Annotated in this window: 318 protein-coding genes, 8 tRNA genes, 1 other RNA gene, 1 pseudogene and 2 riboswitches (1 of these 330 only partly in view); of the genes and pseudogenes, 210 read left to right on the forward strand and 118 right to left on the reverse strand. The window is 62.8% G+C overall.

Annotation, left to right across the window (positions count from 1 at the left end; translation table 11 throughout):
* Nucleotides 1-123 precede the first annotated feature (123 nt).
* The gene (locus tag AB1792_00495; protein MEW5700699.1) at nucleotides 124-2,511 is read right to left on the reverse strand and encodes a hypothetical protein; all 2,388 of its coding nucleotides are present in this window, start codon (nucleotides 2,509-2,511) and stop codon (nucleotides 124-126) included.
* 764 nt (nucleotides 2,512-3,275) lie between these two features.
* On the opposite strand from AB1792_00495, the gene AB1792_00500 reads away from it, so the two are divergent.
* Nucleotides 3,276-3,590 carry a hypothetical protein gene (locus AB1792_00500; protein MEW5700700.1) on the forward strand — a complete coding sequence of 105 codons (315 nt, stop codon included), beginning with the start codon at nucleotides 3,276-3,278 and terminating at the stop codon, nucleotides 3,588-3,590.
* Nucleotides 3,591-4,190: 600 nt separating this feature from the next.
* Here AB1792_00500 and AB1792_00505 read toward each other — a convergent pair.
* The 8 genes from AB1792_00505 to AB1792_00540 form a co-directional block, all read right to left on the reverse strand.
* Nucleotides 4,191-5,621, reverse strand: a complete 1,431-nt coding sequence (locus AB1792_00505; GenBank protein ID MEW5700701.1) for a sigma-54 dependent transcriptional regulator — start codon at nucleotides 5,619-5,621, stop codon at nucleotides 4,191-4,193.
* 242 nt (nucleotides 5,622-5,863) lie between these two features.
* Nucleotides 5,864-8,023 (reverse strand): GAF domain-containing protein, encoded by a 2,160-nt coding sequence (locus AB1792_00510; GenBank protein ID MEW5700702.1) that lies wholly within the window; start codon nucleotides 8,021-8,023, stop codon nucleotides 5,864-5,866.
* A complete protein-coding gene (locus AB1792_00515; protein MEW5700703.1) occupies nucleotides 8,020-9,399 on the reverse strand; it encodes an ATP-binding protein in 1,380 nt (459 codons plus the stop codon). Before AB1792_00515 ends, AB1792_00510 begins: the two co-directional genes overlap by 4 nt.
* A gap of 199 nt (nucleotides 9,400-9,598) precedes the next feature.
* Nucleotides 9,599-10,012, reverse strand: coding sequence for a cytochrome c maturation protein CcmE (locus tag AB1792_00520; protein ID MEW5700704.1), 414 nt, complete (start codon nucleotides 10,010-10,012; stop codon nucleotides 9,599-9,601).
* On the reverse strand, nucleotides 10,009-10,119 hold the full coding sequence (locus AB1792_00525) for a CcmD family protein (GenBank protein ID MEW5700705.1): 111 nt from the start codon (nucleotides 10,117-10,119) through the stop codon (nucleotides 10,009-10,011). Before AB1792_00525 ends, AB1792_00520 begins: the two co-directional genes overlap by 4 nt.
* Nucleotides 10,116-10,796, reverse strand: a complete 681-nt coding sequence (gene ccsA / locus AB1792_00530) for a cytochrome c biogenesis protein CcsA (protein ID MEW5700706.1) — start codon at nucleotides 10,794-10,796, stop codon at nucleotides 10,116-10,118. Before ccsA ends, AB1792_00525 begins: the two co-directional genes overlap by 4 nt.
* A 65-nt stretch (nucleotides 10,797-10,861) precedes the next feature.
* Complete coding sequence (locus AB1792_00535) at nucleotides 10,862-11,521, reverse strand: heme exporter protein CcmB (protein MEW5700707.1); 660 nt, start codon at nucleotides 11,519-11,521, stop codon at nucleotides 10,862-10,864.
* Nucleotides 11,522-11,713: 192 nt separating this feature from the next.
* On the reverse strand, nucleotides 11,714-12,370 hold the full coding sequence (locus AB1792_00540) for an ABC transporter ATP-binding protein (protein ID MEW5700708.1): 657 nt from the start codon (nucleotides 12,368-12,370) through the stop codon (nucleotides 11,714-11,716).
* Nucleotides 12,371-12,599: 229 nt separating this feature from the next.
* Here AB1792_00540 and AB1792_00545 point away from each other — a divergent pair, with 229 nt between their 5' ends.
* Entirely contained in the window at nucleotides 12,600-15,500 is a 2,901-nt protein-coding gene (locus tag AB1792_00545) for a protein kinase (protein MEW5700709.1), read from the forward strand.
* 474 nt (nucleotides 15,501-15,974) lie between these two features.
* On the opposite strand, the gene dmeF is transcribed toward AB1792_00545, so the two are convergent.
* The 4 genes from dmeF to nifJ form a co-directional block, all read right to left on the reverse strand.
* On the reverse strand, nucleotides 15,975-16,892 hold the full coding sequence (gene dmeF / locus AB1792_00550; protein ID MEW5700710.1) for a CDF family Co(II)/Ni(II) efflux transporter DmeF: 918 nt from the start codon (nucleotides 16,890-16,892) through the stop codon (nucleotides 15,975-15,977).
* 198 nt (nucleotides 16,893-17,090) lie between these two features.
* Nucleotides 17,091-17,165 (reverse strand) — tRNA-Glu (locus AB1792_00555).
* Between the two features lie 123 nt (nucleotides 17,166-17,288).
* Nucleotides 17,289-18,287 carry a dihydroorotate dehydrogenase-like protein gene (locus tag AB1792_00560; protein MEW5700711.1) on the reverse strand — a complete coding sequence of 333 codons (999 nt, stop codon included), beginning with the start codon at nucleotides 18,285-18,287 and terminating at the stop codon, nucleotides 17,289-17,291.
* A 204-nt stretch (nucleotides 18,288-18,491) separates the two neighbouring features.
* A complete protein-coding gene (nifJ, locus tag AB1792_00565; GenBank protein MEW5700712.1) occupies nucleotides 18,492-22,109 on the reverse strand; it encodes a pyruvate:ferredoxin (flavodoxin) oxidoreductase in 3,618 nt (1,205 codons plus the stop codon).
* 328 nt (nucleotides 22,110-22,437) lie between these two features.
* Between nifJ and def (AB1792_00570) the strand changes: the two genes are divergently transcribed.
* The 4 genes from def (AB1792_00570) to miaB all read left to right on the forward strand — a co-directional run bounded on the left by def (AB1792_00570) (nucleotide 22,438) and on the right by miaB (nucleotide 28,971).
* Nucleotides 22,438-22,989: a peptide deformylase gene (gene def, locus AB1792_00570; GenBank protein MEW5700713.1), complete on the forward strand. Its 552-nt coding sequence runs from the start codon at nucleotides 22,438-22,440 to the stop codon at nucleotides 22,987-22,989.
* A gap of 287 nt (nucleotides 22,990-23,276) precedes the next feature.
* Nucleotides 23,277-26,072: a TIGR03960 family B12-binding radical SAM protein gene (locus tag AB1792_00575; GenBank protein MEW5700714.1), complete on the forward strand. Its 2,796-nt coding sequence runs from the start codon at nucleotides 23,277-23,279 to the stop codon at nucleotides 26,070-26,072.
* 47 nt (nucleotides 26,073-26,119) lie between these two features.
* Complete coding sequence (gene mtaB / locus AB1792_00580; GenBank protein ID MEW5700715.1) at nucleotides 26,120-27,628, forward strand: tRNA (N(6)-L-threonylcarbamoyladenosine(37)-C(2))-methylthiotransferase MtaB; 1,509 nt, start codon at nucleotides 26,120-26,122, stop codon at nucleotides 27,626-27,628.
* A 5-nt stretch (nucleotides 27,629-27,633) separates the two neighbouring features.
* The gene (gene miaB / locus AB1792_00585; GenBank protein MEW5700716.1) at nucleotides 27,634-28,971 is read left to right on the forward strand and encodes a tRNA (N6-isopentenyl adenosine(37)-C2)-methylthiotransferase MiaB; all 1,338 of its coding nucleotides are present in this window, start codon (nucleotides 27,634-27,636) and stop codon (nucleotides 28,969-28,971) included.
* Between the two features lie 302 nt (nucleotides 28,972-29,273).
* On the opposite strand, the gene AB1792_00590 is transcribed toward miaB, so the two are convergent.
* The 5 genes from AB1792_00590 to smpB all read right to left on the reverse strand — a co-directional run bounded on the left by AB1792_00590 (nucleotide 29,274) and on the right by smpB (nucleotide 32,053).
* Nucleotides 29,274-29,349 (reverse strand) — tRNA-Arg (locus AB1792_00590).
* Between the two features lie 237 nt (nucleotides 29,350-29,586).
* Nucleotides 29,587-29,660: transfer RNA gene (locus AB1792_00595), tRNA-Pro, on the reverse strand.
* 152 nt (nucleotides 29,661-29,812) lie between these two features.
* Nucleotides 29,813-30,448, reverse strand: coding sequence for an RdgB/HAM1 family non-canonical purine NTP pyrophosphatase (gene rdgB / locus AB1792_00600; GenBank protein ID MEW5700717.1), 636 nt, complete (start codon nucleotides 30,446-30,448; stop codon nucleotides 29,813-29,815).
* A 180-nt stretch (nucleotides 30,449-30,628) separates the two neighbouring features.
* On the reverse strand, nucleotides 30,629-31,465 hold the full coding sequence (gene murI / locus AB1792_00605) for a glutamate racemase (protein ID MEW5700718.1): 837 nt from the start codon (nucleotides 31,463-31,465) through the stop codon (nucleotides 30,629-30,631).
* 117 nt (nucleotides 31,466-31,582) lie between these two features.
* Entirely contained in the window at nucleotides 31,583-32,053 is a 471-nt protein-coding gene (smpB, locus tag AB1792_00610; GenBank protein MEW5700719.1) for an SsrA-binding protein SmpB, read from the reverse strand.
* Between the two features lie 213 nt (nucleotides 32,054-32,266).
* Here smpB and AB1792_00615 point away from each other — a divergent pair, with 213 nt between their 5' ends.
* The 4 genes from AB1792_00615 (at nucleotide 32,267) to AB1792_00630 (ending at nucleotide 38,168) form a co-directional block, all read left to right on the forward strand.
* The gene (locus AB1792_00615) at nucleotides 32,267-35,074 is read left to right on the forward strand and encodes a TonB-dependent receptor (GenBank protein ID MEW5700720.1); all 2,808 of its coding nucleotides are present in this window, start codon (nucleotides 32,267-32,269) and stop codon (nucleotides 35,072-35,074) included.
* Nucleotides 35,075-35,257: 183 nt separating this feature from the next.
* A complete protein-coding gene (locus tag AB1792_00620) occupies nucleotides 35,258-36,295 on the forward strand; it encodes an NHL repeat-containing protein (GenBank protein MEW5700721.1) in 1,038 nt (345 codons plus the stop codon).
* A 158-nt stretch (nucleotides 36,296-36,453) separates the two neighbouring features.
* Nucleotides 36,454-36,540, forward strand: a tRNA-Leu gene (locus AB1792_00625).
* A 128-nt stretch (nucleotides 36,541-36,668) separates the two neighbouring features.
* The gene (locus AB1792_00630) at nucleotides 36,669-38,168 is read left to right on the forward strand and encodes a GWxTD domain-containing protein (protein ID MEW5700722.1); all 1,500 of its coding nucleotides are present in this window, start codon (nucleotides 36,669-36,671) and stop codon (nucleotides 38,166-38,168) included.
* Between the two features lie 364 nt (nucleotides 38,169-38,532).
* On the opposite strand, the gene AB1792_00635 is transcribed toward AB1792_00630, so the two are convergent.
* The 3 genes from AB1792_00635 to AB1792_00645 all read right to left on the reverse strand — a co-directional run bounded on the left by AB1792_00635 (nucleotide 38,533) and on the right by AB1792_00645 (nucleotide 42,639).
* Complete coding sequence (locus tag AB1792_00635; protein MEW5700723.1) at nucleotides 38,533-39,600, reverse strand: hypothetical protein; 1,068 nt, start codon at nucleotides 39,598-39,600, stop codon at nucleotides 38,533-38,535.
* A 237-nt stretch (nucleotides 39,601-39,837) separates the two neighbouring features.
* Nucleotides 39,838-41,205: a sigma-54 dependent transcriptional regulator gene (locus tag AB1792_00640; protein ID MEW5700724.1), complete on the reverse strand. Its 1,368-nt coding sequence runs from the start codon at nucleotides 41,203-41,205 to the stop codon at nucleotides 39,838-39,840.
* Between the two features lie 117 nt (nucleotides 41,206-41,322).
* Nucleotides 41,323-42,639, reverse strand: coding sequence for an ATP-binding protein (locus tag AB1792_00645; GenBank protein ID MEW5700725.1), 1,317 nt, complete (start codon nucleotides 42,637-42,639; stop codon nucleotides 41,323-41,325).
* A 284-nt stretch (nucleotides 42,640-42,923) separates the two neighbouring features.
* Between AB1792_00645 and AB1792_00650 the strand changes: the two genes are divergently transcribed.
* From AB1792_00650 to AB1792_00675, 6 genes are all read left to right on the forward strand, one after another.
* Nucleotides 42,924-44,048 (forward strand): hypothetical protein, encoded by a 1,125-nt coding sequence (locus AB1792_00650; protein ID MEW5700726.1) that lies wholly within the window; start codon nucleotides 42,924-42,926, stop codon nucleotides 44,046-44,048.
* 320 nt (nucleotides 44,049-44,368) lie between these two features.
* A complete protein-coding gene (locus AB1792_00655; GenBank protein MEW5700727.1) occupies nucleotides 44,369-44,881 on the forward strand; it encodes a DUF2889 domain-containing protein in 513 nt (170 codons plus the stop codon).
* Nucleotides 44,878-45,921 carry a tRNA epoxyqueuosine(34) reductase QueG gene (gene queG, locus AB1792_00660; protein ID MEW5700728.1) on the forward strand — a complete coding sequence of 348 codons (1,044 nt, stop codon included), beginning with the start codon at nucleotides 44,878-44,880 and terminating at the stop codon, nucleotides 45,919-45,921. Before AB1792_00655 ends, queG begins: the two co-directional genes overlap by 4 nt.
* 96 nt (nucleotides 45,922-46,017) lie before the next feature.
* Nucleotides 46,018-46,962: a fructose-bisphosphate aldolase gene (locus AB1792_00665; protein ID MEW5700729.1), complete on the forward strand. Its 945-nt coding sequence runs from the start codon at nucleotides 46,018-46,020 to the stop codon at nucleotides 46,960-46,962.
* 37 nt (nucleotides 46,963-46,999) lie between these two features.
* Nucleotides 47,000-48,982: a 1-deoxy-D-xylulose-5-phosphate synthase gene (dxs, locus tag AB1792_00670; GenBank protein ID MEW5700730.1), complete on the forward strand. Its 1,983-nt coding sequence runs from the start codon at nucleotides 47,000-47,002 to the stop codon at nucleotides 48,980-48,982.
* A gap of 57 nt (nucleotides 48,983-49,039) precedes the next feature.
* On the forward strand, nucleotides 49,040-49,906 hold the full coding sequence (locus AB1792_00675) for a 4-hydroxy-3-methylbut-2-enyl diphosphate reductase (protein ID MEW5700731.1): 867 nt from the start codon (nucleotides 49,040-49,042) through the stop codon (nucleotides 49,904-49,906).
* Nucleotides 49,907-50,516: 610 nt separating this feature from the next.
* Here AB1792_00675 and gltA read toward each other — a convergent pair.
* Nucleotides 50,517-51,998, reverse strand: coding sequence for an NADPH-dependent glutamate synthase (gltA, locus tag AB1792_00680; protein ID MEW5700732.1), 1,482 nt, complete (start codon nucleotides 51,996-51,998; stop codon nucleotides 50,517-50,519).
* Nucleotides 51,999-52,018: 20 nt separating this feature from the next.
* Nucleotides 52,019-52,864: a sulfide/dihydroorotate dehydrogenase-like FAD/NAD-binding protein gene (locus AB1792_00685; GenBank protein MEW5700733.1), complete on the reverse strand. Its 846-nt coding sequence runs from the start codon at nucleotides 52,862-52,864 to the stop codon at nucleotides 52,019-52,021.
* A 305-nt stretch (nucleotides 52,865-53,169) separates the two neighbouring features.
* Here AB1792_00685 and AB1792_00690 point away from each other — a divergent pair, with 305 nt between their 5' ends.
* Both AB1792_00690 and AB1792_00695 read left to right on the forward strand, forming a co-directional pair.
* Nucleotides 53,170-53,727: a peroxiredoxin gene (locus tag AB1792_00690; GenBank protein ID MEW5700734.1), complete on the forward strand. Its 558-nt coding sequence runs from the start codon at nucleotides 53,170-53,172 to the stop codon at nucleotides 53,725-53,727.
* Between the two features lie 243 nt (nucleotides 53,728-53,970).
* Nucleotides 53,971-54,043: transfer RNA gene (locus AB1792_00695), tRNA-Ala, on the forward strand.
* 107 nt (nucleotides 54,044-54,150) lie between these two features.
* On the opposite strand, the gene AB1792_00700 is transcribed toward AB1792_00695, so the two are convergent.
* On the reverse strand, nucleotides 54,151-54,558 hold the full coding sequence (locus tag AB1792_00700; protein MEW5700735.1) for a hypothetical protein: 408 nt from the start codon (nucleotides 54,556-54,558) through the stop codon (nucleotides 54,151-54,153).
* A gap of 801 nt (nucleotides 54,559-55,359) precedes the next feature.
* Between AB1792_00700 and ffs the strand changes: the two genes are divergently transcribed.
* The 10 genes from ffs (at nucleotide 55,360) to AB1792_00750 (ending at nucleotide 64,754) form a co-directional block, all read left to right on the forward strand.
* Nucleotides 55,360-55,624: signal recognition particle sRNA large type (gene ffs, locus AB1792_00705), an RNA gene on the forward strand.
* A 123-nt stretch (nucleotides 55,625-55,747) separates the two neighbouring features.
* A complete protein-coding gene (gene dnaX / locus AB1792_00710) occupies nucleotides 55,748-57,427 on the forward strand; it encodes a DNA polymerase III subunit gamma/tau (protein MEW5700736.1) in 1,680 nt (559 codons plus the stop codon).
* Between the two features lie 53 nt (nucleotides 57,428-57,480).
* Nucleotides 57,481-57,795 carry a YbaB/EbfC family nucleoid-associated protein gene (locus AB1792_00715; protein ID MEW5700737.1) on the forward strand — a complete coding sequence of 105 codons (315 nt, stop codon included), beginning with the start codon at nucleotides 57,481-57,483 and terminating at the stop codon, nucleotides 57,793-57,795.
* Nucleotides 57,796-57,891: 96 nt separating this feature from the next.
* Entirely contained in the window at nucleotides 57,892-58,491 is a 600-nt protein-coding gene (gene recR / locus AB1792_00720; GenBank protein MEW5700738.1) for a recombination mediator RecR, read from the forward strand.
* Nucleotides 58,492-58,581: 90 nt separating this feature from the next.
* Nucleotides 58,582-61,599 carry a preprotein translocase subunit SecA gene (gene secA / locus AB1792_00725; protein ID MEW5700739.1) on the forward strand — a complete coding sequence of 1,006 codons (3,018 nt, stop codon included), beginning with the start codon at nucleotides 58,582-58,584 and terminating at the stop codon, nucleotides 61,597-61,599.
* A 250-nt stretch (nucleotides 61,600-61,849) separates the two neighbouring features.
* Nucleotides 61,850-62,203, forward strand: a complete 354-nt coding sequence (locus tag AB1792_00730) for a metalloregulator ArsR/SmtB family transcription factor (GenBank protein MEW5700740.1) — start codon at nucleotides 61,850-61,852, stop codon at nucleotides 62,201-62,203.
* 55 nt (nucleotides 62,204-62,258) lie between these two features.
* Nucleotides 62,259-62,507, forward strand: a complete 249-nt coding sequence (locus tag AB1792_00735) for a thioredoxin family protein (GenBank protein MEW5700741.1) — start codon at nucleotides 62,259-62,261, stop codon at nucleotides 62,505-62,507.
* Nucleotides 62,508-62,590: 83 nt separating this feature from the next.
* Entirely contained in the window at nucleotides 62,591-63,583 is a 993-nt protein-coding gene (locus AB1792_00740) for a permease (protein MEW5700742.1), read from the forward strand.
* Nucleotides 63,584-63,603: 20 nt separating this feature from the next.
* Nucleotides 63,604-64,065: a nitrophenyl compound nitroreductase subunit ArsF family protein gene (locus AB1792_00745; protein MEW5700743.1), complete on the forward strand. Its 462-nt coding sequence runs from the start codon at nucleotides 63,604-63,606 to the stop codon at nucleotides 64,063-64,065.
* Complete coding sequence (locus tag AB1792_00750; GenBank protein MEW5700744.1) at nucleotides 64,062-64,754, forward strand: aromatic aminobenezylarsenical efflux permease ArsG family transporter; 693 nt, start codon at nucleotides 64,062-64,064, stop codon at nucleotides 64,752-64,754. Before AB1792_00745 ends, AB1792_00750 begins: the two co-directional genes overlap by 4 nt.
* A 159-nt stretch (nucleotides 64,755-64,913) precedes the next feature.
* Here AB1792_00750 and AB1792_00755 read toward each other — a convergent pair whose 3' ends face one another.
* Entirely contained in the window at nucleotides 64,914-65,999 is a 1,086-nt protein-coding gene (locus tag AB1792_00755; protein ID MEW5700745.1) for a hypothetical protein, read from the reverse strand.
* Between the two features lie 192 nt (nucleotides 66,000-66,191).
* Nucleotides 66,192-67,340, reverse strand: a complete 1,149-nt coding sequence (locus AB1792_00760; GenBank protein MEW5700746.1) for a polymer-forming cytoskeletal protein — start codon at nucleotides 67,338-67,340, stop codon at nucleotides 66,192-66,194.
* 267 nt (nucleotides 67,341-67,607) lie between these two features.
* Between AB1792_00760 and AB1792_00765 the strand changes: the two genes are divergently transcribed.
* From AB1792_00765 to AB1792_00785, 5 genes are all read left to right on the forward strand, one after another.
* Complete coding sequence (locus AB1792_00765; protein ID MEW5700747.1) at nucleotides 67,608-69,347, forward strand: sensor domain-containing diguanylate cyclase; 1,740 nt, start codon at nucleotides 67,608-67,610, stop codon at nucleotides 69,345-69,347.
* A 339-nt stretch (nucleotides 69,348-69,686) separates the two neighbouring features.
* A complete protein-coding gene (locus AB1792_00770; GenBank protein ID MEW5700748.1) occupies nucleotides 69,687-70,571 on the forward strand; it encodes a glycoside hydrolase family 3 N-terminal domain-containing protein in 885 nt (294 codons plus the stop codon).
* A gap of 28 nt (nucleotides 70,572-70,599) precedes the next feature.
* On the forward strand, nucleotides 70,600-71,796 hold the full coding sequence (locus AB1792_00775) for an anhydro-N-acetylmuramic acid kinase (GenBank protein ID MEW5700749.1): 1,197 nt from the start codon (nucleotides 70,600-70,602) through the stop codon (nucleotides 71,794-71,796).
* 2 nt (nucleotides 71,797-71,798) lie between these two features.
* Complete coding sequence (locus AB1792_00780; protein ID MEW5700750.1) at nucleotides 71,799-73,094, forward strand: SpoIID/LytB domain-containing protein; 1,296 nt, start codon at nucleotides 71,799-71,801, stop codon at nucleotides 73,092-73,094.
* A gap of 394 nt (nucleotides 73,095-73,488) precedes the next feature.
* Nucleotides 73,489-75,054: an OmpA family protein gene (locus AB1792_00785; protein ID MEW5700751.1), complete on the forward strand. Its 1,566-nt coding sequence runs from the start codon at nucleotides 73,489-73,491 to the stop codon at nucleotides 75,052-75,054.
* Between the two features lie 36 nt (nucleotides 75,055-75,090).
* Here the strand turns inward: AB1792_00785 and AB1792_00790 are convergent.
* The 4 genes and pseudogenes from AB1792_00790 to AB1792_00805 form a co-directional block, all read right to left on the reverse strand.
* Nucleotides 75,091-75,411 (reverse strand): annotated as a pseudogene (locus AB1792_00790) (GNAT family N-acetyltransferase).
* A gap of 12 nt (nucleotides 75,412-75,423) precedes the next feature.
* Nucleotides 75,424-75,573: a hypothetical protein gene (locus AB1792_00795; protein MEW5700752.1), complete on the reverse strand. Its 150-nt coding sequence runs from the start codon at nucleotides 75,571-75,573 to the stop codon at nucleotides 75,424-75,426.
* 185 nt (nucleotides 75,574-75,758) lie between these two features.
* The gene (locus AB1792_00800; protein ID MEW5700753.1) at nucleotides 75,759-76,226 is read right to left on the reverse strand and encodes a hypothetical protein; all 468 of its coding nucleotides are present in this window, start codon (nucleotides 76,224-76,226) and stop codon (nucleotides 75,759-75,761) included.
* Between the two features lie 17 nt (nucleotides 76,227-76,243).
* Nucleotides 76,244-77,176 carry a hypothetical protein gene (locus tag AB1792_00805; GenBank protein ID MEW5700754.1) on the reverse strand — a complete coding sequence of 311 codons (933 nt, stop codon included), beginning with the start codon at nucleotides 77,174-77,176 and terminating at the stop codon, nucleotides 76,244-76,246.
* A gap of 379 nt (nucleotides 77,177-77,555) precedes the next feature.
* On the opposite strand from AB1792_00805, the gene AB1792_00810 reads away from it, so the two are divergent.
* The 4 genes from AB1792_00810 (at nucleotide 77,556) to AB1792_00825 (ending at nucleotide 81,653) form a co-directional block, all read left to right on the forward strand.
* A complete protein-coding gene (locus AB1792_00810) occupies nucleotides 77,556-78,149 on the forward strand; it encodes an RNA polymerase sigma factor (protein MEW5700755.1) in 594 nt (197 codons plus the stop codon).
* Nucleotides 78,146-78,901 (forward strand): hypothetical protein, encoded by a 756-nt coding sequence (locus AB1792_00815; GenBank protein ID MEW5700756.1) that lies wholly within the window; start codon nucleotides 78,146-78,148, stop codon nucleotides 78,899-78,901. Before AB1792_00810 ends, AB1792_00815 begins: the two co-directional genes overlap by 4 nt.
* A 177-nt stretch (nucleotides 78,902-79,078) precedes the next feature.
* On the forward strand, nucleotides 79,079-80,569 hold the full coding sequence (locus tag AB1792_00820; protein MEW5700757.1) for a HEAT repeat domain-containing protein: 1,491 nt from the start codon (nucleotides 79,079-79,081) through the stop codon (nucleotides 80,567-80,569).
* A gap of 13 nt (nucleotides 80,570-80,582) precedes the next feature.
* On the forward strand, nucleotides 80,583-81,653 hold the full coding sequence (locus AB1792_00825) for a HEAT repeat domain-containing protein (protein ID MEW5700758.1): 1,071 nt from the start codon (nucleotides 80,583-80,585) through the stop codon (nucleotides 81,651-81,653).
* A 131-nt stretch (nucleotides 81,654-81,784) separates the two neighbouring features.
* Here AB1792_00825 and AB1792_00830 read toward each other — a convergent pair whose 3' ends face one another.
* From AB1792_00830 to mazG, 10 genes are all read right to left on the reverse strand, one after another.
* Nucleotides 81,785-82,438: a TusE/DsrC/DsvC family sulfur relay protein gene (locus AB1792_00830; protein MEW5700759.1), complete on the reverse strand. Its 654-nt coding sequence runs from the start codon at nucleotides 82,436-82,438 to the stop codon at nucleotides 81,785-81,787.
* A 71-nt stretch (nucleotides 82,439-82,509) separates the two neighbouring features.
* A complete protein-coding gene (locus AB1792_00835; protein MEW5700760.1) occupies nucleotides 82,510-83,826 on the reverse strand; it encodes a (Fe-S)-binding protein in 1,317 nt (438 codons plus the stop codon).
* A gap of 13 nt (nucleotides 83,827-83,839) precedes the next feature.
* Nucleotides 83,840-84,538: a respiratory nitrate reductase subunit gamma gene (locus AB1792_00840; GenBank protein ID MEW5700761.1), complete on the reverse strand. Its 699-nt coding sequence runs from the start codon at nucleotides 84,536-84,538 to the stop codon at nucleotides 83,840-83,842.
* 89 nt (nucleotides 84,539-84,627) lie between these two features.
* A complete protein-coding gene (locus AB1792_00845; GenBank protein ID MEW5700762.1) occupies nucleotides 84,628-84,822 on the reverse strand; it encodes a TusE/DsrC/DsvC family sulfur relay protein in 195 nt (64 codons plus the stop codon).
* A 136-nt stretch (nucleotides 84,823-84,958) separates the two neighbouring features.
* Nucleotides 84,959-85,798 (reverse strand): helix-turn-helix domain-containing protein, encoded by an 840-nt coding sequence (locus AB1792_00850; protein MEW5700763.1) that lies wholly within the window; start codon nucleotides 85,796-85,798, stop codon nucleotides 84,959-84,961.
* 289 nt (nucleotides 85,799-86,087) lie between these two features.
* The gene (locus AB1792_00855; GenBank protein ID MEW5700764.1) at nucleotides 86,088-87,239 is read right to left on the reverse strand and encodes a cytochrome c3 family protein; all 1,152 of its coding nucleotides are present in this window, start codon (nucleotides 87,237-87,239) and stop codon (nucleotides 86,088-86,090) included.
* Nucleotides 87,240-87,663: 424 nt separating this feature from the next.
* Nucleotides 87,664-88,740: a cytochrome bc complex cytochrome b subunit gene (locus tag AB1792_00860; GenBank protein MEW5700765.1), complete on the reverse strand. Its 1,077-nt coding sequence runs from the start codon at nucleotides 88,738-88,740 to the stop codon at nucleotides 87,664-87,666.
* A complete protein-coding gene (locus AB1792_00865; protein ID MEW5700766.1) occupies nucleotides 88,737-89,198 on the reverse strand; it encodes a Rieske 2Fe-2S domain-containing protein in 462 nt (153 codons plus the stop codon). Before AB1792_00865 ends, AB1792_00860 begins: the two co-directional genes overlap by 4 nt.
* A gap of 18 nt (nucleotides 89,199-89,216) precedes the next feature.
* Complete coding sequence (locus tag AB1792_00870; protein ID MEW5700767.1) at nucleotides 89,217-89,750, reverse strand: multiheme c-type cytochrome; 534 nt, start codon at nucleotides 89,748-89,750, stop codon at nucleotides 89,217-89,219.
* 216 nt (nucleotides 89,751-89,966) lie between these two features.
* Nucleotides 89,967-90,800: a nucleoside triphosphate pyrophosphohydrolase gene (gene mazG, locus AB1792_00875; GenBank protein ID MEW5700768.1), complete on the reverse strand. Its 834-nt coding sequence runs from the start codon at nucleotides 90,798-90,800 to the stop codon at nucleotides 89,967-89,969.
* A 349-nt stretch (nucleotides 90,801-91,149) separates the two neighbouring features.
* On the opposite strand from mazG, the gene AB1792_00880 reads away from it, so the two are divergent.
* The 6 genes from AB1792_00880 (at nucleotide 91,150) to priA (ending at nucleotide 102,113) form a co-directional block, all read left to right on the forward strand.
* Nucleotides 91,150-91,752 carry a helix-turn-helix domain-containing protein gene (locus AB1792_00880; protein ID MEW5700769.1) on the forward strand — a complete coding sequence of 201 codons (603 nt, stop codon included), beginning with the start codon at nucleotides 91,150-91,152 and terminating at the stop codon, nucleotides 91,750-91,752.
* Between the two features lie 171 nt (nucleotides 91,753-91,923).
* Entirely contained in the window at nucleotides 91,924-93,066 is a 1,143-nt protein-coding gene (locus AB1792_00885; GenBank protein MEW5700770.1) for a hypothetical protein, read from the forward strand.
* Between the two features lie 243 nt (nucleotides 93,067-93,309).
* Nucleotides 93,310-95,964: a valine--tRNA ligase gene (locus tag AB1792_00890; protein ID MEW5700771.1), complete on the forward strand. Its 2,655-nt coding sequence runs from the start codon at nucleotides 93,310-93,312 to the stop codon at nucleotides 95,962-95,964.
* Nucleotides 95,965-96,254: 290 nt separating this feature from the next.
* Nucleotides 96,255-97,604: a DUF4139 domain-containing protein gene (locus AB1792_00895; GenBank protein MEW5700772.1), complete on the forward strand. Its 1,350-nt coding sequence runs from the start codon at nucleotides 96,255-96,257 to the stop codon at nucleotides 97,602-97,604.
* Between the two features lie 290 nt (nucleotides 97,605-97,894).
* Complete coding sequence (locus AB1792_00900; protein MEW5700773.1) at nucleotides 97,895-99,358, forward strand: tetratricopeptide repeat protein; 1,464 nt, start codon at nucleotides 97,895-97,897, stop codon at nucleotides 99,356-99,358.
* 292 nt (nucleotides 99,359-99,650) lie between these two features.
* Nucleotides 99,651-102,113, forward strand: coding sequence for a primosomal protein N' (priA, locus tag AB1792_00905; protein MEW5700774.1), 2,463 nt, complete (start codon nucleotides 99,651-99,653; stop codon nucleotides 102,111-102,113).
* Between the two features lie 79 nt (nucleotides 102,114-102,192).
* On the opposite strand, the gene AB1792_00910 is transcribed toward priA, so the two are convergent.
* Together AB1792_00910 and AB1792_00915 are read right to left on the reverse strand one after the other, a co-directional pair.
* Nucleotides 102,193-103,614, reverse strand: a complete 1,422-nt coding sequence (locus AB1792_00910) for a M64 family metallopeptidase (GenBank protein ID MEW5700775.1) — start codon at nucleotides 103,612-103,614, stop codon at nucleotides 102,193-102,195.
* Complete coding sequence (locus AB1792_00915; protein ID MEW5700776.1) at nucleotides 103,611-104,108, reverse strand: hypothetical protein; 498 nt, start codon at nucleotides 104,106-104,108, stop codon at nucleotides 103,611-103,613. The genes AB1792_00910 and AB1792_00915 overlap by 4 nt, the downstream gene beginning before the upstream one ends.
* A gap of 282 nt (nucleotides 104,109-104,390) precedes the next feature.
* Here AB1792_00915 and purM point away from each other — a divergent pair, with 282 nt between their 5' ends.
* From purM to AB1792_00950, 7 genes are all read left to right on the forward strand, one after another.
* A complete protein-coding gene (gene purM, locus AB1792_00920) occupies nucleotides 104,391-105,434 on the forward strand; it encodes a phosphoribosylformylglycinamidine cyclo-ligase (GenBank protein ID MEW5700777.1) in 1,044 nt (347 codons plus the stop codon).
* 126 nt (nucleotides 105,435-105,560) lie between these two features.
* Nucleotides 105,561-107,090 (forward strand): apolipoprotein N-acyltransferase, encoded by a 1,530-nt coding sequence (lnt, locus tag AB1792_00925; GenBank protein ID MEW5700778.1) that lies wholly within the window; start codon nucleotides 105,561-105,563, stop codon nucleotides 107,088-107,090.
* Nucleotides 107,091-107,153: 63 nt separating this feature from the next.
* The gene (locus AB1792_00930) at nucleotides 107,154-109,421 is read left to right on the forward strand and encodes a hypothetical protein (protein ID MEW5700779.1); all 2,268 of its coding nucleotides are present in this window, start codon (nucleotides 107,154-107,156) and stop codon (nucleotides 109,419-109,421) included.
* A 14-nt stretch (nucleotides 109,422-109,435) separates the two neighbouring features.
* Complete coding sequence (locus AB1792_00935; GenBank protein MEW5700780.1) at nucleotides 109,436-110,410, forward strand: GNAT family N-acetyltransferase; 975 nt, start codon at nucleotides 109,436-109,438, stop codon at nucleotides 110,408-110,410.
* 160 nt (nucleotides 110,411-110,570) lie between these two features.
* Nucleotides 110,571-111,671 (forward strand): glycosyltransferase family 4 protein, encoded by a 1,101-nt coding sequence (locus tag AB1792_00940; GenBank protein MEW5700781.1) that lies wholly within the window; start codon nucleotides 110,571-110,573, stop codon nucleotides 111,669-111,671.
* Nucleotides 111,668-112,981 carry a glycosyltransferase gene (locus tag AB1792_00945; protein ID MEW5700782.1) on the forward strand — a complete coding sequence of 438 codons (1,314 nt, stop codon included), beginning with the start codon at nucleotides 111,668-111,670 and terminating at the stop codon, nucleotides 112,979-112,981. Before AB1792_00940 ends, AB1792_00945 begins: the two co-directional genes overlap by 4 nt.
* Nucleotides 112,978-113,883, forward strand: a complete 906-nt coding sequence (locus AB1792_00950) for a glycosyltransferase family 2 protein (GenBank protein ID MEW5700783.1) — start codon at nucleotides 112,978-112,980, stop codon at nucleotides 113,881-113,883. Before AB1792_00945 ends, AB1792_00950 begins: the two co-directional genes overlap by 4 nt.
* Before the next feature lie 173 nt (nucleotides 113,884-114,056).
* Here the strand turns inward: AB1792_00950 and AB1792_00955 are convergent, their stop codons facing one another.
* Nucleotides 114,057-116,492 carry a C25 family cysteine peptidase gene (locus AB1792_00955; protein MEW5700784.1) on the reverse strand — a complete coding sequence of 812 codons (2,436 nt, stop codon included), beginning with the start codon at nucleotides 116,490-116,492 and terminating at the stop codon, nucleotides 114,057-114,059.
* Between the two features lie 559 nt (nucleotides 116,493-117,051).
* Between AB1792_00955 and AB1792_00960 the strand changes: the two genes are divergently transcribed.
* From AB1792_00960 to AB1792_01125, 34 genes are all read left to right on the forward strand, one after another.
* A complete protein-coding gene (locus AB1792_00960) occupies nucleotides 117,052-117,498 on the forward strand; it encodes a hypothetical protein (GenBank protein MEW5700785.1) in 447 nt (148 codons plus the stop codon).
* Nucleotides 117,499-117,539: 41 nt separating this feature from the next.
* On the forward strand, nucleotides 117,540-118,487 hold the full coding sequence (rsmH, locus tag AB1792_00965) for a 16S rRNA (cytosine(1402)-N(4))-methyltransferase RsmH (GenBank protein MEW5700786.1): 948 nt from the start codon (nucleotides 117,540-117,542) through the stop codon (nucleotides 118,485-118,487).
* 15 nt (nucleotides 118,488-118,502) lie between these two features.
* A complete protein-coding gene (locus tag AB1792_00970; protein MEW5700787.1) occupies nucleotides 118,503-118,844 on the forward strand; it encodes a cell division protein FtsL in 342 nt (113 codons plus the stop codon).
* A gap of 40 nt (nucleotides 118,845-118,884) precedes the next feature.
* A complete protein-coding gene (locus tag AB1792_00975; GenBank protein ID MEW5700788.1) occupies nucleotides 118,885-121,020 on the forward strand; it encodes a penicillin-binding transpeptidase domain-containing protein in 2,136 nt (711 codons plus the stop codon).
* The gene (locus AB1792_00980) at nucleotides 120,999-122,531 is read left to right on the forward strand and encodes a UDP-N-acetylmuramoyl-L-alanyl-D-glutamate--2,6-diaminopimelate ligase (GenBank protein ID MEW5700789.1); all 1,533 of its coding nucleotides are present in this window, start codon (nucleotides 120,999-121,001) and stop codon (nucleotides 122,529-122,531) included. The genes AB1792_00975 and AB1792_00980 overlap by 22 nt, the downstream gene beginning before the upstream one ends.
* Nucleotides 122,532-122,628: 97 nt before the next feature.
* Nucleotides 122,629-124,020 carry a UDP-N-acetylmuramoyl-tripeptide--D-alanyl-D-alanine ligase gene (gene murF / locus AB1792_00985; GenBank protein ID MEW5700790.1) on the forward strand — a complete coding sequence of 464 codons (1,392 nt, stop codon included), beginning with the start codon at nucleotides 122,629-122,631 and terminating at the stop codon, nucleotides 124,018-124,020.
* A 20-nt stretch (nucleotides 124,021-124,040) separates the two neighbouring features.
* Nucleotides 124,041-125,129 (forward strand): phospho-N-acetylmuramoyl-pentapeptide-transferase, encoded by a 1,089-nt coding sequence (gene mraY / locus AB1792_00990; protein ID MEW5700791.1) that lies wholly within the window; start codon nucleotides 124,041-124,043, stop codon nucleotides 125,127-125,129.
* A 117-nt stretch (nucleotides 125,130-125,246) separates the two neighbouring features.
* Entirely contained in the window at nucleotides 125,247-126,677 is a 1,431-nt protein-coding gene (murD, locus tag AB1792_00995; protein MEW5700792.1) for a UDP-N-acetylmuramoyl-L-alanine--D-glutamate ligase, read from the forward strand.
* Nucleotides 126,674-127,840 carry an FtsW/RodA/SpoVE family cell cycle protein gene (locus AB1792_01000; GenBank protein ID MEW5700793.1) on the forward strand — a complete coding sequence of 389 codons (1,167 nt, stop codon included), beginning with the start codon at nucleotides 126,674-126,676 and terminating at the stop codon, nucleotides 127,838-127,840. Before murD ends, AB1792_01000 begins: the two co-directional genes overlap by 4 nt.
* 69 nt (nucleotides 127,841-127,909) lie before the next feature.
* Complete coding sequence (locus tag AB1792_01005; protein MEW5700794.1) at nucleotides 127,910-129,010, forward strand: UDP-N-acetylglucosamine--N-acetylmuramyl-(pentapeptide) pyrophosphoryl-undecaprenol N-acetylglucosamine transferase; 1,101 nt, start codon at nucleotides 127,910-127,912, stop codon at nucleotides 129,008-129,010.
* Between the two features lie 5 nt (nucleotides 129,011-129,015).
* Complete coding sequence (murC, locus tag AB1792_01010) at nucleotides 129,016-130,413, forward strand: UDP-N-acetylmuramate--L-alanine ligase (GenBank protein MEW5700795.1); 1,398 nt, start codon at nucleotides 129,016-129,018, stop codon at nucleotides 130,411-130,413.
* Between the two features lie 17 nt (nucleotides 130,414-130,430).
* Nucleotides 130,431-131,345, forward strand: coding sequence for a hypothetical protein (locus tag AB1792_01015; protein MEW5700796.1), 915 nt, complete (start codon nucleotides 130,431-130,433; stop codon nucleotides 131,343-131,345).
* Complete coding sequence (ftsA, locus tag AB1792_01020) at nucleotides 131,342-132,568, forward strand: cell division protein FtsA (GenBank protein ID MEW5700797.1); 1,227 nt, start codon at nucleotides 131,342-131,344, stop codon at nucleotides 132,566-132,568. The genes AB1792_01015 and ftsA overlap by 4 nt, the downstream gene beginning before the upstream one ends.
* 109 nt (nucleotides 132,569-132,677) lie before the next feature.
* Nucleotides 132,678-133,919 (forward strand): cell division protein FtsZ, encoded by a 1,242-nt coding sequence (gene ftsZ / locus AB1792_01025; GenBank protein MEW5700798.1) that lies wholly within the window; start codon nucleotides 132,678-132,680, stop codon nucleotides 133,917-133,919.
* Between the two features lie 443 nt (nucleotides 133,920-134,362).
* Nucleotides 134,363-136,483 (forward strand): ATP-dependent DNA helicase RecG, encoded by a 2,121-nt coding sequence (gene recG / locus AB1792_01030; protein MEW5700799.1) that lies wholly within the window; start codon nucleotides 134,363-134,365, stop codon nucleotides 136,481-136,483.
* A gap of 275 nt (nucleotides 136,484-136,758) precedes the next feature.
* Entirely contained in the window at nucleotides 136,759-137,103 is a 345-nt protein-coding gene (locus AB1792_01035) for a DUF1844 domain-containing protein (GenBank protein MEW5700800.1), read from the forward strand.
* The gene (murB, locus tag AB1792_01040) at nucleotides 137,100-138,050 is read left to right on the forward strand and encodes a UDP-N-acetylmuramate dehydrogenase (protein MEW5700801.1); all 951 of its coding nucleotides are present in this window, start codon (nucleotides 137,100-137,102) and stop codon (nucleotides 138,048-138,050) included. Before AB1792_01035 ends, murB begins: the two co-directional genes overlap by 4 nt.
* Before the next feature lie 188 nt (nucleotides 138,051-138,238).
* Nucleotides 138,239-144,343: a cell surface protein SprA gene (gene sprA / locus AB1792_01045; GenBank protein MEW5700802.1), complete on the forward strand. Its 6,105-nt coding sequence runs from the start codon at nucleotides 138,239-138,241 to the stop codon at nucleotides 144,341-144,343.
* Between the two features lie 150 nt (nucleotides 144,344-144,493).
* Nucleotides 144,494-145,369 carry a M28 family peptidase gene (locus AB1792_01050; GenBank protein MEW5700803.1) on the forward strand — a complete coding sequence of 292 codons (876 nt, stop codon included), beginning with the start codon at nucleotides 144,494-144,496 and terminating at the stop codon, nucleotides 145,367-145,369.
* Between the two features lie 20 nt (nucleotides 145,370-145,389).
* Nucleotides 145,390-145,908, forward strand: coding sequence for a helix-hairpin-helix domain-containing protein (locus AB1792_01055; protein ID MEW5700804.1), 519 nt, complete (start codon nucleotides 145,390-145,392; stop codon nucleotides 145,906-145,908).
* Nucleotides 145,905-146,507, forward strand: coding sequence for a 16S rRNA (guanine(966)-N(2))-methyltransferase RsmD (rsmD, locus tag AB1792_01060; GenBank protein ID MEW5700805.1), 603 nt, complete (start codon nucleotides 145,905-145,907; stop codon nucleotides 146,505-146,507). The genes AB1792_01055 and rsmD overlap by 4 nt, the downstream gene beginning before the upstream one ends.
* On the forward strand, nucleotides 146,504-147,046 hold the full coding sequence (gene coaD, locus AB1792_01065) for a pantetheine-phosphate adenylyltransferase (protein ID MEW5700806.1): 543 nt from the start codon (nucleotides 146,504-146,506) through the stop codon (nucleotides 147,044-147,046). The genes rsmD and coaD overlap by 4 nt, the downstream gene beginning before the upstream one ends.
* Nucleotides 147,047-147,397: 351 nt before the next feature.
* Nucleotides 147,398-148,519, forward strand: a complete 1,122-nt coding sequence (locus AB1792_01070; protein ID MEW5700807.1) for a glycosyltransferase family 9 protein — start codon at nucleotides 147,398-147,400, stop codon at nucleotides 148,517-148,519.
* Entirely contained in the window at nucleotides 148,516-150,444 is a 1,929-nt protein-coding gene (locus AB1792_01075) for an ABC transporter ATP-binding protein (protein MEW5700808.1), read from the forward strand. Before AB1792_01070 ends, AB1792_01075 begins: the two co-directional genes overlap by 4 nt.
* Entirely contained in the window at nucleotides 150,419-151,522 is a 1,104-nt protein-coding gene (locus AB1792_01080) for a glycosyltransferase (protein MEW5700809.1), read from the forward strand. The genes AB1792_01075 and AB1792_01080 overlap by 26 nt, the downstream gene beginning before the upstream one ends.
* 199 nt (nucleotides 151,523-151,721) lie before the next feature.
* A complete protein-coding gene (locus tag AB1792_01085; protein ID MEW5700810.1) occupies nucleotides 151,722-152,831 on the forward strand; it encodes a glycosyltransferase family 4 protein in 1,110 nt (369 codons plus the stop codon).
* 1 nt (nucleotide 152,832) lies between these two features.
* Complete coding sequence (locus tag AB1792_01090; protein MEW5700811.1) at nucleotides 152,833-153,978, forward strand: glycosyltransferase family 4 protein; 1,146 nt, start codon at nucleotides 152,833-152,835, stop codon at nucleotides 153,976-153,978.
* A 135-nt stretch (nucleotides 153,979-154,113) separates the two neighbouring features.
* Nucleotides 154,114-156,312: a bifunctional (p)ppGpp synthetase/guanosine-3',5'-bis(diphosphate) 3'-pyrophosphohydrolase gene (locus tag AB1792_01095; protein MEW5700812.1), complete on the forward strand. Its 2,199-nt coding sequence runs from the start codon at nucleotides 154,114-154,116 to the stop codon at nucleotides 156,310-156,312.
* 325 nt (nucleotides 156,313-156,637) lie between these two features.
* Entirely contained in the window at nucleotides 156,638-159,463 is a 2,826-nt protein-coding gene (locus tag AB1792_01100; protein ID MEW5700813.1) for a BamA/TamA family outer membrane protein, read from the forward strand.
* A gap of 40 nt (nucleotides 159,464-159,503) precedes the next feature.
* A complete protein-coding gene (locus tag AB1792_01105; protein ID MEW5700814.1) occupies nucleotides 159,504-160,670 on the forward strand; it encodes a PQQ-binding-like beta-propeller repeat protein in 1,167 nt (388 codons plus the stop codon).
* Nucleotides 160,671-160,957: 287 nt separating this feature from the next.
* Nucleotides 160,958-161,407 carry an Hsp20/alpha crystallin family protein gene (locus AB1792_01110; GenBank protein ID MEW5700815.1) on the forward strand — a complete coding sequence of 150 codons (450 nt, stop codon included), beginning with the start codon at nucleotides 160,958-160,960 and terminating at the stop codon, nucleotides 161,405-161,407.
* A gap of 129 nt (nucleotides 161,408-161,536) precedes the next feature.
* Nucleotides 161,537-161,902: a zinc ribbon domain-containing protein gene (locus AB1792_01115; protein ID MEW5700816.1), complete on the forward strand. Its 366-nt coding sequence runs from the start codon at nucleotides 161,537-161,539 to the stop codon at nucleotides 161,900-161,902.
* 178 nt (nucleotides 161,903-162,080) lie between these two features.
* Nucleotides 162,081-164,705: an AAA family ATPase gene (locus AB1792_01120; protein MEW5700817.1), complete on the forward strand. Its 2,625-nt coding sequence runs from the start codon at nucleotides 162,081-162,083 to the stop codon at nucleotides 164,703-164,705.
* 573 nt (nucleotides 164,706-165,278) lie between these two features.
* The gene (locus AB1792_01125; protein ID MEW5700818.1) at nucleotides 165,279-167,393 is read left to right on the forward strand and encodes a hypothetical protein; all 2,115 of its coding nucleotides are present in this window, start codon (nucleotides 165,279-165,281) and stop codon (nucleotides 167,391-167,393) included.
* A 308-nt stretch (nucleotides 167,394-167,701) separates the two neighbouring features.
* On the opposite strand, the gene AB1792_01130 is transcribed toward AB1792_01125, so the two are convergent.
* Complete coding sequence (locus AB1792_01130) at nucleotides 167,702-170,536, reverse strand: dockerin type I domain-containing protein (protein ID MEW5700819.1); 2,835 nt, start codon at nucleotides 170,534-170,536, stop codon at nucleotides 167,702-167,704.
* 614 nt (nucleotides 170,537-171,150) lie between these two features.
* Between AB1792_01130 and AB1792_01135 the strand changes: the two genes are divergently transcribed.
* Nucleotides 171,151-172,374 (forward strand): PD-(D/E)XK nuclease family protein, encoded by a 1,224-nt coding sequence (locus AB1792_01135; protein MEW5700820.1) that lies wholly within the window; start codon nucleotides 171,151-171,153, stop codon nucleotides 172,372-172,374.
* Nucleotides 172,375-172,442: 68 nt separating this feature from the next.
* Here the strand turns inward: AB1792_01135 and AB1792_01140 are convergent, their stop codons facing one another.
* Nucleotides 172,443-172,733: a hypothetical protein gene (locus tag AB1792_01140; protein MEW5700821.1), complete on the reverse strand. Its 291-nt coding sequence runs from the start codon at nucleotides 172,731-172,733 to the stop codon at nucleotides 172,443-172,445.
* Between the two features lie 1,214 nt (nucleotides 172,734-173,947).
* On the opposite strand from AB1792_01140, the gene AB1792_01145 reads away from it, so the two are divergent.
* A complete protein-coding gene (locus tag AB1792_01145) occupies nucleotides 173,948-176,167 on the forward strand; it encodes a hypothetical protein (protein ID MEW5700822.1) in 2,220 nt (739 codons plus the stop codon).
* 388 nt (nucleotides 176,168-176,555) lie between these two features.
* On the opposite strand, the gene AB1792_01150 is transcribed toward AB1792_01145, so the two are convergent.
* From AB1792_01150 to AB1792_01165, 4 genes are all read right to left on the reverse strand, one after another.
* Nucleotides 176,556-178,331, reverse strand: coding sequence for a S41 family peptidase (locus tag AB1792_01150; GenBank protein MEW5700823.1), 1,776 nt, complete (start codon nucleotides 178,329-178,331; stop codon nucleotides 176,556-176,558).
* A 469-nt stretch (nucleotides 178,332-178,800) separates the two neighbouring features.
* Complete coding sequence (locus AB1792_01155; protein ID MEW5700824.1) at nucleotides 178,801-181,119, reverse strand: tetratricopeptide repeat protein; 2,319 nt, start codon at nucleotides 181,117-181,119, stop codon at nucleotides 178,801-178,803.
* A gap of 207 nt (nucleotides 181,120-181,326) precedes the next feature.
* Nucleotides 181,327-183,702, reverse strand: coding sequence for a S8 family serine peptidase (locus AB1792_01160; GenBank protein MEW5700825.1), 2,376 nt, complete (start codon nucleotides 183,700-183,702; stop codon nucleotides 181,327-181,329).
* Between the two features lie 53 nt (nucleotides 183,703-183,755).
* Nucleotides 183,756-184,253 (reverse strand): thioredoxin fold domain-containing protein, encoded by a 498-nt coding sequence (locus tag AB1792_01165; GenBank protein ID MEW5700826.1) that lies wholly within the window; start codon nucleotides 184,251-184,253, stop codon nucleotides 183,756-183,758.
* A gap of 1,173 nt (nucleotides 184,254-185,426) precedes the next feature.
* Here AB1792_01165 and porU point away from each other — a divergent pair.
* From porU to AB1792_01295, 26 genes are all read left to right on the forward strand, one after another.
* Nucleotides 185,427-189,143, forward strand: a complete 3,717-nt coding sequence (gene porU / locus AB1792_01170; protein MEW5700827.1) for a type IX secretion system sortase PorU — start codon at nucleotides 185,427-185,429, stop codon at nucleotides 189,141-189,143.
* Nucleotides 189,144-189,188: 45 nt separating this feature from the next.
* Nucleotides 189,189-191,918 (forward strand): PorV/PorQ family protein, encoded by a 2,730-nt coding sequence (locus tag AB1792_01175; GenBank protein MEW5700828.1) that lies wholly within the window; start codon nucleotides 189,189-189,191, stop codon nucleotides 191,916-191,918.
* A gap of 191 nt (nucleotides 191,919-192,109) precedes the next feature.
* Nucleotides 192,110-195,448, forward strand: coding sequence for a T9SS type A sorting domain-containing protein (locus tag AB1792_01180; protein ID MEW5700829.1), 3,339 nt, complete (start codon nucleotides 192,110-192,112; stop codon nucleotides 195,446-195,448).
* A gap of 82 nt (nucleotides 195,449-195,530) precedes the next feature.
* Nucleotides 195,531-196,112, forward strand: coding sequence for a transposase (locus AB1792_01185; protein MEW5700830.1), 582 nt, complete (start codon nucleotides 195,531-195,533; stop codon nucleotides 196,110-196,112).
* A gap of 10 nt (nucleotides 196,113-196,122) precedes the next feature.
* Nucleotides 196,123-197,127: a hypothetical protein gene (locus AB1792_01190; protein MEW5700831.1), complete on the forward strand. Its 1,005-nt coding sequence runs from the start codon at nucleotides 196,123-196,125 to the stop codon at nucleotides 197,125-197,127.
* Between the two features lie 329 nt (nucleotides 197,128-197,456).
* On the forward strand, nucleotides 197,457-198,122 hold the full coding sequence (locus AB1792_01195; GenBank protein ID MEW5700832.1) for a hypothetical protein: 666 nt from the start codon (nucleotides 197,457-197,459) through the stop codon (nucleotides 198,120-198,122).
* Nucleotides 198,123-198,211: 89 nt separating this feature from the next.
* Complete coding sequence (locus tag AB1792_01200; protein MEW5700833.1) at nucleotides 198,212-199,159, forward strand: NHL repeat-containing protein; 948 nt, start codon at nucleotides 198,212-198,214, stop codon at nucleotides 199,157-199,159.
* A gap of 214 nt (nucleotides 199,160-199,373) precedes the next feature.
* Nucleotides 199,374-202,697 carry a hypothetical protein gene (locus tag AB1792_01205; protein ID MEW5700834.1) on the forward strand — a complete coding sequence of 1,108 codons (3,324 nt, stop codon included), beginning with the start codon at nucleotides 199,374-199,376 and terminating at the stop codon, nucleotides 202,695-202,697.
* A gap of 37 nt (nucleotides 202,698-202,734) precedes the next feature.
* Nucleotides 202,735-204,297: a hypothetical protein gene (locus AB1792_01210; protein ID MEW5700835.1), complete on the forward strand. Its 1,563-nt coding sequence runs from the start codon at nucleotides 202,735-202,737 to the stop codon at nucleotides 204,295-204,297.
* A gap of 208 nt (nucleotides 204,298-204,505) precedes the next feature.
* Nucleotides 204,506-205,387, forward strand: coding sequence for a geranylgeranylglycerol-phosphate geranylgeranyltransferase (locus tag AB1792_01215; protein MEW5700836.1), 882 nt, complete (start codon nucleotides 204,506-204,508; stop codon nucleotides 205,385-205,387).
* A gap of 82 nt (nucleotides 205,388-205,469) precedes the next feature.
* A complete protein-coding gene (locus AB1792_01220; protein ID MEW5700837.1) occupies nucleotides 205,470-206,390 on the forward strand; it encodes a hypothetical protein in 921 nt (306 codons plus the stop codon).
* Between the two features lie 35 nt (nucleotides 206,391-206,425).
* Nucleotides 206,426-207,412 carry a MoxR family ATPase gene (locus tag AB1792_01225; protein ID MEW5700838.1) on the forward strand — a complete coding sequence of 329 codons (987 nt, stop codon included), beginning with the start codon at nucleotides 206,426-206,428 and terminating at the stop codon, nucleotides 207,410-207,412.
* A gap of 115 nt (nucleotides 207,413-207,527) precedes the next feature.
* The gene (locus tag AB1792_01230; protein MEW5700839.1) at nucleotides 207,528-208,403 is read left to right on the forward strand and encodes a DUF58 domain-containing protein; all 876 of its coding nucleotides are present in this window, start codon (nucleotides 207,528-207,530) and stop codon (nucleotides 208,401-208,403) included.
* Nucleotides 208,404-208,660: 257 nt separating this feature from the next.
* Nucleotides 208,661-209,626, forward strand: a complete 966-nt coding sequence (locus AB1792_01235) for a DUF4381 family protein (protein ID MEW5700840.1) — start codon at nucleotides 208,661-208,663, stop codon at nucleotides 209,624-209,626.
* Between the two features lie 173 nt (nucleotides 209,627-209,799).
* Entirely contained in the window at nucleotides 209,800-210,792 is a 993-nt protein-coding gene (locus tag AB1792_01240; protein ID MEW5700841.1) for a VWA domain-containing protein, read from the forward strand.
* A gap of 176 nt (nucleotides 210,793-210,968) precedes the next feature.
* Nucleotides 210,969-212,000, forward strand: a complete 1,032-nt coding sequence (locus AB1792_01245) for a VWA domain-containing protein (protein ID MEW5700842.1) — start codon at nucleotides 210,969-210,971, stop codon at nucleotides 211,998-212,000.
* Nucleotides 212,001-212,130: 130 nt separating this feature from the next.
* On the forward strand, nucleotides 212,131-212,916 hold the full coding sequence (locus AB1792_01250; protein MEW5700843.1) for a tetratricopeptide repeat protein: 786 nt from the start codon (nucleotides 212,131-212,133) through the stop codon (nucleotides 212,914-212,916).
* A 367-nt stretch (nucleotides 212,917-213,283) separates the two neighbouring features.
* The gene (locus AB1792_01255; protein MEW5700844.1) at nucleotides 213,284-215,152 is read left to right on the forward strand and encodes a BatD family protein; all 1,869 of its coding nucleotides are present in this window, start codon (nucleotides 213,284-213,286) and stop codon (nucleotides 215,150-215,152) included.
* Nucleotides 215,149-215,949 (forward strand): hypothetical protein, encoded by an 801-nt coding sequence (locus AB1792_01260; protein ID MEW5700845.1) that lies wholly within the window; start codon nucleotides 215,149-215,151, stop codon nucleotides 215,947-215,949. Before AB1792_01255 ends, AB1792_01260 begins: the two co-directional genes overlap by 4 nt.
* A gap of 309 nt (nucleotides 215,950-216,258) precedes the next feature.
* Nucleotides 216,259-217,506, forward strand: a complete 1,248-nt coding sequence (locus tag AB1792_01265) for a lysylphosphatidylglycerol synthase transmembrane domain-containing protein (GenBank protein ID MEW5700846.1) — start codon at nucleotides 216,259-216,261, stop codon at nucleotides 217,504-217,506.
* A gap of 96 nt (nucleotides 217,507-217,602) precedes the next feature.
* A complete protein-coding gene (locus AB1792_01270; protein MEW5700847.1) occupies nucleotides 217,603-217,917 on the forward strand; it encodes a muconolactone Delta-isomerase family protein in 315 nt (104 codons plus the stop codon).
* A gap of 117 nt (nucleotides 217,918-218,034) precedes the next feature.
* Nucleotides 218,035-218,970 (forward strand): ribosome small subunit-dependent GTPase A, encoded by a 936-nt coding sequence (gene rsgA, locus AB1792_01275; protein MEW5700848.1) that lies wholly within the window; start codon nucleotides 218,035-218,037, stop codon nucleotides 218,968-218,970.
* Nucleotides 218,971-219,021: 51 nt separating this feature from the next.
* A complete protein-coding gene (locus AB1792_01280) occupies nucleotides 219,022-219,507 on the forward strand; it encodes a hypothetical protein (protein ID MEW5700849.1) in 486 nt (161 codons plus the stop codon).
* A gap of 106 nt (nucleotides 219,508-219,613) precedes the next feature.
* A complete protein-coding gene (locus tag AB1792_01285; protein ID MEW5700850.1) occupies nucleotides 219,614-220,141 on the forward strand; it encodes a rhodanese-like domain-containing protein in 528 nt (175 codons plus the stop codon).
* Nucleotides 220,142-220,155: 14 nt separating this feature from the next.
* Nucleotides 220,156-220,626 carry a MauE/DoxX family redox-associated membrane protein gene (locus AB1792_01290; protein MEW5700851.1) on the forward strand — a complete coding sequence of 157 codons (471 nt, stop codon included), beginning with the start codon at nucleotides 220,156-220,158 and terminating at the stop codon, nucleotides 220,624-220,626.
* Nucleotides 220,627-220,630: 4 nt separating this feature from the next.
* A complete protein-coding gene (locus tag AB1792_01295) occupies nucleotides 220,631-221,398 on the forward strand; it encodes a class I SAM-dependent methyltransferase (protein ID MEW5700852.1) in 768 nt (255 codons plus the stop codon).
* A gap of 477 nt (nucleotides 221,399-221,875) precedes the next feature.
* Here the strand turns inward: AB1792_01295 and AB1792_01300 are convergent, their stop codons facing one another.
* The gene (locus tag AB1792_01300; protein MEW5700853.1) at nucleotides 221,876-222,910 is read right to left on the reverse strand and encodes a site-2 protease family protein; all 1,035 of its coding nucleotides are present in this window, start codon (nucleotides 222,908-222,910) and stop codon (nucleotides 221,876-221,878) included.
* Nucleotides 222,911-223,368: 458 nt separating this feature from the next.
* Nucleotides 223,369-227,949 carry a hypothetical protein gene (locus tag AB1792_01305; GenBank protein MEW5700854.1) on the reverse strand — a complete coding sequence of 1,527 codons (4,581 nt, stop codon included), beginning with the start codon at nucleotides 227,947-227,949 and terminating at the stop codon, nucleotides 223,369-223,371.
* An 886-nt stretch (nucleotides 227,950-228,835) separates the two neighbouring features.
* On the opposite strand from AB1792_01305, the gene AB1792_01310 reads away from it, so the two are divergent.
* The 4 genes from AB1792_01310 (at nucleotide 228,836) to AB1792_01325 (ending at nucleotide 233,045) form a co-directional block, all read left to right on the forward strand.
* Nucleotides 228,836-230,383: a hypothetical protein gene (locus AB1792_01310; protein ID MEW5700855.1), complete on the forward strand. Its 1,548-nt coding sequence runs from the start codon at nucleotides 228,836-228,838 to the stop codon at nucleotides 230,381-230,383.
* A 108-nt stretch (nucleotides 230,384-230,491) separates the two neighbouring features.
* Nucleotides 230,492-231,142: a DUF1573 domain-containing protein gene (locus AB1792_01315; protein MEW5700856.1), complete on the forward strand. Its 651-nt coding sequence runs from the start codon at nucleotides 230,492-230,494 to the stop codon at nucleotides 231,140-231,142.
* Between the two features lie 13 nt (nucleotides 231,143-231,155).
* Nucleotides 231,156-231,587, forward strand: a complete 432-nt coding sequence (locus AB1792_01320) for an archease (GenBank protein ID MEW5700857.1) — start codon at nucleotides 231,156-231,158, stop codon at nucleotides 231,585-231,587.
* 6 nt (nucleotides 231,588-231,593) lie between these two features.
* The gene (locus AB1792_01325) at nucleotides 231,594-233,045 is read left to right on the forward strand and encodes an RtcB family protein (protein MEW5700858.1); all 1,452 of its coding nucleotides are present in this window, start codon (nucleotides 231,594-231,596) and stop codon (nucleotides 233,043-233,045) included.
* Between the two features lie 268 nt (nucleotides 233,046-233,313).
* Here the strand turns inward: AB1792_01325 and AB1792_01330 are convergent, their stop codons facing one another.
* A complete protein-coding gene (locus AB1792_01330; GenBank protein ID MEW5700859.1) occupies nucleotides 233,314-236,427 on the reverse strand; it encodes a T9SS type A sorting domain-containing protein in 3,114 nt (1,037 codons plus the stop codon).
* Between the two features lie 370 nt (nucleotides 236,428-236,797).
* Complete coding sequence (locus AB1792_01335; GenBank protein MEW5700860.1) at nucleotides 236,798-237,802, reverse strand: cysteine synthase family protein; 1,005 nt, start codon at nucleotides 237,800-237,802, stop codon at nucleotides 236,798-236,800.
* 602 nt (nucleotides 237,803-238,404) lie between these two features.
* Here AB1792_01335 and purD point away from each other — a divergent pair.
* The 9 genes from purD to greA all read left to right on the forward strand — a co-directional run bounded on the left by purD (nucleotide 238,405) and on the right by greA (nucleotide 247,320).
* Nucleotides 238,405-239,724 carry a phosphoribosylamine--glycine ligase gene (gene purD / locus AB1792_01340; GenBank protein MEW5700861.1) on the forward strand — a complete coding sequence of 440 codons (1,320 nt, stop codon included), beginning with the start codon at nucleotides 238,405-238,407 and terminating at the stop codon, nucleotides 239,722-239,724.
* Between the two features lie 66 nt (nucleotides 239,725-239,790).
* Nucleotides 239,791-240,270 (forward strand): 5-(carboxyamino)imidazole ribonucleotide mutase, encoded by a 480-nt coding sequence (gene purE / locus AB1792_01345; protein ID MEW5700862.1) that lies wholly within the window; start codon nucleotides 239,791-239,793, stop codon nucleotides 240,268-240,270.
* A gap of 94 nt (nucleotides 240,271-240,364) precedes the next feature.
* Entirely contained in the window at nucleotides 240,365-241,171 is an 807-nt protein-coding gene (locus AB1792_01350) for a tetratricopeptide repeat protein (protein ID MEW5700863.1), read from the forward strand.
* 164 nt (nucleotides 241,172-241,335) lie between these two features.
* Nucleotides 241,336-241,749 carry a DoxX family protein gene (locus tag AB1792_01355; GenBank protein MEW5700864.1) on the forward strand — a complete coding sequence of 138 codons (414 nt, stop codon included), beginning with the start codon at nucleotides 241,336-241,338 and terminating at the stop codon, nucleotides 241,747-241,749.
* Nucleotides 241,750-241,951: 202 nt separating this feature from the next.
* Complete coding sequence (locus AB1792_01360; protein ID MEW5700865.1) at nucleotides 241,952-242,893, forward strand: cation diffusion facilitator family transporter; 942 nt, start codon at nucleotides 241,952-241,954, stop codon at nucleotides 242,891-242,893.
* Nucleotides 242,890-244,239, forward strand: a complete 1,350-nt coding sequence (locus AB1792_01365) for a hypothetical protein (protein MEW5700866.1) — start codon at nucleotides 242,890-242,892, stop codon at nucleotides 244,237-244,239. Before AB1792_01360 ends, AB1792_01365 begins: the two co-directional genes overlap by 4 nt.
* Before the next feature lie 11 nt (nucleotides 244,240-244,250).
* The gene (galT, locus tag AB1792_01370; GenBank protein MEW5700867.1) at nucleotides 244,251-245,312 is read left to right on the forward strand and encodes a galactose-1-phosphate uridylyltransferase; all 1,062 of its coding nucleotides are present in this window, start codon (nucleotides 244,251-244,253) and stop codon (nucleotides 245,310-245,312) included.
* Entirely contained in the window at nucleotides 245,309-246,838 is a 1,530-nt protein-coding gene (gene glgA / locus AB1792_01375; GenBank protein ID MEW5700868.1) for a glycogen synthase GlgA, read from the forward strand. Before galT ends, glgA begins: the two co-directional genes overlap by 4 nt.
* The gene (gene greA / locus AB1792_01380) at nucleotides 246,835-247,320 is read left to right on the forward strand and encodes a transcription elongation factor GreA (protein MEW5700869.1); all 486 of its coding nucleotides are present in this window, start codon (nucleotides 246,835-246,837) and stop codon (nucleotides 247,318-247,320) included. Before glgA ends, greA begins: the two co-directional genes overlap by 4 nt.
* Before the next feature lie 270 nt (nucleotides 247,321-247,590).
* Here the strand turns inward: greA and AB1792_01385 are convergent, their stop codons facing one another.
* Nucleotides 247,591-255,639, reverse strand: a complete 8,049-nt coding sequence (locus AB1792_01385; protein MEW5700870.1) for a T9SS type A sorting domain-containing protein — start codon at nucleotides 255,637-255,639, stop codon at nucleotides 247,591-247,593.
* Between the two features lie 1,568 nt (nucleotides 255,640-257,207).
* Between AB1792_01385 and AB1792_01390 the strand changes: the two genes are divergently transcribed.
* The 4 genes from AB1792_01390 to AB1792_01405 all read left to right on the forward strand — a co-directional run bounded on the left by AB1792_01390 (nucleotide 257,208) and on the right by AB1792_01405 (nucleotide 260,571).
* Nucleotides 257,208-257,387: a hypothetical protein gene (locus tag AB1792_01390; protein ID MEW5700871.1), complete on the forward strand. Its 180-nt coding sequence runs from the start codon at nucleotides 257,208-257,210 to the stop codon at nucleotides 257,385-257,387.
* A gap of 183 nt (nucleotides 257,388-257,570) precedes the next feature.
* Entirely contained in the window at nucleotides 257,571-258,524 is a 954-nt protein-coding gene (locus AB1792_01395) for an ATP-binding protein (GenBank protein ID MEW5700872.1), read from the forward strand.
* Entirely contained in the window at nucleotides 258,511-259,953 is a 1,443-nt protein-coding gene (locus AB1792_01400; GenBank protein ID MEW5700873.1) for a sigma-54 dependent transcriptional regulator, read from the forward strand. Before AB1792_01395 ends, AB1792_01400 begins: the two co-directional genes overlap by 14 nt.
* A gap of 105 nt (nucleotides 259,954-260,058) precedes the next feature.
* Nucleotides 260,059-260,571, forward strand: coding sequence for a thioredoxin family protein (locus tag AB1792_01405; GenBank protein ID MEW5700874.1), 513 nt, complete (start codon nucleotides 260,059-260,061; stop codon nucleotides 260,569-260,571).
* Between the two features lie 136 nt (nucleotides 260,572-260,707).
* Here the strand turns inward: AB1792_01405 and AB1792_01410 are convergent, their stop codons facing one another.
* Nucleotides 260,708-274,948, reverse strand: coding sequence for a VWA domain-containing protein (locus AB1792_01410; GenBank protein MEW5700875.1), 14,241 nt, complete (start codon nucleotides 274,946-274,948; stop codon nucleotides 260,708-260,710).
* A 962-nt stretch (nucleotides 274,949-275,910) separates the two neighbouring features.
* On the opposite strand from AB1792_01410, the gene AB1792_01415 reads away from it, so the two are divergent.
* Entirely contained in the window at nucleotides 275,911-276,306 is a 396-nt protein-coding gene (locus AB1792_01415) for a DUF2784 family protein (protein ID MEW5700876.1), read from the forward strand.
* Nucleotides 276,307-276,631: 325 nt separating this feature from the next.
* Here the strand turns inward: AB1792_01415 and AB1792_01420 are convergent, their stop codons facing one another.
* On the reverse strand, nucleotides 276,632-278,140 hold the full coding sequence (locus AB1792_01420; protein ID MEW5700877.1) for a DUF6798 domain-containing protein: 1,509 nt from the start codon (nucleotides 278,138-278,140) through the stop codon (nucleotides 276,632-276,634).
* 424 nt (nucleotides 278,141-278,564) lie between these two features.
* On the opposite strand from AB1792_01420, the gene AB1792_01425 reads away from it, so the two are divergent.
* Complete coding sequence (locus AB1792_01425; GenBank protein MEW5700878.1) at nucleotides 278,565-280,400, forward strand: Ig-like domain-containing protein; 1,836 nt, start codon at nucleotides 278,565-278,567, stop codon at nucleotides 280,398-280,400.
* Between the two features lie 126 nt (nucleotides 280,401-280,526).
* On the opposite strand, the gene AB1792_01430 is transcribed toward AB1792_01425, so the two are convergent.
* On the reverse strand, nucleotides 280,527-284,873 hold the full coding sequence (locus tag AB1792_01430; protein MEW5700879.1) for a PAS domain S-box protein: 4,347 nt from the start codon (nucleotides 284,871-284,873) through the stop codon (nucleotides 280,527-280,529).
* Nucleotides 284,874-285,378: 505 nt separating this feature from the next.
* Here AB1792_01430 and cyoE point away from each other — a divergent pair.
* The gene (gene cyoE / locus AB1792_01435; protein MEW5700880.1) at nucleotides 285,379-286,320 is read left to right on the forward strand and encodes a heme o synthase; all 942 of its coding nucleotides are present in this window, start codon (nucleotides 285,379-285,381) and stop codon (nucleotides 286,318-286,320) included.
* Nucleotides 286,317-286,742: a DUF420 domain-containing protein gene (locus AB1792_01440; protein ID MEW5700881.1), complete on the forward strand. Its 426-nt coding sequence runs from the start codon at nucleotides 286,317-286,319 to the stop codon at nucleotides 286,740-286,742. Before cyoE ends, AB1792_01440 begins: the two co-directional genes overlap by 4 nt.
* 275 nt (nucleotides 286,743-287,017) lie before the next feature.
* Here the strand turns inward: AB1792_01440 and AB1792_01445 are convergent, their stop codons facing one another.
* The 6 genes from AB1792_01445 to AB1792_01470 form a co-directional block, all read right to left on the reverse strand.
* Nucleotides 287,018-287,398: a PilZ domain-containing protein gene (locus AB1792_01445; protein ID MEW5700882.1), complete on the reverse strand. Its 381-nt coding sequence runs from the start codon at nucleotides 287,396-287,398 to the stop codon at nucleotides 287,018-287,020.
* Nucleotides 287,399-287,426: 28 nt separating this feature from the next.
* Nucleotides 287,427-288,281: a CheR family methyltransferase gene (locus AB1792_01450; protein MEW5700883.1), complete on the reverse strand. Its 855-nt coding sequence runs from the start codon at nucleotides 288,279-288,281 to the stop codon at nucleotides 287,427-287,429.
* Nucleotides 288,282-288,509: 228 nt separating this feature from the next.
* Nucleotides 288,510-290,063 (reverse strand): PQQ-dependent sugar dehydrogenase, encoded by a 1,554-nt coding sequence (locus AB1792_01455; GenBank protein ID MEW5700884.1) that lies wholly within the window; start codon nucleotides 290,061-290,063, stop codon nucleotides 288,510-288,512.
* 118 nt (nucleotides 290,064-290,181) lie between these two features.
* Nucleotides 290,182-291,672 (reverse strand): hypothetical protein, encoded by a 1,491-nt coding sequence (locus AB1792_01460; protein ID MEW5700885.1) that lies wholly within the window; start codon nucleotides 291,670-291,672, stop codon nucleotides 290,182-290,184.
* A 105-nt stretch (nucleotides 291,673-291,777) separates the two neighbouring features.
* A complete protein-coding gene (locus AB1792_01465) occupies nucleotides 291,778-293,163 on the reverse strand; it encodes an MBL fold metallo-hydrolase (GenBank protein MEW5700886.1) in 1,386 nt (461 codons plus the stop codon).
* A 15-nt stretch (nucleotides 293,164-293,178) separates the two neighbouring features.
* On the reverse strand, nucleotides 293,179-293,340 hold the full coding sequence (locus AB1792_01470) for a hypothetical protein (protein ID MEW5700887.1): 162 nt from the start codon (nucleotides 293,338-293,340) through the stop codon (nucleotides 293,179-293,181).
* Between the two features lie 380 nt (nucleotides 293,341-293,720).
* Between AB1792_01470 and AB1792_01475 the strand changes: the two genes are divergently transcribed.
* A complete protein-coding gene (locus AB1792_01475; protein ID MEW5700888.1) occupies nucleotides 293,721-294,413 on the forward strand; it encodes a cytidylate kinase-like family protein in 693 nt (230 codons plus the stop codon).
* Nucleotides 294,414-294,657: 244 nt separating this feature from the next.
* On the opposite strand, the gene AB1792_01480 is transcribed toward AB1792_01475, so the two are convergent.
* Both AB1792_01480 and AB1792_01485 read right to left on the reverse strand, forming a co-directional pair.
* Nucleotides 294,658-296,715, reverse strand: coding sequence for a DUF4388 domain-containing protein (locus AB1792_01480; GenBank protein MEW5700889.1), 2,058 nt, complete (start codon nucleotides 296,713-296,715; stop codon nucleotides 294,658-294,660).
* Nucleotides 296,712-297,791, reverse strand: coding sequence for a type IV pilus twitching motility protein PilT (locus AB1792_01485; GenBank protein ID MEW5700890.1), 1,080 nt, complete (start codon nucleotides 297,789-297,791; stop codon nucleotides 296,712-296,714). The genes AB1792_01480 and AB1792_01485 overlap by 4 nt, the downstream gene beginning before the upstream one ends.
* A gap of 483 nt (nucleotides 297,792-298,274) precedes the next feature.
* Here AB1792_01485 and AB1792_01490 point away from each other — a divergent pair, with 483 nt between their 5' ends.
* Together AB1792_01490 and AB1792_01495 are read left to right on the forward strand one after the other, a co-directional pair.
* Nucleotides 298,275-298,844 carry a LemA family protein gene (locus AB1792_01490; protein ID MEW5700891.1) on the forward strand — a complete coding sequence of 190 codons (570 nt, stop codon included), beginning with the start codon at nucleotides 298,275-298,277 and terminating at the stop codon, nucleotides 298,842-298,844.
* A gap of 140 nt (nucleotides 298,845-298,984) precedes the next feature.
* Nucleotides 298,985-300,712, forward strand: coding sequence for a DUF2207 domain-containing protein (locus AB1792_01495; protein ID MEW5700892.1), 1,728 nt, complete (start codon nucleotides 298,985-298,987; stop codon nucleotides 300,710-300,712).
* A 219-nt stretch (nucleotides 300,713-300,931) separates the two neighbouring features.
* Here the strand turns inward: AB1792_01495 and glnA are convergent, their stop codons facing one another.
* From glnA to AB1792_01515, 4 genes are all read right to left on the reverse strand, one after another.
* Nucleotides 300,932-302,344 (reverse strand): type I glutamate--ammonia ligase, encoded by a 1,413-nt coding sequence (glnA, locus tag AB1792_01500; GenBank protein ID MEW5700893.1) that lies wholly within the window; start codon nucleotides 302,342-302,344, stop codon nucleotides 300,932-300,934.
* Nucleotides 302,345-302,861: 517 nt separating this feature from the next.
* Nucleotides 302,862-303,488 carry a hypothetical protein gene (locus tag AB1792_01505; GenBank protein MEW5700894.1) on the reverse strand — a complete coding sequence of 209 codons (627 nt, stop codon included), beginning with the start codon at nucleotides 303,486-303,488 and terminating at the stop codon, nucleotides 302,862-302,864.
* An 840-nt stretch (nucleotides 303,489-304,328) separates the two neighbouring features.
* Nucleotides 304,329-304,517 carry a hypothetical protein gene (locus tag AB1792_01510; protein MEW5700895.1) on the reverse strand — a complete coding sequence of 63 codons (189 nt, stop codon included), beginning with the start codon at nucleotides 304,515-304,517 and terminating at the stop codon, nucleotides 304,329-304,331.
* 51 nt (nucleotides 304,518-304,568) lie between these two features.
* The gene (locus tag AB1792_01515) at nucleotides 304,569-305,195 is read right to left on the reverse strand and encodes a hypothetical protein (protein MEW5700896.1); all 627 of its coding nucleotides are present in this window, start codon (nucleotides 305,193-305,195) and stop codon (nucleotides 304,569-304,571) included.
* Between the two features lie 385 nt (nucleotides 305,196-305,580).
* Here AB1792_01515 and AB1792_01520 point away from each other — a divergent pair, with 385 nt between their 5' ends.
* On the forward strand, nucleotides 305,581-306,324 hold the full coding sequence (locus tag AB1792_01520) for a hypothetical protein (protein ID MEW5700897.1): 744 nt from the start codon (nucleotides 305,581-305,583) through the stop codon (nucleotides 306,322-306,324).
* 331 nt (nucleotides 306,325-306,655) lie between these two features.
* On the opposite strand, the gene AB1792_01525 is transcribed toward AB1792_01520, so the two are convergent.
* Nucleotides 306,656-308,830: a S46 family peptidase gene (locus tag AB1792_01525; protein MEW5700898.1), complete on the reverse strand. Its 2,175-nt coding sequence runs from the start codon at nucleotides 308,828-308,830 to the stop codon at nucleotides 306,656-306,658.
* Nucleotides 308,831-309,023: 193 nt separating this feature from the next.
* On the opposite strand from AB1792_01525, the gene bfr reads away from it, so the two are divergent.
* Both bfr and AB1792_01535 read left to right on the forward strand, forming a co-directional pair.
* The gene (bfr, locus tag AB1792_01530) at nucleotides 309,024-309,494 is read left to right on the forward strand and encodes a bacterioferritin (GenBank protein MEW5700899.1); all 471 of its coding nucleotides are present in this window, start codon (nucleotides 309,024-309,026) and stop codon (nucleotides 309,492-309,494) included.
* 244 nt (nucleotides 309,495-309,738) lie between these two features.
* Complete coding sequence (locus tag AB1792_01535) at nucleotides 309,739-310,530, forward strand: SDR family oxidoreductase (GenBank protein MEW5700900.1); 792 nt, start codon at nucleotides 309,739-309,741, stop codon at nucleotides 310,528-310,530.
* Between the two features lie 151 nt (nucleotides 310,531-310,681).
* Here AB1792_01535 and AB1792_01540 read toward each other — a convergent pair whose 3' ends face one another.
* The 4 genes from AB1792_01540 to AB1792_01555 form a co-directional block, all read right to left on the reverse strand.
* Nucleotides 310,682-310,858, reverse strand: a complete 177-nt coding sequence (locus tag AB1792_01540) for a hypothetical protein (GenBank protein ID MEW5700901.1) — start codon at nucleotides 310,856-310,858, stop codon at nucleotides 310,682-310,684.
* 31 nt (nucleotides 310,859-310,889) lie between these two features.
* A complete protein-coding gene (locus tag AB1792_01545) occupies nucleotides 310,890-311,906 on the reverse strand; it encodes a VCBS repeat-containing protein (GenBank protein MEW5700902.1) in 1,017 nt (338 codons plus the stop codon).
* Between the two features lie 184 nt (nucleotides 311,907-312,090).
* Complete coding sequence (hisS, locus tag AB1792_01550; GenBank protein MEW5700903.1) at nucleotides 312,091-313,518, reverse strand: histidine--tRNA ligase; 1,428 nt, start codon at nucleotides 313,516-313,518, stop codon at nucleotides 312,091-312,093.
* A 31-nt stretch (nucleotides 313,519-313,549) separates the two neighbouring features.
* Nucleotides 313,550-313,623, reverse strand: a tRNA-His gene (locus AB1792_01555).
* A 222-nt stretch (nucleotides 313,624-313,845) separates the two neighbouring features.
* Here AB1792_01555 and AB1792_01560 point away from each other — a divergent pair.
* The gene (locus AB1792_01560; protein ID MEW5700904.1) at nucleotides 313,846-315,993 is read left to right on the forward strand and encodes a prolyl oligopeptidase family serine peptidase; all 2,148 of its coding nucleotides are present in this window, start codon (nucleotides 313,846-313,848) and stop codon (nucleotides 315,991-315,993) included.
* A gap of 159 nt (nucleotides 315,994-316,152) precedes the next feature.
* On the opposite strand, the gene AB1792_01565 is transcribed toward AB1792_01560, so the two are convergent.
* The 6 genes from AB1792_01565 to AB1792_01590 form a co-directional block, all read right to left on the reverse strand.
* On the reverse strand, nucleotides 316,153-316,686 hold the full coding sequence (locus AB1792_01565) for a hypothetical protein (GenBank protein ID MEW5700905.1): 534 nt from the start codon (nucleotides 316,684-316,686) through the stop codon (nucleotides 316,153-316,155).
* A 1-nt stretch (nucleotide 316,687) separates the two neighbouring features.
* Entirely contained in the window at nucleotides 316,688-318,187 is a 1,500-nt protein-coding gene (locus tag AB1792_01570) for a hypothetical protein (GenBank protein ID MEW5700906.1), read from the reverse strand.
* Nucleotides 318,188-318,814: 627 nt separating this feature from the next.
* Nucleotides 318,815-319,249, reverse strand: coding sequence for a hypothetical protein (locus AB1792_01575; GenBank protein ID MEW5700907.1), 435 nt, complete (start codon nucleotides 319,247-319,249; stop codon nucleotides 318,815-318,817).
* A gap of 621 nt (nucleotides 319,250-319,870) precedes the next feature.
* A complete protein-coding gene (locus AB1792_01580; protein ID MEW5700908.1) occupies nucleotides 319,871-321,907 on the reverse strand; it encodes a S9 family peptidase in 2,037 nt (678 codons plus the stop codon).
* 37 nt (nucleotides 321,908-321,944) lie between these two features.
* Nucleotides 321,945-322,033: transfer RNA gene (locus AB1792_01585), tRNA-Leu, on the reverse strand.
* Between the two features lie 124 nt (nucleotides 322,034-322,157).
* Entirely contained in the window at nucleotides 322,158-324,026 is a 1,869-nt protein-coding gene (locus AB1792_01590; protein MEW5700909.1) for an ATP-binding protein, read from the reverse strand.
* Nucleotides 324,027-324,085: 59 nt separating this feature from the next.
* Here AB1792_01590 and AB1792_01595 point away from each other — a divergent pair, with 59 nt between their 5' ends.
* A complete protein-coding gene (locus AB1792_01595; protein ID MEW5700910.1) occupies nucleotides 324,086-324,736 on the forward strand; it encodes a thermonuclease family protein in 651 nt (216 codons plus the stop codon).
* Nucleotides 324,737-324,867: 131 nt separating this feature from the next.
* Here AB1792_01595 and AB1792_01600 read toward each other — a convergent pair whose 3' ends face one another.
* Nucleotides 324,868-325,638: a hypothetical protein gene (locus AB1792_01600; GenBank protein ID MEW5700911.1), complete on the reverse strand. Its 771-nt coding sequence runs from the start codon at nucleotides 325,636-325,638 to the stop codon at nucleotides 324,868-324,870.
* A 173-nt stretch (nucleotides 325,639-325,811) separates the two neighbouring features.
* Nucleotides 325,812-325,944, forward strand: a riboswitch (FMN riboswitch).
* A 176-nt stretch (nucleotides 325,945-326,120) separates the two neighbouring features.
* Between AB1792_01600 and ribD the strand changes: the two genes are divergently transcribed.
* The 22 genes from ribD (at nucleotide 326,121) to AB1792_01710 (ending at nucleotide 351,062) form a co-directional block, all read left to right on the forward strand.
* Nucleotides 326,121-327,329 carry a bifunctional diaminohydroxyphosphoribosylaminopyrimidine deaminase/5-amino-6-(5-phosphoribosylamino)uracil reductase RibD gene (ribD, locus tag AB1792_01605; GenBank protein MEW5700912.1) on the forward strand — a complete coding sequence of 403 codons (1,209 nt, stop codon included), beginning with the start codon at nucleotides 326,121-326,123 and terminating at the stop codon, nucleotides 327,327-327,329.
* 48 nt (nucleotides 327,330-327,377) lie between these two features.
* A complete protein-coding gene (locus tag AB1792_01610) occupies nucleotides 327,378-328,004 on the forward strand; it encodes a riboflavin synthase (protein ID MEW5700913.1) in 627 nt (208 codons plus the stop codon).
* A 34-nt stretch (nucleotides 328,005-328,038) separates the two neighbouring features.
* Complete coding sequence (locus AB1792_01615) at nucleotides 328,039-329,295, forward strand: bifunctional 3,4-dihydroxy-2-butanone-4-phosphate synthase/GTP cyclohydrolase II (GenBank protein MEW5700914.1); 1,257 nt, start codon at nucleotides 328,039-328,041, stop codon at nucleotides 329,293-329,295.
* A 125-nt stretch (nucleotides 329,296-329,420) separates the two neighbouring features.
* Entirely contained in the window at nucleotides 329,421-329,885 is a 465-nt protein-coding gene (ribE, locus tag AB1792_01620; GenBank protein MEW5700915.1) for a 6,7-dimethyl-8-ribityllumazine synthase, read from the forward strand.
* Between the two features lie 266 nt (nucleotides 329,886-330,151).
* Nucleotides 330,152-330,598 carry a transcription antitermination factor NusB gene (gene nusB, locus AB1792_01625; protein ID MEW5700916.1) on the forward strand — a complete coding sequence of 149 codons (447 nt, stop codon included), beginning with the start codon at nucleotides 330,152-330,154 and terminating at the stop codon, nucleotides 330,596-330,598.
* Nucleotides 330,599-330,606: 8 nt separating this feature from the next.
* A complete protein-coding gene (locus AB1792_01630; GenBank protein ID MEW5700917.1) occupies nucleotides 330,607-333,279 on the forward strand; it encodes a DUF2723 domain-containing protein in 2,673 nt (890 codons plus the stop codon).
* A 35-nt stretch (nucleotides 333,280-333,314) separates the two neighbouring features.
* Nucleotides 333,315-334,529, forward strand: coding sequence for a glycosyltransferase family 4 protein (locus tag AB1792_01635; protein ID MEW5700918.1), 1,215 nt, complete (start codon nucleotides 333,315-333,317; stop codon nucleotides 334,527-334,529).
* Nucleotides 334,519-335,547, forward strand: coding sequence for a lysylphosphatidylglycerol synthase transmembrane domain-containing protein (locus AB1792_01640; GenBank protein MEW5700919.1), 1,029 nt, complete (start codon nucleotides 334,519-334,521; stop codon nucleotides 335,545-335,547). The genes AB1792_01635 and AB1792_01640 overlap by 11 nt, the downstream gene beginning before the upstream one ends.
* Before the next feature lie 87 nt (nucleotides 335,548-335,634).
* Complete coding sequence (locus tag AB1792_01645; protein MEW5700920.1) at nucleotides 335,635-337,839, forward strand: glycosyltransferase family 39 protein; 2,205 nt, start codon at nucleotides 335,635-335,637, stop codon at nucleotides 337,837-337,839.
* A 22-nt stretch (nucleotides 337,840-337,861) separates the two neighbouring features.
* Nucleotides 337,862-338,884 (forward strand): Gfo/Idh/MocA family oxidoreductase, encoded by a 1,023-nt coding sequence (locus AB1792_01650; GenBank protein ID MEW5700921.1) that lies wholly within the window; start codon nucleotides 337,862-337,864, stop codon nucleotides 338,882-338,884.
* A gap of 216 nt (nucleotides 338,885-339,100) precedes the next feature.
* A complete protein-coding gene (dnaB, locus tag AB1792_01655; GenBank protein ID MEW5700922.1) occupies nucleotides 339,101-340,531 on the forward strand; it encodes a replicative DNA helicase in 1,431 nt (476 codons plus the stop codon).
* A 312-nt stretch (nucleotides 340,532-340,843) separates the two neighbouring features.
* A complete protein-coding gene (locus AB1792_01660; GenBank protein MEW5700923.1) occupies nucleotides 340,844-341,620 on the forward strand; it encodes an ABC transporter permease in 777 nt (258 codons plus the stop codon).
* A 166-nt stretch (nucleotides 341,621-341,786) separates the two neighbouring features.
* Nucleotides 341,787-342,533 carry an ABC transporter ATP-binding protein gene (locus AB1792_01665; protein ID MEW5700924.1) on the forward strand — a complete coding sequence of 249 codons (747 nt, stop codon included), beginning with the start codon at nucleotides 341,787-341,789 and terminating at the stop codon, nucleotides 342,531-342,533.
* A gap of 64 nt (nucleotides 342,534-342,597) precedes the next feature.
* Nucleotides 342,598-343,974, forward strand: coding sequence for a DNA repair protein RadA (gene radA / locus AB1792_01670; GenBank protein ID MEW5700925.1), 1,377 nt, complete (start codon nucleotides 342,598-342,600; stop codon nucleotides 343,972-343,974).
* A 122-nt stretch (nucleotides 343,975-344,096) separates the two neighbouring features.
* Nucleotides 344,097-345,311 (forward strand): tRNA guanosine(34) transglycosylase Tgt, encoded by a 1,215-nt coding sequence (gene tgt, locus AB1792_01675; protein MEW5700926.1) that lies wholly within the window; start codon nucleotides 344,097-344,099, stop codon nucleotides 345,309-345,311.
* 55 nt (nucleotides 345,312-345,366) lie between these two features.
* Complete coding sequence (gene yajC / locus AB1792_01680) at nucleotides 345,367-345,690, forward strand: preprotein translocase subunit YajC (GenBank protein MEW5700927.1); 324 nt, start codon at nucleotides 345,367-345,369, stop codon at nucleotides 345,688-345,690.
* A 25-nt stretch (nucleotides 345,691-345,715) separates the two neighbouring features.
* On the forward strand, nucleotides 345,716-346,252 hold the full coding sequence (gene def, locus AB1792_01685; protein ID MEW5700928.1) for a peptide deformylase: 537 nt from the start codon (nucleotides 345,716-345,718) through the stop codon (nucleotides 346,250-346,252).
* 141 nt (nucleotides 346,253-346,393) lie between these two features.
* The gene (gene fmt / locus AB1792_01690; GenBank protein ID MEW5700929.1) at nucleotides 346,394-347,383 is read left to right on the forward strand and encodes a methionyl-tRNA formyltransferase; all 990 of its coding nucleotides are present in this window, start codon (nucleotides 346,394-346,396) and stop codon (nucleotides 347,381-347,383) included.
* Between the two features lie 32 nt (nucleotides 347,384-347,415).
* On the forward strand, nucleotides 347,416-349,089 hold the full coding sequence (locus AB1792_01695) for an Rne/Rng family ribonuclease (GenBank protein MEW5700930.1): 1,674 nt from the start codon (nucleotides 347,416-347,418) through the stop codon (nucleotides 349,087-349,089).
* Nucleotides 349,086-349,691, forward strand: coding sequence for a hypothetical protein (locus tag AB1792_01700; GenBank protein MEW5700931.1), 606 nt, complete (start codon nucleotides 349,086-349,088; stop codon nucleotides 349,689-349,691). The genes AB1792_01695 and AB1792_01700 overlap by 4 nt, the downstream gene beginning before the upstream one ends.
* Entirely contained in the window at nucleotides 349,684-350,628 is a 945-nt protein-coding gene (locus AB1792_01705; GenBank protein MEW5700932.1) for an ATP-grasp domain-containing protein, read from the forward strand. Before AB1792_01700 ends, AB1792_01705 begins: the two co-directional genes overlap by 8 nt.
* On the forward strand, nucleotides 350,625-351,062 hold the full coding sequence (locus AB1792_01710; protein MEW5700933.1) for a GNAT family N-acetyltransferase: 438 nt from the start codon (nucleotides 350,625-350,627) through the stop codon (nucleotides 351,060-351,062). The genes AB1792_01705 and AB1792_01710 overlap by 4 nt, the downstream gene beginning before the upstream one ends.
* A 238-nt stretch (nucleotides 351,063-351,300) precedes the next feature.
* On the opposite strand, the gene AB1792_01715 is transcribed toward AB1792_01710, so the two are convergent.
* Nucleotides 351,301-353,100 (reverse strand): peptidylprolyl isomerase, encoded by a 1,800-nt coding sequence (locus AB1792_01715; GenBank protein MEW5700934.1) that lies wholly within the window; start codon nucleotides 353,098-353,100, stop codon nucleotides 351,301-351,303.
* Between the two features lie 237 nt (nucleotides 353,101-353,337).
* Here AB1792_01715 and AB1792_01720 point away from each other — a divergent pair, with 237 nt between their 5' ends.
* The 14 genes from AB1792_01720 (at nucleotide 353,338) to efp (ending at nucleotide 370,279) form a co-directional block, all read left to right on the forward strand.
* The gene (locus AB1792_01720; GenBank protein ID MEW5700935.1) at nucleotides 353,338-355,329 is read left to right on the forward strand and encodes a M23 family metallopeptidase; all 1,992 of its coding nucleotides are present in this window, start codon (nucleotides 353,338-353,340) and stop codon (nucleotides 355,327-355,329) included.
* Nucleotides 355,326-356,018 (forward strand): rhomboid family intramembrane serine protease, encoded by a 693-nt coding sequence (locus AB1792_01725; protein ID MEW5700936.1) that lies wholly within the window; start codon nucleotides 355,326-355,328, stop codon nucleotides 356,016-356,018. Before AB1792_01720 ends, AB1792_01725 begins: the two co-directional genes overlap by 4 nt.
* 132 nt (nucleotides 356,019-356,150) lie before the next feature.
* Entirely contained in the window at nucleotides 356,151-357,104 is a 954-nt protein-coding gene (arcC, locus tag AB1792_01730; protein ID MEW5700937.1) for a carbamate kinase, read from the forward strand.
* 154 nt (nucleotides 357,105-357,258) lie between these two features.
* A complete protein-coding gene (locus AB1792_01735) occupies nucleotides 357,259-358,641 on the forward strand; it encodes an HD domain-containing protein (protein MEW5700938.1) in 1,383 nt (460 codons plus the stop codon).
* A gap of 157 nt (nucleotides 358,642-358,798) precedes the next feature.
* Nucleotides 358,799-359,938, forward strand: a complete 1,140-nt coding sequence (sucC, locus tag AB1792_01740; GenBank protein ID MEW5700939.1) for an ADP-forming succinate--CoA ligase subunit beta — start codon at nucleotides 358,799-358,801, stop codon at nucleotides 359,936-359,938.
* A 53-nt stretch (nucleotides 359,939-359,991) separates the two neighbouring features.
* Nucleotides 359,992-361,050, forward strand: coding sequence for a succinate--CoA ligase subunit alpha (sucD, locus tag AB1792_01745; GenBank protein ID MEW5700940.1), 1,059 nt, complete (start codon nucleotides 359,992-359,994; stop codon nucleotides 361,048-361,050).
* A 127-nt stretch (nucleotides 361,051-361,177) separates the two neighbouring features.
* Nucleotides 361,178-361,597 carry a nucleoside-diphosphate kinase gene (gene ndk / locus AB1792_01750; GenBank protein MEW5700941.1) on the forward strand — a complete coding sequence of 140 codons (420 nt, stop codon included), beginning with the start codon at nucleotides 361,178-361,180 and terminating at the stop codon, nucleotides 361,595-361,597.
* Nucleotides 361,598-361,648: 51 nt separating this feature from the next.
* Entirely contained in the window at nucleotides 361,649-362,536 is an 888-nt protein-coding gene (locus AB1792_01755; GenBank protein ID MEW5700942.1) for an ATP-dependent Clp protease proteolytic subunit, read from the forward strand.
* Nucleotides 362,537-362,930: 394 nt separating this feature from the next.
* A complete protein-coding gene (locus AB1792_01760) occupies nucleotides 362,931-364,331 on the forward strand; it encodes a hypothetical protein (GenBank protein ID MEW5700943.1) in 1,401 nt (466 codons plus the stop codon).
* A gap of 177 nt (nucleotides 364,332-364,508) precedes the next feature.
* The gene (gene larA / locus AB1792_01765; GenBank protein MEW5700944.1) at nucleotides 364,509-365,753 is read left to right on the forward strand and encodes a nickel-dependent lactate racemase; all 1,245 of its coding nucleotides are present in this window, start codon (nucleotides 364,509-364,511) and stop codon (nucleotides 365,751-365,753) included.
* Between the two features lie 100 nt (nucleotides 365,754-365,853).
* Complete coding sequence (mdh, locus tag AB1792_01770) at nucleotides 365,854-366,780, forward strand: malate dehydrogenase (GenBank protein ID MEW5700945.1); 927 nt, start codon at nucleotides 365,854-365,856, stop codon at nucleotides 366,778-366,780.
* Between the two features lie 96 nt (nucleotides 366,781-366,876).
* Nucleotides 366,877-368,139, forward strand: coding sequence for an isocitrate dehydrogenase (NADP(+)) (gene icd / locus AB1792_01775; protein ID MEW5700946.1), 1,263 nt, complete (start codon nucleotides 366,877-366,879; stop codon nucleotides 368,137-368,139).
* Between the two features lie 381 nt (nucleotides 368,140-368,520).
* Nucleotides 368,521-369,534, forward strand: a complete 1,014-nt coding sequence (locus tag AB1792_01780; GenBank protein MEW5700947.1) for an IS110 family transposase — start codon at nucleotides 368,521-368,523, stop codon at nucleotides 369,532-369,534.
* Between the two features lie 181 nt (nucleotides 369,535-369,715).
* The gene (efp, locus tag AB1792_01785) at nucleotides 369,716-370,279 is read left to right on the forward strand and encodes an elongation factor P (GenBank protein ID MEW5700948.1); all 564 of its coding nucleotides are present in this window, start codon (nucleotides 369,716-369,718) and stop codon (nucleotides 370,277-370,279) included.
* 94 nt (nucleotides 370,280-370,373) lie between these two features.
* Here the strand turns inward: efp and AB1792_01790 are convergent, their stop codons facing one another.
* The 6 genes from AB1792_01790 to miaA all read right to left on the reverse strand — a co-directional run bounded on the left by AB1792_01790 (nucleotide 370,374) and on the right by miaA (nucleotide 377,692).
* The gene (locus AB1792_01790) at nucleotides 370,374-371,657 is read right to left on the reverse strand and encodes a hypothetical protein (protein MEW5700949.1); all 1,284 of its coding nucleotides are present in this window, start codon (nucleotides 371,655-371,657) and stop codon (nucleotides 370,374-370,376) included.
* Between the two features lie 210 nt (nucleotides 371,658-371,867).
* Nucleotides 371,868-372,851, reverse strand: a complete 984-nt coding sequence (locus AB1792_01795) for a hypothetical protein (GenBank protein ID MEW5700950.1) — start codon at nucleotides 372,849-372,851, stop codon at nucleotides 371,868-371,870.
* A 414-nt stretch (nucleotides 372,852-373,265) separates the two neighbouring features.
* Nucleotides 373,266-373,550, reverse strand: a complete 285-nt coding sequence (locus AB1792_01800) for an HU family DNA-binding protein (GenBank protein MEW5700951.1) — start codon at nucleotides 373,548-373,550, stop codon at nucleotides 373,266-373,268.
* Nucleotides 373,551-373,608: 58 nt separating this feature from the next.
* Nucleotides 373,609-374,511: a signal peptide peptidase SppA gene (gene sppA, locus AB1792_01805; protein ID MEW5700952.1), complete on the reverse strand. Its 903-nt coding sequence runs from the start codon at nucleotides 374,509-374,511 to the stop codon at nucleotides 373,609-373,611.
* A gap of 27 nt (nucleotides 374,512-374,538) precedes the next feature.
* Nucleotides 374,539-376,422, reverse strand: coding sequence for a LysM peptidoglycan-binding domain-containing protein (locus AB1792_01810; GenBank protein ID MEW5700953.1), 1,884 nt, complete (start codon nucleotides 376,420-376,422; stop codon nucleotides 374,539-374,541).
* A gap of 298 nt (nucleotides 376,423-376,720) precedes the next feature.
* Nucleotides 376,721-377,692, reverse strand: a complete 972-nt coding sequence (miaA, locus tag AB1792_01815; protein ID MEW5700954.1) for a tRNA (adenosine(37)-N6)-dimethylallyltransferase MiaA — start codon at nucleotides 377,690-377,692, stop codon at nucleotides 376,721-376,723.
* A 275-nt stretch (nucleotides 377,693-377,967) separates the two neighbouring features.
* Between miaA and mutS the strand changes: the two genes are divergently transcribed.
* Nucleotides 377,968-380,613, forward strand: a complete 2,646-nt coding sequence (gene mutS / locus AB1792_01820) for a DNA mismatch repair protein MutS (GenBank protein ID MEW5700955.1) — start codon at nucleotides 377,968-377,970, stop codon at nucleotides 380,611-380,613.
* A 60-nt stretch (nucleotides 380,614-380,673) separates the two neighbouring features.
* On the forward strand, nucleotides 380,674-382,473 hold the full coding sequence (gene mutL / locus AB1792_01825; protein MEW5700956.1) for a DNA mismatch repair endonuclease MutL: 1,800 nt from the start codon (nucleotides 380,674-380,676) through the stop codon (nucleotides 382,471-382,473).
* Nucleotides 382,474-382,655: 182 nt separating this feature from the next.
* On the opposite strand, the gene AB1792_01830 is transcribed toward mutL, so the two are convergent.
* The 3 genes from AB1792_01830 to AB1792_01840 form a co-directional block, all read right to left on the reverse strand.
* Complete coding sequence (locus AB1792_01830) at nucleotides 382,656-383,216, reverse strand: hypothetical protein (protein MEW5700957.1); 561 nt, start codon at nucleotides 383,214-383,216, stop codon at nucleotides 382,656-382,658.
* Nucleotides 383,217-383,262: 46 nt separating this feature from the next.
* Nucleotides 383,263-384,444 carry a tetratricopeptide repeat protein gene (locus AB1792_01835; GenBank protein ID MEW5700958.1) on the reverse strand — a complete coding sequence of 394 codons (1,182 nt, stop codon included), beginning with the start codon at nucleotides 384,442-384,444 and terminating at the stop codon, nucleotides 383,263-383,265.
* Nucleotides 384,445-384,562: 118 nt separating this feature from the next.
* A complete protein-coding gene (locus AB1792_01840) occupies nucleotides 384,563-384,868 on the reverse strand; it encodes a hypothetical protein (protein ID MEW5700959.1) in 306 nt (101 codons plus the stop codon).
* Nucleotides 384,869-385,077: 209 nt separating this feature from the next.
* Here AB1792_01840 and AB1792_01845 point away from each other — a divergent pair.
* Nucleotides 385,078-385,152: transfer RNA gene (locus tag AB1792_01845), tRNA-Arg, on the forward strand.
* A gap of 27 nt (nucleotides 385,153-385,179) precedes the next feature.
* On the opposite strand, the gene AB1792_01850 is transcribed toward AB1792_01845, so the two are convergent.
* Complete coding sequence (locus AB1792_01850) at nucleotides 385,180-386,400, reverse strand: glycosyltransferase family 4 protein (protein MEW5700960.1); 1,221 nt, start codon at nucleotides 386,398-386,400, stop codon at nucleotides 385,180-385,182.
* Nucleotides 386,401-386,553: 153 nt separating this feature from the next.
* Between AB1792_01850 and AB1792_01855 the strand changes: the two genes are divergently transcribed.
* The gene (locus AB1792_01855) at nucleotides 386,554-388,068 is read left to right on the forward strand and encodes a leucyl aminopeptidase (GenBank protein MEW5700961.1); all 1,515 of its coding nucleotides are present in this window, start codon (nucleotides 386,554-386,556) and stop codon (nucleotides 388,066-388,068) included.
* Between the two features lie 148 nt (nucleotides 388,069-388,216).
* Entirely contained in the window at nucleotides 388,217-388,750 is a 534-nt protein-coding gene (locus AB1792_01860) for a hypothetical protein (protein ID MEW5700962.1), read from the forward strand.
* Here the strand turns inward: AB1792_01860 and AB1792_01865 are convergent.
* The 3 genes from AB1792_01865 to AB1792_01875 all read right to left on the reverse strand — a co-directional run bounded on the left by AB1792_01865 (nucleotide 388,692) and on the right by AB1792_01875 (nucleotide 391,647).
* Complete coding sequence (locus AB1792_01865) at nucleotides 388,692-390,341, reverse strand: hypothetical protein (protein MEW5700963.1); 1,650 nt, start codon at nucleotides 390,339-390,341, stop codon at nucleotides 388,692-388,694. The two genes, AB1792_01860 and AB1792_01865, sit on opposite strands and share 59 nt — an antisense overlap.
* Before the next feature lie 47 nt (nucleotides 390,342-390,388).
* Nucleotides 390,389-391,165, reverse strand: coding sequence for a hypothetical protein (locus tag AB1792_01870; GenBank protein ID MEW5700964.1), 777 nt, complete (start codon nucleotides 391,163-391,165; stop codon nucleotides 390,389-390,391).
* A gap of 86 nt (nucleotides 391,166-391,251) precedes the next feature.
* On the reverse strand, nucleotides 391,252-391,647 hold the full coding sequence (locus tag AB1792_01875; protein ID MEW5700965.1) for a hypothetical protein: 396 nt from the start codon (nucleotides 391,645-391,647) through the stop codon (nucleotides 391,252-391,254).
* 595 nt (nucleotides 391,648-392,242) lie between these two features.
* Between AB1792_01875 and AB1792_01880 the strand changes: the two genes are divergently transcribed.
* Nucleotides 392,243-392,650 carry an Rrf2 family transcriptional regulator gene (locus AB1792_01880; protein MEW5700966.1) on the forward strand — a complete coding sequence of 136 codons (408 nt, stop codon included), beginning with the start codon at nucleotides 392,243-392,245 and terminating at the stop codon, nucleotides 392,648-392,650.
* Between the two features lie 320 nt (nucleotides 392,651-392,970).
* Here the strand turns inward: AB1792_01880 and purF are convergent, their stop codons facing one another.
* Complete coding sequence (gene purF, locus AB1792_01885) at nucleotides 392,971-394,404, reverse strand: amidophosphoribosyltransferase (GenBank protein ID MEW5700967.1); 1,434 nt, start codon at nucleotides 394,402-394,404, stop codon at nucleotides 392,971-392,973.
* A 111-nt stretch (nucleotides 394,405-394,515) separates the two neighbouring features.
* Nucleotides 394,516-394,968: a DUF2231 domain-containing protein gene (locus AB1792_01890; protein ID MEW5700968.1), complete on the reverse strand. Its 453-nt coding sequence runs from the start codon at nucleotides 394,966-394,968 to the stop codon at nucleotides 394,516-394,518.
* A 340-nt stretch (nucleotides 394,969-395,308) separates the two neighbouring features.
* Here AB1792_01890 and AB1792_01895 point away from each other — a divergent pair, with 340 nt between their 5' ends.
* Nucleotides 395,309-396,100, forward strand: a complete 792-nt coding sequence (locus AB1792_01895; GenBank protein MEW5700969.1) for a histidine kinase dimerization/phospho-acceptor domain-containing protein — start codon at nucleotides 395,309-395,311, stop codon at nucleotides 396,098-396,100.
* Between the two features lie 4 nt (nucleotides 396,101-396,104).
* On the opposite strand, the gene AB1792_01900 is transcribed toward AB1792_01895, so the two are convergent.
* Together AB1792_01900 and AB1792_01905 are read right to left on the reverse strand one after the other, a co-directional pair.
* Nucleotides 396,105-396,656, reverse strand: coding sequence for a hypothetical protein (locus tag AB1792_01900; protein MEW5700970.1), 552 nt, complete (start codon nucleotides 396,654-396,656; stop codon nucleotides 396,105-396,107).
* A gap of 165 nt (nucleotides 396,657-396,821) precedes the next feature.
* On the reverse strand, nucleotides 396,822-397,691 hold the full coding sequence (locus AB1792_01905) for an HAD-IIB family hydrolase (protein MEW5700971.1): 870 nt from the start codon (nucleotides 397,689-397,691) through the stop codon (nucleotides 396,822-396,824).
* 153 nt (nucleotides 397,692-397,844) lie between these two features.
* Nucleotides 397,845-398,055: riboswitch (cobalamin riboswitch) on the forward strand.
* Nucleotides 398,056-398,250: 195 nt separating this feature from the next.
* Between AB1792_01905 and AB1792_01910 the strand changes: the two genes are divergently transcribed.
* From AB1792_01910 to AB1792_01925, 4 genes are all read left to right on the forward strand, one after another.
* Nucleotides 398,251-400,527 (forward strand): TonB-dependent receptor, encoded by a 2,277-nt coding sequence (locus AB1792_01910; protein MEW5700972.1) that lies wholly within the window; start codon nucleotides 398,251-398,253, stop codon nucleotides 400,525-400,527.
* Nucleotides 400,528-400,666: 139 nt separating this feature from the next.
* Entirely contained in the window at nucleotides 400,667-401,896 is a 1,230-nt protein-coding gene (locus AB1792_01915) for a hypothetical protein (protein MEW5700973.1), read from the forward strand.
* The gene (locus AB1792_01920) at nucleotides 401,896-402,315 is read left to right on the forward strand and encodes a DUF4430 domain-containing protein (GenBank protein MEW5700974.1); all 420 of its coding nucleotides are present in this window, start codon (nucleotides 401,896-401,898) and stop codon (nucleotides 402,313-402,315) included. The genes AB1792_01915 and AB1792_01920 overlap by 1 nt, the downstream gene beginning before the upstream one ends.
* Nucleotides 402,316-402,367: 52 nt before the next feature.
* Nucleotides 402,368-402,895, forward strand: coding sequence for a CDP-alcohol phosphatidyltransferase family protein (locus AB1792_01925; GenBank protein MEW5700975.1), 528 nt, complete (start codon nucleotides 402,368-402,370; stop codon nucleotides 402,893-402,895).
* 197 nt (nucleotides 402,896-403,092) lie between these two features.
* Here the strand turns inward: AB1792_01925 and mtnA are convergent, their stop codons facing one another.
* From mtnA to AB1792_01975, 10 genes are all read right to left on the reverse strand, one after another.
* Nucleotides 403,093-404,076, reverse strand: coding sequence for an S-methyl-5-thioribose-1-phosphate isomerase (gene mtnA / locus AB1792_01930; GenBank protein ID MEW5700976.1), 984 nt, complete (start codon nucleotides 404,074-404,076; stop codon nucleotides 403,093-403,095).
* A 12-nt stretch (nucleotides 404,077-404,088) separates the two neighbouring features.
* Nucleotides 404,089-405,294: an ATP-binding protein gene (locus AB1792_01935; protein ID MEW5700977.1), complete on the reverse strand. Its 1,206-nt coding sequence runs from the start codon at nucleotides 405,292-405,294 to the stop codon at nucleotides 404,089-404,091.
* A gap of 116 nt (nucleotides 405,295-405,410) precedes the next feature.
* Nucleotides 405,411-406,184 (reverse strand): succinate dehydrogenase/fumarate reductase iron-sulfur subunit, encoded by a 774-nt coding sequence (locus AB1792_01940; GenBank protein MEW5700978.1) that lies wholly within the window; start codon nucleotides 406,182-406,184, stop codon nucleotides 405,411-405,413.
* Nucleotides 406,184-408,097, reverse strand: coding sequence for a fumarate reductase/succinate dehydrogenase flavoprotein subunit (locus tag AB1792_01945; protein MEW5700979.1), 1,914 nt, complete (start codon nucleotides 408,095-408,097; stop codon nucleotides 406,184-406,186). Before AB1792_01945 ends, AB1792_01940 begins: the two co-directional genes overlap by 1 nt.
* Nucleotides 408,098-408,100: 3 nt before the next feature.
* Nucleotides 408,101-408,778 (reverse strand): succinate dehydrogenase cytochrome b subunit, encoded by a 678-nt coding sequence (locus tag AB1792_01950; protein ID MEW5700980.1) that lies wholly within the window; start codon nucleotides 408,776-408,778, stop codon nucleotides 408,101-408,103.
* A gap of 402 nt (nucleotides 408,779-409,180) precedes the next feature.
* Nucleotides 409,181-409,558 (reverse strand): hypothetical protein, encoded by a 378-nt coding sequence (locus AB1792_01955; protein ID MEW5700981.1) that lies wholly within the window; start codon nucleotides 409,556-409,558, stop codon nucleotides 409,181-409,183.
* A 496-nt stretch (nucleotides 409,559-410,054) separates the two neighbouring features.
* Nucleotides 410,055-412,355: a M1 family aminopeptidase gene (locus AB1792_01960; protein ID MEW5700982.1), complete on the reverse strand. Its 2,301-nt coding sequence runs from the start codon at nucleotides 412,353-412,355 to the stop codon at nucleotides 410,055-410,057.
* Nucleotides 412,356-412,857: 502 nt separating this feature from the next.
* Nucleotides 412,858-415,137, reverse strand: a complete 2,280-nt coding sequence (locus tag AB1792_01965) for a M14 family zinc carboxypeptidase (protein MEW5700983.1) — start codon at nucleotides 415,135-415,137, stop codon at nucleotides 412,858-412,860.
* Nucleotides 415,138-415,362: 225 nt separating this feature from the next.
* Nucleotides 415,363-415,908 (reverse strand): hypothetical protein, encoded by a 546-nt coding sequence (locus AB1792_01970; GenBank protein ID MEW5700984.1) that lies wholly within the window; start codon nucleotides 415,906-415,908, stop codon nucleotides 415,363-415,365.
* A gap of 58 nt (nucleotides 415,909-415,966) precedes the next feature.
* Nucleotides 415,967-418,018: a DUF2723 domain-containing protein gene (locus tag AB1792_01975; GenBank protein MEW5700985.1), complete on the reverse strand. Its 2,052-nt coding sequence runs from the start codon at nucleotides 418,016-418,018 to the stop codon at nucleotides 415,967-415,969.
* A gap of 163 nt (nucleotides 418,019-418,181) precedes the next feature.
* Here AB1792_01975 and AB1792_01980 point away from each other — a divergent pair, with 163 nt between their 5' ends.
* The 5 genes from AB1792_01980 to AB1792_02000 all read left to right on the forward strand — a co-directional run bounded on the left by AB1792_01980 (nucleotide 418,182) and on the right by AB1792_02000 (nucleotide 426,220).
* Nucleotides 418,182-420,227 carry an ATP-binding protein gene (locus AB1792_01980; protein MEW5700986.1) on the forward strand — a complete coding sequence of 682 codons (2,046 nt, stop codon included), beginning with the start codon at nucleotides 418,182-418,184 and terminating at the stop codon, nucleotides 420,225-420,227.
* A gap of 169 nt (nucleotides 420,228-420,396) precedes the next feature.
* Nucleotides 420,397-421,617 carry a chorismate synthase gene (gene aroC, locus AB1792_01985; protein ID MEW5700987.1) on the forward strand — a complete coding sequence of 407 codons (1,221 nt, stop codon included), beginning with the start codon at nucleotides 420,397-420,399 and terminating at the stop codon, nucleotides 421,615-421,617.
* A 203-nt stretch (nucleotides 421,618-421,820) separates the two neighbouring features.
* Complete coding sequence (locus tag AB1792_01990; GenBank protein ID MEW5700988.1) at nucleotides 421,821-422,825, forward strand: hypothetical protein; 1,005 nt, start codon at nucleotides 421,821-421,823, stop codon at nucleotides 422,823-422,825.
* Nucleotides 422,826-423,104: 279 nt separating this feature from the next.
* Entirely contained in the window at nucleotides 423,105-424,067 is a 963-nt protein-coding gene (locus AB1792_01995; protein ID MEW5700989.1) for a methionine synthase, read from the forward strand.
* A 236-nt stretch (nucleotides 424,068-424,303) separates the two neighbouring features.
* Nucleotides 424,304-426,220: a bifunctional homocysteine S-methyltransferase/methylenetetrahydrofolate reductase gene (locus tag AB1792_02000; protein ID MEW5700990.1), complete on the forward strand. Its 1,917-nt coding sequence runs from the start codon at nucleotides 424,304-424,306 to the stop codon at nucleotides 426,218-426,220.
* Between the two features lie 30 nt (nucleotides 426,221-426,250).
* Here the strand turns inward: AB1792_02000 and AB1792_02005 are convergent, their stop codons facing one another.
* Nucleotides 426,251-426,769 (reverse strand): methylated-DNA--[protein]-cysteine S-methyltransferase, encoded by a 519-nt coding sequence (locus AB1792_02005; protein MEW5700991.1) that lies wholly within the window; start codon nucleotides 426,767-426,769, stop codon nucleotides 426,251-426,253.
* Between the two features lie 231 nt (nucleotides 426,770-427,000).
* Here AB1792_02005 and AB1792_02010 point away from each other — a divergent pair, with 231 nt between their 5' ends.
* From AB1792_02010 to hemG, 14 genes are all read left to right on the forward strand, one after another.
* Nucleotides 427,001-428,092, forward strand: coding sequence for an AI-2E family transporter (locus AB1792_02010; protein MEW5700992.1), 1,092 nt, complete (start codon nucleotides 427,001-427,003; stop codon nucleotides 428,090-428,092).
* A gap of 187 nt (nucleotides 428,093-428,279) precedes the next feature.
* Nucleotides 428,280-428,666, forward strand: a complete 387-nt coding sequence (locus tag AB1792_02015; protein ID MEW5700993.1) for an STAS domain-containing protein — start codon at nucleotides 428,280-428,282, stop codon at nucleotides 428,664-428,666.
* A gap of 9 nt (nucleotides 428,667-428,675) precedes the next feature.
* Nucleotides 428,676-429,104 carry a response regulator gene (locus AB1792_02020; protein ID MEW5700994.1) on the forward strand — a complete coding sequence of 143 codons (429 nt, stop codon included), beginning with the start codon at nucleotides 428,676-428,678 and terminating at the stop codon, nucleotides 429,102-429,104.
* The gene (locus tag AB1792_02025; protein MEW5700995.1) at nucleotides 429,101-429,625 is read left to right on the forward strand and encodes a response regulator; all 525 of its coding nucleotides are present in this window, start codon (nucleotides 429,101-429,103) and stop codon (nucleotides 429,623-429,625) included. Before AB1792_02020 ends, AB1792_02025 begins: the two co-directional genes overlap by 4 nt.
* A 171-nt stretch (nucleotides 429,626-429,796) precedes the next feature.
* Entirely contained in the window at nucleotides 429,797-431,104 is a 1,308-nt protein-coding gene (locus AB1792_02030; GenBank protein ID MEW5700996.1) for an ATP-binding protein, read from the forward strand.
* 173 nt (nucleotides 431,105-431,277) lie between these two features.
* Nucleotides 431,278-432,690, forward strand: coding sequence for a sigma-54 dependent transcriptional regulator (locus AB1792_02035; GenBank protein ID MEW5700997.1), 1,413 nt, complete (start codon nucleotides 431,278-431,280; stop codon nucleotides 432,688-432,690).
* A gap of 7 nt (nucleotides 432,691-432,697) precedes the next feature.
* Complete coding sequence (locus tag AB1792_02040; GenBank protein ID MEW5700998.1) at nucleotides 432,698-433,123, forward strand: hypothetical protein; 426 nt, start codon at nucleotides 432,698-432,700, stop codon at nucleotides 433,121-433,123.
* A 317-nt stretch (nucleotides 433,124-433,440) separates the two neighbouring features.
* Nucleotides 433,441-434,826 carry a glutamyl-tRNA reductase gene (gene hemA, locus AB1792_02045; protein MEW5700999.1) on the forward strand — a complete coding sequence of 462 codons (1,386 nt, stop codon included), beginning with the start codon at nucleotides 433,441-433,443 and terminating at the stop codon, nucleotides 434,824-434,826.
* Nucleotides 434,823-436,535 carry a hydroxymethylbilane synthase gene (gene hemC, locus AB1792_02050; protein ID MEW5701000.1) on the forward strand — a complete coding sequence of 571 codons (1,713 nt, stop codon included), beginning with the start codon at nucleotides 434,823-434,825 and terminating at the stop codon, nucleotides 436,533-436,535. The genes hemA and hemC overlap by 4 nt, the downstream gene beginning before the upstream one ends.
* Nucleotides 436,492-437,475, forward strand: a complete 984-nt coding sequence (hemB, locus tag AB1792_02055; protein MEW5701001.1) for a porphobilinogen synthase — start codon at nucleotides 436,492-436,494, stop codon at nucleotides 437,473-437,475. The genes hemC and hemB overlap by 44 nt, the downstream gene beginning before the upstream one ends.
* 160 nt (nucleotides 437,476-437,635) lie before the next feature.
* Nucleotides 437,636-438,916, forward strand: coding sequence for a glutamate-1-semialdehyde 2,1-aminomutase (gene hemL / locus AB1792_02060; GenBank protein MEW5701002.1), 1,281 nt, complete (start codon nucleotides 437,636-437,638; stop codon nucleotides 438,914-438,916).
* A 173-nt stretch (nucleotides 438,917-439,089) separates the two neighbouring features.
* Nucleotides 439,090-440,145, forward strand: a complete 1,056-nt coding sequence (gene hemE / locus AB1792_02065) for a uroporphyrinogen decarboxylase (GenBank protein MEW5701003.1) — start codon at nucleotides 439,090-439,092, stop codon at nucleotides 440,143-440,145.
* Nucleotides 440,146-440,206: 61 nt separating this feature from the next.
* Nucleotides 440,207-441,634: an oxygen-independent coproporphyrinogen III oxidase gene (gene hemN / locus AB1792_02070; GenBank protein ID MEW5701004.1), complete on the forward strand. Its 1,428-nt coding sequence runs from the start codon at nucleotides 440,207-440,209 to the stop codon at nucleotides 441,632-441,634.
* A gap of 143 nt (nucleotides 441,635-441,777) precedes the next feature.
* Complete coding sequence (gene hemG, locus AB1792_02075; GenBank protein MEW5701005.1) at nucleotides 441,778-443,178, forward strand: protoporphyrinogen oxidase; 1,401 nt, start codon at nucleotides 441,778-441,780, stop codon at nucleotides 443,176-443,178.
* A gap of 207 nt (nucleotides 443,179-443,385) precedes the next feature.
* Here hemG and AB1792_02080 read toward each other — a convergent pair whose 3' ends face one another.
* Nucleotides 443,386-444,507, reverse strand: a complete 1,122-nt coding sequence (locus AB1792_02080) for a 4Fe-4S binding protein (protein ID MEW5701006.1) — start codon at nucleotides 444,505-444,507, stop codon at nucleotides 443,386-443,388.
* A 198-nt stretch (nucleotides 444,508-444,705) separates the two neighbouring features.
* On the opposite strand from AB1792_02080, the gene AB1792_02085 reads away from it, so the two are divergent.
* Nucleotides 444,706-445,146 carry a hypothetical protein gene (locus AB1792_02085; protein ID MEW5701007.1) on the forward strand — a complete coding sequence of 147 codons (441 nt, stop codon included), beginning with the start codon at nucleotides 444,706-444,708 and terminating at the stop codon, nucleotides 445,144-445,146.
* Between the two features lie 463 nt (nucleotides 445,147-445,609).
* Here AB1792_02085 and AB1792_02090 read toward each other — a convergent pair whose 3' ends face one another.
* Together AB1792_02090 and AB1792_02095 are read right to left on the reverse strand one after the other, a co-directional pair.
* Nucleotides 445,610-446,545, reverse strand: a complete 936-nt coding sequence (locus tag AB1792_02090) for an amidohydrolase family protein (protein ID MEW5701008.1) — start codon at nucleotides 446,543-446,545, stop codon at nucleotides 445,610-445,612.
* A 633-nt stretch (nucleotides 446,546-447,178) separates the two neighbouring features.
* Complete coding sequence (locus AB1792_02095) at nucleotides 447,179-447,691, reverse strand: GspH/FimT family pseudopilin (GenBank protein ID MEW5701009.1); 513 nt, start codon at nucleotides 447,689-447,691, stop codon at nucleotides 447,179-447,181.
* Nucleotides 447,692-448,174: 483 nt separating this feature from the next.
* Here AB1792_02095 and AB1792_02100 point away from each other — a divergent pair, with 483 nt between their 5' ends.
* The gene (locus AB1792_02100) at nucleotides 448,175-450,640 is read left to right on the forward strand and encodes a DUF5916 domain-containing protein (protein ID MEW5701010.1); all 2,466 of its coding nucleotides are present in this window, start codon (nucleotides 448,175-448,177) and stop codon (nucleotides 450,638-450,640) included.
* Between the two features lie 223 nt (nucleotides 450,641-450,863).
* Nucleotides 450,864-453,509: a DUF5916 domain-containing protein gene (locus AB1792_02105; GenBank protein ID MEW5701011.1), complete on the forward strand. Its 2,646-nt coding sequence runs from the start codon at nucleotides 450,864-450,866 to the stop codon at nucleotides 453,507-453,509.
* 38 nt (nucleotides 453,510-453,547) lie between these two features.
* Here AB1792_02105 and AB1792_02110 read toward each other — a convergent pair whose 3' ends face one another.
* The 5 genes from AB1792_02110 to AB1792_02130 form a co-directional block, all read right to left on the reverse strand.
* A complete protein-coding gene (locus AB1792_02110) occupies nucleotides 453,548-454,171 on the reverse strand; it encodes a diacylglycerol/polyprenol kinase family protein (GenBank protein ID MEW5701012.1) in 624 nt (207 codons plus the stop codon).
* On the reverse strand, nucleotides 454,168-455,496 hold the full coding sequence (locus tag AB1792_02115; protein ID MEW5701013.1) for a peptidylprolyl isomerase: 1,329 nt from the start codon (nucleotides 455,494-455,496) through the stop codon (nucleotides 454,168-454,170). Before AB1792_02115 ends, AB1792_02110 begins: the two co-directional genes overlap by 4 nt.
* A 280-nt stretch (nucleotides 455,497-455,776) precedes the next feature.
* Nucleotides 455,777-456,697, reverse strand: a complete 921-nt coding sequence (locus AB1792_02120) for a hypothetical protein (GenBank protein ID MEW5701014.1) — start codon at nucleotides 456,695-456,697, stop codon at nucleotides 455,777-455,779.
* A gap of 672 nt (nucleotides 456,698-457,369) precedes the next feature.
* The gene (locus AB1792_02125; GenBank protein MEW5701015.1) at nucleotides 457,370-457,918 is read right to left on the reverse strand and encodes a thioredoxin fold domain-containing protein; all 549 of its coding nucleotides are present in this window, start codon (nucleotides 457,916-457,918) and stop codon (nucleotides 457,370-457,372) included.
* Nucleotides 457,919-457,987: 69 nt separating this feature from the next.
* Nucleotides 457,988-461,373 carry the 3' portion of a DNA polymerase III subunit alpha gene (locus AB1792_02130; protein ID MEW5701016.1) on the reverse strand. It continues 52 nt past the right edge of the window, so only the last 3,386 of its 3,438 coding nucleotides appear in the window; the start codon falls outside the window, past its right edge; its stop codon occupies nucleotides 457,988-457,990.

A 461,373-nucleotide genomic window follows, 5' to 3' on the forward strand; every position in this document is an offset into this window, starting at 1 on the left:
CCTTCAAAGTCACCCAGGTCGCCTGCATTCGCAAACTGCTGGTCATCCTGAATGCGATGGTCCGAGACGGAGTACATTGGCAGCCCAATCACGCCTGAACCGCGTGAAAAAAGAACACAGTTGCTACTTGATGATCACGATCTTGCCTATCTGTCGGCCCAGACGCGAATCGACGCGCCAGATGTAGATACCGGACACCACCGCCTGCGTGTTGCGCGAGATCAGGTCCCAGCCGACGATCGATGGGTACGTCGTCAGGAACGGATCGGGATGCAGAATCTTGCGGACCAAGTCGCCATCGAGCGTGTAGATGTTGATCTCCGCCGTGTCGGGCAAATTGATGAACCAGATGCGCCGGTCGCGCTCGTCCATCACCGGCTTGCCGGGTGCCTCATATCCCTCCCGATAGTAACTCGTCCAGTCGCCGAAGGCGTCCTTGAACTGGATCTTGTACGGGTTCGGATAGACCGACACCTGCAAGGCCGAGTCAATGACGACGTCGGAGGAGTACAGCAGATGGCAGTATTGGCTGTTGGCGTGGGGGGACCCTTCCAACGTGGTCACATTGCGGACATAGTCGCCATAGTCATAAGCGGTGATGGCGAAGTACAAAGGGATGGCGGCGTTCAGATTGTCCAGCGTCATCTCGTAGATGCCATAACTGAGCGTGTCGGCATCGATGATCGTGTCGCGCTCGCCGACTTTCTGGATCAGATTGTCCTCCCAACGGTCCGCGCCCCAGTAGCGGTTACCCCGGTTGGCGGCCTCGGGTATCCAGTAGGAATAGCGCAAGCGCGGCGTGATCTCGATGATCTCCCCATGCACGTCGACCACGGTATCGATGATCGTGTCTCGGTAGGCGGATTCGAAGGACGGATGTGAATGGTCCAGAGGATCGAATCCCGGATCGTCCATGGCCGCGCGCCATTGATCGATGGTCAAGGGATAGGACATCTGTTTCCAGTCGTTGGTCTTGGACTGGTAGGCCCATCGGGTGAAGTCGTCCGGTTTATCCCAACTGGCGATCAGTTCGTATTTGTCATCGACGTCGAAGCGCGACGAGTAGACCCGGTATCCCTCCCAGTCGCGCTTGCGCGAGAGCTGGTCCCGGCTGGTCTCGGGGATTGCCCCATTCCAGCGGAGGGTGATCTTGTGCGGCGCGGTTGAGAATTCGAACGGCGGCGAGGGCGGCGCCTGCGGTCCGGCCCAGTCGGGGATGCCATCGCCTTTGTACCAGACGGTGTCGCAGACCGTGCCGGTGGTATTGCAGTTTGTGAGATGATATTTCCCCCGGTAACCATCGCCGTCGGTGTCGACACCGGGAGTGTCGAAGAACCAATCGATGGAGCGCGCATTGGTGAACAGTTGCGAGAAGTCGAGCCGAGCCAGGTAAGGGTCAGGGTCGATAGGTTCGAATCTGTTATGGTAGTTTCCGGACTCGGTGTGGAGGTGCGGTCCAGCGACCAAGGCATACGTGAGCGGTACTGAGTCGCCAGGCGCGATATCCGGAAGAGGGCCGTACGAAAGGATGAAGTACGCACTTGCGCCTCCAGCCAGCGCTCGCCCGCCATCCGGCGTAGAAGGCGGGGGATTCCATCCACCTCCGGAGAAGTCCTCGGCACTCCTGACTTGGTCGTAATCAACCTCGCCGTTGGTCATGATAGCGTAACGGCTGCGGTCTCCGAGCGGCGTTCCCGGGGCTCCGGCGTAAGCCCCAAAATGGCGCTGGTACGAAGGCCCCCACTGGGCATTCCCAGAAGCGTAGTAGCCCCACCAGTTGAAGCCCATGCGTCCCCCCTTGGGAGCCCGCAGGATGCGGATGCCGATTGCCCCAGTTGGATTATTGTCGTTGTAGGGAGCAAAGGTGACAGATGGGTCGCCATCGTTGTCCGCAGCCCAAGCCATGATGAGCGAGTCCACGGTCCCGGCTACAATCCCGGGAATCTCAGTGAGAAGGCCGCAGAGATCGTCAGTATCCTTGCCGCCCAATGGTACTGTCTGGCTGACCGAGGGCGCAACCCACAAGCCGATGCAGCTGCTGGCGATTGGTTCTCCGGACACGTTTACGATCCAGTTGTCGACAATGATGCCTGGTGCTAACAGGCCGCTCCCAGCTGCCATCGTTGCCTGGTGTACTTCCACACCGATCGGTCGGTGAGTCCGTCGCTCGATGTAATCGATTCCTCCAGCAGAGCCGAAGGTACCGGTGTCGCTAAAGGAGGTGTAGTACTCCTGTTCGGCGACGGCGACGCTGGAGAAATGTGGGGATCCGAGCAGGGACGAGCTCTCACGGATCGTGTCCACGGGGATGAGCTCGTACTGGTACTCGTCGGGCCAAGTCGGCCAACCCGTTTCGCTCACAAGTGTATCAACGCCGCGCACGGCACCGAACAACAATCGACACCCATACAGGTAGTCGTTCCCCGATCCGGGAGGGAATTCAAAGCCGGGGACGCGATCGATTCCCAGAAGCTGCCGGTCCGTCCGCGCGAAGCCGTAGCCGGGCTCCATATGGACGCCCACTTGGGACGTGTTGCTAACGGAACCCCAGACATCTCCAGCGTGATGAATCCTCACGTCCTCTTGTGCCCAAGCGAGGTCCCTTGCTGCGGCTGTTTGTCGCGCCGAAATTTGATCACGCATAACTTGAGACCGCTTGGATTCAGTCAGTCCCTGCCCAGTCCAACTGAGAAGGAGGATCAGACTGGCTAACCTCAACGAGGCAACCCCTGTCGGTTGCGATAATGCGAGCATCAGCCTCCGAAGGTGGCCAAGTCCGCCTCTGCCTGCCCTGAGCGGTGGATTCCCGCGGGGAGATTGCTTGTCGATTCGAAGGCGGAACGGTGGCTTGTTGGGAGACATTGGCTTGCCCCCGGTACGGCCTGATACACAAAAATACGCGCGATGCCGGGAAATCGCTTGACAACCGAAGGGGCAGCACACAGATTGTGTCTAGTCATTATGATGCTGCCATGGAGAGGCGGCACGTGTTTGGCCAAGTGCTCACGACCAAGAGGGTCGCGGTTTGGGCCCCGCTTGCGCTGACCGTCATGGTCGCGGGATGGGTAGCGGGTGGCATAATCGGAAGGCAGCGGGCCGCGTCCATCCGGGCCGCGGAGAACGAGTTCTTTCGAGCCAGCCAGCAGCGTCAGTTGCTTCGGGATATCCGGGGCATATGGTTGCGACGCCCATTCCCCGACCTTTACGTGTGGTCGATCGATGGCAGGCGGTCGTTCGCCATACGTGATTCGCTTCCGTCGGGAGGGGTTATATTGATGGTGTCCCCAGCCTGCGGAGACTGTCTCGAGGCGCTGTACGGGATCCAGTTCGCCGCCTCAGCGCAGCGAGAGCGTCCGCTCTCGGTGTTGATACTCGCCGATCAGGCGCGCTTCGCCGACAGCCTGTCTGCTGCGATGATGCGGCACGGCATTTCGCTGCCGGTGTATTGCGATCAAGAAGAACGGCTGCGCCGTGAGTTTCACGTGACCACGACACCCACATACTTCGTCTTGGATTCAACGGGTTGCGTGGTCGACATGGGAGCTGGCAGACGATCAGCGGCGGATTTTGCAGAGTTAATGGCTGAGTAGGTCGAGTTCCGGCGGCTGTCGCCAGTGATTGCGGGAGGAAGGAGGGACCATGCGTAAGGAACGCCTTGCAGTGTCGATGATACTGCTTCTTCTTTTCGTCTGTTGTTTCTCCGCGTCAATGACGCTGGAGATTGCGCTGGCGTCGGACACCGGACGGTGCCCCTGCAACTCGTGCCAGGTCTGGTGTGCGTCCTATGATCCTCCACCGCCCGGGGGACCGTTGGGCGGCTTCGTCCAAGCACGGTGCACACGGTATCCTGCTTGCACCACATGCAACCTGCCTGACTCGCATCACCTCTGCATCGAGGCATTGGATTGTTACGAGTGCGACCCCTTGCCATAGCCTATCCGCACGTCACCCAACGGCCGTCGGAACTCACGCGCCGGGTCCAGGGACTGGGCCCGGCTCGGCGTTTTCATCGGGGGAGAGCTATCAGGATGCTGAAAACTCCATCCAACATTGTCATTCTGAACCCCGCCGCTCTTCGGCGGGGTGAAGAATCTGCTGTCTTCTCATAGGGTAGGGAAAGCAGATGCTTCGCTTCGCTCAGCATGACAAACCCGCTCTTCCGGCGTTCTGAGGTACTTTTCAGCACCCTGCTACAACTCCGAGCGCGACAGACCGTAATCCTTGATCTTGTACAACAGCGAACGGTAGCTGATTTCCAAAACGTCGGCGGCCTTGCGACGGTTCCAGTTGGTCTTGCGCAGCACTTCCGCGATCAACGCCCGTTCCTCGCGCTCCACCGCCGCCCCGACCCGCACCTTGAGCGAGTAGCCACTGGTGTCAGGACCCGGAGCATACGTCGGCTGCATAGAGGGAGCCGATACCGGCGTGAATCTGGTCGGCACCGCTCGGCCCACGAGTTCGTCGATCACCGACTCGTCGTTGCGGACGACGACCTGCTTGATCAGGTTCTCCAACTGCCGCACATTCCCCGGCCACGCATAGGCCATCAGCTTCTGCATGCCCTCTGAGGACAGCCCGGCAAAGGGACGGTTGTACGTGGCCGTGTACTTGTCGAGGAAGTGCTTCACCAACAGCGGCACATCCTCCATGTGCTCCCGCAAGGGGGGCAATAGCAGCGTCATCTCATTGAGCCGATAGTAGAGGTCCTCGCGGATTTGCTGCTGGGCGATGGCACTTTCCAGGTCGCGGTTGGTGGCGCAGAGGATCCGCACGTCGACCTTGATCGTATTCAGCCCGCCGACACGCACGAACTCCTGTTGTTCCAGCACCTGCAACAGCTTGGACTGCAATTCCAGCGGCATTTCGCCGATTTCATCGAGGAAGATCGTCCCCTTGGTGGCCGCTTCAAAACGCCCCTGCTTGGTGCGGTTGGCGCCGGTGAATGCGCCCCGTTCATACCCGAACAGCTCGGCTTCCAACAGATCGCGGGGGATCGCGGCGCAGTTGACCTTGGTGAAGGGGCCATTGGCGCGCCCCGATTCGGCGTGCAATAGGCGCGCCACGACTTCCTTGCCGGTGCCGCTCTCGCCGCGAATGAGCACGGTCAGCTCACTGTCGGCGATCTCCTCGAGGATGCTCTTGACCTTCTGCATCGCCGGGGAGTCGCCGATCAATGTCTCGAAGCGTGTCCGCAGGCGCTCCTTCAATTGCGCATTCTCGCTGCGCAGGGCGCGTGCTTCGAGCACTTTGCGCAAGTGCAACTCGACTTCCTGCGGATCGAACGGCTTGCTGATGAACTCCGCCGCGCCGAGCTCCATCGAGCGCACGACCGTTTCTGTCTCGCCATGTCCGGAGAGCATGATCACGTCGGTCTGCAACTGCGCTGTGCGCAGGCGCTCCAGGACCTCCAGCCCCGACATCCCCGGCATCTTGACGTCCAACAGGATGAGCGGCGGTTTCTCCTGCGAAGCGCGCTGGATCCCCTCGAAGCCGTCCGAGGCGGAAATCACCTCGAATTGCCCGGAGAGGCGCTCCGAGAGTATCCATGGGACCTTCGGATCATCATCGATCACGAGGAGCTTGATCGCGTCGTCGGGAGTATTCTGCGGCTTCGTGTTCATATCACCAGCACCATGGTGCCGTCCGGCGGCACGGTTGCATCATTATGGTTATCGGCTGCGCTGTGCAGGGGTTGACCCAATTCCTGCAAGAGGACCGTGGCATCAGTCACGGATTCCCTCACCCTGACCCTCTCCCGGAGGGAGAGGGCGAACACAACCTCTCCCCTCGGGAGAGGTCGATCCGTCCGGGGGACGGATCGGGTGAGGGAGCTCTTCCGTACTCTCGTTTCGTTGATAGACCCTCAGCGCACCGGCAGGCGCAGCCGGAATGTCGTCCCCACGCCGGGGGTGCTCTCCGCGACAATCCGCCCGTCGTGGGCGCGGATGATGCGCTCAACGATCGCCAGCCCCAGGCCGGTCCCCGATGACTTGGTCGTGTAGTACCGTTCGAAACAGCGGGCCACCTCGGCCGGGGTCATGCCGGTGCCGGTATCGGTGATCGCCACCGTGATCTGTTCGTCGCCGTCCGGAAATTCCGGCTCGGCGGTCACAGTGAACGTCAAACGGCCGCCGTCGGTCATCGCTTCGATCGCGTTCATCAAGACGTTCAGCAGGGCTTCGGTCAACTGGTTCTCGTCGCAGAAGATTGGCCGCAACGCGGGGGGGATATTCGTTATTATCTCGATGCCGCGCTTCCGTGCCGTTTGATCGATCAGTGCCAGGGCGCGCAGGAGGAGGGGTCGTACGTCACGGCGCTCGGTGTGATATCGCTTGGGATTGGAGAAGTCCACGAGTTCGGTCACCAGCGTGGCGAGGCGGACGACTTCTTCCTCGGTGGCTGTGAGGATGGTCTGTGTGTCGTTGTCGGCCGGCAGTCGCCCGCGCAGGACCTGCAACGAACCGCGGATGTTGGTCAGGGGTTTGCGCAAGTCGTGGGAGATTTCCGAGATCATCTTCCCCATGGTCACCAACCGCGAGGCATTCCAGAGCGACCGCTGTCGGTCGAAGATGCGCTCGGCCTGCGACGCCACCAATCGCACCAACTGTTTTTCGGCCTCCTCGAACGCGTGCTGTTCGCTTCGGAGAATCACAAAGACGCCCAATGGTCGTTCGGCGGACCGAACGGGGGCGGCGAGGAGTGCGCCGGTCCCGGCGTCGAATGTCGTCCCCGAAAGCGCATGACGCAGCGACTGCGCCAACTGGTCGCGATCATTCCAGATGCCGGAATCGGGCGCGCATGCGGGTGCCCCATCCGGGTCGGCAAAGGTCGCATGGGCCGTGTCGGCCCCCAGTCGCAGATTCCCTTGGCCGCTCTCCCATTGCCACCATTGCAGACGTTGATTGGGAATCAACTGCTCCAGACAGGCGAAGACTGCCATCACCATCTGATCGGTGCGTTCGACTCCGGTCAATCGCTCCGACAACTCGTGCAGAGCCATGACTTCGCCCAACTGCCGCCGCACACGTTGATAGTGCGTGGCGTCCTCGATCGCCATGGCCGCCTGTGCGGCCAACGTGGTCAGCAGGCGGAGATCTTCCTGTGAAAACGCCTCGGTGCCCCGCTTGTCGGCCAAACAGATCACGCCGACGATGGCGTTGGGTGTCTTGAGCGGAGCGCTGACCAGTGATCGGGTCTCAAACTGCGGTCGGTTGCAGCGGGCAAACCGCGGGTCGGTCTCCACGTTCTCGATCAGCACCGGCTCGCCGGAAACGGCCACGGTCCCGGCGATCGATTCCCCCATCGGGACCGAGATGTTCAAATACTCGGAGGCAGCGCGACCGCTGGCCGCCGCGACCGTAAGGACCCCACGTTTATGGTCCGCCAGCATGATGGAGCCATGTGTGGCGCCGATCACGCCGGTGGCCAGACGCAGAATCGCCTCGAGCAGGCGCGGCAACTCGGCGGTCGTCGACAGGGCAGCGGATACCTCATGGAGGGCGTTGAGTTCCGCGACGCGATGTGACAGGGCGCGGTGAGACTCTTTCAGTTCCTCCAACATCCGCCGGCCGGCCAGTTGCAGACGCCGTTGCTTGACCGCGCGTGACACGGTCAGGTGCAGTTCATGCGGATCGATCGGTTTGATGAGATAGTCGTACGCTCCCTCGTTGATCGCCGCCACCGCCGATTCGACCGAGGCGTAGGCCGTAAACAGAATGACAGGTCTCTCCGGGTCTGCCGCTCGTGCCGCACGCAGCACGTCCAGACCGCCGCCGCCCGGCATGCGCACGTCCGCCAGAACGACGTCGAACGGTTCAATGTCTAACAGGGCGATCGCCTCGCGGGCCGATTGTGCCCCGACCGCTTGGTGCCCTTCCCGCGCCAGGAGCTCGCAGACGGACGACGTCATGCGTGGCTCATCGTCCACGATGAGGATGCGACCGGTGATCCGTTCGCTGCTCGAAGGGAGGGACGGGGATGGCCCCGTGAGCGCCTCAAGGTGTGCTGTGTGCGGCTTGTTCATGATCGTGACTCCGCCGGCGAGAGGGCATCGGGTCGGCATTGCCCGACTGCCGCACGAGGCAGCCGGAGCGTGAAGATCGCTCCGTGTCCCGGGGCCGGGATGTTCGCCGCTTCGATACTCCCTCCGAAGCCATCGACGACGCTCTGACAGATCGACAGGCCCAGGCCGGTTCCTTCCCCCGGTTTCTTGGTCGTGGTGAAGGGGGCAAATAACGTCTGCTGGATCACCGGATCGATTCCCGGCCCTTCGTCGGTGAATTCCACGATGACCCAATCGCCCTCACATCGGGCCATGATGGACAACGTGCCTCCCGCGGACATCGCATCCCTGGCATTCAGGAAGAGATTCAGAACCACCTGACGGAGCGATTCACTCTCGCCCGCGGCCGGCGGCAACGACGGTGGCATGTCTGAGGTGATGACAATGCCGTGCTCCTGCATCTGCGGCGCGATGGACCGCCCCACGTCCGCGATGATCTCACTGAGATCGACCCGAGGCGCGACGTCGCGAACCGGATGAAAGGCCCCCAGAAGCCCGGCGACGACACGCTCAATCCGATAGACTTCGGCCGCGATCACGTCCAGCCGTTCGGCATCCACCGAACCCACGGCAATCGCCGGTCGGATCAATTCGAGGTGATTGCGAATGATTCCCAGAGGATTGCGAACCTCGTGGGCAATGGCGGCCGACAGGCGACCCAACGCCAGCAGCTTCTCGGTTCGAGCCAATCGCTCCTGCGTGCTGAGAAGTTCGGCGCCCATTTCGCGCTCGCTTTCATAGAGCCGGGCGTTGTCCAGGGCGACGGCGAATTGCTCCAAGAGCAGCCCCAGGAACTTCTCATCGTCGACGGTGAACGCGGTGCGATTGAGCTTGCCGGACAGAAAAAGCACGCCCGCAAGCTCTCCGCGCGCGAGAATCGGTGCCACAACCTCGCACCCGTTGCGATGGAGGCGTTCGACATCAGAACTGCCTCCGGCAGCGCTATTGTCCAGTGTCCGATACATGGCCGGTCCCTGACGCCGCAACAGCTCCTGCGCGAGGGGTGAGTCGACACGCACGTGCCAGTCGCCGACCGGGACATCGTCCCACCCCACGGCGCGGCAGCGTGACAGGGTGCCGTCTTCTCCCGGCCCGGCGACGACCACCGCGGCACGACCAACGCCCAACTGACCGACCGATGCCAGCAGTATCCCCTCCAGCAACGCGTCGGTGTCCGGTACGGCATGGAAGCGCCGCGCGATGTCGAAAACGGTGTGCAGGTCGAAGATCTGACGCCGCAGATCGGCAATCAATCCGATATCGAGCGCCGACGCGGCGCCGTTCTCAGCAGTGTGCGATACGGACGGCATCGTGGGGGATGATCGATCCGTTGGCATAGCATGATCCCGACCGTTATCCGGACGCAGGCGTCGGCAGCGGCCTCACCTCTCTGGTCTGGTTATCGGCAGTTTGCGGCCCGGTCTGTGTGACCCACGAGACTAACCGAGTTGGACGATTCGGGTGTGCAAGTCGACGCATCAGGCAGAAAAAAAGACGCCCCGAAGGGCGTCATCAGAATCCCATCGCAATGATGACCTACACGGTGTCTTGCACCGCTCCCGCGTGTGGATTGGTCTCCCCGGCCGTTTCCAACCCCTGATACTTGGAGGGGCACTTGACCAACAACTGCTCCGCCTCAAAGACACCGTTCACGTATTGGCCTTTACACACCACCGAATTGGCCTGATCGAAGTTCCCCGGCGTTACGCCGCGATAAGCCACCGGCAGCGATTGCCCCGCCTCGTCCACGATGGCAAAACGCAGCATCCCGGCGGTATGGTCGTATCGGACTTGGCTGCGGTCGATGGTCCCCATCACCTGGCAGGCGCGATCCAACTGCCGCGCCTCGGCGAAGCCGACATATGGCGTCAGCGATCCCCGGAAAGCCGTGAAGCCGACGATCCCGCAAATGACGATGATCCCGATCCCGATGACGTAGCGTTTGTTCATGCGCTGTCCTTCCGGCGGGGGAGACGACGATCCAATCGGATCAAGTACAGGACGATCCCCGCCCAGGTGATCAGAACGCCGATCAGTGCCGTGGTGTTCCCAGTCATGACTTGGCCTCTCTCATACCGATTTCCTCATGTATACGCGCCGCCGCCGTCCCCAGTTGGAGCAGCCAGAGATAGAGCAGGAGGAAACCGATTGTCGACGTGACGAACACGACCGCCACCTGAGCCGACATCGTCGGCTTGGTGGCCGCCGCCGTGACCACCTGGTTGGCGTCCTCGTGCAGCGACCGATAGAGCCGCGGCAGGACGAAGAACAACAAAGGGGAGATCGCACCCCCAAAGATCAGATAGACCGCCGACAGCCGCCTCCGGGCCTCGACATTCACTGTTGCCTGCCGTAGCGCGAAGAAGGCGCCATAGAACAACACCAGCGCGAACAGGAACAACTGCCTGGGGTCCCAGTTCCAGTAGGCCCCCCACGCCTGCTTGGCCCACAGCGACCCGGTGATCATCGCCACCACCGAGAAGATCATTCCCAGTTCCGCCGACGTCGCCGCGACCCGATCGTGCGCGGCCGCGCGCGTGCGCAGATAGGCGATGGCAAAGGCCGCCGCGACCATGAACGACAGGAACGACACCTGCGCCATCGGCACATGGAAATAGAACAGCCGCGAGGCATCCCCGCCCGACGCCATCGCCGTCAACGGCGGCGGCGTCAGAAACGCCGCAACAATGACGGCAGTGATCAGAATGACGGCTCCGACTTTGACGAATATCACGCTTGCCCTCCCCGCCCAATCAGGGTCCATCTAACCTGGAACATACATCGTCTTGGCCACCAACTTCAATCCCGCCACACAAACGGGAACAGCAGCCACCCCGCGGTCGTCGATATGACCGCATAGGCTCCGAGCACGAGGAAAGCGTCGCCGGTGGCCGTTTCGCTCCGCCCGCCCAAGCAGACTTCGCACACGCGAATCGCGGTCACCAACAAGGGGAGAAGGACCGGAAAGGCGAGCACCGAGAACAAGGCGCCTCGCACATTGGCCGCTGCGATAAGTGCGCCCAGGAGCGTCGTCGTCGACACGAGGCCGATCCCTCCAAGCAAAAGGGTAGTGATCCAGATTCCCCAATGCGTCATAGTGACGTTCAGCATCACGACGAACAGCGGCGTCAGCACGATCTCCAAAAGCACGATGAGCAGGAGGTTGAATCCCCACTTGCCGAAGAAGACCGCGTCATCAGGGGCGGTGAGTTTCAAGAACAGCTCGGTCTTCGTCTCGGTCTCTTTCACGAATGTCTGTGCCAGCGACGACAGCGCCGAAAAGAACAGGATCACCCAGAAGAACACCGCGGCCAGGAGCGGTGAAATACCGGCGCCGCCGGTCGCAAACGACAACGCCGTCAGCGTAACCAGGGCAAACAGGAAGAGCGCGTTGACGGCGTACCGGGTGCGGTACTCCGTACGGACATCCTTGCCGAATATGGCCCAGATCTCCGTCATCGGAATGGTCTTATGCGCACCGACTCATGACTCTTAGCGACATGACCATCGCATAAAGTAGCCCTCACCCCGACCCTCTCCCTGAGAGGGAGAGGGGGGTGATAACCTCTCCCTCCGGCATGCCCTGAGCGAAGTCGAAGGGGAGAGGTCGATCCGCCGTAGGCGGATCGGGTGAGGGTGCTCTTCGCATGTTCATGCCCTTGCGCCCATCACCAGCCGCTCCTGCGCTCGTTGGGCCTCGTCCGGATCATTGGTGGCGATGACCAGCGCGGTCTGCCTGCGGGCCAACGCCGCCCACACCCGTTCGCTCCCATCCACATCGAGCGTGGTCGTTGGTTCATCGAGCAACAACAGCAACGGCTGCTTCAACAGCGCCGCCGCCAGCTTGAGCCGCTGCTTCATCCCCGAGGAGTATGTTGCGACTCGATCGTCGCCGCGCCCGCCCAGGCCGAATTCATCGAGAGTGTCGATCAGATCGCTCCTTTGCCGCCGCCATTTCCCGACACGATTCGCAAAGTCGAGATTCTCAAGGGCCGTCAACTCCTCGTAGAGCGCCAGCTCCGGTGAGACCAGGCTGGTATGTCTATGCCATTCCCGGGAGTTGACCGGTTGCCCATCGATCCGGTGGTGAACCGTGCCCGCGTCAGGGCGGGTCAATCCGGCGATCATCTTCACCATCGTGCTCTTCCCGGACCCATTGGGACCGACGATCGCCAGCGACCCGCCGGTGGCCAGTTCTATCGTGACATCCCGGCAGATCACCCGTCGCCCGAAAGACTTGGACAGGTGTCCGAGGTCCAGGGCGAATCGCCCGCCGCTCTCATGGGTCGTCAGATGATGCGTAGACATCGCAGTTCTCCGGCATTAGACGCAACATCGCCGGGCCGGAAGAAGTACAATGTACTTGGTTCCGGCTCCGTGGCGAGAAGAAATCGGCCTGAGCGGCGGCTGCATGAACAGGAGTCCAAGATGCGGATGATCCTATTGACATCGCCCCGGCGGATGAGGTGATTGGCTCGGGTCACGACGGCGATGCCTATGGGAAGATGCCGGATGGCCGCAGAGATCGGAGAATGTCATGATTGGACAGACGATTCAGCACTATCAGGTGACGGCGAAATTGGGTGAAGGCGGAATGGGGGAGGTGTATCTCGCCACCGACACCAAATTGGGGCGCAAAGTGGCGTTGAAGTTCCTTCCCCGCGAGTTCGCCACCGACCCGGAACGCCGGCGACGTTTGGAACTGGAGGCGACGGCCGCCTCGTCACTGGACCATCCGAACATTCTCACGATCTATGAAATCAATGAACATGATGGGCACCCGTTCATCGCCATGGCCTATGTCGACGGCGTGACATTGCGCGACAAACTGGACGCCGGGCCCCTGACCTTGGCGAAGGCCATGCGCTATGGCGTTCAACTCGCTGCGGCGCTCGGTGCGGCCCATGCGCGGGGTATTGTGCACCGGGACGTCAAGCCGGACAACGTGCTGATTGGGGCGGACGACCGGGCACGTCTCACCGACTTCGGCCTCGCCAAGTTGAAGGAACCGTCGGGGCTGACGAATCGCGGCGCCACGGTCGGGACCGTCGGCTATATGTCGCCGGAACAGGCCCAGGGGATGGATGTCGATGCGCGCTCCGACATCTTCTCGCTGGGCGTGATGCTCTACCAGATGCTCACCGGCAAGCTCCCCTTCGCCGCCGAGCACGCCGCCGCGGCCCTCTACTCCATTGTCCATGAAAACCCCGCCTCTATCCGCGAGGTCAATCCCGATGTTCCGTCAGAGGCAGCGGGCGTCGTCGAGAAAGCGCTGGCCAAGCGACCCGACGATCGTTACCCCGACGGCACTGCGCTGGAAGGCGACCTGCGGGCGATCGCCCGGGCCTTGGAGTTGTCGCGCATTTCGTCGGGGCAGATTCCCCTGGCACGCCCCAGCCGACGATTGCGCGTCGTCTGGGCCGCGCTCGGCTCATTGGCCGTGCTGGCGGGGCTCGTCTTGGTGCTGGTGCCGCGTTTGTCGCGCACAACGGGAGGGATCGAAGCCCGAGCCCAGGAAAACACCCTGGCGGTCATGCACTTCGAGAACCTCAGCGACCCCAATGACACCGCCCGGGTCGGGGATGTCATCACCGAGCTTCTGACCACCGATTTGTCCGGGTCGCAATACGTCAAAGTCGTGTCCAGCCAGCGGCTCTATGACCTTGCCAAGCAGGAGGAGTCGGCCGACGGCCGTGGCATCGGGCGCGAGCAAGTCACCCAGATCGCGCGTAAGGCCGGGGCCACACGCATGCTCACCGGCGCCCTGTCCAAACTCGGAGGACGAACGATCATCACTGCCCAGATCTCCGATGTCTCGTCCGGCGACGTGATCGGCTCCGAGCGTGTCGACGGCGAGGACCTGTACGCGATGGTCGATGATCTATCCGTGCGCATCAAACGCCGCCTCGGACTGAGCGAGATGCAGGCGCAGGCGGGTGATCTACCCGTGGCCGAGGTGACATCGGCCAACCCGGAAGCGTACCGCGAGTACCTGCAGGGCATGGACCATTTCTATGCGCTCGATTGGGCGGATGCCCATAGGTCGTTCGATCGCGCACTGGCGATCGACTCGACCTTTGCCTTGGCCTATCTCCGCAAGGGGATCGCCTATTTCTCTGACGGGCAGCGGCAGAAGGGTATGGCCATGATGGCGGCGGCCGGGCGGCACATGGCCAAAGTCACCGGCTGCGACCGGTTGCTCTTGAAGGTGTTCGCCGACGATCTCATGCGCTGGGATCTGGAAGATGCTCTGCGCGACCTGAAGCGGGGCACCGTGGAATGTCCGACGAACAAAGAGGTGTTCTTCTGGGCGGGCAATCTCGCCTGGGACTTGAACCAGACCGACACCGTGATCGCCTACAGTCGTCGCGCCCTTGATCTGGATCCGGACTATCCCTTTGCTCTGCTGAATCTCGCCAATGGCTTGATTACCAAGAGGGATTTCGCCGCGGCTCGCCCGATCGTCCAGCGCTATCTGAAAGTCCGCCCCAACGACTTCATTCCCTACACGCTTCTGACGACGATCTTCGAACACCAACAGCAGTACGATTCGGCCCTTGCGACAGCGTATCGGGCGGTGCAGGTGACCCGTAACCGGTCCGCATATCAGAACGTCGCCGAGGTCCAGATGCGCATGGGACACCCGGACTCCGCCATTTTGTGGTGCGAAAAGATGCGTGCCAGCGATGACAATCCCTTCACAGATGTACTCGCCCTGCGGCTCATCGCCCAGGTGCACAAGGCGCAGGGACGCTTTGTCGAAGCCCTCCGGTTCTTTCAGCAGGCGGCCGCAACTTCGGACGCGGCGGGTCTCAAAGACCAGGTCGCTGCTGTGGAGATCAACATCGGCAACCTCTTCTATGACACGGAGCAGTTATCCGAGGCGCTCAGCCACTACGAGCGGGCGGGCCAGTTGGATTCGTTGAATCCGACCGGGTTGTCCCGTGCCGCGGGGGTCCATGCCGAGCTCGGGGAAACCCAGCGCATGACAGCGATCGTCGACGCGTTGGGGCGCCAGTGGAGTGGGCGGATCGATTCCTCATTCCTGCGTGCCTTGGCCCACGACGTGGCGGCGAGAGCGGCGCTGGCTGCCGGTCAGAATGACCAGGCGATTGACGGATTCCTCTTGGCCCGACGGCTTCGCAACGACACGACCCAAAGCCGCCTGCCTTTGGCCAAGGCCTATATCGAGGCCCAGCGATACGATCAGGCCATCTACGAGCTGATCGCGCTGCGCCAAGACACAGAGGCCAACTGGCCCAGCGGCGAGTACATCCGCAGTCTGTATTATCTCGCCCTGGCCTATGCCCGCTCCGGACGACCGCAAGATGCCCGTGAGACGCTGGAGCGATTCCTGGTCTTCTGGGGTGCCCCCGACTGGAAGGTCCCGTTGGTCGACAAGGCCAAAGAGCTTTACGCCGGCCTGTCCGCACAGTAGGGGGGCGTGTTGGAGAAGTGGCAATCGCCGTTCTTGGACCGACGCACGGGGCAATCAACTTGCGCTCGACCGACGCCAGTGATGGTGGCGCAGGCACTCTTGCCTGCGCACGATCGTGGGCAGACAGGAATGGGTGTGTTGAAAGAGCCACTGTTTCTGTGGCGCCGGGCGCCCACACCCGGCGCAAGTGGCTTCGCATCAGCGGTCGGGTGCAGGCACCCGACCGCATATGTGCAGAACCCGATGTCACATCGCGTCCTACCCTTGATGGGCAGAGCCCAACCTACGGAGACGAAGCTACTGAACAGTAGAATCAGTTGCATAACCCCAATGACTCGCTCTCAAGCGTCGTGGCGCCGGGTGCCCACACCCGGCGCTGCGGTCGAGTGTGGGCACCCGACCGCACAGAAATCGGGTTATGCAACTGGTTGTAGGGTGGGCTCTGCCCACCGTCTTGTCTCCCCCCAAGTGAGACTATTCGCACGGATTGACCTCGATTGTCACATGGGCCAGTGCCGCGATGCCGCTGACCAGCCTCCGGTAGTGTTGGGGCGGCTTCGGCTCGTCGGTGACCAGTGAGATAATCGCCGCCAGGTTGCCGCTGCCGACCTGCCAGACATGCAGGTCGGCAATGCGAGTATCGGAATCGGCCTCGATCAACTCGTGGATCCTGGCGGTCAAGCTGCCGTCGGGTTGGCGGTCGAGTAGGATGCGGCTGGTGTCGCGCAGGAGACCATAGGCCCAGACACAGATGACCGACGCGCCCACGATCCCCATGAGCGGATCCATCCACGCCCACCCCATGTACTTGCCGGTCACCAACGCGACGATGGCGGTCATGGATGTGAGCGCGTCAGCCAATACGTGCAGGTATGCCGCCTTTAGATTGTGATCGTGGTGCGGCGCATGGCCGTGTCCATTCTCATGGCGGTGCGGCCTCTGCCCCAGAATGGCGGCGCTGACGAGGTTGACCACAAGGCCCAACACGGCGACCCGGATCGCCCAGTCGAATTCGATGACCTTTGGGCTGACGAATCGGTGAATCGACTCTCCCGCCATCAGGACCGCGATCAGAGCGAGGAATACGGCGCTGGTGTAGCCGCCGAGCACTCCCACCTTTCCGGTCCCGAAGGTGTAGCGGCGATCGTCCTCCCTCCGCCGGGCGATCCGGTAGGCGACCACGGCGATGGCGAGCGCCGCCATGTGCGTGCTCATGTGCCAACCGTCGGCCAGAAGCGCCATCGAGTGGGTGAGGATTCCGGCGATGATCTCCACCACCATCACGGTGCCGGTCAGCGCGACGACGGCTATGGTCCGGTGCTCTGCGCCAGCGCCGGCCAGGTGGAAGCGGTGCGCGTGCTTCCATGGAGTGAGAGACTGCAGATGTGTCATCTTGTTCCCCGGTGTTTCATTGTCGCGCATTCCTCCGGACGGTTGTCAATTCGAGGCGGTCGAAAACCCGCCCACAGTATGACGGGAATCCACGTGTCACGTTTGAAGTCCGCAGACACCCCCTGCATCCTCATGCCGGATGGCAGTCGAATGCTTCATCGCATGCCATGTATCGGCAGAGCCCGGAAGGCAAGAAAGCGTCCCCAACGAGATTTGAACTCGTGTCGCCGCCGTGAAAGGGCGGTGTCCTGGACCGGGCTGGACGATGGGGACGTGGGTTCCGGCGCCGGCGGCGCGAACGCCCCTTATACGCCGCGATGGGGCGTCAAGTCAAGATGAAAGACAACGAGGACGATGCCGTTGTACGTAGCGGAGCGGTCGGGCAACGCCGCCCGCTCAATCCGGCGCTGGGACGCTGTGTAGCGCCCGCATGTACTGCGCGCGCTCATACGCCGCCGGATTCTCGGAGTGCTCGTGGCTCATGCTCCCCTTCATCTGCTGCACGGACTCATACTGATGCTCGTCCATCCACCGGCGCAGCCCGGTCAGGATGGTCGCGATCTGTCCAACGCCGTTTCGCAGCAGAGTGGAACAGAGCATGGTGACATCGGCGCCGGCCAAAAGCATCTTGAGCACGTCGAATTGATCATGGATGCCGCTGGTGGCGGCCAGACTGGCTCGCACCCGTCCGTGCAGCATGGCCACCCAGCGCAACGGCAGGCGCATGGCCTGGGGCTGGCTGAGAAGGACATGGGGCACGACTTCGAGATTGTCGAGACTGATATCGGGCTGATAGAAGCGGTTGAACAGCACCAGGCCATCGGCCCCGGCGTCGTCCAAGCGCCGCGCCATGTGTGCCATCGAGCTATAGTACGGACTCAGCTTGACCGCCACCGGGACATCCACATGGCTCTTCACGGCGCGGACGATATCCACGCAAGTCTCTTCCACCTGTTGCCCGGAGATCTCCGGATCGGCCGGGATGTTGTAGATGTTCAATTCGATTGCGTCGGCACCGGCCTCCTGCATCTGACGCGCCACCGACATCCATCCTCCCAGCGAATAGCCGTTCAAGCTGGCGATGATGGGGATCCGTGTCGCCTCCTTGGCCCGCCGGATGTGCTCCAGATAGCCCTCCGGTCCCAATGTGAACTCGGACGGCTCCGGGAAGTAGGTCAACGCTTCGGCGAAGCTCTCGGTGCCGTGGATCAGATGGTGATGGAGCTCGAGCCGCTCACGGCTCAACTGCTCCTCGAACAGCGAGTACAGCACGATCGCCGCCGCCCCCGCATCTTCCATGCGCCTGATGTTGTCGATCTCCTCCGAGAGCGGCGACGCCGACGGCACCAGCGGATTGGCCAGCGTCATTCCCAGGTAGGTCGTCGTCAAGTCCATGGTCGATGCTCCCCTGTTCCCTTACACACACTGATGATGGAGTTTCATTCGGGAGGGCGAAGCTTGTGTTTACCCTGAGCGAAGCGTGAGGGCTGAGCCGGTCTTCGCGCCCCAGATCATGTGCGGCTCGGCGGGAGCCTCGCCCTCCCTTTCACGATGTCGAGGAATCCCGCCGTTCATTCTGCGGTCGCTCTCAGTCGGTTCTTATGCCTTCACGGCCGCCGGCTTCTGTTCGTCCTTTGATCCGACTGCTTCACCGCCCCCCGGCTTCACTGGCGCCGCCAGGTGCTCGTACAGCCGCCACCGCTCCTCCATGTCGGCCTGCGCCTCCCGCCACAGCTCCTTGGCCTCCTCGGGATGACTCTTGGTCAGCATCTGGAACCGGTTTTCCATGCGCAGATAGTCGGCGACCTTCATCTTGGGCGCGCCCGAGTCCAGCACCAGCGGATTCTGTCCTGCCGCGGCGCGACGCGGATCATAGCGGAAGAGAATCCACTGCCCCGACGACACCGCCGCTTTCTGGTTTTGCAGCCCCCGCGTCATGTCGATGCCGTGCGCGATGCAGTGGCTGTATGCAATGATGAGGGAGGGACCATCGTAGGACTCCGCCTCCAAAAACGATCGCAGGGTATGTTCATCCTTCGCGCCCATCGCCACGCGCGCGACATACACGTTGCCATAGCTGGTGGCCATCAACGCCAGGTCCTTCTTGCGGCCGGGCTTCCCCGCCGCCGCGAACTTGGCGACCGCCGCGCGCGGCGTCGACTTCGACATTTGCCCGCCGGTGTTGGAGTAGACCTCCGTGTCCAGAACGAGAATGTTGACGTTGCGTCCCGATGCCAGGACATGATCGAGGCCGCCATACCCGATGTCGTACGCCCAGCCGTCGCCGCCGACGATCCAGACGCTCTTCTTCACCAGCATGTCGGCAATAGACAGAAGCTGCCGGGCGGAATCCGACTTGAGCACCGCCAACTTCTCCTTCAACCGTGCCACACGCTGCCGCTGTTCAAAGATCCCCGGCTCGTTCGATTGGTCGGCCCCCACGATGGCCGCCACCAACTCCGTGCCGACCTCGCTTTCCATCTGCCGCAGCAAGTGCGCGGCGGCCGCGGCGTGTTGATCGATCGTCAGGCGGAATCCCAGACCAAACTCGGCGTTGTCCTCGAACAGCGAGTTGGACCATGCCGGGCCGCGTCCTTCCGTGTTTTTCGTGAACGGCGTGGTCGGCAAATTGCCGCCATAAATCGATGAGCAACCCGTGGCGTTGGCGATCAGCGCCCGATCACCGAACAACTGCGTGAGGAGCTTGACATATGGCGTCTCGCCGCAACCGCTGCACGCCCCCGAGAACTCGAATAACGGCTCCAGCACCTGCGACTGGCGCACGGTGCCGTGGTTGACCCGATCGCGGTCGAGCTCGGGAATCGCCAGGAAGAACTCCCAGTTGGCACGCTCCGGCTCGCGCAACGGCAGTTGCGTCGCCATGTTCAGCGCTTTGAGGCGCGTCTGCGTCTTGTTCTTCGCCGGGCAGACATCGACACACAACCCGCACCCGGTGCAATCTTCCGGGGCGACCTGGATCGTGTATTTCAGCCCCGCCCACTCGCGGTCTTTGGCATCGACGGACTTGAAAGTCGGCGGCGCACCGGCCAGATGCTTCGGATCATAGACTTTGATCCGGATCGTGGCGTGGGGACAGACCATGGCGCACTTGCCGCAGTAGATGCACACGTCCGGATCCCACACGGGTATCTCCTGCGCGATGTTCCGCTTCTCCCACTGCGCGGTGGCGACCGGAAAGGTCCCGTCACAGGGCATCGCCGAGACCGGAAGTTCGTCGCCCCGACCGGCAATCATCATCGCCGTCACGTCACGCACAAAATCGGGCGCGCGATCCGGAACCACCGGCGGCAACTCAATCCGGCTGGTGACTGCCCCCGGGACCTTGACCTCGTGCAGATTGGCCAGTGTCTGGTCGACCGCGCGGTAGTTCATCTGCACGACCTCGTCGCCCTTGCCCCCGTAGGTCGACTGAATCGCGCCCTTGATGCGGGCAATCGCCTCGTCACGCGGGAAGATCCCCGAGATGGCGAAGAAACAGGTCTGCATCACGGAGTTGATCCGTCCCCCCATCCCCGATTCGCGCGCCACCGAGTAGGCATCGATGACATGGAAGCGCAGCTTCTTGGCCACGATCCCTTCCTGGATCGTACGCGGCAGGTGATCCCAGACTTCGTCGGGGCCATAGGGGCTGTTGAGTAAGAACACCCCGTTTGGGGCGGCGTATTGCAACACGTCATACTTCTCGAGGAACACGAACTGGTGGCAACCGACAAACTGCGCCTCGCTGACCAGGTAGGGGGAGCGGATCGGCTCCGGTCCGAATCGCAGATGCGAGACGGTTACCGAGCCGGCCTTCTTCGAGTCATAGACGAAGTACCCCTGGGCGTAGTTGTCTGTGCCCTCGCCGATGATCTTGATGCTGTTCTTGTTGGCGCCGACCGTCCCATCGGCTCCCAGACCATAGAAGATGCCGGAGAAACGTCCCCGGCTCTTCGGTTGATAACTACCGTCGTAGTCCAGCGACGTGTGCGTCACATCGTCGTTGATGCCCACCGTGAAGTGATTCTTGGGGCGTTCCCGCCCGCATTCCTCCAGCACCGATTGGACCATCGCGGGCGTGAATTCCTTCGATGAGAGTCCATAGCGTCCGCCGATCACTCTTGGAACGGTCCGACGAATCGGCTCGGCACTGTCCTGATCCTCGCGCAGCGCCGTGACCACGTCGAGGTAGAGCGGCTCGCCCACGCCGCCCGGCTCCTTGGTGCGATCGAGCACGGCGATGGCACGTACACTCTCAGGCAGCGCCCGCACGAACGCGTCGCCGGCAAATGGTCGGTACAGCCGCGGAATGACAACGCCGACCTTTTCTCCCCGGGCGACCAGATCATCGACCGTCTCCCATGCCGTTTCCGCTCCCGAACCCATGATCACGACCACGCGTTCGGCGTCGGGCGCACCCTGATAATCAAAGAGCCGATAGCGCCGTCCGGTGAGCTCGGCAAATCGGTCCATCGCCGTCTGCGTGATCTCCGGGCAGGCGCTGTAGAAACGGTTCACCGTCTCCCGCGCCTGGAAGTAGACATCCGGGTTCTGAGCGGAACCGCGCAGCACCGGATGATCGGGGGAGAGCGCGTTGCGGCGGTGGGCCAGGATCAACTCGTCGTCGATCATCGCGCGCATCGTCTCGACATCGAGCATGCGGATCTTCTGTACTTCATGCGACGTGCGGAAGCCGTCGAAGAAGTGCAGGAATGGTACGCGCGACGCCAACGTCGCGGCCTGGGCGATCAGGGGAAAGTCGTGCGCCTCCTGGATCGACCCCGAGGGCATCAGCGCAAAACCGGTCGTCCGCACCGCCATCACATCGGAATGATCGCCGAAAATCGACAACGCGTGCGCCGCGACGGCGCGGGCGGCAACGTGGAACACCGTCGGCGTCAACTCGCCGGCGATCTTGAACATGTTCGGAATCATCAGCAGCAGCCCCTGCGACGATGTGAACGTCGTCGTCAGCGCCCCCGCTTGCAGTGCCCCGTGGACCGCGCCGGCGGCTCCCGCCTCGCTCTGCATCTCCACGACGCTCGGGATGCTCCCCCAAGCGTTCGGATCTTTCGCGGCCGACCAGGCATCTGACAACTCCCCCATGGGGGAGGATGGCGTGATCGGATAGATGGCGATGATCTCGCTGAGATGATACGCGCTGTATGCGGCTGCCTCGTTGCCGTCGATGGTCTTGTATTCGCCTGGCATGACCATTGTCCTTTCGGAGGTCGCGATTCGACCCCATCAACTGTCTGCCGCGCCCAAGCTGGTACCCCGACGAAGCACCTGCGGGCGAACGGTGCAATCTACGACCCCAAGGGCCGCGAACGATGTCAAAAAAGACCCCGCCGTCGATCCCATGACACAGTAAGCAGATCGGCCGGTCGCCGGCGCCGGCGAGCCGTCGCGACCCGTCAAAGCGGATGAAAGCAGTGTGCTTTGTTGAGCGATTTTGTCGTATATTACGGCTGGTTCGGGTGGTTGGGACGTGTTAAGTTCCATTGTCCTCGGTCAGCGGCAATTGCGAGGCGGGAGTGGAGCGATGGCGATTCTCAAAGTGGCGAAGCTCGGGCACCCGGTTCTCAGGCGCTCGGCGGAATCCTTGGCCCCCGAACAGATCGGCTCGGCCGACATCCAGCGGTTGATCGACGATATGTTCGAGACAATGGCCGAGTACGGCGGTGTTGGACTGGCGGCGCCGCAGGTGCACCGCTCCGTCCGCCTGCTGGTCACCGAAGACATTCCCGACCCGGAGCACGAGGGGACGATGTTGGCCGAGCGCAGCGTCGTGATCAACCCGGAATTGACGTTCCTGACCGATGAGGAAGTCGCGTTCTTCGAGGGTTGCCTGTCGATCCCCGACTTCCGCGGCCGGGTGCCGCGACCGCGCAAGATCCGTTTACGCGGGTTGAATCGCCACGGAAGCAGGATTGACCGCGAGGTCGAGGGCTTTCCCGCCGTCGTCTATCAGCATGAGGTCGATCATCTCAATGGCGTTGTCTTTCTCGACCGCATGCGCGACTTCTCCACGCTCTCGTATCTCAGCGAATTCGACCGTTTCCTCGCCGCGAGCGCCGGACCGGTGGAGGTCTGATTCCGTTCCGTGCCCCACCCGAAGGGTGGGAGGGCGTGCGAATGATCAGTCGGATGGACAGCCGTGCGTCGGCCACTCTCGTTGCCGTTTCTTCGTCTGGGACTTCCAACAGTAGGTCGTGAAACGAACAACGAGAGACGAAGTCATCACCAAGGCCCCCTCTCCGCTGGCGGGGAGGGCAGGGGTGGGGGGATTGGGCGCCTCCGCCACCCCCCCTCTGACTCCCCCCGTCAACGGGGGGAAGGTTTCTTCCTGTCTCCTTCAGCGGTTCCAACGACCGATCCACCGTGACCACGCCCGCACCCATCGATGACCGCACACTGTCGCGCCTCCTCGACCGCGTGCAGAAACCCGGCCGTTACATCGGCGGCGAGCTGCACCGCGCGGTCAAAGGCCCACAGACGGTCGCGATTCGTGTCTGCCTCGCCTTTCCCGATTCCTATGAAATCGGGATGTCGCATCTCGGGCTGCGCATTCTCTATGCGCATCTGAATGCCGACGCTCGGATCTTCGCCGAACGGACCTACTGTCCCTTCCCGGACATGGAGACGCTGCTGCGGCAGAATGGCCTCCCGCTGTTCTCCTGGGAGACCCGTACACCGCTGTCGTCCTTCGACGTCGTCGGCTTCTCCCTGCAATCGGAGATGACCCACACCAATGTCCTGACCATGCTCGACCTTGGCGGCATTCCGCTCCATCGTCAGGAACGCCGCGAGGACGATCCCATCATCGTTGCCGGCGGCCCGGTCGTGTTCAATCCCGAGCCAATGTCGGACTTTATCGACGCCTTCATCATCGGCGATGGGGAAGAGGCATTCGCCGCATTCCTACATGGTAACCACTCACTCAAGCAACAGGGGATCCCGCGACGGGAACGACTGCGCCGTCTCGCTGGGGAAATCACCGGCCTGTATGTTCCCGCCCTCTATCCCACACGCACCGACCCAACAACCGGTTTCGTCCATGTTGCGCCGGGCGATGCGGCGCCCTATCCTGTGCGCAAGGCGCTCGTCGACGATGTCAACCGTTTCCCGTTCCCGGCCGACATCCTCGTGCCGCAGGGAGACATCGTCCACGACCGTGTCGCCGTCGAGATCGCGCGCGGCTGCACCGAGGGATGCCGGTTCTGCCAGGCGGGGATCATCTACCGCCCCGTGCGCGAGCGCACGCCGGCGTCGATTGTCCAGACGATCATCGCTGGCATCGACAAGACCGGCTTTGAAGAGGCATCGCTGACTGCGTTGTCGACCGCCGACTATTCCTGCGTGACGCCTTTGGCCAAGGCGGTGATGGCGGAGTTGCAGGTGCGTCGGGCGGCGATGTCGGTCTCCTCGTTGCGCGTCTATGGCGTCACCGAGGAATTGGCGCGCGAGATTGCCAAGGTCCGCAAAACCGGCTTCACGATCGCTCCGGAGGCGGGCACACAACGCATGCGTGATGTCATCAACAAGGGGATCACCGATGAGAACATCGACACCGCCGCCGAGATCGCCTTTGCCAATGGCTGGACCCGTCTGAAACTCTACTTCATGATCGGCCTGCCGACCGAGACCGACGAGGATGTTCTCGGCATCGCCGACATCGCCATTCGCGTCTGGCGCATCGCCAAGCGCCATGGGGTGGGGCGCGCCTCGGTCGTCATCTCCGTTTCATCCTTCGTTCCCAAGGCGCATTCGACCTTCCAGTGGGTGGCCTTTGACGATCCCGACCATCTGCGTCGCAAGCAGCGGTTGCTCGCCGACCGCCTGCGACCCTTCCGCGCCATTGAACTGAAATGCCACGAGGTCCGCCTGTCGCGTCTCGAGGCAGTCTTTTCCCGTGGTGACCGCCGTCTGGGCAAAGTGATCGAGAGCGCCTGGCGCCACGGCGCCCGTTTCGACGAGTGGACCGATTACTTCCGCGAAGAGAACTGGACCGCCGCCTTTGCCGCCTGCCATCTCGATCCCGATCAGTTCCTCCCGGCCTTGCCCATTGCGGAGCCGCTGGTCTGGGATCACATCGACTCCCGCGTGACGAGGGACTTCCTCCTGAAGGACCTGCGCAAGGGACTGGCCGCTCGCTTCTGGCATCCCTGCGAGAAGCCCTATCTTCCCAAGCGGCACAATCCACCCAAGACCAAAGAGGGGATTACGAAGCTGGTCTGCTACGACTGCGGCGTCGACTGCGACCTCAAGGCCATCGCCATCGAACGAGAGCAGGCCGGAGCCTCGGCAGATCATCTGGTTCTCGAGAAGAATGCCATGCTGGACCGCATCGGCCGCGACAAACTCCCGCAGCCGGTCGCTCCCGAGTCCGGCGAGTTCCCGGAAGAGCGATCCGACCGCTGGGATCGTGTCGGCGCCGGGCCCGGTTCGCAGCCGTTCGCCCCGACACCGGGACCGCTGTATCGCTATCGTCTCTGTTACTGCAAGGCCGGTCTGTCACGCTACCTGTCGCATCTGGAGGTTGTGCGGCTGTTCCACCGTGCCTCGCGACGCGCGCAACTCCCGGTGGCGTTCTCCGGGGGCTTTCACCCGCACCCGAAGCTCTCCTTCGGTCCCGCTCTTCCGGTCGGGGTCGCCGGTGATCATGAATACCTCGACGTAGAACTGACAGAGGACTGGCCCACCGAGCGGCTGGTTGCGACGCTGAATCGACATCTGCATGAGGGGTTCGCCCTGCGTGCCGCGGTGAGACTGCATGTTGGCGATCCGGGCATCGAGGCGCTGATCGACCACTTCGACTACTTGGTTGAATTCGACTCCCGCGCGCTGGCCGATCTGATTGGCGCCGGCCCATCGCTTGACACACGTCTGCGGTCCAAACTTGCCAATGGCGGCTGGACCATCGAGCGCACCATCGAAGGCCGCCGCAAGACGATCAACGCCGCCGAGTTTGTCGATCATTGGGAATTCGCCACTCCGAATGGCACGACACGATGGCGGGTGACACTCCTTTCCAAGGCGGGACGCTCGGTCAAGCCGCGCGAGCTGGTCGAATCGCTCCTCGGCGCCTGGCCCGATGGCACCATCATCACACGGTCGCGCATGGGCCGTCTCATTGACGATCGATTCCTTACACCGATGGAAACCGCGACGGCATGAAAGCACGGCAAGATTTAACCTCTCCCTCCGGCGATGTCCCGAACGGAGTGAGGGGGAGAGGTCGATCCGATCCGCCGCGGCGGATCGGATCGGCTTGCCCTGAGCGACCTGTCCTGAGCGCAGTCGAAGGAAGTCGAAGGGGTGAGGGAGTTCGTCGCGCCTCCTTCTACACCCTCGGCTGTCGCCTCAACCAGGCCGAGACTGCGCTGATCGCCGAACAGTTCCGCACGTCCGGCTATGCGATTGTCGAGCACGGCGCGGCCGCCGATGTCGCCGTCATCCACACCTGCTCGGTGACCGAGCATGCCGACGCCCGTTGTCGCCAGGAAATCCGCAAGGCCAGGCGTCGTTCTCCCGATGCGTTGGTCTGCGTCGTCGGCTGCTATGCCCAGGCCGAGCCGGGAACAGTCGCGGCCATTGACGGCGTCGATCTGATCGTCGGCAACGACCGCAAATTCGCGCTGGCGGATCTAATCGGCGTAGCAATCGCCGCCCGCAGCGGTGTGCCGGTCAGCCCTTGGGCTGACGTGGGCACGGCAGGCCGTGCCCTTACAAGGCAGCCAACGGTGCTTGTCTCGCCCCGTCCCGATGCGACCGAGATCGAATACCCGATGGCCGGATACTACCCGCATCAGACCCGTGCCAACATCAAGGTCCAGGATGGTTGCGACTTCTGCTGCGCTTTCTGCATTCTACCACGGATTCGTGGCCAGGCGCGTTCGCGTCCCCTCCCCGACATCATCGCCGAGGGTCACGAACTGGCCCGCCGCGGCCACAAAGAACTGGTGATCACCGGCGTCAACGTCGGCACGTATGCGAGCAACGGTCACACCCTCGCCGATGTCGCCCGTTCCCTGTCGGGTATCCGTGGCGTGGCGCGTGTTCGTGTGTCATCGATTGAACCATCAACCGTCAGCGATGATCTCCTGCGCTGGATGGCCGAATCGCCGGCGGCATGCCGCCATCTCCATCTCCCCCTGCAATCGGGTGACGACCGTGTCCTCTCCCGTATGAAACGCGTCTACACCACATCCGAATACGCCCGCTTTATCGACAAAGTGAAGACCATGATCCCCGATGTCGGCCTGGGCACCGACATCATGGTCGGCTTTCCCGGCGAATCCGAGCGCGGATTCGCGAACACCGTTCGCTTTGTCTCGGAACTTCCCTTCTCATACCTGCATGTATTCTCGTATTCCGACCGTCCCAAGACCGCCGGCCTGTATCTCTCCGACAAATGCTCCCCGGACGCGATCAAAGAACGCTCCGCGATCATGCACGACCTCGCCGCCTGGAAAAAGCAGCGCTTCTTCGCCGATCACATCGGCCGCACCGTCGAGGTCCTCTTCGAGACCGTCGACACCGACGGCTGGCGCAAGGGCTTCACCGGATCGTATCTTCGGGTGGGAGTGCCGCCGGATCACGCGCGGGAGAATGATCTGAGCGACACGATTGTAGCTGGGATCGACTCCGACTTCTGCCGCGGTGCAGGGGCACCGCGTGTCGAAGACCCCGAGCGAAGCCGAGAGGCCGTGCCATCAACCAGTGAAATCTGATCGCCATGAATTCAGCGACATCATCTCTGGCCGCGCTCGCCCGCGTCAACCTTCAGACCTTTGGCTGCCAGATGAACGAGTACGACTCCGAATTGGTTGGCTCGATTCTGGGGGAACGGGGGTTTGCGCTCACGGCCGATGAGACCGCCGCCGACGTGATCCTCTTCAACACCTGCGCCATCCGCGAGACCGCCCACACCCGCATCTATGCGCGGCTCGATGCGCTCCTGCACGAGAAGAAGGCCCGGCCGGAACTGATCGTCGGCGTCCTCGGCTGCATGTCGCAGAATCTGAAAGAAGATCTGTTGCTGCGTTTCCCCGCCGTCGATCTGATCTGTGGCCCCGATGCCTATCGTCATCTCCCCGACCTGATCGACCGCGCCCGCAGTCTGCGCGAACGCGGCACCGCCGTCGAGCTGTCCGAATACGAAACCTATGACGACATCGCGCCGACCCGTGTCGAGGGCGTCAATGCCTGGATCGCGATCATGCGCGGCTGCGACAACTACTGCACGTTCTGTGTCGTTCCCTATACGCGCGGCCGCGAACGCTCCCGTGATCCCGAGGGCATTCTGGCCGAGACACGCACGCTCGCCTCACAGGGATACAAGCAGGTCACACTCCTGGGGCAGAATGTCAACTCCTACCGCCACAATGGCACGACCTTCGCCGACTTGATGGCCTCAGTCGCCCAAATCCCCGGCATCGCGCGCGTTCGCTTCACCTCGCCCCATCCGCAGGATTTCCCCGCGCAGCTTCTGGAAGTGATCGCCGGCGACGACCGCCTCTGCAAACACATCCATCTCCCTCTGCAGGCCGGGTCGGATCGTATCCTCAAGAAGATGAACCGCGGCTACACGCGCGATGGCTTCCTGCGTCTGGTCGATCAGATTCGCACCACGATTCCCGGTGTCGCCCTGACGACCGACATTATCTGCGGCTTCCCGACCGAGACCGACGCCGAATTCGCCGCGACCGAAGCCGTGATGCGCGAGGTGGAATTCGACTCCGCCTTCATCTTCAAGTATTCCGAGCGCGTCGGCACCATCGCCGCCAAACTCTGGGATGATGACATCCCCGAACCCGTCAAGTCCGAGCGTGTCACCCGTCTTGTCGACCTGCAGCGCGAGATCTCGCTACGACATCACCAGACGATGGTCGGCTCGACCGTCCGCGTGCTGATCGAAGGGGAGAGCCGCAAGAACGCCCACGAATGGAAATCTCGCACCGACGGCAACGCCATCGTCGTCTTTGCCGACCCCACGGCAACCACCGGCGACTTCCGCAACGTCCGCCTCACCGAAGCGACCCCGAATACGTTACGGGGGATTGCGATCCACTGACCCGGGATCCGTAGGGCGGGCTACTTGTCTCGAGCAAAGCCGAGGGATGCCCGCCGTTCTCGTTCTGCGATGTTGTGCGGGTCAGCCCTTCAGGGTGAATCCTTCAGGATGAACCCTCGGACTGACCCCGGACCCGAAGGGTCCGTCAGAACTGCTGATCAGAGAGATCGCCTGCCAAGGCAGGCGAACGTCAGCCCAAGGGCTGACCGGCACAGAATACGCTGCGCGGCACCGCACCCCATTGACATGCGATCCGTAGGGCGGGCTCTGCCCGCCATTCTCGCTTCACAGATTGTGACTGATGGTACCCCCGGCAGGATTCGAACCTGCTACCGACAGCTTAGAAGGCTGCTGCTCTTCCAAATGAGCTACGGGGGCCGGCGAGGCCGGTTTCGACGGCGACGGCGGCTGTGTGTATGGCTGCGACTGAGGCGCCGCCAAAGCCCCCACAGTCATTCTGAGCCGCATCGACCCGCTTGCGGGCCGATACGAGCGAAGAATCTGCTGTTTCTCTCCACGTGGCAAAAAAAACAGATTCCTCGCTTCGCTCGGAATGACAATGGGTGGCAAGACCGCCCTCCTGGTCACCATCTCCTACGACCGGAAGATCATCAATCGGGGTGAGAGGATTTGAACCTCCGACACCTTGGTCCCAAACCAAGTGCGCTACCAGGCTGCGCCACACCCCGACATGCACCCAAAATACGTCACCGCCGATCCGACAGGGGAGGGTTTTCACATACGCCCCGCGGGAGGTTCGGAGGGTGGGTGCTTTGCACCCACCACAGGGGGCTGGAAGCCCCCTGTCCTCACACACAGAAGCATCGCGGACAGGGGGCTTTCAGCCCCCTGATCCCGGTCGAACCAGTTCTTCCAGCCACCTGGCCGCCGCCCGGAATGCCCGTCCCCGATGCGACAGCCGATTCTTGTCCTCTGCGGATGCCTCCGCGAATGTGCACCCCAGCTCCGGCACGAAGAACACCGGATCATAGCCGAATCCGCCCGCGCCATGTGCCTCGCGCGTGATTGTGCCGGACACGACTCCCTCGAACAACTCCACGGTCTCGGCATCGCGCGCCAGTGCGGCGACACAGCGAAAGCGGGCGGTCCGTCGATCGTCCGGCACATCCGCCATCATCCTCAACAACTTCACATTGTTATCGGCGAAGGTGCATCCCGGCCCGGCAAAGCGCGCCGAAATCACCCCCGGTGCGCCGTCCAGCGCATCGACTTCAAGCCCCGAATCATCGGCCAGCGACCAGAGTCCCGTCGCCCGAAAGGCGGCCAGGGCCTTGATCCGCGCGTTCTCCTCCATTGTCGCACCGATCTCATCCGGCTCAGGGAACTCGGTGAAATCGGATGCCGTCAGAACCCGGATCGGCAGCGGACCCAGAATGGCCCGTATCTCTGCAATCTTGTGCGCGTTGTTGGTTGCCAGCACCAGTCGGGAAGGGGCACGATGGCTGTCAGCGATCATCGCGTGCTCCCGAACCCTGCGTGTCTGGCGAAGGAATCGGATTCCCTTCATTTGGGGACAAGCAGGTTCCTCGCCCCGCTCGGAACGACAACCCCCCTCTGGATATTGGAGATTCTCCTGTCACCCCGAGCGAAGCGAGGGGTCTGCTTTTTTCTGGAAAGACGCATTGCATGGACATTCTCAGCGAACCGGCGCCGCCACACCATACTGGTGCAATGTCTCCAAGTCGACCACCTCGACCGGCGCCACGTCCCGTCCCAAGAACCGCCGACCGACCATTTGAAAGCGCCCCGGCGTGTCGGAGACATAGAAGCGGTGCTCCGGCGATTCTGCGGCTTCGCGATGGTGGTTCCGAGACACAAGCCGCGCGCTCACCGCATGTGCCACCGCCGTGGCCGAATCGATCAGCCGTACCGATGGCCCTAACACGGCGGCGATATCCGCCTTCAGAAGTGGGTAGTGCGTACAACCGAGAACCAAGGTGTCGATCCCGTCGGCGATGAACGGCGTCAGGTACTCCTCGGCGACCAATCTCGTCGCCGGCTTCCCCGCGAATCCCTCCTCTGCCAACGCGACAAACAAGGGGCAGGGTCTGGCGACCACATCGATGTCAGGCGCGAGGCGTTTCAATGCCCGGCTGTAGGCCCCCGAGTTGATCGTTGCTTCCGTGCCGATGATCCCGATCCGGCCGTTGCGTGTGGCCGCCACCGCATCGGCTGCCCCCGGCTCGATGACTCCGATCACATCCACGGTGGAAAAGGCCACAACTTCCTCCAACGCCAGTGCCGAGGCCGAATTGCACGCCACCACGATGAACTTGCATCCCAGATGGTCGAGAAACCCCGTGATCTGACGGGCAAACTCGACGATCACGGTCTTCGAACGGACGCCATAGGGATACCGTCCTGTGTCGCCGAAATACACCAGCGGCTCGGCCGGGTAGGCCCGCGACAGGGCGTCGAACACAGTCAGTCCGCCCACCCCGGAATCAAAGATGCCGATTGGTCTGTCTTTCATTCTGTCTCAGATAACCTCTCCCTCCGGCTCGCCCCGAGCGAAGTCGAGGGGGAGAGGTCGATCCGCCGGAGGCGGATCGGGTGAGGGCCTCTTTTGTTCCATTTCGCGTCTTGGAATTCACCGCCGCCGGTGCATCGTCCGCCGCAGTTGACGTTCGGTCTCGCGCTTGACGATCGCCTCACGCTTGTCGTGGGCTTTCTTGCCGCGTCCAAGACCCAGCTCGATCTTGGCCACCTTCCCCTTGAAATAGACGCGCAACGGCACGAGGGTCAGCCCCTCCTGTTGCGTCTCGACGCCCAAACGGCGTATCTGCCGTCGCGACAACAGCAGCTTACGTGTCCGCGTCGGGTCATGATTGAATCGGTTCCCGGCCGTGTATTCCGGAATATGGACTCCGACAAGCCATGCCTGGCCGTTCTCGATGCGGGCGTAACCCTCCTTCAGGTTGCATTTGCCGTCCCGCAGCGACTTGACCTCAGTCCCGACCAGGACCAACCCCGCCTCGAATGTGTCCAGGATTTCGTACCGAAAGTTCGCCTTGCGGTTCGTGGCGATGATCTTCACAGTCGGTGCGGGCAGGTCGGCCATGGGGGCAATAAAGACCGGCGGCCAATCTCGTTCAACGCGTAAGTGTGCCGTTGCGGTTCCCGTTGGAGCATTGAAACAAGGATCGGGCCTGTTACCCGGTTTCTCCGTCCATGGGAATAGAGCCGGGGCGCAGCGGGTAACTGGGTTGCCCGCGGGAGTTGCCAATTCCCCCGCGGATGGCTTCCTTTCTCAATCATCCAACGCCGCGATCCCATGTCCCCGACTTCGCTGCCGACCCATCCCAAGTGCATCGTGCACAGCGTCCTGTTACTGCTCGCGGTATGCCTGCTCCCCGCGACGGCGCTGGCCGCGCGCGGCGCAACCGGAGCGATCGCCGTGACAGTTGTCGACGACAAGACGGGCGAGCCGCTGCCGGGGGCCTCGGTGTATCTCCCGCTCTTGGGTCGCGGTGGAGCCGCCGACCAAGAGGGGCGTTTCCGCTTCAGCGGTCTGGGCTCCGGCTTCTACGCCGTGGAAATCTCGATGATCGGCTACATCCGCTGGCGGCAGGAGAATGTCCGCGTGCGGCCGGACACGGCCACGCAACTACGGGTCCGCCTCACCGCCACGATCCTCCCTCTGGGTGAAGAGATCGTCGTCCTGGGAGAGCGGGCGCTGCTGGATGTCAATGAGCCCGCCACTCGGCGCGCCGTCACCGGCGCCGAGCTGGCGCAGGGCGCCGGCATCACGCCGATGGAGGCGGTGATGCAGCAACCGGGTGTGACGCAGGTCGATCGCGAGGTCCATATTCGTGGCGGGCGGACCTATGAGACCGACTACACGGTCGATGGTATCTCCGTCACCGATCCGTTTCTCCGCCAGGGGATGGCGGTACAACTGTCGCCGCGGGCCATCGAGCGCCTGCAGGTGCAGACCGGGGGAATCGGCCCGGACAATGGCGCCGCCTCGTCGGGCCTTGTCGCTATCGACACCCGCAATCCGGAGACTCATCTCACCGCTACGGTGACCTACACGACCGACCGTCTCGCGCCCAGCGCCGCGGGCGATTGGAACTCTGATGGAGCGGAATTATCCCTCTCGGGTCCGCTCAACGCGCTGGGGTTGCCGTCCGTCTCCCACGATCCCCGCTTGGAGCCGGGTTTCGTATTGAACCTGGGAAGCGCCCTGACCGACACGCACATGGGTTCGGGTCACCCCAGTTCGTCGGTGTGGGGAGGCAGCCGCTGGACGCCGCGCTCGGAGGACCGCTACCATGCACTGATCAAGCTCTCTTGGCGCGTCACACCGCATCACCGTCTGGTCTTCCTGCATTCGGGCGAGACGAACATCGGCCAGGACCGTAGCGTGCTCGACACGTGGATCCGCACCGCCACCTACAGCTATGGCTGGCCCTACGCCTATGCTCGTAACTTACAGGATTACGACACATTCACACGCCAGGCGAACACACAGCAATTCCACTGGGAGTACCGCCCCGGAGAGAATGCGGCATTGACCGTAAGCGCCGCTCGGGTCTTCTCCCGTCTGCATGCCGACGCCAACGGCAAAAGCCCTGATCTCTACCTGCCGCCGCAGGACACCGGCCCGGCCATCGTGGAGGTGACCCCCGATTCGACATTCTTCACCATTCAAAAAGGAGACGGCTTCTATGACGTCGGCGACGGCGACTTATGGTACGACCACTATGCCGAGACCCAGACACTGAAGGCCGACCTGCGCTGGACGCCGCGGCCGAATTGGAATCTGTCGGTCGGAAGCGAGGGTTCCTCCGGCACCGTGCAGGTGATCGACATCTTCCGCCCTTGGATCGGATTAGGGGGGCTGAACACCGACTACTATCGCGCCCATCCCGCCTCCGGTGCCGGGTGGCTCCAGAGCCGGTTCAATTTCCAGGGGGCGGTTCTCGACGTCGGCCTGCGCGGAGAACTCTGGTGGCCGGGGACATATCTGGAGGATGCCGTCAACGACACGACCTTGCCGAATATCACTCCCACGATGAGGGAGGAGTTCCTCGCCCACACGTCCACTGTGTTCGGCCATCAAGCCCAGGGATGGGTCCTGCCACGCGTCGGTCTCTCGTTTGCCTTGGGACCGTCGGCATCGCTCTATGTCTCCTACGATCGCCTGGCCCAGAGGCCGAATCCCCGCTACTTGTATGCGAAGCTGAAGTCCCGTTCTCCCGCCACCTTCCAGTTGTTCGGGAATCCGGCTCTGGTACCCGAGAGGACCACCGCCATCGAAGGCGGCATCAAGTGGCTGCGCGGACCCGACTGGGCCTTGACAGTCAGCGTCTACCAACGTGAAGTCAAAGACTACATCGCCGCCACCGTTGTGGTTCCCGATCCGGATGCTCCCGAGACATTCTGGTATGCTTATGCCAACCGCCAGTCGGCGCTCTCGCGCGGGGTGGAGTTGACGCTCGAAGGACGTGTCCGCCCGACATTCCATGCCACGGGGATGCTGAACCTGGCGCGGGTCACCGGCGAGCATTCCCTTCCTTCGGACATCTGGCGCGGACGTCAGACACGAGAGAGCGAGGTTCTCTTCGAGGAAGTCCGCCTCGATTGGGACAAACCCTGGCGCGTGGCGCTGACCGCGGGTCTGACATTCGGAGGCGACAATCGTCCGCGCATTCTCGGCCTCGGACTTTGGCGCAACTGGGATTTGAATGTCTCATTCTGGGCCGAAGCCGGGAAGCGATTCACACCCTACGGCGATTCGGTGACGGCCACGGCGGACACGGTCTACTTCCGCACCGGCGCTCCGAATTCCGAACTCGGCCCGTGCTGGAGCTCCCTGGACGTTACGTGGGAGAAGCACTTCAAGCTGGGCCACACGACGTTGTCGCTGGTGATCGCCGCAACGAATCTGCTCAACCACCGCAACATCACGCTCATCAACCCGGTGACCGGCGACGCCTATCGACGCGGCGAGCCGATTCCCACCGGCGACAACTTCTTTGAGACCGCCCCGACCGGATACAACCTGCCGATCTGGGACGACCCGGCAGGTTACGATGATCCCTTGCACTGGCTGTTCGGTGTGAAATGGAGCTGGTGAAGAACTCGGAGACCCATACGAAAGGTAGGAGCGGTCAGGTCGCGAGAACAGCAGGTTCCTCGCTGCGCTCGGAACGACAGGCCCACTCTTGGAACAGCGTGGCCCTTGTCACCCCGAGCCGAGCGAGGGGTCTGCTTTGCGACGGCGGCGAGCATTCCGTCAGATGATGACAGTGTGAAGACCATGCGGTCCATTCTGCCAACATGCGTCTGTCTTGGTACAGCCATCCTATCGGGTGCTGTGCTCGTCGTCGGCTGCGGCGAGAAGATCCCTCTCCCGACCGGCATCCAGAATGACCCCAGCGGCCGCCTCCTCGACACCGTCTACATCGCCGTTGTCCCTCATTGGACAGGGGCGGGCGGCATTCCGTTCGTGCGACCGCGGGGCGTCTCGGTCGGGTACGACCGCACCATCTACGTCTGCGACTCGGTCAACAATCGGGTCGTCCGTCTTGATACGGAGGGGAACTTCCTTGAACAATACACAATGCCCGGCCCCGTCGCCGTGACTCAGGATCGGGGTCTGAACCTGGTCGCCGTCAACAACACCCGCACCGTCTGGGTGCGACGCTTCCTTGCTCATGGCGATTTCGTGGCGTTCGCCGATGCCGATTCCTTTCAGTATTGCCGCCCGATCGGGAAGGGGGACTCGATCTGCATGTGGCTGTTGCCGCGCCTGCTGGACATCACCTCTTCGCCCGATGCGGCCGGTTGGTTCTATGTGAACGAGGACTGGTCCGGGCAGATCCTGCGTTTCACTCTGGGCTACCCGCAGTTGTCAAATGTGTTCCGGCGCGGCTCCGCCATCGGCCAAGTCTATGCGGCCACCGGTGTGGCGACATCCCCGGTCGGGACCGGAGGATACCGGCTGATCGTCACCCAGTACGGCCCTGAGCAGGGCGTGCAGTACTTTGACGGCTCCACCAAACTCCCCGTGATCACCGACGCCTCGGCCGACGTCTATCATCGCACCTTGGCGGACTACAAGACGGTCGCCGCCGATCGCTTGGGCAACGTTTATATCCTGCACCGCGAGGCCGCCCAGGTGATGGTCTTCGACAAGCGCGGCCGCTATGTGCTCGCCTTCGGGCAACAGGGGACCGATTCGCTGGGTCTGTCGTCACCCTCCGGGATCGCCGTCCTCGATGAAACCATCCTCATCGCCGACACCGGCAACAATCGCATCGTCCGCTACCAGATGACCGCCGTCCCGGAGAACTGACGGCACTCTTGGGCAGGCACACAGGCCTGCCCCTACTGTAGAATCGCAATATGTTCGTAGGGGCGGCCCGGTGTGGCCGCCCGCAATGGATCGGCTGGCCAGATGCGCGCCAAAATCGCCTTGCCCGCCGCGCCGCAAATGCCGATAATCCCCCCGGCGCCGAAGTGGTGGAACTGGCAGACACGCTGTGTTCAGGGCGCAGTGCCCTTACGGGTGTGCGGGTTCAAATCCCGCCTTCGGCACCAAGAGATGCGAGCCCCGACCGCCCACCGGTCGGGGTTTTTGCTTGGCAGGTGTCAAACATGGGACAGCATTGCGTCGCGGAGTACATCTCCCTTTGGGAGAGGTCGATCCGCCAGAGGTGAATCGGGTGATGGAGATCGTGCCCTTGGCAGGTAAGAGTCAACGCGGCGCTCAACACCCGAATCGCAGTTCCACGCTCTTTCGGGTTCTGCTCTCACTGTCTGCACTCTGCCTCGCCTCCTGCGCCGGCGAGCGGCAGTTTGTCGGTGAGCGTCCCCCATTGACCGAACGCCAGCGCGATGCCGCCCTCAAGGCGCTCCTCGGTCCGGAGCGATTTGCCGAGTACGTGACGATCACCGACACCACCGAGTCGCGCGAATGGCTGCGCCGCTTCTGGACCGACCATGACCCGACTCCGACCACACCCGAAAACGAATTCCAGATCGACCATGAACGCCGCGTCTACCATGCCATCTACCTGTTTGGCACCGGCGGCAAAGGCGGTCCACCTTGGGACGATCGGGGAGAGGTATACATCCGTTATGGTCAACCCGATGAGCGCTTGATCCGACGGGTCGGTCCCGATGGCGACGAGGTCATCGCGCCCGGTGGTCGTGGGGGCGGTCGCGATGACGATCCGTTCATGACACCGCTCAACACCGAAGGCGCCGCCAGCGAAGTCTGGACCTACTACCGCTGGGACCAGTCCTTTCAGTTCGAAGACAAGCGTGGCTTCGGCTTCTATGAGTTGGTGCCGGTGACAGATCCCGAGGCACGGCGCCAGGATATGGGGGAGTTCTATGCCTCACGTCTGCGCGCCATCGATCTGCAACCGGCGATATACTACCACGAGTACGGCCGCAACTTGATCGACTACGCCCTCGATGTCGTTCGCTTTCGGGGCGAGGGCCGCCATTGGCGCGTCGATGTGAATCTCGGATACCCGCTCTCCGAGCTGGGACGAGACAGCGATTCTGCGTCCATCTCCCTGCGCCGGACCCTCGTTGTCCGTGATCAAGATCAAAGAGAAGTCTTCGGTGAAGAGGGGCTGATCCACCGTCTGGTCGGACCGGTCGGCCCCACTCACCAACTGATGGTGGAACAGAAGACCATCGACCTGCCGCCGGGACGGTTCGCGCTGGCCGTCACGATCAACGACCTCTGCACCGGGAAGACCGGCACATACATCAAGACCTTCCGCCTCCCGGCGTACATCGTGCCCGAAGTCCAGGAGATCTCCGACATCGAAATGGCGTCGTTCGTCTGGTCGATCTATGAGCCCGGTTCGCTGTTCGTGCGAGGCGACCACATGGTCATGCCGCTGCCCTCACGCGTCTATCTCCCCGACCAGTCGCTCGCCTTCTACTTCGAGGTTTACAACCTCTTGCTCGACAAGCAGGGGAAGACTCAGTACGAAGTCAGCTACGTGATCAGCGCCGCCGACGGGACCGAACAACTGCATCAAGTCGAGCCGGGAACCCTGTCCTCATCGACCCGTCAGGTGTCCCGCGTCGGCACGCTGGACATCAGCACTCTGCCTGCCGGGGAGTATGTCCTGACCATCCGTGTCAATGATCTGGTCGGCAAGCACGAACGGATAGCACTGGCGAGCTTCCGCAAGTCCGACTGATGCGATTCTGCATCCTTCGCTTGGCGACCACGTACAAAATAATGAGGCCCGGGCCGAGGCCCGGGCCCATCATCCCAGGTATTAGGTAGGATTTGGTGCGGCTCACCCCATCGGGGTGTGGAAGTCCTTATGCTCTCACCCTCGGCCTGCGCCTTGGTCGGATGCATTCACTGTCAGCCCCAACTCCCTCAAACCGCATTTCTAACCATCAAGAAAGGGCCATTCCGAAATGACGCAACAGGTTTTTTTTGCGCCGTTCCGGCAGGATTCGCAGGGGGCGGCAAGCGGATTTACGACAGGCGAGATCGTGGACAGTCGGTCAGGAGCTCGGCGCTCCCGATGCACTCCTCGGTCCGAACATGTCCTACCGCTCGAGCTCTTCGCTGATCCGGTCCATCAGGTCCAGCGCCGCACGTGTCCGGATCAGTGCTTCGCGCAAGGCCCCGGTATCGAGGGCGACCCCGGCCTCGTGCAGATCGTCGCCCGCCTGCTTCAACCGATCCTGCAATTGCGGTGAGCCGTCTTCATGGACTGCCTGCGCCATTTCCTCGTGACGACGTTCGGCGTCTTCCAAGAGGGCGGCGATGTCTTCATGGCGGAGATCGCGCTCGACCGCACCGGCCGCACGGAGCAGCGCCTCGCGCGTCTGTCGGATGTACCGCTCCGCCAAGGCCCAGCGCTCATCTCGGATGGCTCCCTCTGCAGCGGCATAGCTGCTGCGGGCCAAGTCCAACTGTTCTTGTGCTACCCGGTTGTCCGGCTCGGCGCGCGACCCGAGTCTTTCCATCGCCTGTCCCAGACGGTCCATGATCCGTTCTCTGCGTCGACCGCGCGCGGCCTCGTTTCCCATCGCACCCCAACGGCCGCGCGATCCGCGCTGATCAAGACGCGCCGGGGCATCACGAGCTTCAAGCGTCAGTTTCAATGCCGGACGCAACTCACGACGGTGATACATGTCCCAGGCACGCGATTGCAGGGCCTCGGCCGCCCTCAGACGATTCGCCTCAGCAGGTCGGGGGGCAGCCCCGATCCGTTGATGGACGTCTTGTAGAACCCGGTCGGTCTGCTCCAGTTCGCGTCTGACGCCATCAGCGGATTCGTCTCCGCGGCGCAGACCTGCCAACGCTTCCAAGACCAGATTGCGGGCATCATGCGTCAGATCCTCCGCCCGACGCAGATCGCCCTGCTTCAGTGCCTCTCGGGCCTCATCCTGTAACTGCTCCACCCGCTTTAGACCCGGTTCCCCGGGCGGCGGCCCGGATTTTGGCAGCACGTCGCGGGCGCTTTCCCACAGGCGGTCGGTCTTCTCGATCTCGGCTTTGACATCCACACGGTTTTGTGCCGCGGCCGTGGCCGGCAAGCAGAGAATGCAGACGACCCACCCAAGCGCGAGCAGGATGAAGGGGATAATCAGCAATCGCTTTTGTCTCATGTTTGGCTCCTGTTCTGACACCGATCTTTCGTCAATCACCAGGGAGTCAAACTGCATGCCAGGAGGATTCGGCGACGGTATTGCTGTCAACGCATTGTATGACAACTGATTGTAGTCGTCATCTAACGTCTTGCATTCATGTAACGATCTGCTCCGGTCGGAACACTTGAACCGTCCAGTTCATCAGCGTCGGCCCCGAATCAGAGACTCCGATGCGCCGATTCTCCGCGCCGCAGCTCATGCGTCCAACCCGTACCGCCTCAGCTTGGCGTAGAGGACGCGGCGCGTGATCTTCAGTCGCCGCGCCGCGTCGCTCTTGTTTCCGCCCGCAGTGCGCAGCGCTTCTTCGATCATCTGTCTCTCGACATCGGCCAATCCCTGTCCGGGGGTCGGTGGTAACGACTCGGAGGCGGTCGAGACGGCGCTCTTGGCCGCATCCCTCCCCGGTGGCGTCAGGGTGGGGAGGAGGGCAAGATGTTCGCTGCCGATCGGTTCACCGCCGGCGAGGATGACCGCTCGCTCCAGCACGTTCTTCAATTCGCGGATGTTCCCCGGCCAGTTGTACGACTGGAGTTTCTCCATCACCGCGCGCGATGGCCTCGGTCCGCCGTAGCGCAGCTTCCGGAGGAAGTGCTCCGCCAGCACCGCGATGTCTTCCCGGCGCTCTCGCAGTGGCGGAACGTGGATGGGGAAGACATTCAGGCGGAAGAAGAGGTCCTCGCGGAAGCGCCCTTGCGCCACCATCGCGGCGAGGTCCTTGTTCGTGGCGACAATGACGCGCACGTCGACTCCGATCGGCTCGGCGGCGCCGACCCGCACGATCTCCCGCTGCTCCAGAGCCCGCAGCAGTTTCGCCTGGAATCCCGGTGAAATCTCACCCACTTCGTCAAGAAACAGTGTTCCCTTGTCGGCCAGTTCGAAGCGTCCCGGTCGCTGCTTGATCGCCCCGGTGAAGGCGCCCTTCTCATGCCCGAACAACTCGCTTTCCAAAAGCGTCTCCGTGAGCGAGGCGCAGTTGGTGGCGACGAATGCCCGCTGGGCGCGCGGCGATGCCTTGTGGATCGCCCGCGCCACCAGCTCCTTGCCGGTGCCGGACTCGCCGGTGATGACCACCGTGGCGTCCGCCGGCGCCACGCGCTCGATCAAGAGGCGCAGATGCATGACCGCCGGGGCGGCGCCGATGAACTCATCGTCCGTCAACGCGCGCAGATCGGCATCGAGTTGCTCGGCGCGCGCGTCCAAGCGACGGGTCTTCTCCCAGCGCTCCACCCACAACGTCATCTCATCGAGGTCGAGTGGCTTCGCGATGTAGTCGACGGCGCCGGCCCTCATGGCGGTCACCGCGGAGGCGGTCGATCCATAGGCCGTGAGGACCGCCACATCGGTCCCGCCGCCCAAGGCGGCCACCGCGCGCACGATCTCCATCCCCTCCACCGGGCTCATACGAAGATCGGTGATCACCAGATCGAAGGCGCCGGGACGAATCTTGGCGAGCGCCTGGGTTCCATCGGTCACGTAAGCGGCCTGATGCCCCAGGTCGGAGAGCGTCTCCGACAGCAGAAGACCGATGCGTTCCTCGTCATCGACGATCAGTATGCGTGCCATATGTCCTCACGATCTTCACGGCTCGACTCCAAACGGTAAGCAGGGGAGGACACCGTAACCTCTCCCTCCGGGAGAGGTCGATCCGTCCGGAGGACGGATCGGGTGAGGGAGCCTTGTTCACCCTGTCACACGGTCATTGCTTGTGCGATCCCGTGCCAGCGGCCACCGGACCGTGAACACCGCACCGCCGCCGGGATTGTGCCCGATTCGAATCGTACCGCCGTCTCGCTCGACCATCATCATCACGGCGTACAAGCCAAGCCCCGATCCCGTTGTCTTCGTTGTATAGAATGGTTCGAACACGCGCTGGCGAAGTCGCCGGGGGATTCCCGGCCCCCGATCCGCGACGACCAGTTCACCCCATCCCGGCCCCGCCGGTCGCCATTGGATTCGCACCGGCTCTTCCGGCGGACTGATATCGAGGGCATTGCGCAGGAGGTTCATCAACACCTGCCGTGGCGCCTCCGCATCGACGATGATCGGCCCCGTCGGCTCCACCTGCAACTCCCAGCGCCCCGCCCCGCCGATGCCGGCTTTGAGCGTCTCCAGCCAACGGGGGAGCTCATCCTCCATTGTCACCGACGTGCGGTGTGTCGCCGATGGGTCAGCCAGACGCAGGTACCCACTCAGGATGCGGTCGAGTCGGTCGGCTTCGGCCGGCATGAAGCGCAGCAACTCCGTCTGATGCGCGCGATCGGTTGACGGCTGCCGTTCCAGTCGCTCGAGACGTTGCGCCGTGGCCTTGATGATACCGAGTGGATTGCGAATCTCGTGAGCGATGGTCGCCGCCAGCCGTCCCAGCCCGATCAGCTTTTCCGAGCGCAGTAGCTCGGCCTCCCAGTGCCGCGTGATGCGACCATACCATATGAACAGACCCACCAGGGCCAGGGCGAAGAGGACCGAGAGGGCATGAACCCACCATGACAGTGAGTCCAGTTGGTCCCATGCCGCGAAGTACCCGGCGTCGGCCTCAATCCGCACGATCCCGACCGGGGGCCCTCCCGATGAATCGCTGATCGGTGCCGCGGCGCTACGGTAGTACGCCCCGTGCCAACGGTATGTTTCCGACACCCACGGCAATCCCGACAACAGCGCCGCCCGCCCCTTGCGGTCGAGGGCGGAAAAGACAATCGCCCCCAGCGAATCGGATTCGGCAGCGAAGGGATCCTGCCACAGCGTGTCGAGGATCGTGGCCGAGACAAGACGATTGGCGAGGGCGAATTCCCGCGTCTGTTCGCGCAGTCGCACGAACGCCTCCGGCGAGAACGCACTCTCCGAACCGATGGCCTCCGACACCATCTCCGCCGGGATCGACGCCGCGAAGGTCTCTGCCAGTCCTGAGAGTTGTTCCCCCAGTTCTTCGTTCAGGGCGGCATAGAACTCCCCGAGGATGCGGCGATATCCGAGGTTGATGCCGGCCAGGATGGCCAGCATCACGACTGTCACCAGCCAGGGAAGAAGTCGTCGCCTGTATACCTGTCCCCACATGTCCGAAAGGAGCAGTGATGATCCGAATGGTACAACTGTCTATTTCGTCATTACCACCTCAAGGGTGTGGCGCGGATTCAAGGGATCTCCCATCTCGTGTTGTGGCAATGGGTTGCGGCTTTGTACTCAAGTGTCGCACGACGGCGTGCTGGTTGGCAGAGTCGTTGCAGAATGGCTCGGCCCAGAGCATGGGACTTGTGGTCATGGCAATGTCACGAAAGGAGCAAGCAATGAGACAAAAATGGTTGGCGACCACCTGGATTCAAATGGCTGCCGTGGGCTTGTTGGTAGCCGGGTGCTCCGGTGACCCCGCCGTCAATTCACGTACATCGGGCGACCTCGATCTGTCGTCCGCTTTCGGCGGCTATGACGATGCCGATGAAGCCCCCGTGTTTGGCGATGCCACAATGGCGGCGTACCTGGCAGAGGATGAACCGCTCTCAGACCCTTCGTTCGCCTCTGAACAGATCGATTCGCTGATGGATCTGCCGGGTGCCCGGGTGTTCCGTCTGGCGATCCGCTGGGGGATGCTGGCAGGAGATTCGACCAACACCACGGTCACCGACTGGTCAGGATCGGTCCGGCTGCGACGTGGTGCCGTTGCCGTACGGCGGTTGATTCGCTTCGAGCGTGGGCAGGACTATGTCGTCCGTCCACGGGAGAATCGCAGTCGCCTGGACTGGGTCTCCGCGACCAGCGTCAATTTCGACGGACTGCTCTTGGTGATCATCGATCCGCCCGTTCCTCCGGATTCCAACTGGCCGGCCAACGCTCTGGAGTTCACGACCACACCCTACGCGCACTCGTTCTCGATCGATGAGCTGGCATCGCTCGACGAGATGGTCACCGTGGACCAACTCGGCAATCAGATCGCCTTCAACGGACGTGAATTGGACCTCGAACCCTGCGGCGGGGGGCCGCTCGAAGGTGTCTGGGCGAGACGTCCTTCCGACAGCGTCGGACACTTCTTCGGCAAGTGGATGAGCACGGATGGTGCTCTCACTGGCCACCTGCGCGGTCACTTCGGCATTCGCGCCAACGGCGAGCGTGTCTTCTTCGGAAAGTACATCGGCCCGGCGGGTCATGTGCGTGGTCTGTTGCGCGGCACTTGGGGCGAAGATCCCAATGACGCCAACTCCGGATGGTTTGCCGGTATCTGGGCGGCGCGTGATGGACTGCCGGTCGGGACGCTGCACGGTCGTTGGCACGCCGCACCGCGTGAAGCCGGCGTTCGCGACAGACAAGGTCCGGGCCAGATGGGATTCGAAGGTGTCGATTGGAACGGCGGGTTCTTCTCCGGATCGTGGGAGCGGTCGTGCCTTCGTCCGGACTCGACGTCAGGGCCCGGGGCCTGACACATCCGGACTCGGTGCTGTGATACCATGCCCCGCGGCACGTGGTCGCGGGGCATGGTGTTTCTCGGCCGCGATGAGGCCGGTTGTTCGCTACGAACCACGCCACAAAACGTTTGTGAATAGTTGCACCATTAGCGCCGCGAGCATTCCCTCTCCGACACGGTGTGTGGCGGTCGCGAATGCGATTCAACGTCCATCGACATTCCTGCGTAGATATGAGCGTTGGCAAGGCGGCGTGTCGGTCCACAGGGTCGCGGCGTCGCTCCAACGGCAAGCTTGGGACGATGGAAGACGGTTCTCCTTCAGACACGGCGCCTCCCATGCCGCGCGGTCGGCTGGTCTCGAAGCGCGACATCTCCATTGAGATCTTCGAGACTCCCGACGGAATGATCTCGGTCGGCGCCTCGTTCCTCGATCCCTATCATCTCATCCGGCTCGACTTGATGGTGAACCCCAAGACAAAGTCAATCACGGCCGCGCACGCGGAGATGGCCAACCACCCGCACACGCTGTGCCCGTTGGTGACAGCGAAAGCGGGGGAATTGGTCGGTCTGGTGATCGGGCGTGGGGTCATGAAGGAGATCTCGCACCGGGTCGGCGGCGGCCAGGGGTGCGTGCATCTGCGGGAACTGGCGATGGAGGCGGTCAATTTCACCGCGACCGCCATCATCGGCTATGATTTCGGGTACGGCGTCATGAGCCGTGAATTCAACGTCATGCCGGAGGATGAGCGCTACCGTCTCTCGCGGGAGCATCTGCGGGGTACCTGCCAGATCTTCCAGGGCGGCGAGCATCCTGGCCCGACAGCGGCGGCAGGCAGTCGAGGAGCATGATGGATCAATCGTCACGACAGGGAGCGAAGGCGCGGCTGTTGGCGGCAGCGGCGGAACTGGGTTTCGACGCTGTGGGTTTGGCCGCCGTCGAGGTTGAGAACGACGACCGCGATCGTCTGTTTTCCTGGTTGACACGCGGGTATCATGGCGGACTCACCTGGATGGCGCGCCATGCCGACCGTCGTGCCGACGTCACCAAAGTACTTCCGCGCGCCCGCACGGTGATCTCACTGGCCGTCAACTACTACACCCCGGTGGCGGGCAACGACTGCTGTCGCTCCCTGAAGGTGTCACGGTACGCTTGGGGGGAGGATTACCACCGTGTTCTGGAGCGGAAGCTCGACGCGCTGCTCGAACGTCTGCGGACTTGGCTCCCCGGCGAGCAGTTCCTCTCCTACTGCGACACCGGGCCGGTCATGGAAAAAGCGTGGGCGCAGCGTGCCGGACTCGGCTGGATCGGCAAAAATGCCTGCCTGATCACGCGTGGGATGGGATCCTGGGTCTTTCTGGCGGAGATCATCACGACCGCCGAGTTGCCGCCGGATGCGCCGCACAGCGACTTCTGCGGCAGTTGCACGCACTGTCTCGACGCCTGCCCGACCGACGCGATCACCGAACCGTATGTCGTCGACACCAACCGCTGCATCGCCTATTGGACCATCGAATCGCACGATGATATCCCCGCGGAGATCGCCGAGCGATCCGACGGCTGGATCTTCGGGTGCGACATCTGCCAGGATGTGTGTCCCTGGAACAAGTTCGGGCGCCCGACGTCCGAGCGCGCCTTTCTGCCCCGTGCCGATTGTCTCTGCCCGCCTCGAGAGCATTGGGTGTCACTGTCCGAGGATGAGTTCGGTCGCGAGTTCCGCCACTCTGCCATCGCCCGTACCCGCGCCTCCGGGTTGGCGCGAAACATCCAGGCGCAATTCCACGATCCGCTGCGGCGTGTCGTCGCTTCACTCGAATGGAAACCACCCGATACGGCCGATGATATAACAGTCCCGGGCGTGGACACCACCGGCGGCGTCGCCAAGGGTTGAATCCGCTTGACGCGACCCCCAAGGCGGTGTATCTCCCGTCGAGATGGGGGCCGTTGAGGCGGGCCCCTGTTAACAGTTGCAGGAGGGTGGAATTACATGGCGACCGCAACGATGACAAAAGGCGCGGCGGCGACGGCCAGAGTATCCCGGCCGTCCCTGTGGGATCTGGAGATTTCCGCCGGCAAAAAGGCGCGTCTGTACCGGATGCTCTATCAGTTCGGGCCGGGGAATGGCACACTGCTGTTTCTGCCCCTCGATCAGGGGCTCGAGCACGGACCCGTGGATTTTTTTGACAATCCCGATTCCCTCGACACCGACTACATCTTTCGTCTCGGTCTGGCCGGTCGCTATTCCGGCGTGGCGATCCATGTTGGCCTGGCCGAGAGGTACTACCCCAAGTACGCGGGACGCATCCCGCTGGTGTTGAAGGTCAACGGCCGGACATGCATTCCCTCGGAGGCGCAGGCGTTTTCCTCTCTGACGGGAACCGTTCTCGACGCCGTTCGTTTGGGTGCCGATGCCGTGGGGTACACGCTCTTCGTCGGTTCACCGTCACAGGATCGCGATATCGCGCAATTGAACTCCGTCCGCGTCGATTGCGAGCGCTACGGGATGCCCCTGATCGTCTGGTCCTACCCCCGCGGTGAGGCGATCGACAAGAAGGGGGGACGCGACAGCTTGTACGCCGTCGATTATGCCGCCCGCGTCGCCGAGGAGATCGGCGCCGATGTCGTGAAGATCAACCTCCCCAAGGGAACGTCCACCGATTCCCCCAAGCCCTATCCGACGTTGCCTACCGACGAGCTGGCGATGGCGCAAAAGGCCGTCCGCTCGGCGGGACGCTGCATGGTGCTCTTCTCCGGCGGCTCGAAGCTGGGCGACAAGGACCTTCTGGAGAAGGTCGAGATCTGCATGAAGGCGGGGGGAACCGGCCTGATCTTTGGCCGCAACATGTGGCAACGCAAATGGGACGATGCGCTGGCGATCGGCGATCGTGTGCACGAGATCGTCGGTCGCTACGGCATCCCGGACCGATCGTGACACGAAAGATCGCGCCGCGCTCCCAGTCGAAAAGCAGATGAGAGAAATCGACCCGCAATTCGCCCTCTTGGCGACGGTCAACACCCCGGCGGACCTCAAGCGACTCACGCTGGAGGAACTCCAGCAGTTGTGCGCGGAGATCCGCCACTACATCATCGACGTCATCGGTGCGGTCGGCGGGCACTTCGCCTCCTCGCTCGGCGCCGTTGAACTTTCCGTGGCTCTGCACCATCTCTATGATGCCCCGCGCGACAAGATTGTCTGGGACGTCGGGCATCAGGCGTACGTCCACAAGATCCTCACCGGACGACGTGACCTGTTGCCGACGATCCGTCGCTTCGAGGGGATTTCCGGCTTCCTGCGTCGTGATGAATCCCCGTACGACGCGTTCGGCGCCGGCCATGCCTCGACCTCGATCTCGGCGGCGCTGGGGATGGCCATCGCCCGCGACCGCCACAGGGAAGACTACCGCGTTGTGGCGGTGATCGGCGACGGCGGGATGACCGGGGGGCTGGCCTACGAAGGGCTCAACAACGCCGGCGCCAGCGGGACCGACATCACGGTGATTCTCAATGACAACCGCATGTCGATCTCGCCCAACGTCGGCGCCATCTCCCGCTACCTGGCGGAGATCATCGCCGATCCGCGGTTGAACCAGATTCGGCGCGACATCTGGGCGGCGTTGGGGAAGGCACCGTTTCATAATCGGCTGCAATCGCTCGCCCGTCGCGTCGATGAGTCGCTGAAGACATTCATCGCGCCGGGAATGCTCTTTGAAGATCTGGGATTCAAGTACATCGGCCCGATCGACGGCCACAATCTGGCGGACATTCTCCCGGTGCTGCGACGCGCCAAAGAGCTCCGTCGTCCGGTCCTCGTGCACTTGATCACCCGCAAAGGGTGCGGCCATTCCTCGGCCGAGAAGGACCCGGTCGCCTGGCATGGAGTCAAAGCCAGACCGGCGCAACCGGCCCCCACCGCCACCGCGGCGGAGACAACCAGACCGATCACGGTGGTCCCGCCGTACACTGATGTCTTCGGTCAGGTGATGCTGCAATTGGCCGAGCGTGATCCTCGCGTCGTCGCCATCACCGCCGCCATGGCGACGGGGACAGGGTTGGTTCCGTTCTCCGAACGTTTCCCCGATCGCTTTTTCGATGTGGGCATCGCCGAGGGACACGCGGTGACGTTCGCCGCCGGGCTGGCAGCGGCGGGGTTCCGACCCGTCTGCGCGATCTACTCGACGTTCCTTCAGCGTGCCTTCGACCATCTCGTTCACGATGTGGCGCTGCAGAAGCTCCCGGTCGTCTTCTGCCTCGACCGGGGCGGGTTGGCCGGGGAGGACGGTCCCACACATCACGGCAATCTCGACATTGCGTATCTTTCCTGTGTGCCGGGGATGACGGTCGCCGCTCCGAAAGACGGCAACGAACTGCGCGACCTGCTGTTCTCCGCACTGGCCTGGAGTGACGGTCCCTTTGCCATCCGCTATCCCAAAGACACGGCATGGCGGTTCGACTCAAACGAACGATATCGACCGTTGCCGATCGGGGAATGGGAGGTGCTGCAGGAGGGGAGTGATTTGTGCCTCTTGGCGGTCGGTGCCATGGTGCGCACGGCATTGGATGTGGCCGGTCGTCTCGCCGCCGCCGGCATCAACACGGAAGTCGTCAATGCCCGCTTCGTCAAGCCGCTCGACACCGTGATGCTGGGCCGGATCGCCGCTGTTCACCAGTGCATTGTGACCATCGAAGAAGCCAACCGGCGCGGCGGATTCGGTCAGGCCGTGGCGCAGGAATTCGCCTCGCGCCCGCAGCGCCCGGCGGTGCACACGATTGCTGTTGAGGATTGTCTGGTCCCCCATGGGGCGCGCCCGATCTTGCTCGACTGGGCCGGATTGTCCGCCGCTCGCATCGAGAAACGCATCCATGCCATCTTGGTGGCAAACCCGGTCGAGACCCCCATCATCACGTCCCGGCGCACCGTATCTGCGAGGGTCAACGGCCGCCGCCAGCGATAAACTTGATCATCTTTGGGCTATGTAGGGCGGGCTTTGCCCGCCGTCTTGGTAACGACATTGAAAATCATCATCGACGATAAGGCCGGCCCCTGCGGCGGCGTCAAACGGGTCATCCGGCTGACCGAGCAACATCTCGCCGCCGGCGTGAAGACTGCCTCGCTCGGCGCCGTGATTCACAATGACGTCGAGATCGCCCGCCTCAAGGACCTCGGGATGTCGGAGGTCGACCACTCTGTCTTCGACCGCAATGGCGACACCGGCCAGCCGCAGCGGCTGGTGATCCGTGCCCATGGGGAGCCGCCCTCGGTCTTCGAGCGCGCCCGTCGGCAAAATGTGGAGATCGTCGACGGCACCTGCCCGGTCGTGACCCGTTCGCAACGCTTCGCGCAGAAATATCACGAGGATGGCTACCAGGTGGTCGTGGTCGGCAAGCCCAACCACGCGGAAATGATCGGCATCCTCGGCTACTGCAACAACGAAGCGAAGGTCGTGCACGATGAAGCCGACGTCGAGCAGTTGGACCCCGACCGTCCTACCTATGTCCTGGCGCAGACCACGATCTCCGACGAGATGTGGAACACGATGCTGGCGGCGATTCAGAAACGGGTCAAAGACGTGACCTGGCGCAACACGATCTGCGCCTTCGTCGCCGACCGCGAGTCCGAGCTGCGTGCCTTCGCGGCCTCGTGCGATGCGATCATCCTCGTCGGTGGCCGCAATTCCTCGAACACCCGCGTGCTCTTCGAGGTCTGCCAGGGTGTCAATCCGCGCTCCTACTGGATCGAAACCGCCGCAGAAGTCGACGCCGCGTGGCTGGAAGGGATAGAGACACTGGGCATTTCCGGTTCCGCCTCGACCCCGCAGTGGCTCCTCGAAAAGACCGCCGAGGCCTTGGCACAGCGCTACCAGTCCGGCAAATCGTAGGGCGGGCTTTGCCCGCCGCATAGGCAACAGGATATGCGTGGCCGCGATCTCCGATCGCGGTCCCGCGAAGCGGGACAACTATGGCCTGCGGTGACGTGCACGCCGCGATCGGAGATCGCGGGCACACACAGCACAGACCATCCGCCTTGACTTTGCTGGGGACAAGCCGCCCACCGCAAGGGGCTGAAGCCCCTTGTCCTCGGGACAAGACGATGGCATCGCGGGCAGGGGGGGCAACCCCTTGTCGTTTGTTTGGTAGGGGCGAGGCGCTGCCTCGCCCTTCGTCGGTCAAACCAAGAGGGCGACCCACCGGGTCGCCCCTACAATTGGAAATGCACCGGCTGCCACGCACAATCTCGTTTGTGCGTGCCTCACTGTGCCATGATCGATCGTTGTAGGGGCGCATCGCGATGCGCCTGTTCGCCCTGAACAGGACGGGCGGTTCACGAACCGCCCCTACAAGGGTGCGCATCGCCCGGGAACACGGGCACGCACAAGCCCTCCGGCCGCGGGCCGGAGGGCTTGTGCATGGCACCCGGTTCCCTCGGAACAGAACGGAAGGGCGACCCGACGGGTCGCCCCTACAGAAGCTGACGATTCGTGCAATTGCCTACTTCGCTGCCGCCTCGGCCTCGTAGTGGACCTCTTCGGTCGGGAGGTCGAGACCCTTGTGGCGGATCAGCCAGTTGTGCAGCCCGATCGCGGCGACCTTCGCCTGTCCCATGGCGAGAATCACTGTCGCGCCGCCGGTGATGACATCCCCCGCCGCAAAGACACCTGACTTGGAGGTCATGCCGGTGGCCGCTTCAACTTGGACAATGCCCTTCTTGTCGGTCTTGATGTCCGGTGTGACCGACGCGATCAGCGGATTGACGCCGAAGCCGAGCGCCAGCACCACCGTGTCGACGTCAAACAGCTCCTCCGATCCCTTGACCGGGACCGGCCTGCGGCGGCCGGAGGCATCGGGCTCGCCCAACTCCATGTGCTGAATCTCGATCTGCTTCACGAAGGAGTTCTCGTCCCCGATGAACCGTGTCGGGGCGGTCAGCCAATGAATTTCGATGCCCTCTTGGATGGCGTGCTCGATCTCTTCGGTGCGCGCCGGGGCTTCGGCACGTGTCCGCCGGTAGAAGAGGTACACTTTCTCCGGCCCAAGGCGGAGCGCCGTGCGCGTCGCATCCATGGCCGTGTTCCCGCCGCCGATCACCGCCACCCGCTTGCCGCAGCGAATCGGCGTCGCCGCCTGCGGGAATTGATCGGCGCGCATGAGATTGATGCGCGTCAACCACTCGTTGGCAGAGTAGATCCCGTTGAGATTCTCACCGGGGAGGCCGGTGAACCAGGGGAGACCGGCTCCGGTGCCGAGCACGACGGCATCGAATCCCTCTTCCTCGAGCAATTCATCGACCGTCACCAGCTTCCCGACCAGTGAGTTCAAGATGATCTCCACGCCCATCTTCTGCAGCACGGCGATCTCGGCCTCGATCACCTCTCCGGGGAGACGGAAACGGGGAATGCCGTAGAACAGGACTCCCCCCGGACGGTGGAGCGCTTCGAAAATCGTGACCTTGTGGCCGCGCTTGGCCAACTCGAACGCCGAGGTCAAACCGGCCGGCCCCGATCCGACGATGGCGACCCGGCATCCGGTCGGGGGCGCGACATCCGGGATCTTCACGTTCCCTGACGCGCGTTCCCAATCGGCGGCAAAACGCTCCAAGGCGCCGATCGCCACGGGACGGACCTTCTTGCCGATCGTGCACACCTTCTCGCACTGCTCATCCTGCGGACAGACCCGGCCACAAATGGCGGGCAGGACATTCGTTTCTTTGATCTTCTGCGCCGCCTCGGCGAATTTCCCCTCGGCGATCATGGTCAGAAAGGCGGGGATGTCGATCTGCACCGGGCAGCCGTCGATGCAGGTCGGCTTGAGGCACTCGATGCATCGCTGCGCCTCGCGCCTGGCGGTCTCAGGATCGAACCCGAACGGCACCTCGGAGAAGTTGTGGCGACGGACCTCCGGTTCCTGTTCCGGCATCGTCTGCCGGGGAATCTTCATCCGTTCCTTGGCGGTCAGTTTCGGCTTCTCGTTCATTGCGTTCGATCCTCACGCGATCAGCGCAAAGCGCGGACCTGTTGATCTATCTTGCAGGCGTGTTCCAGCGCCTGGGCCTCCTGCGGCTTGTACATCTTCTGGCGCCGGACCAATAGGTCATAATCCACGACATGTCCGTCGAAATCGGGACCGTCGAAGCAGGCAAACTTCGTTTCTCCGCCCACGACCACACGGCAACCGCCGCACATCCCGGTCCCGTCGACCATGATTGCATTCAGCGAGACCAAAGTCGGGATCGCCATCGGCTTTGTCATGTCGCTGACCGCGCGCATCATCGGCACCGGGCCCACGGCGAGGATGGCGCCCACCTTTTCCCGGTCGAGGATGATCTTCAGCGCATCGGTCACCACGCCCGTGATCCCATAGGAGCCGTCGTCCGTTGTGATGAATGTCTCATCACAGATGGCGCGCATCTCCTGTTCCATCAGCACCAGTTCTTTGGTCCGGGCGCCGATGATCCCGAGGACACGCCGTCCACCCGACTTGGCCTCGTGCGCATTGGGCAGCACCGCCCCGGCGCCATAACCGCCGCCGATCACCACCAGCGTGCCCTCGGGGGGGAGATGGGTGTGTGCGCCCAGGGGACCCGCCACGTCGAGGATAAAGTCCCCTTCATTCAGGGCGACCATCTTCATCGTCGTGTACCCTACGGCCTGCACGATCAGGCGCAATGTCCCCGCCACCGGATCCCACCCCGACAGCGACAGCGGAATCCGTTCCCCCATCTCATCCAAACGGACGATGATGAACTGCCCCGGCTTCGCCTTACGGGCGATCCATGGCGCCTCGACATGGAACATCGCCGTATTCGGCGCCACCATCTCTTTGCGGACAATTCGATGCATCAGTATCACCTCAGCGTCGGCCGGCTCGGCCCTATGGAGTTTCCCATCCGAGCGCCGTTACGAAAACGGACCGTCCCACGTCACGCCCGGCCTCATCGTACATATGCCAGCGTCGCCACGGCCCAAGTGAAATATAGCACCGCGCAGCAGGTCCATTGACGGAATCCGATTTCCCGGCAATCTTTTGACACACGTAGACTTCCGTCCCCGGTTGACGTCGCTCCGTATATGATACCACAAATCAGAACAAAATTGCTGCCGAATTGTTTTGAGACACCAGTCCGACCCTGGACTGTGAGGCAACGATGCGAGTGCTCGCCAGACTGACGACCATTTTCCCGTTCATTCTGATCCCGGAGGTTCTGATGTCCACTGCCGTTTCCACCGCTTCGCCGATCAACGTGGGAATGAATGCCCCCGACTTCACGTTGCCGTACGCAACGCGCGATTCGATCGCCCAGACGCCGCTCACTCTGTCAGCGGAGGTCGGCAAGGGACCGATCGTGCTGGCATTCTACCCGGCGGATTGGAGCGGCGGCTGCACCAAGGAGGTCTGCTCCTTTCGCGATGCCATCGCCGACTTGGGGAAGTCGGGCGCCCGCATCTGGGCAATTTCCGGGGATTATGTCTACTCGCATCACGAGTGGGCGAAGCACCACAACCTCCCCTTTGAGCTGCTGAGTGATCACGATCATGCCGTCGCGCGCCTGTACGACAGCTTCAACCCGGAAAAGGGGCTCAACAATCGCACGGTGTATGTTGTCGACTCCCGGGGGATCGTTGCCTACGTGAATCCGCAGTACAACGTCGCGGATAGCCACGACTTCGAGGCACTGAGGGCCGCGCTGGCGAAGATCAAGTAGCCGGCCGTGCACCAGAGTCGAATCTGAGGCCCGCACCGTACTGTGTCACCCCGAGCGCAGCGAGGGGTCTGCTTTTCTTGACCGTCGGCGAACAGCAGATGCCTCGCTACGCTCGGCATGACAATCTGCGGTTTATCCCTGTGGGAGCTTGGCAGGTTGTTCGTTCACGCCTACCGCTTGCCAGCCGCCTGCCGTTCCGATATATTCGGGCACGCCTGATCCCCACGGATCAGGGGTAACACTGGGGCAGTAGCTCAGCTGGGAGAGCGGTACGTTCGCAACGTACAGGTCGGCGGTTCGATCCCGCTCTGCTCCACAAGATTGCCAGCCGGGGCCCGCGTGCGGGTCCCGGCTTCTTTGGGTGCCAAGAGATGAGGGCCGGGAGGTCTCTCCCGGCCCTCGGTCTTGCGCCCGGCGATGGACTCACTTCCTGCCGGGGTCGCTGTCCTTGGCCTTCGTGTCCGCGGCAGCGGTTGCACCGGGGCCTGCACTGACACAGCTCGCGGACGCATGCATGGGACAGGAATCACCATGGCCAAGCCCTGCCTTGCTGCTCTGCCCGGCATGGCCACCCTTGCACTTGTCCTTGCACTCGCATTTGCACTTGTCTTTGCACTCGGCCTTGCACTTGTCTTTGCACTCGGCCCTGCACTTGTCCTTGCATTCGGCTTTGCACTCGGTCTTCCCGTCGTGCTTGCACGTCTCCGCGCATTTCGCCTTGCAGTCCTTCTGGCCGGATTTCTCACAGGCCATGAGGGCCGTCGCCGAGGTGACGAACACGGCGAACAGAAACACGAGCGCCGACGCTATGATGCGGTTCCTTAGGTTCATCTGTCTTCTCCTGAGATCGGTTTGATGCCCAACTTCATGTGTTCCCTGTCGGCATCCACAACCCGCATCTCATAGCCGAAGCAGGCCATTCATGAGGCAAAGTTGCCCTCCGGCGCATGCCCAGCAGAGGGTCGGCGGCGAGTGTTCATGGAGCCGAAAAAACCGGCGCTGCATGGCCAGAAGCGAAGCCGTGGCCGGCTCATCCACAGCGGTCAGGCCCGCCGCCCTGCGAATCGTCAACTCGCGCGGCGCCTCGAAGGCCAGCCGTGTGGGAAGACATCCCAGGCACTTGGTGGCGTGACCGCGGCAATGCCGCTGGGAGGATTCCTCCTGCGTGTCCGGCGAAGCACCACAATGGCTGCCCGGGCCATCCGATCGGGCCGGATGACATCCCCGAAACCCGTCGGCTCTTTGATTTCCCCCAGAACGGTCTTGAGTCCCGTGGCGGCAACCCGGTGCTGGGGCACTGTCCTGATCAGAGTGGCACGGTGCAGATTCCGTCATAGCGGCGCCATGATCCGGCCTGTCACAGGGTATTCCGCAGAAGAGGGGGAGACGTGGGGCCACCTGGAAGGCCACCAGCATCGTGGATGCCACCGCCGACAAGATGATGGTGCGGAGCCGACCCATCTGCAGTCTATATGTCAAAATGGCGCCGATTTGTCGACAGGTTTCTTGTCGGCGGATGTCCGCGATTCCTCCATTGATCCCGCCATCTCCATCTCGCTGCGCGACGCCTCATGGAGCCAACCGTCCATACCCCTTGCCCGGCGGGACTACCCATGGTATAATCACGCGGGTTCGTGCTAGGTGGGGAGTTAGCGGTGCCCTGTACCCGGAACCCGCTATACCGGGGCCGAAGACCGTCCGAGGCCTCACGGCCGCCCCGATGCAGACCGGTCCAGTGGCGTTGAGGACCGGGTCTTGCGCAACGGAGAATCGCCCAACCCCGTCAGGACCGGAAGGTAGCAGCGGTAAGCGGATCGCTTCGTGTGCCGCAAGACGGCCCGGTCGGAGCCGGCTAACCGGCCGGTCGGAGCAGTCGCGGTCGACGACGGGTGCACGAACCCAATGATTTGGATCAGGTGATTGCCCGTGCGGATTGCCGAACCACCCACCACGATGAGGACAAGGGGCTTTCAGCCCCTTGTTGCCGCCCAGAAGGTGACCTCGCCGCCGGGGAGCTGCCGTGTCTGAGTACCTGGCCCTGGCCCGCAAGTGGCGCCCCCAGACCTTCGATGACGTGATCGCGCAGCCGCAGGTCACGCAGACGCTGAAGAACGCCATCGCCGCCGGGCGCATCCATCACGCCTACCTGTTCTGCGGCCCGCGCGGTACCGGTAAGACGACCACGGCGCGCATTCTCGCCAAGGCACTCAATTGCGAGCAGGGGCCGACGCCGACCCCCTGCAATCAATGCGGCACGTGTATGGCCATTACCCAGGGGAACTGCCTCGATGTTCTGGAGATCGACGCCGCCTCCAATACGGGCATCGATGATGTGCGCGAGCTGCGGGAATCGTCGCGTCTGGTCCCGGCCGGCGCCCGGTTCAAAGTCTACATCATCGACGAGGTCCACCGTCTTTCCAAGAACGCCTTCGATGCGTTGCTGAAGACGCTGGAGGAGCCGCCGCCGTCGGTAAAGTTCATCTTTGCGACGACGGAAGTGCACGACGTGCCGCCTACGGTGCGTTCGCGCGCGCTGCGCTTCGATTTCCGCCTCATCCCGCAAGTCGCCCTGCGCGGCCAACTGGAGAAGATTGCTCAGGCGGAGGGAATCGCCGTCGAACCGGAGGCGCTCGACATCATCGCGGCCGAAGCCGCCGGTTCGCTGCGCGACTCGCAATCACTTCTGGATCAGATCGCCTCGTACGCTGGTGGGCCGATCACGGCGGCATTGACCAACGAGGCGCTCGGGCTGGTTGATTCCGACATGCTCTTTGCCCTGACCGATGCGTTCGCCGCGGCCGATGCCCAGCGGGCGCTGGATGTGATTGGCCAAGTCGCCCGTGCCGGCCGCGACCTGTCGCAATTCGTCCGTCAACTCGCCGAGCATCTCAAGCGATTGCTGTTCGCCCGGTCGCTGGGGGACGAGTACGCCGATGAGGCGTTGAATGCCGATCAGCAGGAGCGGTATCGTCGGGCATCGACCGCACGGGACGAGAATGACTGGCTGCGTCTCTTGTTGATGGCCGTCGAGTTGGCCCAGCGCGTGCGCCGTGGATCAGCCCAACCTCTCCTGGAGATCGAGATGTTCGCCATGCGCGCGGCCCGCCTCGACCGCTCGATCGATATTCGGTCGCTGGTGGAACGCTTGGAGAGGCAGACGTCGATCCCCGGCCTGGCGCGCGCCGCCGAACATGACGCCGGTCCCGCGCTCCCATTGCCAGATCGCGGTTCCGAGGATGAGAACGCCTCCACGCCTCCTCGTGACCCTGTCGCCCAGGCGCCCGCGAGTCCCCCGGTGGGGGACATGGATTTTGCACCAATTCTGGAGTCGATCTGCCACCACCGGCCGACGCTGCGCGCGGTGCTGGGACATGCGCAGTTGGTCGAAACGGGAGCGGGCGGCTTCGAACTAAACGTCTACAACGGGTCGACCTTCCATCAACGCCAACTGGCCGAGAAGCCGGTGCGGGACCTTATCCATGCCGAGATCACCAAAGCGGTCGGCGCCGGCGCACGAATCAGTATCCACGTTAAGGAAGGACCAGCGCCCGCCCGAAGTGCACTGTCGGCGACGGTGACCGCCCCGAGCGGCGGGCCCGAACCGGCCGGCCTGAATCGCAGCGCCCGCGACGAGAAAATCCGTTCCGATCACGCCGTTCAGGAAATCCTGCGCCGCTTCGATGGGGAAATCGTAGAATAGGCGGTGCGTTGGGCCGCAGCGCCGGTGATCACAGCAGTCCGTAGGAGAGACCGATGGCCAATATGGAGCAACTGCTCAAGCAGGTCCGCAAGATGCAACTGGAAATGGAGAAGATCCAGGCGGCCTTGGAAAACGAGACGGTCGAGGGATCAGCCGGTGGCGGGATGGTGCGCGTTACCGTCAACGGCAAACGCGATGTCCTCGAAGTGAAGATCGCTCCCGAGGTGGTCAAGCCCGATGAAATCGAGATGCTCGAGGAATTGATCTGCGCGGCGGTCAATCAGGCCCAGAAGCGTGCCGCCGAAATGCAGGCCCGGAGCATGTCCAAATTGACCGGCGGCCTGCCGCTGCCGGGGATGGGATTCTGATTCACGCGGGCGAACACACAGGTTCGCCACCACGAAGACGATGACGTCCGGGTGCAGGGGCGGGCCTGCGTGCCCGCCCGTTTGTGGAAAGCTGTGATGGCCAACACCTCCGCCACACTCGATCATCTGATCGATCAGTTCGCCAAGCTCCCCGGGATCGGCAGGAAGACTGCCTACCGGCTGGCCTACCACGTCATGCAGGCACCGCCCGATCTGGCCCGTTCGCTGACCGAGGCGATCATCGCCGTCAAGGAGAAGATCGTCTTCTGCTCGCAGTGCTACAACATCACCGACGACGATCCCTGCGCCATCTGCCGCTCTCCGCAGCGCACGCGCTCGCTGGTCTGCGTCGTCGAGGAACCTCACGACGTGCTCGCCTTCGAGCGTGCGGGCGCCTTCCAGGGCGTCTACCACGTGCTGGGCGGCGTCTTCTCGCCGCTGGACGGGATCGGCCCGGAGGAGTTGAAGATCGCCGAGCTGGTCGCCCGCGTCAAATCCGACGGCATCCGCGAGATCATCCTGGCGACCAACCCAACACCCGAAGGAGAGATGACCGCGAACTACCTGGCCAAAGTCCTGAAGCCGCTCGGCGTGACCGTGACCCGTATTGCCCGCGGCCTGCCGATGGGTGGCGACGTCGAATATGCCGACACCAATACCGTCATCCGCGCGTTGGAGGGTCGGACGGAGTTTTGAGATTGACGTAGGGTGGGTGCTCTGCACCCACCGCTTGGCACGACAACGAAACGGTGGGTGCGAAGCACCCACCCTACGATTTGGACGACCATGTCCATCCTCGAAAAAGCCCTGACCGCCCTGTTCGGCTCGAAACATGAGCGCGACGTCAAGCGGATTCGTCCCATCGTGGATACTATCAACCAGTACTACGATGAATATCATGCGCTCTCCGATGAACAGCTCCGCGCCAAGACCGATGAGTTCCGGCAGCGGCTCGCGGACGGCGAGACCCTCGACGATCTCCTGCCCGAGGCCTATGCGACGGTCAAGGAGACCTGCCGCCGGCTCGTGGGGAAGTCGTGGGATGTGTGCGGCATTGACACGAAATGGGATATGATCCCCTACGACGTGCAGTTGATCGGCGGCGTCATCCTGCACGAGGGCAAGATCGCCGAGATGGCGACCGGCGAAGGCAAGACGCTGGTGGCGACCCTGCCCTGCTATCTCAATGCCCTCGAGGGGAAGGGCGTCCATCTGGTCACCGTCAATGACTACCTGGCCCGTCGCGACAGCGAATGGATGGGGGAAATCCACCGCTTCCTGGGATTGACCGTCGGCTGCATTCAGCACGATCAGGATCCCGCCACCCGGCGGGAGCAGTATCTTTGCGACATCACGTACGGCACCAACAACGAGTTCGGTTTCGATTATCTGCGCGACAACATGGCGGTCCGCATCGAAGACCGTGTGCACCGGCCATTCCATTATGCCATCGTCGATGAGGTCGACTCGGTGTTGGTCGACGAGGCGCGCACGCCGTTGATTATCGCCGGTCCCACCGGTCGCTCCGACATCTCGCGCTTCGTGGAGATGAGGGGCTTGGTGGAGCGGCTGATGCGACGGCAGACCGAGATCACCAATGTCTTGGTCGAAGAAGGCACGAAGCACTTCGAGGCGGGCGAAGAATACGAGGCAGGGATCAAGCTCCTGGCCGTCAAGCGCGGGGCTCCCAAGAACAAACGCTTCATGAAGTTCATCAAGGAGCCGGGCGTCAAACGGGCGATCAGCCGGGTCGAAGTGGACTTCGTGCGCGACAAGCGCATGCCCGAGATCGACGCGCAACTGCTGTTCGCGATCGATGAGCGCGAGCAGACCATCGATCTGACCGACACCGGCTTGAACTTCCTCAAGCCCGAGGAGCAGGCCCTCTTCGAGCTCCCCGACATCGGGGACGGTGTCGTCGAGATCGACGAACGCGAGGACTTAAGCGACATCGACAAGGCCAAGGCGAAGAACGACCTCTACAAGCTCCATGCCGATCGCTCGGAGAAGGTACACATCGTCTCGCAGTTGCTGAAGGCGTACTCGCTCTATGAGAAGGACGTCGAATACGTCGTCCAGGACGACAAGGTCGTCATCGTCGATGAATTCACCGGGCGCATGATGCCCGGCCGCCGCTACGCTGACGGGTTGCATCAGGCGATCGAGGCCAAGGAAAAGGTGCGGATCGAAGCCGAGACACAGACGCTGGCGACGATCACGCTGCAGAACTACTTCCGTCTCTACAAGAAGCTGGCCGGGATGACCGGAACCGCGGTCACCGAGGCGGGGGAATTCTTCGAAATCTACAAACTCGACGTCACTTCGATCCCCACCCACGAGCCGGTGCGACGCATCGACTTCGAGGACGTCATTTTCCGCACCCGGCGGGAGAAATACAACGCGCTGGTCGAGGAGATTACAGCCCAACATCAGGCCGGGCGTCCCGTGTTGGTCGGCACGGTGTCCGTTGAGGTGTCCGAGACATTGTCGCGCATGCTCAAACGGGTGGGCATCCCGCACTCGGTGCTCAATGCCAAGTATCACCAGCAGGAGGCCGAGATCGTCGCCCGCGCCGGGCAACCGGGGCATGTCACGATCGCGACGAACATGGCGGGACGCGGCACCGACATCAAGCTCGGCCCCGGCGTCGTCAAGCACGTCAACTGCGCCCTGGTGGCGAAATCCGACGGCGACGCCGAGGTCTGCCCGCTGCTGGACGAACTGAAATGCTACGACAATGTCCCCTGCGGGCTGCACATCATCGGCACCGAGCGCCACGAGGCGCGTCGCATCGATCGTCAGTTGCGCGGGCGCGCCGGACGCCAGGGCGACCCGGGATCGTCGCGGTTCTACATGTCGTTGGAAGATGACCTCATGCGCCTCTTCGGCTCCGAGCGCATCGCCTCGATCATGGACCGGCTCGGTGTGCAGGAGGGAGAGGTCATCGAACACCGGATGGTGACCAAGGCCATCGAGCGGGCGCAGAAACGCGTCGAGGGGCAGAACTTCGGCATCCGCAAGCACCTGCTCGAATACGACAACGTGATGAACCAGCAGCGCGAGGTGATCTACGCGCGCCGCGCGCAGTCACTGGAGCAGGAGGACCTGCGCGAGGAAGTCATCACGCTGATCGGCACGGTCTGTGAGCGCCTGATGGAGAAGCACTGCCCCGATCCGCGCGCGCCCGAATACTGGGACACCGGTTCCCTCCGGTTGGACCTGGTGAAGACCATGTTGGTCGACATCAACTTTGACAGCCCGGAAGTGCGCGAGCTCAACTATGCCGGCTTGATTGAGCTGGTGCGTACACGCGCCCTGGCCGTTCACTCCAACAAGGAAGCGGCGATCACACCGGAGGTGATGCGCCAGTTGGAGCGTTTTTGTGTGCTGCGCGTCATCGACGAGCGCTGGAAGGAACATCTCTACGAGATGGACCAGCTCAAGACCGGGATCGGTCTGCGCGCCTATGGCCAGCGCGACCCGCTGATCGAATACAAGAAGGAATCGTTCTCCATGTTCACGCAGCTTCTGGATACGATCGAACGCGAGACCGTGGAGATGATCTTCCGCCTTCAAGTCGCGGCGCCGCCGCCGGTCGCCGAGGTGATGGCCGAGACCCGGCGCCTGCAGGCGGTCCATGCCGAGGCGACCGCCATGGGGTACGCCGGCACCGATGAAGAGACCCGCACCGCCGGCAAGAAACAGCCGGTCCGTCGCGACCACGCCAAAGTCGGCCGCAACGATCCCTGCCCCTGCGGCTCCGGCAAGAAATTCAAGAAATGCCACGGCGCCGTCACTGCGTGAGGAATAACCTCTCACTCCGGCAGCGTCCCGAACAGAGTGAAGCAGGGAGGTCGGTCCGTCCGCAGGACGGACCGGGTGAGGGATCTTCTTCGGCCAGACAGTAATCCGCGGGTCGGGTACCCTGTGCACCTGACCGGGTTCTCCGGAGCGCAGGGCTTCTGAGCCACAGGCCTGCTCCAGCAATAGAGGTCGTGTCACAGCATTTGGCAATTTTGCCAAACGGCCATGAGATGTCCGCGTAGAACCGGGGATGGCGACCGGACCCAGACCAAAGACCGCGTCCCAGTACGCCGCCCGGGCACGAGTCATCAAGGCGATGGCCCATCCCAGCCGCCTGCTGATCATCGATGAGTTGAACCGGGGGGAACGGTGCGTGTGTGAGCTGACCGATCTGGTCGGCGACGACACCTCGACCGTCTCCAAGCACCTTTCGGTTCTGAAGAATGCCGGCATTGTCGGGGACGAGCGTCGCGGGGCCATGGTGTTCTACCGTCTCCGTGTGCCCTGCATCCTCAATTTCTTCGGTTGTGTCGAACGCGTCTTGAAGGAAGTGGCGAAAGACAGTACGCGGGCGGCAGGCAGGATCAGTACGCGCCGGCAGTAGCGATATCAACGGTGCCCGGTTCTGTCCCGCCGGGACGCGCGAAATGAGGTCACACATGGAAGTCAAAGTCCTTGGGCCCGGGTGCCCGAATTGCAAGCGGCTGTACGACGAGATCGAGAAAGCACTCCGGCAGCTCAGTCTCGCGGTCAAGCCGGTCAAAGTTGAGGCGATCGATGAGATCGTTGCCCTCGGGGCGATGTCGACTCCGGCGCTCGTGATCAATGGTGAAGTCAAATCGGCCGGTCGCATTCCGAGCCAACGGGAACTCACCAGTTGGCTGGCTACAGCGGCGATACAGCAATGACAGGTATTGCCGAACGGTCACACCTGGACACGGATGCCCTTCCTGCTGAAGGGGGCGGCGCAAGTGGTCGGCGGTGGGCCTGGGTGGGACCGGCGTTATTGCTATGGGTGCTGGTCTACCGCTGGCTGGAGCCTGCGGCTCGTTGGATTACGAGCAGCGCCATCGGCCTCCCGCCATCGACGCCGCTGGCGAGCGGCGTGCGTTTCTTTCTCTACGAGACACCCAAGGTCCTCATGCTCCTTGTTCTGGTCGTGTTCGGAGTGGGCGTCATCCGCACGTTCTTCTCTCCGGAGCGCACGCGGCGCATTCTCGCGGGCCGGCGCGAGACGGTCGGCAATGTGCTCGCCGGCGGTCTCGGCGTTGTCACGCCCTTCTGTTCGTGTTCGGCCGTGCCGCTCTTCCTGGGTTTCGTTGAAGCCGGGGTGCCCCTCGGCGTCACCTTCTCATTCCTCATCGCCGCGCCCATGGTCAATGAGGTCGCCGTAGTCCTGCTGTTCGGCCTCTTCGGGTGGCGTGTCGCGGGGCTGTATCTCGGCACCGGCCTTGCCCTCGCGGTTGTGGCGGGATGGGTACTGGGGCGTCTGCGCCTTGAGCGCCACATCGAATCTTGGGTCTATGCGGTCCGGGTGGGGGCGGCGGCGGAGGTCGGCGGGAATCTCACGTGGGATGATCGGTTACAGCGGGCGCTTCAGGCGGTGCGCGAGATTGTCGGCAGAGTCTGGCCCTACGTCGTCGTGGGGATTGCCGTCGGCGCCGGCATTCATGGGTATGTCCCCGAGGGCATGATGGCGGGGATCATGGGGAAATCCGCCTGGTGGTCGGTCCCGGGGGCAGTCCTGATCGGCGTGCCGATGTACTCCAATGCCGCCGCGATTGTCCCCGTTGTCCAGGCGCTACTCGGCAAAGGCGCCGCCCTCGGAACCGTGCTGGCCTTCATGATGGCCGTGATCGGTCTGTCGCTGCCCGAGACCATCATTTTGCGGAAGGTCCTGAAACCGCCGCTGATCTGCGCCTTTGTGGGCATCGTGGCCGCCGGGATTCTCATCGTCGGCTATTTGTTCAATCTTGTGTTCTAAAGTGAGCGGAGGTACACAGCGTGAATCCCAAACGTGTGATCACTGTCGTCCTGATGGTCTTTGTCGCCGTCAGCATCATCTGGCTGGTGGTTCGCGATGTGTCATCGCAGAAGTCTGTGCCCGCGTCTGACCAACCGTCGTCGGCCCGGCAGTTGATGGTCTACTACTTCCACCGCACCGCCCGGTGTCCAACCTGTCTGAAGATCGAGGCACTGGCCAAGCAGGAAGTCGAGGCGACCTTTGCCGCCGAATTGGCGAGCGGCCGCATGAGATTCCAGTCCATCAACGTGGAGGGCGCCGGCAACGAGCATTTCATTAAGGACTATGAACTCGTCTCGCAGGCCCTCATTCTGGTCGACTACCGCGCCGGGACGCAGCATCGTTGGAAGAACCTCGACGCGATCTGGGATCTGGTGGATCATGAGAGCGACTTCGCCCAGTATGTCCGCATGGAGATACAGGTGTTCCGGGGCGCCGCATGATCGACTCATGGTGGTTGGGGGCAGCGTCGGCCTTCTGGCTGGGGATTCTCACATCCGTAAGCCCCTGCCCGCTGGCGGCGAATATCGCGGCGGTCACCTTCATCGGCAAACACCTCGCCTCGCCTCGTCGCATCGTCGCGTCCGGGGCCGCATACGCCGTGGGGCGGGTGATCGCCTATGTCGCGTTGGGCGCGCTGCTCGTGGCAGGTGTGGCAACGGCCTCGCGTCTGTCCGACCTGCTCTTGTCGTCCATGAGCCGGATTCTGGGACCGCTCTTGATCGTCGTCGGCATGGTGCTGCTGGAACTCATCAACGTCCCGATCCCCAATCTGGTTTCACCGGAACGGTGGCACGAGCGGGCGACGTCCGGAGGCGCGTGGAATGCCGGGCTTCTCGGCTTCGTATTCGCATTGTCATTCTGTCCGATTTCCGCGGCCCTGTTCTTTGGCTCTCTCATACCGCTGTCCGTGAGGCACGGTTCCCACCTCATGTATCCCGCCCTCTATGGCATTGGCACCGGCCTCCCGGTGGTGATCTTCGGCGTCGGCCTTGGTCTCGGCGCCCGCTGGGTGGCGGGAGCCATGCACCGCCTGACTCAGCTCGAACGCTGGGCTCGCCGTGCGACCGGCGTCGTCTTCATCGCCGTCGGCATCTACCTTACGCTGAAGTACATCTTTGGTGTTGTTTGATTCCGCTCGGCAGTGCGCAGCGAGAATTGGGACAACCTCTCCCCCCGGCAGTGTCCCGAACAGAGTGAGGGAGAGAGCTCGATCCGCCGCAGGTGGATCGGGTGAAGGGCGTTTTGTCGACCTGCCGCGAACGTACAGTACGAGAGGCAGTCACTCTTCCTATGGTGCTGGTGCCAGGTCAATGGCCTGCGCCGCGCCTTCAGTGGACAAGATGGACTTTTCGATCGCATGGGTACGTGTATCAATGACAAGGACCGGACCATCGAACGTGTTCACATATGCCGTCTCCCCCGACGGCAGGAACCTGGCGTCCAGAACGGAGAGGCCATCCCCGGGGCGCGGGCCCAGTCCATCCGACTTGATAGTGTCCAAGGGATTGCCAGAATGCGCGTCGAACACAATCACGAACCCGGGGGGAATGGGGGATTCCCACAGGAATCCATGTATCAAGACCCACACCTCACGGCCGTCGGGTGTCGCACGGCAGCGACCCACGTGCGATGGCTGTCGGAAGATCACCTGCCGGCATTGCAGATCATAGCCAATCAGAGACGGTCTACCTCCAGGAGCGCTGCCGATTACATATAGCCGCCGCCCGTCTGATGACAGTGTGAAGTGAGCCACTTGAACGCCCATGCCCTCATCGTTCGGCTCGATGATCACCGAATCTATCTCAGAACCTTGGCGGTAATCGAAAATGGCGAGTTTCGACCCGTCGTCACCGGGCGGGGGAAGGCCGCGGAAGTCGACACCCATAACATGGGGTTTCTTAGGTATTCTCTGTGCCCAGACCAGCCCAACTGGCCAAGCGCGCCGTGGTGCCAGCGCAGGGGCAGAAAACACGAGTGTGCTCTCATAGGGTGCATGTGTCCCGACCACCAGCTCCGCGTCCGGCAGGAACAGTGGAGGTATTATCGGAGACGACAAGTAGCCAATGGGTGTCCGTCCGACCACATCCCAAATCAGCGGAGGGCGCCCGGAACCGGTCACAGCTAAGTACTTGCCGTCCGGCGAGGCCACGACTCCGATCCCGTCATGCTGGAACCCGTACCGTAGCGTGTCAACGACGGAGTCAGAGGCGCAGTCGACAACCGCTACCCACCCCTCTGCGTCCCCCGTCTTGGCGACGTACAGGCGGTAGTTTGCCGGCGTCGGCTCCAGCCCCCTCTCGGTAGCGCAGGCCAAGGCCAAGACCGCTGCCAGAAGCAGGCCACCCAGAACCCCTTTGGACCACATTCGCGCCATCGGTCCCTCGCGGCTATTCGATTCAGTCCATAGTCAATATCCGTCCACCGGCCTTGTCAAGCACGACCTTGTGAGATAGGGCGCAAGTACCCTGTGCCACGGGTCTTCAGACCCGTGAATTCGTGATGTCGGAATGCAAAGATACACGGGTCTGAAGACCCGTGGCACCAACGTCAAGTCTGTGAATCTACCCTACGCCGCCCGCGTGCGGTACCGATACGCCGTCAGGAAGAACCCGCCCAACGCCAGACTGAAGATCATGACGCGCGCGAGGAAACCGACATAGGGAATGCGCACCGCCAGCATGAGGATCACCAGCCCCACGATCAGCGATACAGCCCGCGATATCTTCCGCCCGGAGCGCAGGAACAAAAGGAGCCACTCACCGAGAGGGAGAGCGACAAATATCATTGATAAGTAAAGCAATATGGCCCAGCCGACCACAATCGCGATAGCGACCGGAATCCCGATCAAGGTCAGCGCCAATGCCACGGCCACAATCGGCATGCAGATCAAGAACAGGAATCCGACGCCCAAACTCTTCCACGAACTCGTGCGGATGGACATCTTCACGTCATCGACAAACGGCCGGAAGAGAATCAAGAGCACGATTCCGACCACCAGCATTCCCAGATACCACCAGGCATCCCAGAAAAAGCACCCGAGTGTATACCCTTCGTCCGGCTTCTCCTTCCTCGGCACCCGCTCGACGCCTCCCAGGATTTGGGCTCCTTCTTCGATCTTCGGGGCTTTCTCGGACGTGTACTTCAAGGCGCCGCCGACGATCGCGGTCGGCATGACAATGAGGTGGTCGCATGTCACCCGGATATCGCCGTCAACCTGGCCATAGACTGTCATCGTCCCGGCCTCGCCGCGCAAATCGCCGCCGATCCGTCCGCGGATGATGGCTTCGCTTGTGCCGACATAGACGTCCTTTTCCACCCAACTCCGTGAGTCGAGGACCACGCTCTGGGCAAACGCCATCAGGTTGCGCTCGATGTGCCCGCGGACCGTGACGTTCTGCGCGAACAGCCGCGCGGAGTTGCTCACCGTGCCGTTCACGTCGATCTTCTGTCCGCCGGCGATGAGCGAGTTGTCCACGGCGCCGGAATCCCCCAATGTCACCGTGCGCGCCAGGGCGATTGCATCGCCCACGATGTGGGACTCGATATTGACGTTCCCGCCGGTCGCGATCAAGTCGTCGAGGATGTCGCCGTGGACGATCTGGACTGCCTCTCCGGAGCGGAATTCCGTGCCCGTGGCCGTGCCACCCCATACGACACAAAGAGCTGCCGCGACCCACCGGGCGGCCATCATCCGTCGCTGCCGACAACACTGCATGGTGTCACCTCCCCATAGACTCGTCTCGCAACCCTGAAGTTCACCTGCTGGTACGAAACCGCGCTCGGCCGGTTGCAACGCCCGTAGAGTAGCGGACACTGCCTCCGCCGCCAAGGCATTTTGCCGTCTGTAAGGATTTGCTCTCCCTCCCGAACGCCATCCTCCCGTCACCAGCCATTGCTGGAGAACGGCGTACGTGCGGCCGATATAAGAAATTAGTGCCGAGACAGTTAGCGTCGCGCTTGGAGTCTCGGCGAGAAGTTTCGGGTGGCGAACGGGCTTTTTGGTCCGGGCGCGGGAGACTGGCGTCTCTGGCGGTCCGGCTTCAGGGAGCAACGTCGGGTCTTCCGTTTCGCCCCGATGGCGACCATGGTCGGCGTCGTCTGTCGAACGTCGGCCGAAGCCGAGCCGTCTCTCTTGGCACGGAATGCCATGCGCATGGCAGCATCACACCTGCAACCATCCGTTCTGCCCCGTGGTGATCAGCCGTTCTGGGTGCTGCGCACGCTTCCCCTCGGCACGCTGCTCTTCAGCTTTGCTTCCGGGGGACAGCCGACCCTGGGGGGAACGGCCGGTTGGGCGTTGGCGGGACTCTATGCGGCGGTCTTTGCCGTGCCGGGTGCCCTGGTTTGGTGGCGGGGATGGCGCTTCCCTTCGTACTTCTGGCCGCTGTTTCTCGTCGATACGATCGCCATCGCGGCGCTGGTCCACATGACCGGCGGGCCGGACAGCAGCTACTTCGTCCTGTACTACGCCCTGGTCCCGTTTGTCGCCTTCCACATGCGGATCGGCTCCGGCTTGATTGCCGCTGGACTCGTCACAGTCGCCTACGTCGGTGTGTGCATCGGACATTCCGGCGTTGGGCGTTTACCAGATGTCGCCTTTCGCACTATTATCCTCTGGGCCCTGACGACGGCGCTGGGCCTGGCCGGACGATTCGCCGGCGTGTTCGCGGGGCGGCTTCTGAACGCGATGGACAAGCTCAACGAACGTACCTCTGAACTCGAGCGCACGCACGCCCAATTGGAAACGATCTACGAGACGTCCCGGTCGCTGGCGGAGCTGATGTCGGTCGACAACGTCATTCAACGTGTCCTCACGATCGCCAATCGCGTCTTGAACTACCCCGTCTGCGAGATTCTGACCTGGCATCAAAGCACGCGGGATTTCCGGTTACAGGGTCGGGTCGAAGGTGGCTGCACCCAGCAATTCCGCAATCCGCAGGCGGTCGAGCTCAACGACGTGTTCAGGCAGGCCATCGCCACGGCCCAGGCGGTGCGCATTGTCGATCACTACACGGGGCGGGTCGTGTTGGACGGGACCGCGCGCCGGTCGCAGCTTGTCGTGCCCATGGTCTCGGAAGGACGCGTGGTTGGCCTGCTGAATGCCGAATCACCGCGGGCCAGGGCCTTCAGCGAGCACGATCAGCGCGTGCTCTCGGTCTTGGCGGCCTCCACCGCGATGGCGCTCGTCAACGCCGACCTGCATCGGCGCATGGAGGAACTCATCATCATCGACGAGTTGACCGGCGTCTACAATTACCGGTATTTCTGCACGCGCCTGGAGGATGAAAAGCGCCGCGCTGCCCGCTACGGACAGCCGCTGTCACTCATCATGGTCGATATCGATTGGTTCAAGGAATTGAATGATCGCCATGGTCATCAGGCGGGTAACCTGGCTCTGCGGCGGATGGCGTGGACGATCGGCGCCTGCATCCGCGACGTCGATATCCTTGCCCGCTATGGCGGTGAGGAATTCATGATCATCCTCCCGCAGACCGGCGTCCGCGAGGCCAAGGCCATCGCCGAGCGCATCCGCGGACAGATCGAAAAGACGGAATTCGGCGCCGATGCGACCGGATGTCCGATACACCTCACCGTGTCCCTGGGAATATCCTGCTATCCCGAAAACGGCCTCCCCGAGGATGCCCTCGTGGATTCCGTGGACCAGGCACTCTACCGTGCCAAGGGGGCCGGGAAGAACGCCGTCGCCGTCTCCACGTCCTGAACCGGCGTCATGATCCATGCCCGACTCTGGAACAGGCGCCGACACCAGACTTGCTCCCTTGAGCGTCTGACATGACTAGGAGTCCAAGATGCGTTGCGGCTTCAGCCGGTGCGGTGCGTTGTTGACGGCCCATCACCCTGTCCTCCTCCCGGTGGCAGGAGGGCAAGTGAAACCTCTCCCTCCGGGAGAGGTCGATCCGTCCGGAGGACGGATCGGGTGAGGGAGTCTTCCTTCCATCCGCCAGTCCGAGGCACTTGGTAAACCGCCGTTGCCTGCGCGAGTCCGAAGCGCTAATTAGCAGTTGGCGCACCCACGTTCCCGTGGGCTCGTATCGTGCTGATGCCTTCGTTGATCGTCTCATACAGCGGCCCTGCGCCCGATCCCGAGCTGTTGGAGTGGACGGCCACCGGGCTCGTAGGAGGCGTCGTGCTCTTTCGCGACAACGCTCCCGATGAGGACGCCCTGTGCACGGCGGTCGCGACGCTGCGCCGGCATGCGCCTCGACAGTTCCGCGTGATGATCGATGAGGAGGGGGGACGTGTTCGCCGACTCCCCGATGCCCCGCAGTCCATGCGCGATCTGCGCGACTATCACCACGCCGGTCCCGATGCCGTCCGGCACGCCTATATGTCGGTCGCCGACCGCCTTCGCGCGCTGGGGATCGATACGCTCTTGGCCCCGGTCGCCGATATTGGCGGATCGGAGTCCTCGTGGCTGCGTTCTCGGACGTTTTCGGACGATCCCGACGAGGTCGCGGCGATGGTCCGCAGCGTTATCGCCGGCGTTCAACAGCGCGGCGTTTCATGCTGTGTCAAGCACTTCCCCGGGATGCACGCCGTGGCCATTGATCCGCACGGCGCCCCGGCCGAAGACCCGACGCCGCCCTCGGTTTGGGAGCGCACGAGTGCCGTGCCGTTTCGCGCCGCCATCGTCTCCGGGGTCCATCTCGTCATGGTCGGCCATCAACGATTCAATGGCTTTGACGCCCTGCGTCCCGCCTGCCTATCGCCGGTCATCGTCGGCGCGCTGTTGCGGGAACGGCTCGGCTTTGCCGGTTTGGTGGCGACAGATGATCTGGCAATGGGCGCCGTCACACGGGATTACCCCATCGAGGCCGCGGTCCGCGGGGCCTGCGATGCCGGCTGCGACCTCGTGTTGGTGTGCAACGATCGGGCGCTGCAGCGACGGGCGGTTGCGATTCTGAAACAGCGCCCGCTGCAATGACTGGCTTGTGAGATTCTCTGACCACACGATGAGTGAAGCGACCTTCGATACTCACCCGCTCCAGCGCCTGCTGTCGCGCCGTCGACTGCGCGTGCTGGGAATCAACAGTGGCACGTCGATCGACGGGCTCGATTTGGCGCTGGTTGAAATCCGCGACCGGTCGCCTGTCCCAGCGGTGAAATGCCTTCTGACCTGCCATGTGCCCCTTCCGCCCCGGCTGCGCCGCACCTTGCTGCGCTTGGCGGCATCCACGAGTATCGACAAGGAAGAGGTCGCGCGTGCGCATTTCGCTCTCGGGGATTTCATGGCCGCATCCGTCCGTCGACTGGGACTCGCTGGCCGACGTCAGCCGGTCGATCTGATCGGCTCCCACGGGCAGACCATCGGGCATTTCCCCGCACAGACCGGAGGCGGTACGGAGAATGCCACCTGGCAGATCGGTGCCCTCAATACCATTGCCCAGCGCACGGGGATTCCCACGATTGGTGACTTCCGTCCGGCCGATATTGCTGCCGGCGGCATGGGGGCTCCGTTGTCCGGATATTACCATCACATAATATTCGGGTCCGGAGTGCCGGTGTTGAATCTGGGCGGCATTGCCAACGTCTCCGTGTCGTTCGTGCGCCGACAGGGGCTGCGTGTCCTTGCCTTCGACATCGGTCCCGCCAACATGATGAGCGACGCGCTGGCGCAGCGTCTGCTCCGGCGGCGTTTCGATCGTGACGGCGCCCTGGCCGCCGCCGGTCGACCGATCCCGGCCATCGTGGCGCGGGCGTTGCGCCTGTCCTACTTTCGTGCGTCTCCCCCCAAGAGTTGTGGGCGTGAGGAGTTTGGCCAGGCAACGGTGTCACGTCTCTTCTTCCGCGATGGACGGCCGCTCGGACGGACGACCGACCTCCTGGCCACAGCCGTCGAGATCACGGCGCAGGCCGTCGCCATTGCCGTGACCCGGTGGGTGGCGCCCCGCACACGACGGCGCGAATTGGTCCTCACCGGCGGGGGTGTGCACAACCACACGTTGGTGCGACGTCTCAGCACCCTTCTTCCCCAATGGCGCCTGCCGGATTCGTCCGACCGGCTCATTCCACCGCAATTCGTCGAGCCGGTCGGATTCGCCGTGCTGGCCCACGAGACATTGCGTGGTCGCGCCGGCAATCTCGGCGGTGCCACCGGCGCATCCCGATCCGCCGTTCTCGGCCTCATCGCGCTGCCTGCCCCACGATGAACATGAATTCGAGACCGATCAGGCACCCTCTGTTCCGATGGCTTCCGGCGGTGATCAGCGCCACGGCGTTGATGTCTGCTTCCGGGTGTATTCCCTCCCGGTTGCGCACCGGCGCGCTGTTCGTGACCGACAGGGTACGGCCTCCGGTCGTGCGCGTGCTGTTGCCGACCGATAACCCACACGTCGCCGTGCGCGGCGAAGGTCGGTATGTCATCCGCATCGCGATCGACACAGCCGCCGAACCGCTCACCTTCTCGACCGAGGGGGCGCTGACCATCCGGCGCACCGGGCATTGGCTGGAGGTCTTCGACGCGCATAAGGTCGCGTTGGCGCGCGGCGCCATCGGTCTGACGATCCATCCGGAAGACCCCGACCAGCGGCTTTGGCTGGATGGGCGGCCATATTATGGCTGTCTGGTCATCGGCACTGCGAATGCGAAGCTGCTGCAGATCGTCAACCGGCTGAATCTCGACCGTTACCTCGAGGGCGTGCTCACGCCGGAACTGGGGGAGCGTCGCGACGACGAATTCGAAGCGGTGCGGGCGCAGGCGGTGGCATCGCGCACCTATGCGCTGAAGCATCTCGGCCAGTACGGGGTCGCGCCCTATGACTTGCGCGCCGACGTGGCCGACCAGATCTATGTGGGCGCCTCGCAGCCGCGCGCCTGGGTCGATTCCGCCGTGACGACGACGCAGGGCGAAGTCATCACGTACGCCGGTCATCTCATTGACGCCTACTACCACTCGACCTGCGGCGGGCGCACCGACGCCATCGAGGACATCTGGACCAAGCCGCCGCGTCCGTACCTGGTCTCCGTCGACGACGACACCTTCTGCCAGTGGTCAAAGTACACGTCCTGGACCGAGCAGTTCTCCGGTCGTGTGCTGCTGGCGAACCTGCGGAGCTACCGCCGCCAACTGGCCACGCCGGCAATCGGCGATTTCCACCGAGTCGATTCGATCTCGCTGGGAACAGAGACTCCGGGCGGTCGCCGCACGACGATGACGGTCGTGACTCCGGCGGGGCGGTGGACCATCTTCTCCGATAAGATCCGCTGGGCTTTGGGTCGACCATCACGGCCGGGTACGATTCTACCCTCCAGCCGTTTTGTTCTCACACTGCGCCGTGACAAACACGGAAAAGTCGTGGGTGCCACCGCCAATGGCTCGGGGTACGGCCACGGCGTCGGGATCTGCCAGTGCGGGATGATCGGACGTGCGCGCGCAGGGGAATCATACGTCTCAATCCTCACGACCTACTACCCCGGCGTTCTGATCGAACGCGTGTATGGTCTCTGACCCTGGCAGGTTGCTGAAAGACACATGGGAGTGGTCTTTTACGCCCATTTGTCATCCCGAGCGAAGCGAGGGATCTGCTGTTTCTCCAATGGGAGGAAAGCAGATTTTCACCCGCCTTTGGCGGGCAAGCTCCGCCAAAGAGCGGCGGGACTCGGAATGACAAGGGTTGCCCTTCTTCAGCAACCTGCAAAATGGAAGATGATAACCTCTCCCTCCGGCCTGCCCCGAGCGGGATCGAGGGGGAGAGGTTGATCCGTCCGGAGGACGGATCGGGTGAGGGGTGCTTTCACCACGCGTTCCATCCCAGTAGCCGATGAGGAGTGCACATCAGTCGTCCCTCACACCCCTCACAAAACCCTTGCCGCACGGACCGCCCGCCGTAGATTCCTCGGCGATGAGAGACTCGCAGACCAACACCGTCCGGACCCGCGCGCTGCGGGCCTTGCTCACAGCCACAGCGTTCGTGCTCCTGATCCATTCATCGGCCTCCGCCGTCGTCGATGCCGAACTGGAGATTGGGGCGACCCAGGCAGCGCTGTCCAAACTGGGGCAACCCTGGGCCATCGGACCCCACTTTGGTCTGGGCGCACGACTGGGAATGTCAGATCGATGGTCCCTACGGTTCGGTCTCACCTGGAGACGGCTCTGGGATGACATTCGCAGCATGAGCACCATCAAGTTTCCCCATCCGGATGACCGGGCCGAGCAGGCTTGGACGCAGACCGGCCTCTCCGTGCAGGCGATTCGCACGATGGGTGGCGGGAGTTGGTCCCCCTATCTCGGCGGCGGCCTCGGTCTGTCCACATGGCGCGTGGAGCAGTATCCCGGTTACCGCCCCGTCGCCGTGGACCGGGGAGATGGCGCCCTTGTCGACTTTGCCGCCACCGAGTTGATCTGTGCGCTCGTCGGGGGCGTGACACCGTCGCTGCACGGTGATACCCGCCTGAAGATCCAACTGGGCGTCGACCTCTTCACCGGCATCGGCGCCGATTTCGCCCGTGAGGTCAACGACGAGCGCTCACGGGCGCAGATCACTTTCGCCCTTGGTCTGAGTTTCCCGTTGCAGGGGGGCCATTCGCGTCGCAAGTCGAATCTCGGATCGCGACAGACGAATGCTGGTCGCGCCGCGACGGACACTGTAAAGCCCGGCCGCTCCGCCAATCCCGGACGACAGGGAGACGGTGACGGCGACGGTGTCCCGGATGCCTTTGACAACTGTCCCAACACTCCGGCGGGGGCGGTCGTCGACCGCACCGGTTGTCCTTTGGATGCCGATGGCGACGGTGTTTTCGATGGTCTCGATCGTTGCCCCGGGACGCCATTTGCCGATCGGCGCCGGGTCGACTCCACCGGATGTATCCCCACTCCACCGCGCGCGGCCCCGGCGACGTCGCCTCGCGTCGTGACCCCTGATCCGGCCGATACCGCCGTTCCCGCGGTCGTCTTGCCCGCATACCTTGACACCACGACCGCCAATACCATCCCCCCCATGCCGCATCCGGCGCCGGTGGCGGATGCCGATAGCGATGGCGTGCCCGATCCCCTTGACCGTTGTCCTGACACGCCGAAGGGGATGGAGGTCGATTCGAGCGGCTGCCTGACGATGACGCAGTTGGACCAGCGTCTGGTCCTGCACGTCGCCTACATCTCCGGCGGAACGGAGCTGGACCCGACCAGCACGCGTGTCCTGAATGATCTTGCGACCCGTTTGCGCGGAACACCCGATGTCAGGATCACCGTGGCCGGCTTCACCGATGACATCGGCGAGGCCGAGGCCAACATGCGCCTCTCACGGAAGCGCGCCGACAAGGCTAAGGCCTATCTGGTCTCGCGCGGCGTCGCCGCCAAGCGCATCACCGCCATCGGCAAAGGCGAGGCCGGGCCCATCGCCGACAATGCCACCGCCCTCGGCCGCCGCACCAACCGGCGGCTGGAGATCTCCTTCCAGCGGGGGCAGTAGCGTGCGGTAACGACAGCGTCGAGCGGCTGCCCGACATCACAGCATCATCTCAAACTCAATCTCATCCCGGATCGGAATCCCATGCATCCCGATCTCCGGGATGCCCGGCTTGAGGCGGCGTGACTCGGCCAGGGCATTGACGTGCACGGCGGCGATGACGAACCCCCGGCGCTGGTAGAACCGGATCGCCTCGAGATTGTCGTTCGTGGTGATCAGCCATAGACGGCAACCGCCGCGTTGGAGCGCCTCACTTCGAACCCGGTCGACCAACGCTGTCCCGATTCCCGCGAACCGGCGGAGCGCATCGAGCGTCACGATCTCGCACTGATCTCCAGTGATCTCGAACGTGACCAAGCCGACTTTCTCCCCCTAGTGATCGGCGGCGTAGAACCCCTCGATTTCTGTGGGATAGACCTTCCGTCCCCTCGTAACAACGAAGTCCGCGCCCCAATTGCGGACTACGAGCGCGCGGACCCAGTCGCGCTCCGCCGTCGTGACCGGGTGGATTGTGCAAACCATCGTTTCTCTGTTTCGAATGGATCTGGATCCACTGATGCCCTGCCGTCATGATACCGCCGGAGCCGCCCTTCCAACAGCGTCTTGCGGCGGTGCGACAGACCGCGGTGCCCCACCCGAAGGGTGGGTGTCTCATCCGTCACCGTCCAAGAACCCCACCCTGCGGGTGGGGCACTGAAGCCCTCACTCTATGGGCACGGCTGGCAGAACTCCGTGGCTGCATTGCCGCCGCGGAAGGCGACGTTGACCTCCTTGACCACATCCTGCACGCTGGTGGAACCGTCGCAATTCACATCGGTCTGCTCGCGCGGGCAGGCTTGATCGAACACCGGAGCTACCCCGCGAAACGCCACGTCAATCGTCTTTACCACATCTTGTACCGATGAGCGAATGCCGTCACAGAACGGATCGCCGAAGCAGGGGCAAAAGCAGGTGCGCGCCCCATGCCAGAAGCCGATCCCCATGTGGTACGATGGGGATGTCGCTTCTCCGGCGGCCGATTGTCCGGCGGACATTCCCATCTTATAGCTGGCCGACGCTGCTGCGTTCTCCCCGCCGCCATTGACCGAATGCCAGTTCAGGTTGTAGTTCGGTGCCGCCGAGGCGACGAGGGCGGGGAGCACGACGGCCAATGATGCGATCATCAGTCGTTTCATAACCTGTGCTCCTCCCGCTATTCGACGACCGTGCCGTAGGCGGTCGGAAAGAAGCAGGCTGTAATTCGAGAATTGCGCACTGCCAAGCAGGCACCACTCCCGTTGAATTCAAACGCCCGCGCCTCCAAGCGGAAGACATAGGTTCCAGCGGGTTTGAAGTACACACGGTCAACGAAAACCGTTTCCCACTCGTCGGTTGCGGGTCCAGATCCGCGGCCGAATTCCACGGAGTTCGGATAGAGAACATCACCCCCGGCACTTTCATCGATCTGGCAAAAGGCGATGTTTATGCCGGTTGTTCCCCAGGTGTGACCAGTCGTGCGCCCTTGCACATTGATGTATCCCGCTGCAGGCGTCGTGATTGAGCAAGCAACGAGATCGGTCATGTTAGTTGTACCTTGGGCGAGCGTGACTTCAACTCCGTCTGTGACGGCCGATGCGATCCCTGGTTCGTCCGTAACCGCTGATGCGTCGTGAGAGTGAGCGCTCGCGGCGTAGGCTGACGGCGGTTGCCCCCCCAGACTGGCAGCGTTGGCGCTTTGTTCGGACTGGAACGTGTACGGGTTAGTGTTCAACTTGACACGCGATAGTGTCTCCGGCGGATTGACGCCGTCGTCCACTGTCACTTCCAACCAACGCTCTTCGTTGGTGAACACGGCATCGGTCAGGGGAGTCACCGCGCCGACCTGAGCGGCCCACAGGCCGTCGGCGTCGGTGGAAATCGACTGCACCTCGCCGTTCCCGGCGGGCCAGACTGGGTTTGCGCCAACGGGGACGGCGTAGATCTTGAAGGTAAACGTCTTGGGTCCGGCAGGGACGGGATCACCGGCGGAATTGGTGAGTTTCCCTTGGACCGTCATCTGTGTGGGCACGGCGGCGAGAGTTGAACCTCCCGCGAAGAGGATTGCTCCGACGGCCAGTACGGCCGCAACACGACACTGCCTCGACATGACGAACCTCCCATGGAACGTGTGACAGGTACGATGATCCCGCCCGACGATGCGGGCAGGGGACGGTGATTGCCTATTGCGCCGGTAAATCTACAGCAACTCCACACATAGGATCGCTTCCCAGTGTCATGACGTTAAGGAGTTTGTGACGGAAGGCGCATGTATCACCGGATCATGTATCACCGGATATGGAGGACTTGCGCCACTTCGAAGTTCATCCCACAGACCTTGGCCCATGCCTAGTGCCCCACCCGAAGGGTGGGACTGTCATTGCCAATGTCAAAGAGGCCCACCTTTCGGGTGGGGCACTGAAAACGCCCCCCCTACGGGTACGACTTCGGCATGGCACGCCGAGTCGGCCTGACCTAACCTTCCCGCCATGACCGCGTCTAAACAGCGGATGGAGGCGGACGATGCGGCCATCGTGGCAGAGATTCGCGCCGGGAACGTGGACGCCTTCCGGCCCGTGGTGGAACGACACAGCCAGACTCTCTTCCGCCTCGCCTATCGCCTGACCGGGAACGAGCATGACGCCGAAGATATTGTCCAGGAATCACTTATGAAGGCATATCGGGACATGCGGCGGTTCGAGCTCCGATCCGGCATCGGTACCTGGCTCTACCGGATATGTACCAACTGTGCGCTTGATCTGCTCCGTGCCCGCAAGCGCAGCGGCACAGCCGAGTGCCGGCACGACGACACGGATCAGTTGCTCGACAACATTCCCACCGGTGATCCCCCGCCGGATCAGGCGATTCGTGATGGCGAGATCCGCCGGCATGTCAATGCGGCCCTTGGTACCCTGAGCAGCGCCGAACGAGCGGCCTTTGTCTTGCGGCATTTTCAGCAGATGCCGATTGCCGAGATCAGCCGCGTCATGGGGCTGAGAGAGAACGCCACCAAGAACACGATCTTCCGTGCGGTGCAGAAACTGCGGGGCGCACTGGCGCCTCTGATGAGTGAACAGCTATGAGACATCCCGGCGAAGACGAACTGATTCTCTGCCACTACGGCGAAGGCGACGCCGTCGAGGAAACTCGTGCACACCTACAGGAATGCATGACCTGCCGCGAGGCCTACGCACGGCTGGAACGAATTCTTGCGGCCGTGGATTTGGCGCCGGTCCCGGAACGGTCGGCAGACTATACTGAGCGGATGTGGGCTCGTCTCCGTCCACAGCTTATTGAGCGTCGGTCGCCACGGGACGCCGTCATGTTTCCGATGCGGCGCTGGGCCTGGGCTGCGGCGGTGGCGGCGACTGTTATTCTGGCTTTCATGGCGGGGCGTTTCTGGCAACAGCACGAGAAGCCGACACCCGGCAGTGCGGATTCCGGTGTTCGCGAACGCATTCTGCTCGTCGCCGTTGGGGAGCACCTGGAGCGCTCACAGATGATGCTCGTGGAATTGACCAACACCCATCCGCGGGACACGGTCGATCTCGAGCACGAGCAGACGCGGGCCCGGGAGTTGCTGGCCGACAACCGGATCTACCGTCAGGCGGCGCTCCGCGACGGTGATCGCCCGGTCGCGGCCTTTCTCGAGGAGTTGGAGCGCGTTCTGGTTGACATCGCCAACCGGCCGACGCCTCTGACCACCGATGAGTACGAGTCGTTTCGACAGGGAATCGAGCGCAACGGCATCCTGTTCAAAGTCCGCGTACTTGGCGCGGACATGCGGCAGCGCGAGCGATTCCCGGCGGCCGATTCACTGCATCGGGTGATCTGAGGATCAGTTGTTGAGCAGGGAATTCTTCCAGGAAAGCAGACCCCTCGCTTCGCTCGGGGTGACACGAGTATGCACGGTTCCCAAGGCGATGCTGTCGTTCCGAGCGAAGCGAGGAACCTGCTGTTTCAAGGGCGCGGGTTTGCGGATTCCCAAGATGAAAACCCTGAGGGAGGACTGATGAATAGACGCATCGTGTTGGTGGCTCTGATCACAATCCTGTCCACCCCGGCTGCGGTGAAGGCGTCCGATGACGGCGCCTGGATAGTGCCCCCGAGCGGGCGTTCACTCCTCGCCGCCGTCGATGAGCCGGTCAAGGTCAAGGTGGCCGATTCGGTCCGGGTGGCGGTCAAGCGGGCCGTACGCGACTCGATCGGCGTCGAATTGGAGGCGGCCGCCTATGAAGCGGCCACCGAGTCGCTCGATGACGAACAATGGGACCAGGCCATCCGGCAATATCAGCACGTTATCCGTCTGGCGGGACGCTATGCTCCCGGTGCGACCTACTGGAAGGCCTACGCGCAGTACAAGAGCGCGCGTCGGGCCGCGGCGCTCGAGACGCTGGCGGCGCTTCATGCTGCGTATCCAGACAGCCGGTGGGAACGCGAAGCTAAGGCCTTGGAGTTGGAAATTCGGCAGACTTCGGGGCGGATGTTTACTGACGTCGAGCGGGAGGACAATGATGAGGATCTGAAACTCCTCATTCTCTCGAATCTCATGAATACCGAACCGGAGCGGGCGGTGCCGCTCCTGGAAAAAGTCCTGAAGGGCAACAGCTCCCTCCGGGTGAAGGAGCAGGCCCTGTTCGTCCTGAGCCAGAGTGGCACCCCGCAGGCGCGTGAGGTGCTCGCGCTGTATGCGCGCGGCGAGTCGAATCCCGATCTGCAGATGCGCGCCGTCTCATACCTGGGGATCTTTGGCGGCGAGGAAAATCGCCGGCTCTTGGAAGACGTCTACTCCTCCGCCGCCAGCACCGACGTCAAGCGCAAGATCCTCGAGAGTTACATGGTCGCCGGCGATGAGGGACGATTGTTGGCGATCGCACGGAAGGAACGGGATGCCGACTTGCGGCGCAGCGCCATCGAGCAACTTGGCGTGATGGGCCAGACCGAGGCATTATGGCAATTGTACCAGCAGGAACCCGATTCCGACCTGCGCCGCAGGCTGATCGAGAGCTTCATGATCAGCGGAGACTCAGAGCGTCTGTTGGCGATTGCCAAGAGGGAGAAGGACCCGGATCTGCGCCGCTCGGCCATCGAACAGTTGAGCGTGATGGGCGAGACGGATGCGCTGTGGGAGCTCTACCAGCAGGAATCCGATCGGGACCTGCGGCGGCGGCTGGTCGAGGGATTCATGATCGCCGGTGCCAATGACCGGCTCCTGGAGGTCGCCCGCCGCGAGGGTGACATCGACTTGCGCCGCAAGGCGATCGAGCAGTTGGGCATCTTGGGCGACACCGAGCCGCTGCACGAACTCTACACGCGGGAATCATCCCCCGATATCAAATCATCCATCATCGACGCCCTGTTCATTCATGGGGATGATGATGGTCTGATCGCCATCGCCCGTGCCGAGAAGGACCGCGATCTGCGCCGCCAGGCGGTGGAGAAACTGGCCCTGCTGAATTCCGACGCCGCCACCGATTTTCTGATGGAACTGCTGGAGAAATGAAACGAGGTACGCTATGAGAGTCCCCAATGTTCTGTTGGTTCCTGCCGTCTGCTTGCTCGCCGCTTCGTCAGGCATGGCGGCGGCGATGCCGTCGATCCGGCACGGGACGATCCACAATCGCTCCGCGGCGACAGGGTTGGAGCCGTTGATCCGGGAGATCATCCGTGATCAACGCGGCCCTGCGTGGATCGGCTATGCCGTCCCGCTTCGTCCCGGACACAGCATCTGCTGCTCGGGCCGTGGCTCCGGTTGCCGCTGCCCACTCGAACGAGAGCAGGGCATCTCTCATCAGTTCGATGAACCCGATTCGCTCGATCTGACGGTGAAACGGCATCTGTTGGTCCTCTCTCGCGTGGCGAAGGGAGAGGTGCAACGCATCCGCTGCTATTCCGACGAATGCGAGCTCGATGCCGGGGGTCTGCCGCTGTTCTGGCTCAGCGATGTTGCGCCTGATCAGAGCATCGCCTGGCTGGCGTCGTTCGTCACGGGGCCGTCGGGACAATCCCGCTGGAACGAAGACATCGCCGACCGCGTCGTCAGCGGGATCGCCCTTCATGACGACCCCGGGGCGCTCGACATGTTGTGTCGCCTGGTCGAGCCGGCCCGGCCGGACAAGCTCCGCGTGCGGCCGGTGTTCTGGATTGGCGAAACCGGAGGCCGTCGAGGCGTGGAACTGCTGGACCGGATCCTGCGTGATGATCCCAGCCGCAAGGTCCGCGAGCAGGCGGTCTTCGCCCTCACCCTGTCCAACACGCCCGAGGCACTGGAAACACTCATCCGGGTGGCGCGCACCGACAGGGATCCGGACATCCGGAGCAGGGCCGTCTTCTGGCTGGGCAACGAAGCGGGTGAGAAAGCCGCCGCCACCATCGCCGACATGGCGGTTGATGACCCCGACACCGACGTCAAGGAGAGGGCCGTTTTTGCTCTCAGTCAACTGCCGCCCGACGTCGGCGTGCCGCGGCTGATCCATGTCGCCCGCACCAATTCCAACCCCGAGGTCCGCAAGCAGGCGATCTTCTGGCTGACTCAGTCGGAAGACCCGCGGGCGCTGGATTTCTTCGAGGAAATCCTCGCGCATTGAACACGCGGAACCGGAGTAGGGGTGCCACGCACAAGGGTCGGCAGCCACGATGCCGGCCCTTGTGCGTGCGTGGAAGCAGGCTCGTATCGCGTTTCACGCGGCGCGTCGTATGCGAGCGTAGCTTCTACCGATTACGGCAGGAATGGCAGCCCCGCCGCCCGACAGGCGCCGCGATGGTAACCGCCTGGGAAAAGGCGGCCGAATTCATCGAGGGCGATGCCGTTGGCCGTGCAAAGTTCGTAGATCGTCGGCACGTTCTTCACCCGGCGGTAGGATGCCCGCAGATACCGCAGGACCTTCCAATGCGTCTCGGTCAGCCCGTCCGTGAGATTCCAGGTGTGTGCCACCGTGCAGGCAAACTGCTCGTCCCAGGTATCGAAATCGCGGAGGAAGCCGAGGTCATCCACCGGCTGCAACGGTTGGCTCGGGGGGACCGTCTCATACGTCAGCCAGAGATTGGTCGTGCACATGAACCCGAAGTTGATCCCGGCGATCTTGCAGGCGCCGCGATGATACCCGGTCGGGAACAACTCGCGCATGCGGCTGAGTCTCATCCCATTGTCGGCACAGGCCTTGACCACCACCGGAACCGTTCCCTCGCCTGTGAATTTCCCTCTCAGATAGCGGATGAACCCCCAGTGATCCTCAGTCAGGCCGCCGACGATCCCCAGCGATCGGGCCATTCCCTCGGCGAAGCGCTCGTCCCACTGGTCGGAGGGATCGAGAAACCCGTGGTCATCGAGCGAGTATACTCTGTCGGAAAACGACACCGTGCGCGGCGTCATGGCGGCTGATTCCCAAGCCCGTATGGCAATGCTGGTGGATCGCGTATTCCCCGCGTTCTTGTCCCGATCGGTCAGAGGATGATCGCCTTGTAGACCAGGTCGTGCACGCCACCGACCGCAACCTCGCGCTTATGGTACTCCATCAACTGCGCCAATTGACGCTTGCAGTTGGAGCAGGGCGCGGCGACGTATCGGGCGCCGGTCTGGTCGATCTGCTGCAGTTTCATCCGACCAGAGACGTTCATCCGAAACTCGTGGATGTCGTCCATGGCCGAGAGACCCCCGCCACCGCCGCAGCACCAATTGAGGTGCCGGTTCGGGGTCATCTCCCGGAAGTCGGCACAGGCCGCCTGCATGATGATGCGCGGTTCCTCCACGATGCCGCAGCTCCGCCCGAAATTGCAGGGATCGTGATAGGTCACCGGGTCGGGGTTTGCGCTCCGGTCAAACCGGATCGAGCCGTCCCGGACGCGCGCGGACGTGAACTGCAGCACGTTGGTGATTTCAAACGGCAGCGGCCCCCACCACTGCCCCGGCTCCATCATAAACTTCATGATGCGGTGTGCATGGCCGCACTCGCCCATCATCATGGTCTTGCACTTCAGGCGCTTGGCCTCCTCGACGTAAAGACTGTTGTCCTCCTTCATCGACGCATCGTCGCCGGTGAACAGGCCGTAATTGGCCCCGTCAAAGGCCCGCGAGCTCAGTGTCCAGGACGTACCCAGTTTGTGAAAGACCTTGGCGATCCCCATGACCGCCTCCGGGTTTACGAGCAGGTCCCCCGACGGCGGCACAAAGAACACCTCGGCCCCGACCTGGTCGCAGGGGATCTTCACGTCGACTGCGTACTCCTCGCGAATCTCCGCTTCGAGAAAGCGAACGGTTTCTCTGAGCGCGTCTTGATTCGCTCCGTCCGTGTTTCCCGTCCGGAGGGAAATCTCGATCACCTGCTGCAAGCGTTGCGGTGTGTAACCGAGTTTGTCGGCGATGGCCCGTCCCTTCCGTGTGATCACGGAATTATCCATGCCCATGGGACAATACGTCGCGCAGCGGCGGCAGCCGGTGCACTCGTAGAACGAGTTGACGAAGTCCTTCATTTCGAAGTCGCCGTCGAGATCGTGCGCCCCGACCAGCGGCCCGAAGAGCGTGCCGGATACTGTGGCGTACCGCTTGTAGACCGAACGCACCAGGTCGGCGCGCACGGCCGGATTGCGCAGCCGCGTGGGCTCTCCCTGATAGACCGGGCACTGCTCGGCGCAGGTGCCGCACCGCGCGCACATCTCCATATAGAGCCGCAAGGCCCGCGGACCGTCTTTCATCGCCTTGCACGCGTCGATGATGCCCTGGTGCAGCCCCTCGCCGGTCACCGGTTCCTTCTGATTGACCACGATGCCGTTCCTCCTATGCCTTCTGAATGAGGGTCTGGGTGAAGAAGATCCCGCCGAAGTGCATGATCTTGCTGAATGGCATGAACACGATCAGTATCTGCGCCAGCAGGAAGTGCACAGCGAACATGCCATTGGCCGGATAGGACGATGCGCCCAGGGAGAAAGTGAACAAGTCGGTGAAATACGCGCGCGTGAGCTGCAGGTCGAAATGGTCGCCGAAGCGCATGAGGTTTCCGGTGAGGATGACGCCGATGACCAGAAACAGCGCCAGGTAGTCGGCGAGTTGCGACACCTCACGCACGCGCCGCATGGCGGCCCGCCGGACCGTGAGCAGAAGCGCCATGGTCAGGATTAGGACGCCAGCGACACCGCCGCCGGCTGCGCTCATGGTGTCGGCGTCAATCCCCAGTGCCGCCCACACGCGCGGGAAGTCCGTAAACACCCTGACGTGACCCACGAACACGAAGGCGAGCGTGAGATGAAACAACCAGGCAATGATCCACAGCGTTCTGTCGCCCCGAAAGAGACTGGGAAACAAGAACGATTCCTTCAAGACGTTGATGAACCGGGCCCTCCCACCGCATGGCGCGGGAAAGAGGGTGATCTTTGCCGGCTGGGGAGTTCTCATCCAGATTCGTATCCGGATGACCATCCCGACAATGAACACCGCAACCGTTATGTAAGGTAGAACCCCAAGGACCAGTGCTTCCATATGCGACTCCCATCCCAAACGACGATTCTCGTCTGTCCCCGACGACTGCGTCCACGGTGGCAGGAGGAAACATCATTGCCGGGGTCGTGCTACAGGCACCCGCTCGGTCGCGGCAACCCGGCCAGCCGGTAGGCCCCACGCGCCATGCCACAAGGGAACAGGTCGCAGACATGCCGCATCGACAGGCCGAGTTCCTTGCAGATGTGCACGACCGGGGGGCCCACCTTCCGCCGGTTGTAGTACTCCTGCACGAACTCGATGATGCGCCAGTGATCCTCGGTCAACGGCCCGATGTTATTCTACCGTGCCAGTTCCTCGGCGATCCCGCGCGTCCACATGGACATCTCCACCAGAAAACCATCACCGTCCTCCGCAGCCGCCCGATCCGGAACCATCGCAGCATTCACGGCTCCTCCCACGCTATGAGTTCACATCCCCCGCCGGAACACGGTCATTGTCTTCCGCTCCCAAGGGCCCGGTCCGGCGGATCAGGTCGCCGAGCGTCTCGATCGAAAACGGACGGTCGATCACGGCGAACACGGTCTTCTCGCACTGCTGGGGCAGTTCGTGGTGCTTCCCGGCCAACACGACCTTGATGAAAGGAATGCGCGGGTCCTCAGACAGCAGGGTCGCGAATTCACCGCTGCGCTCCGCACCCAGCAGACAGTCGATGACCACGTAGTCGGGGCGGAATTCCTCGATGACCATTGAACAACGATACTCGCAGTCGGTGATGCGGAGGTTGAAATCGGCCTTGTTCATCCGGCGTTCCAATGCATGACGCAGCCGGGCCCGATCGGTTACCACGAGCACATTCGGCTGTTGCCCCTGGACCATCCGGAAATACTCGCAATCTTCGCACGACCCCTGACAGAAGAGGCGATTGTGCCCCGCCTCCACCGGCAACCGGCTGAGCTCGTAGCACCGGCGCGTCCCCGAGCGGAATACGATGCAGTCCGCGCACCCCTCCGGTGTCCGCCCATTGCGCGCATAGAACTCCCAGCAGTACTGGAATGGCGGCCGGTCCTCCGCAATCGCCGGGGCGGGACAGCCCGTTTCCGTATGCCGCGGGTGCCTGAGCGCCTCCTCGATCAGAGGTGCCAGCGAGCTCTTGGAGACACGGTGATGCCCACCTGGCGTGCGGTGAGCGCGGATTCTCCCCGAGGTGATCCACTTCAGGACCGTGTCCCGCGTGACCGAACACAGCTCGGCCGCCTCCCCGGTTGAGAGAAGCGCCTTGCTCAATGTCTCTGCAGTCATTCCGCCTGCCACCTTCTGATAACATTTTATTGTTTTTATCGGTTTTATGCAATAGGAAAACACAGTCCCGATCGGTCTTTTGACAGGGCCCGCGAGAACTCAAGCCGATGTGCTGTAATGCATTGACTCTCAGCGTCTTGCGGGAATTGGCACCGGGTCGAAACGCCGCTCATGCTGTCGTTGCGGCAACGTCTTTGGCCGGAATCCGGCCGCCCACAAGCGGTCAATCCCGTCTCGTATCGGGGGGGAGGGGCAGATGTCTTGTAGGGCGGGCTGTGCCCGCCGTTTGCTATGCGAACGGCTTATCCCGTTCCATCTTGCGGATCTTCAAGTAGAGCAGAAGGGCGACCAGCAGAACGAGCGGGATCGAGAACGACAAACCCACGCGGCGCATCCGCAGATCGTCCAGGGCGTCATTCCCCAATGTGATGACCTGAGCGGCGGCGCCGATCCCCGGTGAGACGATTTCAGCGAACTTGGTCGTATCGAAGTAATGCACCGCCGTACGTGCTTTGATCAGGGCATCATCGGCGGCGTGCAGGTCGAACTTCCCGAGCGCGACATCGATACCACCCCGCCCGGCGCGATCGAGCAGATCGTGAGCCGCGATGAGGGTGGCCTTCAGGGAGTCCATGGCCCGGTCCATTGCGGCCGCAGCGTCCCAACCGGCGTCCCCCTCGGAGTGGCAGTTTGCGCACATCGATCCGGCTTGGGTGCCGAGCATCGAGTCGGTCGGCACCTCGATGTCATGATGTCGGTGGCAGGCGGTGCACTCGCCCAGTCCCATGTCGGCGAAGGCCGCTTTGTGCGGGGACTGATTGAAGAAGTCGCGGTTGTTGGCGTGGCATTCACCGCACGTGTTCGCCACCGATGTCAATCCCGGCGGCGTGGCGCCGTGGTTGCCGTGGCAGTTGTTGCAGGTCGGAGCGGAGAGATCACCCTCTTCCAGCAGCTTCTGTCCGTGCACCGATCTGCGGTACAAAGCCACTTGATCGGTGGGCAACCCCGACCCGCGCATGTAGGCGGCATCGGAATGGCACCGTCCGCAGGTCGCGGCGACATTGGTCTTGTAAACTGGGGCGCGCGTGTCATTCACGGCCAGGATGCCGTGGACACCATGGCACGACACGCACGTCGCCACTTTCGTGTTGCCCGCTGCCAGCGACTTGCCGTGGTGGCTGGAACGATACTCCAGAAGCTGGTCGACCCGCAGCTTCGGGTTATACTGCTTCATGAACTCGACGTCGGAATGGCAACGTCCGCACAAATCCGGTATCTGCGACGATGTCGGGGCTCCCACGAATCCTTTGGCCGGGTCATGTGCCTGTTCCGGATCGCCTTCTTCGGCCCCGCGTGTGGGATCGCCGCCGTGGCAGTCCTGGCAACCCAGACCTTTGGCGGCATGGATGTCATCGTCGTAGCCGGTCACGACCTGCTTCATCCGCGGACCATCCATCGATCCGTGGCATTGGATGCAACTGCTCACCTTTCCGGTCGCAGCCGCCGATACCCGTATGCCTCGCGCTCCCGCGAGCAATCCGACGGCCACCGCAAACACGCCAGCGACTCGTGCCGCGCTTGTGCACAGGGAACGGGGGTTCCTCAAAGAGACGGACGAATCGTTAACCTCTCCCCCCGGCTTGTACCGAGCGAAGTCGAGGTGGAGAGGTCGATCCGACCGGAGGTCGGATCGGGTGAGGGAGATGTTCGGATAACCGGTTCCCTCATCCGCTTGGACCTGCGGTCCAAGCGACCTCTCCACCTCGACTTCGCTCGGTACAAGCCGGAGGGAGAGGATAGTAATCCCCCTCGCCCTCCGGGAGAGGGCTGGGGTGAGGGAGTCATGCCCCCGTGTGTGAGCTGCCCTACGCCACATAGGCCAGCAACGTGAAAACCGCCATGTAAACCAGAACCACCCATCCAATGACCGCCAGCACGCGATTGCGTTCCTCACGAACCGCCTTGCGGTCGAGGAATGGAACCAGAACCAGCGCCAACCCGCCCAATGAGAAACCGATGATCCCCAGCAATTCACCCGGGATAAAGAGGACCTGCCCCGGGATGTACTTCAGTGTCTGGAACATGAAACAGAAATACCACTCAGGGCGAATCCCCGCCGGGGCCGGTGCCAACGGGTCGGCCTTGACCCCCAACTCCCACGGAAACACCGAGGCCAGGATGACCAGTATGCCCAACGCCAGCGTCCAGCCGACCAGATCGCGCAATGCGAAGTTGGGGAAAAAGGGCATCATGCGGACGTTCTTATACCGCTCGCCGATGGGAACACTCATGCCCTCCTTCTGAACCAGCGCCAGGTGGCTCAAGAGGAAGAACGTGGCGATCATCGGCAGGACTGCAACATGAATGCCGAAGAACCGCGTCAAGGTCGCGCCGGTGACATCATCGCCGCCGCGTGCCACCGTCATCAGCCAGTGACCGATGAGGGGGATCTCGCCGAGAATGTCGGTGCCGACCTTGGTGGCGAAGAGCGCCAGTTGATTCCATGGCAGCAGGTATCCGGAAAAGCCGAAGCCCAGCGAGAGAAACAACAGAAAGGCACCCGATACCCAGGTCAACTCACGCGGCCTGCGATAGGCGCGCAGGAAGAAGACCGAGAACATGTGCACGAAGGCGAAAAAGAGCATCAGGTTCGCCGACCACGAGTGGATCGAGCGCACCAGCCAGCCGAAACGCACGTCGGTCATGATGAACTCGACCGACTCAAAGGCGGCCTCAGCGGTGGGGCGATAGTACAACAGCAGGAAGATCCCGGTGATGATCTGGACGAGGAAGCAGAACAACGTCATCCCGCCCAGATAGTACCAGATCGAGTGCCGGTGCATCGGCACCTGCTTGTGCATCGCCAGGGACTTGAGCGCCGAGAGGCCGATGCGGCGGTCGAGCCACGCCCCGACCGATGCCTTGGGTGTTCGCTCGTTCATGCCTTGCTGACGATGATCTGATCGCCGCGGACCGTGACCGAGTAGGGCAAAAGCGGTGCCGGTGGCGGGCCGGAGATGTTCTTGCCGCTCAGGTCATAGTGGCCGTTGTGGCAGGCACACCAGATCTGTTCCAAGTCGCCCCGGTACTGGACCGTGCAATCCAGGTGCGTGCAGATCGCCGTGAACGCCCGATATTGCCCCGACGATGTCAGGATCAGAATGGCCGGGTCCTTGCCGAACCGAAAGATCTTCCCGGAATTCGGCGCCAACTCACCGACCTTGGCGGCCACCACGGAAGAGGCGGCGGCCTCGGGGTTCTTGGGGGGAATGACAAAGCGTAGCAAGGGATAGACGATCGCCCCGAAGAGCGCGATAATCCCGCCGCCCAGCACGAGGTCCAAGAAACCCCGGCGGCCCATCTTCGCGCCGCCGGGGGATGTGAATTCATGAGGCGTCATGGCAGAATCGCCGACACACTACTTGGGAGCCGCGGCCGGTTCCTTCTTCGGGAAGTGTTTGTGCACCCCTGTCTCCTTCGCCTTGGCGAAATCAAAGCTCTTGAAGGTCGGGCTCTTGGCATTGTGGCAGCGCACGCACATTGCCTCGCTCACCGGGAGCAGACCCGCCGCCGCCGCCAGCTTGGGGTCCTTCATCTTGTTCATCGCTTTATAGTCGGAGCCGGGACCGTGGCAGGCCTCGCAGCCGACATTGATCAGCACCGAGTCGCTCGCCGTCTTGCCGGTTATGTGACACTCCACGCATTCGGCCTTCTTCTGCTCTTCCGGCTTCAAGGCGGCCCATGCCTTGGCGTGCGGCGTGGTCGCCCAGGAATCATACTGCTGCTTGTGGCACATCTTGCACTTGGTCTCACCGACATATTTGAAGTGCGCCTCGGCCCACTTCAACGTATCCGGCTTTCCGGCCACCTTCGTACTGTCGGCGGCCCAGACAGCGCCGCCGAAGGCGAGCATCACACCCAGTGCCAGTGCCACGGCCATCAGTCGTCTCATTACTCCTGTCCTCCCTTGCGATGAAACCGTTCGTTGTCGTCTGCCCATCGTCCGTCGGATTATACAACCGTCCGGTGAAGTCATTCACAATAACACAATAAAAGTTCGGTTTTGGCACCGAACGACCCCATTTAAGCAATGGCGCACCCCCCGTCAAGCGAATTCCGCACCAGACGCAGAAATCCCCTCAATTTGGTTGAGAATTTCGTCCCAAACTCAGCCCACGACGGTCTTGGCCTTTTCCCAGAGTCTGTCCATCTCCGCCGGGGTGGCCTCCCCCATCTTCTTGCCGGTCATGGGCAGGTGTTTCTCGATGTAGCGAAAACGTCGGATGAATCGTCGGTTGGTCTTCGCCAGCGCCGCCTCGGGGTCGAGCTTCAGATGCCGGGCCAGGTTCACCAGGGCAAACAAGAGATCACCGAGTTCATGTTCGGCCTCCTGCTTGCGGCGTGTGGGCTTTGACCGGCGACGCAATGACCGTCGCAGTTCATCGACTTCTTCATTGACCTTGTCGAGTACGGGCAGCGGGTTGTCCCAGTCGAATCCGAATCGCGCCGTCTTCTCCTGAATCCGAAACGCCTGCAACAGGGCGGGCAATGACTTCGGCAGACCATCGAGCACACCGCGCGTATTGCCGGAGTCTACGGCTTCCGCCAGCTTGATCCGCTCCCAGTTGCCGAGCACCTGTTTGGCCGACAGACGGCGTTGGCGCGCGAACACATGCGGGTGTCGCGCGATCAACTTGCGGCAGATGTGATCGGTCACGTCGTCGATCGTAAACCGCTTCCGCTCCTGCGCCAACTGCGCGTGGAACACAATCTGCAGGAGCAGATCGCCCAGTTCCTCCCGCAGTGCGCCGATGTCGCGACGGTGCACCGTGTCGACGACCTCGTAGGTCTCCTCGATCAAATAGGGGAGAAGCGTCTGGTGATTCTGCTTGCGATCCCATGGACACCCCCCCGGCGCGCGCAACCGCGCCATGATCGCCACCAGATCGCCGAATTTGTACAGTCGTCTCCCGGCACTTGATGTCACGCGCTTCTTGGCCATGACCGGAATATCGCCGTCCGGTTCTGTGCCTTCAAGCCGCGGATGATGGAATTGGGGGAGCAGGTTTGAGACCTGCCCAACCCCCAAACGACGGCTCTCACCTCTCCTTCCGACTTGCCCGCCTCTGGCGGGGGGAGGTCGATCCCTGCCTGGCGGCGGGCACGGCGCCGTAGACGGATCGGTTAAGGAAGCTCCCTCGCACGCTCATATTGCCAGAGGCCCCGAGCGACCAACCGTGCCCACGCCTGTCACAATCTGCGGGACGGATGGATAATGCCATTGACTTTCACTCCCGGGCACTGTCTTCTGATCGATATGTTAGTGAGGATTCACTAACAGTGGGGCGGACATGGCTCAGCGCGGTGGAGAACAGACCCGTCGGCGGATTCTCAAGGCGGCCACCGGGTTGTTTGCCGAGCGGGGTTACGAGAGGGTCACCATGAAGAGCATCGCCGCCCACTGCGGCGTGACCGAGTCGGCGCTCTACCGGCACTACAGCTCCAAGGCGTCCCTGTACTCCGCCGTTCTGTCCGCTGCCGGCACCCAAGTAGATGTGCAGGGAGCCCTCGCCGCGTTGGACCGGACGGATGACCTCGGGGACATCCTCTCCGGCCTGGCACAACTCGTGATCACCCGGTTCACCCGGGAATGCCAGGTGACCCGGCTGCTGCTCCATTCGTCACTGGAAAACCATCCGCGGTCGTGGCAGGCCTTCCGGGAGATCCGCCGCCCCCTTGTGGAATTCCTGGCCCGCAAGTTGCGCACGCTACAACGGCGGGGAGATATCCAGAACATCCATGCGGTCATCACCGCGCGCTGTTTTGTTGGAATGGTCATGGACTGTGCCCTCTGCCAGGACCTTTGGTGGAAGGTGCAGGGGCGCGTGTATGCCCCCCGGCGGGTGATCGCCAACAACGTGCAGATCTATATGCGCGGGCTGATCAGATCGTAGTCGGCCGTCGGCGGTGCCGTCATGACGGCCCGCCTTTTCAGGCAGCCATCTTGTGATTCAGGTCACGAACGGGCAGACGAGAGATTGGACACGATGGCAGCGATACGCAAACCACAATTCGGTGGAGTCATGCCGTCCCGGTGGCCCCGCCACAAACGAATGGAGGTCGCGATGAAGCACATGCGCTGGTGGGTCGTTCTGACACCGCTGGTGGGACTGTTGGCCTTGGGGGTGATCATCGGCTGCGGCGGCGATGATGAGGAGGATCCACTCGCCAGGATCGAGCGGATATTCCCGTCGAGTATTCACGGGGCCCGGCCGGGCAAGGCCACATTCTACAGTGCGCCCGATGGTTTTGCCACATTGACGCACATCCCCATCGATTCCCTGGTGTGCACGCATTGTCATGCCATGAAGTACGCGGATGGGACCACTGTCGACCACGAGACCTATGAACCCGGCTGCCGTGACTGCCACGTTGATCCCGAGGCCCCGCAGGCCAACCCTGTGGCCGATAGTGTATGTCTCGGCTGCCATGGCCGTCAGGGTGCCGAGCAAAAGCTCTTTTCGGATGTACATCGCAGCGCCGGGATGGGGTGCATGGACTGCCATACCGCCGAGCAGATGCACGGCGACGGTAGGCAGTATGCCACCTTCCTGGCCACCGGCGTGCCGACGGTCACCTGCCAGAAGTGCCACTCCACCCCGGCGGCCAACGCCTACCACTCAACGCACCTTTCCAAGGTCGACTGCTCGGCCTGTCACGTCAAGTCTGTCAGCTCCTGCTACAACTGCCACTTCGAGACCGAAGTCGTGCTGGAACAGAAACGGTTCTTCGCGCAGACCCCACGGACGGGGTTCAAGATGCTGCTCAACTACAACGGCAAGGTCCACACCGGCACATTCCAAACGCTGTCGTATGAGGGCAAGAGCTTCGTCGCCTTGGCACCCTTCTTCGGCCACAGCATCACCAAGGCCGACATCTCCTGCGGCGATTGCCATCTTCAGAACGGTGCCGGGAACGCCAATCTCCAGCAGTATGTCAGCTCCGGCTCCATAACTGTCACCGAGTGGGATGCGACGGCCCAAGGCGCGGCGCGGTTGGTCGGACCCACCGGTGTGATCCCGATCCCCGAGGACTGGAAGACCGTGCTGAAATTCGAGTTTCTCCAGTACACCGGGCAGGCCAACGACCCGGTCGGAGCCGACAACCTGCCTCTGTGGGACCACCTCAAGTCAACCGCCGATGGCTCTCACATGCCGTACGGTCAGCCGCTGTCCGTGTCACAGATGGGCAAGCTGATCGACAACTGACCGAATCACATCTTGGATCATCCCCGCCCACCTGCCGTCTCCACCACGGCAGGTGGGCGCCGGTTGCGCATTCCAACTGGCTGAGATGGACTGGGCGCTTGCCCCAAACCGAAGACGTGCGCCGTTGGTGTTTCTGCTGCCGGGTGTTGGGCAGTGGGGCGCTGCTATCTCGTGCAGTGATTGACTTCGGCCAACCCCTGTCGATAACTTGATCGTCTGTTGCCGGGAGGTTGGTGGAGTCGTATGAACACCTTTGCGTTGCCCAAGAACTACGAGCCCAAAGCCGCCGAAGAGAAATGGCTGAAGACCTGGGAAGAGCGGCGGTACTTCCATGCCGATCCGCAATCCTCCCGTCCGAAATACTCGATCGTCATTCCCCCGCCCAATGTGACCGGTGTCCTGCACCTCGGCCATGCCCTCAACAACACGATGCAGGACATCATGATTCGCTACAAGCGGATGTCCGGCTTCGAGGCCGAATGGCTGCCGGGGATTGACCATGCCGGAATCGCCACCCAAGTCGTCGTGGAAAAGCAGGTGATCGCCGAAGGTGGCACGCGCGAGGCGTTGGGACGCGATGAGTTTCTCAAACGCGTCTGGGAGTGGAAGAACAAGAACGGCAACACAATCCTCGAGCAACTCCGGCGGATGGGGTGCTCCTGCGACTGGGACCGCACCCGATTCACCATGGATGAAGGGTTGTCCCGCGCCGTCTTCCAGGTCTTCGTCGATCTCTACAACAAGGGGCTGATCTACAAGGGGACCTACATCGTCAATTGGTGTCCGCGTTGCCGCACGACGCTCTCCGATGATGAACTCGAACGCGAGGAGCGCGACGGTTCACTCTATTACATCCGCTACCCGCTGGCGGGCCAGTCCGGCCACCTGACCGTGGCGACAACCCGCCCCGAATCGATGCTCGGCGACACCGCGGTGGCGGTTCATCCTCAAGATGAACGCTATCGGGATTACATCGGCCAAAAGGTCACGTTGCCGCTGTTGGGACGGCTGCTGCCGGTGATCGCCGACAACTACATCGACCGTGAGTTCGGCACCGGTGTGCTCAAGGTCACCCCCGCGCATGACGTCAACGACTTCGAGATCGGCTTACGCCATCATCTCGAGGTCATCAAGGTGATCGGACCCGATGGCGTCATCACCGCCGAGGGCGGACCGTATGCCGGTCTCGACCGCGACGAGGCCCGCAAGAAGATCGTCGCCGACCTGAAGAAGAAGGGGCTGCTCGAAAAGATCGAGCCGTACCGACTGGGCGCGGCCATCTGCTATCGCTGCCACACGGTCATTGAGCCGTTTCTCTCCGAGCAGTGGTTCGTGAAGATGACGGCACTGGCGCCGCCGGCGATCGCGGCCGTCCGGGAGGGACGAATCCGGTTCCATCCGGCGCACTGGGAGAAAGTGTACCTGCACTGGATGGACAACATCCACGACTGGTGCATCTCGCGGCAGTTGTGGTGGGGACATCGGATACCGGTGTACTACCGCCGCGACAACAATGCCGTCCATGTCGGTGTGACTCCGCCCGCCGATGGCGACTACCGGCAGGAGGAGGATGTCCTCGATACTTGGTTCTCCTCCTGGCTCTGGCCGTTCTCCACGTTCGGCTGGCCGGACAAGACCCCCGAATTGACCGCGTTCTACCCCACCCAGGCGCTGTTCACCGCCTCCGAGATCATCTTCCTCTGGGTGGCGCGGATGGTCATGGCCGGCAGCGAGTTCATGGGCGAGATCCCCTTCACCGACGTCTACATTCACGGCACCGTGCGCGACGCCATCGGCCGACGGATGTCGAAGTCTCTGGGCAACGGCATCGATCCTCTGCAGATTATCGATGAGCATGGCGCTGATGCGCTGCGCCTGTCGCTGGTCTTGGCGGCCCCGGAGGGACAAGACCCCTGCATCGGCCCGCAGACCTTCGAGCTCGGGCGCAATTTCGCCAACAAGTTGTGGAATGCCTCGCGTCTCGTCCTCGGCAATCAGGGTGACGACGCGACCATGCATCCGTTGTGCCTTGATGTTCCCGCCGACCGATTGCATCTGGCCGACCGGTGGATCCTCAGCCGCCTGGCGAGCGCCATTGCGACTGTATCCGAGCAGTTGGATTCGTTCCGCTTCAACCTCGCCTCCAAGTCGCTCTACGACTTCATCTGGGCGGAATACTGCGACTGGTATCTGGAGTTGGTCAAGGCGCGCTTCACGTCCGGCACATCGCGAGAGACGCAAACCGCACGACTCGTGTCGTTGCACGTGCTCCACAACATCCTGCGCCTGTTGCATCCCCTGGCGCCGTTTGTGACCGAGGAGCTTTGGTCCCATGTCGCGTCGCACGTGCAGGGAGCACCGGCGCATTGCGCCGTGGCGCCCTGGCCGACATCCGACCCCACGCGCATCGATGCCGAGTTGGATGAGGCGATGCAGCAGGTGTTCGACGTCATCATCGCCATCCGCAGCGTCCGCTCCGAGATGAAGATCCCGGCGGGCAAGCAGATCGACTGCCTGATTCGTCCCGACCAGCCCCGTCTGGAGAAGCACTTGCGCGACCTGGCGGACAACATTCGTACGCTCGGCCGCATTACGAACCTGACCATTGATTCCCATGTCAAGAAACCGGTCCCGGCCGCCACGGCGGTCATCCGCGATGCCGAAATCATCATCCCATTGGCCGGGGTCATCGATCTGGAGGCCGAGCGCCGCCGGCTGGAAAAGGACCTGCGGCACTACACCGAGCAACTGGAGAAGATCAACCGCAAGCTCAACAACGCGGACTTTCTCGAAAACGCCCCCAAGGATGTGGTGGCGCGGGAGCAGGCCAAACGCGGGGACACCGAGAAGATCGTCGCCCGGTTGAACGCCAACCTCGAACAGATGTTGGGGTGGTAGATGCTGGAACCTACATGATTGCCTGGCACCATGATGGCGGAAGGCATGGTTTCCTTCACCGATAGAGGACCGGGGCATCCAACCTCTCTCCCCGGGAGAGGTCGCCCGCCGCAGGCGGGCGGGTGAGGGAATGGTCTCATCGGATGATTCCGTGATCGGTTCCGCGCGGATCCCGGCGTCGGCTTTCCGGTATGACGGGTACAAACGTGTGGGATGGAAGAACGCTCCGCCGCGAAGCAGCGGCGGCGGGAATGATCGGGAAACTGGCGGGTAATGCCGGGGGAGGGATCATGAGACGGCGACTGGCAGCAATTGCGGTTCTCGTTTTGGGCGTGGCGTCCCGCGCCCACGCGGACGTTCAACTGACCATCTACAATGACAACCTGGCGCTGGTGAAAGAGACGCGCCTTCTGACGCTCCAGAAAGGGACCTTCGATCTCCCGTTCACGGACGTTGCCGCCGCGATCGACCCCACCTCCGTGACTTTCGCGGTCCTCGACAATCCCGGCGCCGTCACCCTGCTGGAGCAGAACTACCGCTTCGATCTGGTCTCCTCGGACAAGTTGTTGGAGAAGTACATTGACCGTGCCGTCCGTGTCATCACAAAGCAGGACAAGGTCCACGAGGGGACATTGCTGGCCGCCGATGGCGCCGCCCTGACGCTGAAGCAGCCGGATGGCGCGCTGTCGATCGTCAATCGCGCCGAAATCGCCGACCTGTCACTGACATCGCTCCCGGAGGGGTTGATCACACGCCCGACCTTGGTTTGGAAACTGCGATCGGACGTCGCCGGCCCGGCGCGTTCCGAAGTCCGGTACTTGACCGGCAAGATCAACTGGCAGGCACAGTACATTGCCACCGTGAATGCCGCCGAGGATGGTCTCGATCTCTCCGGATGGGTGTCGATCGACAACCGCAGCGGGGCAACGTACACCGACGCAACGCTCAAGCTGATGGCTGGTGACGTGCACCGCGTCGAACCGCCCCGCCCCAAAGGGATGGGGATGGACATCGCCATGGCGCGCATGAGCGCCGAGGCCGGCTTCGAGGAGAAGTCGTTCTTCGAGTACCACCTCTACACGCTGTCTCGTCCCGCCACGGTCCGCGACAACGAGATCAAGCAGTTGGCGTTGTTTGATCCGGCACACGTCAAGGCCGAGAAGATCTACACCTACGACGGCGCCCGCGACGGCGCCAAAGTCCGGGTGACGATGGAATTCACCAACTCGCAGGCCGCCGGCCTGGGTATGCCGCTGCCGGCGGGCACGATCCGTGTCATGAAGGCCGACACCGACGGGTCGTGGGAATTCGTGGGCGAGGATCGAATCGACCACACGCCGAAGGATGAGAAACTGCGCCCGTTCCTCGGCTATGCCTTCGACATTGTCGGTGAGCGCACGCAGATGGACCGCCAGCAGATCTCCCCGCGCGTCTACGACGAGCGCTTTGAAATCAAGCTGCGCAACCACAAGACCGCGGCCGTCACCATCGTCGTGGTGGAACATTTCTGGGGGGACTGGTCGATCTCGGAGAGCAGCCATACCGCCACCAAGAAGGACGCCCGCACCGCCGAGTGGCGGATACCGGTCGCCCCGGATGCCGAGAGCGTCCTGACGTTCACCGTGCGTCACCGGAATTGATGCGGCGTGGAAGCGATGTATAACAATCGGGCTCACGGTTCGCTTCGGCCGTTCCACGCGGAGGCAAACAAGGGGCTTAAGCCCCTTGTTCACCGGTGCGAAGGCGACGCCATTCCATTGGGACGGGCACTCCCGATTCAGTCTTCTGCGCCCGAGGCCGAGAGCAAAGGAATGACACGGCGGGCCACTTTGATCTTGCTCTGTCACTTGTGAAATCTATAATGATGCGTTTTCGCGGGGATAGACAGGCCCCGATCGTGCCGGCTGGAAGTCATACGAAGGAGCGGAACATGGTGGGCCCACGGGCGAAGGCCTTCTTGATCATCAGCGTGCTGTTTTGGTCGGTATCAGCGTACGGGCAGGCGGACCAGAGCCAGGTCAAGCAACCGGTCGATGTCTACTTGCGCTCCACGCGCATCGCCTTGCAGACCACTCCGCCGGAATACGCGCGCGCCATGCACAATCTCGAGTTGGCCCGGAAGTACTATCCCGAAAACTACGAGGTCCACTTGATGCTCGGGGAGGTCTGGTCGCGCAAGGACGAAATCGACAGCATGATCGCGGAGTACACGCTCGCCCGGAAGTACGCCCCGCCGGATGAATGGCAGAAGAAGACCAAGAACCTGGACAAGATTCTCGATGACAAGTGGCGGCAGCGGTTCAATCGTGCCGTCGATCTGCTGGGGCAATCCGACTCGATCGCGGAACTGGCGCAGCAGGAGGCCTCGACGGGAACGGCGGACAGCATCCGGCACGTCGCCGATCAGATCCGCGAGATGTCCGCCGATGCCTTGCGGCAGTGCGCACTCCTGCAACCGGAAGATTTCCGTTCCTTCGCCACGCGCGGATTGCTGCGTCAACGGGAGGGAAAGACCGAGATGGCGCTCGATGATTTCGTCGAAGCCGAACGGTTGTTCCACCGGTACGAGTTCGGCGACTCGACGACCAACTGGTACGACACCACGGTCTTCTTCACCGGACCGGAGGGTGCCAAGACCGAGGCCTACAATGCCTTTGACGCCAAGTACAAGAAGCTCTCGGAAGAAAAGCGCACGCGCTATACCAATCTCATGCGTTCGCTCGGGGGGACATATTACGATCTCCAGAAGTGGCCGGAAGCCATCGCGGTCAACCGCCGCTACCATGCGATGTTCCCCAAGGACATCAACACGATCGTGACCTTGGCCGACATCTTCTCGCGCATCGGGGATGAACAGGAGGCCTACAAGTGGCAGGAATCGGTGGTCCGCGAGGATCCCAGCTCCAAGGACACCTGGTACAACATGGGGATCTTCTATTACAACGCCGCCATTCGGCTCCAGGATTCCCTGTCGCAGGCCGAGCGCAGCGACGATAAGGGCGCTCAGCGTGAGTTCTGGCAGAAATCGCTGGAGAATTTCGCCAGAGCGATTCCCCGGTTCGCCAAAGTCGTTGAGATCGACGCCAAAGATCAGGACACCTGGCGCCTTCTGGCCATCTGCTACTATTCCGGCGCCACATTGGCCGCCGATGCCGGCCGGATGATCACCGATACCGGTGAGCGCGAGCACTTCCTGCAGGGAGTCCTGACTCTCATCTTCGGCGCGGAAGAGCCCTCCAGCGCACAGAAACTCTGGGAAAGAGCGCGCGAAACGCTCGATAAGGCGACCGGGTTCTTCCCCGAAGATGGGGTTCTCTGCAAGATGATGAAGATCACGCTGGCGCAACTGGGCCAAAGCGACGAACTCAAGAAGTGGCAGTCCCAGTGTCCCTGATGAGGTCACAGGTCCCCGCTATGGGCGGTCCGCCATGGCGGATCGCCCTTAGTTTTTTTGGATACGGTTGTGAGTACTTCAGGCACGAGCCGCTACTCGCGGCCGAAGAGAGATTCAGGAGCCCACACGATGATGGCAGATGGGCAGCACCTGCATCCCGACCCTGCCCGGAGGGAGCGGAGGGAGTCTAACCTCTCCCTCCGGGAGAGGTCGAGCCGCCGGAGGCGGCTCGGGTGAGGGAATTCTCTCGTCCGTTCGTCTTGCTCTTCGCCGTCAGGATGCGCATGATCTCATGACGCACCGTCTCGCCGATGTCGCCTTTCCCGTGCCGGTCTGGCGCGAGTTCACCTATGTGGTCCCGGACACATGGACTGCTGATCCGGAACCCGGTGACCGCGTGGTCGCGCCGCTTTCGGGGCGTGACACCAAAGGCGTGATCGTGGCGGTGCGCCGAGCGCCTGCGCTCCCGCCGGGGACCAGGCCGCTCCGTCGTCCCGTCGATCCCGGCTGGCGTCTCCCCCCCGATCTGCTGGAACTCTCACGTTGGGTGTCGGAATACTACCTCTGTGCCTGGGGCGAGGCGTTGGGGGCCTTGGCTCCGTTGAACGTTAAATGGGGAGCCCAGGAATCGGTCTTTCGGCTCACACGCCCCGATCTGTCTTCCCGGCCAGGTGCTCCCCGGCGTCTGACGCGTCGGGACAGCGACCTGCTCCGCGCGCTCTCGGTCGAACGACCGACAACCACCTCATCGCTCCTGCGGCGCATGGAGATGTCCCGCCGGTCGCTGGAGCAGGTCTTGGCACGAATGGTCGCCCGCGGGTACGTCTCTGTCGATTGGCGGGCCGCCGTTCCGCCACTGCCGCGAATGGCCACGGTACAGGGAGTGGATGCCGCCGCGTACGACCGCATTCCACTTTCTGTCAGGGAGTTTTTCGCCGATCCTGATCGCTCCACGCCGGGAGCCAGCGTGGCCGAAGTTGCCGCCCGGATTCCCGGCGGCATGGCCGCACTCCGGAATCTGGCTCTCGACGACACGCTGCTGTGGGATCCAATCGCCAGGGAGGCGAGCCCATTACAGGTCGGACAGCCCGTATCGGAACCGGGTCGCTCGGACTTGAATTCCGATCAAGCCGCCGCCGCCGACCGCATCGAGGCGATGCTGCACGGCGGCGAGTTCGCCTGTGCCCTGTTATGGGGACCGACCGGATCGGGAAAAACCGCTGTCTACTGCGAGGCGATCCGCCGCGTGCGGTCTTGCGGGCGGCGCGCGTTGTTTCTTGTCCCTGAAATCGGTCTGGCCTCACAGATGATCCGCCGTCTAAAGGTCTCTCTCGGCGGTCCGATCGCGGTCTGGCACAGCGGCCTGTCGGCCGTCGAGCGCTACTGGATGGCACGCTTGGTGGCGCGCGGCCGCTACCCTTTGGTCGTCGGAGCGCGCTCAGCCGTCTTCGCGCCGATACCCGACCTCGGTCTGATCATTGTCGATGAGGAGCATTCCGAGTCGTACAAACAATCCGACCCCGCCCCGCGCTACCATGCCCGCGATGTCGCCGTGGTGCGCGCCCGCATGAACCGAGCGCTCTGTCTGCTCGGATCAGCGACGCCGTCGTGTGAGACTTACCACAATGCCACTTCCGGCAAGTACGTGATGTTGCGGCTGGAACGCCGCGTGCGTTCCCGACCGTTGCCGATCGTCCGGCTGGTTGACCTCCGTCATCGCCCGGGAACTGAAACCGACGCGTGGATCACTCCCGAGTTGCGGTCCGCCCTTCTGGCCACCCTGCAGGCCGGGCGCAAGGCAATTGTCTTCATCAATCGTCGTGGTCATTCGACGATGGTCGCCTGCAAGCGCTGCGGCCACAGCGAACACTGCCCCGACTGCGGCCTGACGCTGACCTATCATGCCACCGACCGCACGTTCCGCTGCCACTTCTGCACGCGGAGCCAGCCGGCGGCGGATGCTTGTCCGGCGTGCGGCGGAACCGATTTCCTATTTCATGGAGTCGGCACGCAGAAGATCGAAGATGCGCTGACCGACCTTGATCCCGCCGTACGCCTGGCGCGTCTCGATGCCGATGTCGCCGCGCGACGGGGTGCCGCTGCGGAGATCCTCGACGGGTTTGCCGGCGACCGGTTCAACCTGCTCGTCGGCACACAGATGGTCGCCAAGGGACTGGACGTCGCCGATGTCGGGCTGGTCGGCGTCATCTGGGCCGATCAACAACTGGCTTTTCCCGATTTTCGCGCCGAGGAGAAGGTGTTTCAGCTACTGACCCAGGTGGCCGGTCGTGCCGGCCGTGGTGAGTCGAATCACGGCAGGGGAGAGGTGCTGGTGCAGACCTTCCATCCCGAGCATGAATTGATCGAGTTGGCCGCGTCACAAAGCGCCGAGCTGTTCTTCACTCGTGAGTTGCCCCGCCGCAGACAATTGCACTACCCGCCCTTCACACGTCTGATTCTCATTGCATTCGCCGCGACCACACAGGCCGCCGCCCGCGCCGCGGCTCTGGATCTCGCCACTTACTGGCACGGAATCCCCGATGCCAGGCGACGTACCGCCGGACGCCTCCTGGGTCCGGCGCCGGCAGCGATTCCGCGTCGCGCCGACCGCTACCTCGTCCACGCACTGATCAAGACGTCATCGACGCGCCGCACGGCAGAACTCTTGCGCCAATTCCATGAAGATCACGACGCGGCCCAACGCCGCACGCATGTCACCATGACCATCGACGTCGATCCCGTGGACTTCCTGTAGGGTGGGCTCTGCCCACCTCTGAACTGTGTGCCACGGACCTTGGTCCGTGCCGGCGGTGGGAGCGTATGGCCGGACGCCCCTACGGCACGCACGGATTGCAGAATTCAGTCGCCGCACTTGCCCCGCGAAAAGAGACGTTCACCACCTTGACGACATCCTGCACGGTGGTGAAGGAATCACAATTGACGTCCGTCCGCTCGCGCGGGCAATCGGGATCGAACATCGGCTCAACTCCGCGAAATGCCACGTTCACCGTCTGCACCACGTCCTGCACATTGGCCACACTATCGCATTGTGGATCGCCATGGCACGGACAGACGCACTGCACGATCACCGACCACATGGCGGAATCGCGACGGACCCCCACGGAGTCAATCCGCACCAGCGTGGTCGTGTCGCTGACCACGCATTTGACGGCGTGGGTGCCCAGGCCCAGCGCGACGCCGTCGACGATTGCCATCCCCGGTACGGGAGGCGTGTACGGCGAGCCGTCGATCGTCCATTGCAGGCGGAGAGTCGACGGCAACGGCACCTTGGTCACGACCCGCAGCGTCTCCGTCTCCGCCGGTGCCATGGTGACCACGCTGGAGACCGGGAGCATCGAGTCGATCGGCGACACCAGGCCATAATGCGACAGTACGATGTTCTCGGCACAAATACGGCAGTATGCGATACCGAGCGAACGCATCTTACAGTCGAGCATTGGTCGGTACCAGCCGATGGAATGGTAGTGCGCCCCTTCGAACAAACCCACGACGGCCGAGTATGCCGGCAGCTCGGGCGTTGGAATCGGCGTGGTCAGTAGTATCCAGTCCCGCCACTTGATGTAGTCGGGATCGGTCTGCCGCGTGGTGTTGGGCTCCTCGATGTCGGGATATCCGGGGTAGGGATCCTCGTACTCGTCGCCCAGATCCGCGTAGGAATGCCCCAGCTCGTGCAGGACGACCTCCGGGGCGGCGGCGTGCACTGAGGCGATGGCAAACTCCCCACCTGAGCCGCCATACTGCGGGTCATTGACCAGAATCAGGACAACGTCGTAATCGGGCAGGTGCTGCGACAGCAACGCGTAGACTTTGCCGGCGCCGTGCGACCAATCTCCGTCCCAATCGTTGGGAGGGATGGTGATCAGTCGTTGGATCCCGTAGGAGTCATACGTGCTGTTGAAATAGGTGTCGCGCAGCAGCGGTTCACCGCCGCTATGGTGATCGGAGCCCTCCTCGTTGGAAGCGACGAAAATCGCGTATTCGTTGAAGTAATCGCGGTACTCACCCCAGGGGGAGGTCGTGTGGAAGGTGGACATGGCATTTGTCGCATCGGTCAGAAACGGGCCCTCCTGCGATGCCAGATACCCCTCCGCCAGCACCACGATGTTGATGCGTTTGGTGTTCGGTCCCGTCACACGCAACGTGTGCAATGTCCCCTGGGCAATCGTCGCGGTTGCCGATGACAGAAGCAAGAGAGCGGCGGGACCGCCAATCGCCAGCGCGCGCGGAAAGGTCATTTCTGCACCTCCCGCCATGGACAATCAACACTCCCGATTAGTCGGCGGACGCGCACCGTCTTGCCATCTGCTCCCGTTGTCCGCTCTATCCGGTAGACGGCAATGCGGCTGGCCGCTGAGTCGGCGGGAACGCGGATGACCGCGCGTGCCGAGTCGACCGTGACAAACTTGGCCTTGATCTGTCCCGGATGATCCGGGTCCTCGTACTCCAGGCGCCGCCGCAACGGGTCGGAGAGATTCCCTTTCCAGATTACCTCTCCGGACGCGGTCGTGGTTTCGTACTCCCACTCGCCGTGCGCTGACTTCGCCCGCGACGGTCGCAGATCGCCCTCGACGACCGTCCAGTCCAGCAGACGCACGTGGTCTGGTGCCAGGAGCATTGTCAGAAAGGCAATTCCTTTCCCGCCGCCTTTCTCAGCCCAAGCCAACGACGAACAAACGAGCACTGCCGCTACTGCCAGCATGAGCAGGCGGACGCAACCGGTGATCTTCATAGGCACCTCGCATTCTTGGGGAGACCTTCGCCTCTTCACCAATATAACAGGTTGCCGGAATTCCCGAGCCGTGAATGGCGGGACAGATGACTCCGGTACCATCGCGAGTCTCCGCCCGACATTGCCATGACAATAACCGGTTATTGACTTGCGCCCCCCAGACCGGCTTAATGACTGCGTCCCTCCTGCCGGGTAGCCAGGTAGGGATGCTCAGCGCGGGTGGGTCCAGTTGCCCGGCCCGATGAGCAACCTATTCCCGAACAACGGATTGGGACGGCTCCAATGGCGCGCAAAATGACCTATGCTTCTGCCGGGGTGGATCTGGCTGCCGCCGATGAGGCGGTGGCGAAGATCGGCGATCTGGCCAGAAGCACGTACACCGATGCTGTCCTCGCAGGCGTGGGACCGTTTTCCGGGCTTCTGCGGCTCGATCTGGCCGGGTATCGCGAGCCGATCCTGGTTTCCAGTTGCGACGGTGTTGGTACGAAGCTGAAAATCGCCATCCGCTCCGGATATCATAAGACCATCGGCGCCGATCTGGTCAATCACTGCGTCAACGACATCCTCACTTGCGGCGCCAAACCGCTGGCCTTCCTCGACTACCTGGCGCTGGCACGGGTCGAGCCGGGTGTGGTGGCCGATGTCATCAGCGGCATCGCGACCGCCTGCCGCGACAACGGCATGGCCCTGATCGGCGGCGAAACCGCCGAAATGCCGGGGATCTACAAGCGCGGCGACTACGACCTCGCCGGTTTCATCACCGGGATCGTCGAACGGGATCGCATTGTCGATGGCTCCCGGCTCTCGCCGGGCAATACCCTGATCGGGCTGGCTTCGTCGGGGCCGCACACCAATGGGTATTCACTGATCCGTAAGATTCTCTTCGACCAGAACCACTTCGAGCTCGACGATCGCCCCGAGGAGCTGGGCAGCACCATCGGCGAGGCGGTGATGGCGGTGCACCGCTCGTATGCCGCAGCGGTCCGCGGGCTTCTCGATGCCGAGCTCGTTCTGGGCATGGCTCACATCACTGGTGGCGGTATCGCCGGGAACCTCGTCCGCATCCTACCTGAGGGTCTGCAGGCGGTCATCGACACGACACGTTGGCCCGTGACGCCTGTCTTCGCGTTCCTGCAACGGGCGGGAAATGTCGATCGCGATGAGATGTTCCGCGTTTTCAACATGGGGATCGGTTACATCATCGCCGTCGACAGCGAACGCGCCAAACAGGCGCTCGGCCTGTTGGCCGAATCCGGCGAGACCGCGCACGTGATCGGCAATCTCACCTCCGGCCCGCGCCAGGTGCGGCTCAATCATCCCCAATAGGCCATGGGGTGGAACGGGCTGCCATAAGTTTGCTCTTGTAGGGCGGGTTCTGCCCGCCATCTCTTTAGTCTGATATGGCGGGCGGCTTGTCCTGAGTGGAGCCGAAGGAAGCCCTCCCTACTGTCTGTGTTGCGCTCTCTCTCCCATTTCTCACCGACGATATCGGCCGCCCTGGCCGGCGGCCTTCTCGCACTGGCGTTCCCGCCCTTTCCATTCGGCTTGCTCGCTTATCCCGCCATCGCCTGTGCCCTCTGGGCCGTGGGGATCGGTGGCCATCCGGCGACCATCTCGATCCGCGCCATGGCCTGGCGCGGCTGGGTCTTCGGCTTCGTCTTCCATCTCGGCACCCTGTACTGGATCGGCTGGGTCGCCATCCCCGGGATGCTGGCGATGGTCATCATCCTGGCTTTGTATGTCTCGGCGGTCTTTGCTCTCTGTGCCTATTTGCAACGGGCGCTCGGCGCGTGGGCGATCTGGCTGTTCCCGGTCGTGTGGACTGCCCATGAGCACCTGCGTGAGTGGGGCGCGTTGGCCTTCCCGTGGACAAATTTGTCGCTCACGCATGCCGCCTATCCGGCGCTGATTCAATACGCCGACGTCACCGGCGACTTGGGGATCTCATTCATCATCGTGCTTCTTGGTGTTTCCCTCCACCAAATCGTGGACAATGTCGTCGCTGGACGGACCCGGGCACTCGTCGTGAACCTGGTGGTTTTCGGCCTCGGATTCGCAGTCCCGTATCTCTACGGACGTGCAGCGCTCTCTGGGCTGAAGCCCGTCGACACCGTCCGGGTCGCAGTTCTACAGGGAGACATCGACTCATTCCGCAAATGGGATGAAGGTTTTACCGACCAGTCGATGGCGGTGTATGAGGCACAGACCCGGACCGCTGCGGCCCATGGCGCCGAGCTGATCGTCTGGCCGGAAACCGCCGCCCCGATCTACCTCCGCGCCGACGAACGCTATCATCGCGAGCTGCGGCTTCTGTCTCAGGAACTCACCATACCGCTTCTGATCGGCACGCTGGAGTTTCGACGTACCCAGCCGGAGGGGTACTTGCGCTATAATGCCGCCGTGGCCCTGAGCAACGGACACTACGCCCCCGACTTCCATGCCAAGCTGCATCTGGTCCCTTTCGGCGAGTGGATCCCATTCTCGGATCGATTCCGTGTCCTCGACAAGCTCGAGGTCGGCGGGGCACATTTCACCGCCGGCGATCGGTATGTGCTCTTTGATCACCCGAAGGGACCGTACGCCGTCGCGATCTGCTACGAATCGGCCTTTCCCGCCATTGTCCGTCACTTTGTCGACGCTGGCGCGCGGTTTCTCGTCACGATTACAAACGATGGCTGGTACGGCTTTTCATCCGGCCCGGCGCAGCATGCGGCCATCGCGATCTTTCGCTCCATTGAAACCCGGTGCCCCATGGCACGGGCGGCCAACACCGGCATTTCGGGGTTCATCGACCGCGCCGGTCTCTTTCACGAAGCGACTGCGCAATATGTGCCCGATGTCCGTCTTCATGATTTGCCGCTTGGCCCGCCCGATGAGAAGACGTTCTTTGTGCTCCATGGCATGTACTGGGGCCAGCTTTGTTCGCTTGCGACTGCCGTTCTGCTCGTGGCGGCATTCGCCATCCGCCGCCGGAACCCTTGACAGATTCCTGACACACGCATGGGAATGACCGTCGGTCCATCCCTGTCATCCCGAGATCGTAGGGTGGGTGCTCCGCACCCACCGCTCTCCAAGCTCGTGTCTTCGTTGTCCGTGGTGGCTATAGTGGCCTTGGTGGCGACACCGACCGCCGCCGAGCGCCTCTCGCACTGGACGAATTACACCGATGTCCGGGAGGTGACGGCGTTGGCTGCCTCCGGCGACTCCCTTTGGGTCGCATCACGCGGCGGCTTGGTCCGTCTCGACCCCTGGGACACCGTTGGGGAGCGCCGCTTCACAAACGCCGACGGGCTTGGCGGGAACGACTTACGCTTCGTCACGGTGGATTCGCAGGGAACACTCTGGACCGGCGGGACGAATGGGCGCTTGTCGCACCGCCGCAGTGATGCCCGTTGGGACACCTACCGTTTCGAGAACGACAACGGCATTCCGATTGCACTGAATGCCGCCGCCCCGGGGCCGGATGGTTTCCTCTGGATCGCCTCCGACGTCGGCGTACACAAGTTCGACACACAACGCCACGGTGGTGAGATCAAGGAAACCTACACCCGCATCGGCGAATGGCCCGATGGTGCGGCCGTGCGGGACATCATGGTCCGGGATGGTCTCTTGTGGGCGGTCGGCGATGCCGGTGTGGCACGCGCGCGTCTCGATGATCCCTTCCTGCTCGATCGGTCCCACTGGCAGACATGGACCGGAATCAGCGCCCTGAGCACGGTCACCGTCCATGTGGGCTCGACCTATGCCGGGGGCACCGGCGGCCTCTTTGTTCTGGCAGACGTCTCTTTGGGTGAGCCGGTCGGCGACAGCGTGTGGCGGCGGGTTCCCTTGGCGCCGGGCGTGACGATCGTGCGCGATCTCCACAGCGATGGGGACACACTATGGATCGCGTCGCCGTCGGGACTGGTCTGGTATGGCGCTTCCAATGCCGGCATCGACGACATCCCCGGTGCGACGGCGAGCCGGTTCGTCAGCGTTACGGGCGCCGGCGACGGCACTCTCTGGGTCGGTGAGCAGGGAATGGGGCTTTGGCAGCGAGGCGGCGGTTGGTCGCGCATCGAACTTGCGGGTCCGCTGGACAATGCCTTCACCGATATCGCGGTCGGCGAGGATGGCCGGGTTTGGTGCATGCACGCCGGCTATGGCGCCGACTTCCTCTCCGAGGGGCACTGGACCAAACTCCCGTTCTTTGAGGCCGGACCGAGCTTTCCCGGCACCTCGGTGGCTGTCGCGCCCAATGGCGAGATCTGGCTGGGGAGTTGGGGGACAGGCGCCTGGCGTGTCAATCCATCGGCGCCGCTGAGCGACACCGGCCATACGCACTATGACACGCTCAACAGCACGTTGCGTGGCGTGAGTGCCGGAGGGGGACAGAGCACGAACTATGTGGTTCTCCTCGACGTGAGTGTCGACCCCCTCGGCAGGGTCTGGTTCGCCAATGCCTTTGCGGACTTGGGTCCTGCATTGGTCTTCACAGACCAGGGGTGCTGGGGTCGCTTCGACTCGACCGATGGACTGGTGTCCGCTCAGCCCACGGCGCTGTGGGCTGAGCCGGACCGTGTTCTGATCGGGACCGCCGATGCCGGGCTGGTGGAACTCACCTACGCGGAGCCGCTTTGCTCCGGCGGTGAACCGGTGCCCCAGCGGGGTCACGTGCGCGAGTGGACGACCAAGGACTTCCTGCCGTCCGACAATGTGCGTGCCGTCTTGATCGATCGCGCCGACTCCGTGTGGGTCGGCACGAACGTTGGACTGGCCCGCTATGCCTCCGACCGGCGGCGGTTCTTCGACATCGCTCTCCCTTCCGAGGCAGGGCTGACCATCAATGCCCTCGCCGCCGATGCTGCCAACCGCATCTGGGTCGGAACGTCACTGGGGCTGGTTGTCATCGCCGGTGATGGGGACATGGCCTACTACAATTCCACCAATTCCGGTCTGGCCGGCGATGCCGTCGAGGCGATTGCCATGGACAATCGCCGGGGAACAGCTTGGATTGCCACGGAGACGGGACTATCACAGACCCGTACTGCGCTTCCTCCCGCCGACGCCGTCGACGAGGTCATCGCCTACCCCAATCCGTTTGATCTGTCCTCATCCACTTCGGGAGGCGTGCAATTCAATGCTCCCTTCGGCAGCCGGATCTTCATCTTCACCGTCGACGGTCGACCGGTGGCGGACCTTGATGCCTCGGTTGGCTGGGACGGGCGTGGCGACCAGGGGGAGTTGGTGGCCTCCGGGGTCTACCTCTTCGTGGTCCGCGGTCCCGATGGTGAACACGGTCACGGCAAGATCGCCGTCCGACGGCGCCCATAGTGCCGGTCGATGCCATGCACTGGGAGTGCCGTCACCCGAAGCAGATACCCCGCGAGCAATGGCTCGATTGGCTCACTGCCACAAGCGATCCATCGCCGTATTTGCTCCCGGAGTGGGGGTTGTTTTGGGAGGCGATCTGGCCGGATGCCCGCGCCGAAGCTTGGGTGCTAAGCGACGACACCGGCCGTGCCCATGCGGTCATTCCCGTGACACGTCGGAGACGTCTCGGCTGGGAGATGTGCCACGCGCAGCCGTTCGGAACACCGTGTGGACCGCTCACGCCGAACGGTCATGCACACGGCGAAGAGCTCGGGGGGTTCATGTTGGCGGCGATTGGCCCGCGAACAGTCGAGTTTGCCTGTCATCCCGATCTCGGCGCGCCACCCGGCCGCTGGACAAAGCAGACGCTCCGCAATGACGTGTGGCAGCTTCAGTTGGAAGGCGACATCTCGCGCCCCCGGCGGGGATACTCGGAGTCGCATCGACGCAATATCCGCCGGGGAGAGGAACTGCAGCCCCGTCTCTCCGATCTGGAGAGTGCCGCGGATGTCACTCGCCTCCTGTCCACTTGGAAAGATCGAGGGAGGCCATCCCGGATTGTACTGGTGCCTCAACCGGCCGGTGCGATGATGGAACTGTTCGCACCAACCGGGGCGCTGCGCTTTCGCGTGGCCTGGGTTGGCGATCGCCCGGCAGCGGTAGCGGTCTTCTTGGTTCATCGCGACCACGCCGTGTATGTCGATGGTGCCTTTGATCGCGAGCCACGGTTTCAAGGGGTCGGCCACTGGCTCTTTGCCGAGACGTTGAGTGCTTTGCGTCGCGAAGGGGTTCGCGTGGTCAACTTGGGTGGCGGCGCGGCCGGCGACTCCGGCGCCGGCTTAGCGCAGTTCAAGCACGGCTGGGGTGCCGAGCCGGCGGCCGTTCACACAGCGGTCTACCGGCGCCCATGGTATCATGCCTTGCACACCCTCTTCAGGCCCCGCGGTTGACACAGCCCGAACGTGTGCCACGCACAAGCCCCCGGTGGCCTCAGCCACCCGGGGCCTGTGCGTGCCACCCAAGTCCATAAGGAATGGCAGTGTTCTTTCACCGAGCTCCCCACGAGGGATTTTCTTTGGCGCTGTCGTGCGTCGTCGACCATACTGTGATGTGTCTGTTCCTGCAGGATCGGCGAGAATACTGATTCTGGGCGAGGCCCGTGTCATCCACGCCCAGCGCTGGGCCGCATACTTCCGGCAACAGGGGTGGACGGTCCGATGGCTGTCGTTCCCGCCGATCCCCACCGGCGTCCACGCGGAGGGACTCGGCAGCACGGCGCTCCCACGTGCTCTTGCCATTCTGCGTGTCATCCCCCGTTTGCGACGGATCATTGGGGAGTTCTCGCCCGACATCACAAGCGCCCTGTTTCTCCCCGACTACGGCTGGTTGGGTGCCCTGTCCGGCTTCCATCCTCTGGTGGTCTCGGCGTGGGGTTCCGATGTGCTGATCGCACCGGAGAAGTCCCCTCTGCATCGGGCCCGCATCCGCTCGGTGATCCGTCGTGCCGACCACCTCTTCACCGATGCCGATGTCCTCTCCCGGCGACTGCAGGATTTGGGCGCCAGCGCGGCTGATATCACCGTGGTCCCTCTCGGCGTCAGTGATGAATGGCTTGCTGCTGGGGAGAGTCGGCCGGCGAGCGTTCCCCCGGTGCTCACTGTTATCCAAACCCGCCGTCTCGAACCGTTGTATTGCGTCGAGACGTTCCTTGTGGCCGCCGCACGCCTTGAAGCGACATCGCCGGGGAGGTTTCGCTTCGTCATTGTCGGTGACGGCTCCCAGCGTGAGCGCCTGGGGCGTCTGGCGGCGCAGTGGAAGCTCGACACGCGGAATCTGTTTCTGCCGATGCTCCCCGAAGAGGCGCTGCGACAGCAAGTGGGCGCGGCGGACCTGTATGTCTCCACCGCCGCCTCCGATGGCACCTCTGTTTCCCTTCTGGAGGCGATGGCCGCCGGATGTTTCCCGATCGTGACCGATCTGGCCGCCAACCGTGAGTGGATCGAGCCGGGGGTGAATGGTCTTCTGTTTCCGGTCGGCGATGATCGGGCACTGGCGCAGATGATCGAGCGCGCCGCCGCCGATCCGGTGCTGCGACAGCAGGCGCAAGTCCACAACCGGTCCCTGATCACCGAGCGCGCCCGCTGGAACGACAACATGGCCGTTGTCGAGAAGGCGATGCGATCAACCATCGAACGGTTTCAGAAGCGATGAGTCCAAGCAGCGCGACCCCAAGCACGCGACGTCCATCCGTGCTGATCGTGTCGTTCTACTTTCCACCTTCGGGAATGGGAGGCGTGCAGCGCGCGTTGAAGTTCGCCCGCTACCTGCCGGAGTTCGGCTGGGATGTGACCGTGATCGCACCGTGGACGTCGCTATCTCATCAGTCCGATCCTTCGTTGCTGACAGAGCTCCCTGACTCTATGAGAATCGAGCGCGTCTGGGCATTCGATCCCGCCCTCGTGTTCCGAAGACGCGGCTTCGTAGGTGGCGCCGGCTCAATCCGCGAAGCCTCATCATGGGCTCGGCGAGTACGGGAGTGGCTCCGCTGGCCCGACGACAAGATCCTGTTCACGGCGGCGGCGCTGCGTCGGGCACGACGTCTGCACAACGAACGTCCGTTCGACGTCGTTTGGACGACTTCACCGCCCCCATCGATGCATCGTGTCGGCTTGGCTCTGGCGCCACGAATCCCGTGGATCGCCGACTTCCGCGACCCGTGGCTGGCGCGCGATGATGATTGGGGGCCGACGCATTGGCATGCGCGTTGGGCTCAGCGCCTGCGTCAACGCATCGTACAAACGGCCGATCGCGTCGTGGCCGTCAGCATCCCGATGGCCGCGGCACTCGACCGTGACGGCGCCCGGCATTCGACGGAAGTGATCTACAATGGCTATGATGAGGCCGATTTCGTTTCGGCCGCCCGTCCGCGTTCCTGGAATGGGCCATTCACGATTCTGTGCCCCGGGACTCTCAGCCCCCATTCCGATCCGCGTCCGATCTTCGCGGCGGTATGCGAGTTGCGCGCACGATGCCCCGAGCTGGACTTACAGATTCGGCATGTCGGCACAGCCCTGGGATTGAATCCCACCGCCATCGCCGCCGACTACGGTCTTGCGTCCATCTTCACCGATCTGGGCTATCGTGAGCATTCCGCCAGTGTGGACGGATTGCTTGAAGCCGACATCGTCGCCATCTCGGTCAGCGAACTGGCGGGATTCGCGACAAACATACCGGGGCGGCTCTTCGAGGCGTTGCGCTCGCAGCGTCCCCTGATCCTCTTCGGCCCCAGGGATGGCGCCGTCGGGACGTTGGTCGGTCGACTCCCTGGATGTTGGGTTGTGCCCCATGCCGATGTGGAGGCCGGCGCCGAGGCGCTTCGGGCGGTGCTTCGCCATCCGCGGGGCGTCCCGGCGCGCACCCGCGAATCGATCGCGGTGTTCGACCGCCGCGCACAGACGCGACACCTGGCATCACTCTTTCAGAGTGTGATCGCAGCACGGTCTCGGGAGGCGTGGACGTGACTGTGGCAGACGTCGGCGTCGCCATCGTGACCTACAACTCAGCCGCCGAGATCGGCGACTGCCTCGCGGCGCTGACTATGGCCTCCCGCGCGCCATTGCAGATCGTCGTTGTCGACAACGCCTCACAAGATCAAACGCTGTCGATTGTGCATGCCACGGCTCCGCATGTCATGGTGATTCCCAACAGCAGCAATCGCTACTATGCCGCCGCATCCAATCAGGGGATCGCCGCCATCGATGCCCCATTTGTGTTGCTGCTCAATCCCGACGCTGCCGTGCCTCCCGGAGGAGTCGATGCCCTGCGCCAATTCCTCGAACGTCATCCCGATGCGGCGGCGGTGGCGCCGCGCCTGATTGGCCCGGATGGACGGCGTCAGCCGTCACTGCGTGAGCTTCCCGGCCTCGACACGCTGTGGTATGATTTCACCGGTTTGTCCGTCCTCTTTCCCCGATCCCGCATCTTCGGTCGCTGGCGCATGGGCTACTTCAATGGTGCCCAGGAGCGTATCGTGCCGCAACCGATGGCCAGTTGCCTGCTCGTGCGACGAGAGGTCTTCACTGAGATCGGCGGATTCGATGAGAGCTACCCGATGTTCTTCAACGACGTCGACTGGTGCCGCCGCACCGCGCTGGCCGGTCTCTGGATCTACTACACACCCGAGGTTTCCGTTCGTCACACAGGCGGCGCCGCCGTCAACCGCCGCAAGGTCCGGATGATCTGGATGAGCCATTACGCGTACTTCGTCTACCTGCATCGCCTGTACGCGACACGTCCTCTGATGCGCGCGCTGGTCTGGATTTCCGCGCCCGCGCTCTTTGCGTCCGCGATCGTCCGAAGTGTCTGGTGGGGTCCGCTGCGGCGGATGCTCGTCGGTCGGTCGTCATACAGAGGAGGGAATTGACCGGAATGCATCGGCAATATGTCGCGCAGGAGCCCTGGGCTCCTGCGGTCTTGTCGGATGCACAGGGCACCTGACCCGCTCCTCCAGAGCTTGACATCCCGAGCGAAGCGAGGGATCTGCTGTGTCTTTCTGAGCAAGTAGCGTGATGTTGATAGGTACTTCTTGGCCTCTGTCTACCGCAACAACACCATCTTCCGCACAAGCGTACGCCCGCCCGATTCCAACCGGGCGAAATAGACCCCGCTGGCCAGTGCGCGACCGTGATCATCGGTTCCACCGAACTCGATTGTGTGTTGCCCGGCCATGAGAGTTCCGTCCACGAGCTGACACAACCGCCGTCCCAGTACATCGAAGACCGACAGGAGAGTCGGACCATCGGCGCCGAGCGAGAAACGCAATTCCGTCGAGGGATTGAATGGGTTCGGAAAGTTCGGCGCGAATGTGAAGGCAGGTTGAGTACGCGACGAGTCGCCCCCGGCATCGGCGATGATCGAGATCGGCAGCGTGTCGACCCAGATTCTGTGCCCGCTCTTGGCAACAGTGAGGATCAATTCTGTGGCAAACGGCAGCGCCAATTCGAGCAGCAGTCGTCCGTGCACATCGGTCTGCCCCACCGTCCAAACACTGTCCCCCACGGCCAACGTCACGAGCGCCCCCGCCACCGGGCCGGGGCCATTGTATGCCTCAATCGACCATGTCGCCGGCCCCGGCGTGAACGTCCAAGGCGCGCTGACCTCCAACGGCTGTGGCGCGGCCTTCCAGACCGGCATTTCCGGATCTCCGTACAGATTATTGCCATAGATGAGATCCCGGTACGACGGGAATACGACCTTGGCCAGGGTTTGGTAGATGCCGATGTGGTTGGGAATGCTGTCCGTGTTGACGCATTCATAGAACCGCTTGATCAGCTTGTACGATGTCGCCACCCACCCCCACCGTGACTGCCCGATGAACGCCACCGCGCCTCCCTCGGACAGGGACATCAGGCGCTGCGACACCGCCGGGCCCTGCGCGCCGTACTCGGGCGTATCCAGATCGATCGCCCCCTGATCGCAGGCCGCCGAAATGTGGATTCCGGGGTACGGGGAAATCCCCGAGAGATTCAGATGGCCGTTCCCGTCGCCGTCGGTCCCAAACGTGTTGACGCTCGTCATCGGCCAGCCGAGAATCCCGGATGAACGGACGATGAACCCGTCGGTACGACCATGCACGTAGTAATTGACCCAGCCGAACCCCTGCGCGACCAGCGATGGGAAAGTCGGTCCGTCTGGGTTGGACGGTGACGGATCGCTGCCGGAGGGGTTTTCGACCATCGTGGTCACGTCGTTCGACCATGCCGGAGGCATGACGGCGGCCACCAGGGTGTGCTGCCCGACGCCGCCCGACCAATCGCGCATCTGATCCGCGCAGACACTCAATGAACGGGTCAGGTAGTCGCCCTGATCCGGGCCGCGCTCATAGGCGATGATCTTGTCGGCCATCGCGGCGGCCTGCGCGGCATCGGCGAAGGGGAGACGTCCGACATAGACTTCAGGATACAACTCGGCGTGGTCGTCGAAGTACTCCCCGTAGATGCCATCGCCATCGGCGTCCCAATCGCCGTCCAGCTCCCCGAAGTACAGATCGCATAGCTGATTCTGGTGAAGGTCGCCCGTGTACTGTTCCAGCTCCGCGTAGGCGTAGCGGATCGGCACAATGGTCTCGTCGCCGGCCAACAGCACCCACGTCAGTCCGCTCGTGTGAGCGGCGCGGACATACTCCCGGATGGCTGCGGCCGCATCGACGGCCGGATACGACGATACAATCGCCTCCACCGTGGCAATACCGGCATTGATGCTCCGCCGCGCCTTCCACTCCACGAGAGGGCGCAAGCTCTGGACAAACGCCGCGGATGTCACCACGACATACTCCACCCCCAATGGTGGATCGCTGGGATAGACCCAGCCAGGGGCCTGTGGCGTGCCGGGAGATGTGAACGGCCCACCGCCGTTGTCGCTATTGCCCGCCGCAATCACGTGCGCGACCAACGCATCCGTGGCCGCGATCGTGTCACGTCGGGTCGACTGACCCGGCAACGACCGGATAGGGGAGATCAGGGCACGTCGAATGACGACTAACTGCCGACGGGTCGGGTTGTAGCGATACGGACTCCATGACAACGCCGTCACCGTCGTCCCGTCAAAGCGACCCCGCGTCTCCCAGCGCACATTGCACGGGGGGAACCACTCGTCGATGCCATAGACCTGACTGTCGGGGAGAACCCACTCCGGCTGAACGCCGTTCTCATCTGTCCTGACATCCGGCTGCTGTGGCGCGAGAGGGGCAGGCACTGAAAACGTGTCCGCCGCAACGACTGTGACTGTCCATGCGGTTTCCGGCTGCCATGTCACCGGAAGAGCAAGCGCAAGCCACGGTACAGCCGGTGCGCCCACCGGACCGGTCAGGTCGCCTTCGTCCGTCAACCAAGAGAAGCCATCAGACTCACGCCATTGCGCCGGACGGTCATAACGCACCTCAAAGATCTCATCGCTGCCAAAAGCGCTGGATGCCACCATCGAAGAGTGCGCGAGAAGAACAAGAAAGAGTAGAGCGAGAATCTCGCGGACCATCTCCCCCTCCGCCAAGCGAACCGATTCCGGCCCAAGCCACGGTTCGACGAGAGGTTGCGCAAAGACAGTGCCGCATCAGGCGCGGAAACGCTCGGATTCCGTCGCGTTCGCAAGTTATTACGAATCATGATGATATGGCGTCTTCGTGATTCACTGCGTCAAGCGAGAACATGAATGGAGGCCCGACCAGCTACCAACGTATTGGCTGCGCCCCACATACTCATGGGAATGCCGCGACGATTCATCATCATGCCGTCGTGAACGAGTATCTCCCCAGAGCGTGCGGCAGCGTAGACTCCGGCATATTTTCCCTGTGAAATACGAGAAATCGCTTGCATCGAAATAGATGTCCCATTTAATGGGCCATTGTGGGGCCAAGTGGAGGGATCGCATTCCCATCGCTTCACCTCACGACTGTTCGGCAACGATCTGAAACAACAGAGGAGTTTGTTCCCCCAAACGAGCTTCAAGAGGGGAATGCCGGAGATTCAAGCGTTAGTTGCTAAAAGTAGCATAACTCGATGACTAATAGGGTATTGCCTGAACACAAGAAAGAGACATGTCGCCGTTCATCGGACCATACAGCGCCAAGATTGACCTGAAGAACAGACTGACCCTTCCGGCGAAGCTGCGGCAAGCGTCGGAAGACTATCTGCAAGTGTGCTATCTGTGTCTTGGCCTGAATGGCTGCCTGTTTCTGCTCTCGCAATCCGAGTGGCAACGGGTGATGGAGAAGTTCGACAACTACGGGCTAAGCGATGAGAATGCGAACTTCTTCATGAGAAAGCTGATGGCGAATACCGCCGAACTTCAGCCCGACAAGCAGAATCGCATCATCATCCCACCCAAACTGGCTGCGCTCGCCGGGATCACCGGGGAGAAGCGCGATGTGATGGTCCTGGGCATGAATCGCCGCATCGAGGTCTGGGAGGTTGGACGGTTCAACGCCTATGTCGAAGGATTCGGCAAGAGTTACGAGGAGGTCGCCTCGAAATTGTTGCTGTAGGTCAAGGGCATGACGACGGGGCGGTCACCGGGCATCGGCCGGTGATGGTCTCGGAAGTCGCGAGCGAGTTGATCACCGATCCGGGGGGGATCTATCTCGACGCAACGATTGGCGGCGGAGGGCACGCCGAGTTGATTCTCAGGCATCTTCACACCAGTGGGAGAGTGATCGGGCTGGACCGCGACCGGGATGCCCTGCGCGAGGCGTGGGGGCGTTTGGCGCATTTCGGCCCCCGCGTGACTTTGCGTCACGCCGACTATCGCGATCTGGCGGCGGTCTTTCACGCCCTGGGTATTGAGGCAATCTCGGGAGCGCTGTTCGATCTCGGTCTTTCCTCGTTGCAGCTTGATGATCCGTCGCGTGGCTTCGCCTATCGATTCGATGGTCCGCTTGATCTGCGGTTCGATCAATCGCATGGTGCCACGGCCGCCGCATGGTTGGCCACCGCCACGGTCGACGAGATCGCTGACGTCCTGCGTCGGTTTGGCGAGGAACGCCATGCCCTCCGATTGGCCCGCGCGATCGTCCGAACCCGCGCGCAGAAGGGACAACCGCTCGCCACGACCGCTGATCTCACCCGAGTGATCACTGCGGTCGTTGGGTCGCGGGGGTCCGATTTTGGCCGCACGGCGGCGCGCGTGTTTCAAGCCTTGCGCATCGCGACCAACGATGAGTTGACGGCGATTCCCATCGGTCTGCAAAGCGCCCTCGATCGACTCGTGCCGGGGGCGCGGCTGGTCGTCATCGCTTACCACTCGCTGGAGGATCGGTTGGTCAAGTCTCACTTCCGTGAATGGTCACGCTTGTGCCGCTGTCCTGCGGTGTGGGGCCGGTGTATGTGCGGCGCCCACCCTGTCGGTCGACTGGTCCATCGTCGTGCACTCCGACCGACCGCCGGCGAGATCGCTCGCAACCCGCGCGCCAAGGCCGCGCGCATGCGTGTGCTGGAACGATTGCCGGACCAACTGGACATGCGACCGTCCGACTGAAGAGAAAGCGACCGGATGAAGAATCGTCTGATCCGCGCTCTGCGCCTGCTGCGACCGTCATGGTGGATTCTGGCGGTGGCGATTGCCACCGCGTGGGTTTGGCAGCGCTATGCGGTTGTCCGCCTGGGGGAGGAGGTTGAGCGGGCGCAGGGCCGGATCGTTGCGTTGACGCGACTGCGCGACCATCTGCTGGTGGAGAACACGGCGTTGGCCCGGCGCGAACGCATCGAATCAATCGCTGTCCAACAACTGGGGATGCGTCCCACCACGCGACAGCAAAGGCATCGTCTGGCCGTGAGCGACACGAGTGCTCCCGCACCGGGCGGGGAGCGGCTCGCCGGGTCGGAAGAGTTGTGACATTGCTCCATTGAGATGGCGCGACGCGCCGAAGGATCGGATGCGCAGGGTCGGCGGGGGCAGGAAGATCAGTCTGGCGGTGACGTTTGCGCGTCGTCGCCGGTTGTTGCTGGCGATCGCCGCCTGCGTGTGGACCGTCGTCTGGGTGCGCACCCTGCAGTTGCAGGTGCTGAGCAATCGCGAGCTGTCGTTGTTGTCGCTGGGGCAGAGCGATCGTCGCGTGCGCCTGACCGCGCCGCGCGGGGAGATCATCGATCGACAGGGGCGGCTGTTGGCCATCAATGTGGCCGTCCGCTCCTACTTTGCCTACCCCGACCGCGAGTCTTCCCTCGATGTGTTGGCGCGTGCCTTTGCCCCGATCCGCGCCTGTAGCTACCGCAGCCTCACGCGTGAGTGGGCGGATCGGTCCGATCGCTTCACCTGGATGGTGCGCCGCTGCGGCATCGGCACCGCGGAGCAGATCGACCGTTGGAAGCTTCCTGGCGTCTATCCCACGTGGGAGTACGAGCGCGCCCATCCGATCGCTCTCCCGGGCATCGGTGGTCCTCTGGGTTTCGTCAATGACAGTATGGCGGGTGCCGCCGGCCTGGAGGCCTATTACAACGACGTCCTCGCCGGTCGCGATGGGGAAGGGTGCTTTCTCGCCGATGCCAATGGGCGACGCTTCGTCCTCGACCCAGTGGCAGGATTTCCTCCCGTCCCCGGTGCCCGACTACGCCTTTGCCTCGATGCCCGCTGGCAATCAATTCTCGCTGAGGAACTGGCCGGTGCCGTCGACAAATGGCGCGCCAAGTCCGGCATGGCCCTTTTGATGGATCCCTTCACCGGCGGGATCCTTGCGATGGCCGATGTCGATCCCGCCCGTCCCAAGGACAAGCCGATCCTCAAAAGCCGTCTCGTCTCCGATGTTTTTGAACCGGGCTCGACGTTCAAGGTCGTGCCGTTCGCCGCGGCACTCTCAGATGGCGTCGTCTACCCCGGCCGCCACTTCGATGGCGGCATGGGGGCCGGTGTCTTCTCGGGACGCACCATCCGCGACGACAAGCGCCATGGCGTCATTCCCGTCTCCGAGGCGTTCATGGTGTCGAGCAACGTCATCACCGGGCGTATCGCCAACCGGCTGGAGCCGGGGCGGCTCGATTTCTGGGCGCGCCGCTTTGGTTTCGGCGAAAAGACCGGCATTGATCTGCCCGCCGAATCGCAGGGGCGGATTGCCCGGCAGAAGCACTCCGAGTTCAATGTCGCCACGCGCTCGATCGGCCACGGCATTTCCGTAACGCCTCTGCAATTGGCCGCCGCCTACGCGGCGGTGGCCAATGGCGGCTACCTCGTGCGGCCTCACCTGGTCGCGGCCACCGAATCCGCCGATGGGGACGTGCGGCCCACGCCGATCGAGGCGCACCGGATTCTGCGCCCCGAGGTGGCCTCTCTGCTCGCCGACTTCATGCGCGGTGTCGTGCGCGAGGGGACCGCCAGGACGATTTCCGATTCGCTCTATCCCATCGCCGGCAAGACAGGAACCGCGGAAAAGCCGAACCCGGTCACCGGCTCTTACGACAAGAACAAGTTCATGGCGTCGTTCGTGGGTTTCTATCCGGCCGATCGCCCGCGCGTGTTGGGCTTGGTCGTCCTCGATGAGCCGGAGCCGATCCACTATGGCGGTTTCACCGCGGCCCCGGTGCTGCTGAATACCATCCGCCGCGCCGCCGCCTCCGGGGAGGTGCCGACCGATGATCGTGTTCTCTACTGTGTTGATCGCGAGGACTCCGCAGGTCGTCAGTCCGGCGGCTGGTCGCGGCGCCTCATCGACGCCGTCGGGCCGCTGATCGCCACGGCGGAGGCACGCGACTCCCAGGCCGACCTGGCGGACACGCCCGCGACCACGGGTGAACTGGAACTCGATCCCCCGGCAGCGGGTCCAAGTGCTTGGGACCACTGGTTGGCGTGCGCCTCATCCATGTCGTCGGCCGGATCGACGGCCAGGCCGCTGCCGGGCGATTCCGCAGGACCGTTGTGGCCCGATGTCCGGGGACTGCCGCTGCGCAGTGCCCTCAACGTGCTGCGCGAGCTGGGCGCCAAAATCGAGATCGCCGGGAAGGGTCAGGTCGCTCTTCAGGAGCCCGCTCCCGACGTTGCCATTGGAGAGGACCGCAGATGCCGGTTGACGCTACGATGAACTCTCCGGCCCACACACGGGCGCTGTCGGGTTTGCTTCCCGACCTTCCCGGTGGATATGGCGAGGTACGGGTCAGTGGAATTGCCTATGATTCGCGCGTCGTCAAGCCCGGGGATTTGTTCTTCGCTCTGCCGGGAGCGAAGACCGATGGTGCGCAGTTTGCTCGTGATGCCGTCGCCAATGGCGCCTCGGCCGTCGTGGCGACGGCGGATCTCGGCCTTCCCGTGCCCTGCATCGTCGCCGACAATCCCCGCCGTCTGATGGCAGAGGTGTCACATCGGTTCTTTGGGCATCCGGATCGAGCCCTCGACGTGATCGGTGTCGTCGGCACCAACGGCAAGTCGACCGTCGCGGCTGGGCTGCAGACGGTCTGGGAGTCGGCCGGTGTGGCGGCGGGGCTGCTTGGCACGGTCACCTATCGCTGGGGAGCCGAGTCACACCCCGCGGAACGCACCACGCCGGAAGCCCCCGATCTCGATCGATTCTTGTCGCGGATGCGCGCCGACGGCGTACGGACCGTGGCGATGGAAGTCTCATCGCATGCCATCGCCCTCGACCGCGTGTGGGGACTGCATTTCCGTGGCGGTGTCTTCACCAATCTCACGCGCGATCACCTCGATTTTCACAAGACCTTCGCCGACTACCGCGACACGAAGAAACGCTTTTTCGAGCGGCTGACTGCACCGACATCGTTCGCCGCGATCAATCTCGATGATCCGGTGTCCGGGGAATTCGCGCTGGCAGCGGCCGCGGCGCGTGTGATCCGTTATGCCGGCACCCGTGATGATGCCGACGTCCATCTGGACGTCCAGGCACACGACTTGACCGGGACACGCGGGCGTTTGGTGATCGACGGCGAATCGTGGCCGCTTGCGTCCCCCTTGTGGGGACGGTTCAATCATGCCAATCTCGCCGCGATCGCGGCGGCGGCGCACGCCACCGGCGTCCCGGGTGCGACGATCGCCGCCGCCATGGCGACGTTCCATGGCATCTCCGGACGCACCGAGCGTGTTCCTTCGAGCGCGCCGTTTCCGGTCTTCGTCGACTATGCCCACACGCCCGATGCGCTCGATGCGGTTCTCTCGTCGGCACGACCGCTGGTGCGCGGACGGCTGCTTGTGCTCTTCGGCTGCGGCGGTGACCGCGACCGCGGTAAGCGTCCGGAGATGGCGCACGCCGTCGAGCAGTGGGCCGATCGCATTTACCTCACCTCCGACAATCCCCGTTCCGAGGATCCGGAGGCGATTATCTCCGATGTGAAAAAGGGGTTTGCACCGGGGATTTGGGAGTCCCATGTGTGGTGCGACCCCGATCGCGCCCGTGCCATCGCCCGTGTGGTGGCCGATGCAAAAGCCGGCGATGCGGTCTTTCTGTGCGGGAAAGGCCACGAGCAAGAGCAGGAAATCGCCGGCGTTCGGCATCGGTTCTCCGACCGGGATCAGGCGGCCGAGGCGTTGGCGGCAGCAGGGTACACGCCGCCGGTCTCTCCCCCCGGGGGGGGTGGGAGGTAACCCGCTCGGCGGTGGGTCCAGGGGGGGATCCATCGCCGAGTCGAAGATTTCCGCGCCCTTGGGCGCGTGGCGATAGAATCGAACGCACGTGATTCGGATGAGCGCCGAGACGGCCTGTCAGGTGATGGGGGGTGTGCTCGCGAACGCCGCGCTGTCGAAGCGACGCTGGCGCGGCGTCTCCGTCGACACGCGCACGCTGCACCCCGGCAATGCCTTCTTCTGTCTGCAGGGCGAGAACAGTGATGGCCACCGGTTTGTATCCGCTGCCGTCAAACAGGGGGCGGGGCTCATCGTCGCCGAGCGGGGCAGAGCGCTCCGCTGGCGCAATTGGTCGTTGCCGGTGATCGGGGTGGATGATCCATTGACCGCGCTCGGCGATCTGGCGGCGGCCTATCGGGGCACCTTCTCCACCCGCTATGTCGCCGTCACCGGCTCGGTCGGGAAGACGACAACCAAGGAGCTGATCGCGGCGGTGCTATCATCCCGCGGTCGCGTTTTCAAGTCTCCCGGCAACTTCAACAACCTGATCGGCATCCCGTTGGCCATTCTGGGACATGCCTCTCCCGGTGTTTCCGCCTGCGCTCTGGGCGTGCTCGAATTCGGCATGTCCACACCCGGCGAGATCGCCCGTCTGACCCGGATCGTCGCCCCGTCATGGGGCGTCGTGACCCGTATCGGTGCGGGGCACCTGATGCAGATGAAGTCGGTGGCCGCCGTGGCGCGCGCCAAACGCGAGTTGTTCGACTACGCGTCGCCGGGATTGGCGGCGTTTCTCAACATCGATGATCCCTATCAGTGCGGTTGGATGGCGCACTGGCGGCGGCACACGGTCACCTATGGTGTTGATCGTGCCCAAGCCGCCGATTTCTTCGCCGACGAGATCACCGCGACCGCGCGCGGTCTCCGTTTCCGCGTCAATCGCCGTCACCGGTTCGAGCTGGCGTTGGCCGGTGAATACAACGTCCCCAATGCGCTGGCTGCGATTGCGGTGGGGAGGCATCTCGGCATCACCTTCGATGCCATGATCGCATCGTTGCGTCGCGCGCGCGGCGCGGCGCATCGGTCGCGCATCGTACGCGAGGGTGGCGTGGTCGTCATTGAGGACTGCTACAACGCCAACCCGACCTCGATGCTGGCGGCCCTCGCCTCATTGACCCGATGGCCCGCGCCCGGTCGCCGCATCGCGGTCCTCGGTGCCATGCGGGAATTGGGGGAGTCTTCGCGCCGCTGGCACCAACGCGTCGGCCGAGCCGCTGATTCCCTCGATGCCGTCGTCACCGTCGGACGGGATGCGCGCGCCTTCCATCCGCGAACGGGCCGGGCGGAGTGGCGGAATGTACCGGATCGCGGTGCGGCGGTGGCCGCCCTGCGCAAAACCCTGCGTCCCGGGGATGTCGTGTTATTGAAGGCATCGCATGCGGAGGCCTTTGAGGAGATTGCCGTCAAGCTGCGCGGGCATCTGATGCAGCGTCCGCGGCCATCACGCTGAGTCGGATCCGGAGACACGCCATGTTCTACCATCTCCTCTATCCGTTGCGCGATTTCATCTCGGGGCTCAATCTCTTCCGGTATATCACGTTTCGTGCCGCCTATGCCGTCGTTACGGCGCTGGTGATCTCGATCTGGTTCGGTCCGTGGATCATCGCCATGCTCAAACGGCGTCAAATCGGCGAGAAGATCCGTCCTGAGGGACCGAAGACCCACTACGCCAAGGAGGGCACGCCGACCATGGGAGGGTTGGTCGTTCTCCTGGCTGTCCTCGTGCCGACGCTGCTTTGGGCCGATTTGACCAACCGCTACATCCAGCTCATCCTCGTCGTCACCGCCGGGATGGGCGTGATCGGGTTCATCGATGACTATTACAAAGCGGTCCGCAAACAACACAAAGGGCTGGTCGCCAAGAAGAAGCTGGCGGGACAACTGATCCTCGGTTTGGGGCTCGGGATCGCGCTCTTCACTTGGCCGCCCTCGTCTGAGTTCTCGACGACCAGCACGGACGTCCCCTTCTTCAAGAACCTGGCGCTCTATCTCGGTGTCTTTTTCATCCCCTTTGTACTGCTGGTGGTTGCGGCGACGTCGAACGCGGTCAATCTGACCGACGGGCTGGACGGTCTGGCCATCGGGTTATGCGGGATTGCGTTCATCGCCTTCGCCGGGATCGCCTATGTCACCGGTCACGTCCAATTCTCCCGCTATCTGGCCATTACGTATTTGCCGGGAGCCGGGGAGCTGACCGTCTATTGCGCCGCGGCGTTGGGGGCGTGCCTTGGTTTTCTCTGGTTCAATGCACACCCGGCCGAGGTCTTCATGGGCGACACCGGGGCCCTGGCGCTGGGGGGCGCGCTGGGGACGATGGCCATCCTGACCAAAAAGGAGATCCTCCTGTTGATCTTGGGAGGCGTCTTCGCGGCCGAGGCGCTGTCGGTGATTGTGCAGGTCGGGTATTTCAAGTGGACCGGCAAACGCATCTTCCGCATGGCGCCGTTGCACCACCACTTCGAGCTCCTCGGCTGGCCGGAGCCGAAGGTCGTCATTCGTTTCTGGATCATCGGCGCCATCTGTGCGCTGTTGACGTTGTCGACGCTGAAGATTCGTTGATGCCGGCAGGCGGCGGGTTCATGGCAGGGGAACCTGGTCCATCAGATTTCCGCGACGATGCGAGGATTGCTTCGACAGGCACCCCAGGCGCGTAAGAAGATGCGAGTGCTTTCGACGATGAATCGTCCGCAGCGAGCGACATCCGGCAACGGCCGCACTTCATCCCCAAGACGAGTGGAGGGGGCGGCTGCGGTCGTCGTTGGGATGGCCCGGTCCGGGCTCGCGGCCACGCTGCTTCTCGCGGAGAAGAGGGCGCGCGTCTTCGTCTCCGACTCCGGCCATGCCACCGCGTTGGCCTCGGCGATCCGCGTGCTCACGGCCCGGGGGATTCCGCATGAGATCGGCGTGCATTCCATCGGCTGTCTTGAGGGTGTCGATTTCGTCGTTGTCAGCCCAGGCGTGAAGGACGACAATCCATTGGTCATTGCGGCGCACGGCCGCGGCATCCCGATTTACTCGGAACTCGAAGTTGCCTCCTGGTTCACCACGGCGCCGATTCTGGCCGTCACCGGCGCCAATGGCAAGACGACGACGACGGCGTGGCTGGGAGCGATCTATGCCGCTGCCGGGCGCGAGGCGCAGGTCGGCGGGAACATCGGACGGGCATTCGCCGATTTCGCTCCCCTGTTGTCCGCGCACGAGCGTGCCATTCTGGAAGTCTCCAGCTTCCAGTTGGAACGCATCGAGACGTTCCGCCCGCATGTCGCTGCCGTCCTGAACATCACGCCGGACCATCTCGATCGTCATGGCTCGATGCCCGAGTACACGCGGCTGAAGTTCCGCCTTCTGGAGAACCAGACTCCTGCGGACTGCGCCGTTCTCAATGCCGACGATCCTGTCGTCGTCACGTGGGATCGCGAGCATCATCCCGGGCACGGGCGGCGTTGGAGCTTCTCGTCGCACGAGACGCCTCCCCCCGGAGTCTGGCTGGCACATGAGCACTTGGAGTATGACACCGGTTCTGAACGCGGCATCATTCCCGGATCAGAGCGATTGATTCCGCCGGGGCAACACAATCGCCTCAATGCCGCCGCCGCGGTGGCGGTGGCACTGGCCGATGGACTGATGCCCGAGGAGATTGCGCCGGGGTTGATCCACTTCTCCGGTTGTGAGCACCGGCTGGAGCATGTCGCGGACGTGAACGGGGTCGCCTTTGTGAATGATTCCAAGGCGACCAATCCCGACAGTGTCGCCAAGGCGATCGTCTCTTTTGAACGCCCGCTGGTCGTCATCATGGGCGGGTTGGACAAGGGGACCGACTTTTCGCCATTGGCCGATGATCTGGTCCGGCATGCCCGTGCGCTCATTCTGACCGGAAAGGCGGCACCCAAGCTTGAGGTCGAATTGGGAACGCGTCTGCCCTACCGAACCGCGCCCCGTTTTGCCGATGCCTTCGCCGCCGCGGTCGACACGGCGCAACCCGGGGATGTCGTTCTGCTCTCGCCGGGATGTGCCAGCTTCGACCAATTCGACAACTACGAGCACCGCGGGCGTGTGTTCAAACAACTCGTGGCCGAGCTCGCCGGCGACGCGGGAGGCGGATCATGACCGGGCCTCGTGCCCTCGCCGATGGCATTCTGGCCATGGTCAGTCCCGCCGCGCAACAGCCGGGACAAAGGCGCCGTCCCCGTGTGCCGCCCGCCGACCGGCTGATTTGGACCGCCGTGATGGCGCTGATGTCGCTCGGCACCGTGATGGTCCTGTCATCATCGGTGATGCTTGCCGACCGCAAGTTCGGCGCGCCTGGGTTCTTCTGGACACGTCAACTACTCTGGTGGGGCTTGGCGACGCTGCTGTTGGTGATCTCCTCGCGGCTCGATCATCGCCGGTTTCGGTTCTGGGCGTTGCTGATCCTGCTGTCCGGCCTCGCGGGGTTGCTCGTTGTTCTGCTCTTGCCCCCGGTTAAGGGTGTCCATCGCTGGATCACCGTTGGTCCATTGAGTTGGCAGCCCGCCGAGGGGTTCCGGTTGGCCTTCGTTGTCTATGCCGCGGCCTTTCTGGCCAAGCGTGGGGACGAAATCGTCTGGTTCCGTCGTTGGTGGGTGTTGGTTGCCGTTCTGACGGCCGGGTCGGCTTTGCTGATGCTGCAGCCCGAGTTCTCGGCGGTCCTGACTCTATGGGCGACCGCGGGGATTCTGCTGGTCGCCGCAGGAATTCGCTGGCGGCATATTCTCCCGGCTCTGAGTATTGCCGTTGTCGCCGCTTTCGTCATCGTCTATGGGTTCGGCTACAAGAAGTCGCGCGTCGACGACTGGCAGGCCGGACTAACCGTTGCCGATGGCTCCTATCAGGTCCGGCAATCGAAGATCGCACTCGGGTCCGGCGGCCTTCTGGGGCAGGGATTGGGACAGGGGCGCGCCAAGATGTCGTATCTTCCCGAGCCGCACACCGATTTCATTCTCTCGTCGATCGGCGAGGAACTCGGTTTTGCCGGCGTCACGCTGGTTTGGCTGGCGTTCGGGCTCCTTGTATACCGGGGCTGGAAGGCGGCGATGCGTGCCCCCGACCGTTTCGGATACCTGCTCTGCATCGGGATCGGCGGCTCGCTGTTTGTCAACTCCGTTCTCAATGCGGCGGTGGCGACCGGGCTATCGCCTTCGACCGGGCTGCCGCTTCCCTTTGTTAGCTATGGAGGTTCTTCGTTGTTGTGTACGGCGATTGGCTGGGGCATGGTCCTCAACGTGTCGCGTTTCCGGGTGGCGTGCGGTTAGGGGCTTCGAGTGAAACAGGTCGCGTCCCAACAGGGCTTGAGGCGCAACGGCGACGGCATGAGAATTCTGATGGCGGCAGGGGGAACCGGCGGACATTTGATCCCGGCGATACGTATTGCCGAGGGAATCACCCGCCGGCAGGCGCGGGCCGAGTTTCTCTTCGCGGGATCGGATCGGGGCTTTGAGGAGAGCGTCGTGACCGCGCGCGGGTATCGCTATGTCGGGCTACCCGCCCGCGGTCTGTCGCGCTCGCGCATCTGGCGCAACGTCGGCGCGGTCTTTGCCAATCTGCGGACGGCGCGTCTGGCGCGACGACACGTACGGGATTTTCATCCTGACGCCGCCGTCGGCTGCGGCGGTTACGCCGCGTATTTCCCCATCCATGCCTGTGCCGCCGCCGGCGTCCCCTATGTCCTGCAGGAACAGAACCGGATTCCCGGTCTGACGACACGATGGCTCGCCAAGCGGGCCGAGGTCACCTTCACCGCCTTTGCGGAAAGCCGGGACCATCTGCCCAAGGCGCGGCATGTCGAATGGGTCGGCAACCCGATCGATCCACGCCTGGCGACACTCGATCAGGCGTCAGCCCGGCGAACTTGGGGGCTGGAGGACGAGGCGCGTGTCGTTTTGATCACCGGTGGCTCGACCGGCGCGCGGGCGATCAATCGGAATGTCGCGCGCGGTCTGTCGACTCCGACCCCGGATGGTCTGATTGTTGTTTTGTGGCAGACGGGGGCGCAAGGGGCCGACTGGAACGGGAAGGCCGCAACGGGATGGACCGTGCGCCCCTTTGCCTTCACCGACCGCATGACCGAGGCGTTTGTCGCCGCCGACCTGATCATCTCGCGGGCGGGGGCGCTGACAGTTTCGGAAATCTGCGCCGCGGGAAAGCCGGCGGTGCTGATCCCGTACCCCTTGGCGACCGCCGACCACCAGACGCACAACGCCCGTACCCTGGTCGAGGTCGGTGGCGCGATCCTGATCGAAGACAATCGTCTCGGCGATGTCTCGCTGTTGGAGTTGGCGGGGCGATTGTTGGCGGATCGCGACGGTCTCGGGCGAATGAGTGAGGCCAATCGCTCGCTGGCCCGGCCGCAGGCCGCCGACCTGATCGCCCGGCGTGTCATCGACTTGGCGTACCGTCCACACGCCGCGCGCGCACAGAGCTGAACACCATGTGGAATCGTCGCGTCAAGAGACTGCACTTCGTCGGCATCGGCGGCGCGGGAATGTCCGGGATCGCCGAGATTCTCGCCGCCACCGGCTTTGTCGTCTCCGGTTCCGATCTGGCCGAGTCCGAGACGACGATGCATCTGCGCTCGCTGGGAATCCCCTGTGCGATCGGCCATGATCCCGGCCACATCGCCGGTGCCGATGTCGTTGTGATCTCCTCGGCGGTCGGCGAGGACAACCCCGAGGCGCGCGCCGCGCGCGCGGCGCACATCCCGGTCATTCGCCGCGCCGAGATGCTCGGCGAATTGATGCGCCTGAAGTTCTCGATCGGCATCGCCGGCACGCACGGCAAGACCACCACGACGTCGATGATCGGTCACATCCTCACGCGCGCCGGTTTCGATCCCACGATCATCGTGGGCGGGCGGTTGGTCAATCTCGACGCCAATGCCCAGTTGGGTCAAAGCCAGTATCTCGTCGCCGAGGCCGACGAATACGATCATTCGTTCCTGGTGCTGCATCCCACCGTGGCCTTGGCGACGAATCTGGAGGAGGATCACCTCGACTGTTATGCCGACTTGGCCGACCTGCAGGAGAATTTCCTGATGTTCTTTCAGCGCGTTCCTTTCTATGGAACGGTGCTGACGAATGCGCTGTCTCCGGCCTTGGCGGCGATTGCGCCGCGCATCAACCGGCGCCATCGCGCCTACGGGGTCGGCGGTCCCGCGGATGTCGTCGCCGCCGCACTGAGTGTCTCCGCTCGATCCAGTCGCTTCGAGTTGGTGTGCGACGGTGCGAATCTGGGTGTGATTGATGTTCCCCTGCCGGGACGTCACAATGCGGAGAATGCCCTGGCCGCCTGTGCGGTGGCGCTGGAACTCGAAGTCCCCTTCACCGCGATCCACGAGGCGCTGGCGAGCTTCACGAGCGTCGGCCGTCGCTTCGAGATCAAGGGATCGGTCGGCGACATCACCGTTGTCGATGACTATGCCCACCACCCGACCGAACTGCGCGCGGCGCTGACGGCTGGTCGGGCGTGGCTGGAGGGCAAAGGACGCCTCCTGGTGATCTTCCAGCCCCACCTGTATTCGCGCACACAGCACTTCCAGCACCAATTCGCGTCCGCCTTGTCGCTGGCCGACGGCGTGATCCTGGCTCCCATCTATGCGGCCCGGGAGCAGCCGATTCCGGGCGTGACATCGCAACTGATCGCAGCGCCGCTCGCCCACGAGACGTTCCCACTCGGCTGCATCGTGGCCGATCGCTTGGAAACCATCCCCGAGCGTGTGGCGGAACGCGCCCGGCCGGGAGACTTGGTGATGACCATCGGCGCCGGATCGATCTATCGGACCGGTCCGGAAATCCTGGCGCGCCTGCAACCCGAATTCGTGAAGGGCTGATGGAGACCCACCGGACCATGGCAACTGCCGCAACGGGCGCACTGCCACGCCCTCACCACGGCCTACTGGGCCGGTGGAAATGGCGGTTGTGGGCGCTCGCTTTTGACATGACAGCCCTCGGTGTCATCGCAGCGCTCTGGCACTGGCCGCTGGTCCGGGTTGGTGCGATCATTGTCGATGGGCCGCCGGCTTGGCGCGACGAGGTCGTCGCCTCCGTGCCTCTACCCCCTGACTCGAACTTGTTCCGCACGGACATCGACGCCATCGATCGTCAGTTGGCGGCAGTGTTCAACGATCGGGCGCTCTGCCAAGTCAGACTGCAATGGCCGGGCACACTCGCTGTCCGTCTGGTGCCGATTCTCCCCGTGCTCCGGGCGGATGGGGTTTCCCATGCCGCTCCTCTGGCGGTCGCCGTCAGCGGTGCCCTCATGACGGAGCGACCCGGCCTGCCCGCGCTGCCCATCTGGCGCGCCGAGACCGGTTCCGCTGACGACCGCGGTCTGGGGCAACAGGCGAAGCTCGCCGCCGGGTCATGGGCGGAGGTTGTGGACGCCGACGAGCGCTATCAGCACGCGATCTCTGAGTGGTCGCATACGGCCGATGCTGGGTGGACGATGATCGCCGCCGACGGCCGGACGCGCGTCCTTCTGGGCAAATCCGGATTGAGGGGGCGCGCCGCGGCTGTCGCGGGGCTTTTGGAACGAAGCGATTCGCTCCTGTTGCATCCCTGTCTGATCGACGCGCGGTTCGGTGGATTGATCGCTGTGCGGCCGCTGGCGGAACCATCCGATTCCGCCGCCGCCGATTCGCTGACGACCGACAGAGCGGCGGGCCGGTCGCGGCCGGCCATCTCCGGTGCGGTTTCTGCCGGGACCAACACGACAAAAACTCGCCCTTCCCGGGCGCGCCCAAGCGCGAAAGGAACAACATGAACGAGCAACCACCGGCATTCGCCGCCCTGGACATCGGGACAGCGTCGATCACCGCCCTCTTGGCCGAGTGGGTGGAGGGGGAGACCTGGAAGATCGTCGGAGTGGGACGAACCCCGGCCACCGGGCTTCGCCGGGGCGTCATTGTCGATCTGGAGCGGACCACGGAAGCGATCGCTCGCGCCGTCGCCGCGGCCGAGATGATGGCCGGCGGGTCGGCCGGTGCGTTGCACGTCAACATCGGCGGCGATCATGTGCGCAGTCTCAATTCGCGTGGCGTCGTCGCCGTGGCGCATCGCGGTGATCCGATCGACAGCGGTGATGTGGATCGCGTCATGCAGGCGGCCCGCGCGATTCCCGTCCCACCCGACCGCGAAGTCCTGCATGTCCTGGCCCAGGAGTTCCTGGTCGACGATCAGGGTGGGATCAAGGACCCCATCGGCATGACCGGCGCGCGGCTCGAAGCCGCGGTGCACATCGTCACCGGATCGGCCCTGGCGGTCGGCAACATCCACCATTGCATCGAAAAGGCCGGCTACGAGCTCGGATCGCTGACGCTGTCGTCCCTGGCGGCGGCGGAGGCGGTCTTGACCGAGCGCGAGCGTGAAATGGGCGTCGCGCTGGTCGACATCGGTGCGACATTGACCGACGTGGTCGTGATCGCTGACGACGCCGTGCGCCACACCGGCAGTCTCCCCTTGGGTGGTCGTCACGTGACCAATGACCTGGCGATCGGTCTGCGCACCCCGGTGGATGAGGCCGAGCGGCTGAAGATCGAATTGGGCGCACTCGCGGTCGATGCCGGCGATGACGACGAACCGTTGCTTGTTCCGGTCGTCGGCGATCAGCCGTCGCGCGCGATTTCACGACGGGTCATTGCGGCCATCGTCGGGCCCCGACTGGAGGAGATCTTCCAGTTGGCCAAGTCTGAGATTCGCAAGGCCCCGTCGACCGATCACCTCACCTCGGGGATCGTTCTGACGGGGGGAGGCGCCGCCGTGGCGGGGGCCACGGAACTGGCCGAACGCATCTTCGACCTCCCGGTGCGCGTGGGACGGCCCGTCGGCCTCTTGGGACTGACGGATGTCGCCGGGACGCCGGCCGATGCCGCCGCCGTCGGCTTGGTCCGTCTGGCCGCCAGGGCGGCGCGCAGCGCGCCGCCGCCGCGCGGAGCGTTTCGGCGCCTGGCCAGTCGGATCTCCCATGTGCTGTCCGAGTTCATCTGAGGATCGGAGCGGGATCGCGGTGCCGCCGCATGTAACTATATAATAAACTATACAAAAACATATCTAATGAACTATAATCAATAATCACCAATCTCGCAAGGGGGCAGGCATGACATTCGAATTCGCAGGCGAAGGGGACGCTTCGGCGAAGCTGAAAGTGATCGGCGTCGGCGGCGCCGGCGGCAATGCCGTCAACCGGATGATCGCCGCCGGATTGACGGGGGTCGAGTTTCTGGCGATCAACACCGACGCGCAGGACCTGGAACACTCGCGCGCCGATTGCCGCATCCAGATCGGCGGGCAGGTCACGCGCGGGCTGGGGGCCGGGGCCGATCCCGACGTCGGGCGTCGGGCCATCGAGGAGGATCGCGACCTCGTCAGCGCGGCGTTGGCGGGCGCCGACATGGTCTTTGTCACCGCCGGCATGGGCGGCGGCACCGGAACCGGCGCGGCTCCGGTGATCGCCGAGCTGGCCAAGCTGCAGGGCGCGCTGACCGTCGGGATCGTCACCAAACCCTTCGCCTTCGAGGGAAAGAAGCGCATGGACCGCGCCGACGACGGCATCGCGGAGCTCAAACAGAAAGTCGACACCTTGATCTGCATTCCCAACCAGCGCCTCCTGGCGATTGTCGACAAGACCACGCGCCTGACCGACGCGTTCTGCGTTTGCGACGAGATTCTCCACCAGGCGACGAAGGGGATCGCCGACTTGATCACGGTGCCGGGGCTGATCAATTGCGACTTCGCCGATGTGCGGACGGTGATGCGCGAGATGGGCGATGCCATCATGGGGACCGGGCGTGCCGAGGGCGAGGGCAAGGCCGCCGCGGCCGCCAAGGCGGCCATTCATTCGCCGCTCCTCGAAGACGTCTCCATCAGCGGCGCCCGCGGCGTCTTGGTCAACATCACCGGCGGTCCCGACCTGACGCTCTTCGACGTCAACGAGGCCTCCTCGATCATCTCCGAGGCGGCGGGCGACGAGGCGAACATCATCTTTGGTGCGGTCATTGACCCGCACTTGGGCGCCGAGATCCGGGTCACCGTCATCGCCACCGGGTTCGGCGGCCGGCGCGTCCGTGCCCTCGACATCGAGCATCTCGAACATCCCGAAACGCCGGCCCGTCTCAAAACACCCCTGCGGTTGCGTGTCTCTGGGTCGCCGATCGACCTGTTCGTCGGCGGCAAGCCGGGACATGGCGGAACGATGTCCGGACTCTCCTGCGGCGACAGCGATGTTCTGGCGCAGCCGCGCCTCACCGGCGACGACGCCGACAACCTCGACGTTCCAGCGTTCGTTCGGAAGCACTTCATCCGCGCCGAAAGCCTCGGTGCGACCGACGAGAACGCCTGAGGTTCCTTCTGGACCGCACGGGCGGGGAATGACGTACAGATTCCCCGCCCGTTGCGCGTTGCTACGACCTACGTATTCGCGAACAGAGGCGTCGGGTGCGTGCTCTGCTTGTGGCGAGCGACTTGTCCTGAGCGGGGTCGAAGGAAGCCGAGCCGCACGCACCGACAGCGGGTTGAAAACCCGCTGTCCTCTGAACGGTGGACAGGGGGCTTTCAGCCCCCTGATGGTGGGCCGAGCCCACTCTACGATCCCACCATCTCGGGAGGACAAAGGGCTTCACCCCCTTGCAGCGATTCGACCACGGGCGACGGGAGCAAGGGGTTGAAACCCTTGACCTCGGATATTACCACATAGCCCCGAAGGGGCGAAAGAACATCGCCCCCAGTTTCTGATAACCGCCCTCGCCCGAACTCCCTATCCTATCGATCCGGATGGAGGGGACGGTGCTCTCACGCCAATCCGATGAACACGACGGCCTCTGGACGAAGCCCGTGACCTACCTCAAGGGTGTTGGTCCCCGGCGCGCCCAATTCCTCGCCACGCAGGGGATCGAGACCACTGCCGACCTGCTCCTGCACCTGCCGCGCCGCTACCTCGACCGCTCCAATGTCGTGCCGATCGGCTCCGCTCCGGCGGAGGAGACGGTCACCGTCATCGGCCGCGTGATGGCCACAGGAATCCTCAAGGGACGAAAATCCCGCTTTGAAGCGATCCTGTCCGATGGGAGTGGGCAGATCAGTCTTTTGTGGTTTGCCGGTTGGCGCTACTTGGAGAAGTCGATCAAGAAGGGCGCAATCCTGGCGGCCTCGGGAAACGTGACTTGGTACCTGGGCCGTGAACGGCAGATCGTGCATCCGGAATTCGAGTTCTTGGAAGACAAAGATATTGAGGATCTGACCCACACGGCGCGGGTCATCCCACTCTACCCCTCCGGAGAGGGTTGGCGCGCGATCGGCTTGGAATCACGGGCGTTGCGACGAATCATCAAGCCGGTCATCGATGGCGCGCTCGCCAATCTCGTCGATTACCTCGACGATGACATGCGCGCCTCTCTGGCGTTGCCCGCTCTTTCGGCGGCGCTGGCGCAGGTGCATTTCCCCGACACGCTCGCCGGCGCCGAAAGAGCCCGGGCGCGTCTTGTGTTCGATGAGTTCTTCTTTCTGGAACTGGCGCTGGCCCGGCGGCGGGTCCTGATCGATCGCGGCCACGATGGGCGGGCTTGCTCATCGGTCGGACGCTGGGCGCGACAAATCGTCGATCATCTTCCATGGACCCTGACTGCTGCCCAGAAACGCGTCACCGGCGAGATCACCGCCGATTTGCGCAGTGAGCGGGCGATGCGACGGCTCCTGCAGGGGGATGTCGGCTCGGGCAAGACGATCGTCGCCGCGCTGGCACTCGCGCAGTGGGCGGAGGCCGGTGCGCAGTCAGCGCTCCTCGTGCCCACCGAAATCCTGGCGGAGCAGCACCACCACACGTTGACGACCTTGATGGCGCCCGCCGGCATCGACCCGGTCCTGCTCACCGGTTCGCTTCCCACACGCGAAAAGAAGGCCGTCACAGACCAGGTCCGATCGGGCCAGGCACGGGTCATCGTCGGTACGCACGCGCTTTTGACCTCAGGTGTGGACTTCGCCGACCTGGCACTCGTCGTCATCGATGAGCAGCATCGCTTCGGCGTGGCGCAACGCGAACAGCTTGTCGCCAAAGGGAGGCGACCCGACCTGTTGGTCATGACGGCCACGCCGATTCCCCGGACGCTGGCCATGACCCTCTATGGCGACCTCGACGTCTCGATTCTGGATGAGCTCCCGCCGCGTAAAGGGACGGTGCGCACCGTGTGGCGCACCGAAGAGGCGCGCGACAAGATCTACCAGTACATCAGCGACACGACGGCGGCCGGGAATCTCGTGTACATCGTCTATCCACTGGTCGAGCAATCGGAGAAGCTCGATCTGAAGGCAGCAACTGCCGGATACGACGATTTGGCGCGTCGCTTCACCGACCGCCGCGTTGCCCTCGTGCATGGACGGACCCCGGCGCGCGATCGCGCCGAGATCATGAGTCGATTCTATGGGGGCGAGCTCGACGTCCTCGTTTCCACGACGGTCATTGAAGTCGGTGTCGATGCGCCCGATGCCCGCCTCATGGTCATCGAGAATGCCGAGCGCTTCGGGCTGTCGCAGTTGCACCAGTTGCGCGGTCGCATTGGCCGCGGCCCAGGGCAGTCGATCTGCGTCCTGATGCTCGGTGGCCCCGCCGGACCGGTCGCCACCGAGCGCGTGGAGACCATGTGCCGCACGTCGGACGGCTTCGAGATTGCGGAAGTCGATCTGCGTCTGCGCGGCCCCGGCGAGTTCCTCGGGACGCGGCAGCACGGCATCCCCGAGTTCAAGATCGCCCATTTGGTCCGGGATGCGGCGCTGTTGGAACCGGCGCGCCGGATGGCATTTGCCATCGCCGCCGAAGATGACGCCATGAGGAATCGCCCCCAACGCCGGGGGCTGTGGGCCGAATGGAAGCGGCGCTTCGGGCCGCGGGAGCGTCTGCTGGCAGGGGGGTGATGTCCGCGCCGACTGCATGCCCGAATACGTGTTCATCCGGCGGTGCACGCTGCAATTCACTCCAACCCTCTTCATGAAAGGAAGAGGGGGAATGCTAACCTCTCCCTCCGGCTTGCCCCGAGCCGGGTCGAGGGGGACAGGTCGATCCGCCGCAGGCGGATCGGCTTGTCCTGAGCGCAGCCGAAGGAGTGAGGGATCTCTTCAGCCCGTGAAGTCTCGTTCCCCTATGGCGCCAAAGCCGCCCACACCCTACTTTCCATCACGATGGAGGCACGATGACTGGCCCAGATCCTCTGTGGATGGGACTGATCGCCTCGCTCCAGGCCAGCGCGATGATGCAACTGGGCAAGGTCGTTCATCCGCTGACCGGAAACGTCGAGCGCGATCTGGCTCAGGCCAAGGACACGATCGATCTGTTGACTATGCTTGAACGGAAGTGCCAGGGGAATCTCACCGCCGAGGAGCAGCGGTTTCTGGAACATGCGCTCTTCGAGCTGAGAATGAACTACCTCGATGAGTCCGAGCGACCGGACGACGCGGCATCCTCATCCAGTGCTGAAGCGGATCGATCCAGCACCCGGGGCGGTGGTGAGGGCGTCGATCCCAACAACTCCCAATGACTTCGCCAGACCATCAGATCACCGGAACATCGTCCCCGCCTTGGGCCAGACCGTTGGGCGGTCGCCTTCAGGCGGATGTTCCCTTGGGGCCGTTGACGACGCTGAAGATCGGAGGACCGGCGGAATGGTATTTCGCCGCACAAACCAGGGATGATCTGGTCGCGGCGCTGCGACTGGCACGAGGCGCGGACATCCCGCTGACGCTCCTGGGAGATGGCTCGAATGTTCTGATCTCCGATCGAGGAGTACGTGGTCTGGTTGTACACAACCGCGCCGGGCGGATCGAGCGCCGTGGTGACGACATCTACTGTGAATCGGGGGCACTGCTGGCCGACCTGGTCGAGCGTTCAGGCGATGAGGGGCTGACCGGGATGGAGTTTGCCACCGGCATCTATGGGACCGTCGGTGGAGCGGTCTTCGGCAATGCCGGTGCCTATGGGAAGTCGATGGCGGATATCTTGGCCTGGGTCGAAGTCCTGACCACAGAAGGGGAGCTGGTCAGAATCGTGCCGGCGGGGATGGAGTTTTCCTATCGACGTTCCGGGTGTAGTGCTCATGGGTGGATCGTGGTTGCATGCCAGGTGCAACTTGCCCAGGGTGACCGAGGGGCGATTGCGGCCGAGATTGCCCGGATTCTGTCGCTCCGGGCGACCAAGCTCCCCAAGGATCTACCTTCCGCCGGGTCATACTTCAAGAACATCGAGGATCCGACCGCCGAGTTCGGTAAGATCCCCGCAGGCAGACTGCTGGAAGCGGTTGGGGCCAAGGCGCTTCGGGTGGGTGATGCGGCCGTCTACGAGCATCACGCCAATGTGATCGTCAATCTTGGCCATGCCCGGGCCGCCGATGTACTCGCATTGGCGGATTCGATGAAGAGGCGAGTCAAGGAGCGCTATGGAATCGAGCTCGACAACGAGGTACGATTCGTCGGGATCCCGCATGATTGACTGGTCCGGGTCCGCCGGTCAGGGGTATGATCATGTTGGTAGGAGGGCTCTTGTTGCCGTAAGCGCCCGCCGCGTGTATATTTGCGTCGAAATGGGCACCACACTTGCGTATCTTCTCTGGACACCTCAAATGGAAGGAGAATCTATCGATAATACCGATTGATTGGTGATCACCCCATGAGGGTGGAGTGCAACGTTTGCACCGCGGTTACCACAATCGAAGATTGCTCAAAGCGTGCCGACCAACCGGTCTGGCTATCTCGCTGTTCCTGCTCTCGTGGCAGGTTCCCGTCTGCCTCAAAGCGGCCCCCGGCCTTTCCTATAGGCCGTTGCGAAGTGATTCGTTACAGTTCATCCTCACGGCTCCACAAAAAGACAGTGTCATCACGTTCGATGCCGGTCGATTGATCGCGCCGGCGACGCCGCCGACCCGTGCGCGTTCCCCGTGGGCTCTGGACTTGGGTCCGACGCGCGAGGTCGGGGCGGATTCCCTCGATCTGCAGACTTACATCGCCTTCCGGAATCAGAATGCCGTGGTCGGCGGCTGGAACACGCGCGTGACCACGCTCCTGAAGCAGAGCGATGCCCAGAAGCGGGGTGCGCTCAAAATCGGACTGGCGCTCCCGTCGGCGATGGAGAGCATCGTCGGTGAGGGCGGGGCGGGACTCAAAGTCTCCGGGTATCGGCGCATCTTGTTCTCCGGTCGCTCGCAGTGGACGGATGCCGCCAATGTCGCCGCGATCCGTCAGAGCCGGTTCCCCTCGCTGACCATGCAGCAGGACGCCCGCTTCACGGTCGAGGGAACTGTCGGCTCGAAGATATCGGTCAAGGTCGACCAGGACTCCAAGCGCACGACCGACCTAGAGAACCGCATCATCCTACGCTATAAGGGCGATGACGACGACGTCCTGCAGTCCGTGGATTTGGGCAACACGACGCTGTCGCTCTCCGACGCGCGATTTGTCGGCTACAGCCAGCAGATCCAAGGGCTCTTTGGGATCTCGGCCGGCGGCAAGGTGGGACCGGTCGGATTCAAGGTGATCGCCTCCCAGGAGAAGGGGAACACGACGCGCAGTCGCCTGACGGCCGGCGCGAACGAGCAGAGCATCATCGTTCGCGACTACAGCTATGATCGCTACCGGTTCTTCGATCTGGCGAGGATCGGGGATTCGACCTACTGGAAACCGGGCGACAGCATCATCGCCTTCAACCTGTTCATCAGCGCCGGGTCGATCGATCCCAACAATCCGCAGGCCGTCGCCTATCCCAATTGGCGGGACCGCACCGGTTCCCGCGACTCGGTCGTCCAGCAGTTTCGTCAATTGAGTCTCGTCGACGCCGACGGGAGGGGCGACTACGTTCTGGTGCCCGGACAGTTCTATGTCTGGTTTCCCACGCGCCTGCAGAACATCCAGAACCAGACCCTCGCCTACTACATGGAGATCGACACCAACAATGACAAGGTGCCGGATGCCATCTTCGGCGATCTCAGCGGGTTGGATCGAGGGGAGCCTCTGCGCCTGCAGCTTCTGAAACGCAGTTCCCCCAGCCCCGATGACGGGCTCTGGAACGCGGAATGGAAGAACGTCTACGATTTGCGCATCCGCAACATCGACTATAATGACCTGACCCTGGACATCTACAAAGGTCAGCGGGGTGACGAGGACAATCGTGCCAACCCCAACAGCAATGACGACGGCACGCAGTTTCTGCAAGTACTCGGGCTGGACTCGGTGAACGCGACGGGACAATCGAACCCCGACAACAAGGTCGATGACAACCCTACCATTCTCAATCGCTCGGCCGGTTTGCTCATCTTCCCCAATCGCTATCCGTTCGCTGATGTCGCCGCCTTGGGCACGGACACGGTGTCGGCGCTCTACAACACGGCCGAGAACCAGCGCCTGCTGGAGGCGTCGAAGTACTATATCAAAATCACGACACGGCAGCGCTCGCGCACGTTGCGCCTCGGAGCGATCAACATTCTCGAAGGCTCGGAGGTGGTCACCTACAACAACACCCGCCTGAACCGCGGCTCCGACTACGACATTGACTACAACATCGGCGAGATCACCTTCCTGCGTGATGAGGTGCTCGACGCCACCGCCAATGTCACCATCGACTACGAGTACTCGCCGTTCATCTCCGCCGAGAAACGCTCGCTCTTCGGCGCTTCGTTGCGCTACGACGCCGGGCAGAGCTTCCGCACCGGAACCACGGTGCTCTACAAGGGGACCAAAGCCACCGATCGCCCGGCGCAGTTGGGCCAGGAACCGTATCGCGATCTGGTCGCCGAGCAGTTTCTGAACTGGAGTGTGTCGCCGACGTTCCTGACGCGCGTCGCCGATGCGATTCCGCTGGTGAAGACGGAGGCCCCCAGCCGCATCGACTTCCAGGGGGCCGTCGCGCGGTCGATCCCGAATCCCAACACGAAGGACCAGGTCTACGTGGACGATTTCGAGGGTGCCAAACGGGCCCAGAGTCTCGGCGTCTTGCGCGAAACCTGGTCGATCGCGTCTCCGCCGTCGGTCGATCAGCAGGATCCCTCGCTGACGCTCCCGACCCGCGGCTTCCACGACCCTGGGTTCATCTGGTTCAATCCGTACACGCAGTTTGAAGACATCGACGTCTATGATCGCGATCCCGAGCGCAATCGCGCCTCCGATCGCCGCATCCATGTCCTGGTCCTCGAATCGCGTCCGCAGAAATCCCGGACGATCGAGCCCGGCACCGACCCCAAGTCCGCCTGGGGCGGAATCATGCGGGGCCTTCCCGGCAGCGCCCAGATTCAGTCCGGCGCCGAGTATCTCGAATTCCGCATGGCCGTCGCCGCCAAGGGACACACACCGGGCGTGCTGCACCTGGACTTGGGACGCATCTCCGAGGATGTCGATGGCGGAGGAACACTCAGCACGGAGGATCAAGAACGCGGTGTTCCCCCCTTCCGAAATCGCATTCTCGACGCCGACGAGGACACCGGCCTCGATGGCGTTCCCGATTCGCTGGAGCAGGGGTATGATCCGGTCAACAACCCCGATCCCGCCGGAGACAACTGGGACTATGACAACAGCATCGACCGCCGCAACGACTACGAGCGCATCAATGGCACGGAGAAGAACGTGCGTGACCCGGTGCGCGGCGTCCGTCCGGACACCGAGGATCTGGGCGGGGAATCCGAGTTCGACCAGATCAACCGCTACTACGAATTCGCCGTCCATCTGGATGATCCCCTCGATCCGGCGCTGGTGCCGAACTCGGAGAAGGTCTCGGGCGACAAGACCGGCTTCGCCGAACAACTGGTCTGGAAGACCTATCGGATTCCCCTGTGGGACTCCCGTTGGTACACGGCGTTCGCCGACGCCGGGGGGAAGCCGGACTCCAACAAGATCCAATTCGCCCGGATGTGGCTCTCCGGGGCCGATTCCACGACCCGTATCTACTTCGCCGCCGTGGACATCGTCGAGCGCACCTGGGAAAGTTCGATGCGCGATGCCGACTCATCCGATATCTATATCCATGATCGTCGCAAGGGGACCTACCCGGATGCCGCCACCACACGGCGCGTGGATCCGGGTCCGACTCCGGCCTTCCAACTCGGCGTCGTCAATACCGAGGAGAACAAGGACTACTTCTCTCCCCCCGGCGTCAGCGGCTATCGCGATCCGCGCACGCGGTTCACCGAGAAAGAGCAATCGCTCCTGCTCAAGTACGACAACTTCATGGCCGGCGACGTCGGCCGGGCGACCATTCTCCCCGCCAAAGAGGACTTCACGGGGTATCGTTACCTGCGCCTGTTCGTGCACGCCGATTCCGGCGCGGCGGATGGCCGGATGGCCTTCTACTTCCGTTTCGGACAGAATGCATCCGACTACTACGAGTACCTTGATACGCTCGTCTACGACCCGGATCACGACCGCAACTGGGAGGCGAATGCCGTCACGATCGATTTTGATCGCTTGACCGCCATCAAGGAAGACACGACCCGGCAGGATTCCCGGGGAAACTACAACTACTTCGACACTGCGTCGCACAACGGCGTCTACGGCAACCCCAGTCTGGCCAATATCGCCTACCGCGAGTTGGGCCTTGTCGGTCTGGGCAACGGCAGCGAACCGCCCCGCTCAGGCAACGTCTGGATTGACGAGTTGCGTCTGACCGGCGTCCGCAAGGATCCGGGTCTCGCCGCCTCCGGCCGTATGACCTTCCAAATGGCCGACCTTTTCGGCTTCACGGCGGTCGTGGAGGGACAGAACTATGCCTTCCGCCAGTTGACGCAGGGACGCACCAGCAGTGTCTTGGCCGGGGCGACCAGGGTCAACCTCACGCTGAACGGCACCGTGAATCTCCACAAGTTCCTCCCGGAGGCGCTGGGAGCCACTCTGCCGGTTGCGGTCAATGCCACGCGCAACACAACGACGCCGCGGCTGAAGGCCGGATCGGACATCGTCCTGACCCGCGCCGGGCAGGAGAGCGAGCAGGCCACGCTCAAAAGCGTTGGGGTCTCGTTCCCGATTCAGGTGCGCCCCAAGACGCACAACTGGCTGGTCAACTCGACCATCGGCGCGGTCACGTTGCGCTTCAACGCCGGCCGCTCCTGGTCGCGCACGCCGCCCACGACACTGTATTCCAAGACCGAGACGTATCAAGCCGACGCCGGATACTCGCTCAAGTTCAAAGAACGGCTGACCTTCCCGGCGCTGTTCTGGACACGATTCTTGCTCCTGCCGCGACGGGTCTATGGCACGCCGCTGTCCATCCTGCCGACCACGTTCAGTGCGTCCGGTTCGGTGGCGCGCACTTCTGGCCGCATCCGCAACAACAAGAACGTGACTACCGATACGTACACCCGCACGTTCCGGGGCAACTCGACCGTCGCCCTGCAGCCCATCCCCGCGTTGAGCGCCAGCTACGACATGTCCACGCAGCGTGACCTGTCGGACCCGGAGCTGGTCAAGCTCAGCGTCAACCCACGCGAGCTCCGGCTGGGTAACGAGTTGAACTTCACGCAACGTCTTACGTCGAACTACCGACCGCAGTTGTTTTCGTTCTTCTCGCCGTCGTTCGCCTATTCCGCGACCTTCGCCGACAACATCGACCGCGTCTGGCGCGACCACGACGTCAGTGTGGACCGTAATTGGTCGGCCAATGGTACATTTGATCTGCAGAAGTTCTTGAACGCCCTCAGTCTGCGGCGATCAAGGCCCCCGACTCAGGCCCGACCGTCCAGTCCACAGCGGCGCGAGTCAGCCGGCCCGGCATCGGGTGACGATGCCAAGAAGGACACAACGACGGCGCCGACGCCGAAGCCGTCCGGACAGGGAGGATTCGTCGCGTTCGGTGCTTGGGATGCTCTACTGAGTGGGCTCCGCTGGCTGACCAGTCCGATCGGAGCCATGAGTCTGAGCTATGGCCGCTCCGATCGGGATGCGCGTCAGAATCTCGCCAACCGGCCGTCGCAGTTCTATCAATTCGGTTGGCGCCTGGATGAGCTGGTGCCCCGGTCTGCCACGGGCATCCAAGGGACCGGCCAGGTCGACTCACGCTCACGACGCGAGACGTACGGCGTGAAGAACCAGTTGAACTTCTTCAAGATCCTGACCTTCGGCAGCAGCTACGGTTTCAGCCGTACGCAGAACGTCACTGCCGGAAGTCGCACCCGCGCGGAGGGGACCGAGTTCCCTTCGTTGACGACGGGATTGCAGCGCCTGGAACGGTTCAAGCCGCTCGGCTGGGTGTTCAGCACCGCCTCCGCGAGTTTCGGCTACACGCGCAAGAAAGAAAAGAGCTACCAGAACGACGATCTCAACGGCAACACTGTCACGGAGGACTTCCGCCCGCTGTTGCGCATCGTCGGTTCCACACGCAAGGGATTGCAGGTCACGATGCAGTGGGACCGGGGTTCCAGCACCAACGAACCGCGATTCTCCGCGGCCAAGACCAAAGGGTCCAGCAGCGGGATGTCGTTGACGACCAACTACACGTTCAGCTCGCCCAACGGCATCCCCCTGCCGATCTTGCGCGCCATCAGATTGCGATCCCAGATGTCGCTGTCGGTTACGCTCACGCGGAAGACCGGCGAGTCATTGAGTGCACCGGTCGGCTCCGACGCCTTCCAACTGACGCAGAGCAACACCGACTTCGGCGTCTCGACCAGCGCGCGCTACTCCTTCTCCACCCGGCTGTCCGGCGGCATGAGTGCGGAATGGACCGACCGATCGGAAAATTCGCAGTCGGCCGGACGGCGCAAGTCCCATGTCCGCTCGCTCGCCCTCTGGGCAGAGTTTACGTTCTGATTCCGATGGACCCGGTGGCTCCGACTCCGCGCCTGTTGGGGTCGTGGTCTCTTGTGTCTTTCTTCCCCAGGCGTGACTTCCTATCTTCGCGGTATGAGTTCGGGTGATCACGGCTCTCGCCATCGCGGTCGGGCGGTCCGGCCCCTTCTCTTGGGACTCACCATCGTGGTGTTCCTCGGCGGATGTGCCCGCTCGCGTCCCACGTTCGACGGCAAGCGTGCGTTTGCCGATCTGCAGACGCAGGTGGACTTCGGGCCGCGGGTCCCGGGGGATGAGGCCCATCGTCGTTGCGCCCAATGGCTGCACGCCCAACTGGCCACTTACGCCGATAGTGTCACAGAGCAGCACTTCTCTGGCGTAATCCCCGGTCGACTCGATTCGGTCGGCATGATCAACATCATCGCCCGCTTTGGAACTCGCGCCGGACGCCGCGTGCTGTTGGGTGCGCACTGGGATACGCGCCCGTGGGCGGACATGGATCCCGACTCCACCAAGTGGTTCCAGTCGTTTGCCGGTGCCAACGACGGCGCTTCCGGCGTGGCCGTCCTCCTCGAAATCGCGCGCGGCCTCGACTCGATACCGCCCCCGGTCGGTGTCGATCTCGTGCTCTTCGATGGTGAGGATGCCGGTGATTACGGCACGACGCCGGGCCTATGGTGCCAGGGATCGACCTATTTCGCCGCGCACCTTCCCACCCGCTACGAATGGGTGATCGTCGTGGACATGGTGGGGGATAGGGACCTCTATCTGCCTCAGGAGGCCTATTCGTTGCGTCTGGCGCGGCCGCTGGCCGATCGCGTCTGGTCATTGGCCGCCCGACTCGGTGAGACGGCCTTTGCCGCCGGTCGCGGCCCGGAGGTCTTCGACGACCACATTCCGTTCCTGATGCGCGGCATTCCGGCCATTGATGTCATCGATTTCGAATATGCGCCGTGGCACACGACGCAGGATGTGGCCGACCGTTGTTCACCGGCATCACTGCGGTCGGTCGGACGGGTCCTGATTGAAACGCTCTATTCCGGATAGCCGCATTCGCAGCGAGAAACATGGAGACCGAGCTCGACAACGACCCGCGCCGTGCGGGTCCCTGTGGATTCTCGCGGACAGAAGTCGGTGCGCTGCTGGTCGTTGTGGCGATTTCTGTTGTCTTGGGGCTCTACGGTTGGTGGGAACGGCGTTCTATGGCCTCTGCCCCGGGATGGGTGATCGAGGACGTCGTCCTCAACGTCGAATCCCGCCCGTCACTCCCGCGCTCCGCCGGTACTGTCGCCGATCACGACGATTCGCTCGGACGGGAGCGGCTGCCGACCGAAACGTCGGTCGACGTCAACCGGGCCACGCTGGCGGACCTGGTGCGGCTCCCTGGGATAGGGCCGCAATTGGCGGCGCGGATCATCCAAGACCGACAATCCCGTGGCCCCTTTACCGATCTGGCCGACATGCAGCGAGTGCGCGGTATCGGTCCCAAGAATGCTGCCGCACTGGCTGGCTGGGTGCGCTTCACCTCTCCCGGTCGCGACAGTATCGGCCGGGAAGGTCCCGATACAACAGTGGGCAAGGATTGAGAATTATCGCCGGACGATACAAGGGGAGGCGTCTGCGGCCGGTTCCCGGGGATACGGTGCGCTCGACCTCCGACCGCGCCAAGGAGTCGCTGTTCAATATCCTGGCTGGCGAGCTTGCGGGGGCTTGGGTACTCGATCTTTTCTGCGGTGCGGGGACACTCGGTCTGGAGGCGCTTTCACGCGGTGCGGCCCGGGTGGTGTTCGTCGATTCCTCCCGCAAGTCACTCAAGCGGGCGGCGGAAAACGCCGCCTCGCTCGGGATTGAATCGGAAGCGGTCTTCTATGGCGCGCAGGCGGCCGTGGCTCTGCGGACTCTGGCCTATAGACGCCTGTCGTTCTCTGTGATCCTCGCCGACCCGCCCTATGGGGAGGGTTGGGCGGCACGGACTCTCACGGCCGTCGCAGAATCCGACTGCCGGGCGGCGGAGGGAGTTCTCGTCATCGAACACCATAAGAAGGATCTCCCCGGCGATCCGCCGGTCGGGTTTTCTCTGTGGACAAGCCGCCGCTTCGGCGATACTGTGATGTCGCTCTGGCGTTGGTCCAGAGGCGGGGATCACGCTGATCGTTCGTCATCCGCCGATCACGGTGCGCCATGACCGAATCCCGACCCACGAGACGTCTCGGGTTGTATCCCGGGAGCTTTGACCCGATCACCCTCGGGCATCTGGACCTGATCGACCGCGCCCTGGCGCTGTTCGACCATCTGTTGATTGCCGTGGCGGACAATCCATCCAAGACACCCGTCTTCTCCGCCGCTGAACGGCAGGCGATGATTGTCGATTCACTCGGATTGCTCAAGGCCCACGAGGCGGTCGCGCGCGTCGAAGTCGTGACCTTTCACGGCCTGGTCGCCGATCTGGCGGTAGACCGGGGGGCGGTGTCGATCATCCGCGGGCTGCGCGCCGTCTCCGATTTCGAGTTTGAGTTCCAGATGGCGCTCACCAACCGCACGCTGGCCCCCGATGTCGAGACCGTCTTCCTGATGCCGAATGCCCGCTACACCTTTCTCTCATCGGCGATCATGAAGAATGTCGCCGCGTATGGGGGGGATGTCTCCCGGTTTGTCCCGCCGGCGGTACATGCCCGCTTCGCCGAGCGCTTCCCCTCTTATGCCCGCCGGCGACGGCCGAAGTAGGCGCTGGTCGCGTCGTCGCCCCTCCCGACTCCCCAACGTCGTCTCCGCTGTAGGGGCGCACGGCTTGCCACGCCTGATGTAGGGTGGGCTCCGCCCACCGTCAAGGGGCTGAAGCCCTTTGTCCGCAATGTGAATCGCGGGGGTGCGTGCTCTGCACGAACCGTGAAGATCGGGCGGGCTTTGCCCACCACAGGGGGCTGAAAGCTCCCTGTCCACGATCTGCATGACATGTCGTGTCCGCTGTAGAGGCGCACGGCCGCTCGTGGTGAACCGTGCGCCCCTACGACTTTGACATGAGGGTGCCGATTTGGCTTAATTCCATCGTCGTCAAGGTGTAAACAGACGGTATCCATGATCACGAAAACCCTCGAACAAGGCGTCAAGCGCCTCGGTCTCCGTCTCTTGTCCGTCGCCGCTCCCAAGGCCCGACCGCGGCCAACGCCATCCGATCTGGAGCATGTGGCGCGCATTCTGGTCGTGAAACCCGATGAGCGCATCGGCAATGCGGTCTTGGTGACGCCGTTGCTGGTGGCGCTGAAAGGGAAGTTCTCGCGCGCCCGACTGGTGCTGCTCATGGGGCGTCGCTTCTGGGATCTGCACGAGCATCTTCCCTCCGCCGATGAGTTCATCCCGTTCGAGAAGGCCCGCCTGGCGCGCAACCCGCTGGGCTTCCTGGCGCTGGTCCGCCGACTCCGTTCACGACGCTTCGATCTGGTCTTCGATGCCGCCGGGGATCACGAGGTATCGTTCACACACCTGGCGTTGACCGCGTTGTCGGGGGCGAAGTTCCGTGTCGGGCACGATCGCGGTGACGCCGGGCTGTTCTACGAAGTCCCGGTCGCCATTCCCGTCGGACCACGCCACGCCGCCGAGATGCACCTCGATTTGTTGCGCGCCGTCACTCCGATCCGATCACACCCCCGGCCACTGCTGCGCCCGCGACCCGACACCGGTTTTGCCGCGCGGTTCATCGCGGAGCACGGTTGGGACCCGGCGCTCCCCTTCATCGTGATCCACCCCGGCGCCAGAGGCCGGAAGCAATGGCCTCCGGCGCAGTTTGTTCGCGTCATCGAATTGCTGAAATCGCGGCTGGACGCGAATCTCGCCTTGGTCTGGGGACCGGCCGACACCGGGGCCGCCATAGCGATACGGGATCAGACAGACATCGCCGCCGCAGGTGTTTTGCCCCTCGCCGATTTCCTGTCGCTGGTGCGACGTTCAACCGTCTTCGTCTCGGGTGATTGCGGCCCGATGCACCTGGCCGCCGCGGCCGGCGCCCGCGTCGTTGCGATCTTTCTGGCCAGCGATCCGGAGAAGTACCGTCCCTTGGGTCTTGAGGATATCACGCTCGACGGGCGCGCGACACCCCCCGATCCCGGGACAGTGGCCGATGCCGTCATCACAATCGCCTCAAGCTCACGGCGTCTCCGACAGGGCGAGCTGCCGCTGGCCGGGGCCGGCACCGCAACATGAACAGGGAATCCCATCGCCACGAGAACGGCCCGCGCCGCGCGCCCCTGCTGCGTTTCTTGGCGTATGCGCGTCCCTACTGGCGGCATCTGTTGGTCTCGATGCTGGCCACCGTCTGCTTCGTCATCCTCTCAGCGGCGCTGATCTGGCTCGTCGGCCCGTTGGTCGGCACTCTGTTCGGCACGCACGTCTCTGTCCCCGGCGGAATCGCTCTGCCGGCATCCGGCCTGGGCGGCTCCGAGGGCGTTCTTGCCCGGATCAAGGCCGCCGTGCTCGGCTGGATGCACGATCTCGTGGTGCGTCCCGATCCCGTGGCCACGCTCGCGCGTCTCTGCGCCGCCATTCTCATGATCTCGCTGCTGAAGAACCTCCTCTTGTATGTCCAGACGTTCATGGTGGCGCTGGTGCAACAGCGGCTGATACGCGTCCTGCGCGACCAGCTCTTCGAGCACTATCACGATCTGTCGCTGGCGTACTTCACGCGTACCCGGACCGGCCAGATCATTTCGCGTGTCGCCCACGATGTCCGTGTCCTCAACGATATGCTCGATCTGGGCTTCTCGCACCTGTTGCGCGATCCGCTGCTGGTCCTGGTGCTGCTGGGTTCTCTCTTCGTCATCAGTTGGAAGCTGACCCTGCTGGCCCTGTTGGTTTTGCCCTTGTCGGTCGCGGCAATGACCATTGTCTGGCGCTACATGCGGCGCTATTCGCGACGCTCCCAGGAGCGAATGGCCGATCTGAACTCGATCCTCGAAGAATCGGTCGGCGGCGTGCGCGTGGTCAAGGCCTTCGGTATGGAGAAGTATGAAATCGGACGCTTCGGCGGTGCCAATCGCGCCTTCTATCGTGCCATGGTGAAGATGGCCCGCGTCCGTCTCGGCAGTTCCCCCGTCAATGAGTTCTTGGGCACCGTCGCCGGGGTCACGATCCTCTGGTTTGGCGGCCGCGCGGTGCTTTCGGGTGCCGGGCTGTCGCCGAGCGATTTTCTCACCTACATATTCCTTGTCTTCTCCATGATTCAACCGGTCAAGGTCCTGGCGAATGTCCATGCCAAGATCGCCGAGGGTCAGGCGGCCGCCGAGCGCGTCTTCGCCGCGCTCGATACGCCGGTCGAAGTGCAGGATCTGCCGGGCGCGCGCCCCGTGGAGTCGTTCACTCAGGAAATCGTCTACACGGGTGTCGGCTTTCACTATGGGCAGGGAGAGTGGGTGTTGCGCGACATCGACCTGTCTGTCCCGAAGGGGCATTCGGTGGCGCTGGTCGGTCCCTCCGGCGGGGGGAAGTCGACACTCTGCGACCTTCTAGCCCGGTTCTACGATCCGGTCGAGGGCGCGATCCTCCTCGATGGCGCCGATCTGCGCTCCTTCACCGTGCGTTCCTTGCGCGCCCATCTCGGCGTCGTGACTCAGGATGTGGTCTTATTCAATGACACCGTCGTGCGCAACATCGCCTATGGTTGTCCCGATGTCGACATGGCGCAGTTGCGCCGGGCGGCCGATGCCGCCTACGCCTTGGAGTTCATCGAGGCGCTCCCCGAAGGATTCGACACAGTCATCGGTCCGCGCGGCGCCCGCCTCTCCGGGGGACAAAGGCAGCGTTTGGCGATCGCCCGCGCGATCTTCAAGGACCCGCCGATTTTGATCTTCGATGAGGCCACCAGCGCGCTCGACACCGAATCGGAGTTCGCCGTACAACGCGCCATCGACAATCTCCTCCACGACCGCACCGCGCTGATCGTCGCCCACCGGCTGTCGACCATCCGCAACGCCGATCTGATCGCCGTGGTCGATGGCGGGCGCATCGTCGAACGCGGCCGCCATGAGGAGCTGTTGGCCCGAGGCGGACTCTACTGCCGTCTCCATGCCATGCAGTTCGCCGATGAATCCTCCACTCCGGAACCCGATGCCTCCCCGCGTCCTGTTCTGTGACTCGTCAGCCGATTGGGGTGGCGTCGAACACTGGATGACCATCACCGCCGGTGAGTTGCACCGCCGGGGATGGAGTGTGACCGTGGCCGGACGCGCAAAAGGAGAGCTTCTGGCCCGATCCGCTGCCGCAGGGGTGCCGACCGTGGGGTGGCCGTTTCGCTGGGTGATCGATCCCGTCACCGTCTGGGCAGCGCGGCGCTACATGTTGCGGGAACGACCTGAACTGACCGTCGTCGCGCTCGGGAATGACATCCGCACTGTGAAGTTGGCGTCGGCAAGTATGCGCATTCCGATCGTCTGGCGCCTCGGTGTGCCCTACCCGCGACTCGGGATGCGCCATCGACTAACCGGGAAAGGCGGTGTGGATCGCGTGATCGTGCCCTCGCAATTCATGGCGGCGCGCCTCGCCCAGAATGCTTGGTTGAAGGGGAAGATCGATGTCATCCCCAATGGCCTCGGGGCGGTCGAAGTCCCTTCGGCGTCCCGCGTTGCCCAGACCCGGCGGGACTTGGGTTGGCGTGATGACGAGATCGTCATTCTCTGGGTGGGACGCTTCAAACTCCAGAAGGGAGTTGATACCCTCCTTCAAGCATTCGCCGCGTTGCGGCGTTTATCCGAGCCTCAACAACTGCGCCTCGTCCTCGTCGGCACCGGTCCCGAGGATATGCGATTGCGTCGTCTGTCCGAGTCACTCGGACTGGAGCATGTCGTGGAGTTTGCCGGCTACCAGCGCGAGCCATCGCCCTACTTCGATGCCTGCGACATTCTCGCGCTCCCGTCCCATGTTGAGACGTTCGGCAACGTGCTGCTGGAAGCGATGGCGCGCGCCAAGCCGATTGTGGCCTCGAACACCGGCGGCATTCCGGAGGTCGTCGGCCCCGATTCTGCCCTACTGGTTCCCGCGCAGGATGAATCGGCGTTGACCGCATCTCTCCATGAGCTTGTCTCTAACCTTTCACGTCGACGCACCATGGGCGAGGCGGGACGGCAACGCTTCCTGGCGCACTTCACATTGGAGCGGATGGGAGACGACATTGAGTCGTCCTTCCGACGAATCTTGGATCCGACGTTGGGTTGATCGCTATGAGGGGCTTGAGACCAGCACCGTGCCCGTGCTACCTGGAGTTGACGGCGTCCCGCATTGATTGTAGGGGCACAGCGTGCTGTGCCCGGCATCGTGACCGATGTGGTGGTCGGTAAAGGGCACGGCACGCCGTGCCCCTACAGACTGATCGAGGGATTTCCACCAATTCAAATTCCCATCCCTAGGACCGCCCATGCCTTCGCGAGACCACAGCGTCCTCTTCTGCGACAGTCTCCCTTTCTGGGGCGGTGGTGAGCATTGGATGGTCACGATGGCCGGGGCCATCAGGGAACGAGGCTGGCAGGCGACCATTGCCGGACGTCACGGCGCCGAGATCATCAATCGCGCCATCTCCGTAGGCGTCCCGACGGTTGCCTGGCCCTATCGTCGCGATTTCGACCTCGCCACGATCATCGCCGCGCATCGATATCTCAAGTTCAACCGCCCTGATTCGGTTGTCCTCACGACGGGACGCGACATCCGCACAGTCGGGCTGGCCGCTCGTTGGCTTCGAATTCCCGTGGTCTGGCGCATGGGGCTGAAGCCCAAGCACAACTGGATTCATCGCGTCACCGGACGATGGGTCGTGGACCACGTGCTGGCGCCGTCCGAGTATGTCCGCGGTGAGCTGGAGCAATTCCCCTGGTTGCGCGGCAAGACAACCGTCATTCCCAATGGCATTGCACCGATACCACCACCCGACATCGAGCGCATTCGCGCGGCGCGGATGGCGCTGGATCTGCCGACGGACGAGTTGATCATCCTCTACGCGGGCCGCCTGCTCGCCGTCAAAGGTGTTGATATCCTGATCCGGGCGTACGCGGCCCTTGTTCCCCCGTTCCCTGGGAGCCGACTCGTTCTCGTCGGTGACGGCGGCGATCGCGAACGCTTCCAACGTTTGGTTGTCGACGCCGGCATCGAGGGGCACGTGGAATTCCGGGGTTACACGACAGATCCCGCCGCGTATCTTGACGCCTGCGATCTGCTCGCGCTGGCATCGCGGTCCGAGACCTTCGGCTTCGTACTGCTGGAAGCGATGCAGCGGGGCAAAGCAATTGTTGCGACTCGTGTCGGCGCGGTATCGGAGGTCGTGACGGATGAGTGCGCCCTCTTGGTGCCGCCGGAAAATCACCAGTCCCTGTCGGAGGCGATCGGTGCATTGCTGTCGGATGCAGCCCGTCGCCGGGTGCTCGGCGAGGCCGGGCACCGCCGTTTCATGCAACACTTCACCGCGGACCGAATGATCGAGTCGACCATGCAGTTCTTCGAACAGGTGATCGCCGACCACCAGCGGATGAGGTAACATGCGCATCATCGTCTCAGCCACACTCGGTGGCGGCAGTGCCGGTACCTGGTACGCCGTGGAAACCGCGCGACGGCTGGCGCAGCGCGGCCATGAGATCCGATATCTCTCGCGACCGGGGCGCAGCGCTCTCGCCAGGGCCCAGGCCGCGGGGCTCTCGGTGGTCGACGACATCGACCTCGAAGAGAAGTCGCCATTGCGTGCCAACCGCAACCTCCGGCGGCTGACATCACTCGCCCGCCAGTTCCGACCCGATGTCATCCTTGCGCATGGCGGCGAGGACCACGCCTTCTGGGGTGTGGTCAAGGCACTGCGGGCGCGCCATGTCGTGCTGATTCGCGTCCGCGCCCTCGACCCCAAGCTGCCGCGCCGCCATATGCTGTCGCGCTGGCTGCACAAACGCGCCACCGACGTCATCGTGACTGTCAACAGCCGACACTATGCGGCCTACCAGAGTCGCCTGAAGATTCCCCCTGACCGACTTCGTATCATCGAAGCCGGCGTCGAGCCGGCGGACTTCGCCGATGTGAGCGACGCCGCGCATGCCGCCAACGCCATCGAACTTCCGGCCGGGAAGCAGATTGTCGTGATGGTGGCCCGCTTCGCACCGATCAAGGGACATCGTGTTCTGTTGACCGCGGCCGCCAGGATCAAACGGATCCGCGACGATGTCCACCACCTCTGGATTGGGTACCCGCAGGCCTATACGGCGGAGGCATTGCATCGCCGGCTGGTCGAAGCGAACCTCACGAACGATGTGACGATCATCGACCGCCGCCTGCCGGCGCTTCCGGCGCTGCTGGCGCATTGTCAACTGGGTGTGGTTGCTTCGATCGGCTCGGAATCCCTGTCGCGTTCGCTCCTGGAATATTTGGCCTCGGGTCTGCCGGTGGCGGCGACTTCTGTCGGCGGGATTCCCGACCTGATGGCGCGCGGCGATTTTGGCCGTCTCATGCCGCCGGACAATCCGGAGGCGCTGGCACAGGCGATTCTGGGACTCCTCGGCGACACGGAGCGTCGGCAGGCCTGTGGCCGACGTGGCCGCGAATACGTTCTCAGTCACTGCACTTGGGACCAGCGTGTTGATCAGTGGGAAGAGCTTCTCGTGCAGGCGGTGGCGGCCCGGGGCGGATCCGCCAGATCGTGAGCAAGCGGGTGCCATTCACACACCGAGGGGCCGGGCCGTATACTTATGTGACCGCCCTCGGCAGGGCCGCGGGACCCGGCGAAGCGCTACGCCGGTTACAACTGGCTGCAACAGGCCATTCGACCGATCTCACATATGAGTGAGCAAGCGACCGCACACTTTCGCATTCAACGGCCCGCCGAGATGAACTTGGCGGAGTTCATCATCCGGGTCGAGGCGGAGAACGCCAACGTCGACGTCTCGCTGTTGCGACGCGCCTACGAGTTTTCCGAGATCGCCCATCACGGGCAGAAACGCGAGTCGGGCGAGCCCTACATCAACCATTGTCTGGCGGTCGCCATGATCTTGGCCGAGCAGCACCTCGACACCGCGACCATTGCGGCGGGATTGATCCACGACGTCGTCGAGGACACTGCCCACGGTCTCGATGCCGTGCGGGAACGGTTCGGCGCGGAGATCGCCGATCTGGTCGACGGCGTGACCAAGATCTCCGGGATTCAGTTCAAAAGCTATGCAGAGGAGCAGGTCGAGTACTTCCGCAAGATGCTGGTCTCCATGGCGCGCGATATCCGCGTCATCATCATCAAGCTGGCGGACCGCCTGCACAACATGCGCACCTTGGAGTTCCTCGACGCCGGCAAGCAACACCGCATCGCCGCCGAGACGCGCGAGGTGTATGCCCCCCTGGCCCACCGCTTCGGGATGGCGCGCATCAAATGGGAACTGGAGGACCTCTCGCTCAAGTATTTGCATCCCGGGGTCTACCGCGAGCTGGTCGAAAAGGTGGAGCTGCGTCGCGAGGAACGCGAGGCTTATATCGGTGAGGTGACAACGCCCTTGGGGGCGGCGTTGGCGCGCGAGGAGATCCGTGCCGACATCAGCGGACGGGCCAAACACCTCGATTCCATCTATCGCAAGATGGTCAAACGCCGCAAGGCCTTCGAGGACATCTATGATCTGATCGCCATCCGCGTCATCACCGGCACCGAGCGTGATTGTTACCATGCTCTCGGCGTCGTCCACACCCTGTGGACCCCCGTGGTCGACCGCTTCCATGACTACATCGCCACACCGAAGACCAACATGTACCAGTCAATCCACACGACCGTCATCGGGCCGCGGGGGCGGATGGTGGAAATCCAGATTCGCACGCACTTGATGCACTACACCGCCGAGTATGGCATCGCCGCCCACTGGCTGTACAAGGAGGGGAAACGAGAGTTCGCCCGCGGCGATCGGCAGATGGGCTGGCTGCGCGAGGTTCTGGAATGGCAGAAAGAGACCCGCGACCCCAAGGAATTCCTCGAGCTGTTCAAGACCGATCTGTTCCAGGATGAAATCTACGTCTTCACGCCCCGCGGCGAGTTGAAGCCGTTGCCGGTGGGCGCCACGCCGGTCGACTTTGCCTATGCGGTTCACACCGCCGTCGGGCATCACTGTATCGGCGCGCGGGTCAACGGGCGCATTGTGCCGCTCACGCACGCGCTCGCCTCGGGGGATGAGGTCGAGATCATCACCGGCACCCAGCCGCATCCGTCGCGCGATTGGCTGACGTTTGTGCGCACCACGCGGGCGCGCGCCAAGATCCGGCAGTACTTCAACCGGACCGGCTTCGAGCAATCGCTGGAGCTCGGCAAGGACATGTTTGCGCGCGAGCTGAAGCGTCTCCGCCTCCCGCACCCCAGCGAGACGCAGATGACCGACTGGGCCATGTCGATGTCGTACTCCGACGCCGACGCCATGCTGGCGGCCGTGGGGTCGGGAACGGTGTCCGTCAGCACGCTGATCAACCGGCTGCGGCCGAAGGAAGAGGACGTCCCCAAGACCGCCCCGCCGCCGAGTTTCGTGGACCGGGCACGCAAGACGCGCGGCATTCGCATCCAGCATCTCGACAACATGATGTTCCGGTTCGCGAATTGCTGCCAGCCGGTTCCAGGCGAACGCGTGGTCGGCTACATCACGCGCGGCCGCGGCGTGACCGTCCACCGTGCCGATTGTCCCAATATCCTGGCGCTGGTTGATCAGCCGGAACGGCGACTGGAAGTGCAATGGGATGTCCGCGCCGACCAGTCGTTCCTGGTGCGGCTGGAATTGACGCTGGAAAACCGCAAGAACCTCCTCCGCGACATCACCGATGCCATCTCCGACGCCGAGACCAATATCCAATCGGTATCGATCACCGGCGACCAATCCACCGGGACCGGCACCTTGGTCATCGAGGTCAGGAACTTACGTCACCTGAGCGACATCATCCGTCGGATCCGTGCCGTGGACGGCGTCTTGTCGGTCGAACGCTCATCGGGACGAGACACAGGCCGTGAGCGACAGGAGTAAAGTCCGCCGTCGTGACCGGAGCTCAGACGGGAATTTCGGTCGAAATCAGGGGTATATGACACGGGGGAGGGGCGGCCGGGAGCTCGGGTTGACGCGTTGACTGCCTTGGTGGCAACCACAACAGGTCTGGGGACGCCAACATGATGACTGGAACGGAAGGGAATCCTCACATCTGGCCGTTCACGGAGGGCGGGGAGGAATGATAACCTCTCCCCCCGGCAGTGTCCCGAACGCAGTGAGGGAGAGAGGTCGTTCCGTCCAGAGGACGGATCGGGTGAGGGAGTTCTTCCGTCCGCTCCTTCTGCCAGTCGTTCTCAGGACCACAATGCCCCAACGCTCCCTGACCCGATCTCTCCACGCCGTTGTCTTGGCCCTCGCCGTGTCGCTGGCGTGCCCCATGGCAGCCACCGGCCAATTCTACTTCGGCAAGAACAAAGTCCAATACACCGACTTCGACTGGCTCGTTCTCCCGACGCGGCACTTCGACATCTACTTCTACGACACCGAACGCGCTCTGGCCGGTGCGGCGGCCGAAGCCGCGGAGTTCTCATATCGAGCGCTGGCCGACCGTTTCAACCACGACGTCGAGCACCGGATTCCGTTGGTCGTGTACTCTTCGCCGCGCTTCTTCTCACAGACCAATGTCACGCCGTCGTTGTTGCCCGAGAACGTGGCCGGATTCACCGAGTTCTTCAAAGGCCGGGTCGTGCTGCCGTTCAACGGGTCGTACGCCGATTTCCGTCGCGTGCTTCAGCACGAGTTGGTCCATGTGTTTACGATCTCAAAGCTGACCACGACGGCCCACGCGCACAAGAAGGTCGGTGTCGCCGAGCCGCCCTTGTGGTTTACCGAGGGAATCGCCGAGTACTTCTCCCGCCCGTGGGAGCCGGACGCCGACATGATCCTGAGCGACCTGGTGCTGTCCGGACGGTTCTACAACATCGATCGTTTGCCGGCCATTGCCGGCACCTACCTGATGTACAAAGAGGGAGAGTCGTTCTGCCATTTTGTGGCCGAAGCATACGGCGAAGAGTACCTCGTGTATCTCCTCGACAACGCCTGGCGCGGCGGTGACTTCGAGTCGGTCGCCGCGATCACATTCAGCCGCCCTCTGCGGGAGATCGGCCGCGAGTGGGAATATTGGCTGAAGAAGCGGTATTTCCCGACGATCCAGTCGCGTGAGCTTCCCGATCGCGTCTACAAGCAACGAACCAAGGCGGGGTACAACGTCAAGCCCGTCGCGATCTGGCGCGAAGACGACGGGCAGCAACAAGAGTGGATCGTCTTCAAGGGGAATCGCCTTGGGTACGCCGGCCTGTACATGACCCCGGGAGGTGGCGCCGATGGCGATCCCGACCGCAACATCGAAACGCTGCTGAAAGGGGAGCGTTCGCCCCGTTTCGAGTCGCTCCATCTCTTGGGGTCCTCGCTGGACGTTTCGGGCGATGGGCGCGTGGTGTTCTCTTCCACCCGCCACGAGCGCGACGCACTCTATCTGTTGGATCTGAGCACGCGACGCATCATCGGCGAGCACCGCTGGGACTCACTCTACAATGCGGTGTCTCCGTCCTTCTCTCCGGATGGGGGTCGCGTCGTCTTCGCCGGCGGTGGGCAGGACGGGTGGTTCGATCTGTTCGTGTATGACCTGGACCGCCGGGAACTTCGTCGTCTGATGCGCGACTGGTACTTCGACACCGATCCGATCTTCAGCGCCGACGGACAGCGGATCATCTTCGCCTCGGATCGCGGCCCCCATGGCGATCAAGGGTGGCTGAACCTGTTCTCCTACGATCTTCAGAGCGGAGAGATCGCGCCGGTCTACACCGGTGCGTTCAATGCCCGGTCGCCGTCGCTGTCTCCGGACGGGCGATCGCTGCTGTTCACCTGCGACCGCGAAGGTCACTCCGACATCTACCGTCGGGATTCCTCGGGCCGCGTGGATCAGTTGACACACCTGGTCACCGGGGCGTTCGATCCACGCTTTTGTCCCGATGGGCGCCGGATCGTCTTCACCGCCTACCAGAACAGCTCCTTCCAGATCTTCGAGATGACCGTCCCCGACTCGACCACCCCGGAGGTGTTCGCCGCGGCGGATGGCTCGTGGGCGCCGACCTGGCGCCCCGCCCCGCAGAGCCCGGACTCAGGATTGACCAAAGGCGCCTTCAAGTACCGCCGCCAGTTCTCGTTCGACATCGCCCAATCGGCCGTGTCGTACGATGCCTTCTACGGTACCGTCGGTGGTCTCCAAACCGCTCTCACCGACGTGCTCGGCAATCATCAGTACTTTTTCCTTCTGGCCAACAACGCCGAAACACGGGACGAGTTCTTGCAGAGCTTCAACGCCGGGGTCTCGTACTTCAACCGGGAGGGACGTCTCAACTACGGATATGGTGCCTATCACCTGTACGATGACTACACCGATCCCGCCGAGGGGCCGCTGCAGGAGAGGCAATACGGGGCCGTTGGGTACATTGGCTATCCGCTCTCCAAGTTCCGGCGCATTGAGGCGTCGTTGTTTCTGCGGCATTCGGATCGCGACGTCGTCTTGGGTGAGCGGCGTCGGGCCGTCCTGGCGACACAGTTCATCTCCGTTGTCCATGACAATTCCCTCTGGGATGTTTCCGGGCCGATCGACGGTTGGCGGCTGATGCTGGCGTTCGGCTACACCGCCGATCTGACCAATTTCCGTTCCTTCAACCGCCTGTTGATCGCCGACGCCCGCAAGTACGTTCGTCTCGGCGAGTATTCGGCGTTCGCCACGCGCCTCTTGGGGCACTTTTCCTCCGGGCTGGAGCCGCAACGGCGCTATCTGGGCGGAAGCTGGGACTTGCGCGGCTATCCGCGCCGTGTGCGCTATGCGCGCAATGTGTTCCTCATCTCGAATGAGCTGCGCTTTCCCTTGATCGACGCCCTCTTGGTCGGGTTGCCGATGGGAAGTCTGGGGTTCCAGGGGATTCGCGGCGCCCTGTTCTTCGATGCCGGCAAGGCGTGGGAGGATCGGATGGGCCGTCTCGACGGGGCCCTGGGTGTTGGCGCGCGCGTGGCGTTGGGTTACATTATCGTCCTGCGCTTCGACTGGGCGCGGAGGACCGATTTTCGCAAGATCGACACCAAGACCCGGTTCGAGTTCTTCTTCGGATGGAACTTCTGATCTCGCATTCCCACACATGCTCATTGGTGCCCGCCGCAGGATGAGATACTCGTGCGGCCTTCTGCGGTCGGTCCCCTGCGGGCGCTCGCTGTTGGCCTTCGTGCTCCTTCTGTCAGCCGTGGGCTGTAGTGGTCCCCGCCTGCATCTGCCGATTCGGCCGTCACTGGGTGCGTGGCCGACCGAACGGGGCTCGGCCGACAACCGCGGCTCCGTCTCCGGCTCAATCGGCGAGATGAGACTCCTCTGGCGCACCCGCACCGGAGGCCTGGCTGCCGGTGAACCGACGGTATCCGGTGGCGTTCTCTACTTCCCGGGGCTCGACCGGCGTTTGGAAATCGTCTCCATCGCCGACGGACGGCGTCTCTGGCGCACACGGTTCAGAGGACCGGTCACCGCCGCTGTTGCGAGAGCGGACGGATTCGATGTTCTGACCGATCAGGATGAACTGCGCTACCTGATCTTTCACCGCGATCCCTTGCGATTGGCCGCCTCGTTTCCGGTCATCGCCTGCCGTGCCGCCCCGCGGCTGATCAACGACTCGCTGATCTTGCTGGCGGCGTACAATGGCTCCATTGCGTGCCGCACCCGTGGGGGTGATCTTGTCTGGGAAACGCACACGCTTGGGCCGATCCTGACCGCTCCGGCTCTCGTCGACTCCGTGGCCTATGTTGCGTCCGGTCGTCAGGTCATCGCTCTATCGACGACCGACGGGACTATCCTCTGGACGCACCGATCGTCGGGGGCGATTGGTGCGGCCCCGGCCGTGGGCAACCTCGTGTATGTCGGCTCCGCTGATTCGCTGGTCTATGCGCTCGACCGTCGCAACGGCGCCATGGCGTGGTTCTTTGCGGCCGGTGCCGGGGTGTTCACGACGCCGGCGGTGGGCGGCGATCGCCTCTTCTTCGGGGCCAATGACGGGTACATTTACGCACTCAACGAATCGACCGGACGACTCCTGTGGCGCTACAACACCGGCGCCATCGCGAATCTCCCCTGCACGCTGGTCGGCAACTCAGTCCTGGTGAGCTCGCGAAACAATCGTCTCTTGGTGCTCGATGCCGCCGATGGGCGTCTCATCGGCGAACACAAGCTCTTGGCGCCGGCCACCACCCCTCCGATCGTCGCCGCGGGGCGCGTCTTTGTGGCCGACACCAAACGCAACCTCTACTGCTTTGGCTCCGTCCGCGACAGCCTCAAGAACCCCTGACCGTCGCGCTCGGAAAGGATGAGTGCCACGGGTCTTCAGACCCGTGCCCCTCGCCGTGTGCCATTGTGGCACAATGAGGCATGCCGTTAGTGCCAAAACGGCATGAACAAGCGCCATAATGGCCGCGCTTGGGAACGTTGAAATAGGGCCTGCATGCATTAACGCTGTGTAATGCAATGACTTAGTTCAAGTTCAGCAGAAACGGCACGGCTCATGCTTCTATGACTGCGTCGGATGCTGATGAGTGATCAGCCAACTGGGGAGAGATAGAGAAAAGGAGGAGAGTCATGACACTCGTAAAGTGCAGTCCCAATCGCAACATCGTCCCGTTCTCGGCGGCGATCAGCAGGGTCTTCGATGACTTCATGCCGGGGTTCTTGGGGAACTGGGCCGACGGGGAGACAGTCAGTGTCCGCCCGTTCGTCGATGTCCATGAGGGCGACAATGAAGTCGTGCTGAAGGCCGACATGCCCGGCATGGACAAGAAGGACATCAAGGTGGTCGTCAACGACGGTCTGTTGACCATCACGGGCGAGCGCACCGAGTCCCGCGAGGAGAATCGCAAGGGGTTCACCCGTTCGGAACGATACATGGGCCGGTTCTCGCGCTCGTTCAACCTGCCGGCGTGGGCCGACGGGAGCAAGGTCGCGGCCGACTACAAGAACGGCGTTCTGACAGTCACGATTCCCAAGTCCGAGGCGGCGCGTCCGAAGGAGATCGAAGTGCATGTCGGATAGTGCCGTCGACGGAATATCGACGGAATATCGTCGCGCGGCCTCGCGGCGCTTGCCGCGAGGCCGTTGGCATGACAGGGGAACGGCATTGGGCCGGAATCAGAGGTGAAAAGGCATTGAAATCGAACGTTCATGGATGCAAATTCATCGATCTTCAACGTATACGCCAAGGAGATCTCTGTTTTCGCAACCATGCCAACCTACGACTACAAGTGCCGGGATTGCGATCATCGCTTCGAGGCGTTCCAGTCCATGACCGAGGCGCCGGTGTCGGTCTGCCCGCACTGCGGCGGGAACGCAGTCGAGAGACTGATCTCAGCGGGGGGCGGACTGATCTTCAAAGGGTCGGGGTTTTACATCACCGACTACCGCAAGGACAGCTACAAGAAGCAGGCCAGCCAGGAAGCGCCCGCGAAGGCCAAGTCCGACACCGCCAGGTCGGAAGCGGCGGCGCCGAAAGCCGGTTCATCCGCCCAGCCGAAGACGTCTGCCGATTGATTCCCGGGGTGCCATGCACAAGACCAGAGGCCATGGCCTCTGGTCTTGTGCGTGCCACTTCCGCTCGTAGCCGCGCAGTCGTAGGTCAGGTGCCTTGTGCACCTGACACGGGCCGCAGGAGCGCAGGGCTCCCGCGCTACGAGTAGAAGCAGAAGCCGCTGAAAGCGAGTGTTCCGTCATGATGTCATTGGATAAATGGACCGACAACGCGAAGTCGATTCTGCAATCCACACTGGAGAGCGCTCAAACTGCCGGGCATCCGGAACTGACACCGGCGCATCTTCTGGGCGCGCTGGTGCGCGAAGGCGGTGCGGCCCGCGCTCTCATCGAGCAGTCAGGAGCCGATCCCGATCGATTGGCCGGGGAATTGTCGCTGGCCTTGAATCGTCTCCCAACCGTTCATGGCGGATCGCAGCCGACGACCGGCGCCGCATTGGCGGCGGTCTTCTCGGCGGCGCAGAACCGTGCCGAACGCGCCGGGCATGCCTTCGTCAATGCCGCACACTTGCTCTGGGCCGTAGTTGAGAAGCCCGATGAACCGGTGCGCGCCGCGCTGGCCAAGGCCGGTGTCGATTCCCGGGCCCTCCGCGAGTCGGTCGAGCAGATGCTCAACCGGAAAGGCGCGGGAGACGACGGTGCCGAGAGCCGCATGATGGCACTGGAGCGCTTCGGCCGTGATCTCACGCAGGCAGCGCAACAAGGCGAGCTCGACCCGGTGATCGGCCGCGATGAAGAAATCCGCCGGGTGATGAAAGTTCTCTCCCGCCGCACCAAGAACAACCCCGTCCTGATCGGCGAACCCGGTGTCGGCAAGACCGCGGTCGCGGAGGGACTGGCGCTGAAGATCGCGCAGGGGGATGTCCCCGAAACGCTGAAGAACCGGCGGGTGGTGGCGCTCGATTTGGGTGCCTTGGTGGCCGGTGCCAAGTTCCGCGGCGAATTCGAGGAGCGTCTGAAAGGCGTGCTGGCCGAGGTGGAGGAGGCCGCCGGACGCATCATCATGTTCATCGACGAGCTCCACACCGTCGTCGGCGCCGGTGCCGCCGAAGGAAGTGTCGATGCCTCGAATCTGCTCAAGCCCGCGCTGGCCCGCGGCAAGTTACGCTGCATCGGCGCCACGACACTGGTCGAATACCGCAAGCACATTGAGAAGGACACCGCTCTGGAGCGGCGTTTCCAGCCGATCCTGATCCACGAACCGACCGTGCCGGAGACGATCTCCATTCTGCGCGGGCTGAAGGAGCGCTACGAGTTGCACCATGGCGTGCGCATACAGGATGCCGCGCTGGTGGCGGCGGCCACGCTGTCGGAGCGCTACATCGCCGACCGGCAATTGCCCGACAAAGCGATTGACCTGATCGATGAAGCGGCGGCCGATCTGCGCATGCAGATCGACTCCCGCCCCAATGAGTTGGATCGCCTCGACCGTCAGATCACACAGTGCGAAATCGAACGCGAGGCGGTCCGTCGCGAGCCCGATGCCGCCGAGCGGTTACGGCCGATGGAAGAGTTACTGGAGCGGCTGACCGCGGAACGGACCATACTCGAACAGCAATGGACCAAAGAGAAGGACTCCGTCGGCCGAATCCGCGACGCCAAGGAGAAGATCGAACAACTGAGGGCCGAGATGGATCAGGTCACACGTCGCGGCGACTACGAGGCCGCGGCGCGTCTCCGTTACCAGGACATTCCCGATCTGGAGCGCCTGATCAAAATCGAGAACGTGAAATTGACGGAGACGCAGAAGTCACGCCGTCTCCTGAAGGAAGAGGTCGATCCCGACGACATCGCCGGGATCGTGGCCCGATGGACCGGCATTCCCGTCGAGCGCCTCACCGCCAGCGAAGTCAGCCGGCTTGTGGATCTGGAGAAGGAACTCTCCACCCGCGTGATCGGCCAGGAAGAAGCGGTCGCCGCCGTCGCCGGCGTCGTGCGTTCCTCGCGTGCCGGGCTGACCGAGCCACACCGACCGCGCGGCTCCTTCATCTTCCTCGGTCCCACCGGCGTCGGCAAGACCGAGCTGGCCAAGACGCTGGCCGCCGCGTTGTTCGGTTCTGTCGAGGCGATGGTGCGCATCGACATGTCGGAGTACTCGGAAAAACACTCGGTGTCACGCCTTGTCGGCGCACCCCCGGGATATGTCGGTTATGACGAGGGCGGGCAGCTCACTGAGGCGGTCCGGCGGCGCCCTTACTCAGTCGTTCTCTTCGATGAACTTGAGAAGGCGCACCCGGAGGTGTTCAATATTCTCCTGCAGGTTCTGGATGATGGTCGACTGACCGACAACAAGGGGCGCACGGTCTCCTTCGAGAACACGATTCTGATTATGACCTCCAATCTCGGTGCCGAGGTGATTGCTGAAGCGGCCGCCGATGCGGTCACCGAGAGCGCGCGTCGTCGCGCGATTCGCGAAGGCGCTCTGGCGGCGCTGCGACGTGCCGTCCGTCCCGAGTTCCTCAACCGTATCGACGAGATCGTCGTCTTCAACCCGCTGGGACCCGAAGACATCGCCCAGATTGCCGAATTGCAGTTTGACGCCCTCCGTCAGCGCCTGACCGAGCAGGGGATCACGGCACGCCTCACCGACAAAGCCAAAGCGGCGCTCGTTTCGGAAGGGTATGATCCTGTCTATGGCGCCCGGCCGCTGCGGCGACTCGTTCAACGAGAAGTCGCCCACCGCCTCGCTAACGCCCTCCTGAAGGGTGCGATCAGGGAAGGCGATTCGGTCGCCGTCGACCACGACGGTGTCGATTTCGTGATTCGCCCCGACACCCCGGTTGCGCAGGCAACTCCCGCAATGTAGGTGGGCTCCGCCCACCTCCGAGCATCACCATGCCCGACAAGGGACTTCAGCCCCTTGTCCCCCGAGTCAAGTTGTTTCCACCCTCACATGTTTGTGCCACGGGTCTTTAGACCCGTGCCCTGCGAGCATGTTGAGAAGACCGACCCAAGCCGGGCGGTTGCTTCATCGGTCTTCCGCCTCCGGCGGACGACCTCCTCGCAACGACGGAGTAGGTCCTTGACGAGTCTTTGTGTCGTTGCGAGGAGTGAGGCCCGCTCTGTGAGCGGGCCGAGCGACGAAGCAACCGCCTGGCGCGGAAGCTCTCTCTCCGACGAGGTCTTTCAACAAGCCCGTACGAATCCACGTCCATGGAACGGGCCTGAAGAGCCGTAGATTAGCACGGTTCCCGCCCCGCAAATCCGACTAAATTCCCGCACTCTGAGGCCGATACATCCCAAAGAGCCCCTGCACTTGGGGTTGTGTTCGTACATGCGGTCCAAGTCCGCGCTGGCATGACAATGACTCCGGGCGGGAGAGGGTCACGCCGGCGGCTGTATGGGTCAAGCGGTCAGGGTTCATAAAAGGAGCGTCAAGATGCATTCGATCAACCGGGCGCGGGCACTCTGGTGGTGTGGCGCGGCAGTGAGTGGGCTGTTGCTGTTGGGAATCAGCGCCTGCTCCGGACCGACGGAGAGCGACAAGGCCGTGATGGTCAACAAAGTCACAGTGACCCCGGCGGTCCTCAATCCGGGCGAGACCGCGGTGGTCGAGGTCAGCGTGACCACCGTTTCCGGTGATCCCGCCGCTGATAAGACAGTATATCTTGTTGCCGTGCCCAATACCGGCGGCACATTTGCCTCCAGCGCCGTCCAGACCAATGACCAGGGGATCGCCACCGTCATCTTCACCGCAACCCAGGTGGGCACGGTGCGGATCCAAGCCTCGGTGGAAGGCGGCACCGGCTCGGTCGCCAAGGACGTCACCGTGGAATCCGGTGGCGGCGGCGGCAGTACCGCCGGACTGATCGTCCTGTCCGTGACACCGACGTTGATGCAGGCCGATGGCTTCTCATCGGCGACCGTGACGGCAACCCTGACCGACCGGTTGGGCAATGCCGTTCCCGATTCCACGCTCGTGCGCTTCGCCGCCGGTGAGAAGTTCTTTGATGTCGACGGCGACGGCTACTGGACCGGAAATGTCGATTCGTTGATCTATGACGTCGACGCGGATGATCAATGGGATCCGATCGGGTCCATTGAAGCCAGCGTGCCGACCTCACAGGGGCGCGCGGTGGCGTCGTATACGGCCGGACGGACCACCGGAGTTGTCTACATCAAGGCCACCGCCGGTTCTCCGGGGGCCGTGTACTCGGCGGAAGTGTCGGTGCCTCTGACCTCCAGCGAACCGGTCCATTCGATCAGTCTGACGCCCGAATGGCAGCAGGTGCAGGTCAAAGGGACGGGTGGGATTGAATGGGCGCGCATCAAAGCCGAAGCATTCGACAAGTACGGCAATCCTGCGCCGGAGGGTCGGGACATTGAGTTTCTCATTACGGCCGGACCCGGTGGCGGCGAGGCGATCAACGGTGATCCGGTCGGACCGGTCGCGGTGACGACCGACGCGCTCGGGCAAGCCGTGGTCACCTTCAATGCCGGCAACACCTCGGGGACGGCACGCATCGTCGCGCGCGCCGGGGCGGTCGTCTCAGGCGCGACTCAGATCACCATCCGTTCCGGACCGCCGGCGTTCATCTCCGTCGGTGCCGGCGACTGCAACGTCCCATCATGGGAAATCGTCAACGAACTCAACAAGATCGTCGCTCTGGTCGTCGATCAATGGGGCAATGAAGTCCCCGACTCCACCGCCGTCTGGTTCGGCACCGAGCAGGGGTTGATCGAGGGCGCCTCCATTACCTCGCCGGCCCTGACATTCCGCGGCACCGCCGAGACCTACTGGCATTCCGGGGCGCCGAAGAACGACGGCTTGGTGTTCTACTGGGCGCAGACCGCCGGCGGCACGGTCGCCGATACCAGCGTGTTCCTCGAGTCAGGTCCGGCCGCTTCCGGCATGTTCCTCCGCTACCCTGACACGCTGTTGGCCGACAACAAATCCAAAGGAGAAGTTGTTATCGAGGTGCGTGACGTCAATGGCGTCTTCATGGACACCGACACACCCATCGAGGTGGAAGCGGACCTCGGCACCATCAACAACGGTCTGGTCAACGACGGGTGCCACTCATCGGTCTATGTCGAGGACTACATTGCCACGACGCTGGATCGTGACTATATCGTGACCACGCCCGACAATGGGCTCGGCGGCATCGCCACGATCACGGCCCGTTGCGGCGGCGTCTATGGCTACAATGACCAGGCGCACGTCGTCTTGCGCACCGGCCGCGCCTATTCCAAGACAACCGTGGTCGACATGGCGCGTTCCATCACCTACTGCAACTCGACGCCGATCGAAGTCACGATCAAGGATCGCTGGGGCAACCCGCTCGGCGGTCACCTCATCACGATCACCGACGACGGTGAGAGCGGTGTTGTGACCGGTTCACCGCAGTACACCAACGAGTACGGCGTCGCCGGCGGCTTTGAATTCACGGCGACCTGCAATCAGTCGATCGTCAGTGCCTTCATCACCATGACTGATCTCGATCCGAACTACGGCGGCATCGCCATCATTGTCAAGATCCAGCTTGAGGAATAGCCGCATTGCGGTGACATAACCGACGGGCAGGGATGCTCGGAGGTGGGTGGGACCGGAAGATCCGCGACAGATCTTCCGGTCTTTCTCTTTCTGCTCCGACCCTTTCCTCCGGCGGTGGCCCAAACACAGTGAGGGAGAAAGCTCGATCCATTCGCAGGACGGCTCGGGAGCCGAACGAGTCAGCAGACACTCCGGCGGAATCAGAACCCTGAGCGGCCTGGAAGAATCTCGTGCCTCGGGAGGGCGAGGCTCCTGTTCACCCTGAGCGAAGCGTGAGGGCCGAGCCGTCGCGTCTCATTCATTCTCCCTCAACGCCGTTCCGACGCGCACCCCGGCAACGGCTCCGTCCCTCCGCGCCACAGGAAGTTGATCAGCACTACGGCATCGAGGATGTCCACGCGGCAGTCGGCGTTCACATCGGCGTTCGCCGGGTCGTGCAGGAATGACGGGCCGAATAGGTGGCGAACCATGTGCTGGACGTCTGCCACCGTGACGACGTTGTCGCCATCGGCATCGCCGGGACGATGCGTGCGCCATCCCAATGCCTGCAGCGTCGCCAGGAGGGCCTCCGCGGCATCCTCTTCGCGAATGTAAGACAGGGGGAAGGAAAACGCCGCCGCCTTCCACCGTTCATCCCGCGATATCACCGCCACCGGTCGTCCCTGCATGGGTGAAGAGGCCGAATCGCGCGATTGGAACGCGTAGAGAACCTGCGCCCGGCTGGTGTCAATGTCAAACCAGCCGACGAAGCCCACGGCTCCTTCGGTCGCCGGCAGAACGGGATTCAACCCCCAGTCGGTGCGGCTGGAATCGACGGACAGATCGCCAAACCGCGGATCGACCGCCCTGGCACCGACGAACTCGGCATTCAGCCGCGTGGGATGCGACAAGAGCACGCGCGGATAGTCCGCCATGGTAATACCGAAGGCATCGTATGGGAACTGACCCGGCCCGAAGGCGATCAACCCCTCCGTCAGTTGTGCCGTATTGAACAGGTTGCGTCCGGCGCAGATCGTGATCCCGCCGGCATAGGCATACAACGCCATCGTCTCGATGGTCGATTGTGTCAAGCCCGACACGCCATCCGCAACCGCAATCGCCGCCGGGTGTGGATCCAAGATGTTCAGTGCGAGAGCAGCCGTACGCGTCGGGTCGGCATCGCGATATTGCGTCCCCAGCGATCCGAGTAGGCGTCGCCAGACGGCACTCACCGAGTCCTTGTCTGTCAACGCCGCCGTGCCCGCGGGTGTCTGGTCAATCACCAGCGGCGGCCCATCAAAGGCCAGCGCGATCCCGTGTATCGGTGCAGTGGGAAAACTCTCACTGCCCAGTGCCGAGATCGCCGCCACTCGATAGCTGTACACGATGGCATTATCGACGCTGCGGTCAACGAATGAGGTCTGATCGGCTGTTTCGCCCACCGGCTGCCACCCGAATGCCGTGTCCAGCCGGTAGACGCGATGTCCGACAACGTCCGGTTCCTCCGCCGGTTCCCATGTCAGTCTGATCTCTCGATTGCCCCTGTGCGCGCTCAAGTCGGCGGGGGTCATCGGACGATCCGGCAGGATACCGACCATAGTGGCGTTCATGCCGGGACGACCACGGTTATCCAGCGATCGTATCGTGTAGTAGTATGTTACCAGGCGTTCGAGCCCGGTATCGGTGGACGCCGAATCGTCCCGCGGGAGCATGGCAATGCGATCATCGAAGTGCAGAGAATCGGTCGACCGTAGGATCTCATATCCATCCAGTCGCGCCGTGCGGCGCGGCACCCATCGCAGTGATGCTGTCGAATCGTCCCACCCGGCGATTGTCAGGCCACGGGGTGGCCCGACCGTCGCCGGGGTGAATCCATTGTCCCATAGAATCTGCATGCGGGCCAGTGCGGTATCCAGTGAATGCATGTTCAATCCATGCAGATATGCCTGCGGATCAATGGCGTCGAATGTGCCGGCAAAATGCCCCGGATCGGCATGCCAACGCGGGGACACGACCCAAGCCCACGCCGCCGTGACCGAATCCCCCGGCCAGAGAGTGACCGCCCCAACGGTGTGCAGAAAGCGCGTGTCATACCCGTTCGCGTAGTCCACGGCGATCAATGTCGGCGGAGGCGCGACCCAGCCCTGCGCGGACCGATCGACGGCCGCGAATACCTGATCATAGTCGATCTCACGATTGGCCATACGCCGGTACCGCATGGCATCGCCGAGCAGCCGTCCCCGGCCGCCGGACCCATTTGTGTCGCCCGGTGCGCGTTGCGGGCCCCAGTCATAGTTGCGCGGCACGGCACTGATCCACCAGTTGTACGACTCCGAAGATAATTGCGGCGATCCCCCCAGATACATCGAGGCGAATGTGCCGGTCGTGGAACGGTCATCGAAGGCACCGAGCGATGAATCCGGATCACCGTCATTATCGGCGGCCCAGGCGGCGGACACGGCGATTCGCTGTCCTTCGAGCGTGATGGCGGCTTGCCGATGCCCGGTGAGATCGTCCAGATAACCGAGGTCACGGTCATCGTGCATCACGTCCGGATCGACCATCCACCCCAGCCAAAGGTTCTCGATGGCCGCGTCGCCGATATTGGTCACGGTGAGTTCAATGATCAGACCTTGCGCGAACGACGAATCATCCACCAAGCGCGTCGTCTGCCGAACGGTGACCGGAAGCGGCCGGTGGCGTCCGTCGTACGAGTCGCGCGGTACGCGCCCTGGATCGGTGGCCGTGTCTGAGTACACGAATGTGAATTCTTCATCACCGAGCGCATCGGAGCCGACCGGACCCATTCTCCCCGCCGGGTAGAGCTCGTGAGCGGTCCACTCGCCCAGTGTTCCGGTCGAAACCAGGGTGTCGCCGTCCACAATTCCGCCGATCCACAATCCGGCTTCATAAAGATACTCGACGCGGGAGCGCGGCGGTGATTCGAAGGCAGGCGCCGGCCATGGCACCGTGGTCGGTTCGCCATGGCCCGAATCCACCAACGCGAAGTTGAAAGTACCAAAGTACCCCCAGTTGGTGACCGTGGCACGGAATCGGCCGTTTTCGTGAATCTGATATCGAACCGTCGTGTCGATGGCGGCCGCGGCCAGACTGTGTGTCCCGTCCGTGGCCGACTCGGCCGCCGATAGCGCCGTCGTCGCCATCGCGACTGCAATCAGTACAGCTCCCAATGCCGGAAGCCGTCCTACAACCGGACATCGGACGAAGGGCGGACCACTGCATCGGTCAACAAAGGGCTTAAGACCCTTGTCTGCCCTGACAGGTCGCTGAAGAACGACCAAGATGGGAATGCGGCCCACCAATGTCATCCTGAGCGAAGCGAAGGATCTGCTGTTTCCTCCTGTAGGGCAGCAGCAGATTCTTCTCCCCGCCAAAGAACGGCGGGGTTCAGAATGACATGGATGGCACTTTGTCCGCAACCGGCTAAACCCTCTGCTCAGCGCGACGCATACCCTCTCCCTTCGGCATGCCCCGAGCAAAGTCGAGGGGAAGAGGTCGATCCGTCCGCAGGACGGATCGGCTTGCCCTGAGAGAAGTCGAAGGGGTGGGGGATTCTTTCGGTCCACCATGCTGTCAGACGTATCGATGAACAACGATCCTGTCCTCCTGCAGGAACTCACGCCCACCCGGCAATCTACGGTGCCCCCGACGTTTGTCAATCCGGCGAACGACCTGCCACGCAGCCGCGCCGGAAATGATATTGCGTCCGGCATCGGCACGTATGACATTGACAGGGAGGGTCCGCACAGGAGTCGCCATGGTCTTCTCGCACTCGCGTCTGAACACATACGAGAGTTGCCCGCGCAAGTACGCCTTCCGGTACATCGAAAAGCCGCCGATCGAAGAACACCCCTCCGTCGAGGCGTTCATGGGCTCGATGGTGCACGAGGCGCTCGAGAAGCTCTACCGCTCCGTGCAGATGGAGCGCATCCCCAAGTGGGAGGAAATCCGCGATTTCTACGAGGACACCTGGCAGCGTAACTGGGAGGACGACATCCTGATCGTCCGGTCGGAGTTCACCGGCGACGACTACCGCAACGTCGGCCGCCGCTGCCTGCAGGACTATTTCGTCGGCCACTACCCCTTCTCCGAGGGCCGGATTCTGGGATTGGAGGAACGGATTCTCTTCGACCTCGACCCGGACGGGCGCTACAAGATTCAGGGATACATCGATCGCCTGGTCGAGGGGGCTGACGGGGCCATCGAGATTCACGACTACAAGACCAACCGACGTCTTCCCTCGCAGGCGGAGATCGACGCCGAGCGCCAGTTGGCGCTGTACCAAATCGGCATCCAATCCCGTTGGGATGGCACCCACACGGTTCGACTCTACTGGCACTTCCTGCGTGCCAACCGGACCCTGAAGTCAGTGCGCTCACCCGAATCACTCACGGAACTTCGTGCCGACACCATCCGCTTGATCGACACGATCGAGGCCGCCCGTGCTGGCAACGACTTCCCGCCGCATGAGTCCCAGCTCTGCGCCTGGTGCGAATTCCAGTCACTATGCCCTGCCAAACGCCATCTCTTCGCCACCGCCACGCTCACACCCCAGCAATTCGCCGCCGACTCCGGCGTGCGGTTGGTTGACCGCTTCGTCGCCGCCGCGCGACACAAGGCACAGAGCGAGGCGGAACTGCAGGCGGTTCGTCAGGAAGTCATCGAGTTTGCTGGCGTCAATAATCTGACGCGTATCCAGGGCCATCATGCCAGCGTCGGCATCCATCGCCGCTGGGAGCAGACGATCCCCAATCAGGACGATCCCAATCGCAAGCTTCTCGAGTCGCTGGTCCGCGCCAGCGGCTATTGGGAGAAGGTCTCGGACCTTTCCCGCTCCAAACTTCCCAAGGCGCTGCAGGGGGACTTGTTCGACCCTGCGACCCGTCAGCGGATCGCATCCCTGCTCCCCCGCAATGAGATCGTAGTCGTCACCAAACGCGAGGACGCGAATGATGAGAGAAGCGACGGCCCGGACGTCTGAAGTCAACGACAACTGACTGAGCCGGGCTCATCCCTGAGCCCGGCTCGCGCATACCCCCGGCAGAGTGTTCATTTGTCCGGTACGCAGTCATCCCCTGGCCCCGGGATGCAGATCGGCTTGCATCGCCAAATGAGGGAATCGGGGAGACAGTACCAGTGTCCCATGCACAGGTATGATTCCGTGACGGCACACCAGTAGTTGCAGTTGCAGCCGCCGCTGTGGCATTGCGCCGCCGGCTCGGGATCCTCGCAGGGAGTCTCGCTGCTGGCGGCCGGGCCCCCAGACAAGAACATCGTCGCTGTGAGTGCCGCCGCGAACACAAAGGCCGCCCACAGAATCATCGGCTTCTTCACCATCATCGCTGGTCTCCTTTCCATAGGAGTTGTATCACCACGACTCTCTATACCGCACCCTGGGACGCTTCTGGTGCGATGATCTCACGTAGTCTGGCAATGCTTGCTTCGAAAACGAAGCCAAAGGAAATCAGCTTCGTCTGGGAGTCAAGGTAAAACCAAGGCATCGTTCCCTGAACGTTGTGCCGCGCTCGCAAGCTGGACCCGCGATCACAGTACAGCGGAATTCGCACGTTGCTTCGAGCCAAAGACACAGCAAGGTCCACAGCCCCGGGCCAAGCATCCGCGACTAGCACGACTGGCAATGCCGCCGTTCCAGCAGAATCTACAGCAGCCTGCAATGCAACCGCCATCCTGATGCACTGATCGCAGTCGGTTGTGACCAAGGTAATGACACCCCCATGGGGCAGTACTTGCGACACTGAGAGGAGACTCTCACTGGCGATGGGTGAGAGCGGAAGTTGCGGGAACGCCTCCGCCACTTCGATTCCTACCACCTCGCGTCTGAACTGCTGCGCCAAGCTGTCGTGCCATTCGCGCCACCTCAGCAGTGTGGCCGAGTCCGGGGACTCCGGGGCCGAAGACGTCGTCCTCGCCCGCACCTTGTTGCGAGGTTGCCCGAGCCAGATACCCAAAACGGCAGCAACCACAGTGACCGCCACGTAGGCGGCAACGGTCTTTGGGGGCAAGGTAACCCCCACAGTAGCACCTCCAGTACTCGGGGCGCCACAAACACCAATAATCCGTCAGGAGCATCGCCCCCCCTTACAATTTGTCAAGAACTTTCTTGACTTTTCTTTGCACAACCGGAAATAATTCTCCGGACGGGGTGTAATGTGTTGTCGGGTACTGACTAAGGCGGAGTGACACTGCCAGGAACACGTGCTCCAATCCTGAGGTAGCTTCCGGTGAGATCGTCCCGTACAATTGCAGTCAATGTCGCGTCTGCAGTTCTTCTGTGTATCCTTGGCGCGCCCGCGACGGGCGAGCACCTAATCCTGCCGGTCTTTGACCTTCGTCTGCACTACGTCGGGGACATTTGGTACGGGGTGCCCAATGACGGGCCGTGCTGGGCTTGCTATCGCGATCAACCTCCGGCACTCTCGCACAAGGATCGCGACGCTTTGCGGATCGACTGGGATCCATGCTTCGAGTTTCCCGGCCGATCAACTGTCCAATACTTGGAGACCGGCGGCTTGGCAATTGGATGTATCCGACATATGGACACGCTGGTCAGTTCCTCAGCACTGGGTTTCTGGACATACGAGTTCATGGCATACGACACGATTCGTGAATCTTCCCGCGTTCCCGGATCGCGTTACTATAGCAGTGAGGCCATAAGTGACCAGGAGTACTTCACAACCTTCTATGACACTTCAGTATCATCTCATTCCGGAATCGACTTCATCGAGAACCGTCGGCACCGGCCGATAGGGCTCGCATTCCACCAAACCAGTCATTCGTGGTCCACCGGATTTGCCAAGCGGTTCATCATCTTTGAGTATTGGATCGAGAATATCTCCGGCGACACTCTTCATCAATGCGCCGTGGGATTATCTCTCTCCCCATTGGTTGGCTACACGGGCGGTACCTTCGGCGACGGTACCTGTGGCCTCTTGCGTGAGGTTCCAGGTATAGTTTCGGCGACGGTGGACACGCTCGACGTCGCGTGGGCCGCGGACATAGATGGGAAACCGACTAGGTCGGGATCTTATTTCGAGCGGTCCCCCACTGCCGTCTTGGGCGTGCGTATCTTACGTGCACCCATGGGTGGCAACTTCAGTTTCAACTGGTGGGGTTCTACGTCGGGGACCGATTACGCTTGGGGTCCACGGCGACAGCGAGACCAACTCCGATTCACCCCTTCTCAGGGAATGCCGCTCGGCGATCGTCATCGGTACCGGATGATGACAAACGGCGAGATCGATTACGATCAGGTCTACTGTGCCTTGGATCACTACGCGGAAGGATGGTCCCCGAATCTCCCTCAAGATGCCATGCGCGAAATCGCCCAAGGCACATGGATCTCATTCGTGCTCTCTTACGGCCCCCTACCTGACATCCCGCCTGGCGATTCAATTCCCTTCACCTTCGCCCTGATCGCCGGCGCCAACTTCCATACTAATCCCCGCAACTTCGCCGACAACTTCGATCCCATGAATCCCAAGCGCTACCTCGACAATCTCGACTTCACCGATCTGATCCAGAATGCCTGCTGGGCCGACTGGATATTTGATTTCCCCGGTGTCGACACCGACGGCGATGGATATCGCGGGAAATATCATGTGACCAACTGCAATCCCAGCGGGACGGTCTGCGACACGGTCTGGTACAAAGGCGATGGCATCCCCGATTGGGCCGGGCCGCAGGCGCCGTCCTCGCCGCCGTTCGAGTTCAGCACCGCGCCGCACAAGATCACACTCCGCTGGAATGGCGCGATTCCAGAAACGAGCCGGGACCAGCTCTCGCGCAAGCGCGACTGGGAGGGATACCGGGTCTACTCGTCGCGCTTCGACGTCGATGACAAATACGAACTGATCGCCAGTTGGGATAAACCGGACGACTTCACCCGATGGGCCTACCAGTCCAAGACCAACGACTGGAAACAGGTCTCCTATCCGTTGACTGTGGACCAATGGCGCGCCGTCATGGACGATCCGGAATTCGATCCTCTGGACCATTCACATCCGTCCTTCGAATCCGCCTACCGCGACACGATCATCGACACCGTGGTCGACGTGCACGGGACCATCATCGAGATCGTCCCACGGCTGCGCTACTCGTATTGGATACCGGAGAACGCCAACCGGGGGAACCGCTACTGGGGCGCGGACCGTTGGGAGGACAATCTGATCCAGAAGGTCGGCGAGCAGGACACGATCATCGACAGCGATACGCTCAGTTATGGCATCTACGAGATGACGCTCGACAATCTGAACGCCGCCATCCCTTTGTACTTCGCCATCACCGCTTATGACTATGGCGACTATGTTCGCAATGTGACCACGTTGGAAGGGTCCCCCCACACCAACAGCCAATACTGCCACCTGCTGTACTCCTCCGACGTCGTCATCGATTCGGGTCTGCAGGTCTCGGTCTTTCCCAATCCGTACAAGATCCAGTTCAAGGATGCCTTCGGTGACTGGACCAGTTACTATCGTGAGGGGTATGAGGGACCGGGGAAGCCGGTGATGGACGAGCGCGACCGGCGTATCTGGTTCATCAATCTCCCCGACACGGCGGAGATCAACATCTACACGCTCGATGGCGACTTGGTCCGCAAGATTCTGCATCCCGATCCGTTCCTGACGACGTACCCATCGATCGTCGGCTGGGACCTGATCTCGCGCAACACGCAGGCGGTGGTGTCCGGTATCTACATCTGGCGGGTCGATTCGCGGTTGGGTAGACAGATCGGCAAGCTAGTGATCATCAAGTAGGGGCACGGCGTGCCGTGCCCGCATCCGCGATCAAAGATCGCGGGCACACGCATTCGCACGTAGGGCGGGCTCTGCCCGCCCGCAAGGGGCTGAAGCCCCTTGTCCTCGGTTGTTGCGTCGAATGACGGAAGCCGCGATCAAAGATCGCGGGCACGCGTTCATGTGTCTCGTAGGGTGGGCTCCGCCCACCTTCCAAAGGGTTGAAGCCCCTTGCCTCAACGCGAACGACGCGCTTCCACTGGGACTTCACATCTCGAGGACAAGGGGTTTCAAGCCCTTGTTCCCCCCGGCGAAGCACGGACATTCCGAGGCGGCCACGCACCATACAACAAAATGAAGAACGGCCCCATCGGGGGCCGTCTTCACATGTGAAAACTCGTGCGGTCGGTCAGCTCTTCCGATCGCCCGCCAGCAGATGCCGGTACTCGTCCTTGGACGTGAGGATCTCGCGCGCCCTCTGCACGTACTGGTCTTCCCGCAACACATATCCCTCATAGTACCCGCGTTCCCCGTACAGCTTGTTGAGAACCGCACGCCGAATCTCGCCCTTCAGGAGGTCCTGGCTTTCGTCAAATGCCAGCTCCTTCTCGCGGGCCACCAGTTCACGCATCTGCGCGAGCGTGGGTTCATAGATCGCCTGGCGGGCCGGATCATCCTTCAGATCGGCCGTGATCTTGTCGAGCTCGACTTCGGTCTCCGTCTTGAAGTCGAACTTATCGTCCCGCAGGTACTGCCGGAAGGCCTCGAGAACGGCATCGTCCGCCACGAAGTCCATCGACGCATTCGGGTGCGTCGCGGTGTAGTGGACGGCGAAGTTGAAGAACTTTCCCTGACGCCACAGGTCGATCTCCAGCGGTTTGGACAACTGCCGCTCGACCAGCACGTCGGGGACAACGCCGCCGCCGCCGAACACCTTGCGCCCCTTGTTCGTGTAGTACACCTCCGCATCGGAACGCGGCTTGTCGACCAACGAGTCGTCGTCGGCTTCCTCTTTGGTGCCGGGGTGTTTGGTGGCGCGGCTCGGCTTCTGAATGGAACGCCCCGACGGAATATAGTAGCGCGCCGTCGTCAACTTGAGAGCCACGTCGTCGGTTTCCGGGAGCCGGAACACCTGTTGCACGAGTCCCTTGCCGAACGTCGTATTCCCGACAATCAACCCACGGTCCCAGTCCTGAATCGCGCCGGAAACGATCTCGCTGGCGGAGGCCGTCCCCTCGTCCACAAGCACGACCAACGGCAGGTCGGGGAGGACCGGGTCTTCGGAGGAAAAGTACTTGTGCTGCGATTCCGGATCGCGCCCCTGCGTGTAGACGATCAGCTTGTCCTTCGCCAGGAAGAGATTCGAAGTCTTGACCGCCTGATCGAGCAACCCGCCGCCGTTGTAGCGCAGATCGAAGATCAGACTCCTGGCCCCCTGGTTCTTCAGGTCGGTGAGCGCCTCCCGCAGCTCCTGGTCCGTCGTCTCCGAGAACTTGTTGAGCCGCAAATAGCCGATCTTGTTCTGCTCGTCGGCCATGCCGTAGTACGGCACCGACTTCAACTCGATCACGGCGCGGTCGACCGTGTAGTCCAAGGGCTCATGCAGACCGGCGCGGACGATCGTCAGTACGACCTTCGTGCCCGCCGGTCCCCGCATCAATTTGGCCGCCTGCTCGGTCGTCATGCCGAAGGTCGGCTTGCCGTCGATGGCGACAATCCGGTCGCCCGCCTGCAGTCCGACACGCTGCGCCGGCGTCCCCTCGATCGGGGCGATGATTGTGATCGTGTCCTCGCGCCGGTCGATCTGCATCCCCAGACCCTCGTACTTCCCGTGCGTGGACTCCATCAACTGATCGTAATTCCGCTGTTCCATCAGTACGGAAAATGGGTCCAGGACGTCCAGCATGCCGCGAATGCCGGCATAGACCATGTCCTTGGTGTTGACCGTGTCCATGTAGTTCGACTGGATGCGGAAGGAGATGTCGTTCAAGAGACGTGTGTACTTGTACAGCGTCTCCCGCATCAGATTGCGGCTGCGGTCGGTGTCCACCGTGCCGCCATCGGTCTGGGCCCAGACCGCCTCGCGGTGGGGGGTCGCCTCACCCGATCCCACAATCCAGATCGTCGCCGCCGCCGCCACGGCCAGAAACAGCGTGTACAACCGGAAACGTCGCTCGTTATTCATGGCTCATCCTGTCGGTTTGATCATCGCCGCGTCCGTCACCGCGCGGCACCTTCTTGTACGATGCATCCGTGGATCGTGTTTTGCAACAATTGTTCTCCCCGTTGCACATACGGGCCGTTTTTGGGCCGTTGTCCCGCTTCCGGGACCCAAGAACGCAAGTACGCTGCCGCTCAGTGCTGGCCGTCAAGGCATGACCTTTTCGCGAGAACCGCAACTGGGTTCCGAGTCCATCCTACACCCGTTCTGCCGTCATGTTCCTGAACCTGTTACAGGAAAATCACCCGACAGAAGCGGTCGCACGTGACTAGAGTCGGTTTCATAGCCCAAATGAGTTGATGTGCCACGGGTCTTCAGACCCGTGCCGCTTCCCTCCACCCTTGGGAGTTCACGGGTCTAAAGACCCGTGGCACCAACAACTCATGTCTCGCACGAAGTTCTGAAACCCATTGTAAGGCGGGGAAACGCAGTGCTATGGCTCCAGGAACTTGCGGAAATAGGGCTGGCCGGAGTCGGCAGGGGAACGACGCAGGTACTCCCGCGTCGCGGCGACTGCGGCGGCACGGTCACCGGCGTCATCCGCCAGATACACCAGTTCCATCCACGGCAGGGCCAGAGTCGTGTCCAGTCGAGCCGCCCTCTGCGCCAACTCACGCGCCCTGTTCGGCTGCCCCAGGTGTCGGTGGGTCATGGCCAGATAGTAGATCGCCAGAGCGTCGTCCGGCGCGTGCTTCAACGCCCGCGTCAATGCGGCATTGGCAGAATCGTACTGGCTGAGCATGACGTAGGAGGTGCCCAGAATGAACGAAGCGCGGGCATGCGCGGGGAAGTTCGCCTCCCACAACCGGGCCGCTGCCGCCGTGCGCTCTCGGTCCCTGCTCTGCTGGCATAATGCCACGAGGCGCACATAGACCTCCTCTTCGTCGGGATGGCGATCGACGGCTTCCTGGTAGTACCGTAATGCTGCGGCCGTGTCCCCGGCCGCTATGGCACCACGAGCGCGGATGTAATAGGCCTCGAAATGACCCGGCCAGCGCCGCGATGTCTCCGCCGCCATCGTGTCAGCTTTCTCCAACATTCCGAGCCGCTGATACGCTTGTGACAGAAGGGTGCGCGACTGCAGTGACGTGTCCGATAGATTCAGGGCCCTCTCGAACATGTCTCGTGTGCGCTCTGGCTGGTCAAGCCGCGCTCCCAAAAGCCCCAACGCTTTACAAATCGAAAGATCGGTGCTGTCCAGTCGCATGGCCCGCTCGTATGCGGTCACGGCGCTGTCATATCGTCCGAGGTGCTCGTACGTAGCCCCGAGGTTCTTCCACGACATGACATCGTCGGGCGTGTACTCGGCGCGGCGACGGAAATGCTCAGCGGCGATGTCCCAACGTCCCTGCTTCTTGGCCATCAGGAATCCCCACGACACCAGCCGCATACCCCGGTAAAACCCCCCTGAGTAATGCATGTCCTGCCGCACGAGGCGGTCAACGCGCAGCGCGGCTCTCGTCTCGTTCTGAAGCGCGAAGATAAAGGGAGCCACATGGGCAACGGCCAACGCGGCCACCGGCACCCAACGCCAGGAAAGAGTCGCACGGGATCGGCCCAGTATCACCGTCCCCGCCCACAGCGACATCGGGATGCCGAATCCCGCCAGCAGATCCCAATCCCGAAACGCTCCCAAGAGTGGATCGACCCAGAATGCGAAGTACCACAGTGCGACGACCGCCACGGCCAGGACGCCGCTGCCGGTTTGCGGTGTGATGGCTCGGGATTCCGGCCGTGACGGCGTGTCGACCCTCTGTGTCAGCCAGAGTATCAAGCCCAGCGCGCCGACAGGGGCCACCAGCAGTATCTGATTGAGCGCATCGAGGAGATGAGGTAGCGACAACGCGGTGTAGGCCGAGTCGGGCGTGCTCCAGAGGGGGACTGTCACGGCATGGCCGGTCAGGTGCATGAGGATGCTCCCCAAGGCACAGATCGCGAAACCCACCGCGAAGCGGACGCCTGCCATCTGTCGGGTCAGCGGCGCAGCCGCCAGTCGGCGTAGGCGCCATGTCGCCCAGGCCAGCGGGAGGGCCAAGGGCAATGCCTGAAGATGAAAGGCGCAGGCCAAAGCCCATAGTGCCCAGGCCAGCCACATCCGTCGCGGTCGCTTCTGCGACTCAATCGCGAACACCAGCGCCCACAGTCCGGCGGCGTTGGTGAGCGAGTATGCTTCGACGTAGCTGAACCAGAGCGCGACGGACCCGCTGGCCAAAGCCGAGGCGACGAGCAGCCGCCTCGCCGGATGTCCGGCGGCGACCGCGGCTGCCATGCGCACGATCGCCCACAGCATGAACACTCCGGCCAGAGCGCTGATGATTCCATAGGTCAATTCCACCGAGCCGCCGAACGGCATGACCAGAGCTCGGTGGAAGGCCCAGTGCGTGACCAAATCGAGCCACATGACCATCAATTGCGACCCGAGTTGTGGCAGTTTCCCGCCCGCCAAGTATCCGGGAAACGAGTAACCGTCACCGTAGGCCAGGCCCCGCGAACGAAAGACCAGGAAGAGCGCGACCAACCCCGCGGCCAGCAGCACTCCTCCCCATCGTCCCACGCGTATGCGTATCTGTGTGACGCTGGCATCAACGGACCGCGCCACCGGAGCGAGCATGGCGGCACCGACCAATACCACGAGCAACCACCGGACAGACACAGGAACTTCCGACCAGTAGTCCAGGCCCCAGGTTCTGATTCCCGGTATTCCTGCCGCGATCAAATGCCAGAGCGTCAGTACGCCGATTCCGAACAACATGAATTCCGTCGTTCGATCATTCCGGGGCTGCGACGCGCTCTTCGTACTTGTCTTGATCATACGCTGACCGCAGGGCAAATCCCAAGCGAACGCGAAGGTACATTTGGGTGCCCAGGATCACAACAGACAATGGCGTTCCAAGCCATGTAGAGAAAGAGGGTCGCGCAGCCGCGGCCCTCCTGTGGGAATTTCCGGAACTCTACGCGGTTATGGGCAAACCGGGGCGGTGCCCCCGCGGAAGACATGCTCGATCAGACGAATGACATCCTGTAGGGAGTACTGGCCGTCACAGTTTGTGTCGACCAGGAATGCCCGCGGCGGCAGGGGATTGCCCCGGAAGACGATCCCCACTTCCGCGACCACGTCCGTGACGTTCAACAGGCCGTCATAGTTCAGGTCCCCCCGTGCGACATCGATGCTCAACGAGCCGGGGTAGAAGACGGGCTGGTAGGACAGTACGGGTGACTGAAACTGGAATGCATACGTGCCCAGGAGCGTGGCGGTGTCGATCACAACCGGCAGGTCGGGATCGGCGCCGGGGACCGTGGTCATCCACAAACGCAGAATCGGGCCGCTGCCGGGGGGCAACGGTGCGCTGCCGCCGCCATTGTCGGCGCGCAGGCGCACCGCCATCTGGCCATTGAAGCGGTTGTCATAATCGAAGTGGAAATACTCGAAGTATGACGTGCGACACCCGCTGGTGACGACCGAATCGATGTTCGCGGTCGCCGGGATATTGGTCGCGATGAAGGGGAAGATCAGTTCCGTCACCGGCTGGAAGTTGGTGGCCGACAACTCCACCATCACCGCTTGCCCCGGCCCGGCCGGAACCGAGGCATTGGCCGTGACCACCGTCTCGGCCAGCGCGGTCACATAGTTGGTCTTGATCTTGAACCCCTGACCGATCACCGTCTGCGTGCGCAGCGACACTTCGTATAGACCGCCTCCGTACACATGGACCGGATTCTGGGTGAATGCCGAATCACCGTCGCCGAAGTCCCACGTCCATCCGGTGGCCGGTGTCTTGGAACTGTCATTGAACTGCACCGTCAGCGGCGCCTCTCCGATCAGAGGGGCGGCGTCGAAGTTGGTCGACGCGAGGTTGGCCACGGCGTTCGCCGCGTTGATCCGTCCCGAGCCGAGCAGGCCGGCGTACCCGGGATTCAGCGCGTCGATGTCGTCGGCGGTGTTGATGATGATGTCGAACGCTTCCTGTCGCGTCAGCAGAGGATTCAAAGTCCGGATCAGTCCGACCAATCCGACCACGTGAGGCGCCGCCATCGACGTCCCGCCGTAGGTGGCATAGGACGGCGAGTAGTGATTCGATACGGTGCTGCGAATGGAGGAACCGGGGGCCGATACGTCCACCAACGGACTGTAGTTGGAGAAGCTCGACTTCTGGTCGCCCTGGTTGGTGGAGGCGACGCAGAGGACGTCGTTGCGCGACTGCAGATACCCGAGCGATTGGCTGTTTTCGTTTCCCGCCGCCGCGGAAATGACCAATCCATGGGCGACCGCGTAGTCGGTGGCCGCCTCGATTCCGCCCCCCGACGATGAGCCGAAACTGTAGTTGATCGCCACCGCGCCGTTGTCCGCGGCGTAGCGGAACGCTTGCGCCACATAGTCCATGTGCGTGCGCCCGTTCTCGACGCCGCCGTCATTGAACGAGTATCCCATCCGCAGGCACATGATCTTGCACCCCGGCTCGGTGGCCGGTCCGAAGCCGCCCGCGATCCCGGCGACGCCCTTGCCGTTGTTGGTCACCGCCGCGATCGTCCCGGACGTGTGCGTGCCATGACCGTTGAAATCCTTCGGATCGTTGTCCTGAACTGATCCATCCTCACCCGGCCAAACCGCGCTCCCACCGGAAACAAAGTCCCACCCGATCAGATCATCGACATACCCATTCCCGTCATCATCGATCCCGTTTATGTCGGAGGCATCCATCACCACGCCGTCGGAATCGAGATCCTCCCCCGGATTGACCCAGATATTGTCGTAGAGGTCCTCATGGTTCCATTGCACACCGGTGTCGGTGTCGGCGAGAATGACCCCCCCGCCCACCGTGTTGTCCCAGGCCTCCGTGGCGTCGATGTCGTGGTCATTGAACTGCTGCAGGTCCCATTGCTGACTGAACTGCGGGTCGTTGGGTGAGCGCATGATGTAGGCATAGAAATCGTACTCGACCTTGGCGACACGGGGGTCGCTCTGGTATTCGGCGGCGGCCCGATCGAGATCGACACTCTCATCAAACTCGAGCACATACCAGCCGCTCAGATCGGGGGCATTATGCGGTGCCTTCGTTGGCTGGGCGCCGGGGAAGAGGGCACGGTAGTTCTGCAGATCAAACTTCAGGTTCAGCTCGTCCACGCCGGGAATCCCCATCACCGCACCGGTGGGATGGGCTTTGAGATCGTTGGGCTTCACTCCGGGTTCCAAGTTCACGACCAGGACACCGGGGATTCTCTCCACCTGCGCCGGATGGGCCGGCAGGCCCGCAATGACCATGGCCGATGCGATGCCAGGGACAAAAAGGCAGTACACCGCGCCGCAAGCCAGACTGCGAATCACTCGCTTCAACATCTTGATCCCCTCACGTGAGTGACTTCAGTTCGATCCCTGGTTCTGCCTGACACTCAAGGCACACCCAGTATCTGCTCCAACTCCTTTACAAGCGCCGTCGCCGTGCGGAATCCGACGATCTGACTCGTCTCACGACCTTCACGGTTCAGAACGATCACCGTCGGATACCCGGTCACGCGATAGATCGTGCGGGCGAGACCACGACAGGTCACGCTGGAGTCCGCGTAGGCGACAAGCGTGTCCGAGTCCGGGTCAATCTGGGCGATATTGAACGACTTACCCAGGATGTGAATGACGGTGGAATCGGTCAACGTCTCCGCCTTGAGCTTCTTGCACCACCCACACCACGTGGCCAGCACAAACAGCAGGGAATGATCGTGTTTCCCAGGGACATCACGGTACAGGACTTCGGTGCCGACCCATTGCAGCGTCGTCGGAACCGGCGGCTCCGTGTTCGGCTGCGTCGGACGCGGGCCGGAACATGAAAACAGAACCCCGGTCGCCAAACCGGCGACCGCCAACATCACCCACACAACTCCGGGGTTTCTCATGCCGATCACAACACGACAAGAACGGTACCGTGGTCGCTCCGCCGACGACTCATAAGCAATATAACCGGCCAATTTCGGTTGTCAATGATAAAGCCATGAAAATCATGCGGTTCTGACGGGGCATGCTCCACCGGATACGGGATTCGTAGGAGTCGATCCCAGGTCGACCCGGTACACCGGCGTGGTAGGGTGGGCTCCGCCCACCGCAGGGGGTTGAAAGCCCCCTGTCCTCAGACGATCACTGTCGGGATCGCGGACAGGGGGTTTTCAACCTCTTGGTTCTTGTTCGGTAGGGGCGAGGCAGTGTTCACCCGCCTCTGGCGGTCCTCGTCCTTCGTCGGGCGAACAAAGAGGGCGACCCGCCGGGTCGCCCCTACGCGATATCCCGTAATGCCCTGCCCGGGGTGGCACGCACAAACTCGTTTGTGCGTGCCTCGATCCAGCGACAATTGTAGGGGTCGATCCCAGATCGACCCCCACGGCGGCCAAATGACGACTTCTCGCAACGCCTTGCACAATCTGCCATGGTGTCCGCTGATCGTCCTGCGACATTACCCATTGAATCCCCGGAACGGCGGTGACACGCCATTCTGGCCCCGTCTTTGCATGCAATGGGCGGGAATCACTCCTGCTTGGTATACAACCATCGGGGCGAGACAGGATCAAACATCAGTTGACTTTGGGAGTCCTAACGCATTAATTGACTCGGGGTTCGGCGGGTTCCGCCGCCCTAAAGGAGGTCTTAGCGCACCTGCTCGATTGATTGCCCCATGCTGTCTGCCCAGTTATCTTGGGACGCGTGGAGCACGACACAGTTAGACGAGTGCTGCGAGCAGGGTGAACGTGCGCTGTCACCGCCATCGAGTCTTCTTGATTGCACTGGCCTGGATTCTTCGTGCCCTGCCTGCAGCTTCCGCTGGCGGGTATGATGACTGTTCGATTCTCTCCCTCTCCAACTCCAGCATAACGTTTGAGTACCGCCCCGGCGAACTTGCCTGGCGTACTGGACCTGCCGGAGAATACCCGGCACTGGCCAACGCTGCCCTGAATTCGACCCCCGGGTTTCCCCCAATACAAGGCCGTATCGTTTATGTCGCGTTGCCGCTTGGCTCCGCCGTTGTCGACGCGCAATTGATCGGTAGCGCTCCGTCAGAGCGGCTCGTTCGCCCCTCCATGTCGCGGGCCGCGCGCGGGTCGCTCGCCGCAGGGGCCGGTCCGTATCCCGATTCTCCGGTGGCCGTCGACCGGATCTTCACCATGCACGGCGTGCGGATGGCGCGGCTGATCCTGCACCCGCTGACCGTGGTGTCGGCATCGGGTGAGGTCGAGTTTCGCCCCTCGTTGACTGTCCAGGTGCGCTTCGATCACGCGGGAGCAGAGACAGCGACAGCAACCGTGCCCAATCCCGCGGACCCATTCGACCAGATCCTCGCGAATATCCTCATCAACCCGGAACAGGGGAGACTGTGGCGCTCGACCGACCCCATCGACATGTCCCGCGCGGCAATCACCGACACCAATCCCTTCGTCGGCACGGATCAGTGGATTGCGATCCGTACCCGCGAAGAAGGTGTCGTCGCCGTGACCGCCGCCGATTTCCGCTCGGGGGGAATCACCCCGGCCACGCTCGATCCGCGCAACTTCCGGCTGTTCGCCGGTTCCGGTCGGCAACTATCGACTTTGATGTCGTCCGCACCGCCCGGGTTGCGGCAGGTTCCTATCCGTATCATCGGTGAGGCCGATGGCACTTTCGATGAGACCGACTCCCTGCTTTTTTGGGCGCAGGGGCTCAATCGCTGGGAGCCCGGTGACAATGGCCGGCCGATTGACGTGGTCCACCGCTATGACCGGGACAACGTTTACTGGCTCGCCGCGGCGGGCGATTTCGCCGGTCCTCCCTTGCGACTGACCGCCACCGCGGCCCCGCCGCTTTCCGCTGCGACGGATCGTTTCGCCGGTACCAGCCGCGCCCGTCATGAAGAGGACCACTTCTTCCGCGTCAACACGTTGGGCTACACGGAGAGCTACTACACGTGGTATTGGCGCAACCAGCGCGTCGGCAGCATCGCCCTCGATGCCGTCCATGACCCCGTGGCCGGCGCCCCGGCCATGATCGAATTCGGTACCTTCGCCGGGTTCGCCGGGCGCGACCCCGCCCGCCTGGTGACCGGCGGCGTCAACTCCCTGCCCACGCGCCTGTATCCCGGAACCGGGGAGGACCGAAGCACCATCTCCCAGTTCGATCTGTCCGCCTTTGATCCGGCGGCGACCTTTGTCCTGGCGTTCGACTCGACTCCGTCGTCGAACTACTACCTCGACTACTATTCGATTGAATATCAACGGCGCCTCGACTGCGCCGATGGCGCGGTTGAGTTCCTGGCCCCCGATACGAACGGGACGGTCAACTTCATCCTCGCCAACGCCGCCGATGCCGATGTCTGGGATGTGACCGACCCGGCCGGCCCATTCGCACTCAGCAGTCTGGCCGTCGACGGCAGCACCACCCGTTTTGGGACGGTGCTGGCGCAAGGTGCGCGCCGCGTCTTCTTTGCCGCCCGGCCGTCGCAGCGGCTGCGGCCGCAGAGTCTGCAACGGGTTACGACGGTCGACCTGCACACCCCGGCGACCGGCGCCGACTATGTCGCGATCGGCCCGCGCGCGTTCGCCGCGGCCACCGGAGCATTCCTGGACTATCGTGCCGTTCATGACGGCTTGCGTACGCGCTTTGTCGCGCTGGAGGATGTCTACAACAGCTTCTCCCTCGGCGTCGCCGATCCGGTCGCCATCCGGCGCTTCCTGCGGCAGTGCCACTTCGGCTGGCCGTCACCGGCCCCTGTCTATGCGCTCTTGGTCGGTGATGGATCGAATGACTACCTCGACCGCACCGGGGCGCGCTCGGTCAACTACGTGCCGCCCTACATCGTCCGCGACGACAACGTGGTCTCCGATGAGAGCTATGTGTACTTCTCCGATGCCGCGGTCCTGAATGCCGTGCCCAATCCCCAGGACAACCCGTTCCCCGATATGCTGATCGGGCGCTGGCCGGTGCGCACACAGGCGGAGATTGGCGCCGTCACGGCGAAGGTGCGCCGCTATGAGTCGACGGAGAACCTCGGCCCCTGGCGCTCCCGCATCATGATGGTGGCCGATGACGAATTCGGCGATCGCAATCTGGGGTCTGTCCGCGAGACCTTTCACATCAACGACGCCGAGCAGATCGCCCGCACGACGATTCCCGGTCGCTTCGATCTGGAGAAGATCTATCTGACAGAATATCCCTTCAACAATCCGGGGTGCAACGATCCCAGCGCCCGCGGGTGCACCAAACCGATGGCCAAGGAAGCGATCATCGCCGGCCTCAATGACGGCGTCGCGGTCTTCGACTACCTCGGGCACGGCAATCCCGATCTGTTGGCCCATGAACACGTTTTTGAGCGGGTGACCGATCTGCCCCGACTCGTGAATGCCACAACTCCGACTGCGGTGTTGACCTTCTCTTGCTCCATCGGGCTGTTCGACGACCCTGTGCGGGAGGGAATGTCGGAGGAGTGGTTCCGGATGTCACCCGGCGGGGCCGTAGCCGTGGTCTCCGCCACCCGGCTGGCCGCGGCGCTGGCCAATGCCGACTTGAACGAAGAGGTGTTCAACCTCCTGTTCACGCGCGGCATTACGGGGATCGGCGCGGCGGTGTATACCGGCAAGCTGCGCCGGCAGTATTTCGAACCGTCCTGCCGCCTCTTCAGCAACTGCCAGGCGCCGATTTGCCCCTGTCAGAATGATCGCGGCTATGTCCTCTTTGGCGATCCGGCGATGCGCTTGGGCATCCCCGATTTGCGTGTGCAATTCGATACCGTGCAGCCCGAGAGTCTGTCGGCTCTTGCGCTGACGCGTGTTGCCGGTTGTATCACCGACACCGCCGGAACCCTCCAGTCGGGATTCGACGGTGAGGTCAGCATCATCGCGCGCGACGTCGATCGCCATCGGGTTCATGCGATCGACGCGACGACGTCGATCGAATACGATCTGGCGGGGGGCACCCTCTATCGCGGCCGCGTGCCGGTCCAGGGGGGACGATTCGCCTTCGGATTCATCGTTCCCAAAGACATCGCCTACGGCGAACGGGGAGCGCGCATCATGGGTCACGCGGCCGCGGCCACGCGGATGGCCAACGGCAGTGTCGATTCGCTCTGGCTCTCCGGCACGGCGATCGCGCCCAGCGACACGTCCGGACCACAGGTGCGTTTGGAAACGACCCGCGGGGAACCGATTGTCGACGGTTTCACGTTGGCCGAAGGGTCTGGGGTCGTCGTCATGCTCTCCGACCCCTCGGGAATCAACCTCAGCGGCGCGCCGGGGCACCGGCTCCTGGTTACGGTCAACGACGGTGATCGTCCTTTCGCCGATCTCACCGACGTGTTTACTTACGATCCTGGGGTGTTCGACCGGGGGAGAGCCGACGTGTCTTTGGCGGGACTGGCGAAGGGATCTCAACGGCTGACTGTCACCGGTTGGGACAACGCCAACAACTCCACCCGGCACGTGGTCGATGTCACGATCAGTAGCGCCGGGAGCGCCGACGAGTTCCGCGTGACTGAGTTCCTCAACTACCCCAATCCGTTCTCCGAACGGACGACGTTCTATTTTCGCGCCACGCGCGAAGTCCGCAGGGCGAAAATCCGGATTTTCACGGTCGCCGGCCGCCTCATCTGGGAGACGGGGTCGGCCCGCGACGGCGAGGTCGAATGGAACGGCAGGGATGCGGCCGGTGATCCGGTCGGCAACGGCGTCTATCTGGCCCAACTGGAAGTCACCGGGCAACTGGTGTCATCGCAGGGAAAAGTGGTCGATAAGAGGGCATACAGAGAGGCCAAGTTGGTAGTATCACGGTGAAGGCCGATCCCGGCGGTTCCCGGCGAGAGTACCACGGAGCACCATATGAAGATCAGGAAGCATGCTCACATAAACGAGAACGGTCGCAGGCTGTCCCATGGGACACACGTCGGCGGATCGGTGGAAGGGGTACGACAGATGCAACGCATGAAAACCGCGCTGGCGATGCTGATCGCACTGGCGCTGCTATGGCCGGCAACGACGGCGCGGGCCCAGGTGAACGCCGGTGTGCTGTTCTTGCGCATCGCGCCGGGAGCCCGTGCCGCGGGGATCGGGGAATCGTTCGTGGCGATGGCCAATGACGCGACGGCCACGCACTGGAACCCCGCCGGGCTGGGAACATATCCCCTCAACACCGAGTGGAGCGAGTATCCGCTCGCGCCGTCCGGCCAGGTGCTGGACGCCGTGCCGCTCAAGAATGGACTGCCCTACGACAACTTCACCGGGTATGACCTTTGGATCTTGACCGATTCCGGCCTGACAGTCTTCCATCCGTCGAGGGCCGCACAGCAAGTTAAGTCGGCCGCCGCGACCGGTTTCACCGCTCCCAGGGGCAACACGTTGGAGTTGTCGACCGACGGTGTCAGTTCCGTTTCGGCGGCCATCCTCCGCTACGCCCCCTTCATGACTGAGGACGAGGCGGAGACGATCGCCCGTCGATCGGCCGCCGGCGAAGTCGGCATTCCCCTCGCGGAGCTGGAACCGATGCTGGCACGCATCGGCGGGGCCATGCCGGAAGGGTACCGGGATCGCACGACGCTCGAAAACGTGATTCGTGAATTCAGGACGGCGTTTCTCGAGGGGAGAGTCGGGACCGATCGCCTCCCGGAGCTCCGCACTGCGATGGCGGCGTTGCCGGAGTCCGGTCCGGCCGACTTGTCCTTGTTGGATCGCATCCGCTTCACGATGGAGCGCAGCGTGTCGTTGGTCCTGCCTCACACCATTCCCGTCCAGTTGAATGACCTGATCCGCCCCCCGGTACAGGCCATTGCATCCGATGGTAGCACGATCTATGTCGCCGCCAGCAACGGCCTCCTGCAATTCAACGGGGAACGCTGGGAAGTCGTGCCGCCGCCCGATGGGATCGATTGGAGGACGACCCGGATCAATTGTCTGGCGGCCGCCGGCGGAAGACGTCTCTGGGTCGGCACTGACAGCGGCCTGTTGGCCCGGAGCTCCGGCCAATGGGAGACGATCGGTTCCGATCGGGGGCTTCCCGATCCGCGTGTGCTGAAGATCACTCTCGCCGGATCTCGCGCCGGGTGGGTTCTCACCAACGCGGGGTTGGCCGCTTATGACGGGAAGATGTTCTCCAGCACTGCGTCCGTGACCGCCAATGTCGGCGATTCGCTCCGCTCCGTCGTGGAGCGCTTCTTGGATACCGACGATGCGGTTGTGATCGGCCGTGCGTTGGAAGCCGTGCGTTCCGCCGGCGACATCCCCGCCGATACCGCGCCACTGGCCGGGAAGACCATTGCCATCCCCTATTCCCTGGGAATTCGTGGGGACGTGACCGGCATGGAACTCGACGCGTACGATCGCCTGTGGGTCGGGACGACGGTCGGGACATTCCGCTTCGGCAAGGGCCGATGGACCTCATTCGGATACGAGGCAGTTTTGGTCGAAGAGGCGACCACGGCCGAAGCGCTCGCCGAGTCCCGTCTCGGCAAGCGGGCAACACCGGAGAGAGTCCAGCGCCTCGCGGAATATGTCAAACTCTACAACAATCTGCCCGACGGCCAGATTCCCGCCGGTCGGACCGTGTACGTGTACCGCAACCCGGCCGGGGCGCACATCCTCGACATGGCTGCCGCGGGCGATCAAATGCTGATCGCCACCGAGGTGGGACAACTGGAAGTCTCGTCCGGCCAGTGGAGCCGCTACTTTCATGGCGAGCTGGAACAGGATCAAGTACATGCGATCGTGGCCGAGGGCGGCGACGTGTGGTTTGTCACCGACAATCGCGTCGTCGTCTACCAGCATCCCCACAAAGAGATCAGCTTCATGCATGTCAACTGGCTCCCCGAATTCAATCTCGACTTGTACTATGAGTACCTGACCTACGTCGCCAACATCGAGGGAATCGGCACGGTCGGCGCGGCGATCACGTTTCTTTCATACGGCGAAATCATCCGCACCGATGAACTCGGCAACGTCGGCAATCCCTTCCATTCCTTCGACGGCGCATTGTCCCTGTCCTATGGAACGCGCCTCAATCCCAATCTGGCCGCCGGTCTGTCGGCGAAGATCATCTACTCCCGTTTGGCCGATCAGGGCGCGGGAGCGGAGATCGGCTCGGGCAGCGCCACCGCCTTTGCCATGGACGCCGGTCTTCTCTATCGGACGCCGTGGCGACGGCTGACGCTCGGCGCCGCGCTCACCAACGTGGGGCCCAACATCTCCTATATTGACGCCCAGCAGTCCGACCCATTGCCGCGCAACCTCGCGCTCGGCTTCGCCTACCGCATATGGGATTCGCCGTACAACCGGCTGACCATCATTGGCGAGGCCAACAAGGAGCTTGTCGACCTGACCAGCAGCACCTCTGAGGAAGTGAAGCAGACCGTGTTCAACGGCGGCGCCGAGTACTGGTATGGATCGTTTGTGGCGCTGCGCGGCGGGTATATTTACGATCAGGACGGGGAAATCAAGACGGCGACGCTCGGCGCCGGTCTGTCGTACCAGCGCTTCGAGATGGATGTCGCCTATATCCCCTCCAACAAAGACCTGCCGCTGGCCAACACGCTGCGTGTGAGCATGACGGGACGCTTTTGAAGACAGCAGGGATCATGGGACCGCGCGCCCGGCTCATGTGCATTCCGCTGGTGAGGGCAGTGTTAACCTCTCCCACCGGCACTGTCCCGAACAGAGTGAGGGAGAGAGGTCGATACGCCATAGGCGGATCGGCTTGCACTGAGCGAAGTCGAAGTGGTGAGGGGGAAGCCCCGTTTCAAGTGGGACCAGCGATGTGGCAGTATTCGCGAAATCTTCTGCTTCTTGCCGTCGCGGCAATATGGCCATCCTGCCCCCATGCGGCGGCAACCTGGAATACGGCGGCGCACGTCGTCCACTTGGACCGTGGTGCCTTGGTGATCGACACGACGATGCGCGCCGAATCTTCATCGCGCCGTTGCTTTTGCCCGGTGCCGTCGGAGCGCAATCTCCTCGGGCTCCGGCGGGACACACCGGTTTCTTCCGGGCGGCTGGCAGCCGGGATGCCGGCACAGGAACCGACGGTGCTGCGGGTCGTCGCGATTCGCGTCGAGTTCCCGTTGGAATCTCCCGATGATCCGCTGACCACCGGCACCGGGCGATTCGACCGCCGCGATACGATCGCCTATCGGGATTCGAACGGTCACTCCTTCGACAGCGCGCCGCACACCAAGCGCTACTTCGAGGCGCATCTGCGAGCGCTCAATGCCTACTGGAACACCGTGTCCAACGATCATCTGCGTCTGGAATGGGCGGTGTTTCCCGAGGATTCCGACGCGGCGTATCAGTTGCCGAACCCGATGTCCCACTACGGTCGCACGCGAGGGGACGACTCCGGCGTGGTTTGGGGACTGCAGCAGTTCGTGATAGACGCCGCCGAAGCTGCCGCTGCCGATCCTGACTTGCATTTCCCCGACTATGATGCCGTGATCATCTTCCACGCCGGCGCCGATCGGCAGACTGACATCGCGGATGACACACCGCATGATCTCTTCTCGGCATTTCTCCGACTGGACAAACCATACATCAGCCGTCCCCCCGGAGGCATGGCACAGCCGATCCTGTTGCGTGCCGGGGCGGATACGCTGAGCGAAGCGATCATCATGCCCGAAACGATGATCCAGGACGGCCGCATCAGTGTGCTCAATGCCGTACTCGCGCACGAGTTCGGTCATCAGTTGGGACTGGTCGACTTGTACAACACCTACAACGGTGCCACGTGTGTCGGCAATTTCTCCCTGATGGACAACAACGCCGCCGATGTCGGCATCGAGGCCGAAGTCGATGGGAGAGCGCGCATCATCTTCGGCGCGCTGCCGGTTCTGCCTGATCCTTGGTCTCGTGCCTACCTCGGATTTGTTGACGTGGCGACCGTCACCGATTCCAGCAATGTCCCCGTCTGGGCGGCCGAAGATCTGGAAGTCGTCCCGTCCAATCGTCAGGTCTGGCGCGTGCCCATCTCGCAGAGCGAGTACTATCTGCTGGAGAACCGCCTGTACGATCTCGACGGCGATGAAGCCGCGGGGCTGCGCCTCGACTCGGCAACCAACGTTGTCCTTGGCCCTGCCGACACGGCGCTGATCCCCGGTGTCCCGCCGCAGTTGACGCGGGAATACGATTTCCTTCTCCCCGGCAACGGGCTGCTGATCTGGCATGTCGATGAGGGGGTGGCGGCGCTCGATTACGTGACCGCTGATGATGCGCCCGACAACTTCCTCGCCAACACACTACAATGGGATGACAACCGACGCTTCGTGCGCGTGATCGAAGCGGACGGACTCTCGCAGCTCGGCGCCCCGGGGATCTTCCGTTACTATACGGGCAGTGCAGGAGACTACTATTACCGCCCGCACAACATGGAGCTCAGTCCCACCACGATCCCCCCGGCCAAGAGCTACACCGGCGGGTACACCGGCGTCCGCATCAGCAACATCTCCGTGCCCGGAAGAACCATGCTCTTCCATGTAACGACGGCCGGCACGCTTCCCGGATTCCCGATCTACGTCGGTAACCAATCCGGCGACGTCGGCGCGCCGATTATCACCGACATCAAGCGCTCCGTGGCCGGCGATTGGCGCACTCCCGGCGATGGTCGGCCCGAGGTCTTTCTCGGTTATGAAAATTACATCCTCGCCTATGCTTGGGATGGCGCGTCGCTCGCGGGCATCCAAGTCCAGGATTCAACTCTCGGCTTCGACACGACCGCTACGTTGAAGTCACTTCGCGCCGTCGCTGTCGGCAACCCCGACGACGGCGGGTGGGTATCGGCGCCGCTCATCTACAATGTCCCCGATCAGTTTAGCACGCTCGTTGCCGTTTCCCGCGCCGGGCGCGTCTACGCCTGGCGGATGCAGGATGCTGACGGAGACAGTCTGTTCGATACGCTCTTCGTACGCCGGGCCGTCGGAGCCCCCAGCGGTCCGCCGATCATCTGGGACCGCCCCGGTAGCACATCGTTGAAGGACTTGTATCTCCCGATCAACGGCGCCTTCTACAATCTGTTTCATCTCGACGACGGTGTCCGGGAGATCAACGTCGCTCCCGGCGTGATCCGCAGCACCGCGGGAACAGGTCCGCAAAACGCGATGATGGTCTTCAACCTCGACGGCTCCTGGTTCGTGTCGCGGTTCGACGGTGAACAACGGGTCGCAATGGGGAGCGACTCACTCATGACACCTGCGCTCGGCGACGTCGACCATGATGGTCGGCTTGACTACGCTGTCGTCACGGCGGCCGGGCGGTTGTGGGTCCTGGATTCCACCTTGAATGTCGCGTCGGACTTCCCCGTTGAAATGGGATTCACCCCTTCGTCGGCCCCGGTTCTCGCCGACGTCGACCGCGATGGATACCTCGACATTGTGGTCGCCGGCGAAGGCATGCTCCATGCCTATGCACGAAACGGCACGCCTCTTTCCAATTTCCCGATCACGATCGGCCGCAGCAATGAGCCGGATTCGCTCGCACCGGCCGCCGCCATCATTGATATGGGCAACACCCAGAGTCTGGCGTTGCTGACCGGCGGAGCCAGTCGCGCCATCTATGGCTGGGATAAGCAGGGCGAACGACTGGCACAGATGCCGCGTCCGGTCGGGTCTGCGCTGACTGCTCCGGTCGCTTGGGCGCTCAACAGCGACGAGGCCACAGCGGCCATCTTCGCGCGTGCCGCGGACGGGTATCTCTATGCCTTCAACCTTCCCGTTCCTGCGACCGAGGCTGCTCGTGCCATCTGGCCGATGGCGGGGCGTGATCCCCGACACACTGCCACGGTACCGACTGATGAACTGGAACCGCTGGTCACGCCGACTCAGTTCTTCGTCAGCGAACGTGCCTATGTCTATCCCAATCCGGCCAGCGACCGCGCGATTGTACGCTATTGGCTCGGCGATGATGCCACAGTCAGCATCCGCATCTATGACTTGGCCGGCAATCTCATCACCGAGGCAGATGGTCCCGGCGTCGGCGGTGTCTACAACGAGTGGACTTGGTCTTGCGCCCAGGCGGCATCGGGAGTTTACTTCGCGCGGCTGGAAGTGACCCGGCGCGCGGGCGGACAGACGGAGACGGCATTCTGCAAATTGGCGGTGGTGCAATGACCCTGTATATCCATCGGGCCACGGCCCCCCACCTTCGACCCCCTGTAGGGGCACGGCGTGCCGTGCCCGCTCATGGTGCGCGGTGAACACCAATCACACATTGCCTCATCGCCGCTCCGTGCGCATAGCCGGGTACGACTACACACGCGCAGGGGCGTATTTCGTCACGATTTGTACACGCGATCGCGCCTGTATCTTGGGCGATGTCGTGGATGGGACCGTGCATTTGAATCCCCTTGGGTGCGCCGCTCGTCACGAATGGATGGTGATACCGACACACCATCCGCAGGTTGTGCTGGATGTGTTCGTGGTCATGCCCAACCACGTGCACGGGATCATCATTCTCTCCCATCCGTCGGGCACGGCACGCCGTGCCCCTACAGAGGAACGATTCGCACGTCCCGTTGCGGGCTCACTGCCGACCATCGTACGCGCCTTCAAATCGGCATCGACCCGATCGATCAACCTCCTGCGCCGCACACCCGGAGCCGCCGTCTGGCAACGCAATTACTACGAACACGTAATACGCAACGAAGACGAACTGCTCCGTGCGCGAGAATACATCGTGAACAACCCTCTGCGATGGTCCCTGGATCGCGATAACCCAGACGTCATCGCCCCACGTGCATTATCTGTAGGGCTGCGGCCTGCCGTGCCCTCATGAAGGAGGACGTGTGAAACCGGATCGACATGCACGAATCTGGATCGTAATGACGGTCGTGGCAGCCGCCTTGACAATCACCACCAAGGCCGCCTGTGCCACCGGCTCGCTTGAGACCACGGATCTCGCGCTTGAGCGCGCGACTTGGCAACAACCGATCCTCCTCTCGATGACGGCGACATCCGAGCCTGCTGCGCCGCTGTTGGCCCAGGCCACCGGCGATGAGCCGGTCGATGTCTATGGCTTCAAGAAGAAAAGCCCGCGGCGCGCCTTCCTGCAGTCGTTCCTCATTCCCGGTTGGGGCCAGTGGTACAACGGCTCGCGCATCAAGCCGTTTCTCTTTCTCGGGCTGGAGGCGGCGGGATGGTACGGGGTGTCCCATTTCCACAGCAAGGGAGTGGACAGGGAGGACGAATACGTGGCGTACGCCGACGCGCACTGGGACAGTACGAGGTATTTTGCCGGCCTGCGCCGCGTCTTCTATCCGACCGAGCAATTTCCTCCCGACTATGACCAGCGGCTGATGGACACCCGGATCTACACGTACATCGATGATACCGACTCGCTGCGAAGCAAGACCTTCTCCCACCACGCGTATTTTAAGGACACGCTCGGTACCGTGAAAGTCCCAAAGGGCGAGTACTACGAGAACGTCGGCAAGTACAGCCAGTTCAACTTCGGATGGGATGACTACCGATACACGGTCGACAGCGTCTCGCCCACCCCCGACAGCCTCCCGACCGGACCCACCGACACCGCGCGCTTCAATCTCATCTCGGCCAACCGCCGCCACTATCTGAAGCTGCGTGACGACGCCAACAAGGAATACAAACGCGCCTCGACGATGCTGGTCGCCACCATCGCGAATCACCTTCTGTCGGCATTTGAAGCTGCGATTGGAGCGCGACGCTACAACCGGGCCCAGGACCGATTCGGCACCGTGGACCACCAGATTCGTCTGGTCCGTGGCTCCGATGGCAAGCTCATGCCGCGCGTTACCGTGGCGTATCGATTCTGACAGCCGTGAGATCGAGAGCATCACACATGGTCGACGTCGGACGAGCACTAACCTCTCCCTCCGGCCTGCCCCGAGCGAAGTCGAGGGGGAGAGGTCCATCCGTCCGGAGGACGGATCGGGTGAGGGAGATATTAAGTGTGCTTGTCCCGGTACTGGCTCTCGTAGTATGCTCCTCTGCGACATGTCGGGCCGATCAACAGCCGGCCTTGCCCGTTCCAGACACGACAGGGCTTGTAGGGTGCGTGCTCAGCACGCACCGTCAGGGGGCTGGAAACCCTCTGTCCGCAATCGATAACGATCCGCTGGCAATCGTAGGGGCACGCCCTGCCGTGCCCGTCTTCTCCCCGGTAAGCGCGCTCGCTCGACCACGCACGGAACGCGACAGTGAGTTCGGCACCGAAGACCGGGACAAGGTCAACGTGACACGCGCCGTGGCGTATTCGCTCATACTCCCCGGCGCCGGGCAGTGGTATGCCGGTGCCAAGGGCCGTGCCGGCGTCTTCCTCGTCGGCGAAGCTGCGACGTGGACTCTGTTTGGGTACTTCCGTACTGTCAGCAGCATCAAAGAAGACAGCTATCAGTCCTACGCTCGTGTTCATGCCGGAATCGACCCAGCCGGTAAGAGCGTTGATTTCTATCGCCTGATCACCTTCTATGAATCGCGGGATGAATACAATGAATACGGTCGCCTCTTGGCACCGGGGCGACCATACTACCCGGATAGCCCGGTCTGGGACTGGCAATGGGATTCCCAGGCGGCGATGCGACGCTATCGCACCCTCCGCAATCAGAAAAGCGAGGCCGACAATCGCGCTCGCTTCACGCTCGGTGCCGCTGTCGTCGACCGACTGATCGCCGCCATCGACGCCTGGCGGACCGCCCGGTCGGCCAATCGCCGTGCGCGCATGGAGACGTCACAGTGGAAGGTGCACCTGAAAGGCGTTCCCAGTCTGGATCACCCGGCATTCGGACTGGTTCTTTCCCGGCAATTCTGACCAACACCACCGATGGGTGGATCGGTGGTCTGCCCCGACGCTCTGCACCGTGTTGGCGTCGACTTGGCACACTCTCGGTGATACTGCTGATGCTCGGCTGTGCCGGGTCTTCGTCGTTCGTGACACCGCAGGTGACGCCGACCTCCGAGTTGCTTGTCATTTCAATCATCGACCGCGACTACCTCGAACGTCTATCGAACCGTATACCGGGGACAGCGACACCGGTTTCCACAGAAGCGTTCGAGCCCCTGTCGATGGCATTGTCCGGCGACGATGCACTGGTAATCGCCGACCCCGCTGGTGGCCGACTCTGGTCACTGGCCGGACCGGGCGGCGGTGACGGTCGGCTGCGACCGCTGCTGGCGGCGGGTATCACGCCGCATCCGCCTGGTTTTGTGCGCATGGACCGTCTGGGAAATGTCTTTGTCACCGGCGTCGAGACCGGGGCGGTCACGATCTGTGATCCGCGGCTCCACCCGGTCGGCAGTATCGCGGCGCCGTACGGGGCGCTTGGCTTGGTCATCGGCCGACCGGTCGGGATCGCCTTTGGTCTCCAGGGGGAATGCTACGTTTCGGATCAGACGAATGCCTTGGTGCATCATTTCGATGCCGCCGGTGGTTTCGTGGCATCCTTCGGCGGTCCCGATGCCGGTTGGGGACGAGTGCTGCGCCCCGAGGGCCTCGACTGCTCGCCCGACGGCAACGAAATCTACGTTTGTGATCCCGGCACAAGACGCGTTCTCGTGTATGATCCCGCTGGCGTGCCGTTGCGCGAGATCGGCGGCACCGACCTGATCGAGCCGCGGAGCGTCGCTGTGGACCGCCGCGGCCAGTGTTTTGTCGCCGATCCGGGAGCGAAGGCCGTGATGGTGTTTGCCGCTAACGGTCGTTGGATCCGGACCCTGACCGGACTGCCCCCTGCCATCGAGCGTTTCAGCGCGCCGTGCGACGTCGCGGTGGTGGATTCGGTGATCTGGATTGCCGACGCCTCGGCCGGGAAGATCGTCGCGGTCACTCTCCGGCCTCCGCATCCGTGAGATTCGGATGAAGCGGCAAGATCGATAACCCTCCCACGGCATGGACGCACAGGTTCACAGCCTCACAACGACACTTTCCCTTCAACGGAGAGTGGGACCGATAACCTCTCCCTCCGGCACTGTCCCGAACAGCGTGAGGGAGAGAGGTCGCTTGGACCGGAGGTCCAGGCGGGTGAGGGATCTCCCTCGTCGCCTCATTCCGCTGGTGGCTTCCATGGTGTTGGTTACTACCGCACCGGTCCGGGCCTCGGACTCACCGATCGTCCGCGACAGCGTCAGCATTCCGGGCCGGGACGCCACCGGACCGTACTGGTTCTCCGGCTTTTTCGTCATGGCGGCCTCGGAGAGCGTCGCCGTCGGCGCGCATCGACTGCGCCGTGAAGACGACTACGAGATCGACTATAATCACGGCACGATTGCGTTCACGCGCCCGCTGACGCGGAGCGACACGGCCCTTGTTCGTTTCCGGCGGCTCGGTTTTGCCTTGTCCTCCCGATGGCGGACGGCAGCGATCATTCGACCGTCATCCAGCCCATCGGCACCGGGTTCAGGGTCGGATGGGCTCATTCCCGTCGCCGCACATGTCGCTGGGGCGCCGACTCTGCCGATCTTCCCGTCGACAGCAACAGCGAGCGCCGATCCTTCCCCCGGGAATGCCCGCTGGCAGGGGTTTAAGTCGCTGTCGTTCTCGGCGGCCGATCACGGCGGGCGCGACTGGTCGCAGGGCTTGGAGCTGTCGGTCGATGGTGAGCTGACCCCTGGACTGCAGCTTGCGGCGGCAATCAGCGATCGTGCCGTCGCGGGTGCGGACACCAGGGGTGGAAGCTCGGACGGCGTTCGGATCGGAACGTTGGACAGACTGTTCATCGAGGCGCGCTCCGCCCGGTTTCGCGGGCGATGGGGTGAGTTGTCACTGTCCGATCGTGCCTTCGGGGAAGCGCCGCGTCGTGCCACCGGCATGCAGTTGACTTGGGCCAATGCCGGCCACGCTGTGGGCGGTACCATCGCTCGTCCACACGGCGAGTGGCGACAGCGGCGAATCACTCTGCGCGCGGAAGAATCCGGCCCCTACCGTTTGTTGGAAACGCCGGTCTGGAAGGGGATCGTCCCCGGGTCGATCACGCTGTGGCTCGATGGCCAGCGGCTCGAAGAGGGTGACAACCGTGACTACTCCGTGGATTGGGGACGCGGAACGATCACGATCAATCCCCGCCGGTCGTTCGGAGCCCACTCGATTCTGATCGCCGAGTACGAGGAGGCGCTGGACACCTATGAGCGTACACTGGTGGAGTCGCATTGGTCGTGGGCCGATTCCCAGGGGCGGCCCCGGCACTCGTTGGCGCTCGATTGGGAGGGTGATGATCCTTCGTCGCCTCTGTCCGGGACGCTGACGGAATCGCAGCGGACTCATTTGGCCAACGACCCGTCCGGGAGCGTGCGTCTGCCGACCGCCGAGCATGTGACCGACGGCCAGGGGGATTATCGGCGCGACGTTCTGACCGATGGCGATACCGCGTACGTCTACGTCGGTCCCGGACAGGGTGCGTGGCGCGTGCGTTTCCAGTGGGTCGGCGCGCGGAATGGGCGCTACCGGCACATCGCCGATGAGGCCTATGAATACGTCGGCAGGGGAGGAGGCGACTTCGAACCCACGGTCGCCGTCGACGCGCCGAAATCCCGATGGGACGTTTCCGAGTCGCTCCATCTCCCGGTCGGGGCGACCGGTCGGTTCTCGGCCGATTGGCGCGGCGCCGCTATCGATCACAACCGGCTCGCATCGGGCACCGCCGACTTGTCCTCCAGCCATGCGCTGGGTCTCCATCTGGGTGCAGCCGATGCCGATCGACTCGGTGCCCTCGACGCGCAATGGTTGCACAATGACGGTCTGAACACCCTATCGCGTCCCGGCCTCGCCGGGGGGCTCGATCGCTTGGCCGCTGTGTGGGGATTGCGTTCATCCCTTCTCGATTCCTCGTCCGATGATCTCGACTTGACGACATCCATCCCCTTGGGCGGTGCCAATGGCCTGCGCCTGGCGGGCGGGCTATGGCACGACCGGCAGATTGCCGCCTGGCGCGGCTTGCTCGGGACCCGGATTGTGCCCATCCACTCCCTTCAACTGGACGCCGAATGGAACCATCGCGTCGCGCGACGCGACGACCGCTCTGCCGGTCGCAACGACTCCTACGCGTCGGCACTGCGTCTGTCGCCGCGCTGGGGGACATTCGGCGTTGGCTGGCGGCAGCAGGACTGCGACAATGCCAACGACGCCTTCGAGACGGCGACGCCGTATGCGGCGTCCCGCTGGGCGACGGCGTCGGTCGCGGGAGTCACGCTGCGGCAGTCCTGGGATAGAACCCAGGACACGGTCGGTCTGATCCGTCGGTCCCGGGAACTGGCGGGATTCTGCCCGGTCGCGCTGCTCGGTGGTCGCCAGGGTGGCGGGCTCACGGTCGCGCGGGGTGAGCGGGCATGGAGTGGGGGTGCATATACCCCATATTATCGCGGACAACTGGATGGGCGCTGGACGCCGTCGCCGTCGGCCGCTGTTCAGTTGGGGATGACGCTGTCGCACCAGAGCGTCGGTTTACAGCGCGAACGATTTCTGCCGACCCGTCCCGGTTACGGGCAGTATCGCTATGAACGCGGCGAGTACATCCCCGATCCGCACGGCGACTTCCGACGTGTTCTCGTGGAAGATCCCGATGCCGGTGCGACCGCCTACCAGGGCGACAAGCATCTTGTGCTTTCGTGGTGGCCCGAGTGGCAAGGATGGCGCTGGTCCGTTGACTTGCAGCGCGACGTCCAGGGCCGCTATGCGACCGCCACATTCCAGCCGGGCGCGTGGGCTGTCCCTTGGACCACGCGTGAATCCTCTCTCGCGCCCGGAGCCCAATTGTCGGTTCGCGACGCGCACAGAGTGAGCGCGCGGCCCGACGAACGCACGGAGATCAGCGCCACCTTCGGTCGCGAGCGCACGGTCTTTGCACCCGTAACCCAGGCAGAAAACGCCGCCGCCAACATCAATCAGTCGCGTCGCGCCGAGTTCCGCATCCGACGCGCGATCGGCGGTGGGTTCTCATTGGAATCCACGGCGCGATATGAACGCCGGGAACGGGGAGGAGGGACCTCCGGTGCCTGGGATGCGGACGCGCGCACGCTTCTGGCCGCGGTCAGAAGCCAGGCGCAGCGGGCCATCAGCGGCTCGCTTGAATCTCGGTATCGCCACGATCGCGAGTTCCGCCTCGGCGGTGGCGCGTTCCTCTGGGGAGTCAATCCAGGTACGCAGTTGCGGCTTGAGCACTGGACGGTTTCCGCGCAGACCGACCTCACATGGGTCGCGGCGACGAATGCGTCACGACTGCTGTCGGCCTTAATGGCCGAGGGACGACCGCTCGGTTTCTCTGTGACCGAATCGGCGGAGCTGCGCTGGCAGTTGCCGGGACGTGTCACGCTGAATGCGCGTCTGTCGGGCGACCACCGCCCGGACGAACCCGATCGCTGGCGCATCGATGTGGAATCGGTGGCACGCTGGTAGATTCACGACGATGCGCGGCCGTCACCATGGCACGATCATGAACGAGCGTCACGCCTATCCTCTCAAGGTCCTGCTGATATCGACGGTGATGAGCATTGTCGGTTGGGTGTCTGTAGGTCTTGTGCCCTGCGCCGATTCCGTCAGGGCCGGACCGCCGGATGCGGCCGCTCCTGCGATCTTCACGTTCGGTCATTGCCCGGTCGTTTGGACCGATGGTGCCCCTCGCGAGCTGCGCTCCCGGATGGAACGAGTTGTTGCTGAAGCCGCGACCGGTGCCGTCGATGAGGGGCGCACGCGTCTTGTGGTCGAGACCCTGCTCCGCGCATTGGCCAATGAGGGTCATCATCATGCGAGCGTCGAGCCACGTGACTTCACCGTGCATGACGCCTCGATCGAATTCACGCTCGCCGTCGATCCGGGTCCGTTGACTGTGGTCGCCGGCTGGCGATTCGAAGGTGTGTCGCGCACCGACACCGTCTGGCTGTCCCGCGTCCTTGATCTGCGCGTCGGCATGACGGCCACGAGGTCGGCGCTGGAAGCGATCATGCGGCGACTGCGACGCATCTCTCATTTGCAGTGTGCATCGCCTCCGGAACTCGAGTTGCTTTCGGACGATACACTGGCAATCGTCACTGTCTACGTGCGCGAACTGCCCGCGACGACGTTTGCCGGGGCACTGGCGGCCGGAGAGGGAGGCAGTGCTGCCGGTGCACCGCTCTCGGGGAATCTGGCGCTGGGAATGGCCGGCATGTTCCGCCGGGACCGCTCGTTTGGACTGCGCTATGAGCGTTGGCGCCGTGATGAGATGCTCTTGCGGCTGGATGTGGCGGAGGCCGGCAAGTCATGCGGCCGTTGGGATTGGCGTGCGCAGTTGGAAGAGTGGAATCACCGCGATCATCGTCAGCATGCCCGTTTGGAGACCGCTTACCGCCTGGACCGACGGCATGAGCTCCGTGCCACCGTTCGCGCCCAATGGTCGAAGATCACACCCGATCGCGCCGTCGTGCCCGCGGCCCGAACCACCGAGATTGGCTTGGGCATCGGCCAGGGCATGATCAAGTACGCGACGCCTGGTTCTGAACCGCCCACGGTCACGTGGTCCTGCCGGCTCACGAATTCGACGCGACGGGAACTGGCGGTGCCCGGAAGAAGTGGGCGCCGCGAGACGCGTACGTTGTTCGAGTGGAATCTGGCAGGCGGCTTGTGCGTGGGACGCGGCTTGATGCTGACGGTCCGGGGCTGGGGACGGTCATGGCCGAATTCCGAAACCCGGCTGGGACCGGGCGACGAGTGGTTCTTGGGCGGCTCCGAGTGGTTGCGCGGATACGCCGATCGCACCGTCATCGCAACAGCGGGAGTCGCGACGGCACTGGAGCTTTCGGTCTCTCCTGATCGTGCCGTCGGCGCCTCCATCTTCGGCGATGCGGCGCGGCTCTTGCCATTCGATCGTGAGACGGGATCACGTCTGACGCCTTACAGCTATGGAGCCGCGGTACTGCTGCGCTCATCGAATCGGAGTGGACGGTTGGAATTCGCTTGGCGTGATCATGTGGCATGGCGCGACGGAATCGTCCGATTGGCCGTCTCCCAGGGGTGGTGACATTGCCTGAATTCACGCGGTCTGGGCGGCATCCACAAGACGCTGGCTTGGTCGCCCGCGCCATGATAACCTCTCCCTCCGGCTTGCCCCGAGCGTACTCGAGGGGGAGAGGTCGATCCCTGCCTGCCGGCAGGCACGGCGCCGAAGGCGGATCGGGTGAGGGATTCCTTCGCACGTCAACTCAGTTCGAGGCAGGAATCCCGACATCATGAGCACACGCACCTCCAGCCCAATGGACTCCGTCCTCGCCTGGTGGCGTTTGGCGCGCGGCAACAATGCGCTCCTGGCGGGAGCCGCCTCATGGATCGGTGCCTATCTGGCCACTGGACGGTGGCTGCACAGTGCGCTGCCAGGCGCGATCCTGGCGCCGATTCTCATCGCCGCCGCCGGGAACATCGATAATGACCTACACGACCGCCCGATCGACACACTCAATGGGCTCGACCGTCCGCTTGTGACGGGAGCCATTTCGGTCGGCGCCGCGCGGATTGTCCGTATTGCACTTCTGTTGCTGGGTCTGGGGGCCGCCTGTGCCTGCGGTTGGCGCTCCGCGCTGATCGCCATGACCGTTGTGGTCGTCCTCGTCCTCTACAACCGACGGCTCTCGGGAATTCCGGTTTTCGGCAACGTCGCCGTTGCCCTCACCGGATCCGCGTCGATCGTGTACGGAGCGGTCTGCACTGTGCCGACCGATCCCTCCGACTGGATCGCACCGGGCTGGGGGGCGCTGGCCGCTTTCTGGCTGCACCTGCCGCGGGAAATCCTGAAGGATGCGCTGGACGTTGCCGGCGATGCTGTCTCCGGACGGCGCACTCTTGCCACAGCCTATGGCCGGGCCCCAGCCATTCGAGTGGCGGCGCTCCTGATGTCGGTAGCCGCTGTCATCGTGCTCATAATCGGCCTCGGACCTTGGTTCGGGCCTCTCTACCTCTTTGGCGTGATCGTCACGATCATCCCGGCGCTCCTACTTGGGGCGGCCCAGTGTTGGTTCAACCCTTCCGAAGACGGCGCTTCTCGTTGGTCCGCGGGTCTCAAGCTGTGCATGTTGGCGGGCCTGGCGTGGCTGGCGCTGGGGCGTCTCAATCCGTGATCCGGTTGTGATGGCCAGGCAGCCAGGAAACAGTGGAGTCGTCGCCGTTGACGCTCCGGTTGTGAGAGCGTTTCTTCGAGCTATGCGGTCTGGTCTGTTTGTGCTCCGCCGCCACATTCTGTTGGGTTTCGCTTTGGCGGGAATGACTGCCATCCCGGTCTCGGCGATCGAGATCACCGCGATAATCGATCGACCCTCTCTCAGGGTCGGCCAGTCCGCCACCGTCACCGTGGTGGCGATCCGACGTGACACCTTGGCGGAACCGTCACCCCTCCGCGCGTACTTGAACACCGGACCCGAATGGCGCCCTGCCGGTCAGTCCACGGCATCCGAGGAATTCGATCCGCAGGGGAGAGGCACACGGACCTGGCGATTCCAACTGAAAGCCGTCGCCCCGGCCAAGAGCACCATCGTCCCCGTCGTCGTGACCAGCGATCCGTCCGGCCGCATGGGACCAGTCGTGCCGGTCCTCGGCGCACCCGTGATGGTCGAGGTCTTGCCGGAATCACGGCTGGGCCGCCGTCTGCTGCTGATCGTGGGAACAACCGCTGCTGCCGCCGGTGTCTTCCTTGCCGTCGGAATCTGGCGCCGACGCGTCACTCAGCGCCATCGCCATCGCTTGCCTCCCCCATTGGACGAGGCGCTGGGGATGCTGGCCGAAATCACTGTCCATTGCCGCGAGGACCGCGCCGAGCGACTCCTCAACGATCTCGAGAGGGTCATCCGCGGCTATATTGCACGTCGCTTGGGGGTTTCTCTGGCCGGGGCAACAATGACGGAGATCGTCAACCTCGTCTCTGTGCGGGTCAAGGACGGCGACGTGCTGGCTCTCTTGGACAGCCTACTACAGCGTTGCGGCACAACACGATATGCGGGATGGACGGGGACCTTTGCCGACTTGGAAAGCACTGCCCAACTGGCAAGGGACACGCTGGAACGCTTGGACCACGCTTGGGTTACAACTGGTTCATCGCCGACTGATTCACCCGGACCACGACATTGATTCTCGGACCAAGGTCACACGAGGAACAACAAACCATGCATCAAGACATCGAAGCGATTCAGCAAGAAGTCCAGAAAGCCGGCGCCTTCTGCCGCACACTGAAAGACGCAATTGGACAAGTTGTCGTCGGGCAGTACCAACTTGTCGAGCGGTTGCTGATCGGGCTTCTGGCCGATGGTCACATCCTTCTTGAAGGCGTGCCGGGGCTGGCCAAGACGCTTTCGGTCAAGACGCTGGCGGCCGCGATCCGCGCCAAGTTCCAGCGGCTGCAGTTCACGCCCGATCTGCTGCCCGCTGATCTGATAGGGACGATGGTCTACAACCCCACGTCGGGGAGCTTCGCCACCCGCAAGGGGCCGATCTTCGCCAACATCATCCTGGCCGACGAGATCAACCGCGCCCCGGCCAAGGTCCAGAGCGCCCTGTTGGAGGCGATGCAGGAACGGCAGGTCACGATCTCCGAGTCGACACACCCTCTACCCAGCCCGTTTCTGGTGCTGGCCACGCAGAATCCGATCGAGCAGGAGGGAACCTATCCGCTCCCCGAGGCGCAGGTCGACCGTTTCATGCTCAAAGTGATCGTGGGCTACCCGGACAGGGGCGAAGAGCGACAGATCATGGACCGCATGACCGGCGCCGAGGAGATCGCGGTGCAGCCGGTCATCGAGCCGGGCGACATCCTGCACGCCCGCGGTGTCGTGCGCCGGATCTACATCGACGACAAGGTGAAGGACTACATCGTCAACATCGTTCATGCCTCGCGCCGTCCGGAGGCGTATGGCCTCGACTTGTCCGGCCTGATCGCCTATGGCGCTTCGCCGCGGGCGTCGATCTATCTCAACCTGGCCGCGCGGGCGCATGCGTTCATCAATGCACGCGGATACGTCACGCCGGAGGACATCAAGGCGATCGGCCCTGATGTTCTGCGTCATCGCATCATCGTCACCTACGAAGCGGAGGCCGAACAGATCACCCCGGCCGCGATCGTGCAGAAGATCTTCGATCACGTCGAGGTACCGTAGCGTGTTTGAGACGCGCCGTCAGCGGGTTGAAAACCCGCTGTCCTCGAAATAGCATTCCACGCGGACAGGGGGCTTTCAGCCCCCTGCGCATGGCGACAGCGAAACGACCGACATCATGCTCCCCAAAGACCTCATCGCCCAGATTCGCCGGATCGAGATCCGCACCAACCGGCTGGTCAATGACCTCTTCGGGGGGGAATACCATTCCGTCTTCAAAGGGCAGGGGATGGAGTTCGAAGAAGTGCGCGAGTACCTCCCCGGCGATGACATCCGCCTGATTGACTGGAATGTCACCGCTCGTGCCGGAGCCCCATTCGTGAAGAAGTTCCGCGAGGAGCGCGAACTCCTTGTGATGCTGCTGGTCGATCTGTCCGCCTCGGGACACTTCGGCACGGTCGCCCGCGCCAAGAACCAGGTGGCGGCCGAGACCGCGGCGATCCTGGCGTTTTCAGCGATCAAAAACAACGACAAGGTCGGCATGATCGTCTTCACCGATCAGATCGAGCTCTACATTCCGCCGCAAAAGGGCCGCTCGCATGTGCTGCGTCTGATTCGGGAGATCCTCTACTTCACGCCCCAGCACACCGGCACCGACATCGCGCAGGCATTGGAGTTCTTCGGACGCGTCACGCGGCGCAAGTCGGTGGCGTTTCTCATCTCCGACTTCCTCGACAAAGGTTGGGAGCGTCCGATCTCCATTGCGCATCGCCGCCACGATCTGATCGCGGTGCAGGTTCAGGATCCGCGCGAGCGCAACTGGGTCGATGTCGGCCTGATTGAGCTGGAGGACTTCGAAACCGGACGGCGGCAAATCGTCGACACTTCCGACCCGGCCGCCCGACGCGCCTTCGAACGCACCGTGACGGTCGCGGATGCCCGCCGTCAACGATACTTCGATTCGATCAAGCTCGACACCGTCACCGTCGCCACCGATGGCTCCAGTGCCGATGCTCTGGTCCGCTTTTTCCGCCAACGGGAGCGCCGACGATAGATGGCTAATGTCTCCCCCATGGCCCCCAGTGACCCACCCGAAGAGTGGGAGTGCCGTTTTGCAGAATCGGCGTGCATTTGTGGTGTGCGGGTCAGCCCTTGGGCTGACTTCGGACCCGGAGGGTCCGTCTGGTGAGACGTGCCAAAGGCCAAATTCGCCCACTGTCGTGGGCGAACGTCAGCCCCAGGGCTGACCGGCACGTGTATGTCCGCCATTGTGCCCCACCCGCAGGGTGGGATTCCCCGCGACGGTTGCGAGTGGCTGCGATTCTGGCGAGCATTCTCCTGCAGGTCGCGGGCGTCCACGCCCAGATTCCTCCACCCGAGCTAATCGTCTCCACCGACCGTCAAACCGCGACGGTCGGCGATCCAATCGCATTCGTGCTCACGGTGCGCTTCGACTCCACCTTGCGCCTGGGTGTTCCACCACCCGCCGCGATGCTGGGCCAGTTTGACGTCCTGGGCGACACGGTGGAAAGCGAGGGTGCGCTTCGCGACGGTCGTCGTGAGTACAAACGTCGGTGGCGTTTGGCCGCCTTCAAGACCGGCGACCTATGGATACCGTCAATCAACGGCGTATTGACCGACAAGAGTGGCGCGACCCGCGCGTGGCGGGCCGATTCGCTGGCGGTCACAATCACCAGTGTTCTGGCAGGAAGCGCCGATACCACCGACATTCGCGGCTTGAAAGGCCCCTATGTGGCCGGCCAGCACGCTTGGTTTTGGTGGCTGGCAGGAGCGTTGATCGTCTTGTTGTTTGCGGCGACATGGTGGTGGGAGCGACGTCGTCGCCGCCGCGCCGCCGTGCTCACAGTGCCGCCGGTCCCCCCTTGGGAAACAGCGCTGGCAGCTCTGGCAGCCCTGCACGAGGAAGTCGATCCCGATCAAGATGGCGCGCGGCTCTGGTATTTCCACCTCTCGGAGATCCTGCGTCGGTACTGGGACGGACGCTATGGCTGGCAGTCGATTGACCAGACCACGACCGAAATCGCCGCCATTCTGAATGAGGCCCCCTTCAATGGGACCCACCGCCAGCGGGCGCGCGAGTTCCTCGACCTGGCCGACCAGGTGCGCTATGCCCGTCTCCCGGCGCGCCTAGGGCGGGCGATGGTTGATTGGGAATGGGTGCGCGCATTCGTGAATGAGACGATTCCCCGTGTCCCCCCGGCCGCGACCGGAAACGAGCCGGAAGTCGGGCAGGTCCCGGCAACCCACGGATCGTGATATGATGCAACAATCGCTGAAGGACCCTCACCCCAACCCTCTCCCTGAAATGGAGAGGGGGAAGTGATCACCTCTCCCTCCGGGAGAGGTCGATCCGCCGCAGGCGGATCGGGTGAGGGAATGGGAGCGGACGAGCCAGTGAGCGACCGAATGCCGAACAAGCAGGGAAGCACATGATCCTCCGTTTCGCCAATCCTTGGTTTCTGGGGGCCGCGCCGCTGATCGTCGCGCTGGTGTGGTGGGAGATTCGCTCCCGGCGGCAGCGCCGTGCCACGGCGTTCTCATCGCTGACTCTGATGGGCGATGTTCGTCCGTCGTGGCGCGTGCGCTTCCGTTGGCTTCCCTCGGCGGCCCGCATTCTGGCACTGACCGCGCTGTTGGTGGCCATGGCGCGCCCCCAGACCGGGACGGCCTCGCGCGAGATTACCTCCGAAGGAATCGACATCGTGCTGGCGCTGGATGTCTCCGGTTCCATGAAGGCCGAGGACTTCCAGCCGCACAACCGCCTCTATGTCGCCAAGCAGGTCATTCGCGATTTCGTCAAGGGGCGTACCAATGATCGCGTCGGGCTCGTGGTCTTCGCCGCCGAGTCGTTCACGCAATGTCCGTTGACGCTCGACTACGATGTCCTGCTGAGTCTCCTCGACAAGGTCGATTTCGGCATGATCACCGATGGAACCGCCATCGGCACCGGCCTGGCCAATGCGGTCAACCGACTGCGCGATTCCCACGCCAAGAGCCGCATCATCATCCTGTTGACCGACGGTGTCAACAACCGTGGGCAAATCGAGCCGTTGACGGCCGCCGAGATCGCCAAGACACTCGGGATCAAGGTGTACACGATCGGCGCGGGAAAGCCGGGCACGGCGATGTATCCGGTCGAGGACCCGGTCTTCGGGAAGCGATACATCAGTCTTCCCAATGAAATCGATGAGGTCGTGCTCCAGAAGATCGCCGACATGACCGGCGGCCGCTACTACCGCGCGCGTTCCGAACAGATGTTGGAACGCATCTACCGGGAGATCAGTACGTTGGAGAAGACCGAGGTCAAGGTGAAGGAGTATGTTCAGTATCGGGATCTGTTCGCCCACTTCAGCGCTCTGGCCCTGGCGGCGACCGTCCTCGGCGTGGTCCTGAATGGAACCTGGTTTCGCACGTTGCCGTAGAATTTGTTTCGGGATGAGCGCATCATTCACCACCCTCACCCCAGCCCTCTCCCTGAAAGGGAGAGGGGGTGAGATAACCTCTCCCTCCGGGAGAGGTCGATCCGCCGGAGGCGGATCGGGTGAGGGAGTTCTTCCTCTGTCTGTTCCAACCCAAGCAGACTGAGACGGATTGCACGATGCGTTTCAGTGCCACCACTTGGTTATGGCTTCTCTGGCTGGTTCCACTCGTGGCCGTGTTTCTGGTCTGGGTCAGTCGGCGTCGCCGGGCGATGGCCGTGCGCTTTGCGGCATCGTCTGCCTGGCAGCGGCTGACCGGCGGAGAGATGTCGCGCCGGCGCTTCTGGCGGGGAATGCTCCTTGCCGGTGCGCTCGTGCTTTTGATCTTGGGCACAGCGGGACCGCAATGGGGCGCGCGGGCCGTCATGCTCCAGCGGCGCGGGCTCGACATCGTGGTGGCACTCGATGTCTCCCGCTCGATGCTCGCCGCTGATGTCAAGCCCAACCGCTTGGAACGCGCCAAGCGCGAGATCGCCGCGGTCTTCGACCGTCTGGCGGGGGACAGGATCGGCCTCGTGGTCTTTTCCGGCAGTGCCTTTGTGCAGTGCCCCCTGACTCTGGATGCCTCCGCGGCGCGGTTGTTGCTCGATGCCGTGGACATCCGTTCGGCCGGTCGTCCCGGCACCGCGCTCGATGCCGCGATCACGACCGCCGCCGGCATGTTCTCTCAGGACGAAAAGCAGTTCAAGATCCTCATCGTCGTGACGGATGGTGAGGGCACGGAGGGTGATCCTCTGACGGCGGCTCAAGAGGCGGCGAAGCAGGGAATCCGCATCTACACCGTCGGCATCGGCACGCCCGCCGGCGAGCCGATTCCGCTTTCGGATGAGCAGGGCAACCTGACCGGGTTCAAGAAGGACCAGAATGGACAGGTCGTTCTCTCCAGGCTCGATGAAGTCACCCTGCAGAAGATCGCTCTGGCCACGGACGGCCGCTACTTCCGCGCCGGTCCGGCGCAGATGGAGTTGGACGAGTTGTTCAAGGAGCTATCGACGCTCGACAAAAAGGAGATGGAGGGTCGTCTGTTCACCGAGTTCGAACAGAGATTTCAGTACTTCCTCGTCCCGGCCTTTGCGTTGTTGATGGCCGAGGCCGCGTTGCCGCTGGCACGACGGGGGAAGCGGGACATCCAGCCACCTCCCGGTGCTTGAAGAGGACCAAATGACTGGGCTGAGACCATCGCATCGTCTGGTGAACAAGGGGCTTCAGCCCCTTGTTCACCGTGCTCATGCGCACACACCGTGGCCGTACTTCCGGCTGTGCCTATTCTCAAGGTCTATCATGGCCAACTCACTGATCGCTGTCTTCACGCTCGTTGGTATCACAGCCCGCGCCGATGACTTCGCCAAGCTCAACAACAATGGCAATCGCCTTGCCGGCAAGGGGCACTACGATGAGGCGCTCGAAGCGTACCGATCCGCGTTGATCGAACGCCCCGATGTCCCCGGCGTCGTCTACAACATCGGCAACGCCTATCATCTGAAGGGTGCCTTCGACTCCGCCGCGGCCGCCTATCACAACGCATTGGCTCGTGACGACCAGACGCTGTCGGCCGAGACCGAGTACAACCTCGGCAACACACTCTACCGCATGCGCGAGTTCCAGCCCGCGGTCGATGCCTACAAGGCGGCGCTGCGCCGCAATCCCGACGATCTGGACGCCAAGCACAACCTGGAGATGGCTCTGCGCCACCTGGACAAACAGGACTCCACACCCCAGCAGAAGCAGCAGAACCAACAGGACCAACAGAATAAACCCGATTCCAATCAGCAGCAGAACCAGAATCAGAATCAGCAACAGAAACAGGATTCCACGCAGAATCAGCAGAATCAGGATTCCCAGAGTCAGCAGCAGTCGGATTCATCCCAGAACGATCAGCAGTCCGACCAACAGAAGAAAGAGCAGCAAGAACAGGAACAGCGCCGCCGTCAGGCGCAGCAGCGGATGACCGGGATGACCCGACAGGACGCCGAGCGTATCCTCGATGCGCTCAAGAACGATGAGTTGAAGCTTCAGCGCCTGCGGGCCCAACGCGTCACCGAAGAGGACGTCGTCAAGGACTGGTAGTGCGAGCTTGGTATGGCGGCTTGGCAGGCTCGTGAAGAGTACACGAAATGCGTAGCGTCTCCACCCATGTCATCCTGAGTGAATCCCGCGCTCCGCGAGCGCGGGATGAAGCGAAGGATCTGCTGTTTCTCCCCATAGAGGTAACAGCAGATTCTTCGCCCCGCCAAAGAACGGCGGGGCTCAGAATGACATGGATACCGTTCTTTCCTAACTTGATAGTGTGCGTATTTCTGGCAAAATGAGCGCGCGCGGCAACACTCTGATACCAACCCTCTCCTTGAAAGGGCGAGGCGGCAGTTTCTTCCCCTCTCCCCTATGGGGAGAGGGTAGGCCTGCCCTGAGTGAAGTCGAAGGGGTGAGGGGTCGGGTGTCTTCGATTGAACGTCACGGCGATCTTCCGCCGGTTCCGATTCTCGCAAGGGTCGGCAGAACCATCACCTTGGCGTGTGTTCTCCTGGCGTTCTCGCTTGCCGCCGCCTTTGCCGATACCACGTTTCGACTCAAGGTCGAACCGAAGAAGATCATGCTCTCCGAGAACGCCACTCTGCAGTTGACTCTGGAAAGCGATTCCCGCTCACTGCCCCAGCCGCAGTTGCCGCCGCTTCCGGATTTCCAAGTCTTCTCCTCGGGACGCAACCAGAGCATGCAGGTGACCAACGGGCGTGTCCGATCGTCGATCATCTACTCGTATGTGCTGTCGCCCCGCCATGCCGGTCGCTTCACCGTTGGTCCGGCGCGCGTCACCGTGGACGGTGTCGAGTACACGACGCAGGCGGAAACCGTTGTCGTCAATGAGGCCCCGCCGGCGTCGCCGGCACCTGTGCCCGCGCCTCCCGAGCACCCGCGAAATGAAGTCTCCGCCGCACGGGAAGCCAAGCGTAAGGTGTTCATCACCGCCGCCCTCGACAAGGACACAGCGTACGTCAACGAGCCGGTCACCTACATCTTCCGTTTCTACAAGGGCGAGCCGTTGCTCTCGTCGCCGGAATACTCCCGTCCCGCCTTCGCCAACTTCTGGTTCCAGGACCTCCCGCCGCAGCGGCAGTACACGACCGTTGTGGACGGCGTGCCGTACGAGGTCACAGAGATCCGCACGGCGCTGTTTCCCACCGACGCCGGGGAAAAGACCATCGGACCTTCGGAAGTCAAAGCGACCGTGATCGGCCGGCGTCGCGCCGCACCGCGCGACCCCTTCAGTCTGTTCGACAACGACTACTTCGGCGCTTTCAACCGCGGCGAGGAACTCAAATTGACGACGACGTCTCTGCGGTTGTTCGTACGTCCCCTGCCCGAGTCTGGAAAACCCCGTGAGGCCTCCGGTTTGGTCGGGAGATTCGCCGTCGAGGCGCGCGCCGATGTCCACTCGGTGAATGTCGGCGATCCGATTACGGTCAAGGTCACCGTGTCCGGTGAGGGGAACATCAAATCGATCCCGGAGCCGCACTTCGATTCACTTCCCAACTTCCGCATCTTCTCGGGCGGCACGAGCGAAGACATCTCGACAACCGACTATCGGGTCAGCGGACGCAAGACGTTCGAAGAAGTCTTCGTTCCGCAGCGTCCGGGGAGCTACCGTCTTCCTCCATTCGCCGTGACCTACTTTGACGTTGCCCGCCGGTCCTATCAGACGGTCCGCAGCGATTCGATCCCGGTCACCGTCACCGGCGCGGCGGCCGATTTCACCATCCCATCACTTCGATTGGGCGCGGACCAACTCTCGGACTTGGCCGCCGACGTTCGCTTTCTCAAGACCGAAGGCGGACATTTCCGGCAACGGAGCGATCCCGGTCTCTTTGGCGGCGCCTTCTGGATCGGTCACATTCTCCCACTGGCAGGCTTGACTCTGCTCTTGGGGTGGCGTCGTCGCCTGCTGCGCGAAGCCGCCGATCCGGTGGGTCGGCGTCGCCGTCTGGCCTATCGCCTCGCGATGGCACGCATGCAAGAGCGCGCAAGCAGCGACAAGCCATCAGCCGGGTTGAGCGCCGAGACCATTGCCGAGGCGCTCCTGCAATACTACTCCGATCGTTACAACTGTGCCGCGCAGGGTCTCCGGCGCGATGAAATGCGCGGGCAGCTCCTCGACGATGGACTGCCTGAGGGCACCGTCAACGAGTACCTGGACATACTCCAATCGTGCGATCAACAGCGGTATGCGCCGGGGCAGGACCATCGTGCCTCCGCTGACCTCCCGGCGCGCGCGGCACGCGTCCTCGTGTCGCTGGAGAAACCGCGATGACGCCCGCTCTGGCATACATCTCTTGCCGCCGGGCCCGTACGTTGTCGGCCTTCGTGGTCGAACTCATTCTCTTCGGCGCGGTCTGTCCCGCATGGGCACAAAGCCCGGATCGGTTGTTCAGTGATGCCGTCGCCGCCTATCAGCGCGGCCGATTCGATTCGGCGGCCGCCGGTTTCCTGGCGTTGGTGCAGTCCGGAATCGATGACGCCCGTGTCTGGTATGACCTCGGGAATGCGCAATTCAAGTCGGGAAGCATCGGCTCGGCCTTGGTTGCGTACCGGCGCGGCCTCCGTCTCACGCCCCGTGATGCCGATCTGAGGGCCAACTACCGCTATGTCCGGCTCTTTGCCGCCGACAAGATCGAGCCGGTCGGCGTGCTCTTTCTGGAGCGATGGTGGCTCGCCGCCGTCGGTCGTCTTTCGATCTATGAGGCCCGCGCCCTGGCCGGAATCTCCTTCTGGGCCGCCGTTCTTCTGACCGCCTGGAGTCTATGGCCCAAGCGCAGACCGGGGAAGGCGATCCCGGTCGGCGCACTCGTTGTTTGTTGGTGCCTCTGGCTCCTGCTGACCGGTGTCGCCGCCACCGCCTATGTCCGCGATGTCTCAAGACACGACGGCGCCGTGATTGCGGTGAAGACCGATATTCGCGGCGGTCCCGGTAATGACTACGCTCTGCAATTCGTCGCCCATGATGGCCTCGAAGGCACTGTCGAGCGCAGCGAATCCGGCTGGTATCTGGTTCGATTCCCCAATGGCGTCAAGGGCTGGGTCGCCGCCACCGCCTTCGAGATCGTGTAACGGCTTCTGTCAGCGGGAGGGCGGGGCAACGCCCACCGCCAACCCACCTGTAATGTACTCGAACTGCTCCGATCTCCCCGGCAAATAGAACGATCCCGCGACCTGCAATCGCCGGAGGTCAATCACTGTATTCGCTCCCGCCCAGTCGCGAACCATCATGGGAGCACAGGGCTGTCATGCCGAGCGAATCCCGCCCGCCGCGGCGGGCGGGATGAAGCGAAGCATCTGCTTTCCTTCCCCGATGAAGAGACAGCAGATTCTCGCCCGCCTCTGGCGGGCAAGCCCCGCCAAAGAGAGGCGGAGTTCAGAATGACAATTCGGGGCGGTTCTTCAGCGGTCTGCTGGGGGTTGCGCCGTCCCCGATTCGCCGTTGACTCGTTGTCCTCGGCGGACGATGTTGCCGGAGGCGCACACGAGGTCCCGACGCGCCCGTTCGGATTCGCTCCCATGCAGGCGCCCCCCTGGCGATGGATCCGCATCCTCGGTCTCTTGGCCGCCTTCGCCGTCCTGGTCTACATGTTCCGCGATTCCGACCCGCTCGACATCTGGCGGGCGATCGTCGGCATGCACCCCCGGTATCTGATCCCGGTGCTCGCCGGGGCTGTCGGCATGCCGGTCTTCCGGGCCCTGCGGCTGCGTTTCATCATGCCGCCCGCGGAGCAAACACCCGAGCGTCACCTGTCTCAGCGGCGTGTCTTCGCGGTCTACAACGTCGGTCAGTTGCTCAACATTATCCTCCCCGTGCTCACCGGGCAGGTCGCCCGCGTCCTGTTGTTCTCCCGGACCCTGGGGATGACCAAGACCTCCGCCTTCACGATGGTCATCCTCGAGGTCCTGTTCGATGGTCTCATCCTTGTCGTCATGATCTTCGCCACGTCGTTTCTCTTCGTCATGCCGGAATGGATGGTGCGTGGCGAGGTGGCGGTCCTGTTCGCCTGCGCCATGCTCTTCGGCTTCTTCTATTGGGCTTTGCGTCATCGGGAACGCAGCGCCCTGACGGCCGGGTGGTTCCGCCGTCGTGCCCCGGCGCGTCTCGTGCGCGAATGGGACAGCGTGAGTGCCTCCTTCCTCGACGGACTGAAGATGCTCCGCAGCAGCCGTCACCTATCGATGGTCGGCTTGCTCTCCGTGTCGGCCTGGCTGTCGCATGCGCTTCTGGTCCTGTTTCTGCTGCGCGCATTTGCCTTCGATATCCCGTTCTGGGGCGCGATGGTCATCTTGATCGTCAACACGGTCGTCATCATGGTCCCGGTCAGCCCCGGGAACATCGGGACCTTCCAACTGGCCTGCGTGGTCGGCCTGGCGTTCTTTGGCGTGCGCAAGGATGAGGCGCTGGGATTCTCCATCCTGTTGCACGTGACGGAGGTCGGCCCCGTCTTTGTGCTGGGTTCGATTGCCTCGTTCTCGCAGCATGTCCGCTTGCGGGAATACAAGTCCGCCCAGATCCGGCTGGAACAGGAGCGCCTGGCGACCACGGCCCCCGTTTTTGATCACTTTCTGGACCACCCCCACGCCGGCACCGGCACCGGGCACGCACCAACCGCCGACGGTCGCTGAATCGCCCGTTCGCCGCGGCCGGGCTTGTCGATGTCACGGGCGTGGTCTATATTCTCGAAGGCGGTAGCGTATGCGCCTCCGTCGGGGAGGAGAGACATGTACTTCTTGGTGTTCGAGAGACGCAAGGGACAGGATGAGCCGATCAACGATTTGGGCGGGATGATAACGGCCATGTCCGACTGGCTGGCATATCTGAGGGAACTGTCGAAGAAGGGTACCGTGGCCCATCATTGGGCCTTCCGGGCCCAGCACGGGAGCGTCACGGTCTACGACGTTGCCTCGGGAGATCAACTGAAGTCCATTCTCGAAAAATGCCCCATCCCGGAGCGCTTCGTCCATCGGGAGGTTCATCAGGTTTGCGACCTCGATGAAGCCATCGCCAACCTGGCGAAGTACATGACCGGGATATGATCACTGGCCCCGTCTCTGGTCGCCCCATCATTCGGGATCTTCCTCCCCGGGGTTCTTTTATGCCGTCGCCCGTCCACGTTGCGATTGTGGATCTCTGACGTCGGAACGCCAAACGCCATGGACGAACCGGTCGTTCGGGAAGGACGGGTCATCAAGAGCTACGGAAGCCGCTTTGTCGTCGTAACGGCGGAAGGGACTTTCGACTGCGGTCTGCGGGGGCGGATGCGGATTTCCGGCGCCAAGACGCACACGCCGGTTGCGGTCGGCGATCGTGTTCAGGTCACCGTTGAAGACCCACCGTATGGCGTCATCGATTCCGTCCATCCGCGGGTCAACAAGCTCTCACGCCCCGATGTCCTGAAACCCGAATGGGAACAGGTCTTGGTTGCCAACTGCGACCAACTGATCGCCGTCGCGTCGCTGGCACGGCCCCGGCTCAAGTTTGGCGCCGTGGATCGACTGCTCCTGGTCGCCGAGAAGACGGGCCTGGATGGCGCCGTCGTCCTGAACAAGATTGATCTCGTGGAGCCTCATGGCGGCGAACGCGCCCGCCATGTCTACAACAAGGCCGGGTATCCGGTCGTCGTGACATCGGCGCTTACAGGGGAGGGGCTGCCACAACTGCGGGAGGTGGTGCAACTCAAGGTGTCGATCTTTGCGGGACACTCCGGAGTCGGCAAGTCCTCACTGCTGAATGCCTTAGAGCCGGGGCTGGGGTTGCGTACACGGGAGGTCTCCGAGGCGACCGAGCGTGGGACGCATACAACGACGAGTATCGAGTTGCATCCCCTCGGTTTCGGCGGTTATATCGCCGATACGCCGGGCCTGAGAGCGATCGGACTATGGGATCTTACAGCCGAGGAACTCCCCGGCTTGTATCGGGATTTCCGCCCGTACCTGGGCCAATGTCGATTCGGTAATTGCCTTCATGTCGGCGAACCGGATTGCGCCATTCGGGAGGCCGTCGCCGGCGGCTCGATCAGCACGGAACGGTACGAGGGGTACCTTCGCATCCGCCAATCGCTGGTTGATCCCGAGCCGCTGCGGCGGTGAGACGTCGCAGTGCTATCCCGCCAGGGTTGCTTCCTGTGAGTACAAGACGATATGAGCGAGCAACCTGAAGCCCGTACCTGTCATCCCGAGCGCAGCGAGGGATCTGCTGTTCATGTCGGCCCGATCACGTTCATTGTCTTGGGGATAGCGCTTTGCGCACTCGGTTGCGCCCGCAAACGCACAGATCCGGTCGATACCCTCAAGGCAATGATCCCGCAGATCGAGGCGGCACTGAATCGACGCAGCATTACTGCCTTGCAGCGCCTGGGGACACCGCGCTTCTCCGCCAACCGGTTGCTGATCGATGTCTTTGCCGATGCCGCCGGTGATACGGCCGATCTGCGAATCAAGCATCTCTCCCTGACACTGGGGGAGGCCGAGTTGATTCTGGCCGTGGCGCTCGCCTCGGACAGTTCGTCTCCTGCCCGTGAGTTGACTCTGCATCTGGTGGGCCAGCGGGAATGGCGCATCGATACGTTCGCCGTCGGACCGGCGCCGCCGACAGACCCGGGAGACTCTCTGGGCAACCGGCGTTGAATCCTGTGCCATCGCCGCCATCCGACGGCCGGGGAGAAGCGTATAAGAACAAAGCCGTCCCCGTCCGGGACGAAGTGGTTATCCAGGCTCACATTCCGGAGAGTACATGCACGCATCACGCCTGTTCAGACAGATCATCCTCCTGGCCTGCCCCGCGGTGATTCTCGGAGTTGGACGCAACCTGGTCGTCCCGGGGGGGATTCCCTGGGTCGGGCAATGGGGAGCCACTGTCCAAGCCGCTGCCGACTCGATCGTGCCGCCTTCGTCCGTACAGCCAGGTGATCCCCCGTTTCTCACGCTCACGCAGGCCGAGGCCAAGCACACCGACAAGAACGTCGTCTTCGTGGACGCGCGCTACCCGGCCGACTATGAGCAAGGCCACATCACCGGCGCGGTCCTGCTTCCCTTCGAGATGTTCGATGATTACTGGGCCGGCGTCGAGGAACGTCTGCCGAAGGATCGGGAGATCGTCACGTATTGCGGCGGCTCCGAGTGCGAGTTGTCGTTGTTCCTGGCCCGACTGCTCCGTCAGAAGGGATACGGGCAGGTCTCGGTCTTCTTCGGCGGTTCCACAATCTGGGAACAAGAGGGTTTGCCGATGGAGAAGGGTGCGGCGCCGCCTCCCGGTGTGTGAATCGAATGGGGTCCATGATGTCGATTCTGCGCAGTGAATGGCTGGGATTGCTCTTTCGCCTGATTCTCGGGGGCGTATTCATCTATGCCTCGCTCGACAAGATTGTCCACCCCGCCGGTTTCGCCAAAGCGGTCCACAACTACCACCTCCTTCCCGGTTCCCTTGTGAACATCTTCGCCGTGGTTCTGCCCTGGCTGGAATTCCTCTGCGGCGCGGCGCTGATCCTCGGGACCCGGGTCGACGGCGCCACCACCATCCTTGGTGCTCTTCTGGTCGTGTTTCTCGTGGCCGTCACGATCAACCTCATCCGCGGCGTCGACATCGCCTGTGGCTGTTTCACCTCGGATCCGCAGAGTCGCAAGGCCGGATTCGACGTGATCTGGCAAGACTCGTTGCTCTTGCTGATGGCAATCCACTTGTTCTTCCGCGGCCCCGGTCGTCTGGCCCTGGCCCGCCGCCGTCTGCCGACAGCCATGACGCCGTGACCCGGTGGCCGCCTCGCGTATAATGGGGTCATCCGATTCCTACACGTTTCTGGCGCGTCATTACAATGCGATGACTGGGTACCCGGATCGCATCGACGCGATAACCGCATCGATCGGACCTTGGGTTTCTGAGTACGGGATCCGCACGGCCCTCGACGCCGGCTGCGGCGGCGGTGCACTCCTCTTTGCCCTTCGGAAATGCGGTGTTTCGCCGGTCGGCCTCGATCTCTCTGAGCCGATGCTTCGGCTGACCCTGGAGAACGTTCGGGCCCGCGGGGAGCGGTTTCCCCTCCATGGCGCCCCGTTTCGTTCTGCCCACGTCATCTATCCCGGCCACTTCGATGCGGTCTTTGCGATGGGGAATGCGCTTGTGGGCCATGAGGACGATGAGCGAATGGAGGATTCGCTTCGGGGACTGCTTGGCTCCCTACGTCTTGGTGGGCTGCTCCTTGCTCAGATGCTCAATCTCACCCCCTTCTTCCTCGGGCTGCGTCGGCTGGTCTCGCATCGCGTCGTCGACGGTACCCACTACTGGCGCTATGCCGTTCCCGATGCCGATGGCCTGCTGTTCTCCCTCGTTGTGGCCGGACCCAAAGACTCGTTCGAGCTTCATACCTCGCGCTGGAAACGCTGGGACCACTTCCGAATGCGGGAGCGATTGGAAAATGCCGGGTTCACCGGCATCCATGTCTATGGCGACTTGACCCGGAAGCCCTTCGACGAGAGGCGCTCGACCGATCTGGTGATCGCCGCATGCCGCCCCAATCCCTGAAACTCCCCAACGAGGACAGGGGGCTTTCAGCCCCCTGATAAACGAAAAGGGCCTCGTCCCCGCCAGAGGCCCTTCTCGACTGCTTGTTCCTTCACCTATGGGTCAGTACTGCGTTTTTGCGTGGGTGGGATCACGCGTATCGTCACCATCCTTTGGCTTGGGGGTTTCTTCCGTGAAATGCCTTCGACTACCACTCCCGCGTTTGATCCCACCCTGTGTTGCGACGAAGAGTCTTACAGGTCCAGAGAGAACTGACACAACTTGCATGCCGATATCGCTCCCGCGCACACCCTTCTGGTATCACGCAGTCAATCAATGAACTACACCCGACGATCGACTTCTGACTGTCTTGAAAATGCCGTTCAAGACGCAGCGTCTGCGCCTCGTCTCCTCGCCCGTTCGGATCGGAGCTGTAATCTGTTGCCAGGACGTTGAATAGACGGCGCAGATCATGCGCTGTGACTTCTGCGTTTCTGTCTAAGGAATTCGGAACGGGACCGGCGTGAAACACAGGATGAAGATGACGAAGGCCACGGCGCCCAAGATCCGACGTGTCCGCCCCACGGCGATCTCATCGACCAGCGTGGGCGGATGCTCCGGGCGCAGGAACAACCCGATGGCCACCCACACCAGCCACCACGGCCACCATAGGGAGATCGCCACCAGTCCGGCAATCGCCGCCAGAGCCAGCCAACGCTGCCCGCGCTTCAGGATCGCATAGGCGATGTGCCCGCCGTCGAGTTGCCCCATTGGGAACAGATTGAACATCGTCACCAGCAACCCGGCCCATCCGGCGAAAGCGATCGGGTGCAGCATGACGTCCTGATCGGGCGTCATCGTCGGCAACACCAGGGCGGCAACGCCCCGAAACAACAGCGAATCGCCGAGGATGATCTGTGTTCCCTCCGCGCCCGCCGCAACAATCGTCGACTTGGCCAACCCGACGAAGAGCGCCGTGACCGCGACCACGAATCCCGCCAGCGGCCCCGCGATCGCCATGTCGAACAACGCCGTCCGATCGCGAATCGGCGAGCGCAGTTGAATGAATGCCCCGAATGTCCCGAGAATGTTCGGGGCCGGGATGAAGTACGGCCATGACGCGTCGATCCGTCGCCGCCGCGCCAGTGTGAAGTGGCCAAACTCGTGACAGATCAGAATCGCCATGAACCAGGCCGCAAATGACGCCCCGCCCAGCCAGGTCGTCGATATGACGGTCGCGGCGAACAACAACACATTGACCCAGGGGAATCGGGCCGTCTGCTTCTCCAGTTGAACGGTGACGAGGGCCCTGATGCTTCCGGCGCCAAGTTCCGGCGATGCCTCGACTGTCCCGTCAAAGCCCGCCGCTTCAAGGCGGGCCCGCACCGTCGACTCAAAATCGCCGACTGGCACCCGCGGCATGCCCCGAAATGTGACGCTCGCGCGCGAGGTGTACACCGCTTCCAGCACGATCAGATCGTCCAGGAGAGCACGAATCTGCCCCACCTGCTCCTGTAGCGCTTCACGTTTCATCTGTTGTCCCATGCCACAGTCGGCATGCTCTCTATATACCCGCCGAACGGCCATGGTGCCATCGACAACTTCTCCGGCCACCTGCCGGAGGACCTGGCCAGGTTGCTGACAAGCGCCGTTCATGTCATTCTGAGCCCCGCCGCTCTTTGGCGGGGCGAAGAATCTGCTGTTACGTTCAGATGAAGAAACAGCAGGTCCTTCGCTTCATCCCGCGCTCGCAGAGCGCGGGATTCGCTCAGGACGACATGGGAGGGTCGATTCCCGTTTCGTGCGTCCTTCAGCAACGTGTGAGATCTGCTGCATCCTTGGGTCACAAATCCATAGGTATGCAGGGCGTATTGCCGTACGCCCCAACTGCGAGGACAAGGGGCTTCAGCCCCTTGCGACACAAAAAAGAGATCCCCCCGCTCAAGCGGGGGGATCTCAGGACTAACAGACTTACCAGCGAGAACCGGAGATTAGAATCTCCAAGCGCCCACCGGCCGATCCGCGGGATGTCCGGACACCCAACTGAGGAGCTTCGTGACGTCGGCGCCGTCGTTCAGGCCGTCGGCATTCACGTCACCGCAGTAGTCGCCCGGATACTTCGGCAGAAGAGCGATCATCCACGCGACGTCGGCGAGGTCGACAAACGCGTCCTCGTTGACATTACCGCGAGCGAAGCCGGCCCAACGAGCAGCCCGCTTGGCCACACCCAGGGCATTCTGTTCGATGGTGGCGGCGTTGTCCGTGCTGGCATCGACGCCGTAGACAGCCGCAGTCCACTCGGCGGTGGTCGCGCCCGCACCCAGCGAGAACGGCTTGCCGATCAGGACGCTCGACTTGTCTTCGTACGTACCCGGATTGTCGATCATCCGGGCCGGGAAGATGTTCATGACGTCGCCCCACACACCCGTCCGTCCCGGACCGTCGCTGTAATTCCAGTAGTTGCTGTAGATGCGATCCGGGTTGGAGATGACATAGATGCCATGCGGCGAGTTCGGCGCAGGATCGATACCGTCGTACGTCGACGGCATATTGACGTCGAACATACCATAGGCGATCGTCGCGTTGACTCCCGCATCCCACTGCGCATAGCCGTTGAACAGATCCGAAACCAATCCGGTGTTGGCGCCCGTGTTGATGTCCCAGTCGATATGCGTGCCCGGATAGATCGGACCCTTCGCCAGGCCATCGCCGAACGGCGGTATGCGGTTGGTGAACGTCCAGTGGATCAGCTTGAAGTCCCCATACAGAGGATCGTACGCGCCGACCTCTTTCTGGAGGATGTCAAAGCCGATCGCAGCCAACGGGGTGCCCGCTGGGGCGGCAAAATCCGTGTCGGAGTAGGCCGACTGGATCCATTCGCCATAGATGTCCACCGGTCCGCCGCCTGTCCGGTACCGGCCCAAGACAACGTTCGTCGCCTTCTGCATCGCGCATCCGCCCGGCGGCTGCGGGTTGCCGGCGTAGTTCTCCTGGCCGCCGAACATGTCGACGAACAACTGCGCCCCGCCGATCGCTGCCGACGAGTCACCGAACAGCATGAACGTGCCGTCGTAGAAGTTGTTGTCCGGCGAACCGCCATCGGCCACGAAACGGAACTCCCGTGACGAGCTGGCATCATCGCCCAGGTTGCCATGGTTGTACATCGTCTCGTAGTTGGCCGTGGCGGCCCCGTGCACGTCGCCGAAGTACAGCGTGTCGGCCGCAAACAGGCAGCCGCCGACCGCGGTCACTCCGAACTCTGCCACCGAATGCGGCGGCAGGAAGTCGAAGTCAGGATCGTCGTTCGTCAACTCAATGATGTTCAGGTCGATCCCACGACCGAGGTACGGAACCGTGCCGTTGATGTCGAACGTGAGATCGCCGAACGCGCCCGCGCCGATGGCGGTCGGGATGGCCGCGCCGTTGATCTTCACGTTGCCGACACGGACGTTGCTGGCGCCCGCCGCCATGCGGTTCTCGGAACGCTTGCTGCCTTCGACCAACACCGGATTGCACGTGAGCTCGCCATCGATCATCCGCGTGCTCAGGCCGGCCATGTGCTGCTGCTTCGTCAGGGACGCATCGGTGAAGTACGAGTTGTAATCAGCATCCACCGAAGGATACAGCGAGCGACGCTGCATCAAATCCTGGCGGGCATGGCGAATCGACGCCGCCGAGCCATCCGGCAACGGATCGGCGATGTTCAGCGCCGTGAAGTTCAAGGCCGCGTTCCCGATGTTCTCAAAGGCGTCATCCACAGTCACGGAAACGTCCGTTCCGAATGGAATCGGAACGTCGATCTCGAACTCATGCTGTACCAGACGCGGACGCGGTCCGGTGTTCAGACGGTAGACCAACAGCAGGCCCGCCGTCGTGATCTGGCGGACGCTGACCGCGGCGTAGTCGTAGGTGTTCGTCGAGTGCGAGGCCAGCGCCGTGCCCATGACAATGTCGCCGCCCGTGTGCACGTACCCCAGCGACCACTCCTTGCTCTGATTGTTGGCGTTCAGCAGGTGCCAGTACCCGTCGCGGTCGCCCGCGAAGACGTACTTGTCGCACGAGATCGTCGCCGACTGCGTCACCGACGCCACGCCTTCAGCGGAGAAGTTGTGAACCGCCAGACCGATGGCCTTGTCGATCATCAAAAGACCAAACGACGGGTTGTCCTGCGGGATGTACACGAAGTTGTTGCCGATCGCCGGGGCGCCGTAGAGCACCACGCCCTGGTTGAACTTCCAGACGATCGACGGGGTCACGTTGCTCGACACGTCGAGTTTGTAACGCCGACCGGTGTTGTCGCCATTGCGGGTCGCGCCGTAGAGGTAGCTTCCCTCGACCGACACGCCGCCCGGCCAACCGTCACCAGCCACATCGACCCAGCCCACTCCACCATTGACCGCGCCCCACTGGAAGGCACCGTTGGTAGCGTCGATCTTGTAGAGTGATCCGGTGTTAAGCGTGCCGCCAATCTGGGTGCCGACGTACAAGTACGACCCGTCAAAAGTCGGCCCATGCGCGACCGCCGCATCGAAGGTGATCGGGTTGGTCGGCCAGTTGCCCCACAGCGCACCGGTAGCCGCATCCAGCGCGTATAGCTGGCCCGGAGCTCCGAACGGCTCGGTCGCGACAAACACGACATCCGTGCCGGAGACATTGGCCACCACGCAGGTGTTGAACCGGTTTTGCCCGCTCAGGCCGCCGGGGACAGGACCGTACGAGGTGTTGACCGACCAGATGATCCCGCTGGCCTCGAGGTTCGGGCCCATCTTGGTGATGGCGTTGAAGTTACCACCGGTCGCATAGACGTTCCCGGCGGCGTCGATCGTGGTGTTGCCACGGTTCGACGAACCCATCTCCGGGGCGCCTTTGAAGTCGCCCAAGAAAGCGCCCGTGGCGAGATCCCAGCAGGTCACTTCCTGGTCCGACGAGATGTAAACACGGTCGTTGGCAACCGTCGGAGAGCAGAAGCTGTTCAGACGCGGCAGGGACTGCGCCCACTCCAGCTTGATCCCGTTCGGATCGCCCACGGCGATCGAAGAGAACGAGGTGCGCTGGGCATCATGCCCCCACTGGTTCCAAACGTCCGGACCAGGTGTGGTGCAGTGAGCAGGAACGATCGGCACCTTCTCCTTGCAAACATAGGCGTTGATGCCGAACTCACGACCCGTGCCTTGCGCTTGGGCCAGGTACTCCCAAGTCGCCACGCCACCGTTGAACGTGGCAAACGGGTAGTATGCCATCGAGAACATCGGAGAAGGCGGACAGGACGGCCCGGCGAACGGAGGGCCGTAGGCAATGCACCCAACGCCGCCTGCCGTCTGCACCGGACTAATGGCCACGAACAGGTTCTGCGGGAGGCCGCCGTTCAGTGTTCCCCAGATGATGTCGGGAATCGCCACGTAGTTCGGTGTCGCCCCATCCCAGATCAGGGAGGCGTTGGGAATGACCACCGAATACAAGAGGCCGCCCATCGCCGGATCGGGAACCGGTCCACAGGCGCGCGTGAAGCCCAGATCGCCGAAGATCTCGACCTGCCAATCATCGGTCGTTCCAGCGCCATAGAGAATAAACTCCACGCCCTTCAGGGTGTCCAGACCGATCGCCTGGAAGAGCACCGCCTCTTTCGTCCGTCCGCCCGCAACGCCAGACGGCAGGGGATAGTACGCCTCCCAGCAGTCGTTGTTGCGGAGGCCGGGGGTTCCGGTACCGCAGTCGGCCGCTTCGCCGACATAGTGCCACTGCCAGTCGCACAGACCGGGTGTGCAATGGGTCGCCGGATCGTCCGGGGTGTACCCCTCGGCGAACAGAATGTACTCGAGGTTGTAGGGACCGGGATCAGGCCAAGTGAAGTACTTGGACAATTCATCCCAGCCGAGGCCATACTCGTTGAACACGCCGCAAGTCACACCCATCGGCGCCGGGTAGCCGGCATTGCAACCGAGGCGCAGGGCACCCCCTGTTGGGCTGTACCAGGCCGCAAAGAACGGGCCGGACAGGCAGCATTCAATCGGGAACGGGAGGTTGATGATATAAGTGGCCGCAGCCGTCCAGGTCACTGCGTACGCCGGACCGACACAGAGCGCGCCGCCCGCTACCGGAGCCGGGGCGATCGCACACTCTGCCGTCGAGCTGACGCCGTAAACCAACGGCTGGAAGACAAACGTCATGGGGAACGGCCCGGCGGAGAACCGATTGATCATGTTGATCGCGGTCACGTCAAAGCTGGGAGTATTGACGCAGGTCCCGTTCCACCACGACGCGTTCGACGGATCCTGGTAGGCCGCATAGAACTCCATGCCGACATACCATCCGCCGACCGAGTAGGCGTACGCACCCTGCCACCGGCCATCGCAGAACGTCCCCGGCACCACCCGGTTCGTTCCGGCATTGACCGTGACCAGCGACCCCGAGGCCGCCTCCACAGACGGTGTGCCTTTGCTCTGCGGAGTCCTTCCCGCGTCGCCCTTCGGGTACACGCCATTGGCTGGATCGTAGTCCGTGGCGAATACCGTGACGCTCGCGAACAGAAGCAATCCCAGAGCGAGAACTGCAATAAGGGGTTTTTTGTGCATTTACAAAGTCCTCCTGAAAGATACACGATGTGAAGCTTCGTCAGATGAGGGGGCCACTTGTCCTGGGTTACTGGCTTGCCGGCCGATCCTTGCCTCTCTTCTCATATCGGCCGAATCTGATGCCGCTTTTTCAGTCCAACTGGCTTGATCCCCATCTTTCCTAAGTCTTCCGCAAGCATGGGCGGCTGTCGATCCATCATCGTGAATCGTGGTTGTCGCCATCCCGACGCCTGCTCGTTAGTCGAACGTCCTACGGCCTATGGCCGCGATGCGGGGATAGGAAATTTTCGGAACGGGCTAGGAGGAAAATACTGACCCGCTCGGCTTTCTACCTTTCCCACGCGAAAGGGAGCACCGTTCGGATAGGTATTTTGATTCGAAGAGTCACCCCGTCCGCCTTAGGCGGGCAGGGCTTTAAACGCTCGACCGTAAGATAGCACCCCCAGAAAACCTGTCAACGGTTTTTCGCGTTTTTTTTCTTGAAACAGACGAAAATCTTCACGATGGTCCGCATGGTCGACCAAACAGGGGGGCATGGGGCACCAGCACCATGCATCGACCGACTCCATCCAGACTATCTAACCTCTCCCCCCAGCTTGCCCCGAGCGGCTTGCCCCGAGCGAAGCCGAGGGGAGCCGAGAGGGAGAGGTCGATTCGACCAGAGGTCGGATCGGCTTGCCCTGAGCGGAGTCGAAGGGGTGAGGGAACAGCCCGGCGTACCCGCATCGACCTGTCATCCCGAGCCAAGCGAGGGATCTGCTGTCTCTGGAAAGTGTTGCTCTCACCGATGCTCATCTGTATCGCCGCCTGCCCAAGGCCGGTTTTCAGCTCCTACCCGCCCCCTCTGGCTCCAAACGCCAAACTTCAGCCAGACGGCTCCATACTGGTGACTTGGTTCCATCCCGATGTCTTCGCCGACTCCCTATCTGCGCACCAAGGCAGCACGACAAAGGGGGGTTTCCATGTTGGCGGCTACCCCGAGCCACGCGTGGCCTTCCGCCTCCCTGTCGCAGAGGGCGGAGCATTGCTGCACTCGATTGGGGCGTATTTCTTTGCGGCTGCCGATGTGACCGAGTTGGAGTGGGATTCGTTGGCGGCCTTTCACTGGTCGGTCCACACTGATTCAGACGGCGTTCCAGGGCCGGCGCTACTCCCCGGAATCAGTTGGGATCTCGGTGATGGTCCCTGGATTCGTTTTGGTTCAATGGGTTACAGGACTGTCGACTGGCGCCTTCCAGAGTCGATCGCCGGGTCGATCTGGCTGGTCGGCCTGTGGCCGCTTGGTGCTGACGGTGTCGTGCGTTTGGGCCGTGACGATCTTCCGCCCGCCCTCGAGACACTGGTCGGGTATTCGGACAACGGCGAAGCCGCCTGGCAGCCATGGTCTGGGGGCGGCATCTTCGTTGATGCCGTACTCCTCAAGTCCCTCCCTAACGAGCCGGGGGCTCTGGGATCGAGCCTCATGGCCGAGGAAGCGTCTCAGGACGGCAATCCGGCGTTCATTCTGACTGCCAACGCAGTCTCCGGACCCAGATCGCCTCACTCCGATACGATTCAGGGTACCTTCTTCGGGGGACTGCAATACGCGGACACCGGCATCGTTGTCGGGCAGTCCCACGAGTATCGCCTCGCCGCCGTCAACGGCGGCGACACCAGCGCGTGGGTAGGGACAGGACCTGTATTCGTGCCGTCCCGCTGGGGTATTTCCTTGTCAGGAAGCGAGATACACATACACGCCCGGCTTGGAGAAACGGCAACCGCCAGTCTGGGATTGGAGAACATAGGCATCGAGACGCTCCGAGTAGCCCTGGCGGACTCGTTTTCTCTGGCGCCCAGTCATGGGCCTCAAGCAGGCCCTGCTGGCTCGATTGGGATACGAGTGACCCCGAGTCTGGTGAATCTGCCACCCTACTCGAGAGATTCGGCGACTATTTCTATTTTCGGCTTGGCCACCGAGTTGGGCTCCTATTCAGGGTTTCTTCCGATGGTCGTGGAAGGAAGCGGACGTCCGGATCGCGATCGCTGGCTCTTGGAAGTCACTGCCACCGTTGATGCCAACACAGGTGTGTCAGAAAGAGGCGATGACAAAGGCAGCGTGCGCGGTGACGGGCTCCCCGTTGTCACCGTTAGGCCCAATCCCTTTTCCGACAAGCTTGCTGTCGATATCGTGTTGTCCGACAACGCATTTCACGAATGGGCGTGTTCCGGCGGTCGTTCACTCACAGGCCCGATTGAAGTTTCGCTTGTAAACGTCATGGGCGCAACTGTCGCTTCCCATCTGGCCAGCAGTGAGTTGTCTTGGGCGGGTGATCGACTGACGAATCTGGCAACGGTCGAATTCGAGGGTACCGGGGCCTTGTCGTCAGGTGTATACTTCTGCCGGGTGACATGGGGGCACTATTCGCATGTCGTCCCCGTGGTTCTGATCCGTTGACCGTTGCGCTCTTGTCTGTAGCTTGGGAGGTTTGGGATGCGTTCTTCGGCCGCTCGCAGATGTCCTCGCTCAATCCAGTTCCTCGTAATCGCTTGTTTTGCAGGCGGTTTGTCGTTGTCGTCGGACGCCATTGCCGACCCCAAGATACGGCTCTCGGAGGAGATGTTCGATTTCGGCTTCCTTCCTGAAGGTCCGCATGTCTATCACCGATACTGGCTCTGTAACGACGGCACAGACACGCTGAAGGTCACGGACGTACAGCCGGGGTGCGGCTGCACGACCGTTCCGCTTCCCAAGAAGACGGTGTCTCCAGGCGATTCTGTGCCTCTCGATCTGGCCTTCAACACACGGCATCAGGACGGCAAGGTGCAGAAGTCAGTCCTCCTGGTCAGTAACGATAAGGCAATGCCGGAGAAGAGATTGCTCTTCGTGTCCATGGTTGGCGCCGCCGAGGGGCTTGTCCGCGTCGCGCCGCGAGCCGCCTATCTGGACACGCTGGGCAAGGAATCACAGTCGTTTGTGATCACCAACACAAGTTCCACACCCTATAAGATCATGGTGACATCCCCTCCCCCAGAGTTCATGTCGTTGGTTTTGTCCAGCATGGACTTGCCGGCAGGAGGCAAGATCTCTGGGACTTTGGCCGCAGGCGCAAAGACCCCAATCGGGGTTTACACCGGGTCTTTCACGCTGAAGTTTGATGGCGAACAGTCTCATTCCGTGACCGTCCCGATCTACGGCATGGGGTTCTATCACTGATTTAACATTATAAATGACATTCAATTACAGATTCCTGCCGGATGTCGCCTTGGCGGATGCAGCATTTGCCGTCGAAGCCGACAGTTGGAGCGAGTTGTTTCTCGGGGCGGCGCTGGCGACGACGTCGGTCATGGTCGCGCTTGACGATCTGCGTTCTGACCTGAGCCGAATCCTCGAACTGACAGCCGCATCGGTGGAGCAATTGCTTTACGATTGGTTGTCTGAGATCGTATATCTTAAAGACACTGAGGGACTTTTGGTCAAGATGGGAGAGGTCGCCGTTGCTCCCGGTGACACGTGGCAAGTGCATGCTGTGCTGCACGGGGACAGGATCGATCGCGACCGCCAGCGACTCGGACAGGATGTCAAGGCGATCACCTATCACTTGTATGAAGTTGTTCAAGACGGCGACTCGTATCGGGCCCGTGTCGTCCTTGATATTTGATCGATTATGAGAGAGTTAGCGCGACAGATTCGACCGTATGTCTGGGAGATACCCCCTGACGCCAAGGCGGGAATGCGCGTTCCCGCGCGCATCCTTGCTTCGCCGTCAGTCTTCGCTTCGATGGACGATGGTGTCTTCAACCAGATAACCAATGTGGCCATGCTGCCGGGGATCCAACAGCATGCCCTGTGTATGCCTGATGGCCATTGGGGTTATGGTTTCCCCATCGGCGGAGTCGCGGCATTTGACTTGGAAGAGGGGGTGATCTCGCCGGGAGGGATCGGCTTCGACATCAACTGTGGGATGAGACTCCTACGCACGAACCTGACGTATGACGAGGTCAAGCCAAAGCTGGCCCAGTTGATGGACACGCTGTACTCTTTGGTTCCCTGCGGGGTCGGGTCCAAGGGATTCATTCGATTGAACGACAGCGAGTTTCGCGAAATGGCCGTGCAGGGTGCCGGGTGGTGCGTCAAGAGGGGATATGGGCGTCGCGAGGACCTCGATCACATCGAGGAAATGGGATGTATCCCTGATGCCGATCCCGATCAATGTTCCGGTAAGGCCATCCACCGCGGCCTTGACCAACTGGGCACGCTCGGCTCCGGGAATCACTACCTGGAAGTTCAAGTGATTCGCCCCGAGAACGTACTTGATCCGATTGTTGCTCATAGACTTGGAGTCGGAGTCCCGGACCAGATCTGCGTCATGGTTCATTGCGGTTCGCGTGGCTTTGGGCATCAGATTGGCACCGATTACCTCCGCGCCTTTGTACCGGTGATGGCCCGTCATGGCATCGTGACCGCGGACCGTGAGCTGGCATGTGCGCCGTTCTCGACTCCTGAGGGGCAAAGCTATTTCAAGGCAATGAATTGCGCCGCCAACGCCGCCTTCGCCAATCGGCAGGTGATCACCCACCGCATCCGCGAGGGATTCGCCAAGACATTCGGTAGGAATGAGTTGGACCTTGGGCTCGAGGTTGTCTATGACGTCGCGCACAACATCGCCAAAGTCGAACGATACACCGTAGGTGGGACGGAAAGGGACCTGCTTGTCCATCGCAAGGGCGCTACCCGTTCTTTTGGCCCCGGCCAAGCCCAGTTGCCATCCGCGTATCACGATATCGGACAGCCAGTTATAGTAGGCGGGTCGATGGAAACCGGCTCGTATCTCTTGATAGGGACCCAAGAAGCGATGGACTCCACCTTTGGTTCCACGCTCCACGGCTCAGGCCGCACGATGTCCCGTACCAAGGCCAAGCACATGATCCGGGGGGAGAAACTCAAGCAGAGTCTGCTTGATCGCGGCATTGCCATCAGAACCGCATCCTTGGCCGGCTTGGCCGAAGAAGCCGGCTTCGCCTACAAGGACATATCGGAAGTCGTTGCGGCCGTGCACGATATCGGCATATCCCGCCGTGTCGTCCGCTTCCTCCCCATCGGCAACATCAAGGGATAGACCACCAAGGGGTTGAAAACCCCCTGTCCTCGATTCGAAGCCACAACCTCGCGGACAGAGGGGCTTTCAGCCCCCTGCGGTGGGTGCGAAGCACCCACCTTGCGTCCCTCAACTCCATGGCAAACAAGGGGCTTCAGCCCCTTGCGCTACAGCCAGAGAACGTCCAAACAGCGGACAGGGGGCTTTCAGCCCCCTGCTTTCTTTGCTGCACAAACAAACCGCCCCGGTCCACAGAGGACCGGGGCGGAGTTCGTTCGTGTGAACGAGGTTACTTCAGAAGTGTCATCTTCTTGGTCGCCGTGAAGGTATCGGCCTTCACACGATAGAAGTAGACACCAGAAGCAACTTGGTTGCCGGAGGCGTCATTGCCGTCCCAAGCGACTTGGACCGTGCCCGCGTCGCTCGAGCCGGAGAACGTCCGGACAACCTGGCCGGCGATGTTGTACACGGTCAGAGACCAATCCGTCGCCTTCGTCAGGTTGAAACCGATCACGGTTCCAGCGTTGAACGGGTTCGGATAGTTCTGAAGCAGCGCGTACTCCTTCGGCGGTCCAACCTTGGCGGCGGTGGTGGAGAGCATCGCGCCCGAGGCATCCGACAACTGCACATCCACCAACTCGACCGTGCCCTCACCCGTGGTCGGGATCGAGACGATGTCGTTGGTGCCGGCGCTCACCGACGCCATGCGCGCAATGTCCGGATAAACCACGACACGCAGCTCGCCATTGCGGGCCGACGACTGGACCTTCAGCCCGGAAGCCGCGGAGGACAACTCGGCCTGGCCCATACCCATGCCGCTGTAGCGGAAGGTGAAGGCGGCGCCGGCCACGGCCACCGGCGAGGTGGTCGTAACATGCAGTGCGCCATCCTCCAGCCGGTAGCTGGCAGTGGCAGAACCCGCATACGGCGACACCTTGGGATTGCCGCCGGGCGGGAAGGGTTCGGCATCACCGGTGATGATACGGATCATGTAGATCAGGTCGGCGACCGTCAACACTACACCGTCGTTGTTGACGTCGGAGGCCAGGATCTGCACGTCTTTGTAGCAGGCAGCCGGCGGGTCTGGGCAGTAGGTCGAGAAGACCCCGTCGCCATAGATGAAGTAGTTCGTGAACAGAACCGCGTCGCCAACCTCGTTGGCCAGACCGTTCAGGTTCATGTCGCCACGATCATCCAGCGGCTCGTCGATGCAGATCTTGCTGTCGCACAGGTGCAAGACTCTGCGCACGACTCTGCCCTTTGAGGTATCGCCCACGCATAGTGAGCCATCGATCGCGACAAAGAGCGTGTCGCCCGAGACGCTCGAGAAGGTGTTGTCGCCGCACTCCAACGTGCAGAAGCCGACGTTGAAGCACTGGCCGATCATGTTCCGATCGGCGGTGGCTTGGAAGGTCAACTCGATGATTGCGCCATCCAGATAGAAGGTGGACGGGTGATGTGTCGGGCCATTGTCGAGGTCGGCAATGGACACGATGCGGAGGTAACCGGTCGGGCATCCGCCCTCGCAGTTCGACTGCGAGCTGTAACGCCAGGTGAAGTACTCCCACGTGGACATGTTGCCGATCTTGTTGGCGCCGAGGAAGGTCAAACCGGTCTGATCGTAGCAGATCAGCAGGTTCAAGCCGCCCACTGCCAGGAGGTAGCCGTCCGACACGTTGACATACGTCTTTACGGTCAGCCCGTTCAGCGTATGCACGTAGGCGTCCATCGTGCACGGCGGCTTGGTGGGATCGCCGATCCACACCAAGAGCTCGGCCTTCACCAGGATGGTGAACGTGCAGATGTCGTAACCGCCGCAATTGTCGTCGACGCGGATCGCGGCTTCCCACAGTCCTTCATCGAGGTCGTTGGAGTTTTCGGTGTTCCACGTGAAGTGCCCGTCGTTCGTGAAGATCGGTGCATGATTGGGGCCGCCAGGCGGCGGGCCTGCGAGCTTCACGAAGCTGACCAGCGTGAAGGTCTTCCCGTCACAGGCGTTCGCGTCCGTCGCAGTCGCCCACACATCCACATCCTGCCCGGAGACCAGCAACGGGATGTTCGCCGGGCAGGTGATGACCGGTGCCGCGTTCGTCACGGTGACATTGAACGTCTGCGAGCATGACTTCTCGCCGTCGAACGCTGTCACGGTGATGGCAAACGGGCCGCCAGTAACATCCGGGCAATCCGGATCGAACACCACTTTGGCATTCGGATGGACACCGCTGATCGTGACCGCGTGCGCCGGTGCGCTCACCGCCGACCAGGACAGGTTCGACAGGCAGTTGTCGTCGGTGGCGACCAACGGAACCTCGAGATTGGCACCGCACCACTCGACCGATTGGTCGGCAATCGGGCTGCAAATCGGCGCGTTCTGGTACACGGTCACCTGGAACGAGCACTGAGTGACCTCGCATCCATCGCTCACGTCGAAGGTCACCGTATGCACGCCGACATCAGCGCAGACCGTCGCCCAGTTGTACATGCCGCTGGGATCCACCGCGCCCTTGCTCGCATTCGAGAACGTGAGCGGATCGCCGTTGGGATCGGAGGCGTTCAACTGCTTGTTGACCACGCCGGTCTGGAAGTACACGTTCTCCGCCGGGTTGCTGCCGCACACCGGCTTGTCGTTGGTCACCGTCACCTGGAAGTCGCAGTCAACATAGGCGCCGCACTGGTCGGTGGCCCGGAAGGTCACCGTGTGCACGCCCTTGTCGACACAGTTCGCGGTGTAGGAGAACTTGTCGTCCACGATCTGGATGGTGCCTGTGAGACCGCCCGCATCGGCCAACGAATAAGCCAGCGGGTTGTCACAGACGTCCGGATCGATGGCGACCAACTGCTTGTCAACGATGCTGCCATTCCAAGCCACGCTCGCGGGGTCATTAGTCCCGCAGTACGGAATTTGGTTGGTCAGCGTGAAAGTCCCCTTCACAAAGGCCGCGGGCGGAATAACAGTCGCCGCGCAGTCAATCAGCATGTACGCCCCTGCTGGCGGGAAGAAGGGGAGGTAGTCGATTTCGATCGTGCCCGTGCACGCGGACGGTGTCATGACTGTCAGGGTAAAGATATGCTGCATTACCCCAGGCAGCAGACATCCGCCGACGGCATTGACGATCCCAGAAGTCCCCAAAGTGAAGTCTTGGCCGATCAACCAGCCGCCGGCAGGCGGCAGAGCCGCACCGAGAGTCGCACTGGTGATCGTGGCGCCGCCGGAGATCGTTAGCGGCAAGCCAATACCCATCAATGGGGTGGTGTTGGTGATGTACACATCGACCGTCTGACCTGCTGCGCAGCGGTAGAGTGTACCACCAGGTATCGTGATCGTCTCTTGGGCAAAGGCGAAACCAGTCGAGAGAAGCAGGGCCAGACCTACGCAGGCCAGTACTGTCAGTTTATGCTTCATTCTCCTTTGCTCCTTTACGTTGTCTCACTTACCAAGGATGTCAGCCGAAGCTGACCTGAGTTGCATTGGCCACGAAATACCTTGTCGGCGCGACTTTTGTCGCATACACGACAAGCGATGGCCACGCAGACAGTTAGAGCACTACAGGGAGTAATCTATTGGCAAAGGAAACCCAAAAAGCGCAGGACGCCGTCCGGGTTGGAATCATTCACGATTCAAACCGAAAAGGGCGCTCGATATTGGGGCACTTCACGTTAAGCAGTTCAGCAAACTGCTCGGCACACAAGCAAGATACCCACAATCTTCCATCTGTCAAGAGAAATTCTACAAAAAAACGGCCACTCGGCAATGGCGAAGCATCGATGGGACTTCAGACCATAAGTCCCTCACGTCTCATCCAGTCGTCGCTCAGGAACTTCGAAACGTACCTCTGCCCGCTGTCCGGGAGAATGGTCACGACATTCAGCGGCCCCTGTTCTGGATGCCTCTTCGCCCATTCGGCCACACCCGCAACCGCCGATCCCGATGAACCTCCAACCAGAAGCCCTTCTTCCCGCACCAGTCGACGGGCGAAGTGAAATGCCTGATTATCATCGATTTGCACGATTTCGTCGATCACCGACATGTCGAGTGCGCCACAGGGCGTGTCCGAGCCGATGCCCTCGACATGATACCGTCCGGGAACAGATAATTCATTGAAATAAAACAAGTTATTGAATATGGACCCGACCGGATCGACGGCGACGACCCGCACCGACGGCCTTTGCTCCTTCAGAAACCGTGCCGCCCCGGACAGAGTGCCCCCAGTGCCGATGCCGGCAATGAAGACGTCGACAGTGCCATTCGTCTGCTGCCAGATTTCTGGCCCGGTCGTGGCATAGTGGCTCTCAATGTTGAGAGGGCTATTGTACTGGTCGAAGAGATAGGCGCCTCGCTCGGAAGCGATTCGCCGAGCCGCAAGGTAATACCCGTCAGGATGATCATGTGGTACATCTGTAGGACAGACAACGACTTCTGCCCCAAAGGCCCGAATCAAGTCGATCTTCTCCTTGGAGGTCTTGTCGGGTACCGTGAACAAAGACCGGTACCCCTTGACGGCGGCCACCATCGCCACCGAGATCGCGGTGTTGCCTGACGAATTGTCGACAATGAGATCCCCGGGGCGGATAATCCCGAGACGTTCCGCCTTCTCAATGATGTAGAGCGCGATCCTATCCTTGACCGAACCGGTAGGATTAAGGAAATCGAGCTTTGCTAACACATTGTGGCACAATTCACTGCTGGTCTGGCCCAACACGACAAGCGGCGTATTTCCGACGCAATCCAAAAGCCGCCGATGTGTCCGCTCTTCAGTCTGAGATAGCTCGGAAACCACCTGGCAACGAACCTCTGCTCGATGAGATGACATAGCATCGACAAGATCGAAAGCCGACAATGGGCCGTGCGGGCAACTCGAGTCTCTACAAATGGAACCGCCGCGCTCCCTGCACGACCCTCCTGGGCACAGAACGCGGCGGATGCTCTATCTGGCCTTTCAATAAGATCTTACAGCGTCATGTCGTGAGCAGAGTCCGCTCCAGAGAGCACGACGCGCAGGGATGATAGAGGTGCCAAAGAGGGCTGTCAACGGAAATCGACCCACGACGCAAGTCGGAAACCCATCCCGCTCTGCGGGCCTTGGTCGGAAGGGCGTGTTGAAGAAGCCCCGAATGCCGCAGAGGTGCGGTCGGGTGCCCACACCCGACCGATGATTCACCGTCACTTGCGCTGGGTGTGGGCACCCGGCGCCACAGGAACGGGAGGTCCTTCAACGGGCCCCGGAAGTGCCGGGTATCAGTAGAGACCATCGAGGATCGGCTGCGGCCGATGTGCATGACTGCGGGGCGTCGAACCCACGTCCTGTAGGGGACAACATATGGCTTGGCTATGCTCCGGCATGCAGGTATCATTGCGTTTCATGCCATCGAGGTGGAAACAATGGCGAAATCGCTGAAGATACTGGTCGTCGGCGGCGGCGGTCGCGAACATGCCCTTTGCTGGTCCTTGAGGCAGTCAGGTCAGGTGCGCGAGGTCTTCTGTGCTCCTGGGAACGCCGGGATCGCTGAGATCGCCACAATAGTGGACATTCCCGACCATAACGTGCCCGCTCTTGTGGACTTTGCCCGTCGGGAACGGATCGATCTGACGATCGTCGGGCCGGAGCGCCCTTTGGCCGCCGGCATCGTGGACGTGTTTCAGGAGGGGAAACTGCGGGTTTTCGGGCCGACCGCAGCCGCGGCACGGTTGGAATCCTCCAAGGTCTTTGCCAAAGAGTTTATGCGTCGGCACGCTGTGCCGACCGCCCCGTTCCGCACGTTCGATGTGGCCGAGGACGCGTTACGCTTTCTGTCGGATTGTCCGGGACCGATCGTGGTCAAGGCCGATGGTCTGGCGGCCGGCAAGGGAGTCATGGTCTGTCGGGATCGCGAGGAGGCCGAAGCCGCGGTCAGGAAGATCATGGTAGAACGGGTCTTCGGCGCCGCGGGTGAGCGGGTCGTGGTTGAGCAACTGCTCGCCGGGGAAGAGTTGAGTGTCATGGCGTTCGCCGATGGTGAGCGGGCCGTGCCGATGATCCCGGCCCGAGACTACAAGCGGGCCTTTGATCAGGATCAGGGACCCAACACCGGAGGCATGGGAGCCTACGCCCCCGTCCGCCCCCGCGACGACAGCGTCCTCGATCAGGTGGCCGATTCGATCCTCACCCCCACGATCCGGGGAATGAAATCCGAGGGGACCTCGTATGTTGGGGTTCTGTATGCCGGCCTGATGCTGACTGAGACAGGTCCCCGGGTCCTGGAGTTCAACTGCCGATTTGGGGATCCGGAGACCCAGGCCGTCTTGCCTCTTCTTGAGACCGACTTGGTCGACGTCCTCGGGGCGGCGCTGGCCGGCCATCTCGACTTTGAGCCGCTCTCCTGGCGCGATGCCTGTTGCGCCGGGGTCGTGCTGGCCGCGCGCGGGTATCCCGGGCGCTATGAGAGCGGTGCTCCGATTGAAGGGGACACCCGGACGGCAAAAGACAACGTCTTTTGCTTTCATGCCGGGACCCGGCGCGACTCCACGGATCGTCTGGTCAGCTCGGGGGGACGGATTCTTGGTGTCTTTGCCAGGGCGGCGACGCACGAGGGGGCCGTCGCCGGGGCCTACACCGCCGTTGAACGAATATCGGTCAAGGGCGCCCACTATCGCACGGACATCGGCCTGCGTTCTAAGCAGGCGACAAGGGTTCGCCGACAGGAGTCTGGGGCACGCTCCTGACGGCCGGCAGAGATTCAGGACCGACGTTAAGGAAGACCAGCGCCGACACGACGATGAGGGAAGGAAATGGCGACAAAACCGGGGAGCGGTGCAGATAACCGATCCGTCCTGATACTGATCGGATCGGAGAGCGATCGACCCACGATGGTCAAGGCGCAGGAGACTCTGGCCGAGCTCGGCGTGGCCTGCCGGCTCGAAGTGGGTTCGGCGCATCGTTCCCCCGACCGGGTTCGAGATTTGGTCCGGGAAGGGAATGCTGCCGGTGTTGGTGTGTATATCTGTGGCGCGGGGATGGCCGCGCACCTGGCGGGGCTGGTCGCCGCCTACACGATCCGTCCGGTCATCGGGGTCCCGTTGGGAAACTCACCGCTTGCGGGGTTGGATGCCCTTTTGTCCACCGTGCAAATGCCGCGCGGCGTACCAGTGGCCACAGTCGCAATCGGAGACCATGGCGCTGTCAACGCGGCCCTTCTGGCGGCACAGATACTCGCCTTGGGCGACCAGGACTTGGCGTCCCGGCTCGAAACCCGCAGACGGGGATCCTGAAACGGTGCCAAGCCAGAGACGGGAACGAGGCGCCCTGGGGGATGTTTAATCGCTAGATGGTGTTTGTGTTCAACAGATTGGGAAGGAGGCGTTCTTGCGACGGAAGACAGTGATCCAATTGACCCCTTGTAAGATCGTGACGCCGCTGGTCGCCCTGTCGGCCGCACTCTTGGTGTCGGCCGGAGCATGTGCGCAGAGTGACCAGGCCAAAAGAGAATTCAACCGCGGCGTCGAACTCACCAAGGCGGGCAAGGCCGATTCGGCGATTGCGGCCTATGAGGCGGCCGTGAAAGAATCACCCGACTACTTGCAGGCGCACATCAACGCCGGCGCGCTCTACTACGAAAAGGGCCGACTGGGCAATGCGGCCGCCCATCTGAAGGCGGCAGTGGCGCTCGATTCCACCAGCGCCGATGCCTACAAGAACCTGGCGTTGGTGCACGTCCAAGCCGGGGAATTCGACACAGCCGCGACGGTTCTGAACCGTCTGACCACCCTGGATCCCAAGAAGGGCGCCGTCGCCTGGGCGGCGCTGGGCCAGGCCAAGAAGAAGAAGGGCGATGTGCCGGGCGCCTTGGACGCCTACAACAAGGCGATCAAGGCCGATCCCAACGACTACCGGACTTTGTACAATATCGGCAACATTCACAAAGATGCAGGGCGGTTTGAGGATGCCATCGCGTCCTACAAGAAGTCCATCGCCGCCAATCCTAAGTACATCGAGGCCTACTACAACCTGGCCATCGCCTCGCACCAGATGGACCAAGACCACTGCGTGCCGGACTACGAAGCGTTCCTCAAGGCGGCCCGAGGGAGCAGCAAGTGGAAGACGAAGTCCGCCGAAGTCGAGAAGATCGTAGGCCAAATCAATGCATATCTCGAGAGCAAGGGCGGGGAGTGACAGATCGCGGGAGAATGGCAATCGATGTGCACGCCACGCGCCCTCGCGTGGCGTGTGTCATTGATGCCTGCGCCACCAGGGGAGCGGGTAACGTGCCGCTGGCAGTCTCACCGATCCGGCCCTGACGCACCAAGCACCGATGACGGCAGAGAGCGAGTCCTACAGTGAACAGAGCCTCACAAATCACCTACTTTCTACTTCGTCTTGTGTCCGGTCTGCTCTTCTTCCAAGCAGGATCGGTGAAGACGCTCGGGTGGTTCGGCGGGATGCCAGGCCAGGCCGGTTCGACAGCGCCGTTCTTCTCCCAGATCGGGATCGGCGGGTTGCTGGAATTCATTGGCGGCATCGCGATCATGCTGGGTCTCTTCACGCGCCCGGTCGCCTTCGTCCTGTCCGGAGAAATGGCGGTGGCGTATTGGCAGTTTCATGCCCCGAATGGTACCTGGCCAGTCACCAATAATGGCGTGCCCGCAGTTCTGTTCTGCTTCATTTTCTTGTACATGGCGGCTCAGGGCGGTGGTGACTGGAGTCTGGATGCGCTGATCAAGCGCCGCCGCGCGGCACAGCGTGACGGTTGACGCGCCCATCGCGGCCGCGGCGAGCCACCCAAAATCCTCGGCCATTGACGGGATTGTTTCGCCTGCGCCGGGCGACTACCTTACCTCCGGCGCGTTCCGTTGCGCCGCTGGGCGGATCGATCGGCGACCGCCGGGTCGGCGGTCGCGGCGCTCAAGCGTGTGCGACGAGTCCGGGCCTCTCTTATTGTCGAGGAGTCTCTCGATGTGGCGTGATGCCGGCGATCGCTGTCTGCGCATCGGGCTGGCGGCCAATGTCCTGTTGGTCGCGGTCAAGTTCTTCGGTGGCTTCAAGGGGCACTCGCAGGCGCTGGTCGCCGATGGGCTGAATTCGATGCTCGACGTTGTCGCGGGCACTGTCTCGGTTGTCGGCTACCGTTGGGCGGTACGTCCCCCCGATCGTACCCACCACTGGGGGCACCATAACGCCGAGACGCTGGCGGCACTTCTCGTCGGCTTGGGTATCCTCGCTACGGGAGGCGTGATCGTTCGCGATGCGCTCGTGACCCTGAGCTCCGGCGCTGCCCGGGTCCCGACACCCTGGACGATCTGGATTGCCTTGGCCGTCATACTCACGAAGTCGTGCCTCTACCTCTACACACGCCTCGTCGCCGGTCGCACGAGAAGCCCGGTCGTGAGCGCCACCGCCACGGACCATGCCGCCGACGTCGTGGCAACCGCCGGCGTGCTGATCGGTGTCATCGGTGCGCAGTTCGGCATGCCCGCTTTGGACCCGGTGGCGGCCTTCTGGGTGGCGATCGTGATTCTCGTCAACGCTGTACGGGTCCTCCGCGAGAACACCTCGATTCTGATCGGCGGTGCACCCCCGGAACACACCATGAAGGCAATTACCGACACATTGTCGACCGTCCCTGGGGTGAAAGGGCTGCACCGGACCAAGGTCCGCAGCGCCGGACGACATCTGTTGATCGACACGGAAGTGCTGGTCGATGGTTCCCTGACGGTCGATGCCGCCCATGAGATCGCCAGTCTGGCCGGGGACCGTGTGCTCGCGGCGCACCCGACCGTCGCCGACGTTGTCGTGCACATCGAGCCGCATACCGAGCGTCGCGCCGCTGAAGGGGCCGACCCGCTGACACCACGGGCCCACGCCAGACCACGTCCTGATCATGAGGTGTCGCGATGAACCGTTGGCTGATCGTCACTGAGGGAGGTGGGGCGGGACGGTTCGATCCGCTCGATCTGGTCCGTCCGGGGTTTCTGCTGCGTGACGGAGCATTCACGGTTGCCCAGCGATGGATGGAACTGCTTCGACCCGCGGCCGTGTCCGTATCTGTTCGTCCCTGGCTGGCCGCCAGCGTGGCCGAGGAGACCGGATGGGACGTCAATCGACTCCCGGCGGGTCCGCTCCCGGACGATCTGTGGGTGTTCAGCGGCGTCTCCGTGCCCGTCGATGATCCCCGCTGGGCCGATTTGTCGTTCCCACCGCGTTTCGTCTGGGACGAAGGCGGGGCAGTGGCCATGCGTTTTCCCGCCGCCTCGGTCGCCGATGTTCTCGCCCGCCTTCGGCCATGGATCGAGTCTGGGGCGCAGAGCGCGGCACCGATAGCGATACGCGAGTCATCCGGCACGCTGCCTCTGTATGCTCCGGCCGGATTGTGGCATCTGATCAGTGAGTTGCCCACGCGACTGGCCTTCGACTGGCAACTGTGGAATCGATGGCAGCGACCGTCGGCCACGGGGTATGACCCGGAGTTGGAGAGCCGCCAGGGAAGCGTTGTCCTCGGACGTGAATCGGTGTGGCGCGGTCGCGATGTCGTTCTCCATCCGCATGTCGTCATCGATGCCCGCACCGGACCCGTCTGGCTCGATGATGGCGTGGTGATCGAGTCGTTTACCCGTCTCGATGGCCCGGCCTACGTTGGCAGGGGAACATCTCTCTTGGGTGGGAAGTTGACCGGGGGGTGTGCCTTGGGACCGGGATGCAAGATCGGCGGGGAGTGGGAAGCGTCGATTGCGCAGGGTTTCGTCAACAAGGCGCATGCCGGCTTCTTCGGTCACGGATACCTCGGTGAGTGGGTGAACCTGGGCGCCATGACGACCAACAGCGACTTGAAGAACACGTATGGCTCCGTACGGATCGCGCGGGGCGACGAGACCGTGGACACCGGGCTCATGAAGGTCGGTTCGTACCTTGCCGATCATACGAAAACGGGGATCGGCACCCTGATCCCGACGGGGGCGACTTGGGGGGCCGGGGTGAACCTATTTGGGGGCGGGCTGGGTCCGAAATCGCTCCCCTCGTTCGTCTGGGGCGAGCCGACGGCTCTGGCCGAGCACGACCTTGCCAAGATGCTGAAGACGGCCGGCGTCGCTGTCTTTCGCCGCGCGGCAGTCCTGGAACGAGTCGGAAGACCGACCAAGCTCACGGCCGCTCAAGCTGAGGCGTTGCGCGCCGTGTACGCCCGAACCGCCGGGGAACGCGGCGAATTCCTTTCGCAATGGCGTGCCCGGCGCTCGGCCGGAGAGTAGGAGACTCAGGAATGCCGGAGTTGCGCAAAGACCCGGTCAATGGCCGCTGGGTGATCATTTCGACGGAACGCGGCAAGCGTCCCTCCGACTATCCCCAACAGCCGCCCAGGCGGCTGGATGCCCGGTTCTGTCCCTTCTGTCCGGGTAATGAAGCCGCCACGCCTCCGGAGGTCGCCGCGATCCGCAACAACGGCAGCCAACCGAACGAGCCGGGATGGACGGTGCGCGCCATGCCCAACAAGTACCCGGCGCTCCGTATCGAAGGGGACCTCAATCGCGAGGGCGTCGGGATCTATGACAAGATGAATGGTGTCGGCGCCCACGAGGTCATCGTCGAGACGCCGCGTCACGAAGAGAACCTGGTGGACATGAGCCCCGATCGTATCTCCGCGGCGCTGGGCGTTTGCCAGGAGCGCGTCAACGACCTCATGAAGGACAGCCGCTTCCGCTATGTGCTTCTCTTCAAGAACCAGGGTGAGGCGGCCGGGGCGTCACTGGAGCACTCTCACACGCAGTTGATCGCCACTCCGGTTGTGCCGAAGCGTGTTTTGGAAGAACTGGAAGGTGCGCGCTACTACTACAACCATCGCGAACGGTGCATCTTCTGCGATATCGTCCGGCAGGAGCTCTCGGACGGGGAGCGCGTCATCGACCAGAACGCCACCTTCGTCGCCCTGTCGCCGTTTGCGGCCCGTTTCCCCTTTGAGATCTGGATTCTGCCCCGCGTGCATCAGGCCGTTTTTCGATCGATCAGCGACCCGCATCGACTGGAGTTCTCCGAGCTGCTGCGTCGCGTGCTCTTGCGTCTGCGGAACGCCCTGAACGACCCCGCCTACAACTTCATGTTCCATGCGGCGCCGTTCGGACACGAAAACGACCCGGAGTACCACTGGCATCTTGAGATCATTCCCAAGTTGACCCGGATCGCCGGATTCGAGTGGGGCACGGGATTCTACATCAACCCGACGGCGCCCGAGGAATCGGCCGAATGCCTGCGGTCCGCCAGCATTGTCACCACGGAATCGCCCGACGTCGCCGCGATGGACCGCTTGGCCGTGGGGGGAACGACGTGACTGACCGTCCCCTGCGGATTCTCTACGTCAGTCCGGAGGTCGTTCCGTTCTCGAAAACCGGTGGTCTGGCCGATGTCGCCGGCGCGTTGCCGACGGCTCTGGCGCAGAACGGGTGCGACGTTCGCGTCCTGTCGCCCTTCTATGGACACCTTCTCAACGGAGATTTCCGAACGGAGCGCGTGGCGACTCCTCCGCTGGCGGTCACGATCGCGGGATGTTCTCAGCCATTCCACCTCCGTACGCTGACCGGCGGCGACAGTGCCGTACGCCATTTCTTCATCGAACATGCCCCGTACTACTCCCGCCCGGAGCTGTACGTCGATCCCCGGACCAGCCGCGACTACACCGACAACGATGAGCGGTTCGCCCTCTTGGCGCGCGGGTTGATTGAGTGGATCCGGCAGGATCGCTGGCATCCCGACATCATCCACCTGAATGACTGGCAGAGCGCCCTGGTCGCCCCGTATCTGGCCCTGTTGTATCGTGCTGATCCCGTCCTGGCCGGGGTGCGGACCGTGCTGTCGGTGCACAATCTTGCCTACCAGGGGTTGTTTCCGGCGGAGCGGTTTGACGGGCTCGGGTTTCCTGCCGACCAATTCTATCCCACGTCGCCGTTCGAATTCTGGGGCAAAGTAGGGTTCCTCAAGGCCGGATTGACCTATGCGGACAAGCTGAGCACCGTCTCGCCGACCTACGCGCGGGAGATCCAGGAGTCGGAGGAATTCGGCTGCGGCCTGGAGCACCTCTTGCGGGAACGCGCCGAAGATCTGACCGGCATACTCAACGGCATCGACAATGGCGTCTGGAATCCCGCGGTCGACGGACTCATCACACGTACGTTCAGCGTCGACGATCTTTCGGGGAAGGCGGACAACAAGAACGCCCTGTGCCGCCGCTGCGGATTCGCCCCCCAGCGCTTCGACCGGCCACTGGTCGGCATGATCTCGCGCATCGCCGAGCAGAAAGGGTTCGATCTGATTGCCAAGGCTGGGGAACGACTGTTTGCGCTCGATCTCAATCTCGTTCTGCTCGGCACCGGTGATCCTGAGTTTCACGAACTCTTCGAGAAGTGGAATCGGCGTTTCGCCGGGCAGTTCCGCGCCTTCCTGACCTTCGACAACGCGCTGGCCCATCAGATCGAAGCGGGCGCCGACCTGTTCCTGATGCCGTCGCGCTATGAACCCTGCGGACTCAACCAGATGTACAGTTTGCGCTACGGCACGGTGCCGATCGTGCGCGCCACCGGCGGCCTGGCCGATACGGTCCGCGACGCCGACGTTCATCCGGACGGGAACGGCTTCGTCTTTGCCCCCTATGACGGCGAGGCGATGCTCGCCGCGGTTCGGCGCGCCGTGGCCGCCTATGGTGATCGTCCCCGCTGGCGGGGGATGATGCGCCGCGGCATGTCGGCCGACTTCTCCTGGCAGGCATCGGCCCGTCGCTACGTCGCACTGTACGACCAGGTGATCGCCGCCCCCGCCCGACGGGTCGGCGGGTCCACGGCCCCGCGGGGGGTGCAATCGTGAGCGGCTCCGGCTGGGTCTATCTGTCGCCCGAAGGGCTCGAGAAGCTCACCGGCGAGCTCAAGCGGCTCAAGACCGTGGAGCGCCCGCGCATCGTCGCGGAGATCTCGCGGGCCCGCGACCACGGCGATCTGTCGGAAAACGCCGAGTATCACGCCGCCAAGGAACGGCAGGTCCTGCTGGAGCGGAAGATCGCCGAACTGGAGGATACGCTGCGCCGCGCCAAGACGGTCGATCACACTACTACCGATAGTGACAAAGCGTATCTATTATCATATGTAGTCGTCCGCGAACTCCGTTCCGGCGAGGAGATCCGCTACCAGCTCGTCTCGCCCGAAGAGGCGGACTTCGACGCCGATCGCATCTCCGTGCAATCCCCCGTGGGCCGTGCCTTGCTCGGGAAGGGCAGGGGCGACCGTGTGACCGTCCAGGTGCCCGCCGGCCAGATCGTCTACGACGTCCTCGACGTGCAACGTCCGTCGTAGAGGCATGGCGTGCCGTGGCCGTGCGCAGGGTGCCACGCACAAACTCGTTTGTGCGTGCTTACCGCCGAATGCCCTGGCACGCACAAGTCCGCGACCGTTGCTCGCGGGCTTGTGCATGGCACCCGGTAGGTATCGGCATGGTGTAGGGGCGAGGCGGTACCTCGCCCGCGGGCGACCCGACGGCTCGCCCCTGCAAGAATGGTGCATCCAGCGACAAGAAAAACCCCGTCCGCAACGGCGGACGGGGTTCAGTCCATATCGCACGAGACGCTACTTCAGCAGCGTCATCTTGCGCGTCTGCGCTCCCTGGGCGGTCTGGACGCGATACAGGTAGATGCCGGAGGCCAGCGCGTCACCGTCCTCATTGCGCCCGTCCCAGGGGACATTGACCCAGCCGACGCCCTCGCCCGAGGCACGCCACACACGGCGGCCGGTGATGTCGTAGACGGAGACATCGTACTCGCCGCGCTCACTCATGCCGAAGCGTATGACGGTGCCGGCGTTGAAGGGATTTGGGTAGTTTTGCACCACCGTGAAACTGCTCGGCAACGCGCTGCTCTTGGCCATCGCCGCCGGCAACACAGCGCCGTCGGCCGTGGCCAGATCACTGGAGGCCAGCTCGGCCCCGTCGGCGTTGGTGATCGGAATCGAGAGAATCTGATGGTCGCCCGCCGCGATCGACGCCCCGGTTGTGCTGTAGACCAGCACGCGCAGTTCGTTGCCGTCACGGTATGACTTGATCTCCATGTCCGCGGCGGCGGTCGTTAGCACCGGTTTCCCGACTCTGCCGTTCGACGGCACTTGGATCACGAAATGGGCGCCGCCGACCGCCACCGGTGACTGCCAGCCAATCTCCAACTCGCCGTCGTGGGATTCGCTGACGATCGTCGCGCTGCCGACATAGGGAGAGAGCTTCGGATTGGGCGGATATGGTTCCACGTCGCCGGTGATGATGCGAATAAGGTAGACGAGGTCGGCGATGGTCAGGACCAGACCGTCGTCGTTGACATCCGAGGCGAGGATCTGGATCTCGCGCCAGACGGGATTCCACACCTGGTCGCCGTAGATGAAGAAGTTGGTATAGAGCACAGCGTCGCCGATTTCATTGGCGATGCCATTCAGATTCAGATCGCCGCGGTCGTCCGGCGGCTGCTGAATACAGATGGCGCCGTCGTTGAAACAAATGGCGGGTATGGCCGTCGGTTTCCCCGGCCCGCTGGTCAGACAGTCCTCACCCGGAAGCAGGGAGACGATATCGAGAGCCAGCCAAGTTGTGTCACCCGATTTGCTGGAGATTGTGTTGTCGGTACAGTCGAGCCAGCAGAAGCGGATCGGGATGCAATGGCCGATGAAGTTGCGATCCGACGTGACACGGAAGTCGATGGTCGCGACCGCCCCGATCGGCTTGAATTCCTCGGCCGGCGGGTGTGGCGTTCCGTTGTCCAGGTCGGCGATGGCGATCAGGTGCACCAGCCCGGTTGGGCAGCCCACGCCGCAATCGCCGTGCGCCGTCAGCCGGTAAGTGAAATACTCCCAGGACGTGATGGCCGTGCCTTTCGTCACCGTCACAAGTGAGATCGCCGTCTGATCGTAGCACAAGAACAGGTCGAAGCCGCCGATGTTCTCGTCCAGCTTGTCGATGTGGACTGGGACAGAAACAGTCTGCCCGTTCAGGGCGCCGATGTTGACGCCGTGATTAACCGAGACGACGATCGGGCAATTGCAATCCTCGTGGATGATCTGCACCGTGACGCAGAAGGTGGCCTCGCAGAAGGCCCCGCAGTCATCGGTGCAACGCACCGTGACGCAAACCGTAGTGTCATGAGTCGGCGTGTAGACCCATTGTCCGCCGATGATTTGGCCTGCTCCGTCGGTGACAACGCATCCGGTGAGGTTGCCGTCCGGATCCGTGGCCGAGGCCGGCAACGAGATTGTCTGCGGCTCGCACAACTGCAGAATGGTCGTGTCGCGCGGCAGGTGACAGACCGGCGGCTCATTCACGATGAAGGTGACGCGGAAACTCGACTCGCAGTACGCGTCGCAGGCGTCCGTGCAGCGAACGGTCACGTTGACCGTCTCATCCCCCGTGGGCGTGAAGCACCAATTCCCGTTTTGCAACAGGCCGGGACCGCTGGTGATCTGGCAGGAGACCAGATTGCCGTTCGCATCGGTGGCAAAGGCGGGCAGGCAGACCTGCGTGGCCACGCACTGTGAGATCGTCGTGTCGTTCGGCAGGTGGCAGACGGGAGGATCATTCGCCCCCGTCGTCACCACGATCGTGTCATAATCCACCAGGCCGCAAGGGTCCGTCACCTTGGCAATGAGCGTATACACGCCGGGGTTCGGCGGCGTGAAGCAGACCTTGTTCTGCGCCGTGTCGATGGACGTCCCAGTCGGCCCGGACACCAGTGCTTCGATGAGGCCGGTGAAGCCGTCGGGATCGGACACGGTGTAGGGCAGACACAGCCGTGTCGATGAGCATAGGAAAATGGTCGTGTCGTTCCCGAACGCGATCGTCGGCGGTGAGTTGAGGTGGACCGTGTAGACGACGGTATCCAGATCGAACAGGCCGCACGGGTCGGTCACGCGGGCGATGATCGTGTACGCGCCCGATGTTGCCGGTGTAAAGCACACGCGGTTGTTGGCGGTGTCGATGCTCGCGCCCGCCGGGCCGGAGACGAGCGATTCGATCAACCCCGCCGGCCCATCGGCATCGGAGACCGTGTACGGCGCGCAGATGATCGTCGCGTTGCACTGCGACACCGTCTGGTCGATGCCGAAGTCGATGACCGGTGCACGGTTCATCGTGACCGTGTAGACAATCGTGTCCAGATCAAACAGCCCGCAAGGATCGGTGACACGGGCAATGATCGTGTATGTCCCGTTGCCCGCCGGTGTGAAGCAGACCTTGTTGGCGGCGGTGTCGATCGTCGCTCCGGTGGGACCGGAGACCAGCGTCTCGATCAACCCGGCTAGCCCATTCGGATCGTCGACCGTATACGACGCGCAGATCGGCGTCCCCGTGCAGGCGGTGACGCTCTGGTCGTTGCCGAAGACGATGATCGGAGGGTCGTTGACCGTCACCGTGTAGCTGATCGTATCCAAATCACTGGCGCCGCAAGAATCAGCGACGCGGGCGATGATCGTGTAGGTTCCCGCTCCGGTCGGTGTGAAACAGACGTTATTGCCTGCCGTATCGATGGTGGCTCCGGTCGGGCCGCTGACAAGCGTCTCGATCAGTGTCCCGAGCCCGTCCGGGTCGGAGATCGTGTAAGGCGCGCAAATCGGCGACGGCGTGCACTGGGCCACATTCTCATCGGCACCAAAGCTGATCGTCGGCGGGCCATTGAGCGTCACATCGACGACAACCGTGTCGAGATCCTGGGTATTGCAGGGCATCTCCAGGAGATGGGCAATGATCGTGTAGCTCCCTGCCGCCGCCGGAGTGAAACAGATCTGGTTGGCGACGGTGTCGATCGTGGCACCCGGGGGACCGCTGACGAGGGATTCAAACAGCGTGGCGCCGGGGTTGAAACTGGTCGTCGTGTACGGGACACAGACCGGCTCCAGGGCGCAGAGGAATGGTGCACGGTCGGCGCCGAGATCGATCACCGGCGGCTGACCCATGGTCACGTTGACCACAAGTGTGTCGTAATCCTCGGCGCTGCAAGTGTCAACGACGCGCACGATGACGGTGTTAGTGCCGGCGCCGGACGGCGTGAAACAGACGCGGTTCCCCGCCGTATCGATTGTCGCGCCGGGTGGACCACTGACCAACATCTCGACGAGCTTCTCAAGACCATCGAGATCAGAAACCGTGTACGGGACGCAGATCGGCTCCGGACTGCAAACGAACGTGTTCTGGTCCGGACCGAGGTCGACCGTCGGCGGATCGTTCATGACAATGATGACCCGGAAGGACCCCTCGCATGTGGCGCCGCAGATGTCCGTGCAGCGAATCGTCACGTCGGCCGTGTCGTCGTCTGCGGGTGTGAAACACCAGTTGCCGCCTGCGACCTCGCCCGGTCCGACTGCGACCGAACAGACCACCGGTGGATTGGGGCTCGTGGCCGAGACCGGCAGACAGACGGATGTCGGAGTGCAGAGACGAATCGTCGTGTCGCGCGGGAGATTGCAGGTCGGCGGCTGCTTGGACGGGAAGGTCACGCTGAAGTTGATCTCGCACGAATCCTCGCAGTCGTCAAAGCAGCGGATGATGACGTTGATCGTCTCGCCGCCGGTCGGGACGTACGTATATACGTGATCGTTCAATGTGCCGGGACCGTAGAGGACGCACGACGTGGCGTCGCCCTCCGGATCGGTTGAGGTGAACGGCACAATGTAGATCGGCGGCGTGCATACCGGCGGTGTCAGCGTCGGGAAGTCGCACACCGGCGGGTCGTTGATGTCGATCGTGACCCGGAACGTCTTCTCACAATAGGCGCCGCAGGCGTCGGTGCAGCGGATCGTGACCACGGCGACCTCGTCGCCGGTCGGCGTGTAGCACCACTGGCCGTCTACGAGCTGGCCCGGCCCGCTGACGATCTGACAACCGGTCAGATTGCCGTCAGGGTCCGTCGCGTATGCCGGCAGACAGATCGGCGCGGGATCGCATTGGAAGATTGTCGTGTCATTCGGCAGTTGGCACACCGGCGGCCGGTTGAGCGCCACTGTCACCAGCATGGTATCGCAATCCTGTGCGCCGCACGAATCCACGAGGCAGACGATCACCTGATACATCCCGGACGTGTCGGGCACAAAGCAGATCCTGTCGTGCCGGTAATTGATCCAGCCGATGTTGGTCGCGTCATATGAGCCGTTGCCGTCCAGATCGAACTCAATGATCGGGCCGAAGCAAATCGTGTCCGGTTCGCACAGGAACAGTGACGTGTCCTTCGGCAATTGAATGAACGGCGGCCGATTGACCAGCACGGTCACCTTGATCGTGTCATAGTCGGTCAGATTGCAGGGGTCGGTGACCTTCGCGATGATGGTGCGGGTCCCCGATGTCGTCGGCGTGAAGCAGACGCGGTTGTTTGCGGTGTCGATCACCGCGCCGCTCGGACCAGAGACCAGGGTCTCAATCAGCCCCGTCAGTCCATCGGGATCGGACACCGTGTACGGCACACAGATCTGCTCCGGTGTGCATTGGAAGACTGTGAAGTCGTTGCCGAAGGCGATGGTTGGCGGTCCGCCCTGGGTCACCGTGTAGACAATCGTATCGAGATCATCGCTGCAGCCATCGGCCACTCGGGCGATGATCGTGTAGACGCCCGAGCCGGATGGCGTGAAGCAGACCTGGTTGGCCGCAGTGTCAATCGTCGCACCGGCAGGACCCGAGACCAGTGTTTCAACGAGGCCCGCCAGCCCATCCGGATCCGATACGGTGTACGGCGCACAGATTTGTGCCGGCGTGCACTGGGCAACGGTCTGATCGGTACCGAATGCTATCGTCGGAGGATGATCCAACGTGACATTGTAGACAATCGTGTCCAGATCAGAGACGCCGCATGAATCCATGACTCTGGCGATGATCGTATATGACCCCGAGCCGGAGGGTGTGAAGCAGACTTGATTGAGTGCGGTGTCGATCACCGCGCCGGTTGGCCCGGAGATCAGCATTTCCGACAGCCACGCCAACCCATCTGGATCGGAGACGGTGTATGGAGCGCAGATCGGTTCCGGCGTGCACTGGGTGAGCGTCTGATCGTCGCCGAAGGCGATGGTCGGCGGCGCATTCACGGTGACATCGTAGACGATCGTGTCGAGATCGTAGGCACCGCACGAATCTGTGACCCTGCCGGTGATCGTGAATGTCCCCGAACCCGAAGGCGTGAAGCAGACCTGATTCAGTGCGGTGTCGATCACCGCGCCGCTCGGTCCTGAAATCAACGTCTCCAATAATTGTGCCGGACCGTTCGGATCAGAAACCGTGTACGGGGCGCAGATCTGTTCCGGCGTGCACTGGGTCAGCGATTGATCGTCCCCGAAGGCGATGGTCGGCGGGGCATTAACCGTGACATTGTACACAGTCGTATCGAGATCGTAGGCGCCGCAGGAATCCATGACCTTGGCGATGATTGTGAAGACGCCCGACGCCGCCGGCGTGAAGCACACCTGATCCAACGCAGTGTCGATGGTCGCGCCCGTCGGTCCGAAGACCAGCGTCTCAACCAACAGCGCCGGACCGTTCGGATCGGAGACCGTATAGGAAGCACAGATTTGCGCTGGTACGCACTGGGTCAGATCCTGATCGGGTCCGAACACAATCGTCGGGGGTGCGTTCACAGACACATTGTAGACGATTGTGTCGAGATCGTAGGCACCGCAGGAGTCGGTCACTTGGGCGATGATCGTGTATCCCCCCGAACCCGACGGTGTGAAACAGATCTGGTTGGTCGCGGTGTCGATCACTGCGCCGCTGGGTCCCGAGATCAGCGTCTCCACCAGCCACGCCAGACCATTCGGATCAGAGACGGTGTAGGGGGCGCAGATTTGCGCCGGTGTGCACTGGGTCAGATACTGATCGGGACCGAACGTAATGGTCGGGGGCGCATTGACGGTTACATCATAGACGATCGTGTCGAGATCATAGGCGCCGCAGGAATCCATGACCTGGGCGATGATCGTGTAGGAACCCGACGACGATGGCGTGAAGCACACCTGATCCAGCGCCGTGTCGATCACCGCGCCGGCCGGAGCGGAGACGAGCGACTCGACCAGCAGTGCCAGGCCGTTGGGGTCGGAGACCGAATACGGCGCACAGATCTGTGTCGGTGTACATTGCGTGAAACTCTGGTCGGGACCAAAGGCAATCGTCGGCGGCCCGTTGACCGTGATCGTATAGACAATCGTGTCCAGATCAAACGCGTCACACGGGTCGGCCACCTTGGCGATGACCGTGTAGATCCCCGAGCCGGACGGCGTGAAACACACCTGATTGAGTGCCGTGTCGATGGTCGCGCCGCCGGGACCAGAGACAAGTGACTCCACCAGGCCGGTAAAGCCATCGGGGTCTGCCACCGTGTACGGCGCACAGACCTGTGTCAACGCGCACTGGGTGACGGCCTGATCAGGACCGAAGGCAATCGTGGGCGGCGAGTCCAAACTGACGTTGTAAACGATGGTGTCGACATCATAGGCGCCGCACGAATCGGTCACCTTGGCGATGATCGTGTATGTTCCCGGACCCGCCGGCGTGAAGCAGACCTGGTTGGCCGCCGTGTCGAGGGCGGCACCGGCCGGACCGGACACCAGCGTCTCGATCAGGTGACTGTACCCATCGGGATCCGCCACCGTATACGGCGCGCAGATTGGACCGGGCGTGCACTGGGTGATGTTCTGGTCCGGACCGAAGGCAATCGTCGGCGGGCTGTTCACCGTGACATGCAACTGAATCGTGTCGTAGTCCACCCCGCCGCAGGTGTCGGTCACCCGGACGATGATCGTGTCATACGGGGGACACGGTGTGACGAAACAGATGCGATTGGCCAACGTGTCGATCGTCGCACCGGTCGGACCATCGATCAACTGCTCGATGAGCCCTGCCAGCCCATTGGGATCGCTGACTGTATAGTAGATGCAGATCGGCCCGAAGGCGCACTGGAAGATCGATGTGTCGCTTCCCAGGTCGACGGTGGGGGGGAGGTTGTCGTCGCACGGGGTCTTCGGACGGGCGCCGACGATGCCGCCCATGAAGTCGTCGTAATCGAAGTTCGGCGACGTGTGATCATCGTCCACGAAGACGAGGATATCGTAATCTCCGGAGAAATCGTTCGCCTCGCCGTCGCCGTCATACCAACGGTAATTGCGGAAGCCGAGCCCCCGCACGTCGTACATCACAAACCAGATCTGGCTGCCATTGGGCGGATCTGGCAGCGACAGCGCATGCTCGGTGAAGAGATGGGAATCGTCGGGGACAGTGTACACAGAATCGACACTCCCCGCTCCGAGATTGACGTCATTGAGCAGGAAGAGACCGAACTGGGTCGACGTCACCGCTTTCCCAGTGGTTCCGTTCCCCAAGCTGGGGCGCAGGATGGTATTCTGGTCCCGTAAGCCGGGATTGGTCCAGCCGACCCAATTGTTGCCGGACCACGGCGTGTTCTCACCGATGATGGTGATCGACACGCTGTCCAGAGTTCGAGCCAGCAGCTCCGCCGAAATGGGGGTTCCGATCGGCGTGTCGGTCTGGTCGGTCAGCACGAGGTTCAGCGCCCGTGCGGGCGTTGCCCCCGAAAGACACAGGATGACCAGCGACGCGAGAACGCCGACGCGGGAGCCGTACCGCAGAGACAGGGCAGACCGGGTCATAGGCATGAAATTCAACCTCACGTTAGGAATCCGAATATGTGCCCCCACAACACAGCATGTTCATGATCACCGAAGAACTCGCTCCACACATCGCAGGTGGTGTCGACAGACACAACTCACCCTCACAGAGGTGCCTTGCCATACAAAACCTCACCCCGTTCCTTGAGGTGGATGGGCGAACGACAAACCCGCCGATGCTTAAACCATTACTTCCATCACAACGCGAGGACAGACAACAAGACCTGCTGGCAGAACCTGCCCAGCATAGATAATGTAAGCCGTTTCTCTTTGCTGTCAAGAACTTATCTCCCAACGAGATGCTGTGATTGTCGTTGCCATTAAACACCGTTGCTATCCCGATTTTCCGCTCGGCTCAAGCAGTACTTTAGGTCCAGAACTACGTCCCCCGACAACTCCCTGCATGTCGCCAAGTCGTTTGCTGCCATGTCAGGATCGACCAACGACGGCTCGTGCCCGAACCTCGGAGCCGGACTGCGGTGTTGGTCACTCAACTGCAGGCCATCTTGGTACCTGGGAACCGGCTTGCCAGTGCCGGCGCTCGCAAGGACCGCGGTCCGTGTTTCTGTCTGTGATTGTGCGTCGGGGTAGTTTCTGTTGCCCGACGTCCGATCGTTCGCGGTGGGTAAGGGGTGGGGCTCCCTCGTGAGGTGAAGGCCATCACAGCGATCACCGATCTCGCACTGCAATTTACCAAATAGCCCCGATCTTGTCAACATCAGATCAGACCCTGTTCCTTTTGCCGTCCTGTGCAACGCCACTCACTCCAACTGCAGAGCATGTTCACGCGTTTCCTGCCACGGCCCGGCGATTCCGCGTTAAGTGCATAGCATACAGCGCCTTATCGAATCGTCGCTAAACCATGATTGGATGACATCCTCTCGACTTTCAGGTAATCGCGCAAACCGGATACCGACTCCTCAATTCAGGATTCGTGAGTTCGAGAATCGGGGTCACTGTTGTGCCTTCTCTGTCCAATTCGTGACAATTTCCTCTTGACTCTGTCCAGATTTGATCGCGTCGCAGGAATTGCTTCCGCGCAGCTCTCTCACCGAATCCGCAACACAATGCGAATCAACGGAGTGCGGAGATATGCGGGCGGCAGTACCACGGCATACCTATTGCATGCCCCCCAAAATGGTCGGCCCGCGGATGAAGAGGGCCGAGACGATTAAACCCGGAGCTTGGAGGATTCCCGGACCTTTGACGTTATGCAGCGCGAGTTCGGAGATGGTGCCATGGAGGAAGGCATGCAATGCCCGACTTGCGCGTACGTGCTGACTCGGAGCGATCAACTGCTCTGTCGTGTTGGTGAGTCGCTGTACTGCCCATCATGCTGGAGCCGCATCGGCCGTGTCGACCAGCCCGAGAGCGGGGCAGTCGGTTCCGGAGGGGACGCCAAGGGTAGGCAGGCCGATGGCTGCGACCGAGACGAAGTGGAAAGCGCCGGCGACGAGGAATCCCACGGGTTGCCATCCGGGGATGAGGCTCTGACAAAGAATCGAATTCATCGAGATAAACAAAACATGCCGTAAGGCAGCAGACGCGGAGGAGCAATGAATCGGAAAGAGCGAATCGAGATGGTGCGACGCCTCCTGTGGACGAATCGCCAGATGCCGCTGAATGAGATCGCCAGGGCCTCGGGTGTGTCGCTGCGGACAACGTACCGCGACCTGCACTCGCTGCTGTCGCGCCCGGCCATGTCGCCCAGCACAACGGTTCTCATGAAGCCGTAGTGTCCCAGCGCCGGCATCGCGCCCGCGTTGTGTCTCGCCGGGTGACAGGGCGCTCGCAACACAACAGCATTGTCGTTCGGGCCGCCGTTGACCACATTGTCAGCGGCGGCCCGTGTCTTTTGCCGGGCGGGGGCTGATGTCGAGATCCCGTCGGGCGGTCAGCCAGGGCCCCGGCGAGCGCCCATGCCCGGACTTCCCCCCATCCCGTCGTTTCGCGGCTTCCGTCGTCAGCTTCTCTTGCTGCGGCTGATGATCGTGCTGCCTCTGGTCCCCTTGGCCGTGATCACCTTCTGGCTCCCTCCCCGATGGCAACTCGTTTCATGGTCGATGATGCTTGTCATCACCGCAGCGACCGTGTTCATCGGGTCGCTGTCTGTCAAGCGAATCATCCGCACGCTGGAGCACCGCGAGACCGAGCTCTGGACGACCCACGAGCAGTTGATCACCGCCGATCGCCTCGCCTCGGTGGGGATGATGGCAGCCTCGGTGGCCCACGAGGTCAACAACCCGCTCACGACGATCCGCGTGCTCATTCATTCGGTGCACGAGCAACTGCCCCTGACCGATCCGCGCCGCGCCGATTTGGACGTTGTCCAGGCCGAGATCGACAAGATTCGTGCCCTGATCCTGCGCTTGCTGCAGTTCGCCAAGCCGCGCGAGCCGGAGTTGGCCGCCGCATCGTTGAGCGACATCCTGGCGCGGGTGGTCGACCTGATACGGCCGCAGGCGCAGATGCAGAACGTCACACTCGTCGAGCACTACGAGTCGTTGCCGCCGATCTGGGCGGACGGCGGGCAGTTGGGCCAGGTGTTTCTCAACATCCTGCTGAACGCCGGCGAGGCAGTACCTCCAGGGGGAACGATTCGTCTCTCCACGCACTCGGCCGGGGCGGATAGCGTCGGCGCCACGATTTGGAATTCCGGTCCCGGACTGGCGCCTGGCCTCGAAGAACGCATCTTCGAGCCCTTCTTCACGACGAAGGCGACCGGGACGGGGCTGGGACTCTCCATCGCGCGCATGATCGTCGAAAAACACCATGGGTCGATCCGGGCCATCGGACACGGACCGGATGGCACGAGCTTCCGCATCTCGCTGCCTTTGGGTTCCGCAGAAGGGACGGTGGATGGAAGACAATAGGCATCACGTGCTGGTCGTCGATGATGATCGGAACCTGCGGTTCGCGTTCCATCGCATTCTCGATCCGGACGTTTACACGATCGAGGAGGCGGCGTCCGGCGAAGAGGCGCTGGAGATGGTGCAATCGCGGTCGTACGCGGCGGTCTTTCTCGACCTGCGTATGGGCGGCATCTCCGGGCTGGATGTCCTGGCGCGCCTGCAGGCCATCGACAACAAGATCCCGGTCATCGTGATGACCGCGTACGGCACGACCGACACCGCGATTGAAGCCGTCAAGAAGGGGGCCTATGACTTCATTCTCAAGCCCTTTGAAGTTGCCGACATCCAGCGTCTGGCGGAGCAGGCGGTCACCGCGCACCGGCTGATGGCGCGCAAAGTCGACCTGGCGACCGCCGACGAGACGCCGCCGGTCGGCGAAGGCGACACGTTGGTCGGGCGCTCACGCGCGATGCAGGAGGTCTACAAGCAGATCGGCCGCGTCGCCGAGTCGGACGTCAGCGTCCTCATCGTCGGCCCCTCGGGATCGGGGAAGGAGCTTGTGGCGCGTGCCATTTATCATCACTCGCGCCGCGCCGACAAGCCGTTTCTGGCCGTCAACTGCGCCGCCATTCCCGAGGGACTTCTGGAGAGCGAGTTGTTCGGCCACGAACGCGGATCGTTCACATCGGCCGACCACCGGCGTCTGGGGAAGTTCGAGCGCGCCGACGGCGGCACGTTGTTCCTGGACGAGATCGGCGACATGAGCCCGGCCACGCAATCGAAGATCCTGCGCGTGCTCCAGGACGGCGTGATCGAGCGGGTCGGCGGCAGTGAGACAGTCGACGTGGACGTGCGGATCATCGCCGCCACGCATCGCGACTTGATGCATCTCGTGCGGCAGGGTCAATTCCGCGAGGACCTGTACTTCCGGTTGAACGTCTTCACCATCGAGTTGCCGTACCTGGTCGAGCGGCGCGAGGATATCCCGATCCTCGTGCGGTATTTCGTCGAACGGGAATGCCGGCGCCTGGGTCGTTCGGTCGTCCATGTCCTGCCGGAGACGATGAACAGGCTGGTCGGGCACGTGTGGCGGGGAAATGTCCGCGAGCTGGAAAACGTCATCAGCCGCGCCCTGGTCGTGACGACGGGGCCGACGCTGCTGCCGGAGTCGATCATGTTTGCCGAGACGACGGGCGCGACGGACCGCCCGGCGGGTGCGGCGAGCGACGACGAGCTCCTCGATGACATCTTCGCGCGTCTGGCCGCACGTTTCGAGGAGGGATCGGATCAGCCGATTCTCAGCGTTCTCGAACGAGAAATGCTCACGCGGGCGTTGGACCACGTCGACGGCAACCAGGTCCAGGCGGCGCGGCTTTTGGGCATGTCCCGCCAGACGTTACGCAATCGCCTGGCGGATGAAGATTTCCGACAGGATGAGAAGATGGATTAGCAACAATTGGTGGATGCAGTAGGGTGCGTTCTCTGAACGCACCGGCTCCAATCCGGTGCGTGCGGAGCACGCACCCTACATGACCTTCGTGAATGGGAGGTTATGATGAAACTCGCGACATGCGTCATCGCGGTGGCAATGGTCGTTCTGATGTCGGAGGCCGGTATGGCGGGATGGTATGTTGATTCCTTGAAAGACGCGCGCGTCGTCGAGATCCGCGGCGAGACCGCCGACACGCTCCAAGTCGGCAAGGGCAAGCCGGATCGCTACGTGGAGGACAACCTCGATTACCTCTTGGCAAACCACGAATGGCTGATCGTCTGCTTCTGTGCCTACTGGTGCGGCGACTGCAACAACTACAAACCCGATTATGTCGGGGCCTCGCAGCAACCGGAGTACGCCGGGATTCGTTGGGCCTGGGCCGACGTCGATGGCGTGGTCGGCAATGAAGGTCTCCGCAAGGGCTTCGAACTTCCGGGCACGCCGGTGACGATCCTCTTTCACCAGGGTCAGATCATCAAGGCCCCCGATGGTTCGAAGTCCATCCTCGAAGGCCAGGAGGGGGACAAGACGTACGTCGATCTGATCGCGCTTTTGAAGAAATTCTATAGGCCGTAGGGGCGACCCGTTGGGTCGCCCAAGGGCGAGGCACCGCCTCGCCCCTACCCATCAACAATTGACGGTGCAAATAGAAAACGGCCCCCCGGGTGATCCGGGGGGCCGTTGATGTTTCGCCGTTCGGTCTTGGCGACGGTTAGTTGCCGGCGGAGGAGCCACCCACGCGGGTCGGTGACTTGACCGGTGGTGTGGTGCTCTTTGCCTGATCGGCGCACGGCGCCTTGCCGCTGTCGAACAGGTAGCTCGACAGGTAGTCGGCATCGGCGTCGTTCACCGTGCCGTCGCAGTTGACGTCAGCCGCTTGCAGGTCGAATATCCCGCGATCCGGCAGCGATGCCGACCGCACCGCGCCCGTCCCGGTCTTGATGCCGGTGTTGGAGCGGCGCAGGTAATGCATCAGCTTGGCCAGGTCGACCAGGTCAACGACGCCCGAGTGATCCACGTCACCCGGCAGCGCCGCGGCCATCTCCGGTGCCGGTCCGGGTGTGAAGTCGGCTCCGGCCGCGCCGCCCTGGCAGTCCGCCGGATCGATCTCGATCTTGTACGTGCGGGACGTCGTACAGACCTCGCCGCACGCATTCGTGCACCGAATCGTGATGTTGACCGTGGTGTTGGCGCTGGCATAGTAGCACCAGTAGTTGCCGCTGATGTACCCTGGCCCGTCCTGGACAGTGCAGGTGACGCCGATCGGCGCCGGGCCCGTGCTCCAGGTCGGCAGACAGAGCGTTCCCGCCTGGCAGAGGATATAGGTCCGATTGTCGGGCAGATCGCAGGTCGGTGAGGAGACCCAATTGATGATCACCGTCATCGTCCGCTGGGCCGTGGCGCCGCAGCCGTCGGTGGCGCGGATCGTCACGTTGAATGTGGTGCTGCCGGTCGCCGTGTAGCACCACGAGTTACCGTTCATCTGCCCCGGCCCGCTGATGACCTGGGCGCCGGTGAAGTTCCCCTCGTCGTCGCGGAAGGTGATCGGGATGCAGATCTGCTGCGATCCGCACGTCGACACCGTCGTGTCCTCCGGCAGGCGGAAGGACGGCGGGTCGTTCTGGTACGGCTGCACGCGGAAGGTCTTCTCACAATACGCGTTGCAGCTATCCTCACAGCGGATCGTGACCACGATCTCGTTCTCGTTCGGCGGCGTGTAGCACCAGTTGCCGCCGACGATCGAGCCCGGGCCGCTGACCACCCGGCACGAGCGGAAGTTGCCGTCGACGTCGGTTCCCGCCACCGGCAGACAGATCTGCGACGGCCACTGGCAGAGGACGATCGTCGTGTCGCGCGGCCAGACAGTGCACGTCGGCGCCGTGTTCGTCACGAATTGAACCTGGAATGAACCCTCGCAGAAGCTGCCGAGCGCGTCCGTGCAGCGGATCGTCACGTTGGCCGTACCGGCGCCGGTCGGTGTGTAGCACCAGTTGCCGCCGGAAATCTGGCCTGGTCCGCTCACAACCGCGCACGTGATCGGTGGGTTCTGGCCACTGGCCTGAACCGGCAGACAGACCTGCGTCAGCGTACACAGGCGGATCAATGTGTCTGAAGGCAGATCGCAGATCGGCGGCGCGCACTGCGGCACGGCGACGCTGAACTGGGTCTCGCAGATGGCCCCGCAGACGTCGCGGCAACGGATGGTCACCGAGAAGTTCTGTCCGGGCACCGGCGTGTACTGCCAGCCCCCTGGCACCATCTGGCCGGGTCCGGCCGCCAACTCACAGGTCACGGCGCCTTGTTCCGGATCGGTGGCGGTGATTGGCACGAACATGACGGTCGTTGTGCACGACGGCTGCGTGAACTCACCCAGTTGACAGATCGGCGCGTCGTTGATGTTGAACGTCACATGGAACGTTTTCTCACAGACGGCGCCGCAGGCGTCGGTGCATCGGATCGTGACCGTGACCGTCTGGTCTCCGCTCGGCGTGTAGCACCAGTTCCCGTCTATCAACTGCCCGGGACCGGTCATGATCCGGCATCCGGTCAGGTTGTTGTTGACGTCGGTCGCCGACACCGGCAGGCAGACCTGTGTCGGCGTGCACTGGAAGATGGTCGTATCATGCGGCACGTTGCAGACCGGCCCGTCATTGATGTCGAAGGTGACATGGAACGTCTTGGTGCAGACGGCGCCGCAGGAGTCCTCACATTGGATGGTGACGTTGGCAACGCCATCTCCCGTCGGCGTGTAGCACCAGTTGCCGCCGGAGAGCGTCCCCGGACCGCTGGTGATGCTGCACCTCTCGAAGTTGCCGTTCGGATCGGTGCCGGAGACCGGCAGACACACCTGCGCTGCCACGCACTGGAAGATCGTCGTGTCGCGCGGCACATTGCAGCTCGGCGCATCGTTGATCTCGAACGTCGCTTGGAACGTCTTCTCGCAGACGGCGCCGCAGTCATCCTCACATCGCACGGTTACGCTTACCGTCGTGTCGTGATCGGTGAAGAAACACCACTGACCCTGGCCACCCTCGCCCTTGTCTTCGCCGAGGATCTGGCAGTAGAGGAGATTGCCGTCCGCGTCCGTGGCGCCGTAGTTCAGGCAGACCTCGGTCGGCTCGCACAGCCGGATCGTGGTGTCGCGCGGCACCTGACAGATCGGCGCGTCGTTGACGACATACGTCACCGAGAACCGGCCGTCACACGAGTCGCAGAGTGAGGCGCAGCGGACACTCACGTTCACTGTCTGTTCGCCGGTCGGCGTGTAGACCCAGAACCCGTTGCGGATCACGCCCGGCCCAGTGAGTATGCGGCAGTGGGCCTCTTCCGAGCCGCCGGAGACCGGCAGTGAATCGGTCTTCAGCGTGCACAGGAAGATCGTGGTGTCGTTCGGCACGTGGCATTCGGCCGGCTGCGGCTGCGGATAGACGCGCTCGAAGTGGATGACGCACGAGTCGCCGCAGTCGTCGTAACAGACAATCGTGACGATGGCCGTGGTGCCGGGGGTCGGACTGACGTACTGCCAGCCGCCCGGGATCAACTCGCCGGGGCCGTAGAGCGTGCACTCGGTCGCGCCGCCCTCCGGATCGGTCGAGGTGAACGCCACGAAGTCCACCGGAGGTGTGCACACCGGCGGTGTCGTCTGCTGGAAGTTGCAGGTCGGCGGCTCGTTGATGTCGAAGTGGACCGTGAAGTCCTCTTCGCACGTCTGTTTGCACTCGTTGGTGCACTGGATCGTCACCACGACGGTCGTGTCGTGGTCGGGCGGCGTCCAGCACCAGTATCCGCCACTGAGCACGCCGGGTCCGGAGATGACCTGGCACCAGCTCGGCGTGCCGGCCTCCAGCGAACCGGAGGAGGTGCCGACCGAGGCCCCACCGGGGCTGCTCGGACGGTGCATAGTCTTGCTATTGTTGCCGCCAATGGGTGAGAGTCCGGGCGTTGTGATCGGAACGGCGGAGGCGGGCGGAATGGTGCCGACCACGCCCACAGGGATGCACACTTCCACCGGATCGCAGAGCACGATCGTCGTGTCATTGACCGGCGGGCAGACCGGCGGCTCGCTCACATCGATCACCACGTGGAACGACTTCTCGCAGGTGGCGCCACAGGTGTCCTCGCATCGGATCGTTACCGTCAGCGAAGTATCCGCCTCAGCGTCGAAGCACCACTCGTTGCCGAACGACTTGCCGGGCGTGCCGGTCACGATCCCGCAGCGGACCGGACCCTGCTCGGGATCGATGGCTCCGTACGGCAGGCAGATCAGCGTCGGTTCACAGAGGAAGATGACGGTGTCGTTCGGCACCTGACAGATCGGCGGCTGGTTCATCACGAAGGTAACCGTGAACTTCCCTTCGCACCGCGCCTCGCACGAGTCGATGCAGCCGAACTCGACTTCGACCGTCTCGTTCCCCTTGGGCGTGTAGCACCACAAGCCGTTGTTGTAGCTGCCGGGGCTTTGACCCAGCAGGCGGCAGTACATCAGGTTCCCGTCCTCGTCGGTCGCGCCCGCGGGCAGACAGACCTCATGCGGCTCGCACATGAAGATCGTCGTGTCGTTCGGCAGGTGACAGACCGGCGGGTGATTCAAGCGAACGGTGACGTGCATCGTGTCACACGCCTCCGCGCCGCACGAATCGACGAGACAGACAATGATCGTGTACACGCCGCCGGTGTCGGGCACGAAGCAGAACCGATCGGTGCGGTCGTCGACCCAGCCGATGTTGGTCCGGTCGAAGGCGCCGTTGTGATCGAGGTCAAACTCCGGAATCGGCCCGAAGCAAATGGTATCCGGTTCGCAGAGCGTGATCGTCTGATCCGGCGGCAGTTGGATGAACGGCTTCTGGTTGTAACGGAACTTCACCGTGAATGTGCCGCGGCACTCGTTATCGCACTGATCGACACAGGCCACGGTCACCGACACCGAAGCCGGCATCGATGTGGGCGTGAAGCACCACTTGTCCTCCACGAGTTCGCCGGGCCCTTCAACCAGCCGGCATTCCGCCGTGCCGCAATCGTCCTCGGCCCAGACCGGCAGACAGATCGGCACCGTGGGATCGCAGACAAAGATGCTGGTGTCGGGCGGCACGTGGCAGATCGGCGGTGTCGTGTCGTTGAAGGACACGTCTTGGTAGCACGAATCCGAGAGGTTCTCGCAGTGATCCGCGGCCATGTACACGATCCGATAGATGATCGGGCACTCCTCGATCTGGATCGGATAGGCATTGACGATCGCCCAGAGCGGCTCCGGATCGCAATTGTCTATTACGATCGGCGTACCGAACGGACCGTCGACTGTCTTGGTCGCGCTGCGCACATCCTGCGCCTTGAGCGCCTTGATCTTGTTGAGCGCCTCGATGTCGCCGCAGTAGAACGATGTATCCGGCGGGCAGGTGATGACCGGCGGCGTCGTGTCGACGATGCGGATCGTCTGCCAGCAGGTGTCGGATTTCAGACCGCAGGCGTCAATGGCCAGGAAGCCGATGCGCAGCCACGCCGCGCACGGATACTGGCCGCCCTCCTCGACCCGGCCGAGGACGATCTGCGGCTGCGGATCGCAGTTGTCTTTGGCCGTCGGCGTGCCGAACGGCCAGTTGTTCGTGACGGTCTGCAGATCCTTCCCGGACGGTATCTCATCGCACTCGACCAACGTATCGGGCGGACAGGTGATCTGAGGCGGCACGGTGTCCACAATGATCAGGTTCTGGTAGCAGGAATCCGAAATGTTCTGGCAGTGATCGGCTGCTTGGAACACCAGACGGATGACGGAACGGCACGGGCTCTCTTCGAGCGGATAGACGTTGACCAGAGCGTAGATCGGCTCGGGGTCGCAGTTGTCGGTCACGCTGGGCCGGCCGAATCTGTAGTCATACTCGTGCCCGCCCTTGAGCGCGTCACTGCGCACGGACCGCTTCATGGCCAGCAACGACTTGGCATCTCCGCCGAGTCTCTCATCGCACGAGATGACGGTATCCGGCGGGCAGGTGATCACAGGCGGGGTCGTGTCGACCACCTGGATCGTCTGCCAGCAGGGTTCGGAGGTGTTGCCGCAGGTGTCGGTTGCCACGTAGGCAATCCGGAGGATGGCCTGGCACGGGAACTCGCCCTCCTGCTGCACGTCCACGATGTGAATCCACGGATCAGGATCGCAGTTGTCGGTCGCCGTCGGTGTCCCGAAGTAGAATCCGTTGGTTGCCAGACCTTTCAGGCTCTTGGCGTCGGGAACTTCGTCGCATTCAATCAGCGTATCGGGCGGGCAGACCACGACCGGCTTGGTCGTGTCGACCACCCGGATCGTCTGATAGCACGAATCCGAGACATTGCCGCAGTGATCCGCCGCGAGGAAGACGAGCCGCACGGCCCGGTCATACGGGCAATCCCCCTGCTCCAGCACGTACATGTTGGCCAGCGCGATCAGCGGTTCTTGGTCGCAGTTGTCGATCGCCGTGGGCCGGCCGAAGCGGAAGTCGTACTCGTCGCCCTTCAGATTCATCACCGACTCGACGCGTTGCAGGTCGTCGCAATTGACCAGCGTGTCGGGCGGACAGGTCAGTATCGGCGGGGTCGTGTCGACAATCGTCACCGCCTGCGAGCAGGTGTCGGAGAAGTTCTCACAGTGATCGGCCGCCAGGTAGACGATCCGCACGACGTAGTGGCAGAGGCTGGTGTCGGTCACATACGCACCGACGATCCCCGCCAACGGCTCCGGATCGCAGTTGTCTGTCACGATCGGTTCCCCAAACGGGAACTGCAGCAGGGCATTCTCCAGCCCCTTGCCGGGACGGACCGCCTTCACGGCGGCGAGCTTCGTCTCCGGAATCTCGTCGCAGGAGATTACCGTATCCGGCGGGCAGGTCAGCTCCGGCGGTGTCGAGTCGACGATGATTGCCGTCTGCCAGCAGGTATCGGACCAGTTGCCGCACTTGTCGACCGCCTGATAGCCGAGGTGGTAGAACACCCGGCAGGGGAGACCACCCGCCTGAACCGAAACCAGCTCGATACGCGGTTCGTTGTCGCAGTTGTCCTCAGCGGTGGGCCAGCCGAACGGTGACTGTCCGTCACCCTTCTGCGGCGGCTGCGGATTGTATTCATCGCACGAAATCACCGTATCGGGCGGGCAGGTGATCGCCGGCGGCGTTGTGTCTACAATGTAGACCGTCTGCCAGCAGGTGTCGGAATGGTTTTCGCAGCGATCGTAGGCCGAGAAGCCGATCCGGATAAACGCCTTGCAGGGGAACTCACCGCCCTGTTCAACGCCGACCAACTCGACGACCGGGTTGGGATCGCAGTTGTCGACCACAGTCGGCTGGCCGAACGGTGACTCGCCGCCGACCTTCAATTCCGGCAGTTCGTCGCACTCGATGGTCGTATCCGGCGGGCAGGTGACCACCGGCGGCGTCGTATCGACGACGTGGATCGTCTGCCAGCAGGTGTCGGACACATTGCGGCACCAATCGGTGGCAATGAACCCAAGCTGGATGATCACGTCGCAGGGATCATTGGTGTTCACGCGCATCTTCACGAAGCAGATGCCCGGATTGGGATCGCAGTTGTCGGTGGCCGTCGGCCAGCCGCACGGCGTCGATCCGGGATCGCTGCTCAGGCACGACTTCGATGTCTTGAACGATTCGAGCGTCTTGGTGCCATCCCATGTGCTGCACTCGATCGTCGTGTCGGGCGGGCAGGTGATCTCCGGCGGCGTCGTGTCCACGACGATGACGCGCTGATAGCAGGTGTCGGAGAAGTTACGGCAGTGATCGACCGCCAAGTAACCGAAACTGAAGATGATGTAACAGGGATCCTTGTCGTCGACGCCGGCGAAGAACCATCCGGCGAACGGCTCGGGATCACAGTTGTCCGTGACCGTCGGGGTTCCGAACGGGAAGTTCGGATCGCCGCCCTTGAGGGCCTGATCGGCGGTGCGGCTCTTGAGCGCATCGATGTCGGCGCGTGGCAGGTCGTCGCATTCGATCACCGTATCCGGCGGACAGACGATCTGCGGCGGAGTCGTATCGACCACGGTCACCGACTGCCAGCAGATTTCCGAGTTGTTGCCGCAGGTGTCGGTGGCCATGTAGGCAATGCGCAGCGTCAACTGACATGGCGGCTCGCCGCCTTGCTGCACGTCGACGATGTGAATCCACGGATCGGGATCGCAGTTGTCGACGGCGGTCGGCCAGCCGAACGGGGAGACCACATCGCCCACGTTGACGACCAGATTCTTGCCCGCGATGTCGTCACACTCGATCAACGTATCCGGCGGGCAGACGATCCGCGGCGGGGTCGTATCCGTCACGATGATCATCTGGTAGCAGGAATCAGAGATGTTCCCGCAGTGATCCGCGGCCTGGAAGACCATGCGGAGTGCCAACCGGAATGGGCAGTTGCCCTGCTCGACCGGGTACATGTTGACCAGCGCGACCAACGGCTCGGGATCGCAGTTGTCATTCGCCCTGGGCCGGCCGAAGCGGAAGTCGTACCCGGGGAAGTCACCGGGCTTCATATCCTTCAACGCCTGAACGTGAATGAGTTCGTCGCACTCCACCAGCGTATCCGGCGGGCAGACAATCTGCGGCGCCGTCGTGTCGACGATGATCACCGCCTGCGAGCAGGTGTCGGAGTAGTTCTGGCAGTGGTCGGCCGCCAGGTAGACGAGGCGAACCACGTAGTGGCAGCGGCTGGTGTCGGTCACATAGGCGCCGACGATTCCGGCCAGCGGCTCCGGATCGCAATTGTCCCTCACGATCGGCTCGCCGAACGGGAACTGCACTACGGCGTTCTCCAGCCCCTTGCCAGGGGGGATCGCCTTGAGCGCATCCAACTGACCTTGTGTGAATTCGTCGCACTCGATGACGGTGTCCGGCGGACAGGTCAGCTCCGGCGGTGTCGTATCGACCACGAAGATCCGCTGGAAGCACGTGTCGGAGGCGTTTTCGCAGAGATCGAAGGCCTGGAATCCCAGGCGAATGAAATAGCGGCACGGCGGCTCACCACCGCGCTCCACGGAGACGATCTCGATACGCGGGTCATTGTCGCAGTTGTCCTCGGCGGTGGGCCAGCCGAACGGCGACGGGCCGCCGCCCTTCTGGATGTTGACGGTCGGCAACTCGTCACATTCCACCAGCGTGTCGGGCGGGCAGGTGATCGCGGGCGGTGTCGTATCTACAATGTAGACCGTCTGCCAGCACGGCTCCGACGTGTTGCCGCATGTGTCGGTCGCGACATAGCCGATTCGATAGTAGGCCTTGCACGGGAACTCGCCGCCCGGCTGCACATCGACGATGTGAATCCACGGATCGGGATCGCAGTTATCGCGTGCGGTCGGCGTCCCGAACGGGAATCCGGGAACCGGAATCTTGGCGTCAAAGCCGGCCGGGAGATCGTCACACTCGATCGTCGTATCCGGCGGGCAGACGATCAGCGGCGGCGTCGTGTCGGTCACCCAGACTGTCTGGAAGCAGGAATCCGAAATGTTACCGCAATGATCCTTCGACAGGAAGACCAGACGGTACGCCAGCCGGTAGGGGCAATCCCCTTGTTCAATCGGGTAGATGTTCACCAACCCGTACAGCGGCTCCGGATCGCAGTTGTCTTTGACTTGCGGCCGACCGAAGCGATAGTCGTACCCGTCGCCCTTGAACGGGTCGGCGCCGAGGCGAACGTTTTTCAACGCCTCGACTTCTTGGAGATCGTCGCACTCGACCAGCGTGTCGGGTGGGCAGGTCAACTGCGGCGGCGTCGTGTCGACGACGTTGATCACCTGCGTGCAGGTGTCGGCGTTGCCGCAGTGGTCCATCGCTTCCCACATGATCGTCAGGTGATATCCCTGGGGACACTCAATCGTGGTCGACGAGGCGCGGCCGATCTCTTTCAGGGTCGGCTGGGGATCGCAGTTGTCGGTCACCGTCGGCATCGGGAACACCGTCGGTACCTCGTCGCATTCATACAACAGCGGATCCGGGCACACGACCACCGGCGCCGTCCGGTCAACAACTGTGATGACCTGCTGGCACCGGTCGATGGCGTTGCACTCGTCGCTGGCCACGTAATTCAGCACGAGACGGTACGCCTGCGGACAGTCGCCGCTCGGCACCGAGTCGCGGCTGACCAAAGTGATATTCGGATCGGGCTGATCATCCGTCGCCGTCGGCCAGCCGAAATCGCCGATCGAATCGCAGTCAAAGGTCAGATCCGGCGGGCAGGTGATCACCGGCGGATCGTTGACGTTGAACGTCACCGTGAACGTGTCCGCGCAGACGGCGCCGCACGAGTCGATGCACAGCTCTTCGATTACGTAGGTGCCCTCCACGATGGGAGGATTGAAGCAGATCCGGATTCCCTCGACGGTACTGTTCTTGGTCGGCGCGCTCAGCAGGCGGATCTGGCAGGTGGCCATGTTGCCGTCCGGATCGTACGGCGAATCCGCCGAGAAGCAGACCGTGGTGTCGGCGTCGCACAGGAAGAGCGTCGTGTCGCGCGGCATATCGCAGACCGGAGGACGGTTCAGCCGGACGTTGACGGTGAACGTCTTCTCGCAGTACTCGCCGCAATCGTCATAGCAGCGGATGGTGACGACGATCGTCGTGTCATGATCGATGTAGCAACACCACGCGCCTTGACCGCCGGTCTTGCAGCCGTTGGGGTCCTTGCACGGTTCGCACGAACCGGCGACGATCTCGCAGTAGTAGAAATTCCCGTCGGCGTCGTCAGACGAGAACGGCAGGCAGACCTCCCCCGGTTCACACAGGAAGATCGTCGTGTCGTTCGGGACCGTGCAGGTCGGCGGCTCGTTGAGGTTGATCCGCACGCGGAATGTCTTCTCGCACACGGCGCCGCAGGAGTCGACGCAGCCGACCGTCACGCTGACATCCTCGTCGCCGGTCGGCGTGTAGCACCACAGGCCGTTGGCCAGCGTGCCGGGGCCGTTGAGCAGGCGGCAGGAGACAAGATTGCCGTTCGGATCGGTTCCAAAGACCGGCAGGCAAATCTCCTCCGGCTTGCATTGGAAGATGAGGGTATCGTTCGGGACATGGCACTCGGGCGGATCATTCCGGACGATCGTGAACCGGATCGTGTCCCGGCACACCGCACCGCATGAGTCGTAGCAGACAATCGGCACTTCATACGGGCCGGGCGGCAGGTCATATCCGCATAACTGATATCCCTGCAGGAAACCGGGCGGAACGCCTTTGGTGTCGAAGGTGCAGTACGCCAGATTGCCGTCCTCATCGGTCGAATAGAACGGGATGCAAACCGTGTCCGGTCCGCACACGAAGACCGTCGTGTCCCCCGGCATGTGGCAGACCGGCGGGTGGTTGACCTGAATCGTGACCGTCATCGTGTCGACGCAGATGGCGCCGCAGGAATCGATGCAGGAATCCTGCAGAACATAGACCCCGGGCGGAATCGGCGGGAAGAAGATCCAGGCATTGGACCAGCTCTTTTCGACCGGCCCCGACAGGAAGCGGTGCTCGCAGTGGGCCAGATTGCCGTCCGGATCATCCGAGAGCCAGTCGAACCGGATCGTCGTGTCGGGATCACAGAGGAAGAAGCTCGTGTCGTTCGGCATCCCGCAGACCGGCGGCCGGTTGACCATAAAGTGCACGCGGAAGAGGCCGCGGCATTCGGCGCCGCAGGAATCGACGCAGAGGACGTTCACCTCGACCGTCTCATCCCCCTTCGGCGTGTAGCACCACTGCCCGTTGACAAACGTGCCGGGACTTGCGACTAGCGAGCATTCGCGCAGGTTGCCGTTGGCGTCGGTGGCATACACCGGCAGACAAACCTCCTGCGGCTCGCAGAGGAAGATGGTCGTGTCGTTCGGCAGAACGCAGACCGGATCATCATTGATCACGAACTTCACCGAGAAGGTGGCAACGCACGAATCCTCGCAGAAGTCGAGGCAACGCACCGTGACCGTCGCCGTCTCATCACCCGTGGGCGTGTAGCACCAGGTGCTGTCGACGATCCGGCCCGGCCCGCTGATCACCTCGCAGATGGTCGGCGGATTAATGCTGGTCGCTTTAACCGGCAGACAGACTTCGGCGGGTTGGCACTGGAAGATCGTCGTATCGTTCGGGACGATGCAAAGCGGCGGCTGCTTGACCGGGAAGGTCACCTCAAAGGCGATCTCGCAGGAGTCGCATTCGTCGTAGCAGCGGATGATCACATGGATTGTCTCGCCGCCGGTCGGGATGTACTGGTACACGTTCCCGTTGATCGATCCGGGGCCGTACAGGACGCAGTTGGTCGGTTGGCCCTCGGGATCGGTGGACGTGAACGGCACGACGAAGATCGGCGGCGTGCACTGCGGCGGCGCCGGGGTGCGGAACTCGCAGACCGGCGGCAGGTTCACCTTGAAGATGACGCGGAAGCGCCTCTCGCAGTAGGCGCCACACTCGTCCACGCAGCGGACCACCACCTGAACCGTGTCATTCCCCGTTGGCGTGTAGCACCACTGTCCGTTGACCAGCTTCCCGGGGCCGCTGATGAGCTCGCAACCCTCGAGGTTGCCGTCCGGATCCCCGACGGGCCCGAGGGGCAAACACACCTCGGTTGGGGAACACATCGCGATCGTCGTGTCGGTGAACAGCGGGACCGGTGGCTGGCACAGGACCGAGGCCCCGCAAATGGTGGCAATGCCGATGTTGCTCCCGGCCTTGGGCGCGAAATCGGACTGCTCGACTGCCAGCACGCGGTTGATCGTGAAGCAGAACTGCACCGGTGTGTTGGCCGGGATGCCGTTCGGTGTGTCCCACTTGATCCCATACAAGCCGGTGGACCCATCGGCGCCGATGGTGGCGCCGGCCGGGGTGGAGGAGACCAGGTTGCCCGCGTTCAGCTCCGAGCAGAGCTCAATGATCAGATGGCTGAGCGCCGGGGCTGTGCCATCCCAGATGATCGTGTAACACCACGTGGACGTGCCCGCGCTGGGATCGTACGACGCCCCACCGAACGCCATGGTGAAATGACCGCTGAGTTTGACGGAATCACAGTCCGGAGCCCCGCACACCGGCGGCTCGTTGATATTGACCGTGACCGTGAAGGACGTCTCGCAGTAGGCGCCGCAGGGGTCGGTGCAACGGATCGTGACCCTGACCGTTTCGTCGCCGGACGGCGTATAGCACCACTGACCATTGTCCACCTGCCCCGGCCCGGCGACAACCTCGCAGCGCAGCAGATCGCCGTTGGGGTCGGTGCTGATCACCGGCAGGCAGATTTCGGCTGGCGCGCATAGGTAGATCGCCGTGTCATTGGGCGCCGTGCAAACCGGCGGGTCGTTGATGTCGAAGGTGACCCGGAATGTGTCGGCGCAGGTGAGCCCGCAGGAGTCGACGCATGTCAGTTCGACGACGTAAGTGCCTTCGAAGATCGGGGCTGTGAAGCACACTTCGTCCGTGCACTTCGCGTCCTTCGGACCGCTCAACAACCGGACACTGCAATGGGCGAGATTCAAATCGGGATCGTACGGCTTGCTGTAAGGGAAGCACACGGTCGTGTCGCCGTCGCACAACGTGATCGTCGTGTCATTCGGCAGATTGCAGACCGGCGGATGGTTCGGACAGATGTAGATGGTATGGTGTCCGACCGGTGCATTCGGCGGGCTGGCGACCGTCGACTGGCCGTCGGAGGCCGTGATGTAGAAGTCCACTTCGTCGGTCCCACATGGGATCATGGCTGCCGGGATCGTATAGCAGAATGTGTTCCCCGAGCGCGACATGGGGACGTCCGCGTACGATCCGACCGCGCCGATGCGATAGAAGAGGCGGACAATCAGGTCCTGCGGCGGCGTGTCGGAATCCGTGACCGTGGCGCAGATCGGCAGCGGGGTCTCCCAACGACGGCACACTGTGTCGACGTCGATCGTGATCACCGGCGGGAACGGCTCGCAGTAGTTGCCGGTGTCGCACGGCGTGCAGGTGCCGTCGGCATTGTGCCGACAGATGATGACGTCGTGGCAGTCGCCGTTGCGGATCGTGTCCGGGCTCGTGTAGCAGATCAGGTAGCGGCTGCAGAGACGGAGCTTGATCTCGTTGTAGATGGAATCGAGCTGGGAGCCGGTCGGGGCATGGAAGTAGTCGCCGCCCGAACCATTGGCCAGCCCGCGCAGATACTGGGGATCAAAACTGGTGCCCAGCGCGATGCTGTAGATCGGGATGCCGGCCCCGAGGGCGAGATTCACGATCAGGGCGGAGTCATCCGCGAATCCGTCATCCAACCCGTCCGGCGGCGCGCCGCAGTTCTCGGAGTTGTTCTCCATCCCGTCCGAGAGCGCGATCACCGCCTTGCTGCCGAATTCGGGGATGGTCAGATTGGTGCCTGCCCAGATGCCGTCCAGCGCCGCCGTAAATCCGCCGGCGGAGAGCGCATTGATCTTGTTGATCAACACCGTCGTGTCGCTGGTGAAGACCTGCTCCACCGAGTAGCAACTGGAGAACTTGACGATCGCCATGCGATCGTACTGATCCATGTGCCGGACCAGATTCTTGGCGGCATTCTTGGCGGCCGTCAATTTCCCGCCCGAACTCATGCTCCCGGAGACGTCGATGACAAGGCAGATCGAGGTGATGCAGGAGTCAACCGGTGTCTGCACGACCGAGAACGAGTCGATCTTGTTGGTATCCTGCCAGACACAGATGCTGTCGTCATCGAGGCCGCCGAGCGGGTAGCCGGTCGGGCCCGTGATCGTCACATACGAGCAGATGTAGGGGAACCCGCTCGGATCGATCTGGGTGATCGTGACGTCGTTGGCCAGGGGATTGACCGCAACGGATTTGGCGGCATCCTCGGGCACTTTCTCCACCCGGTTTTCGATCATCTCATAGGGGTCATCCTCCGGACCCATGATCGGGCCGGCCAACGCCGGCCCGGCCAGCACGGCCAGGATCGTGAGAATGATCAGACATCGGGGCGCGGCGAGCGCCGCCCAACGTGCCAGGTTGACGAGGGACATGGATGAATCCTCCTGCCGGTATGTCGTGGTGGGACTATTAACAACGCGGTTGCGTGTGAACATGTCGGCTCCTGCTAACAAGTCTGTTTCCCGGCGATGCGGAGACCGTCGGTAAAGCGGGAAAACCGCATCGATTTTGTCCTATATGCGCAACTTACCGGAACGCGAAAGCTCTTTTTTCATGTGGCAGATTCGCGTCTTCATGGCATCCTGAAATCGCGGCTCTCCCGACTTCGGTTCCCTTCACGAGGATGTCATCGCGTCCCAAGGCACAAAGCGATCATGGGTCAAGGTCGTGCCTTGTACCCTTTCATTCCCAGCCGCACCTCGGCCCACATGAGCCACTCGATTCACCCGGGGGCAAAACGAGTTTGCGTGCTCCGTACGGCGATATACATATAGTCTTATCGGCGTAATCGCCAAGGAACACACCCGCGCCTGAAGCAGGCGAAACCGATAAAGGACAGGCCTCAACTCATTGTCAGACATGAAACAACGCTACCGCTGACGGCTCACGGCTCTCAACTCTGCTGGATACAGTTGCCACTTGGCCGTAGACTGACTCCTGACAATCGGACCGCATCATTCTGCGGATGCGTTGGTGGTAGATATGACCGGACCTCCCCTGGTGACTCTGTTCGACAGCACTCGTTTTCCGGAACCGCCGGACTCTGAATGCACGGCAATCGTGCCAAGCATTGCCCGGCCACTTGGGAGTCGAATGCCGTCGAGGTTACGTATTACGTTGAACAGACACACCGTCAGGACTTGGTGACCAACACCTTAGTAACCCAGTCCCAACTAATGCCAATATACCATGCGATCCAGATCCGTCAATGGGATTTTGAAAGATTAATTCAACTTGGATCGTCCTGATTGCTGTAATAACTCTTTATCCGGCAAGGCACTGGCTGATCGAGTCTGAGAAGAAGGATGGAACTTAGTTGATTGCGGCGTTGCCAATGCCCGGAATCGGCCTCACTGTCGTGCTGATCATCCACCTGGCCTGGGCGCTGTGGATGATCGGTGGCGTCGTTCTGGCTATGGCCGGATATCGCTGGCCCTCGTTGTGGAGGTGGAAGCGCTTCCGAATCGCGCACCTGGCAGGATTGTTGGCCACTGCCTCCGTACCGCTGTGGAACCGAGGCGTATGCCCTCTGACTGACTGGGAGTGGGCACTGGACACCGCACGTCGGAGTACTCCGAGTCCTGAGCCGTTCCTTCCCCGTCTGATTCGCGCTATTCTCTATGTCAACATCAGTCCGGACGTGATCACCGTCGTCACGGTACTGGGAGCGGCGGTCACCCTCTGGGTGTTCATCCGGCATTCGCCGTGGCAGTCTGCAAGTACTCGGTGAGTGTGCGCCGGACTCTCGACCCAAATCCCATCCGGACTCCGGCTCCGTACCGATTAACTCGGAATTACTACAACCGGTTTCATCACCAGGTTTCCAGGTTGAGCCGCGTGGTGGCACCCGACCGCACAACTGCGGAGGTTGGGAAACCGATTCTAACAGGCTGCTTGAAAAGGTCAATCCATGTCATTCTGAGCCCCGCCGCTGTTGGGCGGGGCGAAGAATCTGCTGTCGGTTTCATAGGTAGAAACAGCAGATCCCTCGCTCCGCTCGGGATGACAATGGTCGGACAGGTCCGCATTTCTTGGGTTTCTCAGCAACCTGCTAGTCAATGTGTCAGTGGGGAGTCTCGCAACCGGTACACCCCGAATCCGTTCCCTCGATACACGGCCGGGCCGAAGCCGGTGGGGGTGTCCGCCGATTCGTCGGGGAGAATGACGTGTGTGACGCCCGCTGCCCTTAGCTGCCTCAGCACGGTACTGTCGGGAGCGCTGTAGAATGCTTCGGCCAACCGCAGGCGACCATACCACTCGATCACGTCGACGTCCCGATATGGATGGGTCTTGTAATCGACGAAGAGCGGTGCACCGGTCTGCAGGCGAAAGCCCTCCCACCGGGTCGGGACCAGATAGAGCTGGCCGGGCGCCAGTGAGTCGCGCACAAAGGCGATCAATCCCTGACGATCGTTCTGGTAACGAGCGCCACGGATCAGAAAGCTCACGACGCCAACGATCGCCAGTACGGCGATGATGGCGACCGCCGCCGCCTTCATCTTTCGACGCCACGGCATGGGGAGTGGGCCGCGCCGGGCCAGCAGGTGGCGGATGGCGGCATCCAGCACGACGGCGCTGGATATCGGCACCAAGATGACGGAGACGCGCCAGGGGAAGATCAGTGCAAGGGCATCGCTGCCGGTTACGAGTTGGAGGAAGGTCAACAACAACGCGCCGACGGCGGGGACCGCAAGGGTGGTGAAAAGCGGCGTGGATCGCACCCGGTACATTGCCGTGCCCAGCAGCAGCAGTTGTAGTACCTCGGTGGCGCCGAACCATTCCCCAATCACGGCGTGGTGGGGAAGACGGTTGTGGACCAGGATGGCCTGCGCCTGACGCGTGGTTTCGACAGACGTCGGTGCAAAGGTGGCCCAAGTCACGAGGACAACCGCTGCCAGCAACGCGCCGCCGATGCCTGTGATCGAGACGGCGCGAGCCGGCTTCTTCTCGCGCATCGCGATGTGGGTGGCGTACGCCGCGATCAGCAGGGCGGCACAGACCGTGTAACTGGGATGAATGGCGGCGGACGCGGCCGCCGTCAGAACGGCCGCGTACGGCCGGTGACGCAGAAACCGCTCGATGGATACGACGAGCAACACGCCGAAGACGCTGGGTTGGAACACCGGGCCGAGGACATACTGGCCCGCCATCCCGGCCTGCATCCACCAGAGGGGATGCTGAAACGGGAGCGCGTGGACTACGACGAACGCGGCGAAGAACACATACAGACGCTCCTCATCCGTGCGAATCGGTCGCAGCCAGTCGATGATGGACAGGAGCGTCGCCGCATACGTTCCCAGGATGACCAGGTAATAGAAGTGGAAGAGCCAGTCACTCCAGTGCCGATGACTCACCTCGACCAGCCACGAGAAGACTGGGAACGGATCGGGTGAACGGGCGATGAGGTCATCGCTCAGATGCCCGACGCCGGCGCCAGCGAGACCGTGCAGGAAATAGGTGTTCTGATTGCTGCTGAACAGCGGTGACTGTGAATAGGCCAGCGCAAAGAGAAGTGAGCCGGCGACGACGGCAAACGCTCCGGTTCGGGACGATGGAAGTGCCACGACATGCAATGTATGGCTAACAGCGCCGCCATGACAGGCCGTGCCCCGGAGGCGACAGCGATGGCATGACATCTCCTCCGCACCGCCAACGCTGCGGCACGGCGACCTTCATATGGACTCCCGCCGCCACAGCTCTGGGGAGCACATAGAACGCCTTCCGAGACAGGTCCTTGGAGAAGACAGTTGAAGTTGAACGTGATGTCGCAGGGACAGGTCCCGATTCGGTCTACTCAACTGTTTGAACAGTAAGGAGTTTACGTCCTTGACAAGATAGGGGGGAGTTTGTATTCTTAATATCCGGGTTGTCCTCAGCGCCAAGGAGCGCCGAGCAGACAAGCCCGTTTACTTCTCCGCGCGAGTATACTGCGATTCATCGCGAAGGATTTTGTCGGCGGCACGTGAACGATCACAGGAGGGTGATCAGATGAACAGGGCCTTGAGGTTCCTCATGATGGGGCTGCTGGTGTTTTCCGTCCCCATTTCTGCGTCGGCCATCAATCTCGTCGAGGTCGAATCCAAGGATGTCGCCCCCGGAACTGACTCGGTGAGGGTGGGCGTCTTCGTCACCAATGACTTTGATGTCGTGGCATTCGTTCTGCCCCTCGAGTTCCGCTCGGTGACACCGGGCACATTTACCAGAACGCTGTTCCGATTCAATGTCCCGGCGACCAACCGGGTCGGATCGAGTCCGCTGACAGGATCGTCCACCAAGCAGACATACCCGACGCCGACCACTCCCGAGTGTAGCGGTCCGGTTTCCAGCACCTACAACACCGGTGGTTCTGTCGATTTCGTGAGTCCCGACGGCGCCATGTGGACGGGTGTGAGCACAAGTGCTCCACCGAACCTATGGTATCTACCCGCCGGAAGTGACAGCGTGGCCGGTGTCCATCGCGACTGGCCGCAAGAGGGTGATTCGACGGTGTACGCGGCAGGCGCCTCGTTCAATTTCCTGTTCCACGTCACGTCGACGCCGGGATGGTTTGAGATTGATACCTGTTGCGTGCTGCCGGCCAACAACCTGTCCTTTGTTGACGTCAACACCAACCTGGTGACCCCGGACTTCATTCGGGGACTGATCAAGGTCGGGGATGCCACCGCCCCGCCGGTGGTCAGTGACATCCCCGATCAGACCATCGCCGAGGGGCAGTCGTTTGTCACCATCCCCCTCGATGACTACGTGAGCGACTTTGACCACGCCGACGATCAACTCACCTGGACCGCAACCGGGCAGAGCCAATTGAATGTCAGCATCAGTCCGGCCCGTATCGCCACGATCTCGACACCGGGTCCTGAGTGGAGCGGGGCGGAGACGATCACGTTCACCGCCCGCGACCCCGACAACCTCACCGGCTCCGATCCGGCGACTTTTGCGGTGACGCCGGTGAACGATCCCCCGGTGTTAACGCCGATCGGACCGATGAGCGTCCAGTCCGGTTATTCGCTGATCTTCTCGGTGAAGGGGACCGACGTCGACAACGCCGCGCTGACGTTGAGCATGGTGAATGCTCCGCCGACGGCGACGCTGTCGCAAGACGGCTCGGGCAATGGGCAGTTCTTCTGGTTGACGGCCTGCCTTGACTCCGGGGCGCACAACGTCACATTCATCGTGTCCGATGGTGAGTTGGCGGATAGTGAAGTTGTGGTCATCACAGTGCAGCCGAACCCGGATCGCTTCCAGGCGAATCCGGATTCCCTGGCCTTCCATTTCGCCGTCGGTGTCAATGAGCCGCCCCCGGACACTACGGTCGTTACCGATCCCGGATGCGGTGAGTTGTCGTGGACGGCGACGACGACGGAATCCTGGTTGCTGATCGATCCGACGGCCGGCACGACGCCGAAAGGCATCGTGGTATCGATCGACACGACCGGCTTGGTCGCCGGGTCGTACGACGCCAAGATCACGATTACCCAGTCCACCGATTTGAAGCTCGCGCCGGTTCAAATCGAGGTACCTGTCCACCTGGACGTGGAGACCGAAGTGTGCGACTGCCCCTGCCAGGGCGATCCGATCCCCTTCTGCGATGGGATCACCGATATCCGCGATGTCGTGCAGATCATCTATGTCGTGTTCCGGGGTTATCTTGATGTCGGGTACTCGACCTGCCCGGTGTCGGTGAACGATGTGAATTGTGACTGTCAGGCCGATGTTGCCGATGTCGTGACGGCCATCGAACGCGTGTTCCGTTACGGGGCGCCGTTCTGCGATCCGTGCGTGGTGCGTCCCCCTTGTCCGCCCCGGATGGCGACTGCGCACTGAGCGCGATCACGTCGGCTGATGAGATGATTGCAGACAGCCCCGGCCAATTGGCCTGGGCTGTCTTTTTGCTCTGTCTCCAAGGACATCGACGTCTGACGCGAAGGGGAGGGCGTACCGGTGGCGGCGTCACCGTGGCAGGCCGCCGGCGACGGCGGTGTGTTCCTCCGGCGCAGACTCCGTGTCTGTCGAAACGCCGTTTGTGATCGCGGGGTCGGCGACGGGGAAATAGACACGGACCGACGTGCCGACGTTCTCGATGCTGTCTAAGTCGATATAGGCGTCGTGGTCCTCCAGGATGGCGTGAACAACGCTCAGCCCGAGGCCGCTGCCCCGTTTTTCGTGTCCGGTCTTGGTCGAAAAGAACGGCTCGAAGACGCGGTCGCGAATCTCAGAGGGAATCCCGCGCCCGGTGTCGGCGATCTCCAACTTCACGTAGTCGCCGGCGACCACGGTGCGGTACAATCGCGGTGGCTTCTCCAGACGGGCGTGCCCGGTCCGGATGGTCAATCGGCCGTGCCCGTTCATCGCTTCCAGCGCGTTCGTGAGCAGGTTGCTGAGGACCCGGACGATCTCGGTCTCGCCGCCACGGATCGGGCTGATGGTTCCAGTGAAGTGCGTTTCAAGCATCACGCCGGCAGGGATGTCGAGATGGTCAACGGCCTTCTTGACGAGGGCATTCAGGTCGAGCGATCCGATCTTGTACTGACCGCGGCGGCCGAGCGTGAGCAGATCCTGGTTGATCTCGGCGATCTGCAGGGCGGCACTCTCCATGTCGTCGATCAGCGTCTGCATTTGATGATCGGACGGCAGCGCGTCACGGATCAGATCGGGATAGGCCACCAGCGGCCCCAGGATGTTGTTAAGATCGTGTGCGATCTGGCCGGCAATGCGTCCGGCCGTCTCCAGGCGTCGGGCATGCGCCAACTCTTCCTGCGTGCGCAACTGTTCGCTGATGTCCACCAAGGTGAAGAGAACCTGATCCCACGAGTCTTCAGATCCAGGCGCAACGCGGCTGCGACAGTGAAGCACCTTCTCGACGCCGTCGACGCCGACAACATGGAAGTCGGATTCTTGCGTCATGCTCCCCTCTACCGTGGAGAGGAAGAACTCCCGCATGACCTCGAGTGACTGTTGGGTATGGTATGACGAACGCCTTGCAATAATCTCCTGGGCATCCTTGACGTCAAACGCGCGCAGCGCGGCCTGGTTGGCGGCGGTGATTCTCATACCGCTGATGCACGTGGTCAGCGCGTCCGGGTGCCGCTCAAAATGAGCCCGCATGTCCGTGACACCCCGGGCGCGAAGGTCATCGATGAACACCTTGACGGCAGACAGGTTTTCTTCGACCAAACAGAGCGGCGACTCTTCGAACAAGCGCCGGTAGCGACTCTCGCTTTCGCTGAGCCGGATCTCCGCCTGCTGTCGTTCCAGCTCGGCGCCGGCGCGGGCCGCGAAGATGCGCAGCATCGCCTGTACCGGCTCGGGGTTGGCCAACGGATGGCGGTAGAGGACGCCCATCAACCCCAGCGGACGGCCATCAGAGGCGAACAACGGGATGGCAGCATAGGCGTCGACGCCGAGCTCGATGAGGAGATGGTCCTGCGGGAACAACTGCTGGATACCGGTGGAGAATGCCCGCTCACGCTGATTGACGATGCGTTCACAAGGCGTTCCGGCCAGTTCATAGGCGAAGTTGTCCCCCTTCCCGCCTTTGGCGTGAACGGCCACCGTCCGGATCCGCTCCACCGGCCCCGCTTCCAATTCACCGATGAAGGCATAGTCGGCTGCCACGACACGGGCCAGATGATCGACGAGCGAATCGAAGAACGCCGCCCCGCTCTGCGCCGAAACGCCGCGGGCGATGTCTTGCAGGACCTGCTCGACACGTTTGCGCTCCGTGATGTCGCGGGCGAAGGCGCAGTCGTATTCCCTCCCTCCGAACTCGAGGTAGTTGGCGAGGATCTCCACCGGAAATTCGTGCCCGTTCTTCGCGCGGTGCCGGGTCTCGATCGCCCGCGATCCGCTGCGGCGAACGCCGTCCCAGCATTTCAACCAATCCTCGCGGGGAAGATCAGAATCAATGTCCCAGACGGACATCGAGAGCAACTCCTCGCGCGTGTATCCCAGCTTGTGGCAGGCGGCCTGATTGACGTTGCAGAATCTGCCATCGGGCTGAATCCAGAAGATCGCGTCCGAGGCACAGTCTACGCCGAACTGCGTCAGGTGCAATGCCTGCTCGGCCTGCTTCTGGGCGGTGATGTCCTCCTTGACGGCCACGTAATGCGTGATTTGCCCGCTCGGGTCGGTGATCGGTGAAATTGACGCCGATTCCCAGTAGAGCTCCCCGTTCTTCTTCTTGTTGTGGAACTCTCCCCGCCAGACCTGTCCAGACTTGATCGTTTCCCACATCTGCCGGTACGTGTCCGCAGGGGTTTCTCCGGACTTGAGGATGCGCGGATTGCGGCCACGGGCCTCATCGGCCGTGTACCCGGTGAGCGCCTCGAACTTGGGATTGACATACTCAATCGATCCCTCTAGATCCGTGATCACGACAGAGACAGGACTCTGCTCGACGGCGCGCGAGAGTTTCCGCAACTCCTCCTCGACCCGATGGCGTCCGGTGATGTCGCGGAAGCTCCAGACCCGTCCGGCGAGATTCCCTTCATGGATCAGAGGACACGAGAAGCGCTCGAACTCCCGTCCGTCTTTGAACGCCAGCGTGTCAGTGTCCTCTTCGCGGGACTTGTAGAGACGCTGTACCTTGGCGAGAAAGGCCTCCGGAGAGACGAGTTGATCCAGAACAAATTCCAGGAGCTTGGCATCATCCCCGGCCTCCATCAGTGCCCGGGGGATCCGCCACATCCGCGCAAACCGCTCATTGGCGTGGGTCACCTTGCCGACGGAGTCGACCACGAGGATACCGTCGGCCGTCGATTCGAGAATCGCCCGGAGGATGCTCTCCCGTTCCTCCAGGGCCCGACGGGCCTGCTGGCGTTCGGTGACATCGGTGCACATGCCGATGTACCCGATGAACTGACCATCCGGACCGAACCGCGGCACGCCGCTGTCACGTATCAAACGATACTCGCCATCAGCCCGACGAACCCGGTACTCCATCTCAAAGGGCCGCCAGTGGTCGAAGGCATCGGCATAGGTCTTGAGCGCCTGTTCATGATCATCCGGATGCAGGGATTCGGTCCACCCGATTCCCACTTCTTGTTCGAATGCGCGCCCAGTGAAATCGGTCCACGACTTGCTGACGTAACTGCACATCTTGTCGGTGCCGCAGACCCAGATCATGGCCGGGACCGCGTCGGCGATGCTGCGGAAGCGCTCCTCGCTCTCACGTACGGCCTGCTCGGCGCGCACCCGGTCGGTCGTGTCCATGATGAAGCCTTCGAGGCCCAGCAGTTCCCCCTCGGGGGAGAATATGCCCTGCCCCTGCTCCCAGACCCATTTCTCGGTCCCCTGTGCGGTGATGATGCGGTACGTGAACTGGAAGCGGACGTGCTTCTGCAGGGCGGCCTGCACCTGCTCCCAGATCCCGGCACGGTCCTCCGGATGGATGAGTTTGGCATAGGCGATCTTGCGGTTGCCGACGAGGTCCCATGGTTTGTAACCGGTCAACTCGAAGCACCCGGCGCTGACAAGCTGCATCGTCCAGTGTTCATCGTTGCGGCACCGATAGGCCATTCCCGGGAGATTCCCCATGAGGGCCGACAGGGCGCGCTGACTCTCGCGCAGGGTCGCTTCATTGCGCTTGGACTCCGTGATATCGCGCACCACGGCCGTGATCAGCCGCTTGGACTTGAGGGGCACGACACTGAGTGTCAACTCCAACGGGAATTCCGACCCATCCTTGCGCCGGCAGGTGACTTCCCGTGTCTTCCCGAACAGCGGTGAGTTCGCGTTGCCCAGCAGATCCTTGAGATCTGCCTCCAGGCGCCCGTGATCGCCGTCGGGGACGAACATCCTGGCATGACGCCCGATGACTTCGGCGGTGTTGTACCCGAAGATCCGCTCGGCCGCGGGATTGAAGGTGCGGACGTTGCCGTCTTCTTCGATTGTGACGATCCCCACGGCCGCGGCGTCCACAGTGCCGCGGCGGTACGCCTCGCTGTCGCGCAACCGTGACTCGGTCTGTCGCCGCTGCGTCCCCAGAATCGCGACGGCCCAGATGACACAGAGCATCACCACCCGTTCGACCAGTTCCTCCGTCAGGTACCAGGATGTGTACGTGGCGCGAGGGATCAGAACGAACGTCAAGACGCCGCTGATGCTGGCCAGGAGCGCGACATACCAGGCAAGGCGCCGGGAGGGCGCGACTACGGCCAGGATGACGGCGGCCGCGTAGGCGATTTCCCAGATGTTGCCGGGTACCGACAGGGCACTCAGCAGCGTCCCGGCAATGATCAGCAATACACAACAGGCCACGATCCAGCCGCGTCGCAAAGTGCTCTCGTGCGTGTCCATGGAACCTCGTTGGATAGGTTGTTGATTTATCGGCACAGGACCCGCACGACGGCGGTTCCCTTCGTCACAACGCCCCAGCAACGCGGCATGCCGGCATGATGTGGGGTGCGGAACACTCAGTCGGGCCCGTCAAACCAACCGACTATCATCTTCTATCGGCAGACATCCCGGCTTGTTGAGGACGGACGCGGCGCCCAGCGAGTGTCCTATCGTGTTGTCGGATGGAATATTACGCGGCACCGAGCGACAACTGGCACACGGCAAGGACACGGTCAAGGCGACGAGGCGGGGTCTTGCCTCGATGAGGCCCAAAAGGTGTGCGAGATTGGTCGTTGCAGCCTGCGCGCGACGTCGATTCCCGAACCGCTTCGTTGCGTCGAGCCATTGAAGAATCTCCTTTCCCCGGCCCTGCTGTTGATCTAACATCCTCTGCTTGCGAGCGTCCACGTTCGCCTCGCGGCTTCCGGGGTGAGTGTATGGAGCGACTACGATCGTGGGAGTGAACATGGAATCCGTCCAACGGCTGAGAACCGTTGACGATGGCAGTCGGATGGCGGGTCGCCAGAGTGGCTCCGCCTGGCGACACTACCTTGCCCTCACCAAGCCGCGCCTGATTTCGCTCGTGCTCGTGACCACCGCCGTTGGCTACGTCATGGGGGCGACAACGGCGATTCCGCTCATCGGCCTGCTCCACGTGCTTGTGAGCGTGGCGTTGGTCGCCGCTGGGGGTGGAGCGCTGAACCAGCATAGGGAGCGTGAGTTCGATGCCCGTATGCTGCGGACGGCGACACGCCCCTTGCCGATGGGCGTGATGCGGCCCGCACAGGCCTTCTGGTTTGGAATCGGATTGACGGCTCTCGGATTGGCATACACCGGGGTGGCACTGGGCCTGTTGACCCTGGGCCTGGCGGTGGTCTCCGTCGGTCTTTATCTCCTCGCTTACACGCCGCTGAAACGCACATCTCCCTTGTGTCCCCTAGTGGGAGCGATCACCGGCGCTCTCCCGCCGGTGATGGGGTGGACGGCGGCCGGAGGACCGTTGGACCTCGGAGCCGCCGCTCTGTTTGCGATTCTGTACGTGTGGCAGTTGCCGCATTTTCTGGCCATCGCCTGGCTCTATCGCGATGACTATGCCCGGGCGGGATTCGCGATCGCGCGTCTGTCGTCCGATGGCGGCCGAGGCATCGCTGGCGCCATGCCCTGGCTTGTGGTCTTGTTGACGTTGGCATCGGTGCTGCCGCGAGCGGTGGGACTGACTGGATCCGTGTATCTGACTGCCGCGGTGGCCATGGGCGTCGTTTACATCGTCGCCGCCCTGTGGCAACCGACGCGTGACGTGACGGTCCGGGCGCGACGGTTGTTCCGGGTCTCGCTCATCTACCTGCCGGTTCTCTTGCTGGTCATGGCCTGGGATCGCCTTCCGCGCACGCCGTCGACGGGCCCATGAAGATGACGCTGCTCCCCAGTCTCAACGCGGTCCTCAATGGGGCATCCGCCGCATTGCTTCTCCTCGGGTATCTCTGCATTCGCAACGGGCAGCGGACCCGGCACCGCGCGTTCATGCTGGCGGCTCTGGGGTGTTCGCTGCTATTCCTGATCTCCTATCTGACCTACCATAGCCAGACGGGAGTGACACGCTTTGCGGGCACGGGGTGGTCGCGTCCATTCTACTTTGCCGTGCTTTGGACGCACACCGTTCTGGCCGTCGTGATCGTTCCCCTCGTCATCATCACGCTGCGACGGGCGTGGCGGGGTGATTACACCCGCCATAGACCTCTGGCGCGAGTGACACTGCCGTTGTGGCTCTACGTCTCCGTCACGGGCGTGCTGATCTACTTCATGCTGTACCACTGGTTCCCTGGCCGCTGAAGTCACACTGCCTCCGGCGCGGCTGCCGCAACCATGCGGCATCAGTCCGCGCGAAGTCGATGCGCCGGTCGCGGCATTGAGGCAGGGCATCTGACCGTTGTCGCCAGTCGCCGTTCCCCGGCCGAAGCGAGTCTGAGAAATCTACGCGTGGGAATTGGCCGTACGGTCGCCGACAGCCCTCTGACCGTCGGGCGCATATGGCACGGTGTCGTGCAGGTGCGTGAGGTCATGGGCCATGCCGGAATGGCATGGGCCGGACTTGACCCGCGGTCGTACTACGCGCGCCGGAGTCCGAGGTGGTTCTCGAATTCGTTTTCGATTTGGACCGGGTTGGGCGCATTGTACAGCACCAGATTGCGCAGGTGATGGAAGCTGTCCAGGTCCATGCCCGTAAATTCAACGGCCGCCCCGTCCGGCTCGGCGCGTACGATCCGCCCTTCCGTTTCGATCGTCGCCGTGTCCGGGACTCCCAAAAGTGAGAGCCGGACACGGCAGGGTGACCCCGGGGGCAGAACTGAGGTCCCCTCGACAAAAAGACCCTTGGCGCTGATGTCTCGTGTCGCCTCCGCCACCACGCCGGTGGCGTCGGTCACAATCTCGGCCGTGCGGCGGAATGGGATCCGGGTGAATTCGCGTTGTTCGAAGTGGATTCGCATCAGTACGCCTCCTCCTTGGCATTCACAGTCAGAATCCGGTCTCTGTCCGGAGGACCGGAGCATCCATGGTCGCGGGGCGATAGCACCCCGGCGCGTGGCACGAATCCCATCCGCCCCAAGTTCCAAGATCCGCCGGTTTGGCTTCACTCCCGAGGAGCAGGTAGCCGTCGGGCTCCAAGAGTGCGCGCAGGCGGGACACGATTTCTTGCTGTCTTGCTCTATCGTAGTAGGGAAGGGAATCGCCCAAGATCACCAGGTCGAAGCGGCCCTCCGGCAGCGGCCCATCGCCCAGACCGAGCGTCCGAAACTCGACCTGTCGGCCCAAGTCGCCGTCGATCTGCCACTCCATGCCCATAGGACGGAAATGGCGGGCCAGCAACTCGGGCGGCACATGGTCGATGTCGGCCCGGCTGAAGGAACCACTGCGCATCCGTTCCAAGTGCGCCGCCGACCGGTCGGTGGCAAGGATGGTGATCTTCCACGCGGCCGTGAACGGGAAGTGCTCGCGCATGAGAACGGCGATGCCATGCGGGTTTTGTCCGCACCCGCAGTCGGCGCACCAGATGCGAAGCGCGGCGCGCTCACGTCGTCGTTCGAGCAGGTCGGGGAAGAGAATGCCGACCAGAAGCGAGCACGACGGCGAATCAAATCCGAGCACGGGCGAGACGGATGCGATGGCACGGACCGCCCGCGGTCTTAAGGGATCGTCATCGTTGTCGCGCAGCGCCGAAATCAGTCCGGCGACGGAGGTGATACCCCGTCGCTCGGCCAGGGACGAAAGGCGCGCCTCCACGATCTCCCGGTGCTCCGGTCCGATGACGAGCCCGGACGCCTGCTTGACCAAGCCACGGATCGTGTCGAAATCGTGCGCCGTCATCGCCATCTCGCGCCACCTCCCCGTTGACGATTCCTGTTACGCCGGACGCCTCATGCGGGTTCGGAAGATCGTGGGATATTTCTGCGCGCCTTCCGCGACGCGGAAACCTGTGCCCTGAGCTTGTGACGATGGGCACGATCCGGGCCGCATCGTAACCATATTCTCTATTTCGGAATACGGGCCGTCATCTTGAACCGATGGCGGCATTCTCGATCCCTTCCGTCGCCCGTTCTGTCACGGGCAGGGGAGGGCGCAGGGATCGCAGAAGGGCGTCGCGTCGCCGCGGAAAGCGCGGTTGACCATCCCCACGACGTCTTGCACGGTGGTCACGCAATCGCAGTTGATGTCGCAGCGATCCACGTGCGGACACCCGGGGTCCGTGATCGGAGCGGCGCCGCGAAACGCGGCACTCACGACGAGGACGACATCACTGACGTTCGGTACCCCGTCACACAGCGGGTCGCCGTGACAGGGACAGAGGCATGCCGACTCGCAACCGTCCGGAACACCGTTGGAATTCGTGTCGGCGGACACGCCACGGTTGATCTGGCAGGAATCGGCGATGTGGTTCGAGTCGCAGTCGGCGAACGCGGCCGGTACGATTTTGTAGGCCTCGCCGTCGAAGTAGTCCAGGATGTACAGCTCGCCGTAGGCATCTTCGCCGAATGAGGTCACCTGGCTGATGGCCGGAGTCCCGGGCGGGTCCAGCTCGGCGGTGCGATCCTGGAAGTTGGACTTCGTCACGCCGTCGTACTGGAAGCTCCAGATCGTCCCGGCGCAGTAGTCGGCAAAGACATAGGTTCCCGCCAGTTCCGCGATGGCGCAGCCGCGATACACGTATCCGCCCGTGATCGAACACCCGTCGCTGTGCGTGTATTCATGGATCGGCAGGGTCAGGCGCGGGGCATTGCACGTGCATCCGGTCATTCCCGTGCATATGGTCCCCTCCATGCAGCGCCAACCGTAGTTCTCGCCCCCGGCACTCGCGGCGGGCTGGAAGTCGACCTCCTCGCGGGCCGACTGGCCGACGTCGGCGATGTAGAGATTGCCGTTCAGGCGATCGAAACCGAATCGCCATGGGTTGCGCAGGCCGAACGCCCAGATCTCCGGCAGCGTGTCCACCACCCCGACGTAGGGGTTGTCGACCGGAACATACGGTGCGGCGATGTCGACATCGAGCCGGAGCAGCTTCCCCAGCAGAGTCCCCGGGTTCTGGCCGTTGCCGATCGTCCCGTGCTGGTCATTGGCGCCGCCGCCATCGCCCATCCCGACATAGAGTTTGCCATCGGGACCGAACTGCAAACACCCGCCGTTGTGATTCGACTCCGGCTGGGCGATTGTCTTGAGGATCAGGGCGCCGGCCGGGTCGGCCGAATCGGGATCGGCGGAGACGCTGTACCGGGCGATCACCGTGCTGCCGCTGTTGTTCGTGTAGTTGACATAGAAATAGCCGTTCTGGGCGTACTGGGGGTGGAATGCCAGACCCAGAAGCCCACGTTCGCCACAGCACGATGAGATCGCGCTCACGTCGAGAAAGGCCCCCGAAAGCAAGGCCCCGTCCTTGATGATGCGGATCATCCCATCCTGCTCGACCACAAAGAGGCGATGGTAGTCGCCGGGCGGGGCGCACAGATAGACCGGCCGATTGAGGCCGGAGGCGATGCGGACGGTCGTGACGGCGGCCATCGACGTGGCGGCGAACGCCAGCAGGACCGTGACCCCCGCCAGAATTCCCATGACGTGTCGCACCGATTCAAGCCGTTCTCTGTGGTTGTCCTTGTCCATCATTCCCGCCCTGGTTCTGTCCGATTGGTCTCACTCCATGGTCATGACGATGAGAACCACGACTCCGCGGGTGCCGTTCCCCGCGCCGCCCCACAAACATGACTATTTTTGCCCGCGTTGCCTATCCGTCTTGCGGCAGGGGTATCCCATGGCGGGCGGCGAAATCCGTCTTCATATAGAGGGCGTAGTCGAGGTACCAGAATGGGTTCGGTGATTCCCGGCGTTCGCTTGGCGGGGCGGTGCAGAAGAGCCACAGACGGAATTCTTCCCGGAAGCGGGGCTGAAGCATCACGATCTTGTCGTAGCCGAAAACCGGCCAGAGCGTGTCCCCGCGTGTGCGGACCGGGGCGATGAAGACGTCGGTCGAGCCGAGGATGATGCTGGGGGAGAATCCTTCGTGGGCGATTCGCCGTTCGCAGAGTCCCCACTCGTCGGTGGCCGGAAGGTCGGTCCAGTAGGGGATTCGTCCGGCATCGCCGAGTGCGATGCGTGGCCTGCCCGGGAGCGACTGCAGCGACTCCGTCACGCACAGTTGGCAATGATGCATGTACTGTTGGGCGTGGTAATTATCGACGACGGGCGGCCACAATTGCCATGACCAGCCGAGGAGCGCGACGGCGGTCGCCGCCGGGACCCACCGCGCCAGTCGTTCCAGGCGCGTCAGGGCATAGGGCACGGCGATCACGGCGAGGGGCAGGAAGGCAATCAGGTATCGGTGGAGGAAGTTCATGACCGGATTGACCGGGAGGACAAGAACAGTCTGCGCGACAACCAATACGAGGGCGGTGGTGGCGGCGGATCGCTCCGGAAACCGGCGCCAGGAGACGATGGCATACCCCCATGCCAACCAGAACGGAGTCGCCCAGATGATCCATTGCAGCACCTGGCCTTTGGATGGGAAGGCCGTGGAGAACTTGGCGTAGACCGTATTCGGCAGCGGGTAACCATAATAGGCGAGCCGGAATGTGATCAGCCCGGCCGCCACAACGAGAGCCATCGCCAGGGGAATCCCGTACGTACCGAGGCGGTGCCGGACTGTGAGGCGGCGGTCGGCGATCCAGCCGACGACAATCGGGATCGGTGCCAGCGCGCTTCCCTCCGGGCGTGTCAGTATCAGGACGGAAACTCCCAGTGCGAGCAGCCAGCGCCGCCGCGACGGCGGTTCAGTCAACGCCAGTACGATGAGCGTCAATGCCGTCCCATACAGACCGATCTCCAATCCGCTCACATGCCACATGACCCAGGCCGGATTCAGAGCGACGAGCAGCAGTGGGACCGCCGCTTGCCACCATCGGAAGCCGGCGGCGATTCGTCGGATCAGCAGTGCCAACAGCCACAGCGTCACGGCACCGAACAGGACGCCCAGGATACGTGCCGTCAGGTCGATGTCCAGCCCCAAGCGGTGCGCTCCGGCCAGGATCAATACCCACAGCAGGTTCGAGTATCCTTCGACCGGTGGTTCATCCACGTTCCACGTCAGCCCCGCCCCCTCTGCTAGGTGACGGGCATACCGATAGGAGATGCCCACGTCGTCGATCGTCACGTCACGCAGACAGATCGCCTGTGCGATGAAGACTGTGATGACGAGGATTGGGGCGGCGAGAGAACGCATTTTGGGGCAGTCAGTTATGAGCGTCTTCTGATGTATCACTCGATGCCTTGTCACCGACTGGCGGCGGATTGTGACTCGACGCGATGGTCCGGCGATCGCGGACACTCACAAGGCGACCTCGTCACCAAGCTCCGGCACTGTCGTCGCGAATCCCCGCTCGTTTGTGAGGCGCTCGGCCATCGCGATGGCCGCGTGTGGCTCGCCATGAGTCACAAATGTCATGCGGGGCGGATCGGTCAAAGGCGCCAGCCAGCGCATCAACTCGCCATAGTCGGCGTGGGCCGACAGGCCGGCAATCTCGACGACATCGGCGTGGATCTCATGCTCGCGGCCATGAAAACGGAGCACGCGTTTTCCGTCCAACAGATCGCGCCCCCGTGTCCCGGTGGCCTGGAAACCGGCCAGGGCGATGATCGTCTCGGGGCGCTCCATCCGGTGCATCAGATGATGGAGAATCCGGCCGCCGGTCAACATCCCCGACCCGGCGATGATGATCCGCGGCCCCGGCAGCGCGTTGAGCGCCTTGGAAGACTCCGGTGTGCGATGGTACGTGATGTACGGGGCGTGCAGCGCACAGCCGGGGTCGCGGCGGACTCCCGGCCCCAGACGGTGTAGTCGTGGAAAGTCGCAGAAGATCTTCGTGGCATCGATGGCCATCGGGCCATCCACGTGGATCGGGAGCTTCGGGATGGCGCCCCGGTCGACGAGTGTGCGCAGGATGAAGACGATCTCCTGGGCGCGTCCGACGGCGAACGCCGGGATCAACAGCACGCCACCGGTGTCGACGATGCGATGCACCAACGCGGCGACGGTCTCCGCGGGATCACCTTGCTCGTGCCGGCGATCGCCATAGGTCGATTCGCACACCAGGTAGTCGCATGACGGCGGCGGCAACGGATCAGGAAGCAGGGGACGGCCATACCGCCCCACATCGCCGCTGAAACACACCACGCGCTCCGCACCGTCGTCACGCACCGTGACCACAACCGAACCGGCTCCCAGGATGTGCCCCACCAGGTGCAGTCGAAATGAGAACGTGGGTGACAGCCGGACCTGTTGTTCGAACGTCACAGTTCGAAACAGCCGCAGCACGGCCCGGACATCCTCGACGGTGAACAGGGGGAGGGCGGGCTTGTGGCGCGTCGCCTGCTTCTTGTTGAGGAATCGCGCATCCTCCTCTTGCAGGTGCGCCGCGTCGTACAGAAGGATCTCAGCGAGGCGCGCGGTCGGTTCCGAGCACCAGACCGGGCCGCGGAACCCCAGGTGATACAAGCGCGGCAGATAGGCCGAATGATCGACGTGCGCGTGCGAGAGTATCACCGCGCCGAGAGCCGCCGCGTCGAAACGCGGTCGGTCCCAGTTGCGCAGCCGCAGTTCCTTGAGACCCTGAAAGACGCCGCAGTCAACCAACAACGATTCGGTGCCGTTGCCGACGAGGTATTTGGACCCGGTGACCGTGCGCGCGGCGCCATGGAAGGAGAGGGAGATCATCGGGACACTTTGTCGCTATCGTCCGAATCCCAATGCGTAGTAGATCACATAGAACCAGCCCAACAGACCGTGGACAATCACCCACAGCAGGGAGTGGTTCACGGACCAAGATACGGCCACGGCGATGGCCTGTCCGAGGCCGATCCCGTGCCAGACCGTGTGAACCCGTCGGAACATCCTTCGTCTTCCTTTCTTCTGCTACGCCGGGGGCCGATCTGACTGCCCCGGAGCCGCGTATCGCACCCATTCATGTCCCAGATGTGTGTCGCCGGCGTTGGTGATCGAGCTCCTCGCCCTTGCTCCACTCGGCGGGGGACTCGAATCGCCCGCAGTGCGCAGGGTGGGTGTTCACGGCCACAATATAGACGCCCGCTGCCCAATCCAAAACGCCGAACAGCCGTTCAAGCGGGAGTCGTTTCGCGCCCTTCGGATTCGTATCATAGTCAGGACCGGACCGAGGGAGAACGTCACATATGTCGCAACGACACAGGGATTCTCGAGGTGCCCGGTGCGGCTGATGGACCCGTTTTCGCGGCCGAAGAAAGGGGTGGTTGATCGTGACATCGATCGAAGCGTTGGTTGACCGGCAGTTGCGACGCCGGGCTCTGCTGGAGCAGGCGAGGGGTGTCCCACCGCACACGGCGACTCCGTCCGGGCCGCTGCGGGTGATCACGGTCTCGCGCGAGACCGGCTCGGGAGGACGTACCCTGGCCGCTCGCCTGGCGCGCCGCCTGAACTTCGAATTCGTCGACCGCCAGATCCTCGACCTGTTGATCGAGAACACCGGCGCGCGCGAGCGGCTGATCGCCTCATTGGATGAACGGACGCGCTCGGGGATCGATCTGTGGGTGGAAGGGATTCTCACCGGCCGCTATGTGGACCGGTCGGAGTATCGCCATTTGCTGGCGCAGACGATCACGACATTGGCCGAACACGGCGACGCCGTCATTCTCGGTCGCGCCGCCAACGTCATTCTCCGTGGCCGGGGCGGGCTGCATGTTCGGGTCGTCGCGCCACGGGCGCAGCGCATCGATAATCTCGTGGGTCCGGGGCACTTGGTACCAGCGGAGGCCGAAAAACGCGTGACCCGGATGGACGACGAGCGGCGGCGATTTTATGCACAGGGGTTCGGTGCCGACATCGACAACGCGCGCGACTACCATCTGGTCATCAACAGTGGGCAAATGCCGCTTGATGCCGCTGAGGCGTTGATCCTGTTGGCATGGGATCGCTATCTCGGCGCTGTTTAGGGTGCATCCTCCGGACGCGATATCAGCGGGTTGAAAACCGGCTGTCCGCCAGTCGACGTTTCTGGCGGACAGGAGGCTTTCAGCCCCCTGCGGGCACGGCACGCCGTGCCCCTACGCATTGTGTGGCTGCGGGCAGGTGCCGTCTGTTTCCTGCGTCGAAGATAGAGAATCCGTGGGCAGGGGGGCTTTCAGCCCTCTGATAGTGGTTACAGAGCACGCACCCTACAGCCACCTACATCTGTAATCACGTTCTCGCAGGCGTGGCGGCCTGCGATTCCCGTTTGCCCTCATCGATCAGGCGGCACCCTTCCAGCAGCATCGCTTCGTTGGGCAAATGGCAGTTGACCTGGGGCATCGTCTCCACCGGGCTAAAGGAGAAGGTGGCGTCCGGCCAAGAGAGGATGTCGTAGACCGCCGACTCACCCGATCTGTCCGTCGTCTCGGCGAACTTGATCTGTCCCTGCCACAAAATCACCGTCGCCTGCGTCCGCCCATGGTGCAACTCGATCTTCACTGATCGGCTGCCGGCGGCGAGAATCTGCACCATATCGATGAAGCTGAGCTGGCCGAGCGTGCCGGTGACCGCTTCACTCTTGTGCTGGACCTGCGGCCGCTTCTGGACAGCGCGCCGGAGTTTGGCGGAGGCCACACCGGCATCCCATGCGCCACTCCAGACATCTTCATACCCGGCTTCCAACGCGGTCCGGGCCCGGCTGGAATCGAATTCCTCCATCAAGAGGAAGTTGGCGATTCCGGGGGCGACGTGAGATTGCCAGCGTATCCAGTCGATCGCCCCCGATGCGGCCCAGACGACGGCATCGGGTTTGCGCCGTTCGGTCAGCGTGCGTGCCTCGGCCGCACCATGGGAGACTACCACACGCCATCCTTCGTTCTCCAGAAGCAGGACGAGGTGTTGCCACTCGACCGGATGATCGGACACGAGCATGACCTCGGCCGGACCGGGGGGGAGGTACCCTTCCAGCACTTCCTCGCGTACGACGCGAAGCAGCGCCTCCACAGCGAGCGGATCGTACGTCTTGCCGGATTCCTGGCGAAGCGACTCCGCCAGTGCGCCGGCGGCCTCGATCGTCTTCACCGGATGTTGAGCGCCGGCGGCGAGGAACGAGCGGATCACGGCGTACACACGCGCCGGGAACGGTGCATCCGGGGCCGATTGCCCCGGTGCCAGCCCGGTCTCGTCGAAACGTCTCTCCGCGGCCTGTATGACCTCGACAATGGGATACGGGCAACCGAGCTGCTCCGCCAGGATCGCCTGTTCGTTTGCGGTCGTTGCCCGTGCCGCGAGGAGCGGGGCCAGTTCGCAGGTCGCCACAAGGGTGTCCGTCTCGTACGGCTGCATCCTCAGGACCCGCGCCATCGCCACGGCACAGCGCGAGGCCGCCCCGTCATCCTGGTTCTTGCCTGGCCCCGACCAGCGCCGTGCCCACGCGGCCAACCGGAGGTACCCATCGCGCAGCCGTTCATACGACAGCGGTGAGCGCAGCAGGCAGGTGGTCCACGAGGGACGGGCGATCAATTGCAGACGCGGCAGGGCGCGTTTCAGGCGGGTCAACGAATCGGGATTGCAGAGCGCATTGTCCTCATCGTAGACCAGATGGTCCCAATCTCCCTCTGGGATGCTCCGACCGTCCCAGTTGGACACGACGCACCGTTCGACTTCCAACAGCGACCGCAGCAGCTTGGCGACGAACGGCTGTGAGAGCCAGAGGAGCACATGGGCAACCGCGTCGGTCGGTGCCGTGGTGTCCAGAGGCGCATCCGTCTTGTTGGCGGTAAACCCGAATTCCAGCGACAGGCCGGTCGGGCGGGAGGACACCGGCAAACCGGATGCCTCATAACCGCCCCGACGGTAGAACCGATCCCACATCCGCTGCAGGGAGACTTGCGGCGCGGCCACGATGGTCAGCGTGCGGATATTGGCATGAAAACGGATTTCGTCGGCGGTCACGACGTCCAACGGGTCCACCATCGCCACCCGAAGGGACTTCCCCTCGGGGTCGTATGACAGCGGGATCATCGCCTTGGCGCGCGCCCAATTCTCCCGGAACAACGCCAGGGCATCGTCATCGGGCACGGCCGTCGCCGGGTCCCAGATCGGCGTGTCGTACTGCTCGGCGAGTGCCTCCGCCAGTCGCGTCTCGTTGATGATTCCCAGTTGCACGAGCGCCGATCCCCAGCGAATGCCCGTGCGTTGCTGCTGACGGAGTCCCTGGAGAATCTGCTTCTCCGTGACCCAGCCACGCCGCAGCAGAATGGCGTCGAGTCGCTCGCCCTTCATCATGCGACCGGCTCCGGCTGACGTGTGGCGAGACTCATCGTGTACAGAGAGGGTGTGGCGGCGGCCGCCAGAGCGGCCTCGGTCGTGATGACGCCTTCGTCGGTCAGTTGTGCCAGGTGATGTTCGAGTAACTGCATGCCCTCGCGACGTCCGGTCTGGATCGCCGAGATGAGTTGATGTGTCTTCCCTTCCCGGATCATGTTCGCGATCGCGGGGGTGTTGAGCATGATCTCCATCGCCGCGATCCGTCCGGTGCCGTCGGCGCGACGCAGCAACTGCTGCGCCAGCACGCCGCGCAGTCCCTCCGAGAGCAGCACCCGGGTCTGGGCCTGTTGGTCGGCCGGGAAGGCGTCGATGAGCCGATTCACGGTCTGGGCGGCGTTCTTCGTGTGCAGCGTGGCGAAGACACACAGCCCAAGCTCGGCGGCAGTCAGGGCGAGGTGGATCGTCTCCAGGTCGCGCATTTCACCAACGAGGACGACATTGGGATCTTCACGCAATGAAGCGCGCAACGCGCGGGCGAAATCGCGTGTATGGCTGCCGACCTGGCGCTGGTTGATCAGGCAGCGCTTGTTGACGTGGACGAATTCCAGCGGATCTTCGAGCGTGATGATGTGCCTGCCTTGCGTTTCATTGAGGTGATTGATCATCGCCGCCAGGGTCGTCGACTTCCCGGAGTTGGTCGGTCCGGTGACGAGAACAAGACCGCGAGTCGTTTCGGCCAGGCGCGTGACCACTTCGGGGAATCCCAAGGCGGCCAGCGTCGGCGGCTCCTCCGGAATCAGACGCAGAACCGCCGCCGGTCCGCGATGGTCGCGGAAGACATTGACGCGAAACCGGGCGTAGCCCGGGATCGTATGCGCCGTGTCCAGGTCCCACTGGCTTTCGAACGATTCGATCTGTTCGCTGGACAGGATCTCATAGACCAACAACTCGACCTCAGGAGCGGCCAGGGGACGATCATTGGCGGGGACCAGCTCGCCGCGGATGCGGAAGGTCACCGGCGCCGCCGTGACGAGATGCACGTCGGAGGCATCCAACTCCTTCATGTGCCGGAGAATGTCATCGATCTGCGGCATCGTCCCTCCTGGGGCCAGGGAAGCCCCCATCATCTCCATTTTCGGCTGTTGGGGGCATGCGGATGAGCGGGGCAGGTTACGACCGAGCCTAGTGCTGAAAGATCGGACAGACGGTGCAGGACATTGCATCTGCTCGGATGCCTGTGGAAAAGCAGATTCCTCGCTACGCTCGGAACGACAGGCTCACGACGGGAACCCGCCATCTTCCTGTCACCCCGAGCGCAGCGAGGGGTCTGCTGTTCGCGATGCGCTTTGCTGTCGGTGGTCAATGCACAATCGGGCTCAACTGAGTTTGCCGGTGGCCGCGCCCGGTGAATCGCCCTTGCCCGATGCTCTCAACAGCGGCTTATTGCCGTGGCATCGGCGGACATCGACCGGGGGAGCGAAACACATGGAGCGACCGCACGTAATATCACCCTGATTTCCGACGATGACTCATGATATATCCCATCACGTTCACGTTGGGGAGGGGAAGGAGTCACCATGCTGGGATTCTTCATCTTTCTGGGACTGCTCGTCGTCGTGGCCTTCTGGGTCATCGGCATCTACAACGCGCTGGTGCGCCTGCGCGTGCAGTGCGACAATGCCTGGTCCGACATCGACGTGCAGTTGAAGCGGCGCTATGACCTGATCCCGAATGTCGTGGAGACGGTCAAGGGGTATGCCACGCACGAGCGCAAGGCGTTCGAGGACGTCATCAACGCCCGGGCCCGTGCCATGTCGGCGCAAGGTCCGGCGGCCAAGGCCGAGGCGGAGAACATCCTCACGGGCACGCTGAAATCGCTGTTTGCGTTGGCGGAGAACTACCCGCAGCTCCGGGCGATCGAGAGCTTCACCCAATTGCAGTCCACGCTCTCCGAGATCGAGGAGTTCATCCAAAGCGCGCGCCGGTACTACAACGCGGTCGTCCGCGATCTGAACACGCGGATTGCGATCTTCCCGTCGAACATCATCGCCGGTATGTTCGCCTTCAAACCGCGCGAGTTCTTCGAGCTGGAGACACCGGCCGAGCGGGTGGCGCCGAAGGTCAACTTCGAAACCGAAAAGGCGTAGCGTCGGAGACACCAGGTGCGGCTGACCGACCGGCATGGAGACGTGTGCCACGGGTCTTCAGACCCGTGTCTTCGACGCGCCCTCGAGATGGGCACGGGTCTGAAGACCCGTGGCACAGGCTATCTGGACAGGGGGTGGCGATGATGCGCAAGCTGATGCTGCCCGCTCTGGTGCTGTGGCTGATCGTGTCACCGGCGGCCGCCGCGGCGCGCTCGTTAGCGATCGAGCAGTTCTCCGCTCAAGTCGGCGTCCACAGCGACGGCTCGATTGTCGTGAGCGAGACGATCCGTCTGCGTTTCACCGGCTCGTGGAACGGCATTTATCGGACGATCCCGATCGACTACCGTACGCCGCAGGGCTTCAACTACAACCTGCGATTGCAGGGGATCGAGGTCACCGACGAGGCCGGGAATCCGCTCAAGCGCAAGATCGGCCGGCAACGGCACTACCAGGAGATCAAGATCTGGGTGCCGAATGCCGTCAACGCCGTTCGTACAGTCGTCGTCCGCTACCGTGTGCCGAACGCTCTACGTTTCTTCGAAGATCACGACGAGTTGTACTGGAACATCACCGGCGACGAGTGGGAAATGCCGATCGAGTCGGCGACCGCCGACATTACCCTGCCTGACGGCGCCTCCGGGCTGCGGGCGCTGGCATTCACCGGCTCGCATGGTTCCAAGTCGCAAGACGCCGAAGTCACGATCAACGGCAATCGCGTGCAACTTCGAATGCTGCGGCCGCTCGCGTTCCGTGAAGGGTTGACCGCCGTGATCGGCTGGGACAAGGGTGTCGTGCAGCCGCCCGGGGCGACCGCCCGCATCGCCGACTTCGTGCGTGCCAATTGGCTTCTGGTCATCCCGGTGTTCGTCTTCCCCCTGATGTTCCGGATGTGGTCGAAGCATGGCCGCGACCCGCGCTTGCGCCCGATCGCTGTACGGTATGACCCCCCAGAGGGATTGACACCTGGTGAAGTCGGGACTCTGGCCGACAACTCGCCGGATATGCGCGACGTCACCGCGACTTTGGTTGATCTGGCCACGCGCGGCTATGTGGCCATTGAAGAGAAAGATGAACCGAAGCTCTTGGGACTAATGTCCGGCAAGGACTTCTCATTCCAACTCCTCAAGCCGCTGAGGGAGTGGGACGGCTTGGCGCCGCATGAGTACGCTTTGCTTGATGCCATCTTCGACACAGGTCAACTGACTTTCGTGCCACTCGATGCGCTGAAGAATCGCTTCTACACCAGACTGCCCGGCATCCGGGACCGGCTGTTCTCGCGGCTGATGGATCGGCGCTACTACCGTTCCCGCCCGGATCGGGTTAAGGCGTCGTACATTGCCGGCGGATTCCTCGCCGGCGGGATCATCGCCGGTGTCGGCATTGTCTTGAGCGATCAATGGGGGATGGCCCCGGCGGCGGCAGTGGTCGCCGGAGCGTTGACCGCGCTGATCATCGGCGGATTCGGATTGATCATGCCGGCACGCACCGCTCTTGGGGCGCAGGCCCTCGAAGGCGTGCTCGGCTTCGAGGAGTTTCTGCGGCGGGTAGAAGGTCCTCGTTTCGATCGCAAGGACATGACGCCATCGTTGTTTGAGAAATACCTCCCGTATGCCATGGCGCTGAGCGTGGAGCACAGTTGGTCGAGCGCCTTCGATGGCATCGCCAAGCAGCCGCCGCAATGGTATCGCGGGGCTGTCCCCGGCGGAATCTTCCATCCTGCGCTGTTCGCCACCCGGTTGGGGAGCATGTCGCAGCATACGGCCTCGGTTATGACCTCGGCGCCGCGCGCTCGTGCCGGACGCTCCGGTTTTGGTGGCGGTGGATTCTCCGGAGGCGGCTTCGGCGGCGGCGGGGGACGGGGATTCTAATGAGGGCGTGGCCGCAGTTGTACCCGTGCCAGATGGAGCAGGGGCGAGGCGCTGCCTCGCCCTTCGACCCAACGAACAAGGGCGACCCACCGGGTCGCCCCTACAACCGAGGACATGTGCGGGCGTGGCCGCGATCTGTGATCGCGGTCCCGCGAAGCGGGACAATCACAACGCGCCGCACGCCGCGATCAGAGATCGCGGGCACACACACCTGCCGCCTCAGCTATCATAGTACATCTCAAACTCGTACGGCGTCGGGCGGCTGCGGATCTGATCGACGTCCTTGCGTTTGAGCGCCACCCAGCTCTCCAACAAGTCCTCGGTGAACACGCCGCCGGCCACGAGGTACTTGTGGTCGGCTTCGAGGGCATTGAGTGCCTTATTTAGCGACGTGGGCAGTTGGTGGATGCGCGCCAGCTCGGTGGCGGGAAACTGTTCGAGACTGCGGTCCAATGGCGATCCGGGATCGAGCTTGCTCTTGATGCCGTCGATTCCCGCCATCAGCATGGCGGCAAAGGCGAGATAGGGATTCATCGTGCCGTCGGGGGGACGGAACTCCAAGCGCATCTTCTTGGGGTCGCGCTGGTATCCGGGGATGCGCACGCAGGCGGTGCGGTTGCCGACTCCGTAGGTCCCGGCGACCGGCGCCTCGAAGCCGGGGACCAGGCGCTTGAATGAGTTGGTCGAGGGATTCGTGAACGCCAAAATCGAGTCGGCGTGCGCCAACAGACCGCCGATGTAGTGCAGTCCCAAGCGCGACAAGCGGCAGGTTCCCTTGGCATCGTGGAACAATGACCCCTTGCGGTCGGCGAGGTACTGATGCACGTGCAGGCCGGAGCCCGGTTCATTGAACAGCGGCTTGGGCATGAAAGTCGCCGACTTGCGCACGCGGAAACACTGGTTCTTGATCATGTATTTCACCAGCATCGTCTGGTCGGCCGCTTTCAGAAGAGGGGAGAAGTCGATCTCGATCTCATGCTGTCCGGCGCCGCCGACTTCATGGTGATGGTATTTCAGCCCCACGCCGGCGGCCGCGAGCAATGTCGCAATCTCCGAGCGCAAGTTGAAGGTCCGATCCAGCGGCGGGGCGACGTGATACCCGCGCTTGTAGGGGATCTTGTACGCCAGCGCCTCCTGATCGACACCGGCGTTCCAGGCCGCCTCGACCGCTTCGAGGCGATAGAAGGCATGCTCCGGGCGCTGGGAGAAATCGACCCGGTCAAAGACATAAAACTCGAATTCCGGCCCCAAGATGGCGCGGGCTCCCTTCACGACCTTGTCGAGATGGCGTTCGGCGTCGTGGGCCACCCGACGGGGATTGCGCGAGTACGGGGTGGTTTTCTCGCCGGCATCCATGATGTCCCCGACCATCGACAACGTCGGGCGTTCGAAGAACGGGTCCAGAAAGGCAGACTGTGGATCGGGCAACAGGATCATGTCGCCGCGCTCAATCGACGCGAAACCGGGCATCGACGAGCCATCCACGCCAACCCCGGCAGTGAACAAGTTGTCGTTCAGAGAGCTCAAAGGCAGCGTGACATGATGCCAATGCCCCGGCAAATCGCAGAATTTCAGATCGATGAACTCCGCCCGCACATCCTTCGCCATCTTGACCACTGTCTCGGATACCATGATTCCCGTCTCCTCACGACGCATCAACGGGCGCCGTGGTGGCAATATAAGCAGACGGCATCCGCAGGACTTCGGCGGAACTCAGGTCTCGGGGCCCCTTGACGGCGGCGTCGGCGTCAGAATCGGCTGTCCACGCCTCGCGCGAGGGGGGCGTACGCGCAAACAGGAGCATAACCATCTCGTTTTGACAAGATGAAAAGTACATCTTGACAACTGTTGTCGGCGAGGTGATCTTTGGAATAGTCCGTGTCGGGGTCAGTGGCAATGTCGGCGGCCCCGGGGTCTTCCAACACTACCCACCGAGGAGGTGGTTTATGGTCACCATCCGTGGTGAACCGCGCCGTTCAGCGACGGGGCAAGCGATATCCTGTCTTGGTCCTCCCGCTGTCGTCGCGGCAGTAATGGTCCTCGTCTGTCTTGCCCTCGCTCCTTTCGGTGCCGCGCGTGCGGCATCCGATCCTCAACCCTCTCCGCTCTTCGCGCGCAGTTTGCAGCAGTCGATCCAAAAGTTTGACGATCAGGGAGTTGCGGCTCCAGTCGCACGGCCGGCCGGGAACGGTTTGGCCCTTGCGGCACGACCTGCGGGAGCGGATACTCTGCCGACGATGGCCGGGTTCCCGACCTGCGCCGGGATGCAGACCTGCCCCGGCACCGCCAGTTGCGGTGGAACATCGACCTGCCCGGGGACGACGACCTGTGGGCAGACCTGTATGGGAACAGCCACCTGCACTGGCACCGCCACGTGCGGTTTGGCGACCTGCCCCGGGCTGTTCACCTGTGTGGGCTCAGTGACCTGTACCGGTTCGGGCACATGTGACGCTTCGGCGACCTGCGTCGGCCAGACAACGTGTGGCGGGAGCACCTGCCAGGGGACGTTTACCTGTCCCGGTACACTCACGTGTCCCGGAACCATGACATGCGACGGGTCCGCGACGTGCGGCTGGTATCCGACCTGCATGGGGTATTCATCGTGTTTGGTCGACTGCAATCCGACGATGCAGGGGATGTCCACGTGCCAGGGCTCATCGACTTGTCCCGACGCACCGACTTGCAGCGGCGCTTCGACATGCCAGGGAACATACACATGCATGGGTTCGGCGACGTGTCCCAGCACGCCCACGTGCCCCGGGCCGGCGACCTGCATTGGCTATGTCACGTGCACACCCGGTCCTACGTGTGATGCCGCGCCGACCTGCTATGACGTGGTGTGCCGGCCGACCATGCCGGGGATGATGACCTGCCAATACAACTACACTTGCCCGGGGGCGTACACCTGCCCTGGTCAGAGCACATGCCACGGGACTGAGACCTGTGACGGCCATCTGACCTGTACGTATGGTCCGACCTGTAGCGGGACTGCCGGTCCCACTTGCTCGAGCGAGCCCACCTGCCCCCACACTGAGACTTGCTGGGGCCAGGCGACCTGTCAGGGCGCGCCGACGTGTCCCGGATCGGAGACTTCGGCCGGATCGCCCACGTGTATTGGGACCAGTACCTGTGAAAGTGGGCCAACGTGCTATGGTTTCCCGACTTGCAATGGCTCACCGACGTGCTTCGTGACGTGTGACATCACCTGTGCGTCGCATGCGACCTGCGACGGCACGCCGACATGCAGCCCCGGCACAACGTGCATCGACTTCCCGACCTGCTATGGCGAATCGACCTGCGGGACGCCGACCTGTCCCGGTGTGGCCACGTGTCCGGGCTACACAACCTGTGCGGGTTCAGAGACGTGCCCTGACATGTCGACCTGCCATGGATACACGACCTGCGACGGGTACCTGACATGTACCACAGGCCCAACCTGCGGCGGTGACATCGGTCCGACCTGCGCCGGAGAGGCAACCTGTGAAGGGTCGTTGACCTGCTGGTACACACAGACATGCCATGGATTCCCGACCTGTCCGGAGTGGCCGACATCACCGGGATATCCCACCTGTGAAGGCTCGTTCACCTGTTACAGTGCGTACACGACATGCGCGGGTCAACCCACATGCCAGCCGGCCTTCCCATGCGAGCCGACCATGCCGGGAATCCCGACTTGCGCCGGGTACGAAACCTGCGAAGGCACTTTCACGTGCTTCGGGACCCCCACCTGCAAGAACATGTCGACCTGCCCTGGCGCTGAAACCTGCGATGGGACGAGCACCTGCGTCGGCGGCGTGACTTGCATGCACATCGCCACCTGCCCCGATCAGCCGACCTGCAAAGGGTACATGACCTGCTACCGCAATATCACCTGCGCCGGCGGGGCCACACCGACCTGCAATCCCGAGCCGACCTGCAGTTGGTCGGTGACCTGCACCGGCAGCACGACATGTCCTGGTACCGAGACCTGTATTGGTGCCAACACCTGTCCGGGGGCGCCCACTTGCACCGGCACCATGACCTGCTCACCCGATGGGTCCACCTGTATGGGGAGCCCGACCTGTGTCGGCAGCACAACGTGTGCCGGCTCAGGAACATGCCCGGGAGCGCCGACGTGCGATCCGATCGAGACCTGCGACGGCATGGTGACCTGCGCGGGCACGGTGACTTGCGTCGGCGAGATGACCTGTCCCGGTTGGGAGACCTGCCGCGGTACCGTGACTTGCGACATCACGTGCGACGGGGCGACGACCTGTCCAGGCACCTCGACCTGTGCGGGTACGGAATCGTGCATCGGAACCACGACCTGTCCCGGCACGAGTACGTGTCCTGGTGAGTTGACCTGCACCGGGACCGGAACCTGTCCGGGTGATCCGAGTTGCGGCGACGTGACCTGCGCCCCGCAACCGACCTGTGACCAGGATCCGTCTTGCTGGGGCGGCGCAACCTGCGTCGGCGCCAACACCTGTCCGGGAACAGCCACGTGTGCAGGATTCTCCTGCCCGGGCGGACCGACCTGCACCGGCGTTTTGACGTGTCCGGGCGGTACGACCTGCGACGGGACCTCGACCTGCAGGGCGGCGGTGACCTGCCCCGGAGCGCCGACATGCTACGGGACCGCAACGTGTGCCGGCGGACTGACCTGTGAGCAGAATCCCACGTCACCAGGGTATCCGACGTGTGAAGGGTCGACCACTTGCATCCCGGCCATAACATGCGATCCGACGCCGACATGCAGCCAATTCCCGACGTGCGGCTACTACTACACGTGTCCCGGGTGGATGACCTGTGGAGGACCAGGTACACCGACGTGCGATGGGACGCCAACCTGCACTTTTGGTTCGACCTGCCCAGGAACCCCGACATGCATGATGACTGAGACCTGCGTGCAGCCAACATGCCCAGGTGGAATGACCTGTCCGGAGGGCACGACCTGTGTCGGCTTCATCACCTGCGAGGGCATGACGACCTGTCACTACACGGCGACCTGCTCCGGTTACTTCACCTGCGAGCAATCTCCGACGTGTGACGGCTTCCCGACCTGTCCGGGGTCAATGACCTGCATGGGCACGGCGACTTGCGGCGGCGGAGTGACCTGCGACGGGTCCGCAACGTGCGTGGGACCGACCTGCGGCGGTGAGGCGACCTGCACCGGCGGGGCCACCTGCAACTACCAGCCGACCTGCTGGAACATCATTACCTGCCCCGGCTGGACAACCTGTCCGGGGACGGCGACCTGTGCGCCGGAAGCGACCTGTCCGGGGATTCCGACCTGCGGCGGTTACACGACCTGTCTGCCAATGCCGGAGTGCTTCCAGTGCTCGTGCCCGTGCCACGGCGATCCGGTGTGCGACGGCGTACCCAACGTTCAGGATGTGGTGGCGACGGTCAATGTCGCGTTCCGCGGCGGCGCGCCGACCTACGATCCGACGTGTGTTCAGGGGAATCCGGCGCAGCGCACCGACCTGAACTGTGACGGGGTCTGCACGGTGCAGGATGTCGTGCGCATGGTCAATGTGGCGTTCCGGGGTTATGCTCCGGCGACGCAAATCTGCGACCCGTGCGCCTGCAACCCCTACCCGACCAACTGCCCACCTCTGCCGCCTGATTGACCAACTTGGTCGGCCGAAACACAACGGGGCATCCCAATCGGGATGCCCCGTTCTTCTGTGCACACAGTCGACTGTGTTCCATGTGCCACTGACCTTGGTCAGTGTCGTCTCCTCCATCTGGAGAGCAGGACGATCCGTGCAGGCGATGGCTGCCCGAGCTGGAGCGGTCAGTTCGTCAACGTCGCCACTGACCAAGGTCAGTGGCACACACGCGTCTGCAACGAACGTGGCACTGACCAAGGTCAGTGGCACACACGCGTCTGCAATGAACGTGCCACTGACCTTGGTCAGTGGCACACGTATTTCGGCTCACCCAACGCCGTCTGAATGATCACCGGACCGTCATCTCGGCGATCAGTTCCCTGGCGCCCATGACCGTGTCGAGCGTGAAGAGAATGTAGCGCGTGTCGACATTGATCGTGCGCGTCACGCGCGGCTCGAACTGGTAGTCGGCCGCAATCGACTCATAGTTCCCGTCGAAGCAGAGGCCGATCAACGCGCCGGTGGCGTTCACCACCGGGCTGCCCGAGCTCCCGCCGGTCGTGTCGTGATTGGTGAGGAAATCGACGGGCACATCGCCGAGCGCAACGTCGAGGTAGCGTCCGAAGTCCTTCCGCCGCAGCGCCTCGATAAGCGCCGGCGGTGAATGGAACGGCTCTTTCCCGGTCTCTTTCTCACCGACGCCGGTGAGCGTCGTGAAGCACGAGTAATGCACCGCATCGGCCGGAGAGTATCCCTGTAGGATGCCGTAGGTCAGACGCATCGTGCCGTTCGCATCGGGATAACGCGGCCCCAATCCGAGCTCGCGATAGGCGGAGATCAACTCGGGATTGAGTTTCTTGAGGGCGCCGTCGAATTCCTTGCCGGTCTCGCGCATCGTCTCGGTCTCATCATAGAGGGCAACCGCTAATTCGATGAACGGGTCGTTCTGCGCCCGCAGTTGCTCGCGCGTCATATCGAACATCGTCATGCGATCCTCGACGGTCCCGACTTTGGTGCCGTCATAGAGCCGGTCCGCCAGCGACGTGATCGCGGCCTCAGTCCCTTGGGAGGAAGCGTCGCCGACCAACCGATCGAGCGGGGCAATCCGTTGATCCGCGGGCAGCGCCATCGCCCGTTTCAGCATGTAGATCAGCATCGTGCGATCAACGGCAGGGACGAGATTGACCTGCTCCTCGCGCAGACGGCGCTTCAGCGCGGGGACTTGCCGTTCCATGTACGCCGGTTCGCGGTCCATGTCCTTCTTCGTCTTCTCGATGGACCACCTGTTCAGGCGGCTGGCGAAACTGTAGAAGCGGCAGGAGCGTCCCAACCAGGAGAGGACTCTCTGCTTCTCGCGGTAGGAACGGCGCTTCTCATGCAGCGCCCGCAAACCCGGGAGCGTCTGCCCGTACTTCGCGGCCAGATCGGGGTGGTTCTTCAGAGCGGAGGTCAGGGCTTCTTCCTGGTGTTGCCGGTGCTCCAGGACATGCCCCTTGGCCAAGCCGGTGAGCATCCCTTCGTTGTTCTTCAAGTAATTGGCCAGTCCCTCGATACGCGCTTCCACGCGCACGGCGACCTCGGGGTCGTCCTTGCCCGCGTTCTCCATGATCGCGATCATGTCGCGGCGGTATTGAATGTCCGTGGGGAGGAAGTCATTGACCGCCTCATCGATGGCAAACGAGCTCTCAAAGCGGGACGTCCCGCCCGGATAGCCGATCGTCATCGCGAAGTCGCCCTCCCGCAAGGGTCCCGCCGACACCGGCAGGAAGACACGTGGGTGATAGGGGACATTCTCCTTGGCATACTCCGCCGAGCGACCGTTCGGGGCCACATACGCTCTCAGGAACGAGTAGTCGCCGGTGTGACGCGGCCACATCCAGTTGTCGATCTCGCCGCCGAAGTTGCCGATTCCGACCGGCGGCACCGCAACGATGCGGATGTCCTGTATCTTGAAGTAGGTGATCAGAACGTATTGGCGGCCGCCGTCGAACGCTTCCACCTCGCACTTGACGTCTCGTCCCTTTTCCGCCTGGGCAACCAATTGCTTGGTGCGTTTCTCGATCGCCCGGTACCGCTGCAGATCCGACATACCCGTCTTCAACACGCTGGTCACCTTCGCGGTCACGTCCTCGAACGACTGGCAGACATAGCAGTTGTAGCCGATGGCGGGAATCTCCTCGGCGCGCGTCCGCGCCAGGAACCCGTCGTCGATGTAGTTCTTCTCCGCCGTGCTCTGGCTCTGGATGGCGCCGAAGGCGACATGGTGGTTGGTGACGATCAGCCCCTCGGGCGAAACAAACGATCCCGAACCGCCGCCGATCTGAACCACCGCCCCCCAGAGCCCGCTGCCGTCCGGATTGTAGATTTCCCCGGGGGCGAGCTTCAGTCCCATGGCTTTGAGGGAATCGAAATTGAGCTGGTCAAGCGAGAACATCGGCCACATGCCTTCATCGGCCCGCACGGGGACAACGAGCAGCGCGGCGATGACGGCGATCCAGAGACAGACAGTTGGCACCTTGCGCATTTTCGGCCTCCTTTTGGACCAAGAAAGATACAACGCCCCATTCTGCGAGTAAATCCACCGTCCGTTCGCCATGGCCCAGTTTTTTGACACTTTGGCCCCAGGGCAATCCCTTGTCTGTCGGGGTGGTATTGCCTAACCTGTCGGTTGAAACAGGCGATGACGATCCAGAACGGGAAACCCGAAGGAGACGGCGATGAAAGGCAACGAGCAGGTGATCAAGACGCTCAACGCCATGCTGGCCGATGAGCTGACTGCGGTCAATCAATACATGGTGCACTCGGAGATGTGCGACAACTGGGGATACGAACGGCTGCACAAGGCGATCGAGAAGCGGGCGATCGAGGAAATGAAGCACGCGGAACGCTTGATTGCCCGCATTCTGTTCCTGGAAGGCCAGCCGGTGGTCAACCGACTCGGAGACATCCGCATTGGCCATGATGTCGAAGCCCAGTTCGTCATCGACCAGCAGTCCGAGACGGGCGCGGTCGCGGCCTATAATGCCGCGATCAAGCAGGCCGTGGAATTGGGTGACAACGGCAGCCGCGAGTTGCTGGAGTCGATTCTCAAAGACGAAGAGAATCACCTCGACTGGCTGGAAGCTCAATTGGATCAAATCCGGCACATGGGTGTCAAGACCTACCTGACGGAACAGGTGGATGAATAGCGAGAGGGAACTGTAGGGGCACAGCGTGCTGTGCCCGAATCGTGTGTCCCTCGACGATGTTGACGGGCACGGCCCCTCGGCTCCGCTCGGGATCTGCGACACGCCGTGCCTGTACACAGGACATATTCGACGAGGGAATCGCAAACAAGGGGCTTCAGCCCCTTGCCGTCCGTGACTGGCACGAATTGAGGACAGGGGGCTTTCAGCCCCCTGATGGTGGGCAAAGCCCGCCTACGATCATCACATGGACCTCGGACTGAAGGACAAGGTCGCCCTGGTCGCCGCCGCCAGCCGCGGGCTGGGCAAAGCCGTGGCGCTGCAACTGGCCCGCGAAGGCGCGCGGGTCGCGATCTGTTCCCGCGCACAGAGCGCCATTGATGCCGCGGCGGCGGACATTCGCCATCAGACCGGCGCAGAGGTGATCGGCGTTGCCGCCGATGTCACGCGGGCCTCCGACGTGCGTGATTTGGCGCGCAAGACCACCGGCGCGTTTGGTGCTATTGACATACTCGTGACCAACGCCGGCGGTCCACCCGCAGGACAGGCCGCAGAGTTCGACGTCGATGACTACCGCGCGGCGGTGGAACTCAACTTGATGAGCACGATTGCCCTGTGCTATGAGGTTCTGCCGGGACTGAAGGAACGACGCTGGGGTCGAATCGTCGCCATCACCTCGGTGGCCGCACGTCAGCCGATTGACCACTTGATCCTCTCCAATACCGCGCGCGCCGGTGTCCTGGGATTCGTGAAGACGCTGGCGGCGCAGGTCGCTACATCCGGCATCACAGTCAACGCGGTCTGCCCGGGGTACACCGACACCGAACGCATCCAGGAACTGGCGGCGATGTTCGCCGCCTCCGGCAAGGGGACGGTCGAGGAGTTCTACCGTCGCATTGAGGTCGAAGTCCCGATGAAACGCATGGGGACCCCGCAGGAGTTTGCCGACGCCGTTGCCTTCCTCGCCTCCACACGCGCCTCCTACATCACCGGCGTGGCGCTGCCGATCGATGGCGGGTACGTCAAGGCGCTGTACTGAGAGCCGTTGACGGACGAACGCCCGCTGGCGTACTCCACCAATAGTCGGGAGGGCGAAGCTCCGGCTGAGCCTCTCTCTAATGGAAGGACACAACGGCTTCTTGCGGATAGGGGGCTTTCAGCCCCCTGATGGTGGGTCCAAAGGACCCACCCTACGGTGCGCAGGGATTGCAGAACTCCACTGCGGAATTGGCGCCGCTGAAGACCACGTCGATGACGCTGACCACATCGGACATCGCGGTTACGCCGTCGCAGTCGACATCCGTCCTTGCCCTTGGACAATCCGGATCGGGCGGCAACGCTTCACCCCGGACCACGACATTCACCACCTGTACGACATCCCGCAGGTCCGAAATGGCGTCACATTGCGGGTCGCCGTGGCAGGGGCAGTGACAGGGGGACGGAGCGCAGTTGATCAGCACCAAGACATCGTCGCTGTCCCAGTTGGCCACTGCCAAGTCGGCATCGTTGTCCCCGTCCAGATCGGCGCGAAGACTGCGAAGGGCCAGTCCCCGGTCGGGTAGTTGACTGTAGCCGCACTGTGGCATCCGCGTTGTTCTTCAACACCGAGACGTTGTCGCTGGCCCAATTGGCCACCGCGAGGTCGGCATCGTTGTCCCCGTCCAAATCGGCAGCAAAGACAGAGTTCGGGCCGTCCCCGACCGCATAGTTGACTGCCGCCGCAAAAGTCCCATCGCCGTTGTTCATCAATACCGAGATCTTGTCGCTGCCGAGAGTTCCCACCGCCAAATCGGGATCATTGTCTCCGTCCAGATCGGCAGCTACGATACAGGTGGCCGAGGAAACGACCGCGTATTGTACCGGGGCGGTGAAGGTCCCATTGCCGTTATTCTCCAACACAGAGACGTCCCCGCTGCCATAATCGGCCACTGCCAGATCGGCGTCACCATCCCCATCCAGGTCAGATGCGACAATGAAGTAGGGATAGCCGCCGGCCGCATAGTCCACTGCGAGGGCAAAAGTCCCGTCGCCGTAGTTCTTGTACACCCATATGCTATTGCCTCCATAGACGGCTACCGCGAGGTCGATGTCCCCGTCGCCGTCCAAGTCCGCGGCGCAGACGGACGAGGGACCATCACCGCTCTGATATCTCACTGCTCCAGCAAAGGTTCCATCCCCGTTGTTCTTCAGCACCGCGACAGCGTTGTCCCAGCCGCGGGTGGCCACGGCGAGGTCGGCGTCCCCGTCCCCGTCGAGATCGGCGGCAACCACTGAGAAGGGGCCACCAGCGGTCGCATAGTCCACTGCCGCGTTGAAGCAGAAATCCTGTGCACCGGCAGTCGTCGGGTGCATCGTACCGCCGAGCGCAAAAATCAACATCCCCGCCAGCAAGGGCAGGGCCTCGGACCGTCGCATGATCACCTCCAGCCTTGCCGCTTGTGAAAAAGCGAACTGCCAAAACGCAAGATAATGCCTGGCGGCTGCCCGTCAATCGGAAAGACCAAGATGGACAGAGAGGAATGTCTGTCCTCCTATGAATCCGTGTGCCGTCAGGAGGACAGGCATTCCTGCCTGTCTGGGGCGACCCAACGGGTCGCCCCTACGACTCGGCGAGGTCCTTCAGGATCGACTTCACTTCTGCGATCAGGTCGGAACGGGGGATCGTTCTTTGGCCGACGCGTTTCTCGACCCACTCCTGGCGGTCTTTGGTCTGCACCTTCTGTGTCTCGATGACCTTCAGGTTCTTGATTGAGACCTGGTCGGATGCGAATTCATTCGAGCCGGCAATCACAGCGATCGGAATCTCCAATCGGTCGGCGTACTTGAGTTGCTTGCCGATGGAAGTCGCCTCACCGGTGTACATCTCAGTATGGATACCGGCTGAACGCAGCTCATGCGCCAGCCGGGCGTAGTCAACAATCCGATCTTTGTCCATCACGGTCACGATGACATCCGCGGTCGAGGGGCGCATACGGAAGCCATCGAGACGTTGCACGGCGGCCACCAGCCGGTCGATTCCGATCGAGGCCCCGGTGGCGGGGACAGGCGTGCCGGTGAAGGCGCCGATCAGCCCATCGTAGCGGCCGCCGCCCATGACGCTGCCAATCCCGGCGGTGCGCGGGTCGGTCAGCACCGCCTCGAACACGGGGCCGGTGTAGTAGTCGAGTCCCCGTGCAATACTAACGTCAATAGCAGCGTCGTTACGATCAATGCCCAGCGCGTCAAGATACTCATGAATCTCGCGCAGCTCGCCGATGCCCTCCTCGGCACCGGAGACATTGCGGAAGAGGGCGCCCACGTCGCGCAGAACCTCCGTGCGCAAACCGGCGGGAATGGCGAGAAACGCTTCGAGCCGATCGATCTGTTTCTTGTCCAGGCCCAGGCCGGGAATCAACGCGCCGGAGTCATCCTTGCGCCCCGGCCCGAGCTCGAGACGCACGGCGTCCCGTCCCTGTTTCTCGAGTTTGTCGAGCACGCGGAAGACGGCATGCGCCATGCCGGCGGGAATGCCCGCGTACGACAGCAGACTGTTCAGGATCTTGCGATTGCTGAAACGGATCCGCGAGGCCAGCCCGAGACGTGCAAACGACTCATGGATGGCGGCGATGATCTCGGCGTCGGCGATCATCGCGTCGGTGCCGACGGTGTCGATGTCGAACTGGATGAACTCACGGAAGCGGCCGGGATCGGGCTTGTCGAATCGCCAGACCGGCTGGATCTGATAGCGCTTGAACGGACGGGGGAGGTCGACATACTGCGCGACGACACGCGACAGCGGGGCGGTCAGATCGAAGCGCAGGCCGACGCGGTTCCCCTCGGGCTCGTCGAACATGTAGATCTGCTTGCTGGTCTCCTCGCCATAAGCCAGCAACGTCTCCCTGTATTCCAGCGCCGGCGTCGCCAACGGCGCAAAGCCGTACGACTCATAGACCTCGCGCACCTGCGCGGTGATCCGTTCCCGCAGCAGCATCTCACCGGGCAGCAGATCGCGAAAACCCTTGAGGAGCTTCGGTTCTACCGGAGGCATGCGCATTCTCCCTATTTCGTGGAAAGAAAGATACCGGCGTCGGGGGTCGAACCCAAGACCTCCTGATCCACAGTCAGGCGCTCTAACCAACTGAGCTACGCCGGCACGTTGCCCCGCACGAAGTTATCGGCCGCCGGGAGGGAATGCAACAGGAAAGCCGGGACGTCATGTGATGGCTTGGCCTCGTGTCCCCGGCGAGAGTGCCATCGGGTGTCCATACACGGCGCCACAGATTTTCCGGCGGTTCATCGGACCCTTGGCAGAGTCGTCGTTTGCACCCTATCTTCCCTGCGCCCTGCCATCTCCGACAGGGGAAAGGAGTCTGCCATGTTGTTGCATTGTGCTTTGAGCGTTCGCCGTGCGTTGCTGGCGGCCGCGATCCTCCTGGCCGTGACCGCGATCACCGCCACGGCAGCCCCGCCGTCGACCAAGGTCGAACCGGTGGTTGATACACTCCACGGAGTCGTGATCACCGACCCCTATCGCTGGCTCGAAGACCAAAACAGCCCGGCCACGCGCGCCTGGCTCGACAGCCAGATTGCGTACACGGAGTCGTTCATCCCCAAGTTCGCCTCGCTCGACGCCATCAAGAAGCGCTTCACCGAACTGGTGCGCATCGACCGCGTCTCTGCCCCATCTCGTCATGGGAAACGGTACTTCTACGTCCGGCGCAAAGCCGATCAGGAACTGTGGACGACGTGGTGCCGTGAGGGGAAGGATGGCCCCGAGAAGCTCCTGCTCGATCCCCACACGTTGAGCCAGGACTTTCGGACGAACGCCGCTCTGAGCGATGTCTCGGAGGATGGGATGCTGATGGCGTACTCGATCCGTCAGGGGGGACAGGATGAGGAGGAAATCCACTTCCGCAACATCGACACCGGCGAGGAACCCCCCGATGTCTTTCCCGCCAACGTCTATTTCGGGATGTCGATTGCATTGGACAAGAAGGGTTGCTACTACGCCAAGCGCATCGAGGGCGGCGCCGACCGGGTGTTCTATCACCAATTCGGGACACCGATGGCCGAGGATCGCCTGGTCTTCGGCGAGGGGTATGGCCCAGAGGAAATCGTCGGCGCCTCGCTCTCCGAGGATCGGCGCACGCTGCAGTTGGCTGTCTACTACGGCGCGGGCGGCAGCAAGTGCGAGCTGTTTGTCAAGGATGTGATGAACGACGGCCCGGTGGTTCCCGTGGTGACCGGGATCGATGCGCTCTTCTATGGGTCCGTCATCGGCGACAAGATCTACATCCAGACCAACCAGGACGCCCCAAACTGGAAGATCATGCAGGCGGACCTGGCAAACCCCGCGCGGGAGACCTGGCGCACCGTCGTGCCCGAGGCGCAGATGCCGATCGAGGCCATCAGCTATGTCGGCGGGAAGATCTTCGTCAACTACCTGGAGAACGTCGCCAATAAGGTGAAAATCTTCGGCCCCAACGGCGAGCCGCAGGGCGAGTTGCCGCTTCCCGGCATCGGTTCCGGCGGATCGCTCTACGGACGCTGGGATGACCTGGAAGGGTACTACTCTTTCACGACGTACAACATTCCCGGATCGATCTATCACTACGATCTCGCCACCGGCCAAAGCGATGTGTGGTTCAAGCCGGACGTGCCGTTCGATGGGAGCGGCTTCGAAGTCGAGCAGGTGTGGTACACGTCAAAGGACGGCACTCGTGTCCCGATGTTCCTCGCCCATCGCAAAGGGCTGACAAAGGATGGGAACAATCCGGTCTTCCTGACCGGGTATGGCGGATTCAATGCCTCCAGCGGCGCGTATTTCTCACCGGTCTACGCCACTTGGATGGAGGCCGGCGGCATTGTCGCCGCACCGGCGCTGCGCGGCGGCGGCGAATACGGCGAGAAGTGGCACCAGGAAGGAATGCTCGACAGGAAACAGAACGTCTTCGACGACTTCATCGGCGCCGGCCAGTGGCTGGTGGACAACAAGTACACCAAGCCGTCGCGTCTGGCGATCAGCGGCGGCAGCAATGGCGGCCTCCTTGTGGGCGCGGTGAGCAACCAGCGCCCCGATTTGTTCCAGGCCGTGGTCTGCTGGCACCCGCTCTTGGACATGCTGCGCTACCACCGGTCGATGATGGGGCCGTACTGGATTTCCGAATACGGTTCCGCCGACTCGGCCCACCAGTTCCCTTATCTGCGCGCCTACTCACCGTATCAAAACGTCAAGACCGGTGTGAAATACCCGGCGTTCTTGTTCATCACCGGCGACGGCGACACACGGGTCGATCCGATGCATGCGCGCAAGATGACGGCACTCTTGCAGGCGACCGAAGGGGACAGCACGCCGATTCTGCTCTACTATGATCTGAAGTCGGGCCACGTCGGAACCAATCCGGTGAGCAAGACGATCACCGACAACTCGATCCAGCTGGGATACCTGATGTGGCAGCTCGGGATGGAGTACGCCGGCGGACCAGGCGGGACGACCGAATCGAAGGCGCCCGCGACGGAGTGATGCAAACAGTGGGCGGAGCCCACTGTTCTGTCCGGTGCGCATCCCAATCCTGTCCCACGTCGGCAGGGCACGTGATCCACGTTTGACCACGGCGATGCGCAGGCGCGCCGCGGGTTGACCCCACGGCGCGCCGTTGCTGTCAATGCGCCGTCGCGGCGGCTATAGCCCGCACGGATCGCAGAATTCGGTCGCCGCGCTGTACCCCCGGAAAGCGACGTTGACAACCTTGACGACATCCTGCACCGTTGTGACGCCGTCGCAGTTGACATCGGTGCGCTCCTTCGGGCACTGCGGGTCGAACACCGGCGCCGAACCACGGAAGGCGACATTCACCGTTTGCACGACGTCCTGCACATTCGCCACAGAGTCGCATTGTGGGTCGCCGTGGCAGGGGCAATCGCAGGCACCGCCACCCACTCCGTACCAGAACCCGATCCCAAGGTCGAAGCTCACGGAATTCGTTTTCCCGGCCGCTGTCTGACCAACGGAAAGACCCAGCGCGTAGCTTGGCGAGACCGTTGTGATCTGGCCGCCATTGTTGATTGAATGCCAGTTCAGGTCGAAGTTCGGCGCTTGCGCGGCGGCCGTCACCGGAGGGCCGGGTGTCTCCGCCCCGGTGTATCCCGCCCCGATGGCGACGGACGCCAGAGCCGCTGCCATGAGGTGCGCTCTCAAGGCACGATTCCGTCTCATGTCATCGGCCTCCTTCGCGGTCGGGCCGTGCAGACTCCGCCACGCGCAACCGCTCCGTCAACGCCTGAAGTTCGGCGCGCAGCGTGGCCAGCTCACGTTCGATTCGCGCCGTATGGAATACCTGCGCTGCGGCCTGCTCGGCAGCGATGTCCTGGGCGCTCAACCCGGGCGTCGTCACAGCTCCCCTCTTGAACCGGTCCTGTCCCATGGCAGCAACAAGGGGTGGGGGCGCATCACCGTAGGCCGTTGGGAAGAAAGCCACCGTCAGCTGTCTGTCACGGACCTGAAACGTACCCGTCAATTCCCGGCCCAAGAGATAGAGAGTGGAGAGGCCCTCTCCCACGCTGAAGAGCCCGTGGACAGTGACCACTTGTTGATACGGCCCGGTCGGTAATGCGGCCTCCATCAAGACCTTGAAGTTCTGGCCTGAGGGGATCGAGCCGGATTGGTTAGAGACAGCAAACACGGCCTCGTCGAAGACACCGGAGAGATGAGTGATGTCAATCGTAAGCGTGCCGATCACAAGGACGTACCCAGCCGCCGGGGCGGTGATGCTGCGAGACAAAAGGGTCTGTACCGTACCGTCCAGATCGATCAATGTTGTGGCATTGTTGTTCGCCACGCCCGGTTCGTCGCGCTCTTCCAAGGCGGAGATGGCGTTCTGAGGCAACACAACTCCGTCGTTGCCGGTGATGTCCGCATCCAGGGCAATAGTCGTCGTGCCCTGTGCGTTCCACATATCCAACGTGGCCCCATCTGTGGTTGATCCGCCTTGGAGTATCATGCCCATGAAGCCGTCCTCCTTGTAGAGCGACAGCCCCCCGCCCGTGAAGGTCGAGGCGTTGAGATGAACAGTCCGGGTCCCGTCCTCATCAAAAAGGTCCAGTTCCCCGTAGCCGTCACCACGGAGTCTGACTGTCTGCATGCCGGACTGGTAGAACGTGAGGATGGCGGCATCGGACAGCGACAGGTCGATCCTTGCGTCAAGTACACCATCACCATTCCGGTCGAAATGGAGACTCCCCCCCACCGTGTCCCCTACTTGGGCCAGGTACTCCACTCCCGTCTTGCCATTCAATTGCGCCGCCTCCAAGGCAAACGGGGCCGACGCCAGCTTCACACGAGCGAACGTCTCCGCCATCCCAACCGGCGGTCTGACGGTGACTTCCAGCCAGCGGGCGGTATCATCGACGAAACGCACCTCCAACGGATGGTCCTTCCCCAAGTAGGCCGTCCACAGCCCATCACTCTGCAGTGTGATCACATGGTCTTCGGACTCAACCTCAGGCCACACTTTCATACCGCCGACTTCGGCGTTGAAGATGCGGAACTCGAAGGTGTAAGCACCGGGGCTGATCAGCGCTCCCCCACTGCCGGTCAGCTTGCCCTGGACGGTCACCGTGGTCGGCGCCCCCTGAGGGTCGACGTCAATCGCCCAGCTTGTCGTCGCCAGCGCCGCCAGCACTGCCGCGAGAGTCAAGACGAGATTCCTTGTAGTCATCGCCCAATCTCCTTTCTGTCGTTGCTTGATGTGTACAGCCGCGGCGCGTGACCTGCCCCACGGCCTGTTCATTTCTCCAGGTTGGTACCGCCGCGACCGGGACAACACTCCAGAGCGAAATGGTAACGGGACGGGGCATGGCTACTCCCGGCACGTGAAGACGCGCGCTCCGTCCCACCGCCCGGCAGCCCAATCAACCCTTCATCGTTCTAATGGAATCCCCCGCGTCTGTCAAGGGGGATTGTGATGTCCGGCAGGTGGGTAGGTATATGAGATAGTTATTGTGTGAATATGGCAGGAGCATGCCCGCTGCGCATCCCGATGCGGCTCGATACCGGCACGACATCGGAGCCGCGTCTGCGCATGGTGAGTCGCAGCCGCGCGGCACGAGGTCTCCGTTCGTTGCCCAAAAAGGAGTTCCCGCTCTCCTGCGGGAGGGGGAGGGAGGGCACGTCCATTAGCAGTTGCTGAAAAAACCCAGGAAATGCGGATTGGTCTCACCGTTGTCATCCTGGGCGAAGCGGAGGATCTGCTGTTTCTCTCTATGAAACCAACAGCAGATTCTTCGCCCCGCCCAACAGCGGCGGGGCTCAGAATGACATGGGTTGGCCTTCTTTGAGCATCCTGTTAGAATCTCCAGGCGCCCAATGGTCGATCGGCCGGATGGCCGGACACCCAACTGAGTAGCCGAGCGATGTCGGCGCTGTCGTTCAGCTCGTCGGCGAACCGCACGATCATGCTGATCGCCGTCACGTCAAAGCTCGGGCTGTTGATGCAGGTCCCGTTCCACCAGCTCGGATTCGACGGATCCTGATAGGCAGCGTAGAACTCGTCGCCCGCATACCAATCGCCGACCGTGTACGCGAACCAACCCTGCCAGTTGCCGTTGCAGAATGTCCCCGGTACAGTCCGGTTCGTTCCGGCATTGACCGTGACCGGCGACCCCGAGGCCGCTCCACAGACGGTGTGCCCTTGATCTGCGGAGCCCTTCCGGCATCTCCCTTCGGGTACACGCCGTCGGCCGGATCGTAGTCCGTGGCGAACGCCGTCACGGTTGAACACAGTGCTGCCAGCACCGCCCCCAGCAGACTGCTCTTTCCCATGGCACCGCTCCTCCCGAGGAGAGGTTCATACCGCTTCCATCAGAAGATACACCGGGCCGGTGGGAAGTCAATCGATATTGGGAATTTGTGAACGTGCGGTGGAATCCCCACATGCGATTGCCGCGGCGGGCAACACGCACTGTGGGGGCACGGCGTGCTTGTCCGCCTCTGGCGGACCGCCCCCGGCATGTTGAGAAACGTCGCTGGTCATGCGACGTAGGGGCGTATTGCAATACGCCCCTACTTGGGATCCGCACGCCGTCGTCGTCAAGGGGCTGAAGCCCCTTGTCCTCGGACCGTCGGGATGCGTGATGTTGATCCGCGATCAGAGATCGCGGGCAGACGCAGGAATCGTCTTATTCGGGCGCGCTCGGTTTCGTAGGGCGGGCACTGCCCGCCATCAGGGGGCTGAAAGCCCCCTGTCCGCGACTCTATCGTGGGCGACACAGCCCTGTCATCCCGAGCGAAGCGAGGGATCTCTATGGGCAGCCGTCGCGATCACGTCAGATGGCAGTGCCGCCCATGACTCCATCGCAGAGAGATGCTTCGCTACACTCAGCATGACAGAGGACCGCGCGTCTCATTTCAGCCACCGATCCAGCCAGCCGAGGACGGACTCATGCCAGAGAATCGAATTCTGCGGCTTGAGCACCCAGTGATTCTCATCGGGGAAGTACAGGAACTTGCTGGGGATATTGCGCCGCTGCAACGCCGTGAAGGTCGAAATTCCCTGCGCGTAGGGGATGCGGAAGTCATTGCCGCCATGAACCACGAGCATCGGCGTCGTCCAGTACTTGACGTAGTTGATCGGATTCTGCTTCTCGTACCCATCGGGATTATCCCATGGCGTGCCGTGATGATCCCATTCGGGGAACCACAGTTCTTCCGTGTCGAAGTAGGCGAGACGTTCATCGAGATTCCCATCGTGATTCACCAGACATAGGAATCGGTCCGGCCAATTGCCGGCGATCCAGTTGACCATGTACCCGCCGAATGAGGCGCCGAGCGCGCCGACCTTATCGCCATCCATCCATTGGTACTTCGCCAACGCCGTCGCCAGACCCTCTTGCAGATCGACCAGCGGCTTGCCGCCCCAGTCGCCGCCGATGGCATCGGTGAACGCCTGGCCGTATCCGGTGGAGCCGTGAAAATCGACAGTCACAACGGCATATCCCGCCCCGGCGTACGCCTGTGGATTCCAGCGATAGTGAAAGTGGTTGTCGAATGATCCCTGCGGGCCGCCATGAATAAGGAACGCTACCGGGTACTTCTTGCCCGGCGTGAAATCGACCGGCTTGACGACATAGCCCCACACCGTGTCATCATTCGCTCCGATGAAGTTGAACTGCTCGAAATCCCCCATCCGCACCGCGGCCAACTTCTCGGCATTGACGCGTGTGATCTGGCGCACATCCTGTCCATCGACGCGCGCAGTGAACAGTTCCACCGGCAGGTGGTAGTTGTCCAGGCCATACACGAGTCGATTGCCGGCGATGGACGGAGAACTGACTGTGCCGTTGCGGATCACGACCTTCGCCGCGCCGGTGGCGGCATTGATGGCAAACAACGACGAGTTGCCGATGTGCCCGGCGACCGCAAAGATCGTCTTGCCATCCGGTGACCAGCAGAACGATCCGACCGAACGGTCCCAATTCGCGGTGAGCGACCGTACAGTTCCCTCCGGCCACTGTCGCAGCATGAGCTTGAAGCAGTCGGCTTCGTAGCCGGGACGCGCCATCGCCAGGTACGCCAACGTGCGACCATCGGGGGAGAAGAGGGGCTGCGTGTCCCACGCCTTGTTGGCGTCGGTCAGGTTGCGCGGCGCTTGCGAACCATCGACCGGGACATAGTACAGATCGAAGTTGGTCGACCAGGGTTCCTCCCGACCGGCATCACGGGCGGCGAAGATCAGACCGCGACTGTCAGGCGTGAAGGTGAACTCCTCGGTGCCGCCGAATGGCTTCGATGGAGCATCGGCATCCATCGCGGGCATGATGTCCTTGGGAGCGCCGCCGTTTGCGGGCATCACGAAGATATGCGAGCGCCGTCCGTCCTTCCATGTGTCCCAGTGGCGAACGAACAGCCGTTCGAAGATCTGTCCCGAATACTTGCGCGCGGCAATCGCATCGAGCCGCTTCTGCGTGCTGTCGGGGTCGGAGGCGCCGACAAAGACCTCCAGTGAGAAGGCCAGCCACTTGCCATCGGGCGAGAGGATCAGATTGCCGACATCGAGCGGCAACTTGGTGATCTGCTCCGCCTCGCCGCCGGTCAGAGGGAGACGCCACACTTGCGCCGATCCGGAGCGGGTCGATAGGAACCAGATGGACTTCCCATCGGGTGACCAACGGGGATTGAAATCGCCGGCCGGATCGGTGGTCAACTGCCGCAGGTTTGTTCCGTCGACACCGACCAACCACAGATCGGTGCGGCCGCGATTCGCCTCCAAATCGGTCTTCCGCAACACGAAGACGACTTGCTTCCCGTCCGGCGACACCATCGGCTCTGAGATACGATCCATCGCCACCATGTCGTGTACGGAGAACGGGTGCGTCTCCACGGCAACCGCAGTCGCCGTCGCGGCCAAGACCAACAACAAGGACAGAGCAACGCGTTTCATGATTCCCTCCTGAATTGTGGTCATGGTTTTCGGGGATTGGTGCCGGAGGTCGGAATCGAACCGACACGGGATTTTGGTCCCACCGGATTTTGAGTCCGGCGCGTCTACCAATTCCACCACTCCGGCAGTTGTGGCGCGGCCACGTCGGGTTGTTCCCGTCATGGCCAGACGAGGCGACAATAACCCGATTGCCGATGTTTGTCAATCCCGGGAGGGGACAATCCGCTCGGGCAGACACACGGGTCTGCCCCTACGGACGGATTCGTACGGGCTCGTAGGGGCGGCCCCGCGTGGCCGCCATCTCTACTTCGTGAGCAACGGCCGCTGGGAGCGTCACCGCAAATGTCGAGCCGTCCGGGCCGGTCGATTCGAGCGTCAGCGTGCCGCCGTGGAAGCCGACGATCTTACGCGCCAACGGCAGACCGAGTCCGGTGCCGCTGTCTTTGGTGGTGAAAAAGGGCTGGAAGATGCGGGCCCGATCCTCCGGTTTGACGCCGGGACCACGGTCGCTCACCGTGATCTGCCAGCGACGCGATTTCTCATCGCCGCCGGTCTGTTCCAGAGACACGCGGATTTCGCCGTCTGCCGGTGAGGCCTCGGCCGCATTCTGGATCAGGTTCAGCAGCACTTGCTTCAGCAGCAGGGCATCGCCCAGTACCAGCGCCGCGACGTCAGCGCCGGATTGCCGCATCCGCAACTGTCGGAGTCTCAGACTCGGACCGGCGGCATCGATCGCATCCGCGATCACCTGGCGCAGATCGAGGGGACGCCGTTCGGCACGCAAGGGGCGGGCGAAATCCAGAAAGCGGGTCAGCATCTCGGAAGTCTCCTGCGTCTCCCCGATGATCGCCTCAATCCAATCCCCGGATTTCGCGTCGGCGACCTGAGCATGGCGCAGCAGCTTTCCATACCCGAGAATCGCGGCGATGGCATTGCGCAGTTGGTGCGCCAGCCCGGCGGACAACTCACCGAGGTCGGCCAGGCGTTGGTTCTCGGCGACTTCATCCTGCAACCGCTTGATCTCGGTCAGGTCGGTGAGCAACAGACTCAGGCCGACCACTTCGCCGGTATCGGTGCGAATACAGGACGTATTGATCCCCAGGTACAGCGGATCGCCGTTGGCGCGGTCGATACGCAATTCGTGACGGGAAAAGACACGACCATGCGAGAGGCCCACGCGCAAGAGCTCCACGAGTCCTTCGGAAAGTCCCGACGCCGCATAGGTGCGTCCGCAGACGGTGGCCGCGGACATGTGCAGGATCTGTTCGGCGGCGCGGTTGAAACGGAGGATCTCACCGTGTCGGTCGAGGATGATCACGCCGGTCGACAGCGAGCTGAGGATGTAGTCGTTGAATCGCTCCAGACTGCGCGAGCGCCGCTCCGATTGCGCGGCCCGCGATTCGAGGGTCTTGGTTTCCGCCAGGAGGCGACGGACGAGGATGTCGAAGGTCGCCATGACGTATTCCGGATCCTGATCGACCTGTCCCGGCGCCGAGGGCAGAAGACCGGTATCGACCAGCGCCTTGGCCCGTTGGCGCATGTCGTGGAACGGTCGCAACACGCTGCGATAGAACAACCAGGTGAAGAAGCCAAAGGCCAGTAGAATGGCGCCGCGTAGCCACAGCTCGCTGTGCAGTTGCCGACGCAATCCGGCGGCCAGTGGCGCCGCGATCGTGACACGCCCCCGGACCGGCTCGCCCCGGCACGTTGCGACAATGTCCAGGCTGCGGAGCGGGTCGCCTACTCTCTCTGCACTGGGCGCCACATCGGCGGCGATGATCACAGTGTCCCACGTTGTCCCCGCCGCGTCGTGGGTGTCGCCAACCGAAATCCATATGCGTGTCAGATGGTGGCTGCGAGCCAGGGTTGTCAAGTCGGACGCATTGTGCCGACACCCGGTGGCCGAGGAGCACAGGCGTCGCAGGTCGGCTCCGGCGTTTTCCAAACGCGCCGCCAGCAGTTCATCTTCCTGGCGGATCAGCCCGTTCAGGAGCACGAGCGGAGAGATCTGACTGGTTGCAAAGAGGGCGACGAGGAAGAAGAACAACCCCTTCAGGTATTGTGAGAAGGGCCGGGATTTCCCGGATCCAGGCATGGTGGGTGACGCGGTTGCCGTCATGTCGGACTGCCCGCTAAGTGATTGCGCACCGCAGGAGCGATTCCACTACCTTATCGGCAATGGCGCCACTCGTCCTGATAGGGATCCGGCCCCGGCGGAAGTGGAGGTGGGCGACGAGAGCAACATCACTGGTCGCCGTACTCCTCCTGGTCTCTTGTCAGCGACAGATTCCCGGTGAATGGGCGCGTGTCATCGCGGTCCGTGACGGCGACACGATCGAGCTCGATGACGGCCGCATCGTGCGCTACATCGGCCTCGACACGCCCGAGCGGGGCCGCCCCGGCAGCGATTCGGCCACTGCGCTGAACGACCGTCTGGTGATGGGGAAGAGGGTTCGCCTGGAATTCGGCGGGGAACAGACAGACCGCTATGGGCGAACGTTGGCCTTCGTCTACTGCAATGAACGGATGGTCAACCGCGAGATCGTGCGCGTCGGATGGGCGTGGTGCTACTTCTATCCGGACAATTTGCAGCACGCTCCGGAGCTGGTCCGCGATCTGCGGGAGGCGATGTCGGCGCGCCGCGGCCTTTGGCGCGAAACGTCAGTGGAGACTGCCGACGAATACATCGCGTCGTTCGCCGGCTTTCGCTTTCACCGCCCGGACTGTTCGAGCGTCCAGGGTATCAAGCGCCCAGACGAGGTGCGCTTCACGGCGCGCGACTCGGCGTTCTTTGACGGCTACTCCCCGTGTGAGCGGTGCGAACCGTAGTATTGCCATGTTTGCTGCGAGCAAAGACGGCCCACGCGCACCGAGGATTGTCGCGATGCAGGATTCGCCTGTCGAGTGGGGCACCGCGTATTTGGTAGGGGCACGGCGTGCCGTGCCCGCATGTGACCCGCTCACATGCTGTGCGGAATCAGGAAGATCACCAACATCAACGCCGCAGCGACAATCACAGCGACCCTTCGTCTCGGGTGTTTGCGGACGCGCAGCCAGGCAAACAGCCAGATGAGAAGGGCGATCGCCGTCTTGTTGTCTGTCAAGTCAGTGCCGACCGGCCAGCCGGTCCACCAGAGATGGAAGGCGTAATATGTGACCAGCGCACCCAAGGCGATCCCACCGATAAAGAGGGTCACGACGGTCCAGGACGCCAGCGTCGGGCCACGCCTCCCCCCGGTGAGGGTCTCCAGCCCGGCCCGGGTGGAGAACAGCATCGCGGCAAACATGAAGACGATGTGTGGGATCAGTGCGGCGCGCGGCGTGTACCCCTTGAAACGAATCTTCAGTAAGTCTTTCGTGATCAGAACCGGTGAAGAGCCGCGCACGACGAGATAGACCTGGCACGGCATGACCTTCAAGGGCTCCTGGCCGGGGAGCTCCGCCACCAGCGTGTCGCCGTGACGGAGCATCGCCGTCTGCCGCCACGCGCCGGGGTAATCCTGGAAGGCGAACTTCACGAATCCGAAAACCAGCGTGTCCGGGGCGATGACCGAGATGCGCGCCTTGCCGCTCCCCTCATGACTGCGCGGCAGCTTGTAATGAATCTCTCTCCCGTTGAGTGTCACAGTCCCGGTCAACGGCCACGTCGGCCCGGTGGCGCGCTGGTAGTATGCCGAGGCAAGGGTGATGATCAGGGCGAGGAGCCACAGCAGAAGGGGGCGTGTCTTCATCGTGTCGTCGATCTCCTGATGGTGTCGTCAGTGGATGGAGGCTTGGGTTCTCATTAGCCGTTGAACAAGACCGATAATATCACATTCAGGACCACACCGGCCTGACAAAAACGGCCCCACGGGAGTGAATCGCCTTGACGGTTCCTGTGCACACAACGTACATACAGATGCCATAGGGCCTTCGGGGCGAGGCGCAATTCCTCGACCGGCGGTCAGAGCCCGCGACCCATCGCCCAACGAAAACGCGATGGCTGAGCCGGTGGAACTCCGGCGCCGACGGTACAGTCCGGATGGGAGAAGGCACCCAAGATGGCATCGTGCCGTACATGGCATGAGGCCGTCCAAGTCGCAGCCGTTCAATGGCTTGGCTTTAGCAATTGAACCTGCGCTTCACCCCGAAGTTCTTATGTGAAGCGCGGGTTTTCATTTTGGGATGCAGCGGTCAGATGTGAGACCGCCATGGGGCGGGAATAAGAATCAACATGGATCAGACAGCGATAGACCAGCAGTGGATGGCACAAGCGATTGCCCTCGCCGAAAAGGGCGCGGGGCGGACCAGCCCGAATCCGATCGTCGGCGCCTTGGTTGTCAAGAATGGCGTCGAGATCGGGCGCGGTTATCATCATCGCGCTGGTGGTCCCCACGCCGAGATGCTCGCATTGAAACAGGCCGGTGCGGCCGCATCGGGGGCAACTCTGTATGTCAGTCTTGAGCCATGCAGCCATTGGGGGAAGACCCCGCCGTGCGTGGATGCGATTCTGGGGGCGGGGATTGCGACCGTCGTCTGCGCCATGGAGGACCCCAACCCGCAGGTGAGCGGCGCCGGGATCCGCCATCTGCGCGCCAATGGCGTCGGGGTGCGCACCGGCGTCCTGCAACGCGAGGCGATGCGTCAGAATGAAGCGCACATCAAGTTCATGGTCACCGGCCGTCCTCTGATCGTTGTGAAGATCGCGCAGACGCTCGACGGCAAAATCGCCACGACAAACGGCGGCGGTGAGATGATCACCGGCGCCGCGGCGCGCCGGTTTGTTCACGCGCTGCGGGCCCGCTACGACGCCGTGCTGGTCGGCAAGAATACGGTCCTCAAGGACGACCCGCAGTTGACCGTGCGCACCGTGCGGGGACGTGATCCGCTCCGCCTCGTGCTCGACTCGTGGGGAAAGCTGCCGTCTACCATGCGCCTCTTTTCTCAGAATGAGGATCGCCGGACGGTTCGCATCGGCCTGTCGATCGGAAGGCGTCCCGTCACCGCGCCGCACCCGGATTGCTTCGATTGGTATGTCGAGCCGGACGATCGCCATCAAGTCAGTCTCCAGGAAGTCCTCGACCGTGCCGCCAAGAGCAACATCACCAGCATCCTGGTCGAGGGCGGCGGCGAGGTCTTCGGTTCGTTCTTCCGCGAGCGTCTGGTCGACAAGGTGCACCTGATCATATCGATGCGCTTCTTGGGCGCCGGGGTCGATGCCCTCGGACGGTGGAAGGCGCCATCGCTCCCTGAGGCCGTGCGACTGGTCGATTCGGAAGTGTGCTGGCTTGGGCACGATCTCCTCATCACCGGATATCCCGACTATGAGCCGCAGGAGACGGCCGAGCCCGAAGTCGCGGCCGAGTCAAGTGATGAACCCACCGATGAGGACGACACCGAAGCCGGTTCTCTGATTGAGCAAACCAATGTCGAAGACCGCTGATTCGACGAGATGTAGGGGCGGCTCGCGAGCCGCCCGCTGGACAATGACATGTTCACCGGCTTGATATCCGAGATCGGCACTGTCACGCGCCTGCGTCGTGTCCCGGCCGGTCTGAGTTGGGCGATTGCCGCTGAGCAGACGGCCGCGCAATTGCGCGTCGGCGATTCTGTGAACATCAGCGGTGCCTGCCAGACCGTGGAGTCGATCCGCGCCGGAGAGTTCACCGGGACAGCGATTCCCGAGACGTTGAGCGTCACGAATTTCGCGCAATGGCGCGTCGGCCGACGTGTGAATCTCGAACCGGCGTTGCGCGCCGATGGACGGCTGGGCGGCCATCTCGTGAGTGGGCATGTCGACTGTGTCGGGCGTGTCGGCGCGGTGCGCCGCGATGTTCATGGGTCCCATCTCGGAATCGCCATCCATCCGCGCTTCGATCCGTGGATCGTTCCCAAGGGTTCGGTCGCCTTGGATGGCGTCAGTCTGACGATCGCATCCGTTTACCCCGGATCGTTCACGGTGGCACTGATCCCGGAGACGTTGACACACACGACCTTCGGATCCCTGCACGTCGGCGATGCCGTCAATGTCGAGTTCGACCAGTTGGTCAAAGCCGCTGTGTCTCGACGGAACCGCTCTCAGATCGATGCGGCGATGCTGGCACGCGCCGGGTGGTGAGACTTGTGCGACATGCGTATCTGTGGAGGATGCGATGAATGATAGACTGACGCTCGTGCATGGTGGGTCCGACGGTAACGGTGCCATCCGCCTTGATACTATTGAGTCCGGGATCGCGGCGATCGCCGCCGGGCGGATCGTGATCGTCGCCGACGATGAGAACCGGGAGAACGAGGGGGACCTGGTGATGGCAGCGCAGCATGCCACGTCGGAGGCGGTCAACCTGTTGGTCACGCATGGACGAGGGCTGGTCTGTGTCGCGCTCGATTCGGCGCGATTGGCGGCACTTGATCTGCATCCCATGGTCGCCAACAACACCGCCAAGATGCAGACGGCGTTCCTGGAATCGGTCGATGCCGTGGAGGGGACGACCACCGGCATCTCGGCCGCGGATCGTGCGCGCACGATTCAGGCGCTGGTCGATCCGCGCACACGTCCGCACGATCTGGCCCGTCCCGGTCACGTCTTTCCGTTGGCGGCGCGTGACGGCGGTGTGCTGGCGCGCGCGGGACACACCGAAGCCGCCGTGGATCTCGCCCGCTTGGCCGGTCTGATGCCGGCCGGTGTCGTTTGCGAGGTGATGGACGATGACGGCACCATGGCACGGCTGCCCAAGTTGCGTCTTTTGGCCGATCGCCTCGGGATTCCCCTCATCTCAATCGCCGATCTGATCGCCTACAGGCGTCGCACCGAGAAACTGATCCGCCGGGTTGAAGAAGTCGATCTGCCCAGCCGCAACGGGCACTTCCGTCTGCACCTCTACGAGTCGACCGTCGACGGCGATCATCATATTGCCATGGTGCGCGGCGATGTCGCGGGGCGTGAGAATGTGCTGGTGCGCGTGCATTCCCAATGCCTGACGGGCGACGTCTTCGGCTCCGAGCGCTGCGATTGCGGGGCGCAACTGGTGGCGGCGTTGCGGATGATCGACGACGCCGGGTGTGGCGTCTTTCTCTATATGCGCCAAGAGGGACGCGGCATTGGTCTGGCCAACAAGATGCATGCCTACCATCTGCAGGAGAAGGGACTCGACACGGTGGAAGCCAACATCCGTCTCGGCTTCCCGCCCGATCTCCGCGACTACGGCATCGGGGCGCAGATCCTCCGTGATCTGGGCCTGTCGACGATTCGTCTGTTGACCAACAATCCGCGCAAGCTCGTCGGTCTGTCCGGGTATGGATTGACGATCGTCGAACGGGTACCGATCGAGGTGCACGCCTCCGAGCGCAACCGCCGGTACCTGACCACGAAGCGGGACAAGCTAGGGCATTTGCTGGGAGCGTTGGATTGACCACTGGCGTGAAAATGTGTGACCATCGCCGGATTCATCCGTAGGGGCGACCCTGTGTGGTCGCCCGCCCTGGGCAGCCACGCAGGGCTGCCCCTACAGGTATTCACGCGATCAGGAGAAACGACATGCCGACCATGATCGAAGGCCAACTCAATGCGACAGGGATGAAGTTCGCCCTCGTCGTCTCGCGGTTCAACCACTTCATCACCGACCGACTGGTCGAGGGGTGCACCGATGCACTGGTGCGCCATGGCGCCGCCGACAACGATCTGACGATCGTGCGCGTGCCGGGCTCCTTCGAGCTGCCTCCGGTCGCCAATCGTCTGGCGAAGAGCAACCGGTTCGATGCGGTGATCGCGCTCGGCGCGGTCATTCGCGGCGACACGCCGCACTTCGACTACATCGCCGCCGAGGTCACCAAGGGGATCGCCCAAGCGGGGATGCAGAATGACGCCCCGGTCATCTACAGCGTGATCACCACCGACACGCTCGAGCAGGCGATTGAACGCGCTGGAACCAAGGCCGGAAACAAGGGCGCCGACGCCGCCCTCACAGCCATCGAATTGGCCGACCTGCGCCGAAGGATGTAGGGGCGAGACGCTGCCTCGCCCTTGGGCGACCCAAAGGTCTGTAGGGGCGCATCGCGATGCGCCCGGTTATCCTGGAGAGGACGGGCGGTTCACGAACCGCTCCTACAAGAACATGTACGGCTGTGCAGGGCACGGCGTGTCGGAGACCCCGAGCGAAGCCGAGAGTCCGTGCCCGACCACGCCCGGCGAATTCCGTTTACCTCCTCGCGTTGGGCCGTTACATTCCCGGCATTCCCATGGGCGGGAAAGAAGGGGATTGTTGCACTGTGACGCGGCGCCGACAGGGAAGAGAATTGGTTCTGGGTTGTCTGTATGCCCACTTTGCCACCGGACAGGAGCCCACGGCCGTGTTCGACGGGCAGGCCGGGCGCGTCACCTACGACAAGAAGACGCTCACATACGCGCGCAAGATCTTTTCGCAGGCGTTGGCCGACTCCGAGCGCATCGACCGCGCGATTCGCGATGCCGCGGCGCATTGGGACTTTGGCCGCATCGGCTCGATCGAGAAGAACATCCTGCGCGCGGCGATTGCCGAATTGTGGTTTTGCCCTGAGACGCCGGCCCGTGTGATCATCGACGAGGCGGTGGATCTGGCCAAGCAGTATGCCGGGGCTGAAGCCGGGTCGTTCGTCAACGGCGTCCTCGATCGCGTGTACAAACTGACGGAACAGGCGGGAGAACAACCCCCATCCACCCAGACGGGGCATTCGTGAGCACTGGTGTGACGGAAGCGCCACAAGCCACCCGCGCGCGCAACTTTCTGGCGCGCACATTTCCCGATCCGGTGATCGGCATCCTCGGCGGTGTCGTCTTCCTGTTCTCGGCAGGGGTGTATATGGCGACGGTCTCGCGCACAGTGTCGTTTTGGGACTGTGGCGAGTTCATCGCCTGTTCCTACATTCTCGGGATTCCCCACCCGCCGGGGACGCCGCTGTTCATGCTGATCGGACGGGTCTTCTCCTGCCTGCCGATGGCCGGCGACATCTCCCATCGCATCAACTTGCTCTCGTCCTTCTCCAGCGCGCTGGCGGCGACGCTGGCATTCTTCATCCTGGCGCGGTTGATCACTCTTGGGTACTCCGAGCGCTATCCCGATCCGACGCTGGGGTTGGTGGCGCGCCTGTCGGTCTATGCCGGATCGTTGTGCGGGGCGTTGTTCTTCGCCTTCTCGAGCACGAATTGGTCAAACTCGGTCGAGGCCGAGGTGTACGGCCTGGCGATGTTCCTGATGATGCTCTTGCTATGGCTGGCGCTGATCTGGGTCGCGCAGCGTGACAACCCCGCCAGCGACCGTTATCTTGTCGCCCTATCTCTGATCGCGTTTCTGTCGATCGGTGTGCACCTGACCGTATTCCTGGTGATGCCGCCGATCTTCCTGATGGTCGTCTGGCTCTCGGAGCGGCTACGCCGCGATTGGCGCTTCTGGCTGGCCTCTGCCGCGCTGATGCTGGTCGCCTGGGAGGTGTCCCCGTTTCTCTGGGCCGTGGCGGCGCTGATCGTCTTGACCGGCAGCATCGCCGCCGGGAGACGCTGGGGGATCATCGGTTGGGTATGGACGGTCTTCGCTTGGGGGACGGGTCTGGTCTGGACCATGGTCCGCGGAGAGCCGTGGCCGGTCTTCCTCACGGCATTAGTCTGGGCGCTCGGTGTGGTGCCCTGGGTCATGGCCAGTGCGCGCTGGCGGCTGGCGTTCGCGATCCTTGTGGCCGCATATCTCGGATACTCGGTGCAGTTGTACATCCCCATTCGCGCCGCTCAAAAACCCGCGATCAATCAGAACAGCCCGACCACTTGGGATTCGTTCCGTGGCTTCCTGGAACGGAAGCAGTACGGCGCCGACTCGATGTTCAAGCGCGCGCTAACACGGCGCGGCGCCTGGGCCAATCAACTGGGGCAGCATGAGCGCATGGGATTTTGGGGGTTCTTCGACCAGCAATACGGGTTCAATGATCGCGCCTTCCCACCTCTGTTTCTGCTGGGCGTGGTCGGACTCTATCAGTTGACGCGCCGACGACGCGTGCTCGGTCTCCTGTTCATTGTGTTGCTGTTGGTGACCTCGCTGGGTCTGGTCTGGTACATGAATTTTGCCGATGGGACGAAGTACAACCCGGCCACGCAGGACGCGTACCTGGAGGTGCGCGACCGCGACTATTTCTTCACGCCGGCGTTCATCCTCTTTGCCATGGCGATGGGGTTGGGCGGGGCGGCGATCGTACGCTGGTTGGCGGGCGGGGCGCGTCTGTGGCCGGTCATCGGCGCCGTGATCGTGGCGCTCCTGCCTCTGCGGGCGCTGGAGGCCAACTGTTTTGTCAATGACCGTTCGAACAACTACATCGCCTATGATTATGCTTATAACCTGCTGATGTCCGCCGATCCCTCCGCCGTGTATTTCACCAACGGCGACAATGACACGTTCCCACTGTGGTGTCTGCAGGAGGTGTACGGGGTCCGGAAGGACGTGCGCATCGCCAATCTGAGTCTGCTCAACACGAACTGGTACATCAAGCAATTGAAGAACGAGCACGGGATTCCGATGGATCTGACCGATTCCGAGATCGACCGGCTCGAACACTACCGGACTCCCGACGGCAAGGTGCATCGCGTTCAGGATCAGTTGACCGACGTCATCCTGTCCTCCAATCGCGGCCGCGCCCCCATCAACTTCGCCTCGACCGTGAGCGCCGCCGCCCGCAAGTTCCAGGGAGAGCCGCTCGATCGCCACCTCGTGATGACCGGAATGGCCTACCGTCTTGTGTCCGAAGAAGGGGAGGGGATGGTCGATCTCGATGTGACCCTCGACCGGCTCGATCACGTCTTCCTCTATCGCGGGATCAATGATCCGGCCGTTTACAGGGACTTCAACGCGCGCCGCATGCTGGCGAATTACGCCGGCGGATTCTTCGCTGCCACCGACTCCCTGCGTCGAGCCGGTCGGTCCGAGGAGGCGGCACGCCTGATGCGACGATACCTGGAGCTCTTTCCCGACAAATGGGAGCCCTACGTCTATTTGTCGCAACTCTACACGGACATGAATCGGCCGGATGAGTTGGAGACGCTTCTCGCGCGGGTCGGCGGATTGACCGACGAGCCGGAACGCGCCTATGTGAACATCGGCTACTCCTTCAGCCGCCTGGGGAACAAGGCCCGCGCCGAACAGATCCTGCGCGGCATGCTGGCGCGCTGGCCCGCCTCGGAATCGGCGTTCAAGGCCCTCGTGCGCATCTACTATGACGCCGGCCAACGCGACTCACTCCTCGCGCTGGTGCAGAGATGGGTGAAGGACAATCCGCGTGACGATCAGGGGCGGAAGTTGCTCGAACAGGTCCGCACGTTGCCGGCCGACACGACCGCAGCCGGGGCCGGCCATCGGGACACGGCGGCGCAGGGACAATGACGGCGGGACCACAAACCATGGCTGGGTGACGCTCGGTGCGGATACTGGCGATCAACTGGCAGGACCGCAAGCACCCGCTGGCCGGGGGGGCCGAGGTGCATCTCCACGAGATCCTCTCGCGCCTCGGCGCGTTGGGGCACGACATCACGCTTCTCTGCTCGCGGTTCCCCGGAGGACCTTCGACGGATGAATATGATCATCTTCAGGTTGTCCGACGGGGAGGACGCGACACCTTCAACTGGGGCGTGCGTCGCTGGAGTCGTGCGCTTCTACGGGCACAGCGGTACGATGTGGTCATTGATGACATCAATAAGATCCCCTTCTATACGCCGCGGTATTCTCCGGTGCCGGTCCTGGGGATCATCCACCACCTCTTCGGCAGTGCGATCTTCCGCCAGATCAATCCGTTGGCCGCCGGTTATGTCTACGTGATGGAGTCGCTGGTCCCGCGCGTCTACCGGGGCACGCCGCTGATGGTGGTCTCCGAAAGCACGCGTGATGATCTGGTGCGGCGGGGGATGGATGCGGCGCGGATCGCGGTCATCCACAACGGCATCGATCTGGGGCGGTACGGTCCCGATGCGGCGGTGACGAAATCCGACACGCCGTTGATCGCCTATTTGGGCCGCTTGAAAAAGTACAAGTCCATCGAGCATCTCTTCATGGCGCTGGGGCGCCTTGTGGGGGAGTTTCCCCGCGTGGCGGTCAAGATCGTGGGCGCCGGCGATGATGAACCCCGTCTGCGTCGCCGCGCGGCCTTGTCGGGGGTGGCCGACCGCGTGGAGTTCACCGGCTTCGCCGATTTCGAGCGCAAGATCGAGATTCTCCGCCGCGCTTGGGTCGTCGTTTGTCCATCCCTCAAAGAAGGGTGGGGGCTGACGAATATCGAGGCGAACGCCTGCGGCACGCCGGTGGTGTGCGCCGACGTTCCCGGCTTGCGCGACTCCGCCCGCGAGGGCGAGACCGGCCTGTTGTATCCCTATGGCGACATCGCGGCATTGGCGGACCGTCTGGGCCGGCTCCTGCGCGATCAGACGCTTCGCACCCGCCTCGGCCAGGGGGGGCTGGCGTGGGCGCGCTCGTTCAGTTGGGAGGAGGCCGCCCGACGGACCGAAGTGATCTTGGAGCGCGTGACCAACGGCGACACGCGGATCGGCATCAGTACGGCATCGATGACAAAGGGGGAGCAGGCGCCCCGATCGACGCCTCGGCCACGGGCATCGGCGCGCCGGGGGACCGATGCGTCGTAAGGCCATCATCGGCACGCTCATCAGCGTGATCTTCCTGTATTTGGCCTTTCGCAAGGTCGACTATGGCGACTTGTGGCGCGCCTTGCAGGGCGTACGCTGGGTCTATCTGATTCCCAACATCGTCCTGGTCGTCGCCGTGATGTGGCTGCGCGCCTGGCGCTGGCAGCTCATCCTGCGCCCCGTCGGTGACGTTTCTTACAATCGGGTCTTCTCCGCCACCATGATCGGTTTTATGGTGAATAATGTCCTGCCGGCACGGCTGGGTGAGATCGCCCGCGCCGTGTCCCTGGGATTGAAGACCGGCCTGTCGCGTTCGGCAACGCTCGCCACGATCATCGTCGAGCGGATCTACGATTCCTTCACGCTCCTGTTGTTCCTGTGGCTGGTGTTTGCCTTCTCGCGCATCTCCGAGTTGACCGAGGTCGAGCGCATCCGTGACGTCGGCTGGATATTCCTGGCCGTCAATGTCGCCCTCCTGGTCTTCCTCATCCTATTGCAGGTGCGCAATGCCGGCGTCGTGCGCTGGATGCGCAGGATCAGCGGGATCTTCTCGGTGCGGATACAGCAGATCGCCGGGGAGATCGTCGAGAAATTCGCCCGCGGTCTGACGATGCACCACAACATGCCGACCACCGTCGGCGTGGTCGTCCTCTCGCTGGTCATTTGGTTCATACTCGGCATCTCGAACTACTTCGTCTTCCTGGCCTTCGGGTTCGACCATCTGCCGATCGAGGCCTCCTTTGTGGTGCTCGTGGTTGTGTCGCTGTTGATCTCGGTCCCGAACTCCCCCGGCTTCGTCGGCGTCTTTCATTGGGGCGTGCAGATTTCGTTGCAGATCTACGGCATCCAAAAAAGCGAGGCCCTGGCCGTCGCGCTGGTCCTGCATGCGGCGCAGTATCTCCCGATCACGCTCATGGGATTGTACTACCTGCGCAAGGAGCACCTGCGCCTGTCGACAGTACGCGGGACGGAGCCGGAACCGGCAGACACGACCAAGTCAGGAGCGCAGGGCTCCTGACCTACGCCCTGGGATTGTAGGGTGCGTGCGGAGCACGCACCGTCAGGGGGCTGAAAGCCCCCTGTCCGCGATGTCTGGCTCACGAACATGACCCGATTCTGGACCTGGACACGTCGGCATCCGGCGGCGGCGATCTTCACCGTTGCGCTGCTGGTCCGCTTGATCTATCTGGCGGCCATACCTCAGCCGCCGGTCGCCTTCGATGCGCGTCGCTATGTAGCCGTTGGGCTGGCCGCGCCGCTGGCGGTGACGAATCCCGGTCTGTGGACCGATTCCACGGCGCGCGACGCCGTGCAATTCCCACTGCTGCTCTCCGACCTCGTCCGCGATGAGGATGTGCTGTGGTTCCCATACACGATCCCCAGCTACCGGGAGGCACTCGACGACCTCTTCTTCACCGGGCCGGTCTATCCGGCGTTCCTCGGGGCGGTCTTCCGCATTGCGCCGGCGTGGGACTTCTGGGTCGTCCGGTTGCTTCAGGCGCTCATCGATTCGCTCAGCGCCGTCATGATCCTCGTGTTGATGCGCCGATTGATCTCTCCGGTCGGCGGGGTCATAGCGGCTTGCGTCTGGTGTCTTTATGGGCCGGCGCTGTACAAGATCGGCGAGCTCAACACGGAGGCCTTGTCCGTCTGCCTTGGGCTGGCGATTCTCTTGGCCCTGGTCCGCGCCTTCGACAGCCGGGGGTGGGGCTGGCTGTGGATCGTCGGTCTGCTTTGCGGATTGTTGGCGCTGACCAAGGCGTCGGCCACCGTGCTCATCGTGCCTCTGGCGGCTGCCTGGATCTGGGCTTCGCGACGGGACCTCCGCCGGGGGCTGTCAGGCGCGGCGATCATGCTGGTCGCCATGGCGGTGCTGATGATCCCCTGGGTGCTCGCCGTGTACTGGCGCTATGGCGTCTTCGCGGTGCGCGACCCCTCATACGGCGGCGCAAACTTCCGTCAGGCCAACATCCTCCAATCCGAGGGATACAACCTCGATCAAGCCCCGCGCGATTTCTGGACCTATCCGGTGTGGCGCGAAATGAAACGCCACCCAGGACAATACGCGCTGCTCTATCTGCAGAAGTTCGACCGCATGTGGCTCCTCCCCTCCGATGACTTCCGTCGCGGTTTTCCATTGGGGCACACCGGCACATTGTGGCTGCAACGCGCGTTGGTGGCGCTGGCGCTGGTGGGGTTTTTCCTTTGGCCGACACGGGCCGGTCCTGTCGCCTGGTTGCCGGTGTCGTTTGTCTTGTATTTCGCCGCATTGCACGAGGTGATGCATGTCGTCTCGCGCTACAACATGGTGGCGATGCCGGTCGTGGCCGGCGCGGCCGCTCTCGGGGGGCAGTGGCTTGTGACGGCAGATCGTCGCGGCTGGCTGGTGCGCGCTGCGAGAATCCTCGTCACGATGATCGCGGTCCCCGTCGCGTTGAGTCTTCTGAGACCGACAACGTGGCTCTTGTTGCCGGGTCTCTCTTGGCAGACGGCAACCGTGCTCTTCTGGGCCACCGGTGCAACCATCATCGGTGTGGCTGCCTGGTGGGTGACGGGAGTGCCCGAGGCGGACAAGTGGCTGCGCCGACGGGTCGCCGGCGGCGCCGGGTCGATTCTCATTCTCGCGTTCCTCGGGTTGGCGATTCCCCGCGAGGGTCACGCCGACTGGTCCATTCACTTGGATCGCCCGGACCTACAGGTGCGTCGATCGATCACGATCCCCGCACAGATCGTGCGTGACTCGGTCGAGATGGGGGTCGTCCTCGTCGATGTCCTGCCCGATCGCGGCCAGGACTGCGGGATCATCCTCGGCATCGGAGCCCGGGAGGCGGTCTATTCCGCCCAGGAACTGATGAGTGAGGAGACGTTCTACTCCAAGGCGAGCTACAGAGTGTTTCTGAGCGAGTATGGTGAGCAGGTCACCGACGTGCGCCGCTGGACAATGACGAAACTCGATTCGGCGATGCTCGACTCGCTCTTGGCCGAACAGCGGGTGACGATTACCGTCGCGGTCGACTCCGATGTCACGCGACCCGGAGGGCTGCGGGTGTATGGCGACCTACCGGTGGCGGACCAGGCGCATTGGTCCGGGCCCGGCATCGAAATGACCACGTTGGAACGATACTATGAGGCCGGCGACCCACGGGTCTGGACCGAACAACCGCTCGACTTCACGACCGCCACGAGTGAACTGGTCCGCGATGGCTTGGCCCGCATCGACGACTTGTCAACTTCTTGGGGGCGTCAAGTGGGGCAATACCGTCTTTTCTTTGCACTCTTGATGTGGGATGGACGCTGGCGCTACTTTTGATCCGGGGGAGGAGAGGTGCATCGTGACCAGGGACAGTAGACTCCAGATCGGCGTTATCGGGGCGGGGTATTGGGGGCCGAATCTCGTCCGCAATTTCTCGCTCGTGTCCGGGGCCGTCGTGACCGGTGTTGCCGACACCCAGCAGAAACGGCTCGACTTTATCGGCGCGCGCCATCCCGCCGTGCGCTTGTATCGCGATCCCCTGGCGTTGATCGGCGCGGCGGACACCGACGCCGTGGTCATCTCCACGCCGGTTGAGACGCATTTTGGATTGGCCCGGGCCGCGCTCGAAGCGGGAAAACACGTCCTGCTCGAAAAGCCGATGTGCGCCTCCACGGCGCAGTGCGATCAACTGCTGGCTCTGGCCAAGGCACGACGACTCGTTCTGATGGTTGATCACACCTTCCTCTACACTGGCGCGGTGCGCAAGATCCGCGAATTGATCGTCACCGGGGAGTTGGGCGAAATCCTCTACTTCGACTCCGTGCGCGTCAACCTCGGTCTCTTTCAACATGACGTCAACGTCATCTGGGACCTGGCGCCGCACGATGTCTCGATCATGGACGCGGTGATCGCCGCCCCCGCCAAGGGCGTCTCGGCGATCGGCCGCTCCCACTTCGGGACCACCGTCGAGAACATCGCCTACCTGACCGTGACCTTCGACAACGCCGCCATCGCGCATTTCCATGTCAACTGGCTGGCGCCGGTGAAGGTCCGCATGACGCTGATCGGCGGCTCGAAGAAGATGATCGTTTACGATGATACCGAGCCGTCGGAGAAGGTGAAGGTCTACGACAAGGGCGTGGTGGTCACCTCCGACGTCGAGGAAGTCCGCCGCACGCTGGTGCAGTATCGCACCGGCGACATGTACGCGCCGCGTCTGGATGGCACGGAGGCGCTGTACCTGATTGCCGAGGAGTTCGTCGCCGCCGTGCGCGATGGCCGCAAGCCATTGACCGACGGCGAGTCGGGTCGCCGCGTCGTCAGCATTCTCGAAGCCGCCGACAAATCGCTGGCCTCGGGCGGGCAGTTGGTGCCGCTGTAGACTGCATGGTGGGCGGAGCCCACCCTACGTCTCTATCACTCGCTTTCGTAGGGTGGGCTCTGCCCACCGACCACGCTTGTGCACACCGTATTCCCGGTCTATCCCCCCATCCTCAACATCCACGCGTCCGGTTTCCACAACTTCCCCACACGGCGTCAAAGTGATTGATCTACGCTGTGTCACCGCGTAACAGAGTCCGGGAGATCATGTGTGAGCATGGCGACCAGGGCGCCCGATAGCGTTGGTACCGATCTGAGCCGTCACCTGCCGCCGCAGGCGGTCGAGGTCGAGATGGCGGTTCTGGGCGCCATGATGCGCGACCCGGAGGCGGTCAGTCAGGTCGTGGAAGTACTCCGGCCGGACGATTTCTATCGTCCGGCGCACCGCAAGATCTTCACCGCGGTCCTGTCGCTGTTCGACCGTGCCGAGCCGGTCGACCTGGCGACCGTGGCGGGCGAATTGGATCGTTCCGGTGAGTTGGAGAAATGCGGCGGGCGTGCCGCGCTACTGGACATCGCGGAATCGGTGTTCACGTCGGCTCACGCGGCGGCCCACGCCCGTATCGTGCAGGACAAATCGGTCCTGCGCCGCCTGATCGCGGCGTCGCAGCGTATCGCCGATTCCAGCTACAATGCCCCCGGCGACGTCGGCGATCTCCTCGATGAAGCCGAGGGACTGATCTTCGCCATCTCCGAGGCGCGTTCCCAACAGGACTTCGTCCGGCTCGAAGACCTTCTACCGCATACGTTCGAGCAGATCGAGAAGTACCGTGAACGCGGCGGCGGCCTCACCGGACTGCCAACGGGATTCGAGGATCTCGACTCGCTGACTGCCGGTCTGCACGGTTCCGATCTCATCATTCTGGCCGGGCGGCCCTCGATGGGCAAGACCGCGCTGGCGCTGAACATTGTGGAACACCTGGCGCTGGAACAAAGCAAACCGTGCGCTGTCTTCTCGCTGGAAATGTCCAAGGAGCAGGTCGCCGAGCGGATGCTCTCCTCCACGGCGCGGATCAATGCGCATCACATGCGCACGGGACGGTTGCGCAAGGAGGACTTCGTGCGGCTCGGCAACGCCGCCGATCGCCTGTCGGGTGCCAAGGTGTTCATCGACGACTCCGCCGCCATTGGCGTGCTGGAATTGCGCGCCAAGGCGCGGCGATTGAAGGCGCAGCATGATATCGCCCTCGTGGTCGTCGATTACATGCAAATGATGCACGGCCCGCGCAACGCCGAGAACCGCCAGCAGGAGATCGCGATGATTTCCCGCTCGCTGAAGTCGCTCGCCAAGGAATTGAAGGTCCCGGTTCTGGCGCTGTCGCAGTTGTCGCGGCAGGTTGAGCAACGCGGCGGTGAGCGGCGGCCACAGTTGGCGGATCTGCGTGAGTCCGGCGCCATCGAGCAGGACGCCGATGTCGTCATGTTTGTCTATCGCCCCGGCGCCTATGGCATCGAAACCGACAAGAAGGGAAACCCGACCGAGAACCTCGCCGAGATCATTGTCGGCAAGCAACGCAATGGTCCGACCGGCGAGGTGCGGCTCACCTTCCTGCGCGAATTCGCCCGTTTCGAGAATCGCGCCGACACGCGCTATACGGGCGCCCCGCCGTCCGGTCCTCCATCTGGAGAGGACGAGACGCCATTCTGATGCCCTGGGGTTGATCGGGGCGGGTCTGAGTCCGTCCTCTTGTCTGTTTGCATCCCGAACGAAGTGAGGGATCTGCTGTTGTTCTTGTGATCGCAGACAAAGCGGACCCCTCGCTTCGCCCGGGGTGACAGTGATATGCGTCTCCTTCCATAGGGTGGATTTTCCATAGTACAAGGCACGGCCCGCCAGAGGCGGACAAGCACGCCGTGCCCCTTCAGATTCCTCGGATGCGTGCCCGCGATCTCTGATCGCGGACGATGAACCGACGCCAAACCGATTGCCCTTCCCGGCAGAGCCGCCGATACTTGATCTATGCGCGCTTTCGTCATCGGTGTCGGACGCTGGTTGGTCGGCGCCCTGGTCTATGTCGGGGGTGTCGTGAACATGGCCGTTCGCCTGGTGGCCGTCCTACCGCGCATTTTTCGCTCCTTCCGGCTGATTGTGGCACAGATGCTCGCCATGGGCGTGCGCTCGCTGCCTTTGGTGATCCTGATTTCGGTGTTCACCGGTGCGGTGTCGACCTGGCAGGCGGCCTATCAGTTCCAGGACTATGTTCCCATGCGCTATCTCGGCGGTGCGGTCGGCAAGGCCATCCTGATCGAGCTCGGTCCCGTCTTGACGGCGTTGGTGATGGCGGGACGGGTCGGCGCCGCCATTGCCGCCGAGTTGGGGACGATGCGGGTGACCGAACAGATCGATGCCCTGGAAGTCATGGGGATCGATCCGGTGCGCTACCTTGTCCTGCCGCGCGTCGCCTCGGGGATCGTGATGCTCCCGGTCCTCGTTCTCTTTGCCAATTGCATCGCGCTGATGGGAGCGCTCGTGGTCGCCGTGGTCTTTGTCGACCTGTCGGGCGAGGTTTTTCTCAACGGCTTCAAGCTCCTGTTCCGTTCCAAGGATCTCTGGGCCGGTCTGATCAAGGCCGGGATGTTCGGTTTGATCATCGCCCTGATCGGCTGCTATCAGGGTTTCACAACAAAAGGCGGCGCCGAAGGTGTCGGACGCTCCACGACCGGCGCGGTCGTGGTGGCCTCGGTGCTGATACTGATTTCGGATTACTTGATTGCGACGTTCTTGTTTCAGATATGAGAGTGAGTGGTGGCGAGCCGCTATGGAATGGACTGGATGATGGCATGCTTTCAGTATCCCCCCCTGTGATCCCCCCGTCAACGGGGGGATGACTTTGCTCCCTCCCCGCCGGCGGGGAGGGTCGGGGTGGGGGATATTCCGTTGATCCCCGTCCGGTGCTTCGACAATGATCCAGATCCGTGGCCTCACAAAATCGTTCGGTCGGCATCGTGTTCTCGATGCGGTCGATCTCGATGTCGCGCGCGGGGAGACTCTCGTCGTCATCGGACGGTCGGGATGCGGCAAGAGCATCCTGCTCAAGCACGTGGCCGGATTGATGACACCCGATGCGGGCACGGTGGCCATTGACGGTCAGCGGCTGGATCGCCTTGATCGCGGCGGTCTGCTGAAGCTGAGGCTGCGGATGGGGTTTCTGTTTCAATCCGGCGCGCTCTTCGATTCGCTGACCGTGGCGCAGAATGTCGGTCTGGGGTTGACCGAGAACAGCGAGCTTCCCGCCTCAGAGGTCGGTCGCATCGTCGCCGAGCGGCTCGAATGGGTCGGTTTGGCCGGATTGGGAGATCAATATCCCTCGGAATTCTCCGGTGGGATGCGCAAACGCGCCGCGCTGGCGCGGGCGATCGCCATGGACCCCGAGATTGTCCTCTATGATGAACCGACCACCGGTCTTGATCCGGTCACGGCGGAGGGAATCAACGATCTGATCGTGACACTGCGCGAGCACCTACGCGCCACCGCGATCGCGGTCACGCACGACATGAACTCCGCGTTCAAGATCGGCGACCGGATCGCCATGCTGCATGATGGCCGCATCGTCTTCTCCGGTTCGGTCGAAGCGGCGCGCGCATCGGATGATCCCCTGTTGCGCCAATTCGTCACCGGCGGCACCGAAGGGCCGCTGGTGGCGTTGTAACCCGCAAATCCGTATCATTCCACCACCGGTAGGGGCGGTTGGCGAACCGCCCGCGAGCGTGTCGATGAAATCCGCCGCCACCAAGACCTTCTATGCCTGCTCCGGGTGCGGTTCGGTCTTTGCCCGCTGGCAGGGACAGTGCCCTGAATGTGGGGCTTGGGATACCCTCCATGAAGAGAGAGAGACCGGCCGAACCGGCGCCGTTCGCAGCAAAGGGACATCGAAAGCGCCGCAGACCAGCGCACTGGCCGATGTTCCGGCCGATACGGTGGGCGTCATCGCCAGCGGCATCGGTGAATTCGACAATGTCCTCGGCGGCGGCGCGGTTCCGGGGTCGACAGTCTTGGTCGGCGGCGAGCCGGGCATCGGTAAGTCGACGCTGCTGCTTCAGGTGGCGGCGCGGATGGCGCAGCGCGGCATCGCCACGCTCTATGTCTCCGGTGAGGAATCGGCGGCGCAGATCAAGGGACGCGCCGATCGGCTGGGGCTGTGTTCCGATCTTCATCTTCTGATCGAGACCGACTTGGCGGCGATCCTGGCCGCTCTCGATCACGCGCCGGAGAAGTTCGGCGCCGTCATCATCGATTCGATCCAGACGACATTTGACCGGCAATGGCAGAGCCCGCCCGGGACTGTCTCGCAGGTGCGGGAATGTGCGGCGGCGATCTCGGAATGGGCGCGACGGGCCCAGGCGGCGGCGTTTCTCGTTGGGCATGTCACCAAGGACGGTTTCATCGCCGGGCCAAAGGTGTTGGAGCATCTGGTCGACACGGTCCTGCAATTCGAAGGGGACCGACGGCAATGGATCAGGATTCTTCGCTGTCTCAAGAATCGCTATGGCTCGACGCACGAGGTCGGCCTGTTCGAGATGGCCGAGACCGGCCTTTCGGAAGTCATCGATCCCTCCGGTCATTTCCTCCCCAGTGGTCTGGGGGCGGTTCCGGCACCGGGCACCGCGGTCGCGGTTGCCATCGAGGGGCGACGTCCCCTCTTATTGGAAGTGCAGGCATTGGTCGGGCAGGGGACCGGCGGCAATGTGCCGCAGCGTGTGGTCTCCGGCTTGGACCCGCGCCGCGCCGCCATCCTGATCGCGATCCTGCACAATGTCGCCGGGCTGCCGTTGTCGGGACGCGATGTCTATCTCAACATCACCGGCGGGTACGCCACCGATGAGCCCGCCGTCGATCTGGCGGGCGCGGTCGCCATCGCGTCCTCGGCGCGGAAGCAGGCGGCGCCCGGATACACCGTCTTCATTGGTGAAGTCGGTCTGGGCGGCGAGATTCGCGGCGTCCCCCAACTTAAGAAACGTCTGATCGAAGCGGAGAAGATCGGCTGCCGCACGGCCGTGGTTCCGGCGGCCAACAGCCGCGAGCTGGCCTATGGGGGAGAATTGGAGCTGCAACCGGTCTTCCGTCTCGCGCAGGCGCTGGAGGTGCTCTGAGCACACTGGCGAGGGACAAGCGTGGCCCTGACCTTGAGGCGTGTTGAGAAACCGGCGAGATCGTCACAGGACGCTGCCGCCTTCTTCATAGACCCGGACCAAGGTCCGGGCCACAAGTACGAGTGATTCCCGCACACAACGATAGTCGGAGTGGCGAGTGTGGCCCTGACCTTGGCCAGGGTGGAGAGAGCGACCCGGCGGCTCGACTCCGTTTCTCCGTGGATGCCGCCGATGGCTCGGCGCGGGCCGGAACCATCGTCATCAACGGCCGGCGGATCGAAACCCCGGTCTTCATGCCGGTCGGCACCGCCGGGTCTGTGAAGGCGCTTCCACCGCACGATGTGGAATCGCTGGGCGCAACCATCTGCCTCGGCAACACCTATCACTTGTACTTGCGTCCGGGAGCAGAGGTGATTCGGGGGGCGGGTGGATTGCACAGGTTCATCGGCTGGAATGGTGCCATCCTGACCGATTCCGGCGGCTTTCAGGTCTTCAGTCTCCAGGAATTGCGTCGTGTCACAGCCGAAGGCGTTCGCTTTCGGTCGCACCTCGACGGGTCCGAGCACTTGTTCACGCCGGAGAGTGTCGTCGATTTCCAGTTCGAGTTGGGTGTCGACATCGCCATGGTTCTCGATGTCTGCTCGCCCTACCCCGCAAGCCACTCGGACGCGGCGGCTGACCTCGAGGTAACACTGGGATGGGCAGCCCGGAGCCGGGATCGCCATCGGTCGGCAGTCGATTATACCACAACGGCTTTGTTCGGTATTGTTCAAGGATCAGTTTATGAGGATCTTCGTCGCCATTCGGCGCGGGCCCTGCTCGCTTGTGGCTTCGATGGTTATGCCATCGGTGGTCTCTCGGTCGGGGAACCCAAAGAGGCGATGTGGGAGATGACCGAAGCGACGGTGGCGGAACTGCCCGATGTTAGGCCGCGCTACCTGATGGGCGTGGGCACACCGGAGGACCTCATCATGGGCATTGAGCGGGGAATCGACATGTTCGACTGTGTGCTGCCGACGCGGAACGCCCGGAATGGGACCGCGTTCACGTCCCATGGTCCCGTTCCGGTCAAGGCCGCGCGATATGCCCGCGATTTCGATCCCCTGGATCCCGAATGCGACTGCCTGACCTGCCGCCGCCACAGCCGCGCGTATATCCGACACCTGTTCAATGCCGGTGAAATCTCCGCAATGATGTTGACGACACGACATAATTTGCATTTCTACCTGACGATCGTGCGCCGGGCACGGCGGGCGATAATGGACGGGAGGTGGCAGATTTTCGCCCGTGAGTTTCTGGCTGCCTATGCCGAAGGGGATTCGGCGGCGACCCAATGACGATGCGAGCTCTTACGATTCTGCCCGGACCGGGGCGCAAGGAGGATGCGTGAACATGTTCTGGCCGGCGATGGCACCGCCCCCTTCGGGGGAAGGTTCGTCGCCCAACCCGATTTTGACGTTCCTGCCGTTTGTTCTGATGATCGTTGTGGTCTGGTTCCTGCTGATTCGGCCCCAGCGCAAGCGTCAGAAGGAACACCAGGCGATGCTGACGCAGTTGTCCAAGGGCGACCGCGTGGTCACCAATTCCGGCATGTTCGGGACGATTGTCGGCATGAGTGACAATACGGTCACATTGCGGGTTGGGGATGACTCCCGCAGCGAGACAAAGATCGAGTTCCTGAAGTCGGCGATTGCCGGCAAGGTCGACGCCCGTTAAGACGCTCCCCTCTTATTCTCCTCCCATGGGCGATAAGCTCGGCGACGACATCCTTCTCTATGGCGATCCGGTGCTGCGCCGGGTCGCCGCCCAGGTGTCGGGCTTCGACGGGTCGCTGCGGCTGTTGGCCGAGCGCCTCCTGCGTATTCAGACGCGCGAGCGTGCCATCGGCGTGGCGGCCAACCAGATCGGCGCGGAGTGGAGCGTCTTTTCCGTGGATGAGGGGATGATCCGTCGCGGCGGCGCCGCCGAGGTGCTGGTCAATCCGGTGGTGGCGGCGACCGATGGCGAGGTGATCACTGAGGAGGGTTGCCTCTGTTTCCCGGGGATCTTCATCGAAGTGGCGCGTCCACGCTGGGTGGCGATTCGCGCCTTCGATTGTGACGGTCGACCCGTTGAACGCGAAGCCGAGGGGATGCTCGCACGGGCCTACCTCCATGAGATCGATCACCTGCAGGGGCGGTTGTTCATCGACCGCGTCGATCCCCCGACGAGACGCCTTGTGCTGGAGCGCATGCGGGCTTTCACGTCGAAGAGCGAACGGCCGGGCAATCGACGGTGACGGGCACGGCACGCCGCGTCCTGTACAAGACCTCGCGGGGATTGCGAGGTTGTGACGCGAGCTTGCGATACATCATGATGCTACGTCCGGGACCGTAGGGGCACGGCGTGCCGTGCCCGCGGAGCGCTCCCGACGTTGGTGATGGCGGTTCGCTTCTTGCGGCCGCTGAGAATGGACTTCAGGATCGTGAACGTCGTCTTCTTCGGCACTGCTTCCTTCGGCCTGCCCACATTGGCCGCGATCAACGCGTCGGATCGCCACCGGTTGATCGGTTTGGTCACTGGGATGGACAAGCCGAAGGGGAGAGGGCAGCACCTGACACCGACTCCGGTCGGCCGATGGGCCATGGACGTGGGCTTGGCGCCGGTCCTTAAGCCCGAGCGTTTGGGCGCACCAGACTTCATCACCGCGCTGCGAACACTCCCGGCCGATGTCTATGTGGTCGTGGCCTTTCGCATTCTCCCGGAATCGGTCTTTACAATCCCGCGGTATGCCCTTAATCTCCACGCGTCCCTGCTGCCCGCCTATCGCGGGGCGGCACCGATTCAGCGGGCGCTGATGGCGGGAGAGACGCAAACCGGTGTGACGACATTCCTGCTGGCGAAGACCGTGGACTCTGGCGCCGTGCTGGTCCAAAGGACAACCGACATCGATCCCGACGAGAACGCCGGGCAACTCGCCGATCGTCTGGCGCACCTCGGGGCGGAAGCGGTGATCGCGACGCTCGACCTGTTGGCCACGGGTCAAGCACGGCCCCTCCCTCAAGATGACGCGCGCACCTCGCAGGCACCGAAGATCACCTCCGCCGACCTGTGCCTCGATCTGACCGGTAGCGCCACTGAGGCCATCAACCGCATTCGTGCTCTGGCACCCGAGCCCGGAGCCGTCGTCCGGATCGGCGGACAGGTGTTGAAGGTTCTCGCGCTCAGATATGCCGGTCCCCGGCAACCCGAGGATCAGCCGGGTGAAATCGTCCTGGCCGATCCGCGCCAGGGTATAATCGTGGCGACCGCCGATGGTCGTGTCGCCATTGAGCGGCTCCAGGCTCCGGGGAAACGGGCACAAACGGGGGCCGAATTCGTACGCGGACATCGTATCCAACGAAATGACCGCATCGCGCCGCCGGCCTGATGGGCCCCGGCAAAGGACGGACTGACAAGAGCATGACCGAAGAGAATCCCGAGAAACCACCGCGCACACGCCGGCCACAGCGTACACGTACACAAAAACCCCGTCGCCCTCGTTGGGAAGCGCCTCCCGTCGATCTGCCGCCGGTCAAGAAAGAAATCATCATCAATGTCGGCGAGGCCGAGACCCGCATCGCCATCCAGGAGGATGGGAAGCTGGTCGAGTTGTTCTATGAGCGTCCCGAAGACACGAAGTTGGCGGGGAGCATCTACAAGGGAATCGTCACCTCCGTCTTTCCCGGGATGCAGGCGGCGTTCGTGGAGCTGGGCGAGGCGCGCACCGGCTTCCTGCACGGGTCTGACATCGGCCGTTTTGGGGACGACGATTTCGACAGCGAATCCGAGGACGAGGGCGAGCCGCCCCATGATCTGGTGAAAAAAGGGAAGCGCACAGCGATCGAATCGGTCGTCAAGAAAGACCAGGTCCTCCTGGTGCAGGTGGTCAAAGAGCCGCTGGGGACCAAGGGGGCGCGCCTGACGACCAATGTCTCGCTTCCCGGCCGCTTCGTCGTCTTGGTTCCGGATGACACGCACGTCCGCGTCTCCAAGCGAATCCAGAACTGGGCCGAGCGCCGCCGTCTCAAGACCGTGCTCGAACCCCTGCGTCCCGAGGGATGCGGACTCATTGCCCGCACCGAATCGGAGGGGGCGACCGAAAAGGACTTCAAGAGCGACATCAAGGACCTACTAAAGACCTGGAAGCAGATCCGCAAGGATGCCGACAAGAAGCGCGCCCCGGCCTGTCTCTACCGCGAGCTGGACATCACCGGCTCGATGATGCGCGACATCTTCTCCGACGAGGTGGTCCGGCTGGTCGTCGACGACAAGAAACTGTACAAGGAAATCGTCGGCTATTGCCGCAAGGTGGCGCCGGAACTGAAGGAACGCATCGAGCACTACGACGGCGAGGTGCCGATCTTCGACCTGTACAACGTCGAGGCGGAAATCGAGAAGATGATGGAGCGCAAGGTCTGGTTCAAGCGCGGGTCGTTCCTGGTGATCGATCAGACCGAGGCGATGGTGACCATCGACGTCAACACCGGGCGCTACGTCGGGAAGACCTCGCAGGAGGACACGATCCTGCGCGCCAACTTGCAGGCGGCCCAGGAAGTCGCACGTCAGGTGCGCCTGCGCGACATCGGCGGTCTGATCATCGTCGACTTCATCGACATGATGCATCACGCCAATCGCCGGCGGGTCTATGAAGAGTTCAAGCTGGCCTTCGCGCGCGACAAGGCGAAGAACTCGATTGCCCCGATCTCCGAATATGGGTTGATCGAGATGACGCGGCAGCGCATCCGCCCGTCGATCACGACCGCCCTGACCTCGCCCTGTCCGACCTGCGAGGGCACCGGCCGCGTCCTGTCGACCGAGACGTTGGCCGCGAAACTGGAGCGCTGGTTCACCCGCGCGCGCGTCGCCACCGACGTACGTCGTTTTCTTCTGGTCCTGCATCCGCACCAGGCCGAATACCTGCAAGAGGAGAAAGAGGTCCGCCTCAAGCGCCTCCGCAAGATCGCCAAACGGGAGATCATCCTGGAAACCGACCAACTCCTGGCGCCCGACAAGTACCGCATCTTTTCCGCCGAGGACGGTGTGGAATTGACCGACGCCTTCAACCCGCGGGCCACCAAATCGGGGAATGCATGAAGGAGCAGGACGACGAACCTCCGCCCACGCCGCTGGTCAATGTCAGCGGCAACTACGAATACCTGACCGAAGAGTACTACCGCTGCCAGGATGCCGAGCTGGCCGGCGCGGCATTGTCGTCGCCGTCCTGCGCGGACGCGCTGGATGCCTACATCGTCCCGGTCGCATTGGAGAAGGCGGCGATGGCGGGGCTGCCGGTCCCGGATTGGTTTCTGACCAATGAGTACTTCCAGCCGCCGGCGGTCGTCGACGCGGTCAATCCCTTCTCGCGGCGATTCGCGGTGGTGCGGACCGAGGTGGAATGCGCCACGGCCGCCAAGCAACTGAGTTGGAATTTCAAGTACACGTTCTGCGTGCAACGCATCCATGAGGCCACCGAGTTGGTCGAGGTGCGCATGGTGGCGGGGCGAACCGAGCGGCCCGATTATGCCGATTGGGCATCGCTGGTGTACGCGGTCTTCTCGGTGCCGGTGGCGGCGGTGCGGCTGCTCCGCACCGGGCCGGTCCTCCAGTTCTCAGCCATCGGCATGCTTCCCTGGCGGACGCTGACGGCGCAGGAGCGGCGCTGGGCCGACGACTTGGTGCGGAGGATGCGTGGGTAGACTGGCAGTCCTGGTCGAGCGCGCGACGATCAATCGCTCCGAGGAGCTGGAGGCGTTGCTGCGTTTCCGTATGGCCGCCGAGGCCCTCGGACATGACATCCATTTCCTCTTCCGACCCGAGTTGCGACGGATCCCGCGCTACGACGCCCTCTTCATTCGCGCCCTCACCGATCCGATGAACGCCACCTACGTCGCGGCGCGCATCGCCGAGATGCACGGCAAGCCGACACTCGACGATTCCCGTTCCATCGCCATCTGCTGCGACAAGGTTCACATGTACCGCCGCCTGATGCGGCACGGCGTCCCTGTTCCGCGCACAGCCATCCTCACCGCCGACCAGATCGAGCCGGCGATCGCCGAGCAGTTGTTCGCGGACATCGGGCGGCAGATCGTCCTCAAGGCCCCGAACACGAGTTTCTCGTCTCACGTCGAGCGCGTCACGACGGCCGATGAGTTCGTGCGGATCGGGCGGCGTTTCCTGCACCGCGCCGAGCGCATCGTCGCCCAGGAATTCATTGCCAGCACCTTCGACTGGCGTGTCGGCATCTTGGCCGGAGAGCCGCTTTTCTGTTGTCGCTACATGATCCCGGATGAGACGTTTAAGATCCAGGCCACGGTGAACGGGCACATGGTCATGGCCAAAGTCGAGCCGGTGCCGCTGGCCGAAACGCCGCCGGCGATCGTGGCCACCGCCATCGCCGCGGCGCGCGCCGTCGGGGGCGGTCTGTACGGCGTCGATCTCAAACAGTCCAACGGCGATGTCGTCGTGATCGAAGTCAACGACAACCCGACGATCAATGCCGAGGAGGAAGATCGCTACGCGCCGGACGTCTACGCCCGGATCGTCACCCATCTGATGCGACGGCCCACGGTCCCTGTGACGCGCCCGACGCACGCTCAGTCCGACGGGTTCACCAAAGCCCCTCACGTTCTGTGATCCGCCCCGCCACCACCGCCGATCTCGATGCCATCATGGAGATCGAGGAATGCGCGTTCGCCGGGGACAAGTTCCCGCGGCGGCGCTGGCGCTACCTGCTGACGACCGCGCACGCCGTCGTCTTGGTGGAGGCATCACGCGGGAACGTGCGCGCCGCCGCCGTCGTTGTCTTTCGACGCGGATCAAGGGTCGCGCGGCTGTACTCCATCGCCGTGCACCCGGGCCATCGCGGCCGGGGGATCGCGCGGCGATTGTTGCACCAGTGCGAGCAGGTGGCGCGAGCGCAGGGCTGCCGTTCGTTGCGACTCGAAGTCCGCGTCGAGAACGTCTCGGCACGGCGTCTGTACGCGACTTCCCGATACGCTCTGGTCGGGAGGACGGCTGACTACTACGAGGACGGCGGGGAGGCGCTGCGGTTTGAAAGGCCGCTCTGAGTTGGAGGGGCAAGGAGACCTCGCCCCTGCAGGTTTCGTCAACTCACGGCGGCACGGGTTCTCAGAATCGTAGGGTGCGTGCTCCGCACGCACCGTCAGGGAGGCGGTGCGTCCACAGGACGCACCCTACATGGATCTGGGACCCGACAACAGGATGAGTTGAAACGACAAACCCACGGCTGACGCCGGGGGCTATTGCCTTTCGCCCCTCCGGGGCTCACACGACCAAAGACAAAGCTTAATACTCGCCCGGTATCTGGTAGCGGAAGTCCTTCACGTCGGCGTCACGGCGCAACTGTGTGTACCACCCGTTGAAGGCCATCTGCTGCTTACTCTGCAACGTTGCTGTCATGATTGAGTCGCGCTTCTCGGCATAGATCTGCGGGTCGGCCGGGATGTGCTGCATCAGATGCATCACGACCGCACCACGCCCGACCTTGGTGGCTGGCGAGATGCTCTTCCCGCTTCGGGCCAGTGCGAAGGCGGCACCGCGGAAGGCGGGATCATCACCGAACGGATCGACCGAGTCGTACCGCCCGAAGGCCGCGGTTGAGTCGACCTTCTGGCCCAGACGCGTGGCGGCCTCGGCGAAGGAGGGCGCGGTCGCCAGTTGGTCGGCGATCGGCACCAGCGATTCATAGGCCTTCTGCTGGGCCGCCTCACTGCGCAGACGGCTTTGAATGCGGGTGCTGACTTCCGACAGCGGGGCAACTCCCGCCACGTCGCGCTGCGACACCCTCACGACCACATAGTTCCCCGGTATATCGAAGACGCCCGAGACAGTGCCGGGCTTGTTGTTGAAGGCGAATTCGGAGATGGCGGCATTATTGCCGATCCCGGCGATGTCCTGCCCGCGCTCGAACAGCCCGCTTTTCCGCAACCGCAACCCGCGCCGGGTGACGAGGGAATCGAATTCCTCCGACTTCGCGTCTTCCGCCAGCTGCTCCGCCTGGAGCCGAAGATCAGACAATGTCCCGCTGGTCGCCGTGACCTTTAACAGGATGTGCGCGGCATTCACCTGCAGGGAATCGCCGCTGCCGCGACGGCCCATCACCTTGATGACGTGGTACCCGAACCGCGACAGAACCGGCTCGGAGACCTGCCCCGAGTCGAGAGCAAAGGCGGCATCCTCGAAGGGACGCACCATCGCCCCTTTGCCGAACCAACCCAGGTCCCCATCGGTGGTGCTGACATCCTCCGAGTACTGGCGCACCAGCGCCGCGAAATCCTCGCCGCCGCGGACCCGACGCGACAGGTCCAAAGCCTCGCGCTGCACTTCGGCGGAGTCCACTGCCGACGGCTTGTGCTCGAAAAACACGTAGGTCAACTGCGCCCGGTCGCCATGCGTAAACTGCTCCTGATGATCGCGGTAGTACTGCTCCACCGCGGCGCTGTCGACCGTCCCGGCCGAGTCCATGAAGGTCTGGAGGGAGGCCAGGATGTACCGGATGCGGACTTTTTCCATCGCCGCATCGTACATCTCCCGCACTTCCGCATCATCGACGGTGACCCCCGACGTCACATACTCGTACAGCTTCTGTTGCAGGATGCGGGGGCGGACCAGCGCCTCGATTTGTATCCAGAGCTGTGGATCGGGATTCTGGTACGCCTGAAGGTACTTGCTGTAGTCGAAGTTGCCGTCGGTCTGGAAGAACTCGACCGTGCGGATCTCCTGCGGCGGGAAGCGGCGCAGGTGCTCGGCCAGCTCGCGGTTGGACACCTGCAGACCGGCCTGTTCGGTCACGCGGCGGAGCAGACGGCTGCCGACCATCTGGTTGAAGACGTCGTCCCGGAGCCGCAGGAAGTCTTCGTCGGTCAATTCCTTCTGCTGATCCTGTTGTTGTGCCACGGCGTTCTGATACAGAAGCGAGTAATCGTCGTACTTCAACTCCTCGCCGTCGACCTCGCCGATGACGCCGCGCGCTCCCGGACGGCTCGTGAACTCCATCCCCCAGGCGAAGATGATCGTCCCCACAAAGGCGGCCACCACGATCCACAGGATCGGCTTGGTCCCCGCCCGCATGACCCTCATGACCATGATCAGTCCACTCCCACGTTAATGCTGCTTTGGACGTTCAATCAGCAGATGTCCTTCCCTCGTAATATTGGCCCCTGCTGAGTCCGGCGCAACCGGCCCAGACTTTCAAGTATACATCAATCCCCTCCCCGCCACACCACCGATTTTGCCCTTCTCGACCCCGGCAATGACAACCTGTACGCAGAGCCCTCTCCCAAAGGCGTTGACAACCGCCGGGACCGGTCTTATGGTCGCGTTGTGAGAGCCCTGTCATCATCGGTTGCCCTGCTCTTGGTGTCGGTTTCTGCCGTTTCCGCCTTGGCGGGTGCCCCCCGGCCGGGGACGCTGGTTTGGCCGCTCGATGGGCATGACCGGATCACGGCCGGTTTCTGCGACTATCGTGCCCGGCATTTTCATGGCGGGATCGATATCTCGACCGACGGTCGGGAGGGACTGCCGGTGCGTGCCGCCGACTCGAGTTGGGTGATGCGCGTCTCGACCTCGTGGTGGGGTTACGGGAAGGCGGTCTATGTCAGACTGGCGCAAGGCGGCGTCGCCGTCTATGGCCACCTGTCAGATTTCTCCCCGGCGATTGCGGCCTATGTCGAAGAGGAGCAATACGCCTCAGAGCGGTACCAGCAGAACCTCCTGCCCGCTCCCGGTCAACTCCCGGTCGCCTGTGGCGAGGTGATTGGCAAGACCGGGCAGACCGGGGTCGGCCCGCCGCATCTGCATTTCGAACTCCGCACCGACGGGAATCGACCGATCAATCCGATCGCCTGGGTCTTCCCTCAGACGGACAAAATCTCGCCGACTATCGTCTCGCTGACTTTCGTCCCGCGGCAGCCGCAGGACTTGACCGCGGAGCCGTCGATGGTCGATGGATCACTTCTTCCGGTGACTCTGCCGACTGCCGACGTTATGAAACGCGCCGCGATTCCTGTTTCGGGAGAGGTCGGTGTGGCTGTGCTGGTCAGGGACCGTGTTGACTCGACGGGCGGCATCATCACCCCATACAAGGTTCTATTGCTCGCCAATGGCGAGCCCGCCTGTGAAGTGCGCTACGACTCAATCAACTACGATCAGACGCGTCTGATCGACTTGGAGCGAGTCTACGATCCCAAGCCGGGAATCGACCCGCGTGCCATCTGTCTGTTCCGCCGCCAGGGCAACTCGCTGTGGGAGTACACGAGCGTGGTCGATGACGGTTGGCTGGTGACCGGTAGGTCGCTGCCTGATGGCGATACCAGCACAATCAGTGTCGAAGTCGAAGACGCCGCCGGCAATCGCACTGTAGCCGCGGTTCGCTTGCTGCCGGTCGACAAACCCGGTCCGGTGAGAGATGCTCAAGCCGCACACGACACGTTCGATATTGAGCCGGCGTGGAACGGACTGGTTCTCTCGCGGACTGGTACTACGCCCGGCAAGGACTACTGTCCGGTAGCCGTGGGGAATCGCTGCCTGCCCGGATGGCCGGGTCGTCAAGGAGTCTGGAGCTTCTGGATCCCCGCACTGCCCGGACTGGACACGGTGTGGCTCGACGCCAAGGACGGTGGCGCGATCGGACGGCGTACTGTGCCACTTTCTTGGATGGCGGTGGCGTCAGAGGAAGGCGGCACGTTGCCCAGCCCGGACGGCGCGGCCTCGGTCACCATCGGGCCGGATGGTCTGTATGAATCGACCTTCCTGGTGTTGCGTCTCGCCTCCAAGGGGAATGCAGCAAGCGCAATGACGCCTTTCTATGAATTCGCCCCCGCCGACATCCCGCTGGCCCGCGATGCCCGACTGTCGATCTCGTCGGCGTCAGTCAATGCACCCACGGACAAACTGGCGATTTACCGCTATCTCGGCAAGACCGCCGGCTGGGACTTCGCCGGCAAAGATCGCGACACAGATGCCGGGACGATCAGTGCGACGATTCCGCGCACGGGATCATATGCACTGCTGGTGGACACGACACCGCCTTCGATTCGCAAAGTGACGCCCGGCAAAGGGGCCACGATCAAGGAACGGCGTCCGACAATACGCTTTGTTCTGGGAGATGACTTGTCGGGCCTCGGCTCCGATGCCGATGTGCGTATGACGATCGACGGCCGCTGGGTACCGGTCGAGTACGACCCCGATCTGGGAACCGCCATGGCCCGGCCGCGTTGGGAATTAGATCGGGGAGAGCACCGGGTAGAGATCACCGCCCAGGATCGCATGGGAAACCAGAGTTCATTCACGCGCGTGTTCCGGACCACGCCATGATCCCGCTCCGCGACGATAATCCGACCAGTCGCAAGCCGTATGTGACCATTGCCCTGATCGTGGCCAATGTGCTGGTCTTCCTCTACCAGACCGCGCAGGGGCCGTATGCCGAGGCGTTCGTGATGAAATTCGGTCTGATTCCCTATGAACTCACGCACCGCATCGAGCTGTCGCCGCAGGTGAGCTTCCCGGCGGTTGCTACGATCTTCACCAGCATGTTCCTGCACGGCGGCTGGATGCACCTCGGCGGGAACATGCTCTATCTCTGGATTTTTGGGAACAACATCGAGGATCGTCTCGGCCCCATCCGCTTCCTCATCTTCTATCTTCTTTCCGGGGTCTGCGCGGTGTTGCTCTTTGTTCTGACCGGGCCGAACACGCAGGTGCCGTTGGTCGGCGCCTCCGGGGCGGTCTCCGGAATCCTGGGAATCTATGCCTTGCGTTTCCCCCGTGCCCGCGTCCTGACGCTGCTGTGGTTGGGATTCTTCGTGCGGATGGTGTGGATTCCGGCCTTGGCGTTTCTGGGAATCTGGTTTGCGATGCAGTTGCTATTCTCCGTGCCGACGATCGGTACATCGAGCGGCGGCGGTGTCGCCTACATGGCGCATGTCGGGGGCTTTCTCTTCGGCATGTTGGGGGCCTTGGTGTACAAGCGGCGGTTTGAGGGAGCGCCGCGCGTGAATTGGTAGGAGCGGGGTTTCCCCGCCCACAATGGAAGAAGGGCGCGGAGACCGCGCCCCTACCCGAGACTGTCTGTAGGGTGGGCTCCGCCCACCTCTTTCCTGACATAACGGTGGGCAGAGCCCACCCTACGAAAACACATGATCACCGACGCCCCCAAAGCCGTTGTCGCCCTCGGCGGGAATGCGATTTCCCGCAAAGGCGAGGCGGACACGATCGCCAACCAGTTCCGGCACACGCGCGAATCGCTGGCGGCGATCATCCCGCTGGTGAAGCGCGGCTACAATCTGGCGATTAGCCACGGCAATGGTCCGCAGGTCGGCAATGCCCTGTTGCGGATCGAACTGGCGCGCGACAAGGCGCCGATCCTCCCGCTCGGAGTCTGCGTGGCCGACACCGAAGGCGGCATGGGGTACATGATCGCGCAGTCGCTCCAGAATCGTCTGATGCGCGAGCGGCTCGACCGACCGGTGGCGACCATCATCACACAGGTGATTGTCGACCGTCACGACCCGGCGCTCGCCGATCCCTCGAAGTTCATTGGGCAGTTCTATTCTGAGGAGGAGGCGAAGCGCTTCGCCGCCGAACGTAACTGGACGGTCAAACGCGACGGCAATCGGGGCTGGCGGCGCGTGGTTGGCTCGCCGATCCCGACCGGAATTGTCGAGGGGCCGGTCATCCGTGCCATGGTCGAGGATGGCACCATCGTCGTTGCCGCCGGTGGCGGCGGCATCCCGGTGTATCTGGAGGATGACGGTACTTACGAAGGTCTGGACGTTGTTATCGACAAGGACCGCGCTTCAGCGGTTCTCGGTCATGCGATTGGTGCCGAGATCCTGATTATCCTTACAGAGGTCGATCAGGTGGCGCTCGATTTCGGGAAACCGACGCAACGTGTCCTTGACCGCATGACGGTTTCGGAGGCGCGACGATATTATGCGGATGGTCACTTCCCGCCGGGGAGCATGGGTCCCAAGATCGAAGCGGCGATTCAGTTTCTCGAAGGTGGCGGACAGGAGGTTCTGATCACTTCCATCGCCGCCGCCGCCGATGCCCTTGATGGGAAGGCGGGAACACGGATCGTGCCGGGGTAGCGCCTGTGCGACACGGACCTTGGTCCGTGAATGGCGATCATGCACCCGGCTCTGCACTGACCAAGGTCAGTGGCACGACCGGTGGCCCTGACCTTGGTCAGGGTATGATATTCGCAAACCCTGACAAGCGTCAGGGCCACATGTCCTTTCCCTGATGGACGTACCGACAACATCAGCGCTCCCGTGGCTGGCCGAACTCCTCGCCGAAGGTGAAGTCTACGAGGTCGGCGGGTCGGTGCGGGACCGCTTTTTGGCCCGGCAATCGGGCGCCGATATGCCGCGTAAGGACCGCGACTATCTCGTGCGTCGCATTCCTCTGGAGCGATTGCAGCGGATTCTGCGGCGACATGGGACCGTTAACCTCGTGGGTCGTTCCTTTGGCATCATCAAGTTCACCCCTGCCGTCGAAGGTGCCGGGCCCGCCGCGACACACGACATTGCCCTGCCGCGTTCGGAGCGCTCCACCGGCGTCGGCCACACCGATTTCGACGTCGACTTCGACCCCGGTCTGCCGTTGGAAACCGACCTGCGACGCCGCGACTTCACGATCAACGCGATGGCGTCCGACTGCGCCACCGGGGAGATCATCGACCCAACCGGCGGACGCGCCGATCTGGAACATCGCGTCCTGCGCATGGTCTTCCCGGCGGCGTTTGAGGAGGATCCGCTGCGCATCCTGCGTGGGGCGCAGTTTGCCGCACGGTTCCATCTGACCGTCGATCCGGCGACCCATGATGCCATGCGCGCGGCCGCCTTTGGCGTCGCCACCGTGAGCGCCGAACGGATCGCCGAGGAGTTGAACAAGCTGCTGACGATGGCGAGCACGCCCTCCGTCGGGTTTCGCCTGCTGGAAGAGCTGGGTGCTCTGCGGCGTTTCCTACCGGAGTTGGTGGAGACCGTCGGGGTCGATCAACCGGGTGGGTATCACGCCTACAACGTCTTCGAACACTCCTTGTACACGGTCGATGCAGCGCCGCCGCGTCTGCGGTTGCGCTGGGCCTGTCTCCTCCATGACATCAACAAGCCGCAGTGCAAGGAAGTCGACGGCGACAAGGCGACATTCTACGGTCATGAGAAACGCGGTGCCCGCACCACGCAACGTCTCTTGGCCCGGCTTCGCTATCCCCATGAGTTCGGCGAGGAAGTGTCGCGTCTCGTGGATCGGCACATGTTCACGACATCACTCACCGACAAGGGCGTGCGACGGTTGATCCGCACGGTCGGCCCGGAGCTCGTCTACGATCTGCTCGATCTGCGTCGCGCCGACGTGGTCGCGCAGGGGAGAGGCGGACGGACCGACGACGTCGACGAGCTGGAACGACGGATCACCGATGAGATCAACCGCAAATCGCCGTTCGGTCTGAAGGACCTGGCGATCAACGGGAATGATCTGATTCGTGAGCTCGACATGCGGCCGGGCCCGCGTATCGGCTGGGTCCTCTCGCAGCTTCTGGAAGCTGTCTTGGATGACCCGGTGACAAATACCCGCGAGGCGCTTCTGGAGATTGCTCGCAAGCTCTTGAACGCCAAGGAATAGCCGGTCCCCGGCAAACGCCGGCCGCAATGTGAATCCTGTTGTTGTCACCGCGTCTCACCGCTAACTTCAATCCGCTGTCGCCGACTGCGGCGCGTCGTAGACTCGACGTGCGGACCTCGGGACATCACGTGTCTAAGATGACACAGGGGAGTGCAGCATGAAGATACATGAATACCAGGCGAAGGACATCTTCGCCTCCGCCGGTATCGCCGTCCCGCGGGGCCGTGTGGCGTCCACGCCGGAAGAGGCGCGCACCATCGCCGGGGAAGTCAAGGGGACAGTCGTGGTCAAAGCCCAGGTGCATGTCGGCGGACGGGGCAAGGCCGGGGGCGTCAAGTTGGCGCGCACCGCCGCTGAGGCCGAACATCACACCGCCGCGATTCTCGGCATGGATATCAAGGGCCTCACCGTCAAGAAAGTGCTCGTTGCCGAGGCGGTGGAGATCGCCTCGGAGGCGTACGTCGGCGTCGTTATTGACCGCAGCATCCGACGCCCCGTCCTGATCGTCTCGGCCGCCGGGGGGATGGACATCGAGGAAGTCGCCCGTCGCTTCCCCGAAAAGATCGTCAAGTTGCCGCTCGATCCGCTGCTGCCCTTCCAGCCGTTCCAGGCGCGTCGCGTCGCGTATGCGGTCTACGACACACCGTCGGTGATTCAACAGGCCTCCGACATCATCGGTCGTCTGGTGCAGGTGTTCTGGCAGCATGACTGCTCATTGGTGGAAATCAACCCGCTGGTCGTGACCCCGGGTGACAAGGTGTTGGCGGTCGACGCCAAGATCAATTTCGACGATAACGCCGCCTGGCGGCACCCCGAGTGGGAAGCGCTGCGCGATCCGGACAGCGAATTGGCGGCCGAGGTCGAGGCCAAGGCCAACGATCTGTCGTTTGTGAAGCTCGATGGCAACATCGGCTGCGTGGTCAACGGCGCCGGGTTGGCGATGGCGACGATGGACATGGTCAAGCGGTTCGGCGCCGAGCCGGCGAACTTCCTCGACATCGGCGGGTCGTCGAGTCCGGAGAAGGTGATGGCGGCGATGCGCATCATTTTGCGCGATCAGAATGTGCGCGCGATCCTGTTCAACATCTTCGGGGGAATCACACGCTGCGATGATGTCGCCCGCGGGATCGTTCAGGCCGTCCGACAATTGAAGCCGAAGGTGCCGATCGTGGTTCGTCTGACCGGAACGAATGAGCGGGAGGCCAAGACGATCCTGGAGCAGATCCATCTGCCGGTGGCGCCGGGGATGGAGGCGGTGGTCCAGCAGGCAATCGAGCTGGCGCGTCAGGCCGCGTGAGGTTGTAGGTCAGGAGCCCTGTGCTCTTGACGTCATGGCTGAAGGGATGGAACATGAGCATACTGATTGACAAGACAACGCGCGTGGCGGTCCAGGGGATCACCGGACGCGATGGGTCGTTTCACACCCGGCAGATGATCGAGTACGGCACGAAAGTCGTGGCGGGGGTGACGCCCGGCAAAGGGGGGACGACCATCGAGGGCGTGCCGGTGTTCGACACGATGGGAGAGGCGGTCCGCCGCACCGGCGCGAACACATCGGTGATCTATGTGCCGCCCCGGTTCGCCGTCGATGCGCTCTATGAGGCCGCCGACTCGGGCGTCAAGCTCGTCGTCTGCATCACCGAGGGCGTCTCCGCCAACGACATGCTGCGCGTCAGCCGCTATTTCGAGATCGCCGGGGTCCGTCTGGTCGGACCCAACTGTCCCGGGGTGATCTCACCCGGAGTCTGCAAAGTCGGGATCATGCCGGGGCCGATCCACAAGAAGGGTTCGGTCGGCGTGGTCTCGCGCTCAGGGACGCTCACCTACGAGGTCGTGCACCACCTGACCAAGGCCGGACTGGGACAATCGACCTGCCTTGGCATCGGGGGCGATCCGATCATCGGTACCCGTTTCGTCGATGCCTTGGCGCTCTTTGAGCACGATCGTCAGACGGAGGCGGTGGTGCTGATCGGCGAGATTGGCGGCAACGATGAAGAGATCGCCGCCGATTTCATCCAGCGCCAGATGACCAAACCGGTGGTGGCCTTCATCGCCGGACGCACGGCCCCACCGGGCAAGCGCATGGGGCATGCGGGTGCCATCATCGCCGGCGGTTCCGGGACCGCGGCGGAGAAAATCGCCGCCTTTCGCGCCGCCGGTGTGGAAGTCGCCGAATCGCCGGCCGAGATCGCCGAGATGGTCGCCGCGGAATTGAAGAATCGTGCCGCCCGAAAGAAGGCGCGCTCGATTGTGGTGCCCACAGCTCCGAAACTGGCGGCTGCCCCCAGCCGGCGTGCCGACAAACGTCCCACCGCCAAGAAGACCAAGACAGTGTCCCGCGAGCGCAAGGTCAGCCGGCCCAAAGGCACGGCCACAAAGAAGAAACCGGCGCGCAAACGCAGCCGGTAATTGGGAACGATAACGGTTCCGTGTCCCACCCGAAGGGTGGGAGTCCGGCCGTCGCCCAATCACAACCGTCAGACATCACCGTGTGAACCATCCCACCCTGCGGGTGGGGCACTCGAGAAAGGCGAGAATGTCCGAACGCACGCTCCTGATCATCAAGCCTGATGCCACGGGACGGAACCTGATCGGCGAGATCATCCGCCGCCTCGAACAGGCGCGCTTTGTCGTGCGGGCGCTGTGTCTGCGACGTTTGTCGCCGGAGCAGGCGCGGAAATTCTATGCTGTCCACGAGGGAAAGCCGTTCCTCGATTCACTGTGCCGCTTCATGTCCTCCGGACCGATCGTGCCGATGGTCCTCGAAAAAGACAACGCGGTGGCTGATCTGCGCACGCTGATCGGCGCCACCGATCCCAAGAAGGCGGCCTGCGGCACGCTGCGGTCCGACCTGGCGCTCGATCTGGAACGCAACTCTGTCCATGCCTCCGATTCACCGGAGAACGCCGCGACGGAAATAGAGTTCTTTTTCGGTGAGGACTTGCGCTGCAAGTGACTGCACGCTTCATTACATCTGGACGCACTGGTACAACCGATGGAACAAGCCATGAAGAATGGAAAGAAGAAAGTGGCGGTGCATCCGCAGGAGCTTCGGGATTTCGCGGAAGCAAGAGGGCGTTCCGCGGTGTTTCTCTTCCTTCCTGAATCGCTGGAGTTGGTCAATGTCTATCAACTACAGCTTTTGCTGGAGGATCGGAGTTTTCGGGAACTCGACATCGTCATCCATTCAGGCGGTGGGGACGTGAATGCGGCCTATCAAATCTGCAACCTTCTCAGAAACCGGACGAAGAGACTGACCGCCTGTGTGCCGTTTTTCGCCAAGAGTGCCGCGACACTTCTATGCATCGGCGCCGACGAGATGGTCTTGGGTGAGCTTGCCGAGCTCGGGCCGCTCGACACTCAGATACTGGAGACGAAGCGTGGGGGGAAGCGTGGCTTCACCTCTGCACTGAACCCGTTCAAGACGCTCGAGCAACTCCAGAGATTCTCATTGGAGACATTGGACCTAGCCGTGAAGATGATTGCTGAGCGATCAGGAATGGGTCTGGACGAGTGCCTCCGGCATGCGACTGAGTTTGTGAAGGTCACCACGGATCCACTGTTTCGTCAGCTTGACCCGGAAAAGCTCGGGGAGTACAGCCGCGCACTGTCAATCGGCAAGGACTATGGGGACCGCCTGCTCCGCAGATTCGCGAGGTGGGAAGAGGATAAACGCGCGGAAGTCCTTGATAGGCTTGTCTATCGCTATCCATCGCATGACTACGCCATCAACTGCGCCGAGCTGCAAGAGATGGGGTTTCAGGCTCGCTATTTCGATGGGAAGGAACGGCAAGCGGCCAAGGGGTTCGTCAATTTGATAGGTCAAAGAGCGCAGGTGGTAGAACTCGTATCTCTTCCGGAAACTGCCGATACTGGAGCAGTGACACCGTCCTGAGGAGTTGTACATGCGAAGGAATCACAACCGCTGGCGCATTCGTAAAGGCGCGGGCGCCGCAGAGACGCCGCCGGGTACCCTGCGAAGCTTCCTTGATCGTGAACTGGCAGAAACACGCGTGTTTGCGGATCGATTATATCGAGGGCTGTCCCGAAGTTCTGTGGCGACGCCGACGATTTCCCCGTCAGTGGAGACCTCTTTCTTGCCCGGAAGCGACTCGGCCTGAGCGTGCCGCACCGCTGACAGCTGTAGGTGTTGGCTTCGCCAAGTTGAGTCGGGGGGCGAGGGCCTGTCGCCTCTGTCTCTTGTCATTTCGGGAATATCGGCGTCGGCCGGCGGTATAATCCGGTGGTGACCTGTGTCAGCCAGTCGGCACACAGGGAAGGGGAGAGGAGTGACTATGCGTCGAGGATCGCTCGCATTGGCAGCCGTGGCGCTGGCCTTGATCGCCGGTTGCAGCGGCAGCAACCCCACCAAGCCGCACAATCAGTACACCCCGCTGGCCGGTGGCGGACGCCAAAGCGGAGACGATCCATTCCGCGGGGGACCGGGTGAATCCGGCCCCGAGAATCCCATCTTTGATTCCCTCGTCGGCTTTGTCCCGATCTTCTACTCGGACATCGATTGTGCCAACCAACCGGCCCAGCGGGTCATCGACAACGAGACCGATTGGAAGGTCTGGTGGGAGGCGACCAATTCCTGCCTCTGGCGCGGACCGATGGGTCCCGATGATTCCCATCCTCAGGGGCCGCGCGGGCCGATGGGACAGGACAGTTCTGGAACTCGCGTGCCTGCCAGGCCGGGGGTGCGGTTCGATAGTCTCCCGATTGACTACCGCTTCGCCGATCCGATCATCGTCGATACGAACACCGTCGACACCACGATCATCGATACGCTGCCATGTGATCGCTGCATTCCCGAAGCGCCCGAGGTCGATTTCTCGCGCAATGTGGTCATCGTGATCGCTCTGGCCCCCGATTCCGGAGCGGGATGCGCCCGGTACATATCGGTGACCGGAGTCGAGAGCAGCGGTGGCGGTACTGTCGTGTCGTATGATGTCCTGACTCTCTCCGAGGAATGCTGTGCCTTGATGGAGCGTCCCCAGATGATGACTCCGGGGTCGCCAACAATCGCGGTGCTGGTGCCGCGTCCGGTGACCGAGCCAGTGACTTGGGACCGTCACGACTTAGAGCGAAACTGTAGCTGGGGGCCGGATCTCAATGAACCACAAACGATTTACTACACGGACGCGGCCTGTGATCTCGGCCCGGATGAGGTCGTAATCACCGATTCGCTGCAATTCGCCGAGTGGATCAACACCGCCGTCGCCTGCGATTCGGTCCGCTGGTATGATCATTGGGTCAACCGGCCTGACTCGATGGAGTGGCAGGGCGACAGCGTGGTCATGCCGCACGACCCCATGCCGGGCGATTCGATGGTCGGCGGTCAACCGGTGCCGATGCCGCCGTGGTGGGGCGGTGTGGCGGTCGATTTCTCGACGCATGCGGTGATCATTCTCCGGGCCGGGGAAACGTCTCGCTGGGGTGGCGGGGTCTGGCTGGACGATATCCGCTCCGGCTCCACGGGGACGGTGATCGACTACAGCGTCATGATTCCGGGAGATGACTGCCCCACTGTTGACGACGAGCTCTCGGCTGTCAACCCCACTGTGGCGATCCGTGTCCCGCTGCCGGTCACCTCGCCGGTGACTTGGAACCGACGTACCGAAACGATCGAGTGCAACTGGATGATCGACTCATCCGGGATGGGATTGGAGCTCCTCCGACCGCGCTGATTGGACGACTCGACGAGGGGGGAGGCAAAGGCCCGGACTACGGTCCGGGCCTTTTTGCGTCATCGTTGAGGAGATCAGCCGGCCGGTAATGTCAAAAACCGTGCCTCCGGCGAGCGGCTGTGTTTTTCCTGACAACGGTGCCCGTATATTCGCCTTCGTAGGGATTGGATGACATCGATGTCAGTACCGACCGTTTCGATCCGCTACGGCCCCCGCTCCCTGCCTCTGCGTCTACCCGCGGATGCACATGTCGACGTGGTCGGGCGCCGTGCCGCCACGCGGTTTGGCGATGCCGTGATGGCAGAAGCTCTGGCGTCGCCTTGTGATGCGCCTTCGCTCAGCGAATTCCTGCGCGGCGCCCAGTCGCCCTTGGTCGTCGTGAACGATGCGACGCGCTCGACGCCGACCGCGCGCATGCTGGCGTTGCTGCTCCCGTCGCTGTCGCAGACAGGCCACTGGCGGGTCATTGTCGCCACTGGTCTGCACCGCGCCCCCAGTCCCGAGGAAGAACGCATCCTCTTCGGAGATCTGTTGCCGGTGGTGCGCGGTCGGTATCTCGTCCACCATGGCTATGATGATGCCACCCATGGCCCCGTCGACGGGGATAAACAGGTCACTGTGAATCGGGCCGTGCTGGAGGCCGACCGATGGATTCTGCTGACTTCGGTCGAGCCGCATTTCTTCGCCGGGTACACCGGCGGCCGCAAGGCGATCATCCCAGGGTTGGCGGGTGCGAAGACGGTGGAGCGCTCGCATGCGGGCGCCGTCTCATCGGCGGCCGCGCCGTTGCGTGTCGATGACAACCCGGTGCGGCAGTACATCCATGAGCGCACGCGGTTCTTCGAGCACCGCAAGATATGGGCCTTTCAGGTGGTTCTGGACCGCGATGATCGGGTGGCGGCCGCCTTCGCCGGTGACGTGGACGCCACGTTCACTCAGGCGTGCCGGGCCGCCGACGATTTCTATGTCGTTGCGATCGGACAGCCCTATGACATCGTGATCTCGGCTGTGCACCCGCCCTTGGACCTCAATCTCTATCAGACCATGAAAGGGTGGGAACTCTCCCAGGCGGGCGTGCGCGACGGCGGTGTTCTGATCGTGACCGCCCCGTGTCCCGAGGGAATCGGCGCTTCGTTCTACACCCGACTGATCGAGGCTTATCCCGATCCGACCCGGTGGCTGGGGCTGGAGGATCGTCCGTACACCATCGGGCTGCACAAGTTGGTGCGCACGGCCCGTGCCCGGGCGCGCTTTAGTCTGTGTGCCGTGACCGACATTGCACCCGACGAGGTGGCGCGCTACGGCTACGAGCCGTTCTCCTCGGTCGACCAGGCCCTGCCATGGGCATTGGAGCGCGTGGGTCCGAGGCCGCGTGTTTTGGTGGTTGAGGATGCGGCACTGACCACCATCAAACGCGCCTGAGACGGTTCAGTCGACGATGACTGTGATACACGGCGAATGGGTAGCTGGGCACGTATAGTCTCGAACGTCCGCCGATCGGCGGGGGATGAAAGGGGATCCAATGGAGAAGAAAGTCACGGTTGTAGGAGCGGGGAATGTCGGCGCGGCCTGCGCGCAGTATCTGGCCGAGGCGAATTTTTGTGACGTGGTCCTGATCGACGTGGTCGAGGGAATGCCGCAGGGCAAGGCGCTCGACCTGACACAGGCCGGACCGGTGCGCGGGTACGACACGCGCGTCACGGGCTCCAATGACTTCGCCGCTGCGAAGGGCTCGAATCTGATCATCATCACCGCCGGTCTGGCGCGCAAGCCGGGGATGAGCCGCGAGGACCTGCTCAACTCAAACATCCAGATCATGGATTCGGTGATGGCGGGGATCAACGCTCACTGTCCCAACACCATGCTTTTGGTCGTCTCCAATCCGCTCGATGTCATGACCTACCGCGCCTGGCAGAAATCCGGCATGAAGCCGAATATGGTATTCGGGCAGGCCGGCGTCCTCGACTCGGTGCGTTTCCGCACATTCGTGGCGATGGAAATCGGGTGCGCGGTCACCGATCTGCAGGCGATGGTCCTCGGCGGCCACGGCGATTCGATGGTGCCGTTACCCCGCTACACCACGGTCGGCGGGATTCCGATCACCGAGATTCTCGGCAAGGATAAGATCGATGCCATCGCGCAGCGCACCCGTGACGGCGGCGCCGAGATTGTCAAGCTGCTCAAGACCGGGTCGGCCTACTATGCGCCGGCGGGGGCGACCGTGCAGATGGCCGATGCCGTGCTCAACGACCGCAAGCGCGTCGTCGCCTGCTCGGCATACCTCAGCGGTCAGTATGGCCTGACCGACGTGTTCACCGGTGTCCCGGTCACGTTGGGCCGTGGCGGCGTGGAGAAGATCCACGAACTGAAACTGGAGAGCGACGAGCTGGGAGCACTGCAGAAGTCGGCGCTGGGCTACAAAGAGATCATCAACGGCCTGCCGAAGTGAGGCAGGTTCCATAGTGTGTTCCCGGGTGCGGTCGGGTGCCCACACCCGACCGCAGCGCCGGGTGTGGGCACCCGGCGCCACGGAAAAGGAGAAACCATGGCAAAAGCAGCCGCGGCGGTGAAATTCGCGAAAGTCACGCCGCCGACTGACGGTCAACCGATCACGATTGTCGGCAACCAGCGCGTCGTTCCCGACAATCCGATCATTCCGGTGATCGAGGGGGATGGGACCGGCCCCGACATCTTGAAGGCGGCGCGCAAAGTCATCGATGCCGCTGTGGCCAGGGCCTTCGGTGGACGTCGGCGCATCGTCTGGTTCGACGTCTATGCCGGGGAGTCGGCGTTGGCGCACTACAGCGACATCCTCCCGCAGGATACGATCAAGGCGATCAAGACCTACATCGTGGCGCTCAAAGGCCCGCTGACCACGCCGGTCGGGGGCGGTTTCCGCAGCTTGAATGTCACGATGCGACAGGTGATGAACCTCTATGCCTGTGTGCGCCCGGTGAAGTACTATGCCGGAGTCCCCTCGCCGATGAAGCACCCGGAGAAGCTCAACGTCATCATCTTCCGCGAGAACACCGAGGACGTCTACGCCGGGATCGAGTGGCCCAAGGGGAGCAAGGAAGCCAAGGCGGTCATCAAGTTCCTGCAGACGAAGATGAAGGTGAAGGTCCGGTCCGATTCGGGGATCGGTGTCAAGCCGATCTCGGTGACCGGCACACAACGGCTCGTGCGCAAGGCCATCAACTACGCCATCGACAACCACCGGACGTCGGTGACCCTCGTCCACAAAGGGAACATCATGAAGTACACCGAGGGTGCCTTCCGCGACTGGGGATATGCGCTGGCGAAGAAGGAGTTTGCCGCACAGACGATCACCGAGGCCGAGGTCACCGAGAAGCACGGCGGCCAGGTCCCGGCCGGGAAACTCCTGATCAAGGACCGCATCGCCGACTCGATGTTCCAGCAGGTGCTGCTGCGTCCCGATGAGTATGATGTCATCTGCACGCCAAACCTCAACGGCGACTATCTCTCCGATGCCTGCGCCGCGCAGGTCGGCGGACTGGGGATGGCGCCCGGCGCCAACATCTCCGATCACGTTGCGCTCTTCGAGGCGACCCACGGCACCGCGCCGAAGTACGCCAACAAGGACATGATCAATCCCGGCTCGGTGATCCTCTCGGCGGTGATGATGCTCGACTATCTCGGCTGGAGCGAGGCGGGACGGATGATCGAACGCGCCCTCGAAAAGACCATCGCCGAGAAGATCGTCACCTATGATCTCGCGCGGCTGATGGAGGGCTCGCAAAAAGTCGGTACCTCGGCCTACGCCGACCGGATCGTGCACAACATGTGAAATCCACGCATCACGCATGACTATTGTAGGGGCGCACGGCCGTGCGCCCCTTTGTCTTGCGGGCACGGCCCGCCGTGCCCCTACACGCAGGTCGTTTCCGTTCGTGTGTAGGGGCGCGGTCTCCGCGCCCTTCTTGGGACATGAGGGCGGGGAAACCCCGCCCCTTGTATCTTCGGTTCATGTCATCGTTGTTCGCCCGATCGGGAGAGGCTGGCTCGCCCCTGAGGCTCTGCGCCTGTGTCGTAGATGGGTCGCCCGGTCGGTTGCACATCTGGGCCATCGAACGGTATCTGAGGCGATCCTTCCGGACCAGCCCTGATTGACAAGGTGGATGGGGATGTCGCGAACGACGACCGGCACAAACACCCAGGAGGTTGTCCCATGAGCGCAGAACGATTGTGTATCGGCGTGGATGTCGCCCAGGCAAGCTTGGCGGTGTGGGCGTGCACGCCGGACAAGAGGTCGCAAGGATCCCGGACGTTTGAGAACCGCCGGGCGGGGTTCGCACAACTGGTGCGGTGGGCCCGGCAACTGGCGGTGCGTTTGGAGTGCACGCCCATCCACGTCGGGATGGAGTCCACCGGCGTCTATGGGCAGGCGTTGGCGGCGTATCTGTATCAGGCTGAGGGGATCACGGTCAGCGTGATCAATCCGGCGCAGATCAAGCACGCGGCGCGGGCGAATGGGGCGCGGACCAAGACGGACCGCACCGATGCCCAACAGATCGCGGTGTTTGTGGCGGAAAAGACGCCACCGACGTGGCAGCCGGAATCGCCGGCCGTGGTCCACCTGCGCGCCTTGGTGCAGCGCCTGGAGCAACTCAAAGAGATGCAGGTCCAGGAACGCAACCATCGGCACGCGGCCAGCCATGGCGCCCATACCGCCACGGATGTCCTGACCTCGATTGACGAGTCGTTGGTGGTGATCCACAAGCAGATCGCCGCCCTGCAGAAGCGCTTGCGCCGTCATCTGGATACCCATCCGGAACTGCGGCAGCAAACCGATCTGTTGCAGACCATCGACGGCATCGGCGAGTGGACCGCCGCCCGGATGATCGCCCGCGCCGGCCGCGCCCTGGTCGAACGCAGTGGCCGCGAACTGGTCGCCCATGCCGGTCTGGCCCCCGGGGAACGGCAATCGGGCACCTCGCTGCACACCCCACCGCGCCTCGTCAAGATCGGACGCGCCGACTTGCGCTGGGCCCTCTACATGCCCGCCGTCTGTGGCAGCAAACACAACCCGGTCCTGCGCGCCCTGTTTCAGCGCATTGTCGCCAAAGGACGGCCACCCATCGTCGCCATCATCGCCTGCATGCGCAAATTGCTCCACATCATCCATGGCGTACTCAAAACCCAGACACCCTTTAACCCCGCGCTCCACCTCACGAGCGCTTGACAAACAAGACGGTATCTACGAGAACGTGCGTGGTTCCGTAGGGGCACGGCGCGCCGTGCCCGCGTGCCCAACGATTGCAATGACGTTTCTCTGGCACACGCCTCGACCCGTGCGTTATCTTATGGTTGGGCGGCGATGAATATGATGGCCGCCGTAAACAAACACGGGGAGACGAAACGTCATGATATCGACCAGCGATTTTCGCATCGGCAAGAAGCTCAAAGTCGAAGGGGAACTTTGGGAGATTGTGGATTTCCAGAACGCCCGCACCGCGCAACGTCGCGCCAAGGTGACCACCAAGCTGCGCAACCTCAAGACCGGGCGCGTCCTGGAGCGTGTCTTTGCCTCTGGGGAGACGTTCGAGGAGCCGGAATTCGAACACCGTTCGATGCAGTACATGTACACCGACGGCACCAGTTGGAACTTCATGGACAATTCCAACTACGAGCAGGTGGCCCTGACCGAGGAGCATTTGGAGGGATACGCCGAATTCCTGATGGAGAACCACGACTACAAAGTCTTGTATTTCGAAGGCAAGCCGATCTCGCTCGACCTGCCGACCGCGGTCGTCCTCGAGGTGACCGACTCCGAGCCGGGCGTGAAGGGCGACTCGGTCTCCAATCTCACCAAGAGCGCCACGCTCGAAACCGGCCTCGTCGTGAAGGTCCCGCTGTTCATCAAAATCGGCGACAAGGTCAAGGTCGACACCCGCACCAAGGAATACCTCGAACGCGCGACGGGGTAAAGCCCGTTCATTGCCGTTCCATCCACTGTGCCACGGGTCTTCAGACCCGTGTCCCCTGATGTAGGGCGGGCGCCCCCGCCATCTAACAGTGCAATTAGGGGGCGGATGATCCTCGAATGTCGAGGATATGGACTGCCATCAACACGCCGGGAGGAGTAGACGCCTGCGCCTTGGTAATCCGCATGGGTGACGACCCTTGGCGAAGGAGAATGCACTCATCACGCGGATCTCGGAACACAGTACCAATCAGTGTGACACGGGACACGTGGTCGTACGTGAACACTTCGACTCTTGTGCTGTCGAGTCCGACCTTCGAAACGTGAAGTGTGTCTTGTGTGTCGTGCGCTACCCAGATTGACACGCTCGAGACGCTGGCATTTGCGTTCCCACGGATTGTGACCCGCTCAACCTGGTCCCAAACGGAGAGGACCAGTGTGTCGCTGTACGGTGGAGGGAAGGCTTCTCCTGGATCGTGGTTACCCGTGATGATGCTGACCATCGCTTCAAGGTCTGCCCGCGTCAGCAGCTCGCCATCGCCGTTGATGTCACTTGCGGCAATCTGGCGCCCACGGCGCGCGGGATCCGCATCCCAGACGCGATCTCCGTAGATGAAGTAATTCGTGAGGAGTATAGCATCTCCTATCTCTTGTGCAACACCATTGAGGTTGATGTCACCGACAAGGGTCGCCGGCGGTTGTTCAAAATGTACTGCGCCGGAAACAAACCGGAGGAGTGGTCTCAGAGTGTACCTCCGCGGACAATTCCCCGTGTCATAGGGTGCCCACAGGCCGTCGTGGCGCTCGAGTGTATCTGCCATGTAGATGATGTTGTCATCTTTGGCGTCCATGAACGTGTTGTCCAGACAATCGCCGATCCAGAACCCGACCTCAGTCGTAGTCCCGAATCTTCCGCGATGAGCGGTGGCCACGAAGTTCAGCGTGCAAAGGGCACCGTCTGGCAGGAGTTGTGGCGGTCGTGGTGACTGTGCATTGCCCCGATCACGGAACGCCTGAATCTCAATGCAGGAGAGCGGCCGAGCGGTGCCGTTACGGATGAGGGACTTGCGGGTACGCCACGTGAAGTACTCCCATTCCGAGATTGCGGGTCCTTGGTCGGTGCCGACAAAGGACAACGCGCTGTCGTCATACGAGACGACGAAGTTGATGCTCGCGAGCGAGTCGATTCTGTCGGGAAGTGACTCGTCCCACGCTACGCGTACAGGCAGATGCACATTCATTCCCGGGAGAGTTGTGTCCGAGTCGATTGAGATGACCGCGGCATAGGGGCGTTCTTGCTCCCCCGGTCCCGTCGTACCGCTGCAACCGGCGAGCACGACGGCGACGCCCAGCAGCGCGAATCCAAAGAAGCGACCGGCCATTGTATCTTGGGGTCTGGTTTGTGACCCCGCTCACACGCTCTGCCCAAAGACAATATAGCACTCAGGCGTGGCGCGTCAATTGGTGAATGCGGCGCCGTGCCACGGGTCTTCAGACCCGTGGTTTCGCAATGCAGGGTGGGCTCTGCCCACCGTCTCAATAGATGTCAGGAGTGCAGTTCGGCTTCGCTCACCGCAAGCAGGGCTCCTGACCTACGATTGTTGCAGCAGATCCGCCCCGACAAGCAACGCCGCCGTCAGCACGATCGGCGTCAATTCGCCATAGACGCGCATCTCGTTGAGATTGCCGATCAGGAGGATCATCAAGACGAACGGGGGGATCGCCCACAGCGATTGCCGCGTGAACGGATCGTGCAGTCGTTTCCAGCCGGCGAGGATGAGAATCCAGACAAACCCGAAGCTGCTCAGAAACAAGATCAGTCGTTGCGGTGTGGCGAGCATCTCGAGATTCGTGCGCCAGTGCGCGATGTCGGTGCCGACATGGGTGAACTCGAACGATGTGCCGGGATTGCCGGCGTAGATCGAGCCCATCACGAACTTGATCGCCAGCCAGATCGCAACCTGCGCGGCCAGATGAATGGCATACGACGCCCTGGACAGGCGGCGATGCTCCACGACCGCGAAGACGATAGCGAGGAACAACATCGTCTCCCGGTTGAAGGTCGCCAATGCGAACACCGGGTAGTACCAGATCCACTTGCGTCGGTGCAAGAGCGCCAGACCGAGGGCGAAGAAGGCCACGGCTGCCAGGTCATAGGGGAGATAGACCGGCAGATCGCGGGCCAAGAGGTAGTTCCACGGTAGGACATAGAACAACGCGAAGGGGAAAAGCTCGACCGCGATGCCCTCAAAGTATGATTTCAGGTGTAGACGAAAGGCATAGAACAACCCCATGAGCGCGGCAACGTCAACCACCTTGTACAGAGTTTTGATCTCGACAGGAAAGACACCGGACAGCGCGCCCACAATCCATGGGACCAGCATGCGAAACTGGAACGGCTTGTGCGCGGTCCCATCGATGAGCGCCTGCAGCGTCGCCAGCGGAAATTCCTGATTGAGCCGGTAGCGCAGGTGGACGAAGTACCAGGAGAACACCAGGGCGACAAGGAAGACCCCGACGCCGGTCCGCCAAGGCGTGGTTTGCGCTGGCGATGATCCACGTGCCACCTTGGTCATGTATCAACGTAAGGGAATCCCAGAGCGGTTTTCAATCGACATATTGGCGGACGGAGTCATGGCTGCAATCAGGCATTATTCCCTCGCCCGCTCCCGCCTTTGGCGGGAGCGACCTCCCCCGGAGGGAGAGGTTATCATTCCCCCTCACCCTTCCAGGGAGAGGGTTGGGGTGAGGGTCATCTCGCAGCCTACCCGTTGAGAATCACGAACAGACAGCGGGCGGTGCACTCGCACCGCCCGCCCCTTGACAGACCAACCTCAAGCTGCGCGGACTCTACCGCAGTTTCTTTTTGTGACGGTCCTTGCGCAGGCGTTTCTTCCTCTTGTGGGTTTTGATCTTCTGGCGTTTCCGTTTCTTCCCGGATGGCATCGAGCGCTCCCGTGGATGGGCGCCGCAGGGGCGCCATCATCCCCCTATAAAGGTTGCTTCACAATCAAATTCTTGAATTCATTCGACGGCTTGAAGACCGGCACCTTGCGGTCCGGGACCGGAACCTCGTCGCCGGTGCGCGGATTGCGCGCCTTGCGGGCCTTGCGCATCTTCACCTTGAAGGTCCCAAACCCGCGGATCTCAATGTTCTTCCCGGTCTCCAAACTGGCCTTCACCGCGTCGAGAAAAGCGTCCACCGTCACGGCCACGTCGGTGCGCGTCAGGCCGGTCTTCTCGGCGCAGATCTCCACCAAATCGGCCTTGGTCATCCTGACCTCCTCATTGCATCGTCTATTTGTCTATATCTCAATCCCACACATTCCGGACTCAATTGTAGCGATACTGCAGATTCGGCTCCGTGTCGATCTCATCGGTACTCCTGCCGAGAAGCTGCTGTATGGCGGCACTGCCCAAAAGATCCCAGATCGACCGCCGCCGCGTGATGGTCTCCCGCACCGTCTTGGGCGGCTTGCTCATGTGCGCCATGTCGGCGGCGACATCAAGCGCGTCCTCGTAGTCGCCGAGCACGTCGACCAGTTGAAGATCCTTGGCCTGTCGGCCGGTGAAGATCCGGCCATCGGCAAAGAGCCGGACGGAGTCCGGCGACAGGCGCCGTCCCTTCGCAACCACCTCGACGAACTGATCGTAGCTGTCGTCGATGACCGACTGCAGGTGGGCGCTGTCGGCCGGCGTCATGGTGCGCGCCAGATTGCCGATGTCCTTGTACGGTCCGCTCTTCACCGTTTCGTAGCGCACGCCGATCTTGTCGAGGAGTCTCTCCAGCGTTGGGAACTGGAAGATGACGCCGATCGACCCGGTCAGTGTTCCGGGATTGGCGACAATCGTGTCGGCGGCCATCGACACATACAGCCCGCCGGAGGCGGCGATCGACCCCATGGACACGACGATTCTCTTTCCCTTGTCGCGGGCGCGGAGCAACTCCGCGTAGATTTCCTGGCTGGCGGCCACACCGCCCCCCGGGGAATCGACCCGCAGGAGTATCACCGGCACGGAATGGTCCTCCGACCAACGGCGCACTTGACGCACGATCGACCGGGAGGATTGGATCTCGCCGATCAACTCGACGACCGCCACCCGCTTGCCGAAGCCGCCGAAACTGGTCGATTCGCTGTCGGACATCCCCCACATGGCGACGAACATCACCAGCGCGAACACCAGAAACGTGCCGCCGATGATGATCCCTACCAGCCAATCCCGACGCGCGGCCATATCAGTGTGCCCCCGACGCCCCCATGCTTACAAGTCGGCGGGAATGTGGAGCTTCTGGCCCACGCTGATCTGATCCGGATCGCGGAGGGAATTGTGGGCCAGAAGTTGGGCGATTGTCACACCGAACCGCGTGGCTATGCGCAGAATCGTGTCGCCCCGCTTCACGGTGTACCAGAAGCCGCTGCCGCTGCTGCCGCTACCCCGTGTTCCATCGGGAAGCACCAGTTTCTGCCCGACCATCAGACGGTCGTGCGCTCCCATGCGGTTGGCGGCACGGATGGCGGACGTCGTCGTGCCGAACTTGCGCGCCAGATCCCAGAGCGTGTCCCCATGGCGCACGACATACGTGCTTCCGCTCTTGGCGGAGCGCGACTTCGGCGCGGGCGTCGGGTCCGGCGCGCGTTGACGCACTTCTCTCTGCGCCAGTCGCTCGGAGGTCGGGATCGTGAGGACCTGACCGACCTTGAGCCGCTTTTTGACGGACAACTTGTTCACCGCGAGAAGTTCGGACAGACTGACTCCATAGCGCCGGGCGATCTTCCCCAACGTCTCCCCGCGACGCACGGTGTGTTCGACCAATTGGGTCCGGGTCGATGCCGGCAGATCCCGATAGGCCGCGGCGAATTGCAGTGACGTTCCCTTGGGCACTCGTACGCGGTACGGCACGACATCGGGTGGTGTAACGCCTCGCCGCAACTCCGGGTTCAGATCGACCAGCACCGCCTCCGATGCGCCCACGGCACCGGCGACGTCTCTCAATTCCAGCGTCTTGTTGGTGGCGACCCAATCGAACTCCAGGGGCGGATCAGGCTCGACGTAGAACCCGTAGCTCTCCGGATCCTTGGCGATCATCAGCGCCGCGATGAAGAGCGGCACATAGTTGCGGGTCTGGTCGCGCAGTTTCAGTTTCCAAAAGTCTTTGGTTTTCTGACGCTTGATTTGACGCGCCACGCGTCCCTCGCCGCCATTGTAGGCGGCCAGAGCCAGAGTCCAAGAGTTGAACATCCCGTACAGATCGGACAGATAACGGCAGGCGGCGTGCGTCGACTTTTCGAAGTCGCGCCGTTCGTCATACCAGACGTTACGCTCCAATCCGTAGCGGCGCCCTGTCGAGGCGATGAACTGCCACGGGCCCGCAGCGTGGGCATAGGAATAGGCATTGTTGTTGAAGCCCGATTCGATAAAAGGCAAATAGGCCAGATCGGTGGGGAGGCCATACGAAGCGAAGACATCCTTCATCATTGGCAGGTATCGACCCGCCCGCCCCAAGAACAGCTCGAACGGCTCACGCGCCACCGTCTGGTAGAACAGAATGCAGTTGCGGACCTTGTCGTTGAGTTCGACCGGGAAGTCGTACTCTACCTGTTGCTTCTCGGCTTCGCGGGTCACGAGTTCCGTACCGGCCAAGCTGGAGTCGACACTCTCGTAGCGGAGCATAACCGTCGAACTCGAAGCATCCTCGCCAAGGCTCCCGAGCGCTTCCAGCGTCTTCTCGTAGTCGGTGTTGATTTCTTCGAGGAGACGATCGATTCTCGCGGCGATTTCGGGGTCCTCAACCGCAGCCAAGTCGATTTCACCCAGAGCCTTGATGGCTCGCTCGAAGGCGACCTGAGCATCCTGCCACCGGGTGTCCTGGTTGGCGGCCACGCCGGACGCATAGAGCGCCTCGGCTTCTGCGAAGAGATGTGCGGGATCAACCGCTGCCTGCTCTTCGGACTCGGTGACAGGAGCAGCACTATCTGTCGCAGTCTCAGGCGATTCCGAGTAATTGCCGGAGTCGAAATCGGCGGCACTCGGCGATGGTTCGCTGGGAACACCACGCCCAGTACGCCTCGATGTTGTCGCGCATCCTGCCAACGCCAAGGCAAGCAACGCGATCAAGATCGCATGTGGATTCAGTCGACTCGTCACAACCCCCCTTACAGATACCGCAATCGTCTTCTGCCCCACCTACTTAGGTAGTTCGGACGAATCGGGTCGACTCTGAAGAGAATCGACACCAATCCACACACCTTGATAACACCGACGTGACTGGGTCATCCCAATCCACGTAACCCGCTGGTATTTAAGATAATCACGAAGTGTGTCAAGGATTTTCCTGACCACCTTGGCTTCATGCAGCGGATTCGGATGAAAAAGATAATCAGTTGAAGACTATCGGGTTGGCCAGATGGGCACCCTACCGGGTCGTCGGCGACGCCTGTCGCGATCAACCGCGGCCGCTTAGGGCGGGCTCCGAGCCTCGCCAAGCATCCATAACGTGTTGCGCAACAGCGCCTTGATACTTCACTGGGAGGGCATAGGGACGGTGCCGGAACCACGTGACTTGCCGCTTGGCGTACCGACCCGTGTTCCGGATGATAAGCTGAGTTGCCTCCTCGAGCGAAAGCTGACCTTGGAGGTGGGCGATCGTCTCCTGATACCCAACGGTAGCCATGCCGGGGGAATCGGGGCCGAACCCCTTCCGCAGGAGCGAAGCGACCTCGTCAACAAGCCCCTGTCTCATCATCGCGTGAACCCTCTGCTCGATTCGGCCAAGGAGTTCCGGCCGGGGTCGGTCGATCCAAACGACCACGATCGGCTCGTCGAGTCCGAGCCGGGCCGATTCCTCGAGGTGACGGCTCAGCGGTCGGCCGGTTTGGCGATAGAACTCGCATCCCCGCAGAATCCGCGTCTTGTCGGATGGGAGGATTCGGGAGGCGAATTCCGGATCGACTCGACGCAGTTCACCGTACAGCGAGTCCCAGCCGGTCGTCGCGGCTTCGGCCAAGATGGCCGTGCGCACTGCGCGGTCAACCTCCGGAAGATCGGGCAGCCCGTGGATCAACGCATCCAGGTAGAAGCCGGTGCCACCGACCAGGATGATCGGGTGCCCGGTCTTGCGTCTTTCGGCGATGACCTTGTTGGTTTCCCGCGCATATCGGCCGGCAGAGTACGCTTCATCAGGATCGACACGATCGATCATCGCGTATTCGAACCGTCGTTGCACCTCCGGGGACGGCTTGGCGGTGCCGATGTCCATTCCCCGGTAGATCTTCCGCGAGTCGACCGAGATCAACGTGGCGTCGCTCTGTGTTGCGATCTCCTGCGCCAAGGCATTCTTGCCCGTCCCCGTCGCGCCGACGATGGCGAGAAAGGGGAGCGGGGGTACCCGATGATGTTTGGAACCGGATCGTTCCATATCGGCATTCAAGCAATGATTGCCCCCAGAAGCAAGGCGATGGATGGCTAACCTCTCCCTCCGGCAGTGTCCCGAACGGAGTGAGGGAGAGAGGTCGATCCGCCGCAGGCGGATCGGGTGAGGGACAAGGCATCGTGTGCATCATTTGATCACACGGGTCTGAAGACCCGTGGCACCCCACGACTCTGCTTGGGCAACTGATTGACCACAGCCATCGCGGCGGTGTTAATTGTCGCGGGCGCATTTCGAGGACTGACCAGATCCCCGCGATTCTGATGTCCACCGGCGAAACACCAGACACTCCACTGACTCCGATGCTGCGGCAGCATGCCGAGATCAAGGCGCGCTACCCCGGCCATCTGGTCTTCTTCCGGATGGGGGATTTCTATGAGATGTTCGGGGACGACGCGGTCGAGGGAGCCCGGATACTCGGGATCACGCTCACCAAACGCCCTCACGGCAAGAACGGCGCCATTCCCTTGGCTGGGGTGCCGCACCATCAGGCGGAGCGCTACCTCGCCCGGTTGGTCGCCGCCGGGCAACGGGTAGTCGTCTGTGAGCAAACGGAGGACCCGCGTCATGCCACCGGTCTGGTCAAACGCGACGTCACCGAGATCATCACCCCCGGCACCGTGATGACGCCCGGCGCCTTGGAAGAAACACAGACGCCCGCCATCGCCGCCGTCGCCGGTCCTGATGCGAATGGGCAGTTCGGGCTGGCGTGGGCCGAGCCGACGAGTGGTCGGTTTGCCGTGGAGCACTGCGCCCCGGAGGAGTTGGTCGAGTTGCTCTCATCGCACCCCGCCAGCGAGATTCTGATTGCTGCCGATGCCGATTCACGCATCGGCTCACTGACGGCGGACCGCTCCGGGGTGACCCGTTGGCCCGAGTGGCACTTCGAGCCCGATGAAGCGGCCCGCACGCTGAAATCGCACTTCGGCACCGATGATCCGAACGCGCTCGGGCTCGATCTCGCGGAATCTCCCCGTCATACTCGGTTGCCGGTCGGGGCTGTCGCGGCCGGGGCATTGCTGGGGTATTTGAAGGAGACTAAGCGCGCGCCTTTGTCCCACATAACGTCAATGCGCCCGTTGGTTGGACGGGCGGTCGTGGCGATTGACCCCCAGACCGCCGTCAATCTGGACATCATCGGCCGACCTCACAGCAACCGTCCCACGCTCTGCGATGTCCTGGATCGCTGCCGGACCGCCATGGGGCGACGTCTCTTGCGCGAGCGGCTGACTCACCCGCTCACAGACCGCGAGGCGATCGAACGACGGCTGGACGAAGTCACCCATCTCGTCCATGACCGGGGCACGCTCGCCAAGCTCTCCGAGGCCACGAAGGGGATCTTCGATCTCGAACGGTTTGTCGGTCGTCTGGGGAGCGAACGGATCGGACCGAGAGATCTGCTCGGGCTCCGCGATGCGCTGTCGCGCTGGCCCACGATTGTGACTCTCATTGGACCCACCCCGCTGGCATATCGCGATGATCCTGCGGTGACGGAGACCGAGCGGTGGCATCAGGAACTGGCGCGCGGTCTGAAGGATGATCCGCCGCTGGCGACCACTCAGGGGGGAATCTTCCGGCGCGGCTACTCCGACGAGCTTGACTCCCTGTACGCCGATGCCGCCGAGGCACGGGCCTGGATTGCCGACCTGCAATCGAAACTGCGAAGTGAAACCGGCATTCCCTCCCTGAAGGTCGGATACAACAAGGTCTTCGACTACTACATTGAAGTTCCGATGACTCACGCGGAGAAGGTCCCTGCCGACTGGATCCGCAAGCAGACATTGGTCTCGGCCGAGCGGTTTGTCACCGCCGAGCTCAAAGAGAAGGAGGAGATTGTCCTCCGGACCGATGAGCGCGCCGCCGAGCTGGAAACACGGTTGTTCCTGGAGTTGCGGACGCGGCTGGTGGCGGAGATCGCGCTTCTATCGGCGTTGGCGCGGACGCTGGCGCGGATTGATGTCACTGCCTCGCTGGCGCGGGCGGCACTTTCTCGTGGGTATTCGCGTCCGACGCTCACGAACGACCGGCAATTGACGATCCGCAAAGGGCGGCACCCGGTCTTGGAGACGATCAATCCTGCCGGCGGCTTCGTTCCCAACGACACGGTCTTCTCGACGGATGACGGCTTCCTGCACATTCTGACCGGCCCCAACATGGCGGGCAAGTCGACCTACCTGCGCCAGGTCGGCCTGATCGTGCTGTTGGCGCAGATCGGCTCATTCGTTCCGGCCGAGGCGGCGACGATCGGACTGGTCGATCGCATCTTCACGCGGGTCGGCGCCGATGACGATCTGTCGCACAACCGTTCGACCTTCATGGTTGAGATGGCGGAGACCGCGCGGATACTGGCCGGCGCAACGGCCGCTTCGTTGATCCTCTTCGATGAGGTGGGGCGGGGGACGTCGACATATGACGGGGTCGCCATCGCCTGGGCGATTGCCGAGCACCTGGCGGGTGACGCTGCGCATTGCCCGCGCACGCTGTTTGCGACCCACTACCATGAGTTGACCTCGCTGGCCGATCGCTTTGCGGCGATCTGCAACTATCAATTGGCAACGAAGGAAAAGGACGGACGCGTCGTCTTCCTGTTTCGGGTCCGGCCGGGGGCCTGCGATGACTCGTTCGGCATTCACGTGGCCCGGATGGCGGGGGTGCCGCCCCCGGTCGTGGCACGCGCCCATGAGATACTCTCAGCCCTGGAGAGTGGAACGTTTGATCCGCTGCGGGGGCGCGGCGCACCGAGACCGAAGCCGGCGACCGCCTCGGCCGGGCAGGCCAATCTGTTCAGTGATGACCAGCGGGCCGCGGTCGACGCCCTGGCGCAACTGCATCCGGAGGCGATGACGCCGATGGAGGCGTTGAACAAACTGGATGAACTCACGCGCCGGTTACGCGGGACAGCGGTGTAGGGGCGACCCGTTGGGTCGCCCGAGGGCGAGGCAACGCCTCGCCCCTACGACAAAACCACGATGACGATGACCGACACATTGGATCGCACCATCGCCGTCCTCCCCGACCATCTGGTCGACCAGATCGCCGCGGGGGAGGTGATCGAGCGCCCCGCCTCGGTGGTCAAAGAACTGATCGAGAATGCGCTCGATGCTGGCGCGACCGCGATCGATATCGAAATCGCCGGAGCGGGGGAGAAGCAGATGCGCGTGGTCGACAACGGCGTCGGCATGAGCGCCGTTGATTTGGCGCAAGCGGTCCTCCGACACGCCACCTCCAAGATCCAGACCGTCGAGGATTTGGAGGGAATCGTCACGTTCGGCTTTCGCGGCGAGGCGTTGGCAGCGGTCGCGTCGGTTTCACACCTGGAGATCGTCTCCCGTCCGCGCGATCATGACGAGGCGGCGATGATGTTCTGGGAAGGGGGAACCCGGAGCGACTCCGGTTCTGTCGGCGCGCCGCCGGGGACCGCAGTGACAGTCCGGCATCTGTTCTACAACACGCCGGCCCGACATCAGTACATGCGCGCGCCGTCCACTGAAACCAGGCGCATCGTGGAGACAGTGACCGATTTCGCCGCCTATCACCATCGTGTCGCCTTCTCGCTTCTCATCGACGAGCGGCAGGTCTTGCATCTGGCGGCGGCGCCCGACCGACGCATACGTCTGATTGATCTCTATGGTCACGGTGTCGGCGATGCGCTCCTGACATTCCAGGGCGGCGACGCGGAACTGGGTGTCGAGGGACATGCGGGGAAACCGGAGTTGGCGCGCGCCACGCGCGACCGGATTCTCACCTATGTCAACGGGCGACGGGTCTGGTCGCAATCGCTGCAGCACGCCGTCACCGCCGCCTATGGCGAGACGATTCCGCGTGGGCGCTATCCGATCGCCGTGGTCTGTTTGAACGTCAATCCCCGCCGGGTCGACGTCAACGTGCATCCCACCAAACGTGAGGTGCGCTTCGCCCATGAGCGCATGGTGTACGATCTGACCTACTATTCGATCAACAAGGTGATCTTTGCCTCACCGCGTGTCGCACCCGTTCTGCCTCTGAAGGAATCGTATGCCCCGCAGAGCGAGCGATTGCCGCTGCCCGCGTCCTCGCCGGAGAACGTAGGGGCGTATGGCCATACGCCCCTACCAAGCAACCAATCATCGGATGTAGGGGCGGTTCGTGAACCGCCCGATTGGCCCGGCTGGCCGACGGATCGGCCCGCACCAATGGCGGCAACATGTGTCCCCCAAGCGACGGACGGCGTCACGAACTTCTGGCAGTTCAACGATGTCTACATCGCCACCGTGGTCGGCGAAGAGCTGTGGATCATCGACCAGCACACGGCGCACGAACGCGTTCTCTATGAGGAAATGCTGCGCCGCGGTCGCGGTCGTGCCGAATCGCAACGCCTGCTCTTTCCCGAGTCCATCGATCTGGAAACGCGCGAGCTGGAGGTTTTTGGCGCCTCGCTGGATGCCTTCACGGCGTTGGGATTCGAGGTGCGCCCGTTTGGGACGCGCACCGTCTTGCTGGAGGGAATACCGACCGGGTTGAAGGTGGGCAATCCGGTGATTCTCTTTCGTCGGGTGCTCGAAGATTTGGAAATAGCCCGTCGCGGGGGAGAAGACTTGATGAAAGCGGCTGCCGCCTCTACCGCTTGCCGTGCTGCGGTCATGGCGGGGGACCGTCTGCGACCCGAGGAAATGCACGGTCTATTCGCCCGTTTGATGCAGACGGAGAATCCCTTTTCATGTCCTCACGGCCGCCCGACGATGGTGAAGATCCCCATCACCGATTTCGACAAGAAGTTCTGCCGGGCGTAGTCAAGATTGTCATCCCGCCATTGTGGGGTAGGGGCACGGCGCGCCGTGCCCTTTTGAATGTAGGGCGGGCTCTGCCCGCCGCAGGGGGCTGGAAGCCCCCTGTCCTCACGTGCAGTTGTCTGGCCGATGAGAAGGAACGGGAGGGCGATCCGCCACGGCGGACTGCCGAGCCGACCTGGAGTTCATCGTGGCTGATACAGCGATTCCGGGATGCCGTGCTGCCTGAGCACGCTGATTACCATCGACTGGATCTGAGTCGCCGTCGAATCAGCGCGTGCATGGAGCTCGGACAGGCGTACAAGCTCCCCACGCAGGACGTGTGCGGCGGATGAGGAATCGTCAGCTTGTCCGATCTCAAGCATGGCATCCTCGAGGGCACGCGAAACGCTGAGGTATCTGCTTCTGATAGAATCGATGGTCGCGTCAGCCACACGACCAATGGCCAGAGCGAGCTGTGAACTTCTGCCCAGACCGTGGCCGCTGTATCGGCTGCGCGTCAGGTCAATGCTATCAGCCGCGCTCTGGCGGGCGAAGGCGAGATATCGGTCAAAGTCGTCAAGGTGTCTGCGTGCTCGGGTCCGGATCTCGACCTTGCCGATGCGTTCCAATTGAACTGCCACGTTGCCGACTTTGAAGACGGCGATGCACGCCGCAAATGCCGCGACCGCCGCAATGGCATTCTGAATAATGAAGCGGGCGTCCCGGTACCATGCTCCCGCGCTTGTTTCCTTTGTGCGCGCCATGAGAATGTATGGCTCGGCGTGAGCCTCGCCCTCCCGAACCATCGACCTACGCCTTTGTCGTCACCGATTGTGAAGTCGCCGCGATCCCGTACGACTCCACCGCCTTACATTGGGGGCAGTACCAGGCCGGCTCCGGCTCGCGGTGGCCGCAACGAGAGCAGGTGTACCCTTCATCCTCCAAGGTCCCCGTTCCCAGGAGCGAATCGACCTCTTGGGCGATCTGCTGCCAGCGAGACTGCTGGGCGAGGGCGCGGATGATCCCGGCGCGGGCCGGAAGGCAAACGGGGTCGATCTCCAGCACCTGTCGGTAGCGGCGCAGGGCGTGGTCGAACTCCCCCTTCTTCAGGGACAGATTGGCCAGTCCGAGGAGGGCCATCGCGTCATTCGGGTTCTTGTCGAGAATGCGCTCATAGAACTTGTTGATCTCGCCGTACTGGCCCAGCTCGAAATAGGCGCGTTCGAGACGATCGAAGACCATCTGTGCTGCTTCCGGTCGGGCCGCCGCCAGACGCGTCCACCATTCGACCGCATCCTCCGGCTCGCCGTCATCCCAGTAGGCGTCGCCGAGATACAGAAGCGCGGGGATACAGTGCTCGTCAAAGCTGAGCGCTTCCTTATAGGCGACACGGGCGTCGTGTTTCTTCCCCGCTGCCGACAGTGAGGCGCCCGCCAGTGTCTTGTATATCGCCAGCGTGTGCCCGTCGGCCTTGCCCGAACGCTTGACGGCGGCGCGGCGGTAGTCGAACGCCGCGTCGAAGCGGCCGGAGTGCGCATAGAGCGCGACCAGTTGATCGGCGGCCCAGGCGTTCTCCTTGTCGACTTCAATGATCTTCAACAGCGAACGCTCGGCGGCGGTGTGATCTCCCGACGCCACGTAGTCCAGGGCGAGGCTCTTCTGCACCGCGATGATGTCATTCTTGGAGAAGCCCCGACGGAGGTTGAGCTCCTGGTGAACCTTGATCGCCCGGTCAATTCGACCCCGCCGGCGCAGAAGGTCGCCGAGTTTCAGATAGGCGTCGAGGTTGTTGGAATCCTCCTGGGCGGTCATCTTCAAGCGGTCAAAGGCGGTCCGATCATCGCCGTCAACCAGCGCGCGCAGGGCCTCCATGTAGAGGCGCGGCGCCTGGCTGGTGCGTCGCTTATGTGTGCGGGTCCAGAGATAGGCGAAAACCGCCGCCGCGATCGCGAACACCCAGAAGATGGTCCATCCGAAGCCGGTGAAGTCCATGGTCGGCCCTCGTTATCGTTGATGACCCATGTCGGTAGCCTTGCGGCCGCCGGTAGGGGCACGGCGTGCCGTGCCCGCCTCTGACGTGCCGTGCCGGCGGGCACAGCGCGCGGTGCCCCTACAATTCGTCCAATTCCTCCAATGAACGGTTGCGCAGCGAGGCAACCTCCATCTCCAATCGTTTGCGCCCGCGGCGCTCGCCGCGCATATCGCTGTGGATCTTCAAGACATACGTCAGCGCCAGCAACGCCGCCACCGCCATCCCGACGAGGAAGGCCCAGTACACGACGATCACCATTGAGACGTCGCTGTAGGACACCCAGATGACGTCGATCTGAGCGATCCGCTGGGGCGCATTGTAGATGGAGAATCCAAGCGCGATCGCGAACACGATCAAGAGGATGATGATGCGTATGATCCACATCGCGGACCTCCCCGGTTTGACGCCGCAGCATATGGTCCTTCTGTCCCGCCGTCAACCACAAACCGCACGATCGGCAAGGCGCCGCCGTTGTCGGGCGGCAAAAAAACCGGTTGAAGCGCTTGTGGATAAGACCGTATTTGGCATCCGGTGTCTCGTCATCCGAAGGGGTGTTCCGAGCCGTCCTTCGGCGGGCGCCGCAAGTAGAAACCGCCCCCGTGGTGTAAAGGATAACGCACCGGCCTCCGGAGCCGGTAATACAGGTTCGATTCCTGTCGGGGGTACCACCGCTGGCAGCATGTCTTCTTGTCGGATCACAGCCGCTGCTGATCCACCAGGGGTTTGATCGCGCCGATGAAACGCCGATTGAGCGCCCGGCGATCGTAGTGCTCGGCGATAGCCAGTCTCCCCCTGCGACCCATCTGCTGCCGCTCTTCAGTATTCCGGACCAGTCTGGCGATTGCCTGCGCGATGGCTGAAACATCGCCGGGTGGGGTCACAAGGCCACAACCGGAGCTCTCAACAATCTCGGCCGCTTCGCCGTCAACGGCGAGGATCACCGGCGTCCCCGACGCCATCGCCTCAAAGAGCTTTGAAGGAACTGCACCGCGGAAGAGCGGCAGGTTTTTCAGGCATACAAGCGTGCAGTCGAAAGCGCTCCAGACTGCGGGCATGTTTTCATGCGGCTGCGTGGGGACACAGATCACGTTGTGGAGTCTGCGGCGCGCGATCTCGCTCAGAATCACCGTCCGAGCCGGGCCGTCGCCCACCAAGACATAGACAACATCCGGCGTCAGTGCCGCCACCTGCGGAATGATCTCCAAGCCCTGCGAGAGTCCGAAGAGCCCGGCGTACCCCGCCAAGAATCGGTGCGACGCGATTCCCCACCGACGCCGCCACGATTCGCTGTCCGGCTTCTTTTCAGGCACGGGTTCTGCCCCGTTTCCCCAATGAATGACCGGCACAGCAGGGACGCGACCGGCGATGTCGGCGACGATCGCCTGCGTTTGTCCCGATATCAGCGCCGACCGTCGATAGAGGAACTGCTCCATCGTCTTGAGGCAACGCATGATCGTGCCATCGCGGAGTCCGCCCAGTGCGAGAATGCTGGCCGGCCACAGATCAGAGACATTCGTCACGAGCCGCGCCCCCTTGATCTTTGCCAACAGCCACGCGGTAGGGCCCAGAAACAAAGGTGGCGTCTCCCATATCACGACGTCGACGCGGGGTGCGCGGATCATACCAACCAGCAAAGCGGTGACTGCAAAGGAGAGAAACGACATCATCCGCCACCATTTTCCCCGACCGTGGGTGAAAAGCCAAGCTCGGATCACCTGCACCCCCTCGTCGAGCTCGGTCTTCATGATGCGACCCTGATATTCCGGGAGGATGCGACCTGCCGGATAGTGAGGCATGGCGGTCACGACGATGACGTCGATTCCCTCCTCCCGGCATGTGCGCACCAGCGCCCCCAACCGGTTCTGAGTGGCCCCGGTCTCGGGCGGGAAGAACTGTGTGACAAGCAAGAGTCGCATCTGTGCCCTTCTCGCTGGACGGGGTGAATATAGGCGACCGACACCGGCAGCGCAGGGATTCTCGTAAAGGGACTTGGCAAGTTTGAGGCGATCGATTTGCTTACAACCGATGGCGGCGCCTCGTTGCCCGCAGCACTTGAATGGGAGGTCCCAATGACGAGAATCCAGCTTTCCAGTCAGATTGCCGGCGAGCCACCGAGCTTTCGCCTGCTCGCCGTCATGGTCCCTGAAAAAGCGGACGCCGCTCCGGCGTGGACACAGAAATTGCCTGCGGATCTGCAAGCCGCACTGCGCGCCGCGCTATCCGCCCCCGGTTTCAGCGCGAAGCTGGGTGAGACTTCCTTGGTCCATTCTGCAGGTGGCGCGTCCATTTTGGTGGGAATGGGAACCGGAACACCGACTGGTGAGACCGTCCGGCGCGCCTTTGCGGTCCTGATGCAGGCGGCAGGGAAGGCCAAGCAACTCCATGTGACCGCGCCCCTGCCGTCGGGGCGCGATGCCCGGAGCGTCGCCGAGAATGCCGTGGTCGGCGCGCTGCTGGGGAACTACCGGTTCTCCACCTATCACTCCGATTCGACAAAGTCCAAGCATTCGCCGCCGGTGGAGACGTTGATTCTGTGGGAGCCCAATGGGGCCCGTCGCCGCGAGGCGGCTCGGGGACTCGCCTCTGGAGATGTGCTGGCTGAGGCGACGAATCGGGTGCGCGACCTGGCCAATACACCGGCCAACGATCTTCCTCCGGCGGCATTGGCGAAAGTCGCGTCGGGCTGGTGCCAGGAGGCCGGCGTGAAGTTGCAGGTTCTCGGGCCCAGCGAGATCGAGCGCGCGGGAATGAGGGCGGTGCTGGCGGTGGGCGGTGGATCGGTGCATGAGCCCCGATTCCTCATCGCTTCGTACCACGGTCGGAAACGGCGGGTGGCGGGAGCTCGAAAGCGCACGCCGCAGGCCGTCGACGTCGCTTTGGTCGGGAAAGGCGTGACGTTCGACTCCGGCGGCATCACACTCAAACCCGGCGCCGACATGTGGGAGATGCGCGGCGACATGACCGGTTCGGCGGTGATGCTGGCGGCCATCTGCGCTGCGGCCAAGCTCAGACTTCCGCTGGATCTGGTGGCGCTGACTCCGCTTGTGGAGAATATGCCCTCCGGCGCCGCCTATCGTCCCGGTGATGTCATCCGGATGCTCTCCGGTCTCACGGTGGAGATCATCTCCACGGATGCCGAAGGGCGCCTGATCCTCGCCGATGCCCTGACATATGCCCAACGGTACAATCCGCGGGTGATTGTCGATTGCGCCACCCTGACCGGTGCCATCCGTGTCGCCTTGGGAGAGGTACGCTGCGGCGTCTTCACGGAACACGATGTCCTGTGGCGGGCGATGGATCAGTGTGCCAGGGCGACAGGGGAAAAGGCCTGGCGGATGCCCTTGGATGAGGAGTATGACGAGGTGATCCGCTCCGAGATCGCCGACATGCGCAATTCCGGGAAGCAGTATGGCGGCGCCAGCGTGGCGGCGCGCCTGTTGCGCAAGTTCACCGGCGACTATCCCTGGCTGCACATCGACATCGCCGGCGTCGACGTCGAGGATAAAGGGCAGGCTCTCTGCCCGAAAGGCGCCACCGGGTTCGGCGCGCGGCTGGTGATCGAATGGCTGCGGTCACGACGGTAATGGGGGGCAGAAGAGCAGGGATCTTTCGTGTGCCCGCGATCTCTGATCGCGGCTTTGTGATATGTTTCGATTGTCGCGCTTCGCGCAACCGCGATCGGAGATCGCGGCCACGCAACGTGGTCATGCTCCACGTATGACGAGGTGCACCATGAAGACCGTACATCCTGGACGCTGGCGGGCGAAACTGGAGAAGGATCAGCCGGCGAAGATCGTCCCCGTCCCGCCGAAGTGGCAACGGCAGTATGGGCGGGGGACGATGTTGATCTCCCGCCCCATCGATGTCGATTGGCTCATCCGCAAGGTGCGCAAGGGACGGCTGACGACGCCGACCCTGATCCGGGAACGTCTGGCGCGCGACTATGGCGCCGAAAACGCCTGCCCGCTCTGCACCGGCATCTTCATCCGCATCGTCGCCGAGGCCGCCGAAGAGGATCGTCGCGCCAGGAAGGGACGCATCACACCCTACTGGCGCGTGGTGCAGTCCGATGGAAGTCTCTATACGAAGTTCCCGGGAAGCGCGGCGGCGCAAGCCAGGCATCTGCGCACCGAGGGATTCGTCATCGCCGCGGCGAAGGGCCGGAAACCGCGCTTCGACTGCGCTTGCCGTCGCAGACCGATCGTCGTCAGGATCCCGCGATCGGTCCCCCCGTGTTGGCCCAGCCGCGTTTCACCACGGCGTTGACCATCGGCGTTCCCGGAGGAAGCTTGGTGGGATCCAGAAGATCGGTGTCGAACTGCCAAACGCGATTCGGGGGATTGTAGTAGCCGCCGGTGCCGCCCCACTTGGCGGTTGCCTGCTCCGAATACCACATCTGCACCATCGAGCCGCTCCAAGTGAAGTTATCGCCGCTCCAGTTCTCGAGGAACCGCGGGAAGTTCTCGACCCCGCCCGAGTAGTTCCCGCCCACGCTGGCGACATTGCCGGTGATGAACGACACGTTCACCGTCGTCGGGTTCGCATTGCGATAGGTCAACGTCTTGGTGCTGTTGCTGTCCTGCCAGTTGGTCGACAGGACCGTGTAAGCGTCGGAGAAAATGGCGGCCGGCTTCTTGCTTGTGGAGTTGTAGTTCCCTTTCGTGTAGACCGGGTTCTCCGACACCACCGTAAGCCCCGACTTGAGCGACGAACCGTTGATCAGCCGGGTGGCCTTGAGGTTGCCGCCCGAGTAGGTGTCCTTCGTATAGACGATTCCGTTGCTCGGCCAATAGGCGCTGGTGTTCAGCTTGGAGATGTCGATGTCGCGGGCGTTGACCGTCTTGGCGTTGCGCCCGTCGTAGAATGACGACGTCGAAAGCACGCCGCTGGAGGTTAGATCGGCGGTCACATTGACCCACGAACCGCCGCTCTTGAAGTAGGCCTGTCCGTCAAGGATCTTCAACGTGGCCTTGTTCTCATAGGAATCCGTGTTCCCGGCCGAGGCGTCTTCGATGATGGCATGGGGGTCGTTGCTGGCCTCCAGGGGCAGGTTGAGGGACGTCATGCCGTGGTCGACATCCTGCACTTGACCGCCCCAGCGGTCCAGCGCCTTCTGCATCCACTGGCTCTCATTGTGATCCAGCCAGGTGCCGTCGGGGTTCCGCATGTCACGGTCCACCCCGTCCTTGTCCTTGATGCGCACATACCCGGTGCCGGTCGCCATTCCCGAGGCGGGATCACGACCGTGGTAGATGGACCCGGCGGCGGTCAGAAACGAGTTGATGGTCAGACCGTTGTTGGAGCCGAGATAGGTGTCGCCGTTCGAATGGACGCGCCCGGACAGGGTCATCACCGGCCCCGGGTGCCACTCCAGCACCTTGTCATAGAAGATCGCGAACTGGAAGATCGGGATCAGCGCCCGCTCCATCCGGATGCGCACCGAGTTCTGCACGCCGGAGGCGTCGGAGCGCGCGTACCCCCAGAGGTCGTAGTCTTGCACGAGGCCATACAGCCCCCGAAACGCCCCGGTCGTGAGATTCCGGGTCGTGGGCGTGCCGACGGCCAGGGTGGCGTACTGGACATGATAGCGGTCGAGAACGAACGAATCGACCGGCAGCGGGTTGGGCGGCGCGTCGGTGGAGTCGATGGCGGCGTTGAACAGGGCGTAGGCATAGTCCGCCGCCGCCTCGGCGGCGTAGAGGGCATTGACGTCCCGCAATTGGTACCCGGCCACGTCCATGTCATCGGACGACTTGTTGACCATCGAGACGCCGAGGATGCCGAACATCAGAAGCAGCGCCATGCAGGTCAGCATCACAAACCCGCGTTGGTTGCGGAGAACAAACAGATGTTTCATCGTTCCCTCACTATCGACATGCATCCGGTACGGACATGCGATGAACCTTACTCCTGATTGCGAACGCTGACGACAAAGCCGTATTGCCGCCGACGGTACGCCTGATCCATGATCTGGTCGACCCGGTTCGTACGGGCCATGATGCGCACCAGGACATTGCGAACCAGTGTCGGGGTGACCGGCGTGGCGAGCGTGTCGCCATCCTGCATGATATAGTCGAACTGCAAGTCCTCGATGTTCTCGGCGTACGGCTCGGGCGCGCCGCCGACCGGATGGCGGACCAGCATCGGATGGAGCGTGTCGGCACGGTCCAGGTAGTACGACATCTGGAGGATACGCGAGACCCGTGACCCGCTCGGATAGGTGCGCGACAGGGCGGCGGTGTGGGTCAATGCGGGGGGGGCGCTCTCGATGGTGGACACGGTGAAAAACTCACCCACGCCATTGACGGCGTCGAACACGTAGACACGCATGCCGGGAGAAAAGCAACTCAGGTCCGCGCCGCTGCAGACCAGATTGTCCGACACGGATGCCATCGATGCCGAGGTGCTCGCTTCGCATCCGGTCGCATCGAGGTTCGTGACCGTGATCGTATCCGGGTTGGAGTCCACTCCCGCCAGCGGATCGAGAGTCGCCGGCAGACCGAACCCCGCCATCCGCAGATGCTCCGAAAGCACGCGCATCGCCGCCCGCCCCGACTGCTGCATCTCGTTGATCTCATCCTGCATGACCGACTGGGTATGCAAGGTCAGGTAGGCGTCCATCGCTGCGGCCACGGTGAACAGTCCGATCAGGACCGCCGCCAGCAGCTCCAGTATGGTCATGCCCGCCTGCGCCCCGGCCCAGCTCCGGCACCGGGAGTGAACCGATCTTGTCCAACGCTTCAGTATTGACATGCTGCCGCTCCCCGTCAGTTCCGGTAGAGGTAGGTGATTGCGCGCTGACGACGCAGCACGCCCGTTTCGCTGTTCCAAGTCACTTCAACGTAGACGCGCTGTAGCCCGTTCGGATCGGTCTCAACCCACCACTGGGTGTACATTCCCGTTTCCTCGTCATAACGGGAGCCGGGTGTGATCAGCGTGTCCGTCCGCAAGTGCTCGATTTCGTTCTGCAAGGCAATCGTCGCGTCTCCGGAATTCTGAGCCAGTTCATTGGCTTGGATGGAGATCGTGGCGAGGGGCAGAAGGGTGAGAATCCCCATCGACAACATCAGCATGCCGGCCATCGCCTCGATCAGCGTAATCCCCGATTCCCCTGACCTCAGCAATCGTCGATAGATTCTCGGTCGATTCCTCGTCTTCAGCATAGAGTCCTCACTGTCTCGCGCATCAAGGGGGAGTAAAATCGGTGCCGAAGACGGCCGGATGCCGCGGAAGGGCGATATTCCATTGTCAGGCCGTGCCTTAGACCGATCGCACGCCCCTGACCCATGCGGTGGTGTGGGACTTTGGCCGGTTGTTCCTGTGGTCGCGCCAGACCTCAGTGTGGGAGTGATCCCACAGATGCGGATGGTCAACTCAGCGTGTGGGGGGTAGCCCTAAGGTGTTGTCGAACAATAAGAGCGACCGGTCGACTCATGCTGCACTCGAAGCACCGGCGACCGCCGATAGGCATCCTGAGTGGTTCTGAACTCCCCCGCAGGCCGAGCCGCGGGCAAGCAAACAGGGGAATGACCTCATCAGCCGTCCCAGCCAGAGCCGATGCCGAATTCATCCCTTGTCGGTGGTCTGTCGCCGGGACATGATGACAAAAGCGGAGCATTTTGTTGTTGTCTCAGCTTGTGAAAACCGTATCATTTTCGTGCAAGCGGCAACCCGCGCGCACGGTCTCCCGATGCGCGTTGTGTGCGTTGACGGAAAGGATGAGACAGACTTCATAGCCGGCAGTGAAAGGGGCGGTCCATGCAATTCACCAAGGCGGAAGAATACGGACTGTTTGGGGCGGTGTACCTGGCCAAGCAACCACGCGGGGCGGTGATTTCGCTGTCCGAGATCTCCGACTCACAGCAGGTTCCCGACAAGTTCCTCGCCAAGATATTCCAGAACCTGACGAAGGCGGGGATTCTGCGCTCGCATCGCGGCGTTCGCGGCGGGTTCTCTCTGAACAAGCTGCCGCGCCGCATCTCGATCGGTGAAATCCTGCAGGCGATTCAGGGCGACACCGACCCCGTCAAGTGCGTCAATGACGGTCAGCCCTGCGTGAAGAAGGGGGACTGTGCCATTCGCGACCTCATCCTCGAGGGGCGCCGGCACATGTTCTCCTACTACAACAAGCAGACTCTGCAGGAGTTGTCGGACAGGTATCGTTAGGCGAGACGGGCGGCCACGTAGGGCCGCCCCTACGTGCGTTCTCGGATTCTCAAGGGGCGGGGTTTCCCCGCCCCGATTCTTTCTGATTCGCGTGCGGGGTTCGTGTAGGGTGCGGCGACCGCGCCCCTGCGATTCTTGATTCCAGACGGTGTCGCGCAAGGGTAGGCCTGTGTGCCTGCCCCATTGCTCCCCACAGCTGACGCCGTGGGCTACGGTCTTTCCCCCCGTCGGGGCTGGTCAAGACGGGCGGCCACATAGGGCCGCCCCTATGTGCGTTCTCGGATTCGCTGGGGCAGGCCTGCGTGCCTGCCCGACTGACCTCAGCCCAATGCCAGTTTGCCCGAGCGGCGGTTGATGCGGGTGGGGTACCGACCGGAGAAGCAGGCGGTGCAGAACGAGTTGGCGGGGTGGGTCGAGAGCGACAGCATGCCCTTCAGCGACAGGTAGCCGAGCGAGTCGACGCCCAGGTGTCGGCGGATGGCATCGACCGAGCGTTGCGATGCGATCAACTCTCCCTTGGTGGGCATGTCGATGCCATAAAAGCAGGGGGAGATGATCGGCGGCGAGGCGATGCGAAAGTGGACTTCGCGTGCCCCGGCGGCACGGATCATGCGCACCAACTTGCGCGCGGTGGTGCCGCGCACGATGGAATCGTCGACGATCACGACACGTTTGCCGCGCAGCACGCCGCGGACCGGGTTGAACTTGATCTTCACGTCGAGGTCGCGCAGTTTCTGGTCCGGCAGGATGAAGGTCCGCCCGACGTAGTGGTTCCGGATCAGTCCCACTTCCAGCTTCAGTCCGGACTCTTCGGCGTAGCCGAGCGCCGCCGTGTTCGAGGAATCGGGGACGGAGATCACGATGTCGGCCTCGGCGGGGTGCTCGCGCGCCAGTTGCCGTCCGAGGCGGCGACGCACCTTGTCGACGTTTTCCGTGAAGATCATCGAGTCGGGACGGGCGAAATAGATGTGCTCGAAGATGCAGAAGGCCCGTTTGTCGGTCCTTGGTAGAAACGACGAGCGCAGCCCGTGACGCGAGATCGCCAACACTTCGCCGGGAGCGATGTCGCGCACGTAACGGGCGCCGATGATGTCGAACGCGCAGGTCTCCGAGGCCACGACCCAGGCGCCGTTGTACTTACCGAGGGAGAGGGGCCTGAATCCGAGAGGGTCACGGGCGGCGATCAGCTCTTCCTCGGTGAGAATGACAAAACAATAGGCACCGACAAAGCGCGAGAGCGCCTCCGCGAGCTTGGCCGCGGTGCCGCGCTTCCGGGAACGAGCGTACAGATGAAGCACCAGCTCCGAGTCGGACGACGATTGGAAGATCGCCCCGCCCTGTTCCAGGTAGGTCTTCAGCTCGCCGGCATTGGTGATGTTGCCGTTGTGCGCCGCCGCCATCTGGCGGTAGCGAAACTTCATCAACAGCGGCTGCGCGTTTCCCAGAGAGGACGATCCGGTGGTGGAGTAGCGATTGTGGCCGATGGCGGCATGTCCCGCCAGAGTCTGCATCACGTCGCGATCGGGAAAGACCTCGGCGATCTCTCCCATGCCCTTGTGCGCGACGATCCGCTCACCGTTGGAGACCGCGATCCCCGCCGATTCCTGGCCGCGGTGCTGCAAAGCGTACAGGCCGAAATAGGTCAATTCGGCGGCATTGCGCGTTCCGTAGATGCCGAACACGCCGCATTCGCAGGCCGGCTTGTCGTCTCGAGGGACGTCGGGGCGGGTGGGACCTTCAGTTTCTGCGATCATGAATCTCACCGGGCCTCGGAGAGGTCCCGGAGAAGCCGCCATTTAAGCTGCAATCGCTGCCGCTGTCAAGGGGCGGACGGTCACTTCCTTTTATCTTGACGGAGCGAACTGTCATTGCGAACCGGAATCCATCACACCCATGCGATTCGCAAAGGCCATTTCGCCGCCGAGGTATGCACCGTAGGCGACGCAGAGTACGGCCGCAGTGATCAACACGAGATAGGCCCAACGTCCCTTTCGGGGGAAGCCACCACGTAGAGCCATCCGCCACAACGCCAGAATGGAAACCAGGCCGGCCGTACCAAATGCCGCCAACTCGTGAGCCTCGATCAACTCCATGACACGCGGCGCGGCGTGTACTGAGCTCTCGACCGCCAGGCCACTGGCAATGGCCGCCATCGCCGCCACCATTGCCGCGATCAAGATCGGTGTCGTCCCATCCCAAAATCCGCAACCAAGCAGCCGGTCACGATCGAAGAACCAACGCCCCCCATCCAATGCGGCGACGAGCAGTACCAGTGCGATCGGGAAGTGTACGAGCATTGGGTGGAGAGGCGCGGACATGTGATTGACTCCCGAAAGGTATCTTGGTACGCCTCCCGGTGCCTATGCCATTGCTCGAAATGTGAAGATCGATTCACACCTACGCGGTTCGTCTGGCCCGTGGCCGGAGGCGTCCCGACACCGCCTGATGCAGGACTTCCACTTGCGACGACAATTGTTTGGTGGACAATCTGTTATGGCTGGTGTATCGCGCCCCGATCTGACGCCTTCAATCACGGTCAAAGGGACTGGGTCACCAGCAGCGACCGGCCGGAGACCTGCTTGGCGGCATTGGGTTTGCGCTTCGTTGACCGGTGAGGAAGTTGCGGTCTCCCAGTGATCAGATTCGTGAGCCCTTGGCGTGAACCCGGAGAAGCAGACGGCAGAGCAGCGGTTTCAGGCGCTGGGGCGACTGGCGGTCGCCGCCGCACGCGGTGATGATCCGCGGCAGTTGCTGGAAATGGCCGTCGCCGAGGCAGTCGAAGCGGTGGGGCTGCTTGCGGGGGCGGTGCGGATATTCGCTGCCAAGCCGGATCAGGTCGATGTGGCGGAAGCCGGCGCCGGTGACGCTGATGCGCGGCGGCGGGTCGCGGAACTGGAGCGGACTCTGCTGTCGCCGTTGCGGAGCAACTGGGGTGTCAAGTCGCTCTTCATGACCTTGGATCTCGATGGTCCGGCCGGTCTGTTTTCATACCCACTGCGCTCGCGGGATGCCGTGATCGGCGCCATCACCGGCCTGGCGCGCGGCGAGCGCAACCTCGCCCGCGAGGAAGAGTTTGTCGGCAGTCTGGCCGCGATGATCGTTTTGATCGGACGGACCGGCCCGACATGGGGAGAGGTGCCGGCGGATCGATCAGCCCGCGAGGAACAGGCGCGGGTACAAACCGTGCGCGAGGTCGGCACGGCGCTCAACCACGAGATCAACAACCCGCTCATGGCCGTTCTGGGGAATATCGAATTGCTGCTGCGCAAGGCCCCGCCACTGGAGGCCGATGTCGTTGCCAAGCTGGGAAAGGTCCATGAGGCCGCCGAACGAATCCGTGACGTCACGCAGGGACTGGTGCGGATCACCGAAGTGAAGACCGTTCCCTATCCCGGCGGGACACGCATGCTCGACATCGACGGCTCCCCCAAGGGCGATGAGCCATCCTGAGCCATTACCACTTCTCAATCTTGATCGAGCGAAAGGCCCCGCCGCCGGACGGCAGATACTCCATGATCCCCTCGCGATAGAGCTTGATCCGGTCGCCGCCGCAGGTGGACAAAAGGATGTAATCCGGCGTCACTTCGTCGACCGCGTCATAGATGATCCCCTTCTCGATGATGCATGTCCCCGGTTTGAACTTCGACTCATCGAATGCCAGGGGTCGCTCCATCCCCAGCGTGTCGAAGTCCTCCGGCGTCGTGCTGATGTACCAGCTTTGGTTCGGTGACTTGCGAACGCGGACCAGTTGTTTGCGGGCGATGCCCTTGTCGGTGAATGCCACCTGCGAGGCGCCGCAGTAGACATTGGCGCTGTCGCCGTCGCGTTGTCCCTGAACGACGAAGTAATGCGTGTCGGTCCAGACTGTGTATGTCCCGCCCGGATTCAGCCACACACCCTTCTGCCAGGTGCGGAGCTTCTCCTCGACGTCGGTCGGTCCGGTGGCGTGTGACATTGAACCTGCACTCAAGAGCAGAAGCGCTGTCAGGACTCCGAGTCTGCGCATTGGGTGTCCTCCTTCGTAAGCCCGCCGATGCAGGGGTGGTTCTGTTTCTCAATAATACGCGCGTGCGACCCGCAGGTTACAAGCCAGGGCACCGGTCTTCTGTAGGTATGATGGTGGGCGGAGCCCACCCTACGGAGCAGGGCCGGGCTGCGCCCACCAGCTTGTCTACAGCATCTGCTTCAGAAGGCGCAGCACCATCCGGTTGAACCCCTCGGGTCCGGGGGCGCCGGCGAGACGGATCCCTCGGTGGGCGCGCAGGCCGGGATGGTACTTGCCGTCGGGGCGTTTGACGGCGATGCCGATGTCGCAGGCCGCCATCATCGCCCAATCGTTGGGGGAATCGCCGAAGGCCAGTGTACGCGGCTTGATCTTCAGAGAGGTCGCATACCAGCGGATCAACTCGGCGACGGCATGTCCCTTGTCGGTCTTGCCGGTGAGGTGGTAGAAGCGGCCACCGGTGATCACGGTGAGCCCGTCGGCGGCCAGTTCTCTGAGATGATTCTGGGTTGTGCTCTCGGACAGGGCCGGGCGGAACAGGAACGGCTCTTCGTACTCGCGTTTCTTCGCCAGCGGCGCCAGGTGGATCGGTATCTCGGCGTATTGGGCGATTACCTCCGGAGTCCAGTCGCCGAACCCCTCGCATTTCACCCCACTCTGCTCACGGTAGGCGATCAACCGCTTGCGCACGGACGCATACGGTACGCCGAACTCACGCACCCACAACCCGTCACGCTCCCTGGCGCCTCTCGGCTTGATCGGTGCCGCCGCCTTGGGCCAGAAGATGGCGGCGCCGTTCTCCGCAATGAACGGTGTCTCCAGACTCAATGCCTTGTGCAAGGGGAGAATCTCCGCCCGCGTCTTCGATGAGACGATGACGAGAGGGACATTCAGACGTTTGAGTTCCCGCAAAGCGGCGGTCGCGACCGCATGCGAGTAGGTGTGAAAATCCAACAGCGTGCCGTCCAGGTCGGTGAAGACCACCAAACCCGGCTTGGTCGGCTTGGCCGCGCGCTTCTTTGTAGCTGCCGTGGGCATGGAATAGGGCTTTGACGTTTCTCCGCCAGAGTTCGAAACATGCAAAATACCGTCCGCCTCGGCATCCGGCAACGGAAAAACGTTCCTGGCGCGGCACCTTTGGCGCCCGGAGCGATACGGTCGTATGCAATCGGACTTGACAGATCAAGGCGGCATCCCTATATGTGATTCGGCGTCCGGTGATCTGCGGATCGACCGGGAAGGCGGTGAGAATCCGCCACAGCCCCGCTGCTGTAAGCGGCTACGACGGTGACGCCGCGTGCGAAAGTCGCGGCTAACCACTGGGACGGTAGTCCCGGGAAGGTGTCACCCGAGGCCCGAAGCCGCAAAGTCAGAAGACCGGCACGGACGTCTGCCACAGATCTCGATTCGGCTGAAGCCGAATGAGTCCGTGGCCAGAGTTTCGATGCCTTCGCGGGAAGGATCGGGGCGGGACGTCGCATCGCGGCTGAGTCCCTGACTGTCGCCCGACCACCGCGTGGCCGGGCGATCTGCTTTGTCCGGTCCCGTTCCTTCCCCGCAGACATCGGTTCAGCACCGCTCCGAGGGAGAGCCGGCCATGTCCAGTGTCTGCGAATACCTGCCGCGTTGGGGAGCGCGATCCGCCGCGGCGGACCGCCGAGCCGTCCCCGATCACTCGCCACAATCCCGGCTCAGCAGGAGCTTCGCCCTCCCTTTCAGTGACGGGATCGGGGGAAGGGTCGGTCGTCGCGCGTTCTTCCTGTTCGTCGCTTTCGTCGTTACTGCCCCTGCGACAGCACGGGCCGAGTCGGAACGCGCCATCAGCGGCACTGTCTACGATCGTGCCTCCGGTTCTCCGCTTGAAGGTGCCGTCCTGACGGTGGATGGCACTGCCTGGGCGAGCATCACCGACGCCGGGGGTCGTTTCTCGATGCGTTCCATCCCCCCGGGAGAGTGGTCGGTCATGGTCACGCGCGTCGGGTTCCAGCCACGGCACCTGGCGTCGGTTGCAGTACGCGAAGGATTCGAGCAGACGCTGCACATCAGTTTGATTCCCGCACCGGTGGTGCTGCCGGGGCAGCAGGCGACCGGTCAGGCGCCCGATCGCTTCGCGGTGCGGCGCATCGAATTGTCATCGACACCACAGTCACCATCTCAGACGATTGAGCAGGCGCTGGCACGCGTACCGGGGGTTCGTGTCTATGGTTCGTCGGAGACACCCGGCGGGGTTCGTGTCTCTGTCGGAGGCGAGCCCGCCGAACGAGTGGCAGTGCTGTTGGATGGTGTGCCGTTGTCCGGTGGGGGAGATGGCTCAGTGGATCTGGCGGCGATCCCCCCTGCGGCGATCCGCGCCATTGAAGTCCATCCCGGGTCTCAGTCGGCGATTGCGGGCAATGCGGCGGTTGGCGGTGTCGTCAACCTGATCACGTCCACAGATGACCCTGCGGCGGCGCCTCCGACCGAGCTGCATGCCTTTGGTGGTGCATTCGATCATTACGAAGCCGGAACGTCCCAACGGTTGCTCTTGGGAGGCGGCGAGGCGCGCTTCACCCTCGATGGGTTCCGGCATGGCCCCCGTTTCTCGTATCCCTCCGGCGACACCAACGCGATCCGTACCGGCGTCGCCAGTCACGGCCTGCGTGTGTTCACGCGCTTCGACAATCTGCCGCGCCACATCGAGGCGCTGGCATTCGTCTATCGGTCGACCAACGGCGTTCCCGGTCCTCTGGAGCAGAGGACGCCGGATGCCACCAATGACAATGACCGGTTTCGTTGCCAGGTGCGCTGGCAGGCGGAAATGCCGGAGGCAATGCAGGCGGCCGCCGCGATTTGGTACGAAAACGGCCGCGAACACTATCGTTCGCCGCAGCTCTACAAGGCCGATGCCGAGTCGAACGAGGAAACATGGGGCGGGAAGGCCGATCTCGTCCTTCATGGCCGGTCGCTGTCCGGCGGGCTCACGGTGGAAATGCGCAGCCGGCGTCTGGAAGGGATCGATCATCTGCGTCCGGCGCAGTCGTTCGGAGTCCGACAGCGCATGGAGCATGCGGTCCGGGGACAGGTGGCGCACTCGGGAAGTCTACCTATAGGATCAGGGACTGCTCGTGTCACTTGGGCGTGGGACATCGAGACCGGCGGGCAGAGCATCCTCTCGCCGCGCGCCGATCTGTCTTGGTCGGGCCCCGGCGCGATCGTGTGGCACGGTGGTTGGGGACGATCATTCCGCCGCCCCGAGTTGACGTCGTTGTTCTGGAAGGCCGATGCCTACGCCGTCGGCAACCCCGACCTGCGTCCCGAGCGCGCTTCGGAATGGGACATCGCCGTTGGCTGGTTTCCGCGGCGCGTCGTGGCCGAGACACGGTACTTCGAACGCGACGTGACCGACATCATCGTCTGGGATCGCGACTTCGCCGGGCGCTACACACCCCGGAATCTGCGCGCGGCGTCTGTGGTCGGCCGGGAGGATCACATCGCGGTTGTGCCCTGCGAGCGCCTGGTCTCTCTGACGCTCGACTATACCCACGTGTTCACCGGCGCCAATGACGCCAGCGGCGAACCGAACACCGACGGGCGCACGCTGGTGTTCACGCCGCGACACATACATCAGTTTCGCCTCTCCGGGGAATGGCGACGATTCGGCGCCACCGTGCTCGGGCGGTGGGTGTCGCTGCGCTACACACGACGCGCCAACACGAAGACGATCGCACCCTACCGTGCATTCGATGCGTCCGTGACCGTCGTCTGCCGTCGCCGGGCGCCGCGGTTGACAGTCTCGCTCAGCGGCGAGAACCTGACCAACGAGCATATCGAACTGATCGAACGCTATCCCTCGCCGGGACGGGCGCTGTCGGGAGCGATCACAGTCGGCCTATGACGCAACAACTAAACAAGGATCGGGAGGGCGACGCTCCTGCGGAGCCGAGTCACTTCGCATGAAAAGACGGCTCGGCGGTCCGCCGCGGCGGATCGCCCTCCCGGAACGAATGTGTGATAGGAAGGGGAAGGGGATGCAGATGACTCGGTTCCAACTCGTATGCCACGCAACGTCCATTCTGCTGCTGGCGATGGTGATTCCCGTGGGCGCAGCCGCTGCCGCAGTCGTCGACACCGACCGGCTCATCGTGATCAACGGTCTGGCGGAAACACTGACTCTGGTCGACCGTGCCGCCGGGACCGTCGTCAACGATGTGAAGCCGCTCGGATTGGCACCCAACCGTATCCGTTATGGCGGCGGCCGGCTCCTGCTGGTGAATTCGACCTCCGATGATCTGTGGGTCATCGATCCAGAGACGCTCGCCACGCTGCGCGACGTAAACTTCATCGACGGCGAGAATCCCTGGGATGTCGCCTATGTCGATGACACACTGTGCGCCGTCTCGCTGTTGATCGCCGATAAGATCGCCTTCGTCAACCAAAGCACGGGGCAGATTCTCCGCCGTCGCGACGTCGGCAAGAGCCCGCAGGGGCTGTTGGCCGTCGGGCCACAGCTCTGGGTGGCCAACACGGGGTTCGATTTCGGCACGTATCTGTATGATCCCGGGACCGTGTCGGTGCTGAACATCGCCGATGGTGCAACCATGGCGACGATTCCGGTCGGGACCAATCCCCAGGCGCTGGCGGCGTCGCCCGATGGTACGATCCATGTCTTGTGCACGGGGAACTACTTCGACCGTTTCGGCATCGTGTACTTCCTCGACCCGGCATCAATGTCGGTCGTCGATTCACTCCTGCTGGGGGGATCGCCGGGCGATCTGGCGATTGGCTCCGACGCCATTGCCTATGTCGCCGCCGGTGGCTGGGTCGATTCCGGCGAAGTGTATCGCTATCAGGCCATCTCACACCTACTGTTGAATGGCTCCGCCAATCCGTGGCACACGGCGCGCGGTGCCATGACAGTCTTGCCGCGCCTGGAAGGGGGAGTGCATGCCATCTGTTTCTCCGGCGACTCACTGGTGGAGCACGATCTGCATGGCGGCATCGCGCGTCGCTGGCAGGTCGGCGACGGCCCTGTTCATGCCGCCTATGTCACCAACCGCCTGCCCGGGGATTTCAATGAGGATGGCGTGCTGTCTGTGCAAGACGTCGTCGGCCTGATCGACTTTGTCTTCCGCAGCAGCTCATTTCCGCAGCGATTGGGCGCCGCGGATGTCAATGCCGACTGCCAGTACTCGATACAGGATGTCGTGCTGTTGATCAATGTCGTCTTCCGCGGCGGCTCCGGTCTCTATTGGGGGTGTGACTGATGACGTTGGGCAACTTTCATCAGCGTCGGGCACTGGTGTGTTGGGTCGCCGTGGGCGCGGTGCTCCTGTCGGCCGGGTGCGGTCAGAATGGCAGCCGACCGCGTCCAGGGCATGGCGCGCAGGATTCTCGGGCATTGATCATCGCCTACAGCCCGGACTCAGCCGATACGTTCGCCTGTCCCGGCCGCGATTCCATCGCGGTTCTCGATCTCCTGATGCAGATGGCCCGCTCCGACAGCACGATTGTGCGCACCAAGACATACCCATTCGGTGTCTTGGTTGACCAGATCGGGTACCGTCGCAACGGCGACGGTGGTTTCTGGCTATACAGCGTCAACGGTGCCATGATCCCGGAGTCGGCGGACAAACATCGGATCGGTGCGGGCGACACCGTGCGGTTCTTATTCGATGAGCGATGACACAACGCGGCTGTCTTCTTGACGCGGCCAGCGGTCACCGGGATATTCCGGCATGTCTTCGGCCGGCACCACGTCACTTTGGACCGTCCCCAATCTGCTCTCACTGTCCCGGGTGATCCTGCTGCCGGTGTGGTGGTGGGTCATGGACTCCCCCGACCCATCACGACGCTGGTGGGGCGCGGCGCTCATCGCCTACGGTATTCTCTCCGATGTTCTCGATGGCTATCTGGCGCGCCGATGGGGGCAGGTGTCGCTCTGGGGGAAGGTGATCGATCCGGTCGGCGACAAACTCGCGGGATTGGTGATCGGTTTGTTCTGTGTGATGCATCGTGGTTTCCCACTCGCCGCGTTTCTTCTGGGAACCGGCCGCGACTTGGTTCTGGTCGTCGGCGGGTGGGTGCGCTATCGCCGCACAGGAGTCATGCCGATCTCGGCAAATCTCGGCCGCTACGCCGCCTTTCTGTGGGGAGTTCTGCTGTTGCTCTATGCCTTCGATACGTCGGCCATAGCTCATGTCATTGTCTGGCCCACGGTGGCGCTGTATCTCATCGCTGGGATCGACTATCTCCGTCGTCGATGAGAAATGCTGTAGGGGTTGATCTCAAATCGACCCGTTTGTAGGGGCGAGGCACTGCCTCGCCCTCTTGCCCTCGCAGGGGGTGGGCGACCCAACGGGTCGCCCCTACAAGGTAACATCGATGGCAAATCGTAGGGTGGGTGCTCCGCACCCACCGTGTCCCGAGACCCCTGCGGTGGGTACAAAGCACCCACCCTACATCACATTCTCCTTGTCCGTCCGCCGGGGTGAATCCCCGTGTCGGAGATGATCGCCGTGATCAGCGCATTCGGCGTGACATCGAAGGCGGGGGAGAAGACCTTGGCACCTGGGGGTGCGATACGTGTGTCGCCGATGTCGGTGACCTCATCGGCGGAGCGTTCTTCGATTGGAATGTCGCGCCCCGTGGCGATGTCGTCGTCAAAGGTCGTGCGCGGCGCGGCAACATGGAAGGGGACGCCATGATGCGCCGCCAGCACCGCAACGTTGTATGTGCCGATCTTGTTGGCGACATCGCCATTGCGCGCGATGCGGTCGGCGCCGACGATAACCGCATCGATCCGTGAAGCGGAAAAGAGCGACGCGGCGGTGTTGTCGGTGATCAACGTCGCGTCGATCCCCTCTTGCATCAACTCCCACATTGTCAGACGCGCCCCTTGCAGAATCGGACGCGTCTCATCGGCATAGACCCGCAGCCGCTTCCCCTGATCGCGCGCCGTGTAGATCACGCCGAGCGCGGTCCCGATGCCCGTTGTCGCCAACGCCCCGGCGTTGCAGTGTGTCAAGACGGTCATGCCATCGGCCAACAGCGTGGCGCCGTTCTCGCCGATGCGTTTGCACATCGCGATGTCTTCCTCGTGGATGGCGATTGCTTCCGTTTCCAGAACCTCACGCAATCGCGTCGGATTCGCGCCGCAGTTTTGTTCCACGACAGACCTCATGCGCGCAACCGCCCAGCCGAGGTTCACTGCGGTCGGACGCGCTGATGTCAACAGTCGTGCGGCGGAGTCACGGTCCGTGGCGAGGACCATTCCATAGGCGGCGGCGACACCGATGGCCGGTGCGCCGCGCACGGTCAGATTGCGGATCGCCCCGGCAACATCCTCCGCTGTGCGGCAGACGACCGTGTCAACGCGCCCCGGCAGCCGCCGCTGGTCGAGGAGGTGCAGGGCGCCATCTGCCCAAGCCAATGTCCGAAAACGCATAGGGTGCGGGGTCTAATGCCGAGTCTTGGGACTGGGGTAATGTCCCGAGAGAAGTCGGAAGTATAACTTGTGCAGAGTATGGATGAACTCGTACTCGCCGGACTTGTCGGTTTTCCTGATGACACCAAGCTCTTCCAACTTGCGCAACAGGTTGTCCACCCGCGTCCTGTCTTCATCAGACGCGGCTCTGAGGAGGTTCTGCCGCCGGAAAGGTCCTCCTGGGAATTCCGCGATCTTCCGAATGATCTCGCGATAGGACTTGCTACGGATTCGCTTGACCACCTGCGGCTCGACATACTTCAGACCGACCACCTCAGCGGCCTTCCAGACCCCGGCGAAAGCGTCGTCTTCGTCGACCACCGTGTCGCGATTGATCCAGAAGGTTGCGTCGCCAATCTCATGCATTACAGAGGGGACACCTCCGGAGAAATAGCGCAATACAGCGGATGCCTCCGGAGTCACGGTCACGTTGACCGATGCGAAGGCGCGCTCGAAAAACGAGTCAACGACAGAATCGGCGACACGCCCCAAGATGATCGGCCGGAAGATACGACCGACCGATGGCTGATTGGTGGACAATTCCTGCATCTTCTCCTGTGTTCCGACCAGGACGATCATCAGGGGCATGGCGGGGAGGCCGCTGGTGACCATGCCATCCACCCAACCTTTTAGAAAGTTGGCGAATCCAAAGTCACGAGCAACACCATTGAGGTCGTCGAGCACGACCATTAGACCTCGAACCTCGGGTTGTAGTCTCGCGTAGGACTCGCGAATCAATTCCGGGAACGAGAGTTTCAGATCGTTGCGCAGAGTTGCGTCCGCACGAAACCTAACCTGCACACCCGTGCCCGGGAGACCCAGCGAAACCGATTCTATGTATCTTTCGAAGACGCCTCTTGCACGCTCTGCCAGGGACTTCGGCATCTGCGCCAGGAGCTTCTGGGCAATGAGCGTGCATGCCTCGTCGGCGGACGATGCCGCCGTCAACTGGCAGTAGGCAGCGGAGAACCCAAGTTCATTCTGTGCATATCCGGTGCACAAGAGAGCGAGCGAAGATTTCCCGAACCCCCGTTCCCCACCGATGAACACGTTCTCATTGCGGCCCTGCGCAGACTGGCGCAAAAACCGGCCAATCTCGGCGATCTCCACCTCGCGACCGACGAAAAGGTCCGAGGCCACAGGCTTGCCCGGAGAAAAGGGTGACTCGACACCGGTCATCGGCGGTCAATCAAGTGATAGCTGCCGCCCGTGTAAAGCAAAAACCTCGGCTACTGCTGGATTGGAGGGGCGCTATTCGATTAAGTGGCTGCAGCTTGGAGTCGTGGGAACGCTTCTCATCCCGCGCCGACCGCGCGCTTGGCCGGCGGCGGGCGGAATGCGGCCCGGCGCAATTCGCGATTCAACTCGGCGATGACGCGGACGCTGATATTCTTCGGACAGACCGCCTCGCACTCGTAGGTATTGGTACAGTTGCCGAATCCCTCGCGGTCCATCGCGGCGACCATGTTGCGGACACGCGCCTCCCGTTCCGGATGCCCCTGCGGCAGGTGCAGGAACTGCGAGACCTTGGCGCCGACAAAGAGCATCGCCGAAGCGTTCTTGCAGGCGGCGACACAGGCGCCGCAACCGATGCAGGCGGCGGCATCCATCGCCAGCTCCGCCTCTTCTTTGGGGATCGGGATCGCATTGGCATCCGGCGCGCCGCCGGCATTGACCGAGGTGAACCCGCCCGCCTGGATGATGCGATCGAAGGCACTGCGGTCGATGATCAGGTCCTTCAACACCGGAAACGGCCGGGCACGCCAGGGCTCGATCGTGATCGTCTGCCCGTCGTGGAAGTGGCGCATGTGCAACTGGCAGACCGTCGTGCCGCTCTGATGGCCATGCGGCACACCATTGATCACCAGCGAACACATGCCGCAGATCCCCTCGCGGCAATCGTGATCGAAGGCGATCGGATCTTCGCCCTTGAGGATTAGACCCTCGTTGACGACGTCGAGCATCTCCAGAAACGACATGTCGGGGATGATGTCCCGCGCCTGATAGGTGACCAACCGCCCCGCCTCGCGGGGGCTTTTTTGCCGCCACACACGGAGTGTCAGGTTCATTACTTGTAGCTCCTCACGGCCGGCTGGACCGTCTCGAAGACCAACGGTTCCGGATGCAGATTGGGCCTTTGGCCTACGCCGGTAAACTCCCAGCGGCTCACGTGGCTGAAGTGCTCATCATCACGTTGCGCCTCGCCCTCGGGCGTCTGGCTTTCCTCACGGAAATGCGAGCCGCACGACTCGGTGCGCGTCAACGCGTCATGGCAGAGAAGCTCGGCGAATTCGAGATAATCGGCGACGCGCCCGGCTTTCTCCAACGCCGTGTTGAGATCCTCATTGACGCCGGGGACGATGGCGTTCCTCCAGAACTCCTCTCGCAGTGGGGGTATCTTCTCCAGCGCCTGCTTCAGACCGGCGTCGTTGCGCCCCATCCCGCAGTACTCCCACATGATGTGACCGAGTTCGCGATGGAACGACGTGACCGTTCGTTTGCCCCGGAGAGAGAGCAGACGTTTCAAGCGCTCTCTCACCTCCGCTTCGGCCGCCTTGAACTCCGGCCGGTCGGTCGTGACCTTGGCGGGCTTGGCGCCGGCAAGGTAGTGGCCGATCGTGTAGGGAATGATGAAGTAGCCGTCGGCCAGTCCTTGCATGAGGGCACTGGCGCCGAGACGGTTGGCGCCATGGTCGGAGAAGTTGGCCTCACCGATCACGTGCAACCCGGGGATGTTGCTCATCAGGTTGTAGTCGACCCAAAGGCCGCCCATCGTGTAATGCACCGCCGGATAGATGCGCATGGGCACCTTGTAGGGGTCCTCGCCGGTGATCTTTTCGTACATTTCAAAGAGATTGCCGTACCGCTCGGCGATCGTGGCGGCACCGAGACGGCCGATGGACTCGGCAAAGTCGAGGTAGACGCCGCGCCCAAACTCGCCGACGCCGCGCCCCTCATCGCAGACCTCCTTGGCGGCACGCGAGGAGATGTCGCGCGGGGCGAGATTCCCGTACGTGGGGTACTTGCGTTCGAGGTAGTAATCGCGCTCATCCTCGGGGATTTGGGCGGACGCGCGCTTGTCACCGGCCTTCTTGGGGACCCAGATGCGCCCGTCGTTGCGCAACGACTCCGACATCAAGGTCAACTTGGATTGGTGCTCGCCGGAGACGGGGATGCAGGTCGGGTGAATCTGCACGAAGCAGGGATTGGCGAAGAGGGCGCCGCGCTTGTACGCCCGGTAGACGGCGCTGACATTCGCTCCGGCGGCCATGGTCGAGAGGAAGTAGAGGTTGCCGTATCCGCCGGTGGCCAGCACGACGGCATCGCCCGCGAAGGAGACGATCTCGCCGGTGACCAGATTGCGGGTCACGATGCCGCGCGCGACGCCATCGACCAGCACCAGGTCCAGCATCTCGGTGCGCGTGAACATGCGCACCTTGCCGAGAGCGATCTGCCGCGACAGCGACGAGTAGGCGCCGAGCAGCAGTTGCTGCCCGGTCTGTCCGCGCGCATAGAACGTGCGCGACACCAACGCGCCGCCGAAGGAGCGGTTGGCCAGTTGGCCGCCATATTCGCGCGCAAAGGGCACGCCCTGCGCCACGCACTGATCGATGATATTGTTGCTGACCTGGGCGAGACGGTAGACATTCGCCTCGCGCGCGCGGAAGTCGCCGCCCTTGAGCGTGTCCATAAACAGGCGAAAGACGCTGTCGCCGTCGTTCTGGTAGTTCTTGGCGGCGTTGATCCCGCCTTGGGCGGCGATCGAATGCGCCCGACGCGGGCTATCTTGATAGCAAAGGCAGTCGACGTTGTACCCGAGTTCCGCCAACGAGGCGGCGGCCGATGCGCCCGCCAACCCCGACCCCACGACGATGATGCGAAATTTCCGTTTGTTGGCCGGGTTCACCAACTTGAGCTCGGCGATGTGCTTGTCCCATTTCTGGGTCAGCGGTCCGGACGGTACCTGGCTTGCGAGTTCCATGGTCTACATCCCTCCGGTCGGCAGATGGACCACCCCGAGCAGGATGGACAGGGGGATCGAGATGTTCCCCACAACGATGATGGCCGCCAGGATCAGCGCGACCCGCTCCAGGGTCGGACGCGTGCGCGGTGTGCTCCAGCCGACGGTCTGGAAGAAGCTGGAAAAGGCATGGGTGAAGTGGAAGCCGAGCACGATCATGGCCGCGATGTAGATCACCGAGGCGACCGGATTCTGGAATCCCAGCACGACCATCGCATAGACATCCGGCCGGTCGTGCGCGTCGCGGAGGGACGCGTACTGGGGATTGGTCAGCTTCCAAGTGAGGTGCAAGAGGTGATACACGACAAAGCCGAGGAGCGCCAATCCGCTGTACACCATCGTGCGCGATGACACAGAGGCCTCCACGGCCTCCTTGCGCACATAACGGATGGGGCGGGCGGCACGATTCTGAAAGGCCAGCGTGATCGTCAGGGTGATGTGGACGACGGCGATGACGAGCAACCCAATCCGCACCGTCCAGAGCAGCGGCGGGAGGGCGCGTAGTTTCTCCGCGTAGGTGTTGAGCGCATTGGGGCCGAGATAGACTTGCAGATTACCGATCATGTGGCCGATCACGAACAGGTACAACAGCACACCCGTGACCGCCACGATTAGTTTCAGTCCGATCGACGTCTTCCACATACGCGATACTCCACGCGGCTACGTTTCCGGCGACCCGGCGGCCACGCCGGAGGAGGGGGCACAAATCTCCCGGCTCCCGGTTGCCGTTGCCAATGTGGGGCCGGCGAGATCCACAAGCCGGTACGGCTTCACGCACGCACCAGCGGCGAGACCGACCGGCGCTCGTACATTTGGCACGTGCCTTGTACGCACCATCCGCGGCGATGCCGACAGCGGGCGCACTCGAATGCCAGTAAATGCCGTGGCCGGGATGGTTCAAGGTCTTTTTCCGGAACTTGTCAAATCTTGCGCGATGCTTCATGCCTTGTGGTGATCCGAAGACGGTGCAGCCCGGCACAAACGAGGAGCCGACGGGGGAAACGTCCACCCGTCGGCTCAAGCCCGGACCCTTGAATGTCTCGGTCAGCGGCCCTTGCCCAACAGACCGGTCACGAGCTGGTTTCTCAGGCGGGAGCGTTTGACGCCTTTGGCCAGTCCTTTCGGCAAACGCGCTCCGACTGTGTCCAGGAATGACTCGACTTCCTTCTCGATGGCGTGCTTGGCGAGGTCGGGGTGGCTGCGAAAGATCACGGTGTGCAGGGCGTGCCGGATCACGCTGGCCACGGAGGTGTTCTCCCGGCGGGCCATCTTGCGCAGGATGTTCAGTTCCTCAGGATTGAGGATGAGGGAAAAGGGCTGCTTCGGTCCCGGGGTGCCGCGACCGCGCCGGACGACGCGCCTTGGTGCGCGCCGGACCGGCGACGGGCGTGCGGCGGCGGTTCTCCTTGCTCTTGGTGACATCACACGTCCTTGGTTGGGTGTTGGGGACATAGTGGACCTGTTTCCACGCATGGGCGCTATTACGGGTGCGCCGGATCGGATGTCAATAGCAAATTGAATGGCGTCGTCAGCATGACCGGGGCCCGGTCTGTGGTCATTGAACCGATCTCCCGGCCGGTCGCGCGGGGGCACCAGTCCGGGCCACCCGCTCACACCTCGCTATACGCCGCCGGGGCGTCGTTGGTTCCCCGCGCGGTTCATTAGCAGGATGCTGAAGAAGGACCATCCATGTCATTCTGAGCCCCGCCGCTCTTGGGCGGGGCTTGCCCGCCAAAGGCGGGCGAGAGTCTGCGGTTGGTTTCATGGGGCAAAACAGCAGGATGACAATGATGGGACCGGTCCACGTTTTCTGTGTTTTTCAGCAACCTGTTGGATAGTGAACTGCGATACTCAAGATTCGAGGTTGGTGGCGCCCATCGTCCCGACCGTTCCGCCAGAGTGCCGGGCTGGACCACCCTCAGGGTCCGGCCATCAGCTTTTCGCGGCAGAGGATGGCCTGTCCATCGTTGAACAGGACCTCCTTGGCATTGTGATGCAAGGGAGGTGAAGTGAAGATCGTCGTCGACCGGGAAATCTCCTGACGGATGGTGACCCGCCCGGAGTCGGTGACGAAGGTGATCGGCATGATGCAGCGAAACGACGAATCGCAGTCGAACTTGTCGATGCGCCCCCGAACAATGTAGCGCCCGTCCGGCAGCCGTTCGCGGTCCCACCGGTACTCGAATCGGGGGATCTGCACCCCGTACACCCACTGGTCAAAGAACCACTGCATCGGCTGACCGACGTGGGCTTCCACGACCCGCTGGAAGTCGGCCGTGGCGGCATTCGCATGCGACATCGTTCGCACATAGTCATGCATCATGTCGATGAAGCGTTCATCAGACCCGGTGCGTTCGTCGTGGAGCATCGCCCGCAGCATGTGCAGCACATAAGCGCCCTTGGCATACACGAGATGGCTGTACGACGCCGGGGAGGATTCTGATGCGCAGCGGTATCCCAGCCAGATCGGGGCCACTTGCGGACCGGCGTGCCAATCTCGATGTCCCCCGGTTTGCAGGACCCGCTGACGCCACCGGGACAACATGGTGGAGAATTCCTTTCCTCCCGGATGGCGGGCCTGCACGAACATGGCGGAGGCGTACTCGGCGAATCCCTCGGAGAGCCATTGATCATGATAGGTCTGCCAGCCGACGAGGTGTCCGAACCACTGGTGGGCGACTTCATGGGCGATGAAGGCGTCGGTGATCCCTTTGCGGCTGGTTTCGAAGGAGTACCAGGCCAGATGCAGGAGCTGCGGGAATCCCTGGCCGTGCCCGCCCGGAATCTCCGTGGCCGCCAGGTGGTCCCACGGGTAGCGTCCGAAGAGTTGCGAAAACAGCGTCACGGCGCCGACGATCTCATCGGCAACGCGTTGGCTCATGTCGCTGTTGAACAGCCCCCGACGATGGTTGCGGCTGCGGTAGATGTCGAGACGGATCCCGGAGTCGACCTGAACGGTCCGGCGCTCGAAGCTGCCATAGTTGAAGGAGATGAAGCTGACCGGCTCATAGGTGCGCCAGCGCGTCACGTGCCAGTCGCCGGCCAGGCTGTCGCTCACCAGGGCGCCGACGGACACCAGATCGAAGCCCCGGGGAACTCGAAAGGTCACATCATGCATGGCCGGGTGGGACCACAAACCGGACGGCAGCCAGCGCGTCGTATGCCGGATGTAGAAGTCGTCGCTCCACGGCAACCTGCGCAAAAGCCCCGTGCTCCGATACGTGAACCGCGCCACGGCTGAGTCCTGCAAGCGCTGACCGGCGGGGACGCCGACGATGATCCAGGCGCCGGCATCGTCATAGATGAACGGGGCCGGCGACCCGTTCACCCAGACGCTGTCGATGATCAGATCAGGGGCCATGGCCAGCCCGAGCGTGGCGACATCGGGATGCCGCAGCGACAGAGTGAGACTCGCATCCACGGTGACGGCAGCGGGACGGGAAATCGTGACCTCCGCGCGACAATGTGTGGCGACGAAACCGCCATGGAGGGTGGCCACGCGAAAGGGCGTCTCGCCGGCATCGCGCGCGCGATCGTAGGAGCACACCAGATCGGCGGACCCGCGCGGCGTCGCGCCCGGCGGTCGGCGCCAGAGTCTGATGCTCTCATCGGCGGCCTCGTCCCAGATGAAGTGCAGGCGGCGCTGGTTCGGCGCCTTGGGCGCCGCATACAGGAACGACGTCGACCAATCGCCGTCGCGACGCGACTGCCATCCCCGCGTCGCCAGATCGATGGCCAGGTCGTCCCTGGCATCGTGGTCGAAGGATCGAAGATCCGCGTCGCGCGGAGCTTTGCCCCGGCCGGGAGCACCGCAGCAGCGGTACAGGCCGGCGGCCACGGCACGATCGAAGAACCGGAAGTATACTTCGGTAACGGACATCGTGAGGATCGAATCGCCGGTATAGCGTTCGAGTTGATCGCGCTCCATCGCTGAGGGCGGTGAGATCTGAAGCGTCCCCACGCCTCGGAACAGGCAGCCGCTGGGACGGCCGCCGACCGGCGTGAAAAACGACAGCGTGCCGGACTCAAACCGGTAGGTGCCGAGCACGGTCTCCCATTCGACACCGGGCACGACCGTGAAGAACGCGGCCGGATCGGCGTGCGGGCGGGACAGGGAATCGTAGATCGCCCGATCAGGTCCTGCCAGCCGCGTGAACGTGCGACCAACTGCGGGCGCATGCATCACTGTGACGACGGCAACTGCCGCGAGCGAGATCACGCCTGAACTGACGTGCCTTCCAACGCTATTCGTTTTGCACCTCGATCGTTCAACAAGACGGCTTGAGAATGACAACATCCTCACACTCTTCCTGAAAGGGAGCGGGGGATGATAACCTCTCCCTCCGGCTTGCCCTGAGCGAAGTCGAAGGGGAGAGATCGCTTGGACCGGAGGTCCCAGCGGGTGAGGGACTTTTCCGTCGGTTCATACGGCGAGAAGTCCTCGGACCTTCCCAGAAGTTGAGGGTTTGCCGGAAAAAAGCAGACCCCTCGCTCCGCTCGGGGTGACAGGGTGTGTGGGATTTCTGAAGGGAGACTGTCGTTCCGAGCGAAGCGAGGAACCTGCTGTTTCATGTATAATGACCTTCCGTTTCACTCTGTTAGCTGGTCATTGGCATGACCTGGCCATGCCGGGCCGTCACCCCCCCGGCCAATAGTACGCAAACGAAACGCGCCCTGAGGCGCGTTTCGTGCGTCTTTCTTTGGCCGGGGCCTGCGTCGGGTCAGGGTGCGCAGGGGTCGCAGAACTCTGTCGCCGCCGCGCTGCCGCGGAAAGCCACGTTGACCACCTTCACGACGTCCGCGATTGTCGTCACTCCGTCGCAGCTCACGTCTGTCTGCTCCCGCGGGCAATCGGGATCGACGACGGCGCTTTCGCCGCGAAAAGCGACGTTCACGGTCAGCACGACGTCCTGCAGCGTCGGTATCCCGTCACACATCGGGTCACCGTGGCATGGGCAGTCGCAGGTGACGTAGCTCACGACGACCTGGTGGAGCGGCGCCGCCATCGTCTGGCCGTCGACGTCGGTGGCACTCAGCGCATACCAGTAATCGCCCGGCGTCTTGCCCGTGACCGCTAATGTCGTTTCCGGCGTCGCGGTCGACAACGTGATCAGGGAGTCGTAGTCCGTTTGCGGATAGAACTCATCGACATAGATGCCGTCGCCGAGCGTGTAGTCGTCGGTCTCATAGGCAATCCGGAACAGGACATCCTGCCCGCCATAGGTGGTCAGCGGGAACTTGGCGAGTACAAAGGACCCACCGGAACTGCCGGTGATGCCGTTGCCGCGCTGCCGTTGCGGGTAGTAGGTCATCGTTGTCACGTTGCCCGGCAGCGGTGTCCAGGTCTGACCGTGGTCCGTGGAGATCTCCACGTAGGCGTAGTCAAAATCCTGTTCGATGTCGTACCACAGCTTCATCTGGAGCGTGTCGTTGCTGATGACATGAAGATAGTCGTTGCCGGTCATGTACGAGTTGCGGCTGCTGCCGGTGCCGCCCCAGTAGCTGTATGACCCGGATGAGGCCCATGTTGTCGAGCGCGAGAACCCGGTCAGACGCCAGTCGTTTCCTTCGGTCTCGGCGCCGTCGGTGACGCGGTGGGTGCCGAATGCCTCCTTCAGGGTGAAGCTGGCCGCCGGGTTGGCCCCTCCCGGGTCCTTCCACACCAAGGTGTAATCGGGCGCGCCCACGAGTCCGGGTGCAATCCACGACGGCACCGCCGGCGGGAAGATGCGCTCCGGGCTGGCCGCCAGGTCGATGATAACCAGATTCGAGGTCATGTGTTCCTCGATCTGGACGGGAATGCGCGACGGATCGGGCCAGAAACCATCCTCCCCCGAGCCGATCTCGGGTGTGTAGGCGAGGATCTTGCCGTGCCCACTGGTGTCGTTGTACATCCAGTCGTCGGAGTCGCCGTTGACGATGTACAGCAGCGAACTGATCTGCGGTGTGTAGCCGTTGTAGCGCGCGACCGAGTCGCCGATGGCCGCAAACAGCGCGTGGTCCGGCGTGTAGTGTTGCAACGCGTAGCCCCAGGGCCACAGATAGAGATTCGAATAGGAATGGAAGTTGACGGCGATCACGAACTGGCGGCTGTTGACCAGCGAGGCGATGTTCTGAGTCTCATATTCGGAAAAGGCGGAGGGGCCGCGGTACGTCTCGCTGCTCGGATTGGGCGAGGAACCGTCGTTGTCCAGCCCCCACATGTAGCCGTAGTTGCGGTTCAGATCGACACCGCCGCTGCCTCCGTATTCCAGGTTGCGGTTCTTCCGCCACATGCCGCCGCCGCCCGGGGCAATAATGCGGTTGTACTCATACCCGTCCGGATTCATGCAGGGAACGAAGTAGATCTCGCGCTCGTTGGCCAGACGTGTTCGCAGGGTATCGGTGCCGTACCCGAGGACAAAGCGGCGCATTGTCTCCAGGCAGACCTCCATCCCGATCGGCTCGCGGGCGTGGTGCATCCCGGTGAAGAGGAGCTCCGGCTCGGCCTCGTCGACATGGGGATTGTCCGAGACCTTCATCGCCCACGTTTGCCGACCCTCGTACGAGAAGCCAATCGAGAACTTGGCCGTTGTGATCATCGCGGGATAATGGAGGACCGAATCGAGTCGGTGAATGGAGTCCATCACCGCGATCCCCTCCGCCAGCGTGCGGAATCCGCCCATCGTCACCGCCGTCTTGGCCGCGTAGGTCTGGTACCAATCCGCCACCTCGACCTCGATCTTGTATCCGGCGCCCTCCAGCTCGGCCAACTGCTCGGGCGTGACCAGGATGCGGAAGAAGCCGTTGGCGGCATTGGGATGGTCTTCCAGGATGTCGATGTTGCGGCGGTAGGCCTCGGCGATCTGACCTTTGCCGGTGATCACCCAACGGGCAACGATCTTCTTGTTCAGAAAGGCCTCATCGGCCGCAGTCAAGCTCCATGCGCGATTGACCGTCAACAGAACGGACAGCACCAAAACAACCATGCCAAGACCCCGGATGAACTCCCGACGGCGCATCACTCCTCCTTCAAGCAACTTCTCTTAAGGTGTATCGTCACTTCACTGCCAGTGCCACGGTGCCGGGACCAAGGTGTAAGCAGGACATCTTGGTGTACATCCGCAGGCGGGACCGCCGCATTCCCAGGCGCGGAACATGCGGCCGCCAAACAAAATAAGACAATTGCGCCCTTTGACAAGCGCCGATTTGATTCACTGCGACATTCTGTCAACCGGGGTCGACAATTACCGGGGGGACGGTCTGCTACTGTCGCGTCTCCCGGGATCGAATTGCGGCGTGATGGCGCGCACATCGGGCGTGACCACCTGGAGCGTGTTGTGCGGGGCGATGAAGGTCGTGTCCAGGACGAGCGGGCGCGAGGTCGGCGTGCGTGACGTGAAGAACAGCCGGGCAATCGGACCGCTACCGGGCTCCAACGGCGGTAGGCCGCTTCCGAGGTCGGAGATCAGCCCGATCAGGATATTCCGCTCCGCCGAGTCGGGATAGAACGTCTTCAGCGCGAAGTACTCGGTCCGCAACCCGTAGTAGTTGGCGGAATCGATCCCGAACGGTGAGTTGCGGCCCCAGCGGAACGGGAGAGTCATGGCCGCCAGATGCTGGGTGTTGTCCAACGAGACAAGCACTTCCCAGTGCAGCGAATCGACCCGTTCGGATTGCAGCGTGATCCGCGTGACAGTGGGTGTCGCCGCCGGCGTCGCGGCCACCGCGGCCCCGAGTGGCGCGGTGGCCAAGAGCATGGCCGTTAGCGTCGCCCGAAGCTGCGTGTTCATGATCGTCTCACCGTTCATTGCCAACCGTGATACACGGATCGGTTCCCGGCGACTCAGTTTATTGCGGCGAAGCGGTTGAGTCAAGGCGCGGCGTCGCCGACAGTGGAATCGTCAGGGAATCTGCCATCCCCAAGGCCCGACCGGCGGCGCGCTTGCGCGCCTGCGAATCGCCGCGGAAGACCGACAAGGCGCGCTGGAACAACTCACGCGCGCGGTCATAGAGCCCTCGCGTCTCGTAGTACATGCCGGCACGGTAGAGCGTGGCGACATAGACCCGCTGCGCGTCGTAGTCGTAGAGGATCCGCCGCGGTGAACCATAGAATCGCGATTGCCGCTCGAATTCTTCCTGCGCCCGAATCTGGCGCGGCTCCAGATAGGGGACAGGTTCAGGAGACAGGGCAAACAGGTGCCCGGCCGGGGTCAGATTCGGCAGCACTTCCATGCTTGTCTCGGTGAATTCCCAATAGACCGGAAAGCCGGCGCGGGCCAGGTTGGCCGCCCACAGCCCGAGGTTCAAACGGACCGAATCATGCGGAATCGGGAAATCCGCCAACTCCGGGTAACTGTCGAAGACCCACTGTCGGTACCATGCCGCCGGGAGCAGATCCCGGTTCAGAATGCGCAGGTCCTGCCGCCAGCCGTCGCAGTATTGCAGTCCCCGCAAAACGAAGTCGAGATCGGTCGCTGCTACGAACACGACCGCCCCGGGGCGCAGATCGGCGGTTGCTTCGGTGCCGAAATCGTAGGCGAGCCGATGCGACACGAGATTGCAGTACGGGGCATTAATCACCAGGGGGGCAATGGCCAGAAGGCCAATGGTGCCGACGATTGAGACAGTCAGAATGCGCCGGAGCGATGGAGTCGGGATGCGATGCCGCAGCCCCGTCAGGGCGCCGGCGAGACCGATGAGTCCACCGACGGCGAAGAATGCCACGCACGAAAGCGCGGGGAGCAGGTAACCGTGAACGTCGGCGTTCGTGTCACTCGGATCATTGACCAAGAGGGCCGTGACGACGAGATTGCCGGCGAATACCCCGAGTGCCAGCAGTGTCCATGACCGGGAACGCCGCCACCAGCAGACAATCCCCCATGCCGCCAGGATCACCAATCCCCAATGGAGTTGATCAAAGAGAATCATCCCGGCTTGGGAGGCGCGCTTGACCAATGTCCCGACCCCGGTCGTGAGCACGCCGCCGATGGCGTCCTTGGCTACCACCGTGCCCCAGCCGGGGGAGAGGGCCGTCGTGGTCCAACCCCAGTTCAAGGGCGGATTCTGGCCGGCGCGGACCGGGAGGTACAGGTAGACGGTGACGCCGACGAGGAGCAGAAGCCCGGGGGCCAACCAAGTCCTGAGTCCGACAGCGTAGCGGCGGCTCAAGATCACAAAGAACAACAGGAAGGCCGGCCAGACCGAGAGGAAGGTTGCATTGTGCAGGCCGAATCCCAATCCAGCCAGGAATCCGGCCAGACAGAGCCAGCGGCCGGTCTCGCCGTGGCCGCTGCGCGCAGCGGTCTGCGCCCCGAGTGCCGTTCCCCACAGCAGGGCCACCGCCAGGAGCGTGGGCGCATACACCTCGGCCCGCACCGCTTGAATCCACAGGGTGTATGTGCCGGCGATCGCCGCCACCGGCAGTACGACCGCGATTAGCGCTTCCCAATTGCGACGGGGACGAAGGATCTGCACGACCAACTCAAGCCACACATAGGTGAAGATCGCCAACGCCGTCGATGCGGTGATGGCCGAGACGAAATTGACGCGGTAGAACAGATCGCCGAACGGCGCCAGGGCAAAGAGCCGTCCGAGCAGGATGAAGAGCGGAAAACCGGGGCGGTGGGCAATTCCCAAGACCTTGGCGTTGGCGGCCAATTCGCCGGAATCCCACCAGAAGACCGTCCGGCACATCGTGGCCACATACAGGATCAATGTCAGAATGAAGACGATGGTGGCCAACAGCCACCCAGTCGTGAGGCGCTCCTCGGTGGTCTTTCTCGCCTCGGACAGCGTGAGACCCGGTGCGGTGAAGGACGGCGTGGCCGTTTGGGCAAACCAGGATCGCGGATGCAGATCGACTCCTCGCTGGCGCTCGAACCCGGCGCCCGGTACGTGCATTGTCTAATATATCGGTCAAATGCGTGTCTGATTGCAGTGGATGGGTATCGGGCGCGGCAATCTCCCGTGGGCAATTCGGATTGACGCCTCGTGTACCGTGGCATAGTATGAATTGAGGAAACAGCGGCGACGGTCCGGACCTCCGCACGCACGCCTCTGACCGATGACGGCCGAAACACGCCTGGGCAAGACGATAGAGCGACGCCCCCGATTCCGCTGGGGTCCGTTGGTCGCCACGGTTCTTCTCAGCTCGCTGGTGCTGGGAGTCGTGTTTTCGCTGTGGACGCTGTGGGGTATTCGCGCCGTGCGGCAGGCGTTGGTGTCCGAGACACGTCGAGATGCCGTCGCCCTGCTACAATCCCTGTTGCTGGCGTCGCAATACGCCGTTGCGACCGGATCTCTGGTCGACCAACTCGAGCGGGAATCGCAGGCCGCCGATGCGCGCCGGATCGCCGATCTGATCGATCCCGCCCGTGTCGACACGGCGATTCTCGCCGAGCTCTCCGGACGTTGGGAATCGGGAGGGATCACTGTCTGGCGTGGCCGCAGGGCGATGGTGACGTTTCCGTCGTCACTCGCCGGGGTGCTGGCCGCTGACAGCGACGTCGCCGGTCACGATTGGACGGAGAGTGGGTCGGCGCCGACCGTGTTGACTTGCCAGGACACGTCGAATGGCGTGCGCTGGGTGGCAACGGGGATTGCGACAGATTGGGGAGCGCTGGCCTTGTGGGAGCGCGTCACGGATGAGACACCCCGCGCGCCGTTGGGTGGCATCGGCGAGCTGGTTCAGCAGATCGGGCAACGTTCCGGGATCAACTACATCATGCTGCAATCCCCTGATGGCATTGTATTTGCATCCCGTCCCTTGAAGCCCGTCTTGAAGTTGGCGGCCGACTCATTCCTCGTCGCCGCCGTCGAGGCGGAGACCACGGCGACACGCGAGGTGGTCTTTGAAGGGCTTCCTGTGCTGGAAGCCGTCGCGCCGTTCTTGTCTTCGGAGCTTCCGTCGGGGATGTTCCGTGTCGGGATCAGTTTGTCGGGAGTGAAGGCCGCCGAACGGCGCCTGACGCTGCAATTGGCGCTCTCGGCATTGCTGTTCCTGCTCCTTGCCACGGCCGTGATTGCCATCCTGCTGGCGCGACGTTCGCTGGCCGATTTGGGGCGGTCGTATCGGCGCGTGGAGACATTGACCGGCCGGATTCTGGACGCCATCGATCAGGCGGTCGTGGCGGTCGACGGTGCCGGGCGCGTCTCCGTGTTCAATCCATCGGCAGAGCGTCTGACAGGGCGTTCCGCGGCGGAGTCGCTGGGCGTGCCGGTGCGCGAGGTTCCGGGTACGGACGGTTTCCACCTTGAGGAGGTGCGAGCCGGGGAGGAACCGGTTCGGAATCAGGAACTCAGTGTTGCGCGGCCCGGCGGTTCGCGGGAGTTGGTCTACACAACGACGCCGATCACAACCGCCGAGGGCGTCGTGGATGGCGCCGTGGCCATCATCCGTGATGAAACCGAGGCACGGGCGCTGGCGCTACAGGTTCGACGCTCGGAACGCCTCTCGGAAATGGGACACCTCGCTGCCGGGGTCGCGCATGAGATTCGCAATCCGCTCAATGCCATCGCCCTGGCCGCGCAACGGCTCCGTCTGGAGGTGGGCGATCCCGAAGCGGCGCGTTTGGCGACGACCATCTGCGACGAATCGACACGTCTGAATGCCATCGTCGAGGATTTCCTCTCGCTGGCACGCTCGTCGACTCAACCTCCGGCACCGGTCGATCTCTCCGCCTTGGTCGAGAGCGTCGCGGCGATGGCGGCCTTGCAGGCCCAGGCGGCACACGTATTATTGGAAACGCAGATCGCCGCCGATCAAGTCGTCGTCGGCGTCGCCGATGAATTGCGCAAGGCGGTGTGGAATGTCATGACCAATGCCTTGGCGGCGTGCTCTGGCAACGGGCGCATCCGCCTGGCACTGAGTCCGGAGCGTTCTTGTGTGGCGCTGACCGTGGAGGACAACGGCAGCGGCATCGCGCCTGAGGATCTGTCTCGTGTGTTTGAGCCGTGGTTCACAACGCGCAGCGGCGGAACAGGCCTGGGATTGGCGATCACGCACCGTATCGTAACGGACCACCGCGGGACAATCGACATCGTTTCACCGGCGCCCGGGGTGGCGAATGGAACACGAGTTACTGTCCGGTTGCCGCTGATCGCCGTATGAGATATGACGTGTAAGGGCACGGCGTGCTTGTCCGCCTCTGGCGGGCCGTGCCCGGAGATGTGGGAAATCGTGAAGAGGTATTGGTGGGGCAGACACGCTGGTATGCCCATGATCGTGCGCAGGCAGGAGTGCCTGCGCCACCAGACAAGAGAACGAGCGACTCATATTGATGGATCATCTCATCTATCGCAGCGCCGGTGAATCCCATGGCCCGCAATTGACCGGCATCCTCGAGGGTCTGCCGGCGGGGATGCAGATCGACTTCCCACGTCTCGACGCCGAGTTGGCGGAACGGCAGAAGGGTTTCGGTCGGGGCGGACGGATGAAAGTGGAGTCCGACCGCTGTGAAATCACCGCCGGTGTGCGCCATGGCGTCACGCTGGGGTCGCCGATCGCCTTCACAATCTTCAACAAGGATTGGGAGAACTGGCAATCGGTGATGTCGGTCACATCCGAGAGGGCGGAGCCCGCCAGCGAGCGTGAAGCGGCAATGACTCTGCCGCGCACGGTGCCCCGGCCCGGGCATGCCGATCTTGCCGGGGCGCAGAAACGCGGTTTTGCCGACCTCCGGAATGTTTTGGAGCGTTCCTCGGCGCGGGAGACCGCCGTGCGCGTCGCCGCCGCAGCGCTCGCGAAGATGTTCCTTCACGAGCTGGGCATCGAGACGGCGGCGCATGTGGTGCGCATCGGCGCGGCGGCACTGTCTGCGCCTGTGCCGACGGTTGATGAGATACGCCTCCGTGTGCGCGACTCGGATGTGCGCTGCATCGATCCGGAGACATCGGAAGCCATGCGGTCGGAGATTCGTGCGGCGGCCGCATCGGGCGACACGGTGGGAGGCATCGTCGAAATCGTCGCCACGGGAGTCCCGCCGGGTCTGGGAGACTACATACAGTGGGACAAGCGTCTGGATGCCCGGTTGGCCGGCGCCGTCATGTCGGTGCCGTCGGTGAAAGGCGTGGAGATCGGCGAGGGGTTCGCGCAGGCGGCGCATCGCGGCTCCGACGTTCACGATGAAATCTTCCGAGACCGTGATTCCGGTCACCCACGCACAGGGGGATACTATCGTACCACGAATCGTGCCGGTGGGATCGAAGGCGGTGTGACCAATGGCGCCGACGTCGTCGTCCGTGCCGCCGCCAAGCCGATCCCCACCTTGAACCATCCCCTGCGGTCCGTCGACATTCACACGGGGGAGGAATCGCGGGCGTTCGTGGAGCGTTCCGATATCTGCAGTGTGCCGGCGGTCGCCGTTGTCTGCGAGGCGATGGTTGCGTTGACATTGGCCGATGCCTGCCTCGAGATGTTTGGCGGTGGAACGCTCGGCGACATTCGGGAAAGGTTCCGGCTGTACATCGGGAGGTTGAAGCGGTTTGAGACTGGTCTATAGGATTTCCAGCGAAGTGAACGAAAGAAAAACCCCCTCACCCGATCCGCCTGCGGCGGATCGACCTCTCCCGGAGGGAGAGGTTGCTTTCTCCCCTCTCCCCGGTGGGGAGAGGGTAGGGTGAGGGGTTTTTGGACCCTGCTGAAGCAGTGGATCGCCCTCCCACGGGACCATCCGTTCGCTTATTAGGATGATGAAGGGGACACATGTTCCAGACGACGCTGGTCGGCAACCAACCGAAGGTATTCGAAGACCCGGCGTGCGGCGCACCGGGCGTGAATCTCCGGTTGGCACGCAACCGGTTTGACCAGGGGCGCATCACCGCGGCCGAGTTGGAGGATGTGGTCCGCGCGACCATCCGGGCAACGCTGGACGATCAAGCCCGCGCCGGACTGGACTGGTTGACCGACGGCCGGATTCGCTGGGATGATCCGGTGACTCCTTTCGCCGCGGCGCACGAGGGGTTCACGATCGGCGGCCTGATTCGGTACTTCGACAACAACGTCTACTATCGCCGTCCCACGATCGCCGGGCCGATCCGTTTTGTGCGCTCGGCGGTTGCCGATGACTACCGCTTCGCAAGCAGTGCCGGTCGCGGCCGTGTCATTCCCTCCGTCTGCGGACCGTTCTCGTTGGCGAAGTTCTGCGTGGACGAGTACTACCATAAGGAAGAAGCGCTGTATGCCGATTGTGCCGCACTGGTGCGCGGCGAATTGGAGGCCTTGGCGGACGCCGGTGCCGATTGGGTACAGTTGGACGAGCCGTACTTGGGACGCTGCCCGGACGAAATCGACGCCGCGGTCACCGCGATCAGCGCCGCCACTATCGGTGTGGACGTGCGGGTGTTCGTCCACACCTACTTCTGCCCGATTGAAGGGATCGGCGACCATCTCTGGCGGTTACCGGTTCATGCGATCGGCGCCGACTGTGCCACGGTCCCCGGCAACTTCGAAGCGTTGATCCACGGTCCCAAGACGATGGGTCGGGGCTTCGGTTTGGTCGATGCCCGCACCACTCGTCTGGAGACGGCCGATCAGATCGTCAGGCAACTGGAACGATTGGCAGCGGCCGGTGCGGCCGATTGGCCCGCCTGCTTCATCACGCCGTCGGCGGCGCTGGAGTTCCTGCCGTATCCGAGCGCGATCGCCAAGATGCGCCGTCTGGTCGCCGCCGTTTGCCAGTTCCTCGGCGTGGCCTGCGGGGCGTCATGAAGGATTACACGGTGGGCGGAGGGAGCGTGCCACGGGCCTTGGTCCGCGATCTGCGGCGGCTTAGGCGCGCACTGACCAAGGTCAGTGGCACACACGTCTAACGCCGGGGACAGAGACGTCACTGTTCCCAATCCTGTCATGCTGGGCGAAGCGAAGCATCTCTATAGGCAGGCGACTCACCATGGAATCTCATAGAGACCTTTCGCTTCGCCGGTGACAGAGATGAGGTGTAGGGGCACGGCGCGCCGTGCCCGAATCCGGACCCCGGAGATCAGAAACATGTTGGAAACCACCAGCGTCGGATCATTCCCCAAGCCGGACTACCTGGTCAAGGCGCGCCGGGACCGGCAACAAGGCAAGGTGTCGCCGGACGAGTTAACCACCGTGGAACGGCGGGCCACCGAGGAATGGATTCGCATCCAGGAACGAATCGGGATCGACATCCTCGTGCATGGCGAGATGGAACGCGGCGACATGACGACGTTCTTTGCGGAGCTCCTGGATGGGTATGGGATTTCCGGCCTCGTGCGCTCCTATGGGAATCGCTACTATCGCAAGCCGATCATCCAGTCGACCTTGTCGCGTCCCCGGCCAATGACCACAGACTGGCACTGTTGGGTGCAGTCCCTGACCACCATGCCGGTCAAGGGAATGCTGACCGGACCGTACACGATGTGTGACTGGTCCTTCGATGAACATTATCCGTCACGGCGCGATGCCGTGCTGGCGCTGGCCGAGATCGTGCGCGATGAAGCCCATGATCTCGAAGCCGCGGGCGCCCGCTACATCCAGATCGATGAGCCGGCGATCTCGACCCGCCCCGATGAAATCGAGTTGGCCATCGAGGCCATGGAGGTCGTCACGGCGGGACTGAAGGCGACGACGATCAGCCACATCTGCTACGGCGATTTCGCGATGATGTATCCGCGCATCCTGGACCTTCCCGTCGACATGCTCGACCTGGAGTTTGCCAACTCGCAATTCGCCAACCTCGACATCTTCCGCAAGCCGAAGTTCACCAAGCGGATCTCGGTCGGTGTTATCGATGTCCATTCGCACGTCATCGAGACCAAGGGGCAGGTCAAGGACGGCATCCGACGTGCCCTCGACGTCTTCGACCCGGCGCTGGTGTGGATCGACCCGGACTGCGGCCTGAAAACGCGCACGCCGCAGGAGGCGATCGACAAGTTGACGGTGATGGTCGAAGCGGTCAAAGAGATCAAACAGGAGATGGGATTGTAGGGTGCGTGCTTTGCTTGTGGCGAGCGACTTGTCCTGGGCGGAGTCGAAGGAAGCCGACCCGCACGCACCGCAGGGGGCTGAAAGCCCCCTGTCCTCGATTCCAAAAGCGTGGGTTGTAGCGGCACGGCGTGCCGTGCCCGGAGGGACGATCGGCGTGTAGGGGCCGGTCTGAGACCGGCCCGGCCCCGTGCCAAGAAACAAGAGGGCGGGTCTGAGACCCGCCCAGAATGTTGATCATGCCCGATCAGACACGATCCCGTGCTCACCCGCTGTTCGACCGTCTCACGGCCGGACCGATCCTCGCCGATGGCGGGATGGGGACGATGCTCTATCGACGCGGCGTATCGTTCGAGCGCTGTTTCGATGAACTGAATCTCTCCGCGCGGGCGCTGGTCCTCGGCATTCATCAGGACTATCTGCGGGCCGGAGCACGCCTGATCGAAACCAATACCTTCGGCGGCAACGGCGTGCGTCTGGCCGCGCATGGCCTCGAACACAAGGTCCGGGACATCAACTATCACGGTGCCCGTCTGGCACGCGAGGCGCGGGAGATCGAAGGTGTCGATGCCTTCGTAGCCGGCGCGATCGGCCCTTTGGGGAAGAATCTCGCGCCGTGGGGACCGGTTCCGGCTCTCATGGCGCGTTCGCATTTTGCCGAGCAGGCCGCGGCGCTGCTCGAAGGCGGCGTCGATCTGTTCATCATCGAGACGATGTCGGACACCGCCGAGATGGCCGAAGCGGTGGCCGCGGTACGGTCCCTCTCCGATCTCCCGATCATCGCGGAAATGACCTTCACCGAGGAGGGGTTGACGACCACCGGTCGAACTCCCGGGGAGATCGCCGGATTCCTGAACGCGCTTCCCATCGACGTGATCGGCGCCAACTGCTCGGTCGGGCCGCAGGGGATGTTGGAAGTCATCCACCACCTGGCGTCGATGGCGACAAAGCCGCTGGTCGCGATGCCGAATGCGGGGATGCCGCGGTTGGTCGATGGGCGGTTCGTTTACGCGGCCACGCCGGAGTATTTCGCCAGTCTGGTCGGTTCGTTTCTGGCCCATGGCGTGCGCATTCTCGGTGGGTGCTGTGGCACGTCTCCCGATCATATCGCGGCGATGGGGGAGGTGTTGGGCCGCGCCCGGACGGCTTCATCCGAACCGGTTGTCACCTTCGTCTCCACGCCAGAACCGGAAACGCTGGCCAGCGAGCCCGCCGCTGCAGCACGGTCCAGTTTCGCGCAGAAACTGGGGAAGCGATTTCAAGTGTCGGTTGAACTCGATCCGCCGAAGGGTACGAATCCGATCAAGTTACTGGAGGGCGCGCGCCTCTGCCTGGGTGCCGGAGTCGATGCTGTGAACATTGGCGATTCGCCGATGGCCCGTGTGCGCATGAGCGCTTTGGCTGTCGCGGCGCTGATCGAGCGCGAAGTCGGACTGGAGACGATCCTGCATTTCACCTGTCGCGACCGGAATCTGATGGGGATACAATCCGACCTGATCGGCGCTCATGCTCTCGGCATACGCAATGTGCTGGCGATCACCGGCGACCCGCCCTCGCTGGGTGACTATCCGCATGTGACCGGTGTCTATGATGTCGATTCGATCGGACTAACCCGGATTCTCACCGCGCTCAACATGGGAAAGGACCTCGCCGGCGTTTCCATCGGACGTCCGACGACATTTGCCGTCGGCGTCGCGCTCAACCCGGCGGCCGACGACTGGCCGACCGAGCTTGATCGTTTCCGGCGTAAGGTGGAGGCCGGGGCACATTTCGCCTTCACGCAGCCGCTCTATTCCCTCGCGCCGCTGGAAAGGGCGATCAAGGCAATCGATGAATTCCGCATTCCGGTCTTCCTGGGTTTGTTGCCGTTGATGTCGTTCCGGCACGCTTGGTTCCTGCACAATGAAGTGCCGGGGATCACGGTCCCCGAGGACCTCTTGGGACGCATCAAGGACGCCGGAGAGGGCGGAGCAGAAATCGGAGTACAAGTCTGCCGTGACGTTCTGAGGCAGGCCCGGGAAATGATCGCCGGCGCCTATCTGATGCCCTCATTCGGCCGCTATGAGACCTGTCTGCGCGTCGTTGAAGGAATGATCGAGAAGAAGCCGGATACGATCCTGCCGGACAGCATCTTGGCACAGCGCCTCCAACCGTAGGTCAGGAGCCCTGTGCTCCTGACACCGCGATCAAATCGCCTCCCGGGCACCTTCCAACTCCAACAAGGCAATCTTGTGATGCACCTGACCGGAGAATCCCCCGATCGAACCGTCGGATCTGACCACGCGGTGGCAGGGGACGACGATGGGAAACGGGTTTCGTGACATCGCCTGACCGGCCGCACGCGCACCACCGGGCGACCCGGCGCGTTCGGCCAGTTCCCCATATGACACGGTCTTCCCGTAAGGGATGCGGGCACATGCTTGCAGCGCCTTGCGCGAGAAACCATCGACACGCGACCAATCAATCGGCAGATCGAACCTCTGACGCCTCCCAGCAAAGTACTCCTTGAAGGCCCGTCCGATCTTCGCGGTCTGTCGGTCATCGGCAATCGCATCCACGCCGTCGGCCGTAAGGTCCTTGAGGAATCGCTCCCGTGTCCGCCCAAAATCGACCCGCCACAGTCCCCGTTTGCTCACCGCATACCACACATCGCCGAATGCCGCGGCCCGAAAGTGGCCATAGTACACCGGAGTCATGGTCTTCATCGGTCGCCTCCCCTTGCCCCGAGGGACCTATGCACGACGGAATATGCAGATGCCATCACTTTTTGCGGCATCCCATGGGGCAAGGCGTACCGTGCCCGTTCTCCGTAGGGGCGCCATTCATGGCGCCCTCCCTTCGGGCGTGATGAATCACGCCCCTACGCATCAATGCTATTGGTCTGGATGCCGTGTTGCGATACCTTGGCCCCAGCGTTCCGACAGGGAAGAGGTCCTGTGGCAAAGGGTGAGCTGATCAAACGCGAGACGGTGTTCGGAGTGGCGCTTTTGGCCTTTGTGGTCGGAATCGTCTACTTGTTCTACCGGATCATTGCGCCGTTTCTGGTGCCGATTGCCTGGGGTTCGGTCCTGGTCATCAGCGTCTATCCGTTGCATGCCTGGCTGGCGGGCAAGATTCGGCGTCGCGGTCTGGCGGCGGCGATCAGCACCACGGCCTCGGCGCTCCTGATCCTGTTGCCGTCGGCGTATCTGGTGGCCACATTGGTTGATGAGGCCGTCGGTCTGTATCAGCATCTGCAGCAGGGGTGGGGTGCAGCCGCTGTGGCGGAGCTCTCGGCACGCATCGATCCTTTGATTCGCGGCTGGTCAGCGCGTTTGGAAGGGGTCGTTGATCTGTCCCGTTGGAATCTCCAGGACACCATCCTGGGAATCTTGGGGGCCGTGAGCACATTCGCCGTCAATCACACGACCGCGGCGATCGCCAATGTGGGACGGGCGATCTTCCAGTTTCTGCTGATGCTTTTGACCATGTACTACTTGTTCAAGGATGGACCGGCGCTGGTGGAGCGAGTCCGGACTTCGATCCCGCTCGGGGAGATACGCGCCGCCGGGATTCTCGAACACGTCACGGAGGTCGTGCGTGCCACGATCTACGGCGGGCTTCTGGTCTCGGGAATCCAAGGCGCACTGGGCGGGTGCCTCTTTTGGATTCTGGGACTGCCGTCGCCGATCTTCTGGGGCGCGGTCATGGGGTTCTTCACATTGATACCGCTCCTCGGCGCATTCGTCATCTACGCGCCGGCGGCGGTCATTCTGTTCCTCGCCGGGGCGCACATCAAGGCGATCATCCTTCTGGTGGTGGGCACGTTAGTCGTGTCCCAGATCGACAACTTCCTGAAGCCGATGATCATCTCGGGGCGGACCGCGATGCATCCGCTGCTTCTATTCTTCGCCATTGCCGGCGGCGTGGCGGCCTTCGGTCTTCTCGGCGTCGTCCTCGGCCCGGTGATTGCGGCGGTGTTCGTGGCGCTACTGAATCTGTATCGCATAACCCTGAGAGAGCCCGTCGCAACCTCCGACCCGTCTTGAAGATGACACTCCTTCAGTTCGACTCCAACTGACCGATAACAGTACAGTGGCAGTATGGCGGGCCGGGGTGATACCCCGAAATCCGCCATCCCCGGTTGGCATTCGTGTCTGGCGGAACGCGTGTGCCGCACGACGGCCGGGGAAGCTGCGCATCCGGTTGGAAGCGACGCTTCGTGGGGAGGTCGAGATGGAGTTGCGCGTCGAATCACACCAGCACGTGGATGTTCTGCGCGTCGTCGGACGCCTTGATCTGGTCAGCTCCAGCACACTGAAGGACGCGATTCGTCAACGGCTGTCCGATCATCGTTCCGCGCTGGTGTTGAACCTTGAGAAGGTGGATTTCATCAACAGCTCGGGTCTGGGAGCACTCCTTTCGGCATTGAAGGATGTCCGCCTCTCCGGCGGGCGTCTGGTGTTGTGTCACTTGACACCGTACGCGGATGAGATCTTCGCCCTCACGGGACTGAAGCAGATACTCGACACGTACGAGACACAGGACGAAGCGGTCGCATCGTTCGCCTCGACGGCGACTCCGACCGGCGGTTTGCCTCGGGCCCGGACGGCCCGCGGGTAGCGGTGAATCATGATCGGGAACGTACCGTCTCATCGTCCGCGACTCCTGATCGTCGATGACGAACTTCTGATTCGCGATCTGCTCTATGATTTCTTCAAGGGCCAGGACTACGAAATCGCCGTCGCCGAGAGCGGCCAGCGGGCCCTGTCGCAGTGGGAGACGGGGCACTTCGACACCGTGATCCTCGATTTGAAGATGCCCGACATGGACGGCCTTGAACTGGCGGCACGTCTGCGGGAACGCGACCGCGAGGTACCGATCATTATCATGACGGGATACCCCTCGTTTGATTCCGCCGTCGAAGCACTCCGGCAGAGGGCCGACGACTATTTCGTGAAGCCGTTCAATCTGAAGCAGATGAGCCGGGCCGTGGAGGCCGCCGTATCCCGCCACACCGCCCACCACCCTGAGCCATCCCCGGGAGATGCCACGACATGACTCCGGCGACCGCCACACGCGTGCTCGTTGTCGACGACGAGCAGTTCGTTCGCGACTTATTGCAGGACTATTTCACGAAGATGGAGTTCTCCGTTGTCACGGTCGTCGATGGCCAGGCCGGGATCGACGCCTGTCGTCGCCAGCGCTTCGATGTCGCCCTGGTCGATCTCAAGATGCCCGGCAAGGGAGGGATTGAAGTGCTGACCGAAGTACGGCAGATCGATCCCTCGCTCCCCGTGGTTGTGATGACCGGATACCCGACGATCGATTCCTCGATTGAGGCGATCCGCAAGGGGGCGTACGACTACATCATCAAGCCCTTCAAGCTGCAGGAACTGAAGGAACTGATCGACCGGGCGGTGCGTGAACAGACGCTGTCTCGTGAAATCGAGGATCTGCGCCAGCGCCTCAGTCATGTCGAGTCCGAGCTACGGGAGTACCGTGCGCGACCCGGGCACAGCGTCACTCCGGCCGTCACCGCTACGGTGAGCGGGCAACTGTGGCATGACATCGCGCCGTGAAGCAGCAAGCGATCTCTTCATGACATCATCTTATCTATCCAACCGACTGTAGGGGCGACCCGTTGGGTCGCCCAAGGGCCCGGCAACGCCTCGCCCCCAGGCGCGATGCCGACCGTGTGAGTCCCGTGGTTTGATGTTGCGCCCCCGGAGAGCGCCGGTATATTGGCCGCGATGAAGACCAAGAGGAGCGAGCGCGTCCAATCGAACGATCAGGGCCCGGCGACCGGCACGATGCCGGAGGATTCCCTGGTCGGCTTGACACGTTCGGTCGATGCCTTCGGGCGCACGATCGACCAGCTCCAGGCCGAATACACGGCCCTGGAGCAGGAACACGCGGCGCTCAATGCCCGGTTGTCGGAGATCAATGTACAACTCGAGTCCGCGCTGGCGGCGAATCGCCGACTGGCGGCCTACCTCGATCGCGTCCTCGGCGAAGTTCCCGCCGGGATCATCGCGGTCGACAAGGACGGGGTGATCCGGCTCGTCAATCGGACCGCCGCGATGCTCCTCAATGTCACGGTGGATGAAGTTCTGAACCGGCGCTACGAGGACGTCTGGCCCGGACGAGCCGATGGCGGTGCCACGGCGGCGGGATGTGCGGCGGGGCATGCTCCGGTCACACAGTGGCGGCGCGAAGTTCCCCGTCCGGGGCAGGCGCCGCTCGTTCTCTCCGTCTCCACTGTGCCGCTGGTCGATGGTGACGGTATGGGTGAAACGCACGGCGCTCTGGAAGTCTTCACCGATCAATCCGTCTTCGAATCGATGCATGCCGAAGTCATCCGCCTGCGGGCGCTCGCTTCGCTGGGCGAGATGGCGGCCACCGTGGCCCATGAGATCCGCAACCCGCTGGGCGGGATGCTGGGATTCGCCGAACTCTTGGCCCGGCATGTTCCGGAGGACAGCGAACAGCAGGACATGGCACAGAAGATTGTGACCGGCGCGCGGCAACTGAGTCAGCTCGTACAACGATTGTTGGAATTCGCCCGCGATCCGAAGTTGGCGTTGAAGACAATCGAATGGCCGCGGTTTCTGGAATCCGCCGTGGGGCAGTATGAGGAGAATGCCCGTCAGCGCGGCCGGACGATACGCTTCGTTCGCCGCTGGCCGGAGCGGCTGCCTCCTGGACGGGCCGATGCGCTCAGTCTGCGCCAGGCGATCTGGAATGTCCTAGAGAATGCCGAGCAGGCGGCCGACGGAGACAGTGCCATCGAGGTCAGCGCGTCGCCGCGCGAGGACGGCGGCGTATGCGTGCGTGTGGCGGACCGCGGGTGCGGGATTGAGCCGCACATACTGGAACGGGCGTTCATGCCCTTCGTGACCACGCGCGAGAAGGGGACGGGGCTGGGGCTGGCGGCAGCCCGGAAGCTCGTGGAAGCGCATGGAGGGCGCATCTCGCTGCAAAACCGTGAGGGCGGCGGGGCGGAGGTGGACATTGAGTTGCCGCCGGTCCAGGGAATCGCGGCAGTCGACCGGCGTTGAGCTCTGAGCGTTCGTAACATGAAACGAATCCGTTTCATAGCCTCCGCGGTTGTGCGGTCGGGTGCCCACACCCGACCGCAGCGCCGGCTGTGGGCACCCGGTGCCACAAGGCGATTCAATTCGGCGACCCGGTTATGAAACTGGTTCCAGACTGTGAGCATTAGGATTCATCCATGGCCGCTTGCATCCTTGTAGTCGACGATGATGTTCTCGTCAACGATTTCCTCGTGACCACATTGCGGGAATCGTCCTATGCCGTCGATTGCGCCTTCTCGGCCGATGCGGCGCTCGACAAGATCGCCGGACGTGAGTTCGATCTGGTGATCTCCGACGTTCGCATGCCGGGGATGGACGGCTTGGCGCTGTTGGATCGCCTGCGGACGACGGCCCCGGACACGGTCGTTGTGATCATGACCGCATTCGGTGACGTTGCCGATGCCGTCCGCGCGATGAAGGCCGGGGCCTTCGACTACCTGGTCAAGCCGGTCGGGACCGATGCCACCGAGGCCGTCGTGAACCGGGCCCTCGAATACCGTCGGCTGAAGGTCGAGAACCGCATGCTGCGCGAGGCGGTCACCCGGCGGTATGCCGCCGACCAACTGATCGGGCAGTCGGAACGCATGCGGCGCGTCTTCGATCTGATCGACGCCGTCGCCGACTCGCGGGCCACGGTGCTGGTGACCGGTGAATCGGGAACCGGCAAAGAGCTGGTGGCGCGCGCGATTCATTATCGCGGCGTGCGGCGCGAGGGTCCATTCGAGGCGATCAACTGTGCCGCCCTCCCGGAAAACCTCTTCGAGAGCGAGCTGTTCGGCCACGAAAAGGGCGCCTTCACCGGCGCCTTGCGACAGCGGCGGGGGCTGTTTGAGGTCGCCGACGGGGGCACGCTCCTTCTGGACGAGATTTCGGAGATTCCGCCGACGCAGCAGGCGAAGCTCCTGCGAGTCCTGCAGGAGCGGGAGATTCACCGTCTGGGTTCCGACAAGAAGATTCCCGTCGACGTCCGGGTGATCGCCACGACCAACCGGCACATCCCCACCGAAATCGACGCCGGGAACTTCCGCGCCGACCTGTTTTATCGCCTGAATGTCGTTGCCATCGACCTGCCGCCGCTGCGGGAACGCCGTTCCGACATCCCGGCTCTGGTGGAGTGCTTTATCCGCCGGTACAATGCTCAGAATGGCCGCTCGGTCCGTCGCGTCTCGGATGCGGTCATGCGGCTCTTCGAGCAGTATTCCTGGCCGGGAAACGTCCGTGAATTGGAGAATTTCCTCGAACGTGCCGTTGTCATCGCCGGCGGTGACGTATTGGCGCCGGAGGATTTCCCGCGGGATTTGATCACGGGTGGTCCTCGTCCCAGGACACAGATGATCGAGCCGGGGATGAGCATCTACGAGATGGAGAAGGCGCTGATTCTGGCGACGCTCGAAGCGGAGGGAAACAACCAGACGCGTGCCTCCGACCGGCTGGGGATATCGTCGCGCACACTCCGCAACAAGCTCTACGAGTACGGACTCAAGGTACCGGGGGGCGGTGCGTCGGGGACTGAAGTGGACGCAAGCGTCGCCGACGCCGCGGCGGAGTGACGACGGTATGTCAGATCAACGATTGCATCGGCGTCTTCAGCGCTATGTCTGGGCCGGACTGGTGCTGAGTCTTGTTGCCTCTGCGATCCCGTCGGTCCCCGGTGGGGCGGAGTCGGGCAAGACCTATACGCCACCCGAGATCGACCTTTACGTCTATGTGGGATACCATACAATTTGGGCGGGGGATCGCTTCCGCTACACGGTCTATGACTCCACGAACGTGGAAGCACGCATCAACGGGATGACCGGGGAGCTGATATTGATCCTCCCGATTGGTCGCCAAGGGCCGGGGCAGTATACGCTTCCTTGGGACGGAACCATGCACGAAGGTACGGTCCCGTTTGCCGGCAAGTACCAGCTGGAGCTCTTCTTCGGCGAAGAATACGCCGCCAAGTTCTGGTTCTTGTGTCGTCCGCGCGACATGGCTCCTTAAGCCGCTGTGACAAAATGGCTTGGCTTGTCCGTCGTCGGCTTCTGCAGACGCGACGACGGCCCTCCTGTCAAATTCTGTGACTCGGGCACGGAGAATGCGACAATAATTGTATAAGTTGCGGGCCGCGCTGCCGTCACCGGTGGGAACCCGGCCCGACAGACGTGCGTTTGTGACATGAGGCTCCACGACGCCGGGAAGGGTGCCGTTCGGGCGCCAGGGAGGAACAAAAAACCTCTTGTTTTTGGGGTGGAATTCGTGATATAAGTAACGAGATTCGGCCGGAAACCCGCCGGGAACAGGGCCGAACAAAAGGATGCATGATGTTGCGCTTTGGTGTCATCGGGGTGTCGGTGCGATCGGGCGGCAACATCCCGCTGTTGGAGGCGTTGACGGTTCCCGAAGCGGAGAAGCGTGAACGGCTGGCGGCGTTGAAGGAGTCCTGTGGGTTCCGCGAAGTGGTGCCGCTGTACACCTGCAACCGATCCGAATTCTACTACATCGCGGACAGTGGTGCCGGGATTGCGTACCGCAACCGCCTGCTCGATTTCTTCCTGAGTGGGCGTGAACGGGTGGCATTCGAGCCCGCCGAGATCAGTTCCCTGACGGCATTCCGCGCGTTGCGCCATCTCTACCGGGTCACATCCTCTTTGGATTCGATGGTGGTGGGGGAGGCGCAGATTCTCGGCCAGGTCAAGGAGGCGGTCGCTTTCGCGGAAGAAGCGGGGCTGTCCGGGCCGGAGTTGAGTGCGGTGTTCGCCGACGCCTTCCGGGTCGCCAGGAAGATTCGCCGCGAGACACCGATCGGCCAGTATGCCGTGTCGATGGTGAATCTGCTGCTGGACACGATTTCGGGCCGGGTGTCACAGCGTCCGCATCCCCGTGTGGTCATCGTCGGCGTCGGGCCGATGAGCATCAAGTTGGGGGCGCACCTGCGCGATGCCGGCGCGACGACGATGCTCTTCGTGAATCGCACCAAGGCGCGGGCGGATGAACTGGCCGCGCGTTTCGGCGGCGCTTCGCTCTCGCTGGAGGAGTTTCTGGCGGCGCCTCCTGCACATGACGTTCTGTTCACATCGACCGGCTCGGAGCGGCCGATCTTCACGCGTGCCTTCGGTGAACGGCTGATCGGGCTTCGTGGGAGCGTCGACCCTGGCGTTCTGATCATCGACTTGGCTGTCCCGCGGGACGTCGATCCCGTCATCGGCGACTTGGCAGGTATCACCTATCTGGACATCCCACATTTCCGCTCCATCGCCGACCACAATCGCCGCGAGCGCTTTCACGCCGTCGACGCCGCCGAACGCATGATTGATCAGGCCATCGGCCGCGCCCACAAGCTGAACGCCCAACGTGAATTCAAACCGGTGTTGTCGTCCTCCCTCAATGAGTCGCTGGCCTTCGCGGAATCCGGCATGCGACGCCTGTTTGCCAGTCGCCTGGCGCACCTACCCGACACCGACCGCGATGCCATTGCCCACTGGGTCCGGCAGTTGGTGCAGTATAGCAACCAACTGCCCCTTGCCGCCCTGGCCGAACAGGCGGATATTGCCCGATCGGAGTGCGCGCTTCTGGCCGGATACGACTGTGTCGAGGAGCGGGCCGACGAGGACGGCGATCCCGATCATTCCGTCGCCCACCGTTGCGCCGTGCGCGAAGGTGGCACCTGCTTGGGATTGATCGGCGATCCACTGAACAACACATGAAGATCGGAACGCGGGGAAGCGACCTCGCCCTCTGGCAGGCGCGCCACGTGCAGGGCCTGATCCGTGACGCGGCCGGCCTCGACGCCGAGATCGTGGTGATCAGGACCGCCGGAGATCGCGATCATCAAACTGCGTTCGCCGCCATGCCCGGCAAAGGGTTCTTCACCAAGGAAATCGAAGAGGCGCTGCGCGCCGGAACCGTCGATATTGCCGTCCACTCGCTGAAGGACCTCCAGACCGTCATGCCGGACGGTCTCGTTCTGGGTGCCATACCGGAACGGGCCGACCGCCGCGATGTTCTTCTGACCGCCCCGTCTGCCGTCGATCGTTCACGGCCCCTGCGCCTGCATGAAGGCGCGCGCGTCGGGACATCCTCCGCGCGACGCATTGCGCAGTTGCGCTTCCTGCGTCCTGATCTGGCCGTCGAGAATCTGCGTGGGAATGTCCCGACGCGTCTGCGGAAACTGCGGGACGGCCGCTATGATGCCATCCTGGTCGCCGCCGCCGGGCTCGACCGTCTCGGTCTCGATCTGGAAGGCCTGGTTGCATTTCGCCTCCCGGAGGTGCTCTTTGTTCCGGCACCGGGGCAGGGGGCACTCGCCGTGCAGATACGGGATCTCGACGCGCGCGCGCATGCCATCGTCGGTCGCCTCGACAGGCTCCCGTTACGTCGCACCGTATGGGCGGAACGGGAGGTTCTGCGGCGTTTGGAAGGTGGGTGCCAGCTTGCGCTCGGGGCGTTCTCGGAGACAACCGGCAACGGCCTTCGGTTGGGTGCATTCCTGGGGACCGATGAGCCGGCGAAGCCGTGTCGGATCATCATCACGGGTGGCGACGACGAATCGGTCGTTGCCGCGGTTGTCTCCTATCTCAAATGCCAAACACAAGCAGGCGCCGCTGTAGGGGCGGTTCGCGAACCGCCCGAAGATCGGGCCGCCACCGGCGTCCAGAGCCCCGTCCGCGTGTGGATCACGCGCGACGCGCGGCGCGCCGAGCCGTTTCGTCGCCGACTCAACTCAAGCGCCTTCGACATCGCCGCCATTCCCGTCTTCGTTGCCGTTGAAGCGGGCGATCGGGAAGTCAAGCGCCGGACGATGCTGGAACTTGGTTCTTACGATTGGATTTTCTTCACGAGCCAGATCACGGTTGATGAGATGGCGCATTTGATGCACGAGCACGGTGCCCGGTTCGGCGCGCAGACTCGCCTGGCGGCTGTCGGGGTCAAGACCAAGGCGGCAATCGAACGGCATGGTTGGCGCGTGGATTTCACGGCCGACGTGGCCGACGCCGAGGCGATGGGGGAGCAGTTCCTGCACGACGTCGGGACGCGTATCGGACGGGTTCTCTTTCCCTGCGGACAGGCGGCGGCCGCCGATCTTGAAATGACCCTGGCCGAGGGGTGCACGGGATTTGATCGTCTGGTCTGCTATGACATAGCCGAGAGCCCGGCATTGGCGCAGACCCTCCCCGCGCTTCCCGATCCCCACGCTGTTGTCTTCACAAGCCCCCAAGCGGCCCGGATACTTCTGGCGCGAAGATCACTGCCATTGACGACCACTGCTGTCTCCATCGGACCGGCGACGACGGAAGCGTTGCGTCAGGCCGGATTCCCGATTGTATATGAACCCTTCGAGCGTTCGCTCGAAGGCACTGCCGAGGTGATTCATGGATTATTCCCTGACCCGTCGTCCCCGTCGACTCCGTCGTAACCCGCTCATTCGCGATCTGGTCGCCGAGACCCGCCTGTCGACCGCGCCGATGATCCAGCCGTACTTCGTCGGCGAGGATGCGACCGGACGCATGCCGATTCCCAGCATGCCGGGGATCAACCGCGAGTCGGTCGACAAACTCACGGAATCGATCGCCGCCGATCTCAAGCTGGGGATCAAACGCATCATGCTCTTCGGCGTCACCGAGCACAAGTCGTCGGACGCGGCCTCGGCGTATGCCGACAACAATCCCGTTGTGCGGGCGGTGGAGCGTTTACACCGCGAGTTCGGCGAGGACTTGTTCATCTCCGCCGACGTCTGCTTGTGCGCCTACACGTCGAGCGGGCATTGCGGCCTGCTGGACGGTGACGACATCGACAACGATTCCTCGCTCGATGTGCTGGCGCGCATGGCGGTGCGTCTGGCGCAGGCGGGTGTCGATTGGGTTGGTCCATCGGACATGATGGATGGCCGCATCGGCGCGATCCGCGAGGCGCTCGATCACGCCGGATATGCAAAGACCGGGATTCTGGCGTACACCGCCAAGTATGCGTCGTCGTATTATGGCCCCTTCCGCGAGGCCGCCGAATCGGCGCCCCAGAAGGGTGATCGCAAATCGTACCAAATGGACTGGCGCAATGGCCGCGAGGCGCGTGTCGAGGCGATGCTCGACATCGAAGAAGGCGCCGACGTCGTCATGGTCAAACCGGCGCTGGCGTATCTGGATGTGATTGCCGACCTGGCCGGTTCGATCGACATTCCCATCGCCGCCTACAATGTCTCCGGCGAATACTCGGCGGCGAAGTTGCTCGTCCGTGAGGGATTGGCCAAGGAACCCGATCTCGTGCTGGAGAACCTGACCGCGATCACCCGTGCGGGAGCGTCGATCATATTGACGTACCATTTGCGGGATATCCTAAAGGGGAAGTGGTTGGGGTAGGTGGACGGTGGGTACGGAGCACCCACCCTACGAGAATGCGTGCTCTGCCTGTGGCGAGCGAAATCGAGCCGCACGCACCGTCAGGGGGCTGAAAGCCCCCTGTCCGCAGCCGGTGGCGGCATGACAAGGAGGTGGGCAGAGCCCACCCTTCAATGAAATGATCGAGCGGTCGGACCAACTCTTCACCCGTGCGCAGCGCGTCATCCCCGGCGGCGTGAATTCGCCGGTGCGCGCCTTTGGCGCGGTCGGCGGGACACCGCGATTCATCGCCTCGGCAGAAGGATGCCATCTGACCGACGCCGACGGAAACTCGTATATCGATTTCTGCATGTCGTGGGGACCATTGATCCTCGGCCATGCGCATCCGCAGGTCATCGCGGCCATCGACCGGGCCATGCGGAAAGGGACCAGCTACGGCGCGCCGACCGAAGAAGAAGTGTTGTTGGCGGAGAAGGTCTGTGAATGGGTCAAGCCCGTCGAACAAGTGCGCTTCGTCTCATCGGGGACCGAGGCGACGATGTCGGCGATCCGTCTGGCGCGCGGCTTCACCGGACGCGACCTGATCATCAAGTTTGCCGGGTGCTATCACGGCCACGCCGACTTCCTCTTGGTGCAGGGGGGATCGGGATTGGCGACCTTCGGGACGCCATCGTCGGCGGGGGTGCCATCGTCATTCGCGGCGGCGACGCTGGTTGCGACCTACAACGATCTGGCCTCTGCTGAATCGCTGTTTCGTCAGCACCGCGACAAGGTCGCGGCCGTGATCTTCGAGCCGGTAGCGGCGAACAATGGCCTGATCCTGCCCGCGGATGGATTCTGGCAGTCGGTCACGGACCTTGCGCACAAGCGTGGGGCGCTCGTGATTTCCGATGAGGTGATCACCGGTTTTCGTCTCGGCAAAGGCGGCGCGGCCGAACGCTTGGGGTTCGCGCCCGACCTGATGACATTCGGGAAGATCATCGGCGGCGGACTTCCGGTCGGCGCATTCGGCGGGCGCAAGGAGATCATGCAGAAGCTGGCGCCGCTGGGACCGGTCTATCAGGCGGGAACGCTCTCCGGCAATCCGGTCGCGATGGCCGCGGGTCTGGTGACGTTGAATGTGATTGCGGGTGATGGCGTCTACGCGCAGTTGGAAGTTAAGGGTCGTCAATTCGAAGAGATGCTGCGGGCGCGGATCAATCTCTCCGCACACGATGCCTGCCTGGTGCGGATCGGATCGATCTTCTGGCTGTACCTCGGCGGGACCGAACCGCCGCGCAATCCAACGGAGATCGAACCCGGGGCGGCCGAACGGTACAAACGAGTGTTCCACCATTGCCTGGAACATGGTGTCTATCTGGCGCCATCGGCATACGAGGTCGGATTCCTCTCGACGGCACATGATCAGGCATCGTTGCGACAGGCGATCGACGTGATCACCGCTGGAATCGAGGCATTGTAGGGCGGGCTTCGCTCCCCGCTCTTTGAGCACTGGGGACGTAGAAGACGGCGGGCAGCCCGTCCCGAGCGACTTGTCCCGAACGAAGCCGAGGGAGGTCGAGGGAAGCCCGCCTCACGGATTCTGAAGGACACGACATGTCGTTATCATCGAATAGCGCACAAACCACGCATGCGATGTCCCACCCTTCGGGTGGGGCATCGAAGCGTGATTTCATCGAGGTATGCTATGGTCGTCCGGTCACGCGTCGGCCGATCTGGATCATGCGTCAGGCGGGGCGCTATCAGGCCTCGTACCGTGCCGTGCGCGAGCGCCATACCTTCGAAGAGGTCTGCCGGACACCGGAGTTGGCCTGCCAGGTCACATTGCAGCCGGTGCGCGAGTTCGATCTCGATGCGGCGATCCTCTTTTCCGACATCCTGGTGCTCCTGCCGCCGTTGGGGTTGCCGGTGCGTTTCGAGGAAGGCGGGCCGACCATCACGAATCCCATCGCCGATGTCGGGCAAGTCGATCGGCTACGTCGTTTTGATCCGGGGCGCGATGTCGACTTCGTCCCGGCGGCGGTGCGTCGGATCCGTGCTGCCTTGCCGCCGTCGGTACCGCTTATCGGCTTCTCCGGGGCGCCGTTCACGCTCGCCTGCTATGCCATCGAAGGAACGACCTCGCGCGACTTCACGGTGGCGCGGCGATTCTTCCATGAACGACCGGTGGCCGCCCAGCGTCTGATGACGCACTTGGCCGATGCGATCGCCGATTATCTGTCGGCGCAGATCGCCGCCGGAGCCGATGCCGTGCAGATGTTCGATTCGTGGGGTGGCTTGCTGTCGCCGGAGGACTATCGGGAGATCGTCGTACCGCACTACCTTACTATCCTGGAACGAATCAGAAAGCCGGGAGTGCCGGTGATTCTCTATGCCGGCGGCACATCGCATCTATTGCAGCCGCTGGTCGATGTCCCTTTCGATGTCATCAGCGTCGACTGGCGCACGCGTCTCCGTACCGCCGCCACCATGTGCCGCGAGGCGACCGCGCTGCAGGGGAACCTCGACCCGACGGCTTTGTTTGCCTCTCGGGAGGAAATCGCCCGCCGCGCCACGGCGATCATGAACGAGATGGACACCACCGACAAGGGGCACATCTTCAATCTTGGGCACGGCATTCTGCCGGACACGCCGGAGGAGCACCTGCGCGCGTTGGTGGAAGTCGTACACGGCACGCCGCCGAAGAGGTAGATGGAAGGCGAGAATGGAGGACAAGGGGCTTAAGCCCCTTGTTTGCCAGACTCGGATGCCGATGCGTGCATTAGGAACCACCGAATCCGCTGCCACGGACGCCTACTGGTCGGTGCCGACCGGGCTGCTGCGTAAGTACGACCGTCCGGGACCGCGATATACATCATATCCCACCGTGCCGGTCTGGACGGCGGATTTCGGCGCGGCGCAGTATGATGAGCACCTGAGGCGCTTCGCCGCCACCGACCGGCCGCTGTCGCTGTATGTACATCTGCCGTTCTGTCATGAGCGTTGCACCTTCTGCGGCTGCAATGTTGTCATCGCGCAACGGCAGGAGACAGTCGAACGGTACCTCGCGTATCTGTTTCGCGAGATCGATCACGTCGTTGATGTCATTGGGACAGGGCGTCCCGTCCTGCAATTGAGCTGGGGCGGCGGTACGCCGACATTTCTGACGATTCCCCAGATCGACCGCCTCTGGCACACGCTGAATGATGCCTTCGCACTCGCTGCCGATGCTGAGGTGGCGATCGAAGTCGATCCACGCGTGACGACGCCGGAGCAGATGCGCCATCTGCGCGCGCTCGGTTTCAATCGTCTGTCGATGGGTGTGCAGGACCTCGATCCCGACGTGCAGACCGCGATCGGCCGGGGGCAGACGTTCGCACAGACGGAAACCACGCACGAACTTGGGCGCGCGCTGGGATTCACCGGGATCAACATGGATTTGATCTACGGCCTGCCGCGTCAGACGGTCGCCGAATTCCGCGCGACCATCGCGGCGGTGGCACGCTGGCGTCCCGACCGTTTGGCGGTCTACTCGTATGCGCATGTACCCTGGGGGCGGCCGCAGCAGATGCAGATCAATGAAGCGGAACTCCCGGCGGGACCGGAGAAATTCGCGCTCTTCGCGGTCGCGGTGCAGGGACTCTTGGCGGCGGGATACGATCCGATCGGCATGGATCACTTCGCGCTGTCGACCGACGAATTGGCCCAGGGACTGACCAACGGGCGTTTGCATCGGAATTTCATGGGGTACACCGTGTCCGCATCACGCGACATTATCGGGCTGGGTGTCTCGGCCATCGGCGAGATAGCCGGCTGCTTCGCGCAGAACGACTCGCGTCTCGGTGCCTACTATCGACTCATAGACACAACCGGGAGTGGAATTCACCGGGGTTGGACATTGACGCGCGACGATGAGATTCGCCGCGCGGCGATCCTGTCGATCATGTGCCGACTACGTTTGAGCTTCGACGGTATCAGCGAGCAGTTCGGCATCGATGCCGCGGAGTATTTCTCTTCCGAGATGGCACGACTGGAGGAGCTCACCGACGACGGCCTCGTACAGATCAATGCCGATGGCTTTGTCGTAACGTCGACCGGGCGGCATTTTGTGCGCAACATCGCGATGGTCTTCGATGCCTATCTGCCGCGTCTGACCGGGCAGGCAACGGCGAAGAAACCGATCTTCTCGCGGACGGTGTAACCAAGACGGGATCGTGGACAAGGGGCTGAAGCCCCTTGGTTGCCAATAATGCCGAATTGCTCCCCATGTCATCCTGAGCGACTTGTCCCGAGCGAAAGCGAGGGAAGCGAAGGATCTGCTGTTCTCTCACTGCACGGTTCAGCATGACGCCTCTCGACGGTCTGATCATCGGCGGCGGCATCTCCGGATTGGCGGTGGCGCATTGGCTCGGCCTGCACGAACGCCCCGGTGGCTGGGAGCTGTGGGAAGCGACCGACCGTCTCGGCGGTACGATCGGCACGGACCGTATCGATGGGTATTCGGTCGACTGGGGCCCGAACGGCTTCCTCGATCGCGAGCCGTTGACATTGCGGCTTGTCAACGAGATCGGCCTGCGCGATCGACTGGAACCGGCCAATGAGAAGAGCGAAAAACGCTTTATCGTCAAGAATGGTCATCTGCACCCGGTGCCGTTTTCTCCGGTCAGGATTCTCACGACCGGGCTTCTGAATCCCATCGAGAAACTGCGACTTTTCGGCGAGCCGTTTGTTCCCAGACGTGCGGATGATTCCGATGAATCGGTCTATGACTTCGCGGCGCGACGGATCGGCCATGGGGCGGCGCGGATGTTTGTCGATCCAATGGTCTCGGGTGTGTTCGGAGGTCTGGCGAAGGAGCTGTCGCTGCCGTCGTGTTTTCCGATCATGCGCGACATGGAAATGCAATATGGCAGTCTCGTGCGCGCGCTGATCGCGAAGATGCGCGAGAAACGCCGCGCCCGGCGCGCGAATCCTGACGCTCCCAAGAAACGCGGCGGCCCGGCTGGTCCCGGCGGGCATCTGACATCGTTCCGCGGCGGCCTTGATGTCGTCGTGACGCGCCTCGGTGATCGACTTCAGCCAATCATCCGGACCGGACAGGCGGTGAAGCGGATCACATATGATGATGGCGCCTGGTTAATCACAGACGGCCATGGCGGACAGGTTCAGGCGCGGCGCGTCGTTCTCACATGCCCCGCCTATGCCGCCGCCGAGATGCTCAACGGCCTGGACCAGACACTGGCGGCGGCGCTCAATGAGATCCCCTATGCTGCAATCGTAGTCGTCGCTACCGGGCACCGACGCGAGGACATTGTGCATCCCCTCGACGGCTTCGGTTTCCTGATTCCTCGAAATCAAGGGTTGCGCACGCTGGGGTCGATCTGGACCTCGTCAATTTTCGCCGACCGCGCTCCCGCCGGTCACGTTCAGTTCCGCACCATGCTCGGCGGGGCAGGGGATCCGTCGGTTGTGAATCTCAACGACGACGAATTGTGGCAGATCGTCCGCCGGGAACTGAATCCCGTGATCGGCATCAAGACCGATCCCTCCTTCCTGCGCGTCTATCGCTGGGAACGCGGCATCCCGCAGTTCACGCTCGGGCACCGCGAGCGACGTGCAAAGATCGAGTCTCTGGCTTCACGGCATCCCGGTCTGCATTTCGTCGGCAACGCCTTCTACGGTGTCGGCCTCAACGATTGCGTGAAGATGGCGCACCGTGTGGCCGGGCAGATTCTCACAATGTAGGGCGGGCTTTGCCCGCCGATCCCGTGCCCTGACAGGCCGCTGAAAAGAGGCGACTCTTGTCATTCCGAGTCCCGCCGCTCTTTGGCGGGGCGAGGAATCTGCTGTCCTGCCACCGGAGAAACAGCAGATCCCTCGCTTCGCTCGGGATGACAAATGGGCGCAAAGCACCACTCCCATGGGTTTTCCAGCATGCCTCGCATGCCATGCTCAATCCTCCGGCGTGTACCGGGGGACCTCGCCGCGATTGTGCTGGTACTTGGGGTTGTTGATCTCGGGGATGCGACGGGCGTATTCGTCGGATGTGATTGTGTTCTGCCAGTGACCGGTCACCATCGCCAGGCCGATCCCGGTGACGAAGATCGCCGTGACGGCGATCCATGTGGCGCGTCGCGACAGGCGGGCGCGGGTCTTCGGCAATGACAGATGTAGCGCTTCGGTGCTGGGGCAGACATCGACACAGGCGAGGCAGGCGTTGCATTCATCCGATCGCACCCGGTGCAACCGCGCCACCGGGATGTGCGCCGGGCAGGCGATGTTGCACTTGTCGCAGTCGATGCACGCCGAGACCTTGCGGGTGATCTTCCACGGCGACAGGAGACTGACCAAACCGGTCAGCGCCCCATAGGGACACAGGAACCGACACCAGAAGCCGCTGATGATGAAACCAAGACCAAACAACACGCCCAGAGTCCACAGTGTTGTGGAATCGATCTCGGTGAAGAACTTCAGCATCTTGATGTCGGCGACTTTGTTGTAGGGCGAGTGGATGAAGGCGTTCAGGCCCTGCCGCGACATCTGAAAGAGGATCGCCCAGACGAAAAAGAGCAGAAGAAGGTACTTCAGGGAGCGCAGGGGAATGTCGAGCGCGCGCGGCAGCTTCCCTTTCCAGCGATGGATCTTGCGCCCCGCACTCCCGACCGCCTCGGAGATCAAGCCGACCGGGCAGACCCAGCCGCAAAACGACTTCTTCAGCAGGATCGAGGAGATCAACGCCAGCAGGATCACGACGGTCGCCGCCGGGTGAATATGATTGAGAATCCCGGTGGCGATCCAGTCGCGCAGTCCCATCAGTCCGGAGATCGGCAGGAAGGACTCGGCCCCCGGCGGACGGGTCGGCGGTGCTCCCGCGGCACCGGTCTCGTAGTAGCGCACAAACCGGTAGAACTCCCAGCCGATCCAGAGCGTAATCACGGTCCAGAAGCTCTGCGACCAGAACCGCCAGTCGATGCCGGAAGCCCGTCGGCGGCGGATGGTCGGCCTCCTGCGGGGAGGCGCCGGCGATGCCAAGACTGAGGTGTCCGGTGCGTCGTCGGTCGGATGAAGAGACATTGGCGAATCCATACGATAACTGTGTCGATTGCTATACGTCAACGCCGCATGTGCGCGCCAGAAAAAAGAGGCGACCCGGACCGGTTTTGCCAGGCCAATCCCGGCCGTCCGAACCTGAACGACAGCCATCCTTGTGGCAATAAACACTTGGCGGGACAGCGGCGCCCCGTACCTTCGGTGCGTCGTGCGGGAGGGCACATGAAAACACGCTTCGACTGGAAGGCCGCATACTTCCATGTGGTCGGTCTGGTGGCCATCATCACCCTGCTGATCGCCGTGATCGCCGCCGGCCATGCGGCGCTCCGGTTGGCATTCCCCACGCTGTCTCTGGACTCGTACCAATGGCAGCAGGTCCGCTCGTTTGCGGCCTACAAGCGTGCCACAGTGGGTCCTGGTCCGAAGGGGCGGGCACCCATTGAAGCGACCGGGGAGAGGGAGACTGGTGCCGCCACCATGTCCGAGGACGAACTGCGGCAGGCGTGGGAGGAGTATCGTTCACTGGTGGTCGAGGGGGAGCGACATGACGGGCTGTGGCAATTGATGCAGTCGTTCATTACGGTTGTCATCACCCTGCCGATCTTCTGGTGGCACAGGAGGGCGGCCAAGCGGTTGAGGCCGGTTGACGAGGGTGACGATTAGCCGTCCCGGCGATTGCGGATCGGCGTGAAAGAAATCCGGGGAAACCAGGGAATAAACGCCGTCGTATGGAGGTATGTGAGGTGCGGGTGACAGGGGAGGTCCCCCGGACGCCACGCGCGAGCACCAAACAAGCTGCCAGGCCTGTTTGCAGGATGCGTTCAACTCGGTGACATCAGGCTCTTGACCCAGGGAGGGGAATGGGGCCTCGGGCTGACGGGGGAGACGGCCTTCCGGCAACGGAAGGCCGTCGGTATTTGCGGGACGACGCGATGAGTCATCGTGGCAGCCGTGGGCAAACAAGGGGCTTCAGCCCCTTGGCCATCACTCCCACTGTTACACTTCTTCTACAACCAGTTGCGTAACCCGATTCCTGTGCGGTCGGGTGCCCACACCCGACCGCAGCGCCGGGTGTGGGCACCCGGCGCCGCGAAGCTTGAGAGTGATTGAGTGCATGCAACTGATTTTAGATCACATACGACGGAATGTCCCGGTCCAGCCCGAATATCTGGCGCGCATTGCCGCCGAAGATCGCCTCGCGGGCGCGGTCGCCCACTTGCAGCGCGTCCAGGATGGCATTCTGCTCGGTGAAAATGGGGCGTCGCCAGCCGCGCGGAAATATCCCGGAGTCGGTGCCGAAGAGAACGCGTCGCGGCCCGAACACATCGAGGGCGCGCTCGAAGACGTGCGTCAACCCGGAGTACTCCGACTGGTCTTCGAGCCAGTTGTTGGAGGACGACGTGTCGAGGTAGACGTTGGGGCACTGGACCCCCAGGCGGAGGAGTTGCGATAAGGTGCCGGCCCCGAATGACGGGACGACGAAGTTGACACCGGGGAAGTCCGATGCCACTCTGTGCAGATCGGCCGGGTCGGCATAGCCGGAGTCGTACACGTCCGGCAGCCCCCACCAGCGGCGCGTCACGATGCGCAGGCGACCGAAGTAAACGTAAACGACGAGCCGGTAACGGCGCGCGAGTCGATAGATCGGATAGGCAGATTCGGCATGCGCCGCAAAGCGATGGAGCGTGGGATACAAGGCCACACCGCGGAATCCCCATTCGCGGGCGGCGTGCTCTACCAGGTCCTCGGCGACCGCCAGATAGGGACTGACCGCCGCCACACCGATGAAGCGGTCGGGGAAGACGCGTAAAGCGTGGCTGAGCGAGACCTCATCCCCGGTCACACCGGAGATAATGACGGCGCGTCCGATACCGTGATGGTCCAACTCCGTCACCCAGCGATCGGCCAGTCGAACCGGGTCGAGCGGCGGGGCTTCGAAATGATGCCGGCGCGCTTGGTCGTCGATGAACTTGTCGATGTCGGCGGGGTGCTGCCGCTGTTGCGTCAACAGCCGGAAGTAATTGTAGGAAAAGAAGTGAACATGGGCGTCGATGACTTCCACGGCAATGTCTTGTCTTATCGTCGTGACGGCCCGTGATGGGGGCCGGAAGATGCGGCTCTCCGAATGAATCCTCACGGCAACCGGCATGCAAGGGAAAAGGGTGAGGCGATCGAGGGCACAGGAAGCTGGATGGGTGCGGCGCACGGGAGGCGGAACGTGACATAACGTCTATTATCCGCCCTTATGGCCTATGGCGCAGGGGGGCAATCCCTGATGCTGAGGCACTGGAGCCACACCTCTTCCCCGCCTCGAACGGCCCAAAATCCATCCAAAGAAACTCCATGCGAATGCCGGCACGGTAATGCCCTGTGTATCAATGTCCTTAGCGCGCATCTCTCGGCCATCACTTAAATGGGCCGTGCGGCCTCATTCTTGCTCAATCGAAATCGCGGAAACGACGGCGCGTTGACGGTGGCGAGCACTGCATCGATCACGGTTGGCGCATGGGGGCGGGCCCGCCAAGGGCCGAGAGACAAAGACCTCCCTCTCCGGGTGGTGGTTGGCACCGGACGACTGCGGGGGCGGCATGAAGCCGCCCCCGTGGGCTTTTTGGGAACGACGCCACCGGATTGACCCAAATAGGAAACCGCCGCGGCAGACGCCGCGGCGGTCTGGGACCAATGAACGATGGACTCAGTTGCTGGGTCCTGGGCTCTCGGTCATGCGGATCCGGCCAGTCGAGGCCAATACGTCGATCGTGAATACCACGCAGGAATCCTTGGCGATCAGATTGACGACTCCCGAGCTCGACGCCGATCCGTCGGGGTTAAATACGACCGCGGAAGTTGGGAAGGTCTGCGACGCTATCTTGGCGTCTTGATAGACAAGCATGCTGTCGACCAGGGAATCGCCGGGTGTGTAGGTCGCCGCCGCCGGATTGTTCCGATTGATGAAGGTCTCATAGACGTTGTTGGAGACATCGAAGTTGATGCCGAACGGCTCCTTGCGCGCGATCGACTCCGACCGGGCGATGCGCAGCGCCGAAACGACTTCGCGGGCGGCGGACTGGGCCCGCATGCGCGGCAGCGCCTTCAGCCATTGTGGGACGGCCATGGCCGACATCACGCCGATGATCACGGTGATAATCATCATTTCCATCAGGCTGACGCCCCGGCAGTCTCGCACACGATGAACGATACGGTTCATATGACACTCCTTGCCTTAGGCACTCGGCCGACGGCAATCGTCTCCAAAGCAACCGATCTGCCATGAATGGCGCCGTTGGGTCGTTCCCGCCCTCAACCTCTATCTGATGGGAATACAATACCTTGCGATGGCTTTTCGGCTTCCGGCCGGCCACCGGCATTCGCCGGCGACACCGATTGATCTGGCGACGCCCCCCATGTGTGGGAACCTACCCATAGTGCAACCTCATCGCCGCAATGTCGTACTCGACGAAGAGGAGGGGGTGAGTCGCTCCCCCTCCCCTGGCCGGTCATGAGTAACTCGAGGGGCCTGTGCCGCGTTCATATGACGCGACCGGACGTCGCCAACCTAACCGACATTCCGGTTCGGCGTCCAAAGTGATGAAGCGGCCGATCATGTTCAGCATCTTCGGCCGTATGCGTCGAGTCGCTCAATGTCCATCCTTGTGGCCATAGGAATGGCTGTCTGGGGGAAGAAATGCAGTTGAGACTGGGAAAATCATGGGCCGCTGTGGCGGTGCTGTTGGGAACCGTCGGCTCGGGATCGCCGGCGTATGCGATCGACACGCCGGTACCGGAGACGGCCAGTCAGATCATTTTCGCCGATCCGCCCAAGGAACTCAAAGCGATTCGCAAGGCCGGGGAGTTTCGGCTGGATGGCCGGCTGGAGGAGAAATTCTGGCAGGAAGCGCCATTGGCACGCGGTTTTCGCCAAACATGGCCCAAAGAGGGTGAAGCCGCCAGTGAGTCGACGTGGATCAAGGTTGCCTATGATGACGAAGCCCTCTATGTGGGGATCATCTGCTTCGACTCACATCCCGACCGGATTCGCCGCCAGTTGACCCGGCGGGACCGGTCCAACGAGGCGGATTATGTTCAGGTGGCGATCGACTCCTACCACGACCGCCAGACCGCGTACACGTTTGTGGTCAATGCCTCCGGTGTGGAGCGGGACTGGTACGTCTACAACGACAACTGGACGGACGACACTTGGGATGGAGTCTGGGAGGCGAAGGTCGCCCATGAACCGGTGGGATGGACGGTGGAAATGCGCATCCCCTACCATTGCCTGCGGTTCCCGCAGCGCCCCAGCCATGAATGGGGGATCGACTTCGTCCGCTACATCTCACGCAACGATGAAACATGCCGCTGGCAGTTTGTCCCGCGTCGGGAGGCCTCCGGTGTCTCCCGCTATGGTGTGCTCGATGGTCTCGAAGGGATCTCGCCGCCGCGTCATCTGCAAGTGCTTCCCTATACGGTCGGCAAGTTCAAGACGGAGCCAACGCGTCTGGGCAATCCCGACGGTCGAATGTGGAGAAGCGACGTCGGCGCCGACATAAAATGGGCTCTCTCACCGAATTCGATTCTCGATGCCACCGTGAACCCCGACTTTGGCCAGGTCGAAGCCGACGCCACAGTGCTGAACCTCTCCAACTTCGAGTTTCGTTACCCCGAGAAACGGCCTTTCTTCCTCGAAGGGTTGCAGTTGTTCGATACGCCGTTCAGTCTGTTCTATTCCCGCCGCATCGGCGCCGCTCCCGACCATCCCGACGCCGAGTCCGACGACTACATCATCGATCTGCCGGAGGCCGCCACGATTCTCTATGCGGGGAAACTGTCGGGAAAGACCCACAAGGGACTTTCCTACGCCATGCTGAATGCGGTCACCACCGATGAGTACGCGAAGTACCATCAGATCGACGGCGCCGACACCGCCGTTGTCCGGGAGCGCGTGGCGAATCGCGGCACGGCCAACATCGCCCGCGTCCGTCAGGACATCTGGGGGAATTCGACCGTCGGTCTGATGATGACGGCGTTGAACCGGGACCGCAAGGCGCCGTCGTACAGCGGCGGCGTCGACTGGAATCTGCGCACGAAGAGCAATGTCTGGGAGCTGCGGGGGCAGTCGGTCGTTGCCTCTCCCTCATCCGGAGCTACCGGATGGGGCGCCACCGCGACCATCGAGAAGCGTTCGGGAAAGCACATTCGCGGCCAGATGGGGTTCGAGTATGACGATCCCAATCTGGACGTGAACGACCTCGGATTCATTCAACGCAACGATTACATCGGCGGCTGGGGCTGGTGGCAGTACCGGACCGAGAAGACCTTCGGTCCGATCCGCCGCACGTGGAACAACGTCAACTGGTGGGAAGGTTGGAACAGCGACGGCCGGCGCCTGCAACTGGGGGGAAACTACAACTTCAACTGGGAATTCTTGAATCGCTGGCAGGTTGGCGGCGGTCATGCGCGCGATGCCTCCCGTTATGATGACTATGAAATCGACGGCGGCCCTGCCGTGAGGCTTCCCTCCGGGTACGACTACTGGATGTGGGGCGGCACGGATTCCCGTCGGCCGGTCTACTTCGAGGTCAATTACAGTTGGGGGACGAATCGCGATGGCGGCTACAATGACTATTATGTTGTCACGCAGGTGCGCCCCGCCACCAATCTGGAATTGTCGATCGCTCCCAGCTACAACATCGGATACAGTGTCTCCCGTTACGTCGGCGACATCGAGCCGACGGTGAGCGAACCAGCGGGATACCTGTTTGCGGAGCAGAATTCGCAGCGGTTCTCGATCACGTCACGGGGCACGGCGACCTTCACGACCAATCTGTCGGTGCAGTTCTACGGCGAGGTCTTCGTCGCCAATGTCCACTACGACCACTACAAGCGGCTGGTCGGAGTTGGCTCCTTCACCCCCGCGCCGGACTTGTCGCGGGACGAGACAGACGACGATCCCGACTATTCGATCTTGAGTTTCAATGCCAACGTGGTGTTGCGCTGGGAATACCGGCCCGGCTCAACCATCTACCTGGTTTGGACGCAGGCCCGGGACGACTACGACGAGGTCCCTTCCTTCACGATTCGCCGTGGGATGAACCGTCTCTTTGATCTGGGTTCGAACAATGTGTTCATGGTGAAGCTGAACTACTGGTGGAATCTGTAGCGCGCGCGTGTACCACTGAGCGCGTTTCGTATCGCGAGCGGTTCAGGAACCGCCCCCACAGTGAACGTCGGCAGTGCCTCGTGCAATTGTCCTGTCACAAAGCGGTGTCCCCACGGCCGGGGTCCTTGCCGTGCCGGGACGGGACCGGTACCATACGGTGTCACGATCGCCGGAATGTCCTCTGACGATCCGGCGAGCCACATCGAACCCCGGGAGAGGCACCGTGGATCATGGGAGAACGATATCAGGGGGGAGAATCCTCGCAGCGACTGCCGTCGGCGTGTGCGCAGTCGGACTGAGTGTCCCCGTCGGCCGTGCGCAGGATCCTACGCCGCACAAGTCGCTGACGGCGGTCCGCATCAATGGCCATGCACCCGACGTCGACGGGCGCCTGGACGAGGCGTCCTGGCAGCAGGCGATCATGGTCGCCGATTTCCTGCAGAAGGAGCCCGACGAAGGGGCCGTGCCGCGCGAGCGCACCGAGGTCGGATTCCTGTACGACGACGAGGCGTTGTACGTCGGCGCCCGGATGTACAGCGACGATCCGGTCGGGCTGCGTCTCCACTGCAATCGTCGCGACCAACCGGGCGGCTCTGAACAGATGATCGTCTCGTTGGACACCTACCGCGACCGCCGCACCTGCTATGACTTCGGCGTCAGCGTGGCCGGTGTCCGCACCGATCGCTACCACTCCGTGGACGAGGAAAACGACCGCGATCCGTCGTTCAATCCGGTCTGGTCCGCCCGCACCGCCGTCGAACCGTGGGGCTGGTCGGCGGAGATGCGGATTCCCTTCTCTCAACTGCGCTTCAACAAAGGGGACGAACAAGTCTGGGGCGTGAATCTCAACCGCTGGATTCCGGCACGCAACGAGGACGACTTCTGGATCTACGTGCCGCGCAATTGTACCGGCTGGTCGTCGCGGTTCGGTGAGTTGATCGGGATTCGGGGGATCAAACCGTCGTCGCGGCTGGAGCTTCTCCCCTACACGGCCGGCGATGGCCTGTTCACCGGGAATCGCGACGCCGGCGACCCTCTCCACGACGGGAGCGATTTTGACGGCCGTCTCGGCGGCGATCTGAAGATGGGTCTGGGGCCAAACCTGACACTGGAGGCAACCGTCAATCCCGATTTCGGCCAGGTGGAGGCGGACCCGGCAGTCATCAACCTGACGGCGTTCGAAACGATCTTCACCGAGCGACGCCCCTTCTTTGTCGAGGGCAATCCCCTCTTTGAGACCGAGGGGCCGACCTATTTCTATTCACGGCGCATCGGGGCCACTCCGCACGGGGAAGCAGACGGCGATTTCGTGGATCAACCGACCGCGACGACGATCCTCGGAGCGGGAAAGATCACCGGACGCCTGGCGTCCGGCCTGTCCTTGGGCGTGTTGAGCGCCCTGACCGGTCGCGAATACGCTCGTGTCTACAGAGATGGCGTCAAGTCGCGGCTCCGGGTTGAGCCCCTAACGGGGTACAGCGTCGCCCGGCTACAGCAAGAATTCGGCGAGGACAAATCGACGGTGGGTTTGATTCTCACCGGCGTGGGGCGCGATCTGCCGGCGGACGATCCTTTGGCCTCTTCCCTGCGTCGTGACGCCGTCACCGGCGGCACCGACTGGAATCTGCGCTTCCAGGGCGGCGCCTATCAACTGTCGGGGTATGCCGGATTCAGTCGTGTCGGGGGCAGCCGCGACGCGATCCTGGGCACGCAGACTGCAAGCACTCACTACTTCCAGCGTCCCGATGCCGGACATGTGGACGTTGATTCGACACGCACCGCGCTGTGGGGATACACCGGCCTGATGAAGTTTGAGAAAGAAGCAGGACGTCACTGGCTCTGGGGCGTGGGCTCGTTTGTCGAGTCGCCGGGGTTTGAGCTCAACGACGCCGGGGTCCTTCGGTCGGCCGACAACATATGGAGCGGTGCGGAGGTGGTCTACCGTGAAACCACGCCGGGCCGCCTCTGGCGCAGCTACAGATTCGTGTTCTCACCGTCCACCGAGTGGAACTTCGACGGCATCCGCAAGGCAAGCGATTTCTCACTGGAAGCCAGCGCGACGTGGAAGAACTACCTGTCGACCTACCTGATCGGCGGAGTCACGACGCACGGATTGAGCGACGACGCCACCCGGGGCGGTCCGTTGATGGCAACGCCGCTGAACAGTTATCTGGCGCTGGAAGCACACAGCAACTACGCGGCCACGACCCAGTATGGCGGCGGCGTCAGTCTGGGTCGGAGCGAAACCAACGGTTGGGAATGTGTGCCATGGGCGCAGTGGTCAACGCGCGTCGGGGATCGTCTGTCGTTGTCTCTCACACCCAGCTTCATGCGCGGTGAGAGCTCGCGGCAGTATGTCGGGACATTTGACGGCGGACCGGCCGCCACCTACGGCCAGCGCTACGTCTTTGCCCGCATCGAGCAGAGCGAGTTGTCGGCATCCATGCGGGTGAACTACTACTTCACGCCGGATTTGAGTCTGGAGGTCTATGCGCGTCCCTTCGCCGCCAGCGGCCGCTACCATGGTTTCGGGGAATTGGCCGCCGCTCGCAGCTATGAGTTGCGGTTGTACGGTGAGCATGGCACGACGATCACCGAAACGGGAGACGGTGTCTATCAGGTCGTGGACGGGGCCGACACGCTTCAGATCGAGCAGCCCGACTACGGCGAGCGTTCCTTTTCCAGCAATGTGGTCCTGCGTTGGGAGTTCCGACCCGGAAGCACACTCTATCTGGTCTGGCAGCAGAACCGCGATGGCGAAGAGAGACTGGGGCGTGCCGTCGGGCCTCGTTCACTCTGGCGCACCTTCCGTCCCGCCGGCGACAACTTCTTCGCGATCAAGATCAGCTACTGGATTCCGGTATCCTGACTCGAATTGGGCGCCGTGTCTGGGCCGCGGTTCCCGGCTCACAGTGGAAGAGCCCGTAGCGCCACGTGCACGGCCAGCCCCGCCACGAGCGGCACCGTCAGATTGTCGTCGACCCGACGCGACAGACCCTCGACCACTGCGGCGAGTAGCGCCACGGGAATGCCGATCGATAAGGGGACGCTGGGAATGGCGAAGGCGGCGATCAAGCCGCCGCCAAAGAAGGCCGCCGAGCCCTCCCACGAGCGGTTCCCCGCGTAGCGATGCCTCCCCCACCGGCGTCCGATCAACGCCGCGGCGATGTCGCCGAGGATGATCGTGGTCATGGCGAAGGCGGCCGCCGGGCGAGTGAACAACAATGGGCAGAGCCACCCGGACAACAGAATGTGTGTGGCACCCGTGAAGTTGTCTGACTCCTTCGGCCGCACGATCGGACTCACGACCCGCTGCCAGGTGCGCTGGATCGGCCAGTCACGGAAACGGCTGATGTCGATCAGCAGAGAGACTACAAAGCAAGACGCGACGATGCCGATGCCGACGGGACGGGCGACGAAATAGTAGCCGACAGGAATGATGAGCGCCACCAGGTGGAGCAATTTGCGCCAGACCTCACCGGAATACGCGAGTTCCGGCGCGGATCGAATCGGCGTGTGGGGGTGATTCATCGTGAGGGGAGCGTGATGGCGGCCAGTCGCTCGTCGAAGCGCTGGACGCCATGCCGGGCCGAGGCGCGGCGTATCCATTCCCGGCGCACCTGCTCATGGCGTTCGGCTTTCAGCCGCCCGCGGATGCTGTTGCGAACCTGGTCCAATGGCGCCGGTGGACGGCCAAACTCGTCTGTGTGCGACCGGTAGTAGTTCTGGATTGCGGTCTCGGTGGGATCATACCCCGCCGCGGTCAACTGCAGACGCACGATGTTCACGCGTTCCGCCTCCAGCGCGTTGGCGCGGACGCCTCTGATCTGCCCGCGATCGAGATATCCGAGCTCACGCAGCATGTTGTACCAGCACAGGTGCTTGTAGTATTCGGAGCGAATCACGTTCCGCTTCTCATCCGGTCCGAGCGCCCGGCCCTGATTCTCTCGGATCCATTTGAGGCGGTCCATCAGGTACTCGCAGGCCCAGATCGTGTCGCGGCCATTGGCGACGGCCAACGGCATGTCGGGACGAAGTTGGTCATCAGACCGCGCGATGTTGGCCGATACGAACGACAGTGTGCCGGCCGCCATCAGGGAATCGGAGATGCGTTGGGCGATCTGCTTGCTCTGCATTTCGGCCAGTTGTGACGCGATGTCGGTGCTGACCTCACGGTCGAGCGGTATTGGCCCGGCCGGGCGGACACCGGTCACTTGGACAATATGCCAACCCAGTCTGCTTTGGAAGGGGCGGCTGATCAGATTCAGCGGTTGGGAAAAGACGTGTTGTGAGAATTCCCCGTCGGCCAGCGTCTGCGGCGAGATCCAGCCCATGTCGCCGCCGGTGTTGCGTGTGTGCGGGTCATCGGAGTGCGCACGCACCACGGCGGCGAAATCTTCGCCCGCGGCCAGCCGCTGGTACAAGGTATCGATCTTGCGCTGTGGGTCCCACCCCTCGTAGAGAGAGTCAACAAAGGTGGTCGCATTGCGGGATACTTGCCGCTCCGGATGGAAAGCGGTGATGTGGCGTACACGCCTCTGTGCGTGCGCCGCGGTGTAGCGCGAAATGTGCGCCTGATAGAACGTGTCAATCGTGAACGAGTCGAGCTTGTACTGGGGGAGGATGTGCTCGATTCCATAGAGCTCGCCGGCGATACCGATCTCGGCCTGGCGGATGTGGACGCGGGCATCCGGATGATCGTCGAGGCCAACCCGTTGCGCCTCCAGCGTGATCAATCGATCCTCGATCAGTTGGTCCAGCAGCGCCTCAAGCTCCTGGCGGTCGGCGGCGGGATTGCTGGACACGAGCCGGCGCTGTGCCGCGAGGTCGCTGACCTCGGTTCCATAGACTGGCACGGAGCCAACACGCGCGACCACATCCGTTCCCGCCGCGTGGGCGGCAGTCGCAGCATAGACGGCAAGGACCAGCGCCGGTAGCAGAAGTCGCCCGCACCGGCGTGGACATCGATTCCCATTTTGAGTCGCGGGCGATCCGGGTCTGTCTGATGTTCGCATTCGCATCATAGCGTCATCGATCACGCCGTTGGGCCGGCGATGGTCCTGTGTCCGCCGTCATTATACAACAACACCGCACGTGCCGGCCATCGTCGCTTTGGTCGTCACCGGGGTCCGTCGCTCACCGGAGCAGGAATCGCAGTGACACGCGATAGGTGGTGTCGAGAAATTCGTGATCGGTGAGGGCGCCGTCGACCGCCCACCGCCCGAGGGCGAAGCCGGCACCCAGTGCCAGTCGCCCGGCATCGGCGCCCACGCGCGCCGACAGTTGCTCCCGCCAGGCGATTTCCAGCCCCAGATGGAGATTCGTCGACAACGAGCCGCTCCAATACTGATCGGCGGCGCGGCGATCTTCAAAGTACGTCTCTGCTTCGCCGATCAGCGTGGCACGGAGATCCGCCGAGACGGGTGGAAGGTCGAGCTCGCCGCCGCAGTTGATGTGCGGGAATATCGTCTCCTTGCGACCAGAGTCGTATGACAGGAAGGTCGTCGTCGCATCGGCCACCTTGGCTCCCGCCCGCACCCGTCGCCATTGATTCCACCAGGACAGATCCACACCCAGCCCCCAAGCGGAATTGCCCGGCAGATCGCGGGCGACGATCTTGGGGGTCACCCCGATCGATCCCCATCGGGCGGTGCGACGCGCCAGCCCAAACGCAAGCGCCCAGTCGGCATGACGAGCGGTGCGGTCGACACGCGGGCGCCCGGTTGTCGAATCGAACACGGTCAGTTGGATGCCGCTGCCGCCCAGATAGTAGATCGAGGCCCCCCACGCCCACCCCGAGGTTCCGGGGGGCATGGCCACGGCGACGAAGTCGTGATTCAGAAGTGACCCGAATGCCTCGGCGTGTTGGGCCAGAATCTCCGGTCGGGAGAGGATGGCGGCCGCGGCGAAATTCCAGTACAGCACCGAGGCGTCGGGACGCGAGGCAACGAAGGCCCCGCCCCGCCCCAGCGCACGCCCGCCGACACCCAGGTAGTAGGGCTCTCCGGCGAACTTGGTTGCACGGGCGTCGGTGCAGTGACCGAGAAGCAGCAACACCGCTGAGAAACAGCAGATCCCTCGCTTCGCTCGGGATGGCAAGTGCCTGTGCGCCGACGTTCGCATACGTCCCGCTACGATCGCCCAATCTGCCCCGGGCGGATTCCCTTCGGGCCTGTCGCCGGGGCAAACGGCGCCAAGATATGGAGTCGAGCGTGACTCACGAACCGAAAAGTCGGGGGATCGCATAGGGTCATTGCTCGAGGACGTCGAGCACAGATCCAACCCGGCCCGTTACCCATTCACGCAGGAATGAGAGATGGTCGTCGTGGCCGCTGAATCCCTTGCCGCGATCGTCTCCCCAAGGGAAATGGCGAAGATAACCTCTCCCTCCGGGAGAGGTCGGTCCATCCGAAGGATGGACCGGGTGAGGGAGTCTTCTCGTTCTCACCCTGGCGAATTCCGAAGACGACCCCTGCCGACGGACAAAAAAAGCTACCGTTGTTCAAATTTATCCGAGAGGGGGGCAGGGAAACTCGGATAAAGTGCGGAAACAACGGTAGCTATTGTATTCTCTTGTCGGCTCAGTCGCCCCGATCCCAATTGCAATTAACAGGCCAGTGCCCCGAAGTCAAACGAAATCTCCCACCTCCACCATAAAGTAGTACTTTAAGGTGAGTCTGAGACTTCCGTCAGTAACTGTGTCGGTGCGAATGGAACGGAGTTTACTTTTTAGCCCTTGCCGTTGCGTTTCTGCACGAAGCTGTCGTAACTCATTGTCTTGTAGTGGCTGCCGCCCACGTATTCGATCAGTGGTAGGAATTGGTTGGGGCTGCGGTACCCTGATTGCGGACCGATACGCCCGCCTTGTGAATCCAGAAACCAGAATGTCGGATAGCCGCGCACGCCGTAGACGGCTCCGGATAGCCTCTGCTGGGTCATGCGCTCGCCGTTGTGCGAGACCATCGCCGCTTTGGTGGTGTCGTCGCCCCATACCTTGATCGGGACGTATGTGTCGCGCATGTACTTGATGACCTTGGGATCGGAGAAAGTCTCCCGCTCCATCTTCTTGCACCAGCCGCACCACGAGGCGGTGAAGTCGATGATGATCGGTTTGTTTTCGGCCTTGGCCTTGGCCAACCCGGCGTCATAGGTCAGCCATTCGATCTTCTCTTGCTTGGTGGCTGCGGGCTTGGCCTGGGGCGTCTGCGCCGAAGACTGCCCAACGGAAAGCGATGTAATCGCGAGCGAGACCCCCGCCATGATGATGAGCTGCTTCATTCGATTCCCCGTATCCCAAGTCGCCATGTGCAGTTACGCCAGATGCGGTGGCCCTGTTTGTCCGGCCCCCTACCCTCTTGTACAAAATACCGCCTCTTCGCCCAAGAGTTCCCTCAGTGAATCGACCAGTTCCCGGCCTCCCTCAAGGCGGATTCGACGCGCCCGGATCTTCACCATCTCGTCGCCGACGGGGACATGCAGGTAGAGAAACCCGTTCCCCCGGTCGTACCGGCCCAAAATAGCATCCAATTCATCAAGAATACCATCGTTGATTTGCTCCGGGGTCAGATGGGCATGGACATCAAGCACCGCGCTCTGTCGCGCCTGGGACAGCAAGACCGCGGTCTGGACAACGATCTTGGGCTGTTCCCCCTCGCGTGTCGAGAGACGTCCCCCGAGAATCACGAGGGCGTCGTTGGTCAGGATCGACCCATAGCGGCGATAGGGATCGGCAAAACAGATCGCCTCGATCGAGCCGCCGAAATCCTCCAGCGTAAGAAAGGCCATCAATTGGCCCTTGCGGTCGGTCTGAGTCCTGACCTGCGTGACCACGCCGGCGATCTGGACGTCGGATTCGTCGGGAAGTTCACCCGCCTGGTCGGTGGTCGCGGTCGCGAACAACTTAAGGTCGTCGGCATAGGCCTGCAACGGGTGGCCGGAGACATAGAAGCCCAGAACCTCTTTTTCCTTGGCCCAGAGTTGCTCCTTCGTCCAGCGCGGCACGTCCGGAAGCGCGGGCGCGGTCGACTCCTGTTCGCCGGCGGCGAAGAGCGATGCCTGTCCGACCCGTCGGTCGGCGGCGCTCTGTGCCCCCCAGGACATGGCATCCTCTACCACGGCCAGGATCTGGGCGCGATGGCCGGGAACACGGTCGAATGCTCCGGAGCAGACCAAGGCCTCGAGGGCGCGGCGGTTCACGGCCCGGCCGTCAACTCTGGCGGTGAAATCAAACAGCGACGTGTACGGTCCCCCCTCTTGGCGCGACCGGACCACCGACAGCACGGCGCTCTCGCCGACGTTCTTCACGGCGGACAGACCGAAGAGGATGCGATCACCGAGGGCGGTGAAGGCGGCCCCCGAGGCATTGATGTCGGGCGGGTCGACACTCAGACCCAAGCGTCGGCACTCGCGCATCAGCACCCGGATGCGGTCGGTGTCCCCCGTCTCCGACGACATCGTCGCCGCCATAAACTCGACCGGATGGTGGGCTTTCAGGTAGGCGCAACGGTACGCCAGAAGCGCATAGGCGGCGGCATGAGAGCGGTTGAATCCATACCGGGCGAAGGTCTCGCAGAACTCGAAGATCTTCTCCGCGGTTGCTTCTTCCACGCCGCGGGTCACCGCGCCGCCGATGAACTCGCCCTTCATGCGGGCCATGATCTCGGCGTTCTTCTTGCCCATCGCCGCCCGCAACGTGTCGGCCTTGGCCATGGAGAAACCGGCCAACTCGGCGGCGACCTGCATCACCTGATCCTGGTAGACGATGACGCCATAGGTGTCCTTCAGCACCGGCTCGATGCGCGGGTGGAGATGGACGATCTCCTTGTGGCCGTGTTTGCGGGCGATGTACTCATCGATCATGTTGGCGTCGAGCGGCCCCGGACGATAGAGGGCGTTCATGGCGATGAGGTCTTCGAATTCGGTCGGGCGCAACTTGCGCAGGTAATCGCGCATCCCCGAGGATTCGAACTGAAAGATGCCGATCGTCTCGCCGGAGGCGAACAGGTCATAGACCGCCGAATCGGCCAGCCCCAGCGCCTCCCAGTCGATCGTCACGCCGCGATTGGCCGCCACCGCGCGGAGGGCGTCATCGATGACCGTCAGCGTGCGCAGACCGAGGAAGTCCATCTTCAGAAGACCGATCTTCTCCACGCACTTCATGTCGTACTGGGTCGTGATTTCGCCCTTGTTCCCCTTGTAGAGCGGCACGAACTCGGTGAGCGCATCCGGCGCGATCACGACCCCGGCCGCATGCGTCGAGGCATGACGGGTCAGTCCCTCCAGCGTGCGGGAGAAATCCAACAGCGTCGCCACGCGCGGATCGTCCTCGGCCATCTGGTTCAACTCCGGACGTAAACGCAACGCCTTCTCCAGCGTCATGTCGATCTCGAAGGGGATGATCTTGGCGATGCGGTCGACCTCACCGTAGGATATCCCGAGCACGCGGCCGACGTCGCGGACGACGCCGCGTGCCGCCATCGTGCCGAAGGTGATGATCTGGCAGACGTTGTCCTTGCCGTACTTGTCGATCACATAGCGGATGACCTCATCGCGCCCGCGATCGGAGAAGTCGATATCGATGTCCGGCATCGAAATTCGTTCCGGATTGAGGAAGCGCTCGAAGAGCAAACCGAAGCGGATCGGATCGATGTCCGTGATCTGGAGACAGTACGACACCAGCGATCCGGCGGCGGAGCCGCGACCCGGACCGACCGGAATGTCGTGCATCTTGGCATAGTGCACGAGGTCGGCCACCACCAGGAAGTACCCGGCGAACCCGGTGGCGCGGATGACACTCAGCTCATACTCGAGGCGTTGTTCCAGGCCGGGCGTGGCATGACGGTAGCGCCGGGCCAGTCCCTCCCGCGCCAAGTGTGAGAGGTAGCCGTCCTTGGAGTCGAAGCCGCGCGGTAGGGGAAAATCCGGCAGATGCAGACGGTCGAGTTCCAGCTCCAGACGGCACCCCTCGGCGATCTTCATCGTGTTGTCGATCGCCTCCGGGACATCGGCAAAGAGCTCCTTCATCTCCTCCGGCGACTTGAAGTACAGTTGGTCGGTGTTGTAGCGCATGCGGTCGGCATCGGCCAGTGTCTTGCCGGTCTGGATGCAGAGAAGCGCATCGTGTGCCCGGGCGTGTCCCTGTTCCAAGTAGTGGCAGTCGTTGGTCGCGACCAGACCGACTCCCAACCGTCGCGAAAGCGCGATCACCGCCGGACGGACACGGTCCTCCACGTCGATGCGGTGGTCCTGGATCTCCAGGAAATACCCTTCGGAACCGAACAGATCGAGGTAGCGGCGGGCCGTTTCTTCCGCGCCGGTGTCGCGTCCGGCGAGGATATTCTGAGCCACTTCACCTTGGGCGCAGGCGGAGGTGACGGTCAGCCCCTCAGCGTGCTGCTTGAGCAGGTCGAAATCGATGCGCGGCCGGTGATAGAATCCCTCCAGAGAGGCGGCGCTGACCAGCTTGACGAGGTTCTTGTACCCGGTCAGATTGCGCGCCAGCAAGAGGAGGTGATATCCGCCATCGGGGGCGCCGGGGACCGGTTGTTTGTGCTGCATGCCGCGCGGCGCGACATAGGTCTCGCAGCCGATGATCGGCACAATCCCGGCGGCGCGGCATTTGGTGTAGAATTCAATCGCCCCGAAGAGATTCCCGTGATCGGTTAGCGCCAAGGCCGGCATCTTCAGCGTCTTGGCCCGTTCCACCATCTCGGGGATGCGCGTCGCCCCGTCCA

The organism is Candidatus Zixiibacteriota bacterium, from assembly GCA_040752595.1.
GTDB lineage: Bacteria > Zixibacteria > MSB-5A5 > WJJR01 > WJJR01 > JACQFV01.

What these genes read in the sequence shown, in the direction of transcription:
- AB1792_00810 (MEW5700755.1), top strand. Translation starts at nt 77,556, where the DNA reads ATGACCGCGTCTAAACAGCGGATGGAGGCGGACGATGCGGCCATCGTG.
- AB1792_00655 (MEW5700727.1), top strand. Translation starts at nt 44,369, where the DNA reads ATGCCGCGCGGTCGGCTGGTCTCGAAGCGCGACATCTCCATTGAGATC.
- AB1792_00630 (MEW5700722.1), top strand. Translation starts at nt 36,669, where the DNA reads ATGGAGATCGTGCCCTTGGCAGGTAAGAGTCAACGCGGCGCTCAACAC.
- AB1792_01955 (MEW5700981.1), bottom strand. Translation starts at nt 409,558, where the DNA reads ATGTCACCAAGAGCAAGGAGAACCGCCGCCGCACGCCCGTCGCCGGTC.
- AB1792_01465 (MEW5700886.1), bottom strand. Translation starts at nt 293,163, where the DNA reads ATGATCTCCCTCTCCTTCCATGGCGCCGCGCGCACGGTCACCGGGTCC.
- AB1792_00640 (MEW5700724.1), bottom strand. Translation starts at nt 41,205, where the DNA reads ATGGCACGCATACTGATCGTCGATGACGAGGAACGCATCGGTCTTCTG.
- AB1792_01095 (MEW5700812.1), top strand. Translation starts at nt 154,114, where the DNA reads ATGAGTGAGCAAGCGACCGCACACTTTCGCATTCAACGGCCCGCCGAG.
- AB1792_01005 (MEW5700794.1), top strand. Translation starts at nt 127,910, where the DNA reads ATGGCGGCAGGGGGAACCGGCGGACATTTGATCCCGGCGATACGTATT.
- AB1792_01445 (MEW5700882.1), bottom strand. Translation starts at nt 287,398, where the DNA reads ATGCGAATCCACTTCGAACAACGCGAATTCACCCGGATCCCATTCCGC.
- AB1792_01925 (MEW5700975.1), top strand. Translation starts at nt 402,368, where the DNA reads ATGTCTTCGGCCGGCACCACGTCACTTTGGACCGTCCCCAATCTGCTC.
- AB1792_01385 (MEW5700870.1), bottom strand. Translation starts at nt 255,639, where the DNA reads ATGCCTATGACCCGGTCTGCCCTGTCTCTGCGGTACGGCTCCCGCGTC.
- AB1792_01830 (MEW5700957.1), bottom strand. Translation starts at nt 383,216, where the DNA reads ATGGCGCGCACAAAGGAAACAAGCGCGGGAGCATGGTACCGGGACGCC.
- AB1792_02080 (MEW5701006.1), bottom strand. Translation starts at nt 444,507, where the DNA reads ATGTCTCTTCATCCGACCGACGACGCACCGGACACCTCAGTCTTGGCA.
- AB1792_01415 (MEW5700876.1), top strand. Translation starts at nt 275,911, where the DNA reads ATGCCCGGAATCGGCCTCACTGTCGTGCTGATCATCCACCTGGCCTGG.
- galT (MEW5700867.1), top strand. Translation starts at nt 244,251, where the DNA reads ATGCCGGAGTTGCGCAAAGACCCGGTCAATGGCCGCTGGGTGATCATT.
- def (MEW5700713.1), top strand. Translation starts at nt 22,438, where the DNA reads ATGGCGATTCTCAAAGTGGCGAAGCTCGGGCACCCGGTTCTCAGGCGC.
- AB1792_01725 (MEW5700936.1), top strand. Translation starts at nt 355,326, where the DNA reads ATGATCCCGCTCCGCGACGATAATCCGACCAGTCGCAAGCCGTATGTG.
- AB1792_01470 (MEW5700887.1), bottom strand. Translation starts at nt 293,340, where the DNA reads ATGTTCCGACGGGTTCACACGGTCTGGCACGGGATCGGCCTCGGACAG.
- mutS (MEW5700955.1), top strand. Translation starts at nt 377,968, where the DNA reads ATGTCCACCGGCGAAACACCAGACACTCCACTGACTCCGATGCTGCGG.
- rdgB (MEW5700717.1), bottom strand. Translation starts at nt 30,448, where the DNA reads ATGATCGCTGACAGCCATCGTGCCCCTTCCCGACTGGTGCTGGCAACC.
- AB1792_02110 (MEW5701012.1), bottom strand. Translation starts at nt 454,171, where the DNA reads ATGAATCACCCCCACACGCCGATTCGATCCGCGCCGGAACTCGCGTAT.
- nifJ (MEW5700712.1), bottom strand. Translation starts at nt 22,109, where the DNA reads ATGGTCATGCCAGGCGAATACAAGACCATCGACGGCAACGAGGCAGCC.
- purM (MEW5700777.1), top strand. Translation starts at nt 104,391, where the DNA reads ATGGCGCGCAAAATGACCTATGCTTCTGCCGGGGTGGATCTGGCTGCC.
- AB1792_02000 (MEW5700990.1), top strand. Translation starts at nt 424,304, where the DNA reads ATGCCCGATCAGACACGATCCCGTGCTCACCCGCTGTTCGACCGTCTC.
- AB1792_00795 (MEW5700752.1), bottom strand. Translation starts at nt 75,573, where the DNA reads ATGGTTTGCACAATCCACCCGGTCACGACGGCGGAGCGCGACTGGGTC.
- AB1792_01780 (MEW5700947.1), top strand. Translation starts at nt 368,521, where the DNA reads ATGAGCGCAGAACGATTGTGTATCGGCGTGGATGTCGCCCAGGCAAGC.
- AB1792_01085 (MEW5700810.1), top strand. Translation starts at nt 151,722, where the DNA reads ATGCCTTCGCGAGACCACAGCGTCCTCTTCTGCGACAGTCTCCCTTTC.
- recR (MEW5700738.1), top strand. Translation starts at nt 57,892, where the DNA reads ATGGCCAACACCTCCGCCACACTCGATCATCTGATCGATCAGTTCGCC.
- AB1792_01245 (MEW5700842.1), top strand. Translation starts at nt 210,969, where the DNA reads ATGCGTTTCAGTGCCACCACTTGGTTATGGCTTCTCTGGCTGGTTCCA.
- hemC (MEW5701000.1), top strand. Translation starts at nt 434,823, where the DNA reads ATGAAGATCGGAACGCGGGGAAGCGACCTCGCCCTCTGGCAGGCGCGC.
- AB1792_01100 (MEW5700813.1), top strand. Translation starts at nt 156,638, where the DNA reads ATGCCCCAACGCTCCCTGACCCGATCTCTCCACGCCGTTGTCTTGGCC.
- AB1792_00895 (MEW5700772.1), top strand. Translation starts at nt 96,255, where the DNA reads ATGAGACGGCGACTGGCAGCAATTGCGGTTCTCGTTTTGGGCGTGGCG.
- AB1792_01320 (MEW5700857.1), top strand. Translation starts at nt 231,156, where the DNA reads ATGACATTCAATTACAGATTCCTGCCGGATGTCGCCTTGGCGGATGCA.
- AB1792_02025 (MEW5700995.1), top strand. Translation starts at nt 429,101, where the DNA reads ATGACTCCGGCGACCGCCACACGCGTGCTCGTTGTCGACGACGAGCAG.
- AB1792_01210 (MEW5700835.1), top strand. Translation starts at nt 202,735, where the DNA reads ATGAACGAGCGTCACGCCTATCCTCTCAAGGTCCTGCTGATATCGACG.
- aroC (MEW5700987.1), top strand. Translation starts at nt 420,397, where the DNA reads ATGGATCATCTCATCTATCGCAGCGCCGGTGAATCCCATGGCCCGCAA.
- AB1792_01735 (MEW5700938.1), top strand. Translation starts at nt 357,259, where the DNA reads ATGGACGTACCGACAACATCAGCGCTCCCGTGGCTGGCCGAACTCCTC.
- queG (MEW5700728.1), top strand. Translation starts at nt 44,878, where the DNA reads ATGATGGATCAATCGTCACGACAGGGAGCGAAGGCGCGGCTGTTGGCG.
- AB1792_01405 (MEW5700874.1), top strand. Translation starts at nt 260,059, where the DNA reads ATGAAACTCGCGACATGCGTCATCGCGGTGGCAATGGTCGTTCTGATG.
- AB1792_01640 (MEW5700919.1), top strand. Translation starts at nt 334,519, where the DNA reads ATGCGTCGTAAGGCCATCATCGGCACGCTCATCAGCGTGATCTTCCTG.
- arcC (MEW5700937.1), top strand. Translation starts at nt 356,151, where the DNA reads ATGATCACCGACGCCCCCAAAGCCGTTGTCGCCCTCGGCGGGAATGCG.
- AB1792_01165 (MEW5700826.1), bottom strand. Translation starts at nt 184,253, where the DNA reads ATGAGAAACCCCGGAGTTGTGTGGGTGATGTTGGCGGTCGCCGGTTTG.
- AB1792_00665 (MEW5700729.1), top strand. Translation starts at nt 46,018, where the DNA reads ATGGCGACCGCAACGATGACAAAAGGCGCGGCGGCGACGGCCAGAGTA.
- AB1792_01855 (MEW5700961.1), top strand. Translation starts at nt 386,554, where the DNA reads ATGACGAGAATCCAGCTTTCCAGTCAGATTGCCGGCGAGCCACCGAGC.
- AB1792_01055 (MEW5700804.1), top strand. Translation starts at nt 145,390, where the DNA reads ATGGAGACCGAGCTCGACAACGACCCGCGCCGTGCGGGTCCCTGTGGA.
- AB1792_01440 (MEW5700881.1), top strand. Translation starts at nt 286,317, where the DNA reads ATGAAGATGACGCTGCTCCCCAGTCTCAACGCGGTCCTCAATGGGGCA.
- AB1792_01790 (MEW5700949.1), bottom strand. Translation starts at nt 371,657, where the DNA reads ATGGCCGGTCGCTTCTTTGGATTCGCGCTGCTGGGCGTCGCCGTCGTG.
- AB1792_01520 (MEW5700897.1), top strand. Translation starts at nt 305,581, where the DNA reads ATGATGACTGAGACCTGCGTGCAGCCAACATGCCCAGGTGGAATGACC.
- AB1792_01215 (MEW5700836.1), top strand. Translation starts at nt 204,506, where the DNA reads ATGAGCACACGCACCTCCAGCCCAATGGACTCCGTCCTCGCCTGGTGG.
- secA (MEW5700739.1), top strand. Translation starts at nt 58,582, where the DNA reads ATGTCCATCCTCGAAAAAGCCCTGACCGCCCTGTTCGGCTCGAAACAT.
- AB1792_00560 (MEW5700711.1), bottom strand. Translation starts at nt 18,287, where the DNA reads ATGGACTTGACGACGACCTACCTGGGAATGACGCTGGCCAATCCGCTG.
- AB1792_01700 (MEW5700931.1), top strand. Translation starts at nt 349,086, where the DNA reads ATGAAGGAGCAGGACGACGAACCTCCGCCCACGCCGCTGGTCAATGTC.
- AB1792_01270 (MEW5700847.1), top strand. Translation starts at nt 217,603, where the DNA reads ATGTACTTCTTGGTGTTCGAGAGACGCAAGGGACAGGATGAGCCGATC.
- AB1792_00495 (MEW5700699.1), bottom strand. Translation starts at nt 2,511, where the DNA reads ATGGAGCCCGGCTACGGCTTCGCGCGGACGGACCGGCAGCTTCTGGGA.
- AB1792_01660 (MEW5700923.1), top strand. Translation starts at nt 340,844, where the DNA reads ATGCGCGCTTTCGTCATCGGTGTCGGACGCTGGTTGGTCGGCGCCCTG.
- AB1792_01980 (MEW5700986.1), top strand. Translation starts at nt 418,182, where the DNA reads ATGACGGCCGAAACACGCCTGGGCAAGACGATAGAGCGACGCCCCCGA.
- hemE (MEW5701003.1), top strand. Translation starts at nt 439,090, where the DNA reads ATGTCCCACCCTTCGGGTGGGGCATCGAAGCGTGATTTCATCGAGGTA.
- AB1792_00785 (MEW5700751.1), top strand. Translation starts at nt 73,489, where the DNA reads ATGAGAGACTCGCAGACCAACACCGTCCGGACCCGCGCGCTGCGGGCC.
- AB1792_01260 (MEW5700845.1), top strand. Translation starts at nt 215,149, where the DNA reads ATGACGCCCGCTCTGGCATACATCTCTTGCCGCCGGGCCCGTACGTTG.
- AB1792_00500 (MEW5700700.1), top strand. Translation starts at nt 3,276, where the DNA reads ATGGTGTCCCCAGCCTGCGGAGACTGTCTCGAGGCGCTGTACGGGATC.
- AB1792_01225 (MEW5700838.1), top strand. Translation starts at nt 206,426, where the DNA reads ATGCATCAAGACATCGAAGCGATTCAGCAAGAAGTCCAGAAAGCCGGC.
- AB1792_01495 (MEW5700892.1), top strand. Translation starts at nt 298,985, where the DNA reads ATGATGCGCAAGCTGATGCTGCCCGCTCTGGTGCTGTGGCTGATCGTG.
- dxs (MEW5700730.1), top strand. Translation starts at nt 47,000, where the DNA reads ATGAGAGAAATCGACCCGCAATTCGCCCTCTTGGCGACGGTCAACACC.
- AB1792_00685 (MEW5700733.1), bottom strand. Translation starts at nt 52,864, where the DNA reads ATGCATCGAATTGTCCGCAAAGAGATGGTGGCGCCGAATACGGCGATG.
- icd (MEW5700946.1), top strand. Translation starts at nt 366,877, where the DNA reads ATGGCAAAAGCAGCCGCGGCGGTGAAATTCGCGAAAGTCACGCCGCCG.
- AB1792_02020 (MEW5700994.1), top strand. Translation starts at nt 428,676, where the DNA reads ATGATCGGGAACGTACCGTCTCATCGTCCGCGACTCCTGATCGTCGAT.
- miaA (MEW5700954.1), bottom strand. Translation starts at nt 377,692, where the DNA reads ATGGAACGATCCGGTTCCAAACATCATCGGGTACCCCCGCTCCCCTTT.
- AB1792_00970 (MEW5700787.1), top strand. Translation starts at nt 118,503, where the DNA reads ATGAAGAATCGTCTGATCCGCGCTCTGCGCCTGCTGCGACCGTCATGG.
- AB1792_00915 (MEW5700776.1), bottom strand. Translation starts at nt 104,108, where the DNA reads ATGAAGATCACCGGTTGCGTCCGCCTGCTCATGCTGGCAGTAGCGGCA.
- AB1792_01180 (MEW5700829.1), top strand. Translation starts at nt 192,110, where the DNA reads ATGTGGCAGTATTCGCGAAATCTTCTGCTTCTTGCCGTCGCGGCAATA.
- mutL (MEW5700956.1), top strand. Translation starts at nt 380,674, where the DNA reads ATGACGATGACCGACACATTGGATCGCACCATCGCCGTCCTCCCCGAC.
- AB1792_01645 (MEW5700920.1), top strand. Translation starts at nt 335,635, where the DNA reads ATGACCCGATTCTGGACCTGGACACGTCGGCATCCGGCGGCGGCGATC.
- hemA (MEW5700999.1), top strand. Translation starts at nt 433,441, where the DNA reads ATGATGTTGCGCTTTGGTGTCATCGGGGTGTCGGTGCGATCGGGCGGC.
- AB1792_01175 (MEW5700828.1), top strand. Translation starts at nt 189,189, where the DNA reads ATGAAGATCAGGAAGCATGCTCACATAAACGAGAACGGTCGCAGGCTG.
- AB1792_00910 (MEW5700775.1), bottom strand. Translation starts at nt 103,614, where the DNA reads ATGACCTTTCCGCGCGCGCTGGCGATTGGCGGTCCCGCCGCTCTCTTG.
- AB1792_01365 (MEW5700866.1), top strand. Translation starts at nt 242,890, where the DNA reads ATGAACCGTTGGCTGATCGTCACTGAGGGAGGTGGGGCGGGACGGTTC.
- AB1792_01610 (MEW5700913.1), top strand. Translation starts at nt 327,378, where the DNA reads ATGTTCACCGGCTTGATATCCGAGATCGGCACTGTCACGCGCCTGCGT.
- AB1792_00935 (MEW5700780.1), top strand. Translation starts at nt 109,436, where the DNA reads ATGCACTGGGAGTGCCGTCACCCGAAGCAGATACCCCGCGAGCAATGG.
- AB1792_00510 (MEW5700702.1), bottom strand. Translation starts at nt 8,023, where the DNA reads ATGAACAAGCCGCACACAGCACACCTTGAGGCGCTCACGGGGCCATCC.
- AB1792_01395 (MEW5700872.1), top strand. Translation starts at nt 257,571, where the DNA reads ATGCCCGGACTTCCCCCCATCCCGTCGTTTCGCGGCTTCCGTCGTCAG.
- murD (MEW5700792.1), top strand. Translation starts at nt 125,247, where the DNA reads ATGAATCGTCCGCAGCGAGCGACATCCGGCAACGGCCGCACTTCATCC.
- miaB (MEW5700716.1), top strand. Translation starts at nt 27,634, where the DNA reads ATGAATTCAGCGACATCATCTCTGGCCGCGCTCGCCCGCGTCAACCTT.
- AB1792_01240 (MEW5700841.1), top strand. Translation starts at nt 209,800, where the DNA reads ATGATCCTCCGTTTCGCCAATCCTTGGTTTCTGGGGGCCGCGCCGCTG.
- bfr (MEW5700899.1), top strand. Translation starts at nt 309,024, where the DNA reads ATGAAAGGCAACGAGCAGGTGATCAAGACGCTCAACGCCATGCTGGCC.
- AB1792_01265 (MEW5700846.1), top strand. Translation starts at nt 216,259, where the DNA reads ATGACAATTCGGGGCGGTTCTTCAGCGGTCTGCTGGGGGTTGCGCCGT.
- AB1792_01480 (MEW5700889.1), bottom strand. Translation starts at nt 296,715, where the DNA reads ATGATGAAGGGCGAGCGACTCGACGCCATTCTGCTGCGGCGTGGCTGG.
- AB1792_01935 (MEW5700977.1), bottom strand. Translation starts at nt 405,294, where the DNA reads ATGACCGGTGTCGAGTCACCCTTTTCTCCGGGCAAGCCTGTGGCCTCG.
- AB1792_01940 (MEW5700978.1), bottom strand. Translation starts at nt 406,184, where the DNA reads ATGAACCTGACACTCCGTGTGTGGCGGCAAAAAAGCCCCCGCGAGGCG.
- AB1792_01285 (MEW5700850.1), top strand. Translation starts at nt 219,614, where the DNA reads ATGCACGCATCACGCCTGTTCAGACAGATCATCCTCCTGGCCTGCCCC.
- AB1792_01135 (MEW5700820.1), top strand. Translation starts at nt 171,151, where the DNA reads ATGGTCTTCTCGCACTCGCGTCTGAACACATACGAGAGTTGCCCGCGC.
- AB1792_00715 (MEW5700737.1), top strand. Translation starts at nt 57,481, where the DNA reads ATGGCCAATATGGAGCAACTGCTCAAGCAGGTCCGCAAGATGCAACTG.
- ribE (MEW5700915.1), top strand. Translation starts at nt 329,421, where the DNA reads ATGCCGACCATGATCGAAGGCCAACTCAATGCGACAGGGATGAAGTTC.
- AB1792_02030 (MEW5700996.1), top strand. Translation starts at nt 429,797, where the DNA reads ATGAAGACCAAGAGGAGCGAGCGCGTCCAATCGAACGATCAGGGCCCG.
- AB1792_01105 (MEW5700814.1), top strand. Translation starts at nt 159,504, where the DNA reads ATGAGATACTCGTGCGGCCTTCTGCGGTCGGTCCCCTGCGGGCGCTCG.
- AB1792_01160 (MEW5700825.1), bottom strand. Translation starts at nt 183,702, where the DNA reads ATGTTGAAGCGAGTGATTCGCAGTCTGGCTTGCGGCGCGGTGTACTGC.
- AB1792_00635 (MEW5700723.1), bottom strand. Translation starts at nt 39,600, where the DNA reads ATGAGACAAAAGCGATTGCTGATTATCCCCTTCATCCTGCTCGCGCTT.
- AB1792_01205 (MEW5700834.1), top strand. Translation starts at nt 199,374, where the DNA reads ATGGTGTTGGTTACTACCGCACCGGTCCGGGCCTCGGACTCACCGATC.
- AB1792_01505 (MEW5700894.1), bottom strand. Translation starts at nt 303,488, where the DNA reads ATGCAGGTCGCCGGCCCGGGGCACGTGGGCGTGCTGGGACACGTCGCC.
- AB1792_01970 (MEW5700984.1), bottom strand. Translation starts at nt 415,908, where the DNA reads ATGAACACGCAGCTTCGGGCGACGCTAACGGCCATGCTCTTGGCCACC.
- purF (MEW5700967.1), bottom strand. Translation starts at nt 394,404, where the DNA reads ATGATCGCAGAAACTGAAGGTCCCACCCGCCCCGACGTCCCTCGAGAC.
- AB1792_01545 (MEW5700902.1), bottom strand. Translation starts at nt 311,906, where the DNA reads ATGCGACGGTCCGAGGCCCTGCCCTTGCTGGCGGGGATGTTGATTTTT.
- AB1792_01290 (MEW5700851.1), top strand. Translation starts at nt 220,156, where the DNA reads ATGATGTCGATTCTGCGCAGTGAATGGCTGGGATTGCTCTTTCGCCTG.
- AB1792_00535 (MEW5700707.1), bottom strand. Translation starts at nt 11,521, where the DNA reads ATGACGGAGATCTGGGCCATATTCGGCAAGGATGTCCGTACGGAGTAC.
- mdh (MEW5700945.1), top strand. Translation starts at nt 365,854, where the DNA reads ATGGAGAAGAAAGTCACGGTTGTAGGAGCGGGGAATGTCGGCGCGGCC.
- mazG (MEW5700768.1), bottom strand. Translation starts at nt 90,800, where the DNA reads ATGGCCAAGAAGCGCGTGACATCAAGTGCCGGGAGACGACTGTACAAA.
- AB1792_00815 (MEW5700756.1), top strand. Translation starts at nt 78,146, where the DNA reads ATGAGACATCCCGGCGAAGACGAACTGATTCTCTGCCACTACGGCGAA.
- AB1792_00525 (MEW5700705.1), bottom strand. Translation starts at nt 10,119, where the DNA reads ATGACTGGGAACACCACGGCACTGATCGGCGTTCTGATCACCTGGGCG.
- AB1792_00540 (MEW5700708.1), bottom strand. Translation starts at nt 12,370, where the DNA reads ATGTCTACGCATCATCTGACGACCCATGAGAGCGGCGGGCGATTCGCC.
- AB1792_01430 (MEW5700879.1), bottom strand. Translation starts at nt 284,873, where the DNA reads ATGGACACGCACGAGAGCACTTTGCGACGCGGCTGGATCGTGGCCTGT.
- AB1792_01090 (MEW5700811.1), top strand. Translation starts at nt 152,833, where the DNA reads ATGCGCATCATCGTCTCAGCCACACTCGGTGGCGGCAGTGCCGGTACC.
- AB1792_02095 (MEW5701009.1), bottom strand. Translation starts at nt 447,691, where the DNA reads ATGAACCGTATCGTTCATCGTGTGCGAGACTGCCGGGGCGTCAGCCTG.
- murC (MEW5700795.1), top strand. Translation starts at nt 129,016, where the DNA reads ATGTGGAATCGTCGCGTCAAGAGACTGCACTTCGTCGGCATCGGCGGC.
- AB1792_01230 (MEW5700839.1), top strand. Translation starts at nt 207,528, where the DNA reads ATGCTCCCCAAAGACCTCATCGCCCAGATTCGCCGGATCGAGATCCGC.
- AB1792_01140 (MEW5700821.1), bottom strand. Translation starts at nt 172,733, where the DNA reads ATGATGGTGAAGAAGCCGATGATTCTGTGGGCGGCCTTTGTGTTCGCG.
- AB1792_01110 (MEW5700815.1), top strand. Translation starts at nt 160,958, where the DNA reads ATGACACTCGTAAAGTGCAGTCCCAATCGCAACATCGTCCCGTTCTCG.
- AB1792_01950 (MEW5700980.1), bottom strand. Translation starts at nt 408,778, where the DNA reads ATGTGGAAGACGTCGATCGGACTGAAACTAATCGTGGCGGTCACGGGT.
- AB1792_00830 (MEW5700759.1), bottom strand. Translation starts at nt 82,438, where the DNA reads ATGACGCCGCGCACGGTGTCGTTTTCCGACAGAGTATACTCGCTCGAT.
- AB1792_01000 (MEW5700793.1), top strand. Translation starts at nt 126,674, where the DNA reads ATGACCGGGCCTCGTGCCCTCGCCGATGGCATTCTGGCCATGGTCAGT.
- hemN (MEW5701004.1), top strand. Translation starts at nt 440,207, where the DNA reads ATGCGTGCATTAGGAACCACCGAATCCGCTGCCACGGACGCCTACTGG.
- AB1792_01910 (MEW5700972.1), top strand. Translation starts at nt 398,251, where the DNA reads ATGTCCAGTGTCTGCGAATACCTGCCGCGTTGGGGAGCGCGATCCGCC.
- AB1792_01835 (MEW5700958.1), bottom strand. Translation starts at nt 384,444, where the DNA reads ATGGACTTCACCGGCTTCGGATGGACCATCTTCTGGGTGTTCGCGATC.
- AB1792_01755 (MEW5700942.1), top strand. Translation starts at nt 361,649, where the DNA reads ATGAAGAATGGAAAGAAGAAAGTGGCGGTGCATCCGCAGGAGCTTCGG.
- AB1792_02015 (MEW5700993.1), top strand. Translation starts at nt 428,280, where the DNA reads ATGGAGTTGCGCGTCGAATCACACCAGCACGTGGATGTTCTGCGCGTC.
- AB1792_01905 (MEW5700971.1), bottom strand. Translation starts at nt 397,691, where the DNA reads ATGCCCACGGCAGCTACAAAGAAGCGCGCGGCCAAGCCGACCAAGCCG.
- AB1792_00690 (MEW5700734.1), top strand. Translation starts at nt 53,170, where the DNA reads ATGCGAGTGCTCGCCAGACTGACGACCATTTTCCCGTTCATTCTGATC.
- AB1792_00750 (MEW5700744.1), top strand. Translation starts at nt 64,062, where the DNA reads ATGATCGACTCATGGTGGTTGGGGGCAGCGTCGGCCTTCTGGCTGGGG.
- AB1792_01080 (MEW5700809.1), top strand. Translation starts at nt 150,419, where the DNA reads ATGCCTCCCCGCGTCCTGTTCTGTGACTCGTCAGCCGATTGGGGTGGC.
- AB1792_00775 (MEW5700749.1), top strand. Translation starts at nt 70,600, where the DNA reads ATGAGTGAAGCGACCTTCGATACTCACCCGCTCCAGCGCCTGCTGTCG.
- AB1792_00760 (MEW5700746.1), bottom strand. Translation starts at nt 67,340, where the DNA reads ATGCAGTGTTGTCGGCAGCGACGGATGATGGCCGCCCGGTGGGTCGCG.
- AB1792_01715 (MEW5700934.1), bottom strand. Translation starts at nt 353,100, where the DNA reads ATGGTCATGAGGGTCATGCGGGCGGGGACCAAGCCGATCCTGTGGATC.
- AB1792_01410 (MEW5700875.1), bottom strand. Translation starts at nt 274,948, where the DNA reads ATGTCCCTCGTCAACCTGGCACGTTGGGCGGCGCTCGCCGCGCCCCGA.
- AB1792_01870 (MEW5700964.1), bottom strand. Translation starts at nt 391,165, where the DNA reads ATGACCATACTGGAGCTGCTGGCGGCGGTCCTGATCGGACTGTTCACC.
- AB1792_01840 (MEW5700959.1), bottom strand. Translation starts at nt 384,868, where the DNA reads ATGTGGATCATACGCATCATCATCCTCTTGATCGTGTTCGCGATCGCG.
- AB1792_00755 (MEW5700745.1), bottom strand. Translation starts at nt 65,999, where the DNA reads ATGGCGCGAATGTGGTCCAAAGGGGTTCTGGGTGGCCTGCTTCTGGCA.
- AB1792_00650 (MEW5700726.1), top strand. Translation starts at nt 42,924, where the DNA reads ATGAGACAAAAATGGTTGGCGACCACCTGGATTCAAATGGCTGCCGTG.
- AB1792_01360 (MEW5700865.1), top strand. Translation starts at nt 241,952, where the DNA reads ATGTGGCGTGATGCCGGCGATCGCTGTCTGCGCATCGGGCTGGCGGCC.
- AB1792_01145 (MEW5700822.1), top strand. Translation starts at nt 173,948, where the DNA reads ATGGACACGCTGGTCAGTTCCTCAGCACTGGGTTTCTGGACATACGAG.
- AB1792_01120 (MEW5700817.1), top strand. Translation starts at nt 162,081, where the DNA reads ATGATGTCATTGGATAAATGGACCGACAACGCGAAGTCGATTCTGCAA.
- larA (MEW5700944.1), top strand. Translation starts at nt 364,509, where the DNA reads ATGTCAGTACCGACCGTTTCGATCCGCTACGGCCCCCGCTCCCTGCCT.
- AB1792_01890 (MEW5700968.1), bottom strand. Translation starts at nt 394,968, where the DNA reads ATGTCCGCGCCTCTCCACCCAATGCTCGTACACTTCCCGATCGCACTG.
- glnA (MEW5700893.1), bottom strand. Translation starts at nt 302,344, where the DNA reads ATGGTATCCGAGACAGTGGTCAAGATGGCGAAGGATGTGCGGGCGGAG.
- AB1792_02035 (MEW5700997.1), top strand. Translation starts at nt 431,278, where the DNA reads ATGGCCGCTTGCATCCTTGTAGTCGACGATGATGTTCTCGTCAACGAT.
- hemB (MEW5701001.1), top strand. Translation starts at nt 436,492, where the DNA reads ATGGATTATTCCCTGACCCGTCGTCCCCGTCGACTCCGTCGTAACCCG.
- murI (MEW5700718.1), bottom strand. Translation starts at nt 31,465, where the DNA reads ATGAAAGACAGACCAATCGGCATCTTTGATTCCGGGGTGGGCGGACTG.
- AB1792_01130 (MEW5700819.1), bottom strand. Translation starts at nt 170,536, where the DNA reads ATGGCGACGACGGCGCTATCGGCGGCCGAGTCGGCCACGGACGGGACA.
- porU (MEW5700827.1), top strand. Translation starts at nt 185,427, where the DNA reads ATGTCGCGGGCCGCGCGCGGGTCGCTCGCCGCAGGGGCCGGTCCGTAT.
- ribD (MEW5700912.1), top strand. Translation starts at nt 326,121, where the DNA reads ATGGATCAGACAGCGATAGACCAGCAGTGGATGGCACAAGCGATTGCC.
- AB1792_01880 (MEW5700966.1), top strand. Translation starts at nt 392,243, where the DNA reads ATGCAATTCACCAAGGCGGAAGAATACGGACTGTTTGGGGCGGTGTAC.
- AB1792_01075 (MEW5700808.1), top strand. Translation starts at nt 148,516, where the DNA reads ATGAACAGGGAATCCCATCGCCACGAGAACGGCCCGCGCCGCGCGCCC.
- AB1792_01305 (MEW5700854.1), bottom strand. Translation starts at nt 227,949, where the DNA reads ATGCACAAAAAACCCCTTATTGCAGTTCTCGCTCTGGGATTGCTTCTG.
- AB1792_00505 (MEW5700701.1), bottom strand. Translation starts at nt 5,621, where the DNA reads ATGAACACGAAGCCGCAGAATACTCCCGACGACGCGATCAAGCTCCTC.
- AB1792_01915 (MEW5700973.1), top strand. Translation starts at nt 400,667, where the DNA reads ATGACTCGGTTCCAACTCGTATGCCACGCAACGTCCATTCTGCTGCTG.
- murF (MEW5700790.1), top strand. Translation starts at nt 122,629, where the DNA reads ATGAGCGCCGAGACGGCCTGTCAGGTGATGGGGGGTGTGCTCGCGAAC.
- AB1792_01945 (MEW5700979.1), bottom strand. Translation starts at nt 408,097, where the DNA reads ATGGAACTCGCAAGCCAGGTACCGTCCGGACCGCTGACCCAGAAATGG.
- AB1792_01665 (MEW5700924.1), top strand. Translation starts at nt 341,787, where the DNA reads ATGATCCAGATCCGTGGCCTCACAAAATCGTTCGGTCGGCATCGTGTT.
- AB1792_01560 (MEW5700904.1), top strand. Translation starts at nt 313,846, where the DNA reads ATGTTGTTGCATTGTGCTTTGAGCGTTCGCCGTGCGTTGCTGGCGGCC.
- purD (MEW5700861.1), top strand. Translation starts at nt 238,405, where the DNA reads ATGGCGAAATCGCTGAAGATACTGGTCGTCGGCGGCGGCGGTCGCGAA.
- AB1792_01325 (MEW5700858.1), top strand. Translation starts at nt 231,594, where the DNA reads ATGAGAGAGTTAGCGCGACAGATTCGACCGTATGTCTGGGAGATACCC.
- AB1792_01565 (MEW5700905.1), bottom strand. Translation starts at nt 316,686, where the DNA reads ATGAGACGGAATCGTGCCTTGAGAGCGCACCTCATGGCAGCGGCTCTG.
- AB1792_01250 (MEW5700843.1), top strand. Translation starts at nt 212,131, where the DNA reads ATGGCCAACTCACTGATCGCTGTCTTCACGCTCGTTGGTATCACAGCC.
- AB1792_01615 (MEW5700914.1), top strand. Translation starts at nt 328,039, where the DNA reads ATGAATGATAGACTGACGCTCGTGCATGGTGGGTCCGACGGTAACGGT.
- AB1792_00615 (MEW5700720.1), top strand. Translation starts at nt 32,267, where the DNA reads ATGTCCCCGACTTCGCTGCCGACCCATCCCAAGTGCATCGTGCACAGC.
- AB1792_00520 (MEW5700704.1), bottom strand. Translation starts at nt 10,012, where the DNA reads ATGAACAAACGCTACGTCATCGGGATCGGGATCATCGTCATTTGCGGG.
- cyoE (MEW5700880.1), top strand. Translation starts at nt 285,379, where the DNA reads ATGGAATCCGTCCAACGGCTGAGAACCGTTGACGATGGCAGTCGGATG.
- dnaB (MEW5700922.1), top strand. Translation starts at nt 339,101, where the DNA reads ATGGCGACCAGGGCGCCCGATAGCGTTGGTACCGATCTGAGCCGTCAC.
- AB1792_00865 (MEW5700766.1), bottom strand. Translation starts at nt 89,198, where the DNA reads ATGACGCCTCATGAATTCACATCCCCCGGCGGCGCGAAGATGGGCCGC.
- AB1792_01485 (MEW5700890.1), bottom strand. Translation starts at nt 297,791, where the DNA reads ATGCCGCAGATCGATGACATTCTCCGGCACATGAAGGAGTTGGATGCC.
- dmeF (MEW5700710.1), bottom strand. Translation starts at nt 16,892, where the DNA reads ATGACACATCTGCAGTCTCTCACTCCATGGAAGCACGCGCACCGCTTC.
- efp (MEW5700948.1), top strand. Translation starts at nt 369,716, where the DNA reads ATGATATCGACCAGCGATTTTCGCATCGGCAAGAAGCTCAAAGTCGAA.
- ftsZ (MEW5700798.1), top strand. Translation starts at nt 132,678, where the DNA reads ATGACATTCGAATTCGCAGGCGAAGGGGACGCTTCGGCGAAGCTGAAA.
- AB1792_02085 (MEW5701007.1), top strand. Translation starts at nt 444,706, where the DNA reads ATGAAAACACGCTTCGACTGGAAGGCCGCATACTTCCATGTGGTCGGT.
- AB1792_01850 (MEW5700960.1), bottom strand. Translation starts at nt 386,400, where the DNA reads ATGCGACTCTTGCTTGTCACACAGTTCTTCCCGCCCGAGACCGGGGCC.
- sucD (MEW5700940.1), top strand. Translation starts at nt 359,992, where the DNA reads ATGAGCATACTGATTGACAAGACAACGCGCGTGGCGGTCCAGGGGATC.
- AB1792_01450 (MEW5700883.1), bottom strand. Translation starts at nt 288,281, where the DNA reads ATGGCGATGACGGCGCACGATTTCGACACGATCCGTGGCTTGGTCAAG.
- AB1792_01600 (MEW5700911.1), bottom strand. Translation starts at nt 325,638, where the DNA reads ATGAAGACACGCCCCCTTCTGCTGTGGCTCCTCGCCCTGATCATCACC.
- AB1792_00645 (MEW5700725.1), bottom strand. Translation starts at nt 42,639, where the DNA reads ATGCTGGCCATCCTGGCCGGCATCAACCTCGGATATCGCCGCATCCTC.
- AB1792_01155 (MEW5700824.1), bottom strand. Translation starts at nt 181,119, where the DNA reads ATGTTGTTCGGAATCGGCGTACTGACGCTCTGGCATTTGATCGCGGCA.
- AB1792_00885 (MEW5700770.1), top strand. Translation starts at nt 91,924, where the DNA reads ATGAAGCACATGCGCTGGTGGGTCGTTCTGACACCGCTGGTGGGACTG.
- AB1792_00735 (MEW5700741.1), top strand. Translation starts at nt 62,259, where the DNA reads ATGGAAGTCAAAGTCCTTGGGCCCGGGTGCCCGAATTGCAAGCGGCTG.
- AB1792_01580 (MEW5700908.1), bottom strand. Translation starts at nt 321,907, where the DNA reads ATGAAACGCGTTGCTCTGTCCTTGTTGTTGGTCTTGGCCGCGACGGCG.
- AB1792_00770 (MEW5700748.1), top strand. Translation starts at nt 69,687, where the DNA reads ATGCCTTCGTTGATCGTCTCATACAGCGGCCCTGCGCCCGATCCCGAG.
- gltA (MEW5700732.1), bottom strand. Translation starts at nt 51,998, where the DNA reads ATGAACGAGAAGCCGAAACTGACCGCCAAGGAACGGATGAAGATTCCC.
- AB1792_00880 (MEW5700769.1), top strand. Translation starts at nt 91,150, where the DNA reads ATGGCTCAGCGCGGTGGAGAACAGACCCGTCGGCGGATTCTCAAGGCG.
- AB1792_00730 (MEW5700740.1), top strand. Translation starts at nt 61,850, where the DNA reads ATGGCGACCGGACCCAGACCAAAGACCGCGTCCCAGTACGCCGCCCGG.
- AB1792_00825 (MEW5700758.1), top strand. Translation starts at nt 80,583, where the DNA reads ATGAGAGTCCCCAATGTTCTGTTGGTTCCTGCCGTCTGCTTGCTCGCC.
- AB1792_01525 (MEW5700898.1), bottom strand. Translation starts at nt 308,830, where the DNA reads ATGCGCAAGGTGCCAACTGTCTGTCTCTGGATCGCCGTCATCGCCGCG.
- AB1792_00975 (MEW5700788.1), top strand. Translation starts at nt 118,885, where the DNA reads ATGCGCAGGGTCGGCGGGGGCAGGAAGATCAGTCTGGCGGTGACGTTT.
- AB1792_01455 (MEW5700884.1), bottom strand. Translation starts at nt 290,063, where the DNA reads ATGATGGACAAGGACAACCACAGAGAACGGCTTGAATCGGTGCGACAC.
- hemG (MEW5701005.1), top strand. Translation starts at nt 441,778, where the DNA reads ATGACGCCTCTCGACGGTCTGATCATCGGCGGCGGCATCTCCGGATTG.
- AB1792_01535 (MEW5700900.1), top strand. Translation starts at nt 309,739, where the DNA reads ATGGACCTCGGACTGAAGGACAAGGTCGCCCTGGTCGCCGCCGCCAGC.
- AB1792_01795 (MEW5700950.1), bottom strand. Translation starts at nt 372,851, where the DNA reads ATGACCAAGGTGGCACGTGGATCATCGCCAGCGCAAACCACGCCTTGG.
- AB1792_01280 (MEW5700849.1), top strand. Translation starts at nt 219,022, where the DNA reads ATGAGCGAGCAACCTGAAGCCCGTACCTGTCATCCCGAGCGCAGCGAG.
- AB1792_00890 (MEW5700771.1), top strand. Translation starts at nt 93,310, where the DNA reads ATGAACACCTTTGCGTTGCCCAAGAACTACGAGCCCAAAGCCGCCGAA.
- AB1792_00700 (MEW5700735.1), bottom strand. Translation starts at nt 54,558, where the DNA reads ATGAACCTAAGGAACCGCATCATAGCGTCGGCGCTCGTGTTTCTGTTC.
- AB1792_00820 (MEW5700757.1), top strand. Translation starts at nt 79,079, where the DNA reads ATGAATAGACGCATCGTGTTGGTGGCTCTGATCACAATCCTGTCCACC.
- purE (MEW5700862.1), top strand. Translation starts at nt 239,791, where the DNA reads ATGGCGACAAAACCGGGGAGCGGTGCAGATAACCGATCCGTCCTGATA.
- AB1792_01015 (MEW5700796.1), top strand. Translation starts at nt 130,431, where the DNA reads ATGGCAACTGCCGCAACGGGCGCACTGCCACGCCCTCACCACGGCCTA.
- AB1792_00870 (MEW5700767.1), bottom strand. Translation starts at nt 89,750, where the DNA reads ATGAGACGACTGATGGCCGTGGCACTGGCACTGGGTGTGATGCTCGCC.
- AB1792_00840 (MEW5700761.1), bottom strand. Translation starts at nt 84,538, where the DNA reads ATGGAAGCACTGGTCCTTGGGGTTCTACCTTACATAACGGTTGCGGTG.
- AB1792_01920 (MEW5700974.1), top strand. Translation starts at nt 401,896, where the DNA reads ATGACGTTGGGCAACTTTCATCAGCGTCGGGCACTGGTGTGTTGGGTC.
- AB1792_00855 (MEW5700764.1), bottom strand. Translation starts at nt 87,239, where the DNA reads ATGAAGCAGGTCGTGACCGGCTACGACGATGACATCCATGCCGCCAAA.
- AB1792_02005 (MEW5700991.1), bottom strand. Translation starts at nt 426,769, where the DNA reads ATGAAGACCATGACTCCGGTGTACTATGGCCACTTTCGGGCCGCGGCA.
- AB1792_01400 (MEW5700873.1), top strand. Translation starts at nt 258,511, where the DNA reads ATGGAAGACAATAGGCATCACGTGCTGGTCGTCGATGATGATCGGAAC.
- AB1792_00780 (MEW5700750.1), top strand. Translation starts at nt 71,799, where the DNA reads ATGAATTCGAGACCGATCAGGCACCCTCTGTTCCGATGGCTTCCGGCG.
- AB1792_01425 (MEW5700878.1), top strand. Translation starts at nt 278,565, where the DNA reads ATGAACAGGGCCTTGAGGTTCCTCATGATGGGGCTGCTGGTGTTTTCC.
- AB1792_01125 (MEW5700818.1), top strand. Translation starts at nt 165,279, where the DNA reads ATGCATTCGATCAACCGGGCGCGGGCACTCTGGTGGTGTGGCGCGGCA.
- AB1792_01115 (MEW5700816.1), top strand. Translation starts at nt 161,537, where the DNA reads ATGGATGCAAATTCATCGATCTTCAACGTATACGCCAAGGAGATCTCT.
- AB1792_00850 (MEW5700763.1), bottom strand. Translation starts at nt 85,798, where the DNA reads ATGACTGCAGAGACATTGAGCAAGGCGCTTCTCTCAACCGGGGAGGCG.
- AB1792_01965 (MEW5700983.1), bottom strand. Translation starts at nt 415,137, where the DNA reads ATGCGCCGTCGGGAGTTCATCCGGGGTCTTGGCATGGTTGTTTTGGTG.
- AB1792_01330 (MEW5700859.1), bottom strand. Translation starts at nt 236,427, where the DNA reads ATGAAGCATAAACTGACAGTACTGGCCTGCGTAGGTCTGGCCCTGCTT.
- AB1792_00900 (MEW5700773.1), top strand. Translation starts at nt 97,895, where the DNA reads ATGGTGGGCCCACGGGCGAAGGCCTTCTTGATCATCAGCGTGCTGTTT.
- AB1792_01900 (MEW5700970.1), bottom strand. Translation starts at nt 396,656, where the DNA reads ATGCGCAGACTCGGAGTCCTGACAGCGCTTCTGCTCTTGAGTGCAGGT.
- mtnA (MEW5700976.1), bottom strand. Translation starts at nt 404,076, where the DNA reads ATGCGTTTTCGGACATTGGCTTGGGCAGATGGCGCCCTGCACCTCCTC.
- AB1792_01995 (MEW5700989.1), top strand. Translation starts at nt 423,105, where the DNA reads ATGTTGGAAACCACCAGCGTCGGATCATTCCCCAAGCCGGACTACCTG.
- radA (MEW5700925.1), top strand. Translation starts at nt 342,598, where the DNA reads ATGAAATCCGCCGCCACCAAGACCTTCTATGCCTGCTCCGGGTGCGGT.
- def (MEW5700928.1), top strand. Translation starts at nt 345,716, where the DNA reads ATGGGCGATAAGCTCGGCGACGACATCCTTCTCTATGGCGATCCGGTG.
- AB1792_01975 (MEW5700985.1), bottom strand. Translation starts at nt 418,018, where the DNA reads ATGCACGTACCGGGCGCCGGGTTCGAGCGCCAGCGAGGAGTCGATCTG.
- AB1792_01875 (MEW5700965.1), bottom strand. Translation starts at nt 391,647, where the DNA reads ATGCTGAAGACGAGGAATCGACCGAGAATCTATCGACGATTGCTGAGG.
- sppA (MEW5700952.1), bottom strand. Translation starts at nt 374,511, where the DNA reads ATGGCCGCGCGTCGGGATTGGCTGGTAGGGATCATCATCGGCGGCACG.
- yajC (MEW5700927.1), top strand. Translation starts at nt 345,367, where the DNA reads ATGTTCTGGCCGGCGATGGCACCGCCCCCTTCGGGGGAAGGTTCGTCG.
- AB1792_00800 (MEW5700753.1), bottom strand. Translation starts at nt 76,226, where the DNA reads ATGAAACGACTGATGATCGCATCATTGGCCGTCGTGCTCCCCGCCCTC.
- mraY (MEW5700791.1), top strand. Translation starts at nt 124,041, where the DNA reads ATGTTCTACCATCTCCTCTATCCGTTGCGCGATTTCATCTCGGGGCTC.
- AB1792_01860 (MEW5700962.1), top strand. Translation starts at nt 388,217, where the DNA reads ATGAAGACCGTACATCCTGGACGCTGGCGGGCGAAACTGGAGAAGGAT.
- AB1792_00960 (MEW5700785.1), top strand. Translation starts at nt 117,052, where the DNA reads ATGTCGCCGTTCATCGGACCATACAGCGCCAAGATTGACCTGAAGAAC.
- AB1792_01200 (MEW5700833.1), top strand. Translation starts at nt 198,212, where the DNA reads ATGCTCGGCTGTGCCGGGTCTTCGTCGTTCGTGACACCGCAGGTGACG.
- AB1792_01865 (MEW5700963.1), bottom strand. Translation starts at nt 390,341, where the DNA reads ATGAAACATCTGTTTGTTCTCCGCAACCAACGCGGGTTTGTGATGCTG.
- AB1792_01490 (MEW5700891.1), top strand. Translation starts at nt 298,275, where the DNA reads ATGCTGGGATTCTTCATCTTTCTGGGACTGCTCGTCGTCGTGGCCTTC.
- AB1792_00515 (MEW5700703.1), bottom strand. Translation starts at nt 9,399, where the DNA reads ATGCCAACGGATCGATCATCCCCCACGATGCCGTCCGTATCGCACACT.
- AB1792_01570 (MEW5700906.1), bottom strand. Translation starts at nt 318,187, where the DNA reads ATGACTACAAGGAATCTCGTCTTGACTCTCGCGGCAGTGCTGGCGGCG.
- AB1792_01460 (MEW5700885.1), bottom strand. Translation starts at nt 291,672, where the DNA reads ATGCGTTCTCTCGCCGCCCCAATCCTCGTCATCACAGTCTTCATCGCA.
- AB1792_01390 (MEW5700871.1), top strand. Translation starts at nt 257,208, where the DNA reads ATGAATCGGAAAGAGCGAATCGAGATGGTGCGACGCCTCCTGTGGACG.
- AB1792_01510 (MEW5700895.1), bottom strand. Translation starts at nt 304,517, where the DNA reads ATGCAAGTCACGCCGCCGACGCAGGTGCTCGTCCCATCGCAGGTTTCA.
- AB1792_02040 (MEW5700998.1), top strand. Translation starts at nt 432,698, where the DNA reads ATGTCAGATCAACGATTGCATCGGCGTCTTCAGCGCTATGTCTGGGCC.
- AB1792_01220 (MEW5700837.1), top strand. Translation starts at nt 205,470, where the DNA reads ATGCGGTCTGGTCTGTTTGTGCTCCGCCGCCACATTCTGTTGGGTTTC.
- AB1792_00955 (MEW5700784.1), bottom strand. Translation starts at nt 116,492, where the DNA reads ATGGTCCGCGAGATTCTCGCTCTACTCTTTCTTGTTCTTCTCGCGCAC.
- fmt (MEW5700929.1), top strand. Translation starts at nt 346,394, where the DNA reads ATGGCGGTTCGCTTCTTGCGGCCGCTGAGAATGGACTTCAGGATCGTG.
- AB1792_01300 (MEW5700853.1), bottom strand. Translation starts at nt 222,910, where the DNA reads ATGAAACGTGAAGCGCTACAGGAGCAGGTGGGGCAGATTCGTGCTCTC.
- AB1792_01150 (MEW5700823.1), bottom strand. Translation starts at nt 178,331, where the DNA reads ATGAATAACGAGCGACGTTTCCGGTTGTACACGCTGTTTCTGGCCGTG.
- murB (MEW5700801.1), top strand. Translation starts at nt 137,100, where the DNA reads ATGACTTCGCCAGACCATCAGATCACCGGAACATCGTCCCCGCCTTGG.
- AB1792_00980 (MEW5700789.1), top strand. Translation starts at nt 120,999, where the DNA reads ATGCCGGTTGACGCTACGATGAACTCTCCGGCCCACACACGGGCGCTG.
- AB1792_01070 (MEW5700807.1), top strand. Translation starts at nt 147,398, where the DNA reads ATGATCACGAAAACCCTCGAACAAGGCGTCAAGCGCCTCGGTCTCCGT.
- AB1792_00620 (MEW5700721.1), top strand. Translation starts at nt 35,258, where the DNA reads ATGCGGTCCATTCTGCCAACATGCGTCTGTCTTGGTACAGCCATCCTA.
- smpB (MEW5700719.1), bottom strand. Translation starts at nt 32,053, where the DNA reads ATGGCCGACCTGCCCGCACCGACTGTGAAGATCATCGCCACGAACCGC.
- AB1792_00805 (MEW5700754.1), bottom strand. Translation starts at nt 77,176, where the DNA reads ATGTCGAGGCAGTGTCGTGTTGCGGCCGTACTGGCCGTCGGAGCAATC.
- coaD (MEW5700806.1), top strand. Translation starts at nt 146,504, where the DNA reads ATGACCGAATCCCGACCCACGAGACGTCTCGGGTTGTATCCCGGGAGC.
- AB1792_01800 (MEW5700951.1), bottom strand. Translation starts at nt 373,550, where the DNA reads ATGACCAAGGCCGATTTGGTGGAGATCTGCGCCGAGAAGACCGGCCTG.
- sucC (MEW5700939.1), top strand. Translation starts at nt 358,799, where the DNA reads ATGAAGATACATGAATACCAGGCGAAGGACATCTTCGCCTCCGCCGGT.
- AB1792_01035 (MEW5700800.1), top strand. Translation starts at nt 136,759, where the DNA reads ATGACTGGCCCAGATCCTCTGTGGATGGGACTGATCGCCTCGCTCCAG.
- AB1792_01695 (MEW5700930.1), top strand. Translation starts at nt 347,416, where the DNA reads ATGACCGAAGAGAATCCCGAGAAACCACCGCGCACACGCCGGCCACAG.
- rsgA (MEW5700848.1), top strand. Translation starts at nt 218,035, where the DNA reads ATGGACGAACCGGTCGTTCGGGAAGGACGGGTCATCAAGAGCTACGGA.
- AB1792_01590 (MEW5700909.1), bottom strand. Translation starts at nt 324,026, where the DNA reads ATGACGGCAACCGCGTCACCCACCATGCCTGGATCCGGGAAATCCCGG.
- ndk (MEW5700941.1), top strand. Translation starts at nt 361,178, where the DNA reads ATGTCCGAACGCACGCTCCTGATCATCAAGCCTGATGCCACGGGACGG.
- AB1792_00860 (MEW5700765.1), bottom strand. Translation starts at nt 88,740, where the DNA reads ATGAACGAGCGAACACCCAAGGCATCGGTCGGGGCGTGGCTCGACCGC.
- AB1792_02125 (MEW5701015.1), bottom strand. Translation starts at nt 457,918, where the DNA reads ATGAAGCAGCTCATCATCATGGCGGGGGTCTCGCTCGCGATTACATCG.
- AB1792_00545 (MEW5700709.1), top strand. Translation starts at nt 12,600, where the DNA reads ATGATTGGACAGACGATTCAGCACTATCAGGTGACGGCGAAATTGGGT.
- hisS (MEW5700903.1), bottom strand. Translation starts at nt 313,518, where the DNA reads ATGCCTCCGGTAGAACCGAAGCTCCTCAAGGGTTTTCGCGATCTGCTG.
- priA (MEW5700774.1), top strand. Translation starts at nt 99,651, where the DNA reads ATGACGCACCGTCTCGCCGATGTCGCCTTTCCCGTGCCGGTCTGGCGC.
- ftsA (MEW5700797.1), top strand. Translation starts at nt 131,342, where the DNA reads ATGAACGAGCAACCACCGGCATTCGCCGCCCTGGACATCGGGACAGCG.
- AB1792_00945 (MEW5700782.1), top strand. Translation starts at nt 111,668, where the DNA reads ATGAGTCCAAGCAGCGCGACCCCAAGCACGCGACGTCCATCCGTGCTG.
- AB1792_01595 (MEW5700910.1), top strand. Translation starts at nt 324,086, where the DNA reads ATGGCGCCACTCGTCCTGATAGGGATCCGGCCCCGGCGGAAGTGGAGG.
- AB1792_01990 (MEW5700988.1), top strand. Translation starts at nt 421,821, where the DNA reads ATGTTCCAGACGACGCTGGTCGGCAACCAACCGAAGGTATTCGAAGAC.